The sequence below is a fragment of the Chryseobacterium sp. KCF3-3 genome (assembly GCF_045865955.1).
GTDB lineage: Bacteria > Bacteroidota > Bacteroidia > Flavobacteriales > Weeksellaceae > Chryseobacterium.
The window spans coordinates 2074192-2535564 of record NZ_AP035792.1 but is presented as its reverse complement, the minus strand read 5'-3'; the positions used below and the strand labels follow the sequence as shown (position 1 = coordinate 2535564).

Annotated in this window: 395 protein-coding genes, 8 tRNA genes, 6 rRNA genes and 3 riboswitches (2 of these 412 cut by a window edge); of the genes, 177 read left to right on the top strand and 232 right to left on the bottom strand. The window is 36.1% G+C overall.

All coding sequences use genetic code 11. The features are described from left to right. The 4 genes from ACKTTZ_RS11330 to ACKTTZ_RS11315 form a co-directional block, all read left to right on the top strand. Positions 1-637, top strand: partial view of a response regulator transcription factor gene (locus ACKTTZ_RS11330; protein ID WP_034695775.1) — the 3' portion only. Its footprint begins 5 nt before the window's first position; only the last 637 of its 642 coding nucleotides appear in the window; its start codon lies beyond the left edge, outside the window; the stop codon is at positions 635-637. 248 nt (positions 638-885) lie between these two features. Further along, positions 886-1890, top strand: a complete 1005-nt coding sequence (locus tag ACKTTZ_RS11325; RefSeq protein ID WP_034695772.1) for a zinc metalloprotease — start codon at positions 886-888, stop codon at positions 1888-1890. A gap of 440 nt (positions 1891-2330) precedes the next feature. Further along, the gene (locus tag ACKTTZ_RS11320) at positions 2331-3344 is read left to right on the top strand and encodes a zinc metalloprotease (protein WP_034695769.1); all 1014 of its coding nucleotides are present in this window, start codon (positions 2331-2333) and stop codon (positions 3342-3344) included. A gap of 108 nt (positions 3345-3452) precedes the next feature. Continuing rightward, complete coding sequence (locus ACKTTZ_RS11315) at positions 3453-4862, top strand: phosphatase PAP2 family protein (RefSeq protein WP_034695767.1); 1410 nt, start codon at positions 3453-3455, stop codon at positions 4860-4862. Between the two features lie 169 nt (positions 4863-5031). Here the strand turns inward: ACKTTZ_RS11315 and ACKTTZ_RS11310 are convergent, their stop codons facing one another. After that, the gene (locus tag ACKTTZ_RS11310; RefSeq protein WP_034695887.1) at positions 5032-6897 is read right to left on the bottom strand and encodes a M1 family metallopeptidase; all 1866 of its coding nucleotides are present in this window, start codon (positions 6895-6897) and stop codon (positions 5032-5034) included. A 106-nt stretch (positions 6898-7003) separates the two neighbouring features. Beyond that, positions 7004-9373 carry an outer membrane beta-barrel protein gene (locus ACKTTZ_RS11305; protein WP_407848873.1) on the bottom strand — a complete coding sequence of 790 codons (2370 nt, stop codon included), beginning with the start codon at positions 9371-9373 and terminating at the stop codon, positions 7004-7006. Between the two features lie 248 nt (positions 9374-9621). Here ACKTTZ_RS11305 and ACKTTZ_RS11300 point away from each other — a divergent pair, with 248 nt between their 5' ends. Together ACKTTZ_RS11300 and ACKTTZ_RS11295 are read left to right on the top strand one after the other, a co-directional pair. Beyond that, the gene (locus ACKTTZ_RS11300) at positions 9622-10944 is read left to right on the top strand and encodes a sensor histidine kinase (RefSeq protein ID WP_407848871.1); all 1323 of its coding nucleotides are present in this window, start codon (positions 9622-9624) and stop codon (positions 10942-10944) included. Then, a complete protein-coding gene (locus ACKTTZ_RS11295) occupies positions 10934-11620 on the top strand; it encodes a response regulator transcription factor (protein ID WP_253316426.1) in 687 nt (228 codons plus the stop codon). The genes ACKTTZ_RS11300 and ACKTTZ_RS11295 overlap by 11 nt, the downstream gene beginning before the upstream one ends. Positions 11621-11624: 4 nt before the next feature. Here the strand turns inward: ACKTTZ_RS11295 and ACKTTZ_RS11290 are convergent, their stop codons facing one another. The 9 genes from ACKTTZ_RS11290 to ACKTTZ_RS11250 form a co-directional block, all read right to left on the bottom strand. Beyond that, positions 11625-12452 carry an endonuclease/exonuclease/phosphatase family protein gene (locus tag ACKTTZ_RS11290; RefSeq protein ID WP_407848869.1) on the bottom strand — a complete coding sequence of 276 codons (828 nt, stop codon included), beginning with the start codon at positions 12450-12452 and terminating at the stop codon, positions 11625-11627. A 66-nt stretch (positions 12453-12518) separates the two neighbouring features. Continuing rightward, positions 12519-12722 (bottom strand): hypothetical protein, encoded by a 204-nt coding sequence (locus ACKTTZ_RS11285; protein WP_253316424.1) that lies wholly within the window; start codon positions 12720-12722, stop codon positions 12519-12521. Beyond that, positions 12719-13981, bottom strand: a complete 1263-nt coding sequence (locus ACKTTZ_RS11280) for a S8 family serine peptidase (RefSeq protein ID WP_253316423.1) — start codon at positions 13979-13981, stop codon at positions 12719-12721. The genes ACKTTZ_RS11285 and ACKTTZ_RS11280 overlap by 4 nt, the downstream gene beginning before the upstream one ends. An 11-nt stretch (positions 13982-13992) precedes the next feature. After that, positions 13993-14571, bottom strand: coding sequence for a hypothetical protein (locus tag ACKTTZ_RS11275; RefSeq protein ID WP_034695751.1), 579 nt, complete (start codon positions 14569-14571; stop codon positions 13993-13995). Then, positions 14571-15266: a hypothetical protein gene (locus ACKTTZ_RS11270; RefSeq protein ID WP_079240327.1), complete on the bottom strand. Its 696-nt coding sequence runs from the start codon at positions 15264-15266 to the stop codon at positions 14571-14573. Before ACKTTZ_RS11270 ends, ACKTTZ_RS11275 begins: the two co-directional genes overlap by 1 nt. A gap of 15 nt (positions 15267-15281) precedes the next feature. Next, positions 15282-16169: a DUF2589 domain-containing protein gene (locus ACKTTZ_RS11265; RefSeq protein WP_202971506.1), complete on the bottom strand. Its 888-nt coding sequence runs from the start codon at positions 16167-16169 to the stop codon at positions 15282-15284. Positions 16170-16716: 547 nt separating this feature from the next. After that, positions 16717-18657, bottom strand: coding sequence for a M1 family metallopeptidase (locus tag ACKTTZ_RS11260; RefSeq protein WP_407848866.1), 1941 nt, complete (start codon positions 18655-18657; stop codon positions 16717-16719). Between the two features lie 84 nt (positions 18658-18741). Next, a complete protein-coding gene (locus tag ACKTTZ_RS11255) occupies positions 18742-19623 on the bottom strand; it encodes an SDR family oxidoreductase (protein ID WP_034695744.1) in 882 nt (293 codons plus the stop codon). Between the two features lie 175 nt (positions 19624-19798). Then, positions 19799-20209, bottom strand: a complete 411-nt coding sequence (locus ACKTTZ_RS11250) for a DUF1573 domain-containing protein (protein ID WP_034695742.1) — start codon at positions 20207-20209, stop codon at positions 19799-19801. A 159-nt stretch (positions 20210-20368) separates the two neighbouring features. On the opposite strand from ACKTTZ_RS11250, the gene ACKTTZ_RS11245 reads away from it, so the two are divergent. The 3 genes from ACKTTZ_RS11245 (at position 20369) to ACKTTZ_RS11235 (ending at position 24693) form a co-directional block, all read left to right on the top strand. Next, positions 20369-21622, top strand: a complete 1254-nt coding sequence (locus tag ACKTTZ_RS11245; RefSeq protein ID WP_034695740.1) for a sensor histidine kinase KdpD — start codon at positions 20369-20371, stop codon at positions 21620-21622. Positions 21623-21634: 12 nt separating this feature from the next. After that, positions 21635-22318, top strand: a complete 684-nt coding sequence (locus ACKTTZ_RS11240) for a response regulator transcription factor (protein ID WP_034695738.1) — start codon at positions 21635-21637, stop codon at positions 22316-22318. A 77-nt stretch (positions 22319-22395) separates the two neighbouring features. After that, positions 22396-24693 carry a GH92 family glycosyl hydrolase gene (locus tag ACKTTZ_RS11235; protein WP_407848863.1) on the top strand — a complete coding sequence of 766 codons (2298 nt, stop codon included), beginning with the start codon at positions 22396-22398 and terminating at the stop codon, positions 24691-24693. Between the two features lie 197 nt (positions 24694-24890). On the opposite strand, the gene ACKTTZ_RS11230 is transcribed toward ACKTTZ_RS11235, so the two are convergent. Beyond that, the gene (locus ACKTTZ_RS11230; RefSeq protein WP_034695734.1) at positions 24891-26228 is read right to left on the bottom strand and encodes a dihydroorotase; all 1338 of its coding nucleotides are present in this window, start codon (positions 26226-26228) and stop codon (positions 24891-24893) included. A 101-nt stretch (positions 26229-26329) separates the two neighbouring features. Between ACKTTZ_RS11230 and ACKTTZ_RS11225 the strand changes: the two genes are divergently transcribed. From ACKTTZ_RS11225 to ribA, 8 genes are all read left to right on the top strand, one after another. Beyond that, positions 26330-27757, top strand: coding sequence for an oligosaccharide flippase family protein (locus ACKTTZ_RS11225; RefSeq protein WP_407848861.1), 1428 nt, complete (start codon positions 26330-26332; stop codon positions 27755-27757). A 153-nt stretch (positions 27758-27910) separates the two neighbouring features. Further along, positions 27911-28927, top strand: coding sequence for a sugar phosphate nucleotidyltransferase (locus ACKTTZ_RS11220; RefSeq protein WP_034695730.1), 1017 nt, complete (start codon positions 27911-27913; stop codon positions 28925-28927). 105 nt (positions 28928-29032) lie between these two features. Beyond that, complete coding sequence (locus ACKTTZ_RS11215; RefSeq protein ID WP_407848858.1) at positions 29033-29878, top strand: DUF4292 domain-containing protein; 846 nt, start codon at positions 29033-29035, stop codon at positions 29876-29878. Next, entirely contained in the window at positions 29875-31437 is a 1563-nt protein-coding gene (locus ACKTTZ_RS11210; RefSeq protein WP_034695725.1) for a murein hydrolase activator EnvC, read from the top strand. The genes ACKTTZ_RS11215 and ACKTTZ_RS11210 overlap by 4 nt, the downstream gene beginning before the upstream one ends. A gap of 31 nt (positions 31438-31468) precedes the next feature. After that, complete coding sequence (locus ACKTTZ_RS11205) at positions 31469-31684, top strand: twin-arginine translocase TatA/TatE family subunit (protein WP_034695724.1); 216 nt, start codon at positions 31469-31471, stop codon at positions 31682-31684. Between the two features lie 15 nt (positions 31685-31699). Continuing rightward, positions 31700-32314, top strand: a complete 615-nt coding sequence (locus tag ACKTTZ_RS11200) for a DUF4254 domain-containing protein (RefSeq protein ID WP_253316417.1) — start codon at positions 31700-31702, stop codon at positions 32312-32314. Continuing rightward, on the top strand, positions 32311-32769 hold the full coding sequence (locus ACKTTZ_RS11195; RefSeq protein ID WP_253316416.1) for a hypothetical protein: 459 nt from the start codon (positions 32311-32313) through the stop codon (positions 32767-32769). Before ACKTTZ_RS11200 ends, ACKTTZ_RS11195 begins: the two co-directional genes overlap by 4 nt. 18 nt (positions 32770-32787) lie before the next feature. Further along, positions 32788-33384 carry a GTP cyclohydrolase II gene (gene ribA, locus ACKTTZ_RS11190; protein WP_034695719.1) on the top strand — a complete coding sequence of 199 codons (597 nt, stop codon included), beginning with the start codon at positions 32788-32790 and terminating at the stop codon, positions 33382-33384. 659 nt (positions 33385-34043) lie between these two features. On the opposite strand, the gene ACKTTZ_RS11185 is transcribed toward ribA, so the two are convergent. Next, positions 34044-34589 (bottom strand): hypothetical protein, encoded by a 546-nt coding sequence (locus ACKTTZ_RS11185; RefSeq protein ID WP_407848855.1) that lies wholly within the window; start codon positions 34587-34589, stop codon positions 34044-34046. Positions 34590-34704: 115 nt separating this feature from the next. Between ACKTTZ_RS11185 and ACKTTZ_RS11180 the strand changes: the two genes are divergently transcribed. Together ACKTTZ_RS11180 and bshA are read left to right on the top strand one after the other, a co-directional pair. Continuing rightward, complete coding sequence (locus ACKTTZ_RS11180) at positions 34705-36408, top strand: glycoside hydrolase family 3 protein (RefSeq protein ID WP_407848853.1); 1704 nt, start codon at positions 34705-34707, stop codon at positions 36406-36408. Positions 36409-36434: 26 nt separating this feature from the next. Next, positions 36435-37583, top strand: coding sequence for an N-acetyl-alpha-D-glucosaminyl L-malate synthase BshA (gene bshA / locus ACKTTZ_RS11175; protein ID WP_034695707.1), 1149 nt, complete (start codon positions 36435-36437; stop codon positions 37581-37583). Positions 37584-38307: 724 nt separating this feature from the next. Here bshA and ACKTTZ_RS11170 read toward each other — a convergent pair. The 6 genes from ACKTTZ_RS11170 to ACKTTZ_RS11145 all read right to left on the bottom strand — a co-directional run bounded on the left by ACKTTZ_RS11170 (position 38308) and on the right by ACKTTZ_RS11145 (position 49035). Continuing rightward, a complete protein-coding gene (locus ACKTTZ_RS11170; RefSeq protein ID WP_253316412.1) occupies positions 38308-38634 on the bottom strand; it encodes a hypothetical protein in 327 nt (108 codons plus the stop codon). A gap of 262 nt (positions 38635-38896) precedes the next feature. Then, the gene (locus tag ACKTTZ_RS11165) at positions 38897-39526 is read right to left on the bottom strand and encodes a hypothetical protein (protein ID WP_253316411.1); all 630 of its coding nucleotides are present in this window, start codon (positions 39524-39526) and stop codon (positions 38897-38899) included. A gap of 12 nt (positions 39527-39538) precedes the next feature. Further along, entirely contained in the window at positions 39539-40627 is a 1089-nt protein-coding gene (locus ACKTTZ_RS11160) for an RHS repeat-associated core domain-containing protein (RefSeq protein WP_407848850.1), read from the bottom strand. Positions 40628-41201: 574 nt separating this feature from the next. Next, positions 41202-44663 (bottom strand): DUF6443 domain-containing protein, encoded by a 3462-nt coding sequence (locus ACKTTZ_RS11155; protein WP_407848848.1) that lies wholly within the window; start codon positions 44661-44663, stop codon positions 41202-41204. Positions 44664-44666: 3 nt separating this feature from the next. Continuing rightward, on the bottom strand, positions 44667-47447 hold the full coding sequence (locus tag ACKTTZ_RS11150; protein WP_407848846.1) for a hypothetical protein: 2781 nt from the start codon (positions 47445-47447) through the stop codon (positions 44667-44669). 28 nt (positions 47448-47475) lie between these two features. Beyond that, on the bottom strand, positions 47476-49035 hold the full coding sequence (locus tag ACKTTZ_RS11145; RefSeq protein ID WP_407848844.1) for a T9SS type A sorting domain-containing protein: 1560 nt from the start codon (positions 49033-49035) through the stop codon (positions 47476-47478). Between the two features lie 895 nt (positions 49036-49930). On the opposite strand from ACKTTZ_RS11145, the gene ACKTTZ_RS11140 reads away from it, so the two are divergent. From ACKTTZ_RS11140 to ACKTTZ_RS11130, 3 genes are all read left to right on the top strand, one after another. Then, on the top strand, positions 49931-51187 hold the full coding sequence (locus tag ACKTTZ_RS11140; RefSeq protein ID WP_407848842.1) for a DUF2851 family protein: 1257 nt from the start codon (positions 49931-49933) through the stop codon (positions 51185-51187). Positions 51188-51280: 93 nt separating this feature from the next. Beyond that, complete coding sequence (locus ACKTTZ_RS11135) at positions 51281-51502, top strand: PspC family transcriptional regulator (protein WP_034695702.1); 222 nt, start codon at positions 51281-51283, stop codon at positions 51500-51502. Between the two features lie 3 nt (positions 51503-51505). Beyond that, the gene (locus tag ACKTTZ_RS11130) at positions 51506-52018 is read left to right on the top strand and encodes a GNAT family N-acetyltransferase (RefSeq protein WP_253316406.1); all 513 of its coding nucleotides are present in this window, start codon (positions 51506-51508) and stop codon (positions 52016-52018) included. Between the two features lie 54 nt (positions 52019-52072). Here ACKTTZ_RS11130 and ACKTTZ_RS11125 read toward each other — a convergent pair whose 3' ends face one another. The 4 genes from ACKTTZ_RS11125 to ACKTTZ_RS11110 form a co-directional block, all read right to left on the bottom strand. Then, the gene (locus tag ACKTTZ_RS11125) at positions 52073-52807 is read right to left on the bottom strand and encodes an SIMPL domain-containing protein (protein WP_034695695.1); all 735 of its coding nucleotides are present in this window, start codon (positions 52805-52807) and stop codon (positions 52073-52075) included. A gap of 79 nt (positions 52808-52886) precedes the next feature. Beyond that, entirely contained in the window at positions 52887-53699 is an 813-nt protein-coding gene (locus ACKTTZ_RS11120) for a carboxypeptidase-like regulatory domain-containing protein (protein WP_253316405.1), read from the bottom strand. Positions 53700-53714: 15 nt separating this feature from the next. Beyond that, positions 53715-54533, bottom strand: coding sequence for a hypothetical protein (locus ACKTTZ_RS11115; protein WP_407848839.1), 819 nt, complete (start codon positions 54531-54533; stop codon positions 53715-53717). Then, a complete protein-coding gene (locus ACKTTZ_RS11110; RefSeq protein WP_034695688.1) occupies positions 54534-55280 on the bottom strand; it encodes a hypothetical protein in 747 nt (248 codons plus the stop codon). It lies immediately after the preceding gene. A gap of 182 nt (positions 55281-55462) precedes the next feature. Between ACKTTZ_RS11110 and ACKTTZ_RS11105 the strand changes: the two genes are divergently transcribed. Both ACKTTZ_RS11105 and ACKTTZ_RS11100 read left to right on the top strand, forming a co-directional pair. Next, positions 55463-58603, top strand: coding sequence for a UvrD-helicase domain-containing protein (locus ACKTTZ_RS11105; RefSeq protein ID WP_407848837.1), 3141 nt, complete (start codon positions 55463-55465; stop codon positions 58601-58603). A 132-nt stretch (positions 58604-58735) separates the two neighbouring features. Further along, complete coding sequence (locus ACKTTZ_RS11100; protein WP_034695683.1) at positions 58736-58960, top strand: hypothetical protein; 225 nt, start codon at positions 58736-58738, stop codon at positions 58958-58960. Between the two features lie 73 nt (positions 58961-59033). Here ACKTTZ_RS11100 and ACKTTZ_RS11095 read toward each other — a convergent pair whose 3' ends face one another. The 19 genes from ACKTTZ_RS11095 to folE form a co-directional block, all read right to left on the bottom strand. After that, entirely contained in the window at positions 59034-59543 is a 510-nt protein-coding gene (locus ACKTTZ_RS11095; protein WP_002981834.1) for a ferritin, read from the bottom strand. A gap of 127 nt (positions 59544-59670) precedes the next feature. Continuing rightward, positions 59671-60120: a hypothetical protein gene (locus ACKTTZ_RS11090; protein WP_034695675.1), complete on the bottom strand. Its 450-nt coding sequence runs from the start codon at positions 60118-60120 to the stop codon at positions 59671-59673. A gap of 187 nt (positions 60121-60307) precedes the next feature. Then, positions 60308-61303 (bottom strand): hypothetical protein, encoded by a 996-nt coding sequence (locus ACKTTZ_RS11085; protein WP_407848834.1) that lies wholly within the window; start codon positions 61301-61303, stop codon positions 60308-60310. Positions 61304-61442: 139 nt separating this feature from the next. Continuing rightward, complete coding sequence (locus ACKTTZ_RS11080) at positions 61443-64094, bottom strand: 4-alpha-glucanotransferase (protein WP_407848832.1); 2652 nt, start codon at positions 64092-64094, stop codon at positions 61443-61445. 126 nt (positions 64095-64220) lie between these two features. Next, positions 64221-65387: a T9SS type A sorting domain-containing protein gene (locus tag ACKTTZ_RS11075; protein ID WP_407848830.1), complete on the bottom strand. Its 1167-nt coding sequence runs from the start codon at positions 65385-65387 to the stop codon at positions 64221-64223. A gap of 631 nt (positions 65388-66018) precedes the next feature. Then, a 5S ribosomal RNA gene (gene rrf / locus ACKTTZ_RS11070) occupies positions 66019-66126 on the bottom strand. Between the two features lie 155 nt (positions 66127-66281). Continuing rightward, positions 66282-69038 (bottom strand): 23S ribosomal RNA (locus ACKTTZ_RS11065). Between the two features lie 153 nt (positions 69039-69191). Continuing rightward, positions 69192-69265 (bottom strand) — tRNA-Ala (locus ACKTTZ_RS11060). An 85-nt stretch (positions 69266-69350) separates the two neighbouring features. Further along, a tRNA-Ile gene (locus tag ACKTTZ_RS11055) sits at positions 69351-69424 on the bottom strand. A 211-nt stretch (positions 69425-69635) separates the two neighbouring features. Continuing rightward, positions 69636-71152, bottom strand: a 16S ribosomal RNA gene (locus ACKTTZ_RS11050). A 1206-nt stretch (positions 71153-72358) separates the two neighbouring features. Beyond that, positions 72359-72466: ribosomal RNA gene (rrf, locus tag ACKTTZ_RS11045) — 5S ribosomal RNA — on the bottom strand. Positions 72467-72621: 155 nt separating this feature from the next. Then, positions 72622-75378 (bottom strand): 23S ribosomal RNA (locus tag ACKTTZ_RS11040). A gap of 153 nt (positions 75379-75531) precedes the next feature. Then, positions 75532-75605, bottom strand: a tRNA-Ala gene (locus ACKTTZ_RS11035). A gap of 85 nt (positions 75606-75690) precedes the next feature. After that, positions 75691-75764, bottom strand: a tRNA-Ile gene (locus ACKTTZ_RS11030). A gap of 211 nt (positions 75765-75975) precedes the next feature. Continuing rightward, positions 75976-77492, bottom strand: a 16S ribosomal RNA gene (locus ACKTTZ_RS11025). Together the 16S, 23S and 5S rRNA genes with 4 tRNA genes alongside form the textbook arrangement of a ribosomal RNA operon. A gap of 1125 nt (positions 77493-78617) precedes the next feature. Next, positions 78618-78746 carry a hypothetical protein gene (locus ACKTTZ_RS11020; protein WP_407845827.1) on the bottom strand — a complete coding sequence of 43 codons (129 nt, stop codon included), beginning with the start codon at positions 78744-78746 and terminating at the stop codon, positions 78618-78620. Positions 78747-79178: 432 nt separating this feature from the next. Beyond that, the gene (cysS, locus tag ACKTTZ_RS11015; RefSeq protein ID WP_407848828.1) at positions 79179-80645 is read right to left on the bottom strand and encodes a cysteine--tRNA ligase; all 1467 of its coding nucleotides are present in this window, start codon (positions 80643-80645) and stop codon (positions 79179-79181) included. A gap of 125 nt (positions 80646-80770) precedes the next feature. Further along, positions 80771-81202 carry a DinB family protein gene (locus ACKTTZ_RS11010; RefSeq protein WP_034694810.1) on the bottom strand — a complete coding sequence of 144 codons (432 nt, stop codon included), beginning with the start codon at positions 81200-81202 and terminating at the stop codon, positions 80771-80773. A 6-nt stretch (positions 81203-81208) separates the two neighbouring features. Next, positions 81209-81874 carry a GTP cyclohydrolase I FolE gene (folE, locus tag ACKTTZ_RS11005; protein WP_034694807.1) on the bottom strand — a complete coding sequence of 222 codons (666 nt, stop codon included), beginning with the start codon at positions 81872-81874 and terminating at the stop codon, positions 81209-81211. Positions 81875-81975: 101 nt separating this feature from the next. Here folE and ACKTTZ_RS11000 point away from each other — a divergent pair, with 101 nt between their 5' ends. Both ACKTTZ_RS11000 and ACKTTZ_RS10995 read left to right on the top strand, forming a co-directional pair. Next, positions 81976-83127 (top strand): hypothetical protein, encoded by a 1152-nt coding sequence (locus ACKTTZ_RS11000; RefSeq protein ID WP_407848825.1) that lies wholly within the window; start codon positions 81976-81978, stop codon positions 83125-83127. A 92-nt stretch (positions 83128-83219) separates the two neighbouring features. Then, positions 83220-83903 (top strand): hypothetical protein, encoded by a 684-nt coding sequence (locus ACKTTZ_RS10995; RefSeq protein ID WP_034694802.1) that lies wholly within the window; start codon positions 83220-83222, stop codon positions 83901-83903. A gap of 52 nt (positions 83904-83955) precedes the next feature. Here ACKTTZ_RS10995 and metF read toward each other — a convergent pair whose 3' ends face one another. From metF to ACKTTZ_RS10960, 7 genes are all read right to left on the bottom strand, one after another. Next, positions 83956-84915, bottom strand: a complete 960-nt coding sequence (gene metF, locus ACKTTZ_RS10990) for a methylenetetrahydrofolate reductase [NAD(P)H] (RefSeq protein WP_407848823.1) — start codon at positions 84913-84915, stop codon at positions 83956-83958. A gap of 7 nt (positions 84916-84922) precedes the next feature. Further along, positions 84923-87583, bottom strand: coding sequence for a methionine synthase (metH, locus tag ACKTTZ_RS10985; protein WP_407848821.1), 2661 nt, complete (start codon positions 87581-87583; stop codon positions 84923-84925). Between the two features lies 1 nt (position 87584). Next, positions 87585-88676 carry a fatty acid desaturase family protein gene (locus ACKTTZ_RS10980; RefSeq protein WP_407848819.1) on the bottom strand — a complete coding sequence of 364 codons (1092 nt, stop codon included), beginning with the start codon at positions 88674-88676 and terminating at the stop codon, positions 87585-87587. Positions 88677-88758: 82 nt separating this feature from the next. Continuing rightward, positions 88759-89769, bottom strand: a complete 1011-nt coding sequence (locus ACKTTZ_RS10975) for a homocysteine S-methyltransferase family protein (protein WP_034694795.1) — start codon at positions 89767-89769, stop codon at positions 88759-88761. Between the two features lie 37 nt (positions 89770-89806). Further along, complete coding sequence (locus ACKTTZ_RS10970) at positions 89807-90967, bottom strand: O-succinylhomoserine sulfhydrylase (protein ID WP_034694792.1); 1161 nt, start codon at positions 90965-90967, stop codon at positions 89807-89809. 109 nt (positions 90968-91076) lie between these two features. Further along, positions 91077-92615 (bottom strand): ACT domain-containing protein, encoded by a 1539-nt coding sequence (locus ACKTTZ_RS10965; protein ID WP_407848816.1) that lies wholly within the window; start codon positions 92613-92615, stop codon positions 91077-91079. A 5-nt stretch (positions 92616-92620) separates the two neighbouring features. After that, a complete protein-coding gene (locus tag ACKTTZ_RS10960) occupies positions 92621-93559 on the bottom strand; it encodes an alpha/beta fold hydrolase (RefSeq protein ID WP_407848814.1) in 939 nt (312 codons plus the stop codon). Between the two features lie 60 nt (positions 93560-93619). Next, positions 93620-93726: riboswitch (SAM riboswitch) on the bottom strand. A gap of 188 nt (positions 93727-93914) precedes the next feature. Here ACKTTZ_RS10960 and ACKTTZ_RS10955 point away from each other — a divergent pair. Beyond that, positions 93915-96530, top strand: a complete 2616-nt coding sequence (locus ACKTTZ_RS10955) for an MGH1-like glycoside hydrolase domain-containing protein (protein WP_407848812.1) — start codon at positions 93915-93917, stop codon at positions 96528-96530. Between the two features lie 77 nt (positions 96531-96607). Here the strand turns inward: ACKTTZ_RS10955 and ACKTTZ_RS10950 are convergent, their stop codons facing one another. From ACKTTZ_RS10950 to ACKTTZ_RS10915, 8 genes are all read right to left on the bottom strand, one after another. Beyond that, on the bottom strand, positions 96608-97027 hold the full coding sequence (locus ACKTTZ_RS10950) for an OsmC family protein (protein ID WP_002983375.1): 420 nt from the start codon (positions 97025-97027) through the stop codon (positions 96608-96610). Between the two features lie 28 nt (positions 97028-97055). Then, a complete protein-coding gene (locus tag ACKTTZ_RS10945; RefSeq protein WP_407848810.1) occupies positions 97056-98378 on the bottom strand; it encodes a DUF58 domain-containing protein in 1323 nt (440 codons plus the stop codon). Positions 98379-98445: 67 nt separating this feature from the next. Then, a complete protein-coding gene (locus tag ACKTTZ_RS10940) occupies positions 98446-98796 on the bottom strand; it encodes a four helix bundle protein (RefSeq protein ID WP_407848808.1) in 351 nt (116 codons plus the stop codon). Between the two features lie 78 nt (positions 98797-98874). Then, the gene (locus tag ACKTTZ_RS10935; protein ID WP_407848807.1) at positions 98875-99906 is read right to left on the bottom strand and encodes an AAA family ATPase; all 1032 of its coding nucleotides are present in this window, start codon (positions 99904-99906) and stop codon (positions 98875-98877) included. Positions 99907-100017: 111 nt separating this feature from the next. Then, complete coding sequence (locus ACKTTZ_RS10930; protein ID WP_034694774.1) at positions 100018-101175, bottom strand: hypothetical protein; 1158 nt, start codon at positions 101173-101175, stop codon at positions 100018-100020. 12 nt (positions 101176-101187) lie between these two features. Continuing rightward, a complete protein-coding gene (locus ACKTTZ_RS10925; RefSeq protein ID WP_407848805.1) occupies positions 101188-101979 on the bottom strand; it encodes a DUF4129 domain-containing protein in 792 nt (263 codons plus the stop codon). Then, positions 101972-102934, bottom strand: a complete 963-nt coding sequence (locus ACKTTZ_RS10920; protein ID WP_407848803.1) for a DUF4013 domain-containing protein — start codon at positions 102932-102934, stop codon at positions 101972-101974. Before ACKTTZ_RS10920 ends, ACKTTZ_RS10925 begins: the two co-directional genes overlap by 8 nt. Continuing rightward, positions 102918-103901 carry a stage II sporulation protein M gene (locus ACKTTZ_RS10915; RefSeq protein WP_034694769.1) on the bottom strand — a complete coding sequence of 328 codons (984 nt, stop codon included), beginning with the start codon at positions 103899-103901 and terminating at the stop codon, positions 102918-102920. Before ACKTTZ_RS10915 ends, ACKTTZ_RS10920 begins: the two co-directional genes overlap by 17 nt. Positions 103902-103929: 28 nt before the next feature. Here ACKTTZ_RS10915 and ACKTTZ_RS10910 point away from each other — a divergent pair, with 28 nt between their 5' ends. Both ACKTTZ_RS10910 and ACKTTZ_RS10905 read left to right on the top strand, forming a co-directional pair. Next, positions 103930-104679 (top strand): RDD family protein, encoded by a 750-nt coding sequence (locus tag ACKTTZ_RS10910; protein WP_034694767.1) that lies wholly within the window; start codon positions 103930-103932, stop codon positions 104677-104679. Between the two features lie 110 nt (positions 104680-104789). After that, positions 104790-105080, top strand: a complete 291-nt coding sequence (locus tag ACKTTZ_RS10905) for a GNAT family N-acetyltransferase (protein WP_034694765.1) — start codon at positions 104790-104792, stop codon at positions 105078-105080. On the opposite strand, the gene ACKTTZ_RS10900 is transcribed toward ACKTTZ_RS10905, so the two are convergent. The 5 genes from ACKTTZ_RS10900 to smpB all read right to left on the bottom strand — a co-directional run bounded on the left by ACKTTZ_RS10900 (position 105069) and on the right by smpB (position 109806). Continuing rightward, on the bottom strand, positions 105069-106040 hold the full coding sequence (locus ACKTTZ_RS10900; protein WP_034694761.1) for a glycosyltransferase family protein: 972 nt from the start codon (positions 106038-106040) through the stop codon (positions 105069-105071). The two genes, ACKTTZ_RS10905 and ACKTTZ_RS10900, sit on opposite strands and share 12 nt — an antisense overlap. Further along, positions 106041-106865, bottom strand: a complete 825-nt coding sequence (locus tag ACKTTZ_RS10895; RefSeq protein ID WP_034694759.1) for a UDP-2,3-diacylglucosamine diphosphatase — start codon at positions 106863-106865, stop codon at positions 106041-106043. It abuts the gene before it with no gap. 57 nt (positions 106866-106922) lie between these two features. Beyond that, the gene (locus ACKTTZ_RS10890; RefSeq protein WP_034694756.1) at positions 106923-107663 is read right to left on the bottom strand and encodes a YebC/PmpR family DNA-binding transcriptional regulator; all 741 of its coding nucleotides are present in this window, start codon (positions 107661-107663) and stop codon (positions 106923-106925) included. Between the two features lie 95 nt (positions 107664-107758). Beyond that, the gene (locus tag ACKTTZ_RS10885; protein ID WP_034694754.1) at positions 107759-109270 is read right to left on the bottom strand and encodes an OmpA family protein; all 1512 of its coding nucleotides are present in this window, start codon (positions 109268-109270) and stop codon (positions 107759-107761) included. A 77-nt stretch (positions 109271-109347) separates the two neighbouring features. Continuing rightward, positions 109348-109806 carry an SsrA-binding protein SmpB gene (smpB, locus tag ACKTTZ_RS10880; protein ID WP_034694839.1) on the bottom strand — a complete coding sequence of 153 codons (459 nt, stop codon included), beginning with the start codon at positions 109804-109806 and terminating at the stop codon, positions 109348-109350. Between the two features lie 121 nt (positions 109807-109927). On the opposite strand from smpB, the gene ACKTTZ_RS10875 reads away from it, so the two are divergent. After that, on the top strand, positions 109928-111550 hold the full coding sequence (locus ACKTTZ_RS10875; protein ID WP_034694751.1) for an ABC-F family ATP-binding cassette domain-containing protein: 1623 nt from the start codon (positions 109928-109930) through the stop codon (positions 111548-111550). Positions 111551-111631: 81 nt separating this feature from the next. Here ACKTTZ_RS10875 and ACKTTZ_RS10870 read toward each other — a convergent pair whose 3' ends face one another. Further along, on the bottom strand, positions 111632-112444 hold the full coding sequence (locus ACKTTZ_RS10870; protein WP_034694837.1) for a M48 family metallopeptidase: 813 nt from the start codon (positions 112442-112444) through the stop codon (positions 111632-111634). Positions 112445-112787: 343 nt separating this feature from the next. On the opposite strand from ACKTTZ_RS10870, the gene recJ reads away from it, so the two are divergent. The 3 genes from recJ (at position 112788) to ACKTTZ_RS10855 (ending at position 115614) form a co-directional block, all read left to right on the top strand. Continuing rightward, complete coding sequence (gene recJ / locus ACKTTZ_RS10865) at positions 112788-114500, top strand: single-stranded-DNA-specific exonuclease RecJ (RefSeq protein WP_034694749.1); 1713 nt, start codon at positions 112788-112790, stop codon at positions 114498-114500. Positions 114501-114607: 107 nt separating this feature from the next. Then, entirely contained in the window at positions 114608-115192 is a 585-nt protein-coding gene (gene nadD / locus ACKTTZ_RS10860; RefSeq protein ID WP_407848798.1) for a nicotinate (nicotinamide) nucleotide adenylyltransferase, read from the top strand. 83 nt (positions 115193-115275) lie between these two features. Beyond that, positions 115276-115614, top strand: a complete 339-nt coding sequence (locus ACKTTZ_RS10855; protein WP_253316313.1) for a DUF3817 domain-containing protein — start codon at positions 115276-115278, stop codon at positions 115612-115614. Between the two features lie 51 nt (positions 115615-115665). Here ACKTTZ_RS10855 and ACKTTZ_RS10850 read toward each other — a convergent pair whose 3' ends face one another. Then, entirely contained in the window at positions 115666-117444 is a 1779-nt protein-coding gene (locus ACKTTZ_RS10850) for a carboxypeptidase-like regulatory domain-containing protein (RefSeq protein ID WP_407848796.1), read from the bottom strand. A gap of 323 nt (positions 117445-117767) precedes the next feature. Between ACKTTZ_RS10850 and ACKTTZ_RS10845 the strand changes: the two genes are divergently transcribed. The 3 genes from ACKTTZ_RS10845 to ACKTTZ_RS10835 all read left to right on the top strand — a co-directional run bounded on the left by ACKTTZ_RS10845 (position 117768) and on the right by ACKTTZ_RS10835 (position 123273). Then, a complete protein-coding gene (locus ACKTTZ_RS10845; RefSeq protein WP_034694743.1) occupies positions 117768-120029 on the top strand; it encodes an outer membrane beta-barrel family protein in 2262 nt (753 codons plus the stop codon). A 43-nt stretch (positions 120030-120072) separates the two neighbouring features. Continuing rightward, the gene (locus ACKTTZ_RS10840) at positions 120073-122331 is read left to right on the top strand and encodes a TonB-dependent receptor domain-containing protein (protein ID WP_407848793.1); all 2259 of its coding nucleotides are present in this window, start codon (positions 120073-120075) and stop codon (positions 122329-122331) included. Between the two features lie 81 nt (positions 122332-122412). Further along, the gene (locus ACKTTZ_RS10835; protein WP_407848791.1) at positions 122413-123273 is read left to right on the top strand and encodes an alpha/beta hydrolase fold domain-containing protein; all 861 of its coding nucleotides are present in this window, start codon (positions 122413-122415) and stop codon (positions 123271-123273) included. A 49-nt stretch (positions 123274-123322) separates the two neighbouring features. Here the strand turns inward: ACKTTZ_RS10835 and ACKTTZ_RS10830 are convergent, their stop codons facing one another. The 21 genes from ACKTTZ_RS10830 to ACKTTZ_RS10730 form a co-directional block, all read right to left on the bottom strand. Beyond that, positions 123323-125077, bottom strand: coding sequence for a discoidin domain-containing protein (locus ACKTTZ_RS10830; protein WP_034694740.1), 1755 nt, complete (start codon positions 125075-125077; stop codon positions 123323-123325). 27 nt (positions 125078-125104) lie between these two features. Continuing rightward, positions 125105-126130, bottom strand: coding sequence for a hypothetical protein (locus tag ACKTTZ_RS10825; RefSeq protein ID WP_407848789.1), 1026 nt, complete (start codon positions 126128-126130; stop codon positions 125105-125107). 4 nt (positions 126131-126134) lie between these two features. Then, positions 126135-127664, bottom strand: a complete 1530-nt coding sequence (locus tag ACKTTZ_RS10820) for an NAD(P)-binding protein (protein WP_407848787.1) — start codon at positions 127662-127664, stop codon at positions 126135-126137. Between the two features lie 37 nt (positions 127665-127701). After that, entirely contained in the window at positions 127702-129216 is a 1515-nt protein-coding gene (locus ACKTTZ_RS10815) for a polyamine aminopropyltransferase (protein ID WP_034694734.1), read from the bottom strand. Next, positions 129209-129424: a DUF350 domain-containing protein gene (locus ACKTTZ_RS10810; protein WP_062673653.1), complete on the bottom strand. Its 216-nt coding sequence runs from the start codon at positions 129422-129424 to the stop codon at positions 129209-129211. Before ACKTTZ_RS10810 ends, ACKTTZ_RS10815 begins: the two co-directional genes overlap by 8 nt. Positions 129425-129437: 13 nt before the next feature. Then, complete coding sequence (locus ACKTTZ_RS10805; RefSeq protein ID WP_407848784.1) at positions 129438-129632, bottom strand: hypothetical protein; 195 nt, start codon at positions 129630-129632, stop codon at positions 129438-129440. Further along, the gene (locus ACKTTZ_RS10800) at positions 129629-131086 is read right to left on the bottom strand and encodes a DUF4178 domain-containing protein (protein ID WP_407848782.1); all 1458 of its coding nucleotides are present in this window, start codon (positions 131084-131086) and stop codon (positions 129629-129631) included. The genes ACKTTZ_RS10805 and ACKTTZ_RS10800 overlap by 4 nt, the downstream gene beginning before the upstream one ends. 3 nt (positions 131087-131089) lie before the next feature. Continuing rightward, a complete protein-coding gene (locus ACKTTZ_RS10795; RefSeq protein WP_253316320.1) occupies positions 131090-131449 on the bottom strand; it encodes an S-adenosylmethionine decarboxylase family protein in 360 nt (119 codons plus the stop codon). A 20-nt stretch (positions 131450-131469) separates the two neighbouring features. Beyond that, entirely contained in the window at positions 131470-132393 is a 924-nt protein-coding gene (gene ctlX / locus ACKTTZ_RS10790; RefSeq protein WP_034694722.1) for a citrulline utilization hydrolase CtlX, read from the bottom strand. Between the two features lie 55 nt (positions 132394-132448). Then, positions 132449-132856: a four helix bundle protein gene (locus ACKTTZ_RS10785; RefSeq protein ID WP_407848779.1), complete on the bottom strand. Its 408-nt coding sequence runs from the start codon at positions 132854-132856 to the stop codon at positions 132449-132451. Positions 132857-132963: 107 nt separating this feature from the next. Next, positions 132964-133878 carry a dimethylarginine dimethylaminohydrolase family protein gene (locus ACKTTZ_RS10780; protein WP_253316322.1) on the bottom strand — a complete coding sequence of 305 codons (915 nt, stop codon included), beginning with the start codon at positions 133876-133878 and terminating at the stop codon, positions 132964-132966. A 488-nt stretch (positions 133879-134366) separates the two neighbouring features. Next, complete coding sequence (locus tag ACKTTZ_RS10775) at positions 134367-136541, bottom strand: TonB-dependent receptor domain-containing protein (RefSeq protein ID WP_407848778.1); 2175 nt, start codon at positions 136539-136541, stop codon at positions 134367-134369. An 80-nt stretch (positions 136542-136621) separates the two neighbouring features. Then, positions 136622-137683, bottom strand: a complete 1062-nt coding sequence (locus tag ACKTTZ_RS10770; protein WP_253316324.1) for an AraC family transcriptional regulator — start codon at positions 137681-137683, stop codon at positions 136622-136624. A gap of 446 nt (positions 137684-138129) precedes the next feature. Further along, positions 138130-139416 carry a citrate synthase gene (locus ACKTTZ_RS10765; RefSeq protein WP_034694713.1) on the bottom strand — a complete coding sequence of 429 codons (1287 nt, stop codon included), beginning with the start codon at positions 139414-139416 and terminating at the stop codon, positions 138130-138132. 92 nt (positions 139417-139508) lie between these two features. Then, on the bottom strand, positions 139509-140801 hold the full coding sequence (gene eno / locus ACKTTZ_RS10760; RefSeq protein WP_034694712.1) for a phosphopyruvate hydratase: 1293 nt from the start codon (positions 140799-140801) through the stop codon (positions 139509-139511). A 192-nt stretch (positions 140802-140993) separates the two neighbouring features. Beyond that, the gene (locus ACKTTZ_RS10755; protein WP_253316326.1) at positions 140994-142217 is read right to left on the bottom strand and encodes a hypothetical protein; all 1224 of its coding nucleotides are present in this window, start codon (positions 142215-142217) and stop codon (positions 140994-140996) included. After that, positions 142214-142603 carry a hypothetical protein gene (locus ACKTTZ_RS10750; protein ID WP_034694710.1) on the bottom strand — a complete coding sequence of 130 codons (390 nt, stop codon included), beginning with the start codon at positions 142601-142603 and terminating at the stop codon, positions 142214-142216. The genes ACKTTZ_RS10755 and ACKTTZ_RS10750 overlap by 4 nt, the downstream gene beginning before the upstream one ends. A gap of 27 nt (positions 142604-142630) precedes the next feature. Further along, positions 142631-142960 carry a hypothetical protein gene (locus ACKTTZ_RS10745; RefSeq protein WP_034694709.1) on the bottom strand — a complete coding sequence of 110 codons (330 nt, stop codon included), beginning with the start codon at positions 142958-142960 and terminating at the stop codon, positions 142631-142633. Positions 142961-143031: 71 nt separating this feature from the next. After that, on the bottom strand, positions 143032-143820 hold the full coding sequence (locus ACKTTZ_RS10740; RefSeq protein WP_407848774.1) for a sensor histidine kinase: 789 nt from the start codon (positions 143818-143820) through the stop codon (positions 143032-143034). Between the two features lie 633 nt (positions 143821-144453). Next, positions 144454-145242 (bottom strand): hypothetical protein, encoded by a 789-nt coding sequence (locus ACKTTZ_RS10735; protein ID WP_034694703.1) that lies wholly within the window; start codon positions 145240-145242, stop codon positions 144454-144456. A gap of 6 nt (positions 145243-145248) precedes the next feature. Then, positions 145249-145881, bottom strand: coding sequence for a response regulator transcription factor (locus ACKTTZ_RS10730; RefSeq protein WP_034694702.1), 633 nt, complete (start codon positions 145879-145881; stop codon positions 145249-145251). Positions 145882-146449: 568 nt separating this feature from the next. Here ACKTTZ_RS10730 and ACKTTZ_RS10725 point away from each other — a divergent pair. Then, a complete protein-coding gene (locus tag ACKTTZ_RS10725; protein WP_253316328.1) occupies positions 146450-146884 on the top strand; it encodes a hypothetical protein in 435 nt (144 codons plus the stop codon). Positions 146885-146986: 102 nt separating this feature from the next. Here the strand turns inward: ACKTTZ_RS10725 and rplQ are convergent, their stop codons facing one another. The 29 genes from rplQ to ACKTTZ_RS10580 form a co-directional block, all read right to left on the bottom strand. Beyond that, positions 146987-147499, bottom strand: coding sequence for a 50S ribosomal protein L17 (rplQ, locus tag ACKTTZ_RS10720; RefSeq protein ID WP_034694700.1), 513 nt, complete (start codon positions 147497-147499; stop codon positions 146987-146989). A 6-nt stretch (positions 147500-147505) separates the two neighbouring features. Beyond that, the gene (locus ACKTTZ_RS10715) at positions 147506-148501 is read right to left on the bottom strand and encodes a DNA-directed RNA polymerase subunit alpha (protein ID WP_034694699.1); all 996 of its coding nucleotides are present in this window, start codon (positions 148499-148501) and stop codon (positions 147506-147508) included. Between the two features lie 33 nt (positions 148502-148534). Then, complete coding sequence (gene rpsD, locus ACKTTZ_RS10710) at positions 148535-149143, bottom strand: 30S ribosomal protein S4 (RefSeq protein ID WP_034694698.1); 609 nt, start codon at positions 149141-149143, stop codon at positions 148535-148537. A 19-nt stretch (positions 149144-149162) separates the two neighbouring features. Next, positions 149163-149552 carry a 30S ribosomal protein S11 gene (gene rpsK / locus ACKTTZ_RS10705; protein WP_034694697.1) on the bottom strand — a complete coding sequence of 130 codons (390 nt, stop codon included), beginning with the start codon at positions 149550-149552 and terminating at the stop codon, positions 149163-149165. A 12-nt stretch (positions 149553-149564) separates the two neighbouring features. Then, a complete protein-coding gene (gene rpsM / locus ACKTTZ_RS10700; RefSeq protein WP_034694696.1) occupies positions 149565-149942 on the bottom strand; it encodes a 30S ribosomal protein S13 in 378 nt (125 codons plus the stop codon). A 7-nt stretch (positions 149943-149949) separates the two neighbouring features. Further along, complete coding sequence (rpmJ, locus tag ACKTTZ_RS10695; RefSeq protein WP_007839480.1) at positions 149950-150066, bottom strand: 50S ribosomal protein L36; 117 nt, start codon at positions 150064-150066, stop codon at positions 149950-149952. A gap of 64 nt (positions 150067-150130) precedes the next feature. Then, positions 150131-150346 carry a translation initiation factor IF-1 gene (gene infA / locus ACKTTZ_RS10690; protein ID WP_027381317.1) on the bottom strand — a complete coding sequence of 72 codons (216 nt, stop codon included), beginning with the start codon at positions 150344-150346 and terminating at the stop codon, positions 150131-150133. A 3-nt stretch (positions 150347-150349) separates the two neighbouring features. Next, complete coding sequence (secY, locus tag ACKTTZ_RS10685; RefSeq protein WP_034694694.1) at positions 150350-151729, bottom strand: preprotein translocase subunit SecY; 1380 nt, start codon at positions 151727-151729, stop codon at positions 150350-150352. 9 nt (positions 151730-151738) lie between these two features. Then, positions 151739-152188, bottom strand: coding sequence for a 50S ribosomal protein L15 (rplO, locus tag ACKTTZ_RS10680; protein ID WP_034694692.1), 450 nt, complete (start codon positions 152186-152188; stop codon positions 151739-151741). A 21-nt stretch (positions 152189-152209) separates the two neighbouring features. Beyond that, a complete protein-coding gene (rpmD, locus tag ACKTTZ_RS10675) occupies positions 152210-152386 on the bottom strand; it encodes a 50S ribosomal protein L30 (RefSeq protein ID WP_027371710.1) in 177 nt (58 codons plus the stop codon). 11 nt (positions 152387-152397) lie between these two features. Further along, positions 152398-152919, bottom strand: a complete 522-nt coding sequence (gene rpsE / locus ACKTTZ_RS10670) for a 30S ribosomal protein S5 (RefSeq protein ID WP_002983245.1) — start codon at positions 152917-152919, stop codon at positions 152398-152400. Positions 152920-152937: 18 nt separating this feature from the next. Further along, positions 152938-153291 (bottom strand): 50S ribosomal protein L18, encoded by a 354-nt coding sequence (gene rplR, locus ACKTTZ_RS10665; protein ID WP_077413597.1) that lies wholly within the window; start codon positions 153289-153291, stop codon positions 152938-152940. Between the two features lie 15 nt (positions 153292-153306). Continuing rightward, entirely contained in the window at positions 153307-153852 is a 546-nt protein-coding gene (gene rplF, locus ACKTTZ_RS10660) for a 50S ribosomal protein L6 (RefSeq protein WP_407848767.1), read from the bottom strand. Between the two features lie 17 nt (positions 153853-153869). Continuing rightward, the gene (rpsH, locus tag ACKTTZ_RS10655) at positions 153870-154268 is read right to left on the bottom strand and encodes a 30S ribosomal protein S8 (RefSeq protein ID WP_034694686.1); all 399 of its coding nucleotides are present in this window, start codon (positions 154266-154268) and stop codon (positions 153870-153872) included. A 146-nt stretch (positions 154269-154414) separates the two neighbouring features. After that, positions 154415-154684, bottom strand: a complete 270-nt coding sequence (rpsN, locus tag ACKTTZ_RS10650; RefSeq protein WP_002983233.1) for a 30S ribosomal protein S14 — start codon at positions 154682-154684, stop codon at positions 154415-154417. 3 nt (positions 154685-154687) lie between these two features. After that, complete coding sequence (gene rplE, locus ACKTTZ_RS10645; protein ID WP_034694682.1) at positions 154688-155239, bottom strand: 50S ribosomal protein L5; 552 nt, start codon at positions 155237-155239, stop codon at positions 154688-154690. An 11-nt stretch (positions 155240-155250) separates the two neighbouring features. Then, positions 155251-155577, bottom strand: a complete 327-nt coding sequence (gene rplX / locus ACKTTZ_RS10640) for a 50S ribosomal protein L24 (protein ID WP_034694681.1) — start codon at positions 155575-155577, stop codon at positions 155251-155253. A gap of 21 nt (positions 155578-155598) precedes the next feature. Continuing rightward, positions 155599-155967 carry a 50S ribosomal protein L14 gene (gene rplN, locus ACKTTZ_RS10635; protein WP_002983226.1) on the bottom strand — a complete coding sequence of 123 codons (369 nt, stop codon included), beginning with the start codon at positions 155965-155967 and terminating at the stop codon, positions 155599-155601. A gap of 2 nt (positions 155968-155969) precedes the next feature. After that, positions 155970-156224, bottom strand: coding sequence for a 30S ribosomal protein S17 (gene rpsQ / locus ACKTTZ_RS10630; RefSeq protein ID WP_027371715.1), 255 nt, complete (start codon positions 156222-156224; stop codon positions 155970-155972). Positions 156225-156236: 12 nt separating this feature from the next. Further along, a complete protein-coding gene (rpmC, locus tag ACKTTZ_RS10625) occupies positions 156237-156422 on the bottom strand; it encodes a 50S ribosomal protein L29 (RefSeq protein ID WP_034694678.1) in 186 nt (61 codons plus the stop codon). Positions 156423-156434: 12 nt separating this feature from the next. Further along, entirely contained in the window at positions 156435-156860 is a 426-nt protein-coding gene (rplP, locus tag ACKTTZ_RS10620) for a 50S ribosomal protein L16 (protein WP_034694677.1), read from the bottom strand. 98 nt (positions 156861-156958) lie between these two features. Next, positions 156959-157708 carry a 30S ribosomal protein S3 gene (gene rpsC / locus ACKTTZ_RS10615; protein WP_034694675.1) on the bottom strand — a complete coding sequence of 250 codons (750 nt, stop codon included), beginning with the start codon at positions 157706-157708 and terminating at the stop codon, positions 156959-156961. Positions 157709-157715: 7 nt separating this feature from the next. After that, positions 157716-158114, bottom strand: coding sequence for a 50S ribosomal protein L22 (rplV, locus tag ACKTTZ_RS10610; RefSeq protein WP_034694674.1), 399 nt, complete (start codon positions 158112-158114; stop codon positions 157716-157718). Positions 158115-158116: 2 nt separating this feature from the next. Further along, positions 158117-158395, bottom strand: coding sequence for a 30S ribosomal protein S19 (gene rpsS, locus ACKTTZ_RS10605; protein WP_002983209.1), 279 nt, complete (start codon positions 158393-158395; stop codon positions 158117-158119). A 2-nt stretch (positions 158396-158397) separates the two neighbouring features. Continuing rightward, positions 158398-159219, bottom strand: a complete 822-nt coding sequence (rplB, locus tag ACKTTZ_RS10600; protein ID WP_034678013.1) for a 50S ribosomal protein L2 — start codon at positions 159217-159219, stop codon at positions 158398-158400. Between the two features lie 22 nt (positions 159220-159241). Continuing rightward, on the bottom strand, positions 159242-159532 hold the full coding sequence (rplW, locus tag ACKTTZ_RS10595; RefSeq protein ID WP_002983204.1) for a 50S ribosomal protein L23: 291 nt from the start codon (positions 159530-159532) through the stop codon (positions 159242-159244). A gap of 3 nt (positions 159533-159535) precedes the next feature. Next, a complete protein-coding gene (rplD, locus tag ACKTTZ_RS10590; protein WP_034694672.1) occupies positions 159536-160165 on the bottom strand; it encodes a 50S ribosomal protein L4 in 630 nt (209 codons plus the stop codon). Then, positions 160156-160779, bottom strand: coding sequence for a 50S ribosomal protein L3 (gene rplC, locus ACKTTZ_RS10585; RefSeq protein ID WP_034694671.1), 624 nt, complete (start codon positions 160777-160779; stop codon positions 160156-160158). The genes rplD and rplC overlap by 10 nt, the downstream gene beginning before the upstream one ends. 249 nt (positions 160780-161028) lie before the next feature. Next, positions 161029-161793: a DeoR/GlpR family DNA-binding transcription regulator gene (locus ACKTTZ_RS10580; protein WP_407848759.1), complete on the bottom strand. Its 765-nt coding sequence runs from the start codon at positions 161791-161793 to the stop codon at positions 161029-161031. A gap of 116 nt (positions 161794-161909) precedes the next feature. On the opposite strand from ACKTTZ_RS10580, the gene ACKTTZ_RS10575 reads away from it, so the two are divergent. From ACKTTZ_RS10575 to ACKTTZ_RS10550, 6 genes are all read left to right on the top strand, one after another. Continuing rightward, positions 161910-163508, top strand: a complete 1599-nt coding sequence (locus ACKTTZ_RS10575; protein ID WP_407848757.1) for a glycerol-3-phosphate dehydrogenase/oxidase — start codon at positions 161910-161912, stop codon at positions 163506-163508. Positions 163509-163518: 10 nt separating this feature from the next. Then, positions 163519-165015, top strand: a complete 1497-nt coding sequence (gene glpK, locus ACKTTZ_RS10570; protein WP_407848755.1) for a glycerol kinase GlpK — start codon at positions 163519-163521, stop codon at positions 165013-165015. A 21-nt stretch (positions 165016-165036) separates the two neighbouring features. Continuing rightward, the gene (locus tag ACKTTZ_RS10565) at positions 165037-165768 is read left to right on the top strand and encodes an MIP/aquaporin family protein (RefSeq protein WP_034694667.1); all 732 of its coding nucleotides are present in this window, start codon (positions 165037-165039) and stop codon (positions 165766-165768) included. A gap of 5 nt (positions 165769-165773) precedes the next feature. Beyond that, complete coding sequence (locus ACKTTZ_RS10560) at positions 165774-166586, top strand: hypothetical protein (RefSeq protein ID WP_034694666.1); 813 nt, start codon at positions 165774-165776, stop codon at positions 166584-166586. A gap of 171 nt (positions 166587-166757) precedes the next feature. After that, positions 166758-167180 carry a hypothetical protein gene (locus ACKTTZ_RS10555; protein ID WP_407848753.1) on the top strand — a complete coding sequence of 141 codons (423 nt, stop codon included), beginning with the start codon at positions 166758-166760 and terminating at the stop codon, positions 167178-167180. Positions 167181-167428: 248 nt separating this feature from the next. After that, a complete protein-coding gene (locus tag ACKTTZ_RS10550; RefSeq protein ID WP_034694661.1) occupies positions 167429-168406 on the top strand; it encodes a hypothetical protein in 978 nt (325 codons plus the stop codon). A gap of 2360 nt (positions 168407-170766) precedes the next feature. Here the strand turns inward: ACKTTZ_RS10550 and ACKTTZ_RS10545 are convergent. The 11 genes from ACKTTZ_RS10545 to ACKTTZ_RS10495 form a co-directional block, all read right to left on the bottom strand. Continuing rightward, entirely contained in the window at positions 170767-170898 is a 132-nt protein-coding gene (locus ACKTTZ_RS10545) for a hypothetical protein (protein ID WP_156106415.1), read from the bottom strand. A 365-nt stretch (positions 170899-171263) separates the two neighbouring features. After that, positions 171264-173504 carry a reprolysin-like metallopeptidase gene (locus ACKTTZ_RS10540; RefSeq protein WP_407848751.1) on the bottom strand — a complete coding sequence of 747 codons (2241 nt, stop codon included), beginning with the start codon at positions 173502-173504 and terminating at the stop codon, positions 171264-171266. A 146-nt stretch (positions 173505-173650) separates the two neighbouring features. After that, on the bottom strand, positions 173651-174139 hold the full coding sequence (locus ACKTTZ_RS10535; RefSeq protein WP_407848749.1) for a low affinity iron permease family protein: 489 nt from the start codon (positions 174137-174139) through the stop codon (positions 173651-173653). Positions 174140-174272: 133 nt separating this feature from the next. After that, on the bottom strand, positions 174273-174560 hold the full coding sequence (locus ACKTTZ_RS10530) for a hypothetical protein (RefSeq protein WP_407848747.1): 288 nt from the start codon (positions 174558-174560) through the stop codon (positions 174273-174275). 13 nt (positions 174561-174573) lie between these two features. Next, positions 174574-176829 carry a TonB-dependent siderophore receptor gene (locus ACKTTZ_RS10525; protein ID WP_034694831.1) on the bottom strand — a complete coding sequence of 752 codons (2256 nt, stop codon included), beginning with the start codon at positions 176827-176829 and terminating at the stop codon, positions 174574-174576. A gap of 256 nt (positions 176830-177085) precedes the next feature. Continuing rightward, positions 177086-177874: a carbonic anhydrase family protein gene (locus ACKTTZ_RS10520; RefSeq protein WP_407848745.1), complete on the bottom strand. Its 789-nt coding sequence runs from the start codon at positions 177872-177874 to the stop codon at positions 177086-177088. 314 nt (positions 177875-178188) lie between these two features. After that, positions 178189-178494: a 30S ribosomal protein S10 gene (gene rpsJ, locus ACKTTZ_RS10515; RefSeq protein WP_002661363.1), complete on the bottom strand. Its 306-nt coding sequence runs from the start codon at positions 178492-178494 to the stop codon at positions 178189-178191. Between the two features lie 16 nt (positions 178495-178510). Then, entirely contained in the window at positions 178511-180628 is a 2118-nt protein-coding gene (gene fusA, locus ACKTTZ_RS10510; protein WP_407848742.1) for an elongation factor G, read from the bottom strand. A 6-nt stretch (positions 180629-180634) separates the two neighbouring features. Further along, positions 180635-181111 carry a 30S ribosomal protein S7 gene (gene rpsG, locus ACKTTZ_RS10505; RefSeq protein WP_034694654.1) on the bottom strand — a complete coding sequence of 159 codons (477 nt, stop codon included), beginning with the start codon at positions 181109-181111 and terminating at the stop codon, positions 180635-180637. A 23-nt stretch (positions 181112-181134) separates the two neighbouring features. Then, entirely contained in the window at positions 181135-181548 is a 414-nt protein-coding gene (gene rpsL / locus ACKTTZ_RS10500) for a 30S ribosomal protein S12 (protein ID WP_002983146.1), read from the bottom strand. A gap of 320 nt (positions 181549-181868) precedes the next feature. Continuing rightward, positions 181869-182999 (bottom strand): hypothetical protein, encoded by a 1131-nt coding sequence (locus ACKTTZ_RS10495; protein WP_407848739.1) that lies wholly within the window; start codon positions 182997-182999, stop codon positions 181869-181871. A 235-nt stretch (positions 183000-183234) separates the two neighbouring features. On the opposite strand from ACKTTZ_RS10495, the gene ACKTTZ_RS10490 reads away from it, so the two are divergent. Next, positions 183235-183711 (top strand): Dps family protein, encoded by a 477-nt coding sequence (locus tag ACKTTZ_RS10490; protein WP_034694650.1) that lies wholly within the window; start codon positions 183235-183237, stop codon positions 183709-183711. Positions 183712-183907: 196 nt separating this feature from the next. Here ACKTTZ_RS10490 and ACKTTZ_RS10485 read toward each other — a convergent pair whose 3' ends face one another. Then, on the bottom strand, positions 183908-185233 hold the full coding sequence (locus ACKTTZ_RS10485) for a hypothetical protein (protein WP_407848737.1): 1326 nt from the start codon (positions 185231-185233) through the stop codon (positions 183908-183910). A gap of 316 nt (positions 185234-185549) precedes the next feature. Here ACKTTZ_RS10485 and pncB point away from each other — a divergent pair, with 316 nt between their 5' ends. Together pncB and ACKTTZ_RS10475 are read left to right on the top strand one after the other, a co-directional pair. Beyond that, positions 185550-186728 (top strand): nicotinate phosphoribosyltransferase, encoded by a 1179-nt coding sequence (pncB, locus tag ACKTTZ_RS10480; RefSeq protein ID WP_034694646.1) that lies wholly within the window; start codon positions 185550-185552, stop codon positions 186726-186728. 125 nt (positions 186729-186853) lie between these two features. Further along, entirely contained in the window at positions 186854-187324 is a 471-nt protein-coding gene (locus ACKTTZ_RS10475; protein ID WP_034694645.1) for a YciI family protein, read from the top strand. Between the two features lie 35 nt (positions 187325-187359). On the opposite strand, the gene ACKTTZ_RS10470 is transcribed toward ACKTTZ_RS10475, so the two are convergent. Then, on the bottom strand, positions 187360-187527 hold the full coding sequence (locus ACKTTZ_RS10470; RefSeq protein ID WP_156106412.1) for a bacteriocin-like protein: 168 nt from the start codon (positions 187525-187527) through the stop codon (positions 187360-187362). Positions 187528-187722: 195 nt separating this feature from the next. Continuing rightward, positions 187723-189123, bottom strand: a complete 1401-nt coding sequence (locus ACKTTZ_RS10465; protein ID WP_034694644.1) for an MAC/perforin domain-containing protein — start codon at positions 189121-189123, stop codon at positions 187723-187725. Between the two features lie 311 nt (positions 189124-189434). Here ACKTTZ_RS10465 and ACKTTZ_RS10460 point away from each other — a divergent pair, with 311 nt between their 5' ends. Together ACKTTZ_RS10460 and ACKTTZ_RS10455 are read left to right on the top strand one after the other, a co-directional pair. Continuing rightward, entirely contained in the window at positions 189435-189689 is a 255-nt protein-coding gene (locus tag ACKTTZ_RS10460) for a hypothetical protein (protein ID WP_407848734.1), read from the top strand. 210 nt (positions 189690-189899) lie between these two features. After that, positions 189900-190655, top strand: a complete 756-nt coding sequence (locus ACKTTZ_RS10455) for a DUF5995 family protein (protein ID WP_407848732.1) — start codon at positions 189900-189902, stop codon at positions 190653-190655. 59 nt (positions 190656-190714) lie between these two features. Here ACKTTZ_RS10455 and ACKTTZ_RS10450 read toward each other — a convergent pair whose 3' ends face one another. From ACKTTZ_RS10450 to ACKTTZ_RS10430, 5 genes are all read right to left on the bottom strand, one after another. Then, complete coding sequence (locus ACKTTZ_RS10450) at positions 190715-193813, bottom strand: CusA/CzcA family heavy metal efflux RND transporter (RefSeq protein ID WP_034694638.1); 3099 nt, start codon at positions 193811-193813, stop codon at positions 190715-190717. Beyond that, on the bottom strand, positions 193813-194928 hold the full coding sequence (locus ACKTTZ_RS10445; RefSeq protein ID WP_407848730.1) for an efflux RND transporter periplasmic adaptor subunit: 1116 nt from the start codon (positions 194926-194928) through the stop codon (positions 193813-193815). Before ACKTTZ_RS10445 ends, ACKTTZ_RS10450 begins: the two co-directional genes overlap by 1 nt. A 3-nt stretch (positions 194929-194931) precedes the next feature. Further along, positions 194932-196206, bottom strand: a complete 1275-nt coding sequence (locus ACKTTZ_RS10440) for a TolC family protein (RefSeq protein WP_253316338.1) — start codon at positions 196204-196206, stop codon at positions 194932-194934. Positions 196207-196738: 532 nt separating this feature from the next. Further along, entirely contained in the window at positions 196739-198103 is a 1365-nt protein-coding gene (locus ACKTTZ_RS10435) for an ATP-binding protein (protein WP_407848728.1), read from the bottom strand. A 2-nt stretch (positions 198104-198105) separates the two neighbouring features. Further along, complete coding sequence (locus tag ACKTTZ_RS10430; protein WP_034694633.1) at positions 198106-198780, bottom strand: response regulator transcription factor; 675 nt, start codon at positions 198778-198780, stop codon at positions 198106-198108. Positions 198781-199002: 222 nt separating this feature from the next. Here ACKTTZ_RS10430 and rmuC point away from each other — a divergent pair, with 222 nt between their 5' ends. The 4 genes from rmuC to ACKTTZ_RS10410 all read left to right on the top strand — a co-directional run bounded on the left by rmuC (position 199003) and on the right by ACKTTZ_RS10410 (position 203030). Next, positions 199003-200508 carry a DNA recombination protein RmuC gene (gene rmuC, locus ACKTTZ_RS10425; protein WP_034694631.1) on the top strand — a complete coding sequence of 502 codons (1506 nt, stop codon included), beginning with the start codon at positions 199003-199005 and terminating at the stop codon, positions 200506-200508. A gap of 12 nt (positions 200509-200520) precedes the next feature. Beyond that, positions 200521-201360: a LytTR family transcriptional regulator DNA-binding domain-containing protein gene (locus ACKTTZ_RS10420; RefSeq protein ID WP_407848725.1), complete on the top strand. Its 840-nt coding sequence runs from the start codon at positions 200521-200523 to the stop codon at positions 201358-201360. Between the two features lie 90 nt (positions 201361-201450). Next, positions 201451-202242 carry a type II CAAX prenyl endopeptidase Rce1 family protein gene (locus ACKTTZ_RS10415; RefSeq protein WP_407848723.1) on the top strand — a complete coding sequence of 264 codons (792 nt, stop codon included), beginning with the start codon at positions 201451-201453 and terminating at the stop codon, positions 202240-202242. Positions 202243-202262: 20 nt separating this feature from the next. Beyond that, entirely contained in the window at positions 202263-203030 is a 768-nt protein-coding gene (locus tag ACKTTZ_RS10410; RefSeq protein ID WP_034694622.1) for an RNA methyltransferase, read from the top strand. 116 nt (positions 203031-203146) lie between these two features. On the opposite strand, the gene ACKTTZ_RS10405 is transcribed toward ACKTTZ_RS10410, so the two are convergent. Next, positions 203147-203476, bottom strand: coding sequence for a hypothetical protein (locus tag ACKTTZ_RS10405; protein ID WP_034694620.1), 330 nt, complete (start codon positions 203474-203476; stop codon positions 203147-203149). Positions 203477-203659: 183 nt separating this feature from the next. On the opposite strand from ACKTTZ_RS10405, the gene ACKTTZ_RS10400 reads away from it, so the two are divergent. Further along, entirely contained in the window at positions 203660-204841 is a 1182-nt protein-coding gene (locus ACKTTZ_RS10400) for a hypothetical protein (protein ID WP_407848720.1), read from the top strand. After that, entirely contained in the window at positions 204825-205406 is a 582-nt protein-coding gene (locus tag ACKTTZ_RS10395; protein ID WP_034694612.1) for a hypothetical protein, read from the top strand. Before ACKTTZ_RS10400 ends, ACKTTZ_RS10395 begins: the two co-directional genes overlap by 17 nt. Here ACKTTZ_RS10395 and ACKTTZ_RS10390 read toward each other — a convergent pair. The 4 genes from ACKTTZ_RS10390 to ACKTTZ_RS10375 are packed head-to-tail and all read right to left on the bottom strand — an operon-like array spanning position 205355 to position 208829. Then, positions 205355-205930, bottom strand: a complete 576-nt coding sequence (locus tag ACKTTZ_RS10390; RefSeq protein WP_407848718.1) for a 5-formyltetrahydrofolate cyclo-ligase — start codon at positions 205928-205930, stop codon at positions 205355-205357. The two genes, ACKTTZ_RS10395 and ACKTTZ_RS10390, sit on opposite strands and share 52 nt — an antisense overlap. A 5-nt stretch (positions 205931-205935) precedes the next feature. Next, the gene (locus tag ACKTTZ_RS10385; protein ID WP_034694606.1) at positions 205936-206166 is read right to left on the bottom strand and encodes a ferredoxin; all 231 of its coding nucleotides are present in this window, start codon (positions 206164-206166) and stop codon (positions 205936-205938) included. Beyond that, positions 206166-207410 carry a peptidase U32 family protein gene (locus tag ACKTTZ_RS10380; protein ID WP_034694603.1) on the bottom strand — a complete coding sequence of 415 codons (1245 nt, stop codon included), beginning with the start codon at positions 207408-207410 and terminating at the stop codon, positions 206166-206168. The genes ACKTTZ_RS10385 and ACKTTZ_RS10380 overlap by 1 nt, the downstream gene beginning before the upstream one ends. Positions 207411-207467: 57 nt before the next feature. After that, the gene (locus ACKTTZ_RS10375) at positions 207468-208829 is read right to left on the bottom strand and encodes a rhodanese-related sulfurtransferase (protein WP_407848715.1); all 1362 of its coding nucleotides are present in this window, start codon (positions 208827-208829) and stop codon (positions 207468-207470) included. A gap of 339 nt (positions 208830-209168) precedes the next feature. On the opposite strand from ACKTTZ_RS10375, the gene ACKTTZ_RS10370 reads away from it, so the two are divergent. Together ACKTTZ_RS10370 and ACKTTZ_RS10365 are read left to right on the top strand one after the other, a co-directional pair. Further along, positions 209169-210698 carry a trypsin-like peptidase domain-containing protein gene (locus ACKTTZ_RS10370; RefSeq protein WP_407848713.1) on the top strand — a complete coding sequence of 510 codons (1530 nt, stop codon included), beginning with the start codon at positions 209169-209171 and terminating at the stop codon, positions 210696-210698. A gap of 176 nt (positions 210699-210874) precedes the next feature. Next, the gene (locus ACKTTZ_RS10365; RefSeq protein ID WP_407848711.1) at positions 210875-211444 is read left to right on the top strand and encodes a GNAT family N-acetyltransferase; all 570 of its coding nucleotides are present in this window, start codon (positions 210875-210877) and stop codon (positions 211442-211444) included. Between the two features lie 70 nt (positions 211445-211514). On the opposite strand, the gene ACKTTZ_RS10360 is transcribed toward ACKTTZ_RS10365, so the two are convergent. From ACKTTZ_RS10360 to ACKTTZ_RS10350, 3 genes are all read right to left on the bottom strand, one after another. Then, entirely contained in the window at positions 211515-211970 is a 456-nt protein-coding gene (locus ACKTTZ_RS10360; protein WP_034694594.1) for a hypothetical protein, read from the bottom strand. After that, positions 211970-212350 (bottom strand): RidA family protein, encoded by a 381-nt coding sequence (locus ACKTTZ_RS10355; RefSeq protein ID WP_034694591.1) that lies wholly within the window; start codon positions 212348-212350, stop codon positions 211970-211972. The genes ACKTTZ_RS10360 and ACKTTZ_RS10355 overlap by 1 nt, the downstream gene beginning before the upstream one ends. A 142-nt stretch (positions 212351-212492) precedes the next feature. Continuing rightward, positions 212493-215078 (bottom strand): putative LPS assembly protein LptD, encoded by a 2586-nt coding sequence (locus ACKTTZ_RS10350; protein WP_407848708.1) that lies wholly within the window; start codon positions 215076-215078, stop codon positions 212493-212495. A gap of 53 nt (positions 215079-215131) precedes the next feature. Between ACKTTZ_RS10350 and ACKTTZ_RS10345 the strand changes: the two genes are divergently transcribed. The 13 genes from ACKTTZ_RS10345 (at position 215132) to ACKTTZ_RS10285 (ending at position 224990) form a co-directional block, all read left to right on the top strand. After that, positions 215132-216418: an N-acetylmuramoyl-L-alanine amidase gene (locus ACKTTZ_RS10345; protein ID WP_185103663.1), complete on the top strand. Its 1287-nt coding sequence runs from the start codon at positions 215132-215134 to the stop codon at positions 216416-216418. 60 nt (positions 216419-216478) lie between these two features. Then, a tRNA-Glu gene (locus tag ACKTTZ_RS10340) sits at positions 216479-216550 on the top strand. Between the two features lie 445 nt (positions 216551-216995). Then, positions 216996-218969, top strand: coding sequence for a hypothetical protein (locus ACKTTZ_RS10335; RefSeq protein ID WP_407848706.1), 1974 nt, complete (start codon positions 216996-216998; stop codon positions 218967-218969). Positions 218970-218985: 16 nt separating this feature from the next. Further along, positions 218986-219618 (top strand): hypothetical protein, encoded by a 633-nt coding sequence (locus ACKTTZ_RS10330; RefSeq protein ID WP_407848704.1) that lies wholly within the window; start codon positions 218986-218988, stop codon positions 219616-219618. Between the two features lie 221 nt (positions 219619-219839). Further along, positions 219840-220661 (top strand): DUF1963 domain-containing protein, encoded by an 822-nt coding sequence (locus ACKTTZ_RS10325; protein WP_407848702.1) that lies wholly within the window; start codon positions 219840-219842, stop codon positions 220659-220661. Positions 220662-220677: 16 nt separating this feature from the next. Then, complete coding sequence (locus ACKTTZ_RS10320) at positions 220678-221328, top strand: hypothetical protein (RefSeq protein ID WP_407848701.1); 651 nt, start codon at positions 220678-220680, stop codon at positions 221326-221328. A gap of 562 nt (positions 221329-221890) precedes the next feature. Continuing rightward, on the top strand, positions 221891-222211 hold the full coding sequence (locus ACKTTZ_RS10315) for a hypothetical protein (RefSeq protein ID WP_407848699.1): 321 nt from the start codon (positions 221891-221893) through the stop codon (positions 222209-222211). 66 nt (positions 222212-222277) lie between these two features. Continuing rightward, complete coding sequence (gene rpsT / locus ACKTTZ_RS10310; protein WP_002983073.1) at positions 222278-222532, top strand: 30S ribosomal protein S20; 255 nt, start codon at positions 222278-222280, stop codon at positions 222530-222532. A gap of 10 nt (positions 222533-222542) precedes the next feature. Beyond that, positions 222543-222614, top strand: a tRNA-Glu gene (locus tag ACKTTZ_RS10305). An 82-nt stretch (positions 222615-222696) separates the two neighbouring features. Further along, a tRNA-Glu gene (locus ACKTTZ_RS10300) sits at positions 222697-222768 on the top strand. 63 nt (positions 222769-222831) lie between these two features. Continuing rightward, positions 222832-222903, top strand: a tRNA-Glu gene (locus tag ACKTTZ_RS10295). A gap of 301 nt (positions 222904-223204) precedes the next feature. After that, positions 223205-223978, top strand: a complete 774-nt coding sequence (locus ACKTTZ_RS10290) for a T9SS type A sorting domain-containing protein (RefSeq protein ID WP_407848697.1) — start codon at positions 223205-223207, stop codon at positions 223976-223978. A 223-nt stretch (positions 223979-224201) separates the two neighbouring features. After that, positions 224202-224990 (top strand): T9SS type A sorting domain-containing protein, encoded by a 789-nt coding sequence (locus ACKTTZ_RS10285; protein WP_081906412.1) that lies wholly within the window; start codon positions 224202-224204, stop codon positions 224988-224990. 166 nt (positions 224991-225156) lie between these two features. Here the strand turns inward: ACKTTZ_RS10285 and ACKTTZ_RS10280 are convergent, their stop codons facing one another. The 13 genes from ACKTTZ_RS10280 to ACKTTZ_RS10220 form a co-directional block, all read right to left on the bottom strand. Further along, positions 225157-227415, bottom strand: a complete 2259-nt coding sequence (locus ACKTTZ_RS10280; protein ID WP_407848695.1) for a DUF5074 domain-containing protein — start codon at positions 227413-227415, stop codon at positions 225157-225159. 27 nt (positions 227416-227442) lie between these two features. Beyond that, entirely contained in the window at positions 227443-228636 is a 1194-nt protein-coding gene (locus ACKTTZ_RS10275; RefSeq protein WP_034694572.1) for a hypothetical protein, read from the bottom strand. A gap of 14 nt (positions 228637-228650) precedes the next feature. Beyond that, the gene (locus tag ACKTTZ_RS10270; RefSeq protein ID WP_407848693.1) at positions 228651-229784 is read right to left on the bottom strand and encodes a YncE family protein; all 1134 of its coding nucleotides are present in this window, start codon (positions 229782-229784) and stop codon (positions 228651-228653) included. Continuing rightward, a complete protein-coding gene (locus tag ACKTTZ_RS10265) occupies positions 229781-230689 on the bottom strand; it encodes a TonB-dependent receptor domain-containing protein (protein ID WP_407849149.1) in 909 nt (302 codons plus the stop codon). Before ACKTTZ_RS10265 ends, ACKTTZ_RS10270 begins: the two co-directional genes overlap by 4 nt. Positions 230690-230724: 35 nt before the next feature. Continuing rightward, the gene (locus tag ACKTTZ_RS10260) at positions 230725-231813 is read right to left on the bottom strand and encodes a TonB-dependent receptor (RefSeq protein ID WP_407848691.1); all 1089 of its coding nucleotides are present in this window, start codon (positions 231811-231813) and stop codon (positions 230725-230727) included. 108 nt (positions 231814-231921) lie between these two features. Next, positions 231922-232107: riboswitch (cobalamin riboswitch) on the bottom strand. A 92-nt stretch (positions 232108-232199) separates the two neighbouring features. Further along, positions 232200-233147: a transporter gene (locus ACKTTZ_RS10255; protein ID WP_407848689.1), complete on the bottom strand. Its 948-nt coding sequence runs from the start codon at positions 233145-233147 to the stop codon at positions 232200-232202. A 12-nt stretch (positions 233148-233159) separates the two neighbouring features. Beyond that, on the bottom strand, positions 233160-234209 hold the full coding sequence (locus tag ACKTTZ_RS10250) for a cytochrome-c peroxidase (protein ID WP_407848687.1): 1050 nt from the start codon (positions 234207-234209) through the stop codon (positions 233160-233162). Then, positions 234202-235032, bottom strand: coding sequence for an MbnP family protein (locus tag ACKTTZ_RS10245; protein WP_407848685.1), 831 nt, complete (start codon positions 235030-235032; stop codon positions 234202-234204). Before ACKTTZ_RS10245 ends, ACKTTZ_RS10250 begins: the two co-directional genes overlap by 8 nt. 196 nt (positions 235033-235228) lie before the next feature. Then, a complete protein-coding gene (locus ACKTTZ_RS10240) occupies positions 235229-235603 on the bottom strand; it encodes a hypothetical protein (protein WP_034694561.1) in 375 nt (124 codons plus the stop codon). 4 nt (positions 235604-235607) lie between these two features. Next, positions 235608-236282: a superoxide dismutase gene (locus ACKTTZ_RS10235; protein WP_407848682.1), complete on the bottom strand. Its 675-nt coding sequence runs from the start codon at positions 236280-236282 to the stop codon at positions 235608-235610. A gap of 188 nt (positions 236283-236470) precedes the next feature. Beyond that, positions 236471-237148 (bottom strand): SCO family protein, encoded by a 678-nt coding sequence (locus ACKTTZ_RS10230; RefSeq protein WP_407848680.1) that lies wholly within the window; start codon positions 237146-237148, stop codon positions 236471-236473. Further along, positions 237135-237410: a YHS domain-containing protein gene (locus ACKTTZ_RS10225; protein WP_034694556.1), complete on the bottom strand. Its 276-nt coding sequence runs from the start codon at positions 237408-237410 to the stop codon at positions 237135-237137. Before ACKTTZ_RS10225 ends, ACKTTZ_RS10230 begins: the two co-directional genes overlap by 14 nt. A 209-nt stretch (positions 237411-237619) precedes the next feature. Continuing rightward, the gene (locus ACKTTZ_RS10220) at positions 237620-237982 is read right to left on the bottom strand and encodes a hypothetical protein (protein WP_407848678.1); all 363 of its coding nucleotides are present in this window, start codon (positions 237980-237982) and stop codon (positions 237620-237622) included. A gap of 747 nt (positions 237983-238729) precedes the next feature. On the opposite strand from ACKTTZ_RS10220, the gene ACKTTZ_RS10215 reads away from it, so the two are divergent. Beyond that, complete coding sequence (locus ACKTTZ_RS10215; RefSeq protein ID WP_407848676.1) at positions 238730-239041, top strand: hypothetical protein; 312 nt, start codon at positions 238730-238732, stop codon at positions 239039-239041. Between the two features lie 676 nt (positions 239042-239717). On the opposite strand, the gene ACKTTZ_RS10210 is transcribed toward ACKTTZ_RS10215, so the two are convergent. The 7 genes from ACKTTZ_RS10210 to ACKTTZ_RS10180 form a co-directional block, all read right to left on the bottom strand. Beyond that, a complete protein-coding gene (locus ACKTTZ_RS10210; RefSeq protein WP_407848674.1) occupies positions 239718-241700 on the bottom strand; it encodes a heavy metal translocating P-type ATPase in 1983 nt (660 codons plus the stop codon). Positions 241701-241745: 45 nt separating this feature from the next. Next, a complete protein-coding gene (locus ACKTTZ_RS10205) occupies positions 241746-242165 on the bottom strand; it encodes a Fur family transcriptional regulator (protein WP_034691375.1) in 420 nt (139 codons plus the stop codon). 17 nt (positions 242166-242182) lie between these two features. After that, a complete protein-coding gene (locus tag ACKTTZ_RS10200) occupies positions 242183-243079 on the bottom strand; it encodes a cation diffusion facilitator family transporter (RefSeq protein ID WP_407848672.1) in 897 nt (298 codons plus the stop codon). A 16-nt stretch (positions 243080-243095) separates the two neighbouring features. Next, on the bottom strand, positions 243096-243977 hold the full coding sequence (locus tag ACKTTZ_RS10195) for a bestrophin family protein (RefSeq protein ID WP_407848670.1): 882 nt from the start codon (positions 243975-243977) through the stop codon (positions 243096-243098). A gap of 131 nt (positions 243978-244108) precedes the next feature. Beyond that, positions 244109-245338 carry an efflux RND transporter periplasmic adaptor subunit gene (locus ACKTTZ_RS10190; RefSeq protein ID WP_253317969.1) on the bottom strand — a complete coding sequence of 410 codons (1230 nt, stop codon included), beginning with the start codon at positions 245336-245338 and terminating at the stop codon, positions 244109-244111. A gap of 82 nt (positions 245339-245420) precedes the next feature. Next, positions 245421-249782, bottom strand: coding sequence for a CusA/CzcA family heavy metal efflux RND transporter (locus ACKTTZ_RS10185; protein ID WP_407848668.1), 4362 nt, complete (start codon positions 249780-249782; stop codon positions 245421-245423). A 147-nt stretch (positions 249783-249929) separates the two neighbouring features. Further along, a complete protein-coding gene (locus ACKTTZ_RS10180) occupies positions 249930-250253 on the bottom strand; it encodes a DUF6660 family protein (RefSeq protein WP_051934152.1) in 324 nt (107 codons plus the stop codon). Positions 250254-250776: 523 nt separating this feature from the next. On the opposite strand from ACKTTZ_RS10180, the gene ACKTTZ_RS10175 reads away from it, so the two are divergent. The 14 genes from ACKTTZ_RS10175 (at position 250777) to ACKTTZ_RS10110 (ending at position 268751) form a co-directional block, all read left to right on the top strand. Then, positions 250777-251643, top strand: coding sequence for a cell wall anchor protein (locus ACKTTZ_RS10175; RefSeq protein ID WP_407848666.1), 867 nt, complete (start codon positions 250777-250779; stop codon positions 251641-251643). A 6-nt stretch (positions 251644-251649) separates the two neighbouring features. Continuing rightward, positions 251650-252117 carry a hypothetical protein gene (locus tag ACKTTZ_RS10170; RefSeq protein WP_407848664.1) on the top strand — a complete coding sequence of 156 codons (468 nt, stop codon included), beginning with the start codon at positions 251650-251652 and terminating at the stop codon, positions 252115-252117. A gap of 6 nt (positions 252118-252123) precedes the next feature. Further along, the gene (locus ACKTTZ_RS10165) at positions 252124-258699 is read left to right on the top strand and encodes an RHS repeat-associated core domain-containing protein (protein WP_407848662.1); all 6576 of its coding nucleotides are present in this window, start codon (positions 252124-252126) and stop codon (positions 258697-258699) included. A 4-nt stretch (positions 258700-258703) separates the two neighbouring features. Continuing rightward, complete coding sequence (locus ACKTTZ_RS10160; protein ID WP_407848660.1) at positions 258704-259177, top strand: hypothetical protein; 474 nt, start codon at positions 258704-258706, stop codon at positions 259175-259177. A gap of 349 nt (positions 259178-259526) precedes the next feature. Continuing rightward, the gene (locus tag ACKTTZ_RS10155) at positions 259527-260927 is read left to right on the top strand and encodes an RHS repeat domain-containing protein (protein WP_407848658.1); all 1401 of its coding nucleotides are present in this window, start codon (positions 259527-259529) and stop codon (positions 260925-260927) included. Between the two features lie 11 nt (positions 260928-260938). Then, a complete protein-coding gene (locus tag ACKTTZ_RS10150; RefSeq protein ID WP_407848656.1) occupies positions 260939-261493 on the top strand; it encodes a hypothetical protein in 555 nt (184 codons plus the stop codon). 40 nt (positions 261494-261533) lie between these two features. After that, positions 261534-262535, top strand: coding sequence for a hypothetical protein (locus tag ACKTTZ_RS10145; protein WP_407848654.1), 1002 nt, complete (start codon positions 261534-261536; stop codon positions 262533-262535). A 3-nt stretch (positions 262536-262538) separates the two neighbouring features. Next, on the top strand, positions 262539-263096 hold the full coding sequence (locus ACKTTZ_RS10140) for a hypothetical protein (RefSeq protein WP_407848652.1): 558 nt from the start codon (positions 262539-262541) through the stop codon (positions 263094-263096). A gap of 457 nt (positions 263097-263553) precedes the next feature. Continuing rightward, positions 263554-263778 carry a hypothetical protein gene (locus tag ACKTTZ_RS10135; RefSeq protein ID WP_407848651.1) on the top strand — a complete coding sequence of 75 codons (225 nt, stop codon included), beginning with the start codon at positions 263554-263556 and terminating at the stop codon, positions 263776-263778. A 205-nt stretch (positions 263779-263983) separates the two neighbouring features. Next, positions 263984-265165 carry an RHS repeat-associated core domain-containing protein gene (locus ACKTTZ_RS10130; protein ID WP_407848649.1) on the top strand — a complete coding sequence of 394 codons (1182 nt, stop codon included), beginning with the start codon at positions 263984-263986 and terminating at the stop codon, positions 265163-265165. Beyond that, positions 265162-265644, top strand: a complete 483-nt coding sequence (locus tag ACKTTZ_RS10125) for a hypothetical protein (protein WP_407848647.1) — start codon at positions 265162-265164, stop codon at positions 265642-265644. Before ACKTTZ_RS10130 ends, ACKTTZ_RS10125 begins: the two co-directional genes overlap by 4 nt. 27 nt (positions 265645-265671) lie before the next feature. Continuing rightward, complete coding sequence (locus ACKTTZ_RS10120) at positions 265672-266076, top strand: hypothetical protein (RefSeq protein WP_407848645.1); 405 nt, start codon at positions 265672-265674, stop codon at positions 266074-266076. A gap of 384 nt (positions 266077-266460) precedes the next feature. After that, positions 266461-268044, top strand: coding sequence for an RHS repeat domain-containing protein (locus ACKTTZ_RS10115; protein ID WP_407848643.1), 1584 nt, complete (start codon positions 266461-266463; stop codon positions 268042-268044). Then, positions 268041-268751 carry a hypothetical protein gene (locus ACKTTZ_RS10110; RefSeq protein WP_407848641.1) on the top strand — a complete coding sequence of 237 codons (711 nt, stop codon included), beginning with the start codon at positions 268041-268043 and terminating at the stop codon, positions 268749-268751. Before ACKTTZ_RS10115 ends, ACKTTZ_RS10110 begins: the two co-directional genes overlap by 4 nt. 1100 nt (positions 268752-269851) lie before the next feature. Here ACKTTZ_RS10110 and ACKTTZ_RS10105 read toward each other — a convergent pair. Both ACKTTZ_RS10105 and ACKTTZ_RS10100 read right to left on the bottom strand, forming a co-directional pair. Continuing rightward, entirely contained in the window at positions 269852-271345 is a 1494-nt protein-coding gene (locus tag ACKTTZ_RS10105) for a RagB/SusD family nutrient uptake outer membrane protein (RefSeq protein WP_407848639.1), read from the bottom strand. Between the two features lie 18 nt (positions 271346-271363). Continuing rightward, positions 271364-274297, bottom strand: coding sequence for a SusC/RagA family TonB-linked outer membrane protein (locus ACKTTZ_RS10100; RefSeq protein ID WP_407848637.1), 2934 nt, complete (start codon positions 274295-274297; stop codon positions 271364-271366). 83 nt (positions 274298-274380) lie between these two features. Next, positions 274381-274479, bottom strand: a riboswitch (SAM riboswitch). 244 nt (positions 274480-274723) lie between these two features. On the opposite strand from ACKTTZ_RS10100, the gene ACKTTZ_RS10095 reads away from it, so the two are divergent. Both ACKTTZ_RS10095 and ACKTTZ_RS10090 read left to right on the top strand, forming a co-directional pair. Then, positions 274724-275131, top strand: a complete 408-nt coding sequence (locus ACKTTZ_RS10095; protein WP_407848635.1) for a type II 3-dehydroquinate dehydratase — start codon at positions 274724-274726, stop codon at positions 275129-275131. Positions 275132-275204: 73 nt separating this feature from the next. Next, the gene (locus ACKTTZ_RS10090; protein ID WP_407848633.1) at positions 275205-275645 is read left to right on the top strand and encodes a hypothetical protein; all 441 of its coding nucleotides are present in this window, start codon (positions 275205-275207) and stop codon (positions 275643-275645) included. A gap of 49 nt (positions 275646-275694) precedes the next feature. Here ACKTTZ_RS10090 and pckA read toward each other — a convergent pair whose 3' ends face one another. The 12 genes from pckA to rimP all read right to left on the bottom strand — a co-directional run bounded on the left by pckA (position 275695) and on the right by rimP (position 295295). After that, positions 275695-277311, bottom strand: coding sequence for a phosphoenolpyruvate carboxykinase (ATP) (gene pckA, locus ACKTTZ_RS10085; protein ID WP_407848631.1), 1617 nt, complete (start codon positions 277309-277311; stop codon positions 275695-275697). 127 nt (positions 277312-277438) lie between these two features. Then, on the bottom strand, positions 277439-278344 hold the full coding sequence (locus ACKTTZ_RS10080; RefSeq protein WP_407848629.1) for a GYDIA family GHMP kinase: 906 nt from the start codon (positions 278342-278344) through the stop codon (positions 277439-277441). 9 nt (positions 278345-278353) lie between these two features. Next, a complete protein-coding gene (fabD, locus tag ACKTTZ_RS10075) occupies positions 278354-279229 on the bottom strand; it encodes an ACP S-malonyltransferase (RefSeq protein ID WP_034691418.1) in 876 nt (291 codons plus the stop codon). Between the two features lie 70 nt (positions 279230-279299). Next, positions 279300-281267 (bottom strand): LysM peptidoglycan-binding domain-containing protein, encoded by a 1968-nt coding sequence (locus tag ACKTTZ_RS10070; protein ID WP_051934156.1) that lies wholly within the window; start codon positions 281265-281267, stop codon positions 279300-279302. A 38-nt stretch (positions 281268-281305) separates the two neighbouring features. Further along, positions 281306-282892 (bottom strand): bacillithiol biosynthesis cysteine-adding enzyme BshC, encoded by a 1587-nt coding sequence (gene bshC, locus ACKTTZ_RS10065; RefSeq protein ID WP_407848627.1) that lies wholly within the window; start codon positions 282890-282892, stop codon positions 281306-281308. A 12-nt stretch (positions 282893-282904) separates the two neighbouring features. Beyond that, a complete protein-coding gene (locus ACKTTZ_RS10060; protein WP_253316391.1) occupies positions 282905-284842 on the bottom strand; it encodes a putative porin in 1938 nt (645 codons plus the stop codon). Positions 284843-284933: 91 nt separating this feature from the next. Next, positions 284934-285758 (bottom strand): hypothetical protein, encoded by an 825-nt coding sequence (locus ACKTTZ_RS10055; protein ID WP_407848625.1) that lies wholly within the window; start codon positions 285756-285758, stop codon positions 284934-284936. 18 nt (positions 285759-285776) lie between these two features. Then, entirely contained in the window at positions 285777-287315 is a 1539-nt protein-coding gene (locus ACKTTZ_RS10050) for a RagB/SusD family nutrient uptake outer membrane protein (protein ID WP_034691432.1), read from the bottom strand. Between the two features lie 12 nt (positions 287316-287327). Continuing rightward, entirely contained in the window at positions 287328-290219 is a 2892-nt protein-coding gene (locus tag ACKTTZ_RS10045; protein WP_034691435.1) for a SusC/RagA family TonB-linked outer membrane protein, read from the bottom strand. 305 nt (positions 290220-290524) lie between these two features. Then, positions 290525-293500: a translation initiation factor IF-2 gene (gene infB / locus ACKTTZ_RS10040; protein WP_407848622.1), complete on the bottom strand. Its 2976-nt coding sequence runs from the start codon at positions 293498-293500 to the stop codon at positions 290525-290527. Positions 293501-293575: 75 nt separating this feature from the next. After that, entirely contained in the window at positions 293576-294811 is a 1236-nt protein-coding gene (gene nusA / locus ACKTTZ_RS10035) for a transcription termination factor NusA (RefSeq protein ID WP_034691439.1), read from the bottom strand. A gap of 16 nt (positions 294812-294827) precedes the next feature. After that, the gene (gene rimP, locus ACKTTZ_RS10030) at positions 294828-295295 is read right to left on the bottom strand and encodes a ribosome assembly cofactor RimP (RefSeq protein WP_407848620.1); all 468 of its coding nucleotides are present in this window, start codon (positions 295293-295295) and stop codon (positions 294828-294830) included. 214 nt (positions 295296-295509) lie between these two features. Between rimP and ACKTTZ_RS10025 the strand changes: the two genes are divergently transcribed. The 16 genes from ACKTTZ_RS10025 (at position 295510) to ACKTTZ_RS09950 (ending at position 310285) form a co-directional block, all read left to right on the top strand. Beyond that, entirely contained in the window at positions 295510-296823 is a 1314-nt protein-coding gene (locus tag ACKTTZ_RS10025) for a UDP-glucose dehydrogenase family protein (protein WP_407848618.1), read from the top strand. Positions 296824-296827: 4 nt separating this feature from the next. Next, positions 296828-297910, top strand: a complete 1083-nt coding sequence (rfbB, locus tag ACKTTZ_RS10020) for a dTDP-glucose 4,6-dehydratase (protein WP_407848616.1) — start codon at positions 296828-296830, stop codon at positions 297908-297910. A gap of 9 nt (positions 297911-297919) precedes the next feature. Beyond that, positions 297920-298381 carry a hypothetical protein gene (locus tag ACKTTZ_RS10015; protein WP_407848614.1) on the top strand — a complete coding sequence of 154 codons (462 nt, stop codon included), beginning with the start codon at positions 297920-297922 and terminating at the stop codon, positions 298379-298381. Continuing rightward, complete coding sequence (rfbA, locus tag ACKTTZ_RS10010; protein ID WP_407848612.1) at positions 298378-299241, top strand: glucose-1-phosphate thymidylyltransferase RfbA; 864 nt, start codon at positions 298378-298380, stop codon at positions 299239-299241. Before ACKTTZ_RS10015 ends, rfbA begins: the two co-directional genes overlap by 4 nt. A 174-nt stretch (positions 299242-299415) precedes the next feature. After that, complete coding sequence (locus tag ACKTTZ_RS10005) at positions 299416-300264, top strand: ABC transporter permease (RefSeq protein ID WP_407848610.1); 849 nt, start codon at positions 299416-299418, stop codon at positions 300262-300264. Between the two features lie 39 nt (positions 300265-300303). Beyond that, positions 300304-301572 carry a polysaccharide ABC transporter ATP-binding protein gene (locus ACKTTZ_RS10000; protein WP_407848608.1) on the top strand — a complete coding sequence of 423 codons (1269 nt, stop codon included), beginning with the start codon at positions 300304-300306 and terminating at the stop codon, positions 301570-301572. After that, positions 301557-302735, top strand: a complete 1179-nt coding sequence (locus ACKTTZ_RS09995; RefSeq protein WP_407848606.1) for a glycosyltransferase family 61 protein — start codon at positions 301557-301559, stop codon at positions 302733-302735. Before ACKTTZ_RS10000 ends, ACKTTZ_RS09995 begins: the two co-directional genes overlap by 16 nt. Next, complete coding sequence (locus ACKTTZ_RS09990; protein ID WP_407848604.1) at positions 302725-303138, top strand: sugar 3,4-ketoisomerase; 414 nt, start codon at positions 302725-302727, stop codon at positions 303136-303138. The genes ACKTTZ_RS09995 and ACKTTZ_RS09990 overlap by 11 nt, the downstream gene beginning before the upstream one ends. A gap of 24 nt (positions 303139-303162) precedes the next feature. After that, positions 303163-303942 (top strand): DapH/DapD/GlmU-related protein, encoded by a 780-nt coding sequence (locus ACKTTZ_RS09985; RefSeq protein ID WP_407848602.1) that lies wholly within the window; start codon positions 303163-303165, stop codon positions 303940-303942. Then, positions 303935-305035: a DegT/DnrJ/EryC1/StrS family aminotransferase gene (locus tag ACKTTZ_RS09980; protein WP_407848600.1), complete on the top strand. Its 1101-nt coding sequence runs from the start codon at positions 303935-303937 to the stop codon at positions 305033-305035. The genes ACKTTZ_RS09985 and ACKTTZ_RS09980 overlap by 8 nt, the downstream gene beginning before the upstream one ends. Beyond that, positions 305036-305941 carry a glycosyltransferase family 2 protein gene (locus ACKTTZ_RS09975; RefSeq protein ID WP_407848598.1) on the top strand — a complete coding sequence of 302 codons (906 nt, stop codon included), beginning with the start codon at positions 305036-305038 and terminating at the stop codon, positions 305939-305941. It abuts the gene before it with no gap. 53 nt (positions 305942-305994) lie between these two features. After that, positions 305995-306663: an NAD-dependent epimerase/dehydratase family protein gene (locus ACKTTZ_RS09970; protein ID WP_407848596.1), complete on the top strand. Its 669-nt coding sequence runs from the start codon at positions 305995-305997 to the stop codon at positions 306661-306663. A 15-nt stretch (positions 306664-306678) separates the two neighbouring features. Next, complete coding sequence (locus ACKTTZ_RS09965) at positions 306679-307500, top strand: glycosyltransferase family 2 protein (RefSeq protein ID WP_407848594.1); 822 nt, start codon at positions 306679-306681, stop codon at positions 307498-307500. Then, positions 307497-308324, top strand: a complete 828-nt coding sequence (locus tag ACKTTZ_RS09960) for a glycosyltransferase (RefSeq protein WP_407848592.1) — start codon at positions 307497-307499, stop codon at positions 308322-308324. The genes ACKTTZ_RS09965 and ACKTTZ_RS09960 overlap by 4 nt, the downstream gene beginning before the upstream one ends. 13 nt (positions 308325-308337) lie before the next feature. Beyond that, the gene (locus ACKTTZ_RS09955) at positions 308338-309336 is read left to right on the top strand and encodes an acyltransferase family protein (protein ID WP_407848590.1); all 999 of its coding nucleotides are present in this window, start codon (positions 308338-308340) and stop codon (positions 309334-309336) included. 10 nt (positions 309337-309346) lie between these two features. Beyond that, positions 309347-310285: a glycosyltransferase family 2 protein gene (locus tag ACKTTZ_RS09950; protein ID WP_034691463.1), complete on the top strand. Its 939-nt coding sequence runs from the start codon at positions 309347-309349 to the stop codon at positions 310283-310285. A 40-nt stretch (positions 310286-310325) separates the two neighbouring features. Here ACKTTZ_RS09950 and ACKTTZ_RS09945 read toward each other — a convergent pair whose 3' ends face one another. Next, complete coding sequence (locus ACKTTZ_RS09945) at positions 310326-311360, bottom strand: acyltransferase (RefSeq protein WP_156106351.1); 1035 nt, start codon at positions 311358-311360, stop codon at positions 310326-310328. Between the two features lie 166 nt (positions 311361-311526). On the opposite strand from ACKTTZ_RS09945, the gene ACKTTZ_RS09940 reads away from it, so the two are divergent. Genes ACKTTZ_RS09940 through ACKTTZ_RS09930 form a run of 3 tightly spaced genes read left to right on the top strand, consistent with a single transcriptional unit; the run spans position 311527 to position 314062 of the window. Continuing rightward, complete coding sequence (locus tag ACKTTZ_RS09940; protein WP_034691466.1) at positions 311527-312072, top strand: acyltransferase; 546 nt, start codon at positions 311527-311529, stop codon at positions 312070-312072. Then, positions 312069-312908 (top strand): glycosyltransferase, encoded by an 840-nt coding sequence (locus ACKTTZ_RS09935; RefSeq protein WP_034691467.1) that lies wholly within the window; start codon positions 312069-312071, stop codon positions 312906-312908. Before ACKTTZ_RS09940 ends, ACKTTZ_RS09935 begins: the two co-directional genes overlap by 4 nt. Beyond that, positions 312908-314062, top strand: a complete 1155-nt coding sequence (locus ACKTTZ_RS09930; RefSeq protein ID WP_253316375.1) for a glycosyltransferase — start codon at positions 312908-312910, stop codon at positions 314060-314062. Before ACKTTZ_RS09935 ends, ACKTTZ_RS09930 begins: the two co-directional genes overlap by 1 nt. Position 314063: 1 nt before the next feature. On the opposite strand, the gene ACKTTZ_RS09925 is transcribed toward ACKTTZ_RS09930, so the two are convergent. Genes ACKTTZ_RS09925 through ACKTTZ_RS09915 form a run of 3 tightly spaced genes read right to left on the bottom strand, consistent with a single transcriptional unit; the run spans position 314064 to position 316054 of the window. Then, on the bottom strand, positions 314064-314822 hold the full coding sequence (locus ACKTTZ_RS09925) for an SDR family NAD(P)-dependent oxidoreductase (protein WP_034691470.1): 759 nt from the start codon (positions 314820-314822) through the stop codon (positions 314064-314066). Further along, complete coding sequence (locus ACKTTZ_RS09920) at positions 314822-315055, bottom strand: phosphopantetheine-binding protein (protein ID WP_034691472.1); 234 nt, start codon at positions 315053-315055, stop codon at positions 314822-314824. Before ACKTTZ_RS09920 ends, ACKTTZ_RS09925 begins: the two co-directional genes overlap by 1 nt. Before the next feature lie 27 nt (positions 315056-315082). Further along, complete coding sequence (locus ACKTTZ_RS09915) at positions 315083-316054, bottom strand: 3-oxoacyl-ACP synthase III family protein (RefSeq protein ID WP_253316374.1); 972 nt, start codon at positions 316052-316054, stop codon at positions 315083-315085. A gap of 145 nt (positions 316055-316199) precedes the next feature. On the opposite strand from ACKTTZ_RS09915, the gene ACKTTZ_RS09910 reads away from it, so the two are divergent. From ACKTTZ_RS09910 to ACKTTZ_RS09895, 4 genes are all read left to right on the top strand, one after another. Beyond that, positions 316200-316676 (top strand): DapH/DapD/GlmU-related protein, encoded by a 477-nt coding sequence (locus tag ACKTTZ_RS09910; RefSeq protein WP_227941083.1) that lies wholly within the window; start codon positions 316200-316202, stop codon positions 316674-316676. 37 nt (positions 316677-316713) lie between these two features. Further along, positions 316714-317862, top strand: a complete 1149-nt coding sequence (locus ACKTTZ_RS09905; protein WP_034691475.1) for a glycosyltransferase — start codon at positions 316714-316716, stop codon at positions 317860-317862. An 11-nt stretch (positions 317863-317873) separates the two neighbouring features. Beyond that, positions 317874-318428: a serine O-acetyltransferase gene (locus ACKTTZ_RS09900; protein ID WP_034691477.1), complete on the top strand. Its 555-nt coding sequence runs from the start codon at positions 317874-317876 to the stop codon at positions 318426-318428. Between the two features lie 487 nt (positions 318429-318915). Continuing rightward, a complete protein-coding gene (locus ACKTTZ_RS09895) occupies positions 318916-320409 on the top strand; it encodes a phosphoethanolamine transferase (protein WP_034691478.1) in 1494 nt (497 codons plus the stop codon). An 8-nt stretch (positions 320410-320417) separates the two neighbouring features. On the opposite strand, the gene ACKTTZ_RS09890 is transcribed toward ACKTTZ_RS09895, so the two are convergent. Beyond that, on the bottom strand, positions 320418-321029 hold the full coding sequence (locus tag ACKTTZ_RS09890; RefSeq protein WP_253316373.1) for a DUF2306 domain-containing protein: 612 nt from the start codon (positions 321027-321029) through the stop codon (positions 320418-320420). A 120-nt stretch (positions 321030-321149) separates the two neighbouring features. Continuing rightward, positions 321150-322283, bottom strand: a complete 1134-nt coding sequence (locus ACKTTZ_RS09885; protein WP_034691480.1) for a helix-turn-helix domain-containing protein — start codon at positions 322281-322283, stop codon at positions 321150-321152. Between the two features lie 385 nt (positions 322284-322668). Here ACKTTZ_RS09885 and ACKTTZ_RS09880 point away from each other — a divergent pair, with 385 nt between their 5' ends. The 5 genes from ACKTTZ_RS09880 (at position 322669) to ACKTTZ_RS09860 (ending at position 327111) form a co-directional block, all read left to right on the top strand. Beyond that, entirely contained in the window at positions 322669-323337 is a 669-nt protein-coding gene (locus ACKTTZ_RS09880) for a carbonic anhydrase (RefSeq protein WP_034691481.1), read from the top strand. A gap of 21 nt (positions 323338-323358) precedes the next feature. Then, positions 323359-323658, top strand: a complete 300-nt coding sequence (locus tag ACKTTZ_RS09875; protein WP_034691482.1) for a hypothetical protein — start codon at positions 323359-323361, stop codon at positions 323656-323658. Between the two features lie 147 nt (positions 323659-323805). After that, positions 323806-325398 (top strand): SulP family inorganic anion transporter, encoded by a 1593-nt coding sequence (locus ACKTTZ_RS09870; protein WP_034691485.1) that lies wholly within the window; start codon positions 323806-323808, stop codon positions 325396-325398. A gap of 51 nt (positions 325399-325449) precedes the next feature. Beyond that, positions 325450-326085 (top strand): carbonic anhydrase, encoded by a 636-nt coding sequence (locus ACKTTZ_RS09865; protein WP_034691487.1) that lies wholly within the window; start codon positions 325450-325452, stop codon positions 326083-326085. 423 nt (positions 326086-326508) lie between these two features. Further along, complete coding sequence (locus tag ACKTTZ_RS09860; protein WP_253316372.1) at positions 326509-327111, top strand: porin family protein; 603 nt, start codon at positions 326509-326511, stop codon at positions 327109-327111. Between the two features lie 313 nt (positions 327112-327424). Here the strand turns inward: ACKTTZ_RS09860 and pth are convergent, their stop codons facing one another. The 7 genes from pth to mfd all read right to left on the bottom strand — a co-directional run bounded on the left by pth (position 327425) and on the right by mfd (position 336269). Beyond that, entirely contained in the window at positions 327425-327988 is a 564-nt protein-coding gene (gene pth, locus ACKTTZ_RS09855; RefSeq protein WP_407848582.1) for an aminoacyl-tRNA hydrolase, read from the bottom strand. Between the two features lie 85 nt (positions 327989-328073). Beyond that, positions 328074-329006 (bottom strand): hypothetical protein, encoded by a 933-nt coding sequence (locus ACKTTZ_RS09850; RefSeq protein ID WP_034691494.1) that lies wholly within the window; start codon positions 329004-329006, stop codon positions 328074-328076. A gap of 99 nt (positions 329007-329105) precedes the next feature. Beyond that, positions 329106-329981: a hypothetical protein gene (locus ACKTTZ_RS09845; RefSeq protein ID WP_034691496.1), complete on the bottom strand. Its 876-nt coding sequence runs from the start codon at positions 329979-329981 to the stop codon at positions 329106-329108. 152 nt (positions 329982-330133) lie between these two features. Beyond that, positions 330134-330871, bottom strand: coding sequence for a hypothetical protein (locus ACKTTZ_RS09840; protein WP_034691498.1), 738 nt, complete (start codon positions 330869-330871; stop codon positions 330134-330136). A gap of 8 nt (positions 330872-330879) precedes the next feature. Further along, positions 330880-331707, bottom strand: a complete 828-nt coding sequence (locus ACKTTZ_RS09835) for a hypothetical protein (RefSeq protein ID WP_034691499.1) — start codon at positions 331705-331707, stop codon at positions 330880-330882. After that, a complete protein-coding gene (locus ACKTTZ_RS09830; protein ID WP_034691501.1) occupies positions 331707-332528 on the bottom strand; it encodes a hypothetical protein in 822 nt (273 codons plus the stop codon). Before ACKTTZ_RS09830 ends, ACKTTZ_RS09835 begins: the two co-directional genes overlap by 1 nt. Before the next feature lie 372 nt (positions 332529-332900). Further along, positions 332901-336269 (bottom strand): transcription-repair coupling factor, encoded by a 3369-nt coding sequence (gene mfd, locus ACKTTZ_RS09825; RefSeq protein ID WP_253316371.1) that lies wholly within the window; start codon positions 336267-336269, stop codon positions 332901-332903. A 250-nt stretch (positions 336270-336519) separates the two neighbouring features. On the opposite strand from mfd, the gene ACKTTZ_RS09820 reads away from it, so the two are divergent. From ACKTTZ_RS09820 to ACKTTZ_RS09730, 19 genes are all read left to right on the top strand, one after another. Next, positions 336520-336915: a hypothetical protein gene (locus ACKTTZ_RS09820; protein ID WP_089692803.1), complete on the top strand. Its 396-nt coding sequence runs from the start codon at positions 336520-336522 to the stop codon at positions 336913-336915. 181 nt (positions 336916-337096) lie between these two features. Further along, a complete protein-coding gene (locus ACKTTZ_RS09815) occupies positions 337097-337393 on the top strand; it encodes a hypothetical protein (protein ID WP_034691510.1) in 297 nt (98 codons plus the stop codon). Positions 337394-337528: 135 nt separating this feature from the next. Further along, on the top strand, positions 337529-339028 hold the full coding sequence (locus ACKTTZ_RS09810) for a GH3 auxin-responsive promoter family protein (protein ID WP_407848578.1): 1500 nt from the start codon (positions 337529-337531) through the stop codon (positions 339026-339028). A 69-nt stretch (positions 339029-339097) separates the two neighbouring features. Beyond that, the gene (locus ACKTTZ_RS09805; protein WP_034691515.1) at positions 339098-339460 is read left to right on the top strand and encodes a hypothetical protein; all 363 of its coding nucleotides are present in this window, start codon (positions 339098-339100) and stop codon (positions 339458-339460) included. 92 nt (positions 339461-339552) lie between these two features. Beyond that, positions 339553-340788 carry an MFS transporter gene (locus tag ACKTTZ_RS09800; RefSeq protein ID WP_253316369.1) on the top strand — a complete coding sequence of 412 codons (1236 nt, stop codon included), beginning with the start codon at positions 339553-339555 and terminating at the stop codon, positions 340786-340788. A 303-nt stretch (positions 340789-341091) separates the two neighbouring features. Beyond that, entirely contained in the window at positions 341092-341697 is a 606-nt protein-coding gene (locus ACKTTZ_RS09795; RefSeq protein ID WP_407848575.1) for a tetratricopeptide repeat protein, read from the top strand. Positions 341698-341845: 148 nt separating this feature from the next. After that, on the top strand, positions 341846-343918 hold the full coding sequence (locus ACKTTZ_RS09790) for a T9SS type B sorting domain-containing protein (protein WP_034691519.1): 2073 nt from the start codon (positions 341846-341848) through the stop codon (positions 343916-343918). A gap of 101 nt (positions 343919-344019) precedes the next feature. Next, positions 344020-346167, top strand: a complete 2148-nt coding sequence (locus ACKTTZ_RS09785) for a T9SS type B sorting domain-containing protein (protein ID WP_407848573.1) — start codon at positions 344020-344022, stop codon at positions 346165-346167. Between the two features lie 154 nt (positions 346168-346321). After that, complete coding sequence (gene dnaB / locus ACKTTZ_RS09780; RefSeq protein WP_079240125.1) at positions 346322-347911, top strand: replicative DNA helicase; 1590 nt, start codon at positions 346322-346324, stop codon at positions 347909-347911. A 60-nt stretch (positions 347912-347971) separates the two neighbouring features. Beyond that, positions 347972-348448, top strand: a complete 477-nt coding sequence (gene rnhA, locus ACKTTZ_RS09775; protein WP_407848571.1) for a ribonuclease HI — start codon at positions 347972-347974, stop codon at positions 348446-348448. 166 nt (positions 348449-348614) lie between these two features. Further along, entirely contained in the window at positions 348615-350873 is a 2259-nt protein-coding gene (locus tag ACKTTZ_RS09770; RefSeq protein WP_407848569.1) for a lectin-like domain-containing protein, read from the top strand. Between the two features lie 160 nt (positions 350874-351033). Then, positions 351034-353292, top strand: a complete 2259-nt coding sequence (locus ACKTTZ_RS09765; RefSeq protein ID WP_407848567.1) for a T9SS type B sorting domain-containing protein — start codon at positions 351034-351036, stop codon at positions 353290-353292. 122 nt (positions 353293-353414) lie between these two features. Continuing rightward, the gene (locus ACKTTZ_RS09760; protein ID WP_034691525.1) at positions 353415-354041 is read left to right on the top strand and encodes an NAD(P)H-dependent oxidoreductase; all 627 of its coding nucleotides are present in this window, start codon (positions 353415-353417) and stop codon (positions 354039-354041) included. A gap of 29 nt (positions 354042-354070) precedes the next feature. Further along, complete coding sequence (nadB, locus tag ACKTTZ_RS09755; RefSeq protein WP_034691526.1) at positions 354071-355642, top strand: L-aspartate oxidase; 1572 nt, start codon at positions 354071-354073, stop codon at positions 355640-355642. Positions 355643-355654: 12 nt separating this feature from the next. Next, positions 355655-356515 (top strand): carboxylating nicotinate-nucleotide diphosphorylase, encoded by an 861-nt coding sequence (gene nadC, locus ACKTTZ_RS09750; RefSeq protein WP_407848564.1) that lies wholly within the window; start codon positions 355655-355657, stop codon positions 356513-356515. 208 nt (positions 356516-356723) lie between these two features. Further along, positions 356724-359309, top strand: coding sequence for a TonB-dependent receptor (locus ACKTTZ_RS09745; protein ID WP_034691530.1), 2586 nt, complete (start codon positions 356724-356726; stop codon positions 359307-359309). Between the two features lie 86 nt (positions 359310-359395). Then, positions 359396-359827 carry a hypothetical protein gene (locus ACKTTZ_RS09740; protein WP_034691532.1) on the top strand — a complete coding sequence of 144 codons (432 nt, stop codon included), beginning with the start codon at positions 359396-359398 and terminating at the stop codon, positions 359825-359827. Positions 359828-359894: 67 nt separating this feature from the next. After that, positions 359895-360887: an aspartate-semialdehyde dehydrogenase gene (locus ACKTTZ_RS09735; protein WP_047427247.1), complete on the top strand. Its 993-nt coding sequence runs from the start codon at positions 359895-359897 to the stop codon at positions 360885-360887. A 57-nt stretch (positions 360888-360944) separates the two neighbouring features. Then, complete coding sequence (locus ACKTTZ_RS09730) at positions 360945-361952, top strand: cation diffusion facilitator family transporter (protein WP_034691536.1); 1008 nt, start codon at positions 360945-360947, stop codon at positions 361950-361952. Between the two features lie 21 nt (positions 361953-361973). On the opposite strand, the gene ACKTTZ_RS09725 is transcribed toward ACKTTZ_RS09730, so the two are convergent. Continuing rightward, positions 361974-362411: an exosortase F system-associated membrane protein gene (locus tag ACKTTZ_RS09725; RefSeq protein ID WP_407848561.1), complete on the bottom strand. Its 438-nt coding sequence runs from the start codon at positions 362409-362411 to the stop codon at positions 361974-361976. Then, positions 362398-362928: an exosortase family protein XrtF gene (gene xrtF, locus ACKTTZ_RS09720; RefSeq protein WP_034691538.1), complete on the bottom strand. Its 531-nt coding sequence runs from the start codon at positions 362926-362928 to the stop codon at positions 362398-362400. Before xrtF ends, ACKTTZ_RS09725 begins: the two co-directional genes overlap by 14 nt. A gap of 229 nt (positions 362929-363157) precedes the next feature. Here xrtF and ACKTTZ_RS09715 point away from each other — a divergent pair, with 229 nt between their 5' ends. The 6 genes from ACKTTZ_RS09715 to ACKTTZ_RS09690 all read left to right on the top strand — a co-directional run bounded on the left by ACKTTZ_RS09715 (position 363158) and on the right by ACKTTZ_RS09690 (position 367605). Next, the gene (locus ACKTTZ_RS09715) at positions 363158-364177 is read left to right on the top strand and encodes an aminoglycoside phosphotransferase family protein (protein WP_407848558.1); all 1020 of its coding nucleotides are present in this window, start codon (positions 363158-363160) and stop codon (positions 364175-364177) included. 109 nt (positions 364178-364286) lie between these two features. Then, on the top strand, positions 364287-364703 hold the full coding sequence (locus ACKTTZ_RS09710; protein WP_081906357.1) for an RNase adapter RapZ: 417 nt from the start codon (positions 364287-364289) through the stop codon (positions 364701-364703). A gap of 70 nt (positions 364704-364773) precedes the next feature. Then, positions 364774-365487: a nucleotidyltransferase family protein gene (locus ACKTTZ_RS09705; RefSeq protein ID WP_034691545.1), complete on the top strand. Its 714-nt coding sequence runs from the start codon at positions 364774-364776 to the stop codon at positions 365485-365487. Between the two features lie 9 nt (positions 365488-365496). Beyond that, complete coding sequence (locus tag ACKTTZ_RS09700) at positions 365497-366249, top strand: TIGR00730 family Rossman fold protein (RefSeq protein WP_051934163.1); 753 nt, start codon at positions 365497-365499, stop codon at positions 366247-366249. Between the two features lie 58 nt (positions 366250-366307). Then, positions 366308-366778: a DUF6702 family protein gene (locus tag ACKTTZ_RS09695; RefSeq protein WP_226798727.1), complete on the top strand. Its 471-nt coding sequence runs from the start codon at positions 366308-366310 to the stop codon at positions 366776-366778. Between the two features lie 275 nt (positions 366779-367053). Further along, positions 367054-367605, top strand: coding sequence for an inclusion body family protein (locus ACKTTZ_RS09690; protein WP_034691547.1), 552 nt, complete (start codon positions 367054-367056; stop codon positions 367603-367605). Between the two features lie 76 nt (positions 367606-367681). On the opposite strand, the gene ACKTTZ_RS09685 is transcribed toward ACKTTZ_RS09690, so the two are convergent. Continuing rightward, positions 367682-369106 (bottom strand): DUF5689 domain-containing protein, encoded by a 1425-nt coding sequence (locus ACKTTZ_RS09685; protein ID WP_034691549.1) that lies wholly within the window; start codon positions 369104-369106, stop codon positions 367682-367684. 26 nt (positions 369107-369132) lie between these two features. Then, positions 369133-372012 (bottom strand): carboxypeptidase regulatory-like domain-containing protein, encoded by a 2880-nt coding sequence (locus tag ACKTTZ_RS09680; RefSeq protein ID WP_407848554.1) that lies wholly within the window; start codon positions 372010-372012, stop codon positions 369133-369135. A gap of 246 nt (positions 372013-372258) precedes the next feature. Here ACKTTZ_RS09680 and ACKTTZ_RS09675 point away from each other — a divergent pair, with 246 nt between their 5' ends. Together ACKTTZ_RS09675 and ACKTTZ_RS09670 are read left to right on the top strand one after the other, a co-directional pair. Beyond that, positions 372259-373449 (top strand): endonuclease, encoded by a 1191-nt coding sequence (locus tag ACKTTZ_RS09675; RefSeq protein ID WP_407848552.1) that lies wholly within the window; start codon positions 372259-372261, stop codon positions 373447-373449. 51 nt (positions 373450-373500) lie between these two features. Further along, complete coding sequence (locus tag ACKTTZ_RS09670) at positions 373501-373920, top strand: DUF6146 family protein (RefSeq protein ID WP_034691555.1); 420 nt, start codon at positions 373501-373503, stop codon at positions 373918-373920. Between the two features lie 69 nt (positions 373921-373989). Here ACKTTZ_RS09670 and ACKTTZ_RS09665 read toward each other — a convergent pair whose 3' ends face one another. Beyond that, a complete protein-coding gene (locus ACKTTZ_RS09665) occupies positions 373990-374586 on the bottom strand; it encodes a superoxide dismutase (protein ID WP_034691558.1) in 597 nt (198 codons plus the stop codon). 194 nt (positions 374587-374780) lie between these two features. After that, on the bottom strand, positions 374781-376616 hold the full coding sequence (gene rho, locus ACKTTZ_RS09660; RefSeq protein WP_034691561.1) for a transcription termination factor Rho: 1836 nt from the start codon (positions 376614-376616) through the stop codon (positions 374781-374783). Between the two features lie 144 nt (positions 376617-376760). On the opposite strand from rho, the gene ACKTTZ_RS09655 reads away from it, so the two are divergent. The 4 genes from ACKTTZ_RS09655 to ACKTTZ_RS09640 all read left to right on the top strand — a co-directional run bounded on the left by ACKTTZ_RS09655 (position 376761) and on the right by ACKTTZ_RS09640 (position 380653). Further along, positions 376761-377150 carry a DUF4293 family protein gene (locus ACKTTZ_RS09655; protein WP_216443473.1) on the top strand — a complete coding sequence of 130 codons (390 nt, stop codon included), beginning with the start codon at positions 376761-376763 and terminating at the stop codon, positions 377148-377150. A 144-nt stretch (positions 377151-377294) separates the two neighbouring features. Beyond that, positions 377295-378215, top strand: coding sequence for a M28 family peptidase (locus ACKTTZ_RS09650; RefSeq protein WP_034691565.1), 921 nt, complete (start codon positions 377295-377297; stop codon positions 378213-378215). Positions 378216-378448: 233 nt separating this feature from the next. After that, complete coding sequence (locus ACKTTZ_RS09645; RefSeq protein ID WP_034691567.1) at positions 378449-380287, top strand: ABC transporter ATP-binding protein; 1839 nt, start codon at positions 378449-378451, stop codon at positions 380285-380287. Between the two features lie 18 nt (positions 380288-380305). Further along, entirely contained in the window at positions 380306-380653 is a 348-nt protein-coding gene (locus ACKTTZ_RS09640; protein WP_034691569.1) for a DUF1801 domain-containing protein, read from the top strand. Positions 380654-380702: 49 nt separating this feature from the next. On the opposite strand, the gene ACKTTZ_RS09635 is transcribed toward ACKTTZ_RS09640, so the two are convergent. The 9 genes from ACKTTZ_RS09635 to rsfS all read right to left on the bottom strand — a co-directional run bounded on the left by ACKTTZ_RS09635 (position 380703) and on the right by rsfS (position 389744). Beyond that, positions 380703-382514 (bottom strand): hypothetical protein, encoded by a 1812-nt coding sequence (locus tag ACKTTZ_RS09635; protein ID WP_407848548.1) that lies wholly within the window; start codon positions 382512-382514, stop codon positions 380703-380705. A 295-nt stretch (positions 382515-382809) separates the two neighbouring features. Next, on the bottom strand, positions 382810-383130 hold the full coding sequence (locus ACKTTZ_RS09630) for a hypothetical protein (protein ID WP_034691574.1): 321 nt from the start codon (positions 383128-383130) through the stop codon (positions 382810-382812). 1 nt (position 383131) lies between these two features. Further along, positions 383132-383545, bottom strand: a complete 414-nt coding sequence (locus ACKTTZ_RS09625) for a transposase (RefSeq protein WP_034691577.1) — start codon at positions 383543-383545, stop codon at positions 383132-383134. 97 nt (positions 383546-383642) lie between these two features. Continuing rightward, the gene (locus tag ACKTTZ_RS09620) at positions 383643-384635 is read right to left on the bottom strand and encodes a Two component regulator three Y domain-containing protein (protein ID WP_079240098.1); all 993 of its coding nucleotides are present in this window, start codon (positions 384633-384635) and stop codon (positions 383643-383645) included. A 423-nt stretch (positions 384636-385058) separates the two neighbouring features. Next, positions 385059-385715: a phosphatidylserine decarboxylase family protein gene (locus ACKTTZ_RS09615; protein ID WP_034691579.1), complete on the bottom strand. Its 657-nt coding sequence runs from the start codon at positions 385713-385715 to the stop codon at positions 385059-385061. A 4-nt stretch (positions 385716-385719) separates the two neighbouring features. Further along, the gene (locus ACKTTZ_RS09610) at positions 385720-386592 is read right to left on the bottom strand and encodes a phosphatidate cytidylyltransferase (protein ID WP_034691581.1); all 873 of its coding nucleotides are present in this window, start codon (positions 386590-386592) and stop codon (positions 385720-385722) included. Between the two features lie 24 nt (positions 386593-386616). After that, complete coding sequence (locus ACKTTZ_RS09605) at positions 386617-387198, bottom strand: LUD domain-containing protein (protein ID WP_034691583.1); 582 nt, start codon at positions 387196-387198, stop codon at positions 386617-386619. A gap of 136 nt (positions 387199-387334) precedes the next feature. Next, positions 387335-389356, bottom strand: coding sequence for an ATP-dependent zinc metalloprotease FtsH (gene ftsH / locus ACKTTZ_RS09600; RefSeq protein WP_034691584.1), 2022 nt, complete (start codon positions 389354-389356; stop codon positions 387335-387337). Positions 389357-389378: 22 nt separating this feature from the next. Beyond that, positions 389379-389744: a ribosome silencing factor gene (rsfS, locus tag ACKTTZ_RS09595; RefSeq protein WP_047376360.1), complete on the bottom strand. Its 366-nt coding sequence runs from the start codon at positions 389742-389744 to the stop codon at positions 389379-389381. A gap of 87 nt (positions 389745-389831) precedes the next feature. On the opposite strand from rsfS, the gene ACKTTZ_RS09590 reads away from it, so the two are divergent. Beyond that, positions 389832-390545, top strand: a complete 714-nt coding sequence (locus tag ACKTTZ_RS09590) for a biotin--[acetyl-CoA-carboxylase] ligase (RefSeq protein ID WP_034691586.1) — start codon at positions 389832-389834, stop codon at positions 390543-390545. Here ACKTTZ_RS09590 and ACKTTZ_RS09585 read toward each other — a convergent pair. The 4 genes from ACKTTZ_RS09585 to ACKTTZ_RS09570 form a co-directional block, all read right to left on the bottom strand. Further along, on the bottom strand, positions 390539-391651 hold the full coding sequence (locus ACKTTZ_RS09585) for an LptF/LptG family permease (RefSeq protein WP_034691587.1): 1113 nt from the start codon (positions 391649-391651) through the stop codon (positions 390539-390541). The genes ACKTTZ_RS09590 and ACKTTZ_RS09585 overlap by 7 nt on opposite strands. Positions 391652-391656: 5 nt before the next feature. Continuing rightward, the gene (gene tgt / locus ACKTTZ_RS09580) at positions 391657-392787 is read right to left on the bottom strand and encodes a tRNA guanosine(34) transglycosylase Tgt (RefSeq protein ID WP_034691588.1); all 1131 of its coding nucleotides are present in this window, start codon (positions 392785-392787) and stop codon (positions 391657-391659) included. A 67-nt stretch (positions 392788-392854) separates the two neighbouring features. After that, on the bottom strand, positions 392855-393223 hold the full coding sequence (locus ACKTTZ_RS09575; protein ID WP_253316363.1) for a DUF4296 domain-containing protein: 369 nt from the start codon (positions 393221-393223) through the stop codon (positions 392855-392857). Between the two features lie 5 nt (positions 393224-393228). Continuing rightward, a complete protein-coding gene (locus ACKTTZ_RS09570; protein WP_306596455.1) occupies positions 393229-393945 on the bottom strand; it encodes a polyprenol monophosphomannose synthase in 717 nt (238 codons plus the stop codon). A 340-nt stretch (positions 393946-394285) separates the two neighbouring features. Between ACKTTZ_RS09570 and ACKTTZ_RS09565 the strand changes: the two genes are divergently transcribed. The 4 genes from ACKTTZ_RS09565 (at position 394286) to ACKTTZ_RS09550 (ending at position 398167) form a co-directional block, all read left to right on the top strand. Continuing rightward, positions 394286-394855, top strand: coding sequence for a DUF4271 domain-containing protein (locus ACKTTZ_RS09565; protein ID WP_238594340.1), 570 nt, complete (start codon positions 394286-394288; stop codon positions 394853-394855). Positions 394856-394867: 12 nt separating this feature from the next. Beyond that, entirely contained in the window at positions 394868-395608 is a 741-nt protein-coding gene (locus ACKTTZ_RS09560) for a uroporphyrinogen-III synthase (RefSeq protein ID WP_034691594.1), read from the top strand. A gap of 172 nt (positions 395609-395780) precedes the next feature. Next, positions 395781-397829: a S9 family peptidase gene (locus ACKTTZ_RS09555; RefSeq protein WP_407848542.1), complete on the top strand. Its 2049-nt coding sequence runs from the start codon at positions 395781-395783 to the stop codon at positions 397827-397829. After that, positions 397826-398167 (top strand): hypothetical protein, encoded by a 342-nt coding sequence (locus ACKTTZ_RS09550; RefSeq protein WP_079240088.1) that lies wholly within the window; start codon positions 397826-397828, stop codon positions 398165-398167. The genes ACKTTZ_RS09555 and ACKTTZ_RS09550 overlap by 4 nt, the downstream gene beginning before the upstream one ends. 115 nt (positions 398168-398282) lie before the next feature. Here ACKTTZ_RS09550 and ACKTTZ_RS09545 read toward each other — a convergent pair whose 3' ends face one another. Beyond that, positions 398283-398774, bottom strand: coding sequence for an SRPBCC domain-containing protein (locus ACKTTZ_RS09545; RefSeq protein ID WP_407848540.1), 492 nt, complete (start codon positions 398772-398774; stop codon positions 398283-398285). Between the two features lie 201 nt (positions 398775-398975). Here ACKTTZ_RS09545 and ACKTTZ_RS09540 point away from each other — a divergent pair, with 201 nt between their 5' ends. From ACKTTZ_RS09540 to ACKTTZ_RS09520, 5 genes are all read left to right on the top strand, one after another. Then, positions 398976-400520 carry a sensor histidine kinase gene (locus ACKTTZ_RS09540; RefSeq protein WP_407848538.1) on the top strand — a complete coding sequence of 515 codons (1545 nt, stop codon included), beginning with the start codon at positions 398976-398978 and terminating at the stop codon, positions 400518-400520. Positions 400521-400670: 150 nt separating this feature from the next. Continuing rightward, the gene (locus tag ACKTTZ_RS09535) at positions 400671-401357 is read left to right on the top strand and encodes a response regulator transcription factor (protein ID WP_002982671.1); all 687 of its coding nucleotides are present in this window, start codon (positions 400671-400673) and stop codon (positions 401355-401357) included. A gap of 78 nt (positions 401358-401435) precedes the next feature. Further along, positions 401436-402080, top strand: a complete 645-nt coding sequence (locus ACKTTZ_RS09530) for a hypothetical protein (RefSeq protein WP_253316359.1) — start codon at positions 401436-401438, stop codon at positions 402078-402080. Between the two features lie 19 nt (positions 402081-402099). Then, positions 402100-402462, top strand: a complete 363-nt coding sequence (locus ACKTTZ_RS09525) for a hypothetical protein (RefSeq protein WP_051934167.1) — start codon at positions 402100-402102, stop codon at positions 402460-402462. Between the two features lie 69 nt (positions 402463-402531). Beyond that, complete coding sequence (locus ACKTTZ_RS09520) at positions 402532-405237, top strand: TonB-dependent receptor domain-containing protein (RefSeq protein ID WP_407848535.1); 2706 nt, start codon at positions 402532-402534, stop codon at positions 405235-405237. A gap of 377 nt (positions 405238-405614) precedes the next feature. On the opposite strand, the gene ACKTTZ_RS09515 is transcribed toward ACKTTZ_RS09520, so the two are convergent. The 12 genes from ACKTTZ_RS09515 to ACKTTZ_RS09460 form a co-directional block, all read right to left on the bottom strand. Then, on the bottom strand, positions 405615-406112 hold the full coding sequence (locus ACKTTZ_RS09515) for a phosphoheptose isomerase (RefSeq protein WP_407848533.1): 498 nt from the start codon (positions 406110-406112) through the stop codon (positions 405615-405617). Between the two features lie 24 nt (positions 406113-406136). After that, positions 406137-408419, bottom strand: coding sequence for a GH92 family glycosyl hydrolase (locus ACKTTZ_RS09510; protein ID WP_407848531.1), 2283 nt, complete (start codon positions 408417-408419; stop codon positions 406137-406139). A gap of 21 nt (positions 408420-408440) precedes the next feature. After that, on the bottom strand, positions 408441-409301 hold the full coding sequence (locus ACKTTZ_RS09505; RefSeq protein ID WP_407848529.1) for an ROK family protein: 861 nt from the start codon (positions 409299-409301) through the stop codon (positions 408441-408443). Between the two features lie 130 nt (positions 409302-409431). Continuing rightward, complete coding sequence (locus tag ACKTTZ_RS09500) at positions 409432-411840, bottom strand: endo-beta-N-acetylglucosaminidase H (RefSeq protein ID WP_407848527.1); 2409 nt, start codon at positions 411838-411840, stop codon at positions 409432-409434. A 58-nt stretch (positions 411841-411898) separates the two neighbouring features. Next, on the bottom strand, positions 411899-414049 hold the full coding sequence (locus tag ACKTTZ_RS09495) for an endo-beta-N-acetylglucosaminidase H (RefSeq protein ID WP_407848525.1): 2151 nt from the start codon (positions 414047-414049) through the stop codon (positions 411899-411901). 109 nt (positions 414050-414158) lie between these two features. Continuing rightward, complete coding sequence (locus tag ACKTTZ_RS09490; RefSeq protein WP_407848523.1) at positions 414159-415586, bottom strand: glycoside hydrolase family 125 protein; 1428 nt, start codon at positions 415584-415586, stop codon at positions 414159-414161. A gap of 31 nt (positions 415587-415617) precedes the next feature. Then, positions 415618-417849 carry a GH92 family glycosyl hydrolase gene (locus tag ACKTTZ_RS09485; RefSeq protein WP_407848521.1) on the bottom strand — a complete coding sequence of 744 codons (2232 nt, stop codon included), beginning with the start codon at positions 417847-417849 and terminating at the stop codon, positions 415618-415620. A 129-nt stretch (positions 417850-417978) separates the two neighbouring features. Beyond that, positions 417979-418950, bottom strand: coding sequence for a glycoside hydrolase family 130 protein (locus tag ACKTTZ_RS09480; RefSeq protein ID WP_034691616.1), 972 nt, complete (start codon positions 418948-418950; stop codon positions 417979-417981). 30 nt (positions 418951-418980) lie between these two features. After that, entirely contained in the window at positions 418981-420282 is a 1302-nt protein-coding gene (locus ACKTTZ_RS09475) for an MFS transporter (RefSeq protein ID WP_034691619.1), read from the bottom strand. A 173-nt stretch (positions 420283-420455) separates the two neighbouring features. Further along, positions 420456-422081 carry a SusD/RagB family nutrient-binding outer membrane lipoprotein gene (locus ACKTTZ_RS09470; protein ID WP_034691621.1) on the bottom strand — a complete coding sequence of 542 codons (1626 nt, stop codon included), beginning with the start codon at positions 422079-422081 and terminating at the stop codon, positions 420456-420458. 17 nt (positions 422082-422098) lie between these two features. Beyond that, a complete protein-coding gene (locus ACKTTZ_RS09465) occupies positions 422099-425059 on the bottom strand; it encodes a SusC/RagA family TonB-linked outer membrane protein (protein ID WP_407848518.1) in 2961 nt (986 codons plus the stop codon). A 387-nt stretch (positions 425060-425446) separates the two neighbouring features. Further along, on the bottom strand, positions 425447-426325 hold the full coding sequence (locus tag ACKTTZ_RS09460) for an AraC family transcriptional regulator (protein WP_407848516.1): 879 nt from the start codon (positions 426323-426325) through the stop codon (positions 425447-425449). Positions 426326-426526: 201 nt separating this feature from the next. On the opposite strand from ACKTTZ_RS09460, the gene ACKTTZ_RS09455 reads away from it, so the two are divergent. The 8 genes from ACKTTZ_RS09455 (at position 426527) to ACKTTZ_RS09420 (ending at position 434470) form a co-directional block, all read left to right on the top strand. Next, positions 426527-427393 (top strand): AraC family transcriptional regulator, encoded by an 867-nt coding sequence (locus ACKTTZ_RS09455; RefSeq protein ID WP_034691626.1) that lies wholly within the window; start codon positions 426527-426529, stop codon positions 427391-427393. Between the two features lie 89 nt (positions 427394-427482). Continuing rightward, positions 427483-427902: an OsmC family protein gene (locus ACKTTZ_RS09450; protein WP_002982623.1), complete on the top strand. Its 420-nt coding sequence runs from the start codon at positions 427483-427485 to the stop codon at positions 427900-427902. A gap of 292 nt (positions 427903-428194) precedes the next feature. Next, on the top strand, positions 428195-429226 hold the full coding sequence (locus ACKTTZ_RS09445) for an IS110 family transposase (protein WP_407846091.1): 1032 nt from the start codon (positions 428195-428197) through the stop codon (positions 429224-429226). A 379-nt stretch (positions 429227-429605) separates the two neighbouring features. Then, on the top strand, positions 429606-430211 hold the full coding sequence (locus ACKTTZ_RS09440) for a TetR/AcrR family transcriptional regulator (protein ID WP_407848513.1): 606 nt from the start codon (positions 429606-429608) through the stop codon (positions 430209-430211). Positions 430212-430221: 10 nt separating this feature from the next. Then, on the top strand, positions 430222-431490 hold the full coding sequence (locus ACKTTZ_RS09435) for an acetyl-CoA C-acetyltransferase (RefSeq protein WP_034691628.1): 1269 nt from the start codon (positions 430222-430224) through the stop codon (positions 431488-431490). 9 nt (positions 431491-431499) lie between these two features. Next, complete coding sequence (locus ACKTTZ_RS09430; RefSeq protein WP_034691630.1) at positions 431500-431925, top strand: PaaI family thioesterase; 426 nt, start codon at positions 431500-431502, stop codon at positions 431923-431925. A 2-nt stretch (positions 431926-431927) separates the two neighbouring features. After that, positions 431928-433169: a beta-ketoacyl-ACP synthase II gene (gene fabF / locus ACKTTZ_RS09425; protein WP_034691632.1), complete on the top strand. Its 1242-nt coding sequence runs from the start codon at positions 431928-431930 to the stop codon at positions 433167-433169. A gap of 176 nt (positions 433170-433345) precedes the next feature. Beyond that, complete coding sequence (locus ACKTTZ_RS09420) at positions 433346-434470, top strand: TlpA family protein disulfide reductase (protein WP_407848511.1); 1125 nt, start codon at positions 433346-433348, stop codon at positions 434468-434470. A gap of 46 nt (positions 434471-434516) precedes the next feature. On the opposite strand, the gene ACKTTZ_RS09415 is transcribed toward ACKTTZ_RS09420, so the two are convergent. Together ACKTTZ_RS09415 and msrB are read right to left on the bottom strand one after the other, a co-directional pair. Further along, on the bottom strand, positions 434517-435272 hold the full coding sequence (locus tag ACKTTZ_RS09415) for a murein L,D-transpeptidase catalytic domain family protein (RefSeq protein WP_407848509.1): 756 nt from the start codon (positions 435270-435272) through the stop codon (positions 434517-434519). Positions 435273-435399: 127 nt separating this feature from the next. Then, positions 435400-435846, bottom strand: a complete 447-nt coding sequence (gene msrB / locus ACKTTZ_RS09410; protein ID WP_407849146.1) for a peptide-methionine (R)-S-oxide reductase MsrB — start codon at positions 435844-435846, stop codon at positions 435400-435402. 142 nt (positions 435847-435988) lie between these two features. Here msrB and ACKTTZ_RS09405 point away from each other — a divergent pair, with 142 nt between their 5' ends. Both ACKTTZ_RS09405 and ACKTTZ_RS09400 read left to right on the top strand, forming a co-directional pair. After that, positions 435989-437233 carry a DUF445 domain-containing protein gene (locus ACKTTZ_RS09405; protein WP_034691643.1) on the top strand — a complete coding sequence of 415 codons (1245 nt, stop codon included), beginning with the start codon at positions 435989-435991 and terminating at the stop codon, positions 437231-437233. 29 nt (positions 437234-437262) lie between these two features. Beyond that, the gene (locus ACKTTZ_RS09400; protein WP_034691646.1) at positions 437263-438153 is read left to right on the top strand and encodes a hypothetical protein; all 891 of its coding nucleotides are present in this window, start codon (positions 437263-437265) and stop codon (positions 438151-438153) included. Between the two features lie 35 nt (positions 438154-438188). Here ACKTTZ_RS09400 and ACKTTZ_RS09395 read toward each other — a convergent pair whose 3' ends face one another. Beyond that, complete coding sequence (locus ACKTTZ_RS09395; RefSeq protein ID WP_407848506.1) at positions 438189-439226, bottom strand: quinone-dependent dihydroorotate dehydrogenase; 1038 nt, start codon at positions 439224-439226, stop codon at positions 438189-438191. Between the two features lie 366 nt (positions 439227-439592). After that, positions 439593-440288, bottom strand: coding sequence for a pseudouridine synthase (locus ACKTTZ_RS09390; protein WP_407848504.1), 696 nt, complete (start codon positions 440286-440288; stop codon positions 439593-439595). 303 nt (positions 440289-440591) lie between these two features. On the opposite strand from ACKTTZ_RS09390, the gene ACKTTZ_RS09385 reads away from it, so the two are divergent. From ACKTTZ_RS09385 to ACKTTZ_RS09375, 3 genes are all read left to right on the top strand, one after another. Further along, positions 440592-442133: a glycine--tRNA ligase gene (locus tag ACKTTZ_RS09385; RefSeq protein ID WP_034691655.1), complete on the top strand. Its 1542-nt coding sequence runs from the start codon at positions 440592-440594 to the stop codon at positions 442131-442133. 106 nt (positions 442134-442239) lie between these two features. Beyond that, on the top strand, positions 442240-443073 hold the full coding sequence (locus tag ACKTTZ_RS09380; RefSeq protein ID WP_407848502.1) for a hypothetical protein: 834 nt from the start codon (positions 442240-442242) through the stop codon (positions 443071-443073). Positions 443074-443180: 107 nt separating this feature from the next. After that, positions 443181-444710 carry a hypothetical protein gene (locus ACKTTZ_RS09375; RefSeq protein WP_407848500.1) on the top strand — a complete coding sequence of 510 codons (1530 nt, stop codon included), beginning with the start codon at positions 443181-443183 and terminating at the stop codon, positions 444708-444710. 130 nt (positions 444711-444840) lie between these two features. On the opposite strand, the gene ACKTTZ_RS09370 is transcribed toward ACKTTZ_RS09375, so the two are convergent. Continuing rightward, positions 444841-446169: a M48 family metalloprotease gene (locus ACKTTZ_RS09370; protein WP_034691662.1), complete on the bottom strand. Its 1329-nt coding sequence runs from the start codon at positions 446167-446169 to the stop codon at positions 444841-444843. A 100-nt stretch (positions 446170-446269) separates the two neighbouring features. On the opposite strand from ACKTTZ_RS09370, the gene ACKTTZ_RS09365 reads away from it, so the two are divergent. The 3 genes from ACKTTZ_RS09365 to ACKTTZ_RS09355 are packed head-to-tail and all read left to right on the top strand — an operon-like array spanning position 446270 to position 449592. After that, positions 446270-447403, top strand: coding sequence for a serine hydrolase domain-containing protein (locus ACKTTZ_RS09365; protein WP_407848498.1), 1134 nt, complete (start codon positions 446270-446272; stop codon positions 447401-447403). 5 nt (positions 447404-447408) lie between these two features. Beyond that, a complete protein-coding gene (locus tag ACKTTZ_RS09360) occupies positions 447409-448020 on the top strand; it encodes a YdeI family protein (protein WP_253315956.1) in 612 nt (203 codons plus the stop codon). Positions 448021-448032: 12 nt separating this feature from the next. Further along, positions 448033-449592, top strand: coding sequence for a helix-turn-helix domain-containing protein (locus ACKTTZ_RS09355; RefSeq protein WP_081906361.1), 1560 nt, complete (start codon positions 448033-448035; stop codon positions 449590-449592). Here the strand turns inward: ACKTTZ_RS09355 and ACKTTZ_RS09350 are convergent, their stop codons facing one another. From ACKTTZ_RS09350 to ACKTTZ_RS09320, 7 genes are all read right to left on the bottom strand, one after another. Continuing rightward, entirely contained in the window at positions 449593-450507 is a 915-nt protein-coding gene (locus ACKTTZ_RS09350; protein ID WP_034691672.1) for a hypothetical protein, read from the bottom strand. It abuts the gene before it with no gap. An 8-nt stretch (positions 450508-450515) separates the two neighbouring features. After that, positions 450516-451328, bottom strand: coding sequence for a hypothetical protein (locus tag ACKTTZ_RS09345; protein ID WP_407848495.1), 813 nt, complete (start codon positions 451326-451328; stop codon positions 450516-450518). An 11-nt stretch (positions 451329-451339) separates the two neighbouring features. Further along, the gene (locus ACKTTZ_RS09340) at positions 451340-452200 is read right to left on the bottom strand and encodes a hypothetical protein (RefSeq protein ID WP_051934172.1); all 861 of its coding nucleotides are present in this window, start codon (positions 452198-452200) and stop codon (positions 451340-451342) included. A 226-nt stretch (positions 452201-452426) separates the two neighbouring features. Then, a complete protein-coding gene (locus ACKTTZ_RS09335) occupies positions 452427-452702 on the bottom strand; it encodes a hypothetical protein (RefSeq protein WP_034691674.1) in 276 nt (91 codons plus the stop codon). A 58-nt stretch (positions 452703-452760) separates the two neighbouring features. After that, positions 452761-454059, bottom strand: a complete 1299-nt coding sequence (locus ACKTTZ_RS09330; protein ID WP_253315951.1) for a Y-family DNA polymerase — start codon at positions 454057-454059, stop codon at positions 452761-452763. Positions 454060-454214: 155 nt separating this feature from the next. Further along, positions 454215-454751, bottom strand: coding sequence for a cation:proton antiporter (locus ACKTTZ_RS09325; protein WP_407848493.1), 537 nt, complete (start codon positions 454749-454751; stop codon positions 454215-454217). After that, positions 454672-455793, bottom strand: coding sequence for a cation:proton antiporter (locus tag ACKTTZ_RS09320; protein WP_407848491.1), 1122 nt, complete (start codon positions 455791-455793; stop codon positions 454672-454674). The genes ACKTTZ_RS09325 and ACKTTZ_RS09320 overlap by 80 nt, the downstream gene beginning before the upstream one ends. Before the next feature lie 236 nt (positions 455794-456029). On the opposite strand from ACKTTZ_RS09320, the gene ACKTTZ_RS09315 reads away from it, so the two are divergent. The 6 genes from ACKTTZ_RS09315 to ACKTTZ_RS09290 form a co-directional block, all read left to right on the top strand. Beyond that, on the top strand, positions 456030-456530 hold the full coding sequence (locus tag ACKTTZ_RS09315; RefSeq protein ID WP_407848489.1) for a M15 family metallopeptidase: 501 nt from the start codon (positions 456030-456032) through the stop codon (positions 456528-456530). Between the two features lie 191 nt (positions 456531-456721). Beyond that, a complete protein-coding gene (locus tag ACKTTZ_RS09310) occupies positions 456722-457759 on the top strand; it encodes a patatin-like phospholipase family protein (RefSeq protein ID WP_253315949.1) in 1038 nt (345 codons plus the stop codon). 235 nt (positions 457760-457994) lie between these two features. Next, complete coding sequence (locus tag ACKTTZ_RS09305) at positions 457995-458168, top strand: hypothetical protein (RefSeq protein WP_253315948.1); 174 nt, start codon at positions 457995-457997, stop codon at positions 458166-458168. Positions 458169-458388: 220 nt separating this feature from the next. After that, positions 458389-459147, top strand: coding sequence for a leucine-rich repeat domain-containing protein (locus ACKTTZ_RS09300; protein ID WP_051934173.1), 759 nt, complete (start codon positions 458389-458391; stop codon positions 459145-459147). A gap of 11 nt (positions 459148-459158) precedes the next feature. Beyond that, the gene (locus ACKTTZ_RS09295; RefSeq protein WP_407848486.1) at positions 459159-461342 is read left to right on the top strand and encodes a hypothetical protein; all 2184 of its coding nucleotides are present in this window, start codon (positions 459159-459161) and stop codon (positions 461340-461342) included. A gap of 7 nt (positions 461343-461349) precedes the next feature. After that, on the top strand, positions 461350-461373 hold the 5' end (the start) of the coding sequence (locus ACKTTZ_RS09290; RefSeq protein WP_407848484.1) for a hypothetical protein. Its footprint extends 3789 nt past the window's final position; only the first 24 of its 3813 coding nucleotides appear in the window; it begins with the start codon at positions 461350-461352; its stop codon lies beyond the right edge, outside the window.

Here is a 461373-nt window from a genome sequence, read left to right as displayed (position 1 = left end):
AAAATCTATTGTCATTGTTGACGACCATATACTTATTGCAAAAGCTCTGGAAGGAATTATTGGTAATTTCAGTGAATTTGAAGTCATCTATGTAAGTGAAAACGGGAAAGATCTCATCCAGAAATTCGAAGAAGGCAATGCCATTCCCGATATTATTCTTTTAGATATCAGCATGCCGATTATGGACGGTTTTGAAACCGCAGCCTGGCTTAGCAAAAATCATCCTGATATTAAAATCATGGCTCTCAGTATGCAGGGAGATGACAATAGTGTAATTAAGATGATTAGGAGCGGCGCCAAAGGCTATCTGCTAAAAAATACCCATCCAAGAGATTTGGAAACCGCACTTACCCGCCTCAATAGTGATGGCTTTTTTTACCCGGACTGGGCTTCTAAAATTATATTTTCCAATCTTAACAAAGAGACGGAATCTGAGATTGCAATAAGAATTTCAGACAGAGAAAAAGAGTTCCTGAAATATACAGTAACTGAACTCAGCTATAAGGAAATTGCGGACAGAATGTGCTGCAGTCCTAGAACAGTGGAAAGCTATCGTGATCAACTATGTGAAAAACTGGATTTGAAAACCCGCGTAGGGCTTGCCGTTTTTGCCATTAAAAATGGTTTCGCAAATTAGATTTTACCATGAAAAAATTCTATCAAAAGTAAATTTAAACGAAAAGAATTCATACAAAATAATTAAAAACTAAGATCACATTAGTACATTTTTCAAAATTGATTAAAATTCAATACATTTTAAAAAACATTAAACTAAAACTAATAATCATAGATAACAATTAACAATCTCACAAAGAAATCAAAAATTTATTTGCATATTAATTTCAAATAATATAATTTCACATCCTCAACCTAAATGATTTTGATATGAAAAAACTATTATTTGGAGCTTTTATGCTCACTGTAATGGCTGCATGTAACAATGACAGCATTACCAATCAAAATGAAAACACAACTGACGAAAATGCAACTACTGCAGGTTTAGCCCAACGAGGCTGTGCTTCTGAGGAAATCAGACAGGAAGCATTGAAAAAAAGTCCTGAACTTCAACAAAGATTCGCGGCATTAGAAAGCAATACAGAAAAGTTCGCCAATGATCTGAAATTTGGAAAAGTTCTTGCTGATGGCACTGTAGAAATACCTGTTATCGTAAATGTCATCTACAAAACTACAGCTGAAAACGTTTCTGATGCAAGAATTGCAGAACAAATTGCAGTATTGAATGCAGACTATACAGGCACGAACAGTGATGTTAATAAAATTCCAACCGAATTCCAAACCGTAAGTTCTGGTGATACAAAAGTAAAATTCAGACTGGTAAATACCGTTAGAAAATCCACTTCAAAAACAAGCTGGGCGACTAATGATGATATGAAAAAAGCGTCTAAAGGTGGAATTGATGCTACTAATCCTACCAATTATTTAAACTTATGGGTTGTAGGCAAAATGACCAGTCAGGGACGTACTATTCTTGGATATGCCACTTTCCCTGAATCTGCAGGTTTATGGAATGATGGTGTTGTAATTGCTGCACCATATTTTGGAAAAACCGGAGCTTCTTCTCCTTTCAACCTGGGAAGAACTGCAACACATGAGGTAGGCCACTATCTGAACTTAAGACATATCTGGGGAGATGCCAATTGTGGAAACGACCAGGTAAGTGATACTCCTACACAAACTACTGCGAATTATGGAAAACCTTCTTACCCACTATATAATACGTGTAGTGGTGTACAAAGATCTGTAATGTTTATGAACTATATGGATTATGTAGATGATGCTGCTATGTTTATGTTCTCCGCAGGACAAAAAACAAGAATGCAGTCTGTAGTAGCTTCTTCTGGCGCAAGATCCGGATTGAGAGTGTATTAAAATTAAAATCTTTTACATATTTAAAATCTGTCTCGAGTTTGAGACAGATTTTTTTTATTCTGGTATGTTCCCGTTTCAGAAATACAAATGAAAACCGTTGAAATTAAAGTCACCACTGGAAGTGTTAGAATATAATCTGATGAAAAATCAATGGTTTCTGACTTGTTTTTAAAAATCATCTTACACAGATTTATTATAAAAAATATTCTACAAAAAACAGAAAAACAATAAAATTATTTACACTTAAAATACACTTAAATGTGAAATATAAAATAAATATCAAATTTTAACTAAAATTCAATACAAATTGATTTTAGTTAATTTTAATTCAATCAAATCGGATAAAAATTAATTATTTATCAAATATTTGCGAAAATAATTTGCATATTAATTTCAAATGATATAATTTCACGCCCTCAACCAAATTATATTATAACGATATGAAAAAATTCTTATTTGGAGCCCTGATTCTGGGCCTTATGTCGGCGTGCAACAACGACAGCTTAACCAATCAAAACGAGACTTCTCCGGATCAGGAAAACACTGTTCCGAATGCTCTTAAAAGAGGTTGTCCATCAGAAGAAATCAGACAAGCAATGCTTCTGAAAAACCCTGCACTAAAACAAAAAATGGCTGATATTGAATTCAGTACTGAAAAATTTGCAGAAAATCTTAAAGTGGGAAAAGTTCTTGCAGATGGAACTGTTGAAATCCCGGTTGTTTTTAACGTAATTTACAACACTTCTACGCAAAACGTTTCTGATGCAAGAATCGCAGAACAAATTGCTGTACTTAATGCCGATTATGGGGCAACCAATTCTGATATTAATAAAATTCCTTCTGCATTTCAACCAGCTGCGGCAGGTGATGTAAAAATCCGTTTCAAACTCGTAGCAACCAACCGTAAGCAGAGCACAAAAACAGGCTGGAGATCTGATCTTGAACAAATGAAAAAAGCCAGCACCGGAGGTATTGATGCTACTGATGTAAATAAAAATATGAATATTTGGGTGGTTAATTCAATTCTTGACGAAAACAACCAACCTGGAACTTTAGGCTACGCGTATTATCCTGAAAATGCAGGACAATGGTATGATGGCCTTGTAATTGGGTATCAATATATCGGAAAAACAGGTGCTTCTGCTCCGTTCAATTTAGGAAGAACAGTAACGCATGAAGTAGGACATTATCTTAACCTTCCACACCTTTGGGGATCTTCTGATGCAGGATGCCAGACAGATTACTCTAATGACACTCCAACTTCTCCTGGCCCTAACTATGGAAATCCTACTTATCCTTTAAACAGAGTTTGTGGTGGTGTAAGCCGTTCTCAGATGTTCATGAACTATATGGATTATGTAGACGATAAATCTATGGTGATGTTTTCTGCCAATCAAAAAACAAGAATGCAGGCTGTAGTGGCAGCATCCGGACCAAGAGCTGGATTAAGATAACCAACAACCTCAATTAGAATATTATAAAAATATTAAAATAGTCTATCTCAATTTTTGGGATAGATTTTTTTAATATTTTTACGCGATTTAAAATTCAACACCACTAAGATGAAAAAAATAGCATTAGCATCAGGAATACTATTGCATTTATACTGTATTAAAGCTCAGGATACTATCAGAATTAAAACACAGGATACTATCCCATCCAGAAATCTCAAGAAAGATTTAGCACTTATCAGTTCAGGATATGCTATTCAGGAGAAAACTCCTTTTTTTCAAAAAGAATGGGTGAAAAAATCAGTAGCTCCTGCTCTTCTGTTTACCGCTGCTGCTGCAACATGGGGAGAAAAAGAGAATATTCGTGAGGTAAGAAACCGATACCTTCCCAACTTCAAAGTAAAATATGATGATTATCTACAATACGCTCCAGCCGTAGCTGTTTACGGATTAAAACTGGCAGGTGTAAAAGGTAGAAACAATCTCGGGAGAGCTACTTTATCTTATGGTACCAGTTTAGCCATCATGGCCATTTTAGTCAATTCTATTAAATATACAACAAAAGTAGAACGTCCGGATGGATCCAAAAACAACTCTTTTCCGTCAGGACATGCCGCAATGGCTTTTACCAATGCCAGTTTTCTGCACAAAGAATATGGTTTGGTAAACCCAGCCTACAGTATTGCGGGATATGGTTCTGCCACTCTTACAGGACTTGGACGAAACTTAAACAACAGACATTGGGTTCCTGATATTCTGGCTGGTGCGGGTATCGGAATTATATCAACAGAACTCGGGTATTTTTTTATCGACAAAATTTATAAAAACAAGGGAGATAATTTAAGTATTTTATCCAGAATACAGGGGAATGATTACCCATCTTTTCTTGCTCTAAAAATGGGAACAGCTTTAGGCACTACCAATTTCCTGAGAGAGTCTGAACTGGATGATAAAAAACAAATCGGTTTTGAGGGTGGACTGGAAGGCGCTTACTTCTTTTCAAAAAAATGGGGCGTAGGTGCAGATGTATCCTTCAGCAGCTTCCCTATTAAATCTCAAAGAATAACTTTTGATGAAGGACAGGATTTTGGCGATCATGAAATCAAAACACAATCTATGGGATTTCTTTCTGCAGGCATCGGACCATATTTTTCTCATGAGCTATCAGAAAAATGGCAGCTTACTTTAAAGGTAACGGGAGGATATGCTGCAACAGCAAGTGGAAAAGTATTTGTAAAAGGCAACGATATTGATGCTCCAAACCACGAACTTCAGATCGCCAGATACAAGCCAAAACCGGCTTTCCGCTGGAACACGGGTGCTTCCATGACCTACAAGTTCAATCCGGGATTAGGTCTTACTTTCTATACAGATTACAATCAGATCAATTCTACAATCCGCTATTACTTCAGCGATGAAATTAAGGATGGCGACGAACTGGATCAGGAACTAAACAATATGATTGCTAAGGAAAAAATAAGTTATATTACATTAGGCCTAAGATTAACAGCCTATTTTTAAGAATACAAAAGAGGCTGTCTCCAAAAGTATCATTCTGAACACAGACTGAAAGTCTGCGAACGAAGTTCATAAATGTAGTGAAGAATCTCAATTGACTATTAATAAGATTCTTCCTTCGTCCGAATGACAAAAGCCAATTATTTGACTTTTGGAACAGCCTCTTTTACTTTTATAGGTTTCTACGGTTGTCATCCGGAGTATAATCCATAAAGATATCTCCGTCCAACTGTACAGATTTTACTTTTTTCTTAATAGGAATTACAAGATCAGTCAGTTTTTGATCTTTTTCCCAAACTGAAGGTGAAAAATGAATTTTCTCCGTAGCTCCGTCATCATAAGATAATATTGCATCAAATGGTATGGCAAATCCTCCTACATTTGAAACATTGATGGTAAGCATGTCATTCTTCTGAGAGGCTCCTGTGACTTTTAAATCAATATAATTATTGGTATAAAACCAATTCTGGAAGAACCAGTTCAGATTTTTTCCTGATCCTGTGTTCATAGAATTAAAATAATCCCACGGAACCGGATGCTTTCCATTCCAGTTATCCATATAATGGTGTAATGCTTTTTTGAAGAGTTCATCTCCTAAGTAATCTTTCAAAGCCAGATACGACAATGAAGATTTTACATAAGAGTTGTTTCCGTATCCGGCACCGCTCACCTGCGTACTCATCGTAATCACAGGTTGATCCTGCTCTGCAGAAGGATCATTGATCCATTTTTTAACACGAAAGTTTTTATAAAACTCCTTAGCAGCTGCCTCTCCGTTTTCATCAATTCCTATAAGATATTCCAGTGTAGTCGCCCAGCCTTCATCCATAAATGCATATCTTGTTTCATTGATTCCCATATAGAAAGGGAAATAAGTATGGGCAATTTCATGATCTGCCGTCAGCCTCGCATCATTAAGATCATCAGGAATACTGGTATCATTAATCATCATAGGATATTCCATATCTGCATACCCCTGAATAGCTGTCATTACATTGTAAGGATATTCTACGCCCGGCCAGTTTTTTGAGAACCAATCCAGGTTATAGCGCATCCAGTCTACATAGTGTTCAAAATCTTTCGCTCCGTTTTTATATCCGGCCTGAACGCTGGCTCTTTTTGTTTTTAACTGAACACTGGCTGCATCCCAAACATAATGGTTACTCATCGAAAAACAGAAATCTGTAATATGACTGGCTTTAAATTTCCAGACATTCCACTTGTTCTGCTTTGTTACTTTTCCGGACTTCATTTCCTGCTCAGTGGCAATATGCATCAGCTTATCACTTTTCAAGGAAGCTTTATATCTTTTTAAATATTCTGGCTGAAGTACAGCTTCCGGATTCAGAAAATCTCCGGTTGCCCAAACAACATAATTTTTTGGTGCGGTGATGGCAAAACTGTAATCATTGAAATCATTGTAAAATTCCTGTCTGTCCGAATGCTGAAGCATATCCCATCCGTTGTAATCATCATACACGGAAATTCTTGGAAAAGAATATGCCACATAGAATGTTTCAGGATCAATCTGCCCTTCTCTTCCACTCTGAACTGATAATGGATATTCCCACTCTATTTTAACCTCAGCTTTTGATTTAGATTTTACAGCTGATTTTAATTTTACTTTTTCAACAGTGCTCCAGTCATCACTGTTGATCTCATATTTTACATTATTTACAGTAAAAGACTTAATTTTCAGTCCGGATGAAAGGAAATCTTTAGATACAAATCCTGATCTTGGCGACTGTGGTTTGTGAAGGTTATTCACAAATCGTATAGCCAGTTCGTTCAGATTATCCGGGCTGTTGTTGGTATAGACAATGGTTTCCTTTCCGGAAACTATTTTTGTAGCAGCATCTACTTTCACCTCTACATTATACACTCCTTTATTCTGCCAGTAGTTTTTTCCTGGCGCTCCGGAGATATCACGTGTTCCTCTTTCATACGCTTTTTTGATATTCCTCGGCATATACAATTCCTGAGCTGACAATTGCAGAAAAGAAACTGCGATCAGCATTCCGGAAAAAATTTTCTTCATAGCAATCTTTTTAAAGATAAGCATCAAAAATAACGAAAATGTGCCATCAGACGATCATTCTTTCACGATAATATTTCACTGTAATGAACTTTTATATTAAAATATTCTACAATCGATCCTGTTCCGCTGTCTTCTTAATTGTTTTTGCATTTTTAACCGATTGATTTCCAAAGTTGAATTTCAATGAAAATGTCACTCCCTGAGTATCTGAATAATCAAGAAAATAATTATCCTGATTTGCATATTTTGTACTGACCTTCTGCCCTGTAGATCTGAAAATATCACTAAAAACAAGGCTGGCTTCCAGTTTTTTACTAAAGAATTTTCTATTCATTACAAAATAGGCTGACCATAGAGAAGATATTCTGAATGTTCCCTGTATACCGGGAGAATAGTAGCGGTGTCCCATTTCCATTTTCCAGTCGCTGTTTTTATCCAGCGTAAAACTTGTTGAGATGTTTGAAACCCAGTTCCAGACTTTATTTTTATACAGCATTCCGTCAATTCCTTTGAAATAATTCTCGTTGTGCTCAAGATTTTCAGAAAGGATTACATTCCACCAGGACTTCACCTGGAAATTTTTATACAAACTTACTCCGAAAGCTTCTCCTTTCTCAATATTGGTAAAATAATAAATCAAACTGTTCGTACTTGGTTCCTGATAGGAGATTTCCATCGAAGGATATATTTCTTTTCTGTAGTACAAATCCAGATTCCAGTCTTTCCAGGAATAAGTAAGATTGAGATTATGAGTAATGGTGGCTTTTAATTTTGGATCTCCCTGATAATAGGAAAAAAGATTATAATAAGATTTTGCGGGATTCAGCCATGAATAAGAAGGTCTACTGATTCTTTTCCCATAGGAGAATCCAAACTCCTGTTTATTTTCTGTGGTATATTGTGCATAAAACGTGGGAAAAAATTTCCAATAGTTACTTTTATTCAATTCATAAGGTTCTGAAACTACACCTTCAAGATTTGTCATTTCCGCACGAAGCCCACCTTTGAAGCTCCATTTCCCGATATTGTAGGCTAATGATGAATACAGGGCAAAATTATGTTCTTTATAATCAAAAATACTGCTTTTTTCCGGCCGGTATTGTAATACTCCGTTCTCGTTATCAGAGAAATCAAGTTGGCTGCTTGTCTTTACAAAACTATATTTCGTTCCCGATTCAAGTTCCAGCTTATCCCCTTTCCACTGATAATCGAATTGAGTGGAATACAGCTGAACATCTGCTTTATTCTGTGTGAGGAAATTATCTTCTTTCGGTGGCTGTCCTGCAAAATTCAGGTATGTGATTACATTCTGGTATTTATCCACATTATTTCCTGTAAAATAATTGATCCATGAAAGACTGCTTTTCTTATTCAGTTTTCTGTCTATCTGAAAACTTACCGAGTTATTGATGGAACGGGAACGGTGATCATTGATCGTGGTATAATCAGATTCCACTATATCCTGCTGGTTATAGATCAACGTAGGAACATTATAAGTTCCGAAGGACTTTGGAGAAAAATACCCTGAGTAGTTGAGGCTTAGATTGGTCAAACTGTCCAGTTCATATTCCGCATTAAAATTCAGGGTATTCTGGTTATTGTTTTTATCCTTCCTGTTCATCGTACTTACCCATCGGGTTTGGCTTTCCGGATAGTTTACATAGTCTGTTCCTTCCCGGTAGTACGTTCCCAGCCCTTTATAATAGCTTCCCATTAAGGAAAGTTTATCTTTTTTATAATATTGAGAAAGACCAAATACACCTTTGGCATATTGTGTCTGCACATATTTGGATGAAAGAATACCGCGGTAGCCTTCAATTTTATTCTTTTTCAGAACGATATTCAGTACTGCGCTTCCTGAGGCTTCATATTTTGCAGGCGGATTGGTAATCACTTCCACAGATTTCACTTCATCTCCCTGTGTATTTTCCAGAAGATTTTTAAGTTCATCCCCTGTCAGCATTACTTTTTTATCATTAATAGTCACCAGAATTCCGGTACTTCCCTTTACACTCAATACACTGTTATTGATCGTGACACTGGGCGTATTTTTTAGAATTTCCCAGGCATTGAGTGAAGAAATATTACTGTTTTCCACATTAAATTCCAGACGGTCTACCTTTCTTTTCACTAAAGGTTTGCGTTTCGTCATTACCACTCCTTCTATTTCCTGAGCTTCCTTTTTAAGAATGATATTGAGTAGTTCAGGCTCTTTTAAATCCACTTTTTTCTCAAATAAAGAGTATCCCTGATTTTTAATGACCAGCTTTATATTTTCCTCTGAAATATCTTCCAGTACAAATTTCCCATTGTCATCTGTTTTTAATTCTTTGATTAATTTATCCTGAGCATTATACACTTCCACCTTTACAGATGAAAGCTTTTCATTTTCGGTATTTACCACTGTTCCTCCAGCTTTTTGTTGCTGGGAAAGAATCAGGATGGGAAAACACAAAAGAAAAAGAATTTTATACATGGTTATTTTTTTATCCTCTCAAACAAAAACTATTGTTCTGTTCTATGGGTACAAAATTCTACATTGGCTGGAAAAAACATGGTTAATAGAAGGTTAATGATGGGTTTATGTATTTTCTGATATCAAAACATCCAGATTCAGGAAGATGGATAAAGCTTTATTTGTGGAGATTCAACACTATGGTTAACGGAAGGTTAATAATAAAATAATCATTTCCGGAAAATGACTAAAGTTTTATCTTTGTTTTAATGATAACCAAGAGTAAAATTCTCATCTCAGTTTTTGCCGCTCTATTCCTGCTTTTACTGGGAATTCAGGTTTATTTTATGTATAAAACCTACCAGGTAAAAGAGAGGGATATCTACAGATCTGTGAATGACGGACTTACCAATTACACAGACAATCTTGAAGACATCCAGGAGGCTAAAGAAAGAAATGATGATTCTCTTCAGGAAATCATTATACAGTATCATAATAAAGAGATCAACAAAAAAGATTTTCTCCGTTATTTCATAGAAAACAGGAAATCTGCCAGAGAAAGACTGGTTCATTATATTGACAGCCGTTATCAAAAAGACGGCTACGAAATCTCCGCAAGAATACGCTATCTTTCCATTGTCCATCTTCCGGACAGTTCAAAAGTAATTACCGAACCTATTGTTATTTTTGAAACGCAGGATAAGCTAAAAAATCCACGCATTGCCAGTAACGGAAGTTGGGAAACCTCAACCACCAAAAGAAATGATACAGATAAAGGACATATTGAAAAAAAGAATACTTTTCTTGTAAAAACCCAGACAGATTTTGAGATCAGAAATATAAAAAGTATTGTTTTCAAAGAGCTTACCTTATTGATTATATGCTGCATTATTCTTCTTTCGGGAGTTCTTCTGCTTTATATTTTCACGATCAGAAATCTTATTCAGCAGCAGAAGCAGGTGGAAGTTCTCCACAACATTGTGGATAACATTTCGCATGAGTTTAAAACGCCTATTGCTACTTTAAAAATAGCTTCGAAAGCATTAAAAAAAGAGTGGAATCCTGAAACGCTTCCTCTTATTGACAGACAGATTTCACGTCTTGAAAGCCTGATGTTTCAGCTTCATAAAGATGAAATTCCTGATGAAATAACCGCCATACAACCTGAAGACTGGAACTTTTTTATTCAGGATCTTTCAGTTACTTATCCAAATACAGATTTTAACCTTGAAAATACAGTTTCACAAGAGCTTCCTTTTGATAAAAATCTAATGGAGACGGTCATTAAAAATCTTTGTGAAAACAGTGTAAAATATGGAGCATCGGTTATTGAAATAGATGTCCGAAACAGTTCTCAACAATTGGAAATTGAAGTTTCCGACAATGGTCAGGGCATGGAAACAAAAGAACTGAATAATATTTTCGAAAAATTCTACAGAATACAGAATAACAATATTCACAATAGCAAAGGTCTTGGGCTGGGACTTTATTTTGTAAAAAAAATCATTACCAACTATAGTGGAAAAATAGAAGTTTCCAGCCAGCTTCATACAGGCAGCACTTTTAAAATATCAATTCCTTATGAAAACTAAAATCCTTCTGGCAGAAGATGATCCGGATTTCGGAATGATTCTTAAGCAGTATCTTGAATTGGAAGATTTTGAAGTCAGTTGGTTTCAGAATCCGGAAGATATCATACCATTGGTTCAGGCTGATTTCCCCTTTCAGATAGGAATTCTGGATGTGATGATGCCCAATATAGATGGTTTCTCTCTGGCAAAAATGATCATTAAGGAAAGGAGTAATTTCCCATTGTTATTTTTAACGGCTAAAAATCAAAAAATTGACCGTTTGACCGGATTGAAAATAGGTGCCGACGATTATATTGCGAAACCCTGCGATCCTGAAGAACTTGTTTTACGAATTAAAAATATTCTGAAGAGAACACTTCCCTCCATTACCGAAAGTCAGATAAAAATCGGAGAATTTTCACTGGACACCACCAAACTTCTGTTGTCACATCCTAATGGAAACAACCGACTGACCATAAGAGAACAGGAACTTCTTCTGTATCTTCTGAAGCACAACCGATCCATCATTACAAGGGATAATATTCTGGATAATCTCTGGGAAACCAATGATTATTTTACCGGAAGAAGTCTTGATGTTTTCATCAGCAGGCTTCGCAAATATTTTAACAGTGATCCTCAAATAAAAATCCAATCCCTGAGAGGAATTGGATTTGAAATTGATTTTCCAACCAATTGATTTTTTATAGGGAAAGATTCACAATCACCGGAAAATGATCTGACGGATACAAAAGATTTTCTCTTCTGTCATTGATGTGTCGGTGAGATCTTATTTTAAAACCTTGTGTAAAAATATAATCGATTCTGTCTTTTGGAACTTCATTCACATTAAAGCCTGTGAAAGTTCCTACCGGGCCATAATGCTTGGTTTCCGAGTGATAGAAAGTATCTTTCATATTCTGGGAAAGAATTTTAATCGGTTCTGAATCATCTGTCAGGTTAAAGTCTCCACTCAGTGTTACCGGAAGATTCTTTGGATTCAGTTCTTTGATTTTTTTCAGGATCAATTCAGAAGATTTTACTCTTGCTACATTTCCAATATGATCAAAATGAAGATTCATGGCCAGAAATTCTTTCTTCGATTTTTTATCTTTAAATACGGCATAGGTACAGATTCTGTTCAGCGCAGCATCCCAGCCTTTTGATGGTTTTTCCGGAGTTTCAGATAACCAGAACGTCCCGGATTTTACAATTTCCAGTTTGGTTGTATCATAAAAGATGGCAGAAAATTCTCCTTTTTCTTTACCGTCATCTCTTCCTACTCCGATATAATCATAGTTTTTTAAACCTGCTTTAATATCTTTCATCTGCTCCGGAAGCGCTTCCTGTACTCCGAAATAATCAGGATGATAGTACGTCAATAAATCCGCAACGTCCTGTTTTCTTTTTGGCCAGGCGTTTTCTTTATCCGACTCTACATTCAGTCTGATATTAAAACTCATTACGGTAAGGTCTTGGGAGAATCCTAATGCAAAAAACATCAGAAACACCATTGAAAATCTGAAATTCATATGTTATTTTATCATTAAGAGACAAAAATAAAACTTCTCTGTGACAGAAAAGCTTTATTGATGTGATTATATTGTTAAATTATCTTTTTCTTCTTCTATAGATATAAAATACTCCTGGAATTCAGACTCCGAAATGGAAATGGTACTTTCAAGCTTTACAACTCCTATGGTTTTGTAGTGAGCAGCCAGTTTTATGCCTTTACTTTTGAGGAGAACTTCAAGCTTTTTTAAATTTATATCTTTCTTTAAAACTGCGAGGTAAGTGATCATAAGTATATCTGTATTAAACCGTTTCCAATATCTCTGTATTTTATGCCTTCGATAGGTCTTGCTTTGTTTTCAATCAGTTCCCAGATCTCTTTTGCTGATTTATCGGGAAACTGTTCCATATACAAAGCTGCAAGCCCGGAAACATGGGGTGCTGCCATACTTGTACCGCTCATGCTGTAGTACAAATTACTTTTATTTTTTGCATTTTTAGGATAGGAACTGATGATATCAACTCCGGGAGCACAGACATTGATACTTCCTCCTGTGGACGGGTTGAGACCTGCATTTGAAAATCTTGCGATCTTCATCTGAGCGTCAATAGCTCCCACTGCCATGATCGATTTTGAATTAGCCGGCATTGAAACAGGCTGTGGAATCTGCGGTCTGTTGCTGTCGTTTCCCGCAGCTGCGATAATAAGACAGTTATTTTCCAGCGCTCTTTCTCCAATGGTTTCAAAAAGAACAGAAGGCTGATCATCTAGTCTCACCGGAGATGCCAGTGAAAGGGATAGTATTCTGAATTTTTTCGAGATGGCCCAATCTATCGCATCAATCACGCTGCTGGTTGTTCCTCTTCCATTGTCTGCAAGCACTTTTGCTATTTTCAGATTGCAGTCTCTGGCAATTCCGTATCGTTTTCCGGTATCACTTCTTGTATTTCCTGTAGCAACACCGGCACAATGTGTACCATGTCCGTTGGGATCTCTGTTCCAGTCTTCACCATCAATGAAAGATTTTCCTTCAATTTCTTCATGGGAAAAATCCGGGTGGGAAGTTTCAAGGCCGGTATCGAGAATACAGACATCAATTCCTTTTCCTGTATAGTTCGCATTTTCCAGTCCGATTGCTTTTAATCCCCATTCCATTTCAATGAATGATTTTTGAGGCAAAGGTTTGCTGATGATATATTTTTCAAGTTCTGAAATTTTTTCTGCGAGTCCGGCTGACTGTTTTTTAAGTTCACTAATCAGCTGCAATTCATCTGCTGGAAAAAATTCTCTCTCTTTTTCGTAGTATACAATAGAATTTGATTCATCTTTTACGGCACTTTTCAATTGATCTTCATCCATATTATCCACCACAAGAACTCCCAGGTTTTTGTAAAGTACACCGTTATCCTTATCAATAATTTCATAAGAACGGTTTTCTTTGGACAGCAATTCTGAAGAGGTAATACTTACTTCCAGTTCTTTCTCTATTTTTTTGAGTGCTGTTTTCTGCTGATTCTGCAACAGAACGATATATCTTCCGGTTTCCATAATGATCTTTTTTAAATTAATTTCAGAAATACCTTTTCCAGAATAAGAAAAATATCCTCCGGAATAATGGTCAGTCTGAGTTTCTTATTAATTCCGGATATGGCTGTATTCTGCTCAACCAGTGAATTCCAGAAACGTTCAATTTTGGGAACAGAATTCATGTCTTTCAGCTTTTCATCGTCCAGAATACCATTCTGATATAATGAGACAATGATTCCTGAAATAAGTTCTTCCGCATCCTCAAGTTTTTTGTTTTCCTTGGCATATATTTCCATGAGAATACCATAAATACTTTCCATTCCGTTAAATGAGAATCCTCCGAGTATTTCCCTTCTCCCATTCAATATTTTCTCCATTTTTATAGGATTAAAACCTCTTTTAACGGTGGAAATCATATTCATAATTTTCAATACTTCAGATTCATGGCTGGTGTTTCCTTTGGTACGGAAATACTCCAGAACTTCGTTGAGAAATGCATCAAACCGGGCATCAAAGTCAAATGATTTTGACAGATATAAAGCCTGAACTTCATTGAACTGTTCCAGCAGTTCTTTGATTTTCTGTACCGTAAAGTGAATAAGTTCCTGCATTACTCAAAAGTTATCTGTTCTATTTCGTTGCCGTCTTTATCTTTGTATGATACAATCCTGATTCCTTCCTCCTCCATTTCCACATGAAGGTTGATGAAGAGTTTATCTTTATCTTCCGCTGCACTTGTATTGGGATCTATGTAAATGCTGTTCAGTTTTGCATTCACCAGCGTATATTTATTCAACAGAACTTTTGAAAAAATTTCTTTCAGTTCATCAGTTTCTTCTTCTGTTCCTTCCTGAGGTCGAAATATTCCTGAATTAAGAATCTGCATTTTCTTTCTGAGATCCAGTTTAAGAACTTCATTGGCTGGAAGTTTTCCGAATTTCTGATCATTTTTTTCCAGATTACTGAACAGGGTTTTAAACTCTTCAGTTTGGATCTGTCTTTTATTAATTTCTGGAATATTCAGTTTTTTCTCTTTGTTTGCCAGACGAATTCTTTCATTTATTTCTGTCACAAACTGATCCTGATTCAGTTTAAAATTATACTTAGAATCTGAATCTATATCTGTGATTTTGATCGGAATATCCATCTTTACACTGGGCAGCGCATAACGCGGAACCTTAAAATATTTAAGGTATTCATGACGGGCGTATTCTTTGGCAATAAGAACCGCATTTTCGTCTGCTTTTTTACGAGCCTGAATTATCTCGTTGTTGAGATAATCCAGGTAGTCTGATAGTTTTATCATCTTTCGTAAAATCTGTTATTGTGAAAGAAGTCCAAGCACTTTCTCAAGTCCTGCAGGCATTTCATCATTGGTGGCACGTACTTTTACCCCAAGAGAATATTCTTTTTCCACTTTGATTCCTGTACTGGAAGTTCTCTTATAGGATACATCCACTTTGAATTTTACAGGTCCCCATCCGCCAGATACTCCGGCATTGATCCCGAATTCATCACTTACATCTTTTGTGTATGTAGAATTAAGTTTTACATTAAAATCTACTTCACAGGTTTCAATTCTGAAACTCGGAACATTCAGCAACGCAATAAAAGGCACTGAAATTTCTACATCATTCGGAATCGTTTTTGGGTTGGTAGCACTTACCGGCTCATCTTCTTTAAAATCCGGATTCGGAATATTTTTTTTGTACTTGAATTCTGCCATTCTCAGTTTTTTAGGACTGGCAGCATTGGCTGGATCTGTAAGTTCAAACCCAACTTCATTGATGAAATTAACGGTGGCAATAGAGGCATTAGACTGTGCTTTTACGCAGGCATCCAACGGTCCGCCAATAATAGTTGCAAAGTCAATGCTTCCCAATTCTGCGGCAAAATCTGCGCTGGCAGCATCAGAAGTTCTGAAAATTTCTTCATCAGCAGCTATTTTACCTGCAATCATTTTCATGATTTCTGAAGATGCACCTGAAAAAGATTTTTCCCACTTTTCATCATAGCTTTTTTTGAATTCGTCTACGATGGCTAATAATTCTTTATTCGTCAATGAACTCAGTTCTGAAGTTTCAACTCCCGATACTTTTTCATAGACTGCCGGGGTAAGCACTTTTTCTACTCCTGATAAAAGATCAATTAACTCATTTTTTGTTTTTTTGGCGTGGCTTGCTTCAAGCACCGATTTTAATGTTTCCATGTTTTTTTGTTTTGATTAATATTATGGGACAAAATTATATCACTGACTACCAAAACATTGTAGGGAAACACCTCTACTTATCCCGGAAAAACACCCTAAAAATAAAAAGCCTGAACTTACGGTGGTAAGCTCAGGTTTTTCAGATATTTATTTTTTGAAACGCAAAGATGATATGATTTCTTCCTATTCTTAAGTAAGCTAAGAAAGCAACAAGCTGCTGATGAAGCTGTATGAATATGCTTACGCTTAGAAAGAATCAATGAAGTTGATTCCATCTTTGCTCCCTGAAAAATTCAGTATTAATATTAATCTTTGCGTTAAATTTAAAGGTATTTATACAATTTTACATTAATCTGCTATCTTACTTATTATAATGACTCTGTCATTCTGATACAGACTAAAAGTCTGCGAACATAGTTCAGGAATGAAATGAAGAATCCAGGTTTTACATGAGATTCTTCCTTCGTCAGAAATCGAAGATTCGACGTAGTCAATGACAATGGCGTAAAATTGTATATAGTCGCCAATTTAAATAGATTCAATATTTCTATGCAGGTTTTTTACTATTATTTTCCAGATTTACATCCGGAACAACAGAATTCGGATCCAGTTTCACCTCATCAATTTCCTTGCTGGAATCTACCTTGAAGGTCCATTCTGTATTTCTTTTCCAAACTTCAACAGGAATTTTCACCGTCTGTGCAGTTCCATCTTTGAATTTGATTTGTACTGTTGTAGGCATTGGCAGCTGGCCAATATTTTCGACCGTAATCTGAACTCCGTTTTTAAAGTCTCCGTTTACATATTGTACGTTCTTAACTGACTGATCAATTTTCCATTTATTAAAGAACCATCCTCTCCAGAACCAGTTCAGTTCCTCTCCTGAAACATTTTCCATCGTATGGAAGAAATCCCATGGTGTTGGATGTTTAAAAGCCCAACGGTCAATATATGTTCTGAATGCTTTATCAAATTTTTCAGGCCCAAGAATAGTTTCTCTTAAAACATCTAATCCTGTTCCCGGCTTATAGTAAGCCAAAGCTCCGATACTTCTTTCTTTCATATTATCCGGCCCTACCATTACAGGCTCCAGATCATCAGTCAACAAATACTTTCCTGATCTTGCCAGGTTAGGTTTACGGTAATACTCTCCTTTATTGAAAGCTTCGGTTGAAAGTCCATTAATGAATGTATTGAATCCTTCGTCCATCCAGGCAAATAATCTCTCATTAGATCCTACGATCATAGGAAACCAGTTGTGTCCGAACTCATGATCTGTAACGCCCCAAAGGTCTTCTCCTTTAGAATCCATATGACAGAAAACGATTCCCGGATATTCCATTCCTCCTTCATTTCCTGCTACATTGGTGGCCGCCGGATACGTATATTCATACCATTTTTTGGAATAATGTTCTATAGCAGCTTTCGTATATTCTGTAGATCTTCCCCATGCTTTTTCGCCAGCACTTTCTGCAGGATAAGCCGAAATAGCCAGAGATTTTTTTCCACTAGGTAAATTGATTTTTGCAGCATCTAAAATAAATCCGGCAGAAGATGCCCACGCAAAATCTCTTGTCTGCGTAATTTTGAATTTCCAGGTTTTTGTACCAGATGCCTTATTTTTCCCGATTTCAGATTCTGGACGGATCATTACCGTTTTATCACTGTTTCTTGCCTCATTCCATCTGCTGATTTCTTCTTTGCTGTACACTTCTTTCTCATTCAGAAGTTCTCCGGATGCCACTACATACTGATTGGCAGGTACTGTAATATTAGCTGTAATATTTCCATATTCTAAATAAAACTCCGAAGCTCCAAGGTAAGGAAGTGTATTCCATCCTAAAACATCATCGTATACGCACATTCTCGGATACCATTGTGCCATGGTAAATATTTTACCGTTTTTAGTATCCTGAATACCCATTCTGTCTGATCCGTAATCAGGAGAAATAAAGGAATATTCAATTTCTATTTTTGCAACTCCTCCATTAGCTTTTAATTCTTTTGGAAGATCAATCTGCATTCTCGTATCGGTAATAGTATATTTTACTTCTTTTTTACCATCTAGCTTAACTGATTTAATGGTATATCCGCCATTAAATTCTTCACCATGAGCTCCATTTCTGCTTCCTGAAAGTGGAACTACGCCATTTCCTCTGGAATCTTTTGCAAACAGGTTCTGATCCAGCTGCAGCCAAAGAAAACCTAATTTATCGGGACTGTTGTTGGTGTAGGTAATTTCTGCTGTACCTGTAATCTCTTTTTTAGCTTCATTCAGGCTGACATTCAAATGATAATCGGCTGAATTCTGCCAATAGGCGTGTCCCGGCTGTCCGCTTGCAGAACGGGTTGCTGTACCTGTCTGAGGGTAGAAGAAAGGTTTAAATGCTTCTACATAATCATATTTCGGGGTTTGCTGTGCATAGGCAGTTCCTGAGAACAGAACCACTGCAAGCGTCGAAACAAGGGTTGGAAGTTTAAAATTCATTTGAAAAAGTATTATTTAGTGTATAGGTAAAAAAAACTCCCGGATTTGTTACACATCCGGGAGTTTTTTTAATATAAGTTTAATTTAATTTGATTTTTTTGCTTTAATCATCGCTTCTAAAGCATCCCACATTTCTTTAGGAATTGCTTCAAGCATATTGAATTCTCCGGCTCCCTGAAGCCATTCTCCACCATCAATAGTTACCACTTCCCCATTCATATACGCTGAATAATCGGAAACCAGATAAGCGGCAAGATTGGCAAGCTCCTGATGTTCTCCTACTCTTCTCAACGGAACTTTTTTCTTCATATCAAATTTCTCCTGAAGGTCTCCAGGAAGAAGTCTGTCCCAGGCTCCTTTTGTAGGGAAAGGTCCCGGAGCAATAGCATTGAAACGGATTCCGTATTTCGCCCACTCTACAGCCAGTGATCTTGTCATCGCCAGAACTCCTGCTTTTGCACAGGCAGATGGTACTACATAAGCAGAACCTGTCCATGCATATGTTGTTACGATATTCAGTACAGTTCCCGGAGTTTTAGAATCGATCCAGTGTTTTCCTACTGAAAGAGTACAGTTTTTTGTTCCTTTTAAAACAATATCAAGGATAGAGTCAAAAGCGGAGTGAGTCAGTTTTTCTGTGGGAGAAATAAAGTTTCCGGCAGCATTATTCAATAAAATATCAATCTTTCCGAATTCTTTCAGAGTGGCTTCCTTCATGGCTTCCACCTCATCCCAGTTTCTTACATCACAAGCTACACAAAGCACTTTACCTCCTGTTTCCTCTTCCAGTTCCTTAGCTGTTCCCTGTAATTTTTCCAGGTTTCTGGAAGTAATCACCACTTTGGCACCCAGTTCAAGAAAGTATTTGGTCATTGCTTTTCCAAGGCCGCTTCCGCCTCCCGTTACAATCGCTACTTTATCTTTTAGTGCACCTTCGCGCAGCATAGGTTGTGTATATAGACTCATAAAATATTTTTTCTTAAAAATACTAAATATTGAAATGCAATCCTTTAAAATGGGTTGATAAATAATGCTACAAATAATTGTTCCTTATATTATTCTTAAAATAGATCAACTATTTAAAAAGAAAATAGCCTGATAACAATTACCAGGCTATTTTTTCATTTGTTTAAACAATGTATTAAGAAGCTACCACTCCTTTGAAAGAAAGTGTCTTAGGAGTTTTGCTGTCACTAGTAGTAACGTTTACAGTCTTCATAAATGGTCCTGCCGCTGCTGCGTTATAGCTGGCTTCTACAAATCCTTTCTTCCCTGGCTGGATAGGCGTTTTTGTATAATCTGCAGTGGTACATCCGCAAGAAGGAGCTACATTCTGAATAATGATTGGTTTTGAGCTTGTATTAGTAAATTCAAATCTGATCAATTTCGGTTTACCCTGAGGAATATTTCCTACATCAATAGATTCAGATTTCCATTTAATAGCATCTGCAACCATTTTTACAATGGATGGAGCGTCTGCAGTAAGTACATTAGCATAAAAAGGAGAGAATGCCAACACTGCCAAAAGAGCTGTAATTTTTAGTTTTTTCATGAGTATAAATTTTAATATTTGAAACTGATTATTTTCTTTCGATAAAGCAAATGTAAAGCAGACTGTGATTACAACTTGTTAACCGCTGTCTAACATTTGTTAACGAGTTGTTAATAATAAAAGATAAATAGATATTTTTGGATAATATTGTTTCAGGAAATGAAAATAAAAAGACTCAATATTATTATAACGCTGGGATTCGTTGCTATTATCGGAATTTTAATAGCACAGCTGATGTGGACCCGCCAGGCTTATAATCTTGAAGATAAAAAATTTAACCAAAAGGTTAATATCGCCTTAATGGAAGTTGCGGAAAAGCTCTCCGGAGGAAAAACTTCTTACACCGAAAATCCTGTACAGAACATTGCCAATGACTATTATGTGGTTAATATCAACAATGAATTTCACCCCGTAGTTCTTGAATATTATCTGAAAACAGAATTTACCCGTTTCCAGATCAACACAGATTATGTATATGCATTATACAATTGCCACAGCGATAAAATGATCTATGGGAAATACATGACCTCTCATCAGGAAAGTCCCAGCAATAAGGTGATCAATTTTCCGAAGCATAAAAATCTGATCTATTACTTTTCCATACGTTTCCCGGATAAAACCACTTATCTGATCAGTTCATTACGATTCTGGTACCTCCTTACATTTGCCCTTATCATTATTCTTCTGGTATACGTATATTCTATTTATACGATCATTCAGCAGAAGAAGTTTTCGGAACTCCAACGTGATTTCATCAACAATATGACTCACGAGTTTAAGACTCCTTTATCCTCTATACTTTTAGCTTCGGAAGCACTTAACAAGCAGGAAATGGTTCAGGAAAATTCCAAACTGCAAACCTATACTTCCATTATTATCAATCAAAGTCACAAGCTGAATGGTCATATTGAAAAAATATTGAATATTGCGAAGAACGATGCGGCAGGTCTTTCATTAAAACCTCAAAAAATTCTGCTTCTCCCTTTTATTCAGGAGATCTCAGGCAATATACAGCACAAAAATAAAGACCTCAGCATCGAAATCAATATTGAAAACAGTACTTCGGTAATGGCAGATGAGTTTCACTTTACCAACATCATTTATAACCTTCTGGATAACTCCATCAAGTATTGCGAAACAAACCCCGTGATTAAAATTTCAGCTCACAAAGATTCAAAAGGATTATATTTAAAGTTTAAAGACAACGGAATGGGAATTCCCGCTAAAAATATTCCTCATATTTTTGAAAAATTTTATCGGGTACACACCAAAAGAAGTGAAGAAGTGAATGGCTTCGGACTGGGATTATTTTATGTAAAAAAAGTAGTTCAACAGCATCACTGGAAAATTTCTGTAGAAAATAATGAAGATAAAGGAATTACCACGACGCTCTTCTTCCCATTTTCAAATTAATCATGTGTAAGTATGGAGAAATCTAAAATTTTATATGCCGAAGATGACAAAACAATAGCCTTTCTGGTGGAAGACAGCCTGGAAAGTTATTATGATATCAGCTGTTATTCTGATGGTGAATCTGCATGGGAAGCATTTAACAGTCAGGATTTCGACATCTGTCTGCTGGATATTATGATGCCGGGCATGAACGGATTTGAGGTGGCACAGCGAATCCGTAGTAAAAATGCTGAGGTTCCGATTATTTTTATCTCTGCAAAAGCTTTAAAAGAAGACAGAATCAAAGGGCTTAAAATAGGCGCTGATGATTATCTTGTAAAGCCTTTCAGTATTGAAGAACTAATGCTGAAAATTGAGGTTTTCCTTAAACGGACTAAGAAAACGGATACTACTCTTTTAAAATATAAGGTGGGCAAATATAATTTTGATCCTAAAAACTATACCCTTCAAGGGATAGAAAACAGCATTACTCTTACCCAAAGAGAATCTGATCTTCTTTTGTATTTTATCCGCCACAAAAATCTGGTGGTCAAAAGACAGGAAATCCTGAAAGCGATCTGGGGTGATGATGATTATTTTATGGGACGAAGTCTTGATGTATTTATTTCCCGATTACGAAAGGTACTGGCCGAAGAGCAGAACGTTTTAATAGAAAACCTCCACGGAATAGGTTTCCGCTTTTCTGAAAAAGAATAAATAATCCCCATATTACTCTAAAACATAACAGCAAATGATGATTTTAATTAATTTTAAACTTTGAAAATTGATCATTAATGAAAAATCACAGATCTACTGTTTTTCTATTTCTTTTATGTGTAAGTACACAGTTTAAGGCTCAAAAATTTGAAAAATTAATACAATATGTCAATCCTCTGATCGGAACCGAAAAGATGGGACATACGTATCCGGGAGCAACTGTTCCTTTTGGTGCTGTACAGCTAAGCCCTGAAACAGACTCCATCTCATATGAACTTAACGGAAAGTATAATGGTGAGGTTTATAAATACTGCGCCGGTTACCGTTATGAAGATAAAACCATTGTTGGTTTCAGTTCTACCCATTTCAGCGGAACAGGACATTCCGATCTCGGAGATTTTCTGGTGATGCCTACTGTAGGAAAACTTAAGTTGAATCCGGGAACAGCTTCCAATCCTGGGAGTGGGTACAGAAGTAGATTTTCACACCAGAACGAAACAGCAGAAGCCGGATATTATAAAGTAAAACTGGATGATCACAATATCCTTGCAGAACTGACTGCAACACCAAGAGTAGGAATTCACCGCTATACTTTCCCGAAATCTGACCAGTCTCATATTATTCTGGATCTCATGGCAGGTATTTATAACTATGATGGAAAAAATGTATGGACATACGTTCGTGTAGAAAACGGAAACACCATCACAGGTTACCGACAGACCAATGGCTGGGCAAGAACCAGAACCGTTTATTTCGCCATGAAGTTTTCAAAACCTTTTAAATCTTACGGTCAGAAAAATTATGATGAGAAACAAGTTTATAAAGGGTTTTGGCGAAAATTCGACCAAAATCAGAATTTCCCGGAAATCGCAGGTAAGGATCTGAAAATGTTCTTTGATTTTGATACCAATGAAAATGAGGCCATTGAAGTAAAATTGGCTATTTCTCCGGTAAGCCAGACCAATGCTTTGGAAAATCTTGAAAAAGAAGCCGGAAATATAACCTTCGATCAGGCTAAAGCTCAAGCCCAGGACAACTGGAATAAGGAATTAAATAAAATTGTTATAAAGGGCTCCGACACAGAAAAAACGAATTTCTATACAGCAATGTATCATACCTTCATTAACCCTACAACTTATATGGACGTTAATGGAGAATATAAAGGGTTGGATCAGAATGTTCACAAAGTAGATGGTTTTACCAATTATACAACCTTCTCTCTGTGGGATACTTATCGTACACTACATCCATTCTTTAATATCATCCAGCCTAAACGAAATGGTGATATGGTAAAGTCTATGATGGCTCATTACAATCAGTTTTCGATGAAAATGCTGCCTATCTGGTCACATTATGCCAATGACAACTGGTGTATGAGTGGATATCACAGTGTAAGCGTCGTTGCTGATGCCATTATTAAAGGAAATTATGCAGGTGATCCTGAAGAAGCCTTAAAAGCATGTATAGAAACTGCTAATAAAAGAAATTACGAAGGCATCGGACAATATATTGACCTAGGCTATATTCCGGCTGAGAAAAACGGAACTTCAGTTTCCAATACCCTGGAATATGCCTATGATGACTGGGCTATTGCTCAACTGGCAAAACATTTAAACAAAACAGAAATCTACAACCAGTTTATCAAACGGTCTGAAAACTGGAAAAATAATTTTGACAAAACCATCGGGTTTATGCGTCCCCGTCTGGCTGATGGAAGCTTTAAAAAGGATTTTGATGTATTAAGCACCCACGGGCAAGGTTTTATTGAAGGAAACTCATGGAACTACAGTTTCTTTGTTCCACAAAATCCAGCTGAACTGATTACGATGATGGGTGGAAAGAAGAAATTTGCTTCAAAACTTGATGAACTTTTCACGATGCATCTACCAGATGAATTCTTTGCAGACACTGAAGATATTACCCGGGAAGGAATTATTGGTGGATATGTTCACGGAAATGAACCTGCTCACCATGTAGCTTATTTCTATAACTGGGCCGGACAGCCATGGAAAGCACAGGCACAAATCCGCCGTATTCTGGAAATGCAATACAAAGCAACACCAGACGGACTGGGAGGAAATGATGATGCCGGACAAATGAGTGCATGGTATATTTTAAGTTCATTAGGATTTTATCCTGTAGCTCCCGGTTCTGAAGATTATGCTATCGGCAGTCCTGCCATTGATAACGCTGTATTGAATCTGGAAAACGGAAAAACTTTTGAAATCGAAGCGATCAATCAAAGTTCGAAAAATGTATATGTTCAGAAGGTTCTTTTGAATGGAAAAGAGATTAAAAACTTTACATTGAAGCATTCTGAAATTATGAATGGCGGGAAACTTACTTTTTATATGGGGAATAAAGCGAAAAAGTAAATAATGAATAAATCTATTGCGGATTGAGCAGATGATTGGGTTAAAAAAATCTGCGTAATCTCCTACATCTACGATAACTAAGAATAAGTTTTGGCTAAAGCCAATGGAGTTTTTCAAAATAAAAGAGCGGGCTAAAGCCCGCTCCTATTGAATTTATAATACCCCAATATATCTGGAATATTTTACGATTTTTCTTATTAATCTCTTGGTTCAAAAAGTAGCCTCTCACCAAATTTCTCCTCTGCAATTTTTCCATTGTCATACACCAGATGTCCATTAACAAAAGTATGGGTAACTTTAGAGTGGAAATTCATTCCTTCCAGCGGACTCCAACCACATTTGTACAGTAAATTGTCTTTGGAAACCGTCCAGTCTTGATTTAAATCTACTAAAACAAGATCTGCTTTATAGCCTTCTCTTACAAAACCTCTTTTTTCAACTTTGAAAAGAATGGCAGGATTATGAGACATTTTTTCAACGATTTTCTCAAGAGATATTTTACCGTTCTTATAGTTTTCAAGCATCACAACCAGTGAATGTTGTACCAAAGGTGCTCCAGAAGGGCATTTTGTATATACATTATTTTTCTCTTCTGCGGTATGCGGAGCGTGGTCTGTAGCAATCACGTCTATTCTGTCATCCAGCAATGCTTCCCAAAGTGCATCTTTATCCTTTTGGGTTTTTACAGCCGGATTCCATTTGATAAGATTTCCTCTTGTTTCGTAATCATCGTTGGTAAATGTAAGGTGATGAACACATACCTCAGCAGTGATCTTTTTATCTTTTAGAGGAATGTCATTTCGGAAAAGCTCCATTTCCTTTGCTGTTGAAAGGTGGAAAACGTGAAGTCTAGCTCCCGTTTTTTTCGCAAGTTCAATGGCTTTGGATGAAGATTTATAACATGCTTCTTCACTTCTGATCAGATGATGGAATTTTACAGGAATATCATCCCCGTATTCATCCATATATTTCTGTGTATTGGCTCTGATGGTAGCTTCATCTTCACAGTGAACAGCAATCAGCATTTTAGTATTACTGAAAATATTCTCAAGTGTTTCAGGATTATCTACCAGCATATTTCCTGTAGATGATCCTAAGAATAATTTAATTCCCGGAACATTTCTAGGATTTGTTTTTAAAACTTCCTCCAGATTGTCATTCGTTCCGCCCATCATAAAACCATAGTTAGCATATGCTTTTTGAGAAGCAATCTCATACTTGTCTGCTAATAATTCCTGGGTAACCGCATTGGGAACAGTATTTGGCTGATCGATAAAACTGGTTATTCCACCTGCAATGGCAGATCTTGATTCAGTTTCAATATCTCCTTTGTGAGTAAGGCCCGGATCACGGAAATGCACCTGATCATCAATTACTCCGGGAAGAAGATATTTTCCTGAACCATCAATAACCTGATCTGCATCTTCAGAAATACCGGCAGCTATTTTAGATATTAAATCATTTTCTATTAAGATATCGCTTTCAAAGACTTTTCCTTCGTTAACAATATTTACATTTTTTATAAGAACTTTCATTTCAATTTATTTCTACACAAAATTAAGATTTTCAGTTTTAATTAACTTCAAAATAACCAAACGAATGCTTAAAGTTTTACATTTGCAAAAAAAATTCGGCTTTGTATAAAAAACTATTAGGACAAACAATCATCTACGGAGTAGGAGCAATAGCACCAAGAATCATTCTATTTATCCTTAATCCACTTTTGATCTATAAGATTCCCAATGAAGGTTTTGCGATTTTCACTCAACTTTATGCGTGGATTTCATTTGTTAACATTATCCTATCTTTTGGTTTTGAAACAGCGTATTTTAGATTTTCAGCCGAAGAGGATAACGAGAAAAAAACATTCAATACCTCATTTTGGTTTTTATTTTCTACATCCACTCTTTTCCTTGCATTGTGCTATTTGTTCAATCAACCCATTGCAGATTATGCGGGATACCACGATAACCCTGAATACATCAGATGGTTTGCCATGATTGCTTTTTTTGACAATTTATTGGTGATTCCTTTTGCATGGCTTCGTTTCCACAATAAACCCATCAAATATTCTGCGGTAAGAGTTGTTCAGGCTATTTTTCAGGCTGTTTTCACTGCTGCTTTATTCTTCTGGATTCCGGAAAACATATCAAGAAGTATGGGGCTGGATCAAAATGTAGATTATCCGTTCTTCAGTAATCTGGCAGGAAGTGCCTTAGGTTTTTTATTATTACTTCCTATTATATTAAAGGTAAGATTTCAGTTTGTCACTTCATTGTTCGGACGTATGATCAAATACTCCTTCCCACTGATGCTGGCAGGTCTGGCTTTTATGGTGAATGAAAACTTTGATAAATCCATACAGAGAAATTATATTTCCGATGAAGAAGCCGGTGCTTACGGAGGGTGCTATAAACTTGCTGTACTGATGACGTTATTTGTTACCGCTTACAGAATGGGTATTGAGCCTTTCTTCTTTAAACAGATGGATAAAGGAGATGCGAAAAAAACCTACGCCAAAGTAGCAGAATATTTTGCGTTTTTCGCCTGTGCTGTAGCACTGGGAATCATTGCCAATATATCATGGTTGAAAGCCGTTTTTATTCCTAATAAATCGTATTGGATTGCAATAGATATCATCCCGATCATTGTTATTGCTAATCTTTGTTTTGGAATATATTATAACTTTTCAACATGGTATAAAGTAACAGACAGAACCAGTATGGGAACTGTCATTTCATGGCTCGGAGCAGGGATCAACATAGGACTTAATTTTCTTGCTTTAAATTATTATCACAGCATGATGGGTTCAGCATGGGCTACTTTTGGAGCTTATATTATTATGATGATTGTTTCTTACCTGTTAGGTCAAAAATATTATCCTATTCCTTACAGAATGAAGAAAATGTCTTTCTTTCTGATACTGCTTGGGGTTTTTAGTTTCATCATTGTAAAGTATCTCAACTATAATATTCTAGCAAGCAATCTACTCTTTTTAATCTTTACCGGAATTTTGATTTATTCTGAGAAAAACCTGATTTTATCGAGAATCAGAAAGAATTAAACTTTGGTCTTTATTTTGCTTGTACACCAACCTATTGTTAATTTAAACAAATATTTAAAAAGATATAAATCATAGTACCACAAAGGTTTTAATTATTATCTTTAGCCTTCATATTCTAAACATCTTATAAAACATCTTTTATACATATAATTTATGAAAATTATTGTCCCTATGGCTGGACGTGGTTCCAGATTACGTCCACATACACTGACTGTTCCAAAACCTCTTATTCCTATTGCAGGAAAACCTATCGTACAGAGATTGGTGGAAGATATTGCTAAAGTTGCAGGAGAAAATATTGAAGAGGTAGCGTTTATCATCGGAGATTTTGGTCCTGAGATCGAAAGATCTCTTATTCAGATTGCTGAAAAGCTGGGAGCAAAAGGAAGTATTTATTATCAGAACGATCCTTTGGGAACGGCTCATGCTATTAAATGTGCTGAGCAGTCTATGCAAGGTGATATCGTTATTGCTTTTGCAGATACTCTTTTCCGTGCAGATTTCCAACTGGATAAAAATTCTGACGGAGTAATCTGGGTGAAAAGCGTTGAAGATCCATCTGCTTTCGGAGTTGTAAAATTGGATAACTACGGCTTTATTACAGACTTTGTTGAAAAACCAACGACTTACGTTTCTGATCTTGCTATCATCGGTATTTATTATTTCAACAGCGCTGAAAAGCTAATGGAAGAAATCAATTATATCATGGATAATGATATTAAAAACGGAGGTGAATATCAATTAACAACAGCCCTTGAAAACCTTAGAGCGAAAGGAGCTAAGTTTACCCTTGGAAAAGTAAATGACTGGATGGATTGTGGTAACAAAAATGCTACAGTAGAAACCAACAGCAAAATCCTTGAATATGAAAGAGAGGAAATGAAGAACTATCCTGCTTCTGCTGTGATTGAAAACTCTCTGATCATTCAGCCATGCTTCATTGGAGAAAATGTAAAAATCTCCAATTCAAAAGTAGGTCCTGGTGTTTCTTTAGGAAACAATACAACTGTTGTCAATTCTAATATTGAAAACTCTCTGGTTCAGGAAAACACAAGAATCAACCACGGAAACCTATCCAATTCTATGATCGGTAATTCTGCACAGTATTTCGGAGTTGCCAGAGAAATTTCTTTAGGTGATTATTCCGTTTTAGATTTTTTATCTAAATAAGAATAGAAAATATTTAACTTAAACAACATATCATCAAACCACACAAAAACATTTTGTGTGGTTTGGCGTTAATATTGCAACGTATTTTTAATTAAAGATAAATACATGAAAAATTGGATTCCTTTACTTTTATTGCTTCTTGCTCTATCATCCTGTAAGACCCGTAACACTGTTCAAAATGATACAGATCATACACGGGACAGCATTAATACTACAAAAGACAATGGAAATCCAAAAGACGTAAATGAACCGGTAAGCGATAAACTTACTTTCTATGAACATGTATTAATTCCACCAAAATTCGAGCAGATCAAAATAGACAGTAAAATAAAAGTAGAAACAGGAAGCTATGTTCCTACACTGGATGCAACAATCTATATTGAAAATGACAAAAAGGTATGGATGAATCTCAGAGCCTTGTTCATTAATGCAGCCAGAGGTATTGCAACTCCCGAAGGGATAAAAGGACAGGACAAGATCAATAAAACCTTTATAGATTCCGATTTTGATTATCTTAATAATCTGCTGAATGTTAATTTCATTGATTATAAATCTCTGGAGAAAATCTTAATGGGAAGAACTTTTGTAAAAATCAATGACAAACAGTTTACGCTTACCCAAAATGCACAAGGATTCAAAATGGTTTCTACCATCAATCAGAAAATTGTAACAGATGAAAAAAACAGAGAATATAAAATAGCCCTTCAGTACGATACCAATTACGATTTATTGAATGTCAATTTAAAAGATATTTTGTCTTCAGACGAGCTCGATGTTTCTTACAGCGACTGGAACGAATACGAAGGAATACGCCTTCCGAAAAATGTTAAAATAATTATAAAAGGCTCAAAATCTAGTCAAATTTTACTGGAAAATACGAAATTTGACTTTTCGAGGATGGAAACACCTTATTCTGTACCATCCAGTTATAAGAAAATTGAGATTAAATGATTAGAAAATTTAGCTTTTTAATAGGTGTTTTGATGTTCGGACTGCACCAGGGACAGCAGACCAAAGAACAGCTGCAAAAGCAGAATGCCGAACTTAAAAAACAAATTGCACAAATAAATACCGATTTAGCCAAAACCAGAAGTGAATCTAAGCTTTCCGTGGCCTATCTCTCGAATGTCAACCAAAAATTGGTCTTAAGAGAAAAGGTTTATAACAACACGCAGAAAGAAAAAAGATTCATTGAAGATGATATCTATTTACGTCAGCTGGAAATTAACCGTCAGAATAAAGAACTGGCTGTTTTAAGAAAAAACTATGCTGAAGTTTTGGTGAATGCTTATAAAAACAAAGGAGTACAGAACAAAGTAACTTTTATACTTTCTGCTAAAAATTTAGGAGAAGCCATACGTAGAGTTCAATATCTGAAACAATACTCAGACTACCAGGATAAAAAAGCAGCTGAAATCACAGATGCCGCTAATCTTATCAAAAAAACCATCGCTCAGAAACAAAACTCTGTAAAAGCGAAGGAAAATCTATTGGTTAACCAACAGAAAGACCTGGCCACCATCAATACTGAAAGAGCCCAGAAAGAACAACTGGTTGCTGATTTCAAGAAAAACGAATCTAAATTGACCGCTGAACTTAAGCAAAAACAAGTTCAGTCTAAAGCATTGGAAGGACAGATCAGAGCTATTATTGCAGAAGAGATCAGAATCGCCAAAGCGGAAGAAGAAGCCAGAAGAAAAGCTGAAGCAGAAAAAATACGTTTGGCAAAACTAGCTGCTGAGAGAGAGAAAGCAAGAATCGAAGCAGAAGCTAAAGCAAGAGCGGAAGCCCTTGAAAGAGAAAGAAGACTTGCAGAAGCAGAAGCCAAGAGAGCAGCAGACCTTGCAGCTAAAAGAGCTGAAGAAGAAAGAAAACGTAATGAAGACGCAGCAAAGGCAGAAGCTAATGCAAGAGATGAAGCAAGAAGAGTAGCCGCTAAAAAGGCTTCTGATGAGGCCAATGCAAGAGCTAAAGAAGCTGCTGATAAATTGGCCGCAGCAAGAGCAGCAGAAGCAGCTCTTACGAAAAGAAAAGAAGAAGAGAAAAAAGCAGCTGAGACCAAAGCTATGACAAGTTACGGAGTTTCCACCGCTACCGGAAACAGCTTTGCAGATAGCAGAGGAAGACTTGGTTACCCTGCAGACAGAGCCGGACAAATCACTCACCGTTTCGGAAGACAACCACACCCGGTTTTCAAAAATATTACTGAAGAAAATAACGGGATTAAAATTTCCGTCCCTTCAGGTACACGCGCAAAATCTGTATTCCCGGGATCAGTATCTTCAGTTCTCGCCAACAATGACGGAACAAAGACTGTAATCATCAAACACGGAAGTTATTTTACCATTTATTCCAACTTAGGAAATGTAAGTGTTTCCAAAGGACAGCAGGTTTCATCAGGAACTCCTGTAGGTACAATAGCTCAGGATTTTGATGGTGCTTATACACTTGATTTCCAAGTATGGAACGGAAGTACACCAGTTGATCCATTAGGTTGGATTTCATATTAAAAAAAGTGTAACTTTGCAAAAATTTTAAGAGATGAATACACTAACAATACTTGCCTTATCTTGGCAGCACATCCTTATCGTAGCAATACTTTTGGTATTACTTTTTGGAGGAAAGAAAATTCCGGAATTAATGAGAGGAGTAGGTTCTGGAATCAAGGAATTTAAAGATGCAGTAAAAGAAGAAGACAAACCAGGTTCTGAAAATAAATCTTCTTCAAACAACAATAATAATTCTTCTAGCAACTAAAATTCCTTAGAATTAATGAAATTTACTGAGACTGCATGGAAAGTCTTCAATCAAGCTATTGAAGACTATCACGTGTCTGATGACGTTAACACTCTAATTAATAACCCGTTCGAAAAAGATAGTTTGGAACGGATTTTGTATGCAAAGAACTGGATTGATACCGTTCAATGGCATTTGGAAGATATAATTAGAGATGAAAATATTGATCCGGCAGAAGCTCTTCAACTGAAGAGAACAATAGACGCCTCCAATCAGAAAAGAACTGATCTGGTAGAATATATTGACAGCTGGTTTCTTAATAAGTTTGAAAATATAACTCCTAAACCTGAAGCAAAAATAAATACAGAAACTCCCGCTTGGGCAGTAGACAGGCTATCAATTCTTGCATTAAAGGTTTATCATATGTCGTTAGAAGCTAATAGAGAATCTGCTTCTGAAGAACACAGAAACAACTGCCAGGCTAAACTGGATGTTCTGCTTACTCAGAAAGAAGACCTATCAACTTCTATAGATCAGTTGCTTACTGATATTGAGAACGGTAACGTTAAGATGAAAGTGTACAAACAAATGAAAATGTACAACGATGAAAGTCTTAACCCAATCCTTTATCAAAAAGGGCAACAGAAATGAAACGACTATTTTTCTTTGGAGTACTTATCATATTAACATCTTCCTGCGCAACGGAAAAGCTTAATCTTTCTCCGTTGTCAAATAATTTTTATAGTGATGCTAAAGGGTCTGATTCAGACAGAAGCTCAAAGAAGAATTTCAATATCAATATCAAACAGAATGTAAATGCTTCTGAAATTTCAAACATGATTTCTACTTTTCCCAAGTTTAAAAACAACGGATTAAATGATGAGATTACCAGCTTGAAATACAGTCTTCAGAATTATTTATATGCTATTGATGCCAGCAATTCTGCGGGAAAAGGCAGAGCCCTTAAAAGCTTCGAAAAATCATACAAAAAAATTCAAAAGCTAAGGCAAAATCTTGACAGAGACGACGATGAAGTTCTTAACAGATATCTGGTGCGTTTAAAAACCAATATTTCTGTTATTGAAGATACTTTGCCAGGAAGTTAAAAACTAATTGAACTATCAATGATTAAAATTCAGGCGGAAGCCAATGTTCCCACAGAGCACGGCACTTTCCGAATGATAGCTTTCTCCGAAAACGAAAACGACTGGATGCCTCATATGGCCATTGTTGCAGAAAATACAGATTTCTCAAAACCAGTTAATGTTCGTTTCCATTCAGAATGTATTACCGGAGAAGTTTTCCATTCAAAAAAATGTGAATGCGGTCAACAATTGGATGCTGCAATGAAATATATCCATGAAAACGGTGGAATTATCATCTACCTTCGCCAGGAAGGAAGAAACATCGGGATCATCAATAAACTGAAGGCATACTCACTACAGGAAAAAGGTCTGGACACTGTACAGGCTAATCTTGAACTGGGACTTCCTGCAGACGACAGAAACTTTGGCGTAGCCATTGAAATTCTTAATCTATTGGATGTAAAAGATATCAACCTTCTTACCAATAATCCTGAAAAGGTAAAATATGTTGTAGACAGCAATATTCACCTTAACTCAAGAGTACCATTACAGATTCCTGCGAATGAAATAAGCAAAGGATATCTGCAGACAAAAAAAGATTTCTTTGGACATCTTCTGGATGACAATGATAACTAAATAAAACCAAAGCTTCAGATATTCCTGAAGCTTTTTTTATTAACCTTTTCCGGTTCATACACCATAAATTACCTTCCAGAATACTCATTTCCGGACAAATTATATTAGCTGAAAAAACACTTAAATTAACCTGAGTTCGGGTTAAGTAAAGTAATATTGAAGGCGGGAAGCGGGAATCGGGAAGAAATAGGATGGAGGTATTATTTTTAGTTATAAAATTACAGTCGCATCACAAGTAAATACAGAAGTTGTTTCAACTTATCAAAAAATATTGGATATCTATTAAAACCATTAAGAAGGATTTAAGAAATAAAGTATAGTTAAGATGAATTATTCTGATTTTAAGCTTAAAGCGAAGCTCATCTTAATACTCTCAACACCTTAATACATCTTACTATTTCAATAAACAAAAGTTTAAACAAATTGAAATTGACTCTTAAAAAGGAGAAACAGCCATTGTTGATGCTCTTCATACCTTCCTGCTTCCATCTCCCAGCTTCAAAACCATCTCAATCAGAAATTCTTATCCCGAACTCAGGTTAAATTAAAGGCTTAATAATCTTGGATACTATTTCCCCTGTCCTAATCAATCAAAAGCCCCGAGAGACAGTTCCCCCGGAGCTTTTTTAATTATAAAAAACTGAAAAGATATTTCTAAATTATTTAGTCTTGATTTTAGACTCGTCAATATTATAATATTGGATTACACTCTTATAATCGTTGTAATCTACAGTACTTCCTTTAGCCATTTTTGCACCACCTGTTCCCGTTCCATTAGCAGGAAGTATAAGAACTCTGAAATTTTTATTCTGATAGTAAGATGGATTGGCTGTTAAACTAAATGTAGAAGTAGAATTAATATTGATAGTAACACCCGTTTTACTGAATTCATTAATGTAATCCACAGCATCATTATTCACATTACCTACATAATAAGTAAATGGTAAAAGCCTCCAAACAGGAGAACCTCCATTAGTATCCACCTGCATATAAACAAGCACCATATCGGATTGTATTAATGGGCTCTTAAAACTATCACTCCATCTGTAAAGATTGTCGGTAACTTTTGTAAAAGTTGGACTAATATCAAATGACTGGTTGATCGTATCATAATCTTTTGCTACCACAACATCATCATCGTTATCACAGCTATAAGCAGTAAAACCTACAGCACCCAGGAATAAGAAGAGAAGTATTTTTTTCATTTTTAGTAAAGTTTAGTTATTATTTATATTGCGTATTCAAATCATATACCAAAAATCTCAAAAACTTTGTTTTCCTCACTTTTTTAATTGTATTTTTGTTCTTATTCAAAAAGTCATGAAGAAATTATTATATACTTCACTCTTTATTGTCGCATTCATAAGCCCTAATGTGAAAGCCCAGTATCAGCCAAAAAATGCTTCTAAGGAAGATCTGAAAAAAGCGCAGCAATGGGTTGATAAAACATATAAAAATCTTTCTCAGGATGAAAAACTAGGACAGCTTTTTATTGTAGCATTATATACCAATAAAGGAGAAGAGTATATCAGCCAGGTAAGAAATATTGTTACCAATGATAAAATTGGAGGTCTGATTTTAATGCAGGATGATGCCGCAAGGGAAATCAATCTCGTCAATGAATTTCAGCAAAAGTCTAAAGTTCCTTTAATGATTGGGATGGATGCAGAATGGGGATTGTACCAGAGAATTGCTACTGCTCACAAATTTCCTTGGGCCATGACATTAGGTGCTATTCAGGATAAAAATCTGGTGTATCAGATGGCTGCAAAAATTGCAGAAGATTGTCACAGAATGGGAATCAACTGGGATTTTGCACCTGTGGTAGATGTCAATACCAATCCTAATAATCCGATTATCGGGAACAGAAGCTTCGGCTCTGAAGTGAATAATGTAATCAGCTCTGCCCTATCCTACTCCAATGGTCTTCAGGATAACAACATCTTAGCAGCAATCAAACACTTTCCGGGGCACGGTGATACCAGCACAGACTCTCACCTTGATCTTCCTGTAGTTTCTCACAATATTGACAGACTTAATACCGTAGAACTAGCACCATTCAAAGCGTTGATGAATAAAGGAATCGGTGGTGTAATGGTGGCTCACTTATATGTTCCAAGCTTAGAATCAGGAAAAGGAATTCCAGCTTCTGTTTCTAAAAATATCATTACAGGATTACTGAAAGACAAACTGGGTTATAAAGGTTTAATCATTACCGATGCTTTAAACATGGGTGCTGTAGCGAACAAATACAAACCAGGTGAACTGGATGCTATGGCCTTTAAAGCAGGAAATGATATCATGCTTTTCTCACAAGGTGTTTCTGAAGGTAAAAAATTGATCCAGAAAGCTCTTGATAAAGGAGAAATTTCTCAATCCAGAGTAGAGGAAAGTGTGAAGAAAATCCTTTTAACCAAATATTTCCTTGGATTGACTCAATACACTCCTAAAAATCCGGAGAATATCAATACTGATTTGAATAATAATTCTCACGCTCAGTTGGTACAGAATCTTTATTCCAATGCATTGACTTTATTAAAGGATGAAAAGAAATTACTGCCTCTTACAGGAAAACAGGTTTATTATGTTCCTCTTGAAGAAGCTCCTTATCAGACTTTTGCCAACAGATTGGGTAACAATGTTATCATTAAAAAAGCGGGAGAAATTAATACTATTCCTGCCGGTTCTACAGTTATCGTAGGTTTCCATAAGGATAATTTAACAGCTTATAAGCCATATAAAATCTCTGCAGAATCTAAAAAAGTACTTTCTGATCTTACCAAAAATCAAAATGTCATTCTGAATGTCTTCGGAAGTGCTTATGCATTAAAGGATATTGATATTTCAAAAGTTTCAACGGTTCTTGTTTCTTATGAAAACAATGATGATTCTATGAATGCAACTGCAGATGCTTTCAACGGAAAAACAAAAATATGGGGAAAACTGCCAGTATTGGTCAATGATCAGTTGAAACCTGGAATGGGTATAGATCTTAATTTGACAACCTCAACAAACACCAAATAATACAAAATTAAAACAACAATAATCTAATGAAAATAGGCATACTTTGCTATCCCACCTATGGAGGAAGCGGAATTGTAGCAACAGAATTAGGAATGTCCCTTGCCAATAAAGGATATGAAGTACATTTCATCAGTTCTGCACTTCCTGCAAGATTAGATATCACCAACCCGAATATTTTCTTTCACAGGGTAAATGTTCAGACGTATCCGCTTTTCCAGTATCAGCCTTATGATATTGCGTTAAGCTCGATGATCTATAGGGTTGTTAATCTTTATAAACTGGATCTTCTTCATGCACATTATGCCATTCCTTATGCATATGCTGCTTTTACTGCAAAACAAATGCTGAAGGAAGACAATAATGATATCCCGTTGGTCACTACATTGCACGGTACAGATATTACCCTTGTAGGCCAGCATCCAAGTTATAAACATGCGGTAGAATTTTCGATCAATCAATCTGATGCTATTACTTCAGTTTCTGAAAGTCTGAAAAAAGATACTCTTCAGTTTTTCAACATCAAAAAAGAAATTCAGGTCATTACCAATTTTATTGATAATTCAGAATTTGACGACTGTTCTGAGTGCCAGAGAACACAGTTTGCCAATCCTGATGAAAAAATCCTGATCCACGTATCCAATCTTCGTCCTGTAAAACGTGTAGACGAAGTGCTACAGATCTTTAAGAATGTGGAGAGAAAAGTTAAATCTAAGCTGATCATCATTGGTGAAGGTCCTGATATGGAAAAAGTGAATCAGTTCCTGGAAGAAAATCCTGATCTTATTTCCAAAATCCGTCTTTTAGGAAAAGTAAATGATCTTTATAAAATCTTGCAGCTTTCGGATGTATTTCTTCTGCCTTCTGAACAGGAAAGTTTCGGTCTTGCAGCTTTGGAAGCCATGGCAGCTTATACACCGGTCATCAGTTCCAATGCAGGTGGAATTCCTGAGGTGAATATCCAGGGAGAGACAGGTTATCTTGCTGAAATCGGAAATGTGGAAGCCATGAGCAACTACACCATCAAGCTGTTGAGTAATGACGAACTTTTAGCCAAAATGAAGCAAAATGCGAAAGATCAGGCGATAAAATTCGATTTGAAAAACATTCTTCCTATCTATGAGAAAATGTATAGAACAACCATAGAAAATTTTAATAAGGAGCTGACGAAAGTATAATTTTTCTATTATATTTACGTCACACTTATGACGGAAAAACTACTTCAATATCTTTGGAACCAAATACAGCAAACATAAACAATTAAAAATAAACACATTATACAAAATAAAATAATAAAAGTGTCAATATTTGTGTCAACCACAATAGAAATTATATTCTGATTTCAAATATCTAAACGTTACTTGATACTTAGATTAAAAATAAAACAGGTAATCATTAGATTACCTGTTTCTTATTAAAAAAGATTAGATATAATTAATACGTTTGTGCTACACACTATTTATCATCATTATACTGTTTCAATACTTTCTTTTATTTCGTAGTTTGACTATTTTACTAATCTAGCTTTGGGTAAACTTAAAATTTCCATTTTTAATTCATTACTTAAAATTGGCAATAATTCTCCATATTGAAAGATTTTCATAGGTAAAACCTGAAGATGTTCTACAGGCCACCAAGATTTTTCGGCATAGCGAATTAAGATTTTCTTTGCTAACTCTGTCTTACCAGAAACAATATAAAGTCTTGCTCTAGAAGCAGTCTAGTACTTGGCGAAACTTCTAGACCCTATCATTTATAGCCTTTTATAAATTTCAAGAAAAAGTTTCCGATGTCCAGCAATTAGAATTAATATAATTTACTCAATTGGAAAAAAATAGGCTCCTGTTTGAGGTATTAAACAGGAGCCATTTAATTATTTAAGTGAATTCCAAATTTTAATATTTATGCATCATTAATTGCATAGTCATAAAGAAGCTTTGTTAAGTTCTCATTACTTACGGAACTATTTTCTGCATTATTTGACTCATCAATAGCATCCAGAAAGTAATAGAAATCAAATAAATTAGAATATTCTACACCATCACTTGAATATTCATAATTACCTTCTGTTTTCTCAATTTCAAAGAAAGCCAGATCATTGTCAATTTTCAAGGGCTGTTCCATGTAAATTTCAATAGCTTCAGATTCAAGATCCAAAGATTGCTTGTGACAAAACTCGTCAAAAGAGCTTCCATCTCTAAAATATTTTACTAAATCTAGTAGTTTCATTTTTTATAATTATTCAAATAATTTTCCAATAGATTCATAATATTCTCTTGTTCCAATTCATAATATTTATCATCCAATTCGTTTAGCTGATTGAATAATAAGTCGTCAAAATCTACAATTTTTTTGAGAATTATCTATTAAGGATTACATGTTAAAACTTATTCTGGAATTTTCAAGTAAGTTTACTAGTATTTTAAAATAAAGCATTGAAATCAATGCTCTATTTTGTTGTCAAAAATTATTAATTAGTATTGCCAGTTTTCTATACTGATCTATTATTTTTAAAAATCCTCAATAAAATTGGTAAAAGGCCTACTGAAACAATTAAGAACAATCCTAAATTTGATAGATTCAATTTATTAGGAAACATTACCATTAACATTAGCCATGTTAACATTATCCCAATCATTATATAACCATAAATCTTAGCTGATTTAGTATTATACCAATTGTATTCAACAATCAAATCATTACTTCTTTTTTTATTCTGTAAAGTGATAATTTCAATTAAATCTTCTTTAAAATTTAAATAATTACCGCTGTCTTTTTTAGGAATATTTAAAAAAAATTTATAAGATTTAAAGACTAATCTACATCCATAAAATTTTTCAGTTTCACTAAAATTATAATTACGAATATCTATTATATCAATTTTTTTATTGTTAAAAAAAATATAATCATTATCCAAAATTATATTATATGTAATCGTACAATTATTCTTAATTAACATAAAGCTTAAAGCTGATAATACAAAAAGTACAATCGCAGGAAAAATTTTTGGATTATAATAAATAGAAGTTAGTATAGTTAATATTATTACTAAAATAAAAGCAAAAGACATAAACAATATTAGTCTTTTTATTGAAAAATTTTTAAATTTATATTTTTTCATTTAATATTTTTTTTATGGGTACCAAATTGTAGATTTTCTACCAATACTCTTATCTAACTGATCGCCTACTCCAAACATATAGTCTGCTACTCCATAAATTGCAATCCCTGCAAGAATAGCAGGAGCTGCTGCAACTATAACAGGAGCTGTGGCAAATGTAGCAATAGCTGTTGCACCTAATAGACCAAGATTTACAATTGAATGAGCATCCCAAGTATCAGTTCCAAACTCATATAATGTTACCCCAGCCGTTAATGCTGTACCAACATAGCCTAATCTTTTAGAAATTTTACCCGCAGAATTCATAAATCCTTCAGTTGATCTTAAAATCTTTCCGGCTCTAATACCACTGACTGCTGAAAGAAAAGTTGAAGCATTTATTTTGTTTACACTAGATAATTTATTATACTCATCTATTATCATATTAGCATTTCCTAATTGCCCATTTAAATGTTTTTCAGTGTCTTTAAAAAAATCTTCTGTTTGATATTTCATTAAAGAATGACTTGCACTTTCTATATCATTCGTAAGTCCTAATAAACCATTACCTAATAATTTTAGAATATTAAACCCACCAACACCCTTCACAAAATTTCCTTCTTTATCATAACTGTCAGGTATATCAGTCCACCATTTCATAGCCCCATTGGTATTTGTCAAACCAAATGTTCCTTTATTTTGCGTAGCTAACATTAGGTCTCTATATGCCTGTGTATTTCCAAAAGTCCCCTGAGTAGAACCTCCACCATTACGACTTCCTTGTTTAAATTGAGGAGTATAAGTGAAATTCCCATTCATCCCGGCAAACCAATATGAACCATCAGGAACATTATTGATAATCCCCCCATTATCATAAGGAACATTTCTCATCCCATCAGGATCTATAAACATAACAGGATTGTCAGCTCCATAATGGTAAGGGCTAAATCGTCTGAACCCTTCTGCTAATGGATCTGTTACACCCCATCTTCCCAAATCCGGCATATACATTCTTGCACCATAGTCATACATCCCACTTTCTTGAAGTTCTTTACCATTGTATTTATAGCTATAGAAACTTCCAAACGGAGAAAATATATTTCCAATATGGTTTAATCCCAAAGGATAATAGTTCCTTTCTTCAAGATCTTTCGCATTGTCACGGGTATTTTTAGGTAAGATTCAAAATTAGGGTATTGAAATCAATACCCTAATTTTTCACTAATACATTTGAAACATTACCACTTCAACTAGCAGTAAATTATCTTATGTAACCTTTTTCTTTTTATCTTTTAAAAAAATCTGAAAAAGAATCAAAAAAAGATTTCTCAAATGCAAAATGACAATAATTAGTATAATATAATACATTAAAGTGTCTAATGAGCTTAAGAGATCAACATTGAAAACTTTATTTTCCTTCGAAAAAATAGCAAATAATCTTAACCAATAAAAATTATTATGATCATAATAACTAATAGTTATTATACAATAAATCAGTTGTAGTAAGGAAACTATGTAAAAATTATATTTTTTAATATTAATTTTTTTTAAGCTTCCTAAAAGTACGTTCAATATTGTAACCGTAATAATTAAATTATCAAAAGATTTAGTAGTGTCATCATGAAAAGACTGAGGTGTTACAAATATTATTATTAATGTTATTAAATTAATTAAATAAAAAATTACTTTCATGTTATTATTGTTTTATTGGAACTTGCATATTAAACTTTTGTCTTAAATAATTCACAATTTTCATACCTCCATCACCAGGACAATATCTTGTTTCATTTATTTTTTCTATATGCCCACCAAGATATTGAATTCCATATTGAGTATTTAAATATGAAACTAAATTTGTTAATGATTCTCTCATTTTTGTACTTGCTCCTCCATTTCCGTTAATATAATTTTCATATAAAAATTTTTCAAAGGATAGTCCTTTATTTTGATAATCTAAATCTGACATTAATACAATTCCAATATTTGAAGTGTTAGCTCCCGCTGTATGTGCTCCTTTTATATATATTGGTCTACCTTCATAAATATTACCTTGGCTATCTATCGCAAAATGATATGGTATATCAGCATAACCATCACCCTGTTCTTTATCCTGTAATTCTTGTATTGTCATATAATTTTTGGCATTTCCAGAATGATGGATTGTTATTGTATTATAATATGCAGATAAGTTAATTGGTAAGCTTTCCCAACTTCTACCTTTTTTAATAGGATTTTTCGCTCCCCATTCTTGTCGTGAAATAATCTTAAGTCCATCTGCAAAATGTGAAAAATCAATTTCTTTGAAATAGTTAGTCCCAGGATCATTAAGATAAGCCATTATATCTTTATAAGCTTGCGTTTCTCCAAAAGTCGCTGTAGCCCCACCTCCGGTTCGTTTACCAATCCAGTTATTCTCTACATATCCTGAGGTGAAATTTCCACTTCCTCCTGCAAACCACCATGAGCCATCCGGTACATTAATTTCTAATCCTCCCTCATACGGTTTGTTTCTCATCCCATCAGGATCAGTAAACATTACAGGGTTATCTGCTCCATAATGGTAAGGGCTAAATCGTCTGAACACTTCTGCTAATGGATCTGTTACTCCCCATCTTCCCAAATCCGGCATATACATCCTCGCTCCATAGTCATACATTCCACTTTCCTGAAGCTCTTTGCCGTTGTACTTGTATTTATATGCCAGATTTCCAGACAAAACATTATATCCTTCATGCTTTAATCCAAAAGGATAATAATTACTTTCTTCAATGATCTCTGTTCCTGCGCCATTCTTAGTATAACTTAATCTGGTATTACCTAAATGATCAGTATAATTATATACATACTTTCCTGTTTCAACATTAAAATATCCTTCTGTGGTTGGGAAGAATTTCAATGTAGAGTTTTCATACTGAAAACCATCCAGATAATCTGTAGCTTTTGTGTCAAAGATCTTTTTTACTTTTACTCCATCTGCTCTGTAAATATAATCCGTTACTTTGGAGTTTTGGGTAATTTTTTCAGGTAAATTTAGATAATTATATTGGATGGAGGAAATTCCTTTATCCATATGGCTGGTCATATTTCCATTATCATCGTAGGCAATTGTATTAGGGCTTGGCACATATGGATATCCTGATGGGTTTTGGGTGGTATCTTCAACTTTGCTTAGCCTGTTTCCGGAATAGGTGTAGTAGAGTCTGTCGATCTGTAAAGGGCCATTGCCATCAGAATCTCCATACCTGTCCAGACGGGTTATATTTCCATTAATATCATAATCTACCCATTCATTATAGGCACTAGTTTGTACAACTGAAGCATTGGGCTTCAGATAGATGGCATGTACTAATCTGTTGAGACGGTCATATGAATAATTATATCTTCTCAGCTGGCCATCTGTGGCGGCTTTCCAATCTACTTCAGCAATATTTCCGTTGAACCTGCCTGGATAGTTTCCTATCACAGGATCGGTATATTTTATTTTATATCCAAACAGGTCATTTCCTAAGTTGGTAGGATCATTAATCTGGGTTACCCAACCCCGGATATTATATTTGTAATCTATAGATTGTAATGGATTGGCTGTATCAGTTCCTCCTACTTTTTTTCTTTTCAGCTGAGACTGTTCATTATATTCATTTTGTGACAAAATTTCAATAGGGTTGTTATCAACCTGATGTTTCTGTACCAAAAGCCTGTTGTGATCATCATATTCAAAAATTTGACTAATAGTTCTCTCAGGATCAGTCTGTAATCTCTTGTGATACGCTTTACTTTGCACTGCAACACCTGCAAAATCCAGCTTTGTTTCTATTTTGGTGTATCCTCCCAAATGATTGATAGAATGATTTCCTACAGCTCTTAATTTCGAATCATACCATATCCAGTTATATGTCCAGTAATCATCATCAATATTCTTCACATATGAAGCAGTAGGAAGAGTTTTTGTGTTTTGGAAAGCATAGGTATTATCCCATATAATATCTTGTCCAAAAATAGTTGCTGGCTTAGGAGGAGTTCCTTGTGGATATGTATCGTAATAATTAATACTTAAAATGACGGGTGTTTCACCACTGAAATAGTTTTCTGTATAATAAATATTTGTCGCACTTCTAAAAAAACCAGTTGCATCTCTTTTTTCAGTGATGATAAGGTTTTTCAAATCATTTTGTCTCGCTGCTCTATCTCCTCCTGTTAAAAAGCCTGTATAAACAGGTCTTCCAAGCTCATCATATTTTGTCATCAACCATTGGTTGTTTTGCTTCATATTAGTATCACGAGAAAGGATAAGCCTGTCGGCTTTATCATACACCATATATTCCCAATCTTTGCCAGGAAGTTTCTTTTCTACCAACCTACCCAAACTGTCATAACGATATTGATAACATAGATTATCTAAAGCATTTCCATCTACCGTAGTTGTAGCAGCCAATGGCGTAATAACGAAAACCTGCATTCCCAAATCATTATAAACGTAATAGGTGTCTACATCCTTTGCCCCGTCGTTCTTGCGTAATAAAATTGTCTGTCCTGCAGCATTTTTAAATTCAACAGAAGTATTATTATCGCTGTCTATGACAGTAGTTTTCATCAGCTGATTGGCACCGTAGGTTCCACTTTCTACCAGTTTTGAATAAGTAGCTTCATCGACCCAAGAGTTGATTACAGTATATTTCTTTACCTCTCCGGCAATATTTGCACTATATCCCATTTGTACAGGATGCTGTGCCCAATCATTGCCTAAAGGCGTAATCTTATTAATTCTGCCTAAAGGAGAGTTTTCAAATTGCTTTTCCGAATAAATTTTCTCCTGCCCAAATACTGTGGGGGCATTGGATAGCGGAGCTGTATAAAAGGCACCATTTTGTGTTGTGTTCTGTGGAATTGGAAGATACTCTTTAGCTACTCTTCCAAATGCATCATATTCTACATGATTTACGATGTCTTTGCCAGATGGAGTGGCTTTAATTCCTATTGTCTGTTTTGCTCTTCCCAATCCATCAAAATACTGTATTGCTTCAGTTTTTTTGATACAGTCTGCATCCAGACAACTTTTAGTATATACGTAGTTTTCAGCAGTTGTAGCATTTAATGTTTGGGCGTAAGAATGCCCTGCTAGCCATAAAAGACTGAATATATTTAAAAATTTTTTCATCATGTATTAGTGTTTATAGTTATACTGGTATTCCTGTAGTGTTTTTCCATCAGAATCCATTGTTTTTACTAATCTGTTGGAAGAATCATATACATAAGATACTTTTGCTCCATTAGAAGAAACGGTATTAGTAATCCCAATTAAAGGATCATAGGTATAAATTGTTACAGGATTAGATTGTAATGCAGGGTCTCTACGTAGATTTTCCAAAGCTTGTAATAGAGATGCTTCATTAGCAGGATTATCAGCATCAGCATTGGAGGCATTTATAGCAGCAAGGACTGATGGTAAACTTGAGATTTGGCTATAAGCAACTCCAGCAATCTCAGCAATAGGTAATGTTTGATAATATCCCCAGATTGTTACTGTAGGAATACCATTTTTACCCTTAATCTGTACAGGGTTTCCTTTACTGTCATAAACATCATAGACCATTGTTGTTATAGGCGTTAAATCTTTCATCTCAAAAGTAACTACAGAAGAAGGATACAAATTATCTACAAATTCATATTTTGCCCCACCTTTGCTGACAATACTTCCATTTACCTTTGTTTCCGTTTGAAGAGGGATTGAAAGCATATTGGCATTGATCAAACGTGTATTCGAAAGATCTAAAGGGTATTTTATAGTGGTTTCAGTAATTTTTCCATCCGGAGAAGTACTCTTTGTATAGGCAGGTTGAAAATTAGTAGTATTAAAAGTTGTTTCTGTAGTACCTTGTAAACTACTCCCATTAGCATAAAATGTTTTAGATGTGGTTGTAGTTGATTTTAACCAGGCACTTTTAGACTTGTAACCTCCACAAATAATATATTCCTGTACTCCACCAATTTCATCAAGCACATAATCTGTATTTTCACTGGAAATTAGTTGATTCTGTTGATTGTACATTTCTTTTTTTGTCAAAAGAGCTGTAGAGGTAATATTATAATAAGGTTTATAGAAATTGATAGTGCTTGTATAATCATCAGGAGTTTTGAAATAATATTGGGAATAACCCTGACTTTCTGAGCTTCCCTCATATATCTCCTTTACATTATTATACAATACAGATTCATTTACATTTCCTATTTCCTCATTGCAGACTTCTCCGGAAAATACTTTACCACTTGTCCCGCTATTATCAAACAAATCATATTTGTAAGACATGGCTTTTTTTACTGTATTATCTGTATCGTAATATTTTATATTGGCAATTCGGGCTCCTATTTTCAATTGAGTTGTATTTTTATAAGGAGCAGATAAATTAACTATCTCATAATTTTGAATGCGTCCATTTCCATTTCCACTGATTTTGAATGTATAAGTCCCTGGCGCTAAATTATAATATTTAACATTTTCTGAGCAGCCATTAGCAGTTCCTGTAACTTCATTTCCTATTGAGTTTAATAACTTATAGGTTGGTGGGAGAATAATATTTCCGTGAATGTTTACGATTTCGTAAACTTCATCAATTAAAAGTTTAATAAAAAACTTTTGCGATGTTGATACCTGAAATGTATAGCTCCTACTGCTATTTGTATTATAATTAACTGTATTAGCAATATTTAAATATTGTAATGTAGGCTCTTTGAGCTGATTAGTATCTAATTGTAGGTTACTTTTATTTTCATAAACTTCATTAGCCTCAAAATTATATACGACATATCCACCTTCAGGTAAAGTCATTTTTTTGAGGAGCCCTAAGGTATATGTTTTAGGATCGGCTTTTGTATTATCAGGGCACAAAAAGTTTCCATATTCATTAGGATTTGGAGAAGTTCCATAGTTGGTTTCTGAACCCGTTCCATCATATGTAAATTGTCTTCCTTCAATAAGGTTTTGATTTCTGTCTAGTTTTTGAACTGATAACAGAGTCCTTTTTCCTTGATTGACATTATTTGGATAAGTAGAACTGTAAAAACTTTGATAATCAAGTCTGTATTTAGCAATAAGATGAGAGGACATATCCAATAAACTAAGACTTTTTATAATATAAGGGTCATCATCACTAATTCCTTTGTATACATTTTCAAAAGTGATTTTTCCATAGGAAGTAGTAATACTTTCCATCTTACAGTTCTGATATAATAAAATACTGCTATTATCTACATTTTTACTGTTTTTCTGGTAATTGAAAGTAGCTATCGTAATATTATTTTCGTCAATAACTTTTGTTAAATAGAAGGCCGATTTATAATTAAAACCTTTAGAACTTGTATCATATCTTGCAATGCTATAATCCTCAAAAACATATTTAAATCCTTTGCTGTCAGTTATTTTAAAAGAGTTAAGGACAAGTGTCGCAGTATTAGAATCTCTTGTGTATTCTATTTTAACGTTACTTCCTGAGATATTATTAAGAGTAAAAGTATTGTTAATAGTATCTCTGACAAATTTGAACTTTCCTGAATTACCAGGTAAATCGTAGTAATAGATGTCATCAAATAAATTCTTTTTATAACTTGATTTCGTTGCATCATAATAGAACTCATCGACAGCACCATTAATTACTCTTGAAATAACAGCGCCACCTTTAAATAAAGACCATCCAAGACCAACTTCACTAGCAGGTTTGTCTTGTCCTGTATTGTAAGGGTGGTAACTCAATGATGTCATAATCTCAAAGTCCTTATTTCCTGTTGGTAATGACAATAAAGGAATTCCAATACCTGGTATCCCAGTAGATAAAGAGACAGGGGTATTTACATAAGAAGAAAAGGAAGAGGCTGAGGGTACAGGCTGGGCTGTATCCCCATAATTCCTTTCAATCTGTGATTTTCCTAAATTAAAGATTAGAAAAATCATAGCTAAAATAATTTTCTTAAACATGGTTTTATTTCTTTATTAATTTGGCGTTTGCTGTTTTATTAGTATCCGTTTTTATAGTCGCCAGATAAGCTCCCTGAATGAGTGCCTGAGTATTAATTTTGGTAACTTTATTTTTTGTTTTTATACTTTGAAGTTGTCTTCCGCTCATATCATACAATAGAATATCCGCATCTTTAAAGTCAAAACCGATTTCTATGTAAGCATAATCAGAGACAGGATTCGGATAGATTTTGATGTCGTATTTTTCCATCAACTGATCAACCTGTTTATCACCCAGTTTTACAATCTTCCAGTTTTCTTTTCCAAGCTCTTCTGCACTAGTTCCGGCAAGAATGATTGAACCGTCTCTATTTAATTTTAAATCGGAAAGTCTTTCTTCTTTTTGTCTGGATTCTCCATTTACATATTTTCTCCATACCTCGTTCCCTAACTGATCAATATACAATAGCCAAAATGTATTATCATCTTTCTCCACTCTACCCTCTGAAGGAGTATAACCACCGAGTAAAACTCCTTTGTTAGATTTGTCATCCACTGAATGAAGGACATTCATACCCATTAGAACATCCCGATTTCCAAAACTGTAGGATTTCTGCCACTGCTGTTCGCCTTGTTCATTTAAAGAAATCAGCCAAAGATCTGTACCTTCCTGAGTTCCCACTGTTTTATTTCCTGAACGTTTAGACCGGGATTCTCCACCGATTAAATATCCGGATGAGGTTACAGCCAGTGTTCTTACATGATCATCACCTTTACCACCATAGTTTTTCTCCCATTGAACCTTTCCAGTTTTATCCAGTTTGATAATCCAGTAATCTCCTTCTCCGTAATTCTCCGTCGTTTTTGACCCTCCAGAATTGCTTCGGGAGTATACTCCCAATAATACACCTCCATCACGGGTTGGAATCATTTTTTCAACCTCATCTAAACCTTTTCCACCTAGAATTAATTGTGATAATTCTCTTCCTTCTTTGTCCAATTTTATTATTAATGCATCTTTAGATCCATACCCTTTTAAAGAGTTCTGTACGTTACCCGCAAGAAAGAATCCTAAATCTGTCGTTTGAATGACTGCTCTGGCCTCTTCATCAGATGAGCTTCCTAGCGTTTTCTGCCACAACTCATCGCCAAACTCATTAAGACGGATAAGCCAGATGTCTGAACCTCCTTTAGAATCCTCTTTTTTGTCCAGTCCTTTTCCTGAATAGGAAGTGCCGGAAATTAAAAATCCTCCATCCTGTGTCGTAACTGTAGCGGATAAATAATCATGATTTTGCCCTGAGAAGTATTTTTCCCAGACTTCTTGTCCCTGCTGATTGAGTTTAACCAAATGGAAATCATAACCTCTGTTTTGTTTTTGGCCTGTTAATCCTGAGCCTGTCGAAGGGGCACTCTGGATAGAGCTTCCCGTAATGAGATACTGCTGATCTATGGTGGTTGTAACCTGACTTAAAAAATCCTGCGTACTGGACTTTATATCACGCTGCCAGATTACTTCTGTTTCTTGGCCGGAAATGCCCAGAAATGTGCACAAGAAAAGTGCAATCGTGTAATTTTTTTTCATTGTTTTTAAAATTTTGTATTTTTTGATTTAAAACAAGTCTCAATAAGGCATTACCGCCTATTGATATGACTTTGCGCAACAGGATTAGTCTATCCTGATGGGTAGAATATTTTCATATTGATTTATTTTTTTAAATGATGATATAGCCTGATTAAAAAATCAGGATTTACTTAATTAGTCACAAAGACCTTTGGCTGTAAAGCCCTACACTAAAGAAATAAGATAAAATTTCTTATACAGTGCATACAAGAAATTAAGTTGGGGAACATAATTTCTTTTCTCTCATTTGTTTCGGTTTTCTGGCAGTAAACTTAAACACTATCTGTTTTTTGGACAATCCGTAAAATCACGGTATTTTACACTGTAATGTTGAGAAATAAAATAATGTAGTTTCATATTTTTTTATTTTAAATTGGTGGTTTTGTAATCGTTTCTTTCTGATAACAAAGCTATCACTTCATAGCGACAGATCATGTCGTATTATATTTAACCCCGAAAAATTTTTCTTCTGTTTTTATAAAAAGAAAGGCACGGAGCAAAAGTCGATTTGTATTAGAGGTACTGCGAAGAACCCAAAAGACCAAAAAGACCCCGCCCATGCCCATATAGGTACACGGGCGTAAGTCTGTCAATATTCGGTCTTTTTAGAAGATTCGCAGTTTTCTAATACCAATTCGACAGCTTACGCTTGTTTCGTTAAAATTATTAGAGCTAAGATATAAATAATTTTAAAATTCAACTTTTGAAAAAAATAATCATAAAGCAAAAAAACAGATATAGTTTCAACTCACACTAAATCAAATAAATAAATCATAAACATTAAATTAATAAAAACTTATTCTTTTATAAGAACCAAACAAATACAATAATATTTTAATATATTTACGTCACACTTATGACGGAAAAACTACTTCAATATCTTTGGAACTATAAGATTTTCAAACATTTTGACTTCAAGGATATTGAAGGAAATTCCGTTGAGATCATCCATTTCGGAAAATGGAATAAAAACGCAGGCCCCGATTTTCTTGATGCAAAAATCAAAATCAACGGCTTACTTCTCGCAGGAAATATAGAACTGCATATACGCTCTTCAGACTGGATTTTCCACCATCATTCCCAGGATCCCAATTATCAGAATATTATTCTTCATGTGGTATTTCAGCATGACATAGAAATTCATGAACTTACAGAAAAGCAGGTTCCAACATTGGAATTGCATAATTATATTGATGAAAATATCGTAGGGAAATATGATAAACTTATTAATGGAGACGAATTTATTGCCTGTGAAAAGATTTTTGATCCGAAAAAAGTACCTGTCAATTTTCATGAAGAAAATATCCTGAAAAAACTGGATGAAAAATCTTCAGCGCTTGAACAGAGTTTAAATCTATATAAAAATAATTTTGAAGCTGTTTTATTTCACAGTTTTGCCTATTCATTCGGTTTAAAAGTAAATGCTTCAATTTTCCGGCAGATTGCAGAAAGTATCGATTACAGTATTATTAATAAAATCCGTCAAAATCCTCTTCAGCTTGAAGCTTTGTTATTTGGAATTTCAGGATGGCTTGAGAAACCACAGGACGGGCAGATGAAAATATGGAAAAGAGAATTCGATTTCGTTAAAGCCAAATTTTCCATTCCTGATTTAAAACTCTATCCTAAGTTTTTAAGATTAAGACCTCCCAATTTTCCTACCATCCGATTATCTCAATTAGCAGACCTTTACCAACATCAGAATTTGTTCTCAAAAATTATGGAAGCGAGAAGTGCAGAACAACTCTACTCCATTTTCCAATCTATAAAAGCCTCTGAGTACTGGGATTTTCATTTTAATTTCGGAACTATTTCCAAAGTACAGCCTAAAACATTGAGCAAAGATTTTATAGATCTTCTCATTGTAAACACGGTAATTCCTTTACAATATGCCTATCACAGATATCATCAGGAAGATATTGCAGACGAAATTATTGAGCTTTACAAAACTGTTGCCGGAGAGAAAAACACTATCATTACAAGCTGGAAAAAACTTGGACTACAGGTCACCAATGCGCTGGAAAGTCAAAGTCTTATTTATCATCATAAAACCTTTTGTGAACCGAAAAATTGTTTATCCTGTACCATTGGATTTAAACTTTTAAAAGAATAACCTGATCTGAAAAGGCTATATCATTCAAAAAACGTTGTCAAAAAAAATTCTTAACTTTGAGTATTAGATTTAATTCTTAAAAACAATCTGGAAATGCTGAGTAATATCCGTCATAAAATGGAAAGAGAGTGGTTTGGTGTACTGACAAGAACAGGTGCCAAGCTGGGAATTCCTGTTTCTAAATTGAGAATTTTCTTCATTTACTCTACTTTTGCAACAGCCGGATTCTTCTTTCTGATCTATTTAGGATTGGCATTCACCCTTTGGATTAAAGATATTTTCATTACCAGAAGACCTAGTGTCTTTGATTTATAAATTATGGAATTTTTACCGATTACTTCTGCAGAAGATCATAGAGTTCAGGAAATCTATACTTCTTACACGACGACTTTTCCTGTAGACGAACAAAGAGATAAAGATCAGTTTGAAAGTTTATTTTCAAATCCTTATGTAGAATTCATGTCTGTTATCCACGAATCGGAAGCTATCGGCTACCTCATCCTTTGGAAGCTGAGTTCTTTTGTTTTTGTAGAACATTTTGAAGTGTTTGAAGCATTCAGAAGCAAAAAATTAGGTTCTCATATCATGAATCATTTATCTGAAAGCTATCCGAGTATTATCCTGGAAATTGAGCCTGCAGAATTGAGTGAAGATGCTTCAAGACGTTATTCTTTTTATCAGAGAAATAATTTCAGTTTGATTGATACCACTCATGTACAGCCTAGCTATGGTGAAGGAAAGAAATCTTTGAACTTATGGCTGCTTGCTAACTACACCCCTGAAAATGTGGAGGAAGCTAAAAAAGAAATTCATAAAATTATTTATGCTTAAAATATAAAACGCCGGAAAGCTATTCCGGCGTTTTTCTTTTACTGATATTTATATTTAATTTACTTCGTACTCCAGTTTGATGGTAATACTGGCTTCTTTTTCTTTGGAAGAGGTATTGAAAGTTCCACCATAAGAATAATCTTCATTGGAATTGGGTGCCGTAATCTGAATTATACCCATGGTTGCCTTTTTCAGATTTCCCAGGCTGCTTCCCGAGTTTTCCGCAATTTTTTCAGCACGTTCTTTTGCATCTTTTGTAGCACTGGCGATCATTTCCTGTTTCACTGTAGCCAGTTTGGTGTAGAAATAAGCTGGTGAAGAAGAAGTGAATTCAATTCCCCGGTTGATAATTTCAGTAATATTTCTGGATAGGTTTTCTATTTTTCCCACTTCTTTACTTTCAATAGAAACCTTTTGTGTAAGATTATATCCGGAGAATTCTCCCTGAACATAGTTCCCGTTTGAATCATTATAGCTTCTGAACTGTTTCTGAATATCTACCGAAGAAAATACGATCTCCTTCTGTTGTATCCCTTTTGAAAGCAGATAGTCATTGATTACTTTTCTATCCATTGCCAGTTCATCATAAGCAGATTTCAGGTCCACATTATTTTTCGAAAAACTTCCGGACCAGGTGATCAGATCTGATGTAAACTGTTTTGTTCCTAATCCTGTTACAGAAATGGTATTTTCAGATTTATTTCTGTTTTTAATAGCATTTCCTAAAAACCCGAGACCAATGACAAAACCTAATGCTGCAATAGCTACTGCAAAAATGTTTTTATTCATAAAATTTGTGAATTTGGATTGTTACTTCATATTGTATCAATTTCTATTCCAATATTTTAAGAATTTATTAACATTCAAATTACTTTTGATTTTGCTGCAATCTCTCTATAAAAAGAGGAGCTGTCTCTTCCAACCTCAGCATAACACCGGAAAGGTTTCTTGCTTTTACATAAGTTCGTACCTGAGGTTTTGCCAGAAATGAAAACTGTATAAATTCTGAAATTCTGTCACCAGGAATTCCGGCTTTGATAAAATATTCATCATCTATTCTGTCCCGAACCCAGGCAATATGTTCCTGAAGATCATCATATCTGTATTGTCTTTTCTGTCTTCTGGCTTTCCCGCTGATCAGATCATATACTCCCTGAACATTGAGGTTTCCTAAAAGTATTGGTAAAAGCACACTTTTCACCTCTGCCGGCTTTTCTCTCATTTTGCCTACCGGCTGCGGAAGACCAACCGCATCTCTTACCTGCTCTCCTTTATCTACTTTGGCTACAATCCGGGAATCTGTTTCCAGATCTCCGGTGAGTTTTTTTACAATTTTCACTTCACCTACATCTCTCGGAATCTGACGAAGTGTAATAAACAGAGGTAAATTATTCCCATTGATAAGAACTCTTCTGGAGACTCTGTTGAAGTCTTCTTTTACAAATCTTAATTCATCGTTAGGATTGGCATCAATAGAAAATATACCTTCAGAATCAGAATATACTTTCTTATCAGTAGACATGTTAATCACGATCACTTTACTCAGATTTTCGCCATTGTCATCCACTATTCGCCCCGTTACTTTCTGTTGGGACAAAACAAAGCTACTGCAAAGAATAAGCAGGAAAAGAAATATTTTTCTTTGTTTTAATGTTTCAATATTTTCAGTGATATAAGCCAACTTTTAATTTATATATTATTCTTGAGTTCCTTCTAGTTTATGTGTTTTACTATATTCCCCGAAGGCAACTTTAATTTCATATTCAACGACACTGACACTAAAATCTTTTCGATATCTTTTCGCTAATGAACGCGTTTTATCAGCATACAGAAGAAATGCATCAATCTGTTCTTCATCCATTCCATATTTTTTCAGGAAATTCAGATTCACTTCATTTCTTACTCTCCTCAGGAAATCCTGAGTTTCATTATAATTCGCTTTGGTAATTTTAGGTTGTGTTGCCTTCTTTACCAGACCTGATACAGCATTAAATACGCCAAACAGATTTACCTGGCCTACATTAAAATCATGTCCTGTAAAAGTTTTTGATATAGCATTATTAGGTAAGGGTTGATTCAATGGACTTCTCATATAATCCTCCATATCTGATTTTAAAGCCTGAAGTTTTCTGGATTCATTATAGTGCTGATTATCTTTTGCCAGATTTCCGGTAGGTTTATACTTAATTTTAACCTCAGGAATTTGAATTTCCATTTTCTTTAGGATAATATTGAGCTGAGCATTGATCTCTTCTTTGGTTATTTTTTTATCAACACGATAATATCCTTCTTTTACAAATCTGATCTCATCATTTTCTTTGGCTTCGATTTCAAAATTCCCGGACATATCGCTTAATGTGCTTTTATTCCCGGAGATATTAACAACGAGTACAGGTGCTAAATCCAGTTCATCTCCTGTTATTACCTTCCCTAATATTTTTTGTTGTCCCCACAATCCTTGAGCGATACAAAAAAGCGCAAGAAACAAAAACCTTTTGATATATTTAATTTCCATCTATCTTTGAGTTTGTGGAGCACGATAAGATGAAATTCTTGTCAGGACAAAACGTTGAAACCTGTTCAGATCCGCATCACTGCAAAATCCATATTTCAGAATCTTTTTCCTTTCAAAACCACCAGCAAAAACGTAATAAATAAAATGATCTATCAGAGGTTTTTCTATTTTAAGATTGGTAAAATAATCATCACCAAGGCTTGCTCTGATGTACTTCATTAAATCTACATCATCCCATTTATTTTTAACTTTTCCTATAAAAAATCCCTCTCCTTTCGGTTGTACAAATTCTCCGGGTCTTGCTGCCAATATTCTCGGATCTGATTTCTGAGCAATGTACTGATCCATTTCTTTGATCAGTTTTTCCACCTTCTTCGGCTTATTGTAAAGTTTTGAATCAATTTTAAGGTTTCCGGTAAGCCCTTGTTTTACTTCCACTTCAGGAATCTGAATAGTTTGGCGAACCATACTTATATTCATAGGAGACTGGGTATTTTCCTGAGAAACTCTTTTTGTGAGACGCTCATAACCTGCTTTTATAAACCGTAGTTCATCTCCCTGCCTTCCGGAAATCATAAAATGACCATCCCGGTTTGAAACCACTATTTCGTCAGTTCTGATATTTACGACATTCACATCCTGCATTTCAGCACCATTTTCAGAAATGATCTTACCAAATATATAGCTTTGGGCATGGGTTTGGATAAAAAGAATAAAGGATAAGAAAAAGAATAGTTTAAGTTTCACGGGCTATTTTTTATAAAGCAAAGCTAAAATTATTTTTAATTTATCCCATAAGTTTAACCACAGTTAACGCGTTTTAATATTTCTTTTTAATTTTTACCTTCTAAACTGTTAAATCGGCTGATTAAATTGTTAAAATTTCTTTTAAATTTTAGCTAACTTGCAGTCTCAATTCTCTTTCAACAATGCAAAATTCTTACACAGTCATCAATGCTTCTGCCGGATCCGGGAAAACATATGCCCTGGTACAAAGGCTTCTGATGATCTGTCTCCGCTATCCTAATCAACAGCAGTCGATCAGGAATATACTCGCACTGACTTTCACCAACAAGGCAGCGAATGAGATGAAGGAAAGAATTTTATCCTGGCTGGGAAATTTCTCTGCGAAAGAGTATACTGAAAATACAGATCTGAAAAATATCCAGAAAGCATTTGAAGAACAAGGTTTGAAAATTACCATTGATGAGCTTCATCACCGTTCTAAAAAACTACTGGATTACGTTCTCCACAATTATTCCACACTGAATATCGGAACGATTGACCGTTTCAACTCAAGATTGGTAAGAAGTTTTTCCTATGAATTAGGACTGGCGAAAAATTTTAATCTTGAAATTGAAGCTGAGCCATTTCTGATAGAAGCCGTTGATAAAATGCTGGATCAGATTGGTGAGAATGAAAACATCTCCAATTCTTTCATGGATTATGTAGATTATAGTCTTGAAAATAACGAAAGGATTAATCTTAACAAAAATCTTTATGATTCTGCGAAGGAATTTGTAAAGGATATTCACTACGAACATCTGAAAAGCAATAAAAGTTTTGACGATGCCAATTATGAGAATATAAAGAATACGCTTCGTAAAGAGATTGTTCTCAATAAAAAACAGTCTGCAGAGCTGGCTGCCGGTTCTATTGAATTATTCAAATCAAGAAATATTGATATTGAAGATTTTGCTCAGGGTAAAAACGGAATCGGAGGCTTCTTTACTAAGGTTATAGATTTTTATCAACAGAAAAGAGCTGGTTTTCCTTTCCCTACAACTCAGGAAGAATCTGTTATCAATAATTACAGAAAAGGAGCGTCTTCAAAATCCAAACATAAAGAAGCTGAAATTTTCGAAATCCTTGACCAGCTTCTCGACAACAGAATGAAACTGATTCTTCTGTACATCGAGACCCAAAAGAAAGAGAAAGTTTTATCTGCTCTTCTTCCTTTAAAGGTAAATAAAGATATTCAGGATGAGCTCCAAAAGATTGAGGAGGAAAATGATCTTGTTCTTCTTTCTAAATTCAATATTCTGATCAATGAAAATCTTAAAAATGAACCTTCGGCTTTTATTTATGAAAAAGTAGGTTCACAGTTTCAGCATTATTTCTTTGATGAGTTTCAGGATACATCGGAACTGCAGTGGCAGAATTTTGTTCCACTGAGAGATCACAGTGTTTCTACGGAATACACTTCATTTACATTGGTGGGTGATCCCAAGCAGAGTATTTACCGATTCCGTGGTGGAGAAAGTAAACTGATGCTGGACATTATCAACAAAAAGGAGTTTTCACCTAAGGAAGCTGATCTTCTGGTTCTAAAAGACAACTGGAGAAGTGCGAGAAACATTGTACAATTCAACAATGAGTTGTACCGCTTTCATTCTGAAGGGCTGTTGGAAGAGCATAAAAATATTTTCGGGGCAGATGCCGAGCAAAATCCAAAGTCTAAAATGGATGGACGTGTAAAGGTAAATCTGATTGAAAATCTTACGAATGAAGAATTTTATACTGATACTTCAGAAAGGATGCGGAAAGATATTCAGGAATGCCTGGATAATGGTTTTAAGTTTTCAGATATTACGATTCTTTGCCGTGGAAATTTTGATATTTTCAGTTATTCTCAAAAGCTGGGAAGCTTAAAGGTGAAGTATAAAGGAGAAGAAACGAATATTAAAACGATTTCCGATAAAGGGCTTACGCTGGAACTTTCCAATACCTTAAAGGCGGTTATTGAATTTCTTCGCTGGGAACTCAATTCAAAGAATAAACATTGTCTGATTATGATGATGTACCATCTGAATACATTGGGAAAAATTGATATGCCGGATTTCACTTTAGGAATGAAAGAAATTCTGGATATTGAAGGACATGAAGAAATTCTGCAGTTTATTCAGCAAAAATATTCACTACAGCTTAAACAGGATAACTTCCCGAGGTTCAATCTTTATAATTTTATTGAATATTACATCAACGAATTTTCTGTTGAAAATAAAGAAACAGACTTTCTACTGAACTTCCTGGAAATGCTTTTCAACTTTACGCAGAATGCCGGTGCCAGTACCAAAGAGTTTCTGAAATATTGGGACGAAGAAGCTTCATCATACACTATTCAGGCTTCGGAAAATATTGATGCCGTTCAGATCATGACTATCCATAAGTCTAAAGGACTGGAATTCCCGATTGTTTTTATCCCTATGATGAACAAAAACCGGGACAGTGAATTTACCAACTGGTTTGATACCAACGAAAATGAAGCATTAAAATCCGTCAACATCAACCAGTTCAGTAAAAATCTGGAAGTTTATGATGATGAAATTCTGTTTTTCAATACTAAAAATTCTTATAAAAACCTGATTGACAGATTATGTCTTCAGTATGTTGCGACTACAAGACCTGTTGAACAGCTGTTTTTTTATCTTCAAAAGGCCAATAAGACTTCCAATAACCTGGAGCTACTGGAATTCCTTCAAACAAAAAATCCTGAACAGGCTGATGAGTTTGACGTGTATGCCGTAAATCCTGAGATGCTGAAGAAATATTCAAAAGAGAAGAGTTCTTCTTTTAAAACCCAGAATATCCAAAATCTGAAGAATGTTAATGAAAAAAGCACTTCTATCAAAATTGCAACACCTTCAAAAAACTATCAGGTACGAAATGAAAAAGTAAGAATCGGGCTTTTTGTGCATGAACTTTTATCGAAAATCAATACCGAAAAAGATATAGTGAAAGTATTGGACGGGTATGCTCTGGAAGGCCAGATTACGCTGGAGGAAAAAAATGAGATACAGCTTACGCTACAGGAAATTGTCAGAACTTATGCAGAATTCTTTGATGAAAAATGGGAAGTAATCAATGAAAAAGATATCATGATTTCTGAAAGAGGAGAAAGCCATATATTCAGGCCAGACCGTATTTTAAAGGGAGAAGAAGGGTATATCATTGTTGATTTCAAAACCGGTGAACAAAAAGCGAAGGATGAAGCACAGGTAGAAGGATATAAAAATATTCTTGAACGTCTGGGCAAAAAAGTACTCAAAACTCAGATTATTTATCTATAATTTAAACATTCCCAAAAGGTTAATATCATAATTCTTGTAAAAAATCCTTCAAAATAGAAAAGGTTTTATTATTTTTATTCAGTACGAATAAAATATAGTCTTTGATTATATTTTGATTACAACTAACCAACCATGAGAATATATTTAACTTCCCTTGTAATAAGTCTGATTATGATGTTGTTTTCTACAATGGTCATTTATCATATTGTGGATTACTTAGATTCATCTGCTACAGAAGATAACCGTCATTATATGTCTACTGAAAACATTGCCAACTCGTTGTTTCTGAGCTTTGTATTGGGAGCAGTCGTTTTTATTTCTGCAGTGAGAATACAAAGACCTACGTATAAGAAATAACGATATTATCATACAATAAAAAAAACCGCTATTCCTGAGGATAACGGTTTTATATTTTGAAGAATTTTCAATCTTAAGCGGTTGTATCAGGAGTAAATACTCTCTGAGACAATTCCTGATCAAAAAGGTATAATGCAGATGGATTATCGCATACCATTTTGATTTTTGTTACGTATTGAGAAGCACTTGCTTCTTCTTCTACCTGTTCGTTGATAAACCACTGCAGGAATGATGTTGTTGCAAAATCTCCCTCTTCGTTTGCATTTTTTACAATATTGAAAATACTTTTAGTTACGATTTTCTCATGTGCTAATGCTTTTTCAAAAATATCTGTTGCATTTTCGAACTCATGTGGAGGTTTTGGAATTTCTCCGATGATAATTTCTCCTCCTACATCATTCAAATAATCAAACATTTTATCTGCATGCATCAATTCTTCTTTGCTCTGTACTCTGAAATAGTTGGCAATTCCATCCAGATCTTTTCCAGAAAACCATGCAGACATTGAAAGATAATATTGAGCGGCGTATTGTTCGTGGGCAATTTGTTCGTTAATTAATTTTGCAATTTTTTCGCTAACCATAAGTATTAAATTTATAGTCAAAAATAGGGAATAAAAGCCCGAAATCAAAAGTTTTAAAGAAAATTAATACAAAAAGGATGGAAAACTATCCATCCTTAACACATTAAAAAACTAAAATTACAAACTGTTATTTTACTTCAGCAGTTCCCGTATTCATTGGCTTTTTCATCATTCTTCTTTCCTTCATTGCCATTTTCATTTTCTCTGCTTTAGCTTTTCTGTCAGCCTGCCATTTATCATATTGATCAGGAGTAAGGATTTTTTTCATATCAGTATCCATCTGTGCTCTTTTGGCCTGCATTTCCTGCATCTTAGCTTGTCTGTCTACTTTATTTTTGTCGAATTCCGCCTTCATTTCAGCTTTTCTTTTATCCTGAAGTGCCTTTATCTGAGCTACCTGAGATGAGTTAAGATTAAGGTCTTTTTGCATCTGGTCTAAACGTTCCTGTTGTTTCTGTTCCATTTTCTGCTTCATTTCAACCGCTCTTGCCTGTCTGTCTTGTGGAGTTGTAGTCTGTTGTGCCATTGCAAAACCTCCCATTCCGATAAATGCTATTGCTAAAACTAATTTTTTCATCTTTTTAAAATTTAATTAATTGTTATTTTGTTATTATATCTTTTTGATTATGAATTAAAACACAAGTTAAATTGATAAATTCATAAATAATGTTAAATTTTAATAAAAATAAATTAACAAAACAGCAAAAAAAAGGACAGATTATAAAAACCTGTCCTTCACACCACTTAAATATAATATATGAAAATTAATTCCTTACTAAACTGCCTCTAAAACCGCCACCGCTATTACCACGGTTCTCTTGTCTTGGTGCAGAATTTTCAGATTTTTGTCTGAAGCCTCCATTATTCCCTCTGAATCCGCCATTATCTTCTCTTTTAGGAGCTTCTCTTCTTACATCACTGTTTCCTCTGAAACCGCCTCCATTATTATTTCTGAAGCCTCCGTTATCGGCATTTCCTCTGTTTCCTCCATTATCAGAATTCCCTCTGAAACCGCCTTCATTGCTGTTTCTGAAACCACCATTACTTTCATTTCTGAAACCGGAATTATTGTTATTTCCGTTATTTCCACGGAACCCTCCTGAGTTTCCATTGCTTCTTGTGTTTCTGAAACCGTTATCTGGTCTGCTGTCTCTTCTGATAATATCAAAAGTAGGATTATCCATTCTGCGGAATCTTGATCGGTCTACCCTGTAAATATTGATATTAATATTTCTATATCTTGGCATTACAGTATATCTCGGTACATAATAAGTTCTTCTGTAATTCTGAAAATACACTATCGGGCTTGAACCTCTGTAATAGTTATTCTGGAAAACTACAAATACTCTTGGTCCTAAGATTCTTTCCAGAGCATAAAACCTGTCATAATACCATCTGTCCGGATTATATCTGTAGAAATTATTCCATGCTGTAAAACTTGCATACAGATTATTCAATCTCATAATCTGATCTACCTGCCATCTGCTTAATCTGTTCTGTACGAAAAATCCGTTCCAGTCTATATTAATAATACTTCCTCTGTAGTCGTTATAATAGCTTTGGTAATAATTACTTGGATAATAGTCCTGAGGATAATTGTAATAATAATCGTCAGGGAAATAACTTCTATCATCTTGATCACTGTAATAACCTCCATCATTCTGATAATAACCATCATCATCCCAACCATTATTCGGATACTGCTGAGCCGACGTTAAAACGCCTAACCCAAGAGCTAATCCCAAAAATATTTTTTTCATCTCTATAGTCGTTAATTGGTTAATATATAGCAGAATATCTTAATTCTATCTTTTTGATACAAATAAAAAAAAGAAGTTAAATCATAAGATCAAACTTCTTTTAAATTATTTATAACTAACTGATAATCAATTGTTAAATTTACATCCTTCCACTATCTTTTACCCAGTGAGCAATTTTATTGTTGAAAGATTTCTGCTCTTTCAGGTCTTCAAGTTTGATATGCATTCTGTAGCGCCAATAATGTGGAAAAACTGCAGGATTGTTGATTCTTTCGTTATCCATTTTCTTATTGGTAAGTTCTGCATCCGTCGCCAGAAACTCCTGAATCGGGAAAATAGCCAGCATAGCTTCATTATATAAATGCTGCTTCATAATGATCTCTGCAAGATGAGGATTGAGATCTTCAGGAGCTTTTCCGTACTGTATCAGCTGTTGGTTGTAATATTTCTGTGTCAATGCAGGATCTTCTTTCCACCATTGTCTCAATGTGGAACTGTCGTGAGAAGAAGCTGTCACCACATTCATATAATTGGCATTCTTAGGATTATAGAATGGAATATTTTCAGAAGGCATTCTCTGTACTTTAAGGGCTATAATAGCCAATTCATCCATCACAATGGGTACGCAGGCAGGAACCATCCCCAGGTCTTCACCGCAGATCAGCATTTTAGTAGCATTCAGGATAACCGGAAGTTTGTCCATAGCCTTTTCAAACCATAAGTGATCCTGTCTTCTGAAGAAGTAATCATGATACAGATCATAAATACTTTTCTGTTCTGATTCAGGAAGGTATTGATAAGATTCCGTATTGTAAACATTGAATCTCGGATGGTAAACTGTTTTCCCGTTTCTTTCTTCTGTTAAAAACAAAACATTGGCACAAAGGGAAACTAATTTTTCTTCAATAGAACCATGTGGTTTTTTCTTAAAAAAGTTAACGAGTTTTCTCTGGGTATCAAATTCTTCTTTGAAAGTATAAGTACCATCTTCATTACGGTTCATAAACTCAAGAGCTTTTCCGCTTTCTTCACCAAAATAATCCCATAAGATCTTATTGTTGATAAAAGGTTTACAGTATCTGTCAAAACTGAACGGAATCTGCCAGGCTTTAAATTCATCCGCTACAATAGGAACAGCCGGATAAAAGTACCCTAAAATTCCCTGTACAGCAGAAATTGGCATTCTCCATATTCTGAAGAATCCTAAAATATGATCAATTCTCATGGCATCAAAATACTGTTCCAATGCTTTGAATCTGTTTTTCCACCATTTGTAATCGTCTGCTTTCATCGCTTCCCAATTGTATGTTGGGAACTCCCAGTTTTGGCCCAGTTCAGTAAACTGGTCAGGAGGTGCACCAGCCTGGAAATCCATACCGAATAATTCCGGTTCTGTCCAGGCTTCTACAGAATATCTGTAAATACCAATGGGAAGATCTCCCTTCAACGAAACTCCCAGGTTATGGGTATAATCAACAGCCTCTTTCAGCTGTACATGTAATTGATATTGTACCCAGGCATGAAGCATTGAGGTATCGTAATCTTTATTTTTCGTTGTAAAAAATTGTGAGATCTTTCCTGCAATATACTTTTTGTGGGTCTTCCACTCGTTGAAATTAGGTGTTTTATATTTGTCTCTCAAAACACAGAACGCAGAATAAGGAACAAGCCAATATTCATTATCCTTGATGAATTTTTTGAAATTTCTGTCTTTATAAATTTTATCCTTTTCCTTGTTGAAAACAGCGGTAAGATATTTCCACTTACCCTCTATCACCTTTTCATAATCAATCAGATCCAGAGCATTTAAATGTTCTTTTTCATATAGATACTCTTTAACTAATTCTTTCGGTAAAGAATAATCAAGACTTTCTAAAGAGATATACTGTGGATGCAAAGCATATACGGATACAGCTGCATAAGGATAAGAATCCGTCCAGGAATAATTAGCTGTTGTATCATTGATCGGAAGAATCTGAATAATTCCAAGATTGGTTTCTTTAGTCCAATCTGCCAGTTTTTTAAGATCTGTAAATTCTCCCACTCCAAATCCGTCTTCACTTCTCAAAGAGAATACGGGAATTGCTACACCGGCATCATGATACATCTGATATCCTTTGAACCTGAAATAATGGTTGGAAACAACCTGCAAAACATCAGATAATTGGTTAGCTACCGTGAATCTGTTTTCTCCGGTTTCTACATCAATAACCCTATTTTCTTTAGTATCGTAAATACAATATTTGAATTGGATAAATTCATTCTCCAGAATTTCAACGGAAGCTTCCCACATTCCAAAATCTGTCTGATTCAGATGAACCACTTTTTCGTAGCTCCAGTTTCCTAAAGATGCTGTACTTCCGAAAAGAACAATCCTCCAATCCGGATTATAAATAGGAGCTTCTATTCTAAAGAGATGGGTATGTTTTTTTAAAACAGTAACTTTTTCAGGAATAAAGTCGTGCAGTTTATTGTAAAGAATTTTATTATTTAAATAATTCTCGGGAAAGTTTTTGTTATTCCATTCATCAAAAATGATAAATTCCTTATAATTATGTGGAAAACTCAGATGATGTCCCACAAATTCTTCCCTTAATACATTTCCTTTTTCATTCACTACTCGATAATGATAGGAAATGAATTTTGAAAAATAGTCTACTTCACATTTCCATACACCATTCTCCGCGTAAAACATAGTATGGACATGTAAGGCATTCTCCTCTTCACCAAATACCAGCTGCAGGTTTTCTCCAGCATTTACAATATATCCTACATTAAAGTATAGTTTCATCTATATTTTTTTATAAAAGTACATTTTAATATCGAAAAATAAAACTTATTGGATATCAAATAATCATTAAAAAACCTTCTCAAAATAATTTGAAAAGGTCTTTATATACTGAATTGTAGCACTCTATTATCTTGTTACCAGAATCTTTTTATTAAATATTATTTTTCCTGATTCATCAGCAATATTCACAATATAAGCTCCTGCTACCAACCCTTTAAGATATACTTTTTCATCCAATGAACCCTCTTTCACAGACAGGTTCTGAGTCATTACATTTTTACCAGCCATATCAAAAATGTTCAGTTTAATGGAACCTTTTACATTGTTATTAATATGAACGTTGATATAATGTTCATCAACTCTTGTTGGATAAATATCAAGATTAGCAGCCAGAGTATTTACTGTTGAAGATTTATCATTAGCAAAATATTTACTTGCTAAATCATAAATATGCAGTCCTTCTTCTCCCGGAAGTTGTTTCGCTTGTAAAGTTGTCAGATCAACCTCGTATAAAGCTCCTCCTTTTGCACTAGCTACTACAACCTTTCCTTGGGCGTTTACTGCGGAACCATTTACTGAATAGTTATCAGGAATACCTGCAATTTTACCTATAAATTTAGCTTTCAAATCTTTGGTCAAGACTTTGAAAACATTTCCTGAAGCTGCAAAAACATAGAAGTTATTATCTGCATCAGCAATCATATCACCTCCAAAACCGGTTTCCATTGCAGTAAATGAATTTCTGCCATTTGAAGGATCATCTTTAATGATTCCTAGATCATTTACATTGTATTGTCCGGCTTCTTTTCTGATTTCTAAAAACTGTGTTCCTGCATTATTTACCGCATAAATGTTTCCGTTATATCCGGTTGCCATTCTGGTAATATGAGAATTAATATCACATGATGATACTCTTGCCACATTATTTTCCACTAAGGTAATTTCTTTTGTCTTTGGATTCAAAACATAAATATTCGAAGAAAACATAGGCATGTATACCAGATTATTATTCGAAGAATCATAGGCAAGAGCAGCTAATGTTACGGCTTGAGAATGATTGTAAGAATTTTTGTCTTCTGCTACAACACCTTTTCTTGTTTGGGAAAATACTTTTGATGAAGATTCGGCAGTAAAAAACTTCTCTCTTGAAGTTCCACTAACCCAATCAATTGCCCTAAAATCGTTGAAAGTAATACTTTGGGTATCTTTTCCTGTAATCGCAAAGAAATCCTGTTGTGCCTGTGCATTCACACCTAATAACAGTAAAAACAGAGGGAATAAATGTTTTTTCATATCATATATTTTTAGATTCGCAATCGTTTTTATCTTACTAAGTTACATAATTTTTGAATTAGAAAATTAAAAATCCCTGGTATTTGAATAAAATTTAAATAGGGACACTGGAGAGATGAAAAATAATGAATGACGAGTTTCGTGATACGAGGTTATGGAGTCAGAATTAGAATGATTGGTTATAAATTTTTGTTCTACTATCTTCTTTATTTCAAGTGTCACATTGCTATACCATTGTGTCATTCCGTAAGAATCAAGGTTCATGTATGAGAGGTTTAAAGGATGTAAGATGACAAAATAATATATAAGTTTTTTTAGCAGTTAGTATCAGCAGTGTCATGCTGAGCGGAATCGAAGCATTTTAATAAGAAGAATATAGGTCAGTAATGTAGTAAAGACAGAAAGCTGGAAGCCTGATGCTGGAAGCAGGAAGCAGGAGGAAGGAAGATAAAGGAGATATGAGCTAGGTAGTTTATTACGTCGCATCTATTACTAATTACTAATTGCCTATTACTCATTGCTTATTGCTCATTGCTTATGTCTTTGTTGGGTTGGTGTAGCTTTGTTGGTGTATGTATATAACAAAAAAACCTTTATCGTAATGATAAAGGTTTTTTAAAAATAAAATAAAAACTGGCGGCGGCCTACTCTCCCGCGTTAGCAGTACCATCGGCGCTGGTGGGCTTAACTTCTGTGTTCGGAATGGGAACAGGTGAGCCCCACCGCTAAAACCACCCTAAAGGTTGTATATAAGGTTGCTGGATGTAGGTAATAGGTTGCAGGTTGTACCTGCTTCCTGATAGCTACCATCTGCTACCTGTTTTAAGCGATAAAAACTTTCACAAAGACAAAACCTTCACTGCGCATAAAGCACTTGGTTTATTAGTAACCATAGACTATAAATCTACGGGTAATTAGTACTACTTGGCTATGACATTACTGTCTTTACACCTATAGCCTATCAACGTCGTCATCTACAACGACCCTTAAAAGATGTCTCATCTTGAGGCGAGTTTCGCACTTATATGCTTTCAGTGCTTATCTCTTCCAAACGTAGCTACTCAGCGGTGCACCTGGCGGTACAACTGATACACCAGAGGTTTGTTCAATTCGGTCCTCTCGTACTAGAATCAAGCCCTCTCAAACATCTAACGCCCGCAATAGATAGAGACCGAACTGTCTCACGACGTTCTGAACCCAGCTCGCGTGCCACTTTAATGGGCGAACAGCCCAACCCTTGGGACCTTCTCCAGCCCCAGGATGTGACGAGCCGACATCGAGGTGCCGAACCTCCCCGTCGATGTGAGCTCTTGGGGGAGACTAGCCTGTTATCCCCGGAGTACCTTTTATCCTATGAGCGATGGCCCTTCCATACGGAACCACCGGATCACTATGTCCTGCTTTCGCACCTGATCGACTTGTAGGTCTCACAGTCAAGCACCCTTATGCCATTACACTCTACGCACGGTTACCAAGCGTGCTGAGGGTACCTTTGAAAGCCTCCGTTACTCTTTTGGAGGCGACCACCCCAGTCAAACTACCCACCACGCAATGTCCTTCTGAAAGAAGTTAGGCTCCAAGTAAGTAAAGGGTGGTATTTCAACGTTGGCTCCACAAACACTAGCGTGCCTGCTTCAAAGCCTCCCACCTATCCTACACATTACTTACTCAAAGTCAATACGAAGTTATAGTAAAGGTTCACAGGGTCTTTTCGTCCCATTGCGGGTAATCGGCATCTTCACCGATACTACAATTTCACCGAGCTCGTGGCTGAGACAGTGCCCAGATCGTTACACCATTCGTGCAGGTCGGAACTTACCCGACAAGGAATTTCGCTACCTTAGGACCGTTATAGTTACGGCCGCCGTTTACTGGGGCTTCAGTTAATGCCTTCGATTTAACTCTAAGCACCTTCCTTAACCTTCCAGCACCGGGCAGGTGTCAGACCCTATACAGCATCTTTCGATTTAGCAGAGTCCTGTGTTTTTGATAAACAGTCGCCTGGGCCTCTTCACTGCGGCCAACATTGCTGTTGGCGTCTCTTCTTCCGAAGTTACGAGACTATTTTGCCTAGTTCCTTAGCCACGACTCACTCGAGCACCTTAGGATTCTCTCCTCGACCACCTGTGTCGGTTTTGGTACGGGTTGCTTCACTTCGGCTTTTCTTGGATCAGATTACACTACAGCAGCTTCGCCCGAAGGCTAGGCCTTGACTATTCCGTCAGTCTCCAGCAGCTACATCCAACCGTCCCCTTTTATTGTGAGCAAGTATGGGAATATTAACCCATTGTCCATCCACTACCCCTTTCGGGTTCGCGTTAGGTCCCGACTAACCCTCAGCTGATTAGCATGGCTGAGGAAGCCTTGGTCTTTCGGTGAGCAGGTTTCTCGCCTGCTTTATCGTTACTTATGCCTACATTTTCTTTTCTATCCGCTCCACAATACCTCACAGTACTGCTTCGGCGCAAATAGAATGCTCTCCTACCAGATATATCTAAAATATAAATCCATAGCTTCGGTAATATGTTTATGCCCGATTATTATCCATGCCGGACCGCTCGACTAGTGAGCTGTTACGCACTCTTTAAATGAATGGCTGCTTCCAAGCCAACATCCTAGCTGTCAATGCAGTCCAACCGCGTTGTTTCAACTTAACATATATTTTGGGACCTTAGCTGTTGGTCTGGGTTCTTTCCCTCTCGGACATGGACCTTAGCACCCATGCCCTCACTGCCGTAGAACATTTATTAGCATTCGGAGTTTGTCAGGAATTGGTAGGCGATGAAACCCCCGCATCCAATCAGTAGCTCTACCTCTAATAAACTTATATACGACGCTGCACCTAAATGCATTTCGGAGAGTACGAGCTATCTCCCAGTTTGATTGGCCTTTCACCCCTACCCACAGGTCATCCGAAGACTTTTCAACGTCAACCGGTTCGGTCCTCCACTCTGTGTTACCAGAGCTTCAACCTGCCCATGGGTAGATCACAAGGTTTCGCGTCTAATCCTACTAACTATGCGCCCTATTCAGACTCGCTTTCGCTCCGGCTCCGGTACTTAATACCTTAACCTCGCTAGTAAAATTAACTCGTAGGCTCATTATGCAAAAGGCACGCCGTCACAGCTTTATGCTGCTCCGACCGCTTGTAGGCGTACGGTTTCAGGTTCTATTTCACCCTTCTATTCGAAGTGCTTTTCACCTTTCCTTCACAGTACTTGTTCACTATCGGTCTTTCAGGAGTATTTAGCCTTGGAGGATGGTCCCCCCATATTCAGACAGGATTTCACGTGTCCCGCCCTACTCATTTATCATCTTAATATGCCTTTCGAGTACAGGATTATCACCTTCTACGATTGTTCTTTCCAGAACATTCCTCTAAACATAAAAAGACTTTTGGGCTAATCCGCTTTCGCTCGCCACTACTTACGGAATCTCTTCGATTTCTTTTCCTCCGGGTACTTAGATGTTTCAGTTCTCCGGGTTTGCTCCTCTTACGAGGTGACATATCTTCAATATGCCGGGTTGCCCCATTCGGATATCTGCGGATCAATTCGTGTGTGCCAATCCCCGCAGCTTTTCGCAGCTTACCACGTCCTTCGTCGCCTCTGAAAGCCTAGGCATCCGCCATACGCCCTTAACGATTTCTTTCCTATTGGTTACTCAAGCGCTTTATGCGCTCGGTTTTCTCTTTGTGATGTCTTTACCGTTAATGTCAATGATCTTAATTTCTTTCTTTCAAACTGATGAACAAATGTTGTTTTTGGCTCCATTCGTAACTTTTAAATCAGTCTTCCAAAACTGTGGAGAATAAGGGAGTCGAACCCTTGACCTCCTGCGTGCAAGGCAGGCGCTCTAGCCAGCTGAGCTAATTCCCCGCTAGTTTAGATGTTAGTAGTTAGAAGTTAGAGATTAGTAAAAACTAACTTCTAATTTCTAGATTCTAACCTCTATTTTAATTAGTAGTCTCGGGCAGGCTCGAACTGCCGACCTCTACATTATCAGTGTAGCGCTCTAACCAGCTGAGCTACGAGACTTTGTTTTAGATGTTAGATTTTAGATACTAGATGTTAGACTAATCTCTAACTTCTAATTTCTAACTTCTTTTCTAAATCTCTTTCCCTATACTAATTTCTAGTGGGTTTTGTATTTTTATATAGCAACCAAACAAAAAACTAAAGCTATTGCTTTAAGTAAGTATATTGTATCTTACGATACTGATTTTGTTTAACGTCTTAAGACGCTCTAAAATGAGATGTTCCAGCCGCACCTTCCGGTACGGCTACCTTGTTACGACTTAGCCCTAGTTACCTGTTTTACCCTAGGCAGCTCCTGTTACGGTCACCGACTTCAGGTACCCCAGACTTCCATGGCTTGACGGGCGGTGTGTACAAGGCCCGGGAACGTATTCACCGCGCCATGGCTGATGCGCGATTACTAGCGATTCCAGCTTCATAGAGTCGAGTTGCAGACTCCAATCCGAACTGAGACCGGCTTTCGAGATTTGCATCACTTCGCAGTGTAGCTACCCTCTGTACCGGCCATTGTATTACGTGTGTGGCCCAAGGCGTAAGGGCCGTGATGATTTGACGTCATCCCCACCTTCCTCTCTACTTGCGTAGGCAGTCTCACTAGAGTCCCCAACTTAATGATGGCAACTAGTGACAGGGGTTGCGCTCGTTGCAGGACTTAACCTAACACCTCACGGCACGAGCTGACGACAACCATGCAGCACCTTGAAAAATGTCCGAAGAAAAGTCTATTTCTAAACCTGTCATTTCCCATTTAAGCCTTGGTAAGGTTCCTCGCGTATCATCGAATTAAACCACATAATCCACCGCTTGTGCGGGCCCCCGTCAATTCCTTTGAGTTTCAAACTTGCGTTCGTACTCCCCAGGTGGCTAACTTATCACTTTCGCTTAGTCTCTGAAGCTTGCGCTCCAAAAACGAGTTAGCATCGTTTACGGCGTGGACTACCAGGGTATCTAATCCTGTTCGCTCCCCACGCTTTCGTCCATCAGCGTCAGTTGTTGCTTAGTAACCTGCCTTCGCAATTGGTGTTCTAAGTAATATCTATGCATTTCACCGCTACACTACTTATTCCAGCTACTTCAACAACACTCAAGACTTGCAGTATCAATGGCAGTTTCACAGTTAAGCTGTGAGATTTCACCACTGACTTACAAATCCGCCTACGGACCCTTTAAACCCAATAAATCCGGATAACGCTTGCACCCTCCGTATTACCGCGGCTGCTGGCACGGAGTTAGCCGGTGCTTATTCGTATAGTACCTTCAGCTAGATACACGTATCTAGGTTTATCCCTATACAAAAGAAGTTTACAACCCATAGGGCCGTCGTCCTTCACGCGGGATGGCTGGATCAGGCTCGCACCCATTGTCCAATATTCCTCACTGCTGCCTCCCGTAGGAGTCTGGTCCGTGTCTCAGTACCAGTGTGGGGGATCACCCTCTCAGGCCCCCTAAAGATCGTAGACTTGGTGAGCCGTTACCTCACCAACTATCTAATCTTGCGCGTGCCCATCTCTATCCACCGGAGTTTTCAATATTAAATGATGCCATTCAATATATTATGGGGTATTAATCTTCCTTTCGAAAGGCTATCCCCCTGATAAAGGCAGGTTGCACACGTGTTCCGCACCCGTACGCCGCTCTCAAGATCCCGAAGAATCTCTACCGCTCGGCTTGCATGTGTTAGGCCTCCCGCTAGCGTTCATCCTGAGCCAGGATCAAACTCTCCATTGTATGTTTGTCTGACTCACTCAAAGTTTTTAACGCTTTAGTTTTTCCTTACTTGGTTGTTATATTGTATGTCAATGATCTTTATATCTTTCGCTTTTTAACGTAGCAATCTTTCTGTCAGTGTTGCTCCGTATTTGCGAGTGCAAAAGTAAAACTTTATTTTGAATTGACCAAATGTTTTTGAAGAAAATTTTAAAGTTTTTTAAGTAACCTTAATTCTTCCTAAACCTTCAATCTCTCTACTCCTGCGCTCCCTCTAATTGGGACTGCAAAGATAATAACTATTTTTTAACTGACAACTTTTTTTATAAAAAAATTAAAGTTTTTTTTTCGTCCTTATCTTATGAAGTATTTCTTTGTTTCTGCCTATCTAAAGGCTCTTCTGCGCTACTGAATGTCTTTCGTTTTTCAGTGGGGCAAAGATAGAAACTTCCCATACACTACGCAACTTTATTTAACATAAAAACACCAAATGTGGAAAACTATTATCATATCTATTTATTATTCAATTATTTAAAGATTAATTATACTTATCCACAATTAGTGCTAATAAACTTGAATAAATGGTATTACTGTATAAAAGCTAGATTCTCTGTTCTAAACTTAATAATGATAAACTGAAATATGTCAAGTACTACTATTATATTTTTAGATTAGTATTGTTTTAAAATAATCAAAAAAATATAGATGGCATGTTTATTATGTATCGCAAAAGATATTAAGCATGAATGTAAAGACATAATAAAGAACAATGGTAGGAATATATGAAAACAGAAGATTGTAGTTCATCTGCACTTTGTAACAAAATCAATATTTATAAGAAGGAAAATAGAAGTGGAACTAAATCAAAAACTAATATGTTTTGGTTTTTAGAAATATAAATATTGTTCTTGATAATTTAAGATTTTACGATTAAGTTTTTATTAGACTCCTACGGAGTGACAGGATTCGGTTGGAATAAAGAATAGTATTGAAGGTAAAGACCCATTGTTGGATAAAGAATGGAAAAACAGAGGGCTGGAAGCAGGAAGCTTGAAGCTTGAGGAAGGAAGACAACGGGGATTAGTCATAGTAACTTATTATCTATTGTTCATTACTCATTGCTTATTACTCATTGCTCATTACTTATTACTTATGGATCTGTTGGTGTATGTATATAACAAAAAAACCTTTATCGTAATGATAAAGGTTTTTTAAAAATAAAATAAAAACTGGCGGCGGCCTACTCTCCCGCGTTAGCAGTACCATCGGCGCTGGTGGGCTTAACTTCTGTGTTCGGAATGGGAACAGGTGAGCCCCACCGCTAAAACCACCCTAAAGGTTGTATATAAGGTTGCTGGATGTAGGTAATAGGTTGCAGGTTGTACCTGCTTCCTGATAGCTACCATCTGCTACCTGTTTTAAGCGATAAAAACTTTCACAAAGACAAAACCTTCACTGCGCATAAAGCACTTGGTTTATTAGTAACCATAGACTATAAATCTACGGGTAATTAGTACTACTTGGCTATGACATTACTGTCTTTACACCTATAGCCTATCAACGTCGTCATCTACAACGACCCTTAAAAGATGTCTCATCTTGAGGCGAGTTTCGCACTTATATGCTTTCAGTGCTTATCTCTTCCAAACGTAGCTACTCAGCGGTGCACCTGGCGGTACAACTGATACACCAGAGGTTTGTTCAATTCGGTCCTCTCGTACTAGAATCAAGCCCTCTCAAACATCTAACGCCCGCAATAGATAGAGACCGAACTGTCTCACGACGTTCTGAACCCAGCTCGCGTGCCACTTTAATGGGCGAACAGCCCAACCCTTGGGACCTTCTCCAGCCCCAGGATGTGACGAGCCGACATCGAGGTGCCGAACCTCCCCGTCGATGTGAGCTCTTGGGGGAGACTAGCCTGTTATCCCCGGAGTACCTTTTATCCTATGAGCGATGGCCCTTCCATACGGAACCACCGGATCACTATGTCCTGCTTTCGCACCTGATCGACTTGTAGGTCTCACAGTCAAGCACCCTTATGCCATTACACTCTACGCACGGTTACCAAGCGTGCTGAGGGTACCTTTGAAAGCCTCCGTTACTCTTTTGGAGGCGACCACCCCAGTCAAACTACCCACCACGCAATGTCCTTCTGAAAGAAGTTAGGCTCCAAGTAAGTAAAGGGTGGTATTTCAACGTTGGCTCCACAAACACTAGCGTGCCTGCTTCAAAGCCTCCCACCTATCCTACACATTACTTACTCAAAGTCAATACGAAGTTATAGTAAAGGTTCACAGGGTCTTTTCGTCCCATTGCGGGTAATCGGCATCTTCACCGATACTACAATTTCACCGAGCTCGTGGCTGAGACAGTGCCCAGATCGTTACACCATTCGTGCAGGTCGGAACTTACCCGACAAGGAATTTCGCTACCTTAGGACCGTTATAGTTACGGCCGCCGTTTACTGGGGCTTCAGTTAATGCCTTCGATTTAACTCTAAGCACCTTCCTTAACCTTCCAGCACCGGGCAGGTGTCAGACCCTATACAGCATCTTTCGATTTAGCAGAGTCCTGTGTTTTTGATAAACAGTCGCCTGGGCCTCTTCACTGCGGCCAACATTGCTGTTGGCGTCTCTTCTTCCGAAGTTACGAGACTATTTTGCCTAGTTCCTTAGCCACGACTCACTCGAGCACCTTAGGATTCTCTCCTCGACCACCTGTGTCGGTTTTGGTACGGGTTGCTTCACTTCGGCTTTTCTTGGATCAGATTACACTACAGCAGCTTCGCCCGAAGGCTAGGCCTTGACTATTCCGTCAGTCTCCAGCAGCTACATCCAACCGTCCCCTTTTATTGTGAGCAAGTATGGGAATATTAACCCATTGTCCATCCACTACCCCTTTCGGGTTCGCGTTAGGTCCCGACTAACCCTCAGCTGATTAGCATGGCTGAGGAAGCCTTGGTCTTTCGGTGAGCAGGTTTCTCGCCTGCTTTATCGTTACTTATGCCTACATTTTCTTTTCTATCCGCTCCACAATACCTCACAGTACTGCTTCGGCGCAAATAGAATGCTCTCCTACCAGATATATCTAAAATATAAATCCATAGCTTCGGTAATATGTTTATGCCCGATTATTATCCATGCCGGACCGCTCGACTAGTGAGCTGTTACGCACTCTTTAAATGAATGGCTGCTTCCAAGCCAACATCCTAGCTGTCAATGCAGTCCAACCGCGTTGTTTCAACTTAACATATATTTTGGGACCTTAGCTGTTGGTCTGGGTTCTTTCCCTCTCGGACATGGACCTTAGCACCCATGCCCTCACTGCCGTAGAACATTTATTAGCATTCGGAGTTTGTCAGGAATTGGTAGGCGATGAAACCCCCGCATCCAATCAGTAGCTCTACCTCTAATAAACTTATATACGACGCTGCACCTAAATGCATTTCGGAGAGTACGAGCTATCTCCCAGTTTGATTGGCCTTTCACCCCTACCCACAGGTCATCCGAAGACTTTTCAACGTCAACCGGTTCGGTCCTCCACTCTGTGTTACCAGAGCTTCAACCTGCCCATGGGTAGATCACAAGGTTTCGCGTCTAATCCTACTAACTATGCGCCCTATTCAGACTCGCTTTCGCTCCGGCTCCGGTACTTAATACCTTAACCTCGCTAGTAAAATTAACTCGTAGGCTCATTATGCAAAAGGCACGCCGTCACAGCTTTATGCTGCTCCGACCGCTTGTAGGCGTACGGTTTCAGGTTCTATTTCACCCTTCTATTCGAAGTGCTTTTCACCTTTCCTTCACAGTACTTGTTCACTATCGGTCTTTCAGGAGTATTTAGCCTTGGAGGATGGTCCCCCCATATTCAGACAGGATTTCACGTGTCCCGCCCTACTCATTTATCATCTTAATATGCCTTTCGAGTACAGGATTATCACCTTCTACGATTGTTCTTTCCAGAACATTCCTCTAAACATAAAAAGACTTTTGGGCTAATCCGCTTTCGCTCGCCACTACTTACGGAATCTCTTCGATTTCTTTTCCTCCGGGTACTTAGATGTTTCAGTTCTCCGGGTTTGCTCCTCTTACGAGGTGACATATCTTCAATATGCCGGGTTGCCCCATTCGGATATCTGCGGATCAATTCGTGTGTGCCAATCCCCGCAGCTTTTCGCAGCTTACCACGTCCTTCGTCGCCTCTGAAAGCCTAGGCATCCGCCATACGCCCTTAACGATTTCTTTCCTATTGGTTACTCAAGCGCTTTATGCGCTCGGTTTTCTCTTTGTGATGTCTTTACCGTTAATGTCAATGATCTTAATTTCTTTCTTTCAAACTGATGAACAAATGTTGTTTTTGGCTCCATTCGTAACTTTTAAATCAGTCTTCCAAAACTGTGGAGAATAAGGGAGTCGAACCCTTGACCTCCTGCGTGCAAGGCAGGCGCTCTAGCCAGCTGAGCTAATTCCCCGCTAGTTTAGATGTTAGTAGTTAGAAGTTAGAGATTAGTAAAAACTAACTTCTAATTTCTAGATTCTAACCTCTATTTTAATTAGTAGTCTCGGGCAGGCTCGAACTGCCGACCTCTACATTATCAGTGTAGCGCTCTAACCAGCTGAGCTACGAGACTTTGTTTTAGATGTTAGATTTTAGATACTAGATGTTAGACTAATCTCTAACTTCTAATTTCTAACTTCTTTTCTAAATCTCTTTCCCTATACTAATTTCTAGTGGGTTTTGTATTTTTATATAGCAACCAAACAAAAAACTAAAGCTATTGCTTTAAGTAAGTATATTGTATCTTACGATACTGATTTTGTTTAACGTCTTAAGACGCTCTAAAATGAGATGTTCCAGCCGCACCTTCCGGTACGGCTACCTTGTTACGACTTAGCCCTAGTTACCTGTTTTACCCTAGGCAGCTCCTGTTACGGTCACCGACTTCAGGTACCCCAGACTTCCATGGCTTGACGGGCGGTGTGTACAAGGCCCGGGAACGTATTCACCGCGCCATGGCTGATGCGCGATTACTAGCGATTCCAGCTTCATAGAGTCGAGTTGCAGACTCCAATCCGAACTGAGACCGGCTTTCGAGATTTGCATCACTTCGCAGTGTAGCTACCCTCTGTACCGGCCATTGTATTACGTGTGTGGCCCAAGGCGTAAGGGCCGTGATGATTTGACGTCATCCCCACCTTCCTCTCTACTTGCGTAGGCAGTCTCACTAGAGTCCCCAACTTAATGATGGCAACTAGTGACAGGGGTTGCGCTCGTTGCAGGACTTAACCTAACACCTCACGGCACGAGCTGACGACAACCATGCAGCACCTTGAAAAATGTCCGAAGAAAAGTCTATTTCTAAACCTGTCATTTCCCATTTAAGCCTTGGTAAGGTTCCTCGCGTATCATCGAATTAAACCACATAATCCACCGCTTGTGCGGGCCCCCGTCAATTCCTTTGAGTTTCAAACTTGCGTTCGTACTCCCCAGGTGGCTAACTTATCACTTTCGCTTAGTCTCTGAAGCTTGCGCTCCAAAAACGAGTTAGCATCGTTTACGGCGTGGACTACCAGGGTATCTAATCCTGTTCGCTCCCCACGCTTTCGTCCATCAGCGTCAGTTGTTGCTTAGTAACCTGCCTTCGCAATTGGTGTTCTAAGTAATATCTATGCATTTCACCGCTACACTACTTATTCCAGCTACTTCAACAACACTCAAGACTTGCAGTATCAATGGCAGTTTCACAGTTAAGCTGTGAGATTTCACCACTGACTTACAAATCCGCCTACGGACCCTTTAAACCCAATAAATCCGGATAACGCTTGCACCCTCCGTATTACCGCGGCTGCTGGCACGGAGTTAGCCGGTGCTTATTCGTATAGTACCTTCAGCTAGATACACGTATCTAGGTTTATCCCTATACAAAAGAAGTTTACAACCCATAGGGCCGTCGTCCTTCACGCGGGATGGCTGGATCAGGCTCGCACCCATTGTCCAATATTCCTCACTGCTGCCTCCCGTAGGAGTCTGGTCCGTGTCTCAGTACCAGTGTGGGGGATCACCCTCTCAGGCCCCCTAAAGATCGTAGACTTGGTGAGCCGTTACCTCACCAACTATCTAATCTTGCGCGTGCCCATCTCTATCCACCGGAGTTTTCAATATCAAATGATGCCATTCAATATATTATGGGGTATTAATCTTCCTTTCGAAAGGCTATCCCCCTGATAAAGGCAGGTTGCACACGTGTTCCGCACCCGTACGCCGCTCTCAAGATCCCGAAGAATCTCTACCGCTCGGCTTGCATGTGTTAGGCCTCCCGCTAGCGTTCATCCTGAGCCAGGATCAAACTCTCCATTGTATGTTTGTCTGACTCACTCAAAGTTTTTAACGCTTTAGTTTTTCCTTACTTGGTTGTTATATTGCATGTCAATGATCTTTATATCTTTCGCTTTTTAACGTAGCAATCTTTCTGTCAGTGTTGCTCCGTATTTGCGAGTGCAAAAGTAAAACTTTATTTTGAATTGACCAAATGTTTTTGAAGAAAATTTTAAAGTTTTTTAAGTAACCTTAATTCTTCCTAAACCTTCAATCTATCTACTCCTGCACTCCCTCTAATTGGGACTGCAAAGATAATAACTATTTTTTAACTGACAACTTTTTTTATAAAAAAATTAAAGTTTTTTTTCGTCCTTATCTTATGAAGTATTTCTTTGTTTCTGCCTATCTAAAGGCTCTTCTGCGCTACTGAATGTCTTTCGTTTTTCAGTGGGGCAAAGATAGAAACTTCACACACACTACGCAACTTTATTTAACTTAAATTTTACCTTTTATTAATATTTAAACCTAATACACTGGAACGCAGGGAGAAAAATTTCAAACATTTGTTTGGAGGATCGGGGGAGTGTGAGAGTGTGGGAGGGTTTGAGAGAGTGAGAGGGGATGATTCGAAGGGCGGGAGGCGGGGTTTTGGGGTGTGGAGGGATCAAAATAATGGGTATATAATTATATATAGAATAGCTTTTTTAAATTAATAGCCTATATATAAGTTTTGGCTAAAGCCGGCTTAAGGAGTTATTTTTTACTAAACGGGCTAAAGCCCGTTCCTATTGAATAGTTATAATGAACCACAGATGACACAGATTGACACAGAGAAGATGTTTGCTTTTATAGTATATATAATATAAAGTAATAAGATGTAACTCCTATACCCGTAATTAAAATGCTTCGACTCTGCTCAGCATGACACTGCTAATACTAACTGATAAAATGCCTTAGACATTATACTGTCATTTCACTTTCCTTTATTAAAACTCTCGTAAAGAAGTTGGGATGCCTGCGCAATGACACAAGGGGAATAACGGTATATCTCTACACTCGTTATTTTATAGAATTTATAGATTTAGCTCCTATACCCGTAATTAAAATGCTTCGACTCTGCTCAGCATGACACTAGCTAATACTAACTGTTAAAATGCCTTAGACATTATACTGCCATTTTACTTCCTTTAAGACTCTCGTAAAGAAGTTGGGATGCCTGAGGAATGACACAAGGGAAATAGAGATTGATACTCAATAACCAGCTTCCATAGAAATCAGCAAGATGAGAATTCAATACAAATGTTCCTTTTCTACCGGGAAACCCGAAACCCGTAACACAATAACCCGAACCTCATCATTCATCATTCATAATTCATCATTTATAATTCCCCCTCCCCTAGCCCTGATAGTAATGGTTACCCCGCAGCTGGGGTTGGAGGGTGGATGGGTTTGGGCGTGGGAGACCCTTCGGCTTCGCTCAGGGTGACAGCGTGGGAGAGCGCTGGCGCGAGGAGTATGAATGGATAGCAGGATGAAGCTCCTAATAAAGTTTGAGAGTTGGAGAGTTGGAGAGTTTGAGGGTTTGAGGGTTATAGAAAAAGGTGGGGAATTGAAATAAGGGAGGGTGAAATGCCAATGCTTTTTGAGGGGTAATAAAAAAACATTCCGTAAGAATCCTAAATATGTGGGACTCCTACGGAATGTGGATAAAACGAAGTTTATATTTTTAGTTCAGAACGTATGATGTTCCGTCTCTTCCATCTTTTAATTCGATACCTTCTGCAAGCAGTTTATCTCTGATCTGGTCTGAAAGTTCAAAGTTTTTGGATTTTCTTGCCTGATTTCTCAATTCGATCAAAACTTTTAGGGTCTGATCCAGCTTTTCATTGTTATTCTCTTCTACAGTCTGCAATCCTAAAACATCAAAGATAAAGGCATTGAGAGTAGTTTTCAAATCTTCAAGATCTTCTGTTGAGACTGTTTCCTTACCATCATTTAAAGCAAAGATGTATTTCACTGCTTCAAACAGGTGAGCAATCAGGATTGGTGAATTGAAATCGTCTGTTAAAGCATCATAGGCTTTATCTTTCCACTCTTTCAGGCTGAAACCGGATTGTTTTGTGTCATCAGGAGTAATTGTATTCAATACTTTTACGGCTTCCATCAGTCTGATAAATCCTTTTTCGCTGGCTATCATGGCATCGTTTGAAATATCCAGAACACTTCTGTAGTGTGCCTGCAGGAAGCAGAAACGTACAATTGAAGGATGGAATGGTTTTTCAAAGAAGTCATTATCTCCTGTCACTAACTGCATCGGAAGGATATAGTTCCCTGTAGATTTGCTCATACGCTGAGAATTCATCGTCAGCATATTGGCATGCATCCAGTAATTTACCGGTGCGGCATCGTTGCAAGCTTTCCCTTGTGCAATTTCACATTCGTGGTGGGGGAATTTAAGGTCCATTCCTCCTCCATGGATATCGAATGTTTCACCCAGATATTTAGTACTCATCGCAGTACATTCAAGGTGCCATCCCGGGAAACCTTCTCCCCAAGGGGAATTCCATCTCATGATGTGAGCTGGGGATGCTTTTTTCCACAATGCAAAATCCTGTGGGTTTTTCTTTTCTCCCTGACCGTCAAGGTCTCTGGTATTGGCGAAAAGCTCTTCTATATTACGTTTTGAAAGTTCACCATAGTTCAGTCCTCTCTTGTTGTATTCTAATACATCAAAATATACTGAGCCGTTGCTTTCGTAAGCAAAGCCTCTTTCAATTAGTTTTTGAGTTAATTCGATCTGCTCTACAATATGTCCTGTAGCGGTAGGCTCGATATTTGGAGGGAGTAAGTTAAACATATCCAGTACTTTGCGGAAATCTACGGTGTATTTCTGTACAATTTCCATAGGCTCCAGCTTTTCAAGTCTGGTTTGTTTTACGAATCTGTCGTTATCAACATTTCCATCATCGGTAAGGTGACCTGCATCAGTAATATTTCTTACATATCTTACTTTATACCCCAAATGCATCAGGGTACGGTAGATAAAGTCGAAAGAAAGGAAAGTTCTTACATTTCCCAAATGCACATTGCTGTACACGGTAGGTCCGCAGACATACATTCCGACATTTCCTTCTAAGATAGGTTTGAATATTTCTTTTTCTGCTGTAAGCGAGTTATATATTTTTAATTGCATTTATTTTTAAGTTAAAAGATTTAATGATTTTAAAGATTCAAAATTGAGTTAAAAATTACATCTGTCACAACAAATAATTGTTGTGATAAAAATCTTATCTGAAACTTTTTTAAATTTTATCATAATTAAATCGCTTTTAAATGATGCTGTAAATGATCTACATAATCATCGATAATAAACTCCAATGTATAGACCCGAGGTTCTGTTTTGGTAGTATCACAGGTTCTCTGTAATGCTTCATCCGGGATATTTTCTACGATATGAACAATCTGGTAGTTCAAAGATTTCCACAGGTCAATAAGATCTGAGGTAGGAACATTCTGATAGTTCTGAGCTTTTACCCAAAAATTCTGGTCGTATACAATATTTTCGTTTTCTTTATATTGTGTCACAACAAATCTACGGATATTTGTAAAAGCGCTGTCACAAAGATGACCAATAATTTCTTTTTTGGACCATTTTTCTGAAGAACCCTTACGTGACCATTCTTCTTCAGTGATATTTTGAAATCTCTGAAGCTCGGCATCGATAATATTTCGAAGAATCTGGTAATTCATTATTTCTTAATCCAGTTTTGCATGGCTTCCTACGTAATGTAAAAATTCCTGTCTTGTAATAGGGTTTGTTCTGAAAATACCACTTAGTTCTGCAGTAATGGTAGAACTTGCCGTATCTTTTATTCCTCTGCAGTTTACACAAAGGTGTTTTGCATCAATAATACACGCTACGTCTTTTGTTCCCAAAGCTTCTTTCAAAGCATCTACAATCTGCATGGTAAGTCTTTCCTGAACCTGTGGTCTTTTCGCATAGTAATCTACAATTCTGTTAATTTTTGAAAGGCCGATTACTTCCCCATTAGAAATATAAGCAACATGTGCTCTTCCTATGATGGGTAAAAAGTGGTGTTCGCAGAAAGAATATACGGTGATGTCCTTCTCTACCAACATCTGGCGGTATTTGTATTTGTTGGAGAACGTGGAGATTCCTGGTTTGTTTTCAGGAAGAAGTCCTCCGAAGATCTCGTTCACATACATTTTGGCAACACGTCTTGGAGAGTCTTTCAGAGAATCATCTGTCATGTCCATTCCCAGCGTTTCCATGATCTCGCCAAAAAGCTCAGTAATTTTTTCAATTTTTTCCTGTGGCGATTTATCAAAAGCATCTTCCCTTATAGGCGTATGTTCTTTTCCAGTGAAAATATCATCGTCGTTATCAGTAAAATCAACCATTTTTATTTAATTTGCAGCAAAAATACGGATAATATCTTTTTGTCTATTTCAAATAAGATGAAAAACATTATCTTTTATAGCCATTTCTTATAAAAAAACATATGATTATTGTCGAAGAAGTACAAAACCAACTCCATAAAAGGGAATTTCTGGAATTCCCGGCCCGCCTTTATCAACACGACAAAAATTATATCCGTCCTTTAGATAAACATATTGAGGAGATTTTTGATCCTGCCAAGAATAAATTCTTTAAAAACGGAGAATGTAAAAGGTTTCTGTTTAAAAAGAATGGCAACACCGTTGGGAAAGTAGCTGTTTTTATAAACAGCTGTTATGAGCAAAAGCAGCCTACCGGAGGAATGGGGTTTTTCGACTGTATCAATGATCAGGAAACGGCCAATTTTATTTTTGACCATTGTAAAAACTGGCTTCAGGAAAAAGGAATTGAGGCGATGGATGGACCTATCAATTTTGGAGAGCGGGATAAATTCTGGGGTCTTTTGATTGAAGGTTTTGCTGAGCCTTTGTTTGGAATGAATTACAACTTTCCTTATTACAAAGATCTGTTTGAGAATTATGGTTTTCAGATTTATTTTGAACAGCTTTGTTTTACCAGACCTGTTTTTGCGGAAGTTTCGAGGATCTTTACCATTGCACATGAAAAGAACAGAAGAAACCCTGCAATCTCAGCTCAACCTATGAAAAAGAATAATCTGCCCAAGTTTGCCAGGGACTTTACAGAAGTTTATAATAAAGCATGGGCTTCGCATGGGGAAGGAAAACATCTTGAAGAAGCAAAGGTTCTGAAGATGTTCAACACTATGAAACCTATTATCAATGAGCATATTTCATGGTTTGTATATGAAAATGAGACCCCTATTGCGATGTGGATTAATATGCCAGACCTCAACCAGTGGTTTAAATATCTGAATGGGAAATTCGGGATTTTTGAAAAGCTTAAATTTTTGTTTTTAAAGCGTTTTAAAAAGAATGAAAAAATGGTGGGACTTGTTTTTGGAGTTGTTCCCGAATGGCAAAAGAAAGGCATTGACGGGTATATGATCTGGGAAGGGACTCAACATTTGAGAAAACATACGGATTTTACGACTACGGAACTACAGTGGATTGGTGATTTTAATCCTAAAATGATTAAGATTGCAGAGGCTCTTGAAACTACGGTTACCCGGAAGTTGGCTACCTATAGATATTTATTTGACAGGAGTAAGGAGTTTGAGAGACATCCGAATTTATAACTCGAGAACAATTATTTCTTTTCACATAAATTGATGGAATAGTTGTAATTTTGAAAATATTTTATTGAACAAACTAACTAAAACTATGTACAATGAGAAAAATAATTATAAACATCTTATTTATATCAGCTATTCCTCTGTCTGCACAGCAGATGAATACATTGAGCTATGACGGATCACGTTTACTAAATCATACCTTCTATCAAAACGGAGATTCTAACAGTAAAGGAATAAGCTATGACGACATCCAAGGCAGCCCTTACTATGAAAAAGCATTTTCCCCCGCTAAATTTATCGCAGGCAACAGAGAAGAATCTGCTGTAGCACGTTATAACACTTATTTCGACGAAGTTGAATTTAAAAAAGATGAAGAAACGTATTCTTTAGTTCCGGACAGTCCTTTTACAAGAATTGAATTTACCAGAACAAAAGAAATATTAGTAAAAATTGATACTGGTGATGATCTAAAGGGGTACTTTTTTGAACTTGCAGGAGGTAAAAATGCGCTTTTAAAAAAAGTAAAAACAGAGTTTAAGAATGCTGTTTCTGCAAAAAACTCATATGAAATAGACAGACCTGCGAGCTTTAATGCAAAGGATCCTATTTACTATATCAAAACAGAATCAGGATTTATTAAGAATCCAAAAAAAATAAAAGAGATAGCAGAAGCTTTCCCATCAAAAAAAGATGAGATTGAAAAGTTCGTAAAATCTAATAATATCAAAATTAATAAAGAAGCGGACCTCATCAAACTGGTTAAATTCTTAAATCAATAAAAAATAAACCCCTGTGAAATTTCACAGGGGTTCCTTCATTTTGGTACTTTTATTAGAATAGCTCACCGGCTACTTTTTTAATATTATCACTCTTCCCCATTGAGTAGAAGTGCAGAACAGGAACTCCGAAATCCAGTAATTCTTTGCATTGAGCAATGGACCATTCTATTCCGATTTGTTTTACAGCTTCATTATTCTTTGCATTTTCTACTTCATTGATCAGTTCTTCGGGAAGATCTATTTTGAATACCTGTGGCAGGATTTTCAAGTGTTTCTTTGTTGCAATCGGTTTAATTCCCGGAATGATTGGAACCGTGATTCCCATTTCTCTTGCTTTCTGAACGAATTCAATATACTTTTTATTGTCAAAAAACATTTGGGTAACGATATAATCTGCTCCGGCGTCTACTTTTTGCTTCAGCCACTTCAGGTCATAATTCATGGAAGGGGCCTCCATATGCTTTTCCGGATATCCTGCAACACCAATGCAGAACTTGTTAAGTTCATCACAAACCTGTTCTTCATTATGAAGATACTTTCCTCTTCCAAGGTTATTGATCTGGTCTACAAGATCCATGGCACTGGCATGCCCTCCCTGAGTAGGTTCAAAATACTGATGCCCTTTCATGGCATCTCCTCTTAGGGCCATTACATTATCTATTCCAAGGTACATACAGTCTACCAGAAGATATTCTGTTTCTTCTTTTGTAAAACCTCCGCAAAGAAGATGCGGAACTGTATCTACATTATATTTATGTTGAATAGCAGCACAGATTCCCAGTGTTCCCGGGCGCATTCTTGTAATACGGCGTTCCATCAGACCATTCCCTTTGTCTAGGTAGATATATTCTTCTCTGGATGTTGTAACATCTATGAAAGGTGGTTTGAATTCCATCAACGGATCTATATTGGTATAGAGGTCTTCAATTCCGATTCCTTTCTGTGGCGGAACAACTTCTAAGGAGAATAAAGTTTTTCCATTTGCATTTTTAATGTGTTCTGTTATCTTCATGTCAATGTTAATCTGCTAAATTTGGTGACAACCATTTTCTCGCTTCCTGGATGCTACAACCTCTTCTTGCTGCATAATCTTCAAGCTGGTCTTCTGTAATTTTTCCTAATCCGAAATATTTGGCATGCGGGCTTCCGAAATAATATCCGGAAACAGATGCTGTTGGGAACATAGCAAGGCTTTCTGTAAGGAAAACGCCTGTATTTTCTTCTACTTTTAAAAGCTCCCAGATGGTTTTCTTTTCCAAATGATCAGGGCAAGCCGGATAACCTGGAGCCGGACGGATTCCTTTGTATTTTTCGGCAATCAATTCTTCGTTGCTTAAAGTTTCCTGATTGGCATATCCCCAATACTCTGTTCGTACTTTTTTATGTAAAAATTCTGCATAGGCTTCTGCAAAACGGTCTGCCAGAGCTTTTACCATGATGGAATTGTAGTCATCATTGGCTTTTTCGTATTCTGCAGACAGTTCATCAGTTCCAAATCCGGTGGTTACGCAGAATGCTCCCACGTAATCAGTTTTTCCAGAGCTTTGAGGAGCAATGAAATCACTTAGAGCCAGATAATCTTTTCCTTTTGATCTCTGAGCCTGCTGTCTAAGGGTTAAAAACTTCGCCTGCTCATTATTATCTTCATCAAAAATCAAGATATCATCAGATTCATTGGAATTGGCTTTAAAGATTCCGAAGATAGCTTTTGCCGTTAACAGTTTCTCATCCAGAATTCTTTTCAGAATAACCTGAGCATCTTTGAATAATTCTTTCGCCTGAGCACCTACAACCTCATCTTCTAAGATATTCGGATATTTTCCGTGAAGATCCCAGCTTCTGAAAAACGGAGACCAGTCGATGAAAGGAAGAAGTTCTCTTAAATCCTGATTCTCGATTATTTTTATTCCTATTGTATTCGGAGTGAATATTTCTTCATTTTCCCAATCAATTTTAAAATGATTTTCTCTTGCTTCTTCAATGGAGACATAATCTTTATCTACCTGTCTGTTCAGAAACTTTTCTCTGAAATCGGAATAGTCATTCTTTAAATCCGAAACGTATTCTTTATTTCTGTCACCTAATAATGAACTCACAACATTTACAGCTCTTGAGGCATCATTTACGTGAACAACTGCATTTTTATATTTTAAATCGATTTTCACTGCGGTATGTGCTTTTGAAGTTGTAGCACCACCGATCAATAATGGAAAATCTAAGTTTTGTCTTTCTAATTCTGAAGCGATATAGACCATTTCATCCAAACTTGGCGTAATCAGTCCACTTAAACCAATAACGTCTACTTTTTCCTCTATAGCAGTCTGAATAATCTTTTCAGCAGGAACCATCACACCAAGGTCAACAATTTCATAATTGTTACAACCCAAAACAACGCTTACAATATTTTTACCAATATCATGAACATCACCTTTTACTGTTGCCATTAGGATTTTACCATTAGCAGGTCTTGATCCGTCTTTTTCTGCTTCAATGAAAGGTTGTAGATAAGCTACCGCCTTTTTCATTACCCTTGCGGACTTCACTACCTGAGGAAGGAACATTTTTCCGCTTCCGAATAAATCTCCTACGACTCCCATTCCGGTCATCAGATTAATCTCTATCACATGTAGCGGTCTTTCTGCCAATTGTCTTGCTTCTTCTACGTCTTCTTCAATGAAGCGGTCAATTCCTTTTACCAGAGCATAGGTGATTCTTTCCTGTAATGGATTGTTTCTCCATTCTAAGTCTTCAGTTTTTTCTTTCTTTACTGATTTATGCTTTTCGGAATAGTCGAGAAGTCTTTCTGTGGCATCTTCTCTTTTATCCAGAATGACATCTTCTACAAGCTCCAGTAATTGTTTATTGATCTCGTCATACACTTCCAGCATTGCCGGATTCACGATACCAATGTTCATTCCTGCCTGAATCGCATGGTAAAGGAATACGGAGTGCATCGCTTCTCTTACGGTATCATTTCCACGGAAAGAGAAAGAAACATTACTTACTCCTCCACTTACTGATGCATAGGGAAGGTTTTGTCTTACCCAGCGTGTCGCTTCAATAAAGTCGATGGCATTTCTTCTGTGCTCATCCATTCCAGTTGCTACCGGAAAGATATTTAAGTCGAAAATGATATCTTCTGCAGGGAAACCAATCTGATTTACCATGATATCATAGGAACGTTTTGAAATTTCAATTCTTCGTTCAAAACTGTCAGCCTGCCCTACCTCATCAAACGCCATAACAATGACTGCTGCTCCGTATCTTTTAATGGCTTTGGCATGTTTGATAAATTCTTCCTCACCTTCTTTTAAGCTGATAGAATTTACCACACATTTTCCCTGAGCTACCTGAAGACCTGCTTCAAGGATTTCCCATTTGGAAGAGTCTACCATGATTGGAATTCTTGCAATATCCGGTTCTGAGGCAATTAAGTTCAGGAATTTGATCATCGATGCTTTACCATCGATCAATCCATCATCAAAATTAACGTCCAGAATCTGGGCACCTCCTTCTACCTGATGGCGGGCAATATCTAAGGCTTCAGAGAATTTCTCCTCTTTGATCAGCCTTAAAAACTTTTTGGAACCGGCAACATTCGTCCTTTCACCAACGTTGATGAAATTACTCTCCGGGGTTATGATAAGAGGCTCAAGGCCTGATAATCTTAAATATTTCATTTTATTCTTCTAAAATATAGTAGGCATTATTGGCATTCTGCTTCAATAAATCCCTATGCTTACTTAAAGCTGTAATCAATGGAAATCTTTTATATGCTAAATCATGCTCTTTAGCAAACTCCTCGATCTCCTCTGTAATTTCATTGTAATACATATAACTGTAATTGGGAAAAAGATGATGGGCAACATGAAAATTGAAATTTCCCAACACATTTCTTACTAACCAGTTATTTTCTTTTAAATCATTGGTCACTTCAAACTGGTGACGAAGCCAACTGAATGGCAGACCTTTTTCTTTATTTAATTTTGGAAAAGCATTATCAGGAAGCGGATGCAAAGGCAGTAAAACAAACAATGCAAAAATACTTGCTGATATCACCTGTAAAAACCACGCTCCTAAAGCCAATCCTATTGATACTTTAAAGAACATTACAGGAACCACAATCTGATAAAAGAAATAGAACAGCTTATAACTTATTATTTTTACTTTTTCAATGGCGGGTATCTTTCCCTGGGTTTTTAAAATCACCCTTTCCTTATCAAAGAAGTCTCTGAAGTCTCTTATAAACATCCAGTTGAACAAATACAACGGATATACTAAAAAGAAAAACTTATCCTGATACTTCTGTACTCCTTTCGCTTTAATCCACGGTACGATTAAAAGCAGCCCACTCTGTTCGATATCCGTGTCCCATCCATCTACGTTAGGATAGGCGTGATGGCTTGCGATATGTCTTTTTTTCCAGATATAGGAATTGGCTCCTATAAAATCAAAAATGTGAAGAACCAGCCCGTTTAATCTTTTACTTTTATAAATGTTATTATGGGCTGCTTCGTGGATTAAGTTTAAATAAATCAAAACCAAAGAAATTCCCATTAAAACAAAGCTCAGAATGTAGATCCAATGCTTTTCGGCATTCACAAGAGCCAGAAAATATAAACCAATATAGACCAGTGGAAGAAGTACCGCTTTGATCTTAATGTAGATATCTCTGTTCTCAGAAATGGTTTCTACTCTTTGGTTCACTTTCTTTCTCAGCTCATTAAATAATCTGACATCCTCGGAATCTTTTAAGTAAATTGGCTTTTCCATATGTTTAACTTTGTGGTTTACTTAAAGTTAACATTTATAATCCAGCCTTCATCTTTGATTTTAATTAAAAAAATCTATCAAATCACACAAATTTCTTCAATTTCCTTGGCTCATATTTTTCTACAAGGTCTGCAATCGCTTTAATATGCTCAGGCGTTGTACCACAACATCCTCCTATAATATTGATTAATCCTTTCTCAACATATTCTTTGATCTGTCTCGCCATATCTTCCGGAGTTTCATCATATTTTCCAAAAGCATTCGGTAAACCGGCATTCGGATATGCTGAAACGTAGAATTCTGAATTATGAGCCAGTGTTTCAAGATAAGGGGTCAGCTGATCTGCTCCCAATGCACAATTGAAACCTACGCTTAGTAAATTCAGGTGAGAAACTGAGATCAGGAAAGCTTCCGCAGTCTGTCCGCTCAATGTTCTTCCTGAAGCATCGGTAATGGTTCCTGAAACCATGATCGGGATCTTAATTCCTCTTTCATCCTGTAATTCATCAATAGCAAATAAAGCTGCTTTTGCATTCAGGGTATCAAAGATGGTTTCTACCAGAAGGATGTCTGAACCTCCATCCAGCAAAGCTTCACACTGCTGTTTGTAAGCGACTCTCAATTCTTCAAAAGTGATGGCTCTGTACCCTGGATCATTAACATCAGGACTCAAACTAGCTGTTCTGTTTGTAGGTCCGATAGATCCCGCTACGAATCTCGGTTTATCCGGATTTTTCGCAGTATACTCGTCACAGGCTTTTCTGGCAATTTTTGCTGACTCATAGTTCAGGTCGTATACCAGATCTTCCATGTGATAATCTGCCATCGCAATGGTAGTTCCTGAAAAGGTATTGGTTTCAATGATATCAGCTTTGGCTTCCAGGTATTTCTTATGAACTTCCTCAATCGCCTGGGGCTGTGTCAGAGAAAGCAGGTCATTGTTTCCTTTTACCGGATGTTCCCAGTCTTTGAAACGTTCTCCACGGTAATCTTCTTCTTCGAATTTGTATCGCTGAAGCATGGTTCCCATCGCTCCGTCAAGAATTAAAATTCTCTCGGATAAAGCTTTATATAATTGTTCTGAATTTTTCATTTTTATCTATTTTGGCTAAGACCAGTTGCTATTTGGATTAATCTAAAGCCTGCTTCAGATCAGCAATAATGTCATCCACATTTTCCAACCCTACTGAACAACGTACCAGCCCTGCAGTAATACCTACTTCATTTCTTTCTTCGTCTGATAATTTGGAGTGTGTAGTAGATGCCGGATGCGTAACGATCGTTCTTGTATCACCTAAATTAGCAGACAGTGAACACATTTGGATCTTATCTAAAAAGTTTCTTCCACCTTCTATTCCACCTTTTATTTCAAAGGCTACGATATTTCCTCCAAGTTTCATCTGCTTTTTGGCAATTTCATAACTCGGATGAGATTTCAGAAATGGATATTTTACCAATTCTACATTAGGATGACTTTCTAAAAACTCGGCTACCTTCAATGCATTCTCACAGTGTTTTTCTACACGGATTGCCAATGTTTCAAGGCTTTTTGATAATACCCATGCATTAAAAGGAGATAATGCTGGTCCTGTATTTCTTGCAAAAAGATAAATTTCTCTGATCAGGTCTTCCTTTCCTACTGCTATTCCACCTAAAACTCTTCCTTGTCCGTCAATCAGTTTCGTTGCTGAGTGTACCACAATATCTGCACCATACTTGATAGGCTGCTGAAGATAAGGCGTTGCAAAACAATTGTCTACGATAAAGATAAGATTATGTTTTTTTGCAATCTGTCCGAAAAACTCAAGATCCAGAATTTCAATGGCCGGATTGGTGGGCGTTTCAAGGTATAAGATCTTGGTATTAGGTTTAATATATTGCTCTACATTCGCGGCATCTTGTGCTTTGAAATAAGAGGTTTCAATATTCCATTTCGGGAAATATTTGGTAAACAAAGTATGAGTAGATCCAAATACTGACTGGCAGCTTACGATATGATCTCCGGCATTCAGTAATGCAGCAAATGTAGAATAGATGGCTGCCATTCCTGTTGCAAAGGCATATCCTGCTTCTGCCCCTTCCATTTTAGCAATCTTATCTGTAAATTCGGTTACATTTGGATTAGAGAAACGGCTGTATAAATTTTTAGGTTTTTCTTCTGCAAAGCTTGCTCTCATATCTTCTGCATCCTGAAATATAAAACTGGAAGTAAGATAGAGCGGCGTAGAATGCTCATCAAACTGAGATCTTTCCGTTTGGGTTCTTATTGCTGATGTTTCAAAATTTTCCATATAGTTTTAATTTGTCAATTCAGCAGGGTAACCATTAGATTCTTCGCTATGCTCAGAATACAATTGCAATAATGGTTACACTGCCAGATTGGTAGATTGTTACATTAATTTATTTCGTTTCACTTACTCTTAAAATATCTCCGAATACACCTCTTGCTGTTACCTGTGCGCCAGCTCCGGCTCCCATAATCACAATTGGATTTTCTCCATAGCTTTCTGTATAAATTTCAAAGATGGAATCTGAGCCTTTCAGCTGTCCTAGTGCGGAAGTTGCAGGAACAGAAACCAGTTTTACATCCAGTTCGCCTTTATCTTTCTGTAAGTCACCATGTAGATCACCTACATATCTCAATACATGTCCGGGTTCCTGGTTTTCTTTTATTTTCTGATATTCTTCGTCCAGCTCTTCCAATCTTGAAAGGAATTCTGATTTTGAAACTTCAAGAAGGCTTTCCGGAACAAGATTCTGAATATTGATATCTCCGAATTCATTGATTAAGTCTAATTCTCTCGCCAGAATCAATAATTTTCTTGCTACATCATTTCCTGATAAATCTTCTCTCGGATCCGGTTCTGTGTATCCTTTTTCCAGCGCTTCGTTGATGATGGTTGAGAATTTATCATCTCTCAAAGAAAAATTGTTGAACACATAGCTTAATGTTCCTGAGAACACACCTTTGATTCTTGTAATATTTTCTCCTGAAAGGTGTAATAATTTGATGGTATCAATTAACGGTAAACCAGCCCCCACATTGGTTTCATACAGATAACGTCTGTTGTTTTTACTCAACGTATATCTTAGTTTTCTGTATTCTTCTATCGGAAGGGTATTGAAAATCTTGTTGGAAGACACCAGATCGAATCCGTTTTCTGCCAAAGCATGATAGTTTTTCACAAAATCTTTGCTTGCTGTGTTATCCACAACAATCAGATTCTCCAGTTGATTTTCCTTAGAGAAGTTGATTAATTCTTCTACATTTGATGGATGTTCTGCTGTTAAAACCTCATCACTCCAATTGGCATCGAATCCTTTTTTGTTGAAGGCAATTTTCTTAGAGTTGGCTACTGCAACTACTTTAAGATCTATTTTTTTACGTTTTTTAATTTCTTCTGCAGATTCCAAAACCTGTTGAATCAATGTTTTTCCTACATTTCCGTGGCCAATGATAGCCAGATGAACGGTCTTCGGCTTTTTGAAAATTTCAGATTCTATGATGTTTCTTGTTTTTTCATCCTGAGAAGAAGTCACTACGATATTGACTCTGTTTTCTCCTGCTACCTGATTCAAAAGCAATGGGAAAACATTGTTTCTTGCCAGTTCTGCAAAGACTTTATTGAAGTCTTCTGCAACAAAACCAATCACAGAAACATTATTAATACTATAAATTTGGGAAACTTTTCCAGATTTTCTTTCTGCTTCGAATTCATCAATAAGACAAGCCACTGCTTTCTCTGCATCATTTTCTTGAACCAGAATTGAAATTCCGTTTTCTATGGCTTGCTGAGAAATTACGCCTACACTGATACGCGCCAAAGTAAGCGCTTTAAAAATTCGTCCGTCAATCCCGATTTCTCCCAGGAAATCTTCTCCTTCAAATTTGACGATTGATCTGTTCTTCAAAAATTTTATTTCGTTAGCATTTTTCATTACTTCTATAAAATGTTTTTAATGATATTATTTAATTGTTGATATTCCATTAGGAAGGCATCATGCCCGTGTATAGATTGGATCTCGTGATAAGAAACATCCTTATTTTTCTCTTTTAAGTTTTCAAAACACATTCGGATTTCAGAAGCCGGAAAGAATAAGTCTGTATCTACGGAGATCATGTGCATTCGTGCCTGTATGTTCTCCAGTGCTTCTTCAGCAACGTTTATATTCATCAGGAGATGGTTCATCAGCTTGTATGCTTTTAAACTAAACCTTTCGTTTAGTGCATTACCATGATAAACCAGCCAGTCTTCTGATTCCAGGCGTTTTTTTTCCTGGTTATATTGGTTTTGAAATCTGTCATTGAGTGACTGTGGAGTTCTATAACACAACATAGCATGAATTCTTGCTTTCTGTAATGGTTCCTCTTTATCATTCAATAAAAATTTCTGAACCAGACACTGTGCATGAAGCCAATCGTGTGTTCTATAGTCACAGGCTATTGGAATAAATATTTCTGCGAGATCCGGCTGCTTGGCAAGCATTTCCCAGGCAATCCCTCCTCCCAGAGAGCCTCCGATAATGGCATATAAATTTTTGATATGTAAAGCTTCAAGTCCTTTCAGAAATATCGCTGCGATATCTGCAGGAGTGAAGTTTTCATAGTCTTCAATTAAAAAATCGTCGTATCCGTTTCCGGGTATATTAAAACACAGAACAGTATATTGATCAGTATCAACAACCTGATTTTTTCCTACCAATTGTTTCCACCAGCCTTTTTCTCCGGATACGTTTGAATTTCCGGTAAGAGCATGATTGATTAAAATGATAGGGGCTGTAAACAGATCTTTCCCAAAAAGCTGATAGCTTAACGGGATATGGTATTCCTTTTGGGAATAAGTTTGATACGTAAGATTAATATAGTTTAGTTCTGTTTTCAATTCTATTAAATTTTAATACAATTGAAAATGCCACAGGAAATGGCTGAAAAGAACTTCAGTAAGTTATCTGTCCAAAATTATTTGGTAGAACGTAGCACCTTCTTTGCTTGCGCAAAGGGTTGCTAAGGTTTCATAGGGTCTAATCCCTCAACCTTTCTTGATAACATTTTCAATATTTGAATGAACGAATGGTGCAAAGGTAGTTCTTTTCTTTTAATTTCAAAAAAAAATTATTTTAATATTTAAAAAAGCCCTTAAATACAAGTATTTCAAGAGTATATTAATAATTCTTCAGATGAAAAAAATTGGAATTACTTATCAAAAAAACTAACTTCGTATGGAAAAATGATGAGATATGACCGCCGAAAAAGATAGATTACAAGATACCAAATGGAAAAACTGGGGACCTTATGTAAGCAACCGGCAGTGGGGAAATGTACGCGAAGATTATAGCCCGAACGGGAATGCCTGGAATTTTACCAACCATAATAATGCAGAAAGCTATGCCTACCGATGGGGTGAAGAAGGAATTGCCGGAATTTCTGATGTAAAGCAACTTTTATGTTTTGCTTTTTCGTTTTGGAACAAGAAAGACAAAATGGTAAAGGAAAGATTCTTTGGATTGAGCAATCCTCAGGGAAATCATGGGGAAGACATCAAAGAAATCTTTTATTATCTGGATAATACACCTACTCATAGCTATATGAAAATGGTGTATAAATATCCGATCAATGAATTTCCTTACGATGACCTTGTTGCAGAAAACGGGAGACGCAGTAAAAAGGAACCGGAATATGAGATTTTCGATACCGGAATTTTTGATAATGATGAGTATTTTGATATTTTTATAGAATACTGTAAAGCCGATCACAATGATATTCTTGCCAGAGTAACGGTCTGTAACCGAAGTCAGCATGAAGCCCCTATTCTGGTAGCGCCTACCGTATGGTTCAGAAACAACTGGAAATGGGGATATAATACGTATAAAGCAGAAATCAATGCTTCTCATGACGGAAGTATCAATATTGGCCATGACAGTATTTCAATCAAAAAACTTTATTCCCGAAATACCAATGCACAAAGCGTATTTTGTGATAACGAAACCAATAATTCTAAGCTTTATGGAGCTCCTGCAGCTGAAAATACTTATTTCAAAGATGGGATCAATAATTTCATTACTCATAAAACCAATACGGTAAATCCTGAAAAAAAGGGAACAAAAGCTTCTTTTCTGATTGATGAGCTTATTGGTGCTGGGGAATCCAAAGTTTTTGAATTCAGATTATGTCCGGATGAAGCTGATGAACCTTTTGAAAAGTTTGATGAAATATTCAATATACGAGAGGCTGAAGCTGAAGAGTTTTATAAAGAAATTCAGAATGACACCGTCAACGAAGATGAAAGAAATGTGCAGAGACAGGCTTTTGCCGGACTTCTCTGGAACAAACAGTTCTATCATTACAATATCGGAAAATGGCTGAAAGGTGATCCCAACTTTGAAGCTCCAAGAAATTTCAACGAATATGTAAGAAATACGGAATGGAATCATCTCCACAATAAGGATATTATTTCCATGCCCGATAAATGGGAGTATCCATGGTATGCAACGTGGGATCTGGCATTTCACTGTGTACCATTTTCTATCATCGATGCTGAATTTGCCAAGGGACAGCTTTTGCTGCTTACGAAAGAATGGTATATGCATCCTAACGGACAGCTTCCAGCCTATGAATGGAATATGAGTGATGTGAATCCGCCCGTACATGCGTGGTCATGCTTCCGTGTTTTCAAAATTGATGAAAAAACTAATGGAAAACCGGATTTATTATTCTTAGAAAAAGTATTCCAGAAACTGCTTCTTAATTTCACCTGGTGGGTAAACCGAAAAGATAAAAATGGGAAAAACATCTTTGGTGGTGGTTTCCTTGGTCTCGATAATATCGGAGCTTTTGACCGGAATATGGAATTAAAGGACGGCCAACACCTTGAACAGGCAGACGGAACAAGCTGGATGGCGATGTATGCCCTGAATATGATGCGCATTGCAATGGAGCTTGCCCAGTATTATCAGGTTTATGAAGATATGGCGATCAAGTTTTTTGAGCATTATCTTTATATCGCGGAAGCTATGGAAAACCTGGGTGAAGGCACAAAAGGTCTTTGGAATGAAGAAGACGGATTCTTCTATGATGTACTACAGCTTGGAAACGGAGACAGTGTTTCTTTAAAATTAAGAAGTATTGTCGGTTTGATTCCGATGTTTGCCGTTGAGATTGTAGACCACCGCTTACTGGAAAAGATGCCGAATTTCAGAACCCGAATGGAATGGATCTTAAAGAACAAGCCGGAATTGACCAAACTTGTTTCTCACTGGGACGAGGAAGGACAAGGCCGGAAACACCTGATGAGCATCCTCCGAAAAAACAGACTGACAAAGGTTCTGACCAGAATGCTTGATGAAAATGAATTCCTTAGTTCTTACGGAATCCGTGCCATGTCCAAAGTATATGAGGAAAATCCTTTTGTCTTCTCTGTACATGGATCTGAAAATATGGTCTACTATACACCTGCAGAAAGTGACAGCCGTATGTTTGGCGGAAACAGCAACTGGCGCGGTCCAATTTGGTTTCCAATCAATTTTCTGATTGTGGAAAGCCTTCAGCGTTTCCATTATTACTATGGAAACAGTCTGAAAGTAGAACTCCCAACGGGAAGTGGAGATAAAAGAAATCTTGATGAAGTGGCTCAGAATATCAGCAAAAGACTTTGCTCTCTGTTTTTAAAGGATGAACATGGACAAAGAGCTTTCAACGGAGGTAATCCAAAATTCAATTATGATGAACATTTCAGAGATTATATTACTTTCTTTGAATATTTCCATGGAGATAATGGCCGTGGCGTAGGTGCTTCCCATCAAACAGGATGGACTGCCACTGTGGCAAAATTGATAAAACCAAGACTCACCTTTTAATAAGCAATGAGTAATTGGTAATGAGTAATAAAAAAGCCGGATAAATCATCCGGCTTTTTATATTTTTAGATAAGAGATTAAATTTTTTCTCCGTTCACATATACTTCGTATCCGATTTCTACATTCGGTTCTAACGTTTTTGATACTGAGCAGTATTTTTCAAAAGAAAGTTCTGCAGCCTTTAATGCTTTTTTAGGATCAATTTCTCCTTCCAGAAGAAACTTAACGTTAATAGATTTAAAAGGTTTTGCATCTTCTACCTGCACTCTTTCTCCTTCTACTTCTGCCTGGAAACTTTTGATTTCCTGACGCTGCTTCTTCAGAATAGAAACCACATCAATTCCGCTGCAGCCTGCTACTGCCATCAGTACACTTTCCATGGGAGAAACTCCTTTTGCTCCCGGCTGGGAAGTGTTATCCAAAAGAATGGAATTTCCCTGAGCGTTGGTACATTCAAATAAAAAATCGTCGTTTATTCTGTTAAGTGTAATTTTCATTGTTTATTTGCTTATTGCTTGTGCAAAGTTATAAAATTCCTCTTGCTTTTATCTCCAGATATTTATTGATAACATCAATATTCAGATTTTCCGGAAGGGTATAGACCGTATAAATTCCATATTTGCGGAGTTCCTGGATGATGAGTTTCTTTTCAAATTCAAATTTTTCAGCAATGACTTCATCATAAATCTCCTGCATATTTTCAGGATTTTTGTTGATCAGCATCTGCAGTTCTGAGTTTTTGAAGAATACAACAACCAGCAAATGGTTTTTCGCAATTCCACGAAGATATTTTAACTGTCGGTTCAGTCCGTCCAGCGTTTCAAAGTTGGTAAAAAGCAGAATTAAACTTCTTTGGTTAATGGAATATTTTACATCCTGGTATAAACGGTTGAAGTCGCTTTCAAAGAAATCTGTTTTAATATTATAAAGTGCTTCTGAGATTTTCTTCAGTTGTCCGGATTTATTATCGGCAGCAATTTTATTTTCGGCTTTCTTGGAAAAAGTCATCATTCCGGCTCTGTCTCCTTTTCTTAAAATGATATGAGAGAGTGCCATCGTAGCATTGATAGAATAATCCAGCAAACTTAACCCGTTGAAAGGCATTTTCATGGTTCTTCCTTTATCAATCAGCATAAAAATACGTTGTGATTTTTCATCCTGAAACTGGTTTACCATAAGACGGTTCGTCTTGGAAGTTGCTTTCCAGTTGATCGTTCTGATATCATCTCCGGGAACATATTCTTTGATCTGCTCAAATTCCATAGTGTGTCCCAGTTTTCTGACTTTCTTGATTCCTCCTAATAAAAATTCACTCTGAATAGCCATCAGCTCATATTTTCTGAGATGAATAAAAGAGGGATAAGCAGGCAACATCGCATCTTTCTGGAAAATAAATCTTTTTGAGATGAATCCCAACGGTGATGATGCATACACATTCAGACCTCCGAAATGATATTCTCCTCTTTCTTTAGGCTCCAATGTGTATTGAAAAAATGTATTTGCTCCGGAAGCGATTTGTTTTTCAATCAAAAAATCTCTCTTTTGAAACTGAAACGGAATTTCATCAATAATCTTAGTATGTATGGTAAAACTATAATTATTTTTAATATCTATTTTTACAAAATTCTCATCTCCGTTGGACAATTTTTCCGGCAGAATCCTTTGAGCCTGCAATGTATTCTTTTGATTAAAAAGCAACAGAAAATCTACCATTGCCGCCAGAAAGCAAATCAGGAGTGCAATATGGGCAACCCACATCAGCACCGGAAAGAAAAATGCAAGGACATACAGAATCCCCACTCCGATGAGTGTAAAAAAGAAACGTGTATTGATGTATAAGTTTTTCATTAGTTAGGTAGCGGGTTGCAGATGAAAGGTTTTAGGTGGTCGTTTATTAGCTTTTTCACATTCATTATTATTGTAAGGAATTAATAAGTCCGTTCAACAATTTGGATATTTCTATAATCCTTTCATTGAGTTTCAAATAATCATCTTCATTTAAAAACCCGAGATTTTTTGAAATTATTAATTGGGTTTCCACCTCTGCACAACTGCCTCTTGCTATTTTTAAAAATTGTAGATAATCAGGTTTGCTTCGTCTTGAGTTTCCCTCAGCAATATTAGAGGGTATAGAAACAGCAGACCTTCTTATTTGTGATATTAATCCATAGATTTCGGTTTTAGGAAAAGTTTCAGTAATCCTATAAATGTCAGTAACAAAATCAATAGACTTCTGCCAAACTAAAAGTTCTTTAAAATTTGCCATATATAATAATTTTGTAACTATTTAAGCATTCACTCGCTATTAACTGCTACCTGCCACCTATTATCAACTACCTAATACCTATCTCGGTATTTCTATTCCTTCTAAAATCTGACGGATAATTTCATCTGCAGTAAGACCTTCCATTTCTCTTTCTGGAGATACGATTACTCTGTGTCTTAAAACAGCATAGCTTGCTTCTTTAATATCCTCAGGGGTTACAAAATCTCGTCCTCTTATAGCAGCAAATGCTTTTGAAGCTGTAAGAAGTGCTAGGGAAGCTCTCGGAGATGCTCCCAGATATAAGAACTGGTTTTCTCTGGTATTGATGATAATCTTAGCAATATATTCCATCAATTGAGATTCCACAATAATTTCTTTTACCAGATGCTGGTAATTTTTCAATTGCTGAGCTGTGATAACACGGTTTATCCCTTCTGTTTTATCTTCTTTTTTGCTTTCGTGCTGATTTTTAATGATCGCTATTTCCTGTTCAAGGTTAGGATATCCTACATTGATTTTGAATAGAAAACGGTCCAGCTGAGCTTCCGGAAGTCGGTATGTTCCCTCATGTTCAATCGGGTTCTGTGTAGCGATGACAAGGAAAGGTTCGTCCATTGTATAACGCGTGCCATCCATTGTGATTTGTCTTTCTTCCATTACTTCAAATAATGCAGATTGTGTTTTGGCAGGTGATCTGTTGATCTCATCAATCAGTATAAAGTTGGAGAAGATAGGTCCTTTTTTAAATTCAAATTCTGAATTTTTCACATTGAATACGGAAGTTCCCAAAATATCGGAAGGCATCAGATCCGGAGTAAACTGAATTCTGCTAAACCCTACGTCAATGGTTTTGGCTAATAATTTTGCCGTAATTGTTTTCGCTACTCCCGGCACTCCTTCAATAAGTACGTGTCCGTTGGAAAGTAATGCAGCCAAAAGATGTTCAATCATTTTCTCCTGCCCTACAATTACTTTTCCGATCTCAGATTTCACTTTCTCTAAGCTTGCACGAAGTTCAATCATATCAATTCTCGACTGAAACTGTTCTTCCTGTTTATTAAGGTTGATAGTGCTTTGGTTTTCTATATTGGGGTTATCAAAGTTTTCCATAATAAAATTAATTTATCATTCTTGCCCGATAATGTATAATTGTATCCCTTCCTGTGAATAGTGATTATAACATTGATCGGCTTTATATCATTAGGTTATTCTATTGTTATATTATTTAAGTATTTCATCAAGGAGCTTATTGATCCTTGCAAGATCTTCCTTCATTACACTGGCATAAGGATCCTGAGCTTTTTTGATAAGTGCTATTGCTTCACTGATCATTTCTATAGGTTTCCCGGTTTTCAGATGCAATTTTTTTGCAAATTCTTCATCTAAATTCTGAGTATCTATCAACAGGTCCATTCTCACTTTATTCAGAAAATACTGTGCCTTCTTGGCCATCATATCATGAAAATCGCCTTCCTGAAGATACAGATTTCCAATGCTTTTCACAAAATCCAGGGAAGTATTTCTTAATGGCTCTTCTACAGGAACTATCCTCTGTTTTCTTTTTGCATTAAAGAAGATAAAAAGAACAAGTCCTCCTAAAAATACCCACCATGCATATTTTAAAGGTGGATTTGACAATATAAATCTCATGAAAAAGCGTGATTCAGAACTTTTGTTGGATACAAACCAAAGGGTTTCTCTATCCTGAAGATATGAAAACACATCCTGTGCATATTTTACATTGCCGGGTTTCAGAAGATAATAATTCGTCAGGAAAAGAGGTTCGGTATGTGCATAGATGTATCCTTTCCCAAACTTCACTTTAATAAAATTGGCCTGATCTGTATTCTTTTTCTCTACTGTTTTCCCAAGAACTTCCACTTTAGGTTTAATGAATGAGAATCCTCTACCCGATGGAAATTTATCTAATTTAATAAAATCATTCTGAAATTTTTTATCGGTAAGTTTCAGGACATTTTCTTCTTCAAAAGAGATTTCGGAATCGTAATATCCGATACTGTCTGAAATTTCTTTAGGCATACGGGTTACCATCAGAAATGCATCTGAGCCTTCAGATACCTGAGACAGAATTTTTTTCCATGACTCACCGTCAAGGTTATTTTCAATGACTACAATATTGTGATCTCCTTTTTTGTGCTGGCTGTAATATTCATAAGGAACCTGTTCAATCTTCTTCAGTTTATTTTTAAAAAGATGTTTAGCTTCATTATTAAAAACAAATAATCCGAACGGAGACTTCTCATTGATATCAAAATTCTTCCGCCAGTCTGTCGTTTCTTTTTTGTTAACTTCAAGCAACGCCAGAATAATCATCACAATGACGAAAATTACAGCATATGTTTTGAAAGTTTTATTCATGGTTACTATTTGTTAGGGTTTAAATGCCTGGTATTGATTTTTAAATTTCTGATAGCTTTCTTCTTCAATACTGAATTCTCCATACCAGACATAATCAAAAATATAAGACAGATTAGAGAAATCTTCCTTCAGATGAGGAGATTTCAACTCTGAGACATAGTCCTTATTTGTTTTTTCCGGATTCCAGTTGATCAGTTTTTTGTCACTCAGTTTTTTAAGAACAAACAGGAATTGGTAACGAACTGCGGAACGGTAATCTCCTGCGTGTTCAAATTTTGCAATACTTTCAGGGAAATTGATTTCATGGATATTCTCATGAAGTTCCTGAACATTAAGATCCAGTTTTTTATTCTTTTTACCAAAAATAAAATTCCCGTCTTTTCCCATAATGTACTTAATAATGAAATACAACAGAAAACCTACAAGAATAATCGCAAACAGACGAATAAGAATAGTAGTAAGCTCTGCCGACTTAGTGAATGCTGTTTCCCCAAAAATACTCTGTATAATCTGATTGATTTTTCGCATCAGCTTTTGAAAGAAAGATTCTCTCGGTTTTGATACAGAATAGTCAAATTCATTTCCTCTATATCTTGACGGAATATTTTCTTTAAATGTTTTCGGATACACCTCATTCTCCGATACCGGATATTTCATCAGCACAGAATCTGCACGCAGCATATTTCTGTAATGTCCGGTAGTATACAATGAATCTACCAGATCATCGGAAGCGGAATTATCGTCCTGAGCTTTAACCAGCCCAAGAGAGAAAAAAAGCAATATGAAAAAAAGAATTTTATTCATTGATTCCAATCGTGTCTATTTCTGCCAATTCAACTTTCTGGTGAAGATCTGTTCTGCTGTCATAATACATCAGTCCTGCATTTACATACATCAGGTTTGAAAGAAAAAATGAAAGCAACATGGAAAATCCATAAAATACAAAAAACAGAATTCCGGCAGCTCCGGTAAAAGGATTTTGTTCAAAATTTCCATCTGGTGTAGAGATAAGAAGCGACCCGTAAAAGAACATCATCGGGATAAATGTAAATATAGATGTTATCATATAAATAATAATAAACATCACAAATGCAGATCCCCAATATTTCCAGAACGGTGATTTCTCGCTACCATTCGGATAAGAAAACTGAGAACGCAAAGCATAGCTCAGGCTTCCCCAGAAACCTCTCTCCGAATTAAAATAATCATACATCAGAAATGTAGTGAAATTAAATATCGTTGGATAAAGAAGCAGGATAAGAAAGAATCCGATAATAATAAGAACCAGGATATAAGAAAAACCTACTACAAATAAAATCGCAGGGGTAACAATAAAGATCATCCCCAGGCATAGTTTTCCAATTCTTCCGGCATTGTTCTTAAAATCACTCAGAATTTCATCAGCTTTTATCTTTTCTGCACCCTGTGCAATTCTTTTTAAGTAAAAAACAGGATACAGATAATTGACAATCATCAGAACCATGAAAAGCAGGAAGGTCAATAATCCCACCGTAATCAGCATTCCTGAGTTTTCAGAAAAATATTGTTCAAAATAATAGGTTTCCCCTCCAAGATTTGATCCGAATATTTGTGAAAAGAGTTCTTTATATCCGAAAATGACAACGGTTACCATTAAGATCAAAAGCAATCCGTTGATCAGAATATAGTTTTTAAAATAATTCTTTCCGTATAATTTGAAAAAATTGAAACTATCGCTGATAAAAGTTCCAAAGTCTCTTTTTTTATAAAATTGTATCATGGATATGTTGATTAGTTTTTTTGTAGACAATAGACGGATATACAAAATAGTAGAATCCAATGATGGCCAGTGAACCCAAAATAATGATCAGATTCAAAATTAAAGGCATCTTCAATGCATGTCTGGTGACATACCCTTCTATAATCCCTGCACAAATGGTGAAAGGAACAGTACTTAAAAATATTTTAAATGAATCTTTAAATCCTTTTTTAAACGAATTAAATCTTGAAAACGTTCTCGGAAATAAAATAGATGCGCCCAGAATCAATCCGCACATCGCTTCCACTACCATAGCAAAAATTTCAAAAACTCCGTGAAGCCATATTCCTCTTGCACTGTCTTTCAATGCTCCATAATCATAGAAGAAATATTGAAAAGCTCCCAGCATCACACTATTGGATAGCAATGCAAACAATGTTCCCACTCCTCCGGCAATTCCGTAAATATATAATTTTGCTCCAACCTGAATATTATTAAAGATAATTCCAATGGTGCTTCCCCAGGTACTTCCACTCTGATAAACGCCTACAGCATTATTATTTTTAATATTTTCAACGGTTTCATTCACATATCCTTCACCTAGAATAATATTCACGAAATTTTTATCATAAATGGCAGAAAGCACTCCGATTGAGGTAAATAAAATGAAAAAGAGAAATGCATACATCAGATATCTCCGGTAATGATACATCAACAACGGAACTTCTGTTTTAAAAAAGTAAACCAGTCTGTTTTCCTCTACCCTTTTGGTTTTATAGATCTTCTGAAAAATCTGGGCAGATAAATGATTCAGATAAACGGTGGTGTTACTTTTGGGGTAATAAGTCTGGGCAAAAGAAAGATCGTTGATCAGGTTTATATATAGCGAAGACAGGTCATCAGGATTTTTTTTAATTTTCCCTTGAATAACCTGTTCTATTCCCAACCATTTTTCTTTATTTTGTTTAATGAAATAAACTTCTCTCATAATTGTTAAGGCTAAAATAATAAAAAATATGTCTCAAATAGCGATAAATACCTCACAAAATGTAAATATTAATTTTAATATTGCAGGCGTAGGAGAAAGGATGCTTGCCTTCATTATTGATCTTCTGATCAGGATTGCTTATGTGGTAATTATCCTGTATCTTTTCTTCAATATTTTCGATTTGGGATATCTTTTAGACGGGCTTGATGACTGGTCTATACGGGCAGTATATCTTATTCTTACTTTTCCCATCTATATTTATCCTCTTGTATTGGAAAGTCTGATGGAAGGTCAGACTCCCGGTAAAAAACTGATGAAGATAAAAGTAGTAAAAATTGATGGCTATCAGGCCAGTTTTGCAGATTATATGATCCGTTGGGTTTTCAGAATCGTAGATGTTTCTTTTGCCGGAGTGGTAGGACTTATTTCTATGATTGTCTCTAAAAATAACCAGCGTTTAGGTGACATTGCTTCCGGAACAGCTGTTATTTCTTTAAAAAACAACATTAATATTTCTCATACAATTCTGGAGAATATCCATGAAAATTATGTTCCTTCTTTCCCTCAGGTGATTGCTTTGAGTGATAATGACATGAGAATCATCAAAGACAATTATACCAAAGCTCTGAAAGTAGATGACCGCCAGATCATCAGTAAACTATCCGAAAAAATCAAAAGCATTCTGAAACTGGAAATAGATCCTACGAAAATGACGGAAAGGCAGTTTATCAATGTTATTATCAAAGACTACAACTATTATACGGGGAAGGATAATTAGATTGGTCAATGGTCAATTTAAAAATTAACCGCGAAGCTTATTGCTTATTGCTTATTGCTTATGCAAAGGTCGGTTCAATTTTTGTATATTGAAGAATAAAGTTCTGAATCATGAAATTTGAAAACAATAAATCCGGAAACGGTGGAGTTCTTACGTTAAACAATGAAACAAAAGAAGTAGGAAGACTTACGTATACTATTTTCCCGGAAGATCATAAATTCATTATCTCTTTCGTATTGGTACACCCGGAATTTGAAGGCAGAGGAATGGGAAAATTTTTAGTAGAAGAAGCCATTAAATTTGCCAGAGAAAACAATTGGAAAGTATACCCGCATTGTTCCTATGCAAGATCTGTAATGATGAGAATGAATGATGTGGACGATATCTTTTTAAAGAATTAAAACTTCATTGAGAAGGATATCTTCAATATCATCCGGATAATCTACTCTGAGATGATGATCAGAAGCTACCCACTCCATAATTTCCTGAAGATTTAAAACCTTGGAATTGGGGATTCCCATTTTGTCAAGAGCACATGCATTGCATTCCTGTTCATATTGATTATGGATAGGAATTACAAATAGTTTTTTATCCATAAACAGAGCTTCTGCCGGACTTTCAAAACCTGCATTGCACAAAATTCCGTCACAGCCTTCAAAGTATTTCAGATACTGGCTTTCATCAATAGGAAATACTTCTACATTTTTTACCTTTACCTGTACTTTGCTGTATTTTGAAAACACTTTCCACTCCACAGGAATTTTTCTTAACACTTTAATGATATTCTCATCTGCAAAACTAGGCAGGTAAACAAGATAATATCCCTGTTTGTAAGGATTCAGATTTCTGATCTTTCTCCTGATTACAGGTTTTTTAATCTGAGGATGATAATTTTCAAAATGAAACCCAATTTTCCTTTCACTTGGAACATAGTATTTTAAAATCATTTCTCCCAGAAAGTCTTTTTTCTTCGGTTTTGGTGTTTCCGCAAAGCTCATGGAAGCCTGATGGCTGAGTTCTATCATCGGAAGTTTTTTCAGTTTAGAAGCCCAACCAGTCAAGGGTTCATAATCATTAATAATTAAATCATACTGTGACAGCTCTAATTCTCTGATGGTTTTAGCAGCTTCAAGAAATTTATTTTCAGTAAACGTTTTTCGATAGGATAAACCGCCTGTTTTATTATAAAGAAGGGAAATACCTCTGTGTTGAAAATTAATATCAAAATCAGCCTTCAATTGCGATTGATGGCCGCTGATCAAGGTATCAACAGATGCATGTTTTTTGAGAAGAGGAATGATTTCCTGTGCTCGGGCAACATGTCCGTTTCCAGTACCCTGGAATGCATATAAAATCTTCATTTAGGAAAAGTTGGTTACAATTTTTAAAAGAGCAGAATTATCCATTTCCGGAATTTCTTCAGCTTCATCATCTTTCAGCAAATGCTTATGCTCATCGTAATAAAAAATCTTCCATTCTTTATCATGATATTCTAAAGCGGACAGATTTTCAATCCAGTCACCGGAATTCAAATAAGTACAGGATCCTTTTTTATTAACAACCTCACGGATCTGCGGTTGATGGATATGCCCGCAAACGACATAATCATAATGATTGTCAATGGCCAGTTCGGAAGCCGTAAGTTCAAAATCACCGATATATTTTACTGCTTTTTTCACATTGTTTTTGATCTTTTTGGAAAACGAGTATTTCTCTTTACCCATTTTTTCTAAGAACCAATTTACAACATTATTGATAATAATCAGGAGGTCGTAACCTTTTCCACCGAGTTTGGCGATCCATTTTGAGTGCTGGACGGATGCATCGAAAACATCCCCATGAAAAATCCAGGTTTTTTTCTCATCTATATTCAGACAGATTTTATTACAGACTTTAAGTTTTCCCAGTTCAAAATCTGTGAACTTACGGAACATTTCGTCATGATTGCCTGTAATGTAATAAACATCTGTGTTTTTGGTAGCCAGTGAAAGAATTTTTCTGATTACCTTCAAATGAGGTTTAGGGAAGTAAGACTTTTTAAACTGCCAGATATCAATAATATCACCGTTTAAAACTAACGTTTTAGGCTGGATAGAATTGAGGTATCTCAACAATTCTTTAGCCTTACATCCATAAGTTCCCAAATGAACATCCGATATAACAACTAATTCAACGTTTCTTTTCATAGTTTTGTACAAAGAAACTAATTGAAAATTAACTGTATATGAATGCTATGTTATTTTTTATAAAGAGTTCATCAGCTCTTCTGTGATTTCCATATTGTGGTAAACGTTTTGCACGTCATCATCCTCTTCGAAACGCTCAAGCATTTTCATATTAGCTTTGAACTGTTCTGCGTTTACTTCTTTTGTATTGTTTGGAATTCTTTGAAGTTCTGCACTTTTTGCTTCAATTCCAAGCGCGTCCAATTTGTGAGATAAAGAACCGAAATCTTCAAAAGCTGTAGTAATCATTACTTCCTCTTCATCCTTTTCCACATCTTCTGCACCACCATCAATCATTTCCATTTCGAAATCATCCCAATCCATTTTAATCTGAGCTAAATCTATTGTGAAAATTCCTTTTCTATCGAAGATAAATGCTAACTCACCATTTTTACCAAGGTTACCGTCAAACTTATTGAAAACAGCTCTTACGTTGGCTACAGTTCTTGTTGTATTGTTTGTAGTACATTCTACAAAAAAAGCAACACCACCTTGTCCGTAACCTTCATAAGTGATTTCTTCATAGTTTTCTGCATCTGCACCACTCGCTTTCTTAATGGCTCTTTCAACATTATCCTTAGGCATATTCGCCCCTTTTGCGTTTTGGATACATCTTCTCAATGCAGGATTGGATTCCGGATCTGTTCCACCAGCTTTTACCGCTAATGCAATATCTTTTCCAATTTTAGAGAATGTCTTGGCCATTTTATCCCATCTGGCCATTTTAGAAGCTTTTCTATATTCAAATGCTCTTCCCATTTTAATTTTTAAATTTCCAACAAAATTACTCAAAAGTCAACAAAAAAAAAATACCTCCAATCAAATTGGAGGTATTCATTATTTAGAAAAATTAATTATTTTTTCTTTTTAGCAGCAGCTTTTTTCTTAGCTGGAGCTTTTTTAGTAGCTTTCTTAGTAGCTTTTTTTGCTGGAGCAACAACATCAGATTTCTGATATTTGTTCCATTCACTGTCATCACCAATGTATCTAACAGTTACTTTTCTATCAGATTGTCTTTCAGCATCAGATGCAGATTCTGCAACTTTAGCATTTTGCTCTCCGATACCTACTGATTTTAAAGCGTTAACATCTACACCTCTTGCATCTAAAGCAGCAACTACAGAAGCAGCTCTTTCTTTAGATAATTTCAAGTTGTAAGCATCACTTCCTTTTCTGTCAGTTTCACCAACTAATAGGAATCTACCTCCATCTTTCTTAATGATTTCAGATGCAGTATCTAGAGCTCCTTTAGATTCCGGCTTGATTGTAGCTTTGTTGAAATCGAAGTAAACGCTCTTAAGGTTTTTCTCAACGTCAGTAGCTGTTACTTCTTTTGGTTTAGGACATCCGTTGTATTCAGGAAGACCTGGAACAGTAGGACAAGCATCATCTTTATCTAGGATACCGTCACCGTCTGTATCTGGCCAAGGACAACCGTTGTTTTCAGCAGGACCTGCTACTGTAGGACAAGCGTCATCTTTGTCGATTACACCATCACCGTCAGTATCTGGCCAAGGGCATCCGTTGTTTTCAACTGGACCAGCCACTTCTGGACATTGATCGTCTTTATCTGGAACTCCGTCACCGTCAGTATCAGGACATCCTTGGAATTCTGGTAAACCTGGAGTATCTGGACAAAGGTCATCTTTATCTAGGATACCATCCTTATCTCTATCTCTGTTTCCGAATCTGAATAAGATAGAAGCAGAAGCTTGCCAGAAGTTAGCCACTGTAGAGTGGTCACCTGGAGTTGATACATAATCTCCTTGGATACCAAGACCGAAGTTCTTAGTTACCCAGAAGTTAGCACCAGCACCAGTAGCTACAGTAAAGTGATTCGCTTTACCGTTTTCGTTACCGTCCTTACCGTTAACAATGTTTTCGATTGGATTACCGTTAGCATCAACAGCTGTTCTAGGGAAAGTAAGAGCTGTATAGTCATGTCTTAAATAGTTAGCACCAACTCTTAAATATGGATCAAACCAAGATTCTTCGTTCCATAAAAGACCTGCAGCGTGAGCCTGGAAACCAAGACCTGTCATTAGGAAAAATTCTTTCCCCATGTTAAATCTTTTGTTCTCAACATTTCCAACAGAAGTTTGCCAGTCAATTACTAAACCTTTACCAACGTTTCTAGCAACTGTTAACTTAGATAGTGGAGGTGTAATAGAGAAGTTGTTCACATTGAACATGTTCTTTGTCAAATTGTTAGCAGAGAACGTATTACTGAAAGTACCTCTTGCTGCTACGTGGTTTTCAGCATGAGCACCAACTCCGATTAACCACGGATTGTTGGTAGTCTGTGCGAAAACAGTAGAGGCAACAGTAAGCGCCAATGCTGAAATTCCTAATTTTAGATTTTTCATAGAATTAAATGATTAAATAATTGATAATGCAAAATAAATATAATTTTTCTTTATATACAAAGTTTTTCAAATGATTTTTAACTTTTCTTTAATATTCTGTCGAGGTTCCGTTTATTTTCTCTATCTTTTATCGCCTCTCTTTTATCGAAAAGTTTTTTCCCTCTACCAAGCGCTATCAGCACCTTTGCTTTCCCTCGGTCAGTGATATATAATTTTAAAGGTATTATGGTGTTCCCAGCATCCTTTAACTTTTTTTCAAGTTTTTGTAATTCTTTTTTGTGCAAGAGCAATTTCCGTTCCCTTTTTGTTTTGTGATTGTAAAAAGTTCCCAATTTATACTCATCAATCATCATGTTGATGATGTACAATTCCCCATCAATAAACTGACAGAAGGATTCTGTAATGGATGCTTTGGAAGAACGTAAAGATTTTATTTCCGTACCCGTCAAAACCATTCCGGCTTCGTATTCTTCTAGAATTTCATATTCAAAACGGGCTCTTTTATTTAATATGCTAACTGTTTTCTCAATCTTCATCATTTTAAAATTTCGTTAATGAAATATATAAAAAATACCATACATTTAAAAACTTGACTATTATATTATTACAAAATACCCAAATTCTTTTCGTATTTTTGCGCCAAATTTACAAAACTATATGTTAACAGTATCTAACTTATCTTTACAATTCGGGAAAAGAGTTCTTTTTGACGAGGTAAATATTATGTTTACCAAAGGAAACTGCTACGGGATCATCGGAGCAAACGGTGCGGGAAAGTCTACATTCCTGAAAATACTAACAGGAAAGCAGGATCCTACAACAGGGCATGTATCTCTGGAACCAGGGAAAAGAATGTCAGTTTTGGAGCAGGATCACTTTGCTTATGATCAGTTTACTGTTCTTGAAGCTGTTTTAAGAGGTAATAAGAAATTATTTGAGATAAAAGAGGAAATGGATGCGTTATACGCAAAAGAAGATTTCTCTGACGAAGACGGTATTAAGGCCGGAGAATTAGGTGTAATTTATGACGAGATGGGTGGCTGGACTGCAGAATCTGATGCTCAGACTATGCTTTCTAACGTAGGAATCACGGATGATATGCACTGGCAGTTGATGAGTGAACTTGAGAACAAAGACAAAGTAAAAGTTCTTTTGGCACAGGCACTTTTCGGGAACCCTGATGTACTGATTCTGGATGAGCCTACCAACGACCTTGACATTGACACCATCTCATGGCTGGAAGACTTCCTTGCTGATTATGAAAACACGGTAATTGTTGTATCTCACGACCGTCACTTCCTTGATACGGTTTGTACCCACATCGGTGACCTTGATTATTCTAAGCTTAACCTATATACAGGTAACTACTCTTTCTGGTACCAGGCTTCTCAATTGGCAACAAGACAAAGAGCTCAGGCCAACAAGAAAGCTGAAGAGAAGAAAAAAGAACTTCAGGACTTCATTGCACGTTTCAGTTCTAACGTTGCTAAGGCAAAACAGGCAACGGCAAGAAAGAAAATGATCGACAAATTAAATATTGACGATATTAAGCCTTCTTCAAGAAGATACCCTGCTATTATTTTCGAAATGGAGAGAGAAGCTGGAGATCAGATTCTTGATGTAAAAGGTCTTGAGAAAACAAAAGACGGAGAATTATTATTCTCTAATGTTGATTTAAATCTTAAAAAAGGAGATAAAGTAGCTGTACTTTCCAAAAACTCTTTGGCCATTACGGAATTCTTCGAAATTCTGGCTGGAAATGTTGAAGCAGACAAAGGTACAGTTGCATGGGGAGTTACTACCAATCAGTCTCACATGCCATTGGATAATACCAACTTCTTCCAGGAAGACTTAAGCTTGGTTGACTGGTTAAGACAGTTTACAAAGAATGATGAAGAGCGTCACGAAGAATTCGTAAGAGGATTCTTAGGAAGAATGCTATTCTCAGGAGATGAAGCTTTGAAATCTTGTAAAGTACTTTCCGGAGGTGAAAAAATGAGATGTATGTTCAGTAGAATGATGCTTCAGAAAGCTAACGTTCTTTTATTAGATGAACCTACCAACCACTTAGACCTTGAGAGTATCACCACTTTGAACAACTCTTTATCTAACTTCAAAGGAAATCTTTTACTGGCATCTCATGACCACGAAATGCTTTCAACAGTCTGTAACAGAATCATTGAACTGACTCCTACCGGAATCATCGACAGAGAAATGACTTATGACGAATACCTTGCTGATAAAAAGGTAAAAGAATTAAGAGAAAAAATGTATTCATAATCTGAACAACATTAAAATCTATATAAAAATACCTCAAAGCAATGCTTTGAGGTATTTTCGTTTAAACAATAAATAAAATAATTATTTCGTCAATTTAGCAGTGGGTAAAGCTACAGTTCCCGGATCTTTCCATAAACCTTCTTTCTCTGCTTTCTTTTTGATAGATTCTGCTCTTTTGTTGCTGTCGGGGTGAGAATTGAACATCTTTTCAAAATTAGTCTGTGTACTTCCTTCTGAAAGTAAAGCTAACTTTTTAAAAGCTGTATAAGCACCCACAACATCATATTTATTAGCTTTCATAAAGTCATATGAATAAGTATCTGCTTCAGACTCCTGCTTTTTACTGTGTGAAGCATCTAAAAAGGCATTCGCCATCTTTCCTACCTGACTTTCATTAAGGGTAGCTACAGCTGACGAAGCTGATGATGCAGCATCTAATGCAGCCGCTTTCAGGTAAGCTGATTTCATAGCATCTTTGGTATCCTGATTCTTTACGTGGCCGATTTCGTGGCCGATTACAGCAAGTAATTCATTATCAGTCATAATATCCATTAATGAAGAGAATACGCGTACACTTCCGTCTGCACAGGCAAACGCATTGATATCTTTTACTTTATAAACTTTATAATTCAGGTTCAGACCATCCTGAGATTTATGTTTTCCAAACAATTTGTTCAGTCTCACAGTGTATGGGTCTTTAGGTCCTGCTACAGGATTATTTTTATCCATCCAATCTACTGATTCTTTGGATAATTTAACAGCATCTTCGTTGGTAAATGTTAAGGCTTTTGCACCATTTGAAACCATTCCGGCAGCTTTTCCGAGGTTAATTTTCTGTGCATTGATCGAATACATTGCCCCAAATAACATAAGGCTTAGCGTAATTTTTTTCATAGTCATTTAAAATTTGGAGCACGAAGATAATATTTTTTAACAATTATTAAGTCAAAAATTCTCCTATATCTGTCTTGAATGTTATTTTTTTATCATTGAAAAGAAACCCGAAAGTTCTTGCCTTTTATTTTAAACAAAATAATCCTAAAAATGCGTGATACATATAGTTTGAAAGAGTATAATTTTCCTGCAGAGATCATTTTTAAAATGAATAAGAATATAATTCCGCTGATCAATTTAACTAACAAGTATAAATTTTGCTCATCCTTATGCCATCCATTTTAAAATCTAATTTGCTGATTTTTAAAGACGCTTTTAGAACTTTTTTCCCTATTTTTGTGAAATGAGTCAAAAATGGATTTACAAGCCTGAACCCGATGAGGAAGTTGTTGACAGACTAAGTTCGTCACTTGGTTTTGGTACTTTTGAATCTAAAATCCTCGTTCTAAGGGGAATTGACAATTATCAAAAGGCCAGAGAATTCTTCAAACCCAACCTTAACGATATACACAATCCGTTTTTAATGGCAGACATGCAAAAAGCTGTAGAGCGTATTGCCACCGCTATTGAAAATGGAGAAAAAATATTGGTATATGGTGACTATGATGTGGACGGAACCACAGCTGTTGCTTTGATGTACCTTTATCTCAGCAAAATTGTTGAGAAAAAATATCTGGATTATTATATTCCTGACAGAAATTCTGAAGGATATGGAATTTCCACGGAAGGAATTGATTTTGCCAAAGAAAATGGTTTTTCATTAATCATTGCTCTGGACTGTGGAATCAAAGCACTTGATATGATCAACTATGCCAGCAATCTGGATATCGATTTTATTATTTGTGACCATCACCTTCCGGGTGAAGAGATTCCTAATGCTGCAGCTGTACTTGACCCAAAAAGAAATGACTGCCGATATCCTTTCAAAGAACTTTCAGGATGTGGTGTTGGTTTTAAGCTTTGCCAGGGACTTAATACCATTTATAAATTACCGGAAGCAGAATTATTTGAACTGACAGACCTTCTGGCAATCTCCATTGCAGCAGATATTGTTTCCATGACAGGAGAAAACAGAGTTCTGGCTAAAATGGGATTAAAAACCCTCAGAAAGACCAGAAATCTTGGTTTAAGATTATTGATTCCTGAGGATAAACTTTCTCATTTTGAAATTTCCAATATTGTTTTTGAAATCGCTCCTAAAATTAATGCTGCCGGAAGAATTTCTCATGGTAAAGCTGCTGTAGAGCTTATGGTTTCTGACAATCTGAAACATGCCAATCAGATTGTAAATGATATCATGAATCTCAACGATGAAAGGCGTGAGCTGGATATGAATTCCACACTTTCTGCTTTAAATCAGATTATAGAATCCCAGCAGGAAACCAAGCATACTACAATTGTTTATCATCCTGAATGGAATAAAGGTGTAATTGGTATTGTTGCCTCAAGGCTTATTGAAACCTATTATAAACCTACCCTTGTATTTACTGATGGTAATAATGGGGAAATGGTAGCTTCTGCAAGATCTGTTTCTGATTTTGATGTACATGAAGCCCTTGATTTGTGTTCTGAATATTTCCTTAAATTCGGGGGACATCATGCTGCGGCCGGACTTTCGATGGAGAAGGATAAATTTGATGCTTTCAAGGAAAAATTTGAAAGAATTGTTTCTGAAAAAATCAAGGATCATCAGAAAGAACCTTCTATTACGATTGATACAGAGATTAAAGTAGATGAAATCAACAGAGAGTTTATCAATTTCCACAGAAAACTGGCTCCATTTGGACCTCATAATATGAAACCTATTTTTACATTAACGGATCAGAAACTTTCCGGGTATGTAAAAACAATGGGAAAAGATAATAATCACCTGAAGTTCTATATCAGACAGGAATCTACAGGACGAAATATTGAATGTGTCGGATTCAAACTGGGACAGTTTGTTGAGGATTTTAAAAATAAAAGTTTCGACCTTGCTTTTACCCTGGAAGAAAATCACTGGAAAGGCAATGTAACTCATTATCTTAATATTAAGGATGTAAAATTTAGAGAGTAAGTAAGGTTGCAGGATTTAGGTTGCACGTAATAAAAGCCTGAACAAATATAAAGTTCTGATCAAAATATTGATATTCTAAACTACTGCTACCTATTAGCTAACAAAAAATGAAAAAAATCGGTTTATTTTTCGGATCATTCAATCCTATTCATATCGGGCATCTTATTCTGGCTAATTATATTCTGGAAAATTCTGACATGGATGAACTTTGGTTTGTAGTAAGTCCACAAAACCCGTTTAAAGACAAAAAATCTTTACTGAATGACCATAACAGACTTGATATGGTACAACTTGCGGTAAAGAACTATCCCAATATGAGAGCTTCCAATGTAGAATTCTCTCTTCCGAAACCAAGTTATACTATTGATACGCTAACTTATCTTCATGAAAAATATCCTGATTATTCTTTCAGTCTGATCATGGGCGAAGATAATCTGAAGAGTCTTCACAAATGGAAAAACTCTGATATGCTGATCAAAAATCATCATATCATTGTCTATCCAAGAGTATTTGAAGGAGAGAAAAAAGATTCCGAATATTTACAGCATGAAAATATCTCTCTGATCAAGGCTCCGGTAATAGAACTTTCTGCTACGGAAATCCGTAATATGGTTAAGAGTGGTAAAAATGTAAGACCTATGCTTCCGCCTGAAGTTTTTGAATATTTGGATGGTAGTAGTTTTTATAAGTAATTTTGCACATCAGAAATGAGAGGCTAAAACTAAAAGCCGGAGAAAGACTCTTACCTTTTATCTCTCACCTCATAATTTAAGAAATGGACTTCATCGAAAAAATATTCTCAAAATATTCTCAGGAAAAAATTATCAAATGGTTTAAGCAGATATGTCTTGCCGAAGCTGTTTCATGTCTTTTACTGTACTGTGTTGCGATGATCTGGATTCGGTATGATGAAAATTTATATTCTATTATCTTCATCAGCGTTATTGGTAGTTTACACGGATTATTTTTTACACTTTACCTTTTGTTATGCCTTCCTGCCAGAAAAATTTATAACTGGGATGACGAAGATTTTGTTTTTGCTTTATTATCAGCATTCTTCCCTTTTGCAACGGTTTGGGTAGATAAGAAGCTAGCACGATTCGATAGAGAATAAATATACTGCATAAAAAAAGGACCATTTCGGTCCTTTTTATTTTTATGGTGATTACAAATCCCGTTTTACATGCCCTGTTGCCGTGAAGGTGTGATTTCCTGAACTATCGGTGAACGTTCCATTGACTGTAAAATCAATATAGTCTCCTACCGCTCCAAAAGAAGTTACATTGACAACGAGGTTTCCATTATTGGCTGTAATAGCCCCTCCAGAAAATTCAAGCCCATAATTAGAAGTAAAACTTGCAGCAACTCCCAACATATTATTCTGAGTCATAGAAAAAAATGGCCCTGCAGCATTCAGTGAACTTATTCTCAATTGTTTAGGTGATATAATAGGCGAAGGTATAAGACCTGTCCATTGTGCATTGAACAGTCCCACTATATTAACGGTTGGCTGATTATCAATTTTATAACTGATCAGCTCATTCACAGAATTACAAACCATGATATTTCCCAAATTTACTGTTGTAGATGGAGCTGTGAAAGTGACTTCATTAGTGCTTTGTAAATTAATGGCATCAAACCCTTCATAGGTAAACTGAGGATTTGCAGTACATGCATACGTGTTGAATATAAAACCTCCGGTACTGTTTACAGGTAATGATAAATACTGGAAATAGTTAGTGTTTAAAGCAGATCTCAATATTACATAGCCATCAGTAACATCAGTATTCGCACAGGTTTTAAGACTTCCCTGAATCGTATAATTGACAGATGTAGAAGGATTTACTGTAATATCCTGAATCGTTGTTATGATTCCAGCCGTAAATGGGCCAACGTTAGAAGTATACATTACATTATTGCAGGCATCATAAACATTTAAAGCAAGAATCTCCCCTGCAGGAACAATTCCAGACACTGTTCCTGTATTATCTGTGATTCCATAAGTTTCGTAGGATTGAGAGCTTCTCTTTAAAGTTACTTTAATATTAGGTAAAACCTGTCCTGCGGAATTTTTCACCGTTACTTTCATTGTTGCCTGTGGAAACTGTGCATCACAATTCCACCACGAAAAATGGCTTACTGTTCCTACATAGGTATTTCCAATCTTTGTTGCAGCACCTTCTTCTTTCCACATTCCGGTCTCTTCATTATATGACCATAAGGGGATTGTGGCTGGTGAGCTGGAAGTTTGTGCAGCATCTATTGGAACTGTAATTTCTGCAGTATGGCCGTTGGCAATCTGAAGATTCTGTCCGGAACTTCCTGTTAATTGTACATGCAGCATTCCAAAAGTTTCCATTATTCTGGCATTCCCTCCCAAGTTGGTTGCCAAAAAAGATCCCGGCATTAATTCATTAAGATATGGGTTGGATGGTGTTAAGTGAAAAACTCCAACGCTCACACTTCCTGAATAGGGATTTCCGTTGGCATCTTTGAAGCTTCCATCGAATTTTACTTTCGTTCCGTTGGGTAGTGAAACTGTAGAGGTTGAACCAGTAGCAATTGTAGAGGTGGTTGTCGCCGGAATCATCATGATATTCACTCTGTTTATTCCGTTAGTAGGAACTAAAACTCTTGATGCATTTACAAAGCCAGGTTTTGTCACTTTTACATGGGCAAAATTTTCTTTTACCGAAGCATTTTTAAATGTGAAGAAACCTTTAAGATTGGTGGTAACAGTACTTGTTCCGATTGTAACTGTTGCCCCGGAAACCGGGATTCCGTTTGTATCAAGAACGACTCCCTGGAAATTTCTTTGTGTAGTAGCTCCAAAATTATAATTGGAGGTTGAATTGGATGTGTTGTCTTCTATTTCTAGCAAAGATTCATCTTTACATGAAAATAACAACATAGACAACAAAAATAATAGGTAAAATTTTCGCATATGGTATTAGTTTTTAGTTTTCACTAAATTAATAATAAAAGTATATCATCAGCACATTTTATTATTTTTCTCTTTTTTTTAATTAAAAATCTATATTAATTTCTTTCTTCCATGTAACATTTAACATCTGTTATTTGTCTTATTATACAGAAAGGTCAAGCAATCATTATTTTTAACTAAATTTTTATCAACTGATAATCAATCAATTAAATTTAATTAAAAATATTTTTCAGTACTTTGTATTGCATGATACTAAATTTATTACATATCTTTGCAATATAAAATAACAAACCATACAAGCTATTAATTAAAAAAGAATAATCATGAAGACTCAAATTCTTATTGCAGCACTATTTTTCGGTGGACTTATCACTGCCCAGCAGAAAAAAGACAGTATGAAAGTAAATGCTATTGATGCAGTGAATATCAAGAAGCAGGTTTTCAAAAAGCAAGGTGACCGTTTGGTGTATGATGTAGCTTCTTCATCTATCGCTAAAGGAACCAACACCTTTAATCTTTTAAAACAAACTCCGATGATTTCCAGTATTGATGGAAAAACGCTGAAGATTTTGGGAAAAAATGATGCCGTGATTTATATCAACAATAAGAAAACCAATATGGACTCTGAGGCATTGATTGAAATGCTGAAATCTACTCCCTCTGAGGATATTCAGAAAATAGAAGTCATCACAGTTCCCGGAAGTGAATTCCAGGTTGAATCTAAAGAAGGTGTCATCAATATTGTGATGAAAAAAAGCAAAAACAACGGCTACAACGGAACGTTGAAAATGCAGAACGAGCAGGCTTATTACAATAATCCTAATGCAGGAGCTTCTTTTAATTTCAGACAGGGGAAATGGTCAGGTAATTCTAATTTCAGAACGGGAAGCTGGACAGACAGACAAAGATATACGCTGTCCAATGGTGATCCTACTTTCAAAAATGAATCATTTGGGTTTAATGATGATCCTAACAAAAATTTTGGTGGAGGCTTCAATGTTGATTATGAAATTAATAAAAAACACAGTCTTGGATTCTCTTACAACATGAGATACAACAAAAGTTTCAATTCTGTACTGGATATTACGAACTGGCAAAACGGAGTATTAAACAACAGAACGGTTAATAACGAGGATGCACAGACCAGAAATCATTCTTTCAATTTGAATTATGAGATGAAAACAGATTCTCTGGGAAGTAAGCTTACATCCAACGTTTCTTACCTGTGGTTCAACAGAGATAAAGTGAGCTTCAATGAAAGTTTTCCTTTAACAAATGATACAATCAACAAATATTCAGCATTACATCAAGCTGTACCACAGATTATTAACAACTATGCTGCCAATATTGATTATCTGAAAAAAACAGCTAAAGGAGCAACATGGTTGATGGGAATAAGCTATAACCACACCAATACAGATAATGATACCAAACAGGATAAATTGACAAAAGGAGAATTTATAATAGACCCGAACCAAACGAATCACTTCATTTATAAAGAAAATATTCTCGGAATTTATCTGAACTATGAAAGAAAGCTGACTGAAAAAATATCCGGAAAAATAGGGGCAAGATATGAAATGACCAGAAGTACAGGAGATATCGTAGACAAAACAGGTTTTGAAAGAAATTACAATAACCTTCTGCCTTATCTGAATTTAAATTACGCAATCAACTCAGACCATAATGTAAGCTATACTTTTTCCAGCAGAATCAGAAGACCAAGATTCTGGGAACTGAATCCTTCAAGAACCTACTTTACTCCTACGAATTATACGCAGAACAATCCATTTATACTGGCTTCCAAATATTATAATCAGGAGATCAATTATATGTACAAAAATGCATTCTATGCCAACCTTAGTTTTAATATGGTGGAGGATGCAGCTGCCTCAGACCTGATTCCATTGCAGGGAACTGTAACAGCTCCTAAAAAAGATTCTGAGGGGAAAATCATAAAGGATATCAAAGGAAATCCAATTATGGAAACTACCAGATTCTTAAGATATATCAGAACCAATTATGGTAAAAATAGGGAGATTGCCCTAACTCTTGGAATGAACAAATCCTGGTTCAAAGACATATGGACAACCAACTATTCTGTCAATTTAGGATATGTTACCTACAAAGGCGGAGTATTTGAAGATCCTACTTCTATGCCCGTTCCGGGAGAAACTGAAGTGGTAGATCCTTATATCATTGATGTCAAAAACTACAATATGTCTGCAACCCTCAATAATGTCATCAGACTTTCTTCTAAAAAAGATTGGTTCTTAGGGGTTAATTACTTCTTTGCCAGCCAGACCGCAATGGAAGGAGGAATGATAGGAGCAAGACAGAGTTTCGATTTAAGTCTGAAAAAAATTGCCGGAGACTGGACGATTGTAGCGGAAGTGAGCGACTTATTTAATCAAAGTTTCTACAGCATTAAAGGAGTACAGCCTAATGGAAAATATAATAATATCACCAACTTCAATTATCCAAGGCTCATGAGCATCGGAGTGACTTATAATTTCGGAAATCAGAAACTGAAAAAAGCAAGGGAAATGAAATCAGCTAACGATGCTGTAAAATCAAGAACCTAATCTATAAAACTTTACACTCAAACCACTCTTAAATAAAAACAACATGAAACGTATAATTTTGTCAATGGCTATCATATTCGGTACTTGCGCATTTGCTCAGGAAAAGAAATCCGATACGGCAAAAACAAAAAATATAGAAGGAGTTACCATTACAAAACAGGTTTTTAAAAAACAAAGCGACCGTTTTGTATATGATGTAGCAGCATCTCCTGTGGCGAAGGGAAATACCACTTTTGATCTATTAAAGCAGACTCCGTTATTATCTTCCACAGATGATAAAACATTGAAAATCGCAGGAAAAAATAATGCGCTGATCTTTATCAATGGCAGAAAAAGCAATATGGACGCTGAGTCTCTGGCTCAATTTCTGAAAAATACTCCGGCAGAAAATATCCAGAAAATTGAAGTCATTACTGTTCCGGGAAGTGAGTATCAGGTGGAATCATCTGATGGAATCATCAATATCGTTTTAAAGAAAAAAATGAGTGATGGTCTCAATGGAAATATGAGAATGTCTAACACTACCAATAAATATAACGGAAGTCAGGCGAGTTTCTCAGCCAATTACAGAAAAAACAAACTGGGAGTAAGCGCCAGCCTTAGCGGGGGTGAAAATATTGAGCCACAAACCTATACTTTAAGAAATGGGACTTCCAAAACTTCTAATGAATCTGTAGGAGATGTGGATGATCCGAATAAAAACATCGGTGGTTATCTGAATATTGATTATCAGCTAAATGATAAAAGCAATCTTGCATTATCATGGAACACATGGGCCAATAAAAGTTATAATTCAACGGTAGATTTATTTAATACCATTAAAAAAACAAAGACAGAATATACATGGTCTAAAAACCGTGAAGATTCAAGATCTTATAACAATTCTGTGAATTTAAATTATGAATTAAAAACAGATTCATTAGGAAGTAAACTGAATGTAAACGCAGCTTACCTCAACTATAGAAGATTTCAGTTCACAGATAATCAAACTTTTGCTTCGGATATCAACAGAGAAGTAGGAAAAATAAAAACACAGGTATTGCAGGATCTCCCTCAGATCATTAATAATTTCTCAGGAATGGTAGATTATAATCAAAAGTTTAAAAATGATCTGACCGTGTCTATAGGTGGAAATTATAATAAAACCAAAACAGATAACGATTCTAAAAACATAACTTATTCTTTTAATCCTGTAAAAGCACCGGATTCAAGGCCCAACCATTTTATCTATGATGAAAACATCTACGGAATGTATATTACCGTTGAGAAAAAGATTTCCGACAAACTTTCCGGAAAAATAGGTACCCGATATGAGATCACAAACAGTCTTGGAACTTCTGACAACGCTCCCACAGAAGCCCTTAGAAGAATTGAAAGAAATTATAAAAACCTTCTTCCATATCTCAGCGTGAATTATGCAATTAATGACAAAAACAATATTTCGTATTCCTTTTCAAGCAGAATGAGAAGACCGAGTTTCTGGGAACTTAATCCGGTAAGGAACATTCTTACAGATGATAATTATACTCAGAATGATCCATTTGTAAAGGCGTCTTCCAACTATAATCAGGAGCTTACTTATATGTTCAAAAATTCGTATTTCCTGATTTTAAACCACTCTTATATCCAGGATGTGATCACACAGGTACCACTTCAGGGATATCCGGTATCACCGGCCGGAAAGGAAGGAGAAAACCCGGCATTGAGATATATCAGAACCAATTTTGGGAATAAACAGGAAATGTCTGCAATGGTAGGTATTCAAAAATCATTTTTCAAGCAATACTGGACAACCAATTTCAATATCGGGGTACAACATAATATCAACAATGGAAGCCTTGATACTGATCCTACAACCGGAGACCGCTTCAAAGATGAAAAAGGACCCAATGGAAAATTTATTACGTACACCAATAAAACCAATTCTACCAGTCTTCTGATTCAAACCAACAATACTGTTCGTCTTGATAAAAAGAAAACATGGTTCTTCGGACTTAATTACTTCTTCGTAGACAAACAGCAGATTGAGCTTGGTTCATTGAAAAACCTGATGAGTTTAGATCTTAGCCTTAAGAAAATGTGGAACGACTGGACGTTTGCAGTGAATGTAAATGATGTACTGAATACCAACATCGTTAAAATTGAAGATTTTCAGGAAAACGGGAACTATAATTATGTCCACCAAAACCGTTACAACAGAAGCTTAACAGTAAGTCTTACCTATAATTTCGGAAACCAGAAAGTGAAAAAGGTAAGAGACATCGAAGGTGCTTCAGATGCTATTAAAAGTAGAACCAGATAAAGAATTATCTTTCTTCATATTCAATTATTCTTACGGTATCCGCTGATTATTTTTCAGCGGATTTTTTTATATTTAATAGCTATGAAAAAACACATACGAGTTATTTTAATTTGCCTTAGTCTTCCCTTTCTTTGGACTAGCTGCACAGAAAAAAAGATCAATCTGGGCAAAGATATCAGCTTTGATAAAGAGGAAAATGTTCATTATGGACAGAGTTCTGAACAAATAATGGATCTCTATATTCCACATACAAAAACAATCAAAGAAAAGAATATTTTTATCATGATTCATGGTGGAGGCTGGCGTAGTGGAAATAAATCACAGCTTACCTTTTTCACCCTTTCTATGATGGAGAGATTTCCTGATCATATTTTTGTCAATATGAATTACAGACTGACATCAGAAACTCATTATGGATTGCCCAATCAGATGAATGATATTAAAGATGTTTCTGCTTTTTTAGAAAAGAAACTCGGCTACAGTTCGAAGTTGATATTATTAGGAAACAGTGCCGGAGCCCATTTATCAATGTTGTATGCCTACAAGTTTGATTCATATAAAAAAGTAAAAGCTGTTATTAATATTGTGGGTCCTGCAGATCTTTCGGATCCGGGTTTTAAAAATTACCAGGAATATTCCTTTGTGGAAAGAAGGCTTGTAGATCCTCGTGTAGTGGAATCAGGAACTTCCAGAATAGATTTTGCAAGCCCTGTGAAATGGATCAGTGAAAGCTCCCCTCCTACTTTATCCTATTACGGAAATTCGGATCGTGTTATTCCTTCTTCACAAGAGAAAATATTAGATTCTGTTTTAAATAAAAACCATATCCTCCATGAATCTTATCAATTCAATGGTGGACATCTGGACTGGGATAAACATCCGAATGATCAATTCCTTATCAAGAAAATAGAAGCATTTCTCAAGAAAACAGGCAAAAAATAACACGTCCTGATTTTTCAGAACGTGTCATTTTTTTATATTTTAATTTAATTTATTCTGATTTTGCAACGGCTGTTTTTTCAGAAACCCCGTTGGCATTGAAAGCTTCAATCTGGAAATAGTAGGCATCTGTTCTGTCTGCCCCGGTAAAGAAATATTCATTCTTTCCGTAGACCATTATGCTTCCATACAATTTATCGGGAGTCTTTCCGAAATAGATTACATAGCCATCCGCATCAGGATTCTGCTGCCATTTCATCCAGATACTTCTTCTTTCACCATACTTTTTCGGATCAGCTCGTAAAGGCACAAAACCTTCTACTTTTGCTGGCTGTTTCCCTGCTCCTTTTCCAAACACTCTGAAACCGCTTAATGCAAATTTTCCGGTAGGCATTTTCAGATTTTCCATTTTAAGAAAACGGGCTTTTGCAGGTTGTTCAAGTTCTACATAATCATGAGGAACATCTTTTGTGTTTTTGCTTTTATCCACAATTACATTCCATTTCTTTCCATCGTTAGAACCATAGATTTTATACTGATGCATTTTTCCAAAGGTTTTCCCCATAAACTCCGCATCCTGATCCGCATAATTGATCTGAATGGCATTGATCGTAGACACTTCTCCAAGATCCGTCTGAAACCATTCTCCGGAATTTCCGGTTTTGGCACTCCAGTACGTTTTGATATCTTCATCTACAGCATAGTTGGGCTGATAACCTCCCAAAGTAGATGAAACCTGAACCGGTTTATTATAATTCAACAGCATCCATCCGGCAAAAAGACCTTTAGTAAAATCTTTCCCCTGTGCATACTGCGGAAGGTAAGTAGGATAATCCCCATAAGCCGTATTACAGTACATCACGTCGTCTTTATCAAACCCTGCAGGCCATATTCCCAGTCTTCTTTCAAAATTATTTTTGGTAGAGATAAAAATGGTGGAAATATGCCACCAGTTTTTATAATTGTCTTCAAACGTTGCTCCGTGACCTGCTCCTCTGGCAAAACCTCCCGGTTTATAAGAGAATGGATTATGCTGCTGATATTCGAAACCTTCCAAAGGATTTTTACTGACATATACACCATCGGAATATCCACTGAATTCTGTTGCCGGAGCACCATACTGCATATAATATTTTCCATTGTGCTTTGTCATCCACGCTCCTTCTACAAAAGGCTGAAGAAAAACGTTGTCATTGTATTCCCCGAAACGTTCCCAACCGTGATCTTCAGGCTTTAGTTTAATAATTGGCTTAACGAAACCTTCGGACTGAAGATTTTTTACTTTCACTTCTGTTCCCAGTAATGGCCATTCATTACTTGAACCCCAGTACAGATAGAGTTTATTTTTATCTTCATCATAATGGAATGCCGGGTCCCACGCTCCTACCTTTAAAGTATCCACAGCAATTTTCCAGTCGTCTTTGGTGGGGTTTGTACTTTTCCAGATGGGGAAATCCTGTTCCCAGGTAGAACCATACACATATAGAGTATCTTTCATTGCCCAGACAGCCGGAGCATTAAGATCATGGGTATATTTATTATCTCTTAAAAACTTTCTTTTCACAAATTTCCAGTCCAGCATATCATCACTGTACCAGTATCCTTCCTGATTGGTAGAAAAAAGAAACAGTTTATTTTTAAAATTAACAATCACCGGATCCGCTGTAGCACGATGTTTCCCTTGTTTGGAAAAAACTTCAAAAGGGGTATAACCATAATCGATATTGATGGGATTGCAGAACGTTTTCTGCTGAGCACCCACAATAATTCCGAGAAAAATAGCCAGTGACAGAAAATATTGTCTCATTTTTAGATTTTAAAGATTGAGACAAAGTTAGGTAACTTTTTTGGGTTTTCTCCAAATAAAGCCATCCAGCAGATAGTGAGTGAGCTGCGGAACAACCAATAAAGGAATCAGGAACTGAAGCCAGTTTTCAGAAACCATCACATTCAGGGAAAAATGTTCATTCCATACCAGAGTTTCCCACAAAAATTCTTCCAGGAAAGCAAAGCCTAAAAGAATTCCTATGAACAAAAGGATTCCTGAAAAAGATTTAAAAATCAGCATCCAATTCATCTGATGATTTTCTTTTTGTTGTATTTCCCGGATGTAGATCAATGCGATATAGGGAATTCCGTGAGAAACCACATTCAGAAAAGTAAACAAAAGATCATTGTTAAAATAGATAATCCCAAAATACCAGGAAAGGAAAGTCCCGGAGATCAGTGCTGTTTTAGGAATGTTAATATTTTTTGTTTTAAAAACTTCAAAAGCCATTTTAACAATCCAAATAATCAGAATTGTAAAATAGATCACCGTAATAAAAGGAATGTAATCCGGAAGATTTTGAAGCCAGTCAAATTCGTTGTTGACGAACCATGTGAAAGCACGAGGAGTTTTAAACCAGTACAACATCGGAAAAATAGTAGCAGAATAAACGGCAATCTCATCTATTCTTTTGCTCCAGTTATTCGGTTCAAAGCGGGCGTAGATTCTCATAAAGCCATATTGCTGGCGTATAAAATGAAAAACGGCTATCAATGCCAGTACCGACCAGAATGTCAGACTTCCGAATTGAAACAGAATAATCCCTAAAATCCAGCTTACCGCAGGAATTCCGAGATAAAGCAGTTTATTTTTTTGTATTTCTCCCTTTACGAAATACGTTTTGAACAGCGTAGAATATACATGAGCCACATCCACAAAAACGATCAGGAAAAGCCATGTGTAAAAGGAATAATGATTTTCCAGCCCTTGAATCTGTTTCTGAAAAAGAAAAATAATCAACAATACAACAAAAGGTGGTGATAAAATAAACCACCAGTCTGTTTTTGCATTATGTATCCACGGTTGTTTCATTGTATTATTGTATCATTTGTCCTGCAGTTCGGATTCCCTGATAAAAGGCTTCTTCAAAAATAGATATTCCGGAAAGATCAGAGTGGGCAAAGAAAATTTTTCCTTCTATGGAATCTTTCGCTTTTTGGGTTTCTTCTCCAAAAATCTGGTTGGGAACGGGAGCTATCATCGCATGTCCTATTTTATGAAACTGCATTTCCAGGATGAAATCTTCTATCAATGGATGGGCTTTCTTCAGATCATCCAAAACTAAATCTTTCAGTTCAGATTCTTTCAGGGCATAAAGTTTTTTCCTCGCTTTTTTGCCATCTGCCGTTGAGAAACTCCTGTAATGGGTAATTACTTTTTCACCTATAATCTGGTTCAGATTCTGATGTTGATCAAAAATATATCCCAATCCGGAAGTACCATAAATCACATTATCCCAGGCCAGTTCTTCATCTCCACCAAATTCATTTTTCAGCGTAATCGTTGTTAAAAGCCAGGGAACATAATGGAACGAGGATGCTCTTTTTTGATTAAAAATTCTTTCATTCACAAACTGAGGTGATGCAAACAGTACTTTATCCGCAATGATCTTTTTCGTTTTCTTCTGGGCATTATCAAAACTCAATACCTCAACTTTATCCTTGATTTTCACATCAAAAACTAAGTTTTCTGGTATGTGTTTTCCTTCTGTGTATTTTGAAAAATGTTTTGCCAGCCTTGCATTTCCTTCCGGCCATGTGAAAACCTGATCTTTGTATTTCGTACTCCAGTTGTTTTTTCTTCCGGCAAAATAATGAATACCTGCCCAAGCTGAAACATAGTCTATTCCTAAACCGAAATCGTCTCTGCAGGAATAATCCAGCAACCAGAGAAGTTCTTCCGACTGGTAGTTATTTTCCTTAAGCCAATCTTTAAAAATGATTTTTTCAAGTTTTACAACCTCATCTTCCCTACTGGAATCATGTACGGGAATGGCGAACCAATATTTTCCCTGGATATCTTTCCTGATACGAAGCTCATCCATCAACTTAAAAAAACGGTTAAGCTCCTGCTGTGTTTCTGCCGAAATACCTCTCTGAGGCACAATATCATTTTGCCAGGAGTTTTTATAGAAAAGTCTTTCCTGCTGTGGAAAAGTCATTTGGTATTCATCAAGAATAGGTTCACCGTTTTCTTCTGTTCCCAGGCAGATTTTACACTCTTTCAGGAAATCTATTATTTCTACGTTTTCCTTATTAGGTAAAGGTAAATAATGAGCTCCTAAAGGGAATTTTGAAAATGAATTCTGCCCGTTGGAAGAGTTTCCTCCCAGATGGTTTTCCATTTCCAAAAGAAGATAATCTTTCTCATTATTCTGACTAAAGAATCTGCATGCGGAAAGTCCGGAAATCCCACCACCTACGATAAGATATTTTGTGTGGATAACTTCTGAAAATTGTGGAAAATCTTTTGCCCATAGCTTATGTCCAAGAACATGGTTTGTACCTGTAATTTTCAGCAGCAACGCTTTTACTTTCTTTCCACAATACTGCAAAAAGGGAAGCATAAGACTACCTAAAAATATAGTTTTAAGAAAATCCTTTCTACTGTACTTTCCCCCACTCTTCATCGAAATAACGGACTAATATCTGGTTATCCAGACGGTTAACTTCTACATCTTTCACTTTCATATCTTTATTAAAATAAGACATCTGCGAAAAGTTATAATCATAATATTTTAAGCCGGGAAGCTTTCTGTAAACTCTGTTGTTGATGGGCTCAAAGGAAGCCATAGAAAATCCCCATTCTCCAAAGGACGGAACATAGGTGTGATATGCTGCTGTGAAAGGAAAAATCTGATTGATTGTTTTCTCAATACACCAGAAAGATTTCGGAGCAAAATACGGAGAAGTGGTCTGAACCACGATTTTGGTATCAAGTGTTGTCAGCTTCTCCAGTTCTTTATAAAACTGCAGGGAATAGAGTTTTCCTAAGCTGTAATTGGACGGATCTGGAAAGTCTATGATAATGACGTCAAATTTCTTTTTGCTGTCTTTTACCCAAATGTAAGCATCTTTATTGATGATTTCTACTTTCGGATTGGAAAACGAATTTTGGTTTAACCTGCGCATGGTTTCATTCGTCTTGAAAAACTGAGTCATTTCACCGTCCAAATCTACGAGTGTCACTTTTTTAACATCTTTGTATTTCAATACTTCTCTGGCTGCAAAACCATCACCACCACCAAGAATCAGAACGTTATCAATGTTTTTTGCCATAGACATCGCCGGATGTACTAATGCTTCATGATAACGGTATTCATCGGTGGATGAAAACTGTAAGTTGTTATTTAAATATAAACGGAACTCATGTGTATTTCTCGTTAAAACAATTCTTTGATAGGGTGAACTTTTGGTATAAACCACATTTTCGCCATATAGCTTTTCTTCAGAATAAGACAAAATCGTATCCGAGAAAAAGAAAAGGCCTAACAGAAATGCAAATGCTGCAATAGATTTTACTTTTAACGATAACGGTTTTGATAATTCTTTCGTAAGATAATAGCACAGGAATATCGCAATAGAAATATTGATCAATCCGAAAAACAAAGGTGTTTTGACGATTCCTAACTTTGGAATCAACACCAATGGAAAAAGAATCGACGCTAATAAAGCTCCGATATAATCGAATGCAAAGACATTTGAAACTAAATCTTTAAACTTTACACGGTCTTTCAGAATATTCATCAGAAGCGGAATTTCCACTCCTACAAGACAGCCCGTGAAAAAGACAAAAAGATATAAAACGCTTTCAAAGTGTGCGAGTGTATTAAACAGAATAAACAGCACTACAGAGCTGATTCCGCCTACGATTCCTACCAGGATTTCGATCTCAATGAATTTATCAATAAGATTTCCTTTGATGAATTTCGCAAGATAGGAACCTACACCCATTGAAAAGAGGTATACCCCGATAATGAAAGAAAACTGCTTTACAGAGTCTCCTAAAAGATAGCTCGCCAGGGCTCCGGCCACCAGCTCATAAATCAATCCACATGTAGCAATGACGAATACTGAAAACAATAAAAGCAGCTCAAGAGGAATCCTCTTCTTATCCATGAATTGCTGCGCTTATAATCATTGAAATTCCGATGATAAATGCTCCGAAAACAATAGCTAATGCTATATTTTTATTCTGAGCGATCTCGTGCCATGTTTTTTCCGGAGTAAGCTTTTCAATAACGAAATAGCACACCAGCAAAATAGCGATTCCTAAAAATGAATAAAGAACCGAGTTTAGTATTGGTAAGAAATTGATGTTGTCCATAGTTTTTATATTTTTATTTGTGATAGTATCTGTAGAATCCTACTCTGGAATGACTTCTTGTGGTTCCGTCCCGATATGTTTCCGTTTTGGCACAATCGCAGACCTGATTTCCCTGATAGGTAAGATATACAAACCAGGTCATGAAAAGCCCCCCAATCAGGCAGAGCATCCAGTTTTGTCTTATGTATTGTAAAATATTAGTTATCATGATGTGGCGTATGGGGTGTTTGAACTATTCTTCCATTTATTCACATTAAAGAAATGTCTTCCTATCCACATCGCTACAAAGAGTGCAATCATTATGAATAAAATGAATCCAAAATTCCAGAATGAAACGGGAAGCCAGGTTGCCTTGAGTTGTACATAAGTATTGCTTGAAATGGGATCTGTAGTAAGTTTAGGTGCTTCAGCATTGATCAGAGAATCTATTTTTGACGTTCCGAACGATGCTTTTACCAGTTTACCCAATTCTGTTGTATCTTTTTCTAAAGTCTTTCCGTCTGTAAAGGCTGTAGTTTGAGCCTTAAACAGATCAGTGATTTCTATAGTTCCTGATTTATCCCGTGATATCATCACCTTTGAATCTGGAGACTGAAGGTTGGAAAATGTTGGCAAAGCTCCTTCTTTCTCTGCAGAAATAAGAAAGTGATATTGTCCGGAGCTTACTCCGCACAGATTAAATTCTTCGGACTGACTTCCCTCAGACCAACTTTCTCCATCTTCGTAACCATGATACTGTTCGATATCTTTGGAGGTATAGATGATTTCATTGGTTTTTTCATTCACAAGACTCAGCTGGATATTTGCCCAGGAATTATCAACACCTGAAAATACATTCACCTTTAATGGTGCTGAACCTCCTGAAAGGGTAAAACTTTTGCTCACCATTTCCTTGTCCTGTACATCTGCAAAATTGATGGTCTCCGCAAAAACGGTTTCGTTGGTTCTCGAAGTATAAACATACAACTGAAGCAGACATATCATTAATGCAGCCACACAAAAGATGTTGACCATCTGTTTGATATCAAAATAATAAGGCTGAACGATCCCCACTCCTGTATAATAAGGCATGTGAGCTATTTTAAAAGCTCTTTTTACATCATGCTTTGAAATGTGAACTCCATAAAAATACTGGCTTTTCTTAGCGGTCTTTTCCTGAGAGATCATACGGGTTCCGTTGACATATTCTTTGTAGGTAGCAATGCTGAAATCCAGGTGTTCATCAAAAAAACCTGTTGCTGCATCGATAGTACATGGAGTGTTTTCATACCAGCGGTAAGTTCTCCCAAGATAGGTTGGTAATTTTGAATCTTTACCTTTAAAATCATCAGGATGTATTGAGATCAGGAAAACCCAATGCCCATCGCTCTCACTTAGGAAAGCATCATTTCCTTTGCTGTCTTTTAAAGAATATTCCCGCCAGAAAATACTGTTTCCGTATTTTCTGACAACAATTGATACAACGGTATATTCTACACCTTCAATTTTTCCTTTCTGTCCGACGTCCAAGACAACGTTTTCTGTCGGTACTTTCAAATGTTTAATCTTTTTATTTCCGGCTACATCAATGAGATGAGAGCAGGTGATACAAACATATTCCTCGATAGGAAAATTGAGATCTAATGTATTTTCTGATTCGCATGCTGGGCAGACATAATGCATTTTTTATCTGTAAATTTTGTGTTTCTGAATGGTATTAGCTTTAAAATACTGAACCACATCATCTGCAATCTGCTCTACTTTTGTGGTATTATCCTGTGTATAATTACAAAGAAAAACATCAAAAGTAAGCTGTTTAAATTCCGGCCACGTGTGGATACAAAGGTGAGACTCTTTCAGGATTACTGCGGAAGTAAAACTCTCATTTTCAAAAATATGATTGGTAACTCCTACAATTTCTACATCCTTTGTTTTCAGAATCTCTTCTGTAAACGTCAGAAAACCTTTGCTGTCTAATAACAAATCTTCTGACTCTGTTTCCAAAGTCAGAAGAATATGTAAACCTTTACTTGATAATGGGTTCAATTAATTTTTTCGTAAATATATTATTTTTTTGGAAGAAAAACCTCAGCAAGCATACATCTTGCGCTTCCTCCACCATTTACTTCAATGGTATTCAGGTCTGAATAAATAATTTCGCAGTATTTTTCAATAGCAGCTACCTGTTCTGAAGATAAAGACTGATAAGCTGTCTGGCTCATTACCAGAAACTTCTCGCCTTCTTTGTTCTGAACCTGAAGCATATTTCCTGCAAACTGCTGCATCTGTTCTTCAGAAATTTCGATGATTTCTTTTCCTGAACCTTTAATCGTTTCTGTTACTTTTTCTCTTTCCAGCTCATCATCGATACAGTCAAGACAGATTACAACAAACTTATCCGCCACACACATCATTACATTGGTGTGATAGATTGGAAGTCTTTCCGTTCCTACCGTCTGGAATGAATGGAAAACAACAGGAGTAAATCCGTATTTTGTACAGAATTCTCTGAACAGTTTTTCATCCAGTCTCAAAGAAACAGAACCATATGCAATTTTATTGTCATGATCAAAAATCATGCTTCCTGTTCCTTCCAGGAAATGTCCCTGAGTTTCAGAAAAAGACCAGTCATCCACCTCAACTACTTCAAATCCCTGTTCCTGGATACTTTCAATAATATCATCTCTTCTTTCCACTCTTCTGTTGGATGCGAACATCGGATATAAAACTACTTTTCCGTCTTTATGAAAACTTACCCAGTTATTCGGGAAAATAGAATCCGGAGTATGAGGGTCTAAAGTATCTTTTATGGTAATCACATTGATTCCTCTTTCTCTCAGTTTTCCGACAAAAGTATTGAACTCAGCCAAAGCTTTTGACTGGATATCAGAACCTGTCTGTTCTACCTGGAAATAATTATTTTTCGCTGTTTCAGCGTTGTAACCGAATGCAATCGGCTCTATCATTAATACTGTATCTGTTGTTTGCATTTTTTATAAGTTTGAGGGTGTTAGTGTATTAGAGTTTGAGTGTCTGAACAGCGTTTTACAAATTATTCTCTCCTTTATTTGCCGAAGAAAATGAGCACCACTTTTCTGACTGGCTCATCATATTAACTAACATCCCTATTATTTGGTTATACTTGTTGTGCAAATTATTGTATTGCTCTTCATTCATATAATGGCAAGCAAAGACAAACTGGAGCCATGTTTGGGTTTCTCTTGCTTCACCCTCTGAATCTGTAAGCTTAGCGATGAAGGATTTTTCATATTTTCTTTTGCCCCAAGCCTCACTAATATTTGCTGTTACCGATCTTGATGATCTTCCGATCTGATCTGTAAGTGAATAAAGCTCTTCTTTAGGAAAAAATTTTGAGAGTTCATAAATCAACTGTGCTGTTTCAAATGATTGTTGATAAACTTTTAAGTCTTGATGAAATTTAATTGTCGACATACCCAAATATTTTTTTTAAAATTAAAAAAATATTCAAACTCACCAACACTCTAACGCTCAGACTCTAAAACTCTTCCGCTCTCAAACACTAAAACTATCCCATTCCATTATTCTCTCACAAGCGGCATTGTAGAACATCTCAACAAACCACCCATTTTAGATATTTCTCTGTAAGGAATTTCTTCAACAGTCATTCCCCACTCGTTTCTCAAATGGTCATTCATTCTTGTGAATGCTTTGTCTGAAACCACTACATCAGGAGAAATAGAGAAAATATTCGGGAACATTTCAAACATTTCTTCATCATTGATATGGAAACAGTTTTCTTCTCCGAAAATATCAAGGATTAAACGGTAATCACTTTCGTCTACGAATCCGTTTTTATAAATGATACATTTGTCTTCTCCTACGGGATTAAATGTGCAGTCCAAATGTAGAATTCCTTCAAACGGAACTTTATCGTTTTTCTTCAATTCCAGATCGATGATTCTTTTCTTTGGAAAATATTCTTTCAGGATTTCAATGGCATACTCGTTGGTTCTTGCCGTTTTATAGTTTCTGTAATCTTCACTGAAACAGGTTCCGATGAAGATAAAGTCATTCCATACGATTACATCTCCTCCTTCAATATGTGCGGTTTCGGGAAGATTAATAATTTTTCTCCATGCTACTTTTTCAAAAACACTTTTGTAGGCTTCCTGCTCATCTGCTCTGTCTGCAATCACATTGGAAATGATCATTTTATCATCAATAACAAAGGCTACATCTCTCGAAAAAACCTGATTGTAGTCTTGGATGATACTAGGACGCAAAACTTCAACGTCATACTTTTTTAAAACCGCTTCAAAAGCGTTCATTTCATTGATAATATCCTCTTCTTTAGGATAAATGTTGTGTTCGATTGAGTAATATGACTTTGCGTCATAACTTTCCTCTAGTGTGGGAACTGGTCCCAATGAATTAGGTTGGCCTAGAACTACTGACTTCAGCCTACCCGTTTCGTTTTTAATATTTAGTCTCATAAAGATTTATGCAATACTACAAATATAAGTAAAGGTCTCTATCTATAAAACTTTTGGATTATTTTATGTATTAAATTTGATCTCTAAAATCAACCCTCTTCAACAAAATTTCCTTGTCTGTTTGGCTAATTGCAGTGAATAGTCCCAAAAACATCTACAACTTACTATTTTCCATCTACATAAGAACAAAAAAACAGATAATTATATTATTTAATTTCCTATATTAGTGATATAATTTTCGCGAAATTATAGATCATAAAACTTAACTATTAACACCAAAAATCAAAGTCATGAACAAGAACATTAAAGTGCTGAAACATGCACAAAAACTAGGAAGAGAGCAACAAAAATCAGTAATAGGCGGAATCGCAATAAGACCAAGATACTGCTGCGAGTGGGATGCTGAAGGCAATTGCACCATCTGGACATGTGGTAATTGTGTATGCCCATAATAAAAAACGAAAACCTGCTTAAAAAAGCAGGTTTTCTTATCTCGCTCTGTTTTCTTCTTCTGTCTTTTGGGTTTCTTTGACCTGATATTTTGAGCTTCCCATTGTATAACTGAGTGAAAATATCAACCTACTGCTATCCCACCAATGGGTAAAACGGTTATCCATAATCTGTTTATGTCGGAATTCCAGTCTCTGCTCGTATGAATCCAATAGATTATTAAAACCAATCTTCGTGTTCAATTTATTATCAAACCATGACTTCTGAACTGATACATCTATGGTATATCTTGGTTGAATGATGTAAAGGCTATTTCCAGTTTTGGATTCATAACTACCGAATAGATTGAGTGTAATTCCTTTTGGAAGAGAAAATACCTGATTCAATCTTATTTCATAATTATAAATATTCAACGCAAAGACCTCATCCAGATAGGGTCTGAATTCATAATTGTAATATCCTGCAATCTGGCTGGTGATATTCCACCATTTTGCAATTCTGACCGGAAAGCTGGTCTCCAGAATAGCAAAATTCCGATAGGGAAGATTCGTTCCTAAATACTCCAGAACATTGGTTTCCGGATTATAAAGAGGATAGCGGGTCATCACATCTTTTTCTTTTCCAACAGTAAAGCTTGTGATCCAGTTTTTATATCGATACGTTACTTTGATCTGACTGGTAAAGGAAGGCAATAAATAAGGATTTCCAATCCAGTAATTTAGCGGACTGAAATAAAACCTGAAGGGATTGAGTTGAGAGAATGCCGGTCTGGTGATTCTTCTGCTGTAAGAAAGGGAAAATTCACTGGATGTATTAAAAGTATAACTTGCATTTAAAGAAGGCAGCCATTTCAGATAATTTCTGGAAACAACAGAATCCATGGTAATAGCGTTGGAAATACTGTTTGTGTTTTCAAATCTTAATCCTGCATTGATTTGAAAATCCCCTATTTTCTGTTTATAAGCCAGATAACCTGCCCATATTTTTTCTTTATAGGAGAATATATTACTTCGTGTAGGGTCAAATACAAACTGATTTCCCACAGATAATGTATCATACCGGATATTATTATGGGTATCAGAATGACTGTATTTCACACCTGCTTCAATATTGGCATTATTTATTTTTTGGGAAGCATCTATTTGCGCAGTATAAATGGTAATTTTATTAATCAGGTCAGATTTCCAATACGACAGTACTTTCGATGTACCTTTATCTCTATTGATAAAATCATCATTCTGTTTATTTTTAACTGAAAGATAGTTTCCTAAAAAACTCAGTTTAAATCCTTTGCCCTGAAAAGAATAATCCGTTGTAATCCCATAGTTATCCTGTGAATAATCTGTAGGGTTTTCGCTGGCTGTATTCAGTACCAATTGAGTTTCATTTTTATCTGTTGTATACAGTGATCCGTTGCGTGCACGGTTGTTATTCCGGAAGTTTCCTCTCAGATTGATACCCAACCTGTTTTTATCATTCAGCCTGAAATCAATTCCGGCTTGCAGACTGTACACTTTTCCCAAGTCTTCCTGATACGTCTGAGTACGCATAATATTAGTATTCGCCAAATGCTGTAAAGCATGATAACGATAGGTTGAAACGCCTTCATTATAGCCAGCCTGAACACTGTACGTTACTTTTCCTTTATGATAAGATACATTGAGTGCATTTTCCCGATAGTTGAATTTATTGATATATATATTTCCATTATAGGCAGCTTTCCAGCCGAGATTTATATTCTTTTTTAGCTTAATATCAATAATTCCTTTAAATTCTGCATCATATTTCGAAGACGGATTGGTATTTACCTCTATAGATTCTACCATTTCAGGGGATAAAGACCGTAAATAAGCCTGCAATTCCTGGTTACTCATCACCACAGGTTTTCCATCAATAAGAACAGCTGGAGTAATCCTACCGCCGATAAAAATTCCGTCTTCCTGATCTACGGTAACCCCAGGAGTTTTTCTCAGGACATCGAGAAGATGAGTAGACGTTTTAAAATCTTTATTTCCGGCAACAGATAGTACAAGATTGCCTTCATTCAATTTCATCTTTCGAGGTGCGGATTGAATGATGACTTCTGAAATATTCGTTGTGGAAGATTTTACCTCAGCCAGAGAATCTGGAACTTTTCCATTTACCTTTTTCTGCGCTTTACCAAAAAATGATAAAAATAGCATAAGCAGTAAAAGCCATAATTTGATGATCATAAATTTTAAATTTTATGAAATCAAAAGTATCGGCTTGTGGTAGCAATACGGTTTTGAAATTGAAATTCCGCAGTACTGAATTATAAATTTGAACTCTGAAACCTAGGCTCAGTAATGGTTTGAGATTGTTTATACAAAAGAGGTGTTGTATTTTTTATTTTCTTAAATGTGGAAAAGAAAGTTGATTTGGAATTGAATCCAACTTCATATCCTATCTCTTCAATTTTCAGATAAGAGCCATTTTCTATTTTTTCACAGGCATCATTGATTCGGTATTCATTGATGCAGGTAGCAAAACTTTTCCCCAGATTATCATTCAGCAATTGAGAAAGCTGATGTGCAGACATATTCATTCTTGAAGCCAGATCACTCAATTTTAAATTCGGATTTTTATAAAGCTCTTCTGTATCCATTAATCTTTCCAGTTTCGATACAAAACTATCCGCCTGTTCTCCGGAAATCTTTTTATTGGAATATTTTTCTGTTTCTTTTGACGGAAGCTGCTGGTATTTTTTATTAAATAAAATTAAAAAATTGGCATAAAGCACGAACGAGAACACAAGACTTCCTCCTGCACAATAGATTTGTAACCAGCCTGTCGAAATAAGCTGATAGCTCAAAAATATAATCACATTGCTGACCAGAATCGGAAGTACAAAATTGTTCGGACTTTTATGATTCTGTTTAAGTAAAATAAAATACTGATAGACCGTAAGAAATATAAATACAGACCAAACGGTATAGATAAAAGTAGCAAAATAGTGATCCCACGTAATAGGAAATACCAGATATAATAAACCTACAACCCCTAAAATAAGGGTTAGTATTCCAAACCATTTCTTACAGCTCTTCCAATCAAACTGATCCTGCCGGAAGGAAGATTTCACATAATAATATAAAGCCGGCCCGGTAAAAAATAAGGCTGAAAGCCCTAAATGTGCGATAATTCTGGGTAAATCGGGATAAAAATAAAAGCATACAGAAATCGCTACTCTTGAGCTTAGCATTAAGAGAAGAATTCCAAGGAAAAAATCGGGAAGGTATTTCAGTTTTTTAACAAACAGCAGATAAATGCCCAGCAAAAGTCCGTTGAATGCTCCTACTGCACTGAAGAAAAATAACATCTGTTCTCCGAAAGTCATGATTTGTTAGCTTTAATTTTAAATACAAATTGCATAAATAATTCGCACAAAAGCACAAATTCCTGATCAATAGAAACGGACTTTAGTCCGTTTAATCAAAAAAAACAATCATTTGGTTTTAACCGAAACTTATATTATGCAAAAGTAAATTTAATAAATTATTGGATTGAATTCCAGATAGATTGATGTTTTCTTGAAAATTAATATGGGAGATTCTAGGTTTGGGCTAAAGCCAATGGAAGTTTTGTCTATTGGGTAACGGGCTAAAGCCCTTTTCTATTGATATTGATTATATCCTAGCCCCGATAGAAACGGTTACCCCGCAACATGCGCCGGAAATGCGGAGGAGTGAGGAGTATGAGTGGATAGCGGGAAATAGCTCCTAATCATTAAAAACAAAGAATCCCAAAGCAAGCTTTGGGATTCTTTTATGGTATAAGCAAATATTATCTGCTTGCGATGTCGATGTAGTTTCTTTCCTGAGCACCTTGGTAAACCTGTCTTGGTCTTCCGATCGGGTCTCCTTTCAGTCTCATTTCTTTCCACTGAGAAATCCATCCTGGAAGTCTTCCTAATGCAAACATTACGGTAAACATTTCTGTAGGAATTCCTAATGCTCTGTAGATGATACCTGAGTAGAAGTCTACGTTTGGATATAGTTTTCTTTCTACGAAGTACTCGTCTTCAAGAGCTACTCTTTCTAACTGCATTGCAATGTCAAGAGCTTTATCCTGGATACCTAATGCTTTAAGGATATCATCAGCAGCTTTCTTGATGATTTTCGCTCTTGGGTCGAAGTTTTTGTAAACTCTGTGTCCGAATCCCATTAGACGGAAGCTATCTCCTTTATCTTTAGCTTTAGCAACATATTTAGATACGTCACCTCCATCTTTTTCGATCAATTCAAGCATTTCGATTACTGCCTGGTTAGCACCACCGTGAAGTGGTCCCCAAAGTGCAGATACCCCAGCAGAGATAGAAGCGAAAAGACCTGTGTGAGCAGAACCTACCATTCTTACTGTAGAAGTAGAACAGTTTTGTTCGTGATCTGCGTGAAGGATTAATAATTTATCTAAAGCATTTACTACTACCGGATCGATTTCGAAATCAGCGTTTGGTAATCTGAATGCCATTTTGTAGAAGTTTTCTACGTAGTTCAGGTTGTTATCACCGTGGTTTAATGGTAAACCTTGAGTTTTTCTGTAAGTCCAGGCACAAAGGTGAGAGAACTTAGCGATCATAAGCTCAGCAGCATGATCCATTTCTTCTTTAGAGTTTACATTAACTGCTTTCGGGTTGAAAGCTGTCAAAGCAGACGTCATAGAAGATAAAACTCCCATAGGGTGAGCAGAACGAGGAAAAACATCAATGATTTTTTTCATTTCGTCTGCGATGAAGTTATATTTTTTAATGTTGTTGTCGAATGAAGTAAACTGATCCTGAGTAGGTAATTCTCCATGTAATAAAAGATACATTACTTCAGTGAAGTTAGATTTCTCAGCAATCTGCTCGATTGGATAACCTCTGTAGAATAATTCTCCTTTATCTCCGTCTAAGTAAGTGATGTCGCTAATAGTAGCCCCTGTATTTTTGTAACCTAAATCCAGAGTGATCAAACCTGTCTGGTCTCTTAATTTTGAAATATCAATCCCTCTGTCTCCGATAGTACTATCCACGATTGGATATTCATATGAATTACCGTCGTAATTCAATATTACTTTGTTGTCTGACATTATTTATTTATTTTTTTTTTTTAAATATACCACTTTCCATAAAATACGGCAAACTAAAAATTTCGCTTGCCGTTATTTATAAATTCGATTAATTATCTTTTGATTTTAAAAGCTTCCAATCCTGGGAAAATTGCAGTTTCACCTAAAGCTTCTTCAATTCTCAATAACTGGTTGTATTTTGCCATTCTGTCTGATCTTGAAGCTGAACCTGTTTTGATCTGTCCACAGTTCATTGCTACGGCTAAATCAGCAATTGTAGAATCTTCAGTTTCTCCTGATCTGTGAGACATTACTGAAGTGAATTTGTTATTCTGAGCCATTTGTACAGCAGCCATTGTTTCAGAAAGAGAACCAATCTGGTTTACTTTTACAAGGATGGAGTTGGCAATACCTTCTTTTACACCTCTTGATAATCTGTCTACGTTTGTTACGAATAAATCGTCACCTACCAACTGTACTCTGTCACCGATTTTATCTGTAAGCATTTTCCATCCTTCCCAGTCATCTTCCTGCATACCGTCTTCGATAGAGATGATCGGATATTTAGCAGCCAATTCTGCAAGGTAAGAAACCTGCTCTTCTCTTGATCTGTGAGCGCCTTTGTCTCCTTCGAATTTTCTGTAATCGTAAGTTCCGTCTTTGTAGAATTCTGAAGCCGCACAGTCTAATGCCAACATAATGTCGTCACCAGGCTTGTATCCTGCTTTTTCGATCGCCTGAAGTAAAGTATCCAAAGCATCTTCTGTTCCGTTGAAAGTAGGAGCAAAACCTCCTTCGTCTCCTACTGCTGTAGAAAGACCTCTTCCTTTAAGGATCGATTTTAAATTGTGGAAAATTTCAGTTCCTTTTCTCAAAGCGTGAGAGAAAGAATCTGCTTTTACCGGCATGATCATAAATTCCTGGAATGCGATAGGAGCATCTGAGTGAGATCCACCGTTGATTACATTCATCATTGGAACCGGAAGTGTATTGGCATTTACTCCACCAACATATTTATAAAGAGGCATTCCCAATTCAGCAGCAGCAGCTCTGGCTACCGCTAGAGAAACACCAAGAATAGCATTAGCTCCAAGATTTCCTTTGTTAGGCGTTCCGTCAAGATCAATCATAATCTGATCGATATAGTTTTGTTCGAAAACCGGCTGTCCAACTAAATTCTCTGCAATTACTTCTTTTACATTTTCAACAGCTTTCAGAACTCCTTTTCCCTGATATTCTGAACCACCGTCACGTAATTCTACCGCTTCGTGTTCTCCTGTAGATGCTCCTGAAGGTACAGCTGCACGGCCCATTGCCCCGCTTTCTGTAAATACATCTACTTCAATGGTAGGATTTCCTCTGGAATCTAAAATCTGTCTTGCTTCTATGTAAGAAATTGCACTCATTTTTTATTTTTTTTAGTTTAGACAAATTTAATCAAAATTTAACTTTTAGGGGTATTTCGAGGGATTTTTTTGAGATAAATCCGAGTTAAATTTTAGTTAATTTATATTATGATAATTCTAACTTTAAAAGAAATAAAAAAACCTTTTTGAAGAGAATACTCAAAAAGGTTTTTATTCTAAATTATGATGTAGCTATTGAATCTTTTTCTCATTAGGAGTCTCTACAAAAATGCTCTTTTTTTCAGAATCTAGTCCCCAATTAAGACCTAAAAAGGAAATCAGGTTATCTTTTTCTCCATAATTCTTCCCGAAGGCAGCATTAATGTATACTTTATCAGAAACCTTATAGGCAATCAAACCACTAGAACGAAATGTTTTATCAATATCATTAATTCTATAGATATACTCATAGGAAATAGAGAATCTTTTATAGGTAAACTCAGCTTTCCCTCCTATATCATAGTTTTTTGTTCTTAAAAACTGTTGATTGGCATCTAAATTTGTTCCATCATCCAAATATCTTACTATTCCATAGAAATTAAGCCTTTTTTCTACATTAGGTTCGTCACTTTTTGCAAAATCAAACCCTGTATTGAATGTTAACCAAAATCCTAATTTTCCAAAGTGATTATTTGAAAAATTATTATCGGAGAAAAAAGTACTGTAACCTCCTGCAAAATCTGCGGAAATGAGAGGTGGAGCTTCTAAAAGATTTCTATAATAGTCGGCTTCTTTGGAGCTTTTATACTTTTCAGCAAATTTCTTTTTGAAGCGTGCTTTTCCTTTTTCAAAGATTTCACCTCGCACATCATCCTTAACCCCCGCTTTATCACACGAATCACTTAATAGTTTATGTTCGTTTGAATGTACCCAATCCTTGTTAATATTGCTTAAAACTGTTTTCAGTCTTGCATCATGAGCAAGTATGGAATCTTTATTTTTCTTTGTCCGAACTCTAATCAATGTACTTCTGACACTGAATGCAAATGAAGGATTTTTCATTTCATCCCCTGTTCCTAATGATAGATCTCTCACGAACCCTAATGAAAGTGAAGCTTTTTTGACTTCGCTGAAAATATTCCATTTATGCTTCACTTCACTTTCATTAACTTTCTCTGTGCTATATCCAGCATATTTTGAGGAGTTCATATTACTTGATGGTAATAGCCAGAATGGTGTCACTTCAAAAGCATAACTGTCTGGAATTCCCTCACTTTTTTTAAATGAATTTACTAAACTTAAGACAATTGCTTTTTTTGATTTAACAATTTCAAGCTCTGATGGAGAAACTCCTAAAAGGACAACGGAAGGCGCTGTTGTAATTTCTAATTCTTTCAACTCAATATTAATATCTTTTTTTTGCTGTGCATAAAAGACCAAAGGAAAGAAAATAAGGATTAAAATATAATTTTTCATAAGGTAATATGTTCAATGGTTATAAATTTTACAGAACTAATCCTCTCCTCGCTATCCAAATCTTTGCTTGTTCTTTTTTTAAAAGGCTGTAAAGGGCCAATTACATTAAGTACAGAGTAAGTAATCTGCGTTTGTTGGATAGCATTATCTAAATTTTTCTTTGGAATACCTTCAAAAGAAAACTCATGATTAATTTCAATAGTTTTTCCCTTAAGATCTTTAAATAATCCTATTTTCTCTCTTTTTTCATATTCAAATTCTTTTATCCCGGGAATAGTAACTAGCGTACTACAAGCCCCCGTAGATGATACAGTGATTTCTAAAAATACATCCTGGCTATCTGTAAGGTCAAATTTTAAGGTTTTTGATGATTTTATAGCTTTCATGATATTTAGTCTTTAAGTTATTATTATTTATTTTCTCGGTGTAGGTGATAAAAGTCCGGCTAATGCTCCTATTGCACCTGAAGAAATGGTCGCAAAAATAGTGACCAGCTGATTATCTTTAGCAGCCCCACCATTCCAGTAAGCAATGAGGATAAGTCCTGCTATAATGGTTATGACTGCCAACCCCAGCATAAGTACAATGATTCTGTAAATCCAATAGTCTGTGTCTTTCGGGTTCTTTATTTCTACATTTTTAATAGCTTCTATCGGATTGGTTTTGAACTTCTCCTGAAGATCAGTGTTGTTTTTTAAAGCAGCTTCCAAATCTCCAATACTGTCGTTAATAAGAGTTTTCATGGCTTTTAATTTTATATATCAAATTTCCCTCTAAAAAACGGACCAGTCAATTACACAAAAGGGTAATTTATTTATAGTGCTATTTTAAACACAAGACAGGTTCCAGGGTTTTCGGATATGATAGAACATCCGCCAGATAGTTCATTCATTCTTCGTTTCATATTTCTAAGGCCATTACCTTCTTTCTGTCCATCGGAAATTCCGTTTCCGTTATCAGTAATTTTCATAAAGAAGTTATTTTCTTCCTGCGAGAATGAGAGTTTCACAGTATTCGCCTGACTGTGTTTGTACACATTATTGACAGCCTCTTTTAAGCAGAGAAAAAGATTACGCCTCATTTCTGTAGAGAGAGCTGTTTCCGCTATGATATCTTCACATTCTGAATACACCATTATTTTTGTTTTTTTCAAAAAGTTTCCAGTGTAAAGGATGGCATAATCGATAAAGCTTCCTAAGGTGTCATTTCCTGAATTCAGACTCCATAGCATTTCTCTCATGGAGATATTCATTTCTTCAGAGGTTTTCAGAAGTTCATCAATATCGCTTTGCAGATCATCATTCTCAGCCTTCTGTTTCAGAAATTCTGCCTGAAGTTTCAATGCAGAAATTCCTGCTCCCAGATCATCATGCATATCGTGGGAGATACGTTCCCGTTCCTGCTCCAGTACTTTTTGTTTTTCGAGTTCTTTCTGAAGAAGCTGGTTTTGATGTTCGGATTCTTTGAGTTGTTGCTGTTGAATAAAAAAAAGCTGTCTTTTATTATACAGAACAACTATTAAAACAATAAAGATGACAAAGGTTATTAACAAAATAACCGCAATAATATAGGCCAATCTTATTGTATCCGGAAGTTGCTTCATATCGTGTTTTTATTTTCAAATTTCCTTAAAGCAATATAAAACATTCCATACATAATGATATTAACACAATACTGCATAACTTTTAAAATCTGTAAAAGTCCCGGATCATTATCTTGAAGGAAAAACATTGGAATAGACCTGAAAATAAAGAAAATACTCCAAAAAAGTAATCCACAGGAAACCCAAAAATGTGGATCGTTTATAATTTTTATTTCATCAAAGTTTTTTAATCTGATATAAAACCAAACCAGCACATTAATGATAAAATAAAAGCAAACTAAAATTCCTAATATATTTTCATAGTTTTCACTATAAAACTTTACAAACAGAATAATATATGTAAGTATGGCTATCAGAACACACCGGAAAAATACTTTAAGCTTTTGAGGGAAGATTTTAGCATAGTATATATTAAAAAATATAATCAGAAAAATGCTGTAATAATTAAACAGATAAGCAAAGTCAAATTCTTTATTAAATATTTTATAATGTCCATATAGCTCCAGACAAAGTGAAAGGAATAAGAAAACAGCAAAATAGTTTTGGCTGGAAAGACCTCTCTTTCCAGCTAAAACTATGGACTTTACAGTAGCTGCTAAGAGTACTGCAATATATACTATTTGAATTAGCATTTTACGGATATAATGAACCCATATCGTAATATCCTTTTTCAGTGCTAAAAACAAGTGTCATTTGTTTTTCGTGTGTTTCAAAGTGTTTTTTATATTGATCTTCCAGAAATCTATCCCCAAGATTATTTTCAAAAATTACTTTCTTCACATCACTGATCTCGCAAAGGTTGATGATAAATGTATCAGAAACATCTTTTGACAAGGTATTTATCAAATCAACAATATGATAACTAATATACCATGTATTGTTTCGCCCTAAATAATTAGTCAATACTTTATGTCCATTGTCAAGATAAAAATCTGTAAACCCTTTTAAACTTCCATTTGAAATTTTTAGCTCACTGAGGGAAAGTTCCTGATTTACATTAATGATAAAGTAATTATTCTCATCAATAGTATTTTTACCTTGTGTTTGCAAAGAGGCCACCATATATATCATCCTGTTTTCAGAATACGGTGTAAGTCTTAATCTGTAATCCTGGGGATCTATCTGTACGAAAGTGAATGTTAAATAGGTAGCCTTAATTTCTTTCATAATTTCGCAAATATCTTTCAAAAGTGAATGTTTTACGGCATAAATACCTCCAACATTGAAATTCACATCTTGATTTTCCATAAATTGCAGAACGCCTTTTTGGGCACTACTAATAAAACTTTTTGCCAGGATCTCACTGATAGGCATCATTTCCGACCCATCAACTAACTGCTCAAGTTTATTCCCGATTGGGCCTTCTCTGTAAGATAAATTGTCATCAAGTACTTCTTGATTTGTTTGATTTAAATTCTCCATGATTTCTTAGTTTTTTGATTGATTAAATTTATTGATTGCTTCCACCTTATTGTTTACGTGGAGTTTTCTGTAGATATTTCCGACGTGTTTTTTCACAGTATCAATGCTGATGAATTTTTTGTCTGCAATCTCTTTGTAGAGAAGTCCCTGAGAAAGAAGTTCAAGGATTTCCTTTTCGCGTTCTGTAAGTTCATCAAAGCCTTTTATTTCCGGAAGTTTTTTCTCGAAATGTTTCAATACCCTTCTTGCAATAGAAAAACTCATAGGTGCACCGCCGTTGTATACATCGCGGATGGAAGAAAGAATCTTATCCATACTTTCACCTTTTACAAGATATCCCATGGCTCCGGCCTTTAAAGAATTAAAAATCTTTTCATCATCATCAAAACTGGTACACATGATAAACTGTGTATTGGGCATTTCTTTTCGTAATTTTTCTATGACTTCAATGCCGAGCATATCCTGTAATTGGATATCCATCATCACAACGTCAGGAGAAATATCGGGTAGATTTGTTATGGCATCATTACCATCAAAGAACTGAGCAATCACTTTCATATCCTTCTGATAATCGATGACCTTCTTCAACGCATTGTTGTAGTTTTTCTCGTCTTCTACTATGGCTATGGAAATGCTCATGACTTTGTTTGTTTGAAGCAAATTTCAACAGAAAACAATTTGAAATCAATTACACCTTTGTGTAATATTTATGTTTGATTTTGAAGTTGTGATTCAGTCTTTTAGTTTTTACTAAATTTAATCAATTTTTGATTCCAAAAACAATATACGACTAAATATTTCACAATAAATTAAAAATAAAAACAAATAAGAAACAAAAAATCACCTTACATTAACAATTATTTCACAATCTGATTAAAAATTTACTGATCAATACGGCTTACTGCATTATGAATTTGATTCACTCAAAGATCTGAATCCGATTCTTACCTTTCTTAAACCATATTCCAGACATGTAAAATGCCTGCTGATAACCAGATGTAATATTCCAATATCTTCCGGAGTTTTTTCATTTGATAAGAAGAACTGCCTCTCTTTAATTTCAAAATTTTCTTTTTGCTAAGCCTAGTATTCAAAGAGAAAAACAAAAGAAATATGTATGAATAACCGTTAAATTTTCTCATATTGTAAGGCATGATTTTTGTAAAATTAAAGTATAAAATCATATTGAATATCAAATAATATAATCATGAAAAAAAGTATCTTAGCCTTAGGCGCTGTGTTGGCATTAGCTGTAGTCAGCTGTAAAAAAAGTGAAAGCGGAAACAAAGTCGTTATCAAAACAGACAGTTCAGAAACTGTAGTTACAGACGATAATGGAAAAATAGATTCGGTAACACAAAGTTCTTCGACAGTAGATGTTAACGGAAAGAAAATTGAGAAAACCGATTTTGTTTATAAAGCTACAGACGGAACATTGGTAAAAGTAGTATTTAAAAATGATCCGAAAGAAAGCACAGTAGCCATTACCAGCAATAAGAAAACATTCACATTACCTAAATCGGAAACCAAAGGGGATGAAACGATTTACAAAAAAGATGATATGACGGCAAGGGTAAAAGGAGATAGTCTTCACCTTGAACAAGGGAATAATATTATTGAGCTGAAAAGAACAAAGATCTAAATAAAAAATGTCCTTCAATATTGAGGGACATCTTATTTTATACGTATTACAAAAAAAAAACCATCCGAAAACGGATGGTTTTTATATATATCTGAATGAATATTATTCTTCAGTTTTTTCTTCAGTAGTATCAGCTTTAGCTTCTTCTACTTTTTCTTCTACTACAGGAGCATCAGCAACAACTGCTGCTTTAGCTGGCGTAGATCTTCTGCTTCTTCTTGTAGCTTTTTTCTCTTCAGCATTAGGGTTGTAAAGCTCGTTGAAATCTACTAGTTCGATAAGAGCAGTATCAGCAGCATCACCTGGTCTGAATCCTGTCTTGATGATTCTTGTATAACCACCGTTTCTTTCAGCGATTTTAGGAGCTACAGTTCTGAATAATTCAGCAACCGCAAATTTATTTTGAAGGTAAGAGAATACTACTCTTCTGTTGTGTGTAGTATCTTCTTTTGCTTTTGTTAATAGAGGCTCAACATATACTCTTAAAGCTTTAGCTTTAGCTACAGTAGTGTTGATTCTTTTATGCTCAATTAGAGAACAAGCCATATTAGAAAGTAAAGCACTTCTGTGAGAAGCTGTTCTTCCTAAGTGATTGAATTTTTTACCGTGTCTCATTATTAATTATTTATCAGCGTCTAACTTATATTTTGCAACGTCGAAACCGAAGTTAAGACCTTTTGAATGCACTAATTCTTCTAGTTCTGTCAAAGATTTTTTACCAAAATTTCTGAATTTCATCAAATCAGACTTACTGTAAGAAACCAGTTCTCCAAGAGTTTCTACTTCAGCTGCTTTTAGACAGTTAAGGGCTCTTACAGAAAGATCCATATCTGCTAATTTAGACTTAAGAAGTTGTCTTGTGTGAAGAGTTTCTTCATCGTACTGGATAGATGCTTTTACGGCTTCAGTTTCAAGAGTGATTCTCTCATCGGAGAATAACATGAAGTGATAAATTAATATCTTAGAAGCTTCAGTTAAAGCATTCTGAGGGCTGATAGACCCGTCAGTTTCTATATCTAATACAAGTTTTTCGTAGTCTGTTTTTTGCTCTACACGATAATTTTCAATGCTGTATTGTACTTTCTTGATCGGCGTGAAAATAGAGTCAATAGCAATAGTTCCAATAGGAGCATTGTTTGACTTATTTTGTTCAGAAGGAACATACCCTCTTCCTTTTTCAATATTGAAAGTAATTTCGAAAGTTACATCACTGTTTAGGTTGCAGATCAATAAATCTGGGTTCAGAACCTCAAATCCATTGATAGACTTTCCTAAATCACCAGCAGTAATAACCGTTTGACCTGAAACTTTAGCAACAACCTGCTCGTTAGCCTGGCCTTCTGCTGCAGCTTTTAATCTCACCTGCTTAAGGTTAAGAATAATTTCGGTAACGTCTTCGATTACTCCTGGAATAGTTGAAAATTCGTGCTCTACACCTTCTATTTTGATAGATGAAATAGCGTATCCTTCCAGAGAAGAAAGCAACACTCTTCTCAAAGCATTACCGATTGTAAGCCCGAAACCTGGTTCTAAAGGTCTGAATTCAAATTGACCTTTAAATTCATCAGAGTTAAGTAAAATTACTTTATCGGGTTTTATGAATTGTAAAATTGCCATATTATTGGGTTGAGCAAAAATTTGATTAAAAAATTATTTAGAGTAAAGTTCGACGATAAGGTTCTCCTTAATGTCCTCCGGAATCTGGATTCTTTCAGGAGCAGAAATGAAGGTACCTTCTTTCTTCTCATCGTTGAATTGTAACCACTCATAGTTTGACTTAGAAGCCAATGCATTGGTAACAACATCAAGAGACTTAGACTTTTCTCTTACAGCGATTACATCACCAGCTTTTACCAAGTAAGAAGGGATATTAAGAATCTCTCCGTTCACAGTGATGTGTCTGTGAGAAACTAATTGTCTAGCTCCAGATCTAGTTTTAGCAAAACCTAATCTGAATACTACGTTATCCAATCTTGATTCACAAAGTTGTAATAGAACTTCCCCTGTTACACCTTTACTTCTGTGTGCTTTGTCAAATAAGTTAGCAAACTGTCTTTCTAAAATACCGTAAGTATATTTAGCTTTTTGTTTTTCCGCTAACTGAACTGCATATTCTGATTTTTTAGCACCTCTTCTTTTGTTAGGACCGTGTTGTCCTGGCGGTTGGTTTTTTCTCTTTTCGAAGTTTTTGTCATCTCCGTAGATTGCAGCACCAAACTTTCTAGCAATCTTAGTTTTAGGTCCAATATATCTTGCCATAATGGGTAAATTCTAAAAATTAAACTCTTCTTCTTTTTGGTGGTCTACATCCGTTGTGTGGCATTGGAGTCACATCAACGATCTCGCTAACTTCAATTCCTGAATTGTGAATAGATCTGATAGCAGATTCTCTACCTGCACCTGGACCTTTCACAAACACCTTTACTCTTCTTAAACCAGCTTCGTGAGCTACAGCAGAGCAATTTTCAGCTGCCATCTGAGCAGCAAATGGAGTATTCTTTTTAGAACCTCTGAAACCCATTTTACCGGCAGAAGCCCAAGAGATAACCTCTCCGTTTTTATTTGTTAAAGAAATGATGATGTTATTGAAAGAAGCCTGAATATGCGCTTCTCCAATAGCTTCAACTTTTACTTTTCTCTTCTTAACTACTTTAGTTTGTTTTGCCATAATTCCTAACGATTATTTACTAGCTTTTTTCTTGTTAGCAACAGTTTTTCTCTTTCCTTTTCTGGTTCTAGAGTTGTTTTTCGTTCTCTGGCCTCTTAAAGGTAATCCAAGTCTGTGACGTATTCCTCGTTGGCATCCTATGTCCATCAATCTCTTGATGTTCAATTGCACTTCAGATCTTAATTCTCCTTCAACTTTTACGTTTTCTAGGATGTAAGTTCTGATGGCAGCCAATTCATCGTCATTCCATTCGTTGACTTTTTTGTCTTCGCTGATACCGGCAGCTTTAAGGATTTCAGAAGAAGTACTTCTTCCAACACCATAAATGTAAGTTAAACCGATAACTCCTCTTTTGTTTTTTGGTAAATCAATACCTGCAATTCTCGCCATAATTTAATTAACCTTGTCTTTGTTTAAATTTTGGGTTCTTCTTGTTGATTACGAACAGTACACCTTTTCTGCGTACGATTTTGCAATCAGCGCTTCTTTTTTTAATTGATGCTCTTACTTTCATTTTGATAGTATTTATTTTTTAACAAGAGCCAAATGGAGATCCGAAGATTCCATTTGGCGTTTGTTTAATATCTAAATGTGATTCTCCCTTTTGATAAATCATAAGGAGACATTTCTAGTTTTACCTTATCACCAGGTAAAAGTTTAATATAATGCATTCTCATTTTACCAGAAATATGAGCGATAAGAATATGCCCATTTTCTAGTTCTACACGGAACTGAGCGTTCGAAAGTGCTTCCGTTATAACGCCGTCTTGTTCAATATGTTTTTGTTTTGCCATAAATTAATATCCAGTCGTTCTTGATAATTTAGACTGCATTAAGCCATCATAATGATGGTTCAGCAGATATGTATTAATCTGTTGAACTGTATCTAAAATTACACCCACCATAATTAATAGGGACGTTCCCCCAAAAAATAGGGCAAACGCATCTGTCTGAACAAAGGTTCCATGCACAATTGCCGGAAGGATTGCAAAGATAGACAAAAATATTGCACCTGGCAAGGTAATTTTTGATAAAATATCATCTAAATAATCAGCCGTCTCTTTTCCTGGTCTTACTTTTGGTACTAAACCTCCATTTCTCTTCAAATCATCAGCCATTTGGTTTACCGGAATTGTAATCGCAGTATAGAAAAATGAGAAGATAATAATTAATAGCGCAAACAATACGTTGTACTGCCAGCTAAAAACATTCTTGAAACCTGCAAGAAAAGTATTAGACTCATCGAATTTTGTTAATAATCCTGGTACGAACATCAATGCCTGAGCAAAGATAATCGGCATTACACCAGCAGCATTTACTTTCAATGGAATCCATTGTCTTGCTCCCTGCATAAGATTTCTGTTTACACCTCCTCTTGCTTGAGCTCTGCTTACATACTGAATCGGGATTTTTCTAACAGCAACTGATAAGATTACTGCTAAAAGAACAACCACCATCCAGAATAATACTTCAATAAGGATCATGATAGATCCCATTCCTCCTTTTCCGTTCTGCACGGCCATCTCCTGTACGAATGCCTCAGGTAATCTTGAAAGGATCCCCACCATAATCAGGATAGAGATACCATTTCCGATTCCTTTATCGGTAATCTTTTCACCTAGCCACATTGCAAATACTGAACCGGCCACCAAAATAACAATACTTGGTAACCAGAACATGATTGAATTTGGCTCTACATAATATGCAGACTGGAACTGAGCATATGGTAAGAATAATTGAGTAATAGAAGTTAAGTAAGAAGGTGCCTGTACCAGACAAACTCCAATCGTTAACCATCTTGTAATTTGGTTCAATGTATTTCTACCTGACTCTCCATCTTTCTGAAGCTTCTGAAGATAAGGAATAGCCATCCCCATCAACTGAACAATAATAGAAGCAGAAATATAAGGCATGATTCCTAACGCCATTACGGAAGCGTGGCTGAAAGCTCCCCCCGTAAACGACGAAAGCAAGCCAAGGAGACCTGCTCCTTGCTTGTTACCGCCTTGATTTTTATAATGCTCTAAGAGATCTCCCACCTCTGCAAGGTTAATTGCAGGAAGCGAGATATAAGATGCGAATCTATACACAAGGATAATACCTAAAGTAAAGAGAATTTTATCTCTAAGTTCTTTAAGACTCCAAATATTTTTAAGTGTTTGTATAAATTCTTTCATTAGTAAGTATTATAAGGTAATTGCTTTTCCACCTGCTTTAGCAATAAGCTCTTCAGCAGATTTAGTGAATTTGTCAGCAGAGATTGAAACCGCAGATTTCAATTCTCCTCTACCCATAATTTTCACTAATTCGTTTTTAGAAACTATCCCGTTTGCTACTAAAACTTCTTTCGTGATATCTCCAGTGATGGATTTGTTCTCGATTAAAGTTTGAATAGTATCAAGGTTAACTCCTCTAAACTCTTTTCTGTTTACGTTTTTGAATCCGAATTTAGGTAATCTTCTTTGTAAAGGCATCTGTCCACCTTCGAAACCGATTTTTTGAGAATAACCAGCTCTAGCTTTTTGACCTTTGTGACCTTTTGTTGAAGTACCTCCTTTTCCGCTACCTTGACCTCTACCAATTCTCTTTGAGTTGAAAGTAGATCCTGCAGCAGGTTGTATGTTATTTAAATTCATTTTAATTTCTCTTTTATAAAATTATTTTTGAACTTCAAGTAAGTGTCCTACAGCAGCGATCATTCCTAAGATGGAAGGAGTAGCTTCATGTTCTACAACTTGGTGAAGTTTTTTTAATCCTAATGCTTCAAGCGTTCTCTTTTGGGTTTTTGTTCTACCAATAGCGCTTCTTACTTGCTTTACTTTAATTGTTGCCATTGCTTTAATTATTAACCGTTAAACACTTTACTTAGAGAAATCCCTCTCATTCTAGCGATTTCTTCAGGTCTTCTGATGTCTAATAACGCTTTGAAAGTAGCTTTCACTACGTTGTGAGGGTTAGAAGATCCTTTAGATTTTGAAAGGATATCGTGAATACCAGCAGATTCCAATACCGCTCTTACCGCACCTCCGGCGATAAGTCCTGTACCGTGGGAAGCAGGTCTTAAGAAGATATCTGCACCACCGTATCTAGCAGTAGTTTGGTGAGGGATAGTATGGTTCATTACAGGAACTTTAACAAGGTTTTTCTTAGCGTCTTCAACTGCTTTAGCAATTGCAGAAGCAACCTCTTTAGATTTTCCTAAACCGAAACCGATAACACCTTCTTCGTTACCTACTACAACAATAGCAGAAAATCCGAAAGCTCTACCTCCTTTTGTTACTTTTGTTACTCTGTTAACAGCTACGAGACGATCTTTTAATTCTAATCCTCCCGGTTTTACTCTTTCTATATTATCTAGTCCTAACATATTTCCGAAATTTAATGATTAGAATTTAAGTCCACCTTCTCTTGCACCATCAGCTAGAGCTTTTACTCTACCGTGGTATACGAATCCGTTTCTGTCAAATACAATACTTTCGATTCCTGCAGCGATAGCTTTAGCAGCGATAGCTTTACCAACAGCAGCAGAAATTTCAGTCTTAGTACCTTTAGCGTCTACACCTTTTTCTCTAGAAGAAGCTGATGCTAAAGTTTTACCATTTTTATCGTCGATTAACTGAGCGTAAATTTCCTTATTACTTTTGTATACAGATAATCTTGGCAATTCAGAAGATCCAGAGATTTTCCCTCTTACTCTTCTTTTGATTCTTATTCTTTTTTCTAATTTACTTAATGCCATAATACTTATAATTTATTAAGCAGATTTACCAGCTTTACGTCTAACAATTTCTCCTACGAATCTTACACCTTTTCCTTTGTATGGTTCAGGCTTTCTGAAAGAACGGATCTTTGCAGCTACCATTCCTAGAAGTTGGTTGTCGTGAGACGTTAAAGTAATAATTGGGTTTTTACCTTTTTCAGTCAATGTATCAACTTTTACTTCACTTGGAAGTTCCAATACGATACCGTGAGAGAATCCTAAAGCTAACTCAAGTTTTTGACCTGCGTGTGAAGCTCTATATCCTACCCCTACTAGTTCAAGTTTCTTTTCGAAACCTGCATTTACACCAACAATCATGTTGTTGATTAACGCTCTGTATAAACCGTGAAGCGCTTTGTGTTGTTTAGAATCAGATGGTCTGTTTACGTTAAGTTCACCATCTTTCTGTTCTATAGTAATTCCTGCTGTAAGCTCTTGAGAAAGTTCTCCTTTAGCTCCTTTTACAGTTACTACACCGTTATTTTCAGTGATTGTAACTCCAGCTGGAATTGTTATAATTGCTTTACCAATTCTTGACATTTTCCTCTGATTAAAAATTAATAAACATAGCAGATTACTTCACCGCCTACTTTCTCTTCTCTAGCTTTCTTGTCAGTCATTACTCCTTTAGAAGTAGAGATGATAGAAATACCCAAACCGTTTAGTACTCTTGGAAGTTCAGTAGAACCTTTGTACTGTCTCAAACCTGGTCTAGAAGCTCTTTGGATAGACTTGATAGCCGGTTTGTTGGTTTGCTTATCGTACTTTAAAGCGATTTTGATCACTCCTTGAACAGCGTTATCTTCAAACTTGTAGTTTAAGATATACCCTTGATCAAATAGGATCTTAGTAATCTCCTTTTTGATTTTCGATGCAGGAATTTCCACCACTTTGTGGCCTGCGCTTTGTGCGTTCCTTACTCTAGTTAGGAAATCTGAAATTGGATCTGTTACCATTTTTCTTTTATAAATTATTGGTTAAAGAACAATCAGTTTTGAAAAGACTTGAAGAGTAAAATATCAGACTTCAGAAATCTTCGGTCTGATATTTTTATCTTTAGTATCTCGACAACTTAATTGTTCCGATTTTTAATTAGTAATTATTACCAACTAGCTTTTCTTACACCTGGGATAAGACCGTTGTTTGCCATTTCTCTGAAAGTTACTCTGGAAATACCGAACGTTCTCATGTATCCTCTTGGTCTACCTGTTAGTTTACATCTGTTGTGTAATCTTACAGGAGAAGCATTTTTAGGCAATTTTTGAAGTCCTTCGTAATCACCAGCTTCTTTAAGAGCTTGTCTTTTAGCAGCGTATTTAGCAACTAGTGCTTCTCTTTTGCGCTCACGCGCTTTCATTGATTCTTTAGCCATTTCTTAGTTCTTTTTAAATGGTAAACCGAAGTGAGTTAATAATGCTTTAGCTTCTTTATCTGTTTTCGCAGTAGTAACGAAAGTGATGTCCATCCCTTGGATTTTTTTCACTTTGTCGATTACGATTTCAGGGAAGATAATCTGCTCAGTAATACCTAGGTTGTAGTTACCTCTACCATCGAAACCATCAGCTTTGATTCCAGAGAAATCTCTGATACGAGGTAAAGCAGAAGCAGTAAGTCTGTCTAAGAATTCATACATCTGGTTTCCTCTTAGGGTAACTTTCGCACCTACAGGCATACCTTTTCTCAATTTGAAAGCAGCTTCGTCTTTCTTAGAGATTGTACCAACAGCTTTTTGACCTGTGATATTTGTAAGCTCTTCTACAGCATAATCAATGATTTTTTTGTCTGCAGTAGCATCACCTAAACCTTGTGATACAACGATTTTCTCTAATTTAGGTACTTGCATTACTGACTTATACCCGAATTCTTCCATCATTGCAGGAACAATTGTCTCTTTATATGCTTTTTTGGGTCTTGCTATATATTCCATGTTAATTCAAATTATAAAGTTTCACCCGTTTTTTTGTTAATTCTTACTTTCTTATCTCCTTCGATTTTGTAACCGATTTTGATAGCTTTTCCGTCTTTACCAACTAAAGCTACGTTTGAGATATGAATAGAAGCTTCCTTCTCAGTAATTCCTCCTTGAGGATTAGAAGCTGAAGGCTTAACGTGTTTTTTAATGATGTTAAGTCCTGCAACGATTACTCTTGGGTCTCTACCTTCTTTCTTGATCACTTCAATAACTTCACCAGTCTTACCTTTGATATCTTTCTTACCAGTAGTAATGATTACGTTATCTCCTCTTTTTATTTTTAACTTTGACATTTCTTTTAAAAATTTTTAAAATTAAAGTACTTCAGGAGCTAATGAAATGATTTTCATATATTCTTTGTCTCTCAACTCACGAGCAACTGGTCCGAAAACACGCGTTCCTCTCATTTCTCCCGCTGCGTTTAGTAATACACAAGCATTGTCGTCGAATTTGATGTATGAACCATCTTTTCTTCTTACTGCTTTTTTAGTTCTTACTACTACAGCTTTAGATACCTGACCTTTTTTAGCGTTTCCAGATGGTGTAGAATCCTTGATCGTAACAACGATTTTATCACCAACTGAAGCATATCTTCTTCTGGTTCCTCCCAGAACTCTGATAACTAGTACTTCTTTAGCACCTGTGTTATCAGCAACTTTTAATCTTGATTCTGTTTGTAACATTATTACTTAGCTTTTTCAATGATTCTTACTAATCTCCATCTCTTGCTCTTGCTCAAAGGTCTAGTTTCTTGGATCAAAACTGTATCACCTTCTGTGCATTCGTTGTTCTCGTCGTGTGCAGTATATTTTTTCGTTTTCAAAACGAATTTACCGTACATCGGGTGCTTTACTCTTGTAGTTTCACTAACAACAATAGTTTTTTCCATTTTATTGCTGGAAACCACTCCGATTCTTTCTTTTCTTAAATTTCTATCCATTGTAAAATGAAATTATTGTTTGTTAGTTAACTCAGTGTTTAGTCTTGCGATTGTTTTTCTCAAATCTCTGATTTGAATCGGGTTTTCAATTGGGCTGATTGCATGAGCCAATTTCAATTTAGAATATTGAGCTTTTGCTTCAGTTAATTGAGCTTGAATATCACCCGCGCTTAAATTTTTAATATCAGCATTTTTCATTGTATTCAAAGATTATAGAGGTTTAACAAAATCGTTAGCAACGATGAATTTAGTAACTACTGGTAATTTTTGTGCAGCAAGTCTAAGAGCTTCTTTCGCAATTTCGTAAGGAACTCCTCCAACTTCGAACATAATTTTACCTGGTTTTACTACAGCTACCCAATATTCAACAGCACCCTTACCTTTACCCATACGTACTTCCGCTGGTTTCTTAGTAATTGGCTTATCCGGGAAGATTTTGATCCATAGTTGACCTTCTCTCTTCATATATCTTGTCGCAGCGATACGAGCTGCTTCAATCTGTCTTGCAGTGATCCAAGCTCCTTCCGTTGCTTTGATCCCAAAAGTTCCGTAAGCAAGTTGACTACCTCTTTGGGCATTCCCCTTCATCTTCATCTTGTGAACTCTACGGAATTTGGTTCTTTTTGGTTGTAACATAATTTCTAAATTTTAGATTTTAGATTTTAGATTTTAGATTTTTTTTAATTTTAAAAAAGTAACGGTAATTTAAAATTCAAAATTTCTAATCTAAAATTTTAATTATTATTGTTATTGTTGTTGTTTTTTCTAGGTCTTCTGTTGTCTCTGTCTCCTCCTCTGTTTCCTCTGTCTGACTGACCTCCTTTTTTCTGTTGTCCCACTAGTGGAGAAAGTTCTCTTTTACCGTAAACTTCACCTTTCATGATCCAAACTTTAACTCCTAGTCTACCGTAAGTAGTGTGAGCTTCTGCCCAGTGGTAATCAATATCAGCTCTGAAAGTTGACAATGGAATTCTTCCTTCTTTGAAAGATTCTGATCTTGCCATTTCAGCTCCGTTTAATCTACCAGAGATTTGAACTTTGATACCTTCAGCACCCATTCTCATAGTACTTGCCATTGCCATTTTAACAGCTCTTCTGTAAGAAATTCTGTTTTCAATTTGCTTAGAAATACTATCAGCAACTAGTACAGCATCTAATTCAGGTCTTTTGATTTCGAAAATGTTGATTTGAATATCCTTACCTGTAAGTTTCTTCAATTCTTCTTTCAATTTATCAACTTCCTGACCTCCTTTACCGATGATAAGTCCCGGTCTAGCAGTAGTGATTGTAACTGTTACTAATTTAAGTGTTCTTTCGATATAAATTTTTGAAATACCACCTTTAGATAATCTAGCCTCAAGGTATCTTCTGATTTTGTAGTCTTCAGCGATTCTGTCTCCATAATCGTTTCCACCAAACCAGTTAGAATCCCATCCTCTGATGATACCTAATCTATTACCAATTGGATTTGTCTTCTGTCCCATACCTTGATTAATTTTCTTTTTTACCTAAGATTAATGTAATGTGGTTTGATCTTTTTCTGATTCTATACCCTCTACCTTGTGGAGCTGGTCTTAGTCTCTTCAATTGTCTTGCACTGTCTACAAAAATTTCTTTAACGATAAGATTAGCTTCTTCAATATCAGCACCTTCGTTTTTAGTTTGCCAGTTAGCCATTGCTGAAAGCAATACTTTTTCTAACTTGTTAGATGCGTCTTTTTTAGAATATTTTAGAATGTATAAAGCTTTGTCAACTTGCTCTCCTCTAATGATATCAGCAACTAATCTCATTTTTCTTGGAGAAGATGGGCAATCATTGTGTATTGCTTTTACTACATCTTGGTTTGTCAATTTACGTGCTAATGCACTTTCTCTTTTTCTTGATCCCATGATTATCTGCTTCCTTTGTTTTTGTTACCACCATGACCTCTGAAAGATCTTGTTGGAGAAAATTCGCCTAACTTGTGACCAACCATGTTTTCTGTAACGTAAACTGGGATAAAAGATTTCCCGTTGTGTACTGCAATAGTTTGTCCTACGAAGTCCGGAGAGATCATTGACGCTCTAGACCAAGTTTTGATAACTGTCTTCTTACCAGACTCTATATTTGCCTGAACCTTCTTATCTAAAGTATGATGAATGAACGGTCCTTTCTTAAGTGATCTTGCCATAATTATTTTCTTTTAGATACGATGTAACGGTTAGACACTTTGTTTTTCTTTCTAGTTTTGTAACCTTTAGACGGCATACCGTTTCTAGATCTTGGGTGACCTCCTGAAGAACGTCCTTCACCACCACCCATTGGGTGATCTACTGGGTTCATTACAACCGCTCTTGTTCTTGGTCTTCTACCTAACCATCTGCTTCTACCAGCCTTACCTGATACAGTTAATTGGTGATCTGAGTTGGAAACTGAACCAATCATTGCCATACATTCAGTAAGGATCATTCTTGATTCTCCTGAAGGTAACTTGATGATTGCATATTTACCATCTCTAGAAGTTAATTGAGCTGAAGAACCAGCACTTCTTGCTAAAATTGCACCTTGTCCAGGCTTCATTTCAACACAAGAGATTACAGTACCCAATGGAATATTTTTCAATTTCATTGCGTTACCTACGTTTGGTTCAACGCTTTCTCCTGACACTACTTTCTGATCAACTTTGATACCGTTTGGAGCGATGATATATCTCTTCTCTCCGTCTGCGTACTCTAATAAAGCGATAAATGCAGTTCTGTTTGGATCGTATTCTACAGATTTTACAGTTGCTTCAACGTTTGCTTTGTTTCTTTTGAAGTCAATAATTCTGTATTTCTTTTTGTGTCCACCTCCGGTGTAACGCATGGTCATTTTACCTGTTTGGTTACGTCCACCTGACTTTTTAATACCAACTGTTAGAGATTTCTCTGGTTTGTTGGTAGTAATTTCCTCAAAATTGTTTACAATTCTGAATCTCTGTCCCGGGGTGATAGGTTTTAATTTTCTAACAGACATTACTATTATTTATAATTAATAATTAATTTACAGCAAAAATATCGATAACCTCACCTTCAGCAAGTTTGATTACCGCTTTTTTCAATTTATTTGTCTTTCCTACTTGAAGACCTTTTTTAGTGTACTTTGAAGAAACCTTCGGAGCATAAATCATTGTGTTAACGTCTGCTACTTTTACACCGTAAGCTGCTTCAACAGCTTTTTTGATCTCGATTTTATTCGCCTTAGGGTTAACTAAGAAAGAATAAGAACCTCTTAAATCTGTAAGGTAATTAGCCTTTTCTGAAATAACTGGTTTAATAATAACTGACATGATTTATTTCTTTAAATTTTCCTGGAATTTTTCAACTGCACCTTCGAAGAAAATAATCTCACCAGCGTTTACTAAATCGTAAGAACTGATCTCGTTGAAGTTCATTACTTTAGTTTTAGGTAAGTTTCTTGAAGATAAATACACATTCTTGTTAGCTTCAGGAAGAACGAATAAAGATTTTTTACCGTTAAGTTCCAATGCATTTAATACATTGATGAAATCTTTAGTCTTAGGAGCGTCAAAGCTCACATCTTCTAAAACTTTAATGCTGTTGTCTCTCATTTTTTGAGATAAAACAGATTTCTTAGCTAATCTCTTAAGAGCTTTGTTCAATTTGAATCTGTAGTCTCTTGGTTTTGGTCCGAATACTCTACCTCCACCTCTGAATACTGGAGATTTGATATCCCCGTATCTAGCAGATCCTGATCCTTTTTGCTTCTTAAGCTTTTTAGTAGAAGCAGTAATTTCGCTTCTTTCTTTTGCTTTATGAGTACCTTGTCTTTGAGCAGCAAGATACTGCTTAACTTCTAAGTAAACCGCGTGCTGATTTGGCTCAATTCCGAATACTGTTTCGTCTAGAGTTACTTTTCTTCCGGTCTCTTTTCCTGATGTATTTAATACTACTAGTTCCATTTTCTGATAATTACATAAGAATTTTTAGCTCCCGGAACAGCACCTTTTACTACTAAAAGATTTTGTTCTTGATCAACTTTTAACACTTGAAGGTTTTGAACAGTTACCTGCTTACCTCCCATTCTTCCAGCCATTCTCATCCCTTTGAATACTCTTGAAGGGTCTGAACCAGCACCGATAGAACCTGGAGCTCTAAGTCTGTTGTGCTGACCATGAGTTGCCTGCATTACACCTCCAAATCCGTGTCTCTTAACAACACCCTGGAAGCCTTTACCTTTTGAAGTTCCTGTTACGTCAACATATTCACCTTCAGCGAATAGATCAACTTTTACTTCTTCTCCTATTTTAGCATCAGCAAATCCTACGTGGAATTCTACTAATTTAGCTTTAGGAGCAGAACCAGCCTTTTTAAAATGGCCAGCTAACGCTTTACCAACGTTCTTCTCACTCTTGTCATCGAAACCTAACTGAACAGCTGTATAACCGTCGTTTTCTAAGGTTCTGACCTGTAAAATCGAGCATGGACCAGCTTGAATAACTGTACAAGGAATGTTTTTTCCTTCTTCGTTAAACAAAGACGTCATACCGATTTTTTTACCAATAATACCTGACATTGTTTATATTATAATAAAATTTATCCTTTATTTATCCCCATTTTTCGGAAGTCTGAAGTAATTTCTACTTTTGATATAGGCATACTACGCCCCTAAAATGAGTGTGCAAATGTATGAATAATTTTGTAACTGACAAATATTTCAACTAAAATATTTTGATTTTTAATCAATTAGATGATTTTGAAAAAATTCAAAACCAATTTCCCAAAGATTTATTTTGATTTTTAAAAAGAAATTAAGATGAAGACTTTACTGAGTCATCACCTTCACACCCACTTCTTCCATTCCAGCCCTGTCTTCAGCACAAATACCATTATCCGTAATAAGATAATCCACCTGATCCAAAGCCGCAATCTTCCCAAATCCTTTCTTATTTAATTTGGAAGAATCTGCAAGAATTACTGTCTGATCCGCACACTCCATCATAATCTGATTCAGGTGAGCTTCTGCAGCATTGGAAGTACTGATTCCAAACTCAGCATCAATCCCATCTACTCCAAGAAAAAGTTTATTGCAGGAAAACTGCTTAAGAATACCTTCAGAAATAGAACCCACTATAGAAGTAGAGCTTTTTCGCACTTCACCTCCCAACTGTATAATATTAATGTTAGGATTATTGCAAAGTTCAATGGCTACTCTTAAAGAAGAAGTCAGCACTGTAAGAGGACCAAAGTTCACCAGCATTCTTGCCAGATAATGCATGGTTGTTCCTGATGCCAATATAATACTGTCATTTTCCTGAATCAATGATAAAGCAGCTTTTGCAATCGCCTGCTTGGCCTCCACATTGATACTTTCTTTCTCGCCTACATTTTTCTCATAAGCATATCTTACCTGCTTACTCGCTCCTCCATGATTTCTAAAAAGAAGCCCCAGGCTTTCGAGATAGTTCAGATCCTTTCGGATCGTAACCGAAGAAACATTAAGCTTTTCACACAAATCCTGAACAAGTACATGTCCTTTTTCATCAAGCTCTTTAAGTATTTCCTCCTGCCTTGGTAGTAGCTTTTCCATTTTATTCGTTTCATCAAAAATACCGCTTTTTTTCCACATCTTAAAATTTCATTTATTTTCTTTTTGCTTTCATTTTTAATTTATATATTTGAAAACGAAACATAAACGAAACATTTATGAAACGAAACGAAGAACTCAGTAAGTTAACCAATGTAAAAGAATGGGACTTTATTGTCATAGGAGGAGGAGCCAGTGGTTTAGGTTCAGCATTAGACGCAGTAAGCAGAGGATTCAAAACATTATTGCTTGAATCCCATGACTTTGCAAAAGCAACATCCAGCAGAAGTACCAAGTTGGTACACGGCGGAGTTAGATATCTCGCTCAGGGAGATGTCGGATTGGTAAAAGAAGCATTAAAAGAAAGAGGACTCTTAGCAAAAAATGCAGCACATATCGTAAAAAATCAGTCTTTCATTATTCCGAACTACACATGGTGGGGAGGAATCTACTATAAAATAGGACTGTCTGTTTATGATTTCCTTGCCGGAAAACTGAGTCTGGGTAAAACAAGATACATCAGCAAATCAAAAACTGTTGAAAAGCTTCCTACTATTGAACAAAACCACTTAATGAGCGGTGTTGTTTACCAGGACGGGCAATTTGACGATGCCAGACTTGCGATTAACCTCACCCAAACGATCATTGAAAAAGGGGGAAGCGCTGTGAATTATGTAAAAGTAGTCAACCTTTTGAAAGACACCTCTGATAAAGTAATAGGTGTGGTTGCAGAAGATCAGATTTCTAAACAGCAATATCAGATTCATGGTAAAGTAGTCATCAATGCTACCGGTGTATTTACAAATGACATTCTTAACATGAACAATCCTAAGCATGGTAAACTAGTGGTACCAAGCCAGGGAATTCACCTTGTACTGGATAAATCTTTCCTGAAAAGTGATGATGCCATCATGATTCCGAAAACTTCAGACGGCAGGGTTTTATTTGTTGTTCCATGGCATGACAGAGCTTTAGTGGGAACTACGGACACTCTTTTAAAGGATGAAAGCTTTGAGCCTCGTGCTTTGGAAGAAGAAATCAGTTTTGTTTTAAATACTGCCAGACAATATCTGTCTAAAAAACCTACCCGTGAAGACGTAAAATCTGTTTTCGCAGGTCTTCGTCCACTTGCTGCCCCTAAAGACGGAAGCAAAAGTACAAAAGAGGTTTCCCGAAGCCATAAAGTGATTACTTCAGAGACCGGATTAGTTTCTATTATCGGAGGAAAATGGACAACATACCGTAAAATGGCAGAGGATACCGTAGATGAAGCGATGAAAGTTCACAGGTTGGGAAACAGTCCGTCTAAAACGGAACACCTTTCCATTCATGGAAATGTAAAACCTGAACAAGTAGACCGAACCAATCACCTGTATGTTTACGGATCTGATATTCCAGCTATCAAAGCGTTACAGGAAAGCAATCTCCGTTACGCTCAAAAGATCCACCCGGATCACCCTTTCACGGTAGCAGAAGTTGTGTGGGCCGTAAGAACAGAAATGGCAGAAACTATTGAAGATATTCTGGCAAGAAGAGTACGCTTACTGTTTCTTGATGCAAGAGCAGCTATAGACTGTGCTCATAATGTAGCCAGAATCATTGCTGAAGAAAAAGGATATTCTGAAGAATGGGCTCAGCAGCAGGAAAATGAATTTATCGAATTAGCAAAAGGATATTTATTAACTCCTTATTCACCTAAAGTTATCAACCTAAATTAACTCTATATACATGAATGAAAAGCTTATTCTCGCTCTAGATCAGGGAACAACTTCCTCAAGAGCGATTCTCTTCAACCATAGTGGAGAAATAAAATACGTATCTCAGAAAGATTTCAGACAGATATTCCCTACTCCGGGATGGGTAGAACATGACCCAAATGAAATCTGGTCTTCACAGATCTCCGTAGCAGCAGAAATTATAGCAAAAGCTGGAATCTCCGGACTGGAAGTTGCCGCTATCGGAATCACCAATCAACGTGAAACGACAATTGTCTGGGACAAAGAAACCGGTGACCCCATCTACAACGCTATTGTATGGCAAGACCGCAGAACGTCCAAATACTGCGACGAGCTTAAAGATCAGGGGCACGCCCAAACAATCAAAGAAAAGACAGGGCTTGTTCTGGATGCTTACTTTTCAGCAACCAAACTAAAATGGATCCTTGACAATGTAGAAGGAGCAAGACAGAAAGCTGAAGAAGGAAAACTATGTTTCGGAACTGTTGATACATGGCTTGTATGGAAGCTTACCCGTGGAAAAATGTTTATTACGGATGTTTCCAATGCCAGCAGAACAATGCTTCTGAACATTCATACGCTGGAATGGGATAATGATTTATTAGAATTATTCAACATTCCAAAGGCTATTCTTCCTGAAGTAAAGCAAAGCAGTGAAATATATGGTGAAACTGCCACTACTCTATTCTCTACCAAAATTCCGATTGCCGGAATCGCAGGTGACCAGCAGGCTGCTTTATTCGGGCAGATGTGTACCACTCCAGGAATGGTAAAAAACACTTACGGAACAGGATGTTTCTTATTGATGAATACAGGAACTGAAGCTGTTTCTTCTAAAAACAATCTACTGACAACGGTAGCCTGGAAAATTAATGGAGAAGTCAATTATGCCCTGGAAGGAAGTGTCTTTGTAGGAGGCGCTGCTATTCAATGGCTGAGAGATGGTCTTAAAATCATCCATTCTTCTGATCAGGTAAATGAGTTGGCAGCTTCTGTAGAAGATAATGGCGGCGTTTATTTCGTGCCTGCATTAACTGGTCTTGGTGCTCCTCATTGGGATCAATATGCCCGAGGAACGATTGTAGGAATCACAAGAGGAACTACGGACGCTCATATTGCAAGAGCAACCCTTGAAGGAATTGCATTTCAGGTATATGATATTGTGAAAGCAATGGAAGCCGATTCCGGAAGAGCAAGCCTTGAATTGAGAGTAGACGGAGGCGCCTCTGCAAGTGATCTTCTGATGCAGATTCAATCTGATCTTTTCGGATTTAAAATAACAAGACCAAAAACTCTGGAAACTACAGCACTTGGAGCAGCTTATCTTGCCGGGCTTGCAGTAGGATACTGGAAAAACATAGATGAAATCCAGGAACAATGGATTGTAGACAAAGACTTCCATCCTCAATTGGATAGAGAGCAGGTGGATAAAATGACCCACTTCTGGAAGAAAGCTATAAAAAGCGCTCAAAGCTGGATAGAAGATTAATTCACTAAACAAAAAACTTATATGACCCCATTTATTGCAGAAGTTATCGGCACGATGCTTCTTATATTGTTAGGCAACGGTGTTGTAGCCAATGTTGTCTTGAAAGATACAAAAGGAAATAATTCCGGATGGATTGTTATTACTACCGCATGGGCATTGGCCGTATTTGTGGGAGTAACCGTTGCAGGGCCAATAAGTGGGGCCCATCTGAATCCGGCTGTGACCATTGGTCTTGCGACAGCAGGAAAATTTTCATGGGACCTGGTTCCCTCTTATATTGCAGCCCAAATGATTGGAGGAATGTTGGGTGCATTTTTAGTATGGCTGTTTCATAAAGATCATTTTGCCATTACGGAAGATGAAGGAGCAAAACTAGCATGTTTCAGTACAGGTCCGGCTATCAGAAAAACATCTTCCAATCTGATCAGTGAGATTATCGGAACATTTGTACTGGTATTCTGTGTATTCTATTTTGCAGACCCAAGTATTTCTTTACAGGCAGATCCAACAGCCAAAGTAGGATTAGGTTCTATTGGAGCAATTCCTGTTACGTTTGTAGTGTGGGCAATAGGCCTATCTCTTGGTGGAACTACAGGCTATGCTATTAACCCGGCAAGAGATCTTGCACCAAGAATTATGCATGCAATCTTACCTGTAAAGGGCAGCAGTGACTGGAGCTATGCATGGATTCCTGTAGTAGGTCCTGTAACAGGAGCTATTATCGCAGCTGTTTTATATGGATTTTTAAAATAAGGCACATGATGAGAAAAATCTTAAAAGGAATCTTCTTTCTTGTTTTAGGAACAGGAAAGCTATTTTCACAGGAAACTGCTGAAACCAAGGAACCCAAAGAAGGAAGACTTGATTTTACAGCTAACATTCAGAATAATCACTTATGGAGAGGTCTTATTATTACTGATAAACCTGTGGTAATGGGAAATCTGTCGTATGCCCTGGATGCTGAGAAAAAATGGAAGGTAGGAATCTGGGGTGCTTCTGCACTGGCGGATGATAAAGACAACACTCATTATAAAGAGATCAATTATTATATTCAATATTCTGACGGACGTTTTTATATTGGGCTATGGGATCTTTACAACTCCCGAAACATCAATACTGCAGTAGCTGCTGATGATATCTTCAGTTATTCACAGAGAAGAACCGCTCATATTATTGATTTAAGGACCAACTATACTTTCGGACCATCCTTCCCGATTAATATTGAAGCTGACATTATGCTTTATGGAGGAGCCAATGCAGGAGAAGTTATTCTGGAAGCTGACGGAAGTTACAAAAAGAACAGATATTCTACCTATGTACAGGCAAGCTATCCTGTTATTAAGGGACAGAAAGTCAATCTGGATGCATTTGTAGGAGCCGGATTCGCTCTTAACGACAAAACATTTTTGTATGGCAATGGCCAAAACAGCTTTGACATCGTAAATGTAGGGGTAAAAGCTGGAAAGGTTGTTAAGATTACCGATCATTACAGTCTTCCTGTAACCATGATGGCGATGTGGAACCCATCCAATAAGTTTGCAAGGATTCAGCTTGCAGCAACTGTTTTTTAATCCGACTTTAACTCAATTATAGAGAAACCACTCCTTTTGGGGTGGCTTTGTCATGATACTATAATTAAAAGATAGTCTATTTTATTATTCAACAGTTATTCTAAAATACAATAATCGTTTTTTTACGGTAGCTGTTTTGCTTAAAAATCTTTACTTTTGAAAAAAATATCTATGAAAAAGTTTTTCAGTGTAATGATTCTGTGCATCAGTATTTGTACGTGGGCACAGCAGACAGAGCTTCCTTTTATTGGATACAGAGCTTTTGATATCATGAAAGGATATAGTGGCACAGGTACTCCTCATTATTATCTGGATCTCAAAAATAATGGTGATGTACATTTTGGATACGTCCAGGTGAATCAGGCCAGTGGAGAAGAAACATCAGAAGAAATCAATGTTGGTAAATACGCACCCAATAAGGTAATGAAAGTAGTTTTTAAAAAATTTGAAGAAACGTTTTTCGTGAAATTCGATAAAGAAAAAATTTACCTTACCGATGAAAAAGGAAATGTTAAGAATCTTGAAGGCTGCTGCTCATCTTCTGACAGCATCAAAAAAGAAACCTGTACCTGCGAAAGCGAATTTTTTAAGTAGTACAATAATATATAGAGAAAGCCATTCCATCAGGGGTGGTTTTCTTGTTGTTGGGAACCACCCCGTCAAATTATAAATTTGCCACCCCTCCGGAGGAGGGGAATAGTTATACAATCTACTACAATTGTAGAAATCATAATGCATAAATACGATATTCTTTTGCTTCTTGCCTTTAATCTCCAATCACCGGGATTTTACGGTTTATATTCTGCCAAAATATCTTTAATTTTGAAGGGTGATTTACACCAATGAAGCATTTAAAATTTTTATTTCTATTTCTTCTCTTTCTTACTGTATCATGCAGCAGAAAAGAGAATCATCCTTACACGTTTTATTACTGGAAAACCAAACTGAAGCTTGACAATGCAGAAAGGAAAGCACTGGATAAAGCTACGATTCCTTATTTGTACACCAGATTCTTTGATGTAGATAAGGTGAATGGGAAATTTCAACCTGTTGCAGTAATCACCAAGGATCAGAGTTTTCAGACAGACAAACAGATTGTTCCTACAGTTTTCATTACTAATCAGACCTTGTTGGGTATCTCAGCAGAAGAGATCCGATTTCTGGCAGAAAGCATTCATCTTTTAATTCAAAAGAAAGCAGAAGAATACCATCTTAACACCAATAATGAAATTCAAATCGATTGTGACTGGACTGCCGGAACAAGGAATGATTATTTTAAATTTCTGAAAGCGCTCAAAAAAGTTTCAGGAAAAGAAATTACCTGTACGCTTCGCCTTCACCAGGTGAAAGATAAAAAGCAGACCGGAATTCCTCCTGTGGAAAAGGTATATCTGATGTGCTACTCCACTTCATCACCTCTGGAAAAATCTGATAAGAATTCTATTCTGGATGTGAATATTCTGAAAAGCTATCTTTCAAAAATGGAAGATTACCCTATCAAAAATGTTGAAGTGGCACTTCCAATTTATTCGTGGGGGATTGTTACCAACCATTTAGGAAAACATAAACTCATTAATGCCTTATCAAAAAGAGATCTGGAAAACTCCAATTTTAAAAAGATTTCAGATCACGAAGTTGAAGTCATGAAAGACGGATTCTACTTTGGAAGTTATTTAAACAAAGGCTTTAAAATAAAGGTAGAAGAAATCTCCGAAGAACAGCTTAACGATGTCATTGCGTTTTTACAGAAAAAAATCCCGCATTTTAATATTATTTATTATCAATTAGATAGTAAATTTGTGTTAGACCGGAAATTTTAATCTTTTAAAGATAGAGGCATACTTGCCTGAACCAACCATCATACAATATTAAAACTAAAAAAACACTACACACCCTATGAAAAAGTATATTCTTTCACTTGCGGTTGTATCACTTTTCCATACACAATCTGATGCCTGTGCATGGTCAGATCCTGATTATGATTACTTCAACCTTTTTACTCAAAGCATTATTAAGGATAAAGCTTATCTTCCTTTTCTGCATAACTATTCAAGCAGGTTTTATGGAGGATACAATCCCTCATTGATTCCTGATGATAATGTGGAAACATGGAAAAAGTTCTTTAGCAATCAGCTCAGCTATTCTGAAACCCAGAATCTGGTGTACAAGATAAGTATGAACGATCTGAATGCTTTAAAGAACGGAAATCCTACCAACCCTCTTTTGCAAAAACTGGGTTCCGGATTTTACCAAAAATATAAGGAAGGCATTGATTATTTAATTGAAGCCAAATATCTCGAGCCTTATATGAGCATCAATTATATTGAAAGTGAAAACTCATTCTATTATGACAGAGATGCAAACAGAAAAAATGCAACAGCTCTTGATTATCATAAAACCATTGCTGCTTTAACTTCTTTGTACAACGCAGCAAGAAACCCAGAAATAAAGCAGCGTTACGGCTATCAGCTGATCCGTCTGAATCATTATACAAGAAACTATGATTCTGCAGTACAGGCTTTCAAAACCTATGTTGCTCCCATAAAACTAAAAGGAGCGGTTTATTTCATGTCTCTGGACCAGCTGGCCGGAGCACAAAGAGGAATGGAAATGAACAGTGATGCCAACTGGAATTTTTTCCAGGTATTCATGAACAGCAAAGACCGTAAGGAATCTGCATTTGTTTCTATGAAGCTTTCAGACACTGCCTCTTTCAGCAACATTATGAAAAGAGCCAATACGAATGAGGAAAAGAATATGGCTTATTTTCTTTTAGGGTATGAAGATTTCAACAATCCTATTCCAATGATGGAAAAGATGTATGAAATCAATCCTGATTCTGAGATTCTGAAGGTAATGGCCGCCAGAAGTATCAATGAGCTTGAAAGAAGCTATCTACCTACTTATTATTATACTTCAGAGGCTCAAAAAGCAGAAGCAAAAGAAAATTCAACGGATAATTCCGCAAAAGCTCAATCTACAGATCAAACAAAGACGGAAGTAAAGGAAGAAAAGCTTTCTTTCTGGCAGAAAATTGTAAGGTTCTTTAAAAATCTTTTCGGAGGTTCTAAATCTGATAAAACAGGTGATAATGCTAAAGCTGATCAAAGTGATGATGAGCTGTTCAGCAATCCGGACAGAATTCCATTCTACAACAGAACGGGCTATTATTACGATGAGAAGACACAGGATTTCCTTAATGACCTGGAAAAATTCACAGACAAAACAAAAGAAAAATCTAAAGATGAGTACTGGCAGATTGCAGATGCTTATCTTAAGTTTTTAAAGAAAGACTATAAAGAAAGTTCTGAAATTCTGAACGACATCAAGACTACCAATCCGGAATATCTGGAGGAAATCAAAAGAATGAAAGTTCTGAATGACATTGTTTCTCAGCCGAAAATTGATGCAGACTATGAAGACCATCTGATGAAAGATTATGCAGAATACTTTGTAGAGAAAAAAGTAGAAAAAGATACAGCCACTACCGATAATTTCGATTATTATGGTGAAGTACCTTCTACTGCAGACTTCCTTAAAGATGTTATTGCAAACCGTTATTTCCTTCAGGGAGAGGACGGAAAATCATTCCTGATGAACAATAAACTTTCGGATCTTCAATATAACCCGAATTCCAGTTTGGTAAAAAGCGTGGAAGAGTTTTACAGAAAGCCAAATAAAACCCAGTTTGAGCAACAGATTATCGCCAAAAATATGGATAGCGTAGGCAATATTGATGCCTTCTTCAGTACCATTTATGGTGACAGAGCAATGAGGCTTGCCGACTTTGAAAAGGCAAAATCTTATTATGAAAAAGCAAAAAGCTTTGCCGGGATTCCTAGACAAAATTATGAATGGACAGAAAAGAATGGTCAGACCATTACTCCAAAACAATATGCTCCTGCAGAATACAACGGGTTTAAAAATATTTCAAATCTTGTCTTCGGACATAATGTGTGGGAAAGTTTCGGAAGTCCTGATACGGAAAGTATGAAAGCAGAAAACTATACTGATTTCCCCTTCATTAAAACAAGCATGGACAAACTTGAATTGGCAGATGTATTGATTCAACTGAAAAAGATTGGAAACGGAACCGGTGAAAAAGCAGCAAAAGCCAATCAACTGATCGGAAACTTATTATACAATACTTCTATTTTAGGATATTACCGTCAATTGTTTGTTATGGATATCGACAACACCAATGGAGGCAAATATGACTTCTGGAATACCAATCAAAAGAATCCTTACAAGTATTATTACAAAAACTTCCTTGATACTTCTTATATTGAACCTGATAATTTTGACCTGTCAATCAACTATTATCAAAAAGCACTTAAGCTTTCCAATAATAAAGAGGAAAAAGCAAGAATCTTATTCCAGATGGCAAGTGCTGAACAGGGCAAGTATTACCAGTATGAAGCCAAAGCGCCAAAAGATTTCGATTATTCTGATCCGAAGTGGTCTGAAAAAGAAGATGCCAGACAAAAGGAAATGGACAATCTTAAAAACCAGAAATACAGAACCTATTTTGCTCAGTTGAAAGCTCAGTATTCTGATACTGAAACAACGAAAAACTTAATGGGAAGCTGTAGTTATTTCAACTATTTTATGAGATAATACAAACCATAAAAAAACCTCTGATGACTCAGAGGTTTTTTATTTTGATTTTTTATTGAATTATTTTTTCACAAACTTGGTTGTGCTTTTCTCTTCTTTATTATTGATCGTAATAAAATAGATTCCTTTTACAAGAGTTCTTACATTAATTTTACCCTCTCCTATCGTTCCTTTTGCAATCAACTGTCCCGGAGCATTGAAAATTTCATAAGAAGCAGTGGAGGAAACATTCATCACATTCAATACTTCTTCTACCGGGTTTGGATAAATCTTAACAGATTTTACATTTCCAGCTTCAGAAACTGCCAACAGACTGGACACTGTAGCCTGCTTCACTGCATAGAAAACATTTCCGATTGCTGAAACTCTCAAGTGAATCGTTTTTCCCGCTAAAGATGCAGGGATGAAAACGTTTGCCGACCCATTATTTGGAACTGATGCCGCAAGGTCATTCCAGGTTGCTCCGGCGTCTTCTGTATAATCAATTTTAACGTTGGCTACATTATATGGAGAAGCAGTAGTTCCGGAAACAGTCCATGCAATAGCAGAGTTTGCATTAGGAGTTAATGATGTTGTATTAACAGTAAATGCAGCTGCAGATCCCACAACTACAGTCTGGGTAGCATAAGCAGTCTGAGCCTGTCCTCCCGGTTTGTTATCTCTTACTGTCACGCGGAAGTTAGTCGTTCTTGCTACTGTACTTGCAGCTTCAAAATCTGTTGTATTTTTTACAGCTCCTCCCAATACGGTTGCCAGTTTAGGAAAGTATCTGGTAGGACTTGTGGTAGGCGCCCAGGATCTGAAGTTTGCTCCTGAACTTGTATTTCCGATATTGGTTTTGGTTACCCCTCCGGAAAGGCTACTTGAATTCACCTGTTCCCAGCAATAAGTCAGAGCATCACCATCCGGATCAGTTGCAGAAGCAGTCAGCACGAATGCTGTAGATTTCGGAATGGTATACGTCGTATTCATGGCCGTTACAACCGGTGGATTATTGGTGATTGGTGTTTCCACATCAACGGTTACTGCAGCAAGATTAGCCTGTACCTGATCAATACTTACACTATGAAAATAGGCATCTGAATGTGGCTGAACAGACATACTTCCCCAAAGCCCCGCATATCCCATAATAGAACTTCCTGTACCTGGTTCTACATAAGTATTAGAACCCGTTCCTTCATCTCTGCTGAAAGTATGATTATCTCCAAGCTGATGTCCCATCTCATGTGCTACATAATCTATATCAAAGTTATCACCTTGTGGTATGTTATTCGCAGGGGAAGTAAAACCGCTACCTTTATAGTTATCAGGAGATGTATAAGCATAGTAATTACCTCCAGCATCCTGACAATCACTTTGTGCTGCGGTATAAGAAGTTGTACTGATATCATTACTTCCTATACAGCCTATACAGCCTGCATTTCCACCTCCTCCAGAAGCTCCGAACAAGTGTCCGATATCAAAATTAGCATCTGTGACTCCATATGCTCCTCCATGTAATGTATTCATCAGTTCATTATTCCATTTACACATAAGGTCAGAGGTACTATAGGGATCGGTAGCTGCGTCAGTAAAGATCAGGTTGGGAGCATCAATTGCATTGACATGAAGATTAAATTCTTTTTCAAATACACCGTTTACTCTTGACAAAGTGGCATTGATCTGTGCTAGTGCGCCAGCAACACCACCAAAATATGCAGTATATTCACCCGTAACAGACATGGCCAATCTCAAGGTGTGGAAGGTTTTGTTATTTGATTTTGCTGCTGCTCCACTATTTTTAAGCTTTTCAAGATTAGCTACAGCTTCTTTATCTTCTTTTGTAGAGCAGGCAAATGCATGTCCGCTTTTATTAGTTTTTCCATGTACGGAATAAAAAGCCTTATCAGATGTGGCTGGTTCTATAAATTCATATTGACCGTTGGGACCAATAATCATAGACTGGAAATCATGAGGTGCAACACTGAATCTAATATATTTAGTAGGATCATCCACTCCAATCCCAACGTATGAACCCAGCTGGTATTTATTAGCCAAAGTTTCATCTATTACCGGGAAACTGTTCACTGTAAATTTCTCTATTTTCCCTTCAAGAGTAGGAATATTAATGGTGATGGGAGAACCTTCACCCATTTTAGGAGCTCTTAACAGCTGTGTTCTTATCTGATCAATATCAAGCTTGTAGTAAACAGAATGATCACTCTTTTTTATTATTTTCTGTTGAGGCAATCCCCTGCTCCATTGCGCATTTGCTGATATTACAAAAAGCAATACCGGCAAACAAAATAATTTTGTTTTCATATATTTTTTTCAATAAAAGTAGATATTTATCAAAAAAAACACTAAAAACCATGTGAAAATTCAAAAAAAATCATTAAAACTCGCACAACACCCATAGAAAAATTAAAAAAATATCACAATATTTAAAATATTTAGAAAATTTTTAATTAATTCTTTTTTTGTTTCTGCATCCATTCTTCATGTTTTCTTTTAAAGAATTCGTACTTATAATCCTGATTTCTTTGTGCTGCATCAATGGAATGAGAAGTATGAATATCTGCATCCTTTTTGGCAAGCTGCCCCAGTTTTTCATAATAGATGTGAAGCTGGTCCAATTCTGCTTCCGTCAAGTCTTCAATATCCACAATACGGTTGCTTGCTTTTTCGTGAGCCGCAATAAGTTCATTGAGTTTGATCTGTATGGCTTTGGAATCTTTGTTCTGAGCTTTCTGAATCAGGAATACCATCAGAAAAGTAATGATGGTAGTGCCAGTATTGATTACCAACTGCCAGGTTTCGGAATAGTCAAAAAAAGGTCCTGAAACTGCCCATACTACTACAATAAGAAAAGCTCCTATAAAAGCATACGGACTTCCAGTAAATTTCACAGCCCAGTTTGAAAATTTCTCAAAAATATGATGATCTTTATGACTCATAGCTTTTGTTTTTAGAATAATAAATGTATAAAATTAACAGGAATCAGGGATAATAAATACAAACAAAAAACATTAAGACAATACTCTGTCTTAATGTTTTCTAATTAAAATTGATATGAATGTGTGAAATATATTATTTGATTTTTCCTGAAAAACGGTTTTCAAGGTTTTGTTTTTCTTCTGCTATCATACTCTTTCCGATTTGAGCAGATGAAAAAGGTTTTGGATAAAATGTGTTATTCCCATGATCCTTCCAGGGAGAAATATTCCCCCAAGAGTATATGCTTTTAGGATTATTGCAACTTTTTTCAATATTTTCTCTGGCTGTTTTCAGTTCTTCATCAGACAAATGCTCTTCGGAACATGAAGCTAAACCAGCTACGGCAACCAATGATAAGAATACTGTTCTGGTGATTTTCATAATATCTTTTGAGTTAGAATTTATAGTTTACCTGTACAGCAAAGTTTCTCGGCTGAATCTGATCAATGTACCCGCCTCTGAAATAAGAGCTGTACCCTACACTATCAAAAATATTATTAAAGAATACTCTTATTCCCATTCCATTTTTCATTGCGTATCCTACCTGAGCATCTACTGTAGTGTATTCTGGCATATCAAAAGGCTTATCTCCAGGCTTCACACTGTTCAGGTGACCTGCAGTAAATGTTTTCTGAGTCCATTCATCAACTGGTCTTTTTCCTACATAGTAAATTCCTGCACCTACATCAAGTCCTGATAAAGTACCTTTATTGAATTTATAATTCAACCATCCGTTTGCTGTATGTTTAGGAGCATTCATAGGTGCTGAACCATTCATATAAGCCGGGCTGTCCTGATATTGAGCATCCAGATAAGCCCATCCTGACATCACCTGAAGGTTTGGAAGGATTCTTCCGATCAATTCTACTTCAACTCCTTTTCTTCTAAGATTACCCGCAAGGCCATACATCGTCTGCTTATTGATCACGACAGGGTTATAATTTTCATCAAGAATTGTGAAGGAAAGGTGATCAGTTTTAATATCAAACACTGTTACATTAAATCTTAGGCGCTCATTGAACCAGTCTGATTTAATACCTGCTTCCCATTGTTTAGTCATAGACGGCCCTACTCTTCCACCGTCTAAAAGGAAATTGTTAGAAGATCTTAAAGATGTAGTAGTGGTATATGATCCAAATACGTTCACGTTCGGAAGCGGAGAAACAATTAATCCGAAATTAGGATTCCATGTATCTACAGATTCATTAGTAGAACCATTTAATCTGCTGTAACGAAGTCCTACATGAGCTTTCACATATTTCCCGATCGTCATTACATCCTGAGCCATTGCCCCGATACTTGGAGTTAAAACAGCGTTTGATCTTCCAAGATTTTTATAAATAACATTTACAGGAAGTTGATTGGGAATACTTCCGTTCACTACGTCAAAAATATCCAGTGGATTGGCTGCATAAGTTATATTATCAATTTTTGTATCACGCGCAGTAATTAAATTACCGGGTGCAATTGAATTTTTATAAGCTCCGTAAGTTGTAGATGATGTTTCTGTTTCTCTCCAATCAAAACCAACCTGGAAGGTATGGTTAATAAATCCTGTTTTTATCTGCTCTCCGATGAAGTCTAACTGTAATACTTTATTGATATCTTCACCTTGTGATTTTCCTATGGTACGCTGTCTGATATTATAGTTTGTTTCCCCTGCAGGCAATGATACAGAAGAAGCTTCAGAATCTGTATTGCTTACGGAATTAACAAAAGCTGCTCTTACTTTTAATTTATCTGTAAGGTTACGTACAATTGTAGTAGCAAAGTTGAAAGTTTCTGTTTTTGAATAATCAGATGCATATCCTAAAAACTTCCCTTTTGGCATATGATATAATGCTTCAACTGTTCCCGGAGCAAGGTTGATTGTTCCTCTGTCCGGTGTTCTTTTATCATGAAGATAATCCATTTCCACATTGATTAATGTCTTATCATCCGGGCGAAAAGCAATAGATGGATTTACATAGATTCTTTCTCCTTGTACGTTGCTTCTGAATGAATTATTATTCTGGTATGCTCCGTTGAATCTTACTGCTACTTTTCCCTGAGAATCCAATACTCTCTGGAAATCTACTGTAGGTCTGTAAAAATCCCAACTTCCATAACGGAAACCTACATTAGTCTGATCAATAAACTGAGGCCTTTTTGTTACAACATTAATAACTCCTCCTGCAGATCCCAAGCCATTTCCAATTCCCTGGCCAATAGCAGCAGATCCTTTGATAACCTGAATACTTTCTACACCCTGCATATCTGTGATCATCCCTGCAGTACGGAAATCTGAATCCAGCTGAACACCGTTTTTCAATACGGGAACTCCACGATATCCTCTGATGGACATACTTTCGTTTCCTCCTCCATAACTTGAAAACAAGGTTACCCCTGGAACGTTTTTGGCAACATCAGTGACTGTAAGTGCTCCTAATTCTTCGATAGCTTTATGGGAGATTATTGAAATACTTTGAATCTGATCTCTGGTTTTCAAAGGCAATCTTGTAATGGCATCAAGACCTTGCGGTTGTTTCTTTTTCTCACCAAATAGTTCTACTTCTTCAATTTTCTTGTGTTTTACTGAATCATTTACTTTCTGCGCATTGGCAAGAACCCCACCCAATAATAGCAGAGAAAAGGATACTACTTTATTCATCTGATAATTTTTTGCAAAATTATTATTTTTATTCATTCTAAATAAATAAACAAGAGTGACATATGTCACCCAAAAAAGAACTATTAATATCAGATCATTAATCATACCCAGCGACCCCTTGTAATCTCCAAACAGATCCATAGTATCATTAAGGGTTATCCTTCCAAGGTGTTTTATGATTACAGGAAGCACAATTCAAAAAAAAAACAGATTTGCGGTTTGCCAATCTGCTTTTCTTATTTCATTGATTAATATATTAAAATCCCGGATTTACATAAACCTTTCTTCCATTTAAAGGTTGAATCGCCCTAAAATTAGGCTCTGTGTAGATCGATTTATAATTATTAAAGTTAGCGGTTGATAATTGCTGCTTATTTTTAAAAACAAACCAGGTTACAGGACCGCCGTTAGTAATTGCAGAATGTGATCCGAAATTAGGAGTCGTTAAAGAACCGCTGTACGTATAATATTCCCGCGTATTGTCTGGTAATAAGCTGGCGATATTAAATACAGTATTCGAGGAATTGACCCCATTATTTACAGCAGGAGATTGCGAAAACAAACTTTGAAGTGATGTATTTGTGTTTCCGAGATCAACCATGACACCTAAAACAGCGTATGAATTATCTGAAGCTACATTTACGAAATGAATTTCCATCGTGCTGTATTTACCGTCGATCGTATGTTCGCTGCTGTGGTGGAAATGAAAGCTTGCTAAATTGTATTTTTTGCCGCCAACCGTAATATAATTGTTTTGATTATCGGCTCCTGCAACATTTATTTTAAGATATTCTCCTGCATAATTGACAACGGAGTTCAGAGTAATCGCTCCGTAATGAATGGCAGGATCACTGCTGTGAAAGGTAATTGCAGATGATGGTTGAATATTGACGGGAGTCTGCGATTCTGCAATAGCTACAGAGAAATTAGATGTTACAATAGGCGTACTGATAAGGCTGGAAGGATAAGCCGTAAGTTCATTAGAGCTTTCATCCTTATCGCTCTGGCACGAAGTCATTAAGATTACAGGAACAAGTCCTAACAATGCTACAGCTTTTTTACATTAGGTATTAAACCCCATGTCTCTTTTTTTTCGATCATTTGTATTAAAATTAATTATTGTGTTTATGAAACAAATTTAATTAGATTTTAAATCTGCCAATTATTACAATCAATTTTTAATTGAATTTTAATCGAAATTAAAATATCATAAAGTGGTAAAAGATTTTAATACTAAAATTGGATTTGATTAAGAAAAACAAGAATAAATAAATTATTGATTCATGGAAGCTTATTAAAGCAAAAAATCCGTCCCTAAAAAAGGAACGGATTGTATAATCATTGCAAAGTATGCATTTATCACACTTTAATTTCAACGTCTACTCCTGAAGGAAGTTCTAATTTCATTAGAGCATCAACAGTTTTAGAAGAAGAAGAGTAGATATCCATTAGTCTCTTGTGAGCTGATAACTGGAACTGCTCTCTTGCTTTCTTGTTTACGTGCGGAGATCTCAACACTGTGAAGATTCTCTTGTTCGTTGGCAATGGAATTGGACCGTTTACAACAGCACCAGTAGCCTTTACCGTTTTTACGATTTTCTCAGCAGACTTGTCTACCAAGTTGTAATCGTAAGATTTTAGTTTTATTCTGATTCTTTGTGACATTTCTTTAATTTAAAAATTAACCTTTTGCTTTAGCTATGATATCTTCAGCAACGTTTTGTGGAGTAGCTTGGTACTTCTCTAATTCCATAGAAGAAGTAGCTCTTCCTGATGAAAGTGTTCTTAGAGTAGTTACGTATCCAAACATTTCAGAAAGTGGAACAGAACCTTTGATTACAACAGCACCGTTTTTCTCTTCCTGACCACTGATAGTACCTCTTCTTTTGTTAAGGTCACCAATGATGTTACCCATATATTCTTCCGGAGTTACAACTTCCAGTTTCATAATAGGCTCCATAATTACTGGCTTAGCAGCACGTCCCGCTTCTTTAAATCCTAATTTAGCAGCCATTTCAAATGAAAGAGCATCAGAATCCACCGCGTGGAAAGATCCGTCTTTAAGAATAACTTTAATACCTTCAACTTCGAAACCAGCCAAAGGACCGTTTTTCATTGCAGCTTTAAAGCCTTTTTCAATGGCAGGAACAAATTCTCTAGGAACGTTACCACCTTTGATCTCATTGATGAATTCTAAACCAATTTTACCTTCGTCTGCAGGTCCTAGTTCAAATACAATGTCAGCAAATTTACCTTTACCACCAGATTGTTTTTTGTAAACTTCTCTGTGTTGAGCAACTTTTGTTAAGTTTTCTTTGTACTCTACCTGAGGTTGTCCTTGGTTTACTTCAACTTTGAACTCTCTCTTCATACGGTCAACAATGATATCTAAGTGAAGCTCACCCATACCAGAGATAATCGTTTGTCCAGAAGCTTCGTCAGTTCTAACAGTAAACGTAGGATCTTCTTCAGCCAATTTAGCTAGAGCGTTACCCATTTTATCCTGGTCAGCTTTAGTTTTAGGCTCAACAGCGATACCAATTACCGGATCAGGGAAAACCATAGATTCAAGAATGATCGGGTTTTTCTCATCACACATAGTATCACCAGTTTTGATAGACTTGAATCCAACTGCTGCACCAATATCTCCAGCTTCAATATATTCTACTGGATTTTGCTTGTTAGCGTGCATCTGATAGATTCTAGAGATTCTTTCTTTATCTCCTGAACGAGTGTTCAAGATATAAGAACCTGCATCTAGTCTTCCAGAGTAAGCTCTGAAGAATGCTAATCTTCCCACGAACGGGTCAGTAGCAATCTTAAATGCTAATGCAGAGAAAGGCTCATCTACAGATGGTTTTCTTGTGATCTCAGCATCAGTTCTTGGGTCAGTACCTTTGATATCATCTTTATCCAATGGAGAAGGAAGGTATTTACATACTGCATCCAACATAAACTGTACTCCTTTATTCTTGAATGAAGAACCACAAGTCATTGGGATAATAGATAAATCGATAGTAGCAGCTCTCAATGCAGCATTGATTTCTTCTTCTGTAATTGAATCCGGATCTTCGAAGAATTTCTCCATCAAAGTTTCGTCATATTCAGAAACAGCTTCTACTAGTTTCTCTCTATATTCAAGAACTTCATCTTTCATATCTTCAGGAATTGGCACTACTTCAAAAGTAGCTCCTTGTCCTGCTTCATCCCAGATGATCGCTCTGTTTTTAATTAAGTCAACAACACCTTTGAAATCTTCTTCAGCACCGATTGGTAAAACGATTGGAACTGCGTTAGATCCTAACATTTCTTTAACCTGGTTTACCACGTTAAGGAAGTCAGCACCTTGTCTGTCCATTTTGTTTACGAATCCCATTCTTGCAACTTTGTAGTTGTCAGCAAGTCTCCAGTTTGTTTCAGACTGAGGCTCTACTCCATCTACTGCAGAGAATAAGAATACCAATCCATCCAATACTCTTAAAGATCTGTTTACCTCTACTGTGAAGTCAACGTGTCCCGGTGTATCAATGATGTTGAAGTGGTAAGGCTTAGTATCAGCTAGAGGTTTTCCTTGATCTGTTGGAAAGTTCCAAGAACAAGTGGTAGCTGCAGAAGTAATAGTAATACCTCTTTCTGCTTCCTGCTCCATCCAGTCCATTGTAGAAGCACCATCGTGAACCTCTCCAATTTTGTGGTTTACCCCTGTATAGAATAGAATCCTTTCTGTAGTGGTAGTCTTACCTGCATCAATGTGAGCAGCGATACCAATATTTCTTGTAAATTTAAGATCTCTTCCCATTTCAGATTAGAATTTGAAGTGTGAGAAAGCCTTGTTAGCTTCCGCCATTTTGTGAGTATCAGATTTCTTTTTGAAAGCAGCACCTTCTTCTCTTGAAGCAGCTACAACTTCGTTAGCTAATTTCAAAGCCATAGACTTATCATTTCTAGCTTTAGAATATTTGATTAACCATTTCATTGCCATAGAAATCTTTCTATCAGCTCTGATTGGCATAGGGATTTGGAAGTTAGCTCCACCTACTCTTCTAGAACGTACTTCTACGTGAGGCATTACATTTGTAAGTGCATCTTTCCAGATTTCAAGTGCAGTTTTTTCGTTATCTCCTTTTTTAGTTTCTACGATCTCTAATGCATCATAGAAAATTTTGAATGCGATTGACTTCTTACCGTCAAGCATTAAGTTGTTTACGAATCTCGTTACCAATTGATCATTAAATTTCGGATCTGGTAACAACGGTCTTTTTTTCGCTTTTGTCTTTCTCATTGCTTTTGTACCTTATTTAATGATTATTTTTTCTTTCCTTTTGCAGGAGCAGCAGCTGCTTGTCCTGGTTTAGGTCTCTTAGCTCCGTACTTAGATCTTCTCTGAGTTCTTCCATTTACACCAGCGGTGTCTAATGCACCTCTTACGATGTGGTAACGTACTCCCGGTAGGTCTTTCACCCTTCCGCCTCTAACCAATACTATCGAGTGCTCCTGAAGATTGTGTCCTTCGCCCGGGATATAGGCGTTAACTTCTTTACCGTTAGAAAGTCTTACCCTTGCTACTTTTCTAAGTGCAGAGTTAGGTTTCTTAGGTGTAGTTGTATATACTCTCGTACATACACCACGTCTTTGTGGACAAGAATCTAGGGCAGCCGATTTGCTCTTCTTGGCAAGCGTGGCTCTTCCTTTTCTTACTAATTGTTGAATAGTAGGCATTTAATTGCTTTTTATTTTAGGGTGCAAAAATAGTAATATTTTTTTAATCTGCAAACTCTTATATAAAAATTAAAATCAAATACTTACATCGGAAATGAAACACATTTCATGAGTATCAATATAGAAGTACAATATACATGCGGAAAACAAGCAGGAAGAAATGGATTTTACAACCTAAAAAATGAGTATTAAATAATTATGAAATTTATCGACTCCGGATTTTCAATATTTTTTTCTTTTAAAATTAATTCCGGATATAGGATCTGATGTATTTAAAAATGTTCTTATCCTTATGAAGAATTAAAATTTCAAATTTATTCCTACATAAGATAGTTTTGAATCCATTCAATCATGGTATCATGCTGAAGATGTAAGAGAACCAATAAATAAAAAACACCGGAAAAAATAAGATATGAAGATTTCACCGGGTTATTATTGAATGATATCATTCCGGAATCATTTGTTTTTAACATCGATGTAAACACAATAAATAATAATGTGGAGTAAATATAATTCCATCTCATCCAATCAATTCCAAGATAATATAAAGGAGCAACCCAAATAAGGCAGATCATATTACAGAAAAGGTAGCTATAGAATGATTCTTTTTTAAACAGATAAATATAAAGTCCTATTTGAAATATTATGATAAGGAGTTCAATAGCATGAACCAGAAATGATAATTTGTACTGAAGAACATAGTTAAAGTCAAAATAATATTCCAGGTCAAAAATATTCTCTTTCTGAAAAACCACTCCTCTGCTTTTCAGGATCGATAAACTTTCTCCCTGATTCACATTTCCACCTAAAAAATAGATAATACCAATACTGGCAAAAGCTGCTACTGCTATAGACAGCATGTATTTACTATTAATTTTCTGCCATTTGGAATAATTAATCCATAATAAAAAGGGAAGGAAAAAAAATCCAGCCTCGTGTATGAAAAGAAAAATGATATAAAAAATCCATAATAATGCATCATTAAGCTTAGATTTTTTTGAAAAAGAATACCACAGCATTATAAGAATCAAGATGATTTCTCTTCTCCCGGCATTTCTCACAGTCAATGCAGGAAATAAAAGAATATAAGGTGAGGCCATGATGCTCAGATAAAAAAGATCAACCTTATATTTTTTCAGGTATAAAAGCGTCCAGTACAGAATTCCCGACAACCCCACGATCTGAAGAATAAAGATCTGAAATTGTAATTTCAATCCCGTTATATCCTGTATATAAAAAAATACATCTCCCAAAAGACCTCTTCTTTTGAAACCTCCATCTGTATAATTGATCAGCCAATCAGAAATTGTCCAGGCAGAAAATGGTTCTTCAGCTTTCAGATATAATGCGATAAAGACACCAATATAAATCAGTACAATTCCAATACTGAAATATTTTACCAGCGATCTTTCTTTATTTTCAGGGATATTAATAAGGGTGTCAAAAAGCATAATAGTCTATAATTTCTGAGGTCTGTTTTAGATAAGCACAATATTAATACTTCCAAACTATATTTAAAAACTTTCTTATAGTTATGATCTATTAATAATCAGTAGAGTTCGGCACGATATTTCGTAAATTTGAGGTATACAAAATGATAAACTATCAATCACATCAAAAAAGCTTCTTCCCATACTTAATGGAAGCAGTGATTGTATCTAACCTTAAAAAAATAAATATATACATATGAAAAATGCTAGTATCATTGGCCTTAAAGAAGCCGATTGCAAAAAGATTTCAGAAAAATTAAACATTTTATTGGCTAACTATTCTGTATTCTATCAGAACACAAGAGGTTCTCACTGGAATATTAAAGGAGAACAGTTTTTCACTCTTCACCCGAAGTTTGAGGAATTGTATAACAGCCTTGTATTAAAGATTGACGAGATTGCAGAAAGAATCCTTACGTTAGGAGCTACGCCTGCGCATAACTATTCAGATTACCTGAAGGTGGCAACCATTAAAGAAAGTAAAGAAGTAACTGATGGTACCAAAAGTGTTGAGCAGATTCTAAGCTCATTCAAAGTGGTGATTGATCTGCAGAGAGAACTTTTAGATATTACTGATGAAGCCGGAGATGAAGGTACCAATTCTCAAATGAGCGATTATATTACCGAGCAGGAGAAAGAAGTTTGGATGTATAACTCTTATCTTGGGAAGTAATTATATTTAAACTCTTTTAAATTTTTCCTTAAATAAGGTATGTCACTTTTTGTAACAGCATAAAAATTGACATACCTTATATGAGGATTTCTAAAATCACTCATTTTCCATTTTCCAACCAAAACCCAATTTTTGGGAATTTGACCTACAAACCATTCTGGATATATTACAGCAATTCGCGCATTTTTACGGTAACTTAATTCTCCCATAAAATACGAAAAATCATTCCCCTCAGGGTTTTATATTTGTATTTTGCAACATCTGTACTTCCCAATCCATACATATCTAAAACTTCAATATTCGTAAAATAGGTGATTGCTCCAATATCATTGGCTACAATTGTTTCAGAATCATAATACTTTTTTAAAAATTGTGCGAGCTTATATTGGTTGTAGTAAAGATTTTTAGAATCAGTATATAAAACCGGATGATACCAATACATTTTGAATAGTCCAAAAACTACCGAGTAGCCTACAAATAAAAAAGCAAAAAGCTTAGAAATAGAGAAACCTGAAGTTTTAAAATAAAAATCACAAATTTTAACTCCAATAAAAAGATAGGCAATCATCAAATAATTTTCATATCTGAATGTCATTATTCCAAACATGAGCTGCCCGTAAGAAGTAAGCAAAATGATGATTGGCAATGCTTCCATTTCAAGAACTCTTGGAAGTTTTACATTTCTATATCTGGAAAAAGCATACATTAAATAAAATATACTGAAAGGAAACAAATATTTGATATAATCCACATTCAAAAACTTGCTTTTCAACATTATTATACAACTTTCTGCATCTGAAACATGAAAATTACTTTTGACAAGTACTGAATTTGGAAAAAACAAACCTCCCATAAGAAGAGAGTATAATCCATACATAATTATAGGGAAAAAACCGACAAAACCAATCAACAAGCCCTGTCTAAATTTTTTCTGACCTACAAAAACAAAAATAACGGCAGAAATGAAGAACACACTTTCAAATCTTACTGCTCCGAGAAAAAAAACGACTATTAATAAATGGGTTAAAGCCTTCAAATCTCCTGAAGCTAATTTATTATAAAAAATAAAAAACAGAACTATGAGGAATATATGAATAGTATGCTCCATTCCTAATATAGAGGAAAGATAAATCATTGCCAATGGCTGCAACAGAAAAATAAAAAACAGAGCAAACTTCTTTCCATATTGAAGGACAACAAAATTGGCTGCGTAAAAACTTGTTAAAACCCCAAACGTAAGATTAATAAACAAAGGATAATAAGATGAATCCCCAAAAACTTTTATTAAAAGGCTCAAAAAGAAACTATATAATATAGATGAAGATGCCGGATCAAATGAATTGGAGTTGATAGAAAATAAAAACTGATCAGCTATATTTTTTGCTACCTCCAAATGAATATAAACATCATCAACAGGATAAAAATAGCCTACACCTTTTGGCAAAGAAAGAATCTCCGAAACTAAATAAAAAAAATAGCCTAATAGAAAAACAAAAACACTTATAAATCCGTATTTTTTCATTTTACTGTCTAAATAAATATGGAGAACAAAATTAAATTATTAAATTTTATTACAAAAAAAGGACTGCATTACCTTTAACTCAATACCCGACAAAGATTTTCATAACATGACCATGCAGAATACCGTTGTAAAATTACACTTAAGTCAAACTCTCAAATGAGCGACTATATTACCGAACAGGAGAAAGAAGTATGGTGTACAATTCTTATCTTGGAAAGTAACTCCATCATAAGCATGGAAATATTTCCAAAAAATCGCCTTACATTTAGGGAATTATATTTTTTATTTTTATATTTGCGTTAAAATTACACATATTATGAACGACGTGAGATTAAACTCTATCCTTGATAATGATTTCTATAAAATAACCATGCAGAATGCTGTGGTAAAACTATTTCCGGGTTCTATTGTAAAATATGAATTTATCAACAGGGGAAAGCACCACTTTCCAGAAGGGTTTGATGCTGCTTTAAGAGAAGCTGTGAATAAAATGGCTGAACTTAAGCTTACGAAGGATGAAAAAAAGTTCATGGCAAGAACATGTCCTTATATAGATCTACCCTATCTTGATTTTTTAGAAGGCTACCATTATGACCCATCTGAAGTAAAAATTCATCAGGAAGGAGGTGATCTTTCCGTTATTGTGGAAGGACTTTGGTACAGAACCATACTTTGGGAAGTTCCGTTGCTGGCACTGATCAGTGAGCTGCATTACGAAATGAACCACATGGAAAGAGATTCCAACGAAGTGGTGATGAGCAAAACAATCGAAAAGGCTGACTCATTGGGTAGACTTGGAGTAACGTTTGCAGAATTCGGAACGAGAAGAAGACACTCTTACAAGGTACAGAATCTTGTAATGGAAGCTTTAACTCAGAAAAAAGAATCTACATTTATCGGAAGTTCAAACGTTCATTTTGCAATGAAGTACGGCGTAAAACCAATCGGAACGCATGCTCACGAATGGTTTATGTTCCACGCAGCCGAATATGGATTCAAGATGGCTAATGAAATGGCCCTGGAACACTGGGTAGACGTTTACAGAGGTGATCTTGGAGTGGCCTTGTCTGATACTTATACTACCGATGTTTTCTTCCAACAGTTCGACAAAAAATTTGCGAAGCTTTTCGATGGGGTTCGTCATGACAGTGGTGATGCTTTGGAATTTGCTGACAAGACCATTGCCCACTATCAAAGAAACGGGATTAATCCGATGTTTAAATATATTATTTTTTCTGATGCTTTAAATCTTGAAAAAGTAGAGGAAATCACCAATTACTGCAGAGGAAAAATTGGTATCTCATTCGGAATCGGAACCAATCTTACGAATGATGTAGGATTGAAACCAATGAACATCGTCATGAAACTCATCGGTGTACAGGCTCCCAATAAGGAATGGATTCCTACGGTAAAACTTTCCGATGAACATGGTAAATATACCGGAGATCCAAAGATGATTGAATTGGCGAAAGAATTTTTAAGAATTAAAGATTAGTAACCTCATCAGAACAATTAGATACAAACCTCGAAGTTATCGAGGTTTTTTGTTTTATATCATCACTTAAAATTCAGTTTTCAAAAATCTATAAGGATTTATTATATTTATCAAAATAAAACAAGATGAAATCAAGAACATTACTACTTGCAGGTCTTCTCATATCAGCTTTTTCCTTTGCTCAGGAAAAGAAAACGGAAAAGCCTAAATATAATCAGGAACTGGCCAATTCTTTAGGAGCTGACAAATATGGAATGAAACCTTATACGATTGTCATGCTGACATCAGGTTCTGCTAAAATTGAAGACAAAGCTAAAATGGGAGAACTCATGAAAGGCCATATGATGAATATCGGGAAACTGGCAGATGAAGGCAAAATTGTTGTTGCCGGACCTTTTCTTGAAAAGAATAAAGAAAACTACCGCGGCATGTTTATTTTCAACACCAAATCTAAGGAAGAAGCTGAACAATGGGTAAAAACCGATCCTGCGGTTCAGGCTGGTGTTTTCAGCTATGAAATTTTCCCTTGGTATGGTTCAGCAGCGTTACCTTTGTATCTAAAGCATCACGATGAAATCTCAAAAGAAAATCCTTAATAAATAAGAAATCCCTCAGTTGAGGGATTTTTTTCTTAATCAAAACAGATATAGGGTTTTCTTGGTGGATAACAGCAATAAGGATTGCTGCAGAATATATATCCTGCCGGGCAGCCTCCATCTACAGGTGTTTCACAAGCTAATGCTGCGCCACCTAAAACAGTTTTCAACTCTTTTCTGTTTAAGCTTTTTAAATTTTTCATGATTAATTTAGTTTAATTTGATTTCCTACTCTTTAAGATTTTCGGATTCCTCTTTATTATTTCTCTTTACCTGGAAATAAATATACAATTTATTTTTAAATCCACTACATTTCAAATCATTATCTGCAAACATTTGATAACTGTAAAAAGAGACTGTCTTTTGTGACAGTCTCTTTTTACAGTTATCATTTTAAATTAAAAAATATCGCTACCTATTGTATAGCCATTTGTACCATTTATTTTTTTAACTGCATTATTATTAAATCTATATTTATTATAAATACCAATATTTGGAATATATCTTAAAGTATTGCCTTCTCTCATATAAATCTTATTGGTATAATTGTCCTGTTTAAGATCATTATCAGGCGTTAAATCTGCTCCACGTTCTACTGTTGATAAATTGCTTGGGCTCACCGTAGCAATTTCACCACTGGTAATATTAAATAATCCATAAAGAGTCATAGGGCTTTGGATATATCTCAGTTTGTTTTCAAACATAAAAAAGATCTGGTTGGTTGCAGGATTTCTAACAAAATTACCATTGACAAGGTTTGCCGTATTGGTATAATCTAATCTCACCTGATTATCAATTAAATATTGATCGATATAAGCTTTCAATTGAGCTTTCTTCACTGGATCTTTAATAAGTTCATAAAGAGGAACCAAACCATTGCTTCCAAACTCTACCAATACCGCATTCGTTGGTGTTGAACTGTTCTGCCAGCTGGAAATATTAATTTTAGGATTCGCCTGATCTAGGTTCAACTCTCCTACCAAACTCTTAGACGGATCTCCTCCTCTTGTTTTAAAGGATAGTTTTCTGGAAAAGTTTTTATTGGATTCTGAAGTATCTACATCGTTATCAACATTGGCATCAAAAATACTTTTTACACCCACCTTAACACCCACTCTGGCTGCCTTTTCACGGCTTTGATTCGTTGTTTCAGATTGGAACATTACATCTAGCTTAGCACCGGTATAAATATCTACCGCAACGTGGGTTCCATAATCGTTTACAATCTGTGCAGGGCTGTTGTTCTGTAGATCACTCGTAAACTCCGGAGTCAGATAATCTGATAATAAAACAGGAGTAGCATTAAATCTGAATCTTCTTTGTTTAATTAAAAGATTATAGCTTCCATAAATATATTTAGCATCAAATTTATTGGTTGTAGTATTACTCACCGAAGAACTAAAAGTAACAGAAATGAGCTTTTTAAATAAAGAGAATCCTGCTGTTGCTCCTACCTTCGTAGATACCATTTTTGAGTACGCTTCTGCATTTTCACCGTATTCTTCAAGATATTCCTGAGAAAATACATTATCAGTAATCAATCTTCCGGCCTGTTCGTTTTTGAACTTTTCAAGATCAATTACCTGATATCCTGAGGAGTTTGAATTTGCATATTCTCCAGTTGCGTTATAACCATATCCTAAGATGTCATAAGCGCCATCACCAGCAAATTTAGCCGAATTTCTCCCTGAACTTTTTTTTGAGTTTTCATTTTGGTTAGAATTTTCAAATTCTTCAGTAGAGCAAGATGTTAAAAACAGCAAAACAATACTGGTAAAAAAGAAACTTAGTTTTTTCATATTTTTATTTTAAGTGCACAAACTTAATTCTTTGCATTCAAAACCAGAATGACATAAATCATGAATAAGGGAATTAATAGAACGTTAACAATAGAAAATCGCAATAATTTATCTCTCTTTAAATAGAAATAAATACATATTTAAAAATACAACCAATTTTATTTCAAAAGATTACATACAAAATGAATTAAAAATTTAAAATATATTTCTTTTATCAATGAATTAATTTAATTATTTTAGCTTATAGCAACTCACTCTATTAATGACGAGCGGGTTACAACAAACCAATACCATAATTAAAAATTAAACTCATGAAAAAATTAAACATTACAAAACTTTCGAGAACAGAACTGAAAGATGTATTCGGTGGAACACTCTATCCGGCGGAATGCCCGGGAGGATGCCCTGGAGAAGGCATGATCAGATGTCCTGACGGTACTACCACAATGACTAACTTTATATGCATGGGAGGAACCTGCCAACCGGCAGCCATCTGCAAACCTCTTGTTCTTGAACCTTTTCCCGATCCGATTATCATCACTGATCCGATAACCATCATCCCATAATCAGAATCAGAATAAACAATACATAAAGAGGCTGTCAAAAGTCAAACAATTGGCTTTTGTCATTCTGACGAAGGAAAAATCTTATTGATAAACAACTACATGAGATTCTTCACTGCATTGATGAACTACGTTCGCAGACTTTAGTCTGTGTTCAGAATGACAATTTTAAGACGCCTCTTTTTTAGTATCTTTAAGTAAACAAAAACCATCATGAAAACCATTGAGGAAGTTCTGAAAAAACTGGATGAAATTATTATCTGGTGTAAGGAAAACAAGAGTCCTGCAGGATATTTTGCCTGTACTTACCGGATCATGACCGCACAGGTTCTGAAAGGAATTCAGCAGAAAAAATTTGAAGATAATCCCAGAATGACATTGCTTGATATTGCTTTTGCACAAAGATATCTTCAGGCATGGGAAAGCTATAGTAAAGGAGAAAGATGTACCAATTCCTGGTATACTGCTTTTGAAGCCACTAAAAACAAAAACCTTTTGATATTGCAGCATATATTCCTTGGGATGAATGCTCACATCAATCTGGATCTCGGTGTTTCTGCCGCTTCTATTATGCCTTACCGGAAAATAAATCCGTTGAAAAAAGATTTTGAGAACATTAATAATGTCATTGCTTCCATTAATCAGAACGTGCAGGATTCTCTGAATAAAATCTGCTATCCTGTGGATCTTGTGGACAAACTCTCAAATGGAAAAGATAATGCTGTATTGGATTTTGCCATTTCCAAAGCAAGAGATACTTCATGGGCCACGGCAGTCATTACCTCCAACACTCCGAATTTCCTTATAGAATCGGTGATTGGTATTGTAGATTACGCAGCCGCTAAAGTTGCTACCCAAATTCTGAACCCGAAAATCCTCACTCCTGCTCTTTTAAAAGAATTAAAAAAATGTGAAAGCAGTGATGTAGTAAAGAATATTGAGATTTTAGAATCTACAAAAAACTCATAATAAAAAGGCCGGGATCTTCCTCACGGATCCCGGCCTCATAATGAACAAAATAAAAGAAACTATATTGCTTCCTTATGCTTTTTACGGTAGGCATAATGGAAAATGATAGGTAATATTGTAAATGACAGCAGCATACAGACGATCAACCCGCCTACAATCATAATGGCTAAAGGTTTCTGAATTTCAGAGCCCATTCCGTTTGACATGGCTGCCGGAAGAAGTCCCATAGATCCCATCAGGGCAATCATCACCACCGGACGGATTCTGCTTTTCACTCCTTCAGCTATGGATTCTTTGAGGGACATCCTGTTTTGTAGGTTTTCTTTCATGACCCCGATCAGAACGATACCGTCTATGGTTGCCACTCCGAAAAGGATAATGAAACCGATTCCCGCTGAAATTCCGAAGATGGTTCCCGTAAACCAAAGGGATAAGAATCCTCCGATAAACGCAAATGCCAGTGTGATGGAAGAAATCAGCGTGTCTTTTATGTTTCCGAAGTTGAAATACAACAGCATCAGAATAAGAACTAAAGAAATTGGTACAACCATAGCCAGCTGTTTTGCGGCTCTTTCTTTACTTTCAAATTCTCCAGCCCACGTCATTTTATGATTTTTCGGAAGCTTTACTTCCTTATCTACTTTGGCTTTGGCTTCTTTGATAGTGCTACCTAAATCTCGACCTTCAATATTGAATCCAACTCCAATATATCTGCTGTTTCCTTCACGGTAAATAAATGATGGTCCGGTATGATAATCAATGGTTGCAATTTCTTTCAGCGGAACTTTTTTATTGTCCTGAGTAGGGATGAGAATGTTTCCCATCTTTTCCGGTGTATCTCTGTAATCTTTTTCAAACCTAAGCATTACATCAAACATTCTTTCTTCTTCATAAAACTTGGTGGCAGCCTGTCCTCCGATCGTCATTTCGATGACTGCCTGTGCATCTGCCGTGGATACTCCATATTTTGCCATTTTCGAGTCGTGAAGCTGTATTCTCAACTCCGGAAGTCCGATATTTTTGAAAACATTTACATCGGATATTCCCGGAACTGTTCTGATAGAATTGGCTACTTTATTGGCATAATTTTCAAGTTCGAAAAGATCATTTCCAAAAATCTTAATCACCAGCGGAGCTTTCACTCCTGCCACATATTCTTCCACATTATCCTGTATCGGCTGGCTGAATCCGAAATTGATACCCGGAAATTTTTCAAGGGAAACTCTCATTTCTTCAAGGAGTTCTTCTTTGGATATTTTTTTCTTCCATTCATTTTCCGGCTTCAGCTGAATATTAAATTCGATATTAAAAAATCCGGTGGGATCTGTTCCGTCATTCGGACGACCTGTCTGGGTCATAACAAATTTTACTTCATCATACTTCATGAGAATCTCCTTCATCTCTTTGGTCAATCGTACAGATTCATCCAGATTGACACTGTTGGGAAGGGTTGCCCTTACGTAGATGGCTCCTTCGTTCAGTTTGGGTAAAAATTCGGATCCGTAATTAGAGAATCTCCATCCGCAAACAGCAAGCAAAGCAACGAAACCAATGATAAATCCTTTTTTGTGACGGTCACTGAATTCGTAAATTCTATAGATATTAACTCTGAAGAATCTTGAAATAAAGTTTTCTTTCTCTTCAATATTTTTGGTCAATAACAGTTTACACATTGCCGGAACATAAGTCAAACTTAAGATCAGTGATCCCAATAATGCATATCCTAGTGTAAATGCTAATGGTGAGAACATTTTTCCTTCAACTTTCTGGAAAGAGAAAATCGGCATCAACGCAACGATCAGAATCAACAGGGCAAAGAAAATATAACTTGCCACACTTCCTGCGCTTTTCTTGATGATTCCCAGTTTTGAAATTTTATTGAATCTACGCAGCCCAATCTTTTTCGCTTTAAGCTCGAGAGCGACAAAGACGTGTTCCACAATAACCAGTGTTCCTTCCAGAAGCAATCCAAAATCCAGTGCTCCCATAGAAATCAGGTTGGCCGGCAGACCCTGAATTTTCAACATAATAATAGCAAACAGGAAAGCCAGAGGAATCACTGATGCTACAATAAAAGTGGTTCTCCAGTTGTAAAGAAAAATAAATACAATGATGGAAACCAGAATAACTCCTTCAATAAGGTTTTTGGAAACGGTATGAACCGTTGTGTTCACAAGTTCTGTACGGTCGATGATCGGAACAATCTGTACATCACCGGGAAGTTCTCCCCCATTCAGTTCTTCTATTCTGTCTTTCAGTCTGGCAATCACTTCACTTGGATTTTCACCCCGAAGCATGATCACAATTCCTTCTACAACATCATTTTCTTTGTTGTATCCTACCTGTCCCAATCTCGGTTTTGCAGATACTTTTACTTCTGCTACGTGTTTCACCAGAATAGGCGTAGAACCTTTTACCTCAATCTGAATGTTTTCAATATCTTCTTTTTTCTCCAAAAGACCAATCCCCCTCACTACATAAGCCTGATCACCTTTTGCCACCACATCTCCTCCTACATTGATATTACTCTTCGAAACCGCTTCATACACATCCAGGGGGGAAAGGTCGTAATTGTGTAATTCCGTAGGATTAATTTTTATTTCATAGGTCTTCTCTTCTCCACCAAAGCTTACCACATCTGCCACTCCGGGAACGGCAAGCAATTCTCTTTCCACCACCCAATCCTGAATAGCGGTTACTTCTTTGATGGGAAGTTTACTCTTGATAATATATCTGTAAATTTCACCTGTAGCTCCCGAAGGAGGCTCAATACTATATTCTGCTCCGGCAGGAAGTTCTACATTTCCGAGTTTATTGGAAGCATACTGCTGTGCATAAAAATCATTCACATGATCATCAAAAATAACTGTCACCACAGACAATCCGAATAAGGAAATGGAACGCACCGAAGTTTTATTCGGGATGGCATTCATTTCTTTGGAAATAGGTAAAGTGACAAATTTTTCAATTTCCTCAGCACTTCTCCCCGGCCATTGGGTAATCACTCTCACCCTTGTATTGGTAACATCCGGAAATGCTTCAATAGGCGTATGCATATAGGAATAGATTCCTCCGGCCAGCAAAAGAAAAGTCCCCAAAAGAACAATCAGTGAGTTTTTTAAAGAGAAGGAAACTATATTCTGTACAAATTTTCGCATTACTTCGTGGAGGTATTTAATTGGTTTTTCAGGTTCTCATAAATCAATAGTCCGTTGGAAGCAATGACATTTTCACCTGGTTTTAAATTGCCTTCTACATAAATATACTGGCTGTTGGAAGCAATTTCTGTTACTGGCCTGATCTCCAATTCACAGTCTTTTTTGTAAACCACTACGTAGCTTTGGTTGTTATCAAAGATTAAGGCTTTCGCAGGAATAGCCAATGCGCTTTTATTTTGTGAATTCACTGGCAATACAACATCTGCAGACATTCTCGGTCTCAGCTTCATCCCGTTATTATCCATAATGATTTTAGCTTTAAGCACTCTTTCATTTTCATTAAAAACCTGAGAAATATTGTTGATTTTCCCTGAAAAACTATCATCCGGATAAGCAAGCGTTTTGACCACTACCGGCTGATCTACATAGACATGTCTCATGTTGGTAGCATATACATTGGCCATTACCCATACTTTATCCAGATTGGAAATAGTAAACAGTTGATCTCCTCCTGCAGTAACAGGCATTCCTTTAGAAATATTTTTTGAAATAACATATCCGTCTGCCGGAGCTTTTATCTGAATGGTATTTCCTCCCGCTGAATACAGCTGCATATTTTTCTGCGTCTTGGAAATATTGGATTGCAGTATGGCTACTTCAGAACGTGCTTCCTGCAAATCTTTCTGAGAGGCAATATCATCTTTATACATGGCTTCTACGGAAGACAGTTTTCTTTTCGCAACAGCCAGCTGAGCCTGCAAAGTTTGAGTATCATCCTGCATTTCATTCACGGCTGTACTCTTTACGCTTGCCAACGTTTGCCCTTTTTTTACATAATCACCAAGTGAGAAATAAGTTTCTATCACCACTCCGTCTACAAGACTTACAAAAGGAACTGTTTTATCAGAATTGCTTTCCACTTCTCCGGTAAGGGTGATACTTTCTTCTATGGGAAGCAGTTCTGCTTTGGCCAGTTTAATATCTTTTTTAAGTTCTTTGCTGATGCAATAACTTTTTTCAGCTTCTTTATTTTCCTGTTTTCCGGCACAGCCTGTAAAAATAATGAGGGCAGACAGATAAGCTGCAGCAGTGTATTTAGTAATATTTTTGTTCATATCTTATAAATCTTGTCCTACAACATACTGCAGGTTTTCGTAGTATTGATTCAATTCTTTTTTAGTATCCAGGATGATCATTTTATTTCCAATGTAGGTATCCAGAAAATCCATGTACTCCAGCATGCTGATATTTCTTAGTCTGAAATTTTTCTCGTGGCTTACCAGTAAACCATCCAGAGTAGACTCGTAATTGTCATCGATCTCTTCTGAAACCTGCTGTGTTCTGATATAATTTCTAAAGACAGAAACAATTTCGTTCTCAGATTTCAACATGTTTTTGCGGGTTTCCAGTTTGCTTTTCTCAATCTCAAGCCTTGCTTCCTGGATATTCCCTTTATTACGGTCGAAAATGGGAAGATCCATAGAAACACCTAATCCTATAAAGTCTTTCATGATATTTCCTCCACGGTCATATCCTATAGAAACCGCAACATCAGGAGTTTTCATGGCATTTTGAATTTCCAGGTTTTTAGCTGCGTGTTTCTCTTTATTTTTCGAAATCATAATATCAGGGCGGTTTTCTTTTGCCTTGTCTATCCATTGATTCACTTCCAACTCAGAAAGCTGTTTTTCAGGCATGACAAATGAATCTGTTATCACCAGATAAGATTGAGAAGGCAGCATCAATAAGGCTTTAAGCTCTACCTGCTGATCTTCGATTTCCTGTTTTAATGAAATCAGCTTCTTTTTGAATTCAATTTCCTGTGCTTTTAAGCGGACGTACTCAGCTTTACTGATATTACCAAGGTTTAATTGATTATTGTAGGATTTTGTTAATTTCTCAATGGAAGTGATCTGCCCCTGATAGATTTTCTGCTGTTCCTGATTGTAAAGAACTTCGGTAATGGTATTTCTGAGGGTCTTCTTAAGTTCACGCAAAACTTCCTGCAGTTCATACTTCTCTCCTTCCACTTCTATTTTCTGGAGTTCAATATTTTTTCGCCTTTTACCTGCAGTCTGAATCACCTGTTCTATCTCCGCAGAAATCTGGGTGTTTTTTCCCCAGTTTCCGATCAATGCCGGCTGTTCTTCTATGTCATAAGTTCTCCATAAATTAACTTCGCTGATACTTAATGTAGGATTAGGCCAGTATTTAGCCTGAACAGCTCTTGCCTCGGCTTGTGAAATTTCAAGCTTCTGTGCAATGAGGTCGAGGTTTTTAGCCAAAAAGATAGTTTCAGCTTCCTTTCTTCCAATTTTCAGGGTATCTGAAATCTGTGCTGAAAAGAAACTGAAACAATGAATATAAAATAGTGTAAAAAATAGCTTCTTCAAGGTCTCTTATTTTAAGACCACAAAGCTATTTGCCTCATATTAGAGGGAATTGTAAAGGAAATTAAAATTCGGTTAGTTCAACATTAGAGTTTGATTAGAATTTAAAAAAACACAAATAACACAAACGTTTTCACGAATAACACAATCAGGAATAAACTGGAAATTCCAGAAGAACGCTTGTACCAACATTCACAGCAGAATCTATTTTCATCACAATATGATGATGGTCAAAGTTTGATTAGAAACTTTTTTATTCCTGGGAATTGTGTTTGAATGGGTATGTTTTGGCTAAAAGCCGAGAGATGTTAAATGTATATCTTAAGCGGGTTAAAACCCGCTCCTATTGAATTGAATAGTCTTTCTCACAGGTTTTGTTGATTGAGCAGATTATTTATTCGTAAAGTCTATCCGTCCAGTTTGTCATTCCGAAGGAATCTATACTCTACATTAATTGGGTTATAAAATATATCGAGACTCCTACCGGAGTGACAAAGTTGGAATTGACAAAGCTAAAAGAGAGCGAGAGAAAAAATCAGGAATGAGCAGGAAATTCCAGAAGAACGTTTGTACCAACATTCACAGCAGAATCTATTTTCATCACAATATGATGATGATCAAAAATGCTTTTTGAAAGTGATAAACCAATTCCACTGCCTTTTACAGTATCTACATTTTTTCCTCTGTAAAAAGTTTCAGATATTTTCACAAGGTCATCAGCCGGAATTCCTCTTCCTTCATCTTTGACTTCGATATACAACTGATTGGCCTTTTCTGATAATGTAATCACAACAGGTTTATCAAAGGAATATTTGATCGCATTTTCTACAATATTATACAACGCAAGATACAGCAGCGTTTCGTTTCCTGGAAATTCCAGTAAAGCAGGTTTCGTTACCTGAAGCTGTATTTTAATGGATGAACGGTTTTCTTTTGCTTTAGGTTCTAATTTTTCATAAATCTTCCAGATCAGCTCATCTACTCTCATCGGTTTGTGAGAAGACTCAAGCTTTGTCATTCCGGACATCAGCAAAAGATTGTTGAGAATATTTTCAATCTCATATACGTTTTCCAATGACTCTTTGGCCACTTCCTTATATTCTTCCGGTGTACGGTCTTTTTGGGCAAAGACTTCCAGGTTTCCTGAAATAGCGGCTAAAGGTGTTTTAAATTCATGAGAAACATAATTGATAAAGTTCTGCTGCAAGAGTACATTTTCTGAAATTCTGCCCAGCAGTTTATTATAGGATTTTATCAGATCTTCAATCTCGTCATTGGTATTGGTAGAAGTAATGATTGCCGTAGAAATGTTATTATATTCCACTTTATTGATCCGTTCTACTACATTGGAAATAGGTTTATAAACCACTTTAGAAAGGTATCTGCTCAGAAAATAAATTGCAAGCAGCCCAATCAGCAATACGGAAAGCATGATAATAGCCAATCTCAGGATCTGCGACTGGAAAGAGTCGTTGGAAGATTTCACAAAAACAACAAAGTCTCCCTGATTGTCCGGATAAAAAATCCCATAATAGAATTGATTATCAGACATAAACTGTATTCCTTTGTTATTTCGGACAGCCTGTAAATGAGAAGGTTTTATATTCTTATCATTCAGATTGTGTCCAAAAGTAACTTCATTATTCTGATTGTAAACCGCTACCCTGTTATTCTGAATCAGGTGATTGTATTCTTTTTTGATCTGAGCATGACGGTCTTTTGGGAGTTCATCTTTTTCGAGATAATAAATAGCAGAGATAAGAGCCGTATTTCTTAGCTTTTCAAAATAAAAAATCTTGGTACTGTCATAATAAGCAAAGAATATCACCGCAGATGTGATGATAGAAACAATGCCGAATGACAGGCTTGAAATAAGGGTAAATCTGTTTCTGAGCGTCATTTTCAGTCTTTGATCAAATATCCGGTTCCTTTTACCGTATGAATAATTTTCTGTTCAGTCTCATCAATCTTGTTACGGACATAGGAAATATAAACATCTACTACGTTCGTTGTATTATCAAAATCAATTCCCCATACTTTATGTAAAATCTGGGTTCTGCTCAGCACTTTATTTTTATTCTCCATCAGAAAAGTAAACAGTTTGTATTCCGTAGGGGAAAATTCTATTTCTTTGTCATTCTGAGTTACTTTATGAAGATCGGTATCAATCATAATATTTCCGCATGATAAATATTGATCTTCTTTCTGATAGCTCAGTTTATTTCTTCTGGTTAAAGCCTTAATCCTTGAAATCAATTCTTCAAAATGGAAGGGTTTGGATAAATAATCATCAGCGCCCATATCGAGCATTTTGATTTTATCATCAGGACTGTTCAGGGCACTTAAAACCAAAATCGGGGTATAGTTTCCTTTAAATCTGATAATCTGTGTAAGCTGCATTCCGTCCAATCCGGGAAGCATGATGTCCATTAAAATAATATCAAAATCATAGGTATGAAGAAGCTCACGCGCCTTTTCACCGGAATCTGCAAGGGTCGTATTATAGCCAGCCTCAGAAAGGCCTTTAATCAGAAAATTGCTGATTCTTTGATCATCTTCTACCAACAAAATATTCATAAGTCTCTGAAATTTCCCATAAATATAAGTATTCTTGTTCAGAAAGGAAGCCGGAGGCTGGAAGAGAGAGGTAATATAATTTTATAAAACAATGATCTCCCATTTTATTCAGCTTTTAAAAACATTGAAATTAATTTTAAAAAATAGTCAGTCCTTTTCTGCACAGAAGTAACTTCCAGCATCCCCCTTCCTTCTTCCAGCCTTTTTTCATAATTTTGAAACATGGAGATGATATATTTAATTATTGGATTGATTGCCGGTGGTGTACTGGGCGCTGTTATATTATATTTTGCACTGAAGTCATCAATGGTTTCAAGAAGTTCTTATGATACACTGAACACCTTATCTATAAAAACTCAGTCTGATCTTGAAAATTCAAATCTGAAAATTCAGGAGCTTACTCAGAATATCAGTAAAGAAAAAGAAGCCAATATGCTGCAGCAGGATCTGCTGGATGACCTGAAAAATGAATTTTCTAAAATATCTGCCGAATATTCTTCTTTAAATCTTCAGTTTCAGGAATTGAAACAAACCCATCAGAGACAGACTTCTCAGATAGAGACTCACATTCTTGAAAAGCAGACTCTTTTTGCAAAAAACTCTGAACTTTCTGCCAAAAATGAGGGTCTTCAACAATCTCTTGACACCCAGAAAGAAGAAATCGTCAAAATTCAGGAAGATTCTAAACTTCAGTTTGAAAACCTTGCCAATAAAATTTTAGAAGAAAAAACTGAAAAGTTTACTGCCTTAAATCAAAATAACTTAAAAAATATCCTTGAACCGTTTCAGGAGAAAATCGCGGATTTAAAAAATAAAGTCAACGAAGCCTACGAAAAGGAAAATAAAGAACGTTTCTCTCTAGCTGAAAAAGTAAAGGAACTGGCGGAACTGAACCAGCAGATTTCCGATGATGCCAAAAAACTGACCCGTGCCTTGAAAGGAGAAAGCAAAACCCAGGGGAACTGGGGCGAGATGATTCTGGAAAGCATTCTTGAAAAATCAGGATTGGTAAAAGGAAGAGAATATTTCCTCGAGCATGAATTGCGTGATGAAGACAATAAAGCTTTATTCTCAGAATTCTCCGGAAAGAAAATGCGTCCTGATGCCGTTGTAAAATACCCTGACGAAAGGAATGTTATTATTGATTCAAAAGTATCTCTGACTGCTTTTACAGAATTGGTAGACGAAACCGATGCAGATGTCTACGCTATAAAACTAAGCCAGCATCTTGGATCTATCAAAAACCATATTAATCAACTCAGTCAAAAAGCATACGATGACTATGGAAAATCATTGGATTTCGTGATGATGTTTATTCCGAGTGAACCGGCTTATATTGCAGCAATGCAGGCAGACCAAAACCTTTGGAACTATGCCTATGAAAGAAGAATTCTTTTGCTTAACCCAAGCAATCTGATCACTTCTCTTAAGCTGATTGCCGATCTTTGGAAACGCGAATATCAAAACCGAAATTCTATTGAAATTGCTGATCGTGGAGCCAGACTCTATGACAAATTCGTAGGTTTTGTAGAAAACCTGGAAAAAGTAGGCAGAAATCTGGATCAGGCGAAAAACGTATTCAATGATGCCTACAAACAGCTTCACACCGGAAATGACAACCTGGTGATCCAGACTCAGAAATTGAAGTCATTAGGAATAAAAAATAAAAAAGACCTGCCTCAAAGTCTTATCGACAACGGCAATCTTATTGAACCATCAGAAAGCTAAATCCCAGGTTTTATGTTTTCATTTACAGCATATCCATACCCAAAGTCCGAATCTATCAAAGAAATTTTCGTTTCTTCATTGGGGGCAGGAGTTGCTGTCTATTTGTTTCTGATTATTTTTCAGCCTTTTGGCACCGAAAACTTCCAACATCCTTACAAGTTTTTACTACTTTTCCCCTATTGCATTATTTTTGGAATGGCATTTTTTATTGCTAATCTTATGACTTCCCGTTTCAGCAACTGGAATATTGGTGCGGAGTTTTTAAAAATAATTCTCATTCTATTCCTGAGCTCTGTTCTATCCTACTTTTACAATTCATTATTCTTGAGCCATGTAGCACTGGATCTTGGCAATTATTTCTACATGTTCTTATATTCTCTTGCAATCGGTATTCCGGTTTCAATCATCTATATTTTATCACGGTACATCTATTTAAAGAATATTCATGAAAAGAAAGCCCTCGATATTTCTCAACATCTTCCCGTTTCAGCTTCTGAACAACGACAAAATCTGTTAAAAATATCAGCCCAGAATACCGAGCTTATCATGAATGAAAAAGATTTTCTTTGCGTTCAGTCTATGGAAAATTACTGTACATTTTACTTTCTAGAGAATAATAGCGTACAAAAAACATTGATCAGAATAAGTTTAGCCAGTGTTTTACAACAAATTGAAACAGATTCTGTTAAAAAATGCCATCGTTCTTATATTGTCAATCTTGGAAGGGTAAAAAATCTCAAAGGAAATGCTCAGGGTTATAAATTAATCCTTCCTGAAATCGATTTTGAAATCCCTGTTTCAAGGAGTTTCATTTCTTCAATTATTCCTCAATTGCAACAGCAGCATTCATAATTTTTGTCATTCGTCACTATTCTTTGTCATTGATCACATTAACTTGAAAGCATTGATTTAAAGCTACATTTTTGCTCAAAATTAACAGACATGAGCAAAAATATCCGCTTCTTTTTCATTTTTATTCTAGGGTTTACAGCCTATTATTTTTTCGATTTTCTCTTTTTTAAAACCATACAGACTTTCTCAAAAGATTTGTTTCACAGTAAAGCAATAGCCCATATAATTGCTTACTCCGTGACTTTAGTCCCATTAATCGTTACGCTAAAAATTCTATTTCCAAAAAGAAACATTTCAGACCTGTTTTCATTAGATAAACCTATTTTCAAAGGTTTCACTTTAGCTCTTATCAGTACTCTTTCTATGTTGATTGGATATGTGATTCATTTTAAAATAATCAGTAAAATAAATTTTGAAACGTTATTTATCAACACATTATCTTCAGCATTTTTTGAAGAGATTATTTTCAGAGCTTTTCTTATCGGAATACTATATCGGTTTACCAGACTCGGATTTTTATCATCTGCCTTATTAGGTTCATTGTTATTTGCACAGGTACATTTATACCAAAGTCAGAACTTAATAGAGCTTACCGAGATATTTGCCATTACATTTTTAGGATCAGTATTCTTTGCCTGGGCATATTTTGAATCGGAATACAACTTATGGACCGCAATCTTCCTTCATTTCTTTATGAATCTGTATTGGGAAATCTTTAATGTATCAGAAAACGTTTCCGGGAATCTATATGGAAATATCTATAAATTCCTATCCATTGCCGTCCTGATCTTAACGGTCATCTATTATAAAAGGAAAAATAAAACTCCAATGGAGGTCACATGGAAAAAGCTTTTTATCAAAACCAGAGAAGTTCAATCATAAATTTTGCATAATTTTGCAGCATGTTGATAGAAAGTTTTCAAAACGATAAAATAAAAAATGTCACTAAGCTCCTTACTGACAACAGGTTTCGTAAAAAATCAAAAGTTTTTGTAGTAGAAGGCCAGCAGGAAAATGAAAGAGCCATACAGTATGATTTTGAACCGTTGGAGTTCTTTATCTCTGAAAATATCTTTAAAGGAACACTTCCCAATGGAAAAATCCATTATGTAAGTGAAAAAGTATATGAAAAAATAGCTTACAGAGGTAGTTCTGAAGGGATTATCGGAATCTACCATGCAAAAGAAAATTCACTTTCTTCATTTGTTCCTAAAAAAGATTCTACGGTAATTATTGTTGAAGGTGTAGAAAAACCAGGAAATCTTGGCGCTATTTTAAGAAGTTGTGAAGCTTTTGGAGTGGATGCTTTGATTGTTGCTGATGGGAAAACTGATTTTTACAATCCCAATGTCATCAGATCCAGTGTTGGCTGCCTTTTTGGGATGGAAGTCTATCAGGCTGAGAATGAAGAAACCTTGGAATTCCTGCAAAAAAACAGCTTCAATATCTACACAACGCTTATGGACGAAAGTGCTGAAGATCTTTATAAGAGAGATTTCAAGCAGCGTTCAGCAGTATTATTCGGGACGGAACATTCAGGATTGAGTGATTTCTGGATTGGAAAAGGAAAAAACACTTTAATTCCGATGGCCGGAAGTATTGATTCTTTGAACCTGAGTAATGCGGTAGCAATTACCTGTTATGAATCTTTGAAACAGAAGAAAGGATAAATCCTATATAACTTTTTATAATAGAGATTGCTTCGCCTTCGGCTCGCAATGACTAAGCATAAAAAAACCGTTTCACTGGGTGAAACGGTTCTTTTATTGTTAAGCGTATGCTAGAATTATTTCTTAGCAGCATCTTTAGCAGCATCAGCAGCTCCTTTAGCAGCATCAGCAGCTCCTTTAGCAGCGTCAGCAGCTCCTTTAGCAGCATCTTTAGCAACTTCAGCACCAGCAGCAGTAGTAGCAGCAGCAGCATCTTTAGTAGCTTCTACAGCAGTAGTTGCAGCAGAATCAACAACTTTAGCAGCTGAATCAGAAACTACAGCAGCAGAATCAGCTACAGTAGCAGCAGCAGAATCAGTTGTACCTTCAGTAGCAGTAGCTTCAGTTTTTTTACAAGCAACTAGAGAGATTGCAGCGATAGCAGCTACGAATAATGACTTTTTCATAATAAATTAAATTTAATTTTGTTAATATTGTTTTATAAAATTTTCTTCTGTTCTGTTATTTGAACAAGACAAAGGTAGAGCAGTTAGAAAATTTGTCTATGAAAAATAATTGTAATACCTTTGTAAAATAGTTTTACAAAAAAACATAGCTGATAATCAACAATTTAATTATTTTTTGAAAAATTGACAGATTTAGATCTATTACACTTTGAACAGCTAAAAAAGGATGTTCAGGGTCAATACTTAAAAGAATATACCCCTTCGCAGGATGACATATCCAAGTGGAAGGGTATAGATATTATATATTTTCAGGAAGACCTTCGAAAAAAAGCGAAAGGTAACATCAGTGAAAAATCATTTTACACCTACTTTAAAACTTCACCGGTTACTAAACTACCAAGAATAGACATGCTCAATTTATTGAGTATTTATGCAGGTTACAACTCATGGTACGATTTCAAAAAGCAGCATCTTTTTGCGGGTGAATTACTTCAGGAAAATGAAAATTTTGACGACGAAGATCTCGATGAACTTGAAAAAACAGTTTCTGAAGCTCCTGAACTTCCAAAAATTGAATTTCAACCTAAAAAAGTTGAAATCAGGACCCCAGAAAACAGTGATTTACAAAAATCAAATACTGAAAATCAACAAATTACACAAAACAAGACTACCACAAATGAAGTTGAAATTTCATCGGTTTCGCCTAAGAAAAATTTCTTCAAAAAGAATGCATGGGCACTTGTCACTTCAGTTTTGATTACCATTACTGGTATCCTTGGATTTAAAGATGTACTTTTTTCAAAAACTTACAAATATTGTTTCATTGACAAAGACAGAGGAGTTTCTGTAATTAATACCTTAGAAATAATGGTAGTGAAAGAAAATGAATCTCCACTGATGTACAAAATAAAACCTGGTGAATGCTTTTATTATTCTACCAAAGATAAAAATTTAAAAATGCGAATCAGTGCTCCTTTCTACGAGCCTCTGGAAGTGAACAGAAATCTTGAAAATGCCCCGGAAGAAGAAAAAATAGAACTAAAGCCGGATGATTATAAGATGGCTGTCTATTATTTCTCTATCAAAGATATCAAAGGAGGAAATCCCGATGAGCAGGTTGCTCTTATTAAGCAGAAGAGAAACCAGCTGGAGAACCTGATCAGTAACAATGCGGTAATCTATCAGGTATATGATAATGACACTTATGGTATAGAAAGCCTGAATAAGCAGAAATACATCACTCTGGTAACCACACCAACGACCTCTCTGAAAAACCTGAATGTAATAGAAATGAAAAAGGATAACAAAGGTAAAATTGTATCCATCAAATTTAAAATTGCTACCACAGATGAAAAGAATAAGTAATTTTTTAATTTTCACCGTGCTTCTGACGTTATTTATTGCCTGTAATAATAAGACCTCAGAGGTGAGCGACCTCGATAAACTACGAAACAGCAACAATGAAAAAAGCTATCCTGCCGTACAGATGGATAGTATGCAGGCGATTAATTCCATCACCAAACAGAAAGTTCAGGAGCTTCTTGATCTGTCTACCTTATATCTTAGCGGAAACAGAAATACAGAAATAGATACCGTGATTTATTCACAAATGGAAAGTTATTTCCACAAACCGGACTCTCTCACCTTCAAAACATTGCTGAAAGAGCTTGACAGCATGAAAGCAAAAACAGCCAAGGTGAGCAACCTGAATGTTTATAAAGAGTTTTATAAAAAGGATACATTAGACTATGCCAAGTTCAATGTAGAATACTTTGACAATAAAAATAAGTCGCTGGGAAGCTTTGAAAAGAATGCACAGTATATCCTGCTTTCTACTTCCAAGCTTAAAAAAGAATTTAAGTTTTACTTTTTGGATTTTTATTCCAAACCGCTTAAGAAAGACAGTACTTCAGTAGGAGTAACCAAATAGTCAAGGGGAACATCATTTTCCCAGACATCATCCACATATTCATCGGGGTCAAAGTAATTGACTCCGATTTTTTTTGTCTCTTCAGATATATTTTGAAACAAGCCGTCATAAAATCCTTTGCCATATCCTACCCGATTTCCTTTTTGGTCACAATACAACAAAGGCGTAATCACGTAATGAAAGTATTTTTCTCCGGAGTCTACATTGGAAACAGGTTCTGAGATCCCCCAATTGTTGGGTTCAAAAACAGTATCTTCAAAGATCTCGATATTAATAAGTTTGTCACCCACAATTTTAGGTACATAAACACGGATATTCTGTGCTAAAAAGTATTGAATGAAAATCCGGGTATCAATTTCTTTTCTTGCCGGAATCGGGATGAAAACGTGCACTTTCTCAGATTCTTCCGGACGGAAATACCGGATGAAATTCTCAAAAATCTTTTGAGATAACTGGAAGGCCTCATCGGTAGACAAGGCCTTTCTTTTTTGAGTATATTTTTTTCTAAGCTCAGCTTTCAGCATAATGATTATGTGATTCTTACAGAAATAATTTTCACAGGACAGGCGTTGGCCGCTCTCTCCAAATATTCAACCGCTTCCAGGTCCTGTGTTTTTAACGTGTAGAAGCCTTTTTTATCAATGGTCTTAAGCAATACTGATTTACCATCTTTTTTAGACATTCTAAAATATTCGGGAGCGAATTCTACACAGTAATTACACCCAATACATTTATCTCTTTGAAGTGTAGCAATGACCATTACGTTTTCACAATTTTATATAATTTGTCACTCGGGCGTATACGGAACTTCGTAGGAAAAGTAATCACATCAGATTTTGTTGCCTTGTCTGCTCCTTCCTTCTCATCAACCATCATGCTTTCGATAATCATTTCCTGTGATCCTGTAGTAGGTCCCTGTATAAGCACATTATCTCCTACAGAAATATCATACGCTTCAACCACAAACTCTGCGATATTGGCTTTCGGATAAAAGTGCCGTCCTTTTCCGATATATACTTTCTTTTGTGTTGCACCGGAACCTGAGTTTGAAGACCACTCACCCAGCTCCTGGCCAAGATAATATCCACTCCAGAAACCTCTGTTGTAGACGGTCTCCAGAAGTTTCATCCATTCATCCACTTTTTCCTGAGAAAATGTTCCTTCGGCAATACTGTCGATTGCTTCTCTATAGCATTTTGTAACTGTCGCTACATATTCTGGAGCCCTTCCTCTTCCTTCTACCTTCAAGACTTTCACGCCGGCATCCACAATCTGATCCAGGAAACCAATCGTACACAGGTCTTTAGGAGACATCATATATTCGTTGTCAAGTTCAATTTCAAAACCTGACTCCTGATCAATCACCGTATATTTTTTCCGGCAGTTCTGCTTGCAGGCGCCTCTGTTTGCTGAAGAATTATGGGAATGAAGGCTTAGATAACATTTCCCGGATACTGCCATGCATAAGGCACCATGTCCGAAAATTTCCACTTCAACAAGATTACCGGAAGGTCCTTTTACCTGATCTTTTTCAATCTGGGTGCAGATTTTTTTGATCTGGCTGATGCTTAGTTCACGGCTCATTACCATTGTATCAGCAAAAAGAGCATAGAATTTTACTGTTTCAATATTGGTGATATTAATCTGGGTAGAAATATGCACCTCCATGCCAATTTGTCTTGCATATGAGATGACAGCCTGATCCATTGCAATTACTGCCGTAAGACCTGCCTCTTTCGCTTTATCGAGAAGTGTTCTGACGATAGAAAGATCGTGATCATAGATGATGGTATTAAGGGTAAGATACGTTCTTACTCCTTTTTCAGCACATCTTCCGGCAATTTCCGGCAGATCATCAATGGTAAAGTTCATTGTTGCTCTGGCACGCATATTGAGCTGCTCAACCCCAAAATAGACAGAGTCTGCTCCATTATCTATAGCTGCCTGAAGTGATATGAAATCTCCTGCAGGAGACATCAATTCTATTGTTCCGTTTTTGGTCATTTTGAGTCCGGAATTACTAGGTTATTAAAACAGAAATAATTTACTGAAAGCTCTGAATTATGCATTTTGCACAATTCTGTACAGCTTATCAGATAAGCGAACTCTGAATGGTAATGCAAAAGTAATCTGATCTCCTGGTTTTGCAGTTTCGCAAGGACCTCCATTAGCGTAGATTTCAGTAATAGTAACTTCCTGCTCTCCCGTTGTTGGACCGGAAATTAATACTTTATCACCTATGGACAGATCTTTATTCTCAATTAAAAACTGTGCAATCTTTGATTTTGAGTAGTAATGCTCTGCCTTTCCAATCAATTCTTTTTTGACAGCAATCTTTTGACGGATATTTTTAGTTTCAGCTTTTGCTAAAGGTTTATCTGATAAATCTCCGGAATTTTTGAATTTCAAGGCATCAGATTTTCCTTTTCTGAATACTTTATTTCCAACCTGAAGTCCTTTTCTTAATTTCACCTGCTCATCCCAAGGTAAATGGATTGTATCAAGACATTCCGTAGAACAGCAGTTTTCCATTGCCGCTTTACATTCGTCACATTGGATAAACAAAAGGTGACAAGCATCGTTTGCACAGTTCGTATGGTTATCACAAGGTTTTCCACACTGGTGGCACTGTGAAATAATATCATCTGTAATTCTCTCCCCTAAACGGTGGTCAAATACAAAGTTTTTACCGATAAACTTACTCTCTATTCCTTCTTCTTTTATCTGGCGTGTATATTCAATGATACCTCCTTCTAATTGGTAAACATTTTTGAAACCCTGATGTTTGAAATAAGCACTGGCTTTCTCGCAACGGATTCCTCCGGTACAGTACATCAAAAGATTTTTATCTTCTTTAAAATCCTGAAGCTGTTCGTTAATGATTGGTAAACTTTCTCTGAAATTTTCCACATCCGGTGTAATGGCTCCTTCGAAATGTCCTACTTCACTTTCGTAGTGATTTCTAAAATCTACGACAATGGTATTCGGATCTTCTAATAAATTATTGAATTCCTGAGCTTTTAAGTGAATTCCTTTATTGGTAACATCAAAAGTTTCGTCATTCAAACCGTCAGCAACAATTTTGTTTCTGACTTTTATGGTTAATTTTAAAAAAGAATAATTGTCCTGGTCTACCGCTACGTTCAAACGGATTCCTTTCATGAAGTCATATACTTCCAGCGTATCACGAAAAGCCTCAAACTGATCAGCAGGAACACTCATCTGAGCATTGATTCCTTCTTTAGCAACATAAATACGGCCAAGCGCATCCAGTGCATTCCAGGCTATAAATAATTCGTCGCGAAATTTTTTTGGGTCTTCGATTTTGGCATACGCATAGAAAGACAAAGTAAGACGGTCTTTACCGGCTTCATCAATAAGTTGAGCTCTTTCTTCTGCGCTTAAGGTGTTATACAGTTGCATGCTATAAACGTTTTAAGTGAGAATAAAATTTTTGCAAAGATAAGTATTTTTGAATTAAGTATATTTATGATACAAATCACAGACACAAAGTAATTAACGACCAGCAAAGAAAAAAAGCTTACTTTATATCATAAGTCTGCCATATTTTCTTTAATTTTTTTTTAAGTTTTGTTAACTATGGCATTAACAATTATGACATAAGGCATAAAATGATATAATAGCCGTTAAATTTTAGTTAAAATTGAAACATAGCATACTAATTGCTTACTTATTTAACATTAAATTTGTTTACTCAAAAACATAAAAAAGAAATTAATTAATAAACAAGAAAGATATACAATGAAGAGTACTTTAAAAAAACTATTACCATTTGCAGTAGTTGGAGTCATTTCCGGAGCTACTACCGTTGGAGCTTTACAATATTTCGGACATAGCTCCAACAATGGAGATCAATCTTATTTCACAACAGCAGCACCCAATACTTCATTCGCAGGAATGAATACAGGAGCAGTAGGTGAAGATTTTGTAAAGGCAGCTAAAACAACCGTTCCGGCTGTGGTTACCATTAAAAATTATCAGAGCAGAACAGCAAGCAGAGCTTCAGAGCAGGATTTGTTTGACTTCTTTTTCGGAGATCCTTTCGGAGGAAGAGGCCAGCAGAGACAGAAACAGCAGCAGGCTCCTGATAATATGCCATCGGGAATGGGTTCTGGTGTAATTATCTCTCCGGACGGTTATATCATTTCCAATAACCATGTGGTAGCAGGTGCCAATAAGCTTGAAGTCGTACTAAGCAACAAAAAATCATATATCGCAACTTTGGTTGGAACAGACCCTAACACGGATATCTCTTTACTGAAGATTGAAGAAAAAGGTCTTCCTTATCTGAATTTTGCGAATTCTGACAATATTGATGTAGGGCAATGGGTTCTTGCAGTAGGAAATCCATTGGGATTAAACTCTACGGTAACAGCAGGTATTGTTTCTGCTAAAGGAAGAGGTATCGGAATTCTTGGAAGCCAGGGAAAAGCTACTAATCCTATTGAGAGTTTCATTCAGACGGATGCTGCCATCAACCCAGGTAACTCTGGAGGAGCTTTGGTGAATACAAATGGAGAGCTTATCGGGATCAACTCTGCGATTCAGTCTACTACAGGATATTATCAGGGATACGGATTTGCAGTGCCATCGAACTTAGCAAGAAAAATTGTTGAGGATATCAAGAAATTCGGAATTGTACAGAGAGGATTCTTAGGTGTTCAGTCTTTAGACCTTTCGAATGATCAATTGGTAACTTCATACAATAAGCAGTTCAAAACAAATCTGAAAGTAGGTTCCGGAATTTATGTTACAGGATTTGGTGAAAACAGTGGCGCTGAAGATGCAGGATTGAAAAAAGGAGATGTAATCACTAAAGTAGACAACTACGATATCACGGATTTTGCTGACCTTTCCATGTCTATCGGAAGCAAACGTCCTGGTGATAAAGTTCAGGTAACGTATTCAAGAAATGGTAAAGAAGGTACTACCACTGTAACGCTTAGAGACCAGAAAGGAGGTACTTCTACAAGAACGAAAGCAGATCTTACTGTAACTGAAAAAATCGGAGCTGAATTTGATCCACTTACAGAGCGTTTCAAAACAGAATACGGACTGAACAGTGGTGTAGTTGCTAAAAATGTATCTGAGGGCAGCGAAATGGCTAAAATCGGAATCGTAGACAACTATATCATCATTGAAGTCAATGGTAAACCGGTAAATTCACAGAAAGATGTTGAAAAGATCCTTGAAAAATACCAAGGAAATGTACAGGTGAAATTCGTGGATGATTACGGAAGAATTTATACAAAAGGATTTAAAATGCCTTAATTGATTTTTTTGATTTAACATTAAAAAAGCTAACCATTCTTACTTAAGAATGGTTTTTTTATGAAAAAAAATAAGATAATTAAACTCAATGCAGAAACTAATGAAAACCACACAAAACACTGATTAACAATATATAATAATTCCATTTTTCATATATTTGAAAAAGCAAAAAATGCATGAAAAAAGCCACCTATAAGGATAGAGAAAAAGTCGTTAATATTTTATGCCAGGCTTTCATCAATGTTCTTATTCCTAATTCTATCAATTTTGTTATAAAAAATTCTGGTAACAGATATAAAAGATTGAAAGCATTGATGGAGTTTCAATTCGATTTATCAATACTAAATGGAAGTATATTTCTTAGTGATGATCACAAAGGATGTATTTTATACTTAGATAAATTCCAATTCAGTTTAAAAAAAATCTGGCTTGAAATAAAATTACTGTTCAATTGTATTGGAATTGAAAATATCTTTAAAGTTTTACAACGAGAAAAACTCTTAGCAAAGTTTCATCCGGAAGAAAAATTTGTTCATTTATGGTTAATGGCTGTAGTTCCCGGTGAACAGGGAAAAGGAATAGGTACAAAACTTTTAAATGAATCTATGAATAAATATAAGAGCGATCTCGTATATGTTGAAACAACAACATTAGAAAATAGAACCTTCTATCAACAAAATGGATTTACCATTTTCCATGAAACTTTTGAGTTGGATTATCCTCTTTATTTTTTGAAATATGTTTAATAAGGAAATGTATTAATGCTTTTCATATCAACAAAAAACGCTGCAGAAATCTGCAGCGTTTTTTTATTATTTATTTAGACTTGTTCATTTTATCAGCGATACTTTTCTTTTTATTTCTTTCGTAGATCACTTCTACAATCTTACCTCCAATCCAGGAAAACGGAAAGAATGTAAGGAAAATGGAGATCTTATAAAATGTAGGATGATATGGAAAAATAATAACATCCAACATGGCAATAAAAAGCATAATAAAGCCAATCAGAATAGCATAGGCTACTTTAGCATATTTAACGATAATAGCTGTCGCCACTCCCCCAATGGTAGTTCCTAATCCGGAAATAAACAAAAGGAAACCGAAAAATGCCTTATCATCTTTCATGCTGAAAAGAAACCTTTGCCAGTGCTCAAACGGAGCAAAAGCCTCAAAAGTTACCCATTGCGGAAAAGCCCTTATACCAAGAGTAATAATAAGCCCTGCAATACCAAGACCTATCAGAACCGCAATTGTATTTCTTATAAAGTTCATTAATCCTGATGTGCAATCATAGAAATTTCGATATCCACATTTTTAGGCAAACATGAAACCTGTACTGTTTCACGGGCAGGATAGCTTTCTGAATCTAAGTAAGATGCATAGATATCGTTCATTACAGCAAAATCATCCATACTCTTAAGGAAGATAGTAGCTTTTACAACGTTTTTGAAAGTCATGCCGGCTTCAGTAAGAATCGCTTCAAGGTTTTTCATTACCTGGTGCGTTTCTTTTTCAATTCCTTCTACCAATTTACCAGTTGCAGGATCTACAGGAATCTGTCCGGAGATATACAAAACTCCGTTGGCCATATTAGCTTGTGAATAAGGTCCGATAGCTGCAGGTGCATTAACTGTGTTGATTATTTGTTTCATAGCGGATATTTATTTTTTCTATGGTTATATGCAATCACTATCTGCCATATTCGTTGGTTTTTGAATTCTGCCAACAGTGATTTCATTAGAATTTATTTTGCTTGCAAATATAAAATTTATATTGTCAAATGCCAATCTGATATTAGAAAGGTGCATTAGGCTGAGTAAAGCTTCTGTCTTTGTACTTCAATGCGTCACTTAAGATATTGGCTTTGATACCGATAAAGAAGTCATATACTTTATACTGTCCGAAAGGAACCCAGTTGAAATTGATCGTAAAACTTCGCTGATCTCTTGAAAAACCAATTCTTGTATATGCCAATTCTTTAGTCACCATGTCATAATGCGTACTTCCGTTAATATTCCAGTAAGGAGTTAACTTGATACTACCGTCCAATCCTATGGACGCAATTTTATTGGCAAATTTGCTTAATCCTTTTGAATATGCATAATTTGCACTGATATTTAAAGTCCATGCCTGATCAAAGTGAGCATAATGATCATCATCAAAATAATAATTTTCGTTTCGGACCTCTCCTTTCGACGAATATTTCTTTGCATAATCTGTTTTCTCTCCAAAAATCTCACTGCTTAAAGGATAAGATAGCTGAACGTTGAATCCCTGTACACTGAAGTGCCCAAACTGTTCTGTTCTTACTCCGGTATCCTGTCCTGATGAGAAGTCAATTTTATAAGGTTCTAATGCAAGACTGGTATTTACAGTAAGTTTATTATTAAAGAAAGAAGATTGTCCGTTGATGGAGAATACAGACCAAGGATGGTCTTTAGCAGCAAAGTTATAGCTTCCCGCAAGGTTTAAAGATTCAAAAATTTTGATTTTCTTTACTCCTGTAGAATCGCTTTTAGACTTTACTTTCATTTCGATATTGTTTCCGATATTGAAACCTAGAGCACCCTGCATTCCACTTTGTGGGCTTCCGATGATTCCTTTTTCAAAAATTGAATAAGGAGTCAGAGCACCTGTTGCATTGTAATAATTTTTATAATAACCGAAGTTAGGACTTGAGAAATCCGGAGAATAAGTGAAACTTACACTTGGAGTCATCATATGTCTTACAGCTTCTACTGCTGATCCTTTTTTGAATTTCATCATTCCGAAAAGCGTTGTCTGAAGACTTGCAGAAGTTGAGAATGTAGAATATCCCGTAAAGTTTTTATTGATCTCATCAACTGTTACATTCTTTATCGGATCATAAAATCTGTTCAACGTTTTTGTTGTCAGCGCATTATCAATATTAGCACTTAAACTGAAAGTGAAATATTTGGCCAATGTTGTATTGGTTGCCAATGCGATGTTATTTTTAAGCCCTGTCTGCATCTTATCCCACATTTCTTTTTTAAATAACTCATTCTCCTGAGTGTTTACGAAATTGGTAAGATTGAATCCTGTATTCACCGTAATATTTTCAAGAAGTCCCTGTCTGATTCCTGTTCTTGATTTGAACAGATAAAACTGGTTTATTGCTACGTTCATTTGTGGAAGACGAAGGTCTGCCAGTCCTGTTGCAAAGTTTTGTGAATAAGAAGCAGTTCCTGTAATGGTCATCGGAAGTTTCAGGAATCTTTTGGTAAGAGTTACCGTAGAGTTCTGCTGTGTATTCAATACATTCTGGTTGAAAATATAGTTGTTATTCAACGGGTTATTATAGAACTTGGTACTTACAATATCCACAGAAGCACTGAACGTAAGGAAAGGATTTGCCTTAGAATCCTGAGCGTGTGTCCAGTTGATTCTATAGGTGCTGTTTTTAGTATAATCATCCAAACCTTTGATACCTCTTACCATTGTACCAATATCTGCGGTAAAGTTTCCGGAATAGCGGTATTTTTTCTGATAATTCACCTGAGGACGCAAGTTCCAGCTTCCTTTTGTATAAATATCTGCTAAAACTTTAAGATCAAAATGTTCCCCGATAGGTTGATAATATCCAATCCCGTTCAGGAAAAAACCTACATCTTCCCTTTCCCCGAAACTCGGGATCAGAATACCTGCAGCCCTTTTATCTGAAAACGGTAAAATAGCAAACGGAAGGTAAAGCGGTGTAGGTACCTGCTCGATAAACATCTGAATAGGACCTGTAACGATCTGGGATTTTGTTTTGGTTTTAATCAGCTTAATATTATAAGCTCTCATAAAATAATCCGCTGCCGTATCTTTTTTCTTAATGAAATAATCATCCGTTGTATAATCCGCTTTTCTCATTGCGAATACGGAATCATTATATTTTTTAGTCTTCTGAGCTATAATTACCCCTTCACTTTCTTCTGTTCTTGCATTGAAAGCGATAGCCTGTTTTGTTTTTGTATTATAGCTGAACTCGTTGGTTTCGTATTTTTTTCCGGCCTGCGTAGTAATTACAGGTTCTACAATTTTCCCTAAAGAGTCCTGTTTTCCTCGCGCATAGATCAGATTTTTGTTATCATCAATAGAGATATAATCTGCATCAATCTGCATATCCTGATATTTTACCTGAGCATTTTTGTTCAGGAATGTCATCTTTTTAGGGACATCTCTCCTCTGATCATCCGCTTTTGTACGAAGAACATCATTTAAGGGTTCTTTTTTTACAACTATGGTATCCTTTTTGGAAATAGTATCATTAACCGCATTTTTAGGCAATTTTTCAGGAGTTTTCTGTGCTAAAAAATTGTTAAAAATTAGGATAATTAAAATTTGTAATATATTTTTGAAGACGGTTTTGGCCAATTTTATACTATATAATTAAGGCCCAAAATTAATATAATTTTTATAACTGTAAGATGCACAAACAAAATTTTAAAATAATTTTATCATTTCTCCTTATCCTAACCAGTAACTTTATTTTCTCTCAAAAGAAGTTTACTATCGTTCTGGATGCGGGACACGGAGGAAGTGATCATGGAGCCAACAGGACATATTCCGACATTGGAAGAGTCGCAGAAAAAGACATTACACTTGCCATTACGTTAAAAGTAGGTGCCATGTTAGAGAAAAACAGAGATTTCAAAGTAATATATACCCGTAAAATTGACGAATACCCTTCTCTATCTGATAGAACCAATCTGGCCAACAGAAGCAAGGCTGACCTTTTTGTATCCATTCACTGTAATTCTTCCCAAAGACCTACAGCCTATGGAACTGAAACTTATGTACAGGGCCCCAACCAGAATAACGAAAATCTTGAAGTAGCCAAAAGGGAAAATGATGTAATCTTCCTGGATGAAAAAGATAAGCAAACCTTTGGTTCTTATAATCCTGATTCTCCGGAGTCATTAATTGCCCTGAAGCTTCAGCAAAGTAAGTATCTGGAATCAAGTCTTCTTTTGGGAGGATTGGTTGAAGATAACTTTGTTAATAAAGATAAAAGATCTTCAAGAGGTGTTTTTCAGAAAAACCTTCACGTTCTCCGTATGAATGCCATGCCATCTGTACTGATAGAAACAGGTTTCATCAACCATCCTGAAGAAAGCCACTATATTGCTTCAGACAAAGGACAGAGTGAAATTGCAGAAAGTATCTATAATGCTATCATTGATTATAAAAAAGCAGTTGACAGAAAATCCGGAGGTTCTATTGCAGTCAGAAAGCCTGAACCTGAAAAGCCTGCAGAAGTTCCTTTGAAAAATGATTTCAGAATTCTATTGATGAGTTCTCCTACGAAATACAATGAAAATGATCCTGCCCTGAAAGGTCTGAACTATATTCTTACGCTTAAAGAAAACGGACAATACAAGTATTATTATGCTGTAACCAATATGGCTTCGGTAAAAGATATTAATCTTAAAACAGCGAAAGATGCAGGTTTCAGAAATGCATTTGCTGTAGGATTTATGCCGAATCAGAGAATCAGTATGGGATATTATACGATCGAAGTGTATGCTGGCGATAAGCTGAATGGCAATTCTTATATCCTCCAGAATTTAAAAGATGTGGAACGAAATAAGGACAATGGTGTATTTTACTACACCTATGGAAAAGTATATACATTGGAAGATGCTGTAAAACTTCAAAAGGAACTTGAAGCTAAAGGTGTCAAAAATACTGTGATACAAAAGGTCTACAAATAAATCAAAAAAAATAATTTTGAAGTTTAAAAGTTAATTCCTACTTTTGCAACCTCAAAATTTGGCCTATTCGTCTAGTGGTCAGGACTCAAGATTTTCATTCTTGCAACAGGGGTTCGATTCCCCTATAGGCTACAACCCTTAAAATCAGGACTTCTTAAAAGAGTCCTTTTTTTATGTTCAAACTCTATTAAACACCATACATTGTAGAATCCTGACTTTGAAAACCCAGAGCTATCCAGAGCTTTTATACTCAACAGAGCTTCTCCCTATCACTTCTCGCGTACAGTAAACAACAATAAAACATCTTAGTAGTTTTAGGTATATTTTAGAATAAAATCAACTAGGAATCTATTTAATTAACAGATATTTTCGCCTATGTATAATAGGAATATCTGCTTTACTATCATAAACTATCTCAGTCATTTTCAAGTAAAATTGAGTCTCTTACCCATGGATAACAATTTGTTTTTTTTACATATTGAAATCACAGCAGTTTCTCGATTTTCTCTAAAAATAGGAGTTGATAAATAAAAGGATATTCATAAAATAAAACACAATAATTTTAATTTAAATTCAAATGAAAAACAAATTTATTTTGCGGTTACTACTGCTAGTAGCCATCATGGTCTCTTTGTATTCTTGCAGAAATACAGAACTGGTAACAGAACAAGAAACATACAACAATAGCAACCAATTCAGACCAACATCTAAAACAATTCATCTAGAACAGAGTAAACACAAATTGATTCTTAAAACTGAATTACAAAAAGCACAAAACAATCTAACAGAAGTAAAAACCAACGCATCAGGCAAATCAGTTGATTATGCCAATGGAGTTTCGATTGACACAGACAACGTGACTTATATTGAATATGGGCCAACTTTCCATACTTACACATTTAATCTGGTACGAGAAAATGCGCCTGAGAATGCACCTGTAGAAAATCTGATATTAACATCCTTACCTGATGGAACTTATAAGGAGCTTTTAGTAACTTATAATTTCACACCACAGGAAAAACAAGATTTACTTGCAGGAAAAGAAGTGAAAACAGCTGGTAAAACAACCGTAATTGAACTTGCAAAAGGAACATATGGAGGGGCAGTTTCTAACAGGAATATGGGAACTGTAGAATCCTGTTCTTATCAAACGGTAGATATGTATTTTTCTTGTTATACAGGAGAGCACCACCAAGGAAATGAAAGCAGCTGGGGAAGCTGTAATTGGCAAAACCAAGGAGGTTATCCCGCTCAACATATTACAGTAGTAGCATTAGTATGTACAGCAAGTACAGCCTTGGGAGATGACGGATCACCAGGAGGTGGTGAATTGGGTCCTATTACAGGATTAGGTGGAAACACAAATACTCCAACAATTCCAACTCTTAGCACATTTTTCAAGTATGTTAAAAAACTTCCAATAGATTTGAAAGCTATCATTAATGATACAGCTAACACTGATTTTTATGATACTTTTAAAGCTTTTTATGATTTAAATGGAGGGAGTATAGAATCTCAAAATTTTATCACTCTGTGTTTGCAGGCAAATTTGCCAAGTACTATAACCACAGCACAGTTTAAAAAGTTCTTTCTCGATGGTTATACATTAGATTTCCATCATAAACTTTCTTTACTTTCAGTATCAGAGATTAAAGATTATGTAACTATCAATTTGGAGATTGAAAATTCTCCATATGATGAGAGTTACATAAAAGAGACAAATGAAGCATTTGTTGCATTTACCTCTTATGCAGATATTGATAATATGACAGATGCTCAAATGGAAACAGTTCTTAATCAATGCTGTCCTTCTATCATTGTAGTACCCCAAGCTTTTATTAGTGAAAAAGTAAAACTAATTGCAACAAATTATTTACATCTACGAAAATATTACCCCTCATGGAGTAAAGGAAAATGTTTTTGGGAAGCATCAAGAGAAACATTCCAGCTGTTATTAGATGTTTTAGGATTAGTACCTGTTGTGGGTGAAGTTGCTGATATTACAAATGGGATAATTTACACTATCCAAGGTGATGGATTAAATGCGAGCCTAAGTTTCGCTTCTGCAATACCTATTGCAGGGTGGGGAGCAGCAGGGGCTAAATTTGCAATTAAAACAATTACCGTTGCAGGAGGAAGTAAACTGGCACTGGGAATGATAAAAGGGACAGGAGGTATTATTACTTTTGGTAAATACTCTAAACTGAGAAAAGCAATTAATTTAACAGATGTAACAAAACAAGCACATCATGTAATTCCTCGTGCCAAAATTATTATTGAACACGATGTAATACAACGTGCTGCATTATCTGGTAACGCCTTTCATATTGATGAAGCTTTAAATGGTATTGCTGTTACATCTTGGAGAAATCAACCAAATCATTATATTTACACAAATAAAATATTAAAGAAATTAAATTCTTTTACGTCTACCCACCCTAATGCAACCCCACAAGAATGTTATAATTTTCTTACAGGACTCATAAATGACATTAAGACGTGGATTATAAATAATCCAAACTCGCATTTGAATGATATTGTATTACCTTAACTATAAATTTTAATTAATGATACCTTTAAATTTTGTTAGAATTGAATCTCTAAACTCATCTGAAAGATATTTACCCGAAATATCAAGTCAATATTTGATAGAGTTATCTCATAAATATTCAGATTTACCATTTAACCAATTTCAAAATGAGTATACTGATTTATGCATGAAATTATCTAATGATGTTTATTCTATGAATAAATATTGGGAGAAAAATATGACACATGGTGAATTTCTAAATATGCTAACAAAAGAACAACGAATTTTGTTTGGCCTTATTAATTTTGAAAGCCAAGTAAATAATGGAGGAATTTACCAATTCCTATTTAATGAACTAGAATTAAGTGTACTAGTTTTAGAATCTCTTGAAATCTTAAAATTTAACAAATTGTCTGAAGATTACAAAGCGGTTTTAAAAGATTACTTTTTCAATTTTGAAACAATCGAAGAAATTCAAAAAAAATTTTTGGAATCCAGTTATGATTGGGACGAAAGATGGAATTCATTTGTTGAAGGATATAAGATTATTAAAAATGTTAATTTTATTGAATCATACTTTTATGAAACAGATTTTATTGAAGAGTTCCAAAATAAAATTAAAGAATTTATAAAGTCTAATCTCTTTGGTTTATGTAAAATTATTGATTGAAAATAAAAATTCTTTTTGAGGAAAAGGAGAAAAAGTATATGGGAAAATATAAGATTAGGGAACCTATCTTTTTATAATCTGATGTTTATGGCTTGAGTATTATCACTCAAGCCTAACTCAGTGACAAATATTTACTATGGTTGCAAATTCAATTTTCGATATTAGACTTGCAACAAATAACAACCCTACCAGACATATTTAAATCATTTAAATTTTTAACTATGCTTAAAGACCAAATAATTGATTCAATTAATAAAAATATTAAAAATAAGGAATTAATAAAATCTTTATTACTTCCAGCCATTGCGTTCTCATTGGAAGTACCAAAGTCTAATGAATTAAACTTATCAAGAATAGGTGGAAAACCTCTTTTTCAGAAAGATATTGATAATTTGGATTTATCCCTTACTTTTTTAGCACAAATATCTTTAAACGAAATAAAAGATAAAAATGAAATTTTACCAAAAGATGGAAACTTATATTTTTTTTTAAACACTACTTTAGATAATAGGTTTCCTGATCAGAAAGAAAATTTTAAGATTTTATATTGTGATGAGGAAAATTTAAATTATTTCAAAAAAGAAAATATAACATCCATATCAAATGAATATTCTCTTTCATTTTCAGAAATTTACACATTCCCATCTTATCAAGAAAGCCTAATTGAGAAAAGTAACATTGAAGATGATGAAATAGAAAATATTGAAAATATTATTTTTCAAATAAATAGTCGTATTACAGAAGGTAATTATGATGTTACGCATCATATATTAGGACACCCTCAGGCGCTTCAGGGAACAGTAAGATTTTGGTGGGCAGCTAAATATTTACATTTGGATAAGAATGAACAATATTCGAAAGAAGAAATAAAGTTCATAGAACAGGAAGAAGCTAATTTTCTCCTTCTTCTACAATTGAACTTTGCAGATCCAAAAATTGGGTTAACAAATCTAGGGGATAGTGTAGCATATTTTGGTATTCATAAAGACGATTTGGTAAATAAAAACTTTTGTAATATAAAGCTGGTCATTCAAAATACTTGATAGGAAATATAAAATTATGAGAAAAATAATTTACATTTTTATTATATCAATTGGTTTGGGAATTAAAGCTCAAACCAATGGCTTTTTTACTCCTACAAAAGGAGAGATTATATTTAGAGAAATTACAAAAATTACAAGCCCTAAGCTATTTGATGAGTCATTAAAAGTATCAAAACAAAAGTTTAAAGAATCGCTTAGAAAGTCCTTTCTTAATAATCCAGAAAATAAGGATAGAGAACAACAAATAGATGAAATGATTACTGCAAAAGTAGATATTATGGAATTTATTTATGTAGAAGATTCCACGCAAATCTATCAATATGAATTTGGACAAATAAACCAACAACCTTTTTCTGAAAATATAATTCTAAAAATTGATGAGGATAGAAATAACAGAAAAACAATTAATGGATATGATTGTTTTAAGGTAACTTATCAATATCAGGAAAATAAAGAAAGTTCCGACGAAGATTATCTAGCTTTTGCAGGAGATATAATTTATCAACGTGAAATGTGGGTGACTGAAAAGATAAGATCCTTATACCACCCTGTAGTATTTGATAAATCTATTTTAGAAAAGTATTACCCTTTAAGTATTTTGGAAACACAAAATAGTATTAAAGGTTTTGAAAGAAGATTTAAATTAGATACAATAACAGCTAATTAAAAAAGTTATAATTTTTAAATTAGAATAACAAAAATTCAACCGAGATAATTAAAATTAATACCTATTGATTAGTTTTAAGAGAGTTTCTAATTTATATTAAAAATGTAATTGGTGGTACAAATATGGTTACATTTCATATTTAATTACCTAAAATACCTATTAATAAACGATTATTTGTAGTCCCCTATAGGCTACAATTAAAAAACCTTTAGCTGATGAGTTAAAGGTTTTTTTATAAGCTACTTCATTTTGTCTTTTGCTTTAAAAAAATATTTTTAAGCATTAACAACTTTGAAGAACTTTTCAAATTTTGAGACATATATTATAAATGCAAGAGTACCAAAATTTTAGTACGCTGACAATCTGAAAATTACTGTCATTATACTGAAAAGACAGAGACTTTTATTTGAAAAAAGCATTCCATTTACGTTATATGAGACAAAAGCATTATATTTGCAAAAATTTTAGCCATGGTTGGTCATCCAAATATGGCAGCACTGATGAAAAATAATATTGATAAATCATTGTCTGTAGTTTTCTACAGGCTACCAAATTTTATATCATGCCGGATTTAAAAATACAGGAAGCGAAATTGCTTTTTAAGAAAATCCACTCTAACCCAAAAAGTTATGATTTACAAATCAATGAAGACGGGATTACAGGCAAAGATGATAAAATCAGTTTCAGACTTTATAGGACTGGAGAAAGGGTTGCTTTTGAAGTAACAATTGACGGACTTACTTTCACCAATACCACTGGAGAATGGAATAATGCACTGATCATGCTGGGAAATACGATCAAAAAAATAGAGAAAGAACAAGAAAATTTAAAAATAGAACAAGCAATAAATAAACTGAGAAAGTACCTATCAGAAGAAAATTAAAATTTTTAAAAATAAATTTGGTAGTTTAAAAAAAAGTTTATAGTTTTGCACTCACATTTAAACGATATGGCAAATCATAAATCAGCACTAAAGAGAATCAGACAAAACGAAACTAGAAGACTTCGTAACAGATATTACCACAAGACTGCTAGAACAGCTTTAAAAGCTTTAAGAAATGAAGAGAACAAAGCTGCTGCTACAGAACAATTGCCAAAAGTTATCGCTTTATTGGATAAATTAGCTAAGAAAAATATTATCCACAAGAACAAAGCGGCTAACTTGAAAAGCAAATTAACAAAGCACGTTAATAAATTAGCGTAACAATATAGCTGGCCCGTTCGTCTATCGGTTAGGACCTCAGATTTTCATTCTGGTAAGAGGGGTTCGATTCCCCTACGGGCTACTTACATCTTATAAGACCACTGTAACAACGGTGGTTTTATAAAGATCGCCGTAGAAAAAGCTATATTTAAATAAATCTAACCGGCCCGTTCGTCTATCGGTTAGGACCTCAGATTTTCATTCTGGTAAGAGGGGTTCGATTCCCCTACGGGCTACAATAAGAGTTGACACTTATAAAAACAAAAGCTAACACATTACTTCGGTAATGGAAGATAGAGGGCCCGTTCGTCTATCGGTTAGGACCTCAGATTTTCATTCTGGTAAGAGGGGTTCGATTCCCCTACGGGCTACAAAAGGACTTTTTCGAAAGTCCTTTTTTCGTTTCTACATATACTATTTCAGTAACTTTTCCCCAAAAGCATCAACAGGTTTAAGCTTTCTATAGTTATTACACCTACTCTTTCGAGCGAAAACGGGATTTTTTCTCAGTCAACATATCTCACCAACAAAACTTCTTATGCTATTTTCATCACAGCCTGTGAAGTCATATTAAATTTCATTAAAAATATCACCAATAATGGAAATATTATTTCATACTTCTTCCATTAATCCTTAAATTTGAATAAAACTATTCATTCTAAAATATATAACATGAAATTCAATTTATTTTCGGGAAGCCCATCTTCTTTAAAAGCCGGATTGATGGCTTTATTTTTATTTTCTGCCAGCACCATGTCAATGGCACAAAACAGAATTTATGCCCACGCACAAAGCTCAGGAGTATTCGGAGTAGCCTGCCTTGGATGCCGTATAGATAATCCGCTCAATGCTGTAGGAGACAATGAAGACGACTATTCAACAATGGTATTGGGCACAGTGCTATTGGGAGGAATCCAGCAAACGCTGATTTTTCCAGACCTGAGAGCAGACACCAGGCTGGTAGTAGGAATCGGGACAGACAATATCCCTTTATCTGTACAGTTATTAAGCGGAGTAACGCTTGAAACCATGAATGGTGGCACTTCGAACGAAGACCGCAGAACCATTGACGTTAGCCTTCTTAAACTGGGTGCAACTCCTAACAGAGGTACGGTAGAATTCAAACCTACAAAACCTTATGATGGGATAAGAATCGGATTAACAGGTGGCGTTCTCAGCCTTGGTGGTGGTTTCAGAATTTATTATGCTTACCAGGATCCCTTGATGAATATTATGGCTCACAGTCAAAACGGACAAATTACTCTTGGCGGAAATGTTTCTGTAGAAGGTTCAGAAATTACCTTGTTCAATACTTCAGGAAAAGAAGTATTCCGTTCTACATTGAGATCAAACACATTTGAGTCAAAACAACAGGAAGGTGTTTATATCATGAATATACAAACCAAAGAAGGAAAAACGTATTCCAGAAAAATTTTAATCAAATAATTCAATAAGCGATACAATAAATGCGGCAGACTTTTAAAGCTGCCGCATTTTTTTCACTCATTTTCAGACAAATACAACCATATAATTATTAAATAAAAATAAATTCATAATTACAAATATCAATAAATTATTAACAAATCACATAATTATGAAATAAAATAAGCAGCATAATCATTTTATTTATAAATTTACAAAAAAGCTAAAACCCAAAATTTTTCTACATATGAAAACTTATTTATTATTTGGCCAACGCACGATGAAAGCTGCAGTTCTGGCATCATTCCTATTTTTAACGAGCGCAATGTCTACTGCACAAATTGTAAAAACTTATGCAAGCAGCCAAACCAATCAGGTCCTTGGAGTATGCCTGGGTTGTGGTGTATTGAATCCTCAAAATGCTGTAGGAAGTAACGAGAATGACTACTCTACTTTACAGGTTTCAGTAGGTCTTCTTGCAAGAACGGAACAGACATTGATCTTCCCTACTACCAATATCGCGAACAATACCAACAAACTTGTTATTGCTATTGGTTCTAACGGAACTCCTCTATCTGCTCAGGTATTGGGTGGCGCATCTATTGAAACATTTAACGGAGATGTTTCCAATAACGATTACACAAGTCTTGCTACAAAACTGATCAACCTTGGAGCAGGCGATCCAAGCAAAGGTGAAATTGAGATGACCATGAACATTCCTTTTGACCGTATTAAAATCAATGTAAATTCAGGATTATTGAATATTGGCGGAGAGCTTAGAGTATATTATGCTTACCAATATAAAGATCCTTTCATCAATTTCATGGCTCACAGCAAGGATGGACAGTTTACTCTAGATAAAAATGTTTCTGCTGAAGGTTCAGAGGTTACTCTTACCAATACTTCAGGAAAAGAAGTATTCCGTTCTAAACTGACATCAAATTCTTTTGAAACCAAACAACCACAAGGAGTATATATTATGAAACTTCAGACAAAAGAAGGAAAAACATACTCTAAAAAAGTGATTATCAAATAAAAAAGATACATAACAGATCGAACCCGGCAAGCTTTCCAAGCTTGCCGGGTTTTTATATCCCATTGATGAGCATATGCCCTCTAAAATCATACTAAAGGACAAATAAAAACCTCTGATCAAAATTGACCAGAGGTTTTATTTAACAAGATTACGATCTAAACTCTTATTAGTTTTTGATTAATTTTTGCTGATAAACCGCTTTATCTGTCACAGCTTTTAAAATATAAATACCTTTTGGAAGTGCACTTACATTGATCTGTCCATTGTTCAGCTGAGCATTAACAATTCTTCCTGATGCATCATAAATAGAAACATTCTGGATTTTCTCCTGAGTTTTAATGGTAAGAATATCAGTAACCGGATTTGGATAAATACCAAATTCTAGTTTCTTCACCTCAGCAGTTGCCAAAGTGGAAGCTGTACTGTTTACTGTAAGTGTTTTTTCCACAAGCTTACCGTTTGAGTTAAAACTGATCACAATATCAGACGTCCCTGAAACAAGTGGCGTTAAAACCAGTTCATCATTCTCATTAATCACAGCAGAAACAGTTGTAGGATTGCTGTTTGATTTGATTGACTTTACTACTGACACAGCCAAATTATCAGCATCAGAAACGATTGATTTCAGATCAATTGCAGTCGTATTTCCCGCTGTAACCTGTGAAGGTAAAACGTTACTTACAACAGGAGCTGAATTATTGGTAAATACCGTCAATGAAGGGAACCAATAATAGTCATTCAATGTTTTTGTATTGATAAGAGCACCCGTCATATCATACGTATGAATCCAGTTTTTCTGGTAGTGTGCACCGTATCCGCTTTCTGTGGTATTCAGAACTAATTCTCCGGTAATAGGGTTTACACGAAGTGCTGCTCCGTAAGGAATTTGTTTAAACTGACCTGTTTGTCCAGGAATTGCAGCAAAGTTTTCGTTAAATGTTTTTGTTGTTACATCGAATCTTACAATCTGTGTTCCTGAGCTCCAGCTGCTGATTGAATTGATCCAATATAAGGCATTCTCTTTATTACTTGCTGAAAATTTACCGGCATTCCATGCGCCCCAGTCTCCGATATATTTCGTTGTAGGAATATTATAAACCTGAGTAGCAAAAGTAGTAGGATTAATGTTGATCAGTTTTTGATCCTGAATTCCCCAAACACTTCCGTCTTTAGCCTGAGCAACTGAGTAGAAACCTCCGGCAATTGTACTCACTATCGTATCAGTATTAGGATTAATCACTAAAATTCCTACTCCTTGCTTCACCGCAAAAACATATTGTGACGTACGGATCATGTTTCCGATCTGTCCGTTTCCACCTGTTCCGGTAATTAAAGAACCTACCTGTAAATTATCAATATTGAAAGTAACAATTCCAGTAGAAGTACCAATGTATCCTTTATGTTCGTTCACTCCTACAAATGATCTACCATCACCACCTCCGATATTATTAAATCCTGCAAGTTTCTGCATGGTCTGCGCATTGGCTACAACCAATCTTCCTCCAGGAGTATATTGAGTATCTCCTCCATCAGCAGCTTGTTTTGAAACGAAATAGAATTTATCACCATAGATTGTTCCGTATTGTGTAGTTGCGCCAAAAGCCTGATTATTGTTTGCGTTACTGTACACACGATAGTTAATCTGTCCGTTGTTATCAATGAAGTTAACAGAACCGTTAGTATGACCGAACCATTCTTCATTCACCATGAAATATCCATTGGTAAAGTTATTGGAAGCAACATACGGAGAAACCGGAGTGATGGTAGAAGAAATAGGAGTTTGATTAAATCCTACGTTAAAATTCCAGACATCCCAAGAACCGTTTTCCAATACACGTGAAGAAGCTCCAACGCTAGAATATCCGAAATCAGCATCTGCAGGGTTCTTTACCCAATATGACCAGTACCCGTTAACCGTCCATCCGGATTGCCAGTGATCGTTAGCCGCATCTACAATCGTGTAGCTGTCAAAATCATAGGCTGTCGTATTCACGAAACCATTTACCGGGTATAAAGGATAAGTGGTATTTCCGCTTTTGATCAGTGCATTAGTTCCCTGACCGTTCAGATCAAAACCAATTCCACCAACAGCTGATCCAAACTGTGTTCCCTGATATAGCAATGTATATAATCTGTGATCTGCCTTAGCAATAGCTTTCAGCATATCTTCACCGGTAGCATTTCCGTTCCATTTGAATCCCCAAACCATGGCATCAGGATTCTTACTGTCATTCCACTGTACTACAAAAGCAGCCTGGTTGGTTCCTGATCCTACCCAATACTGAATATCAGAAAAACTGATGGTAGTGGTATTGAGCTTGCTGATCCCTGAAATATCATTTCTGGGTACACCTTGAACTTTTATCTGTGCAGTTGATAAACCTGCAAACAGAAAAAGCATCATAAAAAGATAAAACTTTTTCATTTTTTATTAATTTAAATAGATTGTATATTATTTGAAATGTAAATCGTAAGCTCCCGCCACTTCTGTAGAAACTTCACCAAGCCATCCTGCTTCCTGATTCACTCCTGTATATATTTTCATAAAATCGACTCCCGGAAGTTTCACATATTTTCCACTTCTGTCTACCGCCCAGGAAATATCGATATTGGAGGCATCATCATTATTCGGAGCATTGTCTGCATATCCGAACTCGTATGATTTTCCTACCCAATAAGATCCGTCACCACTCTGATCGAAGAAGTTATTTGCAAGTCTGGTTCCTGAAAAACTGTAAGAAGGATCTGTAAACCATAAAGGATAATAGCTCTGGGCATGAAAGGTATTCTTTGTTTTGAATCCCTGATTTCCCAGATTGTCATTCCACTTGATATATTCTACATCAGTCTGCCAGAATTCAGTTCCGGGTACAGGTACTTTATTTTCGTTAGGTTTATGATAGGTTATGCTGTAGTCTTTAACTGTAGCATTTTTGAAATATTCGCTGCCTGCAATTTCATACCATTCATCATTATCCGGCTTTCCATTTTTATTCCTGTCGTAGGCTACCATAATAATTCCCGGTTCACAAGATCCTGAACGTTGATCTGCTGCATCATTTCCAAAGAATGCATTTCCCAGTACTTTAAAATCACGTCCATTCAGATTGGGAATCGTATGATCAAAACCGAACACTACATATCCTCCATATCCACCGAGACTGATCATGGTAGAATTACCTCCTACCAAAGATTCGTTTGCTTTCTGAAGCATATTTGCAGTAGTATTTCCAGGTAAATATTCCGGAATTTCGTTCATGAACTGCCCTACAGCAGGACGGAACTCCAATACTTTGGAAATGTATTTACTATAAGGTGTTTTTTCTTTGGTGACAATTATTTTAGAATGAAAAACCTGCTCGTTTCCTTTATTGTTAATCTTTAAAGTCAAAGGATAAGCTTCTGCAGTAGGACTGATGAATTCAAGTTCTGAATTTTGAGAAATAATAGAATCATTAATACTCCATGTAACTGATCCTGAAGCATTGGTAGGAATACTCAAAACCTTTAAACGTTCAATGGTATAGGAGTCATCAAGGCCATTAAATGTAAATTCATTTTCATCATCATGTTTACAGGCTATCACTCCTACAAGGAAGCAGGATAGAAATCCGATTTTCAAATAAGTAAAGCTATTTCTGTTCATTTCTTAAAGTTTGGTTATTTGTATAAAAAAGCGAAGTGGGCAGGGATATTTCCGCCTTCCGTTTTCCATTTAAAGTGTCCGTTTTTATCAAAGCAATACACAAATCCCATGGATACATAATTTCTGGCATCTGTCATGTAGATATCTTCTGTGATTGGGTTCACGGTAATTCCGTAAGGTGTTTTAATGGCATCTTCATATTCTTTGTCAAAAATTCTGTTGGCGATGATCTGTTCTGTTTTTACATCAATGATTCCAAATGTTTTTTTATAACTGTGGGTATTGTAATTGAATTCATTCCCATAGAAATACAGTTTATCATTCACGATTGTCATTTCGCTCACAGAGAGATTGAAGTTTTTCTTCACAGTTCCCGTGGCTGCATCTATTAAATACAAACTGGAAGGAACATTATAATAATCTCCTCTTGAAGTTACATAGAGGTCTCCGTAATTATCTTTTTTAATGTGGTGAAGATTGATGGCAACATTTATTTTTTTGAGTTCTGTAAAAGTGTTCAGGTCGATTACCGAAACAGTATTGTCATAATCGGGAGCTTTGTATCCTCCGGAGTTGGCCACAAACAATTGATTACCCACAATTTCCATTTCTTCCGGCTGATATCCTACCACCACTTCATGCTGGATGGAAAGAGAAGTGGTATCAATTTCCACGACTTTTCCTTTTGGTGCTTTAGGATTAATGGCTACAGGACCTGCATAGCTGCTGGCATATGCTTTACCATCTTTGAAAGCAAGGTATCTGCAGTTTTGTAATGGAATAGAAGTAATACGTTTGGCCGTTTTGGCATCCAGCACTTCAATTTTGTTGGAAACATTGACAACAATATAAAGTTTACTTCCATACACCTTAATATCATTCCCTACATCTCCTAACTCTTTTACCACATTGGGATTGATTTCTGCATAGATGTTCCGGTAATAAGTTCCTTTGGTGTAATCAAAAAAATCAAGGGTACATTTATTACTTCCCATGTTTCCTTCATTCAGCATATAGAATCCTTTTATTGCCGTATTTTCTGAAGGAAGTCCTTCTACCACTTCCTGACGGACAATAATTTCATCGGTACGGCATGAGGTAAGAAAAGCTAATACAAAAAATAAAAAATAAAAGTTTAGTTTTCTCATAGGGTGAAGTTTAGAATAAGTTTAAAGTTTCTTCCAGGCATTGGATAATTGAGGACAACATCATAGTATTGATTGAAAATATTATTCATCTCAAGACTTACTTTAAATTGATGATTCGCCCAGTTGAATTTTTTCTGAACAGAGAGATCGTGAGTATACCAAGGTTGCACATAATTGTATTGAATGTTATCCTGATTCACATCATATCTTTCTCCTACGTACATCGCACTGTAATTGAAACTCCAGTCTTTATAATCTGCCATCAGACTGAAAGATCCACTGTGCCATGGTGTATAAGGAATCTGATTGCGATAGAAAGTATCTTCCGGATCACTGATATCTCTTGCGCTTTGATAAGTATAAGAAAGCAATGGTCTAAAATTGACTTTTCCCACCTGAAACTCAGTCTGCACATTCACATCAGCTCCAATGATTTCAACCATTCCCAGGTTCATCATCAGCCAGCGGAACATGCTTCCGTTAGGGGCAGCTACAATTTTATCCTGCACTTTATTGTAGTAACCGTCTACTTTAGCATAAAATGTTTTAAAGAAACGGTTGGTATAATTCTTCTGATAAGTAAATCCTACATCATATTGATTGGTGAATTCCGGTTTCAGATAAGTATTTCCGATATTGGTATAATACAAATCATTAAAGGTTGGAAGTCTGAAAATCCTTTTATAGAAAGCTCTTAGGGTAAGCTCAGGAATGATTTCCGGCTGATAGCTCATAAATACGGCTGGCGTCCACTCTCTGGCATCTCCCGGTCTTTTATTTTTTCTTACTTCTTCAAAAGTAAAGGTTCCTAAAAGGCTTCCCAGAATTTTGAATCTGTTCCACTGATAGGTTGTCGCCAATGCGACCAATGTGGTATAACGTGTAGGATAAGAAAAGTTATCCAGATTGGCATCCAGATTATTGTACTGAAAGTCTCCACTCAGGCTGACATCCCAATTGGGAGTAATGGAATAGATATTCGATGAAGAAAGGTAGAGCTCTCTTTGAAATAGGTATTATCAGTATAAATAATAGACTGCGAACGAACCGTATCCATAAAATGGGTATAATCGTAAGCAAATTTTGCTTTCAGCTGTGTTTCAAATTTCGGGAACAGTTTTTTTCTCAGATTAGCCTGTACAAAATAATTCTCATCGGAAAGCCTCGCTCCTCTTCCTTCGAAACGGCCATTCACAATAGGTGCCGGCATTCCGCGGTCTGAAATATAACCGTAACCACGGATATTCCAGCTTCCGTTATTTAAAGTTCCGTTTAAAGAAGTTTCAAAACGTTTTGCCCGAATATCTGAATCCTGTCTCTTTGCAATGGTATCATAAGCCTGTTGTCCATCAGGATATTTCTTGGCATAACGAAATCTGTAAATTCCGTCACTCTGCATAAATTCTCCACTGAAGCTGGCAGAAACCCTGTCTGAAATCTTCTGTTCCAACCGGAATGAAGGATTAAAGAGATCAATGGAAGCACTTTTTGCTCTTATCACCAAATTGGTTTTTCTATTTCCTTTAAATACTGGTATTTTAGGCTGCAAATAGATAGCCCCTGAAGACCCGAAGTCTTTTGCCGGCTGGAAAATCTCACTTTTCTGTCCGTTATACAATGATATTTCTTCCAGATCATCCAGAGAATATCGTCCCAGATCCACCAGTCCGTTTTGGGCATTTCCCAATTGAATTCCGTCATAGAAAACACCCACATGCTGACTTCCCATACTTCGGATATTAATGGTTTTCAAACCACCCAATCCGCCGTAATCTTTAATCTGAACACCTGAAAAGTACCGCAGTGCATCAGCAACAGAATGACTATTCAGTCTTTCCAGCTGCTCTCCCTGTAGGATTTGTGCCGGAAGGATTTCTTTAAAATTCTTTTTGTAAAGATTGATTCCTTTAATAGTCTCTTCCTGAAGGCTGTCGTTTTTCTTGGTTTGAGAAGATAAAAGTTGAGATGTGATCACCAATATTGTGAAAACAGCTTTATGAATTGCAGAAGTAATTAGTTTTGCCGCCATTAGCTCATTTAGGGTAATGAAGACGCTAATGGATATAAGAATACAACGACAAAGCACAGCTGTCACTGCACAGAATCATTGATGTCCTAAGCTTTATTCCACGAAAGCGTCAAACGATTATTTTCTGGCAGGTCTTCTGACTTACTCCATTTTTGAAATCCTTCCCATTAAAAAACAGTGGATATATTCTTCAAAAACTTTGGTGCGGAGCTTACAGCAGCGGGTCTGTTCCGGATTTTCACCGGATTCCCTTTTAAGAGCTTTTTAGGGCTCACCAAATTTCGGCAAAGATAAATAATTATTCCTAATCCCCAATTAAAATCATGATTCATAAACAATTAAAGCTCCCGAAGGAGCTTTAACGTCATTTTATTGAGGGTGTCACTTTAAATTCCAATATTCAGGAAAACACTGAATCTCGATTTTGCTTCAATATCTCCTCCCGCCAGATGCGTATACATAGGAAGCATGATCTCACTTCCAAGACTGAGTTTTTTATAAGAAGCTTCAAATCCCAATTTTCCATACAAAGCACTTCCAGCAGTATTAGGCAAGGCTTCATCGAACTGTTTGTTCTGAGCATAAACTTCTCCCTGAACTCCCGTTTTTACAGAAAAAATAGATTTTTCATTCCCCGCAACCTGATAAAAACCTGTTGCAGCATAATTCCATTGGTTTCCGAAACGGTAATTTTTCTTATTCTCTGTTTTGATGGTATAATCTGTATTGACCAATAAGGCTACTTTATTTTTCTGAAACTTATAATTCAAAGCTGCCTGATAATCCCAGCTTCCGGTTCCCAGCTGAAAACTCGGATTGACTCCGGATGCTCCTTTTTCATCAAATTTTCCCAAAGGAATTTTCACACCCAAACCTCCGCTCAGGTGATGGAAATTATCTTTAGAGCTCATCAGCTGATAAATTCCCATCAGGTTCAGATCTCCAATCCCATTGATTTTAATATCTCCCTGCATGGTTTTCTTCTCATGAAAATGGAATGGCAGGCTCGCATATACACTCAACTTTTTAGTCAGTGGAATTTTCCCCCAAAGCTGCAGCGTATTGAAATACTGATCCTGTGTCAGGTCTTTTACAAACAAGTTCTCTTTCGCTTTATAATGCTGTGCAAAGTATTTGATTCCGATAAACTGTGGATTCAGTAAAGATTCAAAGCCGGAAGATCCGTTTCCTGCAGCACACCCACAGGCATCACAATCATCATCAAAATCGAATCTGCTAAAGGTTTCCGGAGCACTATAAGCACTGTCTCTAATGGTTTTTGCCTGATACTGACTCAACAGGATCAAACTTACTATCACTATAATCTTCTTCATGTTTTCTATAAATTATTCTGCAAATTTTGGATTGGATATAAAACTTTTATCCGACAATGTTTTCAGGAACGCAATGATTGATTGTTTTTCCTGACTATTCATGGCAATTCCCACATGTCCGTTCTGTTTCAGCTGTGGATCAAGGTTGGCATTATCTTCTACCTGATCTGAATAAAAATTGAGTACAGCGTCTAACGTGTAAAACCTTCCGTCATGCATATAAGGTGCGGTGTATTCTACATTTCTTAAACTCGGAACACGGAATTTCATCCAATCGACCTGATTCAGGCTCACTCTGTAACGTCCCGCATCCTTGAATTCTGTATTGTAATACATTCCCGTATTTCTGAAACTCTCATCCGTAAACAGTTCTCCGCTATGACATGAGGCACATTTCTGTCCGAATAAAGCCATCCCTTGAGATTCTGTTGAAGTCAATTGTTCCTTTCCCTGTCTGAATCTGTCATATTTTGAATCTGCAGAAATTAAAGAAGCCATAAACTGTGACAATGCTTTCAGAATTCTTTCTCCTGTAATAGCTTCGTCCCCATAAGCTTCTCTGAACAGCTTCTTATACTTCTGATCATCTTTTATCTTTGAAATAGCTTCCGGTATGGAGCTGTCCATTTCATTCACATCAGTAATCGGGCTGATGGGCTGTTCATTCAGATTATGAATCACTCCGTCCCACATATATCTTTTAAAAAAGGCCATATTCTGAATGGGTGGTGCATTTCTGATTCCTATTCTGTCGTCTACTCCATGGCTTACCGTATGACCATGATGGGTAAAGGCATTTTCCTGAATATGACAGAAGCCGCATGAAATAGTATTATTTCGGGAAAGTCTGCCTTCATAAAATAATTTCCGTCCCAGCTCCACTCCGTTTTTGGTGACCGGATTGATGGATTTATCAAAAGTCATTTCCGGAAAATAAGAAGGAAACTGCAGGTTGTAGGCTTCATCTTTTTCCAGTGGCTGAATCACCTCATCAGAACATGAAATACAGCTCAATCCCAATACAAACAGAACCAGTATCGTTTTAATCAAAAAATTAATCATTGTGAACGTGGTCTACTTTAAACATTTTCGTAAGATTGTTGGTAACATCTGTCAGGTGTTGGTTTGAGCCCATCAGCATATCATTGGCCGTTGTAAGGGTAAGAGCCTTATCTCCGCTCAAAAACTGGTTCAGATCTGCCAGAATATGAACAGAAGGTCGAATTTTTGCCGTTACTCTTGCAGTTGTCGGAAGATTCAATGTGATTTCACGGTATAGATCGGGTTGCTGATTAGCAGTAACATTTCCCATATTTCCGGTATGGTTCATGAATTCTTTAGCAGGAGTGTCATTTCCATATTTTCCTTCCAGCTTTACAAAGACATAGCCGGCAGCCCATGACCACGACATTCCTTTTTGCTTGGCTTTTGTCCAGAATTCAGCTTGTCCGTCCTGCCCTAGCAAGTACGCTTTCTGACTGATCCCCAATCCGAATTTTATTTTCTTGTAATTGTTTTTCGGAATACCATCCAGATTAAGGTATATAATTCCGGCTACAGCATCTGCCTGATCTACGATAAAAGCACCTTTATCAGGGTTATTTTCGTTGTATTTAAATTCATTTCCGTTTTCGTCTATCAATGTAATATTACTGATGACATATTTTAAGGCTGAAAAGTTATGTTTCTGTCCGTTGGAAGATGTCTGAACGGTCTGATTCAAAACGATATCTCCTACATTATTAAATCCGTTTTCAAATTTGATCTGAAGGTTTCCGGGTGTGGTATCCTGTGGATTTTCGTCATCCCTGCTGCTTTCGCAGGCTACAAAAGAGAATAAAGTAAAGGCAATAAAGAATAGTGATAAAAATTTATAAATTTTCATTGATGATTTTTTAAGTTGAATTATAATTTTTGAATGCAAAAACATTCTTTTTTACCACAAAAGGCACAAAAGTTTTTACACTTAAGTTTGTCAAGTGGTAAGTTTTATGCACAATAAGAACACTTAAGCTTTTTAAAAATCTTTGATTCTTAATTGATGTAAGCTTTTGTGACTTTTGTGGTTGAATAGTAATCGTTTAACTTAAAAAAACCGGTGGTTTGAAAATGTGGGTAAGAAACAGAAAAGAATAAGCTGTTTCGTAGGTAAAATTGAAATTGAAAAACGGAAGTTTTCCAGTAGTATTGATCTCTGTGGTCTCAGGCAGGATATAGGTGTCAAGGACTTTCTGTCCTGAGTTTTTGAGTTTCTGAAAAGGTGAAGATTCCGAATCATTGGTTTTTGCCAACTCTTTACTCAGGTAACATTTTCCGTTACAGTGAACCTCTGGTCTGGATTTATTAATACAGAGAACTTTAACGATATAATCATAATTTACAGCATACTCTACCACGGGCACTAAAGGTCTTAGCACCATATACAAGGTAAAAAGTATGCTGTAAAATAATTTCATTTGACTACTTCTTGCTTATCGCTTCGTCATATCTTCTGCTGATCTCTTTCCAGTTGGTAACGTTCCAGATCGCACTAAGATAATCTGCTCTTTTATTCTGATATTTTAAATAATAAGCATGTTCCCATACATCAATTCCGAAGATAGGAGTTCCCTTTTCTTCCACTACATCCATTAAAGGATTGTCCTGGTTAGGAGTAGAAGAAACAAATAATTTTCCGCTTTTATCCACAGAAAGCCATGCCCATCCTGATCCGAAACGATCTGCTCCGGCTTTAGCCATTTTTTCTTTAAAAGCATCCATACTTCCGAATGTTTCCGTAATCGCTTTTGCTAGTTTTGCGGAAGGCTGTGTATTTTTCTGGGGCGTAAGAACCGTCCAGAACAGTTCGTGGTTGTAATGACCACCAGCATTGTTTCTCACTGCAGCAGGCAGTTTTGAAACATTCGAAAGAATCTGAAACAAAGTTTCTTTTTCCCGTGGAGTTCCCGCAATGGCTTTATTCAAATTGGCGGCATATGCTGCTCCATGTTTTGAATAGTGAATTTCCATTGTTTGGGCATCAATATTTCCTTCCAAGGCATTATAAGCATAAGGCAGAGGCGTCTGCTTAAACTGAGCCAGTGCAAACTGAGCCGCGAAAACTGCACTTAGGGCAGCTATTTTCAAAATCTTCATAATTTTTTTGTTTATGGTTGAACAATGTTTTCTTGTTAAGCGGGAGGAAGGATGATGGAAGTTGGAAGTTATTGATGTCTTACCATGATTTCTTCAACTTCTATTTGCTTTTATAGCCATCTCAAAAATCGCTAGAACTTCATCGTCTGGAATAACTTCCAGCTTCTGGCATCCAACTTCCCTCCTCTCTATTTCAATAATTTCTTAATATCCTCGATCAGAATTTCTCTGTCGGGGTGATATTTTCCTGTCAGCATGGGTGTTTTACCTTCCGGATCACCATAATTCAATCCTGAGTAATACAGAATAGGCATATTTTCTTTGTTGTATCGACATCGGATATTTCCTTCCTGATCTACCAGCGCAATCATTCCGCTGTGGTTCAGGCTTTCTCCTTCATCTTCTTTGTCACCTACGTAGATATTAAACTGATCCGCAAGATTTCCAATATAGGTACGGTCTCCAGTCAGGAAATGCCAGTTCGGAGATGTTGCCCCTATTCTTTGAGCATGTTCTTTCAATGCTGATGGTGTATCGTTTTCCGGATCAATACTGATGGAAATAATGCCGAAGTCAGGATCATTAATCTGGTTCTGAATAGCCTTCATATTGGTATTCATCACCGGGCAAATTGTAGGACATTTGCTGAAGAAAAATTCTACGAGATATACTTTTCCCAGCATATCTTTATTGGTGATTTTTTTAATGTTCTGATCTGTGAGTTCAAAATCCGGAACTTTCATCACCGTATAAAGATTCTTTTTAAAATACCCCATCCCTACCCCTATTCCCAGGAAAAGCAATGCAAATAAAGCAATGGGTATAATCACTTTACTTTTATTATTGTTCTTTTTATTTTTGGGCATATTTCTCAGGGCTTTTTTTAAATTCACGTTTACAGGATACACTGCAAAAACCATACGTTTTGTTTTTATATATGGCTGTATCATTAATAGATCCTGCAGTTTTCATGTGGCAGATAGGATCTTCTTCATTCACTACCTGTACATTTTCTATTTTCTTCCCCGAGGAGTCCATGTGGCTTGCATGCTTTACCTGAGGAGTTTCCTTGGCACACGACAGTAATGATATTGACAGCAAAGCAGTCAAAATAATAGGAGATTTCATTTTAATGTTAAATTGAAATTAATAATGTTAAATAAAGTTATGATACTATATTCTAGTCAGAAAAAACACAGCATTTCTCAAGAGAAACTGATGCATTTCTTATTGTTTACAATAATATATTTTCATTGTAGAATGTATCTTTAATGACTTACTAATGATAGGTTTAAAAACGCTCATTAATTAAACTAAAAACTTAGTTCTCTTTAAAATTAAGCCAATGGAGGATGGAATATCCTTGAAAAGTAATCTGAAGAATGAGAATTAAAATAACTTGAATCAGGAATTTCAGAAAGTGATTCCGAATTCAAATGAGAAGAGAAAGAAAGGATATCATGAGAAATAAAAACATCTAATCCTGCAATCTTTATGGTTTGGGAACTATTGGACTGTTTTTCTGTTTTTGCCAGTTCTTTTTCCACATAGCATTTTCCTTTACACGTAGATTGTGGTACATTTCTGTTCTCACAAAGGTTTTTCACAATATAATCATAGTTCACGGCATAATTTACCAATGGCAAAACGGGACGTAATGCAACGGTAAAAATGATGAATATGGAAATGAATGCCTTCAACGATTTTGTTCTCTGTACAAATATACTACTTCAAAACTGTTTTACAGATGATTTATGATGAATGTCATTATGGTAGTATACTGTTACCCACAAAAATTATAAAACTGTGCCTGTCTCCCGTAGTATTTTATCCCGAACTTTGATTGAAAATTAAGACCTAGATAAAAAATTTAGTTCTTTATATACAATTTAATCTTGTTGATAAAAGCTCTGCTGATGTTTTTGGCAGAGCTTTTTTATGTTTTGTTGGGTAGACGCAAAGAAGCAAGTTTTTTTCAATGTTTACTGTTTTAAGGCGCCAGGATTTTATCTCCGATAAAATTGAATACCGCCCAATAATGAGACTGAATGAAGCCGATCATTCAGAAGTAGCTTTGCTGAAAATCTTTGATTTTCTTGCTTCCTAAAAAACACTACAATTTTTATCTTCTTTGCACCTTTGCGTTTCTCCAAAAAAAAAACTATTACCTTTTTAAAATTAAGTTTTGATATGTATGATGTTGGAAACGCAAAGACGCAAGTTTTTTTAATGCTTAAGATTTTTAAGGCGCTAGGATTTTATCTCCGATAAAATTGAATACCCACCAATAATGAGACTGAATAAAGCTGATCATTCAGAAGTAGCTTTGCTGAAAATCTTTGATTTTCTTGCGTCCTTAAAAGCAGCAAAATTTTTATATTCTTTGCGCCCCTCTGCGTTTCTCCAAAAAAAAACTATCACCTTTTTAAAATTAAGTTTTGATATGTATGATGTTGGAAACGCAAAGACGCAAGTTTTTTTCAATGCTTACTGTTTTAAGGCGCAAAGATTTTATCTCCGATAAAATTGAATACCCACCAATAATGAGACTGAATGAAGCCGATCATTCAGAAGTAGCTTTGCTGAAAATCTTTGATTTTCTTGCGTCCTTAAAAGCAGCACAATTTTTATATTCATTGCGCCCCTCTGCGTTTCTCCAAAAAAAAACTATTACCTTTTTAAAATTAAGTTTTGATATGTATGATGTTGGAAACGCAAAGACGCAAGTTTTTTTAATGATTACTGTTTTAAGACGCTAGGATTTTATCTCCGATAAAATTGAATACCCCCCAATAATGAGACTGAATAAAGCTGATCATTCAGAAGTAACTTTGCTGAAAATCTTTGATTTTCTTGCGTCCTTAAAAGCAGCACAATTTTTATATTCATTGCGCCCCTCTGCGTTTCTCCAAAAAAACTATTACCTTTTTAAAATTAAGTTTTGATATGTATGATGTTGGAAACGCAAAGACGCAAGTTTTTTTCAATGATTACTGTTTTAAGGCGCTAGGATTTTATCTCCGATAAAATTGAATACTCATTTGACTTATCTTTGCAGAGATTCCTACCGGAATGACAAACTGGGTGTATTAGTTTTATACTTGTTGTAATTGTCTAATTATCTGTCATAGTTTATACAGAAAGTAAAGGCAGCCCCTTTGTCACTCCGGTAGGAGTCTCGGCAGTATAAAGAACGCCATCATTTAGATTCCTGCGGAATGGACAAGCAACCTGATAATACTTCCTGTATAAATAATAAGTGATCGCTTTATCCCTAACAAAAATATCCACAATGTTTGCCACTCAGGAGTCTCAGCAGCCTAATATGAATTTCAATGATATCACTAATATAGTATTTAATTAAAAACAAAAGCCCTACTGAAATTCAGCAGAGCTTTTATTGAATATAATTGAGTTGTGTTTATTATTTGCTTCTTAAAATTTCATTCTCTGAATCCTTACAGCATTTAAAATAGCCAACAGCGCTACTCCTACATCTGCAAACACAGCTTCCCACATGGTTGCCAATCCTCCGGCTCCCAGAACGAGAACAACCGCTTTTACGGCGAAGGCAAGAACAATATTCTGCCAAACGATCTTTTTAGTTTGTTTTCCGATGTTAATCGCCATCGGGATTTTACTTGGTTTATCATCCTGAATCACTACATCTGCAGTTTCAATGGTGGCATCACTTCCCAAACCTCCCATTGCAATTCCTACATCGCTTAAAGCTACTACAGGCGCATCATTCACTCCGTCTCCTACGAAAGCTACCGTCTGATTTCTGGCTTTGATTTCTTTCACCTTGTTTACTTTGTCTTCAGGCAACAGATCTCCGAATGCATTGTCTATACCCAGCTGATCTGCTACATATTTAACAACAGTACTTTTATCGCCGCTCAGCATGGTAGCCTTTACATTCATTTTATGCAGGTTGTCTACGGTCTGTTTTGCATCTTCTTTTATACTGTCTGCAATGGTGATATAGCCTGCAAACTTTTTATCATAAGCGACTGCAATCACCGTGTACACAATATTGGCGTGATTAAGATCATAAGGGATGCTGAACTTATCCATCAGCTTAAAATTCCCAACCAGAAGTTCTTTTCCGTTAACCGTGGCTTTCAGTCCATGGCCTGCAATTTCTTCTACATTTTCCAAAGGAATATTATGATTGATTTCTCCTACATAATTGTGAATTGCTGTTGCCACCGGATGGGTACTCTTACTTTCGAGAACATTAACCATCTGAAGAATTTCTTCTTTATTAAATTCAGGACTCATACTTACTTCCTGAACTTTGAATACACCTTCTGTCATGGTTCCTGTTTTATCCATCACCACATTCTGAATCTCTGCAATACTGTCCAGGAAATTACTTCCTTTGAATAATATTCCGTTTCGGCTTGCTGCCCCAATTCCTCCGAAGTATCCTAACGGAATTGAGATCACAAGGGCACAAGGACATGAAATTACAAGAAAGATCAATGCTCTGTACAGCCAGTCTCTGAACTGATAGTCGCTCACGAAGAAATATGGCAGTAAACAAATTCCAATAGCAAGAAATACAACGATAGGTGTATATACTTTCGCAAATTTTCTGATGAATAATTCTGTTGGGGCTTTTTGAGCCGTAGCATTCTGAACCAGTTCAAGAATTTTGCTCAGTTTACTGTCTTCATAAGCCGTATTTACTTTTACCAGAGCAATACTGTTCATATTGATCATTCCTGCAAGAACAACCTCGCCTTTATTTTTGGTATCGGGTTTACTTTCACCTGTTAAAGCTGCGGTATTGAATGAAGCGGAATCTGAAAGCAATTCCCCATCCAGTGCCAGTTTTTCGCCTGGTTTCAGCTGGATGATATCTCCAATTTTAGCTTCTTTGGCTTTCATGGTCTTAGGCTGATTATTTTCCATAATCGTTACCTCATCAGGACGCTGATCCAATAATGCTTTTATATTTCCTTTGGCTCTGGTCACCGCCATAGACTGAAATACTTCTCCTACGGCGTAAAACAACATTACTGCTACACCTTCAGGATATTCTCCGATGGCAAAAGCACCAATGGTTGCGATACTCATCAGAAAGAATTCTGAGAATACATCTCCTTTGATGATACTTTTATAGGCATCTTTCAATACCGGAAATCCTACAGGAATATATGCTGCAAGGAACCAGACTAAACGCACCCAGCCTGTAAACCATGAGGGTTTTATATAGTTGTCAAAGGCAATTCCTAATAATAAAATGATAAAGGATATAATAGCCGGCAGAAACATCTGAAAGACCGTCTGATCTCCGGAGTCGTGAGAATGATCATGCCCGTCATGGTCATGCCCATCTCCTTCCGTATGATTATGTTTGTGTCCTTTTGTATCTGGTTTTTCGGGGGTTGTACTACAGCATTTTTCCATAACTGAATATTTTTATACAAATGTAAAGATGAGACTGATGCAATGCTATTGCAAACTTTCAAGACAGTTTTCGCAGATTCCTTTGGCAAACAATCTTATTTCATCAATCCTGAAATTGGTCTGGATATTTTCAGGGAAGGAAATATCTTCTTTGCAGGTGGTTTGCTTACAAATCTTACAATAGAAATGCAGATGCCAGTCTTTGTGTGTTTTTTCATCACAGTCATCTTCACAGAGTTTGTATTTCGTGGTTGTATTTTCCTGAATGCTGTGAACAATTCCTTTTTCTTCAAAGGTTTTCAATGTCCTGTAGATGGTGATTCTGTCAGCATTTTCAAAATGATTTTCTATTTCAGAAAGGGATAAAGCCGCTTCCTGAGAACTTAAGAAATCATATACCAAAATCCTCATACTGGTAGGTTTGGTATTTTTATCAATGAGTTTGTGTTCTATATCTTTTTTCATTGTACGCTTTTAAATTGTTACAGATGGACTTCATTTTCTTCATAGCCTTCCTCTTCGATCTGAAAAGTGGTATGACTGATTTTAAAATTAGCTATCGTTGTATCTGTCAATGTTTTTAATAATTGATTCTGAGAATATCCTGCATCTTTTACTACATGGGCGCTCATAGCATTAACACTGGATGTCAGTGACCACACGTGCAGATCATGAACATCTTTCACGCCAGATGTTTTCTCCAATGATTGGCGAAGGGCATGAATATCCACATCTTTAGGGGTGCCTTCCAGCAGAACATTAATGGCTTCTTTCAATAGTCTCCATGTTCTTGGGAAGATCAGAAGTCCTATTGCTGCTGAAATCAACGGATCGGCATAGTACCAGCCTGTGGTCAGCATAATTACTCCGGCTATCATCACTCCTACAGAGGTAAGCATATCTGAAAGGACTTCAAAATAGGCACCTTTCATATTGAGACTGCCCTCTGAGTCTTTTCTGAGAATCATCATTCCGACAATATTGACGATCAATCCGATTCCAGCTACAATCAGCATTGATTTACTTTGTACTTCAGGCGGGTTCTGAAAACGCTCATAGGCTTCAAACAAAACATAAATCGAAATGGCCAGTAAAACTACTGCATTGATGACCGCCGCTAATATTTCTGTTCTGTAGTAACCAAATGTTCTGGAAGGATCTGCTTTTCTTTCTCCTATTTTGATGGCAATAAATGCCAGTAACAATCCTACAACGTCTGTCAGCATATGAGCTGCATCGGCCAACAACGCAAGACTGTTGGTAATTATTCCTCCTATTACCTCAGCAATGAGATAGGTTCCGCTAAGGCAGAGAACAATCAGGAGGTTCTTTTTATGTCTGCTTCCTGCAGAAGCTGTTTGTGTTGGTGTACTTTCCATATTGTGTATGGTTTAATTACATTTCATAATAAGATGTATTTTCTTTTTTAGGAGGAACATTCTGCTCACCGATCATCTGTCTGATATTGATCTCGATGGTCTGTGCCAGAGAAGTCATCGGAGTATCTACAGGTCCATTTTCAAACGGATCCTGCATGATGATGGATGTTTTTTCAATGGCAATGAATGTAACCGGAACCAGAAAAGTGATCGCAATTTCTACTACCAACTGTGAATCATCAAGCCCAAACGGAAGGATAGCTGCAAAAACATAGATCAGAATATGAACTAAAACACTGTAAGAACGTGGAAAAACTGTATTCTTCAGTCTTTCACATTTTCCCATACTGTCGCATAATCTTGTGATGATATCGTTCAGCTGCATCTGCTGAAAATCCGTCAGACCTTTGGAAGTTGCAATTTCTTTCAGCTGTCTGGAGTGTTCGTCCAGAATTGCATTAGGAATATTGGCAGCTTTGATCTGCTGTAGATCCAAATACTGCTGAACTTTTTCAGAAAATGGCAGTTTTCTCAATGATTCTCCAAGTGCGTAGGTCCAGATGATCTGTCTTTCTGCAAAATCCTTTACTGTTTTGTCATCACCTACCGGCATAAACTGAATAATCAACCTTACAAAAGTTCTGGAATCGTTTACAATAGCCCCCCAAACTGTTCTGGCTTCCCACCATCTTTCATAAGATTGGGAAGTACGGAATGCCAGCAGCAATGATACGGCTGTACCCAACAATGCCGGAATATTCAAAGGCAGAGAGATCTTGCGAAACCATGGCAATATGTCCAAAAGCCCAATGGCTACTGCAAATATTCCGATGAACAGAATTTGGGTTTTTATTTCACGGATGAAATACCAGACTGATATTTTTTTGTTTAATAACATAATCGGGTTATTTATTAAAATTCGGTGAGATCATTTTCACTTTTCCAGCCGTTTTCATTCAATAAAAAATTACGTAAACAGCTCTAATTTAAGGATTAAAATCGACATTTTACTGGTTCCGGCTACTTTCATTAATGTTCGTGTTCTCCGGAATTCACCAGTTTTGCATTCACGAAAAATGCTCCTTTCACTACTATTTTTGCATTGTCAGGAATATTTCCTACCGGAGTTATCGCGGTATATCCCATATCAGAAGTTCCTTTTACCACTTCAATTTTCTCAAAGTTTAAGGTTTTCGGATGAGGTTTCCCTTTTTCTTCGTGTTCTTCTTCCACTTTTTTATCGGTCTGAACAAATACAAAATATTTCCCGTCTGCTTCTACAATGGCTTCTGTAGGAACTGCAGGAGTTGTGCTTTTATCAAGACTTACAATTCCGGTGATATTCATTCCGTCAATCAGTCCGGATTTGTTTCCAATTACTTCGCAATGCATAGAGATGGTTTTACTTTCGTTTTCAAAAGAAGATCCTATGCTGTAAATTCTTGCATCATATTCGGTTTCCGGATTATTGGTCAGTTTAAAATGAACAATCTGCCCTACTCTCATTTTAGGAAGATCTTTTTCAAATACCTGAAGATCGAGGTGAATGGAACCGTTATCAATCACTGTAGCAACAGGAGAAGAAATATCCACATAACTTCCGATCTGTGCGGTAATACTACTAATTGTTCCACTGATAGGCGCTGTGATGACCAAACCGGATTTCATATTTCCATTGCTCACTTTTCCGGGGCTTATTCCCATCATCTGAAGCTGTTTTAAAAGGGATGCTCTTTTTGTTCTTAGTGTTTTAAGTTCTGCATCGGCACTCTGAAGATTTTTCTTTGCGCCTGCATCATTATCAAAAAGCTCTCTTTGTCTTCTGTATTCCTGTTCTGCATAAGTAATTCTGCTATTGGTAGTCAGATAATCTTCCTGAAGCTGGATATATTCCGGATTGGCAATGGTGGCAATAACCTGTCCTTTCTTTACGATACTTCCAACCTGAATATTGATGGTTTTGATGATTCCTCCGTACAGGGAAGTGATCGTTGCTTTATTGCTGTTGGGTACACTCAACAAACCGTTGGCTTTTATCGTGGATGTCAACTCTTTCATTTCTACATTTCCTAAAGCCACTCCTACAGACTTCATCTGCTCTTCTGTAAGGGAAGCTATTGTTTGTGGAGCTTCTTCGTGAGCCTGTTCTTTCTGTTCTGTTTTTTCAGGAGCATTTTCTTCCGAAGCTTCTTTTTTTCCACAGCTTGTTAATAAGATTGAGATCAGGACGAGAGGGATGATATTATATTTGAGTTTCATAAGTAAAAATGTATTTTGTCTGATGCTGTATGCCTTCATTTTCATTGATCCGGCAGAAATTTTTATGAACAGCGATTTCATATTATTTGTTTATAATGGAGTTAATAGTAACTACAGATTGGTTCACCTGCTGGATGGATTCCAGATATTTCAACTGGATATTTGTGGCCGTCTGCAGGGCAAAAAGATATTCTACATAGGAAATTTCTCCTGTTTTATATCCTAGCTGAGCTGCTTTTACAATTTTCTCTGCGTTAGGCAATGCCTGGCTTGTATAGTAGTCATACTGCTGTAAATCCTGCTGATACTGGCTGAAGGCGTTTTCCAACTGAGCAGAAAGCTGTTTCTGCTGCATTTTAGCATTGGTTTCGGCGACTTGTTTTTCATATTCCAACGCCTGAATTCTTGCTTTCGTAGCCCCAAATGTTAATGGAATGGCTACGCCTACTGTTGCGGACTGAAAACGTTTTCCTGAGTTATAAAAATTCTCCTGTCCGTTGATGGTATGAAGGCCTATCAAAGACTGGTTGGTATATCCTAAACTAAAATCCGGCAGCCCAAGGGACTTTTCAACTTTCTTGTTTTTTTCGGCAATCTCCATTTCCTGATAAAAAGCTTTCACCGTAGGATTGTTAGCAACCACAGTACTATCGAGTACATTTTCTGCTTTTAAAGGAGCATAATCTTTGTTAAACGGAACTTCAAGATCTTCTGACGTATTCATCAGCGTTTTTAAATTCTTGTAAGCGTTATTCAAAAAAACTTCATTTTGTCTGAGCAGCAGATCAATTTCTCCTTTTTGGGTTTCTGCAGTACTGATTTCGATCTTTTTGATATCACCTGCTTTGAATCTTACGGTTGCTATTCTGATAAACTCTTCATAATATTTATCCAGACTGGTCAGTTGGGCTTTATTATACTGAAGATATTCAATCTGATAATAGTAAGTACGCACCTGCTTTATCAGTTCATTGGCTGTAATTTCCTTATCAATCTGTTTGCTTTTAATATTCTCATTAATTAAATCTTTTCTTGCTTTAAATAATGTTGGAAAAGGAATGCTTTGTGAGATCGCAAACGACTGGTCAAACTTCGGACTGTTGTATTGTCCAAGCTGAGCTTCAAAGCTTAATTTAGGGAGTTCTTTTGCAGTTGCCCTTAATGCTTCAGCAGATTTAATACTTAAATCTTTTGACTGTAGGGTTAAATTATTGGTCACTGCCTGCTCTACCGCCTGTTCTACCGAAATTGGTCTGGACTGTGCATTAAAAGTCTGTCCCAGCATCATGAATCCTACAACCAAAACAGCAGTAATGATTCCCTTATTATTATTTTTTCTTTTCAAAATCTTTGTGTTAAAAATGATATACAGCATTGGCAAAACGAATAGTGTTAGGAATGTTGCTGTTACCAGGCCTCCAATCACTACTGTAGCCAAAGGTTTCTGTACTTCAGCTCCCGCTCCGGTGGAAATAGCCATTGGCAAAAATCCTAGTGAAGCCACTGTAGCCGTCATTAATACAGGTCTTAATCTGGTTTTTGTTCCTTCAAATACTCTTTTCAGAATATCGGTTTCGCCTTCTTTTTCTAACTGATTGAATGTTCCTATCAAAACAATTCCGTTAAGAACTGCTACTCCAAAAAGGGCAATAAATCCAATTCCGGCACTGATACTGAAAGGCATATCTCTTACTAAAAGTGCAAAGACACCACCGATCGCACTCATAGGAATCGCTGTAAAAATCAGTGCAGCCTGTTTGAATGAGCGGAAGGTAAAATACAAGAGCATAAAAATAAGAAGCAATGATACCGGAACTGCAATCATCAGACGTTTGCTTGCTTCCTGAAGATTTTCAAACTGACCTCCGTAGGTAAAGTAGTATCCGGAAGGAAGTTTTACTTTATTCAGTTTTGCCTGAATGTCTTTCACCACACTTTCCACATCACGGTCTTTTACGTTGAAACCGATTACAATTCTACGTTTTCCCTGCTCACGACTGATCTGTGCGGGTCCTAATTTGTAACTAATATTCGCCACCTGCGATAGTGGAATCTGAGCTCCGGTAGCAGAAGTAATCATCAGGTTATTCACATCTGAGATATCCGTTCTGTGAAGACTATCTAAGCGAACAACCAAATCGAAACGTCTTTCATTTTCAAAAACCTGTCCGGCAGCTTTTCCTGCAAAGGCTGTACTTACTGCATTGTTGACGTCTTCGATATTCAATCCATAATTGGCAATTCTTGTTCTGTCATACTGAACGTTAATCTGCGGAAGACCGCTCACTCTTTCAATCTGAGGTGCTGTAGCTCCGTCTACGGTCTGAATGATTTTTCCAACTTTATCAGCGTATACTGCTAAAGAATCCAGATTTTCTCCAAAGATTTTTACAGCAACATCCTGTCTTATCCCGGTCATCAGCTCATTAAAACGCATCTGAATAGGCTGATTTTTTTCAAAGAATACCCCAGGAATTGTTTCCAGTTTTTCACTGATCTCATCGGCCAGTTCATTGTAAGATTTTTTGGTTTTCCATTCGCTTTGCGGTTTCAATACCACGATCATATCAGTAGCTTCAGGTGGCATAGGATCTGTAGGAACCTCAGCAGAACCCGTTTTCCCGACTACCATTTTCACCTCATCAAATTGTTTGATCAATCTCGAGGCCTGCATGGAGGTTTCTATACTCTGGCTCAAAGAGCTTCCCTGTGGTAAAATACAGTGAAATGCAAAATCCCCTTCCTGCAGCTGAGGAATAAATTCACCACCCATATTTTTAAAGATAAAAGCAGAAATAAGAAAAACGACAGCCGTTGCTGAAACGATGATATATTTTACTTTGATTGCCTTCTGTAATAATGGCTGATATACCTTTTGAAGGCGGTTCATCATTTTATCAGAGAAGGTTTCTTTGTGTGAAATTTTCTTAGATAAAAACAAGGCGCTCATCATCGGAATGTAGGTCAGTGACAGAATCAATGCTCCCAGAATAGCGAATCCTACTGTTTTTGCCATTGGGGTAAACATTTTTCCTTCCACGCCTGCCAGAGTAAGAATCGGGATGTATACGATAAGGATGATAATTTCTCCGAAAGCCGCACTGCTTCTGATCTTTGAGGCAGAAAGGAATACTTCTTCATCCATTTCAGACTGTGTCAAAGCACGGGTAGATTTTCGTACTCCCAAATGATGCAAGGTTGCTTCTACAATAATCACAGCACCATCTACAATTAGTCCGAAGTCTATCGCTCCAAGGCTCATCAGATTGGCACTTACACCGAAAACATTCATCATTCCCAATGCAAACAGTAAGGAAAGCGGAATGGCTGAAGCAACGATGAGTCCGGCTCTCAGATTTCCCAGGAAAATAACAAGAACGAAAATAACGATCAGCGCTCCTTCGATGAGGTTTTTCTGTACGGTATTGATGGCTCTGTCTACAAGGTCTGTTCTGTCCAGAAACGGTTCAATGATAACGTCATCGGGAAGAGATTTCTGAATGGTCGGAATTTTTGCTTTGATATTGCTGACCACCTCATTACTGTTCGCTCCTTTCAGCATCATCACCACTCCACCCACGGCATCTACTTTCCCGTCATACGTTAATGCTCCGTAACGAACGGCGCTTCCCAAACGAACATCAGCAACGTCTTTTATAAAGATCGGAACGCTCCCTGTTTCATTTTTAACCGCAATATTTTTGATATCTTCAAGAGAAGTCACCAGGCCAATTCCACGGATAAAATAAGCATTGGGCTTTTTATCAATATAAGCTCCACCTGTATTCTGATTGTTTTTTTCAAGAGCTGTAAATATTTCTGTGATGCTTGTCCCCATTGCTTTTAGGCGATTGGGATCAATAGCCACTTCGTATTGTTTTAATTCTCCTCCGAAACTGTTGATTTCCGCAACTCCCGGTGTTCCGTTCAGCTGTCTTCGAACGATCCAGTCCTGCATGGTGCGGAGTTCTTTGGCATTGTATTTCTTTTCGCTTCCTTTTTTAGGGTGAAGAATATACTGATAGACTTCTCCAAGACCTGTACTTACGGGAGCCAGCTCGGGAGTTCCTACACCTTTGGGAATTTCTTCTACTGCATTTTTCAGCTGTTCATTAATGAGCTGTCTGGCAAAGTACACATCTACATTTTCTTTGAACACTACGGTAATTACAGAAAGTCCGAATCTTGAAATACTTCTTGTTTCCTGAATATCGGGAACATTGGCAATGCTCTGTTCAATAGGAAAGGTAACGAGCTGTTCCACTTCCTGTCCTGCCAATGTAGGACATACGGTAATGATCTGCACCTGATTGTTGGTAATATCCGGCACAGCATCTATAGGTAATCTGGTGGCACTCCATGTTCCCCAGATGATCAGTACCAACGTCATCAACCCAATGATCACCTTGTTTTTGATACTGAATTTTATAATTTTATCTAACACGATTGATATTTAATTTTATTGAAAAGTGAATGCACACAGTATAAAATACTGCAGCAAAAATATCCTGAAAACCTCTGCAATGGTATTGCAAAGTTTCAAGCACAGTTTAAAATCAGAAAGCATAGGCTTTCTAAAAATCAATAAAAATTAAATTTTAGGAGGTTGCCAGATTGGGTCGTAAACCTGGTAGGCAAAATCATTTTTGTGGAACAGGATCTTCTTTGAAAAGTAAGCCGGAATCTGCTCTGGAATCTCCAATAAGGGATCCATTTTAAATGCTGAAACTGTTATCTGACAACAGCTGCATGCACACAGTGGAGAACAGATATCTCCTTTTTCTGTGGAATGAACTCCATGAATGCTTAATGAGATCTTATTATCTCCTGAATTCAGCGGATGGGACGTGTCTTCGCATGGCATCAATGATAGCGCCATGAAATAAATTGCCAGTATCCATCTTAAGAGGTTCATTGTTACAAAGGTAGAGATTTTTTATTAAGTTGAAACCTTTCTCTATATAACTGGCTCATTAAAAATATCGTTTTAAATCCAGTTTATTGGATAGAATAAATTTTTAGCTTAAAAAGAAGTATAAACGATAGCGGATTTTATTTTTATATTCAAACTGTAATTCAGACAGATACACAAATTGCGACACCCTAACCTCGTTTAAAAAAAACTATAAAACGTTTATATTTTTGTACATCATTAGTCTGTTTCAGAAACTTTTAGAGAGATATTCGTAATTACGAAAAGTTACTTTGAATCCCAATAAAATATAAATAGTTTTGGGATAGAAAACACAAAATGAAAATAAGTTATCCAAGCATTTAACAAAACTAAAATTACTCCGTTTCGCTGAACAAATCATGTTTTATAAGAAAGACCGATCTTTCATAGCATTGTAAATAATAGTAATGGCAAGGGTCCTTTTTTGATTTTTCAATAGAAAAAATATTTATTTAAAACATAAACACTTAATAAAAAAACACAGATGAAAACACAATTATTTTCGATGGCACTGCTAGTATCATCATTTACGTTTGCACAGAGTTGGAATATTACAGGAAATTCAGGAACAAATTCATCCAACAATTTTATTGGGACTACCGATAATCAACCTTTGGTTCTGAGGTCTAATAATATTGAGAGACTCCGAATTAAGACTAATGGAAATGTTGGAATAGGAGCTACGAATCCTGATGCTAAATTGCATGTAGCTCAGGAGAATACCAATAGTCAAAATTTGGTTGTAGGAAAGTTTACCTCTTTCGGATCAACTGGTGGTAGCGCTATGATTAGTTTAGGGTATCACACTACTGCCAATCTTGAATTAAATTCTACATATACAGGTATTGGATTCAGATATGGAAGTTATGGAGATTTTAATATTGAAAATGACTTTCAGTCCCCAATTTATGGAGCGATTAATTTTATTGCAAACAAGAAAGTACAACTTGCCATTAAACCCAATGGAAATGCTTTATTACAGGGAAAATTTGAAGCCAAAGAAGTAAAAGTAACATTAACTCCAACTGCTGATTTTGTATTTGATGAAAAATACGATCTCCCAAAATTAGAAGAAGTTGAAAAACACATCAAAGAGAAAAAACACCTCCCCGAAATTGCTTCTGCTAAAGTAATGGAAAAAGAGGGTGTGAATGTGGGTGAATTCCAGATTAAACTATTACAAAAAATAGAAGAACTTACATTGTACTCAATTGATCAGAATAAACAAATAAAAGAACAGGCAGAACAGCTAAAACATCTTAAGGATGAAAATGAGATTTTAAAAACCCAATCTGCAAAAATTGAAAAGCTTGAGCAACAGGTTCAGCAACTCTTATCAACACAAAAATAATCACAAATGAAAAGAAAATTATTCTCACTATCATCCCTGATGATAGGATTCTTCGGCTTTTCCCAAACCGAAGTTTATTTCAAATATGACGAAGCCGGAAACCAGAGATACAGAGGAATTGATGCTGCTGGTAAAAAGGCTGAAGAGATTGTTTCAAAAGAGTCAAAAATAACAGCCGTCACCAGACAAGCTCCTGTTATTGATGAGAAAACATTCTTGAAACAAATACGCCTCTACCCCGTCCCTGTCAATGATTATCTTACCATAGACTGGACAGAAGAAGTAGATAGACTCATAGAATCCGTTTCATTGTATCAGCATAGTACAGTTCACTGGAAATTCCAACAGCAGAACATACCAGACTTAAACCGCCAGGTTAAGATCAATATGACGGGTTATGACTGGGGAGTGTATGTTGTGCGCTTTACCCTAAAAGACGGCAGAATTTTCAGTAAAAACATCACCAAACGATAGATAACCATGAAACTTTACGATAAGAAAATACAAGTATTTTCATCATTCATACTGTCATTATGGTCAGTAATGGGCTTTTCACAGACCATACTATATCAGGCAGAAAGTACCTCAAGAACGGTGCAGGATCCACAAACAGTGGTGATGGCACCAGGATTTCGTGCGTCTTCCAGCTCATCGAATCCTTTTGTAGCCAAAATTGGTCCAGCTACGGAGAATCCAGGCGGTGGACCCACTGACTCCAATGCGGGAGCTAATAATCCCTATGGAACAACAGCTCCGGATGGGAAAAGTTTTCATGATACCAAAGGAAATATTGAGGTCAATGGAACTGGACAATTGCAATTTACTTTACCTATTGCTTTACCTCCTGGGGTGAAAAGTGTAGCACCTCAGGTTAATTTAGTGTATACAAGTGGTTCACCTAACGGAATAGCAGGTTATGGCTGGAATATTTCAGGTGTTACCTCTATTTCCAGAGTTGGAAAAAATATTGATAAAGATGGAGAAGTAAAAGGAATACAATTGGATTATTCTGATTATTATAGTTTTAATGGACAGAGATTAATTTTAAAGTCGGGAGAATACGGAAAAGATGGTGCAGAATATGTTACCGAAAAATATTCCAATATTAAAATTAAGTCAATTGGAGCAATTAGCGGACAGGCATGGCAAGGTCCTGAATACTGGGAAGTGACTTTTGAGGACGGTTCTCAGGCTTGGTATGGAGGAACGACTTCAGGGCTTAGTAGCGCCAGGACACCAATTGAATATAATATTGCGAAATGGAAAGACAGTAAAGGTAATTATATCACGTATGATTATTTACAAACAGGAGTTTCAAATGTAGCTATTATTTCAAGTATCCAATGGGGAGGAAATGAGACGTTAAATAAACCTCATTTTAACAAAATAGATTTTACCTATATTAATAGAAGCTTAGCTGAGGATTCTTATGTAGGAGGGGTTCGCTTCCTACAAACTCGTTTATTATCTGAAATTAAAGTCAACTCAAATGGAAACCCATTTAAACGATATGCAGTTAATTATATAAAAAACGGAACGAATTATGAAATCGTTGATAAAATAACTGAGTATAATAGTGATAACAATGCTGCCAACCCTGCCGCTTTTACTTATCCAACTCCTACACAACCTGCTTTAGAGTTTTCAAACAATAATGTGGAGAGTTTTGAGAATGTAAAGCTGACAGGTGATTTTAACGGTGATGGATATTTGGATTTTTCTCTGAATAATGGTGTGGTGAAGCTTGGAGGACTCAATAATACCTTTACTGATATTTCTACAGGTAAAACCTTTAATACAGAGGCTAAAGTAGTTAATACATTGTTAGATGAAGAAGGTCAGATTCATAATGGGAATGGGATTGTTCAATATGAAAATGGCAAAGTAACAGGTTATATATTCAGGAATAATACTTTTGTAAAAGTATTTGAAAAGTTAATATCACCAACAGTATGTACAGTATGTGATGCTACTTTGAATGAAGGTGATATTAATGGAGATGGGATATCTGATGTTATCCTTAATTTAACAAGCTCTGGTTCAGCCAATGGGTTTACTGATAAATTTATCATAGACCTGAAAAACTCAAACAATCTTGTCTCTACATATTCCAAAGAGAGTGGCTGGTATGAAAGTTTTTATACAAATCAAAAGTATCTGGATGTAAACGGAGATAGGAAAGTAGATATTATTGATGTCTCTAATACTGCTTATACAGTATTTGAGTTTGTAAAAACAGCTCCTAACCAGTATCTTAAAAAGATAAAATATACAGGTAATTTAGCTGAAACAAAAGCACCGGAATCTCCTGTGTTGTTTGGAGATTTTAATGGAGATGGAAACCTTGACTTTACAATCCCTACCACAGATACTCAGGAAAAGGATAACTGGAGGTTTTATATGGGGACTGGGAAAGGGTTTTACAATATTTTAAAAACAGACTTTTTGAAATATAGAAAACCTGATGACTATCAAAACAGTAATTATCCTACTTTCAATATTTACAGGAATTTTTACACTACTTCAGATATTAATAGAGACGGTAAGTCTGATATTGTGCACATCAACTCCTTTAACAAAGCAGGAGTGGTAAATTCAAGCGGAGTGATACTTAATAGATACTTTGGCTATACTATTGCCGCTTATACCGCTAATGGAGCTATGGCAAATGGCAGCCCTGATTTCTATACCAGTTATAATTATGGAGGATATAATTATGTAACCGGTAATGGTGAATTTGCTTTATTCTCTCCAATCACTTCACAGGTAAAAGTAAACAATAACTATTATGATGTATTACTATTCTGGAAAGAAAGGATGCATAAGCTTAAATCTCCTTCACCTGTCGGAAAACTGTCCCAAGTACAAACTATTACCCAAGGTGACATTATTACCTCAGCAGATTATCAGGAAGTGATTCCCAATAATCCGGTACTTCCTGGTTTCTATCAAAAAGTAAAAAAAGAATATTATCCTTATTTTTCTTTAAGCAGAGCAGACCAGTCCTATGCTATATCTCAGCTTAGACAGGAAGGAAGAAAACAGGATTTCCGATACAGGGGAATGACAGGGCATTTACAGGGTAAAGGGATGATGGGTTATCATCAAACTGCCCGCAGCTCATGGTATGCTGATGGTTTTGAAAATACAAAAATCTGGTCGGGAATTGAGATTGATCCTCTTTTTGATGGAGTTCCGGTAAAGGAATGGAGCATCAGGACTACCAATGAAAACAATATTTTCCCGGCAGATATTTCTGAGAACAACTCCCTGTTATTAAGTTTTAAATCAACGGTATATGAGGCTTATAAATTATTAAACGGACAGGTGGTAAGTGCTGTCGTTTCTGATACCGATAAACCTAAGATTGTTACCGCTACTGTTGCAAAAAGTACTAAAATAAAGGATTTTCTCACTGGAACAATAACAAACAGCTCTATTATTTATGGAGATTATTATCTTCCGAAACAGACAGTAACGAATGTAAATAATGGTTATGCTGTAACCACTTCTGATTTTGAATACATTCATAATATATCAGCAGCAGGTTCTGATTATTTTGCAGGACGCCCAAAGTCAAAGATTGATATAGTACAAGTTTATGGTGATACAAAATCTTCCAAAGAAGAATACACTTATGAAAACAACCTGTTAAAAACATTAAAAACCTGGAATCGGGATAATACAGGATATTTACTTGAAACATACAATTATGACGGTTTCGGAAATATTACACAGAAGGTTATCAGCAATAGTGCAGACTCCCAAACCCAAACTACCACAAATGAATATGATTCTAAAGGAAGATTTGTTGTAAAGAAAACGGATAATCTAGGATTAGAGACGCTCATTACCTACAACAATTGGGGACAGATTTTAACGCAAACCGATCCGTTAGGAAATACACTCATTAATACCTATGATGGTTGGGGGAAATTATTGACTTCTAAAACCAATCTCGGAGGTACAATTACCTATCAGTATAACAGAGATAACAATTCCAATATCACTGTTACACAATATAATCCGGATGGAGGTATTTCAAAAAAATATACGAATAAGCTAGGACAGGAGTATAAAGTTTCTACCAAAGCATTTGGTCAGGGGCAATATATTTCTCAGGAAACTCAATATGATGTACTGGGAAGAAAGACCAAGGAGTCTGAGCCTTACTTTGAAGGGCAAACTGCCAATATGTGGAATACCATTGTTTATGATGATACGGTTTTTCCTGCTAAAGTCACGGCAGCCTCATTCAATGGCAAACAAATGGAGACCTCTGTTTCCGGTTTAACAACAACTGTAAAAGAACTTAATGGATATGGGAGAACAACCTCGAAAACTACTGATGCCTTAGGTAACGTAATTTCTTCTACAGATAAAGGAGGAATAATTCAGTTTAGTTATAATGCCGCAGGTGAACAGATTAAAGCACAATATGCTGAAAATATTGTGACCACTAAGTATGATTCCTGGGGTAGAAAAGCAGAGTTTAATGATCCGTCAAATGGTATTTACAAATATGAATACGATGGGCTTGGCCAGCCGAAAAAAACAACCAGTCCAAAAGGGACCAAAGAATTTACTTATAATAATTTAGGCCAGCTTATTTCTCAGATAGAAATTTCAACAACAGACGGAGGACAGGCAACCAATAAACTGATTTCATATTCATACGATAATAAAGGTAGACTTATTTCCAAGTCGGGAACATCTAAAGGAAAAGCCTATAGCTCTAATGTAGCATATGATCCACAGGGGAGACTCTTATCTTCATCCGAAAGCAGTAATGGTAAATACTTTATCCACAAAGGAATTACTTATGACGATAAAGCAAGAGTAAGCTCTTATGAAAAGCAGCTTTATTCTTCCGGTATCCTTACTAAAGTTCAGATTGAGAATGTGTACAGCGCATGGAGCGGTGAGTTGTATCAGATTAAAAATCGTCTCACGGGCACCGTGTTGTGGGAGCTTAAAGAAACCAATGCCAAAGGACAGGTACTAAAAGCTAAACTGGGAGCTGCAGATATTAACAATACGTATGGCACCAATGGTTTTCTGACAAACGTAAATCATTCTTCACAGATAAAACCAGGTATCCTGCAAATTTCTTATTCATTCGATGCAATCAAAAATGAACTGAAGAGCAGAACTACCGGAGGAGATTTTAACATTAATGAATCTTTTGATTATGATGATAATAATCGTTTGGTGAACTGGACAAATCCTGTAACCGGAATCAAGCCAACATCCAGCAGAAATGTTTACGACATCAAAGGAAGAATTACCCAAAATGATCAGGTAGGAACAATCAAGTTTGAAAATGCTGCTAAGATTTATCAGGCTACAGGAATGACCCTTAATGCCGACGGAGAACAGAATTATAATAATGATTTAATACAAAGCATCACCTATAATGAGAACAATGACCCGGTATTCATTGATGGAATAAAAGGTGATGCAGCCTTCCAGTATGGCTTAACTTCAATGAGACAGAGAGTAACCTACGGAGGTAATTTCAATACCGATGGAGAAGGTAAGTTTACTAAATTTTACAGTGAGGATGGCAGCTATGAAGTAGTAAAAGATAATATAACCGGAAAGGAAAAACATCTTATTTATATTGGAGGTAATCCCTATGACTCAAATATTGTATATTTAAAAAACTTTACGGAGAATAGTGGTTCTTACAAATTTTTGCATAAAGATTATATTGGAAGCGTCTTAGCGATCAGTGATGAAGCCGGAAACAAATTAGAACAAAGGCATTTCGATGCCTGGGGCAATTTTACCCATCTTCAGGTCGGAAACGGAGCTGTTATCACTGATCAAAATGTCATCCTGAGCTTGTCGAAGGATCTCGTTGTAGATCGTGGCTATACCAGCCATGAGCATTTTGCAGAGATAGGCATTATCCATATGAATGGAAGATTATATGATCCGTTATTGAGAAGATTCTTAAATGCTGATGAAAATATCCAGGATCCCTACAATACTCAAAACTATAACAAGTATGGGTATGTATTGAATAATCCTCTGATGTTTAATGATCCAAGTGGAGAGTTTTGGATTGCCGGATTCTTTTTAACTTATTTAGCACCAGTAATTTGGGGAGTAGCAGTAGGAACACTTATCAGTGCAGGGATGTATGCGATACAGGCACTGGTCATGAATAGCTGGTCATGGAACGGTTTTGCCAATGCCCTTCTAATGGGTGCAGTCACAGGAGGAGTCTCCGGGGGATTGGGGCAAGTCTTCAGTGCCAGTGGTTTCTGGGGGTCTGTAGGAAGCAGTGCTTTCGTAGGAGCAGGAACAGGGGGTGTAACAGCTTTACTTACTGGACAAAACTTCCTTGAAGGAGTAATAAAAGGTGCGGTAATTGGTGGTGCTGTTGCAGGGATAAATTGGATAGCTTCAAAAACGATTGCATATTATACATCAAAAATTCCAAACTCAATAACTTCTACAGAATTAAAGGATGCAGGATATGATCTATCTGACAATAATTTTAATGACTATTACACAACTGATCAACAAATACAAAGTGATTTTAACAGAACAACAGGTGATTACCAAGCTTCTGTAGATAATGTTAATACTGAATATAGAGTAGCTACAAGTCAAAATCTTCCAAATGGATATTCACTTACAGATAGGTATCAAATCTGGACAAATAATCCAAATGAACCAGGATCTGTTTTAGGCTTAACAACTAGTCGAAATAAAAACTGGTGGGAGTTTTTAACTCAGGGAGAAAAATCACGAATATTAATTGCTCCTAATTTAGGAATTAAAAGCGATGTAGTTAAGCAAGCCGTTTTCGGTCATGAGTACATCCATGCTTATCATCGGTATATTGGGCTTATGGCGAGCTATGGAAGCAAATTTTCAAATTACACAGAATCTTCTGCCTATCACTTTACTATAAATTTATTGAAATCTCGAGGGCAGGATTTTAGCAGTTTTTTGAATCAGTTTTATAATTATGGAGGTAGATTCCCTGGAGTTTTTAACTGGACAGATGCTATAAAAAATATTATTAATTTCAAAAAATAAGAATATGAGATATTTTATAATTATATTTTTCTTTTTTTTGTTGAATTGCAGAAATGAAAAAAATGAATTAAAAGAAAATGATATCGTAAAAATAACCCATGAAAGCAATGGAATCGTAAATAATATAACAGAAAACTATTATGTTCTTGATAAAAGATTTAAAGAACCTGGAAAACATAGTTTAATGATGAGTAAAGATGAAATAAGTTTGATCAAAAAGGTTATTATAAATAAAAAAATATATGCACTTGATGACTCTCTAAAATTTGTAAAATACTGTGAAGGCAAAGGATGTCTGTCAGAAATTGTTATACAATATAAATCAGGTAGGAAACAACATTTTATTTTTGATAATGCAAATTATAAAGATAATTTCAAGAATACTGCTTATAAAAAAATAATTTATTTAGAAGGTAGAATAGGAGAAATTTATAGAAGTAAAAAAATTGATCCAGAGCCAATAAATGTTTACTTGTAACTTATACAAATATTACCTTAAAATAAGAAGATATAGAAAGGGTGAAACTATCGTATTTAAAGATGATGACTTGACTTTATATTCAATTTACTAAATGATGATCAAAAAAATGCAATATCTAATATTAAGAATCAAAATTGTGGAGGTTATACATATTTTACTAGAAGTATAAAATTTTACCCTGATAAAATTATTTTACCTTAATAGATTGGGTTATGTTTCAAATATATTGGTTTGCTTTAAACAAGACCTAGCTGAGAAGTATTTCATCAAAAACAGGCAATTTAAAAATGATTGTCTGTTTTATTCTCACTAGTAAAAAGCTCTTAAATGATAATTAAAATTTTTGATGAGAAATGGTTCTTATGAATTTTTGCATAAAGATTATATAGGAAGCATTTTAGCGATCAGTGATGAAGCGGGAAACAAATTAGAACAGAGACACTTTGATGCATGGGGTAATTTCACTCATTTACAGATTGGAAATGGAGCTATTATCACTGATCAAAATGTCATCCTGAGCTTGTCGAAGGATCTCGTTGTAGATCGCGGATATACCAGTCATGAGCATTTTACAGAGATAGGCATTATCCATATGAATGGAAGATTATATGATCCGTTATTGAGAAGATTCTTAAATGCTGATGAAAATATCCAGGATCCCTACAATACTCAAAACTATAACAAGTATGGGTATGTGATGAATAATCCATTATTATATAATGATCCTACAGGAGAAGTACTTCCTTTTCTCATTGGTGTTGGATTAGGTTATTTTTGGGCTACGGTAATATCAGGTGCAATTATTGGAGCAGCAATAAGTGTAGGCGTATATGCTTTACAAGCAACTTTTAATAATAATTGGTCTTTGGGAGGCTTTGCAAAAGCACTTTTAATGGGAGCTGTTACAGGAGCTGTATCGGCTGGAGCCGGAGAAATATTCAGCGCCAGTGGTTTTTGGGCTACTGTTGGAAATGGCGCGATAGCAGGTGGTGGAGCAGGTGGTGTTACTGCATTAATCAACGGGGATAATTTCTTAAAAGGATTAGCAACAGGGGCTGTAATTGGAGGTGCTGTAGCCGCCGTAAGTTATACCGTAAATTATTATGTAAAGTATGGGGGAATGGAACATGAAGCCAAATATTACAATGGTCAAGATAATGGAAATGCAAAAAATTCTTTAGAATATTCAGATAAAACTTTAAAGAATATGCGAAATGAGGCAGGCTATGATTCTACACAAATGAATCAATATAGAGTAGGGCAAGATATTGCTGGATCAGATTATTACTCTCAATCGTCAGATGGCTTTTTCCAAATGTCTAATGGAAAAGCCTACGCATATACAACAAGACCCAATTTTTTCACAATGAAATCTACTATTCATTATGCTAAAGCTGCATTTGCATCAAAAGAACTTCTTTTTACAACTATGGCACATGAAACTGCACACTCATATGCAATGTATGGTGGTAATGCTTTTATAAAGTATTTACACGATAAAAAAGTATTCAGTTCGTATACTACAGCAATAGGTGATTTAGGACATGCTGCTATATATGATTTGGAAAATTACCTTTCCGCAGTTAATAAATTTCCAGCTAATCCAGCTATTGGTATGGATAAAGACATTATTTTAAATACTATTAATAATAATATAACCGGTAATAATGTCAAAGAATTCAATATGCTAAGAAATTTTTTATTGACTGTGTTTAATAGAAAATTGGGTGTTAAAACTTCTTATTAATTTTAAAAAAAATGAAAAATTTCCTACCATTAATAATTATTTGTTTGATTTCATGTGAAAATAAATTGAGTAAAAATAATTGTACAATTGATTTTGAAATACCAAAAAAAACAATCAGTTATGAAGGAATTGTTACCGATTTGAAATTTCACAAAAACATTTTGACAGTTTCTATTTTTAATTTGAGAAATGACACATTACGTTTTCCTGTTCCACATTTAATTTTTGCGAAAGAAATAGTAAAACAGAACACTAAAGAACCTGATAATATTGTTGTTAAACAATTTATACCTAATATTATTACAGACAGAGTTACAGCTTATTGTATTACTGAAGATAATAAGAAAGAAATTGTAAGCATTGATTCTTCAAAAACCAGAGATATGAAACAATATGAATTTAAGCTTGCTCCAAAAGCAAAATATATAGTCGAATACTTATTGAATTGTAAAGAATCAGATCCTGAAAAATATAAAATTTTCTTTTTTGAAAGTAACAGATTTGACGATAGTAAATATGAGAAAATAAAGTATCCGGAAAATGGATATATAGAAATTAAAAACTAATAGAATTTAATATCAGGGGATATATTCAATAATCCCCCTGATGTTTAATGATCCTAGTAGGGAATTTGTTTTGGCAGCAGGATTTTTCTTAACATATGTTGCTCCGGTAATTTGGGGAGTAGCGGTAGGAACACTGATCAGTGCAGGGATGTATGCAATACAATCATTGGTAATGAACAGCTGGTCATGGAATGGTTTTGCAAATGCCCTTCTAATGGGAGCAGTCACAGGAGGAGTCTCCGGTGGATTAGGACAGGTCTTCAGTGCCAGTGGTTTCTGGGGATCTGTGGGAAGCAGTGCTTTCACTGGAGCAGGAACAGGCGGTGTCACAGCTTTACTTACCGGACAAAACTTCCTTGAAGGGGTACTAAAAGGTGCTGTGATTGGAGGAGGTGTAGCGGTAGTTAGCTGGGGAATTGACAAAATGGTAACTGCAGCTAAAATTACAAAAGGAAATCATGAATATAGAATATCTGATAGTCCAATTAATGATTCAGCAAATTCAACAGATAATTTAAAATATTCATATGGTACTGTACATGAATTTCAAGAAGCTTATGGAGGATTGGGAAATTATGGTGTGGAGAATGTATACCTTAAAGCTCCTGAAGGATATGGCATTGCACAAAACGGAGGCTTCTATGAAAAATCTTGGTGGGAAAATTTATGGGGAATGGATAGAGAAATTGCTAAAGGAGAGGTTCTTGGGGTAACTACACCTGCAAATGATATCTATCTTTCAAAAAGAGCATTTGCCTCCAAATCGTTGTTTGTTGACTCAATAACTCATGAGGTAGGGCATGTAGTTTTAAATAACTCCAAGTACGAATTATTAGCAAGGGTAGCTACCGCAAATATGGGCAAATATTCTAGCTATCTTGATAATTGGGGCCATGTTTCTATAAGAAAAATGTCAGTGGAATTATTTAATAAAAATTCATGGCTACCTTCACCATGGGAAATGCCTGCATATCTTTTTAATAATTCTAAGGAAGAATTAGATAAATTACTTTTACCATTAATAAAATCTTTTAAATTTTAAATTATGAAAAAAATTATAATATTACTATCTATTTTCCTCATATACTCTTGCAAAACATTTTCAAAGAAAGACATAATAGTATACCCTTCTATTAACAAAAAGGATTCTTTACTCGTTATAAACATTGAAAATAATACAGACTTAGACTTAATGATAGAGTATCCTTTATTAAATAATTTTTTTTATGAAGATGAACTCGAAGCAAGTACACCGGAAGTATTATATATGCAAAAATCGTTTGATTTATTAAAAAACGATTTAGATGTAAGGCTAAATAGAGATTTAAAGTGTAAAAAGATACAGGATATGATGAAAATAAAAGAGAATTCAATACCTAAATTTATAAAGAAAAAAAGTCAAAAAAAATATTACCTTAAAATAAGAAGATATAGAAAGGGTGAAACTATTGTATTTAAAGATGATGACTTTGACTTTATATTCAAGTTACTAAATGATGATCAAAAAAATGCAATATCTAATATTAAGAATCAAAATTGTGGAGGTTATACATATTTTACTGGAAGTATAAAATTTTACCCTGATAAAATTATTTTACCTTAATAGATTGGGTTATGTTTCAAATATATTGGTTTGCTTTAAACAAGACATATCTGAAGCGTATTTCATCAAAAAACAGGCGATCTAAAATGATTGTCTGTTTTTTATTATTACAAAGCTCTTAATATAATATTTTTCGAATTCCTGTATCAATTGATGCAGGAATTTTTATTTTACTTCGTGGTATGTAACAACCCAGAATCTATATGAAAGTGTTATGGTAATACCTATCTAAAAAAATCTGAAAAAAATTTTTCAACAACCCTTATTTACGTGTAATTCCCCCTGTCCTCCATACCCCCGCCGATCTTGAGGAGGAAACACTCCCCCGCCAGTAAGAATAGAAATGAAATTTTCGCAGGCAGTAATACAATCAAAGTGATAGCTGATCGTTTTTATTTCCTCAGAAACCTTGTGCTGTTTTCTACTGATATAAATTCTAATTCAAAAATCAAAAAAAATGGTAACAATTATCAACTACAAACAAAGACAAAAAGAAGATGGTTCTACATTCTATGTACTAGAAGTTCAAGGAGGTATTGAAATGGTTATGAGCCAAACTACAAATCAATTCTATGCAACATCCAAAAAGGCTTCTATTACATCAATATTTGACGAGTTAACCTGTCAAGCTCTTATTGGAAATCAAATGCAAGGTAGTATTCAGAAACTAAACACCATATGAATCAAATATTGTATATTTAAAAAACTTTGCGGAGAGTAGCGATTCTTATAAATTCTTACATAAAGACTATATTGGTAGTATTTTAGCAATAAGTGATGAAGCCGGAAACAAATTAGAACAAAGGCATTTTGATGCATGGGGTAATTTCACTCATCTTCAGATTGGAAACGGGGCTATTATCACTGACCAAAATGTCATCCTGAGTTTGTCGAAGGATCTTGTAATAGATCGCGGATATACCAGCCATGAGCATTTTGCAGAACTAGGCATCATCCACATGAACGGAAGGTTGTATGATCCTTTACTAAGAAGATTCTTGAATGCTGATGAAAATATTCAGGATCCTTACAATACCCAAAATTACAATAAGTATGGGTATGTGTTCAATAATCCATTGATGTTTAACGACCCAAGTGGAGAATGGATCGTTGAATCTGCATTTTTGTCAGCAGTGATTATCGGAGCTATGGTAGCATCATTCAGCTATACGATTATGACTTCGATTAGTGGGCAAAATTGGGATTTGGGTGGTTTCTTCAAATCCACTTTATTTGGTGCTGCTTCAGCAGCAGTAACGTATGGTATAGGAAGTGTGTTTGTCACCTCGGCTGGTACTGCTACCCAAATTGCCACAGAGCTAGGGAAATTGGGAACTATTTTGGTACAGGGAACTGCACATGCTTTAGCACAGGGAATCATATCCTTAGTACAAGGGCAAGGTTTTGAAAGCGCTTTTGTTTCAGGGCTTTTGGGAAGCTACGGTGCATCGGCATTTAGTGCTGTTGCTGGTAAATTTGCTAGCAGCGCAGTAGGAACGATTGCTTCTGGTGCTATTTTAGGTGGTGTAGGTTCTGAGCTTACAGGAGGAAATTTCTGGCAAGGTGCTTTGATTGGTGGAGTTGTAGCCGGATTTAATCACATGATGCATTCAATAAAAATAGAATCCCCTAAAGATATAATTATATTAAATGCATCAGATGGTGCTGGAGGAAAAGGACACAGTGGATTAATAATAGGAAATGATAAAGATGGCTATACTTATATTGTTAGCGATGGAAGAGTAGATTCTTCAGGAAGTACTTTATATGGAGGAAAGAATGATGCAACTGTAAAAACATTTAAGACAAGACAAGAAGCCATAAACTTTGCAAAAACACAATATGATTATGATGATTCAATTACTATAAAAACTACAGCTAAACAAGATTTGGGAGCCGCTACAAGAGCGATGAAACAATTACAAAGCAATTACCATTTTCTTTTTAATAACTGTAATCATATTATTTCTGCCGCTTTAACGGGTGCGGGATTATCTAAATATGGTGGTTATTCTGTGATACCAAATAGCAATTTTAAAGAACTAAAAAATAATTTTCAGAAAAAATGATTGAAAGAATAAATAAGCACTGGAATGTTATTATGATTATTATCTTGGTTTCAACAATAACATATATTCTTTATATTTTTATATTTGGAGGTTTAGCAATGGATAAAGGAGTTGGAAAACTTCATTATTCCAATTCCCTAAAAGAGACTGAGAAAGAAAAAACATTAATTAATAAGTATCTTGTTTATGATATAAATGGAAAAGAAATTAGTAATGCATGGCTTGAATATGCGAGAAGCTATAATATTTTTAACAACAAGAAAATCGAACAAAATAAAATATCTTTGAGAATAACAACGGTGAAAGAATTTGAAGGAATTAAAGATAGTTATTTGGAAGCTTTTTTTAAAGATAAAAAATTAACAGCTTTTGAAGATAAAGGAATTATCTGTGTGGTTGGGTTAGAGAAAACTATGGACACTATAATACTAAAGCCTAATAGAGAAAAAGTCTTTTATATTGTAGCAAACAAACATTAACCCTCTGGCCACATAAAATCCCTGACTTTGAGCTTAAAAGATTATTCAAAAGTGGGAGACTTCGAAGAGCGAGAAACTAACCAATTGCTTAATAGCCCGATGGAAAATAATAAACCCGAATTAAAAAAAGCAGATATTAAAAAACTTATTGAGGCTTTAATTAATGAGTTAGATAAATTAAATGATTCAACTTCTTTTACTTTTGACAGTGACTTATATTGGAATATTACAGATGAAGAATTATACAACCCATATAAAGATCCCATAGAATTGACGACGGGGAGCTTAGTTGAGGATTGGGAATTCTTGCAAAATATTTTAGATGGAAAACGAGAGATGATAGACTATGATCTATCTAAACTCGCATCTCTTCTAAGATTTCTAGGAAAAAATATGATTATTACAAAAGCTCAGAATATAAATATTCCTTAAATAGTAAAAAATAATTTAAAAAAACAAACCCGTTGCTAAAAAAGCAACGGGTTTTTAATAAAAAACCACCGCAAAAGCAGTGGCTTAAAAAAATCAATCTAATTATGGACTATATCTTATAAATTCGGGTTATTCTCAAACTCTCTCTGAGGAATACTGAATAAGTAATAGTTACTATTGGGTGTAAAAGCAGATTTATCCGGGAAATCAAGAACAGGAACATTCTACAACTCTCCTATTCATTCGATGCTATCAAAATCAACTGAAAAGCAGAACTACTGGAGGAGATTTTAACATTATTGAATCTTTTGATTATGAGAATAATGACTCTGTATTCATGATGGATTGAAGGGTGATGCCGCCTTCCAATATGGACTGACTGCAATGAGACAAAGAGTTACTTACGGAGGTAATTTTAATGCCGACGGAAATGGAAAATTCACTAAATTTTACAGTGAAGACGGAAGTTTCGAGGTAACAAAAGACAATATCACAGGTAAAGAAAAACATATTCTTTATATTGGTGGATCTCCTTACGAAAGTTCTATTATTTATGTTAAGAATTATAATGAAACATCTGCTTCCTATAAATTCTTGCACAAGGATTATTTAGGCAGTATCTTAGCCATTAGTGATGAAGCTGGAAACAAGCTGGAACAAAGACACTTTGATGCTTGGGGTAACCTAACTCATCTCCAGATTGGCAACGGGCAGATAATAACTGATGTAAATAAAATACAGGAAATTGTAAACGCAGGAGGGTTATTATTGGAAAGAGGTTATACATCTCATGAGCACTTTATGGAAGTTGGAATCATTCATATGAATGGAAGATTATATGATCCGTTATTGAGGAGATTCTTAAATGCAGATGAAAATATTCAGGACGCTTACAATACACAGAGTTATAACAAATATGGATATGTAATGAATAATCCATTAATGTTTAATGACCCTAATGGGGAGTATGCACTTCCTGCCGCTATGCTTGTTGCATTTGCCGCCGCAATTGTTACTTCCATCACCGGTGATTATATTATGAACAGGCCAGTTAATATTGGAAGTCTATATCAATCAGTAACTCTTGCTGCTATGACCTCTTATTTAACATTTGGTGTCGGTGAACTTTTTAGAGCAGGAGGACAGATAGCAAATTCCTTAAGCCAGACAAGCCTGATTATTGCTAGAGCCGGAGCCCATGCTATAACCCAGGGAACACTTTCCTACATGCAGGGCGGAAACTTCTGGAGTGGAGCTTTAAGTGGCGCCTTTGCAAGCGCGTCTAATGATTTATTAGATCTGGCTGCAAAACATGTAGGAGAAAATAATATACTAAGAAGCGACCGTTTTGCCCTCTTCAATGGAGCAGTAAGCGGTGGTGTCGGTTCTGTTTTAGGAGGTGGAAATTTCTGGATGGGAGCAGGACAGGGATTGATGGTTACTGCTTTTAATTTTCTTGCGCATAAATTTAATGTGAATAGTAAATATAAAAAGGAACTTGATGATGCAGGATTTAAACCAAGCGATCCAGCTAAATTTTCTAATGCGGAACCAATGGTTGAAAAAGTTAAGACTTTAAATAGATTAGCAGATGGTGATAAAATAGTTTATACCGACAATGCACCCGCAAGTGATTGGGCACAATATGAGCCTGGTAATGTTAAATTAAATATGGAGCGAAATAAAACAAATTGGGACATGTTTTTGAGCTTATTTCACGAATTAAATCATCACTATTTTATAAAATATTATTACACCCCTTTCAGAGATCATTATTTCACAGGTAAGAAAAGAGGTTGGGAGGTAAGAGAATTTTATAATGAGTATTATGCCAACTATTTACAAAACCAAATAGACAGTTCAAGAGGAATAAATTATAAATATTTTAAATTGCGAATTGAGCAACTAGGTTATGATTTAAATGAGTTAATACATTTCCACCAAAATTATAAAATTCAATCAAAATGAAATTATTACGATGTCTTTTAATATTAATATCATCTTTATTTAATGCGCAAAGTTTTAACATAAAGATTGAGAGTTTTGACTATAAGGAAAGTAAATTAATCATCAACTATAGCATTCAGAATTTACTGAATAGGGCTCAATACTTAGTAGTTAATCCCAAAGGATTTGAAACCTATTTTGATATTGATGAATACTCATACAATTTGGAGAATTTTAATGAGAAGAGGAAAAATTTATTATCCCCTAGAATTGTTCTATACGATGAACATAATAACATTGTGAAAGTAGACCTTTTCTCATTATCCTCCCCTGTTGACTCTATCGAAAAAAAAATGATCAATGAATATAATTCTCAACTAAAAAAAAAGAAAGAATACTATTTACCTTTTAAAAGGAAATTCAAAAAACCCTTTGGTTGGATTGAAATACATGAAACAATAAATAATAATATACTAAACTTTGAAGCATTTGAAAAGAAAACATTCATAGGCGCTGTAGATTTAGATAAATTCATTTATGATCCTATATTTAAGTCAAATGAAACATTTAATATGAAAGAAAATGAAACGTATTCATTTTCTTTAAAATTAAAACAGGATGCTAACTTTCTTAAAGAATTTATTGATAATAAAAAAGTCAATATTAAAGATTTAAATATAATCAGTGAAAAGCAATCTTTTATTTATAGAAAAGTAATTCATAATTAAATAGAAGACTAAATATTTGTTATTTCAATCATAGATAATAATCCATAATTCAATCCCCTGATTTTCGGGGGATTTTTTATTATATAAGATTTCTTCGCTACAGAAAGTCTCCACACTTTGAACTAGTTAAAAACACGCTTCAAAGTCGGAAGACTTCGGAGAGCTAAGGTCTTTATGATAAAAATAAAATTCATATCATTGAAAATAAAAATTACTCAATATCAAAAAGGGCACATATGAAAAACAATCACTTTTTTATCACCTTTTATTTGCTGATTATCATTAGCCTGATATCATGTGATAAGCAAAATACAATAAACCAGAATTCATCATTCATTTATAAAGATTTGACTGATACCTATAACCATATCCAGACACAACTGGTAAAACCATAATCTATGAAAACACTTACTTATTTATTTTGGAGCTTGAAAAAATATTATGAAAAAGTTTGGTTAACAAAGGGACAGTATAATTGGACGATATTAGTTTTTAGTCTCCCCTATAATATTCCTATAATGCTTTTTTCGGGAGCCTTTGTTCAGGTATTTATTAACCCCTATTTAGAAATGGAGATATTGCGAATAATAATATTTTCATTATTTACTTTATTAATTTTCTTTTTATTAGCGCAGCCTCTGAAGTTAATTTTCCCAAGGAAAAAGATAGAAAGCTTATCTTATACAAAAGAGGAGGTAAAAAGATATCGATTAAATATTTTATACTTTTTCCTGGGTCTCATACTCTTAATTGCTTTATTAGTAATCTATAAAAAGTATGTTAGCTAATCGAGAACAAAGGTAGTGTGAACTATTGTATTCGGAGCTATTTATGGAAGTGTAAGCTTCCCCAAAAATAGGAAACTACATGGGATTTATATCTTTAATTATAGGGTTATTAAAGATATAAACATTATTCCCTTAATAACAGATAGATAAATTTGGCTTTTAAGTATAAATTCTCCAATATTAAAAAAACATAAACCACTCTTTAATAAGGATGGTTTTTTATTATTTATACTTAAACTACCTTTATTATTAATATTAAAAACCACCGCAAAAGCAGTGGCTCAAAAAATCAATCTAATTATGGACTATATCTTATAAATTCGGGTTATTCTCAAACTCTCTTTGTGGAATACTGAATAAATAATAATTACTATTAGGTACAAAAGCTGATTTATCCGGAAAATCAAGAACAGAATGCCCTTTACCGTCTACGGTTTTCACGGTACCGTCCGGTGTGGTTATCTGAACTTTTATTGGTTTTCCATCTGTGTCTACAAACGGTTTTCTTACTACTGTACCCTGAGTTCTGATGATATCTGAAAGAGAGAATCCTTCTCCGAATAATTCTTTTCTTCTTTCAATCAAAACCGCATCTACTACTGCATTTTGTGCTAATGAACCATTATAAATATTAGCATTTCTGGCAGATTTCAACTGGTTCAATACTGCTACCGCTTGAGAAACATTTCCACTTCTTGCTTCGGCTTCAGCTTCAATCAGATACATTTCTGCAGCTCTCATGTACACAATATCTGCAATAAGGGTTGGCTTAAATTTAAACTTAGCATACCTCAGCAATCCTTCTCTTCCTTTCTGTCCGTCCCATGAAAACAATTGAGATCTGATATCATTGGTATCAAAAAGGTCTTTAAAATAAGGATCCGCCATAAAGCTGTAATAATAACTTCTTGATGAAGATACATCCAGATAGTGGAAGGCATAGCTCGCATCTGATTGTTCTTGCGTCTGACCGTGTCCCCAGATCCATTCTGCATTGTTGATATCATTGAATCCATCCTTATATTTTTCCGGAGCCATTAAAGGGAAACCTTCTCTTGCAATTTTCGCAGATGCTGAAGCTTTGCTCCATTCACCGGTATTCAGATAGGTTCTTGCTAAAAGCCCGTTCACTACAGCACGGTTGATCTTATCCTTATTATTTCTTGTATAACTTTTCAACAGGTTATCAGCATCCGTAAGATCACTTTTAATCAATGTATAGATTTCTTCAAGACTTGCTCTTTTCTTCCCTACCGTGCTTGTTGTGGAAGGTTCAGTGTAAATGGGAGCCGTCAAAACTGATTTGTCTTTCAGGTAACTGAACTGATAAAAACTTGCCAGATTCAGATAACAGAAAGCACGTAATGCTTTTGCCTGCCCTTTCACCTGATTCTTTTTCTCCTGGCTTCCTTCTGTCCCATCAATTCTTGTAATCACATTATTCATATTATTGATGGTGGAATACAACATCGTCCAGATAAATAGCGGGCGGCTTGCTGTATTGTTAACCATTTCCGTGAAAGCATAGGTAGAAGCAAAGCCATATTTATTAGTCAGCACTGCCACATCACTTCCCATGGCATCACTGGCTCTTAGAACAGTGGAATAACCGATATTGGCGTACGTTGTCCCGTCATTATTAAATTTTGCCCAGGTACCGTTTACCACAGTTTCAGCACTTTCAGCAGTTTTAAAAACCTCTACGCTGTTGGCCTGATCAGTAGGTGCGGTATCCAAATCATTTTCACAGCTTGTCAACGACAAAAACCCAATAAGTGCTAATGATATGTATTTTAATTTTTTCATTGTTTCAATTTTAAAAGGTTAAAGAGTTGCCTGAAGACCAAAAGTAATGGTTCTCATTGCCGGATATCTGTAATATGTTGTTCCATCCAAAGCCTGTTCAGGATCCATTCCCTTATGTTTATAGAAGGTCAGAAGGTTTTCTGCCTGAATATAAATTCTAAACTTTTTCAATCCTATTTTCTCAAAATAATCCTCAGGAAGCGTGTATCCTAAACTTACGTTTTTAAGTCTTGCATACGTTCCGGAGTAAAGGAATCTTGATGAGGTTGATGTCCAGTTATTTGTTGTTGTACTTAATCCGGGAACATCCGTGTTAGGATTATCCGGAGTCCATCTGTTGAGCATTTCTGCGCTCCATGCACGTCCTCCCGCACTTCCGTTATGCATGATGGAGGTATAATCGGTATCTAAAATTTTACCTCCGATTTTGAATGTCAGTAATCCTGAGAAATCAAAATTCTTATAAGCAATACTTGTACTGATTCCTCCTGTCAGTTTCGGCAATGCAGAACCTTGCAACAGTTTTGTCGCTTTTGAATATTCTGAAGTCGTTCCCTCCACTGAGTTTCCGCCGGCATCAGTAGTAACTGTTTTCCACAAAGGTTTTCCATTGCTTGGATCTACCCCAGCCCATTCAGGAATAAAGAAATCATATACAGAACCTCCTACAGTTAATAGCTTTGTTCCTACCACAAGTGAACCCCCAGGCAATTTGGTTACCTTGTTGTTTAAAGTACTTAAGTTCACATCTACATTCCATTGGAAATCATCATTCTTAATAGGTGTTGTGAATAATGAAAATTCAAACCCTGTATTCTGAATCGTTCCGATATTTGCCGGATAATCACTGATTCCCAATGATGGCGCAACCGGCATGTTAAACAGAAGATCCTGGCTTTGTCTTTTGAAATATTCAATATTACCTTTAATCCTGTTATTGAGAATAGCGAATTCCAATCCTACGTTTAAATTAAGGTTGGTTTCCCATTTCACATTATTGGTAGATGTTTTTTCCAGCGTTGTTCCAGGTTCACCACCAAGGCTGATAAATCTGTATAGTTCCTGATACGCGTAATAAAGTGGTTGTCCGTTGGGTCTAAGCAATTTATCATTCCCCTGACCTCCATAACTGGCACGCAATGTCAATTGGTTGAATACATTCAGGCTTTTAATAAATTCCTCATTAGATATCTTCCATGAACCTCCTACTGACCAGAATCTTCCCCATCTGTTATCTTTTTCAAATCTCGAAGAGCTGTCTGCCCTTCCAGATGCAGATAAGAAGTAAGTATTGTTATAATCATACTCTACTTTTCCCAGAAAACTTAATAAGCTTAATTTATTACTGTTTCCACTGAAACTTCCCAGTAGAGAAGCAGCATCCGGCTCATAGTAGTAAGGCAGGGAGAACTGACTTCTTGTTCCGGAAATCGTCTGATAATCATATTTATAGAATTCATGTCCTGCTAATGCATTAACGTGATGCTTTCCAAACTTTTTATCATATGTCAGAATATTGCTGGTTGTATAGGAAAGTGTTCTGGTATTGGTTTTCGTCACTGAACCTCCAATTTCAGCCCCTTGTCCCAACAATGGGTTTGAATAATAATGACCATTGTAGTTCACCAAATCAACAGAGAAGCTTGTCTTGAATTTCAGTTCCGGTAAGAAAGTGAATTCCATGAATCCTTTTCCTGAAAAGTTATCTTCTTTATTCTCGTTTTTATCTAATGGCAAAGTTGCAGCAGCATTCTGATTCTGAAGCGCATTCGTAGGTCTGTATTTTCCAAAATCATAAACAGGGTTTCCGTCGGCATCTAAGACATAAGTTCCATCAGCATTTCTTTCATAATAGGGATAAAATGAAGGAATAAACCGTGCAGCATTGATGATATTGCTCGCCTTGGAATCTGAAGAAGTTGGTGCCTGCTGAACACTGTTTGTATAATTTAAGTTAACTCCAACATTCAGCCATTTCTTTACCTCTGAATTGATTTTCAGTCGGGTATTGTATCTTTTATATCCTGATTCAATCGCCATACCTTTATCATCCAGATATCCTAGTGAAAAAAAGTAATTGCTTTTATCACTTCCTCCACTGATATCAAGATCCACCTGATTTCTTGAAGCCACTCTCTGTAAAATATCTCTCCAGTGATCATTCCAAAGCGGTGACGCACCTGGTAATAGTTTTCCATCTGTTCCTACCGGCTTAGGGTAAGCAGTTCCATAGGGATTAATACCAAGTGTGGAAACAAGATTATCCGTCGCCATTTGTGCAGCCTGCTGAGAAGAAACTTTTCCGGACTGATATCCGTTTCTCAAAGCTTCCCAGTATAATTGAAAGTACTGATCTGTGCTTACCTGTTCATAGTCTTTTACAGCTCTTCCGGAGAATCCCTGACTGATATTAAAATTAACCCTGGCTTCTCCTTTCTTACCTGATTTTGTGGTAATGATAATAATTCCGTTTGCTCCTCTTGAACCATACAAAGCACTTGCTGTAGCATCTTTCAAAACACTGATAGATTCAATATCGCTTGGACTGATGGAGTTCAGATTTCCATCGAAAGGAATTCCGTCTACAACGTATAAAGGATCACTGGAAGCACTGATTGAGCCAATTCCCCTGATTCTGATAGTAGAAACAGCACCTGGCTGCCCTGATGCACTGGTTGTCTGGATCCCTGCTACCTGCCCTTCTAATGCTTTGGTAATATTCGTTACGGGTCTGTTATTAATCTTATCACTGGAAATGGTAGCTACAGAACCGGTATAGCTATTTCTTTTAGCTTTTCCATAGGCTACCACTACTACTTCATCAATCTCCTTTTCATGAAGGCTATCTTTTTTCGGCTTGGAATTCTGCGCATTAACGCTGGTTATTCCCAGGAAAAATGCAGCCACCGGAGGTATCCAAGCTTTAGAATTGAATAAATTTTTGCTAATCATAATCAATTTTATTTATCATATATTAAAATTTAGCCCTTTGCAGAAAAGTCAGCAAAGGGCATCGATAAATGCGATAAACCAAATGCTTATTTTTCCTTAAAAGGCTGAACGTAACACCTTGCCCCACGGGTAGGTTGTTAAGATTTCACAGGGTCAGTTCCCTCCATCTTTCTTTATAAGCCGATCGAAATATGACTGCAAAGCTAGAAACTTTTAGTCTACAAAACAAGTAGACTTATTTATTTTTCATGATAAATTTTCAAAAATTAACTTAATTTTTTAATAAAATCCATTACAGTAAAGAGTTACAAGCTTTACCACTTTCTTAAACATGATAAATATCATTATCAATAATTCAATGGCACGAAAGTTAATCTAAACTGAAATTTTTGACGGTTAATTAAAAAAAGTTTTTAATTTTATGGTATGAAAGTTTTGATCATCAATGGCCCTAACCTCAATCTGTTAGGCACAAGAGAACCGGAAATCTATGGAAATGTTTCTATGGAAAGCTATTTGGAAAATTTAAGATCCGAGTTTCAGACTCATGAATTAAAATATTACCAGTCTAATATTGAAGGAGAGCTTATCAACAGGCTTCAGGAGGATGATTTTGATGCTGTGATAATTAACCCGGGAGCTTTTACCCATTATTCTTATGCAATTGCTGATTGCTTGAAAAACATTCGTAAGCCAAAAGTAGAAGTTCATATCAGCAATATTTATAAAAGAGAAGAATTCCGACAAAAATCTGTAACGGCAGCTAATACGGATGCGGTTTTATCTGGCTTTGGAATGGATGGATATAGATTGGCTTTATTGAGCTTGAAGTAATTTTGTTGCTTATACTTTTCCCACGAATTGCACAGATTTTCACAGATAATTATGGATAGTAAGAGCGTAATTTATGAAGATAAATGATAAGGTTTACTGTAAAGACATTGGAATATATTCCGGGCAATTGACGAAAAGAAAATCCTATATCATTGAAGAAATAAATATTGAAAATATAAGAATCTGGAATGACGAAGGAAGACTGAGGTGGTATTCTGATTTTTATTTTAGTGTAAACAATGAACCGGAAATAACTTCTATTCATATTGATGATGAAATCGAAAATATTGAATCTGATACTATAGAAGTAACCATTGAATTTTCCGACAAAACAAAATATTGGATGACCTTCACTACCCCACAGTATTTAGATAAAATATTGAATGGAGAGCCTTACTTTTCTTCAAAACACTTTATGATTATAAAATATCTCACAGAAGAATCGATCAAATCAACTATCCTAAAATTGGATGAACAAAACAAGCTGATTGAGAACTGTAAAAAATATGAATAAAAAAAAGCCTCATCGATGATGAGGCTTTTTGTATGTTAATTGGTAACTATTAGATAGTTTGTTCCTGTAATTGAGGTCCTGAAGCTACTAATTTCTTACCTTCTTCAGTATCACAGTACTGTTCAAAGTTCTTGATGTATCTTGAAGCAAGATCTTTTGCTTTTTCTTCCCATTCTGAAGCATTCTCATAAGTATCTCTAGGATCTAAAATACCTGTAGAAACGTTTGGCAATTCAGCAGGAATCTCAAGGTTCATAATTGGAACCTGAGTTTTAGGAGCATTGTCAATAGAACCGTCAATGATGGCATCAATGATTGCTCTTGTATCTTTCAGAGAAATTCTCTTTCCAGTACCGTTCCATCCTGTATTTACCAAATATGCTTTAGCTCCGTGCTCCTGCATTTTACCGATCAATGTTTTAGAATACATTGTTGGGTGTAATGTAAGGAACGCTTCACCAAATGCAGGTGAGAAAGATGGTTGTGGTTCTGTAATTCCTCTTTCAGTTCCGGCTAATTTTGAAGTATAACCGCAAAGGAAGTGGTATTGAGCCTGATCTTCATTCAGGATAGAAACCGGAGGAAGTACTCCGAATGCATCCGCAGAAAGATAAACAATCTTCTTAGCATGACCTGCTTTAGAAGGCAATACAATTTTGTTGATATGATAGATTGGATAAGAAACTCTTGTATTTTCTGTGATAGATCCGTCAGTATAATCTGCTACTCCATTGTTCACGACAACGTTTTCAAGAAGTGCATCTCTTTTGATAGCTCTGAAAATATCCGGTTCTTTTTCTTCTGATAAGTCAATTACTTTAGCGTAGCATCCTCCTTCATAGTTGAATACTCCGTTATTATCCCATCCGTGCTCATCGTCTCCGATAAGGTATCTTTTAGGATCTGCTGATAAAGTAGTTTTACCTGTTCCTGAAAGACCAAAGAACAAAGCAACATCACCTTTTTCACCTACGTTTGCAGAACAGTGCATAGAAGCCATACCTTTTAATGGAAGGTAATAGTTCATCATAGCAAACATCCCTTTCTTCATCTCACCTCCGTACCAGGTACCTCCGATGATCTGTAGTTTTTCAGTAAGGTTGAACATGATAAAGTTTTCAGAGTGTAATCCCTGAGCTTCCCAGTTCGGGTTGGTTGTTTTTGATCCGTTGATTACAGTGAAATCCGGCTCACCGAAGTTTTCAAGTTCGTAGTGAGAAGGACGGATAAACATATTGGTCACGAAATGTGCCTGCCATGCTACTTCAACGATAAATCTTACTTTAAGTCTTGTATCTGCATTTGTACCACAAAATGCATCTACTACATAGATTTTCTTAGCTTCAGAAAGCTGATTCATCACTAGTTCTTTACAAGAACCGAAAATTTCTGCAGTTGTAGGTAAGTTTACTTTACCATCCCAGAAAATTGTATCTCTTGTAACATCATCCTGAACAATATATCTGTCTTTAGGTGAACGACCTGTGAAAATTCCTGTTTTTACTGATACTGCGCCAGACTCCGTAAGCTCAGCTTGCTCAAACCCCTGATTTTCAGGAGAAACTTCAGCCTGATATAATTCTTCGTAAGAAGGATTATACACTACTTCATAGTTTCCTTTAATCCCTAATTTCTCTAAATCCTGGATGATTTTAGTGTTTTTCATTTTACTTATATTTTCTATTTCTTTATTGACTTCAACAAAAATAATATTAATTATTTGTTAAAGGTGGTTTAAATATACTGATATAAGTCAGAATGGCAAATAAAAAAACAGGATCACAACTATTTGATTACGAATCAATTATATTTTCCCATTCTAAAACAGTGGGAAAACCTTTCTCCCAAAAATAGTTCTTATAGTCCCCAAATTTGGCACTCATTACAAAATCTCCGCCCCAAGCGCCCAAACTTTTGACAAATGAAGGGCAATCTGAGAATAATTTTTCCTTAACTGTGAGAATTTCAAGAAAATCGGCAATTTTATGCTCATGAACCATCATTAATTCGGAAAAATTTTCCAATTCATTACATAACAATATTTTTTTTGTAAGATCGGAAAATTCATTCACCAATTCCGGAGACTTCTTTTTAGACTTGTAAAAATTGATTCCTTCTCTGCTATCCTGCTTCTGATTTAAATGAATAAAAATCAGTTCATTTTTAAAAGATGGATTAAAATTTACCCTTTCATATTTTATTTCAGGTTTACTCTGAAAAAGCACTGCAGATTTTTCTTTCGCCACTGCAATGTCATATCCACTTCCTCCCAAGCTGATGGAGTTAAGATGAAAAGGATCAATCTCTGCCCATTCTGCAAGATTGTTCATCAGAGTAGAGCTGCTTCCAAGTCCGTAATCTGCCGGAAACTGAAGATTGGTTTTTAAATGATAAGTAAGATCAGTTTTGAATTTACTATTAGAAAGCTGCTGAACATTTTGCAATGTTTTGGTAATGAATTCAGCGCTTGATGGAATATTGGTTTCCAGGATCTGCCAGGTTTTATAATCAATGACAGCCTTCAACCATAGTGTATTCTGATGATAGGCTTCCCAAAGAATAAGGGATTTTCCATCTTCTTTTTCTTCAAAGAAAAACTCTTGTCCCAGCTTGGTAGGTACCGCTAAGACAAGAGCTCCATCTATTGCGAAATATTCTGAAGTAAGCATAAGCTTGCCCGGTGAAAATATCGCGCTCATATTTTTTGTTTAGATTGCAGAAGTAGCTTCTACTGATCCGTCAATTTTTTTGATCAATCCCTGAAGGGTTTTTCCTGGTCCTACTTCTACGAAGTTAGATGCACCATCTTTAATCATATTCTGAACAGATTGTGTCCATTTTACCGGACCGGTAAGCTGAGCGATCAGGTTTTGTTTGATCTCATCAGGATTGGTTACCGCTGTTGTCGTGATATTCTGGTATACAGGAATGGTCGCTTTTCTGAATTTTGTTTTTTCGATAGCTGCAGCCAGTCTTTCCTGTGCAGGCTGCATCAATGGTGAGTGGAAAGCTCCGTTTACTGGCAATAGCAATGCTCTTTTAGCACCTGCTTCTTTCAGTTTTGCGCAAGCTTCTTCTACTGCAGAAGTTTCTCCTGAGATAACCAATTGCCCTGGACAGTTATAGTTAGCAGGAACAACAATACCGCTGATCTGCGCACAAATTTCTTCAACCTTAGCATCGTCTAATCCTAAGATAGCTGCCATAGAACTTGGATTGGCATCACAAGCTTCCTGCATAGCCTTTGCTCTTTCAGAAACTAATTTCAAACCGTCATCAAAGGATAATACTCCGTTGGCAACTAAAGCTGAAAACTCTCCTAAAGAGTGTCCTGCTACCATTTCAGCACCAAGACCATTTACGGCTTTTAATGCTGCTACTGAATGTATAAATATTGAAGGCTGGGTAACCTCTGTTTTCTTAAGATCCGCATCCGTACCGTTAAACATAATGGAAAGAATGTCGAAACCTAAAATTTCATTGGCAGATTCCATCAGATCTTTAATATCTTTTCTAGAATCATACAATTCTTTTCCCATTCCTACGAACTGAGAACCCTGCCCTGGAAATACAAGTGCTTTCATGTATTGAATTAAATATTATGCAAATATAACTATAATGTTAACAATATTCTTTTAAACAGCTATAAATCATTTAAGGTACTAACCTGATTACTCTATAACCGGTATTTACATAAGCACCATTAGCTTTAGATTTTACAAACTCAAATTTGGTAGCAAGCTGAGTCTGAACTTTATTCATCTGTTTAAAGATCTCTCCTTTTTTGTTTTCTCTGGTTAGCATGTCATTGACAACATCAAAACCTACGATCGCATATTTTGGTGGAGTTTTGCAGTATTTGTTTTTATAAGCAGCCAGAATTTCTTTTTCAAAATTACCGTCTGTATTAATCTTTCTATCCATCAGATAGACCAGGCTTGCCTGGCTCAGTTCGTCTACTCTCTTCTCAAAAACCGGAGAATAGAACATACTGAAGGCTTTTATTCCCTGAACTTCTTTAGACATCGCAATCATTCTGTTAGCAAAAGCATCTCCTGCAGCATTATCATCATTCGCTAAAATAGCAATAACCGGTGCAGACTGCCCTGTCATCATATTCTGATCCGGCTGAATATCTGCCGGGGAATTAACAATAATAATATTAGGATTTTTCACCGCTTTTTCAAGTCCGGCTTTGATATAATTGGCATCTTCTTTTTTAGCATCTGCCACTATATATATTTTCTGATCAGAATAAATTCCTTTTACTTCTTCTACAATCTTATCAGCATAGGTTTGATTGTTGGTTTCAACAATAATAAGATTGCTGTAGTTATAGAGTTCAGGAGAGTTGGCGAATGGTGCTACAACCGGAATTTTCTGATTTTTAGTAAAATCAAGAACATCAATTACATTGGATTTAAAGAAAGGTCCGATAATAAGATCTGTATTATCAGGATTAATCTGCGTCAAAGAATTTTTGAACGAAGCTTCATTTCCTGAATCTACAACTTTGATATCCAGTTTCTGTCCTCCTCTTGCATTTCTTTCAATAGCCAATTTAGCTCCTGTCAAAAAGTCAAGTGCCATTGCTCTGTACTGAGTTTCGTTAGTACTGTACCCGAAAGGAAGCATTAAGATAACACTTAAAGCATCACCGTTTTTCTTCACGTATGCTGCATCCTGCTTTTTGATTTTTAGAACCATTCCGGTCTTCAAACCATGTGAAAGATCCGGGTTAAGAGCGATAAGCTCATCAATAGAAACACCGAATTTATTAACGATAGAGAATACTGTATCTCCCTGCTGAACTGTATAGGTTACATAATCATCACCTACTGCAACATTGGAAGCAGCGGTTGATTTTTCGTTCCCGGAATCCATTTTTGCTTTTGGATTTGCAGTTTCTGCAACGGTATCAGTATTGGCAGTCGTATTTGTTCTTTTTATTTTAATGGTATCCCCAGGTTTCAGTCCTTTTTCTTCCAATCCTGGATTTAAAGCATAAAGATCCTGCTGGCTGATGCCAAACTGTTTTGTAATTCTGTAATAATTATCTTTAGCCTGGATTACATAAGATTCTCCTTCTGCTGCTGTAGTAACTGCTGTAGGTGTAGTAGTTGTTATTGTTTTTTCAACTGGAGTTTCAGTATGTTTTTCTGTGGTAACTGCCTGTTGAGCACCACCGTATTTTTTTATGCTGGCAAGAGGTAAGGTAATCTCGTCTCCTATCTTCATGTGAGAATCCAATTCAGGATTCAGTTTTCTCAGATCTGTTTCAGAAATTCTGTATTGCTTTGTAATGCCATAGATTGTTTGTTTTGGCAGTAAAACAATTTTACCCAGAGAAGAAGCGCTTGTTGTTGAAGTTGCTTTTTCTGTTAGAACTGCTTTTGTCACCACCGGAGTGGCTGCTTTATCTGATTTTATAGTTAAAACATCACCGATCGCCAATTTGCCATCTTTATGTTTTGGGTTTAGCTTCAGCAATTCATCTACAGTCATTCCATACTTTTTGGCAATGTTGTAAGGATTATCACCTTGCACAACCGTATGTGATTTCTGGGCTGAAACTCCCAAAACCATACATAAACTGGATAGAATAAAAAACCTCTTTATCATATTCGATAATTATAATTTACAAAAATACTTCTTTAAAATTAAATGGCAACAATTATTAATTTTGAATCTTGAACCACCATTTCTTCCAAACAATTTTCAAGCCACGAATAGCCATAATCTGAAAAGAATACACTAAAGTTATATACTCTCTCCTGCCATGTTTTTGCAGGATGAACATCTAAAAACAGATTTTCAAGTCGTTCCAGCAATTCATTCTGTTTTATTTTTTCAGCATGAAGCAGACGTTTTTTCATTCTTTTAAATGATTTTAGTTGTCGTACTTCTTCTGCCTTCACCATATTACCGAAAGATTTCTCAGTGGTTTCTGCTGAAGTTTTCAATGTAGAAAAACTATTGATCAATAATTCTTCTTTTTCTTCGAGTAATTGTAAAATCGGATTATCTTTTAAAATCTTCTGATTGGTAAGTACTGAAAAGTTCTGGAAAAAATCTTCAATTTTAAGATCAAGCTTCTCAATTTTCCCTACAGTTTTTTCTTTCAAAAAAAGCATAGAATTTCTTGGAATCAGAATTGGGAAAGGAGTATTAATTTTTGAGAAATAATCTTTCAATTCCAGCCAGTACATGATTTCGGCATTACCTCCGATATAGGCTAAATTAGGAAGTACATTTTCCTGATATACCGGACGCATCAATGCATTCGGGCTGAATTTTTCAGGATGATTTTCCAATTCGGCAAGAATTTCTTCTTCTGTAAACTGGATAGGCTTATCTACAATATTATATTGCTGACCATTAAATTCTATTCTCTCTCTCGTTTCAGAAAGGTAGAAAAGATTTATTTCACGAGGGTTTACCTGAACCTTTCCGTATTTCTCTGTCAGAAACTTTACTTTATCTTCAGAAGTTTTCTGTAAGCTGAAATGAAGAAGCTCATCTTTAAAGATCTCCTTCATCTGGTTTTTAAGTTCCTTAGAATCTCCATCCAGAATCAAAAGTCCGAATTCTGAGAAAAGACGATTGACAAGAATCTTAATAGCTTCCGTTAAAGTGTTTCCAACTTTATAAGCTTCCTTCATCATTAAGATCAGCTCTGTACCGAAAATAGAATCTTTGAATTCTTTTTCAAATTCCGAAATGAAATAGGTATCACTGATTTCAATTCTCCCTACCGGACCTCCGGATTTCTCATTGGTTTCGTAATAATTATTCTCGGTTTTAAAATGATTGATCTCCGCAAAGTCATGGTCTTCCGAAGCCATCCAATACACCGGAACAAAATTAAAATCCGGAAAATTTTCTTTCAGATAAGTACATGTCTTTATGGTCTGAAGAATTTTATATACAAAGAAAACAGGTCCTGAAAACAGGTTCAACTGATGTCCTGTTGTTATCGTAAACGTATTGGGTTGTTTAAGATTCTCAAGATTTTCTTTCTGTTTTGAAGATAGAGAAAGAGTTTCTAACTGTCCTTCAAATACATCAGCTAAAATGTTTCTTTTTTCAGAGGTGAAAGAATCTTTTTTCAGATGAATCTGCTGCCTGAAATGATCTAAGGAAAATGTATTATTTTCAAACCCCTCAATCTTCTGATTTAAAAAATCCTTTACCAGCTGAGGAATGCTTTCTATATCGTTAAATGATATTTTATTAATTGTTTTCAACCTGTATAGTTTTTAGTTGAACAAATACCACACGATTCCGATATTCAATCTGAAATCATACACCGGATAATGTGGAAATGCATATGCTTTGTTATTGGAAATAACAGTTCCTATCTGCTGCCCTTCTATGAAAAAGAACATTTTTTTAACCTTCATATTAATATAAATATCGGCGATAGGCTGTCCTCCAATTGAAAATGAATCTGCTCTTGGAAGAATATATTCATTAAGAACAGGAAAATAGTCTCTTGATGCAAACTTAGAAAAATAATATACTTTAACACCTGCCTGAATTTCTGCTGCTTTTTTGAAGGCCTGGGTCTGGTAGAAGAAATTGGCTCTACCGATGAAACCTGGCATTGGAAGCAGATCTTTGTTCGTTAAGGTATTCTGGAAATGCACTCTTGTATTAAGGTGGAATTTGTTGAAGCTGAAAGTAGCATCTCCTCCAATCTGAGAGATATTCACTGAATTGTCACTTTGTTTCGGACTTCCATTACTATCAAAGTAAGTATAGTTTTCGATTCTGAAATAATTGGCGAAAATTTCAGTTTTAAACCATTTCAGATTGATGCTTCCTCCCACTTCCATTACAGACTGGTTTTTCGCATTTTCAAGATAATAATTGAAGTTACTATAAACTGAAGTATTCAATAAGTAATTGAATGATGGATATGCACTCTGGAAGTTTACCTTAGCATTAACGAAATAGTCTTTGATAGGCTCAAACTTTAGATTATTGGTTGTCTTCAGGTAACTTTTAAACTGGCTTCCGTTTGAAAACTCCAGAAATGAATTTAGCTGAATTTTATCCCAAAGTTTTACCTGCAGGTTTCCTACAGCCCCGATTCTGTTTTCTTTCAGCTCGCCAGGAAAAGGCACGTTGTTGAGTGCAACAACATCTCTTATCCCGAATTTAATGATCTGATAACGTACTCCAGCATCCAATTTGAATTTTTCATTATTAAAAATCAAGCTCACGGTATTACTGAAATTCTCAGAATATTTTTTGGTTGTCAATGGAAAGCCATTTACTAAATCTGTAGGAGCGTCATACCAATAAGGCTCCAAAGCAGTTTGGTTATAGTAATATTTGTTTCCCTGATGAGAAAGAATATGTCTTATACTGAAAGGAAATTTCTCAGAATTAAATGGAGTAAACTGATGGCTCAGATAATATCTTCTGTAAGAAAACTGTGAACTTGAAGAGGCCAGATTTACCTGTGCGTTTTGTCTGTTACTATAATTGCTGTCTCCACTCTGAAACAGGTTATCTTCAGTAATCCCACCACTTTCCTGATTATTTACATTCTGGTGAAGATAATGGGCAAAAAGCTCATAGTTTCCATTTTTTGAAACATAGTGCCCTGAAAATAATGTGTTGTTATTAGCTGACAAGGAGTTTCTGTAAAGCCCTTGTGAACGAAGCCCCATATATTCAAGCGCAAAATTGAATCTTTTTCCGATATTCTGAGTATAGGTAGATTTTAGAGCCGCTCCGTTTCTCATCGCATTATGATATAAAAATGTAGCTGTAGGTGTTTTGACATCATAATATTTCACATCATTTGCTCCAATGATCATGTAAGATTTGTTGGATGGCAATAAAGAAAGATTTTGTTCATCATTAACTTCAAATACAAGAGGATTAAATCCTGAACCAATGTTGGCAGGTTGTACTCTTCCGAAGTTATCTTTATTATTTTGTTGTGAAAAGATATAGGTTTTATCAAAAGTCATTACCGTATCAAAAACTTTCTTTTCAGAAAACTGGGTCTGATATTGGTAATCATTAATAGTAGGTTTGAAAATTTTCAGGGAATCTTTTTTCCCGGAATCTATTACAAGGGTGTCTTCTTTTTTAAGTTGAGGCTTAGTCTCTGCTTTATTAACGACCTGAGCCTTGGCTACAAAACCTAAAGAGAAGAGTATGAAAAGGATGTACTTCATTATTCATTATTGTACAGCAAAAATAAGAAATAAAAGGACATAAAAAACCCCACAAATGTGGGGTTAATTTTATATCAATATAGTAATTAAATTAATTACCTGTAAATACTTCGTCATAATCTCCATAACTTCCTAGTGAAGCACCAGTATTAGGGTTTTTAACAAAATAATTAACACGAAGTTTTAATACTCTTGTACAAGCATTGAACGTAGACTTACTTCCGTCAGCAGCATCCTTCATATAATTTATACCACCATTAGCAGCAGATCCTAAACTCTGTTCAGGAGTTGTAACAATATAAGTATCTGGATTGTACTTTAATGTCAAATCCGTACCATCATCCATAAATCCGATAACTTTGAATGTACCAACACCATTTACAACACCTAAATCTTGGATACTAAATACAGTACCTGGATTTCCCCAAGACGCTACATTATTAGTAAACAATCCATTTCCAACAAATGAAGAAGCTGGACAAGCTTTAGTATATGTCAAAGTATAAGTCTGATCAAACGTAGCATTAGCAACTGATGAAGACTGTAGTTTAAACACTATTACTTTTGGATTTACAGTAGCACCAGCTTCAAGAAGCTTTACCTGGAATTGTCCTTCGATTTTACCAGCATCAACAGTTTGATTTTGATTTACAATTTGAAAATCAGTCCCTTCCACTGCTGTTGACACACTAGTATCAACTACAAGTTTCACTTGCGCTGCTCCAGGAAGTGCATGAGCTGTACCAAAATTAATTCCTACAGTAGTAGGTCCAGACCCTATCTTCACAACAGCTTCACTCCTTGTACCTTTATTAAAGTGTAAATATGATTCGCCGTCATAAACCTGAGCTTCATCTTTACAACTATTGAAAAAGAAAACAACGAATGCCAATATTAAAAATGCAATTTTTTTCATAAATTCTAAATTATTAAATTAATACCCAGAGTTTTGTTGAATATTAGGGTTTGCATTAATTTCATCCAATGGAATCGGTAATGTAAATCTATAATCACTAGCAGGTAATGTAAGTGGTAACGTTTTATTATCGTCATCATAAACATCTCTGTCAACACCTACTCCAGCAGCTACACCCATTCTTTTTAAATCTAAGTAACGGTGTCCTTCAAAACACAATTCTCTTCTTCTTTCCAAAAGGATATCAGCATATGCTTGTTGAGCACCAGTATACACAGGTAAAGCAGCAGCACCATTTTTGGATCTAGCTTTTCTTACTTTGTTAATATTATCTGCAGCAACAACCCAGTTACCCTGGTTAGCAGCTACTTCAGCTAAGATAAAATACATTTCTGATAATCTAAACATTTTGATATCATTTCTCAATTGCATAGTAGCACTTGCAAGAGGAGCTGTTTTACCAGGATATTTATTGATTACAATCACATCATCTTCTCTGGCATTTGCTCCATTAGGATAAAATCCATCAAATATACTTGAAGCATCAACAAAAACATCACGACGAACATCTCCAGCTGAAGATATTTGATTATTAATTACAGAAAATAATCTTCTACCCATATCATAGTTTACAGATCCATTAAGATCAGTAGAATTGGTAGTCCAAAGACCTGCAATATTAGACCAAGATCCTGTTGCGCTATTAGGTCTGTATAAAGACCAAAGGATTTCACCTCTTGCAGTATCTGCCCATATTGTAGAATATGATGTACCTGTACCAGGAGTTAATGCTAAACCACTTGTATTAATAACTGCATCAGCATTAAGTTTTGCATTAGTATCATCTCCTCTGTAGTTATAATATCTAGCTGCAATTGCGTTAATTGAAGCTTTCTTATCAAAATAATGCTGAGCAGACACTCCTGTTGAAACTACACTTGCATTAAAGTTTGTAAGTGCGTACTGTAAATCTGCATCAATTAAAGCAAAAACTTCAGAGTTTTTAACTCTTGGTAATTTTGTAGTAAAAATATCCGCTGGCTCAGTACTAAGCATTACCCCTAAAGCATTCGGATCCTTCATATTTGGAGAGAAATAGGCTTCAAGTGTAATATAAGCATATGCTCTTACTGCTCTAGCATTAACCAATATACCAGTATATAATGCTTTGTTCGCAGTAGACAATGAGTTATAATCAATTAAAGAACTTCCTTTTAAAAGGATATTTACTTTATTAATAATGTTATAATTACTTGCCCAAATACCTGAAACCTGGCTTGTTGTAGAATTAAGTACAAATCTGTGTGTTAAGATATCTGATGTACTTACGCTACTTGGACCAAATCCCACCTCATCCGTAAACAGTGAAGTAAAAAAGATCTCATTAGTTGGGTTCACAGCTGGATAAACACTTCCATTAAGAAACTTCTGCATATCATCCACCGACTGAAAAGCAACATTTGCATCATTAATCTCTCCATCCTGGACAATTTCTAGTGCATCATTACATGACGTCAGCACTAAAAAAAACGATAATATATAAAATACTTTTTTCATTTTAATAATTTTTTAGAAATCAATTTTCACCCCTACTGTATACATTCTCGGGTTAGGATATACACTTAAATTTGATCCTGTAAGTGGCTCAGGGTCGAAACCTCTCCATTTTGTCCATGTATAAAGGTTCTCTCCTTGTACATAAATTCTAAGTCCGGTAATTGGAAGATTCTGTAACTGTTCTTTTCTAAGCTGATATCCTATTGTAACAGATCTCAATTTTAAGAAAGAAGCATCTTTGATGAAATAATCAGAATCAGCAGTGTATCCCCAGTTTGTAGCTCTTAAGCTTGGAGTATCAGAATTTGAATTCTGAGGAGTCCATGCATTTAATAGATCTGTTGACATGTTTGAAGACCCTACAGCAGTTGATCCTAACCCTTCAGGATTTGCTAACCAATAAAGAGCGTTATCAAATTTCTTAACACCCTTTTGGAATGTGAATAATCCATCCATGAAGAATCCTTTATAATTGGTTTCGAAACCAAAACTTCCTGCATATTTAGGAATTGGACTCACATCAAGGAATTGAGCATCTTCCACTTTTGGAGCTTCTGTAACCCCACCATCTTTAGTATAGAATAATAAATTACCATTACTCTTATTAACCCCTGCATATTTGTAAACATACCATTCACTTAGTGTATGTCCAGCCATATTAACCGTTGTCCCTGGTTCCGGATCACCAAAAATGGTATAGTCATTAACTTTATTATTGTTATAAGAACCATTAGCAAAAAGACTAAAAGTAAGATCATTAGTCTTGATAACATTATAACGTAATCCAAGTTCAATACCTTTATTAGTCATTGATCCATTATTACCGCTTACGCTGTAAGAACCTGAAACTCCTGAAATAGGTATTGTACTGAATAGGTTAGTTGTTTTCTTCTGATACACATCAAGAGTACCTTCTAACTTATTGTTAAGTAATGTAAAGTCTAATCCAATGTTTGCCTGAGCAACATCTTCCCATTGTACTAGTGGGTTTCCATAAGCAAAACCTAGCCCAAGAGCATTACCATATCCTGTTGGAGAAGTATATAAATCTCTTACAACCTGGCTAGCTGTTAATAATGGGTTTGAACCTGGAGTAGCTGCAATGATATTTTGGTTACCATTTGTTCCATAAGAAGCTCTTAGCTTAAGAGTATTAAACGTAGACCCTTCCATGAAGCTCTCTTTATCAATATTCCATCTACCAGCTACTGACCAATATGTTGCCCATCTGTTTTCTCCAACGAATCGGTATGATGCATCTCTTCTCAATGTTCCCTGGAACCCAAATCTTCCTGCGTAGTCATAACTTACCGTTCCAAAAATACCTAAAGTACCTGCTGTAACTCTTGAAGCACTTACAGAAGGGATATAAGGAGATGTTGCTGAGTTATCAAATGGCACATATCCTGTACCTGAACCTGGCACATAAGTTCTTGGGTCTAATCCGTTTTGTCTTCTTGTTGTAGATCTATAATATACTTTATTATATTCCATATTTACGGAAGCGTCCACAGAATGCTCATCTAATTTACCGCTATATAATGCTGAAACAACATTGTTAATAGTCAAATCCCTAGTTGTGATCTGATCTTCAAAACCTGTATATTTAGCAGTTCCCTGAGTTGCTAAAGCTAAGTAAGCCCAAGGAGCTCTACCTGTGATTCTATCACTTTGTCTGTAATCAATACCAAGTTTATTACTAACAGTAAAGTTTTTGTTAATAGAATAAGCAGCACCTAAGTTTGCACCGATAGATACCTGATCTACCATATTTGGAAGATTCCCTCTTGTTAGAAGGTTTTGCAATACATAGATATTATTACCATTATTAAAGTTAGTTCCGATGGAGTTAAATAACTGCTGTCCATTCGCATATTTGGTCGGAGATAAGTATGGTAAACCAAGAAGAACCCCAAGAAGTGGGTTTTGTACAGAGTTATTTCTGATACCTGTATTAGTTTCTTCGTTTAATTCGTTTCTTCTTGAGAATGCAAGAGCAATCTGTGAATTAACGTTTAATTTATTATCTTTAGATTTAGCTTGAATGTTTGATCTAACAGTAAATCTTTTAAAGTCTGTAGTTGGTACGGCTCCTCCTTGCTCCATATAACCGAAAGAGTTATAAGAAGATATATTGGCTCCACCTGTAGAAAGTGCCACATCATGAGACTGGAACATCTCTGGCTTGAAGAAAAGTTTTTTCCAATCTGTATTAATACCTTGAGCTAATGCATCTTTAGCCGTAAGATAATTTGGATTAGTATCGGATAAACCATATAATTTCATAATCCCCATATACTGCTCAGTATTGGCAAGATTATATTTATCAAGTGGTCTTAGTGACATCCCTGTCATCCCTGTATAGGAAAGCTTAAATCCACTGTTATATTTCCCTCTTTTTGTTCTGATAACAACTACACCATTTGCTCCACGGTTACCGTAGATAGCTGTTGCAGCTGCATCTTTCAGAATAGTTGTAGACTCGATATCATTAGGGTTCAAGTTTCTATATTCTGAAGCATTTGATGGAATATCATCAATAACGATTAAGGCATCTGTGTTACCATTAATAGAGCTCGTACCACGGATCAATAAGCTAAACTTTGCAGAACCCGGGCTACCAGAACCACCATTCATAATTACCCCTGGTGCTGACCCTTGTAAAGAAGTTAACATATTGACATTTGGTCTGTTCTCGAAGAATACCTCCCCAACAGTATTAGAAGCAACAGTTGACTTAGGTTTTGTGATACTCTTTGAGTACCCTAACAAAACTACTTCATCAATTGATGTTTCTTTTTTTACCGTGTCCTTTTTCTTAGTTGTTGTCTGCTGCTGCGCAATTACCATTCCTCCAAAGAAAAATAGCGCCCCAGCACTCAATACACGTAATTTAACATTCATATTAACAAATTTTAATATATTTAATGGGCAAATATGTTAATAAATATTAACATCCACAAATTAAACCAGTGTTTAAACATCCGTTTTTTTTACTATTTCATTTAAAATTTACACAAAACAAATAAGATTCAATAATAATAGACAGTTTTTATTCAATAAAAGATAATTTTTTTACAGGTCAAATTAGTTTTAACAAATTATTAATAATTCAAAAAATATTATTTAGAATCATTATAAATTGAGAGAGTATAAAAAATAAAAAAACCACTTTATAAAAAAGTGGTTTTCACATATTTAGGATATATTTATTTTAGTTTTTTCTTGACAGCTACTTCTTCGTAAACTTCAAGGATATCTCCGATTTCGATGTCATTGTAACCTTTCAGATTCAGACCACATTCGTAACCTTTCGTTACTTCTTTAACATCATCTTTGAAACGTTTCAAACTTTCAAGCTCTCCGTCGAATTTAACAATTCCGTCTCTTAATAAACGTACTTTAGACTGTCTTGTTACTTTTCCGGTAAGAACCATACAACCTGCAATTGTTCCTACTTTAGAAATCTTGAATACTTCACGGATTTCAACATTACCAATCACCTGCTCTTGAATTTCCGGAGAAAGCATTCCCTCCATCGCTTCTTTTACCTCATCAATTGCTTTATAGATTACAGAATATGTTCTGATTTCAATTTCCTCACGATCTGCAAGTTCTTTAGCATTAGCACCTGCTCTCACATTAAATCCAATGATAATAGCATCGGATGCTGCTGCTAAGTTGATATCAGATTCAGTGATTTGTCCAACACCTGAGTGAAGAATTTTAACACTGATTTCTTCTGTTGATAATCTTTGTAACTGATCAGAAAGAGCTTCTACAGAACCATCCACGTCACCTTTAAGGATAATATTCAATTCTTTGAATTCTCCTAAAGCAATACGTCTACCCAATTCTTCAAGCGTCGTATGCTTCTTCGTTCTGATTGATAATTCTCTCTGTAATTGTTCTCTCTTATTGGCAATAGCTTTACCTTCACTTTCGTCAGCATAAACACGGAATTTATCACCAGCTGTAGGCGCTCCGTCCAAACCTAAGATTGTTGCAGGAATTGATGGTCCCGCTTCGTTAAGGTTTTTCCCTCTTTCATCAAGCAAAGCTTTTACTTTACCGTGATTTTTACCAGCAACTACATAATCTCCTACTCTTAAAGTTCCGGTCTGTACCAGCATTGTTGCTACATACCCTCTACCTTTATCTAAAGACGCTTCAATAACAACTCCGTTTGCTGCACGTTCAGGGTTTGCTTTTAATTCAAGCATTTCAGCCTGTAGTAAAACTTTCTCCAACAATACATCTACGTTGTTACCGAATTTAGCCGAGATTTCTTGTGCCTGAACATTTCCACCCCATTCTTCCACTAAAACCGGAGGGTTTAAGCCAGAAAGTTGTTGACGGATATTATCAGGGTTTGCATTAGGTTTATCAACTTTATTGATTGCAATAATCATTGGAACCTGTGCAGCCTGCGCGTGAGCAATAGCTTCTTTTGTTTGTGGCATCACATCATCATCGGCAGCAATTACGATAATTGCAATATCCGTAATCTGTGCACCTCTCGCTCTCATCGCAGTAAAGGCTTCGTGACCTGGTGTATCTAAGAAGGTAATTCTCTGACCACTTTCCAGTTTCACGTTATAAGCACCGATGTGCTGAGTAATTCCTCCGGATTCACCGGCAATTACGTTTGTTTTTCTAATGTAGTCCAACAATGAAGTCTTACCGTGGTCAACGTGTCCCATTACAGTAACTACAGGAGCTCTTTGTAACAGACTTTCTTCAGTATCTACTTCATCTTCTGAATCTGTATCTTCAAGATCAGCATCTGAGAATTCAATTTTATAACCGAATTCATCTGCTACTAATAATAAGGTATCAGCTTCAAGTCTCTGGTTCATGGTAACCATTACCCCTAATGAGAAACAAGCAGAGATTACTTCAGTTGGAGAAACATTCATTAAACTTGCCAATTCACCTACTGTGATGAATTCTGTTACTTTAAGAGTTCTGTCTTGTGCTTCAAGCTCCTGCTGACGCTCATCCTGCTCTCTACGGAAAGTTCTTTTGTCTTTTCTGTGTTTTGCAGATTTAGATTTACCTCCTTTATTAGTAAGTTTTTCTAATGTTTCTTTGATCTGGTTTTTAACCTGCTCATCGGTTAGCTCAACAGGCATAACTCTTTGTCCAGGTCTGTTGTTCTGGCCTCCTTTTTTGAAGCCACCACCCTGACCCTGACGGTTTCCACCACCCTGGTTATTTCCAAAACGGTTTCCACCCTGGCCACCCTGACCTTGAGGACGGTTTCCTTGTCCTCCCTGACCACCTTGGCGGTTTCCACCTTGCCCACCGTTGTTGTTCTGACGGTTTCCTTGGCCCTGACCACCTTGGTTGTTGTTATTATTTCCTGAGTTTTGATTATTTCCCTGACCTTGTTGGTTATTCTGGCCACCAGGTTTTTCAATTCTCTTTCTTTTCTTTTTTGCTCCGGCACCTGGCTTCGGCGCAAACTGAGTTAAGTCGATCTTTTCCCCAACGATCTTAGGACCGTCAAGTTTCTGATATACCGTCTCAATTTTTTGTGGTTCCTGAGATTCAGGTTCAGCATCTACTTTTGGAGTTTCTACTTTTTTCTCCTCTGCAACTACTGGTTTTGGAGTTTCTTTTACTGTTTCCACAGGTTTCACTTCTTCTTTTTTCTCCTCCATTTTTGGCTTGTCTTTTTTCACAGGTCTGTTTCTAGATTCTATTTGAGACAAATCAATTTTATCCAAAACTTTGAATTCCTGTTTTTCAGGTACTGCTTTAACTTCCGGCTGTTGTTCTTCTTTCACGATTTCTTCTTTCTTTTCTTCAACCGGTGTTGCAACAGGAGCCACAGGAGCTGCAGGAGCTTCCTCAACTTCAGGCTTCTTAGGTTCTAAGTCTATTTTACCTAAAATTCTAGTTTCTGGTTTATTTGCTTTAGCTCTTATCACTTCAGGGGTTTTCTTTTCTTCAATTTCCAGTTTTTCTTCCGGAACTTTAGTGATCACCACCTCATGGGAAGCCTTTCTTTGTTCGCCGTCTTTAGCAAACTCAGCCTCCAATGCAGAATATGCCGCTTCTTCCAATTGAGCGTTAGGATTGCTTTCAACTTCGAAACCCCTTGATTGTAAAAACTCTACTAATCTGGACATCGAAATGTTGAATTCCTTAACCGCTTTATTTAATCTAATTTTTGGCATTTATATTATTTACTGTTTTTAATTTTTAAAATTAAAGTATTTCCTTTTTACTGTTTATTAAAATTTATTTAAATCTTAATCTTCAAATTCTTCTCTCAGAATACGTTTCACCTCTTCGATGGTTTCTTCTTCAAGGTCTACCATATTTAAAAGACTTTCAGTTTCTTTATCTAATACTGATTTTGCAGTTGTAAGTCCTACTTTCTTAAACTCATCCAAAATCCACTGCTCGATATCGTCATTAAATTCTCTCAATTCAACATCGTCATCCTCGCTGGACTCTCTGTATACATCAATTTCATATCCTGACAACCAAGAAGCCAGTCTGATATTCTGTCCTTGTTTTCCAATTACTTTAGAAATCTCTTCAACAGGAGTATATACTAATGCATAGTTTTGATCCTCGTTGATGTCAATTTTATTGACTGTAACATTTCCTAATGCTCTCTTCACCAAAATCTCAGGGTTTTTAGACCACTGGATAACATCGATGTTTTCATTTCTCAACTCTCTTACAACGCCATGAATTCTGGATCCTTTTACTCCAACACAAGCTCCCACCGGATCAATTCTGTCATCATAAGCATCTACTGCAATCTTCGCCTTTTCACCAGGAATTCTTACTACCTTTTTCAGGATAATTGTTCCGTCCTGGATTTCAGGAATTTCCAGCTCTAATAACTTCTCAAGGAACTTAGGCGCAGTTCTGGAAATAATAATCTGTGGTTTAGAACCTTTAAAATCTACTGTCTCAACAATAGCTCTGATATTCTCACCCTTTTTAAAGAAATCGGATGGGATCTGGTTTTCTTTTGGTAAAATGAATTCATTTCCTTCATCATCCAACAGAATCACGTGCTTATGACGGATGTGGTGGATTTCTCCAACAACGATTTCACCAATTTTATCTCTAAACTGTTCGTACAGCATTGCATTATTGTGCTCCTGAAGCTTTGTAGCAAGGATCTGCTTAAGGGTAAGAATATTTCTTCTTCCCAACTGAGCAACAGGAATTTCCATTGTAAAGTCCTCACCTACTTCGAAGGTAGGGTCAATCTTCTTTGCTTCAGAAATTTCAATTTCCAAATCATCATCTTCAGACATTTCGTCCTCTACAATTGTTTTATTCAAAAATATCTGAAAATCTCCTTTATCCGGGTTTACAATCACATCAAAATGATCATCTGAATCAAATCTCTTTCTTAAAAGAGTCTTCAGTGAATCTTCAATAATTGCCATAAGATCAATCTTACTGATCCCCTTTTCGTCTTTAAAATCACCAAAGGATTCAATCAACGCTATATTATCCATCTATTCTTTTTTCTTTTTAAAATTTAATTACTACTAATGCTTTTTTGATCTCAGGATAAGAAATTTCTTTCTCCTCCTCCACATCTACTTTTCCTTTTCCGATATCTTTCGGCTTACGGTAACGTAGAACAAGTGTGATCTTCTCATCGTCTACTTTTGACAATTCTCCTTCAATTTTAGAAGAATCCTCCAGCATCACCTCAATCTCTCTTCCAATGTTTTTACTGAACTGTCTTGGTGTGGATAGTGGCTCGCTCAGTCCTGCAGACATCACCTGAAGGCTGAAGTCATGCTCTTCACGATCCATATTGAATTCAATGGCACGGCTTGCATCAAGGCAGTCCTGCAAAGAAACTCCGTTATCACCATCCAAAATCACTGTAATATCATCCCCTGCAGAAATTTTAAGATCAATAAGAAACAGATCTTTTCTGGTCTTAAGGAATTCATTTAATAATTCTTCAATTCTTTTTCTAAACTCCATATATATTTATCTTGATTTACAGTACGAAAAAAGGCTTTCTTCCGAAGCCTTCCCATTTTTTCCGTAAATCCATTGCAAATATAAGCTTTTTTTCTAAAAACACAAAATTATCTTAAGTATCAAGTAAATAGCGCCAGATTCATTTACAATAATTTAAAAGAATATGTCACAGGATTTTTATTACTTTTGTCTTTAGAATTTAAAAACAAACATTTTGAATATAACGATTGTAGGAACAGGTTATGTAGGACTAGTTACAGGAACTACTCTGGCAGAACTTGGCAATTCAGTATACTGTGTTGATATTGATGAAAAAAAGGTAGAAGGTATGAAAAACGGCATTGTTCCCATCTATGAGCCGAACCTTGAAGAGATGTTTTTAAGAAACATCCAGTCTGAAAGATTATTTTTCACTACCAATCTTAAAGAAGCTTTAGACAAAAGCGAAGTTATCTATCTGGCATTGCCTACTCCTCCGGGAGAAGACGGATCTGCAGATCTGTCTTATGTACTTCAGGTGGCTAATAATATTGGCGAAATGATGACTGAATATAAAGTCATTGTCAATAAAAGTACAGTCCCTGTAGGAACAGCAGACAGAGTGAGAGAAACAATTTCTTCCAAAACGGATATTGCTTTTGATGTGGTTTCAAATCCTGAATTCTTAAGAGAAGGTTTTGCTGTGGAAGACTCCATGAATCCCTCAAGAGTAGTTGTAGGGGCAAGTTCAGAAAGGGCTAAAGATATTATGTCTAAAATATACCAGCCTTTTACCAATACGGGAATTCCCATCATCTTTATGGATGAGAAATCATCGGAGCTTACAAAATATGCTGCGAACTCATTTTTAGCCGTAAAGATTACCTTTATGAACGAAATTGCAAACTACTGTGAAAAGGTAGGCGCAGATGTGGATAAGGTAAGACTGGGAATGGGCAGCGATGACAGAATCGGGCACAGATTTTTATTCCCGGGTATCGGATATGGGGGAAGCTGCTTTCCTAAAGATGTAAAAGCGCTTATCAAATCCGGAAAACAGGAAGATTTTAATTTCCAGATCCTGGAAGCCACTGAAAATGTAAATACCACTCAAAAAGTTATTTTAGTGTCTGAAATTGAAAAATATTTCGGAGGAAGTATTGAAGGAAAGAAAATCGCTATGTGGGGACTTGCTTTTAAAGCCAACACAGATGACATCAGAGAGGCTTCATCTTTAGACAACATCGCTCTACTATTGGAGAAGGGTGCAGAGATCATTGCTTATGATGCTGTTGCGGAAAGTAATGTTCAGAAGCTCTTAGGTGATAAAATACAATACGCCAGAGGAATGTATGATGCACTGGAAGATGTAGATGCATTATTTATTGCCACAGAATGGCCGGAGTTTAAAAATCCTAATTTTGAGCTTATGGCTAAAAAAATGAAAAACAAAGTCATTTTTGACGGCAGAAATATGTATCCATTGGAAGTCCCTGAACAAAACGGATTTCATTATAAAAGTATAGGAAGAAAGACCATCTCAAAATAAACAAATGAAAAATATTATCATTACAGGAGGCGCCGGATTCATTGGCTCTCATGTTGTAAGAGAATTTGTAAAAAACAATCCGGATACAACGATCATCAATCTTGATGCCCTTACTTACGCCGGAAATCTGGAAAACTTAAAGGACATTGAAAATGAACCCAATTATGTTTTCGAAAAAGCAGACATCACTAATCCTGAAGAACTTAGAAGGGTTTTTGAAAAATACAATCCGGATGCTGTAGTACATTTAGCAGCTGAAAGTCATGTAGACAGAAGTATTACCGACCCGATGGCATTTATCAATACCAATGTAAACGGAACAGCCAATCTTCTGAACCTTTGTAAAGAGTTCTGGACATTAAACCCTGATCATACCCACGGCAGATTCCCGGATGAAAAAAGAAACAACCTTTTTTATCACATTTCTACTGATGAAGTGTATGGAAGTTTAGGAGAAACAGGATTCTTTTTAGAAACAACTTCATACGACCCTCAATCTCCGTATTCAGCTTCGAAAGCAGCTTCTGATCATTTGGTAAGAGCTTACGGAAATACCTATGGAATGCCTTTCATCGTTTCCAATTGTTCTAATAACTACGGACCGAATCATTTTCCTGAAAAACTGATTCCGCTTTGTATTTCGAATATCATCAATGAGAGACCACTTCCAATTTATGGGGACGGAAAATATACCAGAGACTGGTTATTTGTTATTGACCATGCCAAGGCTATTCATCAGATTTTTAAGGAAGCCAAAACCGGGGAGACTTATAATATCGGAGGATTCAATGAATGGCAGAATATTGATCTCGTAAAAGAACTGATCAGGCAGATGGATGCCAAGCTGGAAAGACCGGAAGGTTATTCTGAAAAACTGATCACTTTTGTAAAAGACAGACCGGGTCACGATAAACGTTACGCCATTGATGCCACAAAACTGAATAAAGATTTAGGCTGGAAACCTTCAGTTACCTTTGAAGAAGGTTTAGGAAAAACCATAGACTGGTATCTTGAAAATAAAGAGTGGCTGGAAAATGTAACCAGCGGAGATTACCAAAAGTATTATAACCAACAGTATCAACCTTAGGAAATATGTATGAAAAAATTTTTTTTCACGTTTATATTTTCACTGTTTTCTATTAGTTCTTTATATTCTCAAGAAGTTTTCTTTGGTATGCATCCTCCTCCCAAAATTGAGGAAAGTAGAAAAAAAATACTCAATGATTTTTTTGCCGCCAGCAATTATGAAAATAGTATCAAAAATCTAATTGCTGAGAAAATTTCATGGAATATAGATAATCAAAATTATGACATTACATTATTACAAAAAATAGTTGATAATTTTAATTTAGAAAAGTACAATCAACGTTGGAATTCTTTCTATGTACTTTTTTATGAAATTCCAGATGATCAAATTATAGAAATCACAAAAAAATATAAAAACAACGAGTATAAACCCAACTCACAAACATTTTTCATCTCACCAAATATCATACAAGCCATTGATATTTATATAAATGATGAGATCAGAAAAATTACACAAAACCACACCAAATGAAAGGAATAATATTAGCCGGAGGTTCCGGAACAAGACTTTACCCTCTAACGATTGCAGTAAGCAAGCAGCTGATGCCTGTTTACGACAAACCCATGATCTATTATCCGCTTTCCACACTACTTTTAGCAGGAATCAAGGATATTCTGATTATCACAACTCCACATGATCAGGCAGGTTTTATCAAACTTTTAGGCGACGGCTCACAAATCGGCTGTAATATAGAATATGTTGTACAGCCAAACCCGGATGGTTTAGCACAAGCCTTTATCCTGGGTGAAGATTTTATAGGTAACGATCCCGCAGCACTGGTATTGGGAGACAATATTTTCTATGGTTCCGAAATGGGAACTTTACTGAAAAACAAAACCAATCCTGAAGGAGGAGTTGTTTTCGCTTATCATGTCGCAGACCCTGAAAGATATGGTGTAGTGGAATTTGACCAGAATCTGAAAGCCGTTTCTATTGAAGAAAAACCTTTAAATCCCAAATCAAACTACGCAGTTCCAGGACTTTATTTCTATGATAATAATGTAGTGGAAATTGCTAAAAACATCCAACCTTCTGCAAGGGGTGAACTGGAAATCACAGACATCAACAATGTTTACCTAAACACTGGAAAGCTTGAGGTAGCTGTACTGAACAGGGGAACAGCATGGCTGGATACGGGAACTTTTGATTCTCTTCATGATGCTTCAGAATTTGTAAGCGTGATAGAAAAAAGACAGGGATTTAAAATCGGCTGTATTGAAGAAATCGCGTTCAGGAATAAATTCATCAATGAAGAAAAACTGCTTGAAACTGCGGCAAAATATGGCAAAAGCGGCTATGGTGAATACCTGAAACAACTTATCGGCAAATAACAAACATAATTTATAAAAATCATAGACTATTGGCTTTATGGCCAATAGTTTTTGTTCATACCGTCAAATATCAATATATTAGTTGTTGATTTTTAGTTTTATTGACAATGAAAATTTATAAACTAATACACACGGTAAGAATTAATTATTATAAATTTGCAAAAACTTACACAGATGAATGAACCACAACAAAAGTGGACAGAAACGATTGGTGCACATCATTCGTTGTTTGACTTGAAGCTGAAAGAAGTCTGGAAATACAAAGATCTTGTTTATATGTTTGTAAAGAGAGATTTTATATCCAGCTTTAAGCAGACTATTTTAGGACCTATATGGTTTTTTATTAATCCCATTCTAACAACCATCGTATACCTGGTTATTTTTGGTAGAATTGCCAAATTACCAACGGATGGAGCTCCACCACTGCTTTTTTATCTGGCTGGTGTTACCCTTTGGAATTACTTTTCGGCTTCATTACTCGCCACATCCTCTACATTTACAGGAAATGCAGGCATCTTCGGAAAAGTGTATTTTCCAAGACTGGTTACTCCATTGTCTATCGTTATCTCTAACCTGATGCGGTTTGGAGTACAGCTTATTTTATTTGTCCTTGCGTGGGCATATTATTATAGTAAAGGAGAAGCTCATCCTAATATCTGGATTCTTGCCACTCCTTTCCTCATCTTCTTAATGGCACTTTTTGCATTAGGAGTTGGGATGATCTTTTCTTCACTGACTACAAAGTATAAAGATCTTGCAATGTTACTGGGTTTTGGAGTAAGTCTATATATGTATGCAACTCCAGTAATATATCCCGTTTCCTCACTACCGGGATTCTTTAAAAAACTGGCTTACTATAATCCTTTAACCGGTATTTTTGAATGTTTTAAATATGCTTGGATAGGTGTTGGAGACTTTTCTCCTGCCATGCTGGGAATTAGTACTGCTATTATTCTTATCCTTTTAATGATAGGAATTGTTGTTTTCAATAAAGTTGAAAAAACTTTTATGGACACGGTATAACTTTCACGGGTAACTATTTTATTAATTTTAAATTCAATTATGAATATGCTGTCTTTAAAAGCAGAAAATATATCAAAGCAATATCGCCTGGGACAAGTGGGCACAGGAACTCTTTCTCATGACCTTAACAGATTCTGGCATAAAGTAAGAGGAAAAGAAGATCCTTATCTTAAAATTGGAGAAACCAATGACAGAACTACAAAAGGTGATTCTGAATATGTATGGTCACTCCGTGATATCAATTTTGAAATCCAACAGGGAGACGCTGTTGGAATTATTGGAAGAAATGGTGCAGGAAAATCAACTCTTCTGAAAGTATTAAGTAAAGTCACAAAGCCTACCACAGGAAAAATATACACCAACGGAAGAATAGCCTCCTTATTAGAAGTAGGAACAGGTTTTCACCCTGAAATGACAGGACGTGAAAATGTCTTCCTTAATGGTGCTATTTTAGGAATGACAAGAAAAGAAATTAAGAGAAAATTTGATGAAATTGTTGACTTCTCAGGAGTAGCGAGATATATAGACACTCCGGTTAAACGATATTCTTCGGGGATGTACGTTCGTCTTGCTTTTGCTGTAGCCGCTCACTTAGAATCCGAAATCCTTATTGTAGATGAAGTCTTAGCAGTGGGAGATGCTGAATTTCAGAAAAAATGTTTAGCTAAAATGTCAGACGTGACTAAAGATCAGGGAAGAACAATCTTGTTTGTAAGCCACAATATGACTGCCATAAAATCCTTATGCAATCAGGGGATTGTAATGTCTAACGGAAACATTATCTACAACGGTACCACAGACAGGGCTCTTAGCGTTTATAATGGAGATAAACAATCTTTTGGTAACAGTGTGATATTAGGAGATCATAAAGACTTTAAGAATAACCTTTTTGAGCTTAACAGCATTTCTTTGGTTGATGAAAATTTACAATCAAATGAAATTGATTTCAGAGAAGATCAAAAATTCAATCTTCTTACTGACATTACGATAAAAGATAATATTAATGAGTATCATCTTTCTTATATAGTAAAAAATTTCAACAATGATATTCTTTTTACCATGAGTAACGGATATAAAGTGAAATTACAAAATGGGAACAATAAACTTGTATGTGATATCCCTAAAGATTTCCTGAATGTGGGCGAATATGTAATAAGTTTATATATTATCAGAAACGTACATGAAAGCGTATTGTATGAAGAAGATATATTAAAATTCAGAATTACTGAAAGGTCAAAAGAATTAGGTGAATGGTTGGGTGTAGAACCTGGATTTATAAAAACTAATTTTGAATGGCAGCTTTTATAAGAAAGTTTGTTGACTATATAAAGAGTAATGATTCTTTATCTAATTATTTTAAGAGAACGGTTTATAATTTCAGATATAAATCATTTTCTGAAATAGTTTCTATAAAGGATATTATTGATTGTAAACAGCAAACTATTCAAAAGCTTGCAGAAGAAAACAAGACCAAAACCTATCTGTCGAAATTCCTCAATATTGAAGAACGGTATATTGAAGTTGTATCTCCAGAAGTATCACTTTATCAATTTGAAGATGCTTATATTGATATCAATTCATCTTCAATCCTTCAAAATGATAATCTGATCACTCATAGAAGTGAAGGTGAAAGATTTAATGAAGGTTTTGTAAACTTCCATAATGATAAGCACGCTAAAATTATCAAAAAGGAGGTTGAGGAACTTGAAGAAGGCTTCTTTTTAGGAGGAAACGGTTCCTGGAACTGGTTTCATTTCCTAATAGAAATAATGCCTAAAATTACTTTACTAAATCCCAAGTACACCTCAACCGTTTTAGTGAATGATATTGTACTCAAGGTTCCAAGTATGAAGAAAATACTGGATTTGTTTATCATAAATAAGTTTGATGTAAAGTATTTAAATCCGGGCAAAACATATCATGTAAAAAAGCTTTATCATATAAATGATTTTAACCACATTCAGTTCAACAGATTTGACAACCTGATTAAAGCAGAAGGAGCTTTCTACAATACAGAGATAACCTATAATTTTTCTAATTATATTTTAGAGAAATTAGTCATTAATGACGAGCTTCCTAAGAAACTTTTCTTGTACCGGAAAAATACTCACAGGATTGCTGAAAACCAGGACCAGATATTAGAATATTTAAAAAAATTCGATTTCGTACCGATATGCCTGGAAGAACTTAGTATAGAAGAGCAAGCAAGTTATTTTAAAAATGCAGAGTTTATCATAGGAATTTCAGGAGCGGCATGGACTAATTTAATATTTTGCAGAAATCAGCCTAAAGCTATTTGCTTTACTGCTGACAATGCAGTTGATTTCAATGCATTTTCCAATTTAGCTTATATATTTAATGTTGATTTCTATGCACATTTATATGTTAATGAAGGACTTCATACCAATAGCAATTTTACAATTATTTTTGATAAATTTATAGAACTATTTAACTACATTAATGAAAAATAATAAACCTCAGATCATTACATTTGATAAAATAGGTAACCCTCAATTAGGATATATTACCATAGCTGAAGCTCAGAAGAATGTTCCTTTTGATATCCAGCGTGTTTACTGGACATACTATACTCCCCAGGATGTAACCAGAGGAGGGCATGCTCATCGAGAACTACAGCAAATTATATTTGCTGTTTCAGGAACTATTATATTTAATACCGAAGATAAGGATGGAAATAAAGAAAACTTCATCTTAGACCATCCTACAAAAGGCTTGTATATACCTGAGCTGGTGTGGAGAGACATTCAATTTTCACATAATGCTGTACTTCTGTGTCTTGCATCTTTACTATATGATGAAAAAGACTATTTCAGAGATTTTGAAGAGTTTAAAAAAGCGATCGACAAAAATTAGTAAATATAACATCAAAAAGCATATATGAAATTCAACAACAAGAATATATACATTAGCGAAAAAGCTATAATAGGAAAAAATGTAAAAATTGGAGACAACACTGTTATATATGATAATGTAACTATTGGTGATAATTCAATCATCTGTAATGACTGTGTAATAGGTGAGCCATCAAATGATTATTATTTTAATAAAAATTATGAAAACCCAAAAACCATTTTGGAAGAAGGAGCTTTTATAAGAAGCCATAGTATTCTATATGCAGGCTCATCTTTCGGGAAAAAGTTTTCAACAGGTCATCGTGTGACTATCAGGGAGCACTCAAAATTTGGTAATAACTGCAGAATCGGTACTGTTTCTGATATACAAGGGTATGTTGAATTTGGAGATAATTGTTGGCTACACAGCAACGTACATATTGGGCAACAATCTAAAATAGGGAATTATGTATTTATTTACCCATACGTAGTATTCACAAACGACCCTACTCCACCTTCTGATATATGTATTGGTCCTACAATTGGTGATTTTTCTCAAATTGCTGTAGGCACAGTATTACTCCCAGCATCGGAAATAGGAAAGCATTGCTTGGTGGGTGCACAATCGCTTGTTGGAGGTAAATACGAAGATTATTCCTTGATTATTGGAAATCCTGCAAAAAAAATCAAAGATGTCCGTGAGCTCAAATCAAAAAATGGGAAAAAATCACATTATCCATGGCCCTATAACTTTTCTAGAAATATGCCATGGGAACACGAAGGATTCGAAAATTGGAAATTAAACAATGGTTACGAAAATGATTAACTTTTTAAACTTACAAAAAATAAACCTCAAATATCAGCAGGAAATAGAAGAAACTTTATTACAGACTTTCCGTTCCGGCTGGTATCTTCTTGGTGAAAAGACAAAGGTTTTTGAACAGAATTTAGCTGAATATATAGGTTCAGATCATGCCCTTGGTGTAGCCAATGGACTCGATGCGCTGCGTCTCATTTTCCGCGCTTATATAGAACTGGGAATAATGAAACCCGGAGACGAGGTGATTGTTCCTGCCAATACCTATATAGCATCAGTTCTGGCTTTATCTGATAATGGCTTAATTCCTGTTTTTGTAGAGCCGGATGCAAAAACCTACAATATCGACCTTTCTAAAATTGAAGAAAAAATCAGTCCGAAAACAAAAGCAATATTGATTGTCCACCTCCAAGGAAGGATTGTTTTTTCAGAGAAGCTGAAAAATATTGCTAAAAAATATAACCTTAAAATTGTTGAAGACAACGCTCAGGCTATTGGTGCAGAATGGAAGGGCATTAAATCTGGAAACCTTGGAGATGCTTCAGGCTTCAGCTTTTATCCCGGTAAAAATTTGGGAGCATTAGGAGACGCCGGAGCTGTGACCACCAATGATACGGAATTATTCGAAACAGTTCGTGCATTAGGAAATTATGGTTCTAATCAGAAATATGTAAATATATATAAAGGCCTGAATTCCAGAATGGATGAGCTACAGGCTGCCGTTTTAGATGTCAAATTAAAGTATATCAATCACGAAAACGAGACCCGTCGTGAAGTAGCGAAAAAATTTATTTCCGGCATCACCAATCCTAAAATTATACTTCCTGAAAATCCGGCTGATGAGAATGAACATGTATGGCATATATTTGTGATTAGAACAGAAAACAGAGATGCTCTTCAGGCTTATTTAACAGAAAAAGGGATACAGACTATCATTCACTACCCTATTCCACCTCATAAACAACAGGCTTACAAAGAATACAATGATCTTTCTTTTCCTGTGACTGAAAAAATGCATGAGGAAGTCCTTAGCCTACCTATTTCATCAGTCTTGGAAGAAAAAGAAATTGAAACAATTATTAAAACTATAAATGAGTTCTAAATGGAACAACCATTAGTAACTGTCATCGTTGTATCCTACAACCATTCCCGATATATTAGGGAAAATCTGGACAGCATCAAAAACCAGACTTATACCAATATTCAATTGATTGTTGGTGATGATGCTTCCTCTGATAATTCCGCTGATGTCATTGAACAATGGCTAAAAGAAACTCAATATCCTGCAGAAAGAAATTTTCATACAAATAATACAGGGCTGGCTACCATGCTTAACGAATCTATTGATCTGGCAAAAGGGAAATACATTAAACTGATTGCTGCAGATGATTTTATGCATCCTGAAGCCATTGAAAAGTCAGTTTCCTTGCTTGAAAGTTTAGGAGATGAATATGGTATGGTATTCAGCAATACTCATACGGTTGATGATAGTGGATCTATTATTGGAGATATTTCGAATTATGACAGTCTGAAGGGAATGGATCCTCACACTTTTAAAAGAGAACTTCTGAAAGAGAACAGAATACATGCTCTAACTGTTTTGTTAAAAACTGACGTCATTAAAGAAACAGGTAAGTATGATACAAAATTAATTGTGGAAGATTATTTCAGATGGCTAAAAATCAGCGAAAAATATCTCATCGCCTATATTCCGGAAAAACTTGCCTATTATCGAAAACATCCAGAAAATCTATCTAAAATAAAAGCAGAGAGAATTGAGATGGAAGCCCTTCTTCTTCAAATGATGTTTGATAAAGACGGGATCCTTAAAGATAAAATTAACAGTCGTACGCACAGATATTATCTATTTGGAAAGCTTTTTGATGAATACAGCCATGCTTATAGTGCTTACCCCTATCGTACCAAGAGATTAGATATAGCGATTAGAAATAAGCTACCAACTTTACTTTATAAAATTATCAACAAGATCGCAGAATTAAAAATGTAATCTGAAAGTTAAAATATCATCCTGCCCGGAATAAGGCATAAAACAGTCAACATATGATTATTGGTAATGGAATTCTGGCAAATGCCTTAAGGTTTTATGATAAAGAAGATGTTATTTTTTTTGCATCAGGGGTTTCCAATTCTCTGGAAAAAAATCCGGCAGAATTTGAAAGAGAAATCGCTCTGTTAACAAAAGTAACAGAAGAGTTTCCGGATAAAAAACTGGTTTATTTTTCAACCTGCAGTATTTATGACCCAACAAAAAAAGACAGCTTATACGTTAATCATAAGCTTAACGCTGAAAAATTCATTGCAGAGCAATGCAAAAACTTTGTTATTTTCAGAATTGGAAATGCAGTAGGACGTGGAGGAAATCCCAATACGCTGATCAACTTTCTTAAGAACTCAATCCTGTCCGGAACTCCATTTACAATCCACAACAATGCAAAGAGAATTCTCATTGGCACTGATGATATTGCTTTATTTACAGAACAGTATATTGATGTATTCAGCAATGAGATCATTAATCTGACCTACCCATATCAGTACTCTCTACCTGAAATCCTGTTTCAGCTGGAAGAGCATTTGGGAAAAAAAGCAGTGTTTGAAAATATTGATGAAGGTTCTTATTATAATATAGAATTCAACCCCCGTACAGAATCTTTTTTCTCTGGAATTTCTTCCGGGGATTATTTGAAAAAATTATTTTCAGCCTATTTATAAAGTAAAACATTTTGAATGACAAATAAAGTTTCCATTATTGTTCCCTGTTTTAATCACGCAAAATATCTGGAAGAATGCATACAGTCTGTGATGAACCAGTCTTATCCCCATTGGGAATGCATTATTGTAGACGATGGTTCTACTGATGATACAGCAGCCGTATCCAGAAAGCTTGAAAATGATAAAATACGCTATGTTTATCAGGAAAACAAAGGCCTTTCCGGTGCCCGGAATACGGGGATCAGAAATGCTTCAGGAGACTATATTCTGCCCCTGGATGCAGATGACACCCTTAATCCGCAGGCTTTAGAAAAGATGATGGCTGTTATTGATCAAAACCCTGATACATTGATCGTTTTTTCAGACACCGTTACTTTTGGTCATACCAGCAAAAAATCCAATTTACAGGAAAAATTCACCCTTAAGGAATTGCTTTTGGGGAATAAATTATACTGCACTTCCCTATTTGCGAAAAAATATTTTGATGAAGGAATTATTTATGACGAAAAATTAAGACACGGATTTGAAGACTGGGAATTTTGGATACAGCTTATATCTTCGCACAGAAACCAGCCTGTAACCAAGATTGATTATGTTGTTTTCAATTACAGATCCCACCCGGAGACTTCCATGATAAAAGACATTACCGGCAACAATGATAAAAAAGAGTTTATCTATCATACCGTCTATGAAAAACACAAAGCACTGTTTCATGAATTTTTCCCCAGTTATATTGCCCTTTTAAATAGAAAAACATTTTATGAAAAAAAACTGGAGAATATATACAACAGTAAACCTTACAGAATATTTAACTTTTTAAAAAATTTATTTAGATGAGTCAGTTCGTACATGTAATAATGACAAGATTCAATGTTCCCACAAAAGGCTGGAACGAAACACGTTCAGGATATAAACCCCTTACAGAAGAGTGGCTGGATGACCGGTTTAAGTTATTCAGAACTTATGTGCTTCCTTCCTATAAAAACCAAACCAATCAAAACTATATATGGCTGACTTTTTTTGATGTCAATACATCTGAGAAGTTTAGAAATATCATCAAAGAAATCGAAGCAGAATATCCTGTTTTCAGAGCCGTTTTTGTAGAAGATTTTGATGCCATGAAAACCAAAGCGGTAGAAGTGATTCCACAGTATTTCACTCCTGATACAAAATTTATCATCACCAGTGAACTTGATAATGACGATATGCTTCATCAGGACTATATAAAAACTGTTCAGGAACATTTTAAACCGATTCATGATCTTGTTATTGACTTAAGAAGAGGATACCAGCTGACAATGCTTCCTGGTCGTAAAGCGGTCGTAAATGTCTATAATGCGGTCGTAAACCCATTTGTAAGTCTCGCAGAAAGTGTGGATAACTTCAAAACCATGTTAAAAGAAAGAGCGCACAACAGCTATCGCCATTATCCGGATTTCTCTGTGGAAGACAGTAAGGAAATGTACATCCAGGTTATCCATCAGTACAACTTAATGAACGTTACCTTTAAACATAAAGCTGTTCCTGAAGTAGATTTTTCTGAATATGGAATGACAGAAGACACCAAATTTACAATAGACGGGTTCAGGACCCTTCAGCATAATATAGCCAGAGTACCTTTTGTAATGGGACTTATTCTGAAAAAGATATTTAAGAAATAAGATTCTTCCAGTCATGAAGCTTAACAACCTCCAGATATTAAGAGGGATTTCAGCCTTATTGGTATGCTGTTTTCATTTCCGTGAAACAATAAACCTGCCAGGGCTTAATCTTGGCGATATTCTCTTTAAAAAAGGGAGTATCGGAGTTCCTGTATTTTTTATTATCAGTGGGTTTATTATGGCTTTCACCACTCAAAAAATAAATTTCAGTAAAGATTCTTTTCAGCAGATCACTTCATTTTACAAAAGAAGGGTGATCAGAATTGTTCCACTGTATTATCTTCTGACTTTCGCTGCGATAATACCCGGAGGGAGTTTTTTACTCTATTTTCATGGTGCAGGGCTTTATGAGCTTATCCATTCATTGCTATTCCTTCCCACCAGGAAAGAATTTCCGGTCCTTTTCTTAGGCTGGTCCTTAAATTTTGAGATGTTCTTTTATCTCCTATTTGGGCTCTCATTATTTTTTAAAGAAAAAAGGTATTATTTCATTGTAGCATTTTTCATTCTGACTACCATTTTGGGTTATTGTATACATTTTGACAGCCCTTATATGAAAATGGTAACCCACTCTCTGAACCTTTATTTTGTTGTAGGAATTCTCTTTGCTCTCTTACTGAACCAATATAAAGTACCAAAGAAATGGGCAGCAATAGTTTCTGTAATAGGAATAACATCGTTTATACTTGTTTTGCTTAGTGTCATTCCAATAGATAATGATTGGGTAAAACTGGCCATCATCTCCGCATTTGTCTTTTCTTTCCTCACTTTTGATTATATATTCCATTGTAAAGGAAACAAATTCTTAATATTTCTGGGAGATATTTCCTATTCATTATACCTGTCACATCCTTTCGTAGGAATTATTTTAAAAAGATTTAAAGTTGAAGGCTATTTAAACATTCCTTTTTTTCTTCTTAAAATTGTTTTAGTTATTATTGTAGCCTCACTTCTATACTATTTAGTAGAGAAAAGAGTTACCAATTATTTGAAAATTAAATTAAAAGCATAATCCGAAAAAAATGAAAATTTCAGTCATTATTCCCGTTTACAATGCCGAAAAATATGTTGCTCAGGCTGTAGAATCCGCTCTCCGGTTTGAAGATGTATATGAAGTGGTATTGGTAGAAGATAAATCACCTGACAATGCCTTGCAGGTATGCCGGGAACTCGCTGAAAAAAATGGCAGGGTAAAACTCTTTCAACATCCGGACAAAGGAAATCATGGAGCAGGTGCCAGCAGAAATTTAGGAATGGAAAAAGCTGAAGGAGATTTTATTGCTTTCCTTGATGCAGATGACTACTATCTTCCTAACCGTTTTGATGCAGAAAAAAAACTTTTCATCAATCATGAAGTAGATGGAGTTTATGGCGCTATAGGTGTTCACTATTATTCTGAAAAGGCAAAAGAGCAGTATTATAAAGTTTTTGGAGATCGTCTGACTACAGTTTATAAAGAACATCCTCCTAAAGATGTATTTCCGGGACAGCTGAATATGAGAGGAACTTTTGGACTTTTCAGTATTGATGCTTTAACGATCCGGAAGAGTTCTCTACAGAATATGGAGTATTTTTTCAAAACCCATTTAAAGCTTCATCAGGACACAGAATTCTTATTCAGGCTTTCCTACTATCTGAATCTGTATCCGGGAATTCTTGACAAAGCTGTAGCCGTGAGAGGTGTTCATGAGAATAACAGAATTACCAAAGTAGATTCCGGAGAAGTAAAACCAGCTTCTACGCGAGTGGTATTGTGGAAGGAAGTTAACCACTGGGCAGAAAATGAAAATACCATTCCTGAGGATATTAAGCTTCACATCAAGCGGGTATACAGAAGTTTCCAGATTGCCAATGCTCCCCTTCTGAAAAAATGGGGAATGATCACAAAGTATTTGTTGACAGACTATAAAAGCATACGCTCAGGGTTGTACAATATCAACTTCAGAAATGAGTTACTCTAACGATAAACTAAACATTTAGTTCTAAAAAAACATCTACATATCAACGTTTTACAAAATGAATCTTTCTTAAAAGATTTCGCATCGGCTTTTCAATAAACTGGTAAAAAACGGCAGAACTCAACAGCATAACGATAATATAAATCAAAAATACAATATCTATGCTGAATGTACACTCCTGCCATTTCAAAAACTCTCTTACAAGGTAAAGCACAGGAATATGGGTGATGTATATACCATAGCTTATTTCCCCCAGATACTCCATTGGCTTCATTGAAAAGAACCGGGAAATCTTCCCATTATTAGCAGAGATCAAAAGGATAGCAGGAACAAACAGCAATGCCATTAACCCATTGTGGTAGAATAGCGGAACAAATATCAGAGACAGAAGGATCAGTAAGAACACGATAATAACATGACGGTCATAATTTTTCTGTCTGTAATTTTTCACAAAAAATATCCCCGCAAGATTTCCGATAAGGAATTCATTAAGATGCCAGAAAGGGAAATAATAGAGAAACTCATGGCTTTTCGTATGAGGTCCTTCATAAGCTCCATACACCGGATAAAGATTAGAAAACACCTGCGTAATCAGCCAGAGACCAATGGCAAACACCCAGATCATTTTGTTTTTCCTTGCATAAAAATAATTATACAAAAATGGAAAAAGCAGGTAGAAGAAGAACTCTACGGAAATTGACCATCCGGGAAAATTCAGAATCATTGCTTCTCCCGGTATCCAGCTCTGAATGCCTAACCCATATAAAACCAGTTTATACCAATCAAACATCTCATATCTTGTCATAAAATAGAGCAAAAGTCCGAGCATATAAAGTGGATAAATCCTGGCAAACCTGTTTTTGTAAAATTCCAGGTAATCAATTTTATCTTTCTTGTGATAAGCAATGATCATGATAAATCCTGAAAGAATAAAAAAATAGCTTACTCCTACGTTAGCCCTCAGAAAAAGATTGGAAATATAATCTATCTTATATAAAAACAGATCTTTATTGAAATGAGAAATTACAATTGCCATTGCGGCAACAAACCGGGTAAATGTAATCTGACTTATTTTCACAGAACACCAAATGATTTACTTTATCAAAACTCAGCAACCTCAATCTGAAAAGTTGTTTTATTGGGTATAAAGTATTAATTTTTAAGGCACAAAAATAAGATTTATTATTATAATTATTTAAAACAAATTATATTTGTAAACTACAAATGTGAAAATAAATTCAGTTATGCTTGATGAAATTTTAGCAAAAATTCAACGGAAAGGCCAGATATCTCGTCTCAAAAAACACCCTAATGTTTCTTTTAAAGGGATAAAACTTGGGATCAGTAATCATTTTGTTCTGCACGAAAATTTAAAACATGTGACCCTCGGGAATTCCATGAGCTTCCGAAATTATGTACATATTCTTGTGCAGCAGAATGCCACTTTAGAAATCGGGGATCATTTTTTCATGAATAATTTCTGCTCTATCAATTGTCTCGACAGAATTTCAATAGGAAACAATACATTATTCGGGGAAGGGGTAAAACTGTATGACCACAACCACGCTTACCAGACTCAGCCGGAATTTAAGCTGTTCTCCTCCGAGTTCACTACAGCTCCCATCAAAATAGGAAGTAACTGCTGGCTTGGAAGTAATGTGACCGTCTTAAAAGGAGTTACTATTGGGGACAACTGTATCATCGGAGCAGGATGTGTCATTCATAAAGATATTCCGTCTAATACTACCGTTATCAATCATCAGGATTTAATATTCAAGGAACGTTCATGAAGTTTTCTATCCTTATCGCCCATTACAACAACGCCATCTTTTTTAAGGATTGCTTTGAAAGTATTCTTCAACAGACCTATACAAACTGGGAAGCTGTAATTTTAGATGATGCCTCTTCTGAAAACGAGAAGAAAATGATACAGGAAATGATTTCAAAGGACAAAAGATTTAAGTTTTTTGAAAATGAAAAAAATTCCGGTGTAGGAGTTACAAAAAGCAAACTGATTGAACTGGCCGAAGGAGAAATCTGTGGTTTTCTGGATCCGGATGATGCTATTTCCCCTACCGCTATTCAAAAATGTATGGAGATTTTTCAGGCTAAAAAAAACACAGTTCTTACCTATTCAAGGTTTATGACATGTGATCAGAACCTGAAACCAATAGCTCCGTTCAGATCAGCTATGCAGGTACCGAACAGAGATCCTTATTTTTTTAATTTTCCGATTCAGATTGCTCATTTTGTAACCTTCAGAAAAGCAGTTTATGAACAGACCGAAAAAATGAACCCTAATCTGAAAATAGGAGAAGATCAGGATTTATATCTTAAAATGTATGAAAAAGGGAATGTTCAGTTTATCAACGAAACTAACTATCTTTATAGAACCCATCAGGGCGGAATTTCCCAGAATGACAATAAAAAGAAATCCCACGAATATTTTGCCCAGGTGATTTTCAATACCATAAAGCGCAGAGGACTTACGACCATCAATGGAGAAAAAGTTCCTGAACAGTATACAGGTGCAGATGAAATATTCGGGCTCCTGCAGTATCAGCATCAGCTGCCTTTCCGTATCAAGAAAAAAATAAAAATTACGTTACAATCAATCTTCGGATAATGTTAGAAAAAAAAATAAAAATTTTGTTCAGGCACCGTTCCATGGAAATGGGAGGCGTGGAAAAAGTATTACTGGGACTTCTCAACAACCTTAACCCAGACAAATTTGAAATGACGGTATGCCTTACGCTTAACCAGGGGAAACTGCGTGATGAACTTCCGAAGCACATCAGAAAAATATACCTTACTGACGGAAAAGAAGATTTTTCCAACAATTCTATTTTACAGAAACTTCAGCTCGTTAAAAGAAGAATAAAGCTGAGAAAACTAAAAAATACTCCGGCCATTGCAGACCGTCTTATCAATGATACGTTTGATATTGAGATCGGAATGGATTACAGAGACTATGATGCTATTCTGAATTCAACCAATAAGAATTCAAAAAAAATCGGATGGTTTCACTCTGAAATTAATGTTCCGAAATTTCAGCCTTTAGTGCCGGATATATTAAAGAGCTTTCCGCAATTTGACCACATGGTATACTGTTCCCACAAGATCAAAGATATGATGCACCAGCATTACCCTAATCTTAATTATCCGGCTGAGAGCGTTATCATCAATCCTATTCCTATCGAAGAAATTAAACGTAAGGCAGAAGGAAAGCTTGAAAATTTCCCTGAAGGACCTGTTTTCGCATCTATAGGAAGACTTCATTCAAGAAAAGGATATCATAAGCTTATTGACGCTCATACAAAGCTTATCAACGAAGGATTTCATCACAGCATCATTGTTATTGGTGAGGGTGATGAAATGAACAACCTCAAGGCACAGGCAGCTAAAAATAATGTTGAAAAAACATTTATTCTGGTTGGTAACCAAATGAATCCTTATCCTTATATCAAAAAAGCGGATTATTTTGTTCTTCCTTCGGAGTCTGAAGCATGGCCATTGGTCATTGCTGAAGCTTTAATTCTTCAGAAACCTATTATTGCAACAGAGGTAGGAGATGTAGGATTGATGATCAAAGACCGGGAAACAGGATACCTTATCAGTTATGAAGTAGATGAAATGTATGCAGCCATGAAAACATTCCTTACCGATCCTGACCTTGTTCTCCACATCAGAGAGAATCTTAAATCAATTGAAAGTCAGTTTGACAATAAGAAAATATTTGACAGCGTAGAAAATATTATAGAAACGCTGCACAAAAAATAAGTTACTGTGCTGAATACCCTCCGTCAATCACAAGGTTGCTACCCGTAACCCATCTTGAGGCATCAGACAACAGGAAAATACAGGCATTCGCTACATCTTTAGGTTCACCTATTCCCAGCGGATGCTTTTTTATGATTTCTGATGAAGCTTCTTCTCCGATATTTTCAAACATTTTCTCTAAAATCGGAGTATTAACCATTGCCGGACTTATACTATTAACCCGAATATTACTTCTTGAAAGCTCCATGGCCAAAGAACGGGCTCCGGAAATTACAGCACCTTTACTGGCAGAATAAGCAGCCTTCCCGGCCTCTCCTATCATCCCTGCAACAGAAGAAATAAACACAAAACTGGAGTTTTCGTCTTTGTATTTTTTTAAAGATAAAATTTTTGCAATTTCAAGTCCTGCAATGACATTCACTGCAAATATGTCCTGATATAACTGAGGATTGTGCTTTTTTAATGGTAACGTTTTTTCGATACCCGCACAGTGAATAAATCCTGATATTTTACCTAAAACTGAAACTTTATCGGCAATAATTGCTTCAAGGTTTTCAGATTGGGTAATATCTTCCGTGATGGTTTCAACTTTTGTTTCAGGATTAAGCATAGAAACGGTTTTCATCAGCTCTTCCTGGTTTCTTCCTACAAGAATCAGATCAGCACCGCTATTGCTGCATTCTACAGAACAGCTTCTCCCGATTCCGGAAGAAGCGCCTGTAATGAGAATAATTTTATTTTTTAATGAGAAAGCATCCATTAATCTTCAAAATTTTCTTGTCCTATAACATTCATCAGATCTGAAACGGTTTCAATATCTTTAAAATGCTTGGTATCAATTTTTTTGCTGAAATTTTCGTCTACAAACGCAATAACAGAAAGTAAGCTGATAGAATCGTAGCTTTCTAAAGATTTCAAGTTCGTTTCAGTAGTCAATGTTTCATCTTCTTCCAATTCCTCCTGTAGTTTTTCTAAAAAAACGGATGTTTTCATATTTTATAATTTTAAATGTTTATTTTTTTAAATTTCCATAATGGTGGCTCCCCATGAGTACCCTACCCCAAATCCGGCCATTAAAACCTTATCTCCTTCTTTAAGCAATCCTTTATCCATCATATTTTTAATCGCAATAGGAATAGTTGCCGAAACAGTATTCCCGGTCTTTTCCATATCAATATAGAATTTCTCTGCCGGTATTTTTGTTTTCTTTCTCAAATAATTCAGCATAAAAGAATTGGCCTGGTGAAAAACAAAATGATCGATATCATCCATCGTCATTCCGTTCACTTCCAATGTTTCTTTTACCAGTCCCGGGATATTTTCAATGGTGAAATTAAAAATTTCAGGGCCGTTCATATAAATATTTTCAGGGCTGAATTCGTGCTCAGGGTTCAGTTCAAAGTTTGTTTTGAATGCTCCTTTCTTCACGATAAGGTTTTCTGCACCGCTTCCGTCTGTTCCCAGACAGAACTGATAATCGTTACCTTCAGCTTTTTCAATAATAGTAGAGGCAGAGGCGTCTCCGAATATACTTCGGTTTCCTTTATCATCCGGATGAATATGTTTGGTATATGTTTCTGAAGTAACCAAAAGAATACTCTTGGCAATTCCACCGGCAATCAATCCTTTTGCAAAAGCCAATCCATAAACAAATCCTGAGCAGCCAAGGTTAAAATCCATAGCGCCTATATTTTTCCTAAGCCCCAATCTGTCCTGCAAAATACAGGCCGTTGTAGGGAGGAAATACTCCGGACTCTGGGTACAGAACAAAATAAAGTCTACCTTGTTTCTGTCATAGTTTTCGAAAATTTTTTCTGAAGACTGTACCGCCATATCCAGTACAGTTTCGCTGTCAGAAGAAATATGACGTTGAGAAATACCTACTTTCTCCTGAATACGTTCAGAACTCCATTCAGGAAACTGCTTTTCAAGATCATCGTTAGTTAACACCTGCTGAGGCAGATAATATTCTATTTTTGAAATTTTCATCATATTAATAAATTCTCTTTCTTTGCAAAAGTAACAAAACAAATTTACACTTGTGATGATTTTTATATTCAGAATCCTACTAAAAATGGACTCCCTCTATCATAATTTCTTGAACAGGGGCAGCCTTGAAGTGGCTAAATATAGAGGGATGAAAGTTGGAAAAAACTTTAACATGCCTGACAAAGTGTATTTCGGAACAGAGCCTTACCTTATCGAAATTGGTGATAATGTGAACATTGCGGGAGATGTACGGTTTGTCAACCACGGCGGAACGACAACTCTGCTCAGAAAACTTCCAGGTTATGAAGATGCCAGAATCCTGGGGAGAATAAAAATTGGGAATAACTGTACCATTGGTCTCAATGCTGTTATTATGCAGGATGTACAAATTGGGAACAACTGTATTCTGGGCGCCAACTCCGTCCTGTCACAGTCTATGCCAGACAACACAGTCTTTATCGGAAATCCGGCACAATTTCTGTGTACTATTGAAGACTATGGAGATATTGTTCTTAAAAACAATCCGGAATATCCCCGTGAATTGGAGAAAGACAGAAAAAAACTGGATGCTTATATCAAAGAAAATCTTCCTCACAAGTATAAAAAAGCAAGAAAAATTAAATAAATTTAATCTTGTAAAATCATAAAAAGTAAAAAACAAATTGAAAAAGAAAAAACTCCTCATTCGTATAGGTTCATTACGTCATGGTGGTGCTGAGAAAGTATTAATCAACTTTTTGAAGAACCTGCCTGCTGACAAATATGAAGTTGACCTTCTGGTAAATCTCTATTCAGGATTATACATTAAAGAGGTTCCGTCATGGGTAACGCTGTACTATTTGACAAAAGGAGAAATGATAACGACCAACAGACCGCAGGATATTCCTGTGAAAGCTTACAGGGTTCTCTATCAGAAAATGTTTCTCTGGTTCCCTTCCCTACTTTATAAATTTATTTTAAAGAATAAAAAATACGATGTAGAGATTGCTGCCATCCATGCGATGCATCAGGAAATTCTCTCCAGCCCTCAAAAAGATTCGAAAAAGATCATTTGGGTACAGAATGATATTTTCAATTTAAAAGAATATACTCCGGAAGTCATCCGACAGTTTTTCAGGTTCGACAGAATTCTGGTAATCTCTAATAAACTTCAGGAAGGAATGCATGATTTGGCTAAAAATGAAGCTGAAAAAGCATCTGTGATTAAGATTTTCAATCCGATTGACAAAAATGATACGTTAAGAAAGGCGGATATTGAAGTAGATGACTATCCTTTCAACAGTGATCTTCCCACTTTTGTAACAGTAGGAACAGTATATCCTCAGAAAGGATATGACAGATTGCTTAATGTGCATAAAAAACTTATTGATGAAGGGTTCAAACATCAGCTTTTGATTATTGGTGACGGGTATGATTTTAATAATATTCAGGATCAGCTCAATACACTTGGTCTTCAGGATACGGCAAAAATGCTTGGTTTCAGCAGTAATCCTTATCCTTATATGAAAAAGGCGGATTTCTACATTATGTCTTCACGACATGAAGGATTTCCTACCATTATTGCCGAAGCGCTTATTCTGAATAAACCTATTTCTGCAACGGATATTTCCGGCATCAGAGATCTTCTGCAGAATGGAAAACTGGGAAATATTACTCCAAATTCCGAAGAAGGGATTTATGAAGGAATGAAAAAGTTCCTTACAGATAAAAATATCACCGAAGAATACAAAAAACAGATTTCGGAAACGGAGCTTCCGTTTGTATTGGAAAAATCTGTAGAACACCTTCAGAAAATAATTGACGAAGTATAAATATATTGACGATGGCTGATTATTCTATCATTCAAAAAGACTTTTACCGGGAAAGTGGAAAGTGGCTTTCCACTTTTCAGATCTGGAAAAAATGCATTAATCCTAATCTTCATTTTGTGTACATTCTGAGAATGGCTCAGAAATATCAGAAAAATCCTTTTTTAAATCCTTTCTGGAGAATTGTATTAAGACATTATCAGATCAAATACGGGTTTCAGATTTATCCTGAGACTCAGATTGGCGAAGGTTTTTATTTAGGTCATTTTGGAAGCCTGGTGATCAATCCGAAAACAGTAATCGGGAAAAATTGCAACATCGCCCATGGCGTTACAATAGGGCAACAAAACCGTGGAAAAAATGAAGGATATCCGGTGATTGGCGATGAAGTATGGATTGGTACTAATGCCGTTATTGTAGGAGGAATCACTATTGGAAATAATGTACTGATTGTTCCCAATTCTTATGTCAACTTTGATGTTCCCTCTGATTCTGTTGTCATAGGAAACCCTGCAAAAATTATCCCTACAGCAGATGCAACAAAGGATTATATCAACCGTAAAGTATAGTAAATCCAACAGTTATCATAAAAATTCTACTTGTATTTATCGGTAATTTCGTGTACATTTGAAAAAATTGTATTGTTTGATTAAAAAATAGCATCACAATCATCCCATTTTATATAAAAATATTACATTTTATTATCCGGATGGTATCTATCATTTAGTACAGCTTGTTCTGAAAAAAATCACTTAATATTAAAAACACAACTCCAGTTTATTACTAATTAAAAAAATAATTTTTGATGAAAAAAATACAAATCCAACTATCCCCATTCCCACCTACACAATCAGCTCTATAAAACAGAAAAACAACAACTTAAATTCAAAAGTTTCTTTTTGAGTTGACAATATCTGCAATATATAAGAATTATTAACTGATATTAATTCTTTTCATGCACCCCATGATTCTGATATTCTGTAGGCTCTTATTCAGAAAAAAATTAAAGAAGTTGATATAAAAATTTATTTTAACAGCACAGAAACATATACAACCATGTTTAAAAAAATAGTTCCCATTCTTCTCATTATAATATATCTAACAGGTTTTTTGATTTCATTCCCTTATATCTTTGATAATCTGTTTGGGGCAGAAAAACTGGACAGTATCCGGAATATTTTTGAGTATGGAATTATGTTTTGTTCGTTTCTGGTATTCAACGCACTGCTTTTTAAGAATAAGTATACATCTGTAATAGCTGTTATTCTCTGTTTATTATTAAGTATTAACTTTCTGATCTCGGTATCCTGTTTTCTTATTTATCATTCCGGATTTAATGTAGGAATGGCTATCAGTATCCTTGAGTCTAACCCTGATGAGGCAATGAGCATGTCTTATATGTTTATTCTTCCGGGCATTTTATTTTTCGTTTTTCTGGGAATGGTGCTGTACTCTGTGAATTACCTTAAAGAAAATATAGTTAAAGTTGATGCTAAATTTATCATTATCGCATTACTGTGGCTTATTTTACCATTCGGATATCACCTTAAACACACCTATGTAAGTAATAAAGGAGGAGGCAGGATGATTAAGAATGTGTATTATCATTTATCTGATTTTAATACCGCGTTGAATATACAGAGAGACATCAACGCAATAAAAAAGAATATTCCGGTTTTCAATATCAAAAAAATACAACCTGGAATAGAAAACGTGATTCTCATCATTGGAGAGTCTGAGAGAAAACAAAATATGTCATTATACGGCTATAACAAGAAGACAACGCCTTATACAGATGAGCAGGCAGGAAATATGATGATTTTTGATCATGCTGTTTCTCCTGCAGGTATTACCAACCTGAGTGTTCCGCTGATGCTGTCCAGTATCCATCCGGATGAATTCAGATATCGTTATGATAAACTATCCTATAATATCATCAACATGGCGAATCAAAGCGGATATAATTCTTTCTGGCTGAGTACACAGGCTAGCGCAAGAGGAATTACAGCCATCGCTTCAATGTCTAAAAACAAAAAGTGGGTAAACGGCTATGATGAAGTAATTGTTCCTGAGCTTCAAAAAGTTATTCAGCAGAAGGAAGATAAATTTGTAGTTCTTCATATTATGGGAAGCCACCCTAATCCATGTAACAGACTTCCTCCTAACTGGAATTCCGGTGATCTGAATTGCTATGACAGCTCTATCAAATACACGGATTACGTTTTCAAAAATATTTTCAGTACGCTGAAGAACACCAACTCCGTAGTCATCTATGCTTCAGATCATGGTCTTAAAATACAAGGTGACAAATTATTGCACGTAGACTCTAAAGAATCTACTCAGGTACCGTTTTTTGTATGGTTTGGTGATAAAGTGCCCGCAAACTATAGAATTACAGGGCATGAAACCAAACAGACCCAAACCACTTATATCTACCCTCTGATCATGAAATATATGGGTCTTGAAGCTCCCCTACATTATAAGAATGAAGGAAATAAATACCTGAATCTGGAGATGAAAAGTATGGAATATGATCAATTGGACGAATAAGCAGGCATTTAAACTTTTATCTGTATTATTTTTCTGTTAATCCAATAAGCAAATAATAAATTAGGAATCCAACACAGCCATGCTACAATAATATAAGACTGAATAGGGTCTCCAGTAATACTTTTTAGTAAAGGGAGCCATAATCTTAATGTGACTGCAGCAAAGGTACAGGCGTAGCTATAGGTCATAAGCTGCTGATGCCTGATCATATTTCCTTTTCTGATTTCTACTAAAGCAGTGAGAGTGGTTAGTAACCAGATCAACCCTAAACAGATAAAACCCATCGCTGAAACCAGCCCTCCATTGGCATAAAATCCCATATAAATAGCTGAAACAGAACTTAGCATCACAGCAATTACATACAACATTCCGATATTCCGATGGATTCTCATATATCGAGTCCGAAATGAACGGCCAAACTGACGCCAGCCTATAAAAAGAGCCAGCCCTCCAAAAGTAATATGGGTGAAAAATGCTGTTTTCCAGATCATGTTGTGGAGTAATTCGGGAGATTTTGAACCCAGAAAAGTATATTTGGATTCAACGAAGGCATAAATAAGAGGATAAGCTCCGATCAGTAATGCCAGTACTCCCATCATTACAAATAATATTTTTTTCATAATACCTGATTATTTTTCTGTAAAAATGAGGATTATAAAAGCTTCAATTGTTCCAAAATGAAAGGTGGAACATGTTTATAAACCATTATGAATAAACACTTTGCTCAATTCACCAGCAAATCATTCCATAGTAATCTCTATACTTTGGCTTTTTAGAAATTCTCTGGGTGAGCAGTCCATATATTTTTTAAAATTCCGGTTAAATGATGTTTTAGAATTAAAACCACTCTCAAAAGCTAATGAAAGAATAGTATACTTTCCGTTTTCAGGAAGTACTGCAATCCTTTTAAACTCTTCAATCCTGTGACGATTGATATAATCATAAAAATTTTTATTCTCAATGGAGTTAATTGCCTGAGAGAGAATATTTGGATGAACTTCCAGTAAGGCAGCGGTATGATTCAGATTCAGTTCGGGATCTTTATAAAGTTTTTCTTTCTCCATCTTCACCACAAGCTTTTCGTAAACAGCCATGATAACATCTTCTCCGGGAGAATTCTTCTGATATTTTACCGTTTCTTCGTTTGTTTCTTTTTCATTTACAACACCTTCCGCTGCAGGCAAGTTCAGAATTCCGACACGACTGATGCCAAAATACGCAGCAGCTACAATAAACAGAACAACTATGAAAAAAATAAGAATGTCATTTCTAATAATCACTGCAATCCATATCAAAGCTAATCCAGCAATAAGATAATACAGCCAGCTGAGATTTATTTTCTCCGTATTTGAATATTGGTCAGAAATCTCCTGTGTATATTTTCTGACAGCAAAAAAACTTAATGTAATATATAATACTCCTGAAAGTATCATCATGTATTTGATAATATTGCTGATTAATTGGTATTGATTGCCTCCGCTTTGATAAATGGCAAGTCTTTCCCAGGGAGACAACATCAATAGTTTAAATAGCATCAAAAAGACAATCAGAACAGGAACAAAATGTAGAAGCCAGATCTTTTTTCCCGGTACTTTTCCTGTAACACAGAGAACATAAATATATAACATTGGTCCGTGGATAAAGGGAAAAATAACTTCATAGCCCAGAAAATAAGGAAACTTTATATAGCCTCCGGAAAAAAACAAGATAAATAAGATAAGATGTATTCCTATCACCAGAAACCATGCTGCCAGAATATAATCAGCTGTAATCTTTCTACGTTTTCCCACAATCAGAAATGAAGAGAAACAGGCGATAAAGACTCCTGCCAGATAGAATACCGATGGTAAAGATTGCAGACCAAAATCAGGCATCAGATAGATAGATTAATAAGAGGTTTAAATTATTCATTTTTTGACAGACACAAAGTCTTTTTATTAACTATTTTAAAAGAAACAATCGAGGTTACCTAAATAATTAAGAATATTTTAATTCACAAATCACAAATTTTAATTTATACTTCGTAATTTTATCCTAGTTTTTTAAACGTTTGGATTAGTATAGAGAATCTAATACTTGTAAAGCATAGCATATCGGAATATTAGATATGATTTTAAGCATATTTTAATATTAAACTTTGTTAAAAGTGATTGAGTTTTTAACAAAAAGTATATTTTTGCACAATTATTGATTTAGTCTATTGATTTTGAAAATAATTTAAACGAAATAAATAATTATAAACTTTTAAAATTTAAAATTATGTCACAATCGTACGAGGTTATTTTCGAAAACAATAAAAAATGGGTAGAGTCCAAACTAGGTGAAGATCCCAATTTCTTCCATGAACTTGCTAAAACTCAGCATCCGGATTATCTTTATATAGGATGTTCAGATAGCAGAGCTACCGCAGAAGAGTTGATGGGAGCAAAACCTGGAGAGGTGTTTGTTTACAGAAACATTGCCAATGTGGTTAATACTTTAGATATGAGTTCCACAGCAGTTATTCAATACGCTGTAGAACATCTGAAAGTAAAACACATTATTGTTTGCGGACATTACAACTGTGGTGGTGTAAAAGCAGCAATGACTCCTCAGGATCTGGGATTATTGAATCCATGGTTGAGAACCATCCGTGATGTTTACAGATTACATCAGGCAGAACTGGATTCTATTCAGGACGAAAACAAGCGTTATGACAGACTTGTAGAACTTAATGTTCAGGAGCAGTGCATCAACGTAATTAAAATGGCCTGTGTACAGGAAAGATACATTTTAGAAGAGTATCCTATTGTTCACGGCTGGGTATTTGACCTTCGAACGGGTAAAATCATTGATCTGGAGATTGATTTTGAGAAAATCTTAAAAGATATCCAAAAGATCTATAATCTTACAGGTTCGGATTGGGTAATGAGCAGAAAGACTAAATAGTTTTTCTAAAAAGAATGTAAAATGAAATTCTGGAGTATTATTGTATTAACGTTTTTTCTGAATTTTACAGCGCTGCCAAGCATTGCTGCGGTTGCGGGCTGGGATATTGCAAGAACGAATATAATAATCAATGAAGAAGAGCCTCATTCTCACCCATCCTCATTCATTGTTTACGAAAAGACGATTCCGAAACCTTTAGATGTATTCGATTATCTGAAGTTTTCCGAACCTGATGTTCAGGGCGTGTCTTTTGTTCTGATTGATGATACTTTTCATCTTTCCCCTTTACTTACTATATTTTCCCCTCCTCCGGAAGCGTAAACTCCTATAGTTAGATTTTTTTGATACCATTTCCATATCATTTTGTGATATCGGATACACATGTACTTTAAAAATTATTTTTTCTCAACTTTTTATAATTGACTTATTTAAAATAAATAAGCCGGTTATACTTTACAGCTTCACATTATGAAAAAGACATCATTAATAGGAGGAATCAAGGAAAATTTTCCTTCAGGACTCGTGGTATTTTTAGTAGCACTTCCGTTGTGTTTAGGAATTGCTTTAGCATCAGGTGCTCCACCATTATCCGGTATTATTTCCGGTATCGTGGGCGGCCTGGTAGTAGGAATCATCAGTAATTCAAATATTTCAGTTTCAGGGCCTGCTGCAGGTCTTACAGCTATCGTTTTAACAGCAATAACAGATCTAGGTGCATTTGAACTTTTCCTTTGCGCAGGGATTATTGCAGGACTTATTCAATTGGTTTTAGGGTTTGTAAGAGCCGGAAGTATTTCCAACTATTTCCCGAATAACGTCATTGAAGGAATGCTGGCTGCCATAGGAATCATTATTATTTTAAAACAGATTCCGCATGCATTAGGTTTCGACAAAGATTATGAAGGTCATGAATCTATTTTTGATAATGGCCTGAACTTCGGATATTTTAATGAATTATTTGGAGCCATCCATCCGGGTGCCATTGTTATTACTTTAACTTCTGTAGCAATCCTTATCGCATGGGACAAAATCCACGTACTGAAAAGGATGAAAATGCTTCCGGGAGCATTGGTTGCCGTAATTGTAAGTATTCTTTTAAATCAGCTCTTTAAGATGTCCGGAAGTTCTCTGGCTATCGAAACCCAGCATTTGGTTTCTTTACCGGTTCCACAGTCTTTTGATGATTTTAAAAATCTGATTACAACGCCTGACTTTAATGGTTTTACCAATCCAAAAGTATGGATCGTGGGAGCAACCATTGCGATTGTAGCATCTATTGAAACTTTACTCTGTATTGAGGCTTCAGACCGATTAGACAGACAAAGAAGAATTACAGATACCAATCTTGAGCTTAAAGCTCAGGGAATCGGAAACCTTATAAGTTCTTTTATTGGTGGTCTTCCTATGACTTCCGTTGTAGTAAGAAGTTCTGCGAATGCCAATGCGGGAGCTACCTCTAAAATGTCAACTATTATTCATGGTGTATTCTTGCTGATTTGCGTACTTTCTATTCCTGTTATTTTAAATTTAATTCCATTGGCGACATTAGCAGCGGTATTAATTTTAGTAGGATATAAATTAGCAAAGCCGGCAACATTCAAACATTTCTGGCATTTAGGAAAGTTCCAGTTTATTCCATTTGTGGCAACTGTTGTAGCAGTAGTAGCAACAGACCTGTTAAAAGGTGTAGGAATTGGTCTTATGATCTCCGTTTTCTACATTCTGCAGGGAAATATGAAAAGAGCCTATTATTTAAGCAGAGAAAGACTGGATGATGCTGATGGAATCAATATTAAACTGGCTGAAGAAGTATCATTTTTAAATAAGGCAGCCATCAAAAAAACACTTAAAAACATAAAACCCAACTCTACAGTCATTATTGATGCGAAGAGCACTTCCTACATTGCAACCGATGTACTGGAAATGATTCAGGATTTTGCCAATATCCGTGCAAAGGAACAGGATATCAATGTAGAGCTTATAGGCTTTAAAACTTCATACAGAGATTACGAAAGAAGTGAGGATTCCCATATTTTGGTTACTCACAAAAGAGCTATGTAATCCCAATAATTAATTAATTTTTTTAACTTTAAATTCGAAAACAATAAAAATATGAAAGCACATACATACGAAACACAGTCAACTATTACTCCTGAGAAAGCATTAGAATTCTTAAAAGAAGGAAACCAGAGATTTGTAAACAACCTTAAGGCAAACAGAGACCTTCTTGAACAAGTGAATGCAACACGTGAAGGACAATGGCCTTTTGCAGTAGTTTTAAGCTGTATAGACAGCCGTACTTCAGCTGAACTTATCTTTGATCAGGGATTAGGAGATGTTTTCAGTATCAGAATTGCCGGTAACTTTGTAAACCAGGACATTCTTGGATCTATGGAATTTGGCTGTAATGTTGCAGGTTCTAAGCTTATTGTAGTTTTAGGACACACGAAATGTGGGGCTTTAAAAGGAGGTCTTGACGCTGCACAAATTGAAGGACTGGGAATGGATAACCTGAACCACCTGATCAATCACTTCAACCCTATCATCAATGAGATCATTGAAGAAAATGAAGAGCGTTCATCAAAAAACAGCTCCCTTCTTGAAAGACTTAATCACCAAAACGTAAAAAGTGCGATTGAAGATATCCGTAAGCAAAGTTCAACACTTAAAAACCTTGAAGCTGAGGGTAAAATTAAAATCGTTGGAGCCAACTATGACGTTGAAACAGGTGCAGTAACCTGGTTATAAGAAGTAAAACTCTTTATATTTCAATTATAATTTACAGAAAATGCCATCGGAATCCGGTGGCATTTATGTTTTATTATATATCATCATAAAATAAGATAATTATAAACCTATTTTGTCAATAAACTGGCTTAAACAGCAACATATTTCATTTCAAAGAGATTTGATTTTAATTATTGAAAAATAATTATAAATTCACATCCTCATAAACAGCTTGAACATAAAAACACATGATTTTCCCAGAAGCAAAAAAAGTTTACTTTTTTAACATTTCCGACACGAGCCCGGTAAGCAGTCCTGGATACAAAATTGTATCTGTAGCAACCGGTTTCCTTACCTAAGAAAAAATATTAAACATTAGCTTCACAAGGGCACTGTGAACAGCAATATGTGATTATAAAACTATATATTTTTTAAAACACAATTATGAAAAAAAAATTATTAAGCTTATGCATCGTTTTAGGAACTATGGCATTTGCGCAATCTACAGACAAACCTAAATTTGGTATTAAAGCCGGAGGTAACCTTTCTGATATATCCGGAAGTGATACCCAATCTAAAGTAGGATTTTATGCCGGAGCATTTATTACTATCCCAATTTCTAATGCACTCAGTCTTCAGCCGGAGATAGTTTACAGCAAGCAGGGGGCAAAAATAAAAGGTGATTATGAAATGGCCACCTATACAATAAAGAATATGAGGCAAAACCTTAGTTATGTGAATGTTCCTGTAATGCTTCAATATAACGCCACTCCTGAATTCTATCTGGAAGCCGGTCCGGAGTTTGGATTTCTTGTCAATGCACAGGCGAAAGGGGATATTAATGGACAGACTTATAAAGGTAATAATAAAGAATCATTCAGAACCTTTAATTTTGGAGCCGGAATTGGGTTGGGATACAGGTTTACCCCGAATATAGGAGTCAATATCCGTTATATTGCCGGTTTTACTGACACCTTACAGTCTGGATTTGGAGAAGCTTCAAAAAATACCAATTTCCAAGTAGGTCTGAATTATAGTTTTAAGTAGCAGAAGAATATTTTTAAATAGCCTGAGTTCGGGTTAAGCAAACTAAGATTGAAGGCGGGAAGCCGGAAGAAAGAGGATGGAGGTTATTATTTTTAGTTATAAGTAAATACTCTTAAAAAAGAGAAGATAGCCATTGATGATGATCTTCACACCTTCCTTCTTCCTTCTCCCAGCTTCAAGATCATCTAAATCAGGAATTCTTATCCCGAAATCAGGTTAAATACATCAAATAAATGACTGCCTTATTGTAAGGCAGTCATTCAATTTTATAAACTCTATTATAATTTCAGTTCTATTTTATCCCTTTCTGGAATTATTTCCCGTTAAAAGCAGACATTGTATTGTTCAATCCTGCAAATACGAATGAAAGACTAGCCTTAGCAGAAGTTTCAATTCTTTCTTGAAGCTTTTCAGATTCTTCTTCATTCCATGTTCCCAGAACATAATCAACCTGTCTTCCGGCAGAAAAATCCGCAGAGATTCCGAAGCGAAGTCTTGCATAGTTTTGAGTCTGCAATACTTCATTGATATTTTTAAGTCCGTTGTGTCCTGCATCAGACCCTTTTCCTTTCATTCTTAAAGTCCCGAAAGGTAAAGCGAGATCATCGGTAATGATCAGTACATTTTCCAAAGGAATATTTTCTTTCTGCATCCAGTATTTCACTGCATTACCGGAAAGATTCATATAAGTATCCGGTTTAAGGACAAAAACTTTTCTGCCTTTGTGCTTTCCTTCTGCCAACCAGCCAAAATTAGAGGTATTGAATGATACGTCAAGAGTTTCCGCTATTTTCTCAGCTACTTTAAAGCCTATGTTATGTCTTGTATTTTCATATTCCGAACCTTTGTTACCAAGCCCGACAATTAAATATTTCATCAGAAATTTTTTGCAAAATTAAGGTATAAAAAATAAAAAACTCAATCTTAGGAAAGATTGAGTTTGAATATTGTTAAAAATTCTTCTATTGTGGTTTATAGATATAATTAACGCCGTATCCTTTTGTCATGTAAGTCTGAGGATCGTAAACGTAATTGGTACTCTTCACAATCGGAGTTGGAATGGGTGGTGTAAGATCTGTTACCGACCATCTCTTAGGGTTGTTTGGAGATAAGATAAGACTTTCTTTGTCATTGATGATTGTAGATAATAATCTTGAAATTTTATATACATGTGGCAACAATGTGAATGGGCTTACCTGCTCATCATAAGCATAGTATTCGTAGCTATATTTTCCAGTAACAGGACCAAACGATCCACCGGTCATTGTTCCGTAGTTTCTTACTACTTTAGAGACATTGTCTCCTACATAAGTATAACCTGTTTTTGAATAATCTGTAAAATTAAGTGGAGCTCCTGGTACATCTGGTCCGTTTCTCATAATGATTGAATCCAGTTTTCCTGTAGCAGTACTGTATTTAACCTGATAAGCAGTTTTCTCTTTTTTCAGTAATGTCTGTGGTCCCACAGGCCCTCCAGGTATTACAGGCGGAGTTCTTCTGAAGGTTGAACGGTTTTCAGAAATAAGCTGCAGTTTGTTATTGTTTGCATAAGTGAATAATTGAGTGTATGATACACTGTCTTTATCCAGTTTTCCGTTTCCGTCTAGATCAAGGAAACCATTGAAATTAATCTGGCTGATTTTATCACCACTGTACATAATATCAGTGATAGAAGCACTGTCTGTGATTACTTTAGTCACAAGAAGTCCGCTGTACTGATATTCTGCGATAGTATCTTTATCTGTAATTTCTCTGTATAATGCTCTGGGACCGCTTAAGCCTCCTGTATTGTTAAGATCCAATAATGGATTTCCATCCTCATCCAGCATGTCCTTGCAGGAATGTATTGAGGAAAAACCTGCGATTAGTAAAATAAAATAGAAAATTTGCTTCATTTCCTTGTAATTGATTATTTTTTTGACAAATATAATTTTTTTTTGCCTAAAAATTAGATTATTATTTATATTCTGGTAAGATTAATAACTCTATTTCTTCTATAAGTTTTTATAGGTAAAAGTTACATTCTGATTTTTTTCAACAACCACATACCCTTGATTATCATAAGAATAACTTTGAGAGGTATTAACAGGAGTAGCTGGTGATGGCAATTCTATAAACATAGAAGTAGGATTGTTCGGAGATATTTTATAGAATTGAACAGGGTCGATCAGACTTCGCGTGATGAAATACACTGATGGCAGTGTAGAATATGGGCTTTTCTGAGCATCATAGTTTTGAAAACTAAACTTGCTTATTACCGCAGTACTCATATTCGGGTTTCCGTTGATATCCAACAGACCTTTGGAGCGAACGACCTGAATCACATTTTCTCCATTATACACAAAAGAATAATCAATAAATTTGTTATAAGCACTGATTCCTCCTTCTTTTCTCTTCTCAAGAATTTTAGTAAGCCTGCTGTTAACCGGATCATAGGTAAATGTATAGTCGCTTACAACAGAAGCAGATGGAGTTGCCCCCGTAGCGGTAGAAGTAGCGTTATAAATCTTTTTACCTGTAGCATCAGGAACGATATTAAATTCATAAGTAAGGCTGGATGCCGCTGAACTTACATATTTAATTTTAGTGATATTTTTATCGGTATACGTTACGGTTCCTGTATAATAAGCAGTTCCGGCAAAAGATTCATCTTTAGAGACAGCAGTCTGCAGATTTCCGGTTACAGCGGTTGTAGTATAATCTTCCTGAGAAACATTATTCGAATTTACCTTCGTTAAAATCTTTTTAGGAGGAGTTCCGTCATCCGGATTTGGGATGGATTCTGTGGGATCTGAGGTAGTATTACATGCTGTCAGCAGCCCAAGAAAAGCAATACCGGCAAATATTTTAAAAAAATAGTTTTTTACCATATAGAATTTTTTTAGCTTGTCCAAATATAATTCAATTTTCGATAATACACTTTACTTTATCTGAACAAATTCACAAGAAATAGACTTAATAAACAAAAAAAATCTAAAAACATAACGTTTTTAGATTTCCTATTATTGTATTATGATGAAAATTAATAAGGTTGCAATATGGATGTTGTCAAAACAGACTGTGACATATCGCTGTTGAGGAAGGTCGTATCCACTGCTCTTCCTATTCCAAGAGTTGTTCCTGAAATAGCTCTTTTTATACAGGCAACTTTAACAGAATATTGGTTTTTAGGAGTAAGATTAGTAAGAGTAGCATTAAGATTAAAAATCTTATAAGCACCGCTGTCTCCCAATAACACATCCGTTCTCACTGCTCTAAGGGCATTATCAACAAAAACTCCACAGGCAAAACTTGCAGAATTTGTTCCTGTTTTCTGAATCGTCGTCTGAAATGAGAAAGTAGCTTTATTCGTACCATTGGTTACAGAGAATGTATCCACAGTTCCAGGAATTACCGTCCACCCTCCAGTCAGGGCTTCCCCATCAGTATAAGGGTTAGTTGCCCCGCTACTTCCAGAAAAACTTACTCCGGTTTTATCCGAAACGGTGTTGATGGAAAACACAGACATACTTCCCTGCCCGTCGGCAATTTTAATAGATTTCCAGTCATTAGCGTCTAAATCCGTATTATTGTGAAATATGTCACCTGCTTCTCCGGCAGACCCTTTTAATACATCAGTACCTCCTGTTCTTAATTCTTTTCTGATATTGAGATCTCCGTTTACATCCAGCATATTAGTCGGATTAGGAGTATTAATACCCACTTGGGCATTTGTTGCAACAGCTACTAAAAGTGATGTTACAAATAATATTTTTTTCATAATCCGTCTTAGTTTATAATCGTGTTAAATACTTCAGGAACTTCATATACGTCAACTTTAAGAGAAGACTGTGAAATAAAGCTATTGATATTGCTATACACATTAGTTCCTATAGTAAGGGTATTTCCTGCACCTGAAGCTCCATAAGAGCCTAATCTTGTACAGGCAACGCTAACGGTATGATTACCCTGAGATAAATTATCTACAATCCCGATTTGAGTATGGGTAAGGAAAGGATATGAAGTGGTAATTGCCTTTAGATTTCTCTGTCTCAGGTTTACCAGTTTATTATCCACAAAAATACCACATGCATAATCTATGGAGTTATCTGTACTTCCTGCCGCCGTAAAATCTGCCTGTACAACCGTTTCAAACTGAAAATACGCCTTACTTTGAGTACTGTAAACGTTGATGGTTTGTGAAAGTCCGTTTATTATCTTAAAATTGGTAAGGGTACTATACTCTTTTCCTTTCGTAAAAGTTCCTCCTCTTGAAGCCATGCTTACCGAAGAGTTCTCTGAAGAAGAGAAAGTAATTCCTACTTTATCTGAAAAGGAATTGTTGTATATAAGATAAAATTTATTAGGTTCATATTCAGGAATACGAAGTGACTTCCAGATCGGAGCAAAGCCTTCTCCCTGAGACACAAGAAGCTGATCATTGTTCCCTTGAAAGATTGAGTTATCAGCAGCGTTCTGGACAGCAATTTTCTTTCTGAAATTCGCATCTCCGTTTACATCAAGTTTTGCCTGTGGAGCGTCTGTTTTTATTCCTATTTGAGCTGTTGCCAAAAGACCTATGCTAAGAAGCAGCGTTGATAATAGTTTTTTCATCATTAGTTGTTTTTATAGCTCACGTATTCGATAACATCCATTTTCATTGTAGATTCCAATGTAAAAGCACTGGAAGCACCATTTGAAGAATCTACATTTCGTCCAATAGTAAATTGTGAAGTAGAGCTTGATGTATCAATCTTTCTGCATGCAATTTCAATATTGTGAACTCCCACAGGAACGTTCTGCTCCGTATAATTAAGAGTAAAGATATAATCCTGAAGACCCGCTTTTCCGCTGTTGTTATTGGAAGCAATTCTATCCGGACGTACAGCTACCAATGCTCCGTTTCTGAAAACACCGCAGGCAAATCTGACACTCTGTATTGTGGTAGATGTGGATGCTTTCATTTCAATTCCTGTCTGGAACTGATAGGTAAGTCTGTTCTTTCCATTTTTGATGGTAAAAGTATTGTCGAGCCCGCCTATTTTTTTCCAATTACCTTTCGTGTTATCAGTAATGTTATCTCCCACGTTGTTCGTGTAGATACCATCACCAGCGATACCGTCCGTAAGTGAATTAATACCCGTTTGATCCGATGACAGATAAGAATTAATCAGCTTATACTGTCCCTCTTCCATAAAGGAAACATTCAAAGATTTCCACACAGGAGGCAAACCCTCACCCTGAGAAACCAAAACCTGGCCATTCAATCCGGCATCTCCAGCCTGAGTTGAACTACCGCCTACTCTAAGTTCTTTTCTTAAGGTGGTTTTTCCGTTCACATCAAGAACAGATTTGGGTTTTGCAGTACCTATTCCCACCTGTGCGTTAGCATAGAACGAAAAAAGTCCAGCCACGCAGCAATGTATAATTGTTTTCATAATTAAGGACTGCAAAGTTAAGCAACGAAGTCCAAAAAATTCCAGTTATACATCTATAAGCCTATAGAAATAAACATATTAGAGCATAGAATTAATAATACTAAAAAGTAGAATTATTACTACATAACTCTACTTTCCATGTATAAAAACAACAAGATAAGATCTCAAACCCTTACTGTACGGGACTTTGCGGGATTTCTTTTATCATTAAAAAGTGATTTTAGCCCCTTAAAAAGCGCCTTAATTCTCTTCAACAGGAATATTACAAAAGAAAAACATGATAACAATCACAAAAAAAACGTGTAAAAATTAATCTTTTTACACGTTTCTAATAATTTTTATGATATTATTTTCAGCAAATGGAAAATAAATTTAATCATGTTCAATAATTGCTTTCAACAACAGATTGACCTCATCTACATTTTTCACTCTTTCTTTCCTCATCATCAATTGATTACCTTCTTTTCCTGACTTCTCTTTAAGCTGGGCTTCAGCCGGATTTCGGGTCAGATAATTAATAATATGTCGGAATCTGTCTGTCTGATAAAACTTATCCTGAGGATTCCCCGGGAAGTATCCTAAAAACACTCCGTTTTTCATGACAATCTTTTCAAAACCGATATCAGAAGCAAGCCACTTCAAGGAAACACTCTTCAAAAGGTTGACAGCTTCTTTCGGCAATGCTCCGAAACGGTCAATCAGCTCCAGCTCAAACTGATGAAGGTCTGCTTCATTAGTAATTTCCGCAATTTTCTGATACAGCAACAGCCTTTCTTCTGTATTAGAAATATATGAATCCGGTAACATCAACTCTAAATCGGTATCAATATTGACATCCTTCACAGATTTGAAAAGTTTTTGTCTGTCTTCTTCATTTTCAAAAAGGCTTTCAAAATCAGCATCGTCTTTTAATTCTTCTAAAGCTTCCTGCATTAGTTTCTGATACGTTTCAAACCCCATTTCATTGATAAACCCACTTTGTTCAGCACCCAAAAGATCACCGGCACCACGAATCTCCAGATCTTTCATCGCAATCTGGAAACCACTTCCCAGATCTGAAAACTGTTCAATAGCTTCCAAACGTTTTCTGGCATCCGAAGTCATCATATCATATGGCGGAGTAATCAGATAACAGAATGCTTTTCTGTTACTACGTCCTACCCTTCCTCTCATCTGATGCAGATCTGCCATTCCAAATCTTTGCGCATCATTGATGAAAATAGTATTGGCATTCGGAACATCTACCCCACTTTCTACGATGGTAGTGGACACAAGAACGTCATATTTCCCTTCCATAAAATCCAGAACATTCTTTTCAAGCTGCTTCCCTTCCATTTGCCCATGTCCTGTAATCACTCTTGCATCCGGAACCAGCCTCTGAATAAGTCCTGCAATATCTTTCAGGTTTTCAATTCTGTTATTGATAAAGTAAACCTGCCCGTCCCTCTGAAGCTCGTAAGAAACAGCATCACGAAGCGTTTCTTCGTTGAATCCGATTAATTGGGTATCTACAGGCTGTCTGTTTGGTGGTGGTGTTTTGATAACGGATAAATCCCTTGCTGCCATTAACGAGAACTGTAAAGTCCTCGGAATAGGAGTTGCCGTAAGCGTCAGGGTATCCACATTATTTTTCAGAGTTTTCAGTTTATCTTTTACTGAAACCCCGAACTTATGTTCTTCATCAATAATTAATAAACCCAGATCTTTAAACTTCACCGAACTGCTTACCAATTGATGCGTTCCGATGATAATGTCTACTTTCCCGTTCTTTAAAGCCTCTAAAGTTTCCGATTTCTGCTTAGCTGTTCTGAATCTATTGACATAAGCAACGTTGACAGGAAAATCTTTAAGTCTTTCTTTAAAACTTCGGTAATGCTGAAAAGCAAGGATAGTAGTAGGAACCAATACCGCAACCTGCTTACCATCTGTTGCCGCTTTAAACGCTGCTCTGATCGCAACTTCCGTTTTACCGAAACCTACGTCACCACAAACAAGTCTGTCCATTACCGTATCCGCTTCCATATCTCTCTTTACATCTACGGTAGCTTTTTCCTGGTCCGGAGTATCTTCATAAATAAAGCTGGCCTCCAATTCGTTCTGCAGATAAGAATCCGGAGTATAAGCAAAACCTTTTGCCGTTTTCCTCTGGGCATATAATTGAATAAGGTCAAAAGCAATCTGTTTTACCTTCGCTTTTGTTTTCTGTTTTAAAGATTTCCAGGTTGGAGATCCAAGTTTACTCAGAACGATCTCTCTTCCATCCGGTCCGTTGTATTTCGATATTTTATGTAAAGAGTGAATACTTACATATAATAAGTCTCCATTTTTATAGGTCAGTTTGAAACATTCCTGAATCTTTCCGTCATTATTCACTTTCACCAATCCCATAAATTTCCCGATTCCATGATCAATGTGAGCAATATAATCTCCAATTTTCAGAGACATCAGGTCTTTCAGGGTAAGCTGCTCAGATTTTGCAAAAGTATTTTTCGCTTTATATCTCTGATAACGGTCAAAGATCTGATGATCCGTATAAACCAGCAGTTTGTGTCCGTTATCTACAAATCCTTCATGAAGTTCAGATTTAAAACTTTTAAATGGAAGCTCGTGTTCAAGCTCTTCAAAGATAGATTCCAGTCTTTCTTTCTGTTTTTCTGTTGAAAAAGAAATCCAGGTATCAAATCCTCCATTCTGCTTTTCTTCAATATCTTCAATCAGTAGTTCAAAGTTTTTATGAAAAGAAGGCTGTGGAAGCTGTTCCATTTTAACTTCGGTTACTTCTTTTAACCCTTCAATGATTACTCCTCCAAAATCAACCGTTTTGAATTTTTTATAATCGAAGAGAAATTCCTGATCAGAAATAAAAAGTTCCTGCGGGGTTCTGTGGGCAATATCTTTACTTAATGTATCGTACTTTTCCAAAGACTTTTCGTAGAATGTTCTGATCTTCTGCATTCCCACCATTCCGTTTTTAGAAACTACAAAACTTTCTTTAGGCAATAGCTGCAAGAGAGAAACCCTTGTTCCCGTTACTGAAAAATTCATGTTGGAAACCAACTGGAAATCCTTTACTTTATCTACCGAAAGCTGTGTTTCGATATCAAAAGTTTTAATGCTTTCCACTTCATTCCCAAAGAAGGTAATCCTGTATGGCTTTTCATATGAATAGGAAAACACATCTACAATTCCTCCTCTCACTGAAAATTCTCCCGGTTCAGAAACGAAATCAGCCTGCTGGAAATGATAATGATTAAGCAGTTCGTCCACAAAATCAAAATCCAGCTGATCTCCCACTTTAATATGATGAGAAATTGCTTTGAAATCTTCTTTTTTCAAAACCTTTTCAGATAAAGCACCAGCATAAGCCACAATCACTTTCGGAGATCTTCCGGAATTGATTTTATTAAGAACCTCAGTTCTTAACACCAGATTGGCATTTTGAGTCTTTTCTACCTGATAAGGTTCAAGATGGGTTGCCGGAAAATACAGCACTTTATCCTTACCCAGAAGATCTTCCATCTCTGTATTGGCATACAATGCATCTTCCTTATCATCTACCAGATAAAGAATATTCTTCTTCTGAACCAAAAAGAGCTCAGCTACAAAAATAGAAACTGAAGATCCTGCACTTCCTTTTACAGCAATATGCTGACTGTTTTCTAACTGGGTAAAAATTTCTTTCCCAAACTCTTTCTGCATAAGGTCTGGAAGGAACTTTTCATTGATGGATTTTAACTGCATAAATAGTAATGGTATAAACGACAAAAGCGATTTCGGGAGTTTTCCGAAACCGTTTATTGCTATACAAAGGTACGGATATTTTTTTCTTTGTTTCAAAAACAGAGCAACTTTCAGATTTAAAATGAAGCACTTAGGCAATAAATCTTAATTTTTTACAATTTTATCTAATAACCTGTTAAAAAAATTCAAGTATTCGCCCATGGCATAGTGTTTGGGACTTCCTGCCTAACCAAACATTAAGAATAGTATTATGAAAAAAGCAATTAAAATCTTAGGAGTGATGATGCTGTTGGTATTTACCGCAGTATCTTTTTCGTCGTGCAGTAAAGATGACGACCCTGTAAACAATGAATTTTTTGCAGGAACCTATAAAGGAAGTGTTTCTTATAAAGATGGAGGCTCTACCAATATCAGCACAGATAACGGAAGTGTATTTGTAACGAAGATCGCCAGCGGCACCAAGTATAATTTCGCTTTCTCAAACAGCATTCCGGATCTTAACGGAATAGAGTTTAATCAGGAAGGAGATCATACGCTGGTGATGATTGGTTCTACAGCAACCTCTTATATCAGAATTGATAACAATGTTTTAAAAATTCTGTATGTCAAGGATGGCAAAACGTGGACAGCCAATTGTACGCGCTAGCCATGTCTATTTATATATTATTCAAGCCTGTCTTTATTTTTGAAGACAGGCTTTTTCATTGTAAATGAAGTGTTTTAATTTTTTTTTAAGCTGTAATAAACTTTAGTTAAGTTTGAAAATCTCAATTTTCTAGCCTGCTTTTTGTATATCTTTATTCAACAAAAAACAAACAATAATTCTTATGAAAAAATTCTTATCTGCAATGTCTTTGATCCTTGGATTAGGACTTGCCACTGCTCAGCAGACTGCTCCCGCTACAGGTGCTACGGCACACCCACCTGTAAAAGCAACTACAGCAAAAGCTGTTAAACCAGCTGAAGTAAAAGCTGCAAAACCGGCAATGGATGCAAAAGCGGCGAAGCCTGCACAACCGGCTGCTAAAATGAAAAAAGACGGCACTCCGGATAAGAGATATAAAGAAAACAAACACCTGAAAAAAGACGGTACTCCCGATAAAAGGTACAAAGCAAACAAATAAGCATAACATTAACATATAGTTGTTATTTTCATAATCAAATTTCGAAAAGCCGGTGGAACTTGTTCCATCGGTTTTTTTATGTGAAGCTTCGTAAAAAATGATTCCAGATTCTCTACTTATTTATAAATTTGACCCATGTTAAACTTCTTCAAGAAAAATGCGGCGCTGATCTGGGCAAAGAAACATGTTCAAAAAGCGGAGGATTTCAAAAAAAATGCTGAGAAAAACCAGGAGGACTTACTACTTTCTCTAGTGAACACAGCTCAAAAAACTCTTTTTGGGCGGGAACATGATTTTGAAAACATTCATTCTGTAAAAGAATTTCAGGACAGAGTTCCTGTAGCCGACTATGAAGATCTGAAACCTTATATTGAAAGAGTTAAAAAAGGTCAGGCTAATATTTTATGGACAGAAACTCCTGAATATTTTGCCAAAACTTCGGGAACAACTTCCGGATCTAAATATATTCCGATTTCCAAGGAAGGAATGCCTTTTCAGATAGCCGGAGCTCAAAGTGCTTTATTTCATTATATCAGTAAAAAGAATAACGCTGATTTTGTGAATGGAAAAATGATTTTCCTTCAGGGCAGTCCGGAACTGGAAGAAGTATTTGGGATAAAAACAGGAAGACTTTCCGGTATTGTAGCCCATCATATTCCTAATTATCTTCAGAAAAACCGTCTGCCAAGCTGGGAAACCAATATTATGGAAGACTGGGAAACCAAAGTAGATAAAATCATTGAAGAAACGGAACATGAAAACATGACACTGATCTCAGGAATTCCGCCATGGCTGATCATGTATTTTGAGAAGTTGACAGAAAAACATGATAAAAAGATCAAACAGCTTTTCCCCAATCTGCAGCTTATTGTAACCGGAGGAGTCAACTATGAACCCTATCGTGATAAAATGGAAGAGTTATTGGGAGGTAAAGTAGACATTGTTCAGACTTTCCCTGCTTCTGAAGGTTTTTTTGCTTTTCAGGATGATTATACCAAAGAAGGACTACTGCTATTGACCAATCATGGAATTTTCTACGAATTCATTCCTTTGGAAGAATATGGTAAGCCTGGAGCAAGGAGATTAACATTAAAAGAAATCGAACTTCATAAAGATTATGCATTAATTCTTACGACTAATTCCGGGTTATGGGCCTATTCTATCGGAGATGTTGTAAGATTCATCAGTAAAGATCCGTACAGGGTTTTGGTAAGCGGGAGAACCAAACATTTCACCTCCGCTTTTGGAGAACATGTGATAGCATTCGAGGTAGAAGAAGCTTTGAAAGCGACTCTTGAAAAATATCCTGCGCAGATTACGGAATTCCATCTGGCACCACAGGTAAATCCCACAGAAGGACTTCCTTACCACGAATGGCTGATTGAATTTGAAAAAGAGCCTGAGCATTTAGAAGCATTCAGAGATGAACTGGATCAACAGCTTCGGGCAAGAAATACATATTACGATGATTTGATTTCAGGAAATATTTTACAGAAATTACAGATTACGAGGCTTAAAAAAAATGCTTTTCATGAATATGCCAAGTCCCAGGGAAAATTAGGCGGTCAAAACAAGACTCCGAGATTGGCTAACGACAGAAAGATTGCAAATCTGTTAGAAATTTACAAACTTTAATCATTTTTTTTCAATTCCAAAAACGTATATTCGAAAAAAATTATAAATTTGAAAAACTAAAAGAAAATAATGAAAGCATCTGTACTGTTGAAATCGTCTTTACTAACATCTTTATTTGTTATTACATCTTGTGCTACTACAAAATACAGCGAAGATATTTCAAAAAACAACTACTCTAATCTTGAAGCCGGAAAAGTATATAAAGTAACTATGAGAGACGGCTCTCCGAAGCAGACCATCTTATTCAGAAACGTCGTTGGTGAAAATCTTGTAGGTACAGCCGGTAAAAAAGACAGTACAGAAGTAATTATTCCTAAATCCAATGTAGCCGCTGTAAAAGACAGAAGAAAGGCAAGAATTGCCGCAGGAGCTACAATCATTGGAGCAGCAGGTGTTGCAGCCATCGTATTGAGTTCATCAAGAGCTGACTAAAATAGATTTTATCTTTTGAGATATATTTAATATATCTTTCAAAAATTGTCATATGGATAGCCCTAAATAAATTTTTAGGGCTATTTTTGTTCATGATTTCCTTTACCCCGTTACAAACATTACAAAATGTTGAGTTCAGAAATCTTCTCACCGGGAGATTTTTTATTGTTTTAGCTTTCAGAATGCTTGCCACTTTACTTGGATGGTGGGTGTATCAATTAACAAAAGATCCTTTTTCAATAGGTCTTATCGGACTTTCAGAAGTGATTCCTGCGGTAAGCTGTGCGCTGTATGCAGGACATGTTATTGATATGAATGAAAAGAAGAGACTGCTTCTCATCTGCAATTATGCTTATATTTTCCTGATCGGGCTTCTGCTGATCCCAGCCTTCCTGGATGTAGAAATGCACTTTACAGGCCATCAGATTACTTATTATATTTATGGAGTTATCTTTTTTACGGGAATAGCAAGGGCATTTATCGGTCCTATTGTTCCTTCCATGATTCCTAAAATTGTAAAGAAGGAAAATCTTCCGAATGCCGTGACTCTAAACCAGGCTACTTTTCTGATCTCTTCTGTTTGCGGACATGCTATTGGTGGTGTTCTTATTGGATTTATCGGTGTAAAATGGACTCTGGTTGCTATTTTAGCACTCATATTTGTTGCTTCATTATTTTTCTGGCAACTTCAAAAACAGTATTCGGAATACAAAAAGGAAACAGTAAATGTAGTAGAAAGCATGCGCGAAGGAATTTCTTATATTTTTAAAACCAAGGAGATTCTGGGAGCTTTATGTCTTGATATGTTTGCAGTACTTTTTGGCGGAGCAGTTGCTATGATCCCTGTATTTGCGACAGACATCCTGAATTCAGGAGCTGAAGGTTTCGGCTTACTGAATGCTGCTTCAGACATTGGCTCCATGTGTATTATTACTATTTTATCTATTGTTCCTCTTCGCAAAAATCAGGGAAAAATACTTCTTGTAGTAGTTACCGGATTCGGGCTATGCATTATTGGATTCGGGCTCTCAAAATTATACTGGCTATCTTTTATGTTCCTGGTGATGAGCGGAATGCTGGATGGAATTTCCGTGGTTATCCGAGGTACCATTGTACAGTTAAAAACACCGGATCACATCAGAGGACGTGTTCTGAGTGTGAATTCAATTTTCATCATGTCCAGCAATGAAATGGGACAATTCGAAAGTGGACTTATGGCCAAACTACTGGGAGTTGTACGCTCTGTGGTATTTGGTGGCTGCATGACTGTTTTAGTGGCCCTTGTTGTAGGAAGCACCAATCCTAAACTGAGAAAGATGCAATATTAACTAATTGTTTATCAGTCTATTTAAAATCTGATACAAAAAAAATCAGAATTCGAAATACTTAAAATCAGAATAGAACGTTTTCTATTCTGATTTTTGTTTTATAGCTGTTTTTTAAAAATTTATAAAAGAATTAAACCTTAAATATTCATCAAAAGCACCAATATCTTTACGATCTCTACATAATCTAACCAAAATAAGAAAATACAATATTTAAAACCAATACGTTACTTTCATTAAATATATCTCAAAATCTTTAATTTAACGTTAATAATTTTTTATATTTGCTTCATAAAATATCCCCCTATGACTAAACTTTTACTAATTTTGAGCTTTCTCGTGACAGGTTCTCTGATGAATGCTCAATTTTTTTCAGACCAAACCTTACAACAATCTGTTTTGCAGCTCAATGAAGCTAAAACAGAAAACGACTATGATACACTTTTCTCTAAGTTTTCAGAGGCTAAAACTTCAGAAAAATGGAAAGCCAATTATTACGCAGCTGCAGCATTGTATCTTAAAACCAATTTCCTTTTAAAGAACAGTCCGAACAGCCCTCTTGGAGAGCCTAATGAGACTGCAAGAAAACTGGCTATGCAGGTACTTGCTTCCGAAAAGAACAACGGAGAAGTAAACCTTCTGCTTGCTCTTATTCATTTTCAGAAAATCAGAATAAAAACAGCTACAGATCCACAAAAAGAATTAAAGACAGTTACCAGCTACATGAATAAAGCTGAAACCACTTTAAAAAGCAGCCCAAGATTATCCTTCTTAAAAGCTGAAATGGCAGAAAAACAAGGAAATAAGACTGAAGCTATAAAATTATATCAAAAAGCAGCCAAAGAATTTGAAACATCAGACCCTTCATCCAGTTCACCTATCTGGGGAAAACAGCTGATCGGAACAAATTAACAGCAAAAAAATGTATGATCTCCCGAATAGATTGGGATGATCAATTTTTTTTTTGATAGGAAAGACTTAGAAATTCATTTGTATCAGATAAAGAATAGCATTTTTTAGTAATTAAACACTTTTACTATTTGTTTTAAAATTAATTCTCATGAAAAAAACATTACTTGTTTTATTAATCATATTTTCACATATTTTATTTGCACAATCAGATTGTGGCACTGCAATGGCAGTCTGCGGTAACTCTGACATTTCATATACACCAGGCGGGCACGGAGACATTGCAGAAGACCTGGGTGGATGTTTAACTTCTGACGAAAAGTACTCCGTATGGTATTCTTTTACCATAGCTACAGGAGGAACTCTTACTTTCGAAATTATCCCTAACGACCAGGGAGATGATTATGACTTTGGAGTATACGGACCTAACAAGTCTTGCGGAAACCTGGGAGCTCCCATCCGTTGTTCTTATTCCGGACAAAGTGGAAACACAGGTCTTAATATGACCGCTACTGACCTTAGTGAGGATGCAACAGGAGACAAATGGGTAAAATACATGGATGTATTGCCTGGTCAGACTTACTATATCATTGTAAACAACCACAGAGAAACAGCTAACGGATTCAAATTATCATGGGGTGGAACAGCTACTCTATCATCTCCATTTACAGATCCGAATATACAACCTCATCCATTTATCCCACCGGGAATTCCAGGAGCTAATCCTGCTGACCCAAGAGAAGTAGTAATCTGTTCAAATCCGGCGACTTTTGATTTCGCATCATTATCCGCAGGTATTCTTAATGGTAACCCTAACTTCAACATTAGCTACCACACAAGTCAGAACGATGCTTTAACAGGTAACAACCCTCTTGTTGGCCCTCAAACAGTTACCCCTGTTGGTGTTTATTTCTACAGTATCAACTATACTGACCCGACTAACCCCAACAGCCCTATTAATAAATGTAGACAGACTGGTAAATTTAAATTTAAAGATGGAACGATCACCGCTACCGATGTAACGCTGACAAGTTGTAATAATAACAATGCAGGTACGGCAATGTATGATCTTACCACTGCAGCAGTTTTTGCTGATCCAACGGCAACTAAAAAATATTATTACACGTTATATGATCTGAACAACTCAATCAATGAGATCACCAATATCTATCAGTTTGTTTCTGCTGAAGGTAAAATATATGTAAAAGTAACTTCTGTATTTGGATGTAGTGATATTGCAGAAATCACCCTTAAGTTCTATCCGCAAATCATTGCAAAAGATGCAGAATTAAGATCATGCTTTATTGAAGCCAATCCTTCTACAGCATTATTCAACTTAGATAACGCTGCTGTAATTACACCACAGGCAGGGATCACGAAAAAATATTTCCCTTCATTGACAGATGCAATAGATGAAACCAACCAAATTTTAAATGCTAATTATATTGCACCAAGCGGCTTAGTATACGTAAGAGTATCTGACACCAGAGGATGTTATGTAGTGGTAAAAATTGGTTTAACAGTAATTGCTCCAGTAACATCTAGTGTATTGAAAGATAAAATTATCTGTATAGAAGACACTACCACTTTAGATGCAGGACCTGGATTCAAAAGCTATGAATGGAGTACAGGAGCGACAACACAGTCTATCAAAGACGTAGGAGTAGGCGTTTACTGGGTAAAATTAAAAACAGGTGAATGCGTTGCCACTCAAAAGGTAACCGTTTATCCTTCTGAGCAACCAGTTGTAACAAATATTGATATTAACAATACTACTTTGACAATCAACGTTATTGGAGGAACACCGGATTATCAGTATTCTATGGATAAGATTCTATGGCAGCCTTCTAATGTATTCTCCAATGTAGCAAGAGGAACTTACAAAGTATATGTAAAAGATGCTTATGACTGCGAACCAATTGAAGTTGCAGTAGTGGTTCCTAACCTTATCAATATGATTACTCCAAACGGAGATGGTGTGAATGATGTAGTGGATTATTCTGCTATGGCTGATAAACAGAATCTTATTTTGAGTATCTTTGACAGATATGGAACAAAAATCCATCAGGGAGACAAATCCAATGGTTACAAATGGGATGGTAGAATTGGTGGCAAGAACATTCCAACAGGTACCTACTGGTATTCTGTAACATGGAATGAGAATGACAAGAAGAACACTCCTTTCAAGTTTTCAGGTTGGATTGTTGTAAAAAACAGAGAATAAAAACACCACAATATAAAAAGCCGCTTTGGCGGCTTTTTCTTTTACAAATAATGATAAAAATTTATTGATTTCAAGTTTGTTTAACAAAAAAAGTTTTAACAATGAAAAAAATATTACTTCTTTTTATTTTATTGATAGCGCAAATGGCCTATTCACAGTCAGACTGTGTCACAGCAATTCCCATCTGTGGTAATTCTGACATCTCATACACCCCTTCAGGCCCGGGGAATATTATAGAAATTCTTAACCAAAACGGAGGATGCCTCAGCACCAATGAAAGATATACAGTTTGGTACACTTTCACAGTATCCACACCAGGAACGCTGGCATTTAAAATAAAACCTAACGATCAGGATGATGATTATGATTTTGCAGTTTACGGACCAACAGCAAACGGTTGTGCTTCATTACAAAATGCAGATCACGTCTTCATACAGCCCATAAGATGTAACTATAGTGGTACTTCAGGAGATACAGGTCTTGATCTGACTCTCGCTCCACCTGCAGTATTCCCTACCAATCCTCCCGGTGTTACATCCAGTATGAACAATGGAAAATGGAGTCCTTATATGGATGTATTGGTTGGCCAGACTTATTATTTAGTGATTGACAACTTCAGTAGATCCGTTAATGGTTTCTCTTTAGAATGGTCAGGAACGGCAAGTTTAAGTTCTGCATTTAACGATCCGATTCTTTCTCCTAATCCATTTATTGCGCCGGGTATTCCGGGAGCTACTCCTACCGATCCTAATCAGGTGATGGTTTGTGCGTTGCCTACCCAGTTTGATTTTACAACACTATCTGCAGCTATTATTAATGGTAACAGCCCGAATTTCAAAGTTACTTATCATAAAACAACCAACGATGCCCTTACAGGACAGAATCCACTTACGGTAGCTACTGTAGACGGAACAACAATATATTATTACAGAATTGTATACCAAGACCCAAGCAATCCGGACAACCCTATCAACGGATGTTTCATAACAGGGAAGTTCAAGTTTGTGAATGTAGGAATCTCAGCCAATACAGCCACATTATACTCTTGTAATAATAATGGAGCCGGTACTGCAAAGTATAATTTAACAACAGCCAATGTATTTGGAGGCACCGGAGCAACCATTAAGTATTATGCTACGGTTGCGGATATGAATGCTGAAATTAATGAAATTACAGATCCTACCAACTACGTTTCTGCTGAATCAACTGTATATGTAAAAGTAGTTTCCAATTTTGGTTGTATTGCAACCACGACGATCAGACTATTATTCTATCCAACGGTGGTACTGAAAGATGCTGTACTTCAAAACTGTTATATTGATAATGACGTTACCCGTTCTACATTTGATCTTTCCAAGGCAGATATTGGAGTAGCTGTTCCAACACCTACAGGAACGATTATTAAATATTATACAACTATAGCTGATGCTAAAGCACAGACAAACCCTATTATAGCAGCATTAAACTATCTTTCAGAAAGCAAAACAGTATATGCAAGAGTAGATAATGACAAACAGTGTTATTCAATTGCTAAAATAGAACTGATTGTATTACCTCCGGTAAAATCAGCAGTATTAAAAGATAAAACAATTTGTGCTGAAGCCAAAACCTCTTTGGATGCAGGACCTGGATTTGTAAGCTACGAATGGAGCACGGGTGAAACTACACAATCTATCAACAACGTAGGAGTTGGGGTTTATTGGGTAAAACTTCAGACCGGAAAATGTTTCACACTTCAGGAAGTACGTGTACACCCAAGCCTTCAACCAGTGGTTTCAGGAATCGAAATTACCAACAACAACATCACAGTAACTGCTTCAGGAGGAGTTCCTCCTTACAAATATTCTATTGACGGTGTTAACTGGCAGGATTCTAACGTATTCACAGGACTTCCTAGAGGAGAGAATACGATATATGTAAAAGATACTTACAACTGTACTCCTATTCAGGTAACCGTTACTGTTCCTAACCTTATCAACGCGATTACTCCGAATGGAGATAACGTAAATGATGTTATTGATTACTCAGCATTAGCTTACAAGAAAAACCTTATCTTCATTGTATATGACAGATATGGAAACAAGCTTCATGAAGCTAACAAAATGAATAACTTCACTTGGGACGGAACAGCCTTTGGTAAGAAAATCCTAACCGGAACTTACTGGTACACGATCTCATGGAACGAAAACAATAAAGACAATACCGAAACCAAATATTCAGGATGGGTATTGGTAAAAAATAAAGAATAAGTTTTTACTTCATCTTTTTGAAAATCACCTCAGACTGAGGTGATTTTTTTTATCAACAAGTCCAACCTCCTGTTTACAGCATTTTACGAATGACTGCTAATAATTTGTTGAATACTATTTTTTTATTATTTTTTAAATAAACTATCTTTGCACCATGGCGCAGAAAGAAACATTATCATCCCTGACACACGGAAACTTTGCAAAAGAATTGTCTATTGCGGATGGAAAAATGCCTCCCAATGCAGTGGATTTTGAAAGATTGGTTATCGGAACTTTTTTGATTGACAAAAAAGGTCTTGACCATTCCATTGACCTTCTTACCCCAGAAGTGTTTTATGATCCCAGACATCAGGTCATCTTTTCTACTATTCTAAAATTGTATGAAGGCAACCACCCGGTAGACTTAATGACGATTATTCAGAATTTAAAAAAAGAAGACAAACTGAGTCAGGCTGGTGGTGATCATTACATCATTGATCTTACAATGGGAGTAAGCTCATCTGCCCATATCGAATATCACGTACGTGTTATTCTTGAAAAGTATATTTTAAGAAGCCTTATTAATGTTTCTGCTAATGTTATTGATTCTTCCTACAAGGAATCAACAGATGTTTTTGAACTTCTGGATAAAGCAGAACAATCTTTCTTTGAGATCACCAACGGAACGATTAAGAAAGGATTCGATACTGCCAACTCATTGGTAAAGCAGGCTATTGATACCATTAAATCTTTAAAAGATAAAGAGGGACTTTCCGGAGTTCCTTCAGGATTCAGAGATGTGGATAAGGAAACCGGTGGATGGCAGAATTCTGACCTTATTATTATTGCAGCCCGTCCCGCGATGGGAAAAACGGCATTCCTTCTTTCCATGGCAAGAAATATTGCAGTGGGACATAAAGTTCCTATGGCATTATTCTCTCTCGAGATGGCCTCGGTACAGCTGATCACCAGAATGATTGCTTCCGAAACAAGAATCTCATCAGAAAAATTAAGAAAAGGAACCCTGGATGATGAAGAATGGCAAAGACTATTCTCCAATGTATCCGAATTGGAAAACGCTCCTTTATATATTGACGAAACCCCTTCCCTTTCCATATTCGATTTCCGTGCAAAATGCCGAAGACTGGTAATGCAGCATGGGGTAAGAATTATCATGGTTGACTACCTTCAGCTGATGACCGCAGGAAGCAGTGGTGGAAAAGGAGTCGGAAACCGTGAACAGGAGATTTCCATGATTTCACGTTCATTAAAAGCCATTGCAAAAGAACTTAACGTACCGGTAATTGCCCTGTCACAGCTTTCAAGAAGTGTGGAAGCCCGACCTGGAAAAAGACCTCAGCTTTCAGATCTGAGGGAATCCGGAGCAATTGAGCAGGATGCGGATATCGTATCTTTCATCTTCAGACCAGAGTATTATAAAATTACGGTTTGGGATAATGATGAGGAAGGACAGGAAACTTCTACAGAAAACCAGGCCGAACTGATTATTGCAAAACACAGAAATGGTGCTACGGCAGATGTAAGATTATCATTCCTGAAACATTTTGCAAAATTCGGTGATATTGAAGCTGCACTTGACGGTGGTGCCGGAGGAGGATATCCTTCCAACTTCGGAGAGCCGAGCGGATTTGACAAGATCAAAACAACAATTCAGCCAGGAGCAGCATTTGATCTTCCGGACAGTTCAAAACTTTCAGGGTCTTCAATGAATGACTTTGATGATGATGATGACTTCCCTTTTTAAGCAAAAACTAAAATTCAGTTCAATTTTTACAGTCAATACATCAATTATTAAAAAGCAGATTTGAGAATCGAAATTTATACGGACGGAGCTTGCAGTGGAAACCCGGGAAAAGGCGGATATGGAATTCTTATGCGCGTTCCTGAAAAAAATTACCAGAAAACATTTTCAAAAGGATTTCGAAAAACGACCAACAACAGAATGGAACTTCTGGCGGTCATCACCGCATTGGAAAAACTGAAATCTACAGAAAATGACATCCATGTGTATACTGATAGCAAATATGTATCTGATGCCATCAACCAAAACTGGATTGCAGGATGGATCAAGAGAGGTTGGAAAAATGTAAAAAACCCTGATCTCTGGAAAAAATTCGTTGAACTTTACAATAAACATACCCCAAAAATGCATTGGGTAAAAGGTCATGCCGGACATTTTGAAAACGAACTTTGCGATAAATTAGCCGTAGCAGCAGCCAGTTCCTCAGATCTTGAAATTGATACTTATTTTGAGGGTTTGGATAACAATTCCTTATTTTAATTTAATTAATGTAAATACGTAATTGCTACTACACCATTCACCATTATATCATAATAAGCAGTATTTTTTTTAAAATATTATTAAAATTTAAGCAATATTAACATTAAATACATATTATTTAATTGGGATTTAATATCTTTACATATTAATCTAAGTCCCATTATAAATGAATAAAAATCTATTATTGTATTTATCTGTTTTTTTACTCTGTATAGCTGGGAAGTCCTTTGCTCAGACTTATCAGCTTATCGGAAACCCAGTGAACACTACCGGATGGACCATGGTTTCCCCTACTCAGGTAAACACAGATTTTATTCAGCTGACCCCGGATACCAATAACCAATCCGGTTCCATCAGGCTGAATGATCCTATTAATTTAAAATATTGTGATAAATGGAGAGTGGAATTTGATTTCAGAATGGATTCCAACCAAACCTCCAATGGAGATGGAATTGCCTTCTGGTATCTTGCCAATCCTCCGGTAGCCAGCGTATTAGGCTCAGGACTTGGAGTATCTCAAAATGCTGTAGGACTTGTTGTAGGACTTGACACATACAACAACACCACAACTGCTACCATGAGTAAGGTGCATGTTGGTTATGGACTGGTTCAAAACACCACTGACAGCAATAATGTCGAATTTTTTAATGTTCCCGGAAGTTCTTTCCACTCCCCGGATCTGAATACTACACAGCCTTTTCAGGGAACAACTTTTAAACACGTAGAAGTAACGGCGCAGGTAGATCCTGCAGCTCCTACCAGCTGGATTATAAAAATAACAATAGACGGTAATGTAATTTGCAATCAGTCTTTTGCACATTCAGGTGCTGCTGCTTCAATGACTGTAGGATATTTTGGTTTTTCAGCTTCTACAGGAGGTGCAAGATCAAGACATTCCATTAAAAATGTAAAAATTTATACGGACAAAGTTCCTATTTTACAGAATTCAGCCACACAGTCATTCTGTCCTAATCCTACAACCGGATACGGATCTGTAAACCTGACTACTTTCAATTCACAATTTGTAAGCAACCCTTCCAATTATACATTTACCTATTATCCATTTGGAAGCTCTACACCTATTGCGAATCCTACCAATTATCAGTTCAATGCTAACTCAACAGTAACAGTTGTTATTAAAGATAATGCAGGATTACTGTGTGATAACCCGGATGGTAAAATTTTATTGGTTCTTGCTCCTTTCAAAGCGGAAGACAAAACCATTACGGTATGTAATAATAACAAAGCAGGAACAGCAGCTTTCAATCTGAATACAGCAGCGGTGACCAATGTTCCTGGAGTTATAAAAAAATATTATAAAACGCTGACAGACCTCAACGCCGATACGAATGAGATTCAAAATCCTGACAATTACCTATCTGCTCCCGGAGTTGTTTATGTAAAAGTAACAACCCCTCAGGGATGTACAGGTTCAGCAAAAATTACCCTTGCATTCTATCCGGACACTCCTGTGAAAGAAGCTACTCTAAGATCATGTTTCATTGAAAATAATATTACGAGCGCTATCTTTAATTTGACAACCGCAGATGTTACTACTTTAGGAGCAGGCGCTGCCAAAAAATACTACACATCCATCGCTAATGCTTTAGACGGAATCAACGAAATCATGAATCCACTTCAGTATTTATCTACAAGTACTGCGGTATATGCAAAAGTAACGGATGCCAACGGATGCTTTAATATTGCTAAAATCAATCTTATTGTATTACCGCCAGTAACCTCTTCTGTTCTGAAAGACAAAATCATTTGTATTGGTGAAAAAACAGATCTGGATGCAGGACCAGGATTTGACGGATATGAATGGAGCACCGGAGCAACTACCTCATCTATTAAAGATGTAGGCGTAGGTCCTTATTGGGTAAAATTGAAAACCGGTAACTGTATCACTACACAGACTGTCAATGTAAAAGCATCTGCAAATCCAGTGATTTCCAGCATTGATATTGACAACAACACCATCACAGTAAATGTAGCAGGGGGAACTCCTCCGTATCAGTTTTCTCTGGATGGAATGAACTGGCAGCCTAGTAATATATTCACAGGTTTAGCAAGAGGCGAAGTAAGAGTGTATGTAAAAGATTTTTACAATTGTACACCTGTTGAAGTTCAGATTACCGTTCCTAACCTGATTAATGCTATCACTCCAAACGGCGACAACGTAAATGATTTCATTGATTATTCAGCACTTGCTTACAAGAAAAACCTGATATTCATCGTCTACGACAGATATGGTAACAAACTGTACGAAGCCGGAAAAATGAGAAACTTCACATGGGACGGAACAGCTTCCGGTAAAAAAGTTCTTACAGGAACTTACTGGTACACCATTTCATGGAACGAAAACAACAAAGACAATACTGAAACCAAATACTCAGGCTGGGTATTGGTTAAAAACAGAGAATAAATTTTACTATCAGAAACTACCTCATTTGGGGTAGTTTCGGTATTAAAAGCAGAATCTGCTCCATCAGAGATTGGAACCAGGTATTGCTTTTTATCACCAATTTAAACATAAAAAACAATTTTATTTCTAAGATTAAGTATAACATCACAATCCATCCACTATGAAAAAAGATATACTCATTTTTTTACTGACTATCTTATTATACTTGCCGGGAAGATTATTTTCACAAACGTATCAACTTACCGGAAACCCTGTTAATACAACGGGCTGGGATCTTGTCTCTGATGCTATAGTAAGCGGAGACTTTGTAAGGCTTACCACAGACCAGACCAGCAGATACGGGGCTGTAAAATTATCAACACCTATTACTTTGAGCTACTGTGATAAATGGAAAGTGGAATTCGATTTCAGAATTGACGGAAACGGAACCACACAATTTGGAAAGGGAGACGGCTTTACCTTCTGGTATCTTGCCAATCCGCCAACAGGATTTGTATCAGGAGGAGGACTCGGTATTCCAGCTAATGCTTCGGGGCTAATGGTTGGTTTTGATATTTTCAACAATACCACAGAAGGCCAGATGAGTAAAGTACATATTCTTTATGGTACCAATAATACAGCAGGTAATAATATCGAATTCAACACCACTCCGGGAAGTACATTTCACTCTCCGGACCTTATTGCTACCCAACCGTTTGTAGGAGATACCTACAGACATGTTGAAGTAAACGGAGAAACAGACCTTACCAACCCTACAAACTGGATTATCAAAGTAAGAATAAATGGTGTTCTTATCGTAGATCAGTCTTTTGCTCCTTCCGGAGGTGCAGTAGGAATGTCACAGGGATATTTTGGCTTCTCTGCAGCAACCGGAGGTGCCAGTGCAAGACATTCTATTAAAGACGTTAAAGTATATGTAGATAAAGTTCCTATTTTAAGTAATACCATAACTCCATTTGTTTGTACAAATCCAGCTACCGGAAATGGTACAGTAGATCTTACTTCTTATAATTCTCAATTCGTAAATAATCCTGGAAATTATATTTTCACTTATTATGTATTGGGAAGTTCTACTCCTATCGCCAATCCTACAAGTTTCCAGTATTCCGGAAATACAACTATTAAGGTGGTGGTAAAAGATCCTACTTCTACTCTTTGTGATAATGGTGATGGTGTTATTCAGCTTAATCCTACTCCATTTGCAGCAACAGATGCTACTCTTAGCGGATGCAATAACAACAATGCCGGAACAGCAACCTTTGATCTCAATACCGCTGCTGTAACAACTGTTGCCGGAGTTATCAAAGAATTCTATCCTACTTTATATGATCTGAATAACGGTACGAATCAGATCACAAATCCTTCCGCATATGCCTCTGCAGCAGCAACAATATATGTAAAAGTAACCACACCTCAGGGATGTGTAAGTACTTCTAAAATCACACTGAATATTTACCCTGTGGTAGTTGTTAATGATGTGGAACTCAAATCATGTTTCATTGAAACCAATCCATCTATGGCTTCTTTTAACCTTACAGGGGCTGTTGTTTCCCAGGGTGGACTTACAAAAGAATATTACCCTTCATTGACAGATGCAATCAGTGGAACTAATGCCATCTCAACTCCGGCAGCATACATTGCTCCTAATGGAGTTGTTTATATTAAAGTTTTTAATGGAAATGGATGCTACTCTATTGCAAAAGTTACATTAACTGTAATACCTGCTGTTTACTCAAGGACTTTACTTGACAAGACAATTTGTATTGAAAACACCACAACATTAGATGCGGGAGCCGGATTCAAAAGCTATGAATGGAGCACAGGAGCAACCACACAATCCATCAAGAATGTAGGAGTAGGTACTTACTGGGTAAAACTGAAAACCGGAGATTGTATTGCAACACAAAAAGTAACAGTATATCCTTCTGACAATCCTGTTATTACCACGGTTGACATTTCAGGAAGCACAGTAACAGTATATGCTAACGGTGGAACTCCTCCTTATCAATACTCTATGGATAATATCAACTGGCAGGACTCCAATGTGTTCACCAATATTACAAGAGGAGAAGCTAAAGTATATGTAAGAGATGGTTATAATTGCGTTCCTGTTGAAGTCAATATTACAGTACCTAACCTCATCAATATAATCACTCCTAATGATGATGGTATTAATGATTTCGTTGATTACTCTGCATTAGCCAATAAACAAAATCTGGAAATTGCCATCTTCGACAGATATGGTTATAAAATGTTCCAGGCTGATAAGACCAATGGTTACAAATGGGCAGGAACTACCAATGGACATAAAAAAGTCCCTACAGGAAACTATTGGTATTCTGTTTCATGGAATGAAAATAATAAAAACAGTACTCCGATAAAATTCTCAGGCTGGATTGTTGTAAAAAACAGAGAATAATTACACTTTCCACCACATCAAAAGAATCACCCCGCCGGTCGGGGTGATTTTTTTGTATTAACAGGCAGGAGATATTTCATTTTAAAGACTCTTTATTCATATTCAATTCTTAAATTTGTCGTATGAATTATTTGGAAGCTTTAAGCAGAAGATATTCTGTAAAAAAATTCAATCATCAGATTATTCCTCAGGAAACTCTTCACAACATTCTTGAGTCAGGAAAGCTGTCTGCCAGTTCGCTGGGGCTTCAGCCTTATAAAATTGTGGTTGTTGAAAGTGAGGAGATGAAGCAGAAATTAATTCCTGCTTTTTATAATCCATCTCAGATTTCCACCTGTTCTCATCTTATTGTTATTATTTCAAAAAAAGTGATAGAAGAGAACTATATCCGAGGGTATTTTAATCATATTTCTGAAGTAAGAAATACTCCTATGGAAACACTGGATCCTTTCAGAAACAGTATTAATCAGCATATCAACCAGAAAACACATGATGAAATTTTCAACTGGGCAGAAAAACAGTCTTATATAGTATTGGCCAATCTTATGTATGCCGCCGCTATTGAAAATATAGATTCCTGCCCGATGGAAGGCTTCCGTCAGGATCTTATAGAAGAAATTCTGAATACCGATCCTGAAACAGAAAAAGTAACTGTTACCCTCGCTTTAGGTTACCGTTCTGAAGAAGATCACTTCCAGCACATGAAAAAAGTAAGAAAACCAAACGAAAAATTGTTTAAATTTATTTAATCTTAAACGATTGTACCTAAAGCCAGCATATGATAAAAGCGGATGTATTAGTAATTGGTTCCGGCATTTCCGGACTTTCCTATGCCATTAAAGTTTCTGAACAGCACCCTGATGCCAAAATCATTATTGTAACCAAGTCTGATGAAGACGAAAGCAATACCAAATATGCACAAGGCGGTCTCGCTGTCGTTACAGATTTTCAGAATGACAATTTTCAAAAACATATTGACGACACGATGCGTGCCGGTGACGGAGAAAATAAACGTGATGTCGTAGAGATGGTGGTAAGAGAAGCTCCTGCAAGATTCAATGAAATTGTAGAATGGGGAGCACAGTTCGATATGAAAAACGGCAAATTCGCTTTAGGAAGAGAAGGCGGTCACACTGAAAACAGAATCGTCCATCATAAAGATATCACAGGTTTTGAAATCGAAAGAGCTTTACTGGAAACAGCCAATAACAGCCCGAATATTGAAATTCTTGATCATCATTACGTCATTGATATCATCACACAGCACCACGTTCCGGGAAAAGAACTTAATGAAGGAGACATCCACTGCTACGGGGCTTATATTCTGGATGAGAAATCCAAAACCATCAAAAAAATTACTTCTAAAATAACACTGGTTGCCACAGGAGGTGCCGGACATGTTTATAAAAACACCACCAATCCTACAATTGCCACAGGAGACGGAATTGCTTTCGTTGCCCGTGCCAAAGGAAATGTTTCCAATATGCAATATTATCAGTTCCACCCTACAGCTTTGTACAGCAAAATGGATGGAATGTTGTTTTTAATTTCAGAAGCAGTTCGTGGAGATGGAGCAAAATTAAGAACCAAAAGAGGTGAAAAATTCATGCATAAATATGATGAACGTGAAGAATTAGCCTCAAGAGATATTGTTGCAAGAGCCATCGATGCCGAAATGAAAATTACCGGAGACGAATTTGTTGGCTTGGATTGCAAGGAAATGAATCATGAAAAATTCTTAGAACATTTCCCGAATATTTATAAAAAATGCAAAGACGAAGGAATTGATCCTTTCACTCAACTGATTCCTGTTGTACCTGCCTGCCACTATCTCATGGGTGGAATCGAAGTAGACAGAGACGGACAGTCTTCCATCAGAAATCTTTTCGCAGTAGGAGAATGTACCAACTCAGGACTTCACGGTGCCAACAGACTTGCTTCAAACTCACTTCTTGAAGGCTTGGTTTTCGGGCACAATGCAGCCATGAAAACGGTAAACCTTCTCAATGAAAACAATTTCAACTTTGATGATCTGAAAGCCGTTCCGGAATGGAATGAAGAAGGAATGAAAATCATGGACGAAATGGTTATCGTCAGCTATCTGAGAAAACAACTTCAGGAAATGATGAGCGATCTTGTAGGTATTGTAAGAAGCAACAGACGTCTGAATATGGCACTGCAAAAACATCAGGAAATTGCTGCCGCTGTTGATGAAATCTACCACTACTCCATTCTTTCACCACAACTTTCAGAATTAAGAAACTTAACAACCGTTGCACACCTCATCATTACCCAATCTATGGAAATGACAGAGAATAAGGGAGCGTTTTATAATAAAGATTTAGCTTAAAAGCATACTATAATGAAAAGACCAGCATACGTTACAGATAAAGCATTAAAAGCATTCATAAAAAGTGCGCTTGAAGAAGATATTCAGGATGGTGATCATTCTACTCTTTCTACTATTCCACAGGATCTTGTGCAAAGTGCCAGGCTTTTGGTAAAACAGGATTGTATTCTTGCAGGTGTGGAGCTGGCTGAAATCATTTTTAAAACATTTGACAAGAATTTAAAAGTAGAGGTTTTCATTAAAGATGGAACTCCATGTAAATTCGGAGATGTAGCTCTTATGGTTACAGGAAGTGCAAGATCTATCCTTTCCACAGAGAGATTTGTTCTTAACTGTATGCAGAGAATGAGCGGCATTGCAACCCTTACTCATGAGTGGGACTCAAGATTAGTAGGAACAAAAACTAAACTTTTAGATACGAGAAAAACGACTCCCAATTTCAGAATGTGTGAAAAATGGGCGGTAGCTATTGGCGGTGGAACCAATCACAGATATGGTCTTTATGACATGATCATGCTGAAGGATAATCATATTGATTATAACGGAAGCATTACCAATGCAGTAGCAATGGCAAAGGATTACGTTAAAAAGAATAAGAAAAAGTTGAAAATAGAGGTTGAAACCAGAAACCTTGAAGAAGTTCAGGAAGCCATCAATGCAAAAGTTGACAGGATCATGCTTGATAATATGGATGTAAAAACGATGAAACAAGCTGTAAAAATGATTAATGGTTCTTGTGAATCTGAAGCTTCAGGTGGAATTACCCGCGATATGCTGAAAGAAATTGCCTCCACAGGCGTTACCTATATCTCTGTAGGAGCCCTTACACACTCTGCTGAGAATATAGATTTGAGTCTCAAAGCAGTGAAATAGCGTTGAATTTTTAACAAAAACACCACCACTTTGTTAAAAATTCAATAACATGACTTTTTTCATACTAAAATTCGATTTTTAGCCATAATATTGATTTTTAACACTTTAACATTATTAAGACTGATTAAAAATTAACATTGAGTTAATAATAGTTAAATTTTATTTTGCGAATTTTGCAGAAAATTAAATCTAATTATTACTAACGATTATGAAATTAATCAACAAATCGATACTAACTGCGGTTATTACATTATCTACAGCTAGTGTTTATTACGCTCAAGAAGTTCAGGATTCTACGAAAACTAAATCTAAGGACATTGAGGAGGTAATCTTAAGAGGTGTTACGGATATCGCTAAAGATAGAAAAACGCCTGTTGCAGTATCTACAATCAAAGCTGCTCAAATCCTTGAGAGACAAGGAAACCAGGAGTTGGTAGAATTGCTAAACACAACACCATCAGTATATGCTACAAAAGGTGGTGGTGGATTTGGAGATTCTCAGATCACTATGCGTGGTTTCGAATCAAGAAACATCGCTGTAATGGTAAACGGCATGCCTGTAAACGATATGGAAGGTGGTACTGTTTATTTCTCAAACTGGACTGGACTATCTGACGTAACAAGTACTATGCAGGTACAAAGAGGGCTTGGATCTTCTAAATTAGCAATTGCTTCTGTAGGAGGTACTATGAACTTCTTAACAAAGTCTGCAGACATGAAAAGAGGTGGAATTCTAAGATTCGGAGTTGGTAACAACGACTACCTTAAAACCTCTTTTGCTTACAATACAGGTAAATCTGAAAATGGATGGTCTTCTTCTATCTTGATGAGCAGACAGGCTGGTAGCACTTATATTGAAAACACACAATATGAATCTTATGCTTATTATTTTGCATTAGGATGGGAGCCAAATAAAAAACATAACTTCCAGTTTACACTAACTTCTGCACCTCAATGGCATAATCAGAGAACATTCTCTCCAACAATCCAAAATTATATAAAATACAATCCGGATCATGATGGAACACCATACAGACAATATAACTCTGATTATGGTTATTACACTGATGCAAATGGAAATAAAGTATCATTAGCTAACAGAGCAAATTATTACTCTAAGCCTGTTATGATGCTAAACTGGGACTGGACTATGAGTGAGAAATCTAAGTTAAGTACAGTTTTATATATGTCTAACGGTAGAGGTGGTGGAACCGGTGAAATTGGTAGAGTTGGTGGAAAAGGAATTACAGATGCCTCTTTCGTTGATGCAGAAGGTCACTTCAACTACGATGCTATTTTTGCTGCAAACAAAGCTGTTAACGTAAATACTGCAGGTGCTGGTAGTACTTTGATCCGTAGATCAAGTATCAACTCTCACAACTGGTATGGTATCTTGGCTAACTTCCAGCATAAAATCAACGACAACTGGAATTTCTCAGTAGGTACAGATGATAGATATTATTATGGATACCATTATCAAGTAGCTTCTGACTTGTATGGAGCATCAGGATATAAGGATAGTAATAACAAAAATATTGCACCTAATATTGTCAACAAAACTTATAATTATCAACAATTAGCTTGGAATCCTTTTGGAGGAAAAACAGCTCCTATCCAAGATCAAATTGGTTATAGTAATGACGGAGAGGTTATCTGGTACAGTGGTTTTGGTCAAGTTGAATTCACTAAAAATGATTTCTCTGCATTCCTACAAGGATCAGTTTCTAACCAAGGATACCAAAGAATTGATAACTTCATTCAAGATGGTGTAACTAAACAACAAGGACAAGTTGTCAATACAAAAACAGGATTCAAAAACCTTTTTGGATATAACATTAAAGGGGGAGCTAACTATAACATCAATGCAAATCACAATGTTTTCGCAAATGTTGGATACTATAGCAAGCAACCATTCTTTAACTCTGTATACCCAAGTAACTTCCAGGTAGTTAACCCAACTTTAACTAACGAAAAAATCTTCTCAGCAGAAGTTGGATATGGTTTCAGATCTCCAAAACTTAGTGCAAATGTAAATGTTTACAGAACACAGTGGGGAGACAGATGGTTAAGAAGAACTAACCAGACATTTACACTACCTGACAATACTACAACTACAGGATATGCAGAAATTAGTGGTATTACTGAAGTTCACCAGGGAGTAGAATTTGACGCTGTTTACAGACCAACTAATTATCTTGAATTCCAAGGTATGTTCTCTTGGGGTGATTATTATTATAAAGGAAATGCTACAGGTGCTGCTTTTGATGATAACAACAACCCACTTACCTTAGCTGGATCTTCTACATCAACAACTCTTTACTTAGATAAAGTAAAAGTAGGAGGAACAAGTAATAACAGTATTCCTCAGATGACTGCTTCATTAGGAGCGACTGTAAAACCAGTAAAAGATCTTAGTATCTTTGGAACTTGGAGATACGTAGGTAAACTTTACTCATCAATTGATATTGCAACATTCTCTAACCAAGCAGCTCAAGATAAAGGAGTAATGAAATTACCAGATTTCAACCTATTTGATGTAGGATTCTCTTACAAAATCAGACTAAGAGACAGTTCTCAGTATTTCACTATTGGTGCAAATGTTTATAACTTGTTTGATACTACTTATATTTCTGATGCATCAACAAATGTCTTCACAAAAACTAGTGATCAGTTTGCTACAGCAGCACAGTATGAGGCTTATCAATCTACTCTATACAAAGGAATTGACCCAACTAACCGTGTACTTTTCGGATTCGGAAGAACATGGGCAGCTAACTTATCATTCAACTTCTAATAATATCACAATATTAGATTTTATAAATATCAATCCCGGCTTTGAGCCGGGATTTTTGTTATCTTTGTGTACAAAAAAATAGGATTATGGATTTTTACAACATTTTACTTAATGCCCATAAAGGTTTCGGGTATCTTGAAATTCTTTTGGTAACATTATTTGTCATTGCACTTTTAGCTACCATGTTCGGTTTCAGTGGAAAAGTGAACAAATTTTTGAAGAAAACAACTCTTTTCACAATGATTTTCTTCCACGTTCAGTTTTTATTAGGGATCATTATGCTGATCACCACTTTCAGCAAAGGTTTAAACATGGGAGAAGTAATGAAAAATGCAGCATTAAGATTCCAATATGTTGAACATCCATTCTCTATGCTTATTGCAGCAGTTTTGATGACAATCGTCAACAAAAAAGTAAAATCAAATGATACTATTTCTTTAGGAGTAGTAATTATGGGACTGATTGCAGTAGGTTTATTTGCATTTGCATTCCCTTGGACAAGAGTCTTCGGGGCTTAAAACAGACAAAGAAATTATATGCGTTATAATTTATAAATAGTTTAATCTTAAATTTTTAATTAAATCAATGAAAGTAGCTGTAGTAGGTTCAACAGGAATGGTTGGACAAGTTATGCTTAAAGTTTTGGAGGAGAGAAACTTCCCTGTAACAGAATTAATCCCGGTAGCATCCGAAAGATCTGTAGGCAAGAAGGTGAAGTATAAACAGAAGGAATTTACCATCGTAAGCATGAAGGACGCTATAGCTGCCAAACCGGATATTGCAATCTTCTCTGCGGGTGGTTCTACTTCTCTTGAATTTGCTCCTTTATTTGCAGAGGCAGGAACAACAGTCATTGACAATTCTTCTGCATGGAGAATGGATCCTGACAAAAAATTAGTCGTTCCTGAGATCAATGCTGATGTTTTAACAAAAGAAGATAAAATTATCGCAAATCCGAATTGTTCTACCATTCAGTTGGTCATGGTTCTTGGACCTTTGAACAAAAAATATGATTTAAAAAGAGTAATTGTTTCTACCTATCAGTCTGTAACAGGAACAGGTAAAGCTGCTGTAGACCAGTTAAACGGTGAAATCAGCGGAGATGATTCTACTGAAAAAGTGTATCCTTATCAAATCTTCAAAAATGCATTGCCACACTGTGATGTATTTGCTGATGATGACTATACAAAAGAAGAAATCAAACTGATGAAGGAGCCTAAGAAAATCTTAGGAGATGATACCTTTAACTTAACAGCAACCGCTGTAAGAGTTCCGGTTCAGGGAGGACATTCTGAAAGTGTAAACATCGAATTCGAAAATGAATTTGAACTGGACGAAGTAAGAAAAATTTTATCTGAAACTCCTGGAGTAATCGTAATGGATGATGTAAAAAACAACCACTACCCGATGCCTCTTTATTCAGAAGGAAAAGACGAAGTTTTCGTTGGAAGGATCAGAAGGGATCTCTCACAGCCCAAAACACTCAACCTCTGGATCGTTGCAGACAATCTGAGGAAAGGAGCAGCAACAAACGCTGTACAAATTGCAGAATACCTTGTAGCAAACAACTTAGTATAAACTAACAAAATAAAAAGAGTCTCAGAATTGAGATTCTTTTTTTTATCAAACACAATTATGAACACCCAGAAAAATGCCCATAAAGAGAAAATAGGATTTCAGAAGCTTATTGCAACGTTCGGAATCATCCTTTTTGTCGGAAAAATTATTGCATGGAAGCTTACCAATTCTGATGCAGTATTTTCTGATGCTATGGAAAGTATCGTCAATGTCATCAGTGCATTCATGGGACTTTATTCTCTCCATCTTGCAGCCAAACCTAAAGATGATGATCACCCGTATGGCCATGGGAAAGTAGAATTCGTGACTTCCGGAATTGAAGGAGCCTTAATTGCCATAGCCGGTGTTATGATCATCTACGAAGGAATTCACAGTCTTATTGTAGGAAAAACACTGAGTAAAATTGATCTTGGGATATGGATTATTGCTGCCACTGCAGTTATTAATTATCTGCTGGGATATATTTCTATTAAAAAAGGAGAAAGAGAAAACTCTCTGGTTCTTATTTCATCCGGTAAACATCTTCAGTCGGATACCATTACAACCCTTGGTGTGGTTGCCAGTTTAATTATTGTTTACTTCACCAAAATCTATTGGCTGGATTCAGTAGTAGCATTAAGCTTTGGACTTTACATCATATTTGTAGGCTATAAAATCGTTCGAAAATCTCTGAGCGGTATTATGGACGAGCAGGATCCTGAAATACTAAATCAGGTGATTAAAATCCTTGAAGAAAACAGACAAATAGAATGGATTGATGTCCACAACATGAAAATCCAGCAATTTGGTTCCTCTTTACATATTGATGCCCATATTACTCTTCCCTGGTATTATGATCTTCGTGACGCTCATGGAGAAATGGAAAAGGTAATCATCCTTCTTGCTAAAAATATTAAACGTACTATTGAGTTCAATTTTCATATGGACGATTGTAAACCGATTTCATGCTCAATCTGTCAGATCAAAGAATGTCCTGTCCGTGAAAAAGACTTTGTAAAGCGTGTAGAATGGACCCCGGAAAATGTCACAAGTGTAGATAAACATACCATCTCTGAAGAGGAGTAAGGAAATTCAGTTTGGGCTTTATCAATTTGATTTAAGAGCCACCTGTTTTCGATAATAGAACATCGGAACAATCAAAAGGATAATCAACGGCTGAATTACGAATCTTCTCATATAAAAAGAAAAAAGATATCCTATCTCAAATTTGTTGTGAATACAGTACAGGTAAATCGGGAATGTAATGGAAAAAACTACAATCATCATTACAGCTCCCTGTAAAGTCCATTCTTTATTTTTAAATAAACCATAAATAATCAGGCAGGAAAAAAGAAGATTTAAAATAAACCTGAACACATGTCCTGCAATCAGTTTTCCCCATTCAAAGACAGGGAACTCAATATGTTTATTGGCTTCGTGAAAGTAGTCTAAAAAAGGGTCATAAAAAAGACTTCCTTCCAAAGCTCTTACCCCAATCAATCCGCAGACACCTGCGATAACCAGAAACCAGCTAAGAATTTTCATGTTTTAAAGCAAAAAATTTAATCCAGATCAGCCAAAGGACAACCACACTTCCATAAATAATGGCAGGAAAAATAAAATCGTGAAACATCTTTCCATATTCTTTATGATCTGACATGACAATATTCAATCCTACAATTCTTAAAAGATTGATAACGTACAATAATACTAACCCCGCTCCCACAAAAACAAAAGTTTTCGTTCCTTTATAAAAAGCAAAAACAAAAGACACAAATAAAATGATAACAGAAATCGCATTACAGCCCTCTACCATTCTCGTCACATAATTCTGCTTAACATAAAACCAAACCTGTTCATTCTTTACATCATCATAAAGTTCTGTAGGGTAACCTATCGCATTCTGAAGAGCTGTTACCTGATTGGCAATCATTCTTGAAAAAGAATCCAATCCGGAGTCTTTCCCACTATTCAGATAGAACTGATAGGCAAAAAGCAGCACCAGATAAATAATAATAAAACGCAATAAAATACCCAAAACAGGTTTAAAGTCTTTCAGCATAATACAAAGATAAAAATTAGCGTGTAATATCCTGAATTTGAATGAAGAAAGTTAAAAACAAGAGTTCAAACGGTATAATTGCTAGGCTTACACTGAAAATTTTTCACAAAAACATTCAATAAAATCAAAATTCTACAGCTCCATGATAATAACTCTTTGACCTTCATCCATCACTTCTTAAATCTATCATTTCCAACTCATGTTAATTTAGTATATTTGTTTCCATATTATGACTTCTGATAACGCAAAACGATTTTTTGAAAACCATATAGGTAAAAAATCTTCTGAATTCGTCACATTAGCTCAAAGCGGCTCTGCGAGGGTCAATTTTCTGGCCACTACAGGCACTGAAAAATACATCATCACGTACAATGAAAATCTTCCGGAAAATGAAAGTTTTCTTTACTATTCCGAAGTATTCTCTGACCTGAGTCTTAATACCCCTTCCATCTTTGCTGTTTCTGATGACAGGAAGATGTACATTCAGGAATTTTTAGGACAACAAACACTTTCCGAGGTGATTACAAAAGAACAATTATCTCCTACGGTGAAATCTTTGGTTAAGCAGACCTTAGAAAAGCTTTTCCAGATGCAGGTACAAACTCAGGGGAAAATTGATTTTTCAAAAACCTTTGAATATGAAAGTTATGATGAGCTTCCCGTGATTCATGATCTTTATTACTTCAAAAATTTTGCCGCTGATTTTCTGGAACTTGAATACAACAAGTCTACTCTTCTGAAAGAGTTTAAAAAAATTGCTGTACTTATTGAAAATCTTGAACCTAAAGGAATTATGATCCGAGATTTTCAGGCAAGAAATATTATGGTGAATGAAAAGAATGAAGTTTCTTTCATCGATTATCAATCGGCAATGAAAGGTCCGTTAATGTATGATGTCATCTCTTTTCTTTTTCAGGCTAAAGCTAATTTCCCGGAAGATTTCAAACAGGAAATGCTGGAATATTATATTCAACAGTTTGAAAATCCTGAAACTAGAATGCAGTTGAAAAATGCAGTAATGCCTATTCAGATGATGAGATTTTTACAGGTTTTGGGAGCATACGGATTCCGAGGATTGATTCAGAGGAAGCAACATTTCATGGCCAGCCTTGAAAAAGGGATACAGAATATTACCCAGTTTGCAGACTCATGGGAACAGATGAATAATTATCCGGAATTGCAAAAAGTAATTCAGCAACTGACATCAGAGAAGGCAAAACAAAAAATTGAAGAAATAATAAATAAATAAGTCTTCGACTCCGCTCAGACTGACAGATTGAAAATATTTGAGCAAAGCACAAAGCGATTTCAACATAACTAAATAAACCTTAATGGTTTAAAAAAAGATAAAAAAGAATATGCTAAACATCGAGATACACAGTTTTTCTTACAAGAAAGGAGGAATTCCTAAAGACAATTCAGGAAATGGCGGAGGTTTCGCTTTTGACTGCCGTGGAATCTTAAATCCCGGAAGAATTGAAGAATATAAAATCCAGACCGGAAATGACATCGGAGTTCAGGAATATCTGGAAACAAAAACAGAAATGCCAAAGTTTTTAGAACTTATAAAATCTCTGGTTTCTATCAATATCGACGATTACCTTGCAAGAGGCTTCGAACATCTTCAAATCAACTTCGGATGTACAGGCGGACAGCACAGATCAGTATATTCCGCTATAAAAATTGCAGAATTTATCAGAGAAAAATATCCTGAAGGAACTCAGGTAACCCTTCATCATGATGAACAACCGCAACTGAATATTAGTAATCAGTAATGAGCAATAAGTAATTTTCTAATTACACTTATATATTACTCATTACCAATCACTCATTACTTATAAAATTATGAAAGCTTTAATTTTCGCAGCAGGAAAAGGTACCAGGCTTAAGCCATTTACAGATCATCACCCAAAAGCACTCGCCAAGGTAAATGAAATTCCGCTTCTGGAAAGAAATATTAATTACCTGAAAAGTTTCGGAATAAAGGATTTTGTTATCAACATTCATCATTTTGGAGAACAGATTGTTGATTTTCTGAATAAAAACAATAATTTCGGTTGCAAGATTGAAATCTCTGATGAAACCAATGAGCTTCTGGAAACTGGTGGCGGCTTGATATTTGCAAGAAAATTCCTGGATCACGGAGAAGATTTTTTAATCATGAACGCTGATATTCTAACCGATCTGAACATCAATGCATTGGTAGAATACCACAAAAAGATAAAAGATTTTGCTACTTTAGCGGTTTCGGACAGAGAAAGTTCGAGAAAACTCCTTTTCAATGATGATATGGTTTTGAGAGGATGGCTGAATGTACAGACTGGTGAACAAAGGTTGGCAGAATTCAATAAAGGCTTTAGACCCCTTGCATTCAGCGGAATTCATTGTATCAATCCTGTCATCTTCGAAAAAATAAAAAGAACAGGCAAATTCTCTGTTATGGAAGAATATCTGGATCTGATGCAGACCGAGCATATACATGGTTTTGTACACGACAGTATTCTTATTGATGTCGGAAGACCATCATCCGTAATAGAAGCCGAAAAACATTTTAAATAAATTTTTGCAATGGAAATTGATGGAACCAGGGATGAAAGTTTAGTAAATCCAGAACTTGACATTAACGAAACAAAACTGCATAACAGTTTCAGACAGAAAACCTGGGACGAAACAATCACCAAAGACAGCTGGATGGTCTTCAAGGTCATGGCTGAATTTGTAGACGGCTATGAAAAACTGGCTAAAATTGGCCCATGCGTTTCTATATTTGGCTCTGCCCGACTGAAGCCGGAGAACAAATATTATGAAATGGCAGTAGATATCGCTGAAAAGATCACCAAACTAGGTTTCGGAATTATTACCGGAGGCGGTCCGGGGATTATGGAAGCAGGAAATAAAGGTGCTTTTAATGCCAAAGGGAAATCTATAGGACTTAATATTGATCTTCCTTTTGAACAGCATTTCAATCCATACATCAACAAATCCTATTCGATGAACTTTGATTACTTTTTCGTGAGAAAAGTAATGTTTGTAAAATACTCTCAAGGTTTCGTAGTAATGCCTGGAGGATTCGGAACACTGGATGAGCTGACCGAAGCGATGACCTTGATTCAGACCAACAAAATTGGAAAATTCCCAATTGTTTTGGTAGGAAGTGAATTCTGGGGTGGATTACTGGATTGGTTTAAAGCAACTCTGTTAAAAGAAGGAATGATTGCGGAAGATGATCTTGATCTTTATCGTGTGGTAGATACGGCTGATGAGGCTGTAGCGCATATTAAAGCCTTTTATGATAAATATTCTGTAAATGTAAATTTCTAATTGGCATATTATTTGTGACTTATAACTAGCAAGTATGATTGTAAATCTATTAATTAAGATGAAAAAACTTTTATATATATCAGGAATTTTAACATTTTTTGTGTTAATGAGTTTTATGTATGTAGACTTTTTCTCTTCAATGACCAAAGTTGACTATATTGATGGAAGCAAGACATTGAAGTTTACCACAAAAATGAATACAAGCCATATCTCTGATGCTATTAAAATCAACCCTAACACGGCAGGATTTGAAGCAGAGGTAAAAAAATATGTGAACAATAATTTTGATGTATTTGTCAATGGGTCTCCTAAAACGATTACCTTCACAGGAAGTCAGGTCAGTGGAGAAACTGTATGGGTATATTTCGAAACCGGAGGCGTTTCGGATATCAATACCTTAAAGATTAAAAACACGATCCTTTTGAGCGCTTTTCCTAAGCAGATCAATCTGGTAAATATAGCATACAAAGGCAGCCAGAAAACAATGAACTTCCAAAGAGGAAAAGAAGTGAACGAGGTTTCTTTTTAAACGAAAATTAGATTTAACCATTATAAAATGGGTACCCTGGAAAGTTGAACTTTTCAGGGTATTTTTTTGGAACTTCAAAAAATCACTAAAAAGAGATTAATTAAGTACAAATACCTAATTCAAAATTTCAGCATTTTTACTCTAATATTTTCATTTTCAGCAATGTACATTTGTATTGTAATTACAACCCAATCAGTGAAGCCGTATCACTTTAATAACGGGGCGGAATCTGAAAAGCCCAATGAGTAAGAAAACACCAAACAAAACTAAATATCATGGAAGATATAGAACTAAAATCATCCAGTCAGGAAATTGATGTCCTGATCGTTATTGACACGGATTATGTAAGAGGTACTTATAAAAACCCAAGTACAGACCCTAATAATCCTACCGGGATTGATCATAACAGCCAACATATGATCGTTTCCAATGCCAACGCTATTTCCGGACAAGGTACAGCTGATTTGAATTTCAGTGCAAGAGCCGGGGATACTGTTTCTTTCAGAGGAACATCAATATACCAAAACTCCGATGATGCAGTAATCATCTATAATATTAAGTACTGGTCAGGCGATCAGGTTTTTAACAGCTTTATATACAATTCTGTGGAAAGAAAAAAGGCTGCTGTACCTAATTTGAATTCTCAAAATGGTCTTCCTGCTGCCAGTGCAGATATCACATTTGCGAGTATTGACTCTAAAGTAAAAGCTACAGGAACAGAGAATTTCTATGTACAGTTTGGACTTTATATTTTAGATCCGAATGACAGTAACAAACAGATTCTGTACGGTTACTTTTACTGGGATCCAACGATTACAGTTAAATAAAAGAAAATAAAAAACCACTGCTTCAACAGTGGTTTTTTTATTATTAAATGAATTAAAATATATTCTATTCTAATTATTACTCAATTTTGATGTTATCAATCTGAAGATCATATATACCGTCTTTTCCTGTTTTAAGGGCAAACATAGTTTTTCCAGCGGTAGTATTAAGATCGGTAAGACCTGTAAGCGTAAGCTCAATCAGTCTCCATTGTCCGTTCGTATTGATAGAACCGTTATATGAATTCGTACTTTCCGGACTTAAAGTAGCACCGGTAGAGAATGTTGCTAAATTGAATGTATAGAAAGCAGACGTATTAGGAGCTAATGGTGTTGCTCTGTATACATTGAAAGAAAGTGATTTTCCTGATGCAGTACCTTTGATATACATTGTAATTCTCTTTGGAGCTGCTGGTATTCCTGACCCTGCATTCGCTGTAAATACATAGTCATTATTGGCAGGTGTCCCTTTAATCTGAAGGGAGTTTGTCCCGTTATACCCCAAACCAATACCCTGAGATGCATAAGACATAAGTCCAAAGCTGTTTAAACTTGACAGGAAAGATGGCCAGTTTTCAAAATCAGAGCTAGGGAAAAGATTGACAGCATTAGCTGATGGAAGTTCCGGCTCACCTGGAGTGAATCTGGCATTCGGGAAGTTAATATCATCAAGATTTCTGATATAAGCCTGATCTGTGAAAATCGTTGCATTACTTGAACTTGTAAAACGGCTTAGAAGAAGAACGATATCACCGCTTTTTTCATATTTAGGAGAGATCGGAGATTTCGCAAACGTTGCATAGTTGCTGAAACGAAGGTCTAATCTTCCTGCTTTTTTATCTGTAATATAACGGTCACCCGTAGCTGATTCATCAGCAAAAGTTTTTGTCAGTTCAGGCTCTTCAAACTGAACGTTTTTAATTTTTACAAGTTGGTTGATGTGAGCACCGTTTTTCAAAGCATCAGAGATAGAATTGAACTCTAATGGTTTCATTGCAGCTACTACAGGTTTTTGCCCATCACAAACTCTTGCCAGGTAATTGGATACTTTATTAGGATTAATTCTACCGATAGGATAGTTTGGATCATAAGTACCTACTTTGATATTTCCGTTAACACCTTGAACGATCAATCCTTTCAGGTTAATTCTTACCAAAGCTCCTGTAGGATAATCAAGATATTGGTTTCCACCATCGATATCAATTTCAATCCCTTGAGTTGGGTTTTCAGGCTTATCCTGAAGGAACATCATTTTGTAAATATTTCCTGATTCATCACTTGAAGATACATAAGCTTCTACGATGTAATCTTCTTTAATAATATCAGCTTCACCTGGTTTTGCTTTTGCAATGGTAGCAAGGTCAGTTAACGGGTGATTTGCAGCTGCAAACCTGTTGGTACACTTGATTTCCGGCACATCATAATCATCAGTTTTTACACAAGACGAGAAAGACAGCATTGAAATGGCACTGAAGATCGCCGCTTTAAAATATATATTTTTCATTGTTTTCGATTTTTAATTTTAGTTTTTTAGAATCTGAATTGAAGATTAACAAAATAAGATCTACCCTGATTGTACCAATATTTAGGAGCGAATACCATGTTTCCGCTGTCATAATCATTAGCATAATCAGTATAGTTAACATTTCTGGTCTGCTCAAATCCTCCTGTAATATAGTTTCTGTTATTAAGGATGTTATTGACAGATCCGGATACCATTACATAATACTTACCAATCATCCAGGATTTCCCTGCATTCACATTGAAGAAGAATGCTGAAGGTAATTTTGTAGGCGTAAGAACTCTTGCCAGCTCCTCTTCAGTGACATTATCAGAAGGTACTCCAGGTGTATTTGGATTGGTGTAGAATCTTTCTGTTCTGGTTACAGGAGATGGATCCAGGAACGAATGCCCAAAGTAGTTCCAAGTTGCTCCTACCCACCAGTAGTTTTTAGGGCTGCTGTAACGAAGACCTAGCGTATATGCCTCCTGAGGAGTACCACCTTGTCTGTAATTTTTAAGAGTAGCCTCACCCATGTTGGTATAAGATCTTGATACGATATTTCCATTTCCGTCAAGCTCTCTGAAAGTTCCAACGGCATCAGATGCAAAATACACTGTAGGGTTATTGGTATAAGTGTATTGTCCTAAACTTAATAACCCACTGGCAGTTAAGGTTGGAGTTACTTTCACTTGTGCACCAAGCTCAATTCCCATATTTCTCTTATTCGCACCTGCCAATACCTGCGTAATGAAAGCCCCATCCTGAATTGGAGCCTGTTCTCCACTTTCAGTTAAGGTAGTTAATTTAACACCTTGTGCAAAATATCTTTGTACGCTTGTTTCGTTTTGAGTATTAACAAGGTAACCTGTCAATCTAAGTTTAACAATTGGGGTAGAGATTACGTAGCTCAAATCGTTAGCATCAACAACAACATTTTTGATCCCCGGAGTAGTAACACCACTTACTCTTGTATTAAAGTAAATATCATTTAAGAAAGGAGATTGTGAAAAGTAAGCTCCATTATAAACCAGGAAGTTTCTCCCATTGATTTTATAGGTAACCTGACCTTTAACCCCTGCATTCCAGAAGTTTTGATCTGCTCCTTTTCCGTAAGAAGACTCATACAGATAGTGTTGGAACAATCCTTCTCTGCTGTTTGTAGTATAACCGAATAATCCGGAAATAAAAACATCAAATTTTCCTGTGGAGAATTTGAAAGCAGGATTTATTTTGAATTCCTGTCTTCTGAAGATATAGCTGTATCCGATTTTATCACCTTCTCTTTTGGCAACATCTGTATCGCTTTCTCTCGTATTGAATTTCCCCCAAGCATTTCCTGCTGTTGTATTAGATGCAAATGGATCCATATTCAATGCAAAATCAGCACCTAATAGGTCATTCACTTCTCTGTACTGCTCAGATCTGTAGTTCTGGTAAGATAAGTTTAAGATAAAACGGGAAGTATCGGTGAAGTTATACGTATAGTGAGTAGATACATTCCATACTTTATCATCTTTTACGTCATCCACAAGATAATAAGCAGCTCTTCTTCCGCCAAGTAACGCATTGTACTCTACGTTTCTGTTCGCATTGTAAAGATTATCCCAGTTGATCTGTGTGTGTGACTGGTCATCATTCGTCCACCAGTCTCTTGTGATTCCGATGTTGGCAGCCTGCTCCGGAGATGGATTTGTATAATTTAACCAATAGCTTGGCAGATTACGGTAATAAGTTGGAGAAGGGTTATTAGCTCTGTACCAGTCTAATCTTGAACTGTACTCTTTCCCAAACTGGTAAGAAACAGACGTCCACAACTGAGAGTTTTTATTGATTTTCCAGAAATCCTGTAATTGAATCATCGGCTGGAAACCTCTTTTCACTCTTTCATTTCTTTTATCTCCGTTTTGCCATCCCCAATAAGAGTTATAATGAACTCCTCTGAAGTCATATACTTCCTGAGTACTTGGACTTGAAGAGCTTCTCGCATATTTAGAACCTATGGCATTCAAAGTCATAGTATGGCTATCACTGAATTTCTTCTCAATACCGACATATCCGCTGTATGCATCATAAGCAGTACCATCCTGAATCCCTTCCTGTGCCCATCTTCTCGCAATCATTCCTGTAAATGCCCATCCGTTCTTATTCATTCCGGATGAAAATCTGTAGGATAATCTGTTGGTATAATTTCTATTGGTCAGAGAGTACGTCAACTGACTTCCTTTTCTGTACTCGCTGGCTTTTGTATTTTTATAAAAAACTCCGGTAGTTCCTCCGAAAGCATACTCTGAAGGGGCATGGTTAGCTGCAATTTCCGGGTAACGGGTAATTTCGTTCAATCCTCCCCAGGTACTGAAGTCTACATCTCCATTATCTGCCGCGGCCATAGAAACCCCATTGATCATATTCTCACCTGTTCTGCTATCAATTCCTCTTGGACGGAACCAGTAAGGTCCTAAATCAAAACTTGCAATTCTGCTGAAAACATCCTGAGAAGACTGTAATAATCCTACCGTTGCTGTTTGCTGTGCACCACCGCCATCACTTTCTCCAGAATCTTCTATGATAGCTAACCCTTGATCAGCACCATTCAGTGCAGAATAAAGAGTAATTACTCCAAGATCTTTTCTTTTCTCATCACTGGTTACATCAAATTCAAAAATTTTAGTTTCAAAATTGGGTTTTGTAACCATAATCTGATAATGTCCAGGCATCAAATCCTTAAATTGGAAATATCCGATTTTGTCTGCCTTTGCATCATTTCCTGCTCCTTTTAAATCTACACTTGCTTGCTCCACAGGTTTACCGTCCGCATCCTTAAGATACGCAAACACAGTGGTCTGCGCATAATAATATGACGCAGGCAGCAAAGTAAATAAAGAGATCAATGATAATTTTTTAATCATGAGTATATTTATTTTTTAATACTTTTATTGTTAATTTTCAACAGTTTAAAAGTTGGGGGCACAAATTTAATCAAATTTTGCAATTCAGAACTTTTTTAACGTTATTTTTCCTTAACATTGCAATCTTTTAAGAATCATTATAAAAGAGAGGTTCGAATTACTGCTTTTAAATTTACAAATATTTAAAACGCAGCAAGTTAAAAAAAAGTAAATTTGTAATTAATAGTATAATAAAACTCCAAAGAGATGAAGAGATTTTCGAGTCTGTTTGCCCTGTTTATTTCGATCGTGGCATTCTCCCAACAACAAGGAAAACTGAGAAAAGTAGCAACCGTAGGTTTCTTAAATGTAGAAAACCTTTGGGACACTATTCGCTCAGCAGATTATATTGACGGAACCAAAGACATTAAAAACCCTGCTTTCCACAGAAGTATCCCGATGGATTCTATTCAGTTTCTGGAAGCAGAAAAATATGACGGACCATGGAGCGATGGAGCTTTAAAAGGGAAAAAAGCAGTAAGAATACAAAGTGGTTCTGAAGAATTCACTCCTAAAAGTGCTAAGAACTACGGAGCTAAAATTTATAAGGCAAAACTGGCCAACGAAGCTAAGGTAATTTCTGAAATGGGAGCACAATATACCAAAACAGCTCCTGCAGTAGTAGGTTTAATTGAGGTTGAAAACAGACAGGTCATTCAGGATCTTGTGAACGAACCTGCTTTAAAGAAATATGACTACGGAATTATTCATTACAACTCTTATGACTACAGAGGAATTGACGTTGCATTGATCTATCAGAAAAGAAGGTTTACCCCAACCAATTCATTAAAAAAAGAACTGGTAATTTACGGTGACAACGGAAAAAGAGAATACACAAGAGACATCCTTGTAGTAACAGGATTTTTAGATAATGAAAAAGTAGCGTTTTTTATGAACCACTGGCCTTCAAGAAGAGGTGGTGAAGCAATTTCTCTACCTAAAAGAAATGCTGCTGCTGCTTTATTAAAACAACAGATGGACAGCATAAGAGCTGCAGATCCAACAACAAAGCTTTTTGCTATGGGTGACTTTAACGACGATCCTGTAAGCCCAAGTTTAAAAAACCATTTGAAAGCTCAGGCAAGCCCTAAAGATTTAAGCGAGGAAACTCCTTATCTTAACTTGATGTATCCTTTATATAAGAAAGGAGTTGCTTCTTTAGCTTATCAGGATGCTCCCAACCTGTTTGACCAGATTATCGTTTCTAAAAACGTAATTTCAGATCAGGTAACTAAAGAATATTCTGTGTACAAAGCAGAAATTTTCGCTCCGGCTTATCTTGTCAATAAAGAAGGAAATTACAAAGGATATCCTTTCAGATCCTGGAATGGAGACCAGTTTACAGGAGGCTACAGTGACCACTTCCCGGCATTTGTAGTTCTTCAGAAAGAACCATAAAAAAGTTAGGCACTCTTATTGGAGTGCTTTTTTTATATAAATACCTATATCATGAAAAATATTATTTTATTAGTAATGATTGCATTGATACCTTTCAGCTGTTTTTCTCAGGAAACACCAAAGAAAGATAAAGAGCAACATGAAATGAAGCCTTCTAAAAATGAAGACGGAGAATGGGAACTTACGGTCATTGATACCCAATTTGATTATTTTCTGAGTGCTGTCGCCAAACCTATCAGCCAGTATACAGAATCTTATCTGAAGACAAAAAACACATTTTTGGTCAACGAGTGGAACAGCTATTATAATTCCGGCAGGTACAGAAATATTATTGAATCCGGGATAGATTATGATCCTAAGGAAAATTACGGGATCAAGTTTGAATATAAATTATACCAGGTTTTCGCCTATGTAAACTGGAAATACAAGCTAAGATTGAATGGATTATCCGGAAGCGATGCAATAAGGTAAATTTAAATTTATGCAATAAAAAAGGTTCAGAATAATTCTGAACCTTTTCATTTTTATAATAGCTGAAAATTATTTATTGAATAATTCTTCTACTTTATCCCAGTTTACTACATCGAAGAATGCAGAAACATAGTCAGGTCTTCTGTTTTGGTAGTTTAAATAATAAGCGTGCTCCCAAACGTCTAATCCTAAAACCGGAGTTCCTTTAACGTCTGCTACAGGCATTAATGGGTTGTCCTGGTTTGGTGTAGAAGAAACAGATACAGAACCGTCAGCATTTTTTACTAACCAAGCCCATCCTGAACCGAATCTTGTTTTAGCAGCATCAGAAAAATCAGTTTTGAATTTATCAAGACCTCCGTAATTTTCGATAGCAGCCTTTACATTTCCTACAGGCTCTTTGCTTCCTCCAGGAGTTAAAATTTCCCAGAATAGAGAGTGGTTGAAGTGACCTCCTCCGTTATTTCTTACTGCTGGCTTGTCAGTTCCTGTCTGGCAGATTTCTTCAATAGTTTTTCCTGCTAGTTCAGTTCCTTCAATTGCTTTATTTAAATTGTCAATGTATGCCTGGTGGTGTTTTGTATGGTGGATTTCCATAGTTCTTGCATCGATCGTTGGCTCTAATGCATCGTATGCATATCCTAGTTTTGGTAATTCAAATGACATAATCTTTATTTTTAATGTTATATTTCAAAATTAGCCAATATTTAAGGTATTATCAAGGATTGTGGATTACTTTAATAAATCTTTAACATTGATATATTGATTTAGAATGAATTAAGTTTCAATTTTTTTATCCTATTAATAAAAAGCACGAACCCAATGATCCGTGCTTTCTATTTAACAATATTAAATTAAATTTATTTATTCATAGACATCAGGAATTCTTCATTATTCAGAGTTCCTTTGATGTTTTTATTAACAAATTCCATAGCTTCTACAGGATTCATTTCAGAAAGATATTTTCTGAAGATCCACATTCTCTGAGAAGTTACTTCATCCAGAAGCAGATCATCTCTACGGGTGCTGGAAGAAATAAGGTCAATAGCAGGATAAATTCTTCTGTTGGCAATTTTTCTGTCCAGCTGAAGTTCCATGTTACCTGTACCTTTGAATTCTTCAAAGATAACTTCATCCATTTTAGATCCTGTATCAATTAATGCTGTAGCAATAATGGTAAGAGAACCTCCGCCTTCAATTTTTCTTGCCGCTCCGAAGAATCTTTTTGGCTTGTGAAGAGCATTGGCATCTACCCCACCGGAAAGTACTTTACCAGATGCAGGCGTTACGGTGTTGTAAGCTCTTGCTAATCTTGTAATAGAATCCAGTAAAATAACCACATCATGTCCGCATTCTACCATTCTTTGTGCTTTTGCAAGAACAAGGTTGGCTACTTTCACATGTTTTTCTGCTGCTTCATCAAATGTAGAAGCAATTACTTCTGCATTTACGCTTCTTTCCATATCAGTAACCTCTTCCGGACGTTCGTCAATCAGAAGAACCATCATGTATACTTCCGGGTGGTTGGCTGCAATAGAATTAGCAATATCTTTCAGCAACATCGTCTTACCTGTTTTAGGCTGTGCAACGATCATTGCTCTCTGACCTTTTCCGATAGGTGCAAATAAATCTACAATTCTTGTAGAAATGGTAGAATTGCTTCCTGCCAAATTGAATTTTTCTTCCGGGAAAAGCGGAGTAAGATATTCAAAAGCAACACGGTCTTTGATGAATGCAAGATCACGTCCGTTTACTTCTGTTGGTTTTAACAATGAAAAGTATTTCTCTCCTTCTTTTGGAAGTCTTACAATTCCTTTCACTGTATCTCCGGTTTTTAACCCATAATTCCTGATCTGTGCTGTAGATACATACACATCATCCGGAGAAGAGATATAGCTGAAATCTGAGGAACGTAAAAATCCATAGTTATCCGGTAAGATTTCCAAAACACCTTCAATACTTACCAATCCATCGAAATTGAATTCTTTTTTATGGTCGTTCTGCTCCTCTGCCTTTTCAGAATGTCTGTTTTGATTCTGATTTTGGTTTTGGTGCTGCTGATGCTGATGTTGTTGGTTTTGATTTTTATGTTGGTTTCCACTGTTCTGTGGATGGTTGTGCCCTTTTTGGGGTCTGTTAGCCTGTGGTTGTTGAGGATTGTTAGGCTTTTCTTCAGCCTGAGCAGGCTCTTGAGGTTCTGTGTTTTTTGGAGTTTCAGTTCTTTCCTGAGATACTTCTGCATTCCCTGCATTGGTAGAAACTCTTTTTCTTTTCTTTTTTGCCTGAGCAGTTGCTGCTGATTCTTCTGTTACTGTTGCTACAGTGGGTTCAGCTTTTGGTTCTTCCGGTTTTATTTCTTCAGAAGCAGCTACCTTTTCTTCTACTATTTCCTCTGTTTTAGTTTCTACTGGAGCTTTTGCTGGTGCTTTTGGCTTGGCTGCTGTTTTTTTCGGGGCAGCTTTTTTTGCCGGGGCTTTGGCAGGTTTTTCTGCTGGAGCCTCTTCAGTATTTACACTGGCGGTTTCGGTGGCGTTGAAATAATCTTTTGCAACTTTAGGGTTAGAAGCCTGAAAGTCAAGAATAGCAAAGATCTTGTCATTTTCATTGCTGGTTCTTGCAACTTTAACGCCCAAATCTTTTAAGATTTTAGTCAGTTCCGTTACGGATTTTGACCTTAACGTTTCTATGTTAAACATATTTAATGTAAAAATGTAATTAATTGTGAGTAAGAAAAGTAAGTCCGGTGACTTTTGTTTTCAAGTACATTGTATAATGCAAATCTACACTTATTTTTGAATTGTGCAAAATTTATATTATTTTTGCCAAGAATTTAATATTCAATGCTACAGAGAATACAAACAATATGGACTTTATTAGCAGTTTTAGCTGCTGTTTTCCTTTTTATAACAGGACAGGATGTTGTCATTTCAGACAGTATTCCTTTACTTAATATAAGCTGTATAGTACTTGTTATTATCGGAGCATTAAGTATTTTTAGTTTCAAAAACAGAAAAAGACAAATTTTGCTGAATACCATCAGCATCATTATAAACGCTTTGTTGATTGGTGTATTGGCGTACTGGTTACTAAACTTATCCGGAGGAATTCAAATTCCTGAGAAGGGTATTGAGCCGATTTTCCCATTGATTGCGGTAATCTGTCTGCTTATAGCAAACATTTACATCCGTAAAGATGAGAGGCTCGTAAAATCTGTAGACAGACTTCGATAGCCTTACAACGATTTTTTGAGTGAGAACAGCTTCTTTTAAGGAGCTGTTTTTTTATTTGTCACCCATTCTTAATTTAAATTATGTAAATTCATTGCAACTTTTTGATTAAAAGCACGACAGATCATATAATTTTAACAAAAGACAATGAAAAAGCTAACGTATCTTACTTTATCACTATTCTCCATATTTACTTTTGGACAGGAAGTTTCCAAGGAAAGAGTAAAAACAGTTCTTTCCACTCTCGCTTCAGATGAAATGAAAGGCCGTGAGATCGGAACTCAGGAAAATGAAAATGCTGCCAATTATATTGCAAAACTTTTCAAAGAAAATAATCTGGAATATTGTACCGGAAAATCTTATCTGGTACCTTTTGACTACAACGGAAAGACCGTTTACAATGTTTGCGGAATCAAAAAAGGAAAATCAGATCAGTATCTGGGTTTTTCAGGTCATTTTGACCATATCGGAACCAGTGATAAAAGCGGAGACAATATTTATAACGGAGCAGATGATGACGCCAGCGGAATTACTACTCTGGTAGGCATTGCCGATTATTTTAAAAATAAAAAACCGGAATTCTCTATGGTATTCATGGCATTCAATGGAGAAGAAAAAGGAATGTTGGGCTCAAGAGCGATTTCCACCGATAAAAATCTGGATCATATTTATAATAAAATGACTGCTCTTTTCAATTTTGAAATGGTTGCTACAGAATCTCAATGGGGAAAAAATGCATTATATATGACAGGAGACGGATTCTCAGATCTTGATGAACTTTTCAATCAAAATGCAGTGAATGGATTAAAAATCAATGCAGATCCCTATGCAAAACAGCAGCTATTCTACCGTTCAGACAATGTAAGCTTTGTCAAAAAGAAAATCATTGCCCATTCATTTTCTACTGTTGATATGACCAAAGCGTCTCATTATCACCATGAAAATGATGACATCAACGTTGTAGATTTTGATAATATGACTCAGATCATCAATAATTTGGGAAAAACACTGGACAAACTGAGTCCTAAAAATTTTGCTCCTAAATACAATGATCAGGTAAAATTTTAATTGAAATAATATAAAAACTGCTGTTTCAGCAGTTTTTTTTATTAAACAGCAATACCTTACGATCTCCTGTTCTTAAGCCCTGTTCAGGTTTATTTATTCAAAAAAATAATGCTTAATAGCGCTGAGTTGTAACAAAAAGACACTTTTTGAAACTTATCCAGTAAAGTAAAACAGGATTAAGAACGTCTTATCTTTTAATTTTACGTAATTTTGCTATCCAATTTTTTCATTGAATGAACCAATATATTAAAATACTAAAGTTCGCAAGACCTCACCAAAAATACATCTACGGAAGTTTGTTTTTCAATCTTATGTATTCTGTATTCCAGATTGCTTCCTTAGGGACAATCCTACCTGTTTTGGGAATGCTTTTCGGAACCATTGAGGCTAAAAAATACAGCCATCCACCTGTGTATTCGGGAGAAATTTTAGATTTTTTCTCCTATGCAAAAGAATATGCCAATTATTATGTTCAGAGTTTAGTAACCCAATATGGAGCACTTAACGTTTTGGCGTGGCTTTGTGTGATCACAGCTTTTATGTTTTTGCTGAGAAACCTTTTCAGATATTTAGGTTCATTTTTACTGATCAATTACCGTGTAGGGGTTACCAAAGACCTTCGTGGAGCGATGTACAGAAAGATTCTTGCTTTACCTGTTTCCTTTTTTACGGAAAGCAGAAAGGGAGATCTGATGTCCCGTATGTCCAATGACGTGGGTGAAGTTGAAGGTAATATTTTAGGAAGTTTAGTTGAATTAATCAACGCCCCTTTCATGCTGATCAGTACGTTGGTGACGCTTTTCTTTTTAAGTACAGAGATGACTCTTTTCTCTCTTTTAGTATTGCCTGTAATGGGAACAATGATTGCTTTAATAGGAAAAAGTCTGAAAAAAGATTCTCACCAGGCTCAAAATGAGATGGGAAATATTTTCTCGATTGTAGATGAAACACTAAAATCTACGAAGGTTATTAAAATTTTCAGCGCAGAAAAAATAATGGACAACCGTTTTATGCAGTCTATGCAGAAATGGATCAACAGTTCAATAAATTTAGGAAGAAAAAAGGAACTGGCTTCTCCTATGAGCGAATTTTTAGGATCGGTTACGTTCCTGATTATCGCATGGTACGGTGGAAAGCAAATCATTGTAGAACAAAGTATTTCTCCTGCAGATTTCTTAGTTTTTCTGGGTATTTTCTTCCAGATTTTACCTCCTGTGAAAAGTTTATCTCAATCTATTTCGAATGTTCAAAAGGGTGAAGCTTCTCTTGAAAGAGTTTTAGCTATTCTGGATGCGGATGTAAAAATTGACGAAGTACCAAATCCTGTTTCTATCTCAACATTAAATAGTTCAATCGAATTTAATAATATTGGTTTTTACTATGATAAAGACCATACGATTCTTAAAAACTTCTCACTTTCTATTCCAAAAGGAAAAACCGTTGCTCTTGTTGGGCAAAGTGGAAGTGGTAAAACAACTATTGCCAATCTTTTAGCAAGATTTTATGATGTTTCGGAAGGAGAAATTCTGATTGATGGAACAGATATCAAACATTTAAAGCTACAGGAATACCGTAAGCTATTGGGAATGGTAACTCAGGAATCTGTATTATTCAATGATTCTGTTTACAATAATATTCTGATGGGTAAACCTGATGCCACCAGAGAAGAAGTGATTGCAGCCGCTAAAATTGCCAATGCAGACGCATTTATCACCACACTTCCTGAGGGATATGATTCCAATATCGGAGATGACGGAGGTAAACTTTCCGGAGGTCAGAAACAAAGGGTTTCTATTGCCAGAGCGGTATTGAAAAACCCACCTATCATGATTCTGGATGAAGCCACCTCTGCACTGGATACAGAATCCGAAAGATTTGTACAGGATGCACTGGAGAAAATGATGGAAAACAGAACTTCTCTAGTTATTGCTCACCGTCTTTCAACCATTCAGAAAGCAGACTGGATTGTAGTGATGGAAAAAGGTGATATTGTGGAACAGGGAACTCACCACGATCTGATCGCAAAAAGAGGAATGTATCACAAACTTGTCGAACTTCAAAACTTCGACTAATCTTTTAATTGAATTAAAATGAACCCTATACAAGAGTATTTCTACAGAATCGAAGAGCCTGAAAGAAGTACTCTTTTATTTTTACGTGATACGATCTTAGCTTCAGATCCGGAAAACATTACAGAAACATTCAGTTTCGGTCTTCCCTTTATCAAATACAAAAAGAAAATGCTGTGCTATTTCTACTACAGCAAAAAATACAAAAAGCATTACCTGAGCTTTTATCATGGTGACCGACTTGATTATCCTGAGCTCATCCAGGACGGCAGAAAGAAGTTTAAAATCCTTCTTATTGATATGGAAGAGGATATTCCTGTAGAATTTATAATAAGCCTGACAGAAGAGATTAAAAAGTATATAAAATAAAAAACTCCGGCACGAATAATCGTGCTGGAGTCATCTTTAAAAAACTTTATCATTTTGTGTTTATTCCGTTGAACTCTGCCTTTTTAATTGCCCAGGCAAGAGCATTCGCATAGAATATTGAGTTATATACATTCATTTCGTAGGCAGCTGCTCCATTTCCATAATTAGGCTTAGCAATAGGCTTATAGTTCGTATCTGCATAGAATGGACATATCGTATCAGAAGTATTGGGAGAAGTAACTGTTCCACATTGAGAGTTGAATCCGCCATCTCCTACCCATATGAAGTTCAGTGTATTATGCTTAAACGCAGTTACACGGCCTACAGTTCCCGATGGTGAAGCTGTAGAAATATTTGTATCTCCTGAATAGACTGTAATTTCACTTGATGGTAACCCGGTTGCATACGTTGTGGAAGAAGCATCTTCTCCCCATTGCAATCCTCTGATGTCACCGAAAGGACCGTTCAGTATTTCATCATTGGTCATTGGCAGTTTATAAATTGCTCCTGCACTGTTTACACTTCCTGTATTTACTGATCCGTCAAAAACATTTCTGAAAAGATTCTGCATTCCGGCATTACTTTCAGAATAAGCTACGATTACACCACCTTTTGCCAGATAATTTTTTAAAACCTGTGCTTCCGCAGCATTCATACCCCACGCATATCCTATGACGATTATATCTACAGGATTAGATCCGGTGGTCCAGGTCGTTAACTGTGCAGCACTCGGGCTGTCTGTACCATCTATGATCTGATCCCATCCTTCGTACTTTACGATGCTGTTGGCCAATGTTCCAAAATTAGCAGCCGCTTTCGTTACCATTCCTGACGGAGAAGTTCCTGAAACATTATATCCACAACCATTTGGCGCCGTTCCGATTGTTAAAAGTTTTTTCTTTGGAACTACCACAATCACATTGACAGAACATGTTGTAGATACACCTCCCTGGCTGTCTGAAGTAATAGTTATTGTTTTTACTGTCGTAGAAGAAGGTGTTCCCGCTCCTCCTAATGTTATATTCTGATTTCCTGTAGCCGTAAAGGTTCCTGACCCGCTGAAAGAAATTCCGTCAACCGTGTTGGTTGTAATAGTGTAGCTTCCCAATGTGGAAACATTCACTGGTAAAGTAATGGTATTGGAAGCGGTAAGAGCTGTTCCTACTTTATAAATACCGTTTACCGTGGCACTACCACAGCTCATTGTATACGTTCCTGCAGGACTTAACACAGCAATAGAAATGGCAGGAGTACAGGTAACAGTTGTTCCGTTGGCTTCCAGCGACACATTATCTGTCTGAATATTCTGAGGAACACCCTGTCCCGGAATCTGTATGGTTTGCGTTCCGGCATTTAGAAATACACCGGTTCCATAAAAATTGTATCCGTTTGTGGTAGTTCCTGAAATGGTATAATTACCGGGCTTTGTCACATTCACGGCAATGCTCAGGTAATTCGAGTTGGTAAGCTCTTTTCCTTTTACATAGCTACCCATGGCTTTGGACGTGGAACAGTCTATGGTAAAAACAGCTTTCCCCATCTGTCCGCAGACACTTTTCCATTCGTTATCCGCAAGACTCCAGTAATTGAAACAGTCTTCTGTGGTGTTGTAAATCGTCAAACCATCATCATTGGATTGATTAATTACAATTGCATTTCGCTGGGCTTCAGTTAAGCGAGGAATAAGAACTCCTTTATTATTATTTCCTGAAACAACATCCAAAACGGAATTAGCGTTCGGGGTTGTAGTATTAATCCCTACTGCACCATTGTTGGTCTGAGAGAAAGATTTTCCAAAAACAAAGAGCATTGCGATGAACAAGACTTTGATTGAAGGCATTGTAAATTTTGTTTCCATCATTGTATAAGTTATAATTGTTTGATAATTAAATTTTAACCTGAACATTTAATTTCCACAAAATTATCAACCACAAGCGATTACAAATTAATTCCCGCTACGCAATACTACTCACGCGTAGTAAAACTCACAAAACGTCAATAACTTATCATAACATTCGATACAAATAAAAAAGTTGAGTTATTTAACAAAACCCAACCATAAATTCAAAAAACAAAATCAAAACAGCATAAAATCAATTATCTCTTATGCAATAGAAAAAAATAAAGCAATTAGATTAAACAGAATACCACACTTTTTATGATTTGAAAATGGTTTTCCATTTGGCAATTGTATTTCGGCTTATCTTAAAATGATGGCTCACCTGAAGATTAGTCAGTCCGTTTCTTTTTTGGTAACTGAGAATTTTCAAAATAGATTCTTCGTCATAAGAACGGAGTCTCTGATTATCACATCCAACTGTATAGTTGGCGTCTCCAAAAATCAATTGATTAAATTTCAGAATATCAAAAGCTGAATGCAATGTTTCCAGCTTAAGCCTTATGGCCGCATCCAGTAATTTTTCAGGAAACTTTTCTTCAAGAATATCGGTATAAATCTGCTTGTAATCAGGAATCATATTATATTTTTTTCATCCATTTATATAAAGTGGTCTTGGGTATTTTATACCTTTTAACAGCATCATTAGCAGTCATTTTACCCGTTTTTATTTTATCAAGAATAAAATCTTTAACCTCCTGTGTGTAGATGCTCTTTCTGAAAACCAGAGTGTCATTCTTTTGAGTGAATTCATTATCAATTCTTGCCTGAGGAGCATACAAAATCAGATGGCCTGTATAGAACCTGAAAAAATCGAATTTTAAAAGTTTACACCATTTCAACAGAACATCAGTATCCATACTTTTGGCATGAAACATCATCTCTACTTCATCTTCCGTCCTGTTTAAAAATCGGGAAATTCTTTCTATTGAAATCTGATATTCTTCTACTTTAGATCTGATCAGGTTTCCAATATGAATGTCTTTAATATTCATCACAATATTTTTAAGTAAAAATATCGACAAGAAACTCAAAAATTACCATCAGAAGCTACTCAACACTACGTATGAGTAACAAAAATCAGAATTTTGTTTAAATTTTTATAAGAAAGCTATTGATATTAATCTCTGAGGAAATATTGAGTTTCTTCCGGATTCTGTACTTTTTACTTTCCACAGCACGAATACTGTTGTTGGTACACTGTGCAATTCTTTTTGTATCAAAATCCAGCTTCATCAATGCGCAGAAGTAGAGCTCAGAATGGATCAGATTAGGATTTATTTTTAAAATATCAGGAATAAAATGCGGGAAAAACACCTGAAATTTTTCAAAAAACATAGGCGAATTACTTTCCGCCAAATTCAAAATTTCCTGAATGTTCTCTTCTGAAAGATGATTGATCAGCATCTGGTGTTTCATCAGTTCCGCATTCGTTTTTACCAGATCTTTGATGGTAGAATCTTTTTCTTTTTTATCGGAAATCAAACCATGAATCAGTGCGTCTTTCTGGGTAATAAAAACGATATCCATCAGGAAAGAGGCAACTGAAAATAAAATGTTCAGCAATTTTATTGTTTTAAAATCCTCTTTTTCTATAAATCTGCTTTTAGGAAGAAAATCAAAATCAAAGTAAAGGCAGGCAATAAAATTAATACTGATCATAAAAGCAATGAAAAAGATAGCAAAAGAATCTTTTTTATAGTTCAGAAAAAATGGAACTGCAAACAAGAGACAAAAGTAGAAATACTCTACTCCCGCATTTTTGTAAGTATAAATATGAAAAAAGCTTACAATAAAAGTCAACAGGGCAAGTATAAAGATAACAGCTCCTTTCAACACCTTCCTGAACCGTTTCATTTTTCCCTTGATAGCCATTAAAAACAACCAGAAAAAGGTAATAACGGTAAGAAATATGGAGATCAGCATATCCCCGAAAAAAGTAATTATGAAAATGGAATAAAACAGGAATATGAAGAACAATAAAAGCAGATACCGGTTAATAAGATGAAGATAACTACTTTCAAAATCATCATCCATATTCTCCGCTTCGTCGTTGATCACCTTAAAGAAAAACTTATAAATCATCTTGTTGTTGTTTTTATGCTTTCACAAGCTTAAGTTGGCATTCGTACTCCTGAAAGCATAAATTTCCCAATATTAACAGCCTTTCTTGCAAAAGAAAAAATCTACAAAACGAAATGTATAGTCTTTTTCAGCATTAAAAAGGATATGATTAAGGTGTTTTCTAGCTACAATTTATTAAAATTTTCAAATGAAATACCATTTTTGACAATAAATTAATAAGCATTTACCTCAGATCACTTAAAAGCATGAGCTTGTGTTTTTAAGCATGCAAAATTATTGATCTCCACGTAAAAGCATTCATCTTCCGATACGCAATATTACTCATGCGTAATTTAATCTTAAAACACTCAAACGAGGGTAATGTTTACAAAATAAAAAAGAGAGCCTTTATAGCTCTCTTTTGATTTATATACGATAAGAATATTAATTTTCTTTCAGTTTGGCGATAACATGTTCTCCTCCTTTTGTAATATCTCCGATTTTACAGATAATCTCAGTATCCAAAGGAAGGAATACATCCATTCTGGAACCGAATTTAATAAATCCGAACTCATGCCCGGCTTTTGCTTTATCTCCTTCATTACAGTAGAAAACGATTCTTCTTGCAACATATCCGGCAATCTGTCTGAAGACTACTTTATGATTAGTCATCGTCTGAACAGCTACCGTAGTTCTTTCGTTCTCTGTAGAAGACTTTTCATGCCATGCTACCAGATATTTTCCCGGGTGATATTTTTTGTAAATCACTTCTCCCGAAACCGGATATCTACAGATGTGAACATTGAGTGGAGACATAAAAATAGAAACCTGGATAGCTTTTCCTTTTATGAATTCATCCTCTTCCACTTCTTTGATCATTACCACTTTTCCGTCCACCGGAGCAATAACATTTTCTCTGTGATCAAGAATATTACGATCCGGAACTCTGAAGAACCAGAATACTAAACCGTAAATAACCAACAAAGGCATAATGATCACCAGTGACCATATTTCAAGGAAATAAATTGCTAGAGCGCCCAGAATAATAAAAAGCAGGGTCGCAACGGTAATCGTTCCTTTTGATTCTCTATGTAATTTCATGAGACTAAATAAATTTTTCTAAAATAAAGTACAAATATACGACAGGAACGCAGATAATAAAACTATCCAGTCTGTCTAAAACTCCTCCATGCCCAGGAATGATGTTTCCACTGTCCTTTACACCGAAGTTTCTCTTCAATTGACTCTCCACCAAATCTCCTAAAGGAGCAAAGGCAGCAATCAAAAATCCTACTACCATCCAGTTGCCTCTCAGCTCAGGCTGATAATGTTCAATAAAGTAGGATAAAACCAATGTTAAAATAACACCTCCGGCATACCCTTCCCATGTTTTTTTAGGGGATATTTTAGGAGCCATTTTATGTTTACCGAAGAATTTCCCTACCAGATATGCAAAGGTATCGCTACTCCAGATCAGGATAAACAGAAACAGAACCTCCAAAGAGAAACTATCGCTATAGCTTGAGAACTTTGGCAGCCCCAATGCAAAACTAAATGGCAGAGCTACGTAGATTACGGTAAAAATAAGTTTCCCACTGTCGAAGTATAATTCGTTGGGATATTTGAATAAAGTAACCACAGCAATCCCAATAAGTGCCAGTGCCAGTATTTCACTAAGCCTGAAATCAAAAAAGAAATCGTGATTAAAATATCTTTTGGAAAACATGTAAAATATAAAAATGACCAATGGATATACGACCCATTTTTCATAGCCGTTTCCAAACTTCATGATTTTGACACATTCCCATGTTCCTACAATCAGCAGCAGGCTCATTAATCCATGATAAAGATACTGTTGCTTGATAAGACCAGGTGCAATATTGTTCAGCAGCTGTGCTCCCAGCGGAGTAGAACAAAGAATAATGATAGCTACATAAACGATACCTGATACGGTTCTTTGAATGAGATTTTTGTCCAAAATTTAAAATTTAGAAGTGGTTGCTTAATCTTCAAGCAGCAATAAAAACAGTTTTGTATTGGAATTGGAAGAACTGTCCATTTTCGATTGGCTTCCGCTTATGGAAGTAAGGTTCTTGATATTTCCGTTCCTTTTTATTTTCCCCATAGCATCATTCAGGTTGTTTACAATCTGAGAAACATTGGCAATGATGATAATTCTATCGGGAAGCCTTGAAGAATGATAATGAAGAATATTATTATGTGAAAGCATGATTCTGCCGTCATAAGCGATCAGATATTCACAGGTGATGAATGCGGCGTCATTAGACGGCTGTAGTTCTGAAGTATATGAAGACTTCACAACGTTCAAAAAATTCTGAAGTTCTTTATCCCAACAAAAAAGATTGTGGATCCCTTCTATTTTGATAATTTGATTTAAAGTTTGTAGAGCTTCCGCTTCATCTGCACAATAATTAAAAAATCCCCCCGAATGCGTAAATAATTGCGCAAACTTATAGTCAAGATCCGCATTTTTCAGCGAATCCCCAAGCTTCTCCAGGCTCTGTTTGTCCTCTTCTTCAGGCTGGTTGGTAAGTTTGCTTACAATCCTCTTGAATAAATTCAACTTAATCTATTTTTAGTCAACTTTATACAAAAATAGAAAATAAATTACAATAGTGTCCAAAATATCTCCTTAAATATGAAAAAACCTGACAATTTTGCAGTTGTCAGGTTTTTATGAATTCTATTTTTTAAGAGTCTTAAAGCTGTGTCGGGCTTTCTGGAGCCTGTATTTCGCTTTCTTCTTCTTTTTCTTTAATCTGAGGTGTTTCCACTACTACCGGCTGATCTTTTTCAGGAATAGTATTGGTTACAGGCTTCTCTGTCAATTCAGGATCCCATGCTCTTTTTCCGAATATTTCTTCTAAGTCTTCACGGAAGATCACTTCTTTTTCTAGCAGCTTATTAGCTAAAGCATCCAGTTTATCTTTATTATCAGCAAGGATTCTTATTGCTCTCTCATATTGGTTTTCAATGATAGATTTAATCTCTGCATCAATCTTAGTAGCCGTTTCTTCAGAATATGGTTTTCCGAAATTGTACTCAGACTGGCCTGAACTGTCATAATAAGAAATATTACCAATGTTCGGGCTTAATCCGTAGATTGTTACCATTGCCTGAGCTCTTTTCGTCACTGTCTCCAGGTCAGAAAGTGCTCCTGTAGAAATGTTATTGAAAATAACCTGCTCTGCTGCTCTACCTCCTAATGTTGCACACATTTCGTCCAACATCTGTTCAGTAGTGGTAAGCTGTCTTTCTTCAGGAAGGTACCATGCTGCTCCCAGTGAACGTCCTCTAGGAACGATCGTCACTTTTAAAAGTGGAGATGCGTGTTCTACCAACCATGAGATCGTAGCGTGCCCTGCTTCGTGGTAAGCCACCCTTCTTTTTTCAGAAGGCTTGATTGCTTTATTTTTCTTTTCAAGACCACCAATGATTCTGTCTACAGCATCAAGGAAATCCTGTTTTGTTACTGAAGTATGGTTATTTCTTGCTGCGATAAGCGCTGCTTCGTTACAAACATTTGCAATATCTGCTCCACTGAATCCTGGAGTCTGTTTTGCAAGAAACTCTCTGTCTACATTATCATCAAGTTTGATCTTTTTCAAGTGAACATCAAAGATCTGTCTTCTTTCGTGAAGCTCCGGAAGATCTACATAGATAGAACGGTCAAAACGTCCTGCTCTCATCAAAGCTTTATCAAGGATATCCGCTCTGTTGGTTGCTGCCATTACGATAACGTTGGTATCTGTTCCGAAACCATCCATTTCAGTAAGAAGCTGGTTCAAAGTGTTCTCTCTTTCATCGTTTCCGCCGGAGAAATTATTTTTTCCTCTTGCACGTCCGATAGCATCAATCTCATCAATGAAGATAATGGCCGGAGATTTTGCTTTAGCCTGAGCAAAAAGGTCTCTTACTCTGGAAGCTCCTACTCCTACAAACATTTCAACGAAATCAGAACCTGAAAGTGAGAAAAACGGAACTTTAGCTTCACCTGCAACAGCTTTCGCCAATAAGGTTTTACCTGTTCCCGGAGGCCCTACTAAAAGAACTCCTTTAGGAATTTTACCTCCCAGTTTTGTATATTTTTCAGAGTTTTTCAAGAAATCTACTACTTCCTGAACTTCTTCTTTAGCACCTTCCAATCCTGCAACATCTTTAAATGTTACCTGAATTCTTTCTTTTTCGTCGAAAAGCTTCGCTTTAGATTTTCCGATAGAGAAAATTTGTCCGCCAGGACCTCCACCACCGCCCATCTTTCTGAAAAGAAGGAAGTAGAATAATCCAAGAATAGAAATCCAAACCAATGCAGGAACCAAGATGTCCATTAATGCACTCTTACCTGTTCCGTAATCTTTTGTTGTTTTAATAACCGGATTGCTGGCTTTGACCTGTTCAAATTTCTGAAGGAAAAGTTGAAGGTCTCCGTATTTCACAGAAAAATCTGCTTTAGGAGCCATTTCGAAGGCAGAAAGAGGGTTGTTTTCTTTTCCGGCTTTGGAAACCATTGCCGATTTTGCTTCTTTTGTTAGGAAAACATCAGCTTTCTCTATGTCTTTGTATATAATTATATTCTGGACTTTGCCCGCCTGCATTTCTCTAAAGAAACCATCTTCATCAATAGATTTTGCTGCATCACCTCCAAGGAAATTGGAGCCAAAGAATAGCAAAAGAGCTACGATTGCAATAGGAAAGAACCAGTTGAATCCTTTATTATTCATTTAGACTTTTTAAATTTTTTTATTATTCATTTTCAATTTTGGTAATGACTGCGTCACCCCAAAGCTCTTCTATATCGTAGTACTCACGTACCTGTTTTTGGAATATATGAACCACCACTGAAACGTAATCCACCAATACCCACATCGCATTTTCAGTACCTTCTACGTGCCAAGGTCTGTCTTGTAGTTCGTTTCTTACTTTCTTCTCTACACTTCCTGCCAATGCAGCTACCTGTGTATTTGAGTTTCCACTACATATCACGAACGTTTCTGCTACGGAGTTTTCGATGTTTGAAAGATCGAAGATCATAATGTCTTCCCCTTTTACATCCTGGATAGCTTCAACGATTTTATCTATTAACGCTTGTTTTTCTGCTGTTTTATTCATTAAAAAAATACTATAATCTGCAAATTTATTGTTTTTTCTTTACTTTAACCTTACTTTTACCCTCTTAATCTCTTAAAGTTTTCTTAAATGAGCCAACTCTTCTATCTGAAAGAATGTTCTTCTACTAATGACGAAATATCAAAGTTTTTACTTTACGGAGATTCAAATTTTATAGGGCTTCATACTTTTAATCAAACTAAAGGCCGTGGTCAGTATGGAAATACCTGGACTCAGACTGCCGGAAAAAATCTGGCTTATACGCTGGCAGTGAATACTCAGAACATCCTGTGCTCCGACTTTATGTTCAATTATTATACCGCAATGGTGATCCGGGATTTCCTTGCCAAATTGTCTGACTCTGAGGTAAAAATCAAATGGCCGAATGATATTATCCTTAAAGGTAAAAAAATCGTTGGAATTTTAATAGAAAAGAAAAAAATTAATCAAAATAATTATTTCATCATCGGAGCCGGGATCAATATTCTTCAGGAAAATTTTGATAAAATATCCAATGCAGGATCACTTCTGACGCAGACAGAGATCCAATTTGATCTGGAAGATCTTGCATTCAACCTTCATGAATATCTGTCTGAAAGGCTCAAAAACATACCTTCAGATCAGGAAATTCTGGATGGATTTAATAAAAACCTTTTCAGAAAGGATCAGATATCAGTCTTTGAAATTGAAAAAGAGCGACAAAATGGCATCATCCGACATGCAGACGAAAAGGGTGAACTCTGGATCGAACTGGAAGACGGAATGCATTCCTTTTATCACAAAGAAGTAAAATTACTTTACTGATTGGCTCTCTTGATATAAAGATAAAGAGTAAGTGGTAAAAACACCATATTAGGCAGCCACATGGCTACAGCCGGAGACAAACTTTTATTTTCCGAAACCACTTTTAAGGCTTCGAATGAAAACACAAAAATAAAGGCCAATGAGATCCCTATTGCAAGGTTAACTCCTAATCCTCCCCTTTTCTTTTGTGATGACAGAGAAAGTGCCAGGAAGGTCAGAATAATGATTGAAACAGGCATTGACGTTCTTTGGTGAAGTTCATTCAGGTAAGAATTCAGGTTACTGTTTCCTCTTTCTTTTTCTCTTTCAATAAATTTTAAAAGTTCCGGAGTGGTTTTATTTTGTCCTAAGAGCTCGTTAGGGAAAAGTTCTTCCGGTGAGTGACCGTAGTTTTTCCTTAATTCTATTCCGTTTCCGAGCTTTTCGGTATTGTCTTTATTGATCGTTTTTTCCAGATAGTTATTTAAGACAAACTGTTTTTTGGCTTTATCCCAATATACTTCACTTGCTTTCAGCTCATAGGTCATTTTTCTGTCTTTATCGTATTTCTGATAGACAAAACTCGACCCTCTTTTTTCTCTTTTATTCCATGAATCAACGAAAATATATTCCGTTTTACTCAGCTGTGAAGAAGCAGGAGCTGTTCCTAAAATCTTTTCTTTATTGGCCGCATTATAAGTATAGGCCTCCAGTTCATTTTTCTTGATATTGGCCCACGGCAGCACCATATGATAGACTACAAGAGCAATTAATCCGATAAAAATAGAGGTTACCAGATAGGGCTTGGAAAACCTGTGAAAACTGGCTCCACTACTGATAATAGCAACAATTTCAGTGTTATTTGCCATTCTGGAGGTAAAATAAATCACCGAAATAAATACCAGAATGGAAAGAAAGGTCACCACAAGATTGATAATCCAGAAAGGATAAAAATGAATAAGAAAATAGGTCAGATCCAGTTTTGGATCAATAGCCTTAGCATTCTCAATTCTTGGAATCTTTTGCTGAACATCGATTACCAATACGACTATAGACAATAGCACCAACATGAAACTGAAAGTTCCAAGGTATTTTTTAATGATATATCTGTCTACAATTTTAAGCATATCTCTTACAGTCTTTGTCTAAGAACCGGTACTACAGAGTTTTTCCACTCATAGAAATCACCTGCCACAATATGTTCTCTGGCTACTTTTACCAAATCAAGATAGAAGGCAAGATTATGAATCGAAGCAATCTGTTTTGCAAGATATTCTTTAGACACAAACAGGTGACGAAGATACGCTTTTGAATATTCACGATCTACAAAACTGGTCCCAAATTCATCTAAAGGCGAAAAATCGCGCTTCCATTTTTCATTTTTAAGGTTCATCACCCCTTGCCACGTGAAAAGCATTGCATTTCTTGCATTTCTTGTTGGCATTACACAATCCATCATGTCAATTCCCAGTCCGATAGATTCCAGGATATTCCATGGAGTTCCTACTCCCATCAGGTATCTAGGTTTTTCTTTTGGAAGGATATCTGTTACTTCATCAGTGATTCTGTACATTTCTTCTTCAGGCTCTCCTACCGAAAGTCCTCCGATAGCATTTCCTTCTGCTCCTGCTTCAGAAATCACTTCTGCAGAAATCTTTCTAAGATCAGAATAGGTAGATCCCTGAACAATAGGGAAAAGCCTTTGCTTATGTCCGTATAATTCAGGATTATCATTCGTCCATTCAATACATCTTTTCAGCCAACGGTGAGTAAGCTCCATAGATGATTTCGCCTGGTTGTAATCACAAGGGTAAGGAGTACATTCGTCAAAAGCCATGAAAATATCGGCTCCGATTTGTCTTTGGATCTCCATTGATCTTTCCGGAGAGAACATATGATAACTTCCGTCGATGTGAGATTTGAATCTCGCCCCTTCTTCTGTCATCTTTCTGTTACTAGCCAGTGAAAATACCTGAAAACCTCCTGAATCGGTAAGAATAGGAAGATCCCAGTTCATGAATTTGTGTAAACCACCTGCATCCTGCATCGTTTCCATGCCCGGACGAAGGTATAAGTGATAAGTATTTCCCAGAATAATCTGAGCTTTAATATCTTCTTTTAATTCTCTCTGATGAACTGTTTTCACACTTGCTACAGTTCCCACAGGCATAAAAATAGGAGTTTGAATCTTCCCGTGATCTGTGGTAATTTCCCCTGCTCTTGCTTTTCCTTCAGAGGTTTTTTCTATATTAAAAAATTTCATCTCTATACTTTTTTAAATGCACTGTTTTGGCCAGTGATTTTTGTAAAACAGAAACTATTATGGTAATTTACCTCACTAAGGGGATTACAGTACCATTCTGTTTCAGTTTTTCCTTTACATATTTATCTGCTTTGGGATCTTTTTTCAGCAATATTTCCTGAGCATCATTGGTGATCCCATCCATTTCTTCTTTAATTACATAGTATTTGAAACTATCTACAAAATCATCAGGCTTTACCTTATGTGATTTCAAAACAGCTCTTGTTCCTGCTTCCATATTTTTGTCAGGATATACAAAAATAGCCTGATCGTTGATTGCAAGATCGGCAATAATTTCCGCCATCATATCTTTATCGATCAGATTTTTAGGCTTATCAATATAATCGCCGCACGAAAGCAAGCCCAACAAAACGAAAATAAAGATTAACTTTTTCATCAGTTTCATAATCTGTTGATGATTGATTTCCATTTTAAGTTCAGCACTCCAAAAACAGCTTCATGGATAATTCCACCATTCATTTTGCTTTCTCCTAAAATTCTGTTGGTAAATATAATAGGAACTTCTACAATTCTGAAGCCTTTTTTAAAAGCTCTGAATTTCATTTCAATCTGAAATCCATATCCCTTCAGTTTTACATTATCCAATCCTATTTCTTCCAATACTTTTCTTGAAAAACAGACAAATCCGGCAGTGGTATCATGAATTGGAAGTCCTAATACAAACCTTACATATTTGGAGGCAAAATAAGAAAGCAATACTCTTCCCATAGGCCAGTTCACTACATTCACTCCTTTTGAGTAACGGGATCCGATGGCCATATCTGCATTTCTGCATGCTTCAAAAAGTTTCGGCAGATCGTTAGGATTGTGTGAAAAATCAGCATCCATTTCAAAAATATAATCGTATTTATTTTCGATGGCCCATTTAAAACCATGGATATATGCCTTTCCCAATCCGTCTTTTACATGTCTTATGGATAAGTGTAAATAATGCGGATGTTTCTTCTGTAGTTCTTTTACAATTTCTGCAGTTCCATCCGGAGAAGAATCATCTACTACTAAGATATGAAAGTCGTCCTCCAATGCAAAAACCGCGGAAATAATATTTTCAATATTTTCCTTTTCGTTATATGTTGGGATGATGACGAGTTTTTTCATTTCAGTTTGCAAAGATAGTTTATTTAACCTTTTTATTTTATACAAAATAATCTATAATTTTGCAAAAATATTTCTCGGGGATTAAGCGGATGAAACAGAAACTTTTATTCAACAGATCTGAACAATACGTAAAATCGGTGGGAGCAAATATTATAACTGCAGATTCATGGATCTGGTGACAGGAAAATCTGTGCCGGGCTGTGTTATCTGAAGTTAAATAATAAATAAAAAAACTTAAATTTTGCCATCATCACAACACTTCATCAATCACGTAAGAATACCTGAGAACAATGATTGGGTAATCTTTATCCTTGTGGGCTGTATATTTTTATATGTTTTTATGATGAACGTCATAGAAAGAGATGCCAGCCTCAAAGATTTTCTGCTTCAGAAATATTTTGATGCAAGCAACAACCTTCCCAGCTGGATTATCACGTCCTGTGTAACGACACTTACCCTGTCTGTATTAATTTCACAGTACGTTCCTATCGTACCGAAATATATTGCAGATCTTCAGCTTCTGGGATATCAGCTTAATAAATTTGGATATACATTGCTGGCAGTGCTTCTTTTTTATTTAACAAAGTCAACATTAGGATTTCTATTTTACCAAAGCATAGGGGATGGAAAAAAATGGACTATTTTTTATTTTACCTCCACAAAATTTTATTTCATTCTTTCATTTTTGCTAATAATTCTTTGTGTAGCCCATTATTACTTCCCGATAGACAGAAATAAAATGTTTTTATATTATTTCTGCTTCTTTGCTTTTGTATTCATTTTCAAAGTCTTTTTCTATTTATTTCACAAGAACAAGATTCTTCCCGAGAAATGGTATTATAAATTTTTGTATATTTGCACCCTCCAAATCGCACCATTATTATTGCTTTGGAAGTTGTTATTTTTTTAATAAAAGTCAATGATGAGAATAAAGTCTATATTGGTTTCTCAACCAGCGCCTAGTGAGTCTTCTCCATATTTGGATATAGCGAAGAAGGAAAAAATAAAGATTGATTTCCGTCCATTTATCCACGTCGAAGGGGTTGACAATAAAGAGCTCAGAACACAGAAAATAGATCTGACGCAGTATACCGGTATTATTTTTACCAGTAAAAATGCGATTGACCATTACTTCAGACTAGCAGAGGAATTGCGTTTTGCCGTTCCGGATACAATGAGATATATCTGCCAGTCGGAAGCAATTGCCAACTACCTTCAAAAGCATATTGTGTACAGAAAAAGAAAAATCAGCTTTGGGGAGAAAAACTTCTCAGATCTGCTTCCTCTTTTCAAAAAATTCCCAACTGAAAAATATCTGTTGCCATCTTCAGATGTTTTGAGTCCGGATATTGTAAAAACCATGGATGCATCTAATGTAGACTGGACAAGAGCAATTATGTACCGTACCGTATGCAGCGACCTTACAGATATCAATGTTAAAGATTATGACATGCTGATTTTCTTCAGTCCGCAGGGAATAAAATCACTACAACAAAATTTCCCTGACTTCAAGCAGGATGAAACAAAGATCGGAGTTTTTGGAAACACGACTTTGGCAGCTGCAGAAGAAGCAGGATTAAAAGTAGATTTAATGGCACCTACGAAGGAAACTCCTTCTATGACAATGGCCCTTGAAAAGTATATTAAAGCACTTCACAAATAGTCTTTAATTATAAAAATACAATGAACCATCTTTTCAATAAAGGAAAGATGGTTTTTTTTTACCTAAATTTGAACAAAAATTAATATTGAAAGGATTTCTGCTTAAATTACTTACTTTCAGAAGAAAAGTATAAAGACCTATTCTATTCAATAAAAAAAATAAAATACCCCGGATGAAAGCTCCACAGGCAAAAAAAATAGAAAAAATACTGGAAACCCACGGCGATATAAGAACCGATAATTACTTTTGGTTGAATGAAAGGGAAAACCCTGAAGTAATCAAATATATTGAGGAAGAAAATGCCTACGAAGAATTCATCATGAAAGATACGGAAGCCCTTCAGGAAGAGCTTTTCGAAGAGATGAAAGCCCGTTATAAAAAGGATGATGAGTCTCTTCCTTATTTCTTTAATGAATACTGGTATATTGTACGTTATGAAGAAGGTAAGGAATATCCTATTTTCTGCAGAAAGCACAAAAGCCTCGACAATGAAGAGGAAATTGTACTCGACGTTAATATTCTGGCAGAAGGCAAAGAGTTTTTCGAAGTAGGAAGTGTTGCCGTAAGCCCCAGCAACGAACTGGCTTCTTTTTCTTCTGATGATGTAGGAAGAAGAATTTATACGCTTAATTTTAAAAACTTAAAAACCGGAAAAATCCTGCCAGACACTATTCCTAATACGACAGGAAAAGCTGTTTGGGCGAATGATAACCAGCATATTTTTTACATCAGAAAAGATAAAAGTCTTCGCGCATTTCAGGTGTACAGACACAAGCTGGGAACAGATTCTGCAGAGGATGTACTGATCTTCCATGAAGAAGATGATACTTTCGATGTTAATGTATTTAAAACAAAATCGTTACAATATATTTTCATTGCAAGCTCAAGCACTATTTCTGATGAACATCGCTTTATCCCTTCTGATAATGTATTTGCAGAATGGATAGTGATCCAGCCAAGAATAGATGACCTTGAATATTCTGTAGAGCATTATGAAGATGAGTTTTACATCATTACCAATGCGGACGATGCCATCAATTTCAAGATTGTAAAGGCAAAGATTGATAACTGCGGTATGGAAAACTGGATTGATGTTATTCCGCACCGTGCAGAAGTTTTACTGGAAGGTTTTGAAATTTTCAAAGATTATCTGGTGTTGGAAGAAAGAGAAAGAGGACTGCTTCAGATCAAAATTATTGATGAAAAGACACAGGAATCTTATTACTTACCTTTCTCCGATCCTACTTATACAGCATATATCGGGATCAATCTGGAATTTGATACAGAGATTTTACGTTACGGCTACACATCCCTTACACAGCCTAGCTCCACTTATGAGTATAATATGAAGGACAAGACTACAAAATTACTGAAGCAACAGGAAGTTTTGGGTGGAAAGTTTGTTCCTGAAAATTATATTTCAGAAAGAATCTGGGCCGACTCCAGAGATGGAAAAACTAAAGTTCCTATTTCTCTAGTATATCATAAAAATACCAAAAAGTCTGCTGACACTCCGCTTCTTCTGTATGGATATGGAAGTTACGGACATACCGTTGATGCCAGCTTTTCAAATGTAAGATTATCTTTACTGGACAGAGGTTTCATCTATGCTATTGCGCATATCCGTGGTGGAGAATATTTGGGAAGAGAATGGTATGAAGACGGAAAAATGCTGTTTAAGAAAAATACATTCTTTGATTTTATTGATGCAGGAAAATATTTAATTAAGGAAAATTATACTTCATCAAAACACATGTATGCGATGGGAGGAAGTGCCGGAGGACTGTTGGTAGGTGCTGTGGTGAATTATGAGCCTCAGTTATTCAACGGAATTGTAGCACAGGTGCCATTCGTAGATGTTGTTTCTACGATGCTTGATGATACAATCCCTTTGACAACCGGGGAATATGATGAATGGGGAAATCCAAATGACGAAGAATATTATCATTATATGAAAGATTATTCTCCTTATGATAATGTAGAAGCTAAAGATTACCCTCACATGCTGATCACTACAGGATTCCATGACTCTCAGGTGCAGTATTGGGAACCGGCAAAATGGACGGCAAAACTGAGAGAGCTAAAAACAAACGATAATATGTTAGTATTTAAAACTGACATGAGCTCCGGACACGGAGGAGCAAGCGGAAGATTTGAATCTCTGAAGGAAGATGCGTTGGAATTCGCATTTTTATTAAAATTAGAAAATCAAAAAGAATGATTAACGAATCCGAATATTGGAAAAAAATAGAACAGTTCTTCGAAGATAATTTTCAGACTGAGAAGAATCCGCCCATTGAAACCCTTTTATTTCTGATAGGGTTACAGGAGTTGGGAAGCGGCCAGCAAAAATACACAAAAGAAGACAAGGTAAACCTGATTCACATTGCGGTTTGCAGACTGCTAGAACCTTTTGGATATTATAAATTTACCCACTATGAAGACGGATGGCCACAATTTGAAAGCCTGGAAGAACTTCCGGAATTAAAACCTAATGAGCAGACTTTGCTTATGAAAAAGGCAATTATCCAGTACTTTCAGGAAGAAGAGCTTTTATAAAGGCTGGAGTCTTGAAGAATGAAGCAGGAAGCTAATCCCTGTCAATAAATAAAAATAGGGTTTTCCAATGGAAAACCCTATTTTTATAAATAACTGTATTTCTATACACTCAAATTCATCCAATCAATTTTTCAAGTTGATTCAGTCCCATTTTAAATCCTTCTTCAAATCCCATGTCCATGAGCTTTTTCATGACTTCAGGAGAATGGTAATGGATATTGATGGTTACTTTCGTTCCCTCTTCCACTCCAGTAAAACCGATTAACCATTTTGACCTTGGAAAATCTTCATTAATATTTCCTTTCTCATCACAGAAAGCACTCATCCACTCAAGACTTCTGTGTTCTGTAATTTCTCCGTATTGAGTTTGAGAATACATCGGTCCTTTTTCACCATTTGGTCCTACCATGGTATACATCCAGATCCCACCTTCTTTGAAATCCTGACTTACCGTTTCACATTTCCACGGCTTAGGTCCCCACCATTGATCCAATAATTCGGCTTCTGTAAAATACTTCCACACTGTTGAAACATCAGCCTTATAAATCTTCATCACATAAGTGCTGGACGCATCAAAATCTTTGTTGAAAATGATATTAGATTCCATAAATATTTATTTTTAATAAAGTTAGCACTTTATTTATTGAAAGGGACTTTTCATATGACAACTAAAAGAAAATTCATAAATAATTGTTAAAAAACACTCTTTTAAGAAAAAAAAAACAATTTTTTGGCTCGTTTTTTGTTTAGGTACTCTTAAAACAATTAATTTTAACATTCATTTTTTCAAAACCTATATAATTAAATAATGAATAATAAATTCATCCCAATAATTTCAGTGTTTATGACAATCTCACTGATTGTCTTCGTAACGCTCCAATTTTATTGGTTGAAAGGCTATTACGGAGTACTGGAACAGGATTTTTCAAATAAAGTGTATGCGGTTTTGGAAAGTACTTCAAAAAGTATTGAAGAGATAGAAGCGGACAAATACCTGAATCAGGATTATAAAGATTTCAGAAAAAATATTCTGGCAAACAGCAAACAGCCGTCTTTAACTACAATCCAACAAGTTGAAGACTCTGGTACACAAAGACAGATTATTTACTCCAAAAATATTATTGAAAAAACACAACTTCCGATTTCCCAAAAAGGAGATTCTATTAAGCTGACCACTTTGTATACAGATGAGGCTGCATATAAAATAAAAAGAGATACCACCAATCGCGAACTTCTTACCACAGACATCAATCAGGAGATTGAAACAGGAGATTACTCCATGAAAGAATTTGTGAAAGTGTATGGAAATAACCTTCCTATTACCAAAAGAGTGGATCCGAAAACACTTGACTCTGTTATTGCCAAAGAGCTTAAAATAAGAGGTATTACGGCCAAGTTCGGATATGGAGTTCTGGATCGTAATAATAAGCTTACCAGCATTGCCAATAAGGCTTACAAAGAAAAAAAGGACAGCAATACCTATAGCTTTCCTCTTTTTGCTGATAAGAAAAACACGTTATACAGTCTTGCATTGGTATTCCCTAAAAAAGAATATTCACTGGCGATGAATAACTGGCCGATGTTGTTAGGAACATTCCTTTCTCTCCTTACCATTCTTGGGATTTATATTATATCCATTAATTATATGATGAGGCAGAAGAAGCTTGCTGAAGTGAAAACAGACTTCATCAACAATATGTCTCATGAATTTAAAACACCATTGGCAACCATTTCTGTAGCCACGGATTCTTTGGCCAATGATAAAATTGCCACCAATCCGGATAAGGTAAAATACTATTCCGAACTGATCAAGCAGGAGAACTTAAGAATGAAAAAGCAGGTGGAAAATGTGCTTAACATGTCCAAGCTTGAAAGAAATGAAGTGGAATTATTCTTAAAAGAAACCAATGTAAGAGAATTGATCAAAAGAACTACAGAATCTTTCAATCTGATTGTACAGCAAAGAAACGGAACGCTTACGCAGAAGTTCAATGCTACTCATTATAATTTTAAGATAGATGAATTCCACATCTCCAATATGCTGGTGAATTTACTTGATAATGCCAACAAATATTCTCCTGAAGCACCGGAAATACATGTGGAAACAAGAAATGAGGGACACTGGTATGTGATTGAAATTTCCGATAAAGGAATGGGAATGGACACCCAGAATAAAACCAAAATTTTCGAAAAATTCTTTAGAGAAGAAACCGGAAATATACACAATGTAAAAGGACAGGGATTAGGTCTTTCATACGTGAAGAAAATTGTAGAACTGCACAAAGGACAGATTATTGTAGACTCTCATAAAGGTAATGGAAGTACGTTCACGATAAAGCTGCCAATGGGATAGAATGCAAATGATGAATGATCAGTTATCAATGATCGTTTATCAATGATCGTTTATCAATTATAAAAATAAAAAGGTTAAACCAAATATCAAAATATAGAAGATAGAGTGAGGAAGTTCATTCTTAATTGTTAATTTTTAATTATTAAAATTATGAGCAACAGAATATTATTAGTAGAGGACGATCAGAGTTTCGGGGCGGTGCTTAAAGATTATTTGACCATCAATAATTTTGAAGTAACTCTTGCCACTGATGGGGAGCAGGGACTAAAAGAATTTACAGAAAATGAATTCGATATCTGCATATTTGACGTAATGATGCCTAAAAAAGACGGATTTTCATTAGCGGAAGACGTAAAAAAGATTGATAAAAATACACCTATCATTTTCCTTACTGCAAGAAACATGAGAGAAGATATCTTGAAAGGATATCAGCTGGGCGCAGATGATTATATCACAAAACCATTTGACACTGAACTTCTTTTATACAAAATAAAAGCTATTCTTCAGAGAAGTTCTACATTGGAAAATGAAGAGCAGGAGCAGTTTAAAATCAGCAATATTTTCTTTGACTCTATGCTAAGACAGCTGAAAGTAGGTGATAAAGAATACAAACTTTCTCCTAAAGAAAATGAATTATTAAAACTTCTTTGCATCCACAGAAATGATTTTATGCCGAGAGATCTTGCTTTAAGAAAGATCTGGAAAAAAGAAAATTACTTTACTGCAAGAAGTATGGACGTATATATCGCAAAGCTTCGTAAACTATTAAAAGACGACGAAGGATTGGAAATTATCAACGTTCACGGAGAAGGATTTAGACTTTTGGTAAAAAATTAATCCAAAAATCAAATTATAAGTATAAAATTAGCAAAACAATTGGAAATGTTTTGCTAATTTTGTTTCATACCCATGGATATGAAGAATACATTTATAGGTTTGATCGCCGTATCACTATTAGCTGCATCTTGTAAAAAGGATGAAAGAGCTACTTATTTAAAAGAAGAAGCCAACGCTGGCCAGCCCAACGTAGCCCTAAATACCACCTCAAAAACTGCTCTGATGGATCAGGCAGGCATCCAATCCAACTCTACTCCTGCTCCTATGGCAACAGCTCCAGGAATGAATCCTCCACACGGGCAACCTGGGCATCGATGCGATATTCCGGTAGGACAACCTCTGAATGGTGCTCCAGCAGCAGCTACTCCAGCTACGCAAAATGTAAACGTGAATGGAGGGAATACAATCCAAATTGATCCCAATGCTGTATCACCAGGAAAAATCACCCTTGATAACAACGGAAAACAGGTAAAAACCGCTCCGGGAATGAATCCTCCCCACGGACAGCCCGGACACCGATGTGATATTCCCGTAGGCCAACCCTTAAACAGTAAACCAGCTCCTGCACCACAGCCGGCACAAAATGTAGTCCAGCCTTCTCCAAGTCCTGCCCCTGCACCTGCTGCTCAGAATCTGGCGATGGGTGAAAAGCCCAAACTGAATCCGGCACATGGAGAACCTTGGCATAGCTGCTCTCTAAAAGTTGGTGATCCTTTGCCATAAATTTTGTATTTTTGCAGAGATGAAGCTGTTTCACATACTTGCAATAGTTTTTTGCCTGGGAGTCTTTCTGATTCCCAAGGATAATTTCTATGCGCAAGGTGCACAGGAAACATGCTGTAAAGCAGAGTCTTCCAAGAAAATGGACTGCTGTAAAAATCATTCTTCAAAAAAGGACAGCAATCATGATAAAACAAAATCATGTAAAGATGACTGCTGCTCATCATGTATTGCCTGCTACACTTTTATTGAAACTCCTTTCTCAAAGAATCTACGTCTGGAACTATCTTATTACAAAGCGAATAAGAATTCTCAGTTTCACTATTCAGATCCTTATCTTTCAGATCGTTTAAAGGAAATCTGGCAGCCGCCCAAGATAGGTTAATTAAAACATCAAGGGTTCATTATGTATTATAATGAACTGTTTTTTAATTAATTTAAACTTTTAAACAAAATGAAATTACCTATTTCCAGGTTGATACTTGGTGCATTATTCCTATTTACACAATTTATATCTGCTCAAACACTTTCAAAAAATCAGTTCAAGGTAAAAGGGAACTGTGAAATGTGCAAAACAAGAATTGAAAGTGCCGCTAAAAAAGCAGGTGCCAAAACAGCGGTTTACTCTATTGATCTTCAAACATTAACCTTTGAAACAGACAAAGCATCTGCCGATGACATTCTAAAAAAGGTAGCAGAAGCAGGTCATGATAATGAGAAATTCAAAGCGTCTGATACAACCTATGAAGGACTTCCGGGATGTTGCCATTACGAAAGAGATGCAAAGCCTTCCCAAGCAGAAACAAGCCATGAGCATCATGTAAGTGCCGCTATTTCCACTAAAAAAGAGAATGAATTCTATGTTAGAGGAAACTGCGCTTCTTGTAAAGCCAGAATTGAAAAAGCGTCCAAAGATGCCGGAGCCAATACCGCAGAATGGAATGCAGAAAAACAAACGGTTACTTTAAATTTTGATCCTTCAAAAACCTCATCAGATAAGATTTTAAAGGCTATTGCTGATGCCGGTCATGATAATGAAAAATACAAAGCTTCTGATGCAGTTTACAACGGACTTCCGGGATGTTGCTTATATGACAGAGACTTTACTTTTGGTGAACCCAATCCAAAAGTGCATTACGAGGAAGCAACAAAGCATGAAGATCATAAAGACAATGAGACTTCACCAGCTAAAGAGGATCATTCTCAGCATGAAAAAAATATCGACGGAGTTGTTGTAACGGGTTCAAAGGCAGCTACAGCTTTAAGCAAGAAAGAAGCCGGACTTGTTTTTAATATTGATAAAAAAGAGTTGTTAAAGGCTGCTTGCTGTAATCTTTCTGAGAGCTTCGAAACCAATGCAACGGTAGATGTTTCTTTCAGCAATGCGGTTACGGGAACAAAACAGTTAAAAATGCTGGGTCTGGATCAAAAATATACCAGCTTAACGAAGGAACAGCTGCCTGAAATCAGAGGGTTGGCTTCTGCCTATGGATTAAATTTTATTCCGGGAAGATGGATTGAAAGTATTCAGCTTACTAAAGGAGGAAGTACGGTGACCAACGGCTACGAAAGTATCACAGGACAGATCAACACTGAACTTCTGAAGAATGCAAAGACTCCAGAGACTTCTCTGAACCTTTTTTCTGACTTTAATGGAAGAGCAGAAATCAATATTACCAATGTTTCTCCTATCAACGAGAAATGGTCACAGACTTTCCTTCTTCATGGAAACGGAACATTTGGAAATACCGATATGAACCATGACGGTTTTCTGGACAGACCGAAAGGAACGCAGATCAACGCAGCGTATTTATTGAATTATAATGATCTTGAAAAGTCTGGATTCGGGTCTCACTTCGGAATTAATTTTATCCGGGATGAAAGAACTGCAGGACAGATTGGATTTGATAAAAAATTGGGTCAGGACAAGCAACCTTTTTATGGGGTAGGAATCGATATTTCAAGATTCCAGGTCTGGAATAAGACAGGGTATGTTTTTAAAGGAAAACCTTACCAGAGTATCGGATGGATGAACCAATATGTTTACCATCAGCAGGACAGCTTCTTCGGATTGAGAAATTATGCAGGGCAGCAGCACACGTATTATTCCAATTTAATTTTTGAAAGCATCATCGGGAATACCAACCACAAGTATAAGGCTGGAGCAAGTTTCTTATATGATGGCTATAAAGAAACGTATTTGCTGAATGATATGAGAAGAAATGAAATTGTTCCGGGGATTTTTGCTGAATATACTTTAACTGGTTTAAAATATACTTTAGTAGCAGGTTCAAGAGTAGATTTTCACAATCTGGCAGGGACTCAGTTTACGCCAAGACTTAATTTCAAGTATGATTTCACTCCTCAGACTATTTTAAGACTTTCTGCGGGAAGAGGATTCAGAACAGCGAATGTATTTGCGGAAAGCCAGCAGTATTTTGCATCGAACAGAGCTATCAATATTTTATCTAATGGAGGAAATATTTATGGATTAAGACCTGAAATTGCATGGAATTATGGGGCGAGCTTACAACAGGAATTTAAATTATTCGGAAGAAAATCAAGCATTGTTGCTGACTTCTTCAGAACAGATTTCCAGGATCAGGTATTGGTAGATTTGGATAAGTCTCCTCAACAGCTGACATTCTATAATCTGGATGGAAAATCATTTGCGAATTCATTCCAGACCCAATGGGATTTCATGCCTGTAAAAAATCTTGAAGTAAGACTTGCTTATAAATATTATGATGTGCAGGCTGATTATATCGGTGGAAGAAGAGAAGTTCCTTTTATGGCGAAGCACAGAGGATTTGTAAACCTGGCCTATTCAACCAATAAGAACGATAATGGTGGATTCTGGAGCTTTGATACGACTTTAAACTGGGTTGGAAAACAAAGGCTTCCTGATACTTCAAGTAATCCTGCAGAGTTTCAGTTACCGACTTATTCAGAATCTTATGCAGTTCTTAATGCTCAAATCTCAAGAAATTTCAATAAAAAGATCAGAGCTTATTTAGGTGGCGAAAACCTTACTTCTTACTATCAGAAAAATGCGATTGTAGATTTTAAAAATCCTTTCGGAAATTATTTTGATGGTGGAATGGTATACGCTCCGATTATGAAGGCGAACTTCTATGTGGGACTGGATGTGACATTTTAAAGGCTGGAGGCTGGAAGAATGATGCTTGGAGTGCTATTAGCCTATAAAGTTCTTATATGGGATAAATTACAGGTAAACTCTTAATAAGAGACAACGTTTTAAAAGCGGAAAGCTGGAAGAATGATGCTTGGAGTACCTACAACCAAGTAAAGTTTTTATCTTATTGAGGATAAAATCTGAATACACAAAAACCTTATAGGTTTCAGAAACCTATAAGGTTTATTTTTTGCCATTAGCTAATAAATTCAGCATGAATAACAAAGGACAATAAAAAGTTTTGAAAGCCACGCTAAATTTTTCTTTTTTATACATAAAAAATGCCCCTAAAAAGTGTCTAACTTTTTGGGGGCAGTCCACAATGAAGCGGATTTTTTTATTTATCTTCCAAAGTCATCCTGTACTCTTACGATATCATCTTCATCTGAAGGATTGGATGCATCGGTATGCTGCCAGATTTCAGCTACGATTCCCCAACCTGCAAGACCAATTAATCTGTGTCTTTCTCCCTGTTGAAGTTTCACCTGATCTTTTGGACCATATTCTCCCAGTTCTCCTTCTTCATCGGTATTGCTTCTTTTGATTCCTACCGTTCCTTCTACTACCTGCCAGATTTCGGCTCTTCTGTGGTGATATTGCCAGCTTAATCTTGCTTCCGGAGCAACAATAAGAATTTTCGGGCTTAGCTTCCCTCCTATTCTCAGGTTGTCTACATCAATCCCATCGAAATATTGGTTAGCAAAATCCTGTGCCTGTGTTTCATCAATCACAAAGAATCCTCCCCATGGTCTTGTATCGTCTTTTGCTGCGATGTTAAAACCTTGTGTCTGCAGCATGCCTTCTACTCTATCGAATATTTCTTTTTTTTCTGTACTCATACAGCTATATTTTTAATTTAAAATTTATTTATTTGATTCTTCTTTTGACATTGAATAAGGAAAATCTTTTTCCTGTGAACCTCTTTCTTTGTTGGGCTTGCTATCCATTTTAAAGTCTAAAACGGCTCCCTTCATCAGTTCTTTATGGCTCAGCCAGTTTTTGGAATAAGACTGCTGGTTTACATTCAATGATTTTACATATAAATTATCTGCATTGTTTTCCGGAGCTTTTATTTCAATTTTCTTACCATTTTCCAAATGGATGGTAGCTTCTTTAAATAATGGTGCTCCCAACACGTATTGATCCGTTGCAGGTGTTACCGGATAAAAACCTAGTGCTGAGAAAATATACCACGCAGAAGTCTGCCCGTTATCTTCATCACCGCAATATCCGTCCGGTGTTGCATGATATAATTTATTCATCACCTGTCTAGCCCAATATTGTGTTTTGTAAGGTGCTCCTGCATAGTTGTACAGATAAATCATGTGCTGGATAGGCTGATTTCCGTGCGCGTACTGCCCCATATTCATGATCTGCATTTCTCTGATCTCGTGGATCACTCCTCCATAATAACTGTCATCAAAAACAGGTGGCAATGAGAATACTTCATCTAATTTGGCTTCAAATTTCTTTTTACCACCCATCAGTTCTGCCAGACCATCAATGTCCTGGAAAACCGACCATGTGTAATGCCAGCTGTTTCCTTCTGTGAAAGCATCTCCCCATTTAAAAGGATTGAAAGGTTTCTGGAAATTGCCATCTTTATTTTTACCACGCATTAAACCTGTTTCCTTATCAAATACATTTTTGTAATTATAAGCTCTTTTTTTATAAATATCAATTTCAGAAGCAGGTTTCCCCAGTGCTTTTCCTAACTGATAAATTGAAAAGTCATCATAAGCATACTCCAATGTTCTGGCTGCATTTTCATTGATTTTTACATCGTAAGGTACATAACCTAATCTATTGTAATATTCTACTCCTGCACGGCCTACAGCTTCTATAGGACCTTCATTATTTGCTCCGTGTTTTACTGCCTGCCAAAGCGCTTCTGTATCATATCCGCGAAGTCCCTTGATGTAAGCATCTGCTACTACGGACGCAGAATTATTTCCAATCATAATATCAGAATATCCCGGGCTGCTCCACTCTGGTAAGAAACCTCCTTCTTTGTAAGCATTGGCCAATCCTTCCTGCATTTCTACGTTGATACTTGGATAGACAAGATTCAGGAAAGGATATAGAGCACGGAAAGTATCCCAAAAACCGGTTCCTGCAAACATTCTTCCGTCTGCAATTTTGCCGTTGTAAGGACTCCAGTGTTTTATTTTATTCTGAGCATCAATTTCATATAATTTCTGTGGGAAAAATAAAGTCCTGTACAAAGAGGAATAAAAGGTTCTCATCTGTTGATCAGTTCCTCCTTTTACCTCTATTTTTCCTAAAGTTTTATTCCAGATATTTTTAGCATCGGTTTTTACCTGTTCAAAATTTTTGTTTCCGATTTCTCTTTTCAGATTCAGTTCTGCCTGTTCAAAGCTGATGAATGAAGAGGCTACTTTTGCATAAACCGTTTCTTTATTTTTAAGCTTAAATCCTACTACAGCTCCGGTGTGATCACTGGTAATTTCTAATTGATCGTTCACCAGTTTATCGTCTTTCCAGGTTTTTGTCAGTTCAAAATCTTTATCAAACTGAATAACGAAGTAGTTTTTAAAGTTCTCATATTTCCCGGTAGAATATCTCGTTGTGTATCCCAGGATTTTTCTTTCTTTTGGTAAAATCCTGATATAAGAACCTTTGTTTAATGCATCAACCACTACGTAAGCGCTGTCCGTCTTTGGAAAATCGAATTTAAAATAAGAAGCTCTTTCTGTAGGTGTAAATTCTGTAGTAACATTGATATCCGCCAGATAAACACTATAAAAATAAGGCGTTGTAACCTCAGCTTTATGGCTGAACCAGCTTGCTCTTTCGTCTTCTTTAAATTTCACTTTTCCAACTCCCGGCATGATGGCAAATGCGCCATAATCGTTCATCCAGGGAGATGGCTGGTGGGTTTGTTTAAATCCTTTTATTTTATCTGCATCGTAGGTATATGCCCATCCGTCACCCATTTTACCGGTCTGCGGTGTCCAGATATTCATTCCCCAGGGAAGTCCGACAGCCGGATAAGTATTTCCATTGGATAATGAAGGTTTGGATTGTGTTCCCATCAAAGGATTCACATAATCTACGGGAGATACGTTCTGACCTAACGCCCAGGCCTGTAATAACAGTAAGCAAGTAGAAAATATAAACTTCATTGTATCTTTTCGTTTGTTAATTTATATACGCTTTTTTAATGCATAGCTTGCAGCTCCAAGAATAGCGGCATCTTCAAAAATGGCGGAAATTTTAACCTGCAAGTTAATATTATTCTTTGTTAAATTCTGAATAAATCTTTGTTCAAAATAAGGATAAGCTTTGGCAATATTCCCTCCTATAACTAAAACTTCCGGTTTGTAATGATCTACATATCTGACAATAAACTCAGAAAAGGCGTCTGCATAATCGTTAAACATTTGAGTCTGTATTTCTGCAGGTTTATCCAACAAATCTTTGGTTCCAGATATTTCCTCTCCGGTCAGTTCTTTATAATGATTCACAAACCAGCGTGTCGCCAGATAGTCTTCACTGATAGAATCTCTGAAAGGAGAATCCCATAAGTCTTCATCAGTAGCCAATTCTCCGTTAAAGAAAGTAGTTCCCAATCCTGTTCCAAGAGTCACTCCAAAAGCACTGTTGAAACCCTGGGCACAACCTCCAAATACTTCTCCTTCCATAAAAGCAGCGGCATCATTTACAAAATGAATCTGCTCCTGAGAAATGTCCAGTCTTTTTGCAAGTTCTTCTTTAATATTCACCTGATAGATATCAATAAATTTTCCCTGCTGCATGAGCGATATCCCGTTCTCATAATCGAAAGGTCCGGGCATTGCAATACCGATTAAAAGATCTTCTTTTACCAGATCATGAGCCACTTTTTCAATGGCTGAAACCCATGCATTGAAAATAATTTCTTTGTTTTCAAAAGCATCCACATGTTGTCTTACATAGGTTGATGAAATGATTTCACGTTTTCCGGCATCTACCTGAGCCAACGTGATGTGAGAGCCTCCGATATCGATTCCTACTATATTCTGCATTATTTTTTATTTTAAATTCAACACCTCCTGTGACTGAAAAAACAGACAAACAGAAGTACGCCTCTGTCTATCTGCTTTGTATTTCAGACTCTATTTTATTAGTTCCGATAACTATTTCATTATCTGATTTTTACTTCACAATAATTTTACCGGTTGATAGTACTTTACGGTTCACAGATGTAATCTTGTAAATATAAGTACCACTGATTAAATCCTGCGTATTCACTGCGTTATTATTTTGATTAATATTCTGTTTTTTGAACAATTTTCCTGAAACATCATACAATGCCACTTCCGTTGCCGAATTGTCGCTGATGGCAAAATGAATGTCATTTCCTCGTTTTACAGGATTTGGATAGACTACACTGTTCTCTTTTACGGATTCTATATCTTTCACGGCAAGAGATGCTGCGCAGGCAACGTCTGTTCTCCAGTTCGCATCTGTCATATTGATCAGGGTTGCAAAATGTGTATTTGCCGTAGCATCTAAAGCTCCTAAACCACTTCCTTCATCCATTTTCCAATTGGCTTCAAGACCGGTAGAGTTGGCAGGAACATTACAGCTGTTACTTAAAATTTCCTGCGGCGTTAATGCTTTTTTCCAAACTCTGAATTCATCCAAGAAACCATTGATTGTACGGGAATTGTCATAGTTTCTTCCCAGATAAAGGATTCCGTTTGCTGTAAAGTTGCCTGTCACTGCAAAACTGGCATCAAGGTTACCATTGACATAAATTTTCATGGCTGCACCATCATAAGTAGCTGCGATATGATACCATGTATTGGTGTTGAATGCAGTATTTGTATTCAATTTTACCTGTGATGAACCGAAACTCAAAATAAACTGAAGTTTGTTATTCGCCAGGTTTCCGTCTCCGAATCTAAGCATTGCTGAGTTGTTATCTCCTACTTCAACGCCCATTACTGATGAGATGTAAGGGAAAGCCGATTTAAATGAGTTTACTTTTACCCATCCTTCAAAGGTCACCGCATTTCCACTCAGGTTAAATTGTCCTGCGTTAAGATAGTGCGTGCTTCCGTTGAAAGAAAGAGATCTTGCACCCGGGCTTGTAACCGGAGCGAAACCACTGTTGAATGATCCTTCTCCTGAATAAGTACTTGTAGTTCCTCCTGCACATGAGGCCTGTACCTTCCACACATAGGCTGTATTAGGGGTAAGATTTTGTAATGAATAAGAATTGGTGCTAACATTCTGGATTTCAGTCCAGGTTGTGGCAGCTGTAGTTTTATACTGTAATGTATATGAAGTTGCATTTCCGGCATCCCATGATAACTGAGCCGTATTACCAAGGAAACTTCCGGAAGTCAATCCTGATGGCGTAGTGCAGCCACTTCCGGAGTTAAACCTTGGTGCAAAAATATAAGTACTTGTTAATGTCGGTGAACAGTTAGACTGGATTCTCCAATCGTAATTGGTATTCAGGGTAAGGTTGTTGATGACAATATTATTTCCTGAATAATTATTGGCAACGTTTGTCCATACCGTTGAATTAGCTGGTTTATAGTCAATATTATAAGACTGGGTAGCATTGGAAGTCCAGTTCAGTTGCGCTGAAGTTCCTGTGACATTGGAAACATCAAGTCCCAATGGCGGATCACAAGCCTGTCCCTGCGACCATGAATACAATTGACCGCTTAAGAGTGTATTTTCATTGTAAAGAATATTGGATCCAGTACTCAGATAGCTGGCAACATTGGTTCCCGGCAGATCGTACCACATAAACACGCCGTATTGATCATTCTTTGTGCTCGTGGCTAAGCTTGCCAGTGTAGTGGCAGATGTAGAGCTTGGATTCGAGTTTTGTACCCAGGTCGCCGCTGCAGAGATTTTGGATTTATCAAGAGGAGGAACAACAGGCGCATTGTACGTACTGTACATGGCATTCCATGTATAATTGATATAATTTCCTGCTAAATCTCCATTATACGTTTGTCTGGTTGTAGCCGGACCGTAGTAGTAGAATGTAATCAGTTTATCCGGCATTGCCGCTTTCAGTTCCTGTAAAAGCATTACAAAAGAACTGTTATTAGGCTGTCCCGTTCCGTTATTTCCATATCCTGCATATTCATCATCAAGGTCTACTCCATCCAGACCATAAGTGTAAACGGTATGAGCAACCTGTAGAGCGAAATCTTTAGCTGCCTCACGGTTCGGGAAATTAGAAATTCCTGCTCCCTGGTGATTTCCTAAAAGATCCAGTAATACTTTTATTCCTTTTTGCTGTAAGGGTTTTACGTAGGTATTAACATCATTCAGAACTTTGGTAACGTTGTTATTGTTTGAGATATAAGCACGGTTTTTAGAAACATCATAATTGATATTCGCTGCAAAAATAATAGCAACATCAAAAAGCTGTCTGTTGGTATTCTGCAAAGTATAGGAACCTGCATTCAGCATATTGTTGTTGTTCACTTCCACATAGCAGACTCCCAAAGGATCAAGCTGCTGTGCTTTAAGTGCCGGAGCTGACTGAAGCATCAGAGCCATTAGGGGAATAAAAAAGGATTTTTTTCTCATAGTATATCAATTTTGTAGTAGAAAAAATCATTGGGCCGAAGCCCAATGACTGGGTTTGTTATTTTACAATTAGTTTTTCAGATTGTTTTAAACTTCCATCATGAGATTCAAACTGAACGATATAGTTTCCTGCTGAAATTCTGCTCAATTCATATTGATTGTCTCCTGAGTTCAGTGATTTTGTATCTACGATTCTTCCGTTAAAATCATAAACTGTCAATTTCCCTTTGCTGTATTCATCCGGAACAGACACTGTCAGTGATGAAGATTTGCTTACCGGATTAGGGTATAGTTTTATTTGATTTTTAATATTTGTTTCTCCCACATTGATCGCCTTTTGGCCTGCAGTTCTTGCTAATGCTGAACTTCCTGTTGTACATGGCAGATCTGTTCCCCAATTAGAAGAATCAACACCTGTCAAGGTTAGAGTCACTCCGTTTCCGGAAGTATCCTGAACGGTAGAACCACTACCTTCGTTAAATTTCCAATACGCAGCCAGTGAAGTTGCCGGAACGGATACATTACACATATTCTGACTGATTTCCGTCTGGCTCAATGCACGTTTCCATACTCTTACCTCATCTATTTTTCCATTGAAATTTCTGGACGTGTTGTATAAATATCCTACATTGAATGCTCCTGTTGAGTTCACACTTCCGGTTTGCGCTTTGGTCGCATCCAGAGTTCCGTTGATGTAAATTTTCATATTGGATCCATCATAAGTAGCTGCTACATGATACCAGGTATTGGCATTCAAAGCAGTTGCAGACGCCAATTTTTGCTGTACATTATTAATACTTACCACAAACTGAAGTTTATTATTCGCAAGACTTGCATCTCCTAATCGTAAGAATGCAGAATTGCTGTCGCTTACCTCTGTTCCCATGATAGAGGAAATATATGGAGACGCAGATTTGAATGATGAAGGTTTGATCCATCCTTCAAAAGATAAAGCAGAACCACTTAGATTCATACTTCCGGCTGCTCCTGATTCTGTGCTTCCATCCAAAGACAGAGCATAAGAACCTGTAGGCGTTGTTCCTGAAGTGCTTGTAAATCTTGGTGCAAACATATAGGCGCTTTTCACACTGCAATTGGTTCTGATTCTCCAGTCATATTCGGTATTGGCTGTTAACCCGGAAATAGTTACAGAAGTAGAACTTGTTGCAGATACTGCACTCGTCCAGGTTGTTGAAGATGCTGGTTTATAATCAATATCGTAAGTATTGGTTCCTACGGCTGACCAGTTTAGTTTTGCGCTTGTTCCTGTAAGGTTGCTTGTGTATAAACCAATAGGTGCATCACAATTGGTTCCTTGTGTCCATGATTGTAAAGTACCGCTTAAAACAGTTGGTTCTCCGTATAAGGTCTGAGTTCCTGCTGAAAGCTGTGATGTCTCATTAGTTCCATGTAAATCATACCACATGAATACTCCATACCCTCCATTTTTAGTTTGAGTAGCTAAGCTGGTAGTGGTAGAATTGGAAGTATTTCCCATCCATACGGCTGCCGGAGAGATTTGTGCTTTGGTAAGAGGAGGTACATTGGGAGCAGAGAATGTTCCGTACATGGCATTCCAGCTGTAATTAACGTTATCTCCTACTCTGGCTCCGTTCCAGGAAAGTCTAGAAGCGGCAGGACCATAATAATAGAATGAAATAATTTTATTCGGTAATAAGGCTCTGAGCTCCTGAACAAGCATTACAAAAGAGCTGTCATTAGGCTGCCCTGTTCCGTTATTTCCGTATTCTGAGTATTCATCATCAAAATCAATTCCATCAAGACCATAGGTATTTACTGTATTTGCCAACTGTAATGCAAAGTCTTTTGCAGCTTCACGGGTAGGAAAATTACAGATCCCTGCTCCTTGGTGATTCCCTAAAATAGTAAGTACTACTTTCATCCCTTTTTGCTGAAGTGGCTTTATGTAAGTATCTGCATTAGTAAGAACCTTGGTCACGTTATTATTGGAATACAGATAAGCTCTACCACGGCTGGTATCATAATTAATATTGGCCGCAAAAATATTCACCACATTAAACAGATAGCTGTTCGATGTCTGCAGTTTGTACGCTCCAGCATTCAGGAGGTTATTGTTATTCACTTCCACATAGCAAATTCCGGTAGGACTAAGCTGTTGTGCGTTAATCAGAGAACCAGACTGAAGCATCATGGCAATCAGTGCGGTAAAGATGGATTTTTTTTTCATTGTATAATTTTTTTAAGGTGTTTTGGTGTGTGAATTTTATATAGCATTCCCCTGACACCTTCTTTTTTGGGAAGGAATCTCAGATGAATAAGCCATATAAAAGGGTGTGCTATGTCAGTAGCTCTGGGTTTTCGTTAAAGGTTTTCCATAACAATTCACCAAATAAAGTATTTGCCCATGCAAACCATTCTCTGGTGAACTTTTTGGAGTCGTCTTTATGGAAGGATTCATGCATAAAGCCTGTTCCTCCGTGCGTTTTCTGTAAGGTATCTATACACCATCTGATCTCACTTTTATCTTTGGTAGTAAGTGCCTTCATTATGATACTCATTGGCCAGATCATATCAAGTCCGATATGTGGACCTCCTATTCCTTCTGCCAGCTTACCTTTGAAGAAGAACGGGTTGTTTTCAGACCACACAAATTTTCTTGTATTCAAATATACAGGGTCATCAGCTTTCACCGCATCCAGATAAGGTAGTCCCAGTAAGCTTGGACAGTTTGCGTCATCCATCAGGTTGTAGCTTCCGAAACCATTCACTTCAAAAGCATAGATTTTTCCAAATTCAGGATGATTGTAAATTCCGTATTTTTTGATGGCTGCTTCTACCTCATCAGCAAGGCTGTTCAGTTGTTGAGCCAACGTTTTTTCATTTTTAATTTGTGAAACCATTTCCGCAGCCTGGCGTAAGCTTACCACAGCAAATAAGTTAGAAGGGATCAGGAATCCATAGATCGTAGCATCATCACTTGGACGGAACATTGAACTGATCAATCCCACAGGTTTCGTTGGATAACCATATCCTCCCATAGGAACTCCGTCTGTTGCCCAAGCTGTAGTACGCTCAAATTTGTAAGGTCCCAGATCATGTTTTCTCTGCTGTTCTGTGAAAGTCTGCAGGGTAAGCTTAATTCCTTTCAGCCAGTTGTTATCGAAAGGTTTTGTATCTCCTGTTGTTTTCCAGAAATGGTAGGCCAGACGGATAGGATAACAAAGCGAGTCAATTTCCCACTTTCTTTCATGGGTTCCTGGCTTCATATCAGTATGGTCATATTCTTTCCATTTACTGATCTTCTGATCATCATTATAGAAAGCATTGGCATAAGGATCTTTCAGGATGAAAGTAGTCTGTTTATGGATTACTCCTGAGATCAGCTTATGTAGTTTTTCATCTTTTTTCGAAAACTGCAGATAAGGAAAAACCTGTGCGGAACTGTCACGAAGCCACATGGCATCAATATCCCCAGTGATCACATAGGTATCCGGTGTTCCGCCGGTTTCTGTATAGTAAACAGTAGTATCTAATGTATTCGGGAAGCAGTTTTCAAAAAGCCAGCTCAGCTCTTTGTTTTTTACTTTCTTTTTAAACGCTGCAATAGCACTTTCTACGGATTCACTGGTAAAATGTCTTTTATCTTTAGGAACACGGACAACAGGAAAATCATCCAGCACTAAATTTTTAGCAAAAACATTTTGAGTAAACAGCAATCCGGCTCCTGCCAGTGCACTTGTTTTAATAAAATTTCTCCTTTCCATTGATACTTTGTTTCGTTTATTTTTATTAGTCTTATTTTACTGGTTTGCTTCCCATTACGAATCTCAATTCACCACCGTTCATGATATCTCTATGATTCAACTCCCAACTTTTGTATTCTTTTCCGTTCAGGAACATTTTCTGTACATAGATATTCTTGTCAGATATTTTGTCTGCAATTACCGTGAACGTTTTCCCATTTTCAAGCTTTAAAGAAGCCTTCGGGAATTGTGGTGCTCCGATGGCATACACAGGTTTCCCTGGTGTCACAGGATAAAATCCTAATGATGAGAAAATATACCATGCTGACATTTGACCACAGTCTTCGTTATTCACGATTCCATCCGGTTTAGCTGCGTACATATTGTCGCGAATATATTTTACCATTTTCTGAGTTTTGTAAGGACTTCCTGCGTAGTTGTAAAGGTATGGAACATGATGACCAGGCTCATCTCCGAATCCTAAAGATCCAATGAATCCTGAGATATCTACATGCTGCTCTCCTTCCATATGAAGTGCTTCTGTAAAGGTTTTGTCCAGTTTTTCTTCAAATCCTTTTTTTCCTCCATACAAATTCATCATTTCATCAATCTGATGAGGAACAAAGAAGTCGTACGCCCAGATATTTCCGGAAACCCAGTGTGGCTGCAGTTTTTTCCAGTCGTTAAGGGTAAAATCTGCTAAGAATTTCCCATCTTTCTGTTTTGGCCAGAAGTGATTATTTTCTTTATTGAAGGTATTCAGGAAGTTCATAGAACGTTTTTTATAGACTTCTGATTCTTCTTTTTTGCCTAATTTTTCTGCAAGCTGCTGAATACACCAGTCGTCATAGGAATATTCCAGTGTTGCAGAAACTGAAGCTCCGTTTTCTGATGGAGTGTAGCCTAATTTGATATAATCATTAAGACCTCCGCCACCATCGCTGCTGCTCATTTTGTCTGTTAAAGAAGCATCTTTCATCGCAGCAAATGCTTTTTCTGCATCAATACCCGGAACTCCTTTTGAAATGGCATCCCAGATTACCGAAGCACTGTGATAGCCTAACATACAGAAATTATCATATCCACAAAGTTCCCAGATCGGCATATGATCTTTACGATCTGTATATCTGCTGATCAGAGAGTTGGCAAATTCTTTTGTATGTTTCTGATCCATAATGGTCAATAATGGATGTGTTGCTCTGAATCCGTCCCAGTAAGAATAAGTACTGTAGTTGGTGAACCATTTGGTATTCATGTTTTCCTGAGCGGCAACATAGTCTCCATTCACGTCCATGTATAAATTTGGTGCAATGAAGGTATGGTAAACTCCGGTATAGAAAATTTTTCTCTGGCTGTCCGTACCTCCAGTCACCTGGAATCTTCCGATCAGGTCTCTCCAGGTTTTTTGTGCTGTTTCTTTTGCTTTGGCAAAGTCAACATTTGTTGCTTCTGTATCAAAATTTTCCTGTGCGTTTTCTGTGCTTACCGGAGATAAAGATACTTTTACTTCAATGCTTTCCTGATCTTCTGTTGAGAATCTTACAAAGGCTTTCGCATCTTTGGCAAGGGCAATTTTTTCATCATTTTTAATTTTTCCGTCAGCATACACGCCGTAAGACTTAAACGGTTTGGAAAACTCCATCACGAAGTAAGCAAATCGTTTACCTCCCCAGCCATTGCTGTAGCAGTACCCTTTGATTTTATTATTGCCTTCCACACTCACTAAAGTATGGTAGATATTACCGAAGATTTTATTAGTAGGATCAATGATGATATTCGCTTCACTACTTTTCGGGAAAGTATATTTATGAAATCCGACTCTTGGGGAAGCAGTAAGCTCTGCTTTAATTCCATAGCTGTCCAACATTACAGAATAATATCCCGGAGACGCAATTTCTTTATCATGTGTAAATTTTGAACGGTAACCTGTCTCAGGATTTTCTTCAGATCCCGGAAGCATTTTCACCTGTCCTACAGTAGGCATTACCAGAATATCTCCAAGGTCTGCCCATCCTGTTCCGCTCAGGTGGTTATGACTGAAGCCCATGATCGTTTTGCTGCTGTAGTGATATCCTGAACACCAGTCCCAGTCGCCACTTTTTGTATTCTGATCCGGACTCAGCTGTATCATCCCAAATGGTGTAGTTGCCCCTGGAAACGTATGCCCGTGTCCTCCTGTGCCTATGAAAGGATCTACCCAGGATAAAACATCGTTTTTATTTTGCTGGGCACTGGCTACAGAAATCAGGGTGGTAAAAAAGCAGATTAACAGTTCTTTTTTCATGATAAGAGAGGTATCGGAGATTTTTTTTGTTTAAAAGTTGGTTTAAAAATAGGAAAACCATTATAAAATTCCCAGAAAATGGGAAAATTAAGATGATTAACCTATTTTCCTAAACTTTATATTACTGTATTAAATTGAATTCTTTTTCATAAAATCAATGATTTCTGAGATGTATCCAAAAGCAATTGCAACTACGGTATCAGCAGCTCCGTAATATACTGTTACTTTGTCTCCCTCAGTTAATGCTGCACAAGGGAAAACCACATTCGGTACATCTCCTGTCATTTCATACAATTCTGCTGGCGCCAACAGATAAGGTTTCGTTCTGTACAATACTTTTGTAGGATCTTCAAGATCAAGCAAAGCGGCTCCCATTGAATATCTGAATCCTCTGCAGGTATTGATCACTCCATGATAGAAAAGCAGCCATCCTTCTTCTGTTTTGATAGGAACCGGCCCACCTCCGATTTTTGTACACTGCCACGCACTGTCTTCAAAAGGAGTCACTTTCATCACGCAACGGTGTTCACCCCAGTATTTCATATCAGGGCTATAGCTGATATAAATGTCACCGAAAGGCGTATGTCCGTTATCACTCGGACGGCTCAACATGGCGTATTTACCATTGATTTTTTCAGGGAACAACACTCCGTTTCTGTTGAATGGAAGAAAGGCATTTTCACACTGAAAAAATTCTTTAAAATCAAAAGTATATCCAATTCCGATGGTAGGACCATTGTATCCGTTGCACCAAGTGATCCAATAGCGGTCTTCAATAAAGGTTACGCGGGGATCGTATTTGTAATCGGATTCAATCATATCCGTATTTCCTGCCTGCATTTCAATAGGGTCATGATTGATGTCCCAATTGATTCCATCTTTACTGAAACCAGCAAAAATATTCATCTGTACTGCCTTGTTGTCACAACGGAAGACTCCGGCAAATCCGTCCTCAAAAGGAATCACGGCACTGTTGAATATACTGTTGGATGTTGGTATCGCGTATCTGTTAATGATCGGGTTTTCGGAAAACCTCCACATGATATCATTGCAACCTTCCGGGCGATCCTGCCAAGGGATCATTACTGATTGAGCTGTCATAAAGTATTTTTTACTTTTTATTTTTAATTATTATGAATTGATTTGTTGTTCTTTCTGATTTTCCGGATGAGGAAAAGGAACAAATAAAGTGACCAAAAATGCAGGAATGGTAGCGATTAACACCCAGATAAAGAACATTTTGTACCCGATCCAGTCACTGATCATTCCACTGAACATTCCGGGAATCATTACTCCAAGATTCATAATTCCTGTTGCAAATGCGTAATGGGCAGTTTTGTGTTTTCCGGGAGCAATCTGCTGCATCATGTAGAGCATTAACCCTACAAAACCAAATCCGTAACCGAAATATTCCACGACCACGGCAACTCCAACCGGTAAAAGATCTGCCGGCTGATAGTGCGCTAATAATGCATAAACCACAAAAGGAATATTGAATGCGCAACATAGCCATATCAAAGATCTTTTCAATCCGCGGGCTGAGATAAAATACCCTGCCAGTACGGATCCTAAGATGAATGCTGCCGAACCATATGTTCCATAAATAAGTCCGATATCTGAAGTAGATAATCCTAATCCTCCTGACGTTCTTGGAGCTTTAAAAAATAAAGGTGCAATCTTGATGGCAAATCCTTCTGCAAAACGATATAGTATAATGAAAAGGATACACCACAGAATTTTCTTTTTGGTGAAGAAAGAGGTAATGACTTCCAATAGTTCCTGACGAACATTTCCGGCAGTCTTTTCGTCTTTCTGTTCTTCTTTATTTTCTTTCGGCAGAATGAAATAGTGATAAATAGCCAATACAAAAAAGAGTAATGCATAGATTACCATAATGATCATCCAGGCATGGGTAACGCCTTTTGTCTTTTCTAAAATTCCTGCAAAATAAACGAGTGCACCACTGCTGATAATCTTCGCCAGGTTATAAAAAGCACCCTGCCAGCCGATATATTTTGCCTGCTCTTTATTGGTAAGAAACCCAATATACGTTCCGTCTGCTACCACATCGTGGGTAGCTCCACAAAATGCAACTACTGCAAAAAGTGCAATACTGTATTTGAAAAAATCATGCATTGGCAGACTTAAGGCCACTAATGCAAACAGAATTCCTATCGCAAACTGAGTAAAAACAACGAAGAATTTTTTTGTTTTATAGATCTCCAGAAACGGGCTCCAAAGAGGTTTTAATGTCCAGGAGAACATGATAAGGGCAGTCCAGAAAGTGATCTGCGAGTCCGAAACACCCATATCTTTATACATGATTCCTGAAACCGCATTAATGGTTACAAAGGGCACTCCCATTGCAAAATATAATGTGGAAATCCAAAGAATTGGCTGAATCCGACGGGTTCCGGAGTTGTTTTTTCCCATATTTAAAAATAAGATTCTAAATAAAAGAGAACATCTCAAACATTCATTCAGGCTAAAAAACGAAACTATAAATTTTTTGGAGATTCTACTCTATTCTCCCGCTTCAATGAATGTATCAAATAAAAATCTGATGTTGAGATGCCTCTTTATTAATGAGTGATTCTGAATATTTTTTATTTCTTATCCCACCAAAGTTTTGTACCTCCGGTGTCAGGACCGTTCAGCATTTGAGCAGCCTGCTGATAATTGTATAATGACGTTTTGGTATCAATGGTGAAAGGAATTCTTCTGATCATTGCTTCTGTACTGATGGCTCCGCCACTGTCATTTTTTCTTACTTTGAAAAGAATCGGATATCCTGTTCTTCTCTGCTCAGCCCACGCTTCTGGCCCGTTTGGATAAAGAGAAAGCCATTTTTGAGTAATGATTCTTTCCAGCTTTCTTTCGTTGGTATCCCCGTTATTCCATGCAATAGTAATGGTACTTAGCTGAGGATGTCCTAAACCGATGTTATTATCTGCATTTTTCGGATCTACATAAGGAGCTTCTGTAGAAGTGGTATCGGCAAGATATGTTGCAACACTTGCACTTTTCCCCCATTCTCCAAAAGACTGCTGAACTCCGGTAGTATAGTTGGCTTGAATATCACCTGCTCCGGCATAACCTCTCAAGGCAGCTTCTGCTTTCAGGAACCATGTTTCTGCAGCAGTAAATAATTTCATTTTACCATCAGTCCCGGAAAAATAATCTCCGCTGGCAGATTTTGCCTGAGGCTGTGAGAATCCTCCATAAGTTGATTTACCATTTAATAAATCAATTCCCTGGCGTACTCCTATATATTTTCCTTGTAGGCTAGCATCTGATGCCGGAATAGCATATGCAGAAAGTCTTGGATCGTTATATCCATTCATATAAGCCATCAAAGGAGCTCCGATTAAACAATCTCCCCATGAGTAAATGATAAAACTCAATTCTGACTGTCCTACACTGATCAACGCATTATCTGCATTGTCAGTAATTAAACCTGCAGATGAAGCCAAAGCCTCTTCTGCATATTGTTTAGATTTCGCAGCATCAGCATAACTCATTCTCATAGCTAGTCTCAGCTTTAGTGAATTGGCAAATTTTGCCCATTGAGCCATATTTCCTCCATACACTAAGTCTGCACTTTTCAGTGAAGTTTTATCTTCAACATTCTGTGTTGCTGACATGGCAATTACTTTCTGTAAATCTGTAATGGCTGCGGTAAGATCAGCAATAAAATAATTGTAAGCTTCCTGTTGAGAATCAAAATCCGTAACTCCGTTAGGGTTTGGTTTTTCATATTTGCTGTAAACTACAGGACCGTGGCTGTCTGAAACTCTTGCTGCTGTAATGACTTTCAAAATCTTTTTCACAGCAAGTGTTCCGGTAAAATCTACCCCCGGATAGTTCCCCTTAGCAGCATTATCAATAATAATAGAATAATTGAAGATATCTTGTTGTCTGGCAATAATTCTGTTGTTCCATCCATCCATCATCGAGTAAGTAAGATTATTTACTCCTCCGTTAAATGGTGTTGCTGTACTGAACATTCCGCTGTACATATCTGCACTCAGGTTAGGATACAGCTGATAATCTGCCTGCAGCCCTCTCTGGATAGATTTCATAGGGTTCACAACAGCAATAAAATCTGCATAAAAATTTTCAGGTCCACCTAATTTTTCCTGATTATATTGGTCAAAGTCATTGGTACATCCCGAAGCAGAAAACAGTACTGCAGCTCCAAACACCAATGTTTTAATAGTATTGATTTTCATTGTCTTAATTGTAAAAGTTAGAAGTTAGCTTTTAAAGATAATCCGATAGATCTGGTAACCGGCAGACCGAAAGAATCTACTCCTACCCCACCAGGTGTATTTCCTGATACCTGTTCAGGATCAAACGGTGCTTTTTTGTAGAAGAAAAATAAATTGGTTCCTACTAAACTTACCGTTGCATTTTTCAGATATTTTGAGTTGACATCAAACATATATGAAACAGATGCCTGGCGTAAACGGATTGTTGTGGCACTATATAAATAAGCTTCATCAACTCCTTTCCCGAATCCTTCGGTTGTTCCTACTGCTTTATAATAATCTTTTGCATTCGTCAACCCTGTATATGCCTGTCCTGCATTTGGAGTTCCTGGTGCGTACACTGCATTTGGAATAGATACACCTCCGGCATCTCTTGCATCAGCAGTGGTTTGGCTTACTCCATATAAATCATTGGCTTTTTCTGTAAGAGATAATACTTTACCTCCGAATTTACCATCAATAAGGAAAGAGATTCCCAGTTTACCAATAGTAAAGGAGTTATTGAATCCCATGATAAACTTAGGGTTCGGATTACCCAAATAAGAAGGAGTACTTTCTGCCAAAGGAACACCTTTTTCATTCACAAGAATACGCCCCTGATCATCTCTTTTAAATTTGATTCCGTAAAGATCTCCAAAAGAACCTCCCAGTTTTAATCTTGTATAATCACCACCACCTGTTAGTGAAAAAGTCAGGTCTTTGGAAACATTGATACTTGTTGGTAATAATTCAACAATCTTATTTTTATTTGCCGATGCATTCAAAGTAGCCGTCCATCCAAATTTTGACGAATCAAAAATCTTGTAGGATAGTGAGGATTCAAAACCTGTATTTCGGATTTTTCCTGCATTGATGTAGTATGATCCTGGAGCTAATCCTCCTAAATAGGAAGGAATTGTTGTTTCCAGTAATTGGTTGCTCGTATTTGAGTTATAATAAGTAATATCAAAATTTAATTTGTTACCTAACATTCTCAACTCAGTTCCGGCTTCAAATGTTTTGTTAAGTTCCGGCTTTGGAAGCAAAGCCTCAAAACCTGCTCCAGTAGCAAAAGAACTCTTAGGATATACAATGGTTCCTGCATCTACTCCATAAACATACCCTTTGCTATATTCAACCATTGCATTGGTAATATTGGTAGGTAACCCCAAACCAACCGTTGCATAAGATCCTCTTACTTTCCAGAAATTAATCCCTTCAGGAAGTTTGAAAATAGAAGACAATATAGCGTTTGCTCCTACAGATTCATAATCAAACCCGGTTCTTCCTGTTAATGCTAAAGTAGAATCCCAGTCGTTTCTGAAAGTCATATCTACATAGAACATATTTTTATATCCTACGGAAGCACTTGCAAAAACAGACTGTACCTGTTTTTTCATATTTGTATAGGTATTATGATATCCATCTCCAGGCGCTCTGTTTACATTCCACTGAAGGTTATTCAAAGTGAAAAGATTTGGATTAGCCAGATAAGCATTATCAATTTGTCCTATTTTATTTCTGGTAGTATTGATACTTCCTCCTACAGTAAAATCCAATGAAATAGATTCACTTATTTTAGGACTACCAATTAATAGAACATCTCCGTAAGTAGAAGAATTTTCATATGTATTTTTAAGCATTCTTCCATTAGTACCGTTGGCTAGTAAGCTAGGTGCTGAGAAAGCAGCAATATCACGCTGGCTGTCTGAAATATTCCAGCTGTAGTTTCCTCTTACTCTTGCCGTTAACCAAGGATTGATCTGGTAAGATAAGGAAAGGGCTCCGTATGTATTTTTGTTACTTACTGTAACTGGATTTCTGTTTAAGATCCAGTAAGGATTCTGTGTCACCGGATTTCCTTTGAAGCTTCCGTCAGGATTTACTTCCCACCAGTTTTGAGCTGGTAAAAATCTCGTTTTATCCAGATAAGAGTAATTATCCCCTCCATACTGATCAAAATCTACTCCTCTTGGCAACCAATATAAACTCGTCAAAGGAGAAAAAGATGCTCCCGGAGTCTGTCTGTTCTTACTTTCCTGTAATGACCCGATGAAGTTGGCATCTAATGTCAGTTTATCATCCAAAAACTTACTTGAATTTCTGAAAGAAACATTGTACTGATCAAAATAAGACATAGGAACCACTCCTTTGTTGGTCGTATTACCGATAGAGAAATAACTTGTTGATCTTTCATTTCCTGACTGGAAAGAAAGACTGTTTACCCATGTCGTTCCTGTCTGAAGAAAATCTTTAAGATAATCCTTTGAAGATCCTTTTGCTCCCCAGCTGTCTACTGCCTGTCCCGGTTGTGATCCTGATACAGAAGGGTCATAAGACAGATAACTGTGCTGCAGTTTCGGAAGGCTGTACGCTCTGTCTACTGTAAGGCTGGAGCTGTAAGTAATTGAACTTTTCCCGGCACGTCCTTTTTTAGTCGTAATCAAAATAGCACCATTCCCTCCGGCAGAACCATACAGCGCAGAAGCAGAAGCTCCTTTCAGAAAGTTGATGCTTTCAATATCATCAGGATTGATGGAGCTCAGTACATCTCCAGGATCCGGCATATTGGAATACTGTCCGATATCTGCAGATTTTCCTGTTCCATTGATAATAGGAATTCCATCAATTACATACAGTGGTTGAGCATTGTTTACAGACTTATTCCCTCTCATGATCACCCTTACGGAGCTACCTACACCATTGGTTCTGTTGATCTGTACGTTGGAAACTTTTCCATTGATCGAATTTAATAGATTGGGAGTTTTCACTTCTGTAAGCTCATCTCCACCAATCTGCTGACTGGAATACGTCAAAGAGCGGGCCTGCCTTTTTATCCCCAAAGAGGTGACCACGACCTCCTCAATACTGGTTGTCTTCGTAGTGTCGGCCGCTTTTTTCTCCTGTGCATTCGCAGTAAGTGAAAAAACGAACAGAACGGGTATAACTGCTTTTCTCATAAGGTATAGATTCGTTAGATTTAATTGAGAATCAGTGACATTACTTTATTTTTTAATACAAAAAAAATTATTGTTTTTTCAGCAAAATTTTGCTGTTTATGTATTAAATAATTTAAAGTTTTGTTAAGATTTAATTCACATTCACAAATCTAAATTTTGTTGCCAGTCTGATATAATACTATTTTATCATAAAACGATATTATTTTTTCAGCAATCAAATTTAAAAGCAATTAACACTCTAAATATCAATAAAATACGACACTTCCCCAACAATTAAAAAAAGGGGATTTATTCAAGTATTTTGACAAAATAAAAGTAGATTTCTATGCACAATTTTAGTGCAATAGGTAAGGTACAAAAAAGAAAAAAGTAAGTTTTTAATACGTATTATTCAATCTTTTTAACTCCTTTAAACTGCTCTTTAAATTCAGTTGGAGTTGTCTTTTTAATGGACTTAAATACCTTGTTAAAGTTTGCAATATTATTAAAACCTGCTTCAAAGGCAATTTCAAAAACAGTAAGATTCTTTTCCATCAACCAGCGTGCAGCATAACTGATTCTTATTTCATTAAGATAATTAACAAAAGTTTTCCCTGTTCTTTTTTTGATAAATCTGTTAAACGTCACATTACTCATATTCACCAATGATGCTACATTATCCAGCGTTATTTTGTTCTCAAAATTTTTATGCACAAAATCATGAACAACTTTCATTTTATCATTATCCGCAAAGGACTCAAACTCAATACTATATGAAGATAAAAGTGTTTTATTTTCTGCTACAGCCAATTCATTCAGAATTTTCATAATTTCTATAAAAGATTCAAAACTGTTCATCTTGGAAAGATTGAGAAACGAATCTTTTAGTTTCTCAGCCGTTTCTGTAGAAAAAAGAATTCCTCTGATGGAGTCTTTCATCAGATTATTGATAGGTTTCAGAATATTTTTTTCCATTAAGGACTGATGGAAGAAATCCTGATTAAATTGTATGGTGATTTCGTGGGTCTTTCTGTTCTTACATCTGTAATTTGCCCAGCAGTGTGGTAAATTAGGTCCTACCAGCACCAACTCTATATTTCCGATCTCTCCGGTATGATCTCCAATCATTCTTCTATACCCTTTTCCTTTGTAGATAAAGTTGATCTCAATTTCCGGATGATAGTGGTACGGAAAGTCGAAGGAAGCTTTAATCCTGTCAAATACGAGAAAACTATCCTCAGGAGATAGTGGAGTTATTTCTCTCAGAATATTTTCTAATTCGCTCATACAGGCAGTTTTGAAAAAAGGGTTTAGTAATACAGGTCTTAGTACAAATCTTTGTAAAAATGATAAAATAATATCAATGTAAAAACATATTTCCGATTTATTTTATTTCAATTTTATAGATCAAACATAAGAAATCATAGGTTCAATAATTTAATACAGCTCAAATCGTGCTTTTTTGTATCTTTAAACTAAAGTTAAAGGATGCCGCAACAGCTTATTTTTGAAGATCACTATAAAAGACTCGGACTGGAAATATTTTCAGAAGAAAATCTGGAGAATTTCAACGGGAATCGGTTCTCTGCAGATATTAAAGTATTTTTTATTTCTTCAGGATATGAACTTACGGTAGATTTTAATCATTATACAACCAAGAAACCTTCACTTTTCTTTCTCACCAACCAAAATTTAAGTATCCAAAAAGGGAAAGATGAATCTATCCTTCTTTTCTACAACCGGGATTTTTACTGTATTCAGATCCATGATAAAGAAGTGGCTTGCGACGGCCTTCTCTTTCATAATGTATTTGAAATTCCTTTCGTAGAGCTTGATGATTCTGAAACATCTCTTATAAAAAGTTTGTTCCAGAATATTCAGGATGAACTTGAATGGAAAGATTCTTCCGCAGAGGAAATGATCAGAACCTATGTAAAACAGATCATCATCCGGGCTACCCGAAAGTGGAAGAAACAAAATCTGGATAATGACACGCTCAGAATACCTGGCAGTGAACTTGATATTTTCAGAGATTTCAGCAGACATCTGGAAATTCATTTCAGAGAGAAGCATAATGTAGCAGAATATGCTGAGCTGCTTCATATAGCTCCAAAAACCTTAACTCATAAATTTAAAAATTTAAATCTGGACTCACCCAATCAGTTTATCATCAACAGAATTTTATTAGAAGCTAAAAGATTGCTGTTTTATACGGATAAACCTGTCAAAGAAATTGCTTACGATCTCGGCTATGAAGATCCGGCTTATTTCAACCGTCTTTTCACCAACAAAACAGGAAGCACACCTGCAAATTTCAAAAAAGATTACACTTCGGGAAAAAAGTACAATATTTAAGTCATTTTATCTATTGAATAATCCTCGCTACAGATATACCTTTGTAACATCAAAATCAAACAACAATACTAAATACAAAAACAAACATTATGAGACGTAACGCAACAGCCGTTTGGAACGGTACCATTAAAGAAGGAAAAGGACATTTAACTACTCAGAGTACAACGTTAAACCAGACTCAATATTCTTTCAACAGCCGTTTTGCAGATGGTGTAGGTACAAACCCTGAAGAATTACTGGCAGCAGCCCATGCAGGATGCTTCACGATGAAACTGGATGCAGAATTATCACAGGCAGGTTACAATCCTGAAGAATTAAAAACAACTTCTGTAATCACTCTTGACCCAAACATCGGAAAGATTACAAAATCTGAACTGACTCTTACCGCTAAAGTTCCGGGAATCTCAGAAGAAGAATTCCAGAAATTTGCGAAGATTGCTGAAGAAGGATGCCCTGTAAGCGCAGCTTTCAACTTTGAAATCACATTGAATGCTACTTTAGAGAACTAAGATTCCAGGCATTTATATCATAGAAAGAGGCTGTCTCCTATGTTTGCAAAGTCAGATGTAGGAGTTTTTAATTTATACATTTGCTAGAATAATAGTGAAGATCAGAAGAGCTAAAGGCTGTCTTAGTAACTTAAAGTATAGTATACTGATTTTGAGAAATAGCCTTCTGTTCTTTCGCTTCCTAAGACAGAACAGAATGTAAGGCGGTGATTTAACCAGCTTCAATATCCATTAGGAGACAAGTCTACGGGAAGCTATACTATATACTTAAATTTTAATAAATACAGTTAGTATGCAAACACTTAAACAAGTAGTAGGTATTGATGTAGGTAGTAAAGAACTCGTAGTATGTTTTGGGAAACTCTTTAGTAATCTTGAAAAACAACTTTATCTTTATGGCAATTTTCGTAATACCTCCCAAGGATTAGCAAAATTATATCAATGGGTTGAAAAACACAAGGATACTGATGTGAGCGTTCATTATATTATGGAAGCTACGGGCGTTTATCACGAAAAATTGGCTTATTTTTTAGAAGGAAAATATTGTAACATCAGCATTATCCTTCCCAATAAAATCAGCAACTACTTTAGAAGTCTGGAGGTAAAAACCATCACTGACAGAACATCCTCAGAGGCTATCACTTTATTTGGTTTAGAGCGTAATACAGAACTATGGAAGAGCCCTGATCCGGTTTATAAAACGCTAAAGCAACTTACCAGAGAAAGAGACCAGTTAGTACAAGAGCGTACAATGATCAAAAGTCAACTTCATGCCGAGCAAACTGAATCAACTCCCAATAGTCACTCTATCAAAAGAATGCAATATCGTATTACCATATTGAATGATCAGGAAGTAGAAATACAAAAAGAAATAAGGGAAGTTATAAAATCTAATTCTAAGCTTATTGATGCCGTAAATACAATAAAATCTATTCCTGGAATAGGTTTACTTACTGCAGCAATAATATTAGCTGAAACCAATGGTTTTGAAACAATTAGAAACAAAAAACAATTAGTAAGTTATGCAGGATTAGACATCAAAGAAAAACAATCAGGTATATCAATCAATGGTAAACCGGTAATCTCCAAACGAGGCAACAGGTATCTGCGTAAAGCCATACATTTACCTGCACTCGCAGCAATAAGACATGAGCAGCATTATAAAAATATTTTCGTTAGGTTGGTCAATAAACATGGAATCAAAATGAAAGCTGCGGTAGCTGTACAAAGAAAATTATTGGAACTGGCATTTATACTCTACAAAACTCAACAACAATACAATCCCAAATACCATCTAAATCTTACTCCAATAAAAGAAAGTTAGGGTAACCCCTGAAGATTACCCTAAGCAGGCTTGTATAAAACAGCCTTAAAGTACAAATTTATAAAAAATATTTTTTTTTCTTGGATATTAACACAGAATCTCAAAAGCCAAATGATTGGGCTTTTGTCATTCTGACGAAGGAAGAATCTCTTCGATAACAAACATATGAGATTCTTCACTACATTGTTGAACTACGTTCGCAGACCTTCAGCCTGTGTTCAGAATGACACTTTTAAGACGGCCTCTTTTCTTTTTAAAAACAATTCCAGTGGTTTTAGCCAAAACTTAAACCCAAAACATTCAAATTAATTATTCTTCTCTAATAAAATATACCGAATGGTATAATTTTGTATATTTGCATCAGAATTAAACATTTATAATGTCGAAGGCAGAAAAAACAAAACAGCATATCATTGAGAAAACAGCAACCCTTTTTAATACCAAGGGTTATATTTCTACATCGCTGTCCGACATTACTCAGGCAACCGGCCTGACAAAAGGCAGCATCTATGGAAATTTTGAAAACAAAGATGAAGTAGCAATTGAAGTTTACAAATACAATTCCGGATTATTGAGCAAGACACTTAGTCGTTCTTTTGGTGATGAGTATCCAACTTCACTGGATAAACTGCATGCTTTTGTAGATTTTTACCGGAAAAACTGGAAGTTTGTCTTTGCCAACGGCGGCTGCCCCTTAATGAATGCCGCAACCGAAGCTGATGATTCTTTTCCTGCCTTAAAAACACAGGTTAGAAAATCTTTTGAACAATGGATGACAAAAATATCAAATGCCATTGTTGAAGGACAAAATAAAGGTGAAATTGATAAAAAAGTCAATGCTGAGCAATATGCTTCCCTATTCATCATGCTTATTGAAGGTGGAATTCTGCTTTCAAAAACAATGGGTGACCAAAGTTTTCTAAACCACGCTTTAGATAAAGTCAGCCACATGATTGATCATGAACTCAATATTCTTCCATCATAAATTATACAATATGGAAACAAAAAAAGTGGCTATTGTAGGATACAACAGAATTCCTTTTGCCAGAATGAATACCGCTTATTCAGAGCAGGGTAATCAGGATCTTCTTCTTGCTTCTCTCAACGGATTAATAGATCGTTATCATTTAAAAGGAAAACGACTTGGAGAAGTTGCGGGTGGCGCAGTCATTAAACACATTTCTGAGAGTAACCTCATCAGAGAAACGGTGATGAATACCACTCTTGACCCTGCAACACCTGCTTGTGATCTTCAACAGGCATGTGATACAGGAATTGAAGCTGCTATTTATATCGGAAATAAAATTGCCCTGGGGCAGATAGATTGTGGTATTGCCTGCGGAGTGGAAGCGATGAGTAACATCCCGTTTGAATCTTCACCCAGATTAAGAAAAGCTCTTTTACAAGCGAATAAAGAAAAATCAGCGTTTGGAAAATTAAAACAACTGTTAAGCCCAAGACTGAAAGACTGGATGCCAATTCCTTATAAAGGACAGGAACCTAAAACCGGTCTGGTAATGGGTGAACATACAGAAATTACCGCCAAATATTACAAAATTTCCAGAGAAGAGCAGGATGAACTCGCTTTAAAAAGCCACCAAAATATGGCAAAAGCTTATGATGAAGGATTTTTTGATGATATGATTACTCCGGCCTTTGGTCTAGATAAAGATAATAACCTGAGACGCGATAGTAGTATTGAGAAGCTTTCACAGTTGAAACCCGCTTTTGATAAACAGAATGGAACTTTAACGGCAGGAAATTCAACACCATTTACGGATGGTGCTTCCGCAGTTTTACTGGCCAGTGAAGAATGGGCGAAAGCCAATAACCTTCCTGTTTTAGCCTATATCAGTTTTTCTGAATTGGCGGGAATAGAATATGTAGAAAATAAACAGGATTTACTTCTTGCTCCTGTTTTTGCAGCAGAGAGAATGCTTAAAAAAGCAGGCATGAGTTTGTCAGACTTTGATTATTACGAAATTCACGAAGCATTTGCCGCACAAGTTTTAGCCACCATCAAAATCTGGGAAAATGAGGAACTTGCCAAAAAATTCGGATTGGAAAAAGCTCTGGGGAAAATTGACAGAAGCAAACTGAATGTAAAAGGAGGAAGCCTTGCAGCAGCACATCCGTTTGCCGCAACAGGAGGAAGAATTATCGCAACACTGGCAAAACTTCTTCATGAAAAAGGCAGCGGAAAAGGATTTATATCCATCTGTGCAGCCCGTGGACAGGGAGTAACCATGATTTTAGAAAAGTAAAAATTAAATATGGATAGATTAGCACAATTAAAACAATTCATCGGAAAAGAATTTGACCAGTCTCCGTCTCCATTTATGAAATGGCTTAATCCTATTGTTCTTTCTGTAGAAGAAGGACAACTGGAATTTCAATATACCATAAGACCGGAATGGCTGAACCCGATTGGAAACCTTCACGGTGGAGTTACCGCTGCCATTATAGACGATATCATTGGTGCTACCATGTTTTCTTTAAATGAAAATTCTTTCATTACCACTATAAATAATGTCATAGATTATTTTTCAACTGCAAAAGAAAATGATAATATTGTAGCCGAAACTAAAATCATTAAAAGAGGAAAGCAGTTTGTAAACGCTCAGTGCGAAATATGGAATGCAGATAAGACCCGCCTAATAGCGAGAGGAACCTCGAATTTATTCAAAATCAATAACTAAGTATGAAAAGAGTTGTCATTACAGGTCTTGGCGCAGTGACGCCTTTGGGAAATAATGTCGAAGAATTTTGGCAAAACAGCATCAATGGAGTGAGTGGAGCAAACAAAATCACCCATTTTGACACAGAAAAGTTTAAAGTACATTTTGCTTGTGAAGTTAAAAATTTTGATCCAAAAGTACATTTAACCCACAACGAAATTAAAAGGAGTGATTTATTTTCACAATATGCCATGTATTCCACAGCAGAAGCTTTAAAAGATTCAGGGCTTGAGCTGGAAAACATGGATCCATTTGACATTGGTGTGATCTGGGGAACAGGACAGGGCGGAATGTGGACTTTCGAAAGTGAGGTCATGAATTTTGCAGCTGGGGACGGAACTCCAAGATTCAATCCTTTCTTTGTACCGAAATTTATTGCTAACATGGCATCAGGAATGATTTCTATGAAATATGGTCTTCAGGGAATCAATTATACAACTGTTTCTGCTTGTGCCACCGGAAATACGGCATTAATGGATGCCTTCAATTATATTCGTCTTGGAAAAGCAAAAGTAATTGTGAGCGGTGGCTCTGAAGCGGCCATTTCTCCTGCTTCTATCGGAGGATTTTCTATTATGAAAGCCATGTCTACAAGAAATGATGATTTTGCAACAGCAAGCCGTCCTTATGATGCAGACAGAGACGGTTTTGTAATGGGTGAAGGTTCGGGAACTCTGATCCTGGAAGAATATGAGCACGCCAAAGCAAGAGGAGCAAAAATCTATGCAGAACTGGTGGGTGCAGCAATGACAGCAGATGCCTATCATATGACAGCACCTCATCCTGATGGTGTTGGAGCCATCAAAGCAATGCAATTGGCTCTTAATGAAGCAGAAATCAATGTAGATGATATTGATTATATTAATCCACATGCTACGTCTACTCCACTGGGAGATCTGGTTGAACTGAACGGAATTAATAAATTATTTAAAGGAAGCAAAAACCTTGATATCAGTGCAACGAAATCAATGACTGGTCACCTGTTGGGTGCTGCCGGAGCAGTGGAAGCCATTCTTTCCATCAAAGCTATTCAGAATGGAATTATTCCTCCAACAATCAATCTTCACAGTATTGATGAGAATATTCCTCAGGATATCAATATCGTCTTTGGAGAAGCAAAAGAAAAAGATATTACGTATGCTTTAAGTAATGCTTTTGGATTTGGAGGTCATAATGCCACTTTAATTTTTAAGAAATTTTCTTAATTTTTAAAATACATTACTAGTGATTCTTATTTCTGAAATTTACTAATCTTGCTTAGTCCTAAGGACAAAATGTAGGAAGATCTTTAATAAAATATTGACAATCCCTGTGTTTTTAAAGCACAGGGATTTTTTATGTATGAAAGTTTTTGTAAGTTAGTTTCCCTACAAAATATTTTATGAAGAAACTTTTCTATGCATCATTAATGCTCATTTCAAATTGTATTTATTCTCAGAATAATTTTGAAATTGATCTCCGTTCAGATTCATACATTAATGACAGCCTCATGTTGGGAGCACCATCGACGAGAAAAGGATTTGGGGACCTTTATACCTTCAAAATACAAACGAACAACAATATTTCTGATTTTGGAAAAAAGATCAGGATGGCTCATTCCATTTATTATTTTAAAATTCAAAAGAAAAATATTGTCAATGGTTTTATAGAGTACCCTCAACCAGTAGCTTTTGGTTATATGGGAAAGAAGGGTGAAGCAGCCAATAGTACCAAAGTATTTTTTTTAGAAAAAGGAAAATATAAAATTGATTTACCCAAAGACATCAATAATGTAGAACTTAATATAGATTCCCCAACGAACAAAGAATATAAGGCTTTACAAACATCATTAGAACCGTTTTATATAAAATCAAAAAGTCACTACCAGCTTGACAGTTTGATCAATATGGACAAGAAACAGGAATTTTTAGGAGAATATATCAGGAAAAATCCAAATTCGTATGTTGCATTATGGGAAATTGTGAATGATTATACTCTTAACGATTACCATCCTGCTTACTTGGAAAATTTGAATTTATTTTCTGCAAAATTTAAGCAAAACAAATTATACAAAGGTGTTGAAGCTCGTTTAAAAGCAGAACAATCTACCTCCATCGGGCAAAAAATACCCGATATTTATTTTGACAAGCAGAATAAATTAACGTCTGAAGACTTTAAGAAGTATAAATTAACCTTTATTGATTATTGGTCAACCACTTGTGCTCCCTGCATAAAAGGAATGCCTGAAATTGTGAAACTGTATAATGAATATAAAGATCAAAATGTAAATTTTATTACAATTACAGATGAGCAAAAACCTAATAGAATGGAGGTTGCCAAGAATATTTTAAAGAAAAACAATGCGAATTGGATTAATTTCTTTGATGTAAATAAAGAGTTCCAAAAGAAAGTGAATGCAACCAATTATCCTATTCATTTTATCATTGATGAAAACGGAAAAATAATTGCCCGAATCAGCAATGGCATTGAGGAAGCAAGAACAATTATTAAAGAATATCTACAATAATTTCTTCAAAAGAAAAAAGCAGTCAAAAAAATGACTGCTTTTGTTTTTATGCTTTCAACCATTCTGAGGAAGAAAGATAATTCTGATCGGGATAATAAATGAACAGACAGTTTTTTCCTTTAATCGTGTTGATTATAGACTGTGTGAGTTCTCTTGGGACGGCAGGGCAACCCCAGCTTCTTCCAATTCTTTTGTGCATCGCAGCAAATGCATCACTTACATAATCCGCACCATGCATTACAATTGCTCTTCTGTATGCAGCATCATTAAAGCCCTTATCCATTCCCAATAATTTCAGAGAGTATCCGTTATCACCCTGATAGGTAGCATCCGTGATATAAAATCCCAGGCTACTCTGCAGCGAACTTTCCCTGTTAGAAAAATTCGTCGCAAATTCTTCGCCGGTATTCTTTCCGTGTGCTACTAATGAGTTGAACAGAACTTTTTTGTCTTCCAGGTCAATGATCCAAAGTCTTTTAGTGTTAGAAGACATAGAAAAATCGCAGATTGTTAATAAATGCGAATCCTGGGTAAGCAATCCTGCTTTTTTTAAATTTTCATAACCAGTCAATGCTTTTGAGAATACTTCATAGTTCAGTTCATGTTCCGGGTCAAAGGCAATAGATTGGTATAGTGCTTCTGATGAAGATATGGCTGTTGCGCCCTTCTCAGATTTCGTTTCAGCTACTTTTTCAGTTTTCGTTGTTGTTACATTCTCACTTTTCGCCACCACTTTTGGGGAAATGTAGAATGAAGTCGTCACCATGTAAACAAGGCCTAATACGCTATAAAATCCTTTCATTCAATACTATATAAATCCAAATTAGTGGGGCAAAATTATAAAAACATAATTACCAAAGGGTTATAACTCTAAAAAGTTTAACGCTATTTAAGAAACTTTAACGTCCTGATTTTGTGAATTAAAGCACTTATTTTTGAGAATCCGGAACAAATTCAAGGCTTACAGAATTCATACAATATCTCAATCCTGTAGGCTTCGGACCATCATCGAAAACGTGTCCCAGATGGGAATCACATCTTTTGCAAAGCACTTCTACCCTATCCATTCCATATGACTGATCTCTTACATAATAGACTCCTTCTTTATCAGCTTCAAAGAAACTCGGCCAGCCACAGCTGCTGGAAAATTTTGATGTAGAACGGAACAGATGATTTCCACATACAGCACAATAATATTCACCAACCTCATCAAATTCATTATATTTTCCTGTAAAAGCTCTTTCTGTAGCCGCTTCTCTTGCGATCGCGTAGAGATCAGGAGTAAGGAGCTTTTTCCATTCTTCATTGGAAACATTGAGTTTGGTAGTATCGGTTCTGGAATAGTATGGATTGTTTTTTGCTTCTGTATTTTCCATAGGAAGGGTTTTAATGGGTTCGTATTTCTGCGTACATGCCTGCAGAATAATTAATAGGGTTATTGAAATTAAAAATTTCATAGTAAATATTAATTCTTTAACCACGAATGGTTTCATAACCAAATTTAGTAAATTTGAGAATATGAATGACGAAGCAAAAAGAAAACAACTCAGAAAATATAAAGCATTTGCCACCGGATTATTTGTCCTGATGGCTGTTATTTTCATTGTTACCACTATTTTACAGAAGTCTAATAACTCTCATTGGATTGGCTATGTACGGGCTTTTGCTGAAGCGGCAATGGTAGGTGCACTTGCGGACTGGTTTGCGGTAACTGCATTGTTCCGTCATCCTCTAGGGCTTCCCATTCCCCATACCAACCTGATTGAAAACAGTAAACAGAGACTGGGAGACAATCTTGGAAGTTTTGTGGTGGGTAACTTTCTTTCTCCTCAGAATATACGTCCTTACATCCAAAAGCTCAAAGTTTCCAATTTTGTGGGAGAATGGCTGGGAAAGGAAAAAAGTCAGGAGATTTTGATTAAAAATCTTTCTGATATTGTTCTTGATATTCTTAATAAGCTTGATGATTCTACGGTAAGCCAGTTTATCAGCAAAAAGGTTTCTGAAATGACGGATGATATCAAACTTAATAAAGTGGTAGGAAACGGAATTGGTTATATTCTGGAAAAAAATGACCATCAGAGGATCATCACCAATCTTTCGAAACAGATCAAAGATTATATCATTGAAAACGATGAAATGATCCAGGAACGGGTAAAGAAAGGAAGCTATTCATTCATTCCATCTTTTGTAGATACTAAAATTGCTGATAAAATTGCTGATGGACTTTCTGATTTTTTTAAAGAAATAGAAGAAGATCCTCAACACGAAGTAAGAGGTTTGATTACCCAGAAAATTCATGAATTCTCTGTTGATCTGAAAGAAGATCCGAAATGGGATGAAGAGTTTAAAACCATCAAAAACGGGCTTCTGAAAAATGACAAACTGGATGAATATTCTAATGACATCTGGGTTTCCATCAAAAAAACGCTGATGAAAGAACTTCAGGAGGAAAACTCGGCTTTGAAAAACTATCTTACTAAAAATTTGAATGAGTTTGCCCAGAATTTAAAAACCGACGAAAACCTTCAGAACAAAATTGACCATTGGGTTCGGGTGACGGCTTATAAATATATTCTGAAAAACACCCATCAATTCGGAAACCTCATCAGTACTACCGTTGGAAACTGGCAGGGAAAAGAACTCAGCGAAAAACTGGAACTGGAAGTAGGAAAAGATCTCCAGTTTATCCGGGTTAACGGAACGCTGGTCGGCGGGCTGGTAGGATTGATTATCTACACCATTGCGCACTTCTTCATTTAAAAAAAACTAAAATCCACGATAACTCAACCATGAAAAAAATTTTCAGTGTCTTCTTTTTCTTTTTCCTTACATTTTTTCTCGGGCAAAAAGTTGAATTAAAGAAAGTTACAGATTCTTCACAGACTTTTACGGGAGAGATCAATGGAGTACCTATTACGATACAACTCAATTATACAGGTGTTGTAGACTGTGATCAGTATCAGCATTATGTGGATGGATGGTATTATTATGACAAATACAAAAAGAAAATCCCACTTACCGGAATATATGACTATTATGGAAGTCTGTCACTGTATAATTTTGGAGCGAAACAAAAGCAGAATTCAAAACTTTTGAAAGAACAGATCACTTCTCTTCAGAAAGTAGAAAAGACTGATGAAATAGCTCAAAAATTAACACCAAAGGAAACTATTATATTTGATCAATCAACTCTTAAAAATAATCCAATTCCCGGACATTTTTATCTGGACAAAAAATCCCAGCCTGCAAAATTGTTTACAGGCAATACAATGATTTACCGTCTTAACAATTATCTGTTTTTACCAAATAATAAAAAAATCAATACCTATGATTTCATTAATAAAGCAGGCGGAAATGAACTGATTTCCTATTCTTCAGGAGAAAATGGAAACAGGGTTTTGCTTTATTTTGAGCAAATATCAAATTTTAATGCCTGTGGGCAATGTGGGGCAAGCGACGGAGAAAAAGGTTACAGGGTTCTCTATTTCACAAAAGACTGGAATTATAAAAACTATGAGGAATTCCTGATTGAAAGCTGCTGGGAAAGTATCTATGACGTCACCAAAACAAGATCCAAAGACAAACAAACTATACAATATAAAATCAACAAGTCAGAAAGCACTCCTGCTCACACACTTACCGTAGATATAAAAAATGCATCCGTAGTAAAGTCAAAATAAAAAAAGAGAGTTATCTCAACTCTCTTTCTCTATTTTTATCTTGGTAATCTGCTTGCTCTTTTCAGAAGTTCCTTATTGATTTCGTTGATCAGTTCCGGACCTTCATAAATAAATCCTGTGTACAACTGAACCAGTGTAGCTCCTGCATCTAACTTCTCCATCGCATCTTTAGCAGAGTGGATTCCTCCTACTCCAATGATTGGGAATGCTCTGTTGCTTTTATCAGCAAGGTATTTGATCATTTTTGTACTTCTCTCACGGATAGGTTTTCCGCTTAATCCACCATTTCCGATCTGTTCTAAAACTTCCGGAGAGGTTTTCAGACCTTCTCTGTTCACTGAAGTATTGGACACTACGATACCATCAATTTTTGTTTCTGCAATCAGTTCAATGATTTCATCCAATTGATTGTTATTCAGATCCGGTGCAATTTTAAGCAGTATAGGCTTCTGTACAGATTTTGACTGGTTTATTTTTTTCACTTCTGTAATCAGCTCTCTCAGATAGTCTACATCTTCCAGCTTGGCGTGGCTTCCAACATTCGGGCAGCTTACATTCAGGACAAAGTAATCTACATGAGGATGAAGACCTTCAAAGCAGTCTAAGTAATCCTGGGTATAATTTTCCGGGCTTGTATCTGTATTTTTCCCGATGTTTCCACCGATGATTATTTTCCCTTTATTGGATTTCAGTTTTTCAATAGCTGCTTCAAGACCATCATTGTTGAATCCCATTCTGTTGATGATTCCGCCATCTTCAATAAGACGGAACAATCTTTTCCTGGGATTTCCGGCCTGCGCTCTTGGAGTTACCGTCCCGATTTCTACAAATCCAAATCCAAGGTCTCCCAATTCGTTAAATAACACTGCATTTTTATCGAAACCGGCAGCCAGTCCTACAGGATTTTTAAATTTCAATCCGAAAACTTCTCTTTCCAGACGTTTGTCTTCAATTGGTTTTGGTAAAAACAGTTTGGTAAGAAATCCAAAATTTTTAAGCATTGAAAATGTAAAATGATGAACTTCTTCAGGATCAAATTTGAAAAGGATCGGACGAATGAGCGATTTGTACATTGAAAAAAAGTTTTACAAAATTACTCATTTTAAAATTAATCGCAGATTATCCTATGATATTTTATCAAAATATCTGATCTACAGTATCTATAAGCTGGAAACAAATCTATGTACGTTGCAAATGAGTAAGTTATTTTAACGCTACGATCGCAAAGAAATATCACCATCCTGAAAACATTTTTTGGTCGCAAGGGCGCTTCACTAAGCGAAGTGCACATTATAAATCCTTGCTGAACGAAGTGCCCTTGCGATCGGAAATAAAAACCATGTATTAGTTAAACTTTGCGAGCATTGCGTTAAAACAATAGAAGCAGAGAAATACCTTCCCCAACCTTGTCAAGGTTATTTAAAATCTTAAAGTTTTAATTAAGAATAGGCGCTCAGATCCAATTTCAGGATATCCCCTACTCTTTTGAACTCTTCATCTATAGTCGCATTCACGGTAATTCTTTCGTTAGAAACAGGATGATTAAAAATCAATTGATGGGCGTGAAGCGTCATTTTATTGATCTCAAATGTTTGAAGCCACAACTTGTTCTGTTTATTGCAGCCATGCTTACGGCAACCTAAAATAGGATGCAGAATATGTTTAAAATGTTTTCTCAACTGATGGAATCTTCCGGTTTCAGGAATTGCTTCTACCAAAGAATATCTCGAAGTCTGGTGCTTTAGAAAAGGTAAATCTATTTCTGAAGTCTGCAAACGGCGATAGTTTGTAACGGCATTTTGTTTAACTTCATTTTCATTAACTAAATCATAATCAATGGTTTCTTCTTCTTTTGTCCAGCCCCGAAGAATGGCCAGATATTTCTTCTCCACTTCTCGTGATGCAAACTGTTCACTCATGATTCTAAGAGTATCTTTATCTAGGGTAAACAGCAGAACACCCGAAGTTTTTCGGTCTAAACGGTGTACAGGATACACTTTTTGCCCAATCTGCTTCTTCAATTCCTGAATAGCGTAGGTATCGGCTTCTCCCGCATAGAAAGATTTATGAACCAGTAATCCGCTGGGCTTGTTAATGGCTATAATATGTTCGTCACGATAAAGAATTTCTAACATGGTGCAAAAGTAAAGATTTTCGACTGATATTATATGCTGCTATCTTGGTAAACCTAACAGGTTTTGAAAACCTGTTAGGTTTAGACATTCCTTTATCAATAGCCCCGATCTAAGAGAAAATCCCGCAGTGAGGCGGCGGCGCGAAGCAGAGCCGCCGAGCGAGGAATTGCAACGGAGAGCGGGTTCCCGGCTCCTTAAAAATTAAATTGTAAATATTTGCCTGTTTATTAACGGCTTTTTTTATTGAAACTCATGATTTTGATTCCAAATTCATATTTTTGCATTTCAGACGTTAAAAAAATTATGGCAAAGCAAGAAGATGTTTTCAAGAAAGTGATTTCTCACGCTAAAGAATATGGTTTTATTTTCCCATCGAGTGAGATTTATGATGGTTTATCCGCTGTTTATGATTATGGACAGAACGGTGCCGAACTAAAAAATAATATCAAACAATATTGGTGGAAAGCTATGGTACAGCTTAACGAAAATATTGTCGGCATTGATTCGGCGATCCTTATGCACCCAACTACATGGAAGGCATCAGGCCACGTAGACGCTTTCAACGATCCATTGATTGACAATAAAGATTCTAAGAAACGTTTCAGAGCAGACGTTTTGGTGGAAGATTATTGTGCTAAAATTGAAGATAAAGAGAATAAAGAAATCGAAAAGGCAGCGAAAAGATTCGGGGATGCTTTCGATAAAGATCAGTTTGTGGCTACGAATCCAAAAATTCTGGAATACAGAGCCAAAAGAGAGGCTATTCTTTCAAGACTGGCAAAGTCTCTGGAAAATGAAGATCTTGCTGATGTAAAAGCTTTGATTGAAGAGCTTGAAATTGCAGATCCTGATACAGGTTCTAAAAACTGGACGGAGGTAAGACAATTCAACCTGATGTTCGGAACAAAACTGGGAGCTTCTGCCGACAGTGCAATGGATCTTTATTTGAGACCGGAAACGGCTCAGGGTATCTTTGTGAACTTCCTGAATGTACAGAAAACTTCACGTCATAAACTTCCTTTCGGTATTGCTCAGATTGGTAAGGCTTTCAGAAATGAGATTGTTGCAAGACAGTTTATCTTCAGAATGCGTGAATTTGAACAGATGGAAATGCAGTTCTTCGTTGCTCCGGGAACGGAACTTGAATTCTACGAGCAGTGGAAGCAAAAACGTCTGAACTGGCACAGAGCTTTAGGTTTGGGTAATGAGAACTACAGATTCCACGATCACGAAAAGCTTGCTCACTATGCAAATGCTGCGGCTGATATTGAGTTTAACTTCCCATTCGGATTTAAAGAACTGGAAGGTATTCACTCAAGAACGGATTTCGACTTAAAAGCGCATGAAGAATTCTCAGGAAGAAAACTTCAGTTCTTTGATCCTGAGAGAAACGAAAACTATGTTCCTTATGTAGTGGAAACTTCTGTAGGTTTAGACAGATTATTCCTTTCAATCTTCTCTCATTGTTTAAGAGACGAAACGTTAGAAGACGGTTCAGAAAGAACAGTTTTATCGTTACCACCAGCATTAGCACCAATTAAAGCAGCTATTCTTCCATTGATGAAGAGAGATGGTTTAGCAGAATATGCAGAAAAGATCTTCAATGATCTGAAATATGATTTCAACTTATTCTACGAAGAAAAAGATGCGATCGGAAAACGTTACAGAAGACAGGATGCCATTGGTACTCCATACTGTATCACTGTAGATCATGACTCTTTAGTTGATCACACGGTAACCATCAGAGACAGAGATACGATGCAGCAGGAAAGAGTTCCTGTTTCAGAGTTGAGAAGAATCATCGATGAGAAAACGAACTTCAGAAATTTACTTTCTCAATTATAGTTTAAAAGCCCTGGTTTCAGGGCTTTTTTATTTTTCGCACATTCCGGATCAACCTACCATAAAAATGATTATTTTTAGCGGACTAAAAACTAAACTAATAATAACCATGAAAAAACTGATGTTTTCATCACTTGCTGTGGCATTGCTCTCAAGTTGTGTGTCTAATGATAATCCGGCCGACCACAGAGACAACAGCAATAATTCTCAGAACAATAATAACGGTCCTTTTCATCTCTTAAAAAAAGCAACTGACGTCAATCCGGGAGGCCAGCCCTATGTGGTTGAATTCAAATATAATGGAGATAAGCTTGTAGAAACTTATAATGCACTGGATGATGATAGAGTTGTTTATACTTACAGTGGAGATTATATTGCTAAAACAGAAGAATTTATTGGTGGCACTCTGGTTCTTATGAGAGAATTCACCTATTCTAATGGAAGACTTTCAACGGAAAAGATAACTGATAAAGAACAGGGAACGCTTACCTATACCAAAATCTATCAGTATCTCAGTGATACCCATGTTCAGTTTGATGAATATAAAAGCGGAACTTATAATCCTGCGACAGGAACATATTCCAATCTTGTATTTGCACAGGTGGATGTTAATTTAACCAATGCCGGAAATGTGGCTTCAGCCAAATATACTTATAACGGAGTTACCTACAATATCACCAATACTTATGACACCTTCAATAGTCCGATGAAAGGTATAAAAGGTTTTGTTAAGATCAATTTATTTGACGTGAGTGACGGACAAATAGGTTATAATAATTTATTGAATCAAACCGAGAGTTATTCTGGTTCATCCAATGGAACGAACAAAATCACTGCAGTTTACACGCTTAACGGAGATAACTATCCTACCAAAGCTGTTACTACATATGACAGTTCTGGTTATGGAACAAGTACTCATAACTGGCTTTACGAGTACTATTAATAATTATTTTGCATTTTTAGATAGTAAGCTCTGGAATTATTTTCAGAGCTTTTTATTTTTCGCAACATATAGGTTAATTTATTATTTTTATCCTTCAAATTTTAACCATGAAAAAAATAACGCTGATAATGTTTGGGCTCATCCAGACATTTGCATTTTCTCAAACTCAGGACCTCACAACTCTCGCTGCAGGTGATCACGTGGGAATGAATGCTCTATTTGATGATAAAGACAATCTTTACGGCTACGTTTCTCTATATTCTTATGGAAAATCCGGTGATAAAACCAAAAAGTTTGAATATGTTATCCTGGACAAAAACCTCAACCCTGTTGCCAATAAAGAATTTGAAGGAGATATCACGGCTGCCTCTTATTTGGGATATGTTGATTTTAAAGGTCAGATTATCTTAAAGCCTTCCATGATGGATTATTCTCTTGTGAAAAGCAAAGAAGTATTTACTCCGGTTTCTATGGTAATTGATCCGAAAACCAACTCTATTACCCGAAAAATATATTATGATTACCTGGAAAACGGTAGTTTCAAAGAGATCAACGAGCCGAAAAGCTGGAAAGAACAACGTAAGGAAAACCGTGATGAGAAAAAAGAGAAAGGCTACAACTACGTTTCTGCAGTAGGAGAACTGAAAGAAGGTGGTTATTTTGCTGTTGAATACAAAGACTACGGGAAGTACGAAAACAGCAACAGCCTCATGAGATTTGATGACAACAAAAAGGAAATCTGGAGATACAAATATAACACTGACGGAAGTAAAAAACTGTACACCACTTTATCCGTTCTGGAAAGAGACGAAAATTATATGTACTGTATCCTGAAGAAAGTGAATGACAAGCAGAAGACATTCAATCTGATGGTTCTTGACATGAAAACCGGAAAAGAAACATCCAACAAACCGATTACCGGACTATCTGATGATACAATAGATAATATTGAATCCTTCTACTCCAACTACAGAAAGCTTGATAATGATAAAACGTTTGATGATAAAGTAGTTGTATTGGGAAGAAACTATGATGATTCAGAATCAGTGGGATTTGCAAGAATGGTCCTCAACAAATCTGATTTTTCAGTTGATATGAAAGCGATCAATTATGAACCCAATATTTCTGCTTTTCTTCCAAAGGTCGACAAATATGGAATGGTAGAAAGCGGTTATATGCTTCAGACCAAAGATATGTACTTTATGAACGATGGAAGTGTGGGTATTTTATCCGAAAAATACAAACCGGCAGGGCAATACAACGCTCCGAAGACCACGGATCTTGTGTATATCTACACGGATAAAGATTTCAAAGTGAAAAATGTTCAGGTTTTTGAAAAGGAAAAATCAAAATGGGTCAACAGCGATTACCTCTTCTCACAATACCTCAACGGAGGAAAAGACGTAGTATTTTTCTATCGTGACTATCAAAAAGACGAAGTAACCAGGCAGAAAAGATGGAATTTGTTTATCAATACCATTATTGATGGAAAATTCAAACAGGAGATTATTCCAATTTCTGAAAAAGATAATTATGCAGTAACGCCATACGTTGGAAAAGAAGGCTACATCCTTCTTCGGGAATATAACGAAAAAGAAAAATTCAATAAGATCCGTCTGGAAAAATTAAATTATTAATACAAAAAGAACCCTGGCTAAACATCAGGGTTTTTCTTTTAGGTTTGGCTAAAGCCAATAGAATTTTCTATTATTTCAAAAACGGGCTAAAGCCCGTTCCTATTGATATTCCAATTATTCATAATGAAAATCAGTTTACCTTCGCTATCGTCTCATTCGTCTGATAAAAGTCTGCAATATTTTTTATTTCATCAAGGCTTAAATTCCACATGAAATTCAGAAACTGCTGATAACTTTCACTTTGATTTTTGGGTTCTATACGATCCAGATACCGGTTCAGATTATAGTTTTTTCTTGCTTCATATATTTTGGAAAAACATCTTCCCAACCAGCTTTTATAATATTTTTCTTCCTCTTCATCCTGCAAAAACTGCATGGCAGCATAGATTCCCAAACCATAATCTTCAGAATGGAAATAATTGGGTAAAATCTCCATCCTCGCAGTTTTCCTTAATGTTAAAAACAGATCTGAGGGTTTTTCCGGGCTAACAGGAGTTTTAAGCTCTGCAAAAGTCTTTTTAAGCACTTCAAGTCTTCTGGAAACTTCAGGATGTGATGCCAGAGAATCTTTGTTCAGCTTTTCTTTATAGAAATTATAGTTATACAAAGAGAAATCTTCCTTCTTCATCCATTTTTCATTGAATGCCTGCTTGGGAAGATTAAATAGTTTTTTATACGTTTCTACCTTCAGTTCTCTTGGTGAAATGGTATCAAAATCCTGTAATCTCTGAAGAGCGTTGACAAATTCTGCTTTCTTGAAATCACTGTTTTTAAAGATAACATACCCGAGAGAATCTGCCTGCATTTCGCTTTGTCTTCTTTCTACTCCTTTCTTGTAGGCTGTATTTTTAAAAATATCGAATGCCTTTTGATTCTGGCCCTGGCTTCTGCTTGTTGTAGTAGATTTTATATTCTGCACCACCACTTTATCCTGTTTATCCTGTTCGATAATTTTCAAAAAAGTCTTCAGGGAATGTTCCTCTATTTTGTGTCCCAGCTCATGAGCAATTACCGCAGCAATCTGTTCCTCATTATTCAGCCAGCTGTAAAGCCCCATGTTGATGACAAAGGTTCCATCAGCAAGACAGTAAGCATTGGGAGTGTTGTCTTTTGCAATCAGAATTTTCAGATCCTGAGGAATTGTAGGATTATTCTTTTTAAGACGTAGAATCATAGATTGTATACTGGTTTCAAATTCAGATTTAAAGATAAAATCCTTATTCTTCACCTGCTTTTCAAAATCAGTTCCGAATTCTTTATAAATTTTGGATAATTCAGAACCTGTTTTCCCGGAATATTGAGACTTTAACCTCTTTACAGTTGCTTCATTATTTCCTTCAAAACTCTTTAAAAATGCTTTTCTCTGTATATAATCTGCAGTATCTATAGGTTTATAAATCTGGGCCATTCCCATGATTGAAAATAGGAAGTACCCCAATACAAAAAGTTTTCTGGTCATAGTTTTCTTCAATAAGAACAAAAATAACTTATTTGCTGATTCATTTTAAATTTTATAACCAAATTATTCTAAATTTGTTAAAGACCCCATTCATGAAAAAATGAGAATACTAAAGTATATGATAGGTGGAGCTGTAGCAGGTGCAGCAGCAGCTTATTTTTTTGGATATGATTATTTATTTAGTGGTATTTCCAAAACCTACCTTAAAGGAAAATCAAGTGCATACATCGACGATGGAGACCTTTTCCCCAGCAACCCTATTGCGACGGAAGAGCCCAGGCTCTGGGAAGAGGATGCTGAGTATAACAAAAAAGACTTACCTAAACATTTAGTTGACAATTTAAAACGCTCCAAAACAGCAGCTTTGGTGGTGATAAGGAATGGGAAAATTCTTCATGAACAATACTGGGACGGCTATAACCAGCTATCCCAAACCAATTCTTTTTCTATGGCGAAAGCAGTGACTGTGATGCTTTTGGGAAAAGCACTGGAAGAAGGAATTATTCCATCTATTGATGAAAAGTTCTCCGATTTTTATTCTGAATTTAAAAATAAACCCTTCGGAAATCAGGTTACCCTTAAAAATTTAGCTCAAATGGAAGCGGGATTAGATTGGAATGAAGACTACAACAATCCTTTTCTTCCCAATGCTAAAGCCTATTATGGAAAAAGCCTTGTAAAAGCTGTATTCACAAGAAAATTCAAAGAAGAACCAGGGGTCAGATTTGAATATCAAAGCGGTTCTACACAACTTCTTGGTTTTGCCCTGCGTAAGGCTCTTGATAAACCATTGGCAACTTATTTATCAGAAAAGTTCTGGGCTCCTCTGGGAATGGAACAAAATGCAAAATGGACTACAGATGATCATGGTATGGAAAAAACCTATTGCTGTATTCATTCCAATGCAAGAGATTTTGCCAAGCTGGGACAGTTATTTCTGGATGACGGAAAAGCGGGAGACCGGCAAATCCTCAATCAAGGTTTCATTGAACAGATGAGAACTCCTACCGAAAAGTCTGAAAACATTTATGGAATGGGCCTTTGGATCAATCATGACAACCCCATCAAACATTACTATTTTCTGGGATTACAGGGTCAATATATCATTATGGTTCCGGAGCATAATATGGTCATTGTAAAAACCGGAAGCTATTCCAACAACCCTAAAAATGACAGAGGAAGGCCCGATCAGGTAAAATTCCTTGTTAATGAAATTGTACAATTATTCCAATAAAAACGATGGAGAAATACAGTCCAAAAATTGATGCATATATTGAAAAATCACAGGATTTTGCGAAACCTATCCTGCATTACATCCGTGAAACCGTTCATGAGTTCTGTCCTGATGCCGAAGAAACCATGAAGTGGAGCTTTCCCCATTTTATTTATAAAGGGAAAAATCTTTGTGCTATGGCTTCTTTCAAACAGCACTGTACTTTTGGATTCTGGCTGGAAAAGGAAATGAAAACCATGCAGGAGATTACTCAGGATATTGAGAAAAATTCGATGTTCAGTTTAGGAAAAATTACGCAGGTCGGAGATCTTCCTTCCAGACCTCAGCTGAAAAAGGCAATTACAGAAGCTATGGAGCTTACGGATATGGGCGTTACCATGAAAAAAGCAGCACCCTCCAAAACAGAAATGGAAATTCCTGATTATTTTCAGAATGCTTTAAATGCCCAGCCAAAAGCAAAAGATTTTTTTGAAAAAGCTTCACCCTCTTTCAGAAAAGAGTATATTGCATGGGTTTCCGAGGCTAAAACAGAAGCTACCAGAAATAAGAGACTGGAACAGTCTTTGGAATGGATTGCTGAAGGTAAAAGCCGCAACTGGAAGTACCAGAAAAAATAAAAAACACACACAATGAAGAAAAAAATTATTCTCTTTTTCTTCCTTATTATTTCAATTTTTACACTCGCTCAATCATTTGATTTTGAGGGACAATATAAGTATGCCCGCATGCTTTCTTCTCAAAATCCTGACAGCTCAGAAATTATTCTGAATAAGATCATTGATTCTGCCCGGAGAAGAAACCACCAGGAATTTCTTGCAAAGGCTTATTATTTAAAGTCTTTCAACAGCTATTTAAAATCAGATGCTGAAAAAAGTCTTGATTTTGCAGATAAAGCGCTTACAATAGCTACGCAAAGCAATTACAGCATTGGGAAGGCGCTGGCGTACAGAATGCAGGGAACTCAGTATGCAAAGCTCGGATTGCTTAAAGAATCTTCTACAAGTCTTAGAAATGCTCTGGCAGAAGTAAAAACCAATAATACGGAAGAAGGACATGAACTGAAAGGCATGATCTTTAATTCTTTTTTGATTCTTCTCAATAAGGATCAGTACAAAGAGAAGGCATTTTATTCTAAAAGTGCCATTCAGGAATTTCAGAAGCTAAAAAATACTGCCAGACGAAATGAATTGCTGATTTCTGCCTACACCAATATGGGCTATAATTTATCTGAAGTAAAAAAATTCAGGGAAGCCAAATATTATTTTACAAATGCTCTTTCATTAGTAGGGGAAAGCAATTATTATCTTCAGGCCAACATTCTTAATGATATCGGATTTTCTTTTTCAAAACAGAATAAACCAGACAGTGCAATCCTGTATTATCAGAAATCTCTGGCCATTGTAGACCAGTATGGTTTCAACGAAAAAAAAATTGAGGTAACGAAAAATCTTGAAGAAGCATATGCCCAGCTCCACGACGAGTCTAATACCGAAAAATATAAAATTGAAAACCTTACCTTAAAAGACAGCATTGCTTACAACAAAGCCATGGCCGTCAACAAAACTTTATCAAAAAAAGAGGAAAGCTTCCATCAACAGCTCAACGAAAGTCACAGCATTTCAAAAGGACTTATTATAGCCTGTCTTACTCTGATTATTGTTTTAGGCGCTGTGATTTTCAATACTCTTCGTCTCCGTAAAAAACATAAAGAAGTTGTAGCAAAAATTTACAGAGAAGGGATTTCTCCCGTTATTTATGAGGAAGATCCACAGGAAGCTTCTGAGGATATTCAGACAAAAAACACCCCTACTCCTATAGAAATAAAAATTTCGCCTGAAGTAGAGGAAAACATACTAAACGGATTAAAAATTTTTGAAGAAAACCTTGAGTTTAACAACAAAAACATCTCTCGTTACAACCTTGCAAACACGTTGAATATCAACACAAAATACCTTTCAACGGTTATTAAGAAACATAAAAAATTCAATTTCAATCAGTACATTAATCATCTAAGGATCAATTATATTGTCACCCAATTGAAAAACGAACCTCAATATAGAAAATATAAGATCAATCATCTTGCTGAAATCACGGGATATTCATCTCACAGCGCCTTTTCTCTTGAGTTCAAAAAGATCACAGGGCTGCATCCTTCGGCTTTTATTAAAACCCTTGATGAGATCTCCTGATTACTGTTCTGCTATGGTAAGATTATTATAACCTCCCGTATTATTAAGCGAGAAATTCGCAACGTTTGAGTTATTTAAATTAAACCAGATATAAGGCATTAGTCTTTGTCCTGCCGTCATATAGAATGAAGCGGTACAGTTACTTCCGGCATCAATATTTCCGACACTGTTTGAGGACATGGTATTGGCACATTTCACTGTATTGACAATATTGGAGGCAGCCAATCCTGCCGTATTATCATAAAGCTGCCAGATGGCTTCTATCTGAATAGGATTTAAAGGATCTGTAGTATAATTAATGGCCAATGGAGCCAGGTCCGTGGTGAAAGTGGCTACATAAATTCCGTTTCTGGGTGCTGTAAAAATTCCCGTGCCGGCATTGAAGGTCGTGCCGGAGTTACTTTCAAAGGTTTTACTCCAATCTACCAAGTAGTTACTCGCCCTGTTCTGCAAACCGGCAGTTACGGTTGGTGTGGCTGGAGTTGCAAGCTTCACGTTATTCGTTGTTTTGGCTGCAATCACAATCACTTTATTACTGGCAGGCTGAGCTGTCAGCAAAGGAAGCCATTCATTTCCGTTGGAATATTCTACGCCGCTGTTATAGCGTACTGCCCCTTCATCTGCTGCAACAGCTGTTAAAGTAGAAGTTCCAAAACCAATCGCTCCGTTTCCGGAATTTCTGGCGTCTACTTTTACAGCCGGGCTCAAAGTTCCTACTCCTAGTTTCCCTGTATTATTTACAAGAATATCATTAGCCTGCTGAGCGGGTGTAAATGTTGATCCGGAAGAAGGATTATCTTTCTGCCCGTCAATATGTAAAATACCTTGCGGGTTTGGGGTATTGATTCCAATTTGTGAAAATGCACACTGGAAACTTAAAGTCATTAAAATCAGTAAACAATTCTTTTTCATCATGTATCTTTTTATAATCCGAAAATACTTAAAGAAGTTAGCGTAGAATCCGTGTCCAGTGTTTTTGAACTTCCCAGTTTCTGATTCAGGCTTACTGTAATATTATCTCCCTGGTTCAGGTTAAAAATGCCGGAACAGTTTCCTGCAACACGGTTTCCAATGGTATTGTTTCCAGGGTAACTTCCTACACATTTGAATACCTTATTGGTTGAAGAAGAGGCTGAATTGGTCTGAATCAAAGTTTCATACCTTGAATCATTTGCAATACTTCCCGAAGCCAGTGAAAAGGTAAATGACACGATATACACCCCCGTTTTTGAAGCGGTAAAAGTTCCTGTACCTGCATTAAAGCTGCTATTCACATCTGTTTTCTTAGTCCAGCCGATAACAGCTGTCTGTACTCCATCATTGAAGCTTTGTAGGGAAGCATTTTCTGCATCCACAAAATCATTGGGAGCCTTATGAGCCAGTGTTACCCAGGTTGTCCCGTTAGAATAGCTCAGATCCTGAGCTCCGGAATTATACCTCATCGCTCCGGCCTTTGCTGCAGAAGCAGCCTGTGAAGTTCCTCCGATTCCTATTGCATTTAAACGTTCTCCTGATCTCAGGTCAAGCCTTGTTTTGGGAGATTTTGTTCCTATTCCTACATTTCCAGATTGAGTAATGACAACATCATCGTAGTAGCTGGAAGGTATAGAAACAGTGGTATTTTTTTGCCCGTCTATATGTACAGTTGCTTCCGGAGAAGACATATTGATTCCTATCTGTGCTTTCATCCCTATGCCACAGCCAATGACCAAAGCCAGTCCTAATATTTTTCTCATATTCAAATATGTTATTGTTCTAAAATAGAAAGATTTACAAAGCCATATTCATTGCTTGCAGAAGATGTATCTGTTCTCAGGCTCAGGTTTCCGTTATAAACAGACTGATAGATATAAGGCTGAAGCGTATCTCCTTTGTTCAACTGAACTCCGGCAACACACGATCCGGCCACCTGTGCCTGTTTTGAAATATTGGAGTAAGATTTTACGCATTTCTTTACCGTAGTATTTCCGTTCACAACATATCTTGCTTCTGAAAAGTAGCCTGAAACGATAGGAATTCTTACAAAGTCATACGTAAAAGAAATAAGATACACCCCGGTTCTTGGAGCTATAAAAACACCTGTTCCGGGAGTAAAATTCCCTGTTGGATCGGAAACTTCCGTCCATCCCGCAACACCTGTAGAAACCTGATAGGGAATTTTTACCGCAAAGTTAGCTGCCTGAAGATTGGCAACAACTACCGCTTTAGTAGGGGAAGAAATAAGGTCCTGCCATATCACACCATCAGAATACTGCATCTTTCCACCATTCAGCGGATTATATCTTACAGCTCCTCCACCTGCTGCTGAAGCGGTCTGGCTGGTTTCTCCTATTCCGATTGAGTTGTCTGAATTTGTTGCTGAACGGGTGTCTATTTTAACAGCTGGCGTTAAGGTTCCAATCCCTGTTTCTCCGGCAGAAGTGATAGCAACATCATTAGCTATTTGGATAGAAGATGGAGCTCCGGATGAGGGATTATCTTTTGCTCCATCCACATGGAAAGTGGTTTGAGGGTTTGAAGTATTAATACCTACCTGCGCTTTTGAATAAATTATTGAGAAGCACAAAGGAAACAGTATTCCCTTCATCAAAATACTTAGATTTTTCATGTAATTTGTGGTTTTAAAACGTGTACAATTCTTGGCCAAAGATAAATGTAAAAGCAGATCTCCTGCAATAGCCTAACCTCTAGCACAAACACATAATTAATTGACAAACAATAAAATAGAGCAATATTTTACATTATCAAAATACGGAATTTTACTATTTAAAATAAAATCAAAACCTTATTTCAATAGAAATTTTTAAAGAATTTATGTTTTTTGAAGAAAAATATTATTTCAGAAAAAATTGAATGTCATTAATAAGTTCATCGTATGATCTATTATCTTCCGATTTCAATATTGCTCCTGTTTCAAGTTCCTCAATAATGATATCATAGCCATTGGTTTTATAATAGTCATATGCTGAAATATAGATAAGAACATTGCCCTTCTTCAGTCCTAAAGCTGTAGTATCTGCATCCCAATAATCCACAAATTCATACCCGGAAAGATCTTCCAGAGACAGTTTTTCTAATAAATTATTGATATCAGTACATTTATTTTCCATTCGATAAGAAATAATGAAAGCGGAAAATAAGCAAAGTTTTTTGAATTAAAAATAGGTCTTAATGAAATCTGAAGTTCGCTTCCGGTAATGTATTTTTTTTCAGGAAAGCTTCATATTCCGGGGAGAGTTTTGCACGACCAAAAGTATTTTCTCCGCTCATGCTTCCAAGGCGTACTTTATCCTTTCCAAATTTTCGGTTCATCGCATCCATAGCTTTCATCACAGGAAGATGCTGGTTTTGAATATCTTCTTCGAAAAGACCGATCTGTCTCTGATCTTCGGGAACAAAATCATTCACCATTACTCCTGCTCTCTTATAATGAAACCCATCTCTGTAAATGGCCTCAAAAAGTTCATTGACCACTCTTCCGATAAGGATAGACGAATTGGTAGGATTTGAAAGAATTCTGGTCATTGCATTTTTGTATTCAGGTAAATCTTTTCTGAATCGATTGGTCTGCACAAAAACGGTAATCATTTTACAGCAGGTATTCTGCTTCCTGAGTCTTTCCGAGCAATACATTCCAAACGTTTCTACTCTTTCCCTTACTTCTTCTTTCTTGGTGAGCATCTGCATAAAGCTTCGGGTGACTGCGATGGATTTCTTTGGAGAAGGAGCATCCAGTTCCAGCTGACGAATTCCTCTCAATTCATGAATCATTCTTACGCCATGAATTCCCATCACTTTTCGAACCCACATTTCAGGTTTCTGAAGAAGATCCCATGCTTTATACACTCCACTATCGTTCATTTTGGCAGCAAGCCTTCTTCCAATTCCCCATACATCTCCTATGTTGAGCCATTTCAGAGCTTTTTCAATTTTTTCAGGAGTATCCAGAATATACACTCCTTTAAAATTATTCGGAAATTCTTTTACGATTCTGTTTGCCACTTTACATAATGTTTTGGTGGGTGCAATTCCTATGCTTACGGGAATATTTTCTTTCTCATCAATTTCATTCCTGATTTTAAGACAATACTCATACATATCAATATATTTGAATCCTGTCAAATCAAGAAAAAGCTCATCGATACTGTAAACCTCATGGTCAATGACATACGATTTGGCAATATTGATAACCTGCTGGCTTTTGTAATTATACAGTTCAAATTTTGCAGAAAAACTTTTCACATCATGTTTCTGAAAAAGCTCTTTGTACTTAAATGCTGGAGCTGCCATAGGAATTCCAAGGTCTTTTGCTTCTTTGCTTCTGGATACAACACATCCATCGTTGTTGGAAAGAACCACAACGGGCTTGCCTTCAAGATCAGGATCTAAAGTCCTTTCACAGGAAACAAAAAAATTGTTACAATCTACCAGAGCGTACATGACAATTGCATAGTAAAATCTATACAAAATTATAGTTTTTAAAGAATAAAATAATCTTTTAAACCACAATTAACACCATATTTAACACATTGAAAAACAAATGAATAAAATTTTATAATACGACATGTTTTGTCGCATTAGCGCTGTAGTTTTGTTTTCAAAAACAAAAATTATGGCATAGATTAAATCATCCTTAACCGTTCTTCCTCAAGGTCGAGCTGATAGAGCTGATGGCGGATAATTTCTTCGTTGACAGAAATATCTTTATTCAATTCTGAAAGAAACTGTCTCTGGCTTTCCAGCATTTCAAAAAAGATATCTTTGGTCTTTTCATTCATCCATTCAGTATTATTGGTCTGGATCTTTTCCTCCCATTGTTTCAGCATTCTTTCTAATCCTGCATGGCTGTTCAGTTCATTTTCATGCTTATTTTTAAGAAAATGATAAACATGCTGTTTCAGTTGATGTTTTATTTCTTCTCTGGCCTTTTTATCTTTCTCTTCATCTGTAAAATCATCAAATACATGTCCATATTTGATGAAGTATGGCAAGGTAAGTCCTTGTACGAGTAATGTAAGAAGAATCACCACGAAAGTAATAAAGAGGATAAGATTTCTGTTGGGAAAAGGAAGTCCGTTTTCAAGGGTAATCGGAATGGCAAGTGCAGCAGCCAATGAAACAACACCTCTCATTCCGGTCCAACCAAGCATCAAAGGCATCAACAGCCGTCTTCTTGCCGAAGAAGGGAGCAACACTTGGCCGGAAAATCAATGTAGCCAGCATAGCAGCATAAGAGCTTATGATTCTGGCGGCAATCAGAATACCAGTCACCAGCACTCCATATTGGATTGCTATTCTTAAAGGAATTCCTTCTGATCTCAACCCGCCAACAATTTCAGGAAGTTCAAGCCCGATGATTAAGAAAACGATGCCATTCAGAATAAATACAAAGCTCTGCCATACACTATAGCCCATAATTCGGCTGGTACTGTTGAGAAATATCAATCGTTTGCCTGACATATACAAACCTCCGCAAACCACAGCTAAAACTCCGGAAGCATGAAACTGTTCTGCTATCCAATACATCAGATAAGGTTCAATAATCGTTAAAGCAATATCCGAAGAAGCTTCTGTAGGGAGCCTTTTATGAACCTGTACAAAGATCCACGCCAATAGTAAGCCGATTCCTGCACCTCCGATGATCATCCATACAAAGTCTAATGAAGCTTCCTGCCATATAAATTGTCCGGTTCCTACAGCAATCAAAGCAAAACGGAATATAATTAATGAAGAAGCATCATTCAATAAACTTTCTCCTTCCAGAATAGCAGATGTGGTAGACGGTATTTTTACAAATTTCATGATCGCTCCTGTACTCACTGCATCAGGTGGAGATACGATACCACCCAGCAAAAACCCGAGAGCAAGTGTAAATCCGGGAATAAAATAATTGGCTGTCACCGCCACTGCCAGCGCTGTAAAAAAGACTACTAAAAAAGCAAAACTTCCGATAATGCGCCACCATCGTTTCATTTCTTTAAAGGAAATAGACCACGCAGCTTCAAATAAAAGAGGAGGTAAAAATATAAAAAAGATAAGATCCGGATTGATCTTTACAACCGGAAGACCTGGTACAAAACTAACAAGCAACCCGAATACAACGAGCAAAATAGGATAAGCAATTTTTAATTTTGTAGCCCACATATTGAGCAGTACAATGGCTGCAACCATGGCCAATAAAAAAGGTAGGATCGTATGCATTTACTATTGTGTTTTATCCATCATATTTACTACTTCTATTTGGTTTTTAAAAATTTAAAATCAATTTTTTCTCATTTTTTGGATGTACAGATGAGTTATTTGTTGCTAAATCTCTTTTCTTATTATGTTTTTTGCCTAAGGCTGAATGTTATAGAATTTTAAACAAAATTTAAATAAAACACGTCAAGTTTCGTCGTCTCTGCGCTATACTTTTGTTCTATAACAAAATAAGAAATATGGACAAAGTAACCTTAGAAAGGATTCAGAAACTTCACCCGTTGGTAAGAGATGAAATGAAGCAAATTATACAGGAATGTGATGAAGCCCTTACCGGAAGAGCCAAGATACGAATCACTCAGGGATTAAGATCTTTTGAAGAGCAGGAAAAGCTTTATGCCATCGGAAGAATTACTTCAGGAAAAAAGGTAACCAATGCAAAGGCAGGGCAAAGCATCCACAATTATGGACTTGCCGTAGACATCTGCCTGATGATTGATGGGAAAACAGCAAGCTGGGATACCGCAAAGGACTGGGATAATGACAAAGTTGCAGATTGGTACGAATGTGTAAAAATCTTTGCCAGACACGGCTGGGATTGGGGTGGAAACTGGAAAACATTTAAAGACCTTCCCCACTTCGAAAAGAAGACGATTCCCTCTAAAAAAGGCCCTGTAAAAACCAGTTGGAGAACGCTTTTGAAGATGCCAAAAGACCAACAGAATTACGTTGTTTTTTAGTGTCATTTATTTGAAATTAAATATAATACGACATGTTCTGTCGCCTCCTCAGACTACTTTTGCTTTATAAGAAAACAACAAAAAAAGCAATGAAATCTCAATATGGAATCTCAACATTTTATGACCAATCAATGGGGTTCTGTAGATTTAAGATTGCATGTGTCCTTTTAACAAACCATTAAAAATATCACATGAAAAAGACAACCATTCTTTCTTTGGACGGAGGTGGAATAAGGGGAATTGTAACCTGCATTATTCTGCGTTACATAGAAGAGCAGCTTCAGTATTATGATAAGCCGACTGCCAAGCTCGGAGATTATTTTGATCTGGTAGCGGGCAGCAGCACCGGCGGTCTGATTGCTTCTATTATTCTCTCTCCTGATGAAACCCGAAAAGCAAAATATTCCATTCAAAAAGGGCTGGAATTATATGCTGAAAAGGGCGGCGACATCTTCCAGGTTTCCTTTTGGGAAAAGCTGGTCAATCCATTCGGATTATTGAATGAAAGAATTTCTCAGGAAGCTCTTGAAAAAAACTTAAATGATTTCTTTGGAAATTTAGAATTAAAAGAATTAATAAAACCATGTTTAATAACAAGTTATGACATAGAGAACAGAAGAGCAAAACTTTTCAACTCGTGGAAAGCCAACCTCAGCACAGACAATTTCTATGTAAGAGATATCTGCAGAGCGACTTCAGCGGCTCCTACGTATTTTAGTCCTGTTCAGATTAAATCCATGTATGGCCAGATTTTCAGCTTGATTGACGGAGGAATGTTTGCTAATAATCCCGCGCTTTGTGCTTATGCAGAAGCAAGAAAGATTCCTTTCGCAGAAGTTTTAAAAAACCATCAGAAAGCCAACCATCCGAGTGTAAATGACATGATCATTGTCTCTATCGGAACAGGAATTGAAGCAAGACCTTATTCTTTTAAAAAACTGGAAAAGGCTGGAAAAATTGGCTGGGTAAGCCCAATCGTCGACATTTTGATGTCTGCCAACGCAGAAACAGTGGATTATCAACTGGAACAGATGTTTCAGACACTGGGACTTAGAAATCAAAAAAACTATTACCGATTGAATCCTTCACTGAAAAATGCGTCTCCCGCAATGGATAACGTAAGAAGATCCAATATCGAAAATCTGATACAAGCCGGATTGAGCTATATTGATGATCACCGAGAAACTTTGAACCAGATTGTTCAGAAACTCATTAAAAATAAAATATAAGCTTTTTACCTTATAACTCATTCATATAAGCTATTAAGATTATATTTAAAAATTAAAAAATCTTTTTAAAACACGTCAAGTTTTGTCGCTTTGCCCCACTACCTTTGGAGTATCAGAAAGACACAAAACAACAATCCTTAAAAACTTTTAAAAGCCTTTGAATTCGACATTCTCCTATGCTGAACAGCCTGAAATATGTTCAAAAAAATATAACCAACACCTTATCCCACAAAACATGGAAACACCAGATCACAATACCGATATACTCTTCAATGAAGATCTCTATACGATAGAATGGAGCGATATCGAAAATGCTGAGATGGACTATGAAAACTATCTCATTGACATTGAAAACTTCTTCAGGGAAGATTTTGAAAAAGGAATACTCGAAGAAGATATTTTTAAATAAAAACTAATACACGACAAGTTCTGGCGCTGTTCAACATTACTTTTGAAATCTCTATAATAACCGTACAGCAATCTCATTAAACATTCTCAATTTCTTTGAATTCACCATTCACAAAATGCTGAACAGCCAGAGCTATGTCTGAAAACATAGCACAAAAGTGAGCCTGCTCAAATAAAGCAGATCACAGCACCTAATTTATTAACCCATCACACAACGTTTTATGAAAACAAAAGAAGAATTAAAACTCTATTTTGAAAATGGAGATATCCCAAAACAGGAAGATTTTTGGGAATGGCAGGACTCGTACTGGCATAAAGATGAAAAAATCGATATGCGGAAAGTTACAGGCCTTGAGAATGGTACATTCAACGTGCTCTATGCTGAAATGGATAATGATAAAAATGCCTCACTGGCATTCTTTATGAGAAGAACAATCATTATAAAACCAGGAACATTAAGTATTCCAAAAAACTTTACCGGAGGTTTAATCATTACAGAATTACAAATTCCGGATTCGGTGATCAGTATTCAGGAAAGTGCATTTTCAGGAGGTGGCTTAACAACTCTTGAGATCCCTGCCCGCGTAACAGATATCCAAAGTTGGGCATTTTACGGCAACAAACTGACTTCATTATATATTCCTGACAGTGTTACCAACATCGGTATTCAAACATTCGCAGGAAATAGTTTGACAGAAGTACGTCTACCAAAAGGAATAAAGGATATCAAATTAGGCACATTTGCTTCTAACAAGCTTCAGTCCATTATCATTCCGGATGGAGTAACAGAAATTAAATCTGATGCTTTTGTCAATAATCAACTTACCTCGGTAACTATTCCCGACAGTGTCCTTACTATTGAAAACAATGCTTTCAGAGATAACCAGCTTACAAAAGTAACATTAGGTCCTGATACGGCCTATTCTCCTTATTCTTTTGACAGCACAGTGGAAATCGTAGGAGGAAAACTGATCAATTAAACATTAAACAAATGAAAACAAAACAAGAATTAAAAAAATATTTCGAAAACGGAGATATTCCGGTGCAGGAAGAATTCTGGGAGTGGCATGATTCCTATTGGCACAAAGATGAAAAGATTCCTGCGGATCAATTAGATTATGATCTCTCTCAAAAAGCAGATGTAAATGCATCCAATCTAAGCCCGCAGAATGCTCAGCTTTGGAAAGAAAAAATTGAAACCCAAACAACAATTCAGGCTCCACAGTTGAATGGAAATGTCTTAACTGTTTTCTATACAGGTGAGAATGGTGTCCAGCAAAGTAAATCTGTAGATTTAAGCAGTTTGGTAACCCGCGATATCAGCATTGAGAATGCAGTTTATGATGCCTCTCAGAATATTATTACAATTACCCAAAATGACGGATCGTCTTTCCCAATCAATCTCTCGGAATTCAGCATTATTCCTACAACCAATGCTGATGGAAGTGTAACCTTATCACAGGAAGGACAGGAAAAAGTCACTGTAAAAAAAGTGGCTGTAACAGGCAGTTACAATGATCTTTCTGATAAACCGACTTTTAGTGGGAATGATAATTTACAAAATGTTATTGACAGAGGTAATGGAACAACCAAGCCTATTATTTTCCAACCAGCACAAGGCAGAGCAGGTGAAATAAACTTTAGTCCTACAACGTATTCTTTATGGTTTGGAAACATGAATACGGATCATACCGGACTATATGGAATCGGGATCGGTTATAACACGTTGCCAAAATTAACAACCGGCCAAAGTGCTATTGCTATTGGAGGCTTTGCAGGAGCAAACTTAACAACCGGAGACTGGAATACCTTTGTTGGGGTAAATAGCGGCTCACTTTTAACAACCGGAAGTTACAATGTAATGGTTGGAACTGAATCCGGGAAAAATTCAACAACAGCACTTGGATGTACTTATGTTGGAGATGAAGCAGCGGTTAAAAATATTGATGGCAAGTACAACACTGCTTTAGGAGTAGGAGCCGGATATTGGCTTACCCACGGGGTTCAAAATACATTCCTTGGAGCCTATGCCGGACAGATTCATGGAAAAGCAACAAGCTCGGGCGCATGGGGTTCCAATACTTTTATTGGATATAATGCCGCTTCTACTACTCATGCTATGGGTGTTTGGGGGGACAACAATGTTGTTATCGGTTGTAATGCTCCATTAGGAGGCTCAACATTCAATAAACTGGTTATTGAATCTAATCCGGTAGCAAGACGTCATGATTTTGTAACCCCTTTAATTGGTGGAGACTTTGCTGCAAGAACATTAGATTTTGATGCTGTAGTTTCTGCAAAAAGAACACCTTTGGCTGATAATACTTATACAAAAGTAGCGGTTCTAAATGCCAATAATGTATTTGGATATAAAAATCTTTCTGACTTCCAGAACTCCATCCCTCTCACAGGAACAGAAGTGAACAATCCTGTTTCCGGTCATATCCAATTTGAGAATGCTGAAGGAGAGGAAATAGAATCCCTTTTATATAAAACCAATACTTCAGAAGATACTAAAAATCAGATAGGCTTTTTCCCAAGCGGGGTTCTGATTACTTCAGGCAGTTTAGATCATTCTGTACAATCAAGTTTTGATGTCAGCAAAGATTATGGTGTATTAGCAACAGCGTATGGAGCAAAACTTAGTTTAAGCAATGCCGGAGCTTCTTTAATGAATTTTACTAATCATTCTGATGGAAAAGGAATTATGGTAAGTAGTAATTCTGACGAACCCATTATGGTAGAACATCAGGTATCAAATGCCAGAGGATTAAGCTCTAAAATTTATTTTGGAGACAACGCTCAGGAAAATGATTACATCCAGAAACAATATGCAGATAAGCAGCATTCTTACAGTACCAAAGAAGAGCTAACAGGTGGAAAATGGATCAACGGTAAGCCTGTTTATAAAAAAACCCTGTACCTGGATCAGATTCCCAGAACAGGTGAAATTGATCTGAAGGCTGAATTCCCGGATCTTGAAACCATCATTTCCAACGAAATGTTTACAGAATGGTATGATCTTAAAACCGCATTTGCAGGTAATCAATGGCGAACAAAAGCCTACATCACCATCGAAAGAGAAAGAGCAATTATTGAACTGTTGAATACGCCTGATTATGATTATTCTCTTATCAACTCGTTTACTCTAACACTTGAATACACCAAAAAATAAGAATAAAATGCCAACAAACAATACATCAACA

What these genes read in the sequence shown, in the direction of transcription:
- folE (WP_034694807.1), bottom strand. Translation starts at nt 81,874, where the DNA reads ATGGTTGATTTTACTGATAACGACGATGATATTTTCACTGGAAAAGAA.
- ACKTTZ_RS09295 (WP_407848486.1), top strand. Translation starts at nt 459,159, where the DNA reads ATGAAAACAAAACAAGAATTAAAAAAATATTTCGAAAACGGAGATATT.
- ACKTTZ_RS11265 (WP_202971506.1), bottom strand. Translation starts at nt 16,169, where the DNA reads ATGGAAACATTAAAATCGGTGCTTGAAGCAAGCCACGCCAAAAAAACA.
- ACKTTZ_RS11300 (WP_407848871.1), top strand. Translation starts at nt 9,622, where the DNA reads ATGATAACCAAGAGTAAAATTCTCATCTCAGTTTTTGCCGCTCTATTC.
- ACKTTZ_RS10260 (WP_407848691.1), bottom strand. Translation starts at nt 231,813, where the DNA reads ATGGCGGCAAAACTAATTACTTCTGCAATTCATAAAGCTGTTTTCACA.
- rpsS (WP_002983209.1), bottom strand. Translation starts at nt 158,395, where the DNA reads ATGGCAAGATCACTTAAGAAAGGACCGTTCATTCATCATACTTTAGAT.
- ACKTTZ_RS10560 (WP_034694666.1), top strand. Translation starts at nt 165,774, where the DNA reads ATGATGAGAAAAATCTTAAAAGGAATCTTCTTTCTTGTTTTAGGAACA.
- ACKTTZ_RS09475 (WP_034691619.1), bottom strand. Translation starts at nt 420,282, where the DNA reads ATGGGAAAAAACAACTCCGGAACCCGTCGGATTCAGCCAATTCTTTGG.
- ACKTTZ_RS09745 (WP_034691530.1), top strand. Translation starts at nt 356,724, where the DNA reads ATGAAATTAATCAACAAATCGATACTAACTGCGGTTATTACATTATCT.
- ACKTTZ_RS09575 (WP_253316363.1), bottom strand. Translation starts at nt 393,223, where the DNA reads ATGAAAAAGTTAATCTTTATTTTCGTTTTGTTGGGCTTGCTTTCGTGC.
- ACKTTZ_RS11170 (WP_253316412.1), bottom strand. Translation starts at nt 38,634, where the DNA reads ATGAAACTACTAGATTTAGTAAAATATTTTAGAGATGGAAGCTCTTTT.
- ACKTTZ_RS09960 (WP_407848592.1), top strand. Translation starts at nt 307,497, where the DNA reads ATGAGTCAGTTCGTACATGTAATAATGACAAGATTCAATGTTCCCACA.
- nadC (WP_407848564.1), top strand. Translation starts at nt 355,655, where the DNA reads ATGAAAAGACCAGCATACGTTACAGATAAAGCATTAAAAGCATTCATA.
- ACKTTZ_RS10875 (WP_034694751.1), top strand. Translation starts at nt 109,928, where the DNA reads ATGTTAACAGTATCTAACTTATCTTTACAATTCGGGAAAAGAGTTCTT.
- ACKTTZ_RS10205 (WP_034691375.1), bottom strand. Translation starts at nt 242,165, where the DNA reads ATGAAAAAAGATATAGAACACAAACTCATTGATAAAAATACCAAACCT.
- ACKTTZ_RS10970 (WP_034694792.1), bottom strand. Translation starts at nt 90,967, where the DNA reads ATGGAAAATTTTGAAACATCAGCAATAAGAACCCAAACGGAAAGATCT.
- ACKTTZ_RS09570 (WP_306596455.1), bottom strand. Translation starts at nt 393,945, where the DNA reads ATGAAAAAACTCGTCATCATCCCAACATATAACGAAAAGGAAAATATT.
- ACKTTZ_RS09820 (WP_089692803.1), top strand. Translation starts at nt 336,520, where the DNA reads ATGAAAAAAGCAATTAAAATCTTAGGAGTGATGATGCTGTTGGTATTT.
- ACKTTZ_RS09975 (WP_407848598.1), top strand. Translation starts at nt 305,036, where the DNA reads ATGGAACAACCATTAGTAACTGTCATCGTTGTATCCTACAACCATTCC.
- ACKTTZ_RS09460 (WP_407848516.1), bottom strand. Translation starts at nt 426,325, where the DNA reads ATGAGCGAATTAGAAAATATTCTGAGAGAAATAACTCCACTATCTCCT.
- ACKTTZ_RS09930 (WP_253316375.1), top strand. Translation starts at nt 312,908, where the DNA reads ATGTTAGAAAAAAAAATAAAAATTTTGTTCAGGCACCGTTCCATGGAA.
- ACKTTZ_RS09925 (WP_034691470.1), bottom strand. Translation starts at nt 314,822, where the DNA reads ATGGATGCTTTCTCATTAAAAAATAAAATTATTCTCATTACAGGCGCT.
- ACKTTZ_RS09305 (WP_253315948.1), top strand. Translation starts at nt 457,995, where the DNA reads ATGGAAACACCAGATCACAATACCGATATACTCTTCAATGAAGATCTC.
- ACKTTZ_RS09675 (WP_407848552.1), top strand. Translation starts at nt 372,259, where the DNA reads ATGAAGAGATTTTCGAGTCTGTTTGCCCTGTTTATTTCGATCGTGGCA.
- rpmD (WP_027371710.1), bottom strand. Translation starts at nt 152,386, where the DNA reads ATGGCAACAATTAAAGTAAAGCAAGTAAGAAGCGCTATTGGTAGAACA.
- rpsC (WP_034694675.1), bottom strand. Translation starts at nt 157,708, where the DNA reads ATGGGACAGAAGACAAATCCAATTGGTAATAGATTAGGTATCATCAGA.
- ACKTTZ_RS09300 (WP_051934173.1), top strand. Translation starts at nt 458,389, where the DNA reads ATGAAAACAAAAGAAGAATTAAAACTCTATTTTGAAAATGGAGATATC.
- rpmJ (WP_007839480.1), bottom strand. Translation starts at nt 150,066, where the DNA reads ATGAAAGTAAGAGCATCAATTAAAAAAAGAAGCGCTGATTGCAAAATC.
- ACKTTZ_RS09730 (WP_034691536.1), top strand. Translation starts at nt 360,945, where the DNA reads ATGAACACCCAGAAAAATGCCCATAAAGAGAAAATAGGATTTCAGAAG.
- ACKTTZ_RS09350 (WP_034691672.1), bottom strand. Translation starts at nt 450,507, where the DNA reads ATGATGAAAAAGAATTGTTTACTGATTTTAATGACTTTAAGTTTCCAG.
- ACKTTZ_RS10900 (WP_034694761.1), bottom strand. Translation starts at nt 106,040, where the DNA reads ATGAAGATTTTATATGCATTCCAGGGTACTGGAAACGGACATGTTGCC.
- ACKTTZ_RS09385 (WP_034691655.1), top strand. Translation starts at nt 440,592, where the DNA reads ATGGCAAAGCAAGAAGATGTTTTCAAGAAAGTGATTTCTCACGCTAAA.
- ACKTTZ_RS10740 (WP_407848774.1), bottom strand. Translation starts at nt 143,820, where the DNA reads ATGAAGCAACTTCCGGATACAATAAGATTGGCCTATATTATTGCGGTT.
- rpsH (WP_034694686.1), bottom strand. Translation starts at nt 154,268, where the DNA reads ATGGTAACAGATCCAATTTCAGATTTCCTAACTAGAGTAAGGAACGCA.
- ACKTTZ_RS10465 (WP_034694644.1), bottom strand. Translation starts at nt 189,123, where the DNA reads ATGAAAAAACTAAGTTTCTTTTTTACCAGTATTGTTTTGCTGTTTTTA.
- ACKTTZ_RS09875 (WP_034691482.1), top strand. Translation starts at nt 323,359, where the DNA reads ATGAAATTCTGGAGTATTATTGTATTAACGTTTTTTCTGAATTTTACA.
- ACKTTZ_RS11130 (WP_253316406.1), top strand. Translation starts at nt 51,506, where the DNA reads ATGGAATTTTTACCGATTACTTCTGCAGAAGATCATAGAGTTCAGGAA.
- ACKTTZ_RS11080 (WP_407848832.1), bottom strand. Translation starts at nt 64,094, where the DNA reads ATGAAACTATACTTTAATGTAGGATATATTGTAAATGCTGGAGAAAAC.
- ACKTTZ_RS10200 (WP_407848672.1), bottom strand. Translation starts at nt 243,079, where the DNA reads ATGGAAAGTACACCAACACAAACAGCTTCTGCAGGAAGCAGACATAAA.
- ACKTTZ_RS11290 (WP_407848869.1), bottom strand. Translation starts at nt 12,452, where the DNA reads ATGAATTTCAGATTTTCAATGGTGTTTCTGATGTTTTTTGCATTAGGA.
- ACKTTZ_RS09340 (WP_051934172.1), bottom strand. Translation starts at nt 452,200, where the DNA reads ATGAAAAATCTAAGTATTTTGATGAAGGGAATACTGTTTCCTTTGTGC.
- ACKTTZ_RS09485 (WP_407848521.1), bottom strand. Translation starts at nt 417,849, where the DNA reads ATGAAAAAAGAACTGTTAATCTGCTTTTTTACCACCCTGATTTCTGTA.
- ACKTTZ_RS10165 (WP_407848662.1), top strand. Translation starts at nt 252,124, where the DNA reads ATGAAACTTTACGATAAGAAAATACAAGTATTTTCATCATTCATACTG.
- ACKTTZ_RS10915 (WP_034694769.1), bottom strand. Translation starts at nt 103,901, where the DNA reads ATGAGAGAAGTTTATTTCATTAAACAAAATAAAGAAAAATGGTTGGGA.
- ACKTTZ_RS09805 (WP_034691515.1), top strand. Translation starts at nt 339,098, where the DNA reads ATGAAAGCATCTGTACTGTTGAAATCGTCTTTACTAACATCTTTATTT.
- ACKTTZ_RS09415 (WP_407848509.1), bottom strand. Translation starts at nt 435,272, where the DNA reads ATGAAAGGATTTTATAGCGTATTAGGCCTTGTTTACATGGTGACGACT.
- ACKTTZ_RS09635 (WP_407848548.1), bottom strand. Translation starts at nt 382,514, where the DNA reads ATGATGGAAACAAAATTTACAATGCCTTCAATCAAAGTCTTGTTCATC.
- ACKTTZ_RS10905 (WP_034694765.1), top strand. Translation starts at nt 104,790, where the DNA reads ATGAAATTTGAAAACAATAAATCCGGAAACGGTGGAGTTCTTACGTTA.
- ACKTTZ_RS09550 (WP_079240088.1), top strand. Translation starts at nt 397,826, where the DNA reads ATGATTAACGAATCCGAATATTGGAAAAAAATAGAACAGTTCTTCGAA.
- pncB (WP_034694646.1), top strand. Translation starts at nt 185,550, where the DNA reads ATGAACGACGTGAGATTAAACTCTATCCTTGATAATGATTTCTATAAA.
- ACKTTZ_RS10320 (WP_407848701.1), top strand. Translation starts at nt 220,678, where the DNA reads ATGAGAAAAATAATTTACATTTTTATTATATCAATTGGTTTGGGAATT.
- rpsG (WP_034694654.1), bottom strand. Translation starts at nt 181,111, where the DNA reads ATGAGAAAGACAAAAGCGAAAAAAAGACCGTTGTTACCAGATCCGAAA.
- ACKTTZ_RS10415 (WP_407848723.1), top strand. Translation starts at nt 201,451, where the DNA reads ATGAGCAAAAATATCCGCTTCTTTTTCATTTTTATTCTAGGGTTTACA.
- ACKTTZ_RS11210 (WP_034695725.1), top strand. Translation starts at nt 29,875, where the DNA reads ATGATTAGAAAATTTAGCTTTTTAATAGGTGTTTTGATGTTCGGACTG.
- ACKTTZ_RS09690 (WP_034691547.1), top strand. Translation starts at nt 367,054, where the DNA reads ATGGAAGATATAGAACTAAAATCATCCAGTCAGGAAATTGATGTCCTG.
- ACKTTZ_RS10175 (WP_407848666.1), top strand. Translation starts at nt 250,777, where the DNA reads ATGAAAACACAATTATTTTCGATGGCACTGCTAGTATCATCATTTACG.
- ACKTTZ_RS09405 (WP_034691643.1), top strand. Translation starts at nt 435,989, where the DNA reads ATGAATGACGAAGCAAAAAGAAAACAACTCAGAAAATATAAAGCATTT.
- ACKTTZ_RS09990 (WP_407848604.1), top strand. Translation starts at nt 302,725, where the DNA reads ATGAAAAATAATAAACCTCAGATCATTACATTTGATAAAATAGGTAAC.
- ACKTTZ_RS09505 (WP_407848529.1), bottom strand. Translation starts at nt 409,301, where the DNA reads ATGCAGAATATAGTAGGAATCGATATCGGAGGCTCTCACATCACGTTG.
- ACKTTZ_RS10925 (WP_407848805.1), bottom strand. Translation starts at nt 101,979, where the DNA reads ATGAATAAAATTCTTTTTTTCATATTGCTTTTTTTCTCTCTTGGGCTG.
- ACKTTZ_RS11280 (WP_253316423.1), bottom strand. Translation starts at nt 13,981, where the DNA reads ATGGAAACCGGAAGATATATCGTTCTGTTGCAGAATCAGCAGAAAACA.
- ACKTTZ_RS09845 (WP_034691496.1), bottom strand. Translation starts at nt 329,981, where the DNA reads ATGGTAAAAAACTATTTTTTTAAAATATTTGCCGGTATTGCTTTTCTT.
- ACKTTZ_RS11145 (WP_407848844.1), bottom strand. Translation starts at nt 49,035, where the DNA reads ATGAAAAAAAATTACACGATTGCACTTTTCTTGTGCACATTTCTGGGC.
- ACKTTZ_RS11100 (WP_034695683.1), top strand. Translation starts at nt 58,736, where the DNA reads ATGAGAATATATTTAACTTCCCTTGTAATAAGTCTGATTATGATGTTG.
- ACKTTZ_RS09705 (WP_034691545.1), top strand. Translation starts at nt 364,774, where the DNA reads ATGAAAGCTTTAATTTTCGCAGCAGGAAAAGGTACCAGGCTTAAGCCA.
- ACKTTZ_RS09800 (WP_253316369.1), top strand. Translation starts at nt 339,553, where the DNA reads ATGATTTCCTTTACCCCGTTACAAACATTACAAAATGTTGAGTTCAGA.
- secY (WP_034694694.1), bottom strand. Translation starts at nt 151,729, where the DNA reads ATGAAAGAATTTATACAAACACTTAAAAATATTTGGAGTCTTAAAGAA.
- ACKTTZ_RS09645 (WP_034691567.1), top strand. Translation starts at nt 378,449, where the DNA reads ATGAACCAATATATTAAAATACTAAAGTTCGCAAGACCTCACCAAAAA.
- ACKTTZ_RS09355 (WP_081906361.1), top strand. Translation starts at nt 448,033, where the DNA reads ATGAAGAAAAAAATTATTCTCTTTTTCTTCCTTATTATTTCAATTTTT.
- ACKTTZ_RS10105 (WP_407848639.1), bottom strand. Translation starts at nt 271,345, where the DNA reads ATGAAAAAATTAAAATACATATCATTAGCACTTATTGGGTTTTTGTCG.
- ACKTTZ_RS09465 (WP_407848518.1), bottom strand. Translation starts at nt 425,059, where the DNA reads ATGAGAAAAGCAGTTATACCCGTTCTGTTCGTTTTTTCACTTACTGCG.
- ACKTTZ_RS09540 (WP_407848538.1), top strand. Translation starts at nt 398,976, where the DNA reads ATGAATAATAAATTCATCCCAATAATTTCAGTGTTTATGACAATCTCA.
- ACKTTZ_RS11325 (WP_034695772.1), top strand. Translation starts at nt 886, where the DNA reads ATGAAAAAACTATTATTTGGAGCTTTTATGCTCACTGTAATGGCTGCA.
- rfbA (WP_407848612.1), top strand. Translation starts at nt 298,378, where the DNA reads ATGAAAGGAATAATATTAGCCGGAGGTTCCGGAACAAGACTTTACCCT.
- ACKTTZ_RS10180 (WP_051934152.1), bottom strand. Translation starts at nt 250,253, where the DNA reads ATGAACCTCTTAAGATGGATACTGGCAATTTATTTCATGGCGCTATCA.
- ACKTTZ_RS10920 (WP_407848803.1), bottom strand. Translation starts at nt 102,934, where the DNA reads ATGATACAATTTTATAAAAAAAGAGACTTTGGAACTTTTATCAGCGAT.
- ACKTTZ_RS11165 (WP_253316411.1), bottom strand. Translation starts at nt 39,526, where the DNA reads ATGAAAAAATATAAATTTAAAAATTTTTCAATAAAAAGACTAATATTG.
- ACKTTZ_RS10420 (WP_407848725.1), top strand. Translation starts at nt 200,521, where the DNA reads ATGTTTTCATTTACAGCATATCCATACCCAAAGTCCGAATCTATCAAA.
- infA (WP_027381317.1), bottom strand. Translation starts at nt 150,346, where the DNA reads ATGGCAAAACAAAAACATATTGAACAAGACGGCGTTATAACGGAAGCA.
- ACKTTZ_RS09445 (WP_407846091.1), top strand. Translation starts at nt 428,195, where the DNA reads ATGCAAACACTTAAACAAGTAGTAGGTATTGATGTAGGTAGTAAAGAA.
- ACKTTZ_RS09915 (WP_253316374.1), bottom strand. Translation starts at nt 316,054, where the DNA reads ATGATGAAAATTTCAAAAATAGAATATTATCTGCCTCAGCAGGTGTTA.
- rplQ (WP_034694700.1), bottom strand. Translation starts at nt 147,499, where the DNA reads ATGAGACACGGTAAAAAATTCAATCACTTAGGAAGAACAGCTTCTCAC.
- ACKTTZ_RS09955 (WP_407848590.1), top strand. Translation starts at nt 308,338, where the DNA reads ATGAAGCTTAACAACCTCCAGATATTAAGAGGGATTTCAGCCTTATTG.
- ACKTTZ_RS10885 (WP_034694754.1), bottom strand. Translation starts at nt 109,270, where the DNA reads ATGAAAAATCTAAAATTAGGAATTTCAGCATTGGCGCTTACTGTTGCC.
- ACKTTZ_RS11250 (WP_034695742.1), bottom strand. Translation starts at nt 20,209, where the DNA reads ATGAAAAAACTAAAAATTACAGCTCTTTTGGCAGTGTTGGCATTCTCT.
- ACKTTZ_RS09765 (WP_407848567.1), top strand. Translation starts at nt 351,034, where the DNA reads ATGAAAAAAGATATACTCATTTTTTTACTGACTATCTTATTATACTTG.
- ACKTTZ_RS09980 (WP_407848600.1), top strand. Translation starts at nt 303,935, where the DNA reads ATGATTAACTTTTTAAACTTACAAAAAATAAACCTCAAATATCAGCAG.
- ACKTTZ_RS09950 (WP_034691463.1), top strand. Translation starts at nt 309,347, where the DNA reads ATGAAAATTTCAGTCATTATTCCCGTTTACAATGCCGAAAAATATGTT.
- ACKTTZ_RS10830 (WP_034694740.1), bottom strand. Translation starts at nt 125,077, where the DNA reads ATGAGACAATATTTTCTGTCACTGGCTATTTTTCTCGGAATTATTGTG.
- ACKTTZ_RS10890 (WP_034694756.1), bottom strand. Translation starts at nt 107,663, where the DNA reads ATGGGAAGAGCATTTGAATATAGAAAAGCTTCTAAAATGGCCAGATGG.
- ACKTTZ_RS10715 (WP_034694699.1), bottom strand. Translation starts at nt 148,501, where the DNA reads ATGGCAATTTTACAATTCATAAAACCCGATAAAGTAATTTTACTTAAC.
- ACKTTZ_RS10485 (WP_407848737.1), bottom strand. Translation starts at nt 185,233, where the DNA reads ATGAAAAAATACGGATTTATAAGTGTTTTTGTTTTTCTATTAGGCTAT.
- ACKTTZ_RS11125 (WP_034695695.1), bottom strand. Translation starts at nt 52,807, where the DNA reads ATGAATAAAAACATTTTTGCAGTAGCTATTGCAGCATTAGGTTTTGTC.
- rpsJ (WP_002661363.1), bottom strand. Translation starts at nt 178,494, where the DNA reads ATGTCACAAAGAATCAGAATAAAACTAAAATCTTACGATTACAACTTG.
- ACKTTZ_RS11275 (WP_034695751.1), bottom strand. Translation starts at nt 14,571, where the DNA reads ATGCAGGAACTTATTCACTTTACGGTACAGAAAATCAAAGAACTGCTG.
- ACKTTZ_RS10800 (WP_407848782.1), bottom strand. Translation starts at nt 131,086, where the DNA reads ATGCATTATGTCTGCCCAGCATGCGAATCAGAAAATACATTAGATCTC.
- ACKTTZ_RS10785 (WP_407848779.1), bottom strand. Translation starts at nt 132,856, where the DNA reads ATGTCGACAATTAAATTTCATCAAGACTTAAAAGTTTATCAACAATCA.
- ACKTTZ_RS11260 (WP_407848866.1), bottom strand. Translation starts at nt 18,657, where the DNA reads ATGAATTTTAAACTTCCAACCCTTGTTTCGACGCTTGCAGTGGTTCTG.
- ACKTTZ_RS11105 (WP_407848837.1), top strand. Translation starts at nt 55,463, where the DNA reads ATGCAAAATTCTTACACAGTCATCAATGCTTCTGCCGGATCCGGGAAA.
- ACKTTZ_RS10730 (WP_034694702.1), bottom strand. Translation starts at nt 145,881, where the DNA reads ATGAGCATTTCCATAGCCATAGTAGAAGACGAGAAAAACTACAACAAT.
- ACKTTZ_RS09345 (WP_407848495.1), bottom strand. Translation starts at nt 451,328, where the DNA reads ATGAGAAAAATATTAGGACTGGCTTTGGTCATTGGCTGTGGCATAGGG.
- ACKTTZ_RS10390 (WP_407848718.1), bottom strand. Translation starts at nt 205,930, where the DNA reads ATGCTGAAAGCTGAGCTTAGAAAAAAATATACTCAAAAAAGAAAGGCC.
- ACKTTZ_RS10780 (WP_253316322.1), bottom strand. Translation starts at nt 133,878, where the DNA reads ATGAGACTAAATATTAAAAACGAAACGGGTAGGCTGAAGTCAGTAGTT.
- ACKTTZ_RS11135 (WP_034695702.1), top strand. Translation starts at nt 51,281, where the DNA reads ATGCTGAGTAATATCCGTCATAAAATGGAAAGAGAGTGGTTTGGTGTA.
- rpsN (WP_002983233.1), bottom strand. Translation starts at nt 154,684, where the DNA reads ATGGCTAAAGAATCAATGAAAGCGCGTGAGCGCAAAAGAGAAGCACTA.
- rplR (WP_077413597.1), bottom strand. Translation starts at nt 153,291, where the DNA reads ATGGCATTAAGTAAATTAGAAAAAAGAATAAGAATCAAAAGAAGAGTA.
- ACKTTZ_RS10225 (WP_034694556.1), bottom strand. Translation starts at nt 237,410, where the DNA reads ATGAAATCTCCTATTATTTTGACTGCTTTGCTGTCAATATCATTACTG.
- rplX (WP_034694681.1), bottom strand. Translation starts at nt 155,577, where the DNA reads ATGTCAAAGTTAAAAATAAAAAGAGGAGATAACGTAATCATTACTACT.
- rmuC (WP_034694631.1), top strand. Translation starts at nt 199,003, where the DNA reads ATGGAGATGATATATTTAATTATTGGATTGATTGCCGGTGGTGTACTG.
- ACKTTZ_RS09490 (WP_407848523.1), bottom strand. Translation starts at nt 415,586, where the DNA reads ATGGAAAGGAGAAATTTTATTAAAACAAGTGCACTGGCAGGAGCCGGA.
- rimP (WP_407848620.1), bottom strand. Translation starts at nt 295,295, where the DNA reads ATGGAGTTTAGAAAAAGAATTGAAGAATTATTAAATGAATTCCTTAAG.
- ACKTTZ_RS09390 (WP_407848504.1), bottom strand. Translation starts at nt 440,288, where the DNA reads ATGTTAGAAATTCTTTATCGTGACGAACATATTATAGCCATTAACAAG.
- rplB (WP_034678013.1), bottom strand. Translation starts at nt 159,219, where the DNA reads ATGTCTGTTAGAAAATTAAAACCTATCACCCCGGGACAGAGATTCAGA.
- rplD (WP_034694672.1), bottom strand. Translation starts at nt 160,165, where the DNA reads ATGGAACTAGTAGTATTAAATACATCAGGAAAAGAGACCGGAAGAAAA.
- ACKTTZ_RS09320 (WP_407848491.1), bottom strand. Translation starts at nt 455,793, where the DNA reads ATGCATACGATCCTACCTTTTTTATTGGCCATGGTTGCAGCCATTGTA.
- ACKTTZ_RS09985 (WP_407848602.1), top strand. Translation starts at nt 303,163, where the DNA reads ATGAAATTCAACAACAAGAATATATACATTAGCGAAAAAGCTATAATA.
- ACKTTZ_RS09885 (WP_034691480.1), bottom strand. Translation starts at nt 322,283, where the DNA reads ATGCCTGATTTTGGTCTGCAATCTTTACCATCGGTATTCTATCTGGCA.
- ACKTTZ_RS10910 (WP_034694767.1), top strand. Translation starts at nt 103,930, where the DNA reads ATGTCTCAAATAGCGATAAATACCTCACAAAATGTAAATATTAATTTT.
- nadD (WP_407848798.1), top strand. Translation starts at nt 114,608, where the DNA reads ATGAAAAAAATCGGTTTATTTTTCGGATCATTCAATCCTATTCATATC.
- mfd (WP_253316371.1), bottom strand. Translation starts at nt 336,269, where the DNA reads ATGCAGTTAAAATCCATCAATGAAAAGTTCCTTCCAGACCTTATGCAG.
- ACKTTZ_RS09480 (WP_034691616.1), bottom strand. Translation starts at nt 418,950, where the DNA reads ATGACAGCTCAATCAGTAATGATCCCTTGGCAGGATCGCCCGGAAGGT.
- infB (WP_407848622.1), bottom strand. Translation starts at nt 293,500, where the DNA reads ATGCCAAAAATTAGATTAAATAAAGCGGTTAAGGAATTCAACATTTCG.
- ACKTTZ_RS11180 (WP_407848853.1), top strand. Translation starts at nt 34,705, where the DNA reads ATGAAGAAATTATTATATACTTCACTCTTTATTGTCGCATTCATAAGC.
- ACKTTZ_RS10250 (WP_407848687.1), bottom strand. Translation starts at nt 234,209, where the DNA reads ATGATTAATTTTTTGATTAAAACGATACTGGTTCTGTTTGTATTGGGA.
- ACKTTZ_RS10355 (WP_034694591.1), bottom strand. Translation starts at nt 212,350, where the DNA reads ATGAAACAAATAATCAACACAGTTAATGCACCTGCAGCTATCGGACCT.
- ACKTTZ_RS09850 (WP_034691494.1), bottom strand. Translation starts at nt 329,006, where the DNA reads ATGAAGCAAATTTTCTATTTTATTTTACTAATCGCAGGTTTTTCCTCA.
- ACKTTZ_RS09665 (WP_034691558.1), bottom strand. Translation starts at nt 374,586, where the DNA reads ATGTCATTTGAATTACCAAAACTAGGATATGCATACGATGCATTAGAG.
- ACKTTZ_RS11305 (WP_407848873.1), bottom strand. Translation starts at nt 9,373, where the DNA reads ATGTATAAAATTCTTTTTCTTTTGTGTTTTCCCATCCTGATTCTTTCC.
- ACKTTZ_RS09790 (WP_034691519.1), top strand. Translation starts at nt 341,846, where the DNA reads ATGAAAAAAACATTACTTGTTTTATTAATCATATTTTCACATATTTTA.
- ACKTTZ_RS10535 (WP_407848749.1), bottom strand. Translation starts at nt 174,139, where the DNA reads ATGAGTCATAAAGATCATCATATTTTTGAGAAATTTTCAAACTGGGCT.
- ACKTTZ_RS09920 (WP_034691472.1), bottom strand. Translation starts at nt 315,055, where the DNA reads ATGAAAACATCCGTTTTTTTAGAAAAACTACAGGAGGAATTGGAAGAA.
- ACKTTZ_RS10565 (WP_034694667.1), top strand. Translation starts at nt 165,037, where the DNA reads ATGACCCCATTTATTGCAGAAGTTATCGGCACGATGCTTCTTATATTG.
- ACKTTZ_RS11140 (WP_407848842.1), top strand. Translation starts at nt 49,931, where the DNA reads ATGACGGAAAAACTACTTCAATATCTTTGGAACTATAAGATTTTCAAA.
- rho (WP_034691561.1), bottom strand. Translation starts at nt 376,616, where the DNA reads ATGTTTAACATAGAAACGTTAAGGTCAAAATCCGTAACGGAACTGACT.
- ACKTTZ_RS09325 (WP_407848493.1), bottom strand. Translation starts at nt 454,751, where the DNA reads ATGCCTTTGATGCTTGGTTGGACCGGAATGAGAGGTGTTGTTTCATTG.
- ACKTTZ_RS10100 (WP_407848637.1), bottom strand. Translation starts at nt 274,297, where the DNA reads ATGATTAGCAAAAATTTATTCAATTCTAAAGCTTGGATACCTCCGGTG.
- ACKTTZ_RS11285 (WP_253316424.1), bottom strand. Translation starts at nt 12,722, where the DNA reads ATGATCACTTACCTCGCAGTTTTAAAGAAAGATATAAATTTAAAAAAG.
- ACKTTZ_RS11310 (WP_034695887.1), bottom strand. Translation starts at nt 6,897, where the DNA reads ATGAAGAAAATTTTTTCCGGAATGCTGATCGCAGTTTCTTTTCTGCAA.
- glpK (WP_407848755.1), top strand. Translation starts at nt 163,519, where the DNA reads ATGAATGAAAAGCTTATTCTCGCTCTAGATCAGGGAACAACTTCCTCA.
- ACKTTZ_RS10000 (WP_407848608.1), top strand. Translation starts at nt 300,304, where the DNA reads ATGAATATGCTGTCTTTAAAAGCAGAAAATATATCAAAGCAATATCGC.
- ACKTTZ_RS09870 (WP_034691485.1), top strand. Translation starts at nt 323,806, where the DNA reads ATGAAAAAGACATCATTAATAGGAGGAATCAAGGAAAATTTTCCTTCA.
- ACKTTZ_RS11200 (WP_253316417.1), top strand. Translation starts at nt 31,700, where the DNA reads ATGAAATTTACTGAGACTGCATGGAAAGTCTTCAATCAAGCTATTGAA.
- ACKTTZ_RS10850 (WP_407848796.1), bottom strand. Translation starts at nt 117,444, where the DNA reads ATGCGAAAATTTTACCTATTATTTTTGTTGTCTATGTTGTTATTTTCA.
- ACKTTZ_RS09620 (WP_079240098.1), bottom strand. Translation starts at nt 384,635, where the DNA reads ATGATTTATAAGTTTTTCTTTAAGGTGATCAACGACGAAGCGGAGAAT.
- nusA (WP_034691439.1), bottom strand. Translation starts at nt 294,811, where the DNA reads ATGGATAATATAGCGTTGATTGAATCCTTTGGTGATTTTAAAGACGAA.
- dnaB (WP_079240125.1), top strand. Translation starts at nt 346,322, where the DNA reads ATGGCGCAGAAAGAAACATTATCATCCCTGACACACGGAAACTTTGCA.
- ACKTTZ_RS11220 (WP_034695730.1), top strand. Translation starts at nt 27,911, where the DNA reads ATGAAAATTATTGTCCCTATGGCTGGACGTGGTTCCAGATTACGTCCA.
- ACKTTZ_RS11155 (WP_407848848.1), bottom strand. Translation starts at nt 44,663, where the DNA reads ATGATGAAAAAATTTTTAAATATATTCAGTCTTTTATGGCTAGCAGGG.
- ACKTTZ_RS11185 (WP_407848855.1), bottom strand. Translation starts at nt 34,589, where the DNA reads ATGAAAAAAATACTTCTCTTCTTATTCCTGGGTGCTGTAGGTTTTACT.
- ACKTTZ_RS10285 (WP_081906412.1), top strand. Translation starts at nt 224,202, where the DNA reads ATGAAAACTTATTTATTATTTGGCCAACGCACGATGAAAGCTGCAGTT.
- rfbB (WP_407848616.1), top strand. Translation starts at nt 296,828, where the DNA reads ATGAAAAATATTATCATTACAGGAGGCGCCGGATTCATTGGCTCTCAT.
- ACKTTZ_RS10170 (WP_407848664.1), top strand. Translation starts at nt 251,650, where the DNA reads ATGAAAAGAAAATTATTCTCACTATCATCCCTGATGATAGGATTCTTC.
- ACKTTZ_RS10095 (WP_407848635.1), top strand. Translation starts at nt 274,724, where the DNA reads ATGAAAGTTTTGATCATCAATGGCCCTAACCTCAATCTGTTAGGCACA.
- ACKTTZ_RS09495 (WP_407848525.1), bottom strand. Translation starts at nt 414,049, where the DNA reads ATGAAAAAAAAATCCATCTTTACCGCACTGATTGCCATGATGCTTCAG.
- ACKTTZ_RS10140 (WP_407848652.1), top strand. Translation starts at nt 262,539, where the DNA reads ATGAAAAAAATTATAATATTACTATCTATTTTCCTCATATACTCTTGC.
- ACKTTZ_RS10160 (WP_407848660.1), top strand. Translation starts at nt 258,704, where the DNA reads ATGAGATATTTTATAATTATATTTTTCTTTTTTTTGTTGAATTGCAGA.
- ACKTTZ_RS09740 (WP_034691532.1), top strand. Translation starts at nt 359,396, where the DNA reads ATGGATTTTTACAACATTTTACTTAATGCCCATAAAGGTTTCGGGTAT.
- ACKTTZ_RS10950 (WP_002983375.1), bottom strand. Translation starts at nt 97,027, where the DNA reads ATGAAAATTACACTTAACAGAATAAACGACGATTTTTTATTTGAATGT.
- ACKTTZ_RS09530 (WP_253316359.1), top strand. Translation starts at nt 401,436, where the DNA reads ATGAAGAATACATTTATAGGTTTGATCGCCGTATCACTATTAGCTGCA.
- ACKTTZ_RS10805 (WP_407848784.1), bottom strand. Translation starts at nt 129,632, where the DNA reads ATGATAACTAATATTTTACAATACATAAGACAAAACTGGATGCTCTGC.
- ACKTTZ_RS10475 (WP_034694645.1), top strand. Translation starts at nt 186,854, where the DNA reads ATGAAATCAAGAACATTACTACTTGCAGGTCTTCTCATATCAGCTTTT.
- rpsK (WP_034694697.1), bottom strand. Translation starts at nt 149,552, where the DNA reads ATGGCAAAACAAACTAAAGTAGTTAAGAAGAGAAAAGTAAAAGTTGAA.
- ACKTTZ_RS09535 (WP_002982671.1), top strand. Translation starts at nt 400,671, where the DNA reads ATGAGCAACAGAATATTATTAGTAGAGGACGATCAGAGTTTCGGGGCG.
- ACKTTZ_RS09450 (WP_002982623.1), top strand. Translation starts at nt 427,483, where the DNA reads ATGAGACGTAACGCAACAGCCGTTTGGAACGGTACCATTAAAGAAGGA.
- ACKTTZ_RS09860 (WP_253316372.1), top strand. Translation starts at nt 326,509, where the DNA reads ATGAAAAAAAAATTATTAAGCTTATGCATCGTTTTAGGAACTATGGCA.
- ACKTTZ_RS10150 (WP_407848656.1), top strand. Translation starts at nt 260,939, where the DNA reads ATGAAAAATTTCCTACCATTAATAATTATTTGTTTGATTTCATGTGAA.
- smpB (WP_034694839.1), bottom strand. Translation starts at nt 109,806, where the DNA reads ATGAAGATTGAGAAAACAGTTAGCATATTAAATAAAAGAGCCCGTTTT.
- ACKTTZ_RS10955 (WP_407848812.1), top strand. Translation starts at nt 93,915, where the DNA reads ATGACCGCCGAAAAAGATAGATTACAAGATACCAAATGGAAAAACTGG.
- ACKTTZ_RS09940 (WP_034691466.1), top strand. Translation starts at nt 311,527, where the DNA reads ATGCTTGATGAAATTTTAGCAAAAATTCAACGGAAAGGCCAGATATCT.
- ACKTTZ_RS10045 (WP_034691435.1), bottom strand. Translation starts at nt 290,219, where the DNA reads ATGAATGTTAAATTACGTGTATTGAGTGCTGGGGCGCTATTTTTCTTT.
- rplE (WP_034694682.1), bottom strand. Translation starts at nt 155,239, where the DNA reads ATGGAATATATAGCAAGACCCAAAAAAGCATATAAAGAGACAATTGTT.
- ftsH (WP_034691584.1), bottom strand. Translation starts at nt 389,356, where the DNA reads ATGAATAATAAAGGATTCAACTGGTTCTTTCCTATTGCAATCGTAGCT.
- ACKTTZ_RS09810 (WP_407848578.1), top strand. Translation starts at nt 337,529, where the DNA reads ATGTTAAACTTCTTCAAGAAAAATGCGGCGCTGATCTGGGCAAAGAAA.
- ACKTTZ_RS11095 (WP_002981834.1), bottom strand. Translation starts at nt 59,543, where the DNA reads ATGGTTAGCGAAAAAATTGCAAAATTAATTAACGAACAAATTGCCCAC.
- ACKTTZ_RS09715 (WP_407848558.1), top strand. Translation starts at nt 363,158, where the DNA reads ATGACTTCTGATAACGCAAAACGATTTTTTGAAAACCATATAGGTAAA.
- ACKTTZ_RS09830 (WP_034691501.1), bottom strand. Translation starts at nt 332,528, where the DNA reads ATGAAAACAATTATACATTGCTGCGTGGCTGGACTTTTTTCGTTCTAT.
- ACKTTZ_RS09910 (WP_227941083.1), top strand. Translation starts at nt 316,200, where the DNA reads ATGAAAGTTGGAAAAAACTTTAACATGCCTGACAAAGTGTATTTCGGA.
- ACKTTZ_RS10335 (WP_407848706.1), top strand. Translation starts at nt 216,996, where the DNA reads ATGAAAAACAAATTTATTTTGCGGTTACTACTGCTAGTAGCCATCATG.
- ACKTTZ_RS10930 (WP_034694774.1), bottom strand. Translation starts at nt 101,175, where the DNA reads ATGAATAAAACTTTCAAAACATATGCTGTAATTTTCGTCATTGTGATG.
- ACKTTZ_RS11195 (WP_253316416.1), top strand. Translation starts at nt 32,311, where the DNA reads ATGAAACGACTATTTTTCTTTGGAGTACTTATCATATTAACATCTTCC.
- ACKTTZ_RS10055 (WP_407848625.1), bottom strand. Translation starts at nt 285,758, where the DNA reads ATGAAAAAAATTGCATTTTTAATATTGGCATTCGTTGTTTTCTTTTTC.
- ACKTTZ_RS10255 (WP_407848689.1), bottom strand. Translation starts at nt 233,147, where the DNA reads ATGAAGAAGATTATAGTGATAGTAAGTTTGATCCTGTTGAGTCAGTAT.
- ACKTTZ_RS10490 (WP_034694650.1), top strand. Translation starts at nt 183,235, where the DNA reads ATGAAAAATGCTAGTATCATTGGCCTTAAAGAAGCCGATTGCAAAAAG.
- ACKTTZ_RS11255 (WP_034695744.1), bottom strand. Translation starts at nt 19,623, where the DNA reads ATGAGTCTATATACACAACCTATGCTGCGCGAAGGTGCACTAAAAGAT.
- cysS (WP_407848828.1), bottom strand. Translation starts at nt 80,645, where the DNA reads ATGCAATTAAAAATATATAACTCGCTTACAGCAGAAAAAGAAATATTC.
- ACKTTZ_RS11075 (WP_407848830.1), bottom strand. Translation starts at nt 65,387, where the DNA reads ATGAAAAAACATTTATTCCCTCTGTTTTTACTGTTATTAGGTGTGAAT.
- ACKTTZ_RS10555 (WP_407848753.1), top strand. Translation starts at nt 166,758, where the DNA reads ATGAAAAAGTTTTTCAGTGTAATGATTCTGTGCATCAGTATTTGTACG.
- ACKTTZ_RS10360 (WP_034694594.1), bottom strand. Translation starts at nt 211,970, where the DNA reads ATGAACTTTATAAGAAATACAATTGCGGTTCTGATAGGTCTTGGTATT.
- ACKTTZ_RS09840 (WP_034691498.1), bottom strand. Translation starts at nt 330,871, where the DNA reads ATGAAAAAAATATTATTTGTAACATCACTTTTAGTAGCTGTTGCAACA.
- eno (WP_034694712.1), bottom strand. Translation starts at nt 140,801, where the DNA reads ATGAGTGCAATTTCTTACATAGAAGCAAGACAGATTTTAGATTCCAGA.
- metH (WP_407848821.1), bottom strand. Translation starts at nt 87,583, where the DNA reads ATGAAATATTTAAGATTATCAGGCCTTGAGCCTCTTATCATAACCCCG.
- ACKTTZ_RS10755 (WP_253316326.1), bottom strand. Translation starts at nt 142,217, where the DNA reads ATGAAAAATTATATTTTAATCCTTATTTTCTTTCCTTTGGTCTTTTAT.
- ACKTTZ_RS11245 (WP_034695740.1), top strand. Translation starts at nt 20,369, where the DNA reads ATGAAAATAAAAAGACTCAATATTATTATAACGCTGGGATTCGTTGCT.
- ACKTTZ_RS11270 (WP_079240327.1), bottom strand. Translation starts at nt 15,266, where the DNA reads ATGATAAAACTATCAGACTACCTGGATTATCTCAACAACGAGATAATT.
- ACKTTZ_RS10345 (WP_185103663.1), top strand. Translation starts at nt 215,132, where the DNA reads ATGCACAAACAAAATTTTAAAATAATTTTATCATTTCTCCTTATCCTA.
- ACKTTZ_RS09545 (WP_407848540.1), bottom strand. Translation starts at nt 398,774, where the DNA reads ATGGAATCTAATATCATTTTCAACAAAGATTTTGATGCGTCCAGCACT.
- nadB (WP_034691526.1), top strand. Translation starts at nt 354,071, where the DNA reads ATGATAAAAGCGGATGTATTAGTAATTGGTTCCGGCATTTCCGGACTT.
- ACKTTZ_RS10540 (WP_407848751.1), bottom strand. Translation starts at nt 173,504, where the DNA reads ATGAAAACAAAATTATTTTGTTTGCCGGTATTGCTTTTTGTAATATCA.
- ACKTTZ_RS09430 (WP_034691630.1), top strand. Translation starts at nt 431,500, where the DNA reads ATGGATAGATTAGCACAATTAAAACAATTCATCGGAAAAGAATTTGAC.
- ACKTTZ_RS09700 (WP_051934163.1), top strand. Translation starts at nt 365,497, where the DNA reads ATGGAAATTGATGGAACCAGGGATGAAAGTTTAGTAAATCCAGAACTT.
- ACKTTZ_RS11315 (WP_034695767.1), top strand. Translation starts at nt 3,453, where the DNA reads ATGAAAAAAATAGCATTAGCATCAGGAATACTATTGCATTTATACTGT.
- ACKTTZ_RS09590 (WP_034691586.1), top strand. Translation starts at nt 389,832, where the DNA reads ATGAGCCAACTCTTCTATCTGAAAGAATGTTCTTCTACTAATGACGAA.
- ACKTTZ_RS11230 (WP_034695734.1), bottom strand. Translation starts at nt 26,228, where the DNA reads ATGAAAGTTCTTATAAAAAATGTAAATATTGTTAACGAAGGAAAAGTC.
- ACKTTZ_RS10725 (WP_253316328.1), top strand. Translation starts at nt 146,450, where the DNA reads ATGAAAAAAAGTATCTTAGCCTTAGGCGCTGTGTTGGCATTAGCTGTA.
- ACKTTZ_RS10050 (WP_034691432.1), bottom strand. Translation starts at nt 287,315, where the DNA reads ATGAAAAAAGTATTTTATATATTATCGTTTTTTTTAGTGCTGACGTCA.
- ACKTTZ_RS09310 (WP_253315949.1), top strand. Translation starts at nt 456,722, where the DNA reads ATGAAAAAGACAACCATTCTTTCTTTGGACGGAGGTGGAATAAGGGGA.
- ACKTTZ_RS09615 (WP_034691579.1), bottom strand. Translation starts at nt 385,715, where the DNA reads ATGAAATTACATAGAGAATCAAAAGGAACGATTACCGTTGCGACCCTG.
- ACKTTZ_RS10405 (WP_034694620.1), bottom strand. Translation starts at nt 203,476, where the DNA reads ATGAAAAAGTCATTATTCGTAGCTGCTATCGCTGCAATCTCTCTAGTT.
- ACKTTZ_RS10275 (WP_034694572.1), bottom strand. Translation starts at nt 228,636, where the DNA reads ATGAACAGAAATAGCTTTACTTATTTGAAAATCGGATTTCTATCCTGC.
- ACKTTZ_RS11215 (WP_407848858.1), top strand. Translation starts at nt 29,033, where the DNA reads ATGAAAAATTGGATTCCTTTACTTTTATTGCTTCTTGCTCTATCATCC.
- ACKTTZ_RS09375 (WP_407848500.1), top strand. Translation starts at nt 443,181, where the DNA reads ATGAAAAAAATAACGCTGATAATGTTTGGGCTCATCCAGACATTTGCA.
- ACKTTZ_RS10380 (WP_034694603.1), bottom strand. Translation starts at nt 207,410, where the DNA reads ATGACCAAAAACGGAACAATAGAATTGATGTCTCCTGCAGGAGATTTC.
- rpsM (WP_034694696.1), bottom strand. Translation starts at nt 149,942, where the DNA reads ATGGCGAGAATTGCAGGTATTGATTTACCAAAAAACAAAAGAGGAGTT.
- ACKTTZ_RS10550 (WP_034694661.1), top strand. Translation starts at nt 167,429, where the DNA reads ATGAAGCATTTAAAATTTTTATTTCTATTTCTTCTCTTTCTTACTGTA.
- ACKTTZ_RS10230 (WP_407848680.1), bottom strand. Translation starts at nt 237,148, where the DNA reads ATGCCCAAAAATAAAAAGAACAATAATAAAAGTAAAGTGATTATACCC.
- ACKTTZ_RS10005 (WP_407848610.1), top strand. Translation starts at nt 299,416, where the DNA reads ATGAATGAACCACAACAAAAGTGGACAGAAACGATTGGTGCACATCAT.
- ACKTTZ_RS09695 (WP_226798727.1), top strand. Translation starts at nt 366,308, where the DNA reads ATGAAAAAACTTTTATATATATCAGGAATTTTAACATTTTTTGTGTTA.
- ACKTTZ_RS10765 (WP_034694713.1), bottom strand. Translation starts at nt 139,416, where the DNA reads ATGTCAGACAACAAAGTAATATTGAATTACGACGGTAATTCATATGAA.
- ACKTTZ_RS09560 (WP_034691594.1), top strand. Translation starts at nt 394,868, where the DNA reads ATGAGAATAAAGTCTATATTGGTTTCTCAACCAGCGCCTAGTGAGTCT.
- ACKTTZ_RS09655 (WP_216443473.1), top strand. Translation starts at nt 376,761, where the DNA reads ATGCTACAGAGAATACAAACAATATGGACTTTATTAGCAGTTTTAGCT.
- ACKTTZ_RS10015 (WP_407848614.1), top strand. Translation starts at nt 297,920, where the DNA reads ATGAAAAAATTTTTTTTCACGTTTATATTTTCACTGTTTTCTATTAGT.
- ACKTTZ_RS09785 (WP_407848573.1), top strand. Translation starts at nt 344,020, where the DNA reads ATGAAAAAAATATTACTTCTTTTTATTTTATTGATAGCGCAAATGGCC.
- fusA (WP_407848742.1), bottom strand. Translation starts at nt 180,628, where the DNA reads ATGGGAAGAGATCTTAAATTTACAAGAAATATTGGTATCGCTGCTCAC.
- ACKTTZ_RS10835 (WP_407848791.1), top strand. Translation starts at nt 122,413, where the DNA reads ATGAAAAAACACATACGAGTTATTTTAATTTGCCTTAGTCTTCCCTTT.
- ACKTTZ_RS09440 (WP_407848513.1), top strand. Translation starts at nt 429,606, where the DNA reads ATGTCGAAGGCAGAAAAAACAAAACAGCATATCATTGAGAAAACAGCA.
- ACKTTZ_RS11240 (WP_034695738.1), top strand. Translation starts at nt 21,635, where the DNA reads ATGGAGAAATCTAAAATTTTATATGCCGAAGATGACAAAACAATAGCC.
- ACKTTZ_RS10460 (WP_407848734.1), top strand. Translation starts at nt 189,435, where the DNA reads ATGAAAAAATTAAACATTACAAAACTTTCGAGAACAGAACTGAAAGAT.
- ACKTTZ_RS10470 (WP_156106412.1), bottom strand. Translation starts at nt 187,527, where the DNA reads ATGAAAAATTTAAAAAGCTTAAACAGAAAAGAGTTGAAAACTGTTTTA.
- ACKTTZ_RS09970 (WP_407848596.1), top strand. Translation starts at nt 305,995, where the DNA reads ATGATTATTGGTAATGGAATTCTGGCAAATGCCTTAAGGTTTTATGAT.
- ACKTTZ_RS10145 (WP_407848654.1), top strand. Translation starts at nt 261,534, where the DNA reads ATGTTTAATGATCCTAGTAGGGAATTTGTTTTGGCAGCAGGATTTTTC.
- ACKTTZ_RS10115 (WP_407848643.1), top strand. Translation starts at nt 266,461, where the DNA reads ATGAGACAAAGAGTTACTTACGGAGGTAATTTTAATGCCGACGGAAAT.
- ACKTTZ_RS10330 (WP_407848704.1), top strand. Translation starts at nt 218,986, where the DNA reads ATGATACCTTTAAATTTTGTTAGAATTGAATCTCTAAACTCATCTGAA.
- ACKTTZ_RS10845 (WP_034694743.1), top strand. Translation starts at nt 117,768, where the DNA reads ATGAAGACTCAAATTCTTATTGCAGCACTATTTTTCGGTGGACTTATC.
- ACKTTZ_RS10735 (WP_034694703.1), bottom strand. Translation starts at nt 145,242, where the DNA reads ATGGAGAATTTAAATCAAACAAATCAAGAAGTACTTGATGACAATTTA.
- rsfS (WP_047376360.1), bottom strand. Translation starts at nt 389,744, where the DNA reads ATGAATAAAACAGCAGAAAAACAAGCGTTAATAGATAAAATCGTTGAA.
- ACKTTZ_RS09555 (WP_407848542.1), top strand. Translation starts at nt 395,781, where the DNA reads ATGAAAGCTCCACAGGCAAAAAAAATAGAAAAAATACTGGAAACCCAC.
- ACKTTZ_RS09685 (WP_034691549.1), bottom strand. Translation starts at nt 369,106, where the DNA reads ATGAAAAATATATATTTTAAAGCGGCGATCTTCAGTGCCATTTCAATG.
- ACKTTZ_RS09520 (WP_407848535.1), top strand. Translation starts at nt 402,532, where the DNA reads ATGAAATTACCTATTTCCAGGTTGATACTTGGTGCATTATTCCTATTT.
- ACKTTZ_RS10810 (WP_062673653.1), bottom strand. Translation starts at nt 129,424, where the DNA reads ATGGACAACATCAATTTCTTACCAATACTAAACTCGGTTCTTTATTCA.
- ACKTTZ_RS10060 (WP_253316391.1), bottom strand. Translation starts at nt 284,842, where the DNA reads ATGAAGTACATCCTTTTCATACTCTTCTCTTTAGGTTTTGTAGCCAAG.
- ACKTTZ_RS10245 (WP_407848685.1), bottom strand. Translation starts at nt 235,032, where the DNA reads ATGAAAATTTATAAATTTTTATCACTATTCTTTATTGCCTTTACTTTA.
- ACKTTZ_RS10445 (WP_407848730.1), bottom strand. Translation starts at nt 194,928, where the DNA reads ATGAACAAAAATATTACTAAATACACTGCTGCAGCTTATCTGTCTGCC.
- ACKTTZ_RS09670 (WP_034691555.1), top strand. Translation starts at nt 373,501, where the DNA reads ATGAAAAATATTATTTTATTAGTAATGATTGCATTGATACCTTTCAGC.
- ACKTTZ_RS10770 (WP_253316324.1), bottom strand. Translation starts at nt 137,683, where the DNA reads ATGACTTTCGGAGAACAGATGTTATTTTTCTTCAGTGCAGTAGGAGCA.
- ACKTTZ_RS09835 (WP_034691499.1), bottom strand. Translation starts at nt 331,707, where the DNA reads ATGATGAAAAAACTATTATCAACGCTGCTTCTTAGCATAGGTCTTTTG.
- ACKTTZ_RS10815 (WP_034694734.1), bottom strand. Translation starts at nt 129,216, where the DNA reads ATGGATAAGAAGAGGATTCCTCTTGAGCTGCTTTTATTGTTTTCAGTA.
- ACKTTZ_RS10975 (WP_034694795.1), bottom strand. Translation starts at nt 89,769, where the DNA reads ATGAAAAATTCAGAACAATTATATAAAGCTTTATCCGAGAGAATTTTA.
- ACKTTZ_RS10290 (WP_407848697.1), top strand. Translation starts at nt 223,205, where the DNA reads ATGAAATTCAATTTATTTTCGGGAAGCCCATCTTCTTTAAAAGCCGGA.
- ACKTTZ_RS11235 (WP_407848863.1), top strand. Translation starts at nt 22,396, where the DNA reads ATGAAAAATCACAGATCTACTGTTTTTCTATTTCTTTTATGTGTAAGT.
- ACKTTZ_RS10775 (WP_407848778.1), bottom strand. Translation starts at nt 136,541, where the DNA reads ATGATCATCAAATTATGGCTTTTACTGCTTATGCTATTTTTATCATTT.
- rpsD (WP_034694698.1), bottom strand. Translation starts at nt 149,143, where the DNA reads ATGGCAAGATATATTGGACCTAAAACTAAGATTGCTAGAAAGTTTGGT.
- ACKTTZ_RS11000 (WP_407848825.1), top strand. Translation starts at nt 81,976, where the DNA reads ATGATTATTGTCGAAGAAGTACAAAACCAACTCCATAAAAGGGAATTT.
- recJ (WP_034694749.1), top strand. Translation starts at nt 112,788, where the DNA reads ATGAGTCAAAAATGGATTTACAAGCCTGAACCCGATGAGGAAGTTGTT.
- ACKTTZ_RS10995 (WP_034694802.1), top strand. Translation starts at nt 83,220, where the DNA reads ATGAGAAAAATAATTATAAACATCTTATTTATATCAGCTATTCCTCTG.
- ACKTTZ_RS09365 (WP_407848498.1), top strand. Translation starts at nt 446,270, where the DNA reads ATGAGAATACTAAAGTATATGATAGGTGGAGCTGTAGCAGGTGCAGCA.
- ACKTTZ_RS10365 (WP_407848711.1), top strand. Translation starts at nt 210,875, where the DNA reads ATGAAAAAAGCCACCTATAAGGATAGAGAAAAAGTCGTTAATATTTTA.
- ACKTTZ_RS10125 (WP_407848647.1), top strand. Translation starts at nt 265,162, where the DNA reads ATGATTGAAAGAATAAATAAGCACTGGAATGTTATTATGATTATTATC.
- ACKTTZ_RS10210 (WP_407848674.1), bottom strand. Translation starts at nt 241,700, where the DNA reads ATGGAAAAATGCTGTAGTACAACCCCCGAAAAACCAGATACAAAAGGA.
- ACKTTZ_RS10385 (WP_034694606.1), bottom strand. Translation starts at nt 206,166, where the DNA reads ATGGTCATTGCTACACTTCAAAGAGATAAATGTATTGGGTGTAATTAC.
- ACKTTZ_RS11085 (WP_407848834.1), bottom strand. Translation starts at nt 61,303, where the DNA reads ATGAAAAAAATATTTTTGGGATTAGCTCTTGGGTTAGGCGTTTTAACG.
- ACKTTZ_RS09725 (WP_407848561.1), bottom strand. Translation starts at nt 362,411, where the DNA reads ATGAAAATTCTTAGCTGGTTTCTGGTTATCGCAGGTGTCTGCGGATTG.
- ACKTTZ_RS10280 (WP_407848695.1), bottom strand. Translation starts at nt 227,415, where the DNA reads ATGAAAAAGTTTTATCTTTTTATGATGCTTTTTCTGTTTGCAGGTTTA.
- ACKTTZ_RS11205 (WP_034695724.1), top strand. Translation starts at nt 31,469, where the DNA reads ATGAATACACTAACAATACTTGCCTTATCTTGGCAGCACATCCTTATC.
- ACKTTZ_RS10435 (WP_407848728.1), bottom strand. Translation starts at nt 198,103, where the DNA reads ATGACGCTCAGAAACAGATTTACCCTTATTTCAAGCCTGTCATTCGGC.
- ACKTTZ_RS10895 (WP_034694759.1), bottom strand. Translation starts at nt 106,865, where the DNA reads ATGAAAAGAAACGTTGAATTAGTTGTTATATCGGATGTTCATTTGGGA.
- ACKTTZ_RS10375 (WP_407848715.1), bottom strand. Translation starts at nt 208,829, where the DNA reads ATGCAACTGTATAACACCTTAAGCGCAGAAGAAAGAGCTCAACTTATT.
- ACKTTZ_RS10195 (WP_407848670.1), bottom strand. Translation starts at nt 243,977, where the DNA reads ATGTTATTAAACAAAAAAATATCAGTCTGGTATTTCATCCGTGAAATA.
- ACKTTZ_RS09895 (WP_034691478.1), top strand. Translation starts at nt 318,916, where the DNA reads ATGTTTAAAAAAATAGTTCCCATTCTTCTCATTATAATATATCTAACA.
- ACKTTZ_RS10855 (WP_253316313.1), top strand. Translation starts at nt 115,276, where the DNA reads ATGGACTTCATCGAAAAAATATTCTCAAAATATTCTCAGGAAAAAATT.
- ACKTTZ_RS09420 (WP_407848511.1), top strand. Translation starts at nt 433,346, where the DNA reads ATGAAGAAACTTTTCTATGCATCATTAATGCTCATTTCAAATTGTATT.
- ACKTTZ_RS11115 (WP_407848839.1), bottom strand. Translation starts at nt 54,533, where the DNA reads ATGGAAATTAAATATATCAAAAGGTTTTTGTTTCTTGCGCTTTTTTGT.
- rplW (WP_002983204.1), bottom strand. Translation starts at nt 159,532, where the DNA reads ATGTCAGTTATTATTAAACCAGTTATTTCAGAAAAGGCTAATTACCTT.
- ACKTTZ_RS09630 (WP_034691574.1), bottom strand. Translation starts at nt 383,130, where the DNA reads ATGATTCCTGATTACAAGCAGATTTATACCGATATTCTTGAAGAAAAG.
- rplP (WP_034694677.1), bottom strand. Translation starts at nt 156,860, where the DNA reads ATGTTACAACCAAAAAGAACCAAATTCCGTAGAGTTCACAAGATGAAG.
- ACKTTZ_RS10940 (WP_407848808.1), bottom strand. Translation starts at nt 98,796, where the DNA reads ATGGCAAATTTTAAAGAACTTTTAGTTTGGCAGAAGTCTATTGATTTT.
- ACKTTZ_RS10945 (WP_407848810.1), bottom strand. Translation starts at nt 98,378, where the DNA reads ATGAAAAACTTATACATCAATACACGTTTCTTTTTTACACTCATCGGA.
- metF (WP_407848823.1), bottom strand. Translation starts at nt 84,915, where the DNA reads ATGAAGATAACAGAACACATTAAAAATGCAAATGGAAAAACTTTATTC.
- pckA (WP_407848631.1), bottom strand. Translation starts at nt 277,311, where the DNA reads ATGAAAAACACTAAAATCATCCAGGATTTAGAGAAATTAGGGATTAAA.
- ACKTTZ_RS11295 (WP_253316426.1), top strand. Translation starts at nt 10,934, where the DNA reads ATGAAAACTAAAATCCTTCTGGCAGAAGATGATCCGGATTTCGGAATG.
- ACKTTZ_RS09865 (WP_034691487.1), top strand. Translation starts at nt 325,450, where the DNA reads ATGAAAGCACATACATACGAAACACAGTCAACTATTACTCCTGAGAAA.
- ACKTTZ_RS09400 (WP_034691646.1), top strand. Translation starts at nt 437,263, where the DNA reads ATGAAAAAAATTTTCAGTGTCTTCTTTTTCTTTTTCCTTACATTTTTT.
- rpsL (WP_002983146.1), bottom strand. Translation starts at nt 181,548, where the DNA reads ATGCCTACTATTCAACAATTAGTAAGAAAAGGAAGAGCCACGCTTGCC.
- ACKTTZ_RS10575 (WP_407848757.1), top strand. Translation starts at nt 161,910, where the DNA reads ATGAAACGAAACGAAGAACTCAGTAAGTTAACCAATGTAAAAGAATGG.
- ACKTTZ_RS10215 (WP_407848676.1), top strand. Translation starts at nt 238,730, where the DNA reads ATGATGTTGGAAACGCAAAGACGCAAGTTTTTTTCAATGCTTACTGTT.
- ACKTTZ_RS10110 (WP_407848641.1), top strand. Translation starts at nt 268,041, where the DNA reads ATGAAATTATTACGATGTCTTTTAATATTAATATCATCTTTATTTAAT.
- ACKTTZ_RS09335 (WP_034691674.1), bottom strand. Translation starts at nt 452,702, where the DNA reads ATGGAAAATAAATGTACTGATATCAATAATTTATTAGAAAAACTGTCT.
- ACKTTZ_RS09435 (WP_034691628.1), top strand. Translation starts at nt 430,222, where the DNA reads ATGGAAACAAAAAAAGTGGCTATTGTAGGATACAACAGAATTCCTTTT.
- ACKTTZ_RS10455 (WP_407848732.1), top strand. Translation starts at nt 189,900, where the DNA reads ATGAAAACCATTGAGGAAGTTCTGAAAAAACTGGATGAAATTATTATC.
- ACKTTZ_RS09770 (WP_407848569.1), top strand. Translation starts at nt 348,615, where the DNA reads ATGAATAAAAATCTATTATTGTATTTATCTGTTTTTTTACTCTGTATA.
- bshA (WP_034695707.1), top strand. Translation starts at nt 36,435, where the DNA reads ATGAAAATAGGCATACTTTGCTATCCCACCTATGGAGGAAGCGGAATT.
- ACKTTZ_RS09500 (WP_407848527.1), bottom strand. Translation starts at nt 411,840, where the DNA reads ATGAGAAAAAAATCCTTTTTTATTCCCCTAATGGCTCTGATGCTTCAG.
- ACKTTZ_RS10270 (WP_407848693.1), bottom strand. Translation starts at nt 229,784, where the DNA reads ATGAGAAAACTAAACTTTTATTTTTTATTTTTTGTATTAGCTTTTCTT.
- ACKTTZ_RS10820 (WP_407848787.1), bottom strand. Translation starts at nt 127,664, where the DNA reads ATGCTTCCCTTTTTGCAGTATTGTGGAAAGAAAGTAAAAGCGTTGCTG.
- ACKTTZ_RS09360 (WP_253315956.1), top strand. Translation starts at nt 447,409, where the DNA reads ATGGAGAAATACAGTCCAAAAATTGATGCATATATTGAAAAATCACAG.
- ACKTTZ_RS09760 (WP_034691525.1), top strand. Translation starts at nt 353,415, where the DNA reads ATGAATTATTTGGAAGCTTTAAGCAGAAGATATTCTGTAAAAAAATTC.
- ACKTTZ_RS09455 (WP_034691626.1), top strand. Translation starts at nt 426,527, where the DNA reads ATGCCGCAACAGCTTATTTTTGAAGATCACTATAAAAGACTCGGACTG.
- fabF (WP_034691632.1), top strand. Translation starts at nt 431,928, where the DNA reads ATGAAAAGAGTTGTCATTACAGGTCTTGGCGCAGTGACGCCTTTGGGA.
- rplF (WP_407848767.1), bottom strand. Translation starts at nt 153,852, where the DNA reads ATGTCAAGAATTGGTAAAGCAATTATAACAATTCCAGCTGGAGTTACA.
- ACKTTZ_RS10525 (WP_034694831.1), bottom strand. Translation starts at nt 176,829, where the DNA reads ATGAATAAAGTAGTATCCTTTTCTCTGCTATTATTGGGTGGGGTTCTT.
- ACKTTZ_RS09735 (WP_047427247.1), top strand. Translation starts at nt 359,895, where the DNA reads ATGAAAGTAGCTGTAGTAGGTTCAACAGGAATGGTTGGACAAGTTATG.
- ACKTTZ_RS09565 (WP_238594340.1), top strand. Translation starts at nt 394,286, where the DNA reads ATGATGAACGTCATAGAAAGAGATGCCAGCCTCAAAGATTTTCTGCTT.
- ribA (WP_034695719.1), top strand. Translation starts at nt 32,788, where the DNA reads ATGATTAAAATTCAGGCGGAAGCCAATGTTCCCACAGAGCACGGCACT.
- ACKTTZ_RS10450 (WP_034694638.1), bottom strand. Translation starts at nt 193,813, where the DNA reads ATGCGAAAATTTGTACAGAATATAGTTTCCTTCTCTTTAAAAAACTCA.
- ACKTTZ_RS10090 (WP_407848633.1), top strand. Translation starts at nt 275,205, where the DNA reads ATGAAGATAAATGATAAGGTTTACTGTAAAGACATTGGAATATATTCC.
- ACKTTZ_RS09640 (WP_034691569.1), top strand. Translation starts at nt 380,306, where the DNA reads ATGAACCCTATACAAGAGTATTTCTACAGAATCGAAGAGCCTGAAAGA.
- ACKTTZ_RS10190 (WP_253317969.1), bottom strand. Translation starts at nt 245,338, where the DNA reads ATGAAACTCAAATATAATATCATCCCTCTCGTCCTGATCTCAATCTTA.
- ACKTTZ_RS09815 (WP_034691510.1), top strand. Translation starts at nt 337,097, where the DNA reads ATGAAAAAATTCTTATCTGCAATGTCTTTGATCCTTGGATTAGGACTT.
- msrB (WP_407849146.1), bottom strand. Translation starts at nt 435,846, where the DNA reads ATGGAAAATACAGAAGCAAAAAACAATCCATACTATTCCAGAACCGAT.
- ACKTTZ_RS09625 (WP_034691577.1), bottom strand. Translation starts at nt 383,545, where the DNA reads ATGAATATTAAAGACATTCATATTGGAAACCTGATCAGATCTAAAGTA.
- ACKTTZ_RS09710 (WP_081906357.1), top strand. Translation starts at nt 364,287, where the DNA reads ATGCTAAACATCGAGATACACAGTTTTTCTTACAAGAAAGGAGGAATT.
- ACKTTZ_RS10410 (WP_034694622.1), top strand. Translation starts at nt 202,263, where the DNA reads ATGTTGATAGAAAGTTTTCAAAACGATAAAATAAAAAATGTCACTAAG.
- ACKTTZ_RS09965 (WP_407848594.1), top strand. Translation starts at nt 306,679, where the DNA reads ATGACAAATAAAGTTTCCATTATTGTTCCCTGTTTTAATCACGCAAAA.
- ACKTTZ_RS11150 (WP_407848846.1), bottom strand. Translation starts at nt 47,447, where the DNA reads ATGATTTTTCTAATCTTTAATTTAGGAAAATCACAGATTGAAAGGAAT.
- ACKTTZ_RS10430 (WP_034694633.1), bottom strand. Translation starts at nt 198,780, where the DNA reads ATGAATATTTTGTTGGTAGAAGATGATCAAAGAATCAGCAATTTTCTG.
- ACKTTZ_RS09380 (WP_407848502.1), top strand. Translation starts at nt 442,240, where the DNA reads ATGAAAAAACTGATGTTTTCATCACTTGCTGTGGCATTGCTCTCAAGT.
- ACKTTZ_RS11090 (WP_034695675.1), bottom strand. Translation starts at nt 60,120, where the DNA reads ATGAAAAAATTAGTTTTAGCAATAGCATTTATCGGAATGGGAGGTTTT.
- ACKTTZ_RS09795 (WP_407848575.1), top strand. Translation starts at nt 341,092, where the DNA reads ATGACTAAACTTTTACTAATTTTGAGCTTTCTCGTGACAGGTTCTCTG.
- tgt (WP_034691588.1), bottom strand. Translation starts at nt 392,787, where the DNA reads ATGAAATTTTTTAATATAGAAAAAACCTCTGAAGGAAAAGCAAGAGCA.
- ACKTTZ_RS09315 (WP_407848489.1), top strand. Translation starts at nt 456,030, where the DNA reads ATGGACAAAGTAACCTTAGAAAGGATTCAGAAACTTCACCCGTTGGTA.
- rplV (WP_034694674.1), bottom strand. Translation starts at nt 158,114, where the DNA reads ATGGGATCAAGAAAAAGAGAAAGTGCATTAGCACGTAAATTGACAAAC.
- ACKTTZ_RS10370 (WP_407848713.1), top strand. Translation starts at nt 209,169, where the DNA reads ATGAAGAGTACTTTAAAAAAACTATTACCATTTGCAGTAGTTGGAGTC.
- rplC (WP_034694671.1), bottom strand. Translation starts at nt 160,779, where the DNA reads ATGTCAGGTATTATTGGTAAAAAAATCGGTATGACGTCTTTGTTTAAC.
- pth (WP_407848582.1), bottom strand. Translation starts at nt 327,988, where the DNA reads ATGAAATATTTAATTGTCGGGCTTGGTAACAAAGGTTCGGAATATGAA.
- ACKTTZ_RS10155 (WP_407848658.1), top strand. Translation starts at nt 259,527, where the DNA reads ATGAGAAATGGTTCTTATGAATTTTTGCATAAAGATTATATAGGAAGC.
- ACKTTZ_RS09935 (WP_034691467.1), top strand. Translation starts at nt 312,069, where the DNA reads ATGAAGTTTTCTATCCTTATCGCCCATTACAACAACGCCATCTTTTTT.
- ACKTTZ_RS09395 (WP_407848506.1), bottom strand. Translation starts at nt 439,226, where the DNA reads ATGTACAAATCGCTCATTCGTCCGATCCTTTTCAAATTTGATCCTGAA.
- ACKTTZ_RS10935 (WP_407848807.1), bottom strand. Translation starts at nt 99,906, where the DNA reads ATGGAAAACTTTGATAACCCCAATATAGAAAACCAAAGCACTATCAAC.
- rplO (WP_034694692.1), bottom strand. Translation starts at nt 152,188, where the DNA reads ATGAATTTAAATAACATACAACCTGCTGCAGGATCTACTTTCAACTCA.
- ACKTTZ_RS11320 (WP_034695769.1), top strand. Translation starts at nt 2,331, where the DNA reads ATGAAAAAATTCTTATTTGGAGCCCTGATTCTGGGCCTTATGTCGGCG.
- ACKTTZ_RS10870 (WP_034694837.1), bottom strand. Translation starts at nt 112,444, where the DNA reads ATGAAAAAAATTACGCTAAGCCTTATGTTATTTGGGGCAATGTATTCG.
- ACKTTZ_RS10080 (WP_407848629.1), bottom strand. Translation starts at nt 278,344, where the DNA reads ATGAGCGCGATATTTTCACCGGGCAAGCTTATGCTTACTTCAGAATAT.
- ctlX (WP_034694722.1), bottom strand. Translation starts at nt 132,393, where the DNA reads ATGCAAACAACAGATACAGTATTAATGATAGAGCCGATTGCATTCGGT.
- rpsT (WP_002983073.1), top strand. Translation starts at nt 222,278, where the DNA reads ATGGCAAATCATAAATCAGCACTAAAGAGAATCAGACAAAACGAAACT.
- ACKTTZ_RS10825 (WP_407848789.1), bottom strand. Translation starts at nt 126,130, where the DNA reads ATGAAACAACCGTGGATACATAATGCAAAAACAGACTGGTGGTTTATT.
- ACKTTZ_RS09525 (WP_051934167.1), top strand. Translation starts at nt 402,100, where the DNA reads ATGAAGCTGTTTCACATACTTGCAATAGTTTTTTGCCTGGGAGTCTTT.
- ACKTTZ_RS10315 (WP_407848699.1), top strand. Translation starts at nt 221,891, where the DNA reads ATGCCGGATTTAAAAATACAGGAAGCGAAATTGCTTTTTAAGAAAATC.
- ACKTTZ_RS10395 (WP_034694612.1), top strand. Translation starts at nt 204,825, where the DNA reads ATGAAAAGAATAAGTAATTTTTTAATTTTCACCGTGCTTCTGACGTTA.
- ACKTTZ_RS09680 (WP_407848554.1), bottom strand. Translation starts at nt 372,012, where the DNA reads ATGATTAAAAAATTATCATTGATCTCTTTATTTACTTTGCTGCCTGCG.
- ACKTTZ_RS10840 (WP_407848793.1), top strand. Translation starts at nt 120,073, where the DNA reads ATGAAACGTATAATTTTGTCAATGGCTATCATATTCGGTACTTGCGCA.
- ACKTTZ_RS10235 (WP_407848682.1), bottom strand. Translation starts at nt 236,282, where the DNA reads ATGAAGATTTTGAAAATAGCTGCCCTAAGTGCAGTTTTCGCGGCTCAG.
- xrtF (WP_034691538.1), bottom strand. Translation starts at nt 362,928, where the DNA reads ATGCTGAAAGACTTTAAACCTGTTTTGGGTATTTTATTGCGTTTTATT.
- ACKTTZ_RS10745 (WP_034694709.1), bottom strand. Translation starts at nt 142,960, where the DNA reads ATGAAAACTCTTATTAACGACAGTATTGGAGATTTGGAAGCTGCTTTA.
- ACKTTZ_RS10135 (WP_407848651.1), top strand. Translation starts at nt 263,554, where the DNA reads ATGGTAACAATTATCAACTACAAACAAAGACAAAAAGAAGATGGTTCT.
- rplN (WP_002983226.1), bottom strand. Translation starts at nt 155,967, where the DNA reads ATGTTACAAACAGAATCAAGATTAAAAGTTGCTGATAACACAGGTGCT.
- ACKTTZ_RS09900 (WP_034691477.1), top strand. Translation starts at nt 317,874, where the DNA reads ATGGCTGATTATTCTATCATTCAAAAAGACTTTTACCGGGAAAGTGGA.
- ACKTTZ_RS09995 (WP_407848606.1), top strand. Translation starts at nt 301,557, where the DNA reads ATGGCAGCTTTTATAAGAAAGTTTGTTGACTATATAAAGAGTAATGAT.
- ACKTTZ_RS10530 (WP_407848747.1), bottom strand. Translation starts at nt 174,560, where the DNA reads ATGAAAATCACCAGAACAGTATTCTTATCATTGGTTGCCGTAGCTGGT.
- ACKTTZ_RS09650 (WP_034691565.1), top strand. Translation starts at nt 377,295, where the DNA reads ATGAAAAAGCTAACGTATCTTACTTTATCACTATTCTCCATATTTACT.
- ACKTTZ_RS09880 (WP_034691481.1), top strand. Translation starts at nt 322,669, where the DNA reads ATGTCACAATCGTACGAGGTTATTTTCGAAAACAATAAAAAATGGGTA.
- rpsQ (WP_027371715.1), bottom strand. Translation starts at nt 156,224, where the DNA reads ATGGATAGAAATTTAAGAAAAGAAAGAATCGGAGTGGTTTCCAGCAAT.
- ACKTTZ_RS10965 (WP_407848816.1), bottom strand. Translation starts at nt 92,615, where the DNA reads ATGAAAAATGCTAACGAAATAAAATTTTTGAAGAACAGATCAATCGTC.
- ACKTTZ_RS10750 (WP_034694710.1), bottom strand. Translation starts at nt 142,603, where the DNA reads ATGAAAGCTATAAAATCATCAAAAACCTTAAAATTTGACCTTACAGAT.
- ACKTTZ_RS09515 (WP_407848533.1), bottom strand. Translation starts at nt 406,112, where the DNA reads ATGAGTACAGAAAAAAAAGAAATATTCGATAGAGTAGAAGGCATGCTG.
- ACKTTZ_RS10495 (WP_407848739.1), bottom strand. Translation starts at nt 182,999, where the DNA reads ATGCTTTTTGACACCCTTATTAATATCCCTGAAAATAAAGAAAGATCG.
- ACKTTZ_RS09370 (WP_034691662.1), bottom strand. Translation starts at nt 446,169, where the DNA reads ATGACCAGAAAACTTTTTGTATTGGGGTACTTCCTATTTTCAATCATG.
- ACKTTZ_RS10070 (WP_051934156.1), bottom strand. Translation starts at nt 281,267, where the DNA reads ATGATAAAGAGGTTTTTTATTCTATCCAGTTTATGTATGGTTTTGGGA.
- rpsE (WP_002983245.1), bottom strand. Translation starts at nt 152,919, where the DNA reads ATGTTAGGACTAGATAATATAGAAAGAGTAAAACCGGGAGGATTAGAA.
- ACKTTZ_RS10240 (WP_034694561.1), bottom strand. Translation starts at nt 235,603, where the DNA reads ATGAAATTATTTTACAGCATACTTTTTACCTTGTATATGGTGCTAAGA.
- ACKTTZ_RS09890 (WP_253316373.1), bottom strand. Translation starts at nt 321,029, where the DNA reads ATGAAAAAAATATTATTTGTAATGATGGGAGTACTGGCATTACTGATC.
- ACKTTZ_RS09470 (WP_034691621.1), bottom strand. Translation starts at nt 422,081, where the DNA reads ATGAAAATCAATACTATTAAAACATTGGTGTTTGGAGCTGCAGTACTG.
- ACKTTZ_RS09585 (WP_034691587.1), bottom strand. Translation starts at nt 391,651, where the DNA reads ATGCTTAAAATTGTAGACAGATATATCATTAAAAAATACCTTGGAACT.
- ACKTTZ_RS11010 (WP_034694810.1), bottom strand. Translation starts at nt 81,202, where the DNA reads ATGAATTACCAGATTCTTCGAAATATTATCGATGCCGAGCTTCAGAGA.
- fabD (WP_034691418.1), bottom strand. Translation starts at nt 279,229, where the DNA reads ATGAAAGCACTTGTATTTCCAGGGCAGGGTTCTCAGTTCGTAGGAATG.
- ACKTTZ_RS09510 (WP_407848531.1), bottom strand. Translation starts at nt 408,419, where the DNA reads ATGAAGTTTATATTTTCTACTTGCTTACTGTTATTACAGGCCTGGGCG.
- ACKTTZ_RS10325 (WP_407848702.1), top strand. Translation starts at nt 219,840, where the DNA reads ATGCTTAAAGACCAAATAATTGATTCAATTAATAAAAATATTAAAAAT.
- ACKTTZ_RS10980 (WP_407848819.1), bottom strand. Translation starts at nt 88,676, where the DNA reads ATGGAAAAGCCAATTTACTTAAAAGATTCCGAGGATGTCAGATTATTT.
- rpmC (WP_034694678.1), bottom strand. Translation starts at nt 156,422, where the DNA reads ATGAAAAATGCTGATATTAAAAATTTAAGCGCGGGTGATATTCAAGCT.
- ACKTTZ_RS10580 (WP_407848759.1), bottom strand. Translation starts at nt 161,793, where the DNA reads ATGGAAAAGCTACTACCAAGGCAGGAGGAAATACTTAAAGAGCTTGAT.